The sequence below is a fragment of the Pseudomonas monteilii genome, assembly GCA_001534745.1.
In the GTDB taxonomy this organism is placed as follows: Bacteria; Pseudomonadota; Gammaproteobacteria; order Pseudomonadales; family Pseudomonadaceae; genus Aquipseudomonas; species Aquipseudomonas alabamensis.
On record CP013997.1, the window covers coordinates 2,186,682 to 2,648,054 of the forward strand.

Sequence of the window (461,373 nt, forward strand, 5' to 3'; positions counted from 1 at the left end):
ATCGCCCACTGGGCCCAGGCCACCCCCGAGGCGACCGCCGTGCGCGTCGGCGCGGCGCAGCTGAGCTATGCCGACCTCGACGCCCAGGCCAATGCCCTGGCTCACCGGCTGATCGCGCAGGGTGCGCGGCCCGACCAGCGCATCGCCGTGCTGGCGCGGCGCGGCCTGGACACCGTGCTGGCGTTGCTGGCCGTGCTCAAGGCCGGCGCCGCCTACGTGCCCATCGACCCGGCCCACCCGGACGAGCGCATCGCCTACCTGCTGCAGGACAGCGCGCCGGTGCTGGTGCTCACCCAGCAGCGCCTGCAGGCACGCCTGGCCGACACGACGGTGCCGGTGCTGCTGATCGACCGCCTCGAGGCACCCGTCCGCGCCGAGGCGCCGGAAGTGCCCGGCTTGACCCCGGATCACCTGGCCTACGTCATCTACACCTCCGGCTCCACCGGCCAGCCCAAGGGGGTGATGGTCGAGCACCGCACCTTCGACAATCTGGTGGACTGGCACTGCCAGGCCTTTGGCGTGGGGGCCGGCAGCCACACCGCCAGCGTCGCCGGCTTCGGCTTCGATGCCATGGCCTGGGAAATCTGGACGGCGCTGTGCGCGGGCGCGGTGCTGCACCTGCCGCCGGACACCGTGGACAACCAGCAGGTCGATGCCTTGCTCGACTGGTGGCAGGCCCAGCCGCTGGAGGTGGCGTTCCTGCCCACGCCGGTGGCCGAGCATGCCTTCGGCCGCGGCTTGCGCCACCCGACCTTGCGCACCTTGTTGATCGGTGGCGACCGCCTGCGTCGCTTCGATCAGGACCCAGGCTTTGCGGTGATCAACAACTACGGGCCGACCGAGACCACGGTGGTGGCCACCTCCGGCCCGGTGACCCCTGGCCAGGGCCTGGACATCGGCCGACCAATCGGCAACACCCAGGTCTACCTGCTCGACGCCGCGCTGCAGCCCGTGCCCCTGGGCGTGGCCGGTGAACTGTACGTGGGCGGTGCCGGTGTCGCGCGCGGCTACCTCAACCAGCCCGCGCTGAGCGCCGAGCGCTTCCCGCGCGACCCCTTCAGCGCGACGCCGGGCGCACGGCTGTACCGCACCGGCGACCTGGCGCGCTGGAACCCCGATGGCACCCTGGACTACCTGGGGCGCAACGACGACCAGGTGAAGATCCGCGGGGTGCGCATCGAACTGGGCGAAGTCGAAAGCCAGGTGGCGCAGCTGCCGGAGGTCGAACAGGCCCTGGTGCTGGCCCTGGAAGACAGCCCCGGCCAGGCCCGCCTGGTGGCCTACTACTCGCTGCGCGAGGGCGCGACGGCGACCCCCGACAGCCTGCGCACGGCCTTGTCGGCGCACCTGCCGGGCCACCTGGTGCCCAGTGCCTGGGTCGTGTTGCCTCACTGGCCATTGACCGCCAATGGCAAGGTCGACCGCCGCGCACTGCCTGCACCGGATCGTCAGGCGTTGGGCAGCGCGCCCTTCGAGGCCCCGCGTGGCGCCTCCGAGCAGGCCCTGGCGACGCTCTGGAGCGAGCTGCTGGGGATCGAGCAGGTCGGGCGGCATGACCGCTTCTTCGACCTGGGCGGGCACTCGCTGCTGGCCATGCGCATGGTCGCCCAGGTGCAGCAGCGGCTGGGCCGCGAGCTGAGCCTGGCGCGCCTGTTCGCCGACAGCGAGCTGGCCGCCGTCGCCCGCAGCCTCGACGAGGCGGCGGATGCCGAGACCTCCGCGCTGCCGCCGATCCCGGTGCTGCCTCGGGGCAGCCGCGTGCCGCTGTCCTACGCCCAGCAGCGGCTGTGGTTCCTGGCGCAGATGGAGGAGGCCAACAGCGCCTACAACATTCCCCTCGGCCTGCACCTCGATGGCCCATTGGACGTCGACGCGCTGCAACGGTCGATCCTGCGCATCGTCGAACGGCACGACAGCCTGCGCACGCGCTTCGGCCAGGACGACGGCCAGCCGTGGGCCGAGGCCGCGCCGCTGGACACGCTGCCCAGCCTGAGCTGGCACGACCTGCGAGGCCAGGACGCCGAGGCCTGGCGCGCCCAGGTGATCGAAGAAGCCCACGCGGCCTTCGACCTGCGCCACGGCCTGCCCATCCGCGGCCGGCTGCTGTGCCTGGACGACACTCGCCACGTGCTGCTGTTGACCGTGCACCACCTGGTGGCCGACGGCTGGTCGCTGGGCGTGCTGACCCGTGAACTGATGGCGCTCTACCCAGCCTTGCGCGATGGTCGCGACGATCCATTGCCGGCCCTGCCACTGCAGTTCGCCGACCACGCTGCCTGGCAGCGCGAATGGCTGGTCGGGCCGCGCCTGACCGCGCAGGCCGACTACTGGCAGCAGGCCCTGGACGGTGCGCCGGCCTTGCTGACCCTGCCCACCGATCATCCGCGTCCGGCGCGTCAGGACTACACCGGCGCCAGCCTGCCGCTGACCTTCGAGCCGGCCCTGAGCCAGGCCATCACCCGCACCTGCCAGGCCCGTGGCGTGACCCCGTTCATGCTCTTCATGGGCGCCTGGGCGGCGCTGCTGGCGCGCCTGGCCGGGCAACCGGAGGTGGTCATCGGCCTGCCGGTGGCCGGTCGCCGCCGTGCCGAGGTCGAAGGCCTGATCGGCCTGTTCGTCAACACCCTGGCGGTGCGCCTCGACGTGGCGGCGGTCGACGACGTCGACGGCCTGCTGGCCCAGGTCAAGGCCCAGGTGCTGGCCGCCCAGGCCCATCAGGACATTCCGTTCGAGCAGGTGGTCGAGCGGGTGCGCCCACCGCGCAGCCTGGCCCACAGCCCGCTGTTCCAGGTCTCCCTGGCCTGGGACGGCAGCCAAGGTGCACGGCTCGACCTGCCGGGGGTGCAGGCCACGCCGCTGGACGAGCAGCCGACCTTCGCCAAGTTCGACCTGACGTTGAGCGTCAGCGAGCAAGCCGACGGCTTCGTCGCGGCCCTGGACTACGCCACCGCGCTGTTCGAACCGGCCACGGTCGAGCGGCACGGGGCGTACCTGCGCACGCTGCTCTGGGCCATGGTCGGCGAATCGCACACGCGCCTGGCGGACATCGAGCTGCTGTCGCAGGCAGCGCGTGCCGACCTGCTGGCCCAGGCCCAGGCCGAGGCCACGGCCCAGACGTTCGAACTGGACCGCCCCCTGCACGTGCTGTTCGAGGCCCAGGCGCGTCGCCAGCCGAATGCCATTGCGGTCACCCACGACGACGGCGAGCTGAGCTACCAGGCCCTCAACGAGGCTGCCAACCGTCTGGCGCACCACCTGATCGAGGAGGGCATCGGCAGCGACGATCGCATCGGCCTGTGCCTGGCCCGCGGCCCGGGCCTGGTGATCGGGCTGCTGGCGGTGCTCAAGGCCGGTGCCGCCTACGTCCCGCTGGACTCCAGCTACCCGGACGAACGCCTGGCCTACATGCTCGCCGACAGCGGTGCCAGCCGGGTACTGGTCGATGCCAGCACCTGCGAGCGATTCACCGAGGGTGCACCGCGCCTGCTCGCGCTGCACCGGCCCGTCTGGTCCGAGTGTTCCTGCGACAACCCTCGGCTGCCGGCCCTGGGCGGCCATCACCTGGCGTACGTCATCTACACCTCCGGCTCCACCGGCACGCCCAAGGGCGTGATGATCGAGCACCGCGGCGTCTGCAATCTGGTGCAGTGGAGCGACCGGCTGTGCCCGACGGCCGCCGCGACCGGCGCCGCCGTGCTGCACAAGACCCCGGTGAGCTTCGATGCCTCGGTCTGGGAGCTGTTCTGGCCCCTGTGCAGTGGCCTGCGCCTGGTGCTGGCACGCCCCGACGGCCAGCGCGATCCGGAGTACCTGGCGCAGTTGATCGCCCGGCAGCAGGTCAACGTGGTGCAGTTCGTCCCGGCCCTGCTGGGGCAGTTCCTCGACAGTGCCAACCCCGCCCAGTGCGCCAGCCTCACCGACCTGGTCTGTGGCGGCGGCGAGCTGACCGCCGAACTGGCCCGTCAGGTGCGTGCGCGCCTGCCGTGGGTACGCCTGCACAACGTCTACGGCCCGACTGAAGCCACCGTCGACTGCAGCGCCTGGACCCTGGCGCCCGATCAGCCAGTGCCCGAACAGACGCTGCCGATCGGCCGCGCCATCGCCAACACCCGGCTGTACGTGCTCGACGCGCAGGACCGCCTGGTACCTCCCGGTGTGGCGGGCCAGTTGCACATCGGTGGCGTGGGCGTGGCCCGCGGCTACCTGAACCTGCCGGCATTGCAGGCCGATCGCTTCATCGCCAGCCCCTTCGTCGCCGGCGACCGGCTGTACCGCAGCGGTGACCTGGTGCGCCAGCGCGCCGACGGTGAGCTGGAGTTCCTCGGCCGCAACGACTTCCAGGTCAAGCTGCACGGCCTGCGCATCGAGCTGGGCGACATCGAGGCGCGCCTGGCGACGCACCCGGCCTTGCGCCAGGTGGCGGTGCTGCTGCGCGGCGAGCGCCTGGTGGCCTGGTACGCCACCCACCCTGGGCAGGACGCACCGGGCATCGAGGCGCTGCGCCGTCACGTGGCCGCCGGCTTGCCGGACTACATGGTGCCTTCGGCCTACGTGGCCCTGGCGGACCTGCCGTTGACCCGCAACGGCAAGCTCGACCGTACGGCGCTGCCCGACCCGGACGAGTATGCCGTGCTCAGCCGCGCCTACCAGGCGCCGCAAGGCGAACGGGAGACGCGCCTGGCCGACCTCTGGTGCGACCTGCTCGGCGTGGCCCAGGTCGGGCGGCAGGACAACTTCTTCGAGCTGGGCGGCCATTCGCTGCTGGCGGTGACCCTGGTGGCGCGGCTGCGGCGCCTGGGGCTGCACGTGGATATCCGCGTGCTGTTCGCCGAACCGACCCTGGCGGCGCTGGCCGCCAGCCTGAGCGCGGACACCCAGCCCCAGGTGCTGGCCAACCGCATCCCACCCGGGTGCACGCAGATCACCCCCGAGCTGCTGCCGCTGGTGACGCTCGAGGCCACGGCGATCGAACGGATCGTCGCGGCGGTGCCGGGCGGTGCGCCGAACGTGCAGGACATCTACCCCTTGGGGCCCCTGCAGACCGGCATCCTCTACCACCACCTGGCCTCGCCGGAGGCTGACCCCTACCTGCTGGCCCCTCGTTTCGCGGTCAAGGACCGTGCGCGCCTGGACGCCTTCGTCCAGGCCCTGAACGCGGCGATCCAGCGTCACGACATCCTGCGCACGGCGCTGCACTGGGAAGGGCTGCCCGCGCCGGTGCAGGTGGTCTGGCGCGAGGCGCCGCTGCGCGTGGAGGCGGTCAGCCTGGAGACGCTGGAACGTCCGGCGCGGCTGGACCTTACCCAGGCGCCGCTGCTGCAGCTCGACTATGCCCCGCACCCGCAGGGCGAGGGCTACCTGGCCGTGTTGCGCTTCCACCATGTGATCATGGACCACGTCGCGCTCGAGGCCCTGACCGCCGAGCTGCGCGCCTCGATGCTCGGGCAGCAGGCCGCGCTCGCCGCGCCGGTGCCGTACCGCAACTACATCGCCCAGGTCGGCCAGGGGCTGGACGAAGCAGCGCTGGCGGCGTACTTCACGGCGCAGCTGGGCGACATCGACGAGCCGACCTTGCCCTACGGCCTGGCGCCAGGCGCGACCGATGCGCCGCTGCACGAAGCGCAGCTGGCCCTGGAACCGGCACTGGCCCAGGCCGTGCGCGCTCAGGCGCGTGCCCAGGGCGTCAGCGTCGCCAGCCTGGTGCACCTGGCCTGGGGCCAGGTGCTCGGGCAACTGGCTGGGCGTGACAGCGTGGTGTTCGGCACCGTGCTGATGGGCCGTCTGCAAGGCGGCGAGGGGGCCGAACGGGCCCTGGGGGTGTTCATCAACACCTTGCCGCTGCGCCTGGACCTGGGCGTCACGTCGGTCCGCGAGGCCGTGGCGCATACTCACCAGCGCCTGACCGGGCTGCTGGCCCACGAGCAGGCGCAACTGGCCCTGGCCCAGCGCTGCAGCGGCCTGCCGGCCGGCGCGCCGCTGTTCGCCAGCCTGCTCAACTACCGCCATGGCCAGGCCGCCGCCCCGGCCGACAGCGCCTGGGACGGTATCGAGGTGCTGCACGCCGAAGAGCGCAGCCACTACCCGCTGACCGTCAGCGTCGATGACCTGGGCGAGGCCTTGGCCATCACCACCCAGAGCGTGGCCGAGATCGATCCGCAGCGCATCTGCGCCTACCTGCGCCAGGCCCTCGCGGGCCTCGTCGAAGCCTTGCGCGAAGGTGAAGGGCCGTCGGCCGCCGAGGTCGACCTGACCCTGGACCGTCTGTCGATCCTCTCCAATGCCGAACGCGACCAGTTGCTGGCGTTCAGTGCGTCGCAACGCGACTACCCCCGCGACCAGACCCTGGCCCAGCTGTTCGAGGCGCGCGCGGCCCAGGCACCGGCAGCGTGCGCCGTGGTCGATGGCCCGCGCACCCTCAGCTACGCCCAGCTCGAGGCGCAGGCCAACCGCCTGGCCCATGCCCTGCAGGCACGCGGCGTAGGGGCGGGCGATCACGTGGTGCTGCAACTGCCACGCTCGCTGGAACTGCTCGTGGCGCAACTGGCGGTCATCAAGTGCGCGGCGGTCTATGTGCCGCTCGACATCCATGCTCCACTGGAGCGGCGCCGCTTCATGGTCGAGGACTGTCAGGCCGCGCTGGTCATCGGTCAGGGGCCGGAGCTGGACCGTCTCGGCGCACCGAGCCTGGACCTCGCTGCACTGGACCTGGCGAGCCTGCCGGAGCACCCGCTGCGTCGCACCCACGACGCCAGCGCCGTGGCCGCCGTGCTCTACACCTCCGGCTCGACCGGTGCGCCCAAGGGCGTGCAGGTGACCCACCGCGGCATCGCCCGGCTGGTGCTCAACGATGGCTATACCGACCTCGACGCCCGCGACGTGATGGCCCTGGCCGCCAACCCGGCCTTCGACGCCAGCACCCTGGAAGTCTGGGGCGCGCTGCTCAATGGCGCGCGCCTGGTGGTGATCGACCATGACACGCTGGTCGATCCCCAGCGCTACGCCACCGCGCTGGTCGAGGGCAAGGTCAGCGTGGCCTTCCTGACCACCGCATTGTTCAACCACTACGCCCGGGTGATCGGCCCGGCACTGGGCACGTTGCGCCTGCTGATGACCGGCGGCGAGCGCGCCGATCCGGCGACCTTCGCCTTGCTGCTGGCGCAGGCCCCCGGTCTGCGCCTGGTCAACGGCTACGGCCCGACCGAGACCACCACCTTCGCCACCACCTGCGAGGTGGCCACGGTGGCGCCCGACGCCCAGTCGCTGCCCATCGGCCGGCCGATCGGCAACACCCATGTCCACGTGCTCGATGCCCACGGGCGCCTGGCCCCGCTGGGCGTGGTCGGTGAGCTGTACATCGGCGGCGACGGGGTGGCGGCCGGCTACCTCGGCCAGCCGGCCTTGAGCGAGACCCGTTTCGTGCCCGACCCGTTCGGCACTTCGCCCGGCGCGCGCTGGTACCGCACGGGTGACCTGGGGCGCTGGCGCGCCGACGGTCAGCTGGAGTGCCTGGGGCGCAACGACGACCAGGTCAAGATTCGCGGATTCCGCATCGAACTGGGCGAGATCACCAGTCGCCTGCAGCAGTTGCCGGGAATCGAGGAGGCCGTGGTGCTGGCGCGGGCCGACGAACCGGGGCCGCTGCGCCTGGTCGGCTACTACACCTGCCAGGCCGGAGCCCCGGCCCTGGCGCCCGCCGAACTGCGCGCGCAGTTGCAGCAGTGCCTGCCCGACTACATGCTGCCCTCGGCGCTGGTCGAGCTGGCCGCGCTGCCGCTGACCGCCAACGGCAAGCTCGATCAGCGAGCCTTGCCCGTTCCGCTGCACGCCACGGTGTCCGGGCAGGCCTACGTGCCGCCCCAGGGCGAGCTGGAAATCGCCCTGGCGCAGATCTGGAGCGAGGTGCTGCAGGTCGAGCAGGTCGGGCGTCACGACCACTTCTTCGAGCTGGGCGGCCATTCCTTGTCGGCCATGCGCATGGTTTCGCAGGTGCGCCAGCGCCTGGGCCTGGAGCTGCCTCTGGCCGAGCTGTTCGCGCTGGGTGAGCTGGCCCGTGTCGCCGAGGTGCTGGGCGGCCTGGAGCAGGCGCTGCCCGAGCACATTCCGCGCCTGGGACGGGAAGGGCCGATGCCGCTGTCCTTCGCCCAGCAGCGGCTGTGGTTCCTGGCCCAGCTGGACGGCGGCAACCAGGCCTACAACATCGCCCTGACCCTGGGGCTGCGGGGCACCTTGCAGGACGCCGCCTTGGCCCGTGCGCTGACGCGCCTGGTCGAGCGTCACGAAAGCCTGCGCAGCCACTTCGTCAGTGACGAAGACCGCGTCGAGGTTCGCTTCGGTGAGCCATCGAGTGGGGTGCCGCTGCACCGTCACGACCTGCGCGAGCACCCCGAAGCCCTGGCCACGCACCTGGAGCAGGTCGCGCGGGCACCGTTCGACCTGGTCGAAGGGCCACTGCTGCAGGGTCACCTCTGGCAACTGGCCGAGGACTACCACGTGCTGGGCCTGACGGTGCACCACATCGTCGCCGACGGCTGGTCCATGGGCGTGCTGACCCGCGAGCTGCTGGCGCTGTACCAGGCCGACTGCCAGGGCATCGACCCGGCACTGCCGACGCTGCCGATCCAGTACGCCGACTACGCCGCCTGGCAGCGGCGCTGGCTGGTGGGCGAACGCCTCGAGCGTCAGGCCGACTACTGGCGCCAGGCCCTGGCCGGCGCGCCCGATCTGTCCAGCGTACCGACCGACCGCGCCCGCCCGGCGCAGCAGGATTTCGCCGGTGCGAGCCTGGCGATCCGCATCGATCCGGGGCTGGCCCTGGGGCTGCACGGCCTGGCGCAGCGCCATGGCGCGACGCTGTACATGACCCTGATGGGGGCCTGGGCCGCGCTGCTGGCCCGGCTGTCCGGCCAGGCCGACGTGGTCATCGGCAGCCCGGTGGCCGGGCGCAACCGCGCCGAGCTGGAAGGCCTGGTGGGGCTGTTCGTCAACACCCTGGCGGTGCGTGTCGATACGGCCGAGGCCACCGACGGCGCGGCCTTGCTGGCCTTGGTGCGTGAGCAGGTGCTGGCGGCCCAGGCGCACCAGGACCTGCCCTTCGAGCAGGTGGTGGAGCTGACCCGGCCGAGCCGCAGCCTGGCCCACGCGCCCCTGTTCCAGACCACCGTCAACTGGCTGCCAGGCGAGGCCGGTGCGCTGACCCTGGACGGGCTGCATATCGAACCGCTGGAGCAGACGGCCCAGGTGGCCAAGTTCGACCTGTCGCTGAACCTGGGCGAGCAGGGCGGCGCGCTGGTGGGCAGCCTCGACTACGCCACCGCCTTGTTCGACGAGGCGACCGTGCGCCGCTACGCCGGCTATTTCGAGCGTCTGCTGCACGCCCTGGTGGCCGATGACCGGGCGCCCCTGGCCGAGGTGGCGCTGATCGACGGTGCCGAGCGCGAGCACCTGCTGACGCGCCTGAGCGGCACCGCCCTGGCCGTGCCACGCGGGCCGACCGTGCAGGCCTTGATCCAGGCCCGTGCGACCGCGCAGCCGGAGGCGATCGCCGTGCAGGTGGGCGAGCGTCACCTGAGCTATATCGACCTCGAACGGCGTGCCAACGCCCTGGCGCATCACCTGCTGATGCAGGGCGTGCGCCCGGACGACCGGGTCGCGGTCTTCGCCCAGCGCAGCCTCGACACGGTGGTCGGCCTGCTGGCCGTGCTCAAGGCCGGTGCGGCGTACGTGCCGATCGATCCGGCCCACCCGTCCCAGCGCATCGCCTACCTGTTGGCCGACAGCCAGCCGCGGCTGCTGCTGGGGCAGCAGGCGCTGCTGGCGCGTCTGCCAGCGTCCAGCTTGCCCCGCGTGGCGCTGGACGACGTCACCTGGCCGGTCCACGACGCGGCGCCCGAGGTGGCGGGGCTGTGCGATCGCCACCTGGCCTATGTGATCTACACCTCGGGCTCGACCGGACAACCCAAGGGGGTGATGGTCGAGCACCAGACGCTGGTCAACCTGGTGCACTGGCATTGCCAGGCCTTCGAACTGGGCGCGGGCAGCCACACCGCCAGCGTCGCCGGCTTCGGCTTCGACGCCATGGCCTGGGAGTTGTGGCCAGCGTTGTGCGCCGGGGCGACGTTGCACCTGCCGCCGGCGGACCTGGGCAACGAGCAGGTCGAACGCCTGCTCGACTGGTGGCTGGCGCAGCCGTTGCAGGTGGCGTTCCTGCCGACGCCGGTGGCCGAGCACCTGCTCGCCCAGCGTCGCCCGCACCCGACCCTGCGCACCTTGCTGATCGGTGGCGATCGTCTGCGACGTTTCGAGCATGACCCAGGCTTTGCCGTGATCAACAACTACGGCCCGACCGAAGCCACCGTCGTGGCGACCTCGGGACGGTTGTGGGCGGGCGGGGCGCTGGACATCGGCCGGCCGATCGCCAACACCTGCGTCTACCTGCTCGATGCGCACCAGCACCTGGTGCCGACCGGCGCGGTGGGCGAGCTGTACGTGGCCGGCGCCGGGGTGGCACGTGGTTACCTCAACCAGCCCGAGCTGACCGCGCAGCGCTTCCTGCGCGACCCGTTCACCGCCGATCCCCAGGCGCGCATGTACCGCACGGGCGATCTGGCGCGCTGGAACGCCGACGGTACCCTGGAATACCTGGGACGCAACGACGACCAGGTCAAGGTGCGCGGTGTGCGCATCGAACTGGGCGAAGTGGAGAGCCAGCTGGCGGCGCTGCCCGAGGTGCGCGAGGCCCTGGTGATCGCCGAGCGCGGCAGCAGTGTCGATGCACGCCTGGTGGGCTACGTCATCCCTACCCTAGGCGCGGCACCGGTGTCGGTGGGCGACCTGCGCGCCACCTTGCAGGCACGCCTGCCGGCCTACCTGGTGCCGGCTGCCCTGGTGGTGCTGGAGGCCTGGCCGCTGACCGCCAACGGTAAAGTGGATCGGCGTGCCTTGCCGGCGCCCGACGCGCAGGCCAGTGCTGGTACCGCGTACCAGGCGCCCCAGGGCGAACTGGAAACCTGCCTGGCGACGCTGTGGTGCGAGCTGCTGGACCTCGAGCAGGTCGGGCGCAACGATCACTTCTTTGAGCGGGGCGGCCATTCGCTGCTGGCGGTGACCCTGGTCGCGCGCCTGCGGCGAATGGGCCTGGCCCTGGACGTGCGCCAGCTGTTCGCCCAGCCGACCCTGGTGGCCCTGGCCCGCGTCATCGGCACACCGACGCACACGGCGGTGCCGGCCAACCGGATCGAACCGGGCTGCACCCACATCACCCCGGCTCTGTTGCCCCTGGCCCGTCTCGACCAGCCAGCGATCGACCAGATCGTCGCTCAGGTACCCGGCGGCGTGGGCAACGTGCAGGACATCTACCCGCTGGGGCCGCTGCAGAGCGGCATCTTCTTCCACCACCTGACGGCGGGAGAGGACGACCCCTACCTGTTGCAGGCGCGCTTCGGCTTTGCCGACCAGGGTCGCCTCGAAGCCTTCGCCGAGGCCTTGCAGCAGGTGATCGCGCGTCACGACGTGCTGCGCACGGCGCTGTGCTGGGAAGGGCTGGAAGCGCCCATGCAGGTGGTCTGGCGTGACGCCTGGCTGCCGGTGGAGGCGGTCTCGCCGCAGGCCCTGGCACGACCGGGCGCGCTGGACCTGCGCCAGGCGCCGCTGATGCGCCTGCTGCACACCCAAGACCCGGATAGCGGTCGACGGGTGGGGGTCTTGCAGTTCCATCACCTGATCATGGACCACATGGCCCTGGAGCTCCTGGGGCAGGAATTGCAGGCCGTGCTGGCGGGTCAGCAGGCCAGCTTGCCGGCCCCGGTGCCTTATCGCCTGCACATCGCCCAGGCCCAGCAAGGCCCGAGCCAGGCCGAGCATGAAGCGTTCTTCGGCGCCCAGCTCGGCGACCTGACCGAGGCGACCTTGCCCTATGGCCAGGACGTCACCGCCAGCGGCGGGCTGCCGGACGAAGCGCGCCAGCGCCTGGACGCCGACCTGAGTCGACGCATACGCGAGCAGGCCCGTGTCGCCGGGGTCAGCGCCGCCAGCCTGCTGCATCTGGCCTGGGCCCAGGTGCTTGGACAACTGTCCGGGCGCGAGCAGGTGGTGTTCGGCAGCGTGCTGCTGGGAAGGATGCAGGGGGGCGAGGGGGTCGAGCGTGCGCTGGGGGTGTTCATCAACACCTTGCCGCTGCGCCTGGACCTGGGCGAGCAGAGCGTGCGCCAGGGCCTGACCCAGGCCCATGCACGCCTGAGCGACTTGCTGGTGCACGAGCATGCGCCGCTGGCCCTGGCCCAGCGCTGCAGCGGCCTGCCCAGTGGCGCGCCGCTGTTCACCGCCTTGTTCAACTACCGCCACAGTGCGCAACGCCCGCTGACCGACGAGCAGGTCACGGTCTGGGACGGGATCGAGCTGCTGCAGGCCCACGAGCGCAGCAGCTACCCGCTGACGGTCAGCGTCGACGACCTGGGCGAGGCTTTCGAGCTGACCGCCCTGACCACCAATGGTCAACCGGCCGAGCGGCTCTGCGCCTACCTGGACTGCGCCGCGCGGCGCCTGGTCGCGGCCCTCGAGACGCAGCCGGACACGCCGCTGACCCAGCTCAGCTGCCTGCCCGATGGCGAGCGTCAGCAGGTGCTGGAAACCTTCAATGCGCACGACGTAGCCACACCGACGGCGCTGACCGTGCACCAGCGCATCGAGGCGCAGGCACAGCAACGGCCCGAGGCGATCGCCGTGCAATGCGGCGTGCAGTGCCTGACCTATGCCGAGCTGAACGCCCAGGCCGAGGCCCTGGCCCGGCAACTGGTCGCCCGTGGCGTGGGGCTCGACGAGCGTGTGGCGGTGTTCGCCGAGCGCGGCGTGCAGACCGTGGTGGCCTTGCTGGCCGTGCTCAAGGCCGGAGCAGGCTACGTGCCGGTCGATCCCGGCCATCCACAGCAGCGGGTCGACTACCTGCTGAGCGACAGCGCGCCGACCCTGGTGCTGACCCAGCAGGCGCTCGCGCCGCGGCTGGCGCACTTGGACCTGCCGAGCCTGAACCTGGACCAGCCCGACTGGCCGAGTGCGGGCGCACCGGTCCGTCCGGCCGGGCTGTCGACCACGCACCTGGCCTACGTCATCTACACCTCCGGCTCGACCGGCGAGCCGAAAGGCGTGATGGTCGAGCACGGCACGCTGAACAACCTGATCGATTGGCATTGCCGGGCCTTCGCGCTCGGCGCGGGCAGCCACACCGCCAGCGTCGCAGGCTTTGGTTTCGATGCCATGGCCTGGGAAGTCTGGCCCGCCCTGTGCGCGGGCGCGGTGCTGCACCTGCCGCCGAGCGAGCTGGATCACCAGCAGGTGGAGACGCTGCTGGACTGGTGGCAGGCCCAGCCGCTGGAAGTGGCGTTCCTGCCGACCCCGGTGGCCGAGTTCGCGTTCAGTCGGCACCTGCGTCACCCGAGCCTGCGCACCTTGCTGATCGGGGGCGACCGCCTGCGGCAGTTCGATCACGATCCAGGCTTTGCCGTGGTCAACAACTACGGACCGACCGAAACCACCGTGGTCGCCAGCTCCGGCACCGTGCGCGTGGGCGGGCCGCTGCACATCGGCGGGCCGGTGGACAATGCACGGCTCTACGTGCTCGATGCCCAGCAACGGCTCGTGCCGCTGGGCGTGCCGGGCGAGCTGTACATTGGCGGCGCCGGTGTGGCGCGGGGGTATCTGAACCGTGCGGTGCTCACCGCCGAACGCTTCCTCGACGATCCGTTCAGCGCCACGCCTGGCGCTCGCATGTACCGCACGGGCGACCTGGTGCGCTGGCTGGAGGACGGTACCCTGGAGTACCTGGGGCGTAACGACGACCAGGTGAAGATCCGTGGCATGCGCGTCGAGCTGGGCGAGATCGAGCAACAGCTCGCCCGCTGCCCAGGTGTCGGCGAGGCGGTGGTGCTGGCCCGTTCGGCGGAACAGGGCGAGGCGCGCCTGGTGGCCTATGTCACCAGGCGCGACCCGCAGGTGCCGCTGGGTGACTGGCGCGCCTGGCTGGCCGAGCGGCTGCCGGCGCACATGCGACCGGCGACCTTGATGGTGCTGGAGGCCTTGCCTCTGACCCGCAATGGCAAGGTCGACCGCCGGGCCTTGCCGGCACCGGATACGGCCACCATTGACGTCGACGTGCAGCAAGCTCCGACGACCGAACGCGAACGACAACTGGCCCAGGCCTGGGCGCAGGTGCTGGAACTCGAGCAGGTCGGGCGTCACGACGACTTCTTCGAGCGCGGCGGGCATTCGCTGTCGGCGATTCGCCTGGTCGGCCTGCTGCACAAGGCCGGCGTGCAGGTGACCTTGGCCGAGCTGTTCCAGCACGCCAGTGTCGCCCGTCTCGCCGCGCTGCTGGACAGCCGTTCGGGTGACGGCGTGCGGGGTGCGCAACGGCTGCGGGGCGCGCCTGAGGATGCCCGTCCGGGGGTGTTCCTGATCCATGACTTCACCGGCCTGGACAGCTGGTTCCCGGTGCTCGCGCAGCACCTGCCCGGCGATTACCCGGTGTACGGGCTGGCTGGCGTGGCACTCGACGCGCCGCAACTCGACACCGTCGAAGCCCTGGCCGCACGGCTGGTGGCGCAGATCCTCGAGGCCCAGCCTCACGGGCCGTACCGCCTGGTCGGCTGGTCGTTCGGCGGGGTGCTGGCCTATGAGGTCGCGCAACAGCTCGACGGGCTGGATCGCAGCGTGGCCTTCGTCGGGTTGCTCGACAGCTACGTGCCGCGCCTGACCGATCAGGGCAAGGCACGCTGGGAAGGCGAGCGGGCGCTGCACCGTCAGTTGCTGGCGCATTGCACGGCCCACTGGCAGGCGCAAGGTGACGCCGGCAGCGCGGCGCTGGCGCGCTTGGCGACGCTCGAGCAGCAGGTCGACCTGGCGTTCGCGGCGCTGCTGATGGCGATCCGTGCCGAAGGGTTGCTGTACCCGGCGCTGGAGGAGGCGGACGACGCGCAGGTACGCCAGTACCTGGCACGCGAGGTCGCCCATGGGCATGCCTTGGCCCACTACCATTTGGAGCCGTCCAGCCTGCCGGTCTGGTTGCTGCGGGCCAGCGAGCGCGGCCAGGTGCCAGTGGGCACCACCGCGACGCTGGGCTGGGCCGAAGCACTGCCGACGCTGCCGTTGCACTGCCTCGATGTGCCCGGTGATCACCTCGGGCTGATGCGTGCACCGCACGTGCAGGCGGTGGGGCAGGTGCTGGGCGAGGCGCTGGCGGTGGCCGGTGAGGTCGTGCAGACCGTGGAGACCTTCCAGCCGCTGTTGACGATCCAGGCCGGTCGGCCCGGGCGGGCGCCGCTGTTCTGTGTGCCGGGAGCGGGTGACAGTGTGACTGGCTTCATCGGCCTGGCCGAAGCCTTGGGCGCGGAGTGGCCGGTCCATGGCCTGCAACCCCGTGGGCTGGATGGACGCCGCGCGCCCCATGCCAGCCTCGAGGTGGCCGCCGAGTGCCAGGCGCGGGCCATCGAGGCGCTGTACCCGGAGGGGCCTGTGCACCTGCTGGGGCATTCCTTCGGCGGCTGGGGTGCCCATGCCCTGGCCGTGGCCTTGCAGGCCCGCGGACGTGACGTGCTGTCATTGACCCTGATCGACAGCGAAGCGCCGACAGGACCGGGCGACGCACCGTCCGGCTACACCTTCGGCCGCGTGCTGGAGACCTTGATCGAGGCGTTGCAGGCGGCCAGCGGCAAGGACCTGGGCCTGAGCGGGCCAGACTTCCGGGTGGCAGACGAGACGGTGCAGTTGCAGCGGTTGCGCGACGCCATGGTCCAGGCAGGGCTTCTGCCCGCGCGGCTGGCCGAGACGGCGCTGGCCGGCATCGTGCGCACCTTCGGCACGGCGTTGCGCCTGCCGTACCGTCCCCTGGCCGGCTACGACGGCCCGGTCGGGCTGGTACAGGTGGACGACCCGGCCCAGGACACCGACGCCAATCGCCGTGAGCAGCAGGCGATGGCCGAGGGCTGGCGCCGGACGCTGCCGCAGCTGCGCGCCTGGAAAGGCCCGGGCGATCACTTCAGCGTGCTCAAGGTGCCACAGGTGTACAGCCTGACGGCCTGGTGGTTCGAGACCCAGGCCAACGACACGGCGCGGGTGACGTCTTGAACGGGGTCGCGGACGTGCACGCGGTCGATGGCGCGGCAGAGACGGGCAGGGCAGACGCGCTTCGGCGCTCGGCCCAGGGGCCGTGACGGTGGCCTTGAAGGGGACGTTTTGCCGGTGATGAGGCGGGTGAATGCACCGCCGCCATCGCCGGCAAGCCGGCTCCCACAGGGAACGATCGTGTCGACGGTTTTTGTGGCCCCTGCGGGCCCAATCGCGGCACAGGGGCCGCTTGTATGGTAGGACTTGAAGGGAGGAGGAGGGACTAGATCCGCTTCTGACTGTTCGCGCAGTACAGACCGTGGGAGATTTCGCCCCTCCTCCCTTCACCCAAGCGCCGATAAGGAATGCTTCCGGTTTTGACCGACGAAAGTACAAGCCTGCGCCTCTGGGTGGCCCTTCAAGCCCTTAGACCTTACCTGCGGAGACGCGCTCATGGCAATGCCATCATCCGAACACAGCACGATCATAGGCGTCGACGTTGCTAAGGCTGAGCTCGTCATTTACGAAGACAGCTCCGGACAGTTGAGCACTATTGCCAACAACAAGACGGCCATCAAGCAATGGATCAAGGCATTGCACGGCAAGGTCTCGATTGCAATCGAGGCCACCAATGTCTATCACCTGCTGTTTACCGATATGGTCCATGAAGCAGGACATACCCTTTACTTGATGGATGGTTATGCCCTGAGTCACTACCGAAAAGGTATTGGTTCACGCGCCAAGACTGACCCGATCGATGCAAGGGTACTGGCCCGGTACCTCAAGAACGAAGGCGCTAATCTTACCCCCTGGGTCCCACCTTCGACGCTCTATCGCGACCTTGTCAGCCTGTTTCGCAGGCGCGCGATGCTCGTCCAGACGCGTACAGCGCTGAGACTGAGCTGGGAGGGTGAGCCGCTGCTCAAGAGCCTTTTGAAGTCCCAGCTCACCTCGATGAAGCGCCTTGAAGACCTCATTGAAAACATGATCAAGAAGCTGCTCGACCAGGCAGGACTGATGCCGTTAGTAAAGCAGTGTATGAAAGTTGAAGGTATTGGTTTTCTTACCGCTGCGCGTTTGGTCGCCACCTACCAGCGAGGCGAGTTCAAGAGTGCCGATGCCTTTATCGCCTTTCTAGGAATGGACCTGCGAGTGGCTCAGTCGGGCAAGAAAAAAGAACGCTCGACGTTGACCAAACGAGGCGATCCAGAGGTCCGTCGTTTGCTGCACAACGCGGCGATGTCAGCAGGTAGGACAGCTGCTTGGAAAACGTTTTACGAAGACAAGCAGAGCCGCGGTTTTAAAAAGACTCAAGTCCTGGTCATGCTGGCCCGCAAGCTGGCTCGAGTGGTCTTTGCCCTGATCAGAAGCGGAGAGGAATATCGTCCCAAAGCCGCTTAAGCGCTTGGCAATTACCATAGAATCTCCCACAGGTGACCGCGATAGCCTGCAATTCCGCGATGGAGCTACGGGTGCAGGAGCAGCCCAGTGCCGCGATGAGCTGCATCACCGCGGTGGGGCTACGGGTGTAGGAGCGGCCCCTGCCGGGGCGCCGGACCGGCCGCGATTGGGCCCGCAGGGCCCACATTCGCACTTGGCAGAACCCTAGAATCCCTCACATGGACCGCAATCACCTGTACCACTACGGCAGGTGAGCGGCCACGAAATCGATCAGTCATTCGACGGTTTTGTAGCGCGCAGACCTACGAAATTAACCAGGGTCTGTATCACCACCCTGTGGGAGCGGGCTTGCCCGCGATGACGGCAGCCCAGGCACCGACCCAAAAAGGCCGGTGAGGCGTCAGGCCAGGCGCTTCAGCGAAAGCCGCCCGCAGGCTTCCAGGTGGATGCCGGGGCAGGTAGCTCGACATGACGGCCGTACCGTGCCGGCAGATCCAGCCAGCAGGCGACAGGTACCGGCTGGCCCGTCGCGAGCAGTCGAGGCGACGGCGCCTGCTCGACGTGCTCGCCTTCGGCATCCGCATACAGCCAGCGCATCAGCGAATGCCGTCCCCGGATGTTCAGTTTGACCGCCGCCCGCCGCTGGTAGCTGTCCACCGTGTTGACCGTCAACTGCAAGGCTTCGGCCTGCTGCGCGGCGGTACGCCCGGCCAGCAGTCCCAGGCAGACCTGTGTCTCGCGTTCGGACAGGCTCAGCCCGCTCTGCTGCAGGCGTTGGTGGAAGCGGCTTTCCAGGCTCTGTGCGGGCCGGTTGGCTTCGGCCAGCGGCAGGGCCAGGCGCTGGTGCTGGCCAAGCAACGAGAACAGCAACGGCGCGATGGCATGCAGGCGTTCGCGCTCCTGCTCGGAAAAAACCTGCCCAGGCGCCAGACGCTGGACGGTCAGGTGACGCGCCGCATCGTTCTGCGCCCGCAGGTTCAACGTGCGTCCGGCACGGGTTTCACAAGAACGAGCGTCGGCCCGCTCAGTGAACGGATCCCGGGCCGACGGCGGCGCGATCGGCTGCCAGTCGAGGCGGTCCACCGGTGCGGCGAGGTGGGCCTCGACCAGGGCGTGGAACGTGCGTGCGAAGTGTCGACTGCCCAGGCTGGCGATGACCTTGCCGATGTCGGCGAATGAGGTGGCGGTCATTGTGTCCTCCGTGACTCGACGAACGCGGGGCCTGGTCGTTCACCAGGCCTCGTCTTGATACGGTTCAAGGGTGCGCCGCGACCACGTCGACTTCCACCAACGTGCCGGGCAAGGGCAGGGCCACCACCTGGATCGCCGTGCGGGTCGGCTTGGCGGCCAGGTCGGGATCGTCGAAGAACGTCGCGTAGGCGCGCTGAAAACCGGCGAAGTCCAGACGTCCGCCGTGCTCCGGCGTGCCGACCAGAAACGCCCGCAACTGCACGATGTGACGCATCTGCAGGTCGTGCTGGGCCAGGATCGCCTGGATCTTGCCCAGTACCGACGTTGCCTGGGTCTGGGTATCACCATAGGCGGCAGGTGTCCCTGGCACCGCGTCGCCGTCCGCGACGTCGGCCAGGATGCCGCTGACATAGACCAGCTTGGCTTCGGCGGGCAGGGCGATGGATTCGGCGTAAGGCGCCTGGGGGTTGCCGGTGCGCAGGAGGGTGTTGGACATGAAACGCTGCTTCCTTTCCAGATACATGGGGTGAGCGCCTGCCCTCCGACTGGAACGATCGTTCCAGAATTTGGCGGAGTGAGTCGTGGCGAGGCGTTCTTTTTTCAAGCTGCATCATCTGGACGAAGGGTGCAAGCACCAGATTTAGGCAAGAAACAAATAAAATTTGAACCATTGACGGTCCGCTCGGTCGGGTGGTACGTTCTGTACCGTTCGTTCCACAACCGGTGCAGAGATGAGATCCAGAGAATTCGATCCCGATGCCATCGCCGAGGCCGCTATGCGTGTGTTCTGGCAGCGCGGCTATGCCGGGACTAGCATCCAGGACCTGGTCGAAGGCACGGGCCTGGGACGCGGCAGCCTGTACAACGCCTTCGGCAGCAAGCAGGGCTTGTACGAATTCGCCCTGAGCCGCTACTACGACATGACCGCCTTCAACGTCGCCCTGCTGGCCGAAGAAGGCCCGGTCAAGGAGCTGATTCGCCGCCTGCTGCACAAGATCGTCGCCGAAGAGCTGCACGACACCGAGAACCTGGGTTGCATGGTTGCCAACGCTTCCCTGGAAGTGGCCCGTCACGACAGTGGCATCGCCGAGCTGGTGGCCAAGAACTTCAGCCGCATGGAGCGGGCGCTGACCGCGCTGTTCCTGCGCGGGCAGGCCGCCGGCGAGATCGAGGCTGGCCGTCGCCCCGAAGCCTTGGCCCGGTTCGTGGTCAGCACCATCCAGGGCATCCGGGTGATCGGCAAGGGCGGTGCCCGCGAGGACCGCTCCGAGCGACTGGCCGACATCGTCGAGGTGGCCGTCGGTGCGTTGTGATCCCCCGGGCTGCCGGACACGCTGTTTCGTTTCGTCATGATCGGTCAAGGTCCCGGCGCCTGCGTCGGGCCTGACCGCACACGCTTCAACCGCGCGGCCTCGTCGCGCCCCCGACATTTTCGTCTTCAACGCTTCACTAAAAGGACGTTCACATGACCCAGGTCGAACACGCAGACACCCGCTCCATCGCCGTTCTCGGCACCGGCATCATGGGCGCTGCCATCGCCCGCAACCTGCAGAAGAACGGTTTCCAGACCCGCGCCTGGAACCGCACCTTCGAAAAGGCCTCGGCCCTGGCCGACAACGGCGTGCAGGTCCATGAGCTGGCGGCCAACGCCGTGCAGGGCGCCGGTATCGTGCTGACCATGCTCAAGGATGGCCCTGCCGTGCTCGACGCCATGCGCGCCGCGCTGCCCGGCCTGGCCAAGGGCACCGTGTGGATCCAGGCGAGCACCGTCGGCGTGCCGGCCACCGAGAAACTGCAGGCCTTTGCCCAGGAACACGGTCTGGCCTTCTACGATGCGCCTGTACAAGGCACCAAGGGCCCGGCCGAACAGGGCAAGCTGGTGATCATCGCCTCCGGCGCCGAGGCCCAGCGCGACGTGGTCCAGCCGGTCTTCGACGCCATCGGCCAACGCACCGTGTGGGTGTCGGAGCAGCCCGGCGTCAGCAGCAAGCTCAAGCTCGCGCTCAACAGCTGGGTGCTGGCCCTGACCCATGGCGTGGCCGAGAGCCTGTCGATCGCCGAGGCCCTGGGCGTGGACCCTGCCCTGGTGGTCGACGTGGTCAAGGGTGGTCCGCTGGACAACATGTACTTCCAGCTCAAGTCCGCCGCGATCATGGCCGACGACTACAGCACCACCTTCTCGGTGGCCAACGCCGCCAAGGATGCCGAGCTGGTGATCGAGGCCGCCCGTGAGGCCGGCGTCAAGGTCGACAGCGTCGAAGCGGGCCTGCAGCGCTTCAAGCGCGCCCTGGAAGCCGGGCACGCCGAGAAGGACATGGCCGCCTCGTTCCTGGCCAAGTAGTCCCTGCGCTGCGTAGAGCGTGTGTTTCCCGTTCGGGGGTCGATGCTACTGCCGTCGACCTTGAGAGCCGTCATGACCGATTCACTTGGCAATCGCCTGAAGATGGGCATCATCCTGCCCTCGACCAACACTTCGATGCAGCCTGAGACCGATGCCCTGCGGCCCTACGGCGTGACCAATCACGCCAGCCGCATGCTGATCCAGGACGAGTCGATGGACCAGCGTCCTGGCTTCATGAACGTCTTGAACAACATCCGGCTGTCGACCTCCGATGCGATCCATGGGCTGCTGACCTGCAAGCCCGACCGGATCATCGTCGGCGTGTCCCCGGAAAGCTACTGGGACGGCCCCGGCAGCCACGAGATGGTCACCGAGTCGTTCCTCGACATGAGCGGCGGCGTGCCGGTCACCACCAGCCCGGACGCGTACCGCGCGGCCCTGGAGGCACTGGGCGGGATCCGCCGGATCGCCGTGCTGACCCCCTACCTGCCATTGGGCGACGAGACGGTCAGCCACTTCTTCACCGACAACGATTACCAGGTGCTCGCCGTTCGCGGCCTCGGGGCGTCCAGCCCGGCGAACATCGCGCACATCACCGAGCGGCAGATCTTCGACGCCATTCGCGCCGTGGACGGCCCGCAGGTCGAAGCCATCGTCCAGGTCGGCACCAACGTGGCCATGGCCCGCGCGGCGATGATCGCCGAGGCGTGGCTGGGCAAGCCGGTGCTGTCCAACAACGTGGTGCTGTACTGGCATGCCTTGCGCGCCAGCGGTATCGCCGACCGCGTCGGCGGTCACGGCAGTCTGCTGGAACGACACTGACCCTATCGCCTGACCGGTCAGTCCGCCGTGCCGGACACGCTTCGGCCACGGCCTCATCGATTCGACACAACGCCTTTTTGCAGCCGGTGCCGGCGTCGCTCGCGACCCGAGCGTGGGCAGGCTGCGCCTATCGATCACACGGGAGCGCGCTCATGGATGCGGTGAGTTCAGGAACACCACGGATGTCGGCTGACGGCACACAGGAAGCAGGGCCGTCGACAGACGCGCCGGCACGTACGCTCATCGAGCTGTTCGCCCGCCAGGCCGAGGCGTCGCCCGGTTGCATTGCCGTCAGCAGTCCGCAAGGCCTGCTGAGCTTCGCGCAGTTGCGTCGACGCAGCCAGCAGGCCGCCTGGCGCCTGCGTGATGCCGGCGTGCAGCCGGGGCAATGCGTGGGCCTGTTCGTCGACCCGTCCCTGGACATGATGATCGGCACCTGGGGCATCCTGGAGGCCGGCTGCGCCTACCTGCCGCTGGCCCCGGAATACCCTCGCGAGCGCATCCGCTACATGATCGAGGACGCGGGCATCACCGTGATCTACACCCAGCCGGCGTTGCTGCCGAGCCTGCGCGCCCTGGCCCTCGACGGCGTGCGCCTGGTCTGCGACGACGGCGCCGCGCGCCCGGCGGCCAATGACGCACGCACCCAGGCACCCGTGCTGGTCGAGGCGCACAGCCTGGCCTACGTCATCTACACCTCGGGGACCACGGGCCAGCCCAAAGGGGTGGAGATCACCCACGCCAACCTGATCCATCAGCTCGGCTGGCTGCGTGACGTCCATGGCGTGGATGCGCGCCAGACGCTGCTGCGCAAGACCCCCATGAGCTTCGATGCCGCGCAGTGGGAACTGCTGTCGGTGGCCAACGGCACCCATGTGGTCATCGGCGCCCCCGGCATCCACCGTGATCCCGAGGCGCTGGTCGCCGCCCTGATCGAACACCGCATCAGCGTGCTGCAAGGGGTGCCGACCCTGCTGCAGGCACTGGTCAACGAACCTGGCTTCGCCGACTGCCAGACGCTCACGCACCTCTACAGCGGCGGCGAACCCCTGACCCGCAAGCTGGCCCAGGCCTGCCTGGACTGCCTGCCACAGGTGCGCCTGGTCAACCTCTACGGGCCGACCGAGTGCACCATCAACGCCTCGTCGCGCCTGGTCGACGCGGCCTGCCTGGCGGACACCGCGCAGATCGTCTCGCTCGGCTTTGCGGCCCGTGGCACCACCTTCCACCTGTTCGATCCGGTCACCGGCGCGCCCATCGACGCGCCCGAGACGCCCGGCGAGCTCTACATCGGAGGCTGCCAACTGGCCCGTGGTTACCGGGGCCGCCCGGAACAGACCGCCGAACGTTTCGTCGAGCGCCAGCTGCCCGGCCAGGCGCACCCCGTACGCCTCTATCGCACCGGTGACCTGGCCAGCTGGAACGCCGATGGCAGCGTGCAGTTCATCGGTCGCGCCGACAACCAGGTCAAGCTGCGCGGGCATCGCATCGAACTGGACGAAGTGCGTGTGGCGATCGAGAACCATGCCTGGGTCAAGAGCGCTGCCGTGTTCGTCAACGCCGACGCCGAAGGTCAACGCCAGAGCCTGGTGGCCTGCGTAGCGCTCAACCCGCGCGAGGCGATCCTGATGGATCAGGGCCAGCATGGCGCGCATCACCTGTCCAAATCCAGCAAGGTCCAGGTCAAGGCCCAGCTCGGGCAACTGGGCGAGCGCGAGCCCAGCCGCGACCAGGGCAGGGCGGTGCTGCGTCTGCCAGGCGCCACGGCCAGCGCCGACCAGCGCGCCCGTGCCTTCGCGCGCAAGACCTACCGCCTGTTCGAAGGCGGTCGGGTGGACCGGCAGACGATTCTCGAGCTGCTGAGCCACCGGCCCACCCGGCCGTCGGGCGCCAGCGGTGACCTGACGCTCGATACCCTGGGTACGCTGCTGCGCAACCTGGGGCCGTTCCACAGTCAGGAGCGATTGCTGCCCAAGTACGCCTACGCGTCCCCGGGGGCCTTGTATGCCCATCAGCTGTACCTGGACGTCGAGGGCGTGGAAGGGCTGGCCGACGGCATCCATTATTTCGCGCCCACTGCCCATGAACTGGTCCTGATCCAGGCGCGACCGTCCTCGGGGCAGCCTCGCGTCGTGCTGCACCTGGTCGGCCGTGCGCGGGCCATCGAGGCGGTGTACCAGACCAACGTCGACGAAGTGCTGGAGATGGAAGCAGGTCACGTGCTGGGCCTGCTCGACCAGGTCCTGCCCGAGCAGGGCCTGGGCCTGGGTGCCGGCACGCATCGGCCTGAGGTGCTCGAGCATCTGGCCGTCGAAGAGGGCGACCGTTACCTGGGCAGCTACCCGCTGGTGCGCGCCGATCAGGCCACCGCAGACAACTCCGTGCAGGTCTACGTGCAGGCCCATGGCGAGCAGGTCGACGACTTGCCGGCCGGGCTCTATGCCGTGCGCGGTCAGCGTCTGGAACGCCTAGGCACCCGGGTGATCGAGAAGAACCAGGTGATCGCGATCAACCAGCGGTCCTACGCCCAATCGAGCTTCGCCTTGTCGCTGGTGGTCGGTCAGGCGCCGGCCTGGGAGCACTACATCAGCCTGGGCCGACGCCTGCAGGCCTTGCAGATGAACGACCTGCGCCTGGGCCTGATGTCGTCGGGCTACAGCTCGCGCAGTGGTCACGACCTGGCCACGGCCACGCGGCTGCGACAACTGCTGGGCCCGGCGCACCCGGTCGAGGCCTGCTATTTCGCACTCGCAGGCCGCGTCAGCGACAGCCAGGTGCGCAGCGAAGGCATGAAGGAAGACGCCGTACACATCCAGGGCCCTGCCGAGCTGCTCAAGCAGGAGCTGGAGAACCTGTTGCCCGAATACATGGTCCCGGACCAGTTCCTGGTGCTCGACGAGCTGCCGCTGACCGCCAATGGCAAGGTCGATGTGCAGACCCTCAAGGCGACGGTGCAGACGGCCCGCCAGGCGCGAACGCTGATCGCCCCCCGCACGGCGGGTGAACAGGCGGTCGCGGCGGTCTGGTGCCAGGTGATGCAGTGCGAGGCGGTGTCGGTCACCGACGATTTCTTCGAGGCCGGCGGCAACTCGCTGCTGGCCGTCGTACTGATCAACCGCCTCAACCGTGAGCTGGGCGCGCGGCTGCCCTTGCAGGCCATCTTCAGCCACCCGAGCGTCGAGGCCCTGGCGGCCGAGGTGCAGACGGCATCGCGGCAGACACACTCGCGGTTGGTGGACCTCAATGCCGTGCGCACGCGCCAGCGTCCGATCTTCTGCTGGCCGGGCCTGGGCGGCTACCCGATGAACCTGCGCGGCCTGGCCCTGAAAAGCGACCCCGACCGTCCGTTCTACGGGGTGCAGGCCATGGGCATCAACCCCGGTGAAGTGCCCCATGGCACCTTGGTCGAGATGGCCCGCGCCGACGTCGCCCTGTTGCGCGAGCGTCAGCCGGACGGCCCCTACACGCTGTGGGGCTACTCCTTCGGCGCGCGGGTGGCCTTCGAAGTGGCCCGCCAGCTCGAAGCGCTGGGCGAACAGGTCGAATCGCTGGTGCTGATCGCGCCGGGCAATCCACGTACCCGTCGCCCGGCCTACCGCCTGGCCGGTCAGCCCCGTTACGCCGGGCCGGCCTTCCTGTGCATTCTCTATTCGGTGTTCGCCGGTGTGCTGCCCACGGCCGAGGTCGAGGGCGCGCTGGAGCGCCTGCGCGACCGCGAGGATTTCGTGCGCTTCATCCAGGCGCGGTTCGACGGGCTGGACCAAGGCCTGATCGAGCGGATCACCGAGGTGGTCGAGCTGACCTACGAGTTCCGCTACAGCGTCGACGCGTTGCTCGAGCGCCGTATCAATGCCCCGGTCAGCGTGCTCAAGGCCACGGGTGACGACGCTTCGTTCATCGAGCAGGCGCTCGGGCAACTGCCCTGGACGCCGGTGCTGCTCGACAGCGTGGCCGATCACTATCAATTGCTCAAACCGACCGGGCTCGACGAACTGCTGGCGCTGATCCGGCAGGCCGAGGCCCTGCATCGTCCAGGCCGGCAGCGCCTGGCCTGACCCTTCATCACCGCGCACCTGCCCGCGCTCCGGTCATCACGGGGCGTGGGTGTTTTTTGTCACCGAAAGGACGCAGACCATGACACATCCTTCTTCCGCCACGGCCGATCCGGCCCCGCTCGAGGCGGCCCCCGAAACGACCCGTTTGCCGCTGGCCCAGCTGCTGGCCCTGACCCTGGCCGGGTTCATCGCCATCATGACCGAGACCTTGCCCGCCGGCCTGCTGCCGCAGATCAGTGCCGGGCTGGGGATTTCCCAGTCCCTGGCCGGCCAGTTGGTCTCGGTGTACGCGCTGGGCTCGGTGCTCGCCGCCATCCCCATCGTCGCCGCCACCCGCAGCTGGTCGCGTCGGCCGCTGCTGCTGCTGGCCATCGTCGCGCTGCTGGTGTTCAACGGCATCACCGCGCTGTCTTCCAGCTATGCCGTGATCCTCGGTTCGCGCCTGGTGGCCGGCATGGCCGCCGGGATCGTCTGGGGCGTGCTGGCCGGTTATGCCCGACGCCTGGTGCCCAGCGCCCAGCAGGGGCGGGCACTGGCCGTGGTCGGGGTCGGCCAGCCGATCGCCCTGTGCCTGGGTGTGCCCCTGGGCACCTGGCTCGGCGGGCTGACCGACTGGCGCGGGGTGTTCTGGATCATGTCCGCCCTGGCGCTGGTGCTGGCGGTGTGGGTGCGCTGGGGCTTGCCGAACTTCGCCGGCCAGCCGGCCGAACGGCGGCAGTCGCTGCGCGCCATCTTCCTGCTGCCGGGCATCCGTTCGGTGCTGGCCGTGATCCTGGTGTGGATCCTGGCGCACAACATGCTCTACACCTTCATCGCGCCGTACCTGGCCTCGGTCGGGCTGGGCGAGCGGGTCGACCTGGTGCTGTTGCTGTTCGGTGCATCGTCGATCCTGGGCGTGTGGGCGACCGGTCTGTGGGTGGATCGCGCCCTGCGCCGCGTGACCCTGCTCAGCCTGGCCGGCTTCGCCATAGCGGCGCTGGTGCTGGGCCTGGCCGGTGCGCACACCAGTGTGGTGCTGGCCGGGGTGGTGCTGTGGGGCATGACCTTCGGCGGCGCACCGACTCTGTTGCAGACGGCCATTGCCGACACCGCCGGGGAGGCGGGCGATGTGGCGCAGTCGATGCTGGTGACGGTATTCAACCTGGCGGTGGCCCTGGGCGGGATCGGCGGCGGGGTGCTGCTGCAGCAGTATGGCGCATCGGCTCTGCCGGCGGCCTTGCTGGGGTTGGCGGTGATCGGCGCGGCAGTGGTCTGGCGAGCGGACCGGGCGGGGTTCACGCCAGGAGCGCGGTAGGGCGCGGATGGGCGTGAAGCGGTAAGCTGCACGCTGTTGATGTGTGGCGGCGCCATCGTGAAGGGTCGATGGACAGGCGTGGCTGACTCCATGAGTCCGTGGGCCCATTGCGGTCTCTGGGCGTCCGCCCGCCGCCTAGGCACCATGCTGTAGCCTTATCGCTGCCACGGGTGGCTCACGACCCTGCGGCCCAGTCGACCCAACCCTGAGGATTTGATGTGAGCGACCTCTCGACCGTACAGGCGATCATAGCCGGCGACCCTGTCCGGCGGCGGTTGCTCGAGCTCGTGGCGTCTCTCGGGCTACCCGATTGTTGGATTGGGGCAGGCTTCGTTCGCAATGCCGTGTGGGACGCCTTGCACGGGCGTGACGTCTCGCCGATTTCAACCGATGTGGACGTCATCTGGTTCGATCCCGAACGGTGTAGCCCCGAGCAGGACAGTGCCCTGGAGCGTATCCTCGGCGAACACTGCCCAACGGTGACGTGGTCCGTGAAGAACCAGGCCAGGATGCACATTCGAAATGGCGACGAACCCTATCACTCGGCGACCGACGCCATGCGCTTCTGGCCCGAGACCGCAACGGCGGTGGCGGTCAGGTGGCGGGAGGGCGACGTCTGCGAGGTCGCCGCACCCCTGGGGCTCGAGGATCTGCTGGGGTTGAGGGTCAGGCCCGCAGGGCAGTTCGCCACGTCCAAACGACACCTTTATCGACAGCGTATCGCGTCCAAGCACTGGATCACCACATGGCCTCTGCTGACAGTGTCATGAACACATGCAGGGTGCGTCATATCCTCCTCACCGGTGCTGTCGGCGTCGGCACGATGATTTGAGCGTGGGCGTAGGCCAAAGCGTTGGGCGTCACGCACCGGCAAGGGGCGAATTCAGAGCGGGTCTGGCGAGCCGGCGCAATCCCATTGTGTGGGCTTGCTCGCGATGCCGGTGGTGACGGAGCTGCGGTGGTCAACTTTTTCCGGACACCTTGATCGGTGATTTTCAGGCGGCTTTCAGCTCGTATTGATTCGGAGCCAGGTAGCCTAGTGTCGAGTGCAACCGTGTCCTGTTGTAGAAGCGCATGATGTAATCCGTGATGTCCTTGATCGCCTCGCCATGATTGGCGTAATCCTTGCGCCAGACGCGCTCCATCTTCAGGTTCAGGAAGAAGCGCTCCATCACGGCGTTGTCCCAACAGTTCCCCTTGCGACTCATGCTGCAGTGCATGCCGTGCCGCGCCAGCAGACTCTGATAGGCAACGCCGGCGTACTGGCTGCCGCGGTCAGAGTGGGCAATCAGGCCCGGTGGCGGCTGCCGTTGCGCAATCGCCAGTTGCAGGGCATTGCATACCAGGTCGGCACGCATGTGCGGCGCCATCGCCCAACCCACGATCTTGCGCGAGAACAAGTCCATGACCACGGCCAGGTACAGCCAGCCGCTGCGGGTACGGATGTACGTGATGTCAGCTACCCAAGACTGATTGACCCCTGCTGGCGTGAACTGGCGGTTGAGCAGGTTTGGGGCGACCGGGTAACTGTGCTTGCTGTTGGTAGTATGAACAAACTTGCGTTTCCAGACTGGGCGTAAGCCCTGTTGTTTCATGAGGCTGCGGACCTTGAAGCGACCGATGACCATGCCCTCATTGCGCAGTGCGCCGAGCAGGCGGCGGCTTCCGTAGCAGCGCTCCGTGGATTCGAAGGTGGCCTTGAGCCGGGCAGTGATCGGACAGGCCGGACGCGGTCTGGCTTGTTGCTGACGGGCTTCGTAGAACCTCGAGCGACTGATCCGCAGTACCCGGCAGACACGTGCCACCGGGTAGGCCTTGCGTTGCAATTGGTGAACCAGCTGGTGGATCACTTCAATTCGCGGGCAAAGAAGGCCGTAGCTTTTTTTAAGATGTCGTTGTCCATCTTCAACTCGCGAACCTGCTGCTCCAGCTGGCGAATCCGCTGCTGCTCACTGGTAAGCGGCTTGCCGATGCCCGGACCACCCAGCTGCTCGGCCTTGTACTGCTGAACCCAGCGGCGCACGGCCGTGTCGCTCAGGCTCAGATCCATGCACACCGAGTTCACACTCTGGCCCTGGTCGACGATCAGCCGGCAAACCTCCAGCTTGAACGCAGCATCGAATTGTCTGTATTTCTTGGTCATGAAAACTCCTCAGTAGGGGTAGTTTCACCTATTGAGGTGTCCGGGGCCATTAGACCAGCTCAGAGCGGACGCTATCGCGGGCAAGCCCGCTCCCACAAGCTGCTTGCGCAGCCATGCCGACACTGAGCTGACAGGCTGCAGCGATCTGGGTGGGTGGGCTTGCCAGCGATAGGGCCTTGTCAGGCGCCGCCTGCATCGCGGGCAAGCCCGCTCCCACAAACTGCTTGCGCAGCCATGCCGACACTGAGCTGACAGGCTGCAGCGATCTGGGTGGGAGCTGGCTTGCCAGCGATAGGGCCTTGTCAGGCGCCGCCTGCATCGCGGGCAAGCCCGCTCCCACAAGCTGCTTGCGCAGCCATGCCGACACTGAGCTGACAGGCTGCAGCGATCTGGGTGGGAGCTGGCTTGCCGGCGATAGGGCTCTGTCAGGCGCCGTCTGCATCGCGGGCAAGCCCACAAGCTGCTTGCGCAGCCATGCCGACACTGAGCTGACAGGCTGCAGCGATCTGGGTGGGAGCTGGCTTGCCGGCGATAGGGCTCTGTCAGGCGCCGTCTGCATCGCGGGCAAGCCCACAAGCTGCTTGCGCAGCCATGCCGAGACTGAGCTGACAGGCTGCCGAGATCTGGGTAGGAGCTGGCTTGCCGGCGATAGGGCTCTGTCAGGCGCCGTCTGCATCGCGGGCAAGCTCCACAGATCCGTAATGATCGGTCTCTGCTGCCGTATCGGCTGATCGGCGCAAGGCACATTCACCGCACGCTTCCCTAGCCCCCTGTCCATAGCGCTGTTGCGCAATAGAAGGATCACGTGCGAAAGCGCGCCACCATGTGGTTGAGGTTGACCGCCAGCTGGGACAATTCCCCGCTGGCGATCAGGGTCTGTCGCGTGCCTTCGCTGCTTTGCAGTGCCAGGTCGCGGATGCTGACCAGGGCGCGGTCTATTTCACGGGCCACGTAGGCCTGCTCTTCGGAGGCCGTCGCGATCTGCTGGTTGCGGTCGTCGATCATCTGCGCGGCGTGGGTGATCACGTGCAGCGATTGCCCGGCATCGTCTGCGGTGCCTTGGGTCGTGTCCACTTCACGCAGGCTGTCGCCCATGGCCGTGACCACGGCGGTGCTGTTTGCCTGGATCGACGCGATCATGGTCTTGATTTCGCCGGTCGAGGCTTGGGTGCGGTGCGCCAGGGCGCGCACTTCATCAGCCACCACCGCGAAGCCGCGCCCTTGTTCGCCTGCACGGGCCGCCTCGATGGCGGCGTTCAGGGCCAGCAGGTTGGTTTGTTCGGCAATGGCCCCGATCACCCCCAGCACTTGGCTGATGTCCTGGGTTTGCCCGGCCAATGCCTGCACCTGCCCGGCGGTGAGGTCGACGCGGTCCTTGAGGCTGCGCATGGCCACCAGGGTTTGCGTCACCTTCTGGTTACCCGCTTGGGCCGCGGCGGTCGAATCCTTGGCTGCTTGCGAGGTGGAGGTGGCGTTGCGCGCCACTTCCTCGACGGCCGTGCTCATCTGGTTCACCGCTGTCGCGGCTTGTTCGATCTCGCTGTTCTGCTGGTGCAGCGTGCGGCTGGCGCTTTCGGTAATGGCCGTCATCTCGACCGCAGCGGCACTCAATTGCGCCGAGGCATCAGAAATTTCGCCGATGGTGGTGCGCAAGTTGCCTTGCATGGCATTCAGCGCGGTCATCAGCCGGCTGGCCTCATCGGCACCCACCACGGCCATGGACGCACGCAAATCGCCCTGGGCGATGTGCTCGGCCATCGACAGCGAGGCGGCAAGCGGCACCACGATGCTGCGCGTGAGCAGCACGGCGAGCACGAGGGTGAGCAACAGTGCGGCGGCCACCACCACGGCAATCACGACGTTGCTCTGGGTATACACGTCAGCGGCCTCCGCACCCGCTGCGGCAGCGCCTTTCACGTTATGTTCGCGCAGGCGGGTGAGCTCGGCCTGGTAGGCCTCGGCATTCACCTTTTGTTCGGTGTTGGCGTACGCCACCGCCTGGTCATGGTCAGTGGCATCCAGCGTGACGATGTGCGCCAGGCCGTCCAGGAAGGTAGCCATGCGCGCGGCAGCCGCTTCGAAGGTCTGGCGCTCCTGTTCGCTCGACAGCAGGTGCTGACGGTAATGATCGGTGCGGTCGTTGAGTACGTCGCGGGCGCTGTTCAATTGGGCGATGGCGGCTGTGCGGTCTTCCGGCCGGATGGCGGCCAGCAGGCGAATGCTCTCCAGCCGCGCCTTCAGCACCGCGATCTGGATATCGTCAGCGGTCTGGGTGCTGGCCAGCCAGTTGTTTTCGATGTCCTGTTCGGTACCGCGCAGCTTGCCCAGCTGCAGGTAGGCAAACCCGCCCAAGGCAATCACCAGCAGGGTGATCAGGCCGAAACACAGGGAGGCCCGAGGGGCAATGTTCAGTGAGCGAAGGTTCATCAGCGCGATTCCGGCAGTGGTCTCGCCTGCCGAGACCCTGCCGAAGTATCGGCCGCTTGAAGGGGAACATGAGCGCAGATGAAAGAGGAATACATTCAGGCGCCTTGCACGCTGAAATCCGCTGTTCCAGAGAGGTGAAGCGCAAGAGAGCGGCCTGTATCGCCCAGGCGAACGACAGGCCGCTTGCCCCTTACTACCGCGCCGCGAGCGTACCGGGCGAGCCGCTGGCCACGTCCCAACCACCGCCCAGCGCCTTGTAGATCGCCACGACCCCACGGTACAGCTCGACTTCGCCCAGGGCCTGGGCGTCTTCGGCGGCCAGGCGTTCGCGTTCGGCGTCGAGCAGCACCAGGTAGTCGACGGTGCCTTCGCGGTAGCGGATCGATGCCAGGTCGGCGGCCTTGCGGCTGGCCTCGCTCTGGCGCATCAGGGCGCGCACGCGCTGCTGGCGCTTACCGTAGTCGCTGAAGGCGTTCGACGACTCTTCCAGGGCCAGCAGCACCTGCTGCTCGTAGGTGGCCAGTGCGCCTTCGGCCTCGGCCTTGGCGCCGCGCAGGCGGGCCCGCACGCTGCCCAGGTCGAAAGCCGGCCAGGTGATGCTGGGCGCCAGTGCCCAGGCATTGGCCGCCGAGCTGCCGATCTGCGACCCGCGTCCAGCGGTGAAGCCCAGGAAACCGCTGAGGCTGACCCGTGGGAACAGGTCGGCCGTGGCCACGCCGACCTCGGCCGTGGCGGCGGCCAACTGCCGTTCCGCGCTGCGGATGTCCGGACGGCGGCGCAGCAACTGGCCCGGGTCGCCCACCGGCAGCGCTTTGGCGATCGCCGGCAGGTGCTGGGGCGACAGGTCGATGCTCAGTTGCTCGGGGCGCTGACCGAGCAGGGTGGCGATGCGGTTGCGTGCGCGGACCTGCTCGGCCTGCAGTTGCGGCAGGCTGGCTTCGACGGCGGCCAGGCGCGCCTCGGCGCGGACCACGTCCAGTTCGTTGCCCACCCCGGCGTCGCGCAGGGTCTCGGTGATCCGGCGTGAGTCCTGCTGGGTCTTGAGGTTGTCAGCGGCGATGCGCTCGCGCAGTTGGGCGCCCCGCAGTTGACCGTAGGCATCCACCAGTTCGGCGATCAGGCTGACCTGCAACTGGCGTAGGTCGGCCTGGGCGGCGTCTTCACGGGCCTGGCTGGCTTCCAGCTGGCGCTGGATGCGGCCGAACAGGTCCAGCTCCCAGGCCATGTCCAGGCCCAGGTCGTAGCGTTCGCTGTTGACCCGCTGCTCGGTCTGACCCGGAATCTGACCCTTGCCCAGCGTGCTGCTGGCGCCACTGGTCACCACCGGCAGCGCGTCGTTGGCCACGTCCTCGCGGATGGACCGCGCCGCCTTGAGCCGGGCGAAGGCCACCCGCAGGTCGCGGTTGCCGGTCAGCGAGGCCTGCACCAGGCGATCCAGGGTCGGGTCCTCGAACTGGTGCCACCAGGCGCTTTCGAAACGCGTCGAGTCGAACACGACCGCGCCCTGCGTGGCATCCAGGCGCGCCGGCTCGGGCTGGGGCGCGCGGTAGTCGGGGCCGACGGCGCAGGCCGACAGGGCCAGCACCAGCAGACTCGGAAGAAAAGGGGTGAACCGCATCATGCCTGGGTCTCCTGCAGCGGGGTGTGAGCGATGCGACGCGCCTGACGACGTTCGACATGGCGGCGGATCAGGACGAAGAACACCGGCGTCAGGAACAGGCCGAACACGGTCACGCCGATCATCCCGGAGAACACCGCCACGCCCATCGCATGGCGCATCTCGGCGCCGGCGCCGGAGGAGAACACCAGCGGCACCACGCCCATGATGAAGGCGATCGAGGTCATCAGGATCGGGCGCAGACGCAGGCGGCACGCCTCCAGCACCGCGGCCAGCGGGTCGAGCCCCTCGGCCTGTTTGTCCTTGGCGAACTCGACGATCAGGATGGCGTTCTTGCAGGCCAGCCCGACCAGCACGATCAGGCCGATCTGGGTGAAGATGTTGTTGTCACCGCCGGTGAGGATCACCCCGGTGATCGCCGACAGCAGCGTCATCGGCACGATCAGGATCACCGCCAGCGGCAGGCTCCAGCTCTCGTACTGCGCCGCCAGCACCAGGAAGGCCAGCAGCACGCACAGCGGGAAGACCAGCAGCGCGGTATTGCCCGCCAGGATCTGCTGGTAGGTCAGCTCGGTCCACTCGAAGGTCATGCCGTTGGGCAGCTCGGCGGTCAACAGCCGCGCCATGGCCGCCTCGGCCTGGCCGGAGCTGTAGCCGGGCGCCGCCGCACCGTTGATCTCGGCGGTGATGAAGCCGTTGTAGTGCATGACCCGGTCCGGCCCGGAGGTGTCGCTGACCTTGAGGAAGGTCGCCAGCGGGATCATCTCGCCACGGTCGTTGCGCACCTTGAGCTGGCCGATCTGCTCGGCGTCCAGGCGGAACTGCTGCTCGGCCTGCACGTTGACCTGGTAGGTCCGACCGAAGCGGTTGAAGTCGTTGGTGTACAGCGAGCCCAGGTAGATCTGCAGGGTGTCGAAGATGTCATTGATCGCCACCCCGTGGGTCTTGGCCTTTTCCCGGTCGATGGCGGCATCGACCTGTGGCACGTTGACCTGGTAGCTGGTGAACAGCCCCGCCAGTTCCGGCACCTGCTGGCTCTTGGCGATGATGTTCTGGGTTTCGCGGTACAGCGCCTCGTAGCCCAGGTTGCCGCGGTCTTCGACCTGCACGCGGAACCCGCCGATGGTGCCCAGGCCTTGCACGGGCGGCGGCGGGAAGATCGCGATGTAGGCGTCCTGGATGTCGGCGAACTGGGCGTTGAGCGCGGCGGCGATGGCTTGCGCCGACTGGCTCGGGTCCTTGCGCTGGTCGAACGGCTTGAGCGGGGTGAACACGATGCCGCTGTTGGGGCTGTTGGTGAAGCCGTTGATCGACAGGCCCGGGAAGGCCACCGAATCGGCCACGCCCGGTTGTGCCAGGGCGATCTCGCTCATGCGCTTGATCACCGCCTCGGTGCGGTCCAGGCTGGCGGCATCGGGCAGTTGCGCGAAGGCCACCAGGTACTGCTTGTCCTGGGCCGGGACGAACCCGGTCGGCGTCGAGGCGAAGCCCATGTAGGTCAGGCCCATGAGCCCGGCGTAGATGAACAGCGCGATGCCGCTGGAGCGGATCACCCGGCGCACGCCGCCGACGTAGCGATGGCTGGCGCGGTCGAAGAAGCGGTTGAACGGCGCGAACAGCCAGCCGCCCAGCAGCCGTTCGAGCAGGCGCGAGAAACGGTCCTGGGGCGCGTGATGGTCCTTGAGCAGCACGGCGGCCAGGGCCGGCGACAGGGTCAGCGAGTTGAACGCGGAGATCACCGTGGAAATGGCGATGGTCAAGGCGAACTGCTTGTAGAACTGCCCGGTCAGCCCCGAGATGAAGGCGGCCGGCACGAACACCGCGCACAGCACCAGCGCCGTGGCGACGATCGGACCGGTCACTTCGCCCATGGCCTTCTGCGTGGCGGGCACCGGCGCCAGGCCCAGGCCGATGTTGCGCTCGACGTTCTCCACCACCACGATGGCGTCGTCGACCACGATGCCGATGGCCAGCACCAGCCCGAACAGCGACAGGGCGTTGAGCGAGAAGCCGAATAGGTGCATCACCGCGAAGGTGCCGATCAGCGAGACCGGTACGGCCAGCAGCGGGATGATCGAGGCACGCCACGTCTGCAGGAACAGGATCACCACCAGCACCACCAGCACCAGGGCTTCGAACAGGGTGTGCACCACCGCTTCGATGGAACCGCGGACGAACACCGTCGGGTCGTAGACGATGCTGTAGTCCATACCTTCGGGGAAGTCCTTCTTCAGCTCGGCCATCTTGGCGCGCACGTCATTGGAGATGTCGATGGCGTTGGAGCCTGGGCGCTGGAAGATCGGCAGGGCCACCGCCGGCTGGTTGTTCAGCAGCGAGCGCAGGGCGTACTGGCTCGACCCCAGCTCGACCCGGGCGATGTCCTTCAGGCGGGTGATCTCGCCGTCGGCGCCGGCGCGGATGATGATGTTCTCGAATTCTTCCTCGGTGACCAGACGGCCCTGGGTGTTGATCGACAACTGGAAGCTGGAAGCCCCCGGCGCGGGCGGGGCGCCGAGTTGGCCCGCGGCGACCTGGCGGTTCTGCTCACGGATCGCCGCGACCACGTCGCTGGCGGTCAGGTTGCGCGAAGCGGTCTTGTTCGGGTCGAGCCAGACCCGCAGCGAGTAGTCGCCCATGCCGAACAGCTGCACGTCACCCACGCCGCCCAGGCGCGCCAACTCATCCTTGATGTTGAGAATGGCGTAGTTGGACAGGTAGAGCATGTCGTAGCGGTTGTCCGGCGAGGTCAGGTGCACGACCATGGTCAGGTCCGGCGAGGCCTTGTCCACGGTGATACCGATGCGCGTGACTTCCTCCGGCAACTTGGGCTGGGTGCGGGTGACGCGGTTCTGCACCTGGACCTGGGCATTGTCCAGGTCGGTGCCCAGGGCGAAGGTGATGGTCAGGGTCAGCTTGCCATCGGCCGTGGATTGCGAGGACATGTAGAGCATGTTCTCGACCCCGGTGATGGCCTGTTCCAGGGGCGCGGCGACGGTTTCACCGATGACCTTGGGGTTGGCGCCGGGGAAGTTGGCGCGCACCACCACGGTGGGCGGCACCACCTCGGGGTATTCGCTGATCGGCAACTGGAACAGCGCGATGCTGCCGGCGATCAGCAGAAGCAGGGAAAGTACCGCGGCGAAGATCGGCCGGGTGATGAAGAAGCGTGAGAAGTTCATGGGGTTCGATCCTTCAGCCGCGCGGTGCCGGGGCACTGGCGAGTTTCACGGCAGCGGCGGGTTGCCCGGCCTGACTGGCTTGCAACGCCTGACGTTGACGGGCGAGCGCGGCCAGGGTCTCGTCGCTGGCCATCGGCGTGTCCTGGGGTGTGACCACCGCGCCGGGGCGGACCCGCTGCAGGCCCTTGACCACGATGCGGTCACCCTTGTGCAGGCCTTCGCGGACGATGCGCAGGCCTTCGAGCTTGGGCCCGAGTTCGACGGTGCGGTAGCTGGCCTTGTTGTCGGCGTCCATCACCAGCACGAACTTCTTGCCCAGGTCGGTGCCGACCGCTTCGTCGTTGATCAGCGTCGCCGAGTAGGTGGCGCTGCCGACCAGCTTGAGCCGCGCGTACAGGCCGGGGGTGAACTGGCCGTCGCGGTTGTCGAACACCGCACGCCCACGGATGGTGCCGGTGCGCGGGTTGACCTGGTTGTCGACGAAGTTCATCTGGCCCAGGTGCGGGGTGCCGGCCTCGTTGGACAGGCCCAGGTACACGGGCGTGGACTGACCGCGCTGGCCATTGCGGGCCAGTTGCGTGTACTTGAGGTAGACGCGCTCGTCGGCATCGAAGTAGGCATACACCTTGTCGGTGGAGACCACGCTGGTCAACGGCGTAACGTCGGCGGTGACGATGTTGCCGGCGGTGAACTGGGCCCGGCTGACGCGGCCGCTGATCGGTGCGGTGACGCGGGTGAAGCTCAGGTTCAGGCGCGCCAAGTCCAGTTGCGCCTGGATCGCCGCCACGCCCGCGCGCGCTTCGGCGGCCGCGCTGCTGCGCGACTCGGCCAGCTCGGCGGAAATGGCGTTGCTGCTGCGCAGGCGCTGACCGCGCTGGGCTTCGTTCTCGCTGCGGCTGGCCGAGGCGCGGGCCTGTTGCAGTTGCGCCTCGAGCTGGCGGACCTGGGCCTGGAACGGGCGGGGGTCGATCTGGAACAGCAGGTCGCCCTTGTTGACCTGGGCGCCTTCGGTGAACGCGACGCGGTCGATCTGCCCGGACACGCGCGGGCGCACCTCGACGGTCTCCGGCGCCTCGAGGCGGCCGGTGAACTCGTCCCATTCGTTGATCGGCTGTTCCAGCACCTGGGCCACGCTGACCGTCGGTGCGCTGGCGGGCCGGGCGGTCTCCGGTGCCTGGCCGCATGCGCTGATCACCACGGCCGCCAGGGCGGCCAGGGGAAAGCGCAGGGATGTGAGTGAATGTTCCATGGAAAAATCCGCCAGAGTGAAGAAAGTGGGCGGATTCTGCGCGGCGCGCGCGGGGGGAACGAATCGAATGGGGCGAAGGTTATTATCACCCGGAGTGATGGGTGGGTAGGCAGGTAGGCCTGGCGGTCAGGATGGTGTCCTGTGTGCTCTGCCAGATCCCAAAGCCAGACTTCTAAAATCCGTCTCAAACTCGAGGGGCATGATCCCGAAGCGCCATAAGTCCATCGAATGCCTGCCAATTCGTTTCAACGCGCCTCGCAGGTCTACGGCGTATCCAAGAATCAGGAAAAACACTGTGTTGACGACGTAGATGCTTTCGTAGGCACGCGCCTATATGACAGCCAGAAGCGTCTGGCAGACAGATGAAAACTGCCGCTGATAACGTTTGATTGTCTCGAGGCGGATAACGCTCACGCGTGTTCATCTATCATCAAGGAGAGCAGGCGATGTACACAGGCATCATCAAGGAAGTTGGCGTATTGGCGGACATTGCCCAGCGCAAGGGTGTGGACGGTATCAGGGTCAGGACAACACGCGAGTTTCTTCGAGGTCTGGAGATCGGAGGCAGTATCGCCTTGAACGGAATCTGCCTCAGTGTGACGCGTCTGTACGAAGATGGCTTTGGTGCGGACGTGACGAACGCTACCGCCAAGGCAACCACCTTTCAGTTCTTGAACCCGCAGGATTCCGTGAATCTGGAGCGGTCTGCATCGCATGGGCAGGAGATAGGAGGGCATTTGACGGCAGGGCATGTGGACGGAATGGCGACTGTCACCCGTGTTGAATGGCTTGGCGAGGCGATGAGGCTGGGCGTCAAGGTTGCGCCTGAGCTTGTTCGGTATGTATTTGCCAAAGGGTTCCTCGCACTCGATGGGGCAAGCCTGACCGTTTCCAACGTCGTGTTGGATGCCGGGGAACTGGGGTTCAATCTGACGCCGGAAACCCTTCGGCAGACAACGTTTTCCAACATTGAGGTGGGGGACGTGCTGAACGTCGAAGTGGAGCCGACGACGCGGGTATTGGTCGATACGATGTTGAGAAGTCAGCGCTGACATGAGTCAGTTGTCTATGAGGTGAGTCATGTCGCGAGGGCAAGTTTTGGTAAAAGCCTCTTGTAAATGAACGACGCTGAATTAATAGACCTTTCAGGGCAGGCGGTGATGGACCGGACGCTATCGCGGGCAAGCCCGCTCCCACAGGCTCTGTGAAAACGCTTTCGTCGCCAAATTTCACACAGCCTGCACAGGTGGCGTTGCCATCGTGCTACTGCCTGCTTGAAATGAGTACCTGTGGGAGCTGGCTTGCCAGCGATAGGGCCTGTGCATTCACCTCAGGACTGCCAGGCCAGTGTTCAATCTGTCGGCCAGGGTAGGGTTCAGCACCGCTATCGCGGGCAAGCCCGCTCCCACAAAGTCCTGTGACACCCAGTCCCTCAGCCGCTGGACTGATCCTCCGGTGCCACCTGGCCTTCCGGCCAGTCGGGCCCTTTCTTGTGGGGTGGGTCGTCGGGGTGGGGTACGTAATTGCCCGGTTCCTTTTCGTCGTAATCGTCGACATAGGGATCCAGCGGGTAATCCGGCTCCGGCTCGGTGGGGTCTGACATGGCTGCTCTCCATCAATGAATGAATGGCTTGCTTGCATTAGGCTACAGACACGTCAAGCTGTTCACTCCCATTGCGGGCATAGGGAACCGTCGCCCCCGACAGGCACTCCATTTCTGCAACCGTTCGCGCCACCGAGGCCTCATGCTGATCAATACCTTGACCTTTCTGGTATCGCTGGCCGCCATGGAAGGCATCGCCTACCTGGCCCACAAGTACCTCATGCATGGCCCCGGCTGGGGCTGGCACCGCTCGCACCATGAGCCGCGCCAGGGCTGGTTCGAGAAGAACGACCTGTTCGCGGTGGTGTTCGCCGGGCTGGCCATCGTGCTGATCGCGTTGGGCAACGCAGGCTGGAACCCGCTGGAGTGGGTCGGTGCCGGGATGACCGCCTACGGGCTGCTGTACTTCGTCGCCCATGACGGCCTAGTCCATCGCCGCTGGCCGTTTCGCTACGTGCCGCGGCGTGGCTACTTCAAGCGCCTCTACCAGGCCCACCTGATGCACCACGCCGTGCAGGGCCGCGAGAACTGCGTGTCCTTCGGCTTCCTCTACGCGCCGCCTATCGATCGCCTGCGGGCAGAACTGCGGACGCGCCAGGGCGGTCCGTTGCGTCGCCCAGCGCGGGACGCTGCCACAGCCGAGCCGCGCGCTGCTTCGCCGGCCGTAGCCGAGAAATGAGCGCCTGGCCCAGGCCGACCGCGCAGGCGCCGAGCTTTTCCGCCTTCGAGGTGCTCAGCCGTCCATCCCAGGCCTGGGCACCCGCGGCCTTGACCTTCAGCCCGATCCGCCGGTAGACCCGCGCCGCCGTGGCCACGGCCCAGGCCGAACGCCAGGGCAGGGCGCCCATGCCGTCCCGAGCGCTGGCGTAGTACGGCTCGGCCTGCTCGACCAGGCGAACCGCCAGTTGCGCCAGCGCGGCGCGGTGCTCCGGCGCGGCCAGGCGGTCGGGCGGGATGCCGGCGGCTTCCAGCCATTGGCGGGGCAGGTAGCACCGCCCGACCTTGGCATCCTCGACGATGTCGCGCGCGATGTTGGTCAGTTGCATGCCCAGCCCCAGATCGCAGGCATGGTCGAGCACCCGTTCATCGCGCACACCCATGATCCGCGCCATCATCAGGCCGACCACCCCTGCGACGTGGTAGCAGTAGCGCAGGGTGTCGTCGAACGTGAGGTAGGCGTGGCCCTGCACGTCCATCGCAAACCCCTCGAGCAGGTCGAACGCTTCGCGCCGGCGGATGCCATGGCGCCGGGCGACGTACTGGAAGGCGGCGAAGGCCGGTTCGTGCATCGGCGCCTCGCCGTAGGCCGCCAGGGTCTGTTCGCGCAGGTGTACCAGGCGTCGCGCCGCCTCGGCCGGGTCGACCGGTTGCGCGTCGTGCCCGGCTTCCTGGCCATCGATCACGTCATCGCAGTGCCGGCACCAGGCGTAGAGCATCACCGCGCTGCGCCGGGTCGACGGCGCGAACAGCCGCGCCGCCGCCGCGAAGCTCTTGGAGCCGACGGCGATGCTGCGCTCGGCATGGGTCAGTAGCGCGTCGTCGCCTGTCGTCATCGGTGCAGGTCCTCGATCATCAGCCCGGCGGTGGCCTTGGCCGAGGCGATCACGCCAGGCACACCGGCGCCCGGGTGAGTGCCGGCGCCCACCAGGTAGAGGTTCTCGACCCGCGCATCGCGGTTGTGCGGGCGGAACCAGGCGCTCTGCTGCAGCACCGGTTCCAGCGAGAAGGCCGAGCCCAGGTGCGCGTTGAGGGTGTCGCGAAAGTCCAGCGGGGTGAAGATGCGGCTGGTCACCAGGTCACGCCGCAGCCCTGGCATGTAGTGGCGCTCGAGGTAGTCGAAGATCCGGTCGCGGTAGGCGGGCCCTTCCACCGACCAGTCGACCTCGGCGTTGCCCAGGTGCGGCACCGGTGCCAGCACGTAGTGCGCCGAACAGCCGGGCGGCGCCAGGCTCGGGTCGGTGGCGCATGGCGAATGCAGGTAGAGGGAGAAGTCCTCGGCCAGGTCCGGGCCATTGAAGATCGTGTCGATCAAGCCCTTGTAGCGCGCGCCGAAGCACACCGTGTGGTGCTCCAGCTGGGGTTGCGGGCGTGACAGGCCGAAGTGGATGACGAACAGCGAGTTGCTGAAGCGCTTGCCCTGCAGGCGTTGGCCTTCGGCGCGCCCGCGCGGGTGATGGCCCAGCAGGTGCTGGTAGGTGTGGACCACATCGGCGTTGGACGCCACCGCATCGGCCTGCCAGTGACGGCCGTCGTGGGTGCGCACGCCGGTCAGGCGATCGCCCTGGGTTTCCAGCGCCGCGACGTCGGCGTTGAGAGCCAGCTCGCCGCCCAGGTCCTGGAACAGGCGGACCATGCCATCGATCAGGGCGCCCGTACCGCCTTTGGGGAACCACACGCCCCACTGGCGTTCCAGGGCATGGATCAGCGTATAGATCGACGAGGTGGCGAACGGGTTGCCGCCGACCAGCAGCGCATGGAACGAGAACGCCTGGCGCAGCTTGTCGTTGCGGATGAAGCGCGACACCATGCCGTACACGCTGCGCCAGGCCTGCAGGCGCATCAGCTGCGGCCCGGCCTGGAGCATGTCGCGCAGGGACAGGAACGGCACCGCGCCCAGCTTCACGTAGCCTTCGTCGAACACCGCGCGCGAGTAATCCAGAAAGCGCCGGTAGCCGTCCACGTCGGCCGGGTCCAGGGCCTGGATCTGCCGCTCGAGGATGGCCTGGTCGTTGTTGTAGTTGAACACCGTGCCGTCTTCCCAGCACAGGCGGTAGAACGGATCGACCGGCAGCAGCTCGACGTAGTCTTCCAGGCGCTTGCCGGACACCTCGAACAACGCCTCGATGGCGCTCGGGTCGGTGATCACGGTGGGGCCGGCATCGAAGGTGAACCCTTCGTCCTTGTACACGTAGGCGCGCCCACCGGGCTTGTCGCGGCGTTCCAGCAGCGTGGTCCGTACGCCGGCGGCCTGCAGGCGGATGGCCAACGCCAGACCGCCGAAGCCTGCGCCGATGACGATTGCCGATTTGCCAGGGTTCATCGATGCTCCTTGAAATGCCTTGGGGAATGTCGCCACGCGGCGACGACGGCTTCACCGACCGGAACCGGTGGCTTGCCCATGAGAATCCGACTGCGGTCGCGCCAGGTGTTGCGACCCGCGTAGAAGCGTTCGATCAGCCCGTCGGGCAACTGGTAGAAGCGCTGCATCACCTGCCAGCGCTGCTCGGGCCGCCCGGCCAGGAACAGCATGCGGTTGAGTAGACGGTAAAAACCCTGGGTCCGCCAGTGCTCATGTGCATAGGCCCGCAGGTCGGCACCGAGTGCGGCGGCGTCGTCCAGGGGCTGGGTGACCAGCCAATCGGCCAGACGCACGGCGTCGGGCAGCGAGTAGCCGGTGGTGCTGTGGTACAGCCCGGCGCGCAGGCCGCTCAAGGGGTGCCCCTTGGCAGCGTTCCAGAACGCCTCGACGTCGCCGGCCAGGGTGATCGGCAGCACGCCGTGTTCCTCGCGCAGGCAGTCGACGATGGTCCAGCCCTGTTGCTGGGCGTACTCGGCGATGTGCGCACGCAGCTGCTCGGCGCTGGTGCGGTGCTGGTCCACGTAGTGGGTGTCCTCGATCAGCACGGTGTCGGCCGAGAACGGCAGTACGTAGACGAAGCGGTAGCCGTCGTGCTGGGCGACCCGGGCGTCCATGATGATCGGCGCGGTCAACCCGTGGGGGCGTTCCAGGCGCACCAGCTGGCCGAGGAAGGCCTGATGGCCCAGCACCAGGTGCGGGCTGCGCGGCGCGCCGCGACCATCGATGACTACCTTGGCGCGCAGGTGGCGGCCGTCGGCCAGGCGCACCTCGGTCGGGGTCAGCGAATGGATCGGCTGGTTCAGCCAGAGGGCGTCGCCCAGCGCATCGGTCAGGACCTGGGCAAACCGCTCGCCGGTGATGCTGGCATAGCCGCTGGGCAAGGTGCGGCTGTAGGCCGGGAAGTGCACCCGGTAGCTCGACCAGCGCTGGGCCACGAAGGGCGCGATCCACTGCTGCTGGTGCGGGGTCAGGTCGGTCGTGTGGAACGACCAGGTGTGGCTGCCGCCCAGTGCGTCGGCCTGGTCCAGGCACAGGATGTTCAGCTCGGGACGGCACTGGCGCAACCGCCAGGCGATCAGGCCGTTGGCCAGGCCGGTGCCGGCGAGAATCAGGTCATAGGTCATCGACGGTTTCCAAAGGTGAGGACGCAGGCACGCCCAGGGCGGCCTCGATCAGGTCCGCCGCGCGCGCCGCGCCACCACTGGCAGCCAGGGCCTCGGCCTGCCGGGCATGGGCCTGGGTCGGCAACGCGAGCACCTGGCGCAGGGCGTCGGCAATACGCCGGGTACTGGCGCGGCGCGACAGGCTCAGGCCCAGGCGGTGGTGCGCGACCCGGGCGGCGACGCCGTGCTGGTCGAAGGCAATCGGCATCACCAGCATCGGCGTATGCGCGACGATGGCGTCCAGCACGGTATTCAGGCCACCATGGGTCACCACGGCATCGGCCTGTTCCAGGATCCAGCGCTGCGGCGCGAAGTCGGTGACCCAAGTGGCGCCGCAGCGCTGCAAGGTCGCCTCCTGGGCAGGGTCGAGACCCCCGCAGTGGGCCACCAGCAACTGGACGTCCAGGGCGCGGCAGGCGCGGGCGATGCGCTGGAACTGGCGCAGACGCCCGCCTTGCAGCGTCCCCAGGCTGGCGAACACCAACGGCCGGTTCGGGTCGATGGGCCAGGCGCCAGGGCGATCGGGTGTGGCGCGGCGCAGCGGCCCGACCGGGTGGAAATGCGCCGGCAAGCTCTGGCGTGGAAAGTCCAGCGCGGCCGGTGTCTGGCTCAACTGCAGCCAGGGCGACAGGTAGGCGTGCAGGCCACGGCGCGGTGGCACGCCCAGGCGCCGGGCGCCCTGCATCAACGCGGCGTCCACCGGTTTCATCAGCCAGTCGTAGACCTGCGTGCTGGCGTGGCAACGTCGCAGGCTGTAGGGGGCCTGGCCGGGGGCGAAGGGCATCACCGGCAGGGGCAGGCCGTCTTCCCGATTGACCGGCAAGGCGCAGGCCAGCGACACGAAGGGCAGGCCCAGTGCTTCGGCCACCAGGCCACCGGCGCCCTCCATCTGGTCGCAGAGCACCGCCTCAATGTGCTGGGCGGCGAAGGCGGCGGGCAGGTGCTCGATGAACAAGCGACTGGTATCGGCCAGCTGGCGGATCAGTCGGTGCAAGGCCCACGGCGTGGAGGGCGACGCGGCCAGGCGCAACTGGGCGTCCAGGGTGCCGGGTGGGCGACTGTCCACACCGATCGGCTGGAAGCCGATACGCCGGTCCTGAAGCCAACGCGCGGCGTCGACCTGGTGAAAGAAGGTGACGCGGTGGCCACGGTCGAGCAGGGCGCCGGACAGCACCTCGAACGCCTGGAAGTGGCTGGCATAGGCGGGCGCCACCACGGCGAAATGGGTCATGGCAGCAGAGGCGCCTGACGCAAGGCGGCCAGATCGGCCGAGCCGGTGCAGAAGCAGGCGATGCGCAGCTGCTGCAGGAGGATACGGAAATGCTCGACCACCGCCTCGGTGGAATCCGTGGCGGCGACCAGCACCCCGGCGGCCTGGCCGACCAGGTCGGCGCCCAGGCGGATCGCCTTGGCGGCGTCCAGGCCAGTGGCGATGCCGCCCGAGGCGATCAGTGGCGTTTCGGGCAAGGCTTCGCGCACCTGGCGCACACAGGTGGCCGCCGGAATGCCCCAGCCGGCGAAGGCGTCGGCCACGGCACGGTCACTGGCCGACACGGCGCGCTCGGCTTCCACCGCCGCCCAGCTGGTGCCGCCGGCACCGGCCACGTCGATCACCTGCACCCCGGCCTCCACCAGTTGCCGTGCGACCGCCGCCGAGATCCCGGCGCCGACCTCTTTTGCGATCACCGGCACCGGCAAGCGCTGGGTCAAGCGCTCCAGATGCGCCAGCACCCCGCGCCAGTCGCGATCGCCTTCCGGCTGTACGGCTTCCTGCAAGGGGTTGAAGTGGATGATCAGGCCATTGGCCTCGAGGCTGTCGACCGCGCGTTGCGCCAGGTCCAGGCCATCGGGCTGGAGCAACTGCGCCGCGCCCAGGTTGCCCAGCAGGGGGATGCGCGGGGCCAGTCGGCGCAGTTCGCGGGTCAGGCCATGGTCATGCACCGAGGTCAGGCTGACCCGCTGCGAGCCTACGCCCATGGCGATGCCCAGTTCCTGCGCCGCTTCGGCCAGGTGCCGGTTGATGTGGGTCGCGCGACGCGCCCCGCCGGTCATGGAGCTGATCAGCAGGGGGGCGTCCAGCGCGATGCCCAGCAGTTGGCTGCGCAGGTCGATCTGGCGCAGGTCCAGCTCTGGCAGGGCGCAGTGTTCGAAACGGATCGCCGACCAGCCGGCATCGACGTCGACGGTCGCGCGGCGGGGGTCCAGCACGATGTCCAGGTGTTCATCCTTGCGACGGGTCAGGTCGGGTTCGCGCATGCTTGCTCCAGGTAGCCAGGAATCATCGGTACGGCGTGTTGTCAGTGCACATGGGTGTTGTACAAGATCGGTAGGGCTGTACAGCTTTGAGTCGCATCAAGGCTCAGGCAACGCCGCATTGCAGACGTTCCCGACAGGCCGAAAAACCTTGGGCTACGCTCAACACGTGAGCGACAGGTCCGTTTCGACGCCGTACATTCACCACCTGGCCCGCCGAAGGCCTGATAACAAGCACAGAGGGAACGATGGCCGCACACTTGTCCGCAACTATAGACACAGGGATCGACATTCACCTGCAGCAGCTGCGCGAGGGCTTGGAGCGTCGGCTCGACAGCCTGTTGCCGGTGGCGGGCAACGAGCGTGACCTGGTGGCGCTGGCGATGCGTGACGGCACCTTGGCGCCGGGCAAGCGCCTGCGTCCGCTGCTGCTGATGCTCGCCACCGAAGGCCTGGGTGGCCCGGCGCAGGCGGCCCTGGACCTGGGCTGCGCCGTGGAGATGGTGCATGCCGCCTCGCTGGTGCTGGACGACCTGCCGTGCATGGACGATGCGTTGATGCGCCGTGGCCGTCCGACCGTGCACCTGACGTTCGGCCAGGACGTGGCCATTCTGGCGGCGATCGCGCTGCTGTCGCGGGCCTTCGCGGTGATCGCGGCGATCGAGGACGTCCCGGCCCTGGCGCGTACCCAGTTGGTGACCCGGTTGTCCGAGGCCGTGGGTAGTCAGGGGTTGGTGCAGGGGCAGTTCCAGGACCTGCACGACGGCACCCAGGCGCGCACCGCTGCGCAGATCGCCACCACCAACCAGCTCAAGACGGGGGTGCTGTTCAGTTCCATCCTGGACATGGCCTGCATCATCAGCGACGCCTCGCCCCATTGCCGGGCGCTGCTCGGGCAGTTCGCCCAGGACCTGGGCCAGGCCTTCCAGCTGCATGACGACCTGTGTGATTGTGACCCGGCCAGTGGCAAGGACCTCGGTAAGGATGCCGGCAAGTCGACGCTGGTGGCGCTGTGTGGCGAGGCCGAGGTACGTGAGCGGCTGTTGGAGCACTTGGCACGGGCGGATGACTGTCTGGCGCAGAGTTTGGGGGGGAGCGATACCTTGGGGCGGTATGTGCAGGCGATGTTTGCCAAGATGCGGGGGTGAGGCCAGTGTCTGGCTTGGCTGGTGAAGCCTGGGTTGTCTGACACATTGATGTTGCTGATTTTACGGGCCCTGCGGGCCCGATCGCGGCACTGGGGCCGCTCCCACACCCGTAGCTCCACCGCGGCGTTGCAGACTATGGCGGTTCCTGTAGGAGTGGCCCCTGCCGGGGCGCCATACCGACCGCGATAGGGCCCGCAGGACCGGTAAAGTCGACAGTGCGACGCCAATGGGGTAGGCGGACTCTTACAAGAAGCGCAATGGTTGCAACGCTGCGGTGGGGCTACGGGTGTGGGAGCGGCCCCTGTGCCGCGATCGGGCCCGCAGGGCCCGTAAAATCAACCACGCGGTATCCTTTCAAGGCGCTGCCTGCACCGTCGCCGCCACCACTGCCTCCAACCCATTCAGGTAATCCCCAAACCCTTCCCGCGCCCGGCAATCACGTCGGCTGCTGGTGGCCACGCTGTGCCGGGCCGTCCAGACGATCTGGGCGCCGTGCGCTTCCAGCGCCTTGACCAGGTGCACGTCCTCGTGGGCCGCCAGCGCCGGGAAGCCCCCGACCCGCTGATACGCCTCGGCCGACACGCCCAGGTTGGCCCCATGGATGTGTCGATGGCCTTCGATGGCCTGGTAGCGGCTGTTGTACAGCTCCCGCAGCGCCATTCCTTGCCACGGCTGCCAGCGGTCGATGTGCACGGTTCCGCACACGGCATCGGCGGCGCAGTGCACCTGCCAGGACAACCAGTGCGAAGGCACGCGGCTGTCGGCGTCGGTGCAGGCCAGCCAGCGGGCGCCACGCTCGAGCATGAACGCAGCGCCGGCACGCCGGGCGATGCCGACGTTGCCGGCATCCACCTTCAAGGTCAGTACTCCATGACGCCGCGCGATCGCTTCGCTGCCATCGCTGCAGCGGTCGAGCACCACCACCACCTCGACCCGATGCCCGGCCTGCTCGACGTCCAGCATCGCCAGCCGCAGCGCGCGCAAGCAATGGCCTAGGCGCCTGGCCTCGTTGTGCGCCGGGATCACCACGCCGATCATGAGCAGGTCTCGTCGAGGTCGACCACGCTCGGCTGGCAGGACCAGTATTCGAGCAGGAAGTCCGCCTCTTCGTGACGGAACACCGAGTACAGCGGCAGGTGCTTGGCCAACAGGTCGTGCACCTCGCGACCGTCCTGCGGGCAACCGGCGATCGGGTGGCGCCAGTGGCAGGCCAGCAGGCCCCCGTCGTAGGTCAGGCTGGCCACCGATTGCTCGATCACCTGCAGCCATTCGGTCGGGTTGAGGTAGTAGCCCACTTCGCTGAGCACGATCAGGTCGAAGCTGCCACCTGGCCAATCCGCCGGCAGGTGACCCTGTTCGACGCTGGCATTGGTGAACCCGGCCAACCGCGAGCGCGCCAGGTCGACCGCATTGGGGTCCAGGTCCTGGCAGAGCAGGGCGGCGCAACGCTCGGCGAGCTGCGCGCTCAATTCACCGTTGGCGCAGGCCGGCTCGAAGATGCGTTCGTAGCATTGCCGGGGCAGGCTGGCCATTACCAGATCACGCTTACGCCGCTCGTACCAGCGCGTGCGGAAGGCCCATGGGTCGTCGTTACCGGCGTACAGGTCAGCGAAATATTGCGCGTCGAGGCTCATAGGAACACCAGTTCGAAAGGTTGCAGAAGGCAGTCCAGCAGCAGCGGCGGGACCACGGGAGGGCGGTCGCCATCGGGTTGCAGCTGCGTGAGATGGGCGTGGATGGCCTCGCGCTTGCGCGCCAGGCGTTCGGGGTTCAGGCGTACACGGCGGGCACGTGACCAGGGCAGCCGGGGATCGTCGGGCTCGGCCCAGTGCCAGGCCCAGACCGGGATTTCGCACAGGGTCGCCTGGCGGGCGGCCGCCACCTGAGCGCAGGCGCGGCCAATGGCTTCATGGTCGCAATGACCGTCGCCGCGCCAGGTGGTGATCAGCAGATCGCCCGGCGCGAGCAGCCGGTTGAGGTGGCTGACGAGGTAGGCCTCGTCATGGGCGACGCCGCCGTCGGTCAGGTTCAGGCGCTCCCAGGTCAAGGCGTTGAGGTCGAGCTTGAGCCGCTGCAGGGCATGCCGACTCTCCTGGACGCGCTGGCGGCGCAGGGCAGGTTGCGGCCATTGCTCGGAGCCTGGGTGGCTGCCTTCGCCATCGGTGGCGGAAACCAGGACCAGGTCCTGTTCACGGCCTTCGAACCCCGCCATCAGGCCACCGGCCATGAGGATCTCGTCATCCGGGTGCGGGGCGACGATCACGGTGCGGCGACCTGGCACGCACAGGGTCTCAGGCTCGATCCAGCCGGCGCGCGCCAAGTGGGCCGACCGTTTCCAATCGGACCAAGGCCTGCCCTGGCTGGCCTGGATCAGGTTTTCGCTCATAGTCGCCAGGCCTTCTCTGGAGTGTCGATGAGGTGTTCGCCCAGGCCGGCCAGGTCGCGTTCGGCGTGGCTCTGGCGCAGGTATACCGGCAGGTCCGCACTCAAGCGGGCGAAGTGAGGCGTGCGGCAGAAGGGCGTGGCGCCCAAGGCGCGGCCGACGTGTTCGATGACCTGGGTCACGGCGTGCTCGACATGCGCCCTGGTACGGCAGACCGGGTATTGGGCATTGGCTTCGGGCTGGGCGTCGATCCACGCCGCACAGTCGCGCAGCGCGGCCCGCGCGCCGAACAGGGCAGCGTCCACGGCGCCGAGGTGGGCCAGGGCATGGGGGTCGTGACGACGTGCCTGGCAATGGGCACGCAGGTACTCGGCCAGGGCTTCGGCCGCCCCGTACCAGCACGCCGCGATGCCCGCGCCGCCGTGCCAGAAGCCCGGTCGCGAGAGGTATTGCCCCGGACCGCCCACGGCAATCCCGGGCGTGTCGTCGAACAAAACGTCGACGCTGGCAGTGCTGGCCATGCCCACAGCCTGCCAGCCCTCGGTGTGCAGGCGCAGGCTCGGGTCCTTGAGGTCGATGGCTACCAGCTGCGGCCGGTCATCCTGGTCCCAGGCGGTGATCAATGCACGGTCGATCTGCTGCGCGCCGGAACACCAGGCCTTGCGTCCACCGAGGCGGACCTGGTCACCGTGCTGGGCGGTGATCTTGGCACGTGCATCCGGCGGTTCGGCGGCCCAGACACCCCACAGTTCGCCCTCCACCAGGTGCGCACCCGCGCACTCGGCAAGGATGGCCAGGGCATCGGTATGACCTTCGTAGAGTTTCGCCAGGGCCAGGTCGCACCCGGCCACCTGTGCCAGGGTCTGCCAGCGTTGCAGGGTATGGCCCTGACCGGGCAGGGGCAGACGGTCGAGCTCGGCGTCGCGCAGCAGGCCCATCAGTTCGGCCAGGCGTGGCTCGGGGGTCATCGTGCGCAGGCGCTCGCCGAAGGACGCAAGCAGCGGCGCCAGGGCCGTAGGGGTGGGCTTCATGACGCGGCCTGCGTCAGTGTGTTCTTTTTCCAGCCCCTGAGGTTCATGCCGCAGAGCACGAACTGCAGCACGATCAGGGCCCAGGCTTGCAGTTGCCAGCCCCAGACCACCCACAGCAGATTGCTGGCGATGAAGCAGCAGAACCCCACACGACGGCGGTTGGGGCGGCGTGAGCCGATGCACCAGGCCGCCAGCACCGTCAGCGCCATGGCCGGCCATTGCAGCAGGTCGATCAGTCGTTCCATCAGGTCATTCCCATTGTCTTGCGCATCTTCGCGGTGATCGATTGGCGAACGCTCCAGAACGCCGCCCACGGGTCCTGCGTCTGGCGCAGGCGTTCACCGATGTTGCCCAGGTGCCAATGGTTGGCACCCTTGAGCGTGGGGAGTTCCTCACGATCGATCGGCACCGACACCGGCAGGCCTTCGCGGGCGCGCAGCGAGAAGGGGCACACCGTGGTCGCGCCACGGCCATTGCGCAGGTAATCGATGAAGATCCGCCCGACCCGGTTCTGCGGGCCGGCCACCCCGGACAGACGCTCCGGGAACAGCCCTGCGAGGTAATCGACCAACGCGTGGGTGAAGTCCTTCACCTCGTCCCAGCCCGCTCGACGGGTCAACGGCACCACCACGTGCATGCCTTTGCCGCCGCTGGTCTTGAGGAACGCCTGGAGCCCCAGCTCGTCGAGCAGCGTCAGCGTCAGTTGGGTGGCTTCGACCATGGCCTTCCACGGCAGGGCCGGGTCGGGGTCCAGGTCGAGCACGAAACGGTCCGGGCGGTCGAAGGCCTTGTCGGTGGCATTCCAGGTGTGCAGCTCCACGGTGTTCATCTGCACGGCGCCGAGCAGGGCCTCGGGACCGTCGATGATCATCACCGGCTGCCCGACCTCGGTCTTGGGGTAGGTACGCAACGTCGGGATCTTCAAGTGACCGGCGTTCTTCTGGAAGAACAGCTCGCCGCCCAGCCCGTCAGGCGCACGGACCAGCGCCACGGGGCGGGCCAGCAGGTGCGGCAGGATGCGCTCGGCCACTGAGGCGTAGTAGTCGGCCACCTGGCGTTTGGTCAGGCCATGACTGGGGTCGATCACCCGCTCTGGATGCGTCAGGCGCAAGGTGGTGCGTGGTGCAGACCGGGCGATGTCGGCCGAAGGCAGGGGACGCTCCAGATCGATGGCCTTGGCCGGTTTGTCATCGCGCACGCCGTGGAACACCGCATGGCGCACCAGGCCGTCACGGGTCATCTGCGCGTAGGCGACCTCGGCCAGCAGGTGCGGGCGCAGCCAGTGCACACCACGGGCCTGGGCACCGCTGGGTGGGTTGGCGAGCGGAGTGTGCTTGGCGTGCAAGGGCGTCAGGCGCTGATGAAGGCTGTCCAGGGTCTCGGCGGTGAACCCGGTGCCGACCCTGCCGGCATAGCGCAGGGTATCGCTGTCTGGGTCATGCAGCCCCAGCAGCAGCGCGCCGAAGCGGCTGCGGCTGCCTTTCGGATCGGTGTAGCCGACGATCACGAACTCCTGGCGCTGCTTGCACTTGAGCTTGATCCAGTCCTGGCTGCGCTGGCCGCTGTAGAGGCTGTCGGCGCGTTTGCCGATCAGGCCTTCGAGCTGCAGCGAACAGGCGCTTTCGAGCAGGGAGTCGACCGGTTCGTCGAAATCCTGGGAGTATTTGAGCAGCGGGCTGTCGCTCCCGGCGAGCAGGGCCTGCAACGCCTCGCGCCGTGCGCTGAGAGGCTGCTGGCGCAGGTCCTGGCCGCCAAGAAACGGCAGGTCGAACACGTAATAGGTGATCGACTCGCCGTGCGCCGTGTCGAAGGCATTCTGCAGCGCCTGGAAGTCGGCATGGCCTTCGTCGTCGGTGACCACCACCTCGCCGTCGAGCCAGGCCGAGTCCACCCCCAATCCACGCAGCGCCTCGACCTGGTGCGTCAGCTTGGCGCTCCAGTCGTTGCCACTGCGGGTGAACAGCCGAACGTCGTCGCCCTCGATGCGTGCCAGAATGCGGTAGCCGTCGAACTTCACCTCGTAGCGCCAGTCGCCGTCGGGCGGCGCATCTACCGGGGTGGCCAGTTGAGGCGTCAGGGTGTCCGGTAGCGTGCGCTCCTGGGGTGTGGAGGCACGTGGGCGGGCCTTCGAGGTCTTGGCGGTGCGTTTGGAGGCCTTAGGCGGGGCGGATGTCGCCTTGGAGGCTGGCGCGAGGGTGCGGTCGCTGATCACGCTGTCCGGTTGGGCGTCGACGATGCTGTAGTCCGCCTCGCTGCGCGCCTGATCATCGTGGGACTTGACCAGCATCCATTGCTCTTTCTTGCCCGCCAGACGGGTGCGAAACAGGTTCCAGGTGCCGGAAAGCTTCTCGCCATTGAGGCGAAAGCGCAGCTTGCCCTTGGCATAGGCGGCCTGTGCATCGCCCTCCGGCTCCCAGGTGCCCCGGTCCCAGACAATAACGTCGCCTGCGCCGTAATGACCTTCAGGGATATGGCCTTCGAAGTCAGCGTAGTCGAGGGGATGATCCTCGACGTGCACGGCCAGGCGCTTGACCGACGGGTCCAGCGACGGCCCCTTGGGCACCGCCCAGCTCTTGAGCGTGCCGTCCAGTTCCAGGCGAAAGTCGTAGTGCAGGTGGCTGGCGTCGTGTTTCTGGATGCAGAACTGCAAGGCGTGGCGCGTCGTAGCGCCCTGGGTCTTGCCAGAGGGTTCCGGCGTGGCGGCGAAGTCGCGCTTGCGCTGATATTCCTGCAGAGGCTTGGCCATGCTCGCGTCCCCGTGCGGTTTGCCTGTCCTGTTGGTGGGAGGCACGGGCGCCTGTCAGAGTTCCCTTGCCGCCTCGCCAGGGCCGTCGACAAAAAGTCTGAATCATTGCGCGGGGCAGGGGGTCGATTGTCATGAACCCACTTGATGGAGCGCCGACATGGCCAAGGCAGATGAACCCCAGACCTGGAAGCGAACCGAGATCGACACCATCGAGGACCGTATGGGCAGCGTGCACGAACTCGACTTCAACGAGTCCGACGAACATGAAGGCCGTGCGGGCGACCTGCGCGATCCTCGGGAAGTGGCCCATGAATTTCCGGCCGAGCGCGTGGCCGAAAGCGGCATGACCGGCGGTGAGGCCCTGAGCGATACCGTTCAGGAAGACGGCGTGACCATGGACGACATGAGCCCCAGCACACTGCTGGACGAGACCGGTGCACGCGACCCCGACGAACTGGGCTCCGGCCGGCCGGCCGACCAGTCGCTGACCCACGTCGATGCCGAAGAGATCGGTGGCGGCCTTGGCCTGGACGAGGCCGAACTGGCGCGCTCCAACCCGTTGGACGGCAAGCCGTGGACCGATGACGTTGTAGACGACGACACTGAGAGGAACTGATCATGAGCGAACAACGCTGTGCCTGCGCGCACTGCTCGTGCACCGTAGACGCCACCACCGTGACCCAGGGTGACAAGGCCTACTGCTGCGAAGCCTGCGCCAACGGCCACAAGGACAACCAGCACTGCCGCATGAACGACTGCGATTGCGCGGCTGCGGTGCAACCCAACGAGAAAAACGTCGACAACGCGCTCGACGAGACCTTCCCCGCGAGCGATCCGATCTCGCCGTGAGGCCGTGACCCAGGGCCGGCTGCCCGCTGAAACGCACGTGGCCGTCGCTGCGTGCCGGGCTTGAGCCGGCCCCGGGCGTCTCAAGCCCTGACCTGCGACTACAGCGTGCGTGTCATCATCACCGTGTTGCCAGGGCCCTCTGGCGCCTCTTCATGGCGCCTGTATCCCATCCTTTCGTAAAAGCCCACCGCCGTGGTCGACGAGCGAACGTGCAGACGTTCCAGCCCGGCCGCCACCGCCAGTGTATGAAGCGCCTCCAGCAATTGCCTGCCCACGCCCAGGCCTTGGCAGTCAGGTAGGATGAACACGGTCCTGACGAATCCGGCATCCAGGCTGGCCGTGCCAACTACGTGGCCGTCACGCGTGGCCACCAGCATCCAGCGCTGCTGTAGCAGGTCGTCGATCGCGGCAGGCGTGAAACGCTGAACGAGCCGTTCGATCGCCGCCGGTGGATAGTCGAGTGTATCGAGCGCTTGCAACGCACGGGTCACGACGTCGCTGATGGGTGAGGCGTCGGCAGCGGTAGCGCGACGGATGACGAGGGACATGAGGCCTCCGGATGCGGTCAGGGCAACGCGTACCAGGCGCCACACGCGACGCTCGCCTGGCAGTGCGACAGGCTAAGCCTAGCAGGTCGGCCCAGCGTTCCGGGCGTGGGCTTACGCCTGCCACGCCTGCACGAAGGCCAGCGCCTGCTGGCGCGACAGCGGTGTACGCAGCCGGCGTGCCAGGGCGGCCATCAGCCCTTGTCGCTCGCAAGCCACCACCGCTTCGACGCGCTCGCCGACACATAGCACGGCCACGAAGTCCAGGCCTTCGGGATCACCCAGGTACTCGATATCGTCCCAGTGCTGCGCATGCCCCAACACCTCGAGCGTCTTGCCATGGTGATAGGTCCAGAAGAACGGCACGTCCAGGTAGCGCCGATCCTGTCCGAGCATGTTGGCAGCGGCGATCACGCCATGCTGCTGGGCGACGCGCCAGTGCTCGATGTGCGTTCGCTCACCCAGCAGCGGAAAGCTCACCAGATCGCCCGCGGCCCACACGCCCTCGGCCAGGCGCATGCCGGCGTCCACGGGCAGGCAGTCGTGCCCGTCGCGCAGTGCCGAGAGCAGGCCGCTGGCCGGTTTCACCCCCGTGCCTAGCAGCGCCACCGACGTCTCCAGGCGCGTACCGTCTGTCAGGATCACCGCCTCGAGCCGTTCGCCGCCTTCGAAGCGCACAGGCTCCGTCGGGCCATGAAAGACTGTGCCATGCCTGACATGCAGTGCACGTACGGCGCGACCCAAACGCTCGCCGAGCTGACGTGCCAACGGCACCTCATGGCGCGTCACCACGTGCACGTCGGCGCCATAGCGGCGCAGGGCCGAGGCAGCCTCCAGGCCGATGAAGCTGTCGCCGATCACCACCACCGGCTGGCCGGGCTCGACCTGATCGAGCACCCGTTCGGCGTCCTCGCGCGAACGCAGCAGCAGGACGCCAGGCAGGTCCGCCCCCGGCAGCGCAGGACGCACCGGCACGCCGCCGGTCGCCAGCAGTACCTCGTCGTAGTCGAGGGTTCGACCTTCGGCCAGCAGCAACTGCCGGGCGTTGACGTCGATCGACTTGACCTTGCCGCGTATGCGCTCCACATCGGCCCCGCGATAGAAGGCCCGCTCCAGCAAGGGCGGTACCTCGTCAGGGCTCATCTCCCCGGCGATGACGAACTTGCTCAACGCCGTGCGATCGTAAGCCGGCGCGGCTTCGGGATCGATCCACACCAGCCGTCCGGCGAAGCCTTCGGCACGCAACGTGGCGACCGCCGCCGCGCCCGCTGCGCCTGCGCCGACCACCACGAAACAGCGGCCTCTGGCCCGTGCCGGTAACGAAGGGGTGGGCAAGGGCTGGTCCTCGACCCAGACCATGCCGTCCTTCACCTGCGCGGGATAGCGCTTCAGGCCACGCAAGGCGGGTGGTTCCTCGACGGCGCCACTGTCCAGGTCGAACACGGCCTTGTGCCAGGGGCACACCAGCACGCCTTCACACAACGCGCCTTCCTCCAGTGGCGCACCGGCGTGGGGGCAATTGGCCTCGAAGGCCTTGACCGCATCACCCCGACGCACCAGCAGGCATTCCTCGTCGCCCACCTGGACGCGGGTCAGGGCGGGGTCGGACAGGGCATCGAGCAGGGTCACGGCGTGCAGGGTCATGGGTGAGCCTCCAAGGCAGATCGACGACAGGGCCATGCCGATGTCGACCATGGCAGGCGAGCATCCAGTGCGCTGGCCTGACGACTGGCAGGGAACGCCCGATGCAGACCGCTGCCCATGCTGGAGACCCTTCGAACTGGAGAAGACCCATGGCCACGTCGCCGGTACCCGAGACCGTCACGCCCGCGCCCCGTGAATGGCGCTTTCAGTCAGCAGGCACGCTTCCGAACAGCCCCTTGCCCGTACTGGCCTATGCGGTGCCCTGGCCGGCGGGCACCGACCTGGGGGAGGCCTTCGAGGCCCTGTTCGCCGCGCACGGCTGGACGCCGCTCTGGCGCGCCGGCATTTTTTCGTACCATCACTTTCACCCCGATGCCCATGAGGCCTTGGGCGTGTTGCGTGGTTCAGCCACGGTGCTGATAGGCGGTGAGCAGGGTGAGACGATGACGCTGAACCCGGGTAATGTCCTGATTCTGCCGGCCGGCACGGGTCATCGCTGTCTGGACAGCCGGGATGGGTTCGAGGTGATGGGTGCCTACCCGCAAGGGCAGGAGAGGTTCAGCACCCTGAGGCCCGGGGCCGACGATGCGGCCGGCAGCCGGGCGCGCATCGCCCAGGTGCCGCTGCCGGTCGCCGACCCGGTCACCGGGCCGACGGGCCGGCTCATGGCCGCCTGGCGGGGCTAGGCCTTGGTGGCCGGACGGCGAATGGTCTTGAGCAGGTCGTCCGGGCTGATGTGGCCGACCACCTGCGCCACCGCGCTGCCCGGTGTCGGCAGGTCGATGATGTGCGACTTCATCTTGCCGATGATGTGCATCTCGCACGGCTTGCAGTCGAACTTCAACGTCAGCACTTCATCGCCCTGGATCAGCTGCATCGGCGCGACCTTGGTGCGCACGCCGGTGACGCCCTTGGCCTGCTTGGGGCACAGGTTGAAGGAGAAGCGCAGGCAGTGCTTGGTGATCATCACCGGCACCTCGCCATGCTCCTCGTGGGCCTCGTAGGCGGCGTCGATCAGCTTCACCCCATGGCGATGGTAGAAGTCCCGGGCCTTCTGGTTGTAGACGTTGGCCAGGAACGACAGGTGCGACTCGGGATAGACCGGCGGCGGCGTGGTTTCGGCCTTGCGTGCGCCGCGCGGGTGAGCGGCCACGCGGGCGGCCGTCAGGGCCTCGATGGCTTCGCGGCGCAGGGCCTTGAGCTGCGAGTTGGGCACGAAGTAGGCCTGGGGCGCCTGCAACTCGACGGCCGTGGCGTGGTACTGGGTGGTGCCCAGCTGGCCGAGCAGGTCACGCAGCTGGTCGAGTGCCTGCTCCGGCTTGTTGGCGGCGCCGAACGGCCCGTCCAGGGCGACGCTGACCCGGATGCCTTCCTCGCTGGTGGCGGTCAGCTCGAGACGCTGCTCATCCAGGCGCGCCTGCCAGGCCAGGCCCACACGGCGCTCGGCGGAGGTACGCTGCAGGGCCTGCTGCCAGTTGTGGTCGAGGTTGCGGCTCAGCGGGTGGTGCGGGCGCAGGCGCTGCAGGCCCGCGGGCATCTCGTTGGGCTCGACGCGGTAGCGATAGCGCGTCTGGCCGTCTTCCTCGAATTGGCCGCGTGGTTCGCAGATGTTGGCGCGGAAGCCCACCACCTCGCGCTTGACCAGCACGTTGAGGCCATCGCCGTTGGACAACGGCACCTCGGTGACCACCTGCAGGTCACGCTTGCCGACGCTCTCCACGGTGCCGACGGGCAAACCAGTGAAGGTCGGCGAGTCGAACGCGCCGATGTCGATCTTGCGGTCGCTGACGAAGTAGTCGGTGCTGCCACGGTGGAAGGTCTTGTCCGGGTCCGGCACGAAGAAGTGATCGGTCCGGCCGCTGGAGGCGCGTGCCAGGTCCGGACGGTCTTCGAGTACCTGGTCGAGCAGTTGGCGGTAGTGGGCGGTGATGTTCTTCACGTAGCCCATGTCCTTGTAGCGCCCCTCGATCTTGAAGGAGCGCACGCCGGCCTCGACCAGCGCGCGCAGGTTGGCGCTCTGGTTGTTGTCCTTCATTGACAGCAGGTGCTTCTCGAAGGCCACCACGCGGCCCTGGTCGTCCTTGAGGGTGTAGGGCAGGCGGCAGGCCTGGGAGCAGTCGCCCCGGTTGGCGCTGCGCCCGGTCTGGGCGTGGGAGATGTTGCACTGCCCGGAGAACGCCACGCACAGCGCGCCATGGATGAAGAACTCGATGGCCGCGTCGGTGTGGTCGGCGATCGTGCGGATTTCCTGCAGGTTCAGCTCGCGGGCCAGCACCAGCTGCGAGAAGCCGGCCTGGTCGAGGAAGCGGGCGCGTTCCAGGGTGCGGATGTCGGTCTGGGTGCTGGCATGCAGCTCGATCGGCGGGATGTCCAGTTCCATCACCCCGAGGTCCTGGACGATCAACGCGTCGACACCGGCATCGTACAGCTGGTGGATCAGCCGGCGCGCCGGCTCCAGTTCGTTGTCGTGCAGGATGGTGTTGATGGTGGTGAACACCCGCGCATGGTAGCGGTGGGCGAATTCCACCAGCGCGGCGATATCGCCCACCTCGTTGCAGGCGTTGTGACGGGCACCGAAGCTCGGGCCGCCGATGTAGATGGCATCGGCACCGTGCAGGATCGCTTCGCGGGCGATGGCCACGTCACGGGCAGGGCTGAGCAGTTCGAGGTGGTTCTTCGGAAGGGACATGTCGTTATCAGAATCAGGCTCACGGTGAGGGCCGGCATTGTACCGGTCAAACGCAGCCGGGGCACGCGCAGGTTGCCAGGCGGCGTGCCCGGCAGGCGCGAAGGGCAGGGCACATTCGACGAAACGACCGCAGGGCCGCTGCGGTCACAGCCCTGTACCCTTTGATCGAGGCACTTGCCCATGGACACCTATCACGTCGTCACCCACGGACAAGGCTGGGCGCTGCGCCGCTCCGGCTCGGAGGTCGTGCTGGCCCAGGCCGCCACCAAGGCCGAACTGGTCGGCCGGCTGGCCGAAGTGCTGCAAGGCAAGACGGCCTCGGTGAAGATCCACCACGTCAACGGCACCATCGAGGAAGAACGCACCTACCCGCGTTCGGCCGACCCGCGTCGTACCGAAGGCTGAAACGCACCCATGCCGATCTCCAGAACCCTGCTGGCCGCCGTCCAGGCCGCCCGTCATGCCCATGAAGACTGCGTCCTGGCCACGGTGGTCAAGGTCGAAGGCTCGGCCTACCGACGCCCGGGCGCGCGCATGCTCATCCCGCGTATCGGGCCGCACCAGGGCACCGTGAGCGGAGGCTGCCTGGAGCGCGAGATCGCCCGCAAGGCCTGGTGGCTGACCGAGCAGGGCGCCCAGGTGCAGTGCTACAGCACCGCCGAAGAAGGCGAGGCGGGCGAGGAAGCCCTGGGGTTCGGCCTGGGCTGCAACGGCCGTGTGCACGTGCTGTTCGAACGCATCACCGGCCAGGGGCCGTCGCACCTAGTCGAGACCCTGGCCGATGTGGACCGTGAAGGCACCCCGACCGTGGTGGCCACGGTGATCGACCCTGGCCGTTCTGCGCTGGCGGTCGGCGAACGGCTGACGCTGAGCGCGGCGCACCCGATGCCACCGTTGTCCGACGCGCGTCTCGAGCGCCCGATCCGTGAAGCCGCCGAGGCGGTGTACCTGGCCAGGCGTTCCCGTGGGGTGGTGCTGGATGAGCGTTTCGGTGCAGCCGAAGTCTTTCTGGAATACCTGACGGCCATGCCGCGCCTGGTGGTGTTCGGCGCCGGTCACGACGCCCAGCCCCTGGTGCGCATGGCGCGCCTGCTGGACTGGCACGTGACGGTGATCGACGCGCGCAGTCATTTCGCCCGACGCGAGCGCTTTCCCGAGGCAGACGAGGTGCTGGTCAGGACGCTGGACACGGAAGCCGACCTGATGCCGCGCCTGCAGGGCGCGCTGGTGGCCGTGATGTCCCATAGCCTGACCCAGGATGCCCATTGGCTGGCCTTGGCCCTGCGCGCCGAGCCGTGCTACGTCGGACAACTCGGACCCCGGGATCGGACCGAACGGCTATTGGCCGACATTCGGGGGGACACCGGACCTCTGCCTGGGTTGCCGGTGCTGCACTACCCCATTGGCCTGGACCTGGGCGGCGACGCCCCGGAAAGCGTGGCCATGGCCATACTGGGGGAGATGCAGGCCCATCTGCATGGGCGAAGTGGGGGATCGCTGAAGCTGCGGCCGATGCGTATTCATCAGGAAGAAGCGAAGGTCAGAGCTGTGCCGATGCCTGAGGCGACTGCGCGTGAAGCCATATGATCTTGAAGACTGGTCCATCGTCACTCTGCCGCACCACTTTTAGAAGTCCGCTTTAACAAACCTATTGGAGCGGGCCTGCTCGCGATAGCGTCCGGTTCAGCGCTGCCTGCATCGCGGGCAAGCCCGCTCCCACACAAGAATTGTGTCGGCCTGTCAGATCAGCAGTGCGGAGCCCAGCCATCCATGTCCACGCCGCGTTGAGGCAGGCTGCCACGGGCCTGTGGGAGCGGGCTTGCCCGCGATTGGTGTCCGATCCGTCGCCGCCTGCATCGCGGGGAAGCCCGCTCCCACATGAGGATTGCGTCGGCCTGTAAGATCAGCAGTGCGGTGTTCTGCCATCCGTAATCACGCCACGATGAGGCAGACTGCCACGGGCCTGTGGGAGCGGGCTTGCCCGCGATGGCGCTCGGTTCATCGCCACCTGCATCGCAGGCAAGCCCGCTTCCACATAAGGATTGTTTCGGCCTGTCAGATCAGCAGTGCGGTATTCTGCTATGCATAACCACGCCGCGGTGAGGCAGACCGTCACGGGCCTGTGGGAGTAACTGTCTTTTCTACTCCATACATATCGATCGCATGCGGCGCCTGGCAGGGCCCTATCGCTGGCAAGACAGCTCCCACCCAGACCTCTGCAGCCGTCAATGCAGGCATGGCTGCGCAAGCAGCGTGTGGGAGCGGGCTTGCCCGCGATGGCGTCCGGTTCATCGCCGCCTGGATCGCAGGCAAGCCCGCCCCTCAGAAGGAGGTCACATCGATCTGTCGAGCCAGTGACGCGGTTAATTACGCTTAGGTTAACAATTAGCCTTGCAGGTTGATTGATACCCCCCTACGCCCCCCAGTACCGTCACTCCACGACAACGCCTCCGTGGAGTCACCCCATGACGACAAGACCTGCCCCTCCACCCCAGTGGTCCCGACGACGTGCCGAGAAGCAGCGGCGCCTCGATCAGGCCCGGCACCTGGCCGAGGGGGTGGTGATCCCCAGCGAGCGTATCGTCGAGGCGCTGGAAGCCTTGATCGCCCCTGGCGACCGGGTGGTGCTCGAGGGCAACAACCAGAAGCAGGCCGACTTTCTCTCGCGGTCGCTGGCCAAGGCCGATCCCGCCCGGCTGCATGACCTGCACATGATCCTGCCCAGCGTCAGCCGCGCCGAACACCTGGACCTGTTCGAGCAGGGCATCGCGCGCAAGCTCGACTTTTCCTTCGCCGGGCCCCAGAGCCTGCGCATTGGCCAGTTGCTCGAAGATGGGCTGCTGGAAGTTGGTGCCATCCATACCTACATCGAGCTGTATTCGCGCCTGCTGGTCGACCTGATTCCCAACGTGGCGCTGGTGGCCGGCTTCATGGCCGACCGCCATGGCAACATCTACACCGGTCCCAGCACCGAAGACACCCCCGCGCTGGTCGAGCCCACTGCCTTCAGTGACGGCATCGTGATCGTCCAGGTCAACCAGCTGGTCGACGAGGTCAGCGACCTGCCACGGGTGGACATCCCGGCGTCCTGGGTCGATTTCGTGGTGGTGGCCGACCGGCCGTTCTACATCGAGCCGTTGTTCACCCGCGACCCCCGGCACATCAAGCCGGTCCATGTGCTCATGGCGATGATGGCGATCCGCGGGATCTACGAGCGGCACAACGTGCAGTCGCTCAACCACGGCATCGGCTTCAACACCGCCGCCATCGAGCTGATCCTGCCCACCTACGGCGAGTCCCTCGGCCTGAAGGGCAAGATCTGCCGCAACTGGACGCTCAACCCGCACCCGACGCTGATCCCGGCCATCGAGACCGGCTGGGTGCAGAGCGTGCACTGCTTCGGCACCGAGCTGGGCATGGAAGACTACATTGCCCAGCGCCCGGACGTGTTCTTCACCGGCCGCGACGGCTCGATGCGTTCGAACCGCATGATGTGTCAGCTGGCCGGGCAGTACGCGGTCGACCTGTTCATCGGCGCGACCTTGCAGGTCGATGGCGATGGGCATTCGTCCACCGTCACCCGCGGCCGCCTGGCCGGTTTCGGGGGGGCGCCGAACATGGGCCATGACCCGCGCGGTCGCCGCCATGCCACGCCGGCCTGGCTGGACATGACCGAGCCGGTGACGCTGCTCGAACGCGGCCGCAAGCTGGTGGTGCAGATGGTCGAGACCTTCCAGGAGGGCGGCAAGCCCACCTTCGTCGAGACCCTGGATGCGGTCGAGGTGGCGCGCAAGACCGGCATGCCGCTGGCGCCGGTGATGATCTACGGTGACGACGTCACCCACCTGCTGACCGAAGAAGGCATCGCCTACCTGTACAAGGCCCGCACCCTCGAGGAGCGCCAGGCGATGATCGCCGCCGTCGCGGGCGTCACCGCCATCGGCCTGCGCCACGACCCACGCGAGACCCAGCGGTTGCGCCGCGAGGGCCTGATCGCCTTGCCCGAGGACTTGGGCATCCACCGCACCCAGGCGACCCGCGAGCTGCTGGCGGCCAAGAGCATCGCCGAGCTGGTGGAGTGGTCCGGCGGCCTGTACACCCCACCTGCACGCTTCAGGAGCTGGTGATGAACCTGTCCAGACGATCCGAACACGCGCCTGCGCTGTCACAGGCGCTGGCCGACCTGGCGGTGGAGGCGCTGCTCGACGAGGCCGACCTGTCGCCCAAGCCGGCCCTGGTCGACCGCCGCGGCCAAGGCGCCCACCATGACCTGCACCTGGGGCTGATGCACGCCTCGGCGTTGTCCTTGTGGCCTTGTTTCAATGCCATGGCCGAGGCGGCAGCCGACTTCGGCGAAGTCGGCGTGCCGCTGCGCGAAGCCCTGGGCCGCCTCGGTCGCGATGGCGAAGCCGCGATGCTGGTCACCACCGGTGGCGTCAACACCCACCGGGGCGCGATCTGGGCACTGGGCCTGTTATTGGCTGCCCGCGCAATGGGCCCCGCGTCAGGAGGGGCTGCGGCCCTGGCCGCCCGCGCAGGTCGCCTCGCGGTGCTCGACGACCGTTTTGCCCCGCGTACCGCTGCCAGTCATGGCCAGCAGGTCCGGCAACGTTACGGCGCCGGTGGGGCACGCCAGGAAGCGGCGCTGGGGTTTCCGACGGTCATCCAGCACGGCCTGCCGCAGCTGCAGCGCAGTCGCGCCCAGGGCGCCGGGGAGCAGAACGCCCGGCTGGATGCCTTGCTGGCGATCATGGCCTGCCTGAACGACACCTGTGTGCTCTGGCGGGCTGGCCCGGCAGGCGTGCAGGTCATGCAACACGGCGCACGCGCAGTGCTCGACGCAGGGGGCAGCGCCAGCCTGGCCGGGCGCCGTGCCTTGCGCACGCTGGATCAACGCCTGCTCGCCCTCAACGCCTCACCCGGTGGCGCAGCCGACCTGCTGGCCGCCTGCCTGTTCCTCGATCGGCTCGGGAGCCTCTGACATGGAAACCCTTTCGTTCACTTACCCCGCCGGGCAACCGGCCAAGGGCCGCGCGCTGGCAGGCTGCGTCGGTTCCGGCGACCTGGAAGTGCTGCTCGAGCCTGCCACGAACGGCACGCTGACGATCCAGGTGCTGACCTCGGTCAATGGCAGCGCCGACCGCTGGCGCCACCTGTTCGAGCGCCTGTTCACCGCACAGGCGTGGCCGGCCGCGCACCTGGACATCCATGATTTCGGCGCCACCCCAGGGGTCGTGCGCCTGCGCCTGGAACAGGCGTTCGAGGAGGTGGCCCCATGACCGACACCGATCGCTTGCTGCGCAGCCGCAGCTTCGTCGAACTCGGCGCCCGTCAGCGCGCCCAGGCGTTGCTCGACGCCGGCTCCTTCCGTGAACTGCTCGGCCCGTTCGACCGGGTCATGTCGCCCTGGCTGCCCCAGCAGGGCATCGTGCCTCAGGCCGATGACGGCGTGGTCGTGGCCAAGGGGACGCTGAACGGCCAGCCCTTGCTGGTGGCCGCCATCGAAGGCGCGTTCCAGGGCGGCAGCATGGGCGAGGTCGGCGGCGCGAAGATCGCCGGGGCCCTGGAGCTGGCCGTCGAGGACAACCAGAAGGGTATCCCCACGGCGGCCGTCCTGCTGCTGGAGACCGGCGGTGTGCGCCTGCAGGAAGCCAACCTGGGCCTGGCCGCGATCGCCGAGATCCAGGCGGCCATCGTCGCGCTGCGCCAGTACCGCCCGGTGATCGGTCTGATCGCCGGATCGGTGGGGTGCTTTGGCGGCATGTCGATCGCCGCAGGGCTGTGCAGTCGGGTGATCGTCACCCGCGAAGCCCGTCTGGGCCTCAATGGCCCGCAGGTGATCGAGCAGGAGGCCGGGCTCGACGAATACGACTCGCGCGACCGCCCCTTCATCTGGAGCCTGACCGGCGGTGCGCAGCGCCATGCCAGCGGCCTGGCCGATGCTTTCGTCGCCGACGAGGCGAGCCAGGTGCGCGAGGCGGTGGTGACGCAGTTGGCCGCCGGCGAACCTGCGCAGCCGCGCACCCGCCAGGCGGCGCACTTCCTGGCCCGGCTGGGCGCGCTGGGGGACGATTGTGAACAACTCGACGCGGCCGGTGCCCGCGCCGTACTCAAGGGGGACGTGCAATGAGCCGTGGAGTGAACTGGCTGCAGGCCTTGACCGAGGGGACCGCGCTGCCGGGCTACCCGGCCTCGGTGCGGGTGGTCGATGGTGAAGTGGGCAATCGTCCTGCACGCTTCCTGGCGGTGGTGCCGGATGCGCATAACCCGTTCCCCCGTGCGCGGCAGGGCGAGGTCGGCCTGCTGGAAGGCTGGGGCCTGGCCAAGGCGGTCGACGAGGCCATCGAAGCTGACCGCGGCGGCGTGCCACGGGTCCTGGTGTCGGTGGTCGACGTGCCCAGCCAGGCCTACGGTCGACGCGAAGAAGCCCTGGGCATCCACCAGGCGCTGGCCGCCGCCGTGGACGCCTATGCCCGTGCCCGCCTGGCCGGGCACCCCTCCATCGGCCTGCTGGTGGGCAAGGCCATGTCCGGGGCGTTCCTGGCCCACGGCTACCAGGCGCAGCGCTTGATCGCACTGGACGACAGTGGGGTGATGGTCCACGCCATGGGCAAGGCCGCCGCGGCGCGCATCACCCTGCGCAGTGTCGAGGAACTTGAGGCCCTGGCCGCCCAGGTCGCACCCATGGCCTACGACCTGGACAGCTACGCATCGCTGGGCCTGCTGTGGGAGCGCGTGACCGTGCAGGCCGCCGAGCGGCCTGGCCCGGCCGATGTCGAGGCAGTGCTCGAGGTACTGGCCCGCGCCGTGCAGGACATCGGCACCTGCAGCGACCTGGGATCACGCCTGGGCGCACCGAACCGCGCCTTGTCGTCCGAGGTACGGCAACGCTTGCGGGACCAGTGGTGAATCCTGCGCGCCTTTCAGGACGTGAAGATGCAGCAGAGGGAGAGGGACATGACGATGACATACCGGGCACACGATCTGCTCTGGGGCATGACGCCGACGGACCTGCCGGCCCAGGCGCCTGACTGGGCCCACGCGGTGCTGCGCGCCGGGCAGCCGGTAGTGATGCGTCGGGCCGTCGGCGCCCCAGGCCAGGTGGCCGTCGGCATTCGTGGCGCGCAGCGTCATCAACGCCTGGCCGCCTGGCTGGCCGCCTCGATGATCCGCCAGCAGCGCAGCCCCGAACAGCTGCGCCTCGAGGCGGACGCCCCCTTGAACTGGCCGGCGCTCGTGGCGCTGGCCCGCGTCACGCCTTACCTCGATGCCCAAGGCCTGGCCTGGGGGCCGACCGGGGGCGTGGGCTATCAGCTGGCAAGCGGCACCCAGGTGCTGCATGCCGACAGCGACCTGGACCTGGTGATCCGTGCGCCACAGCCGATGCCGCGCGAGCAGGCACGGGCCTTGTGCGCACGCTTGCAGGCCAGCGACTGCCGCATCGATACGCAGCTGGAAACCCCCTGGGGCGCGGTGGCGCTGGCCGAATGGGCTGGCTCGGCACGGCGCGTGCTGCTCAAGCGCGATCACGGTGCCTGCCTGGTGGACGATCCGTGGCACGTGCAGGAGCACGCCGCGTGAGCGTGCTGTTCGCCTTTCCAGGCCAGGGCGCGCAACGCCCCGGCATGCTGCGCCATTGGCAGGACGAGCCGGAGACCCGCGCCTGCCTGGAGGAGGCCAGCGATGCACTGGGCGAGCCGGTCGAGCAGCTGGACAGCCGCGAGGCGCTGGCCGATACCCGCGCCGTGCAACTGTGCCTGCTGGTCAGCGGTGTCGCCGCTGCACGCCGCCTGATGCGCGACGCGCCGCCGCCGACCTATGTGAGCGGCCTGTCGATCGGCGCCTACCCGGCGGCGGTGATCGCGGGCGCGCTGTCCTTCGCCGATGCCGTGCGCCTGGTGGCACGGCGCGGCCAATTGATGCAGCAAGCCTATCCCAGCGGCCATGGCATGACGGCCGTGGTCGGGTTGTCGCGTTCGACGGTCGAGGACCTGATTCGGCAGGCCAGCGCGCCGGTGTACCTGGCCAACCTCAATGCCGATGACCAGTTCGTCGTCGCCGGCAGCAATGCTGCGCTGGCGGCCTTCGCCGAGCGCGCACTGGCCTTGGGCGCCCGGGCGGCCAGGCGATTGGCCATGAGCGTGCCGTCGCACTGCCCGTTGCTCGACGCACCCGCCGCCGAGCTGGCCGCCGCCTTCGCCAACGTTGCACTGCGCCGGCCCACCTTGAGCTACCTGAGCGGGAGCACGGCCCGGATCATTCGCCAGGTCGACGCACTGCGCGACGATCTGGCCTTCAACATGTGCCGCCCCGTGGACTGGCATGCCACCCTGCGCGTGGCCTACGAGCGCGGGGTGCGCCTGCTGGTCGAGCTGCCGCCGGGTGCCGTGCTCAGCGGCCTGGCCCGGCCCGTCTTCACCGAGGGTGTGGTGGTCGCCTGCCAGGGCGCCCGGCTCGACACGTTGCAGGCGCTGATGCGCCGGGAGGTGAGCGCCGAGCAGTGAGGCCGTGGGTTTTCGAACAACAAGAACAAACACATCGATCCATCACGAGGATAACCACAATGATCATCTACGGAGTGGCCCTGCTGGCCATCTGCACGCTTGCCGGTGTCGTCATCGGTGATTTGCTGGGCGCCTTGCTCGGTGTCCGGTCCAACGTCGGCGGGGTCGGCATCGCCATGATCCTGCTGATCTGCGCACGCCTGTACATGCACCGGCACGGTGGCCTGAGCAAGGAGTGCGAGTTCGGCGTCGGTTTCTGGGGCGCCTTGTACATCCCGATCGTGGTGGCCATGGCCGCGCAGCAGAACGTGGTCACCGCGTTGCACGGTGGCCCGGTCGCCTTGCTGGCGGCGGTGGGCGCGGTACTGGTGTGCGGGGCGACCATTGCGCTGATCAGCCGGACCCACCGTGGCGAGCCGCTGGAGGCCTTGCCGGACGCAGCGCCGGACAAGCCGGTGGCCCTGGCCGTACCGGCAGGAGGTCGCTGAGATGATCGATCTTCTGCGCAATGCGCTGGAACACAATGGCCTGATCACCGCCTTCGCCGTGGTCGGCGCCGTGATGTGGGTGTCGGTGCTGCTGTCCAAGTACCTGACCTTCGGCCGCGTGCACGGCTCGGCCATCGCCATCGTCATTGGCCTGGTGCTGGCCTGGATCGGCGGCAACCTCACAGGCGGTCAGAAAGGCATCGCCGACCTGGCGCTGTTCTCCGGCATCGGGCTGATGGGTGGGGCGATGCTGCGCGACTTTGCCATCGTCGCCACGGCCTTCGAGGTGCAGGCCACCGAGGCCCGCAAGGCCGGCCTGATCGGCGCGGTGGCGCTGCTGCTGGGCACGGTGCTGCCGTTCATCGTCGGTGCGGCGGTGGCCTGGTCGTTTGGCTACCGGGACGCGGTGAGCATGACCACCATCGGCGCCGGTGCGGTGACCTACATCGTCGGGCCGGTCACCGGTGCAGCGTTAGGGGCCAGTTCCGATGTCATGGCGCTGTCGATCGCCACCGGGCTGATCAAGGCCATCCTGGTGATGGTCTTCACGCCGGTCTCGGCGCGCCTGCTGGCCCTGGACAACCCACGTTCGGCGATGGTCTTCGGCGGGCTGGCCGGCACCGTCAGCGGGGTGACCGCCGGGCTGGCGGCCACCGACCGGCGCCTGGTGCCCTATGGCGCGCTCACGGCGACCTTCCACACCGGGCTGGGCTGCCTGCTGGGGCCGTCGGTGCTGTACTTCTGCGTACGGGCGCTGGTGGGGTAGGGCGCCGCTGACGTCAGGCCGGGTGCCGGCGGCTGTACATGCGGCACTCGGCGATCAGCGCGAGCACGTTAGGGTCGCGCTCACGGGTCTTGAGAAAGACCACGCCGATGCGCTGCCGGTGGCGGTACTGCGGGCGCAGCGCGATCAGCTTGATCTGGTTCTCGTACACCGCCGAGATGCGGCCTGGCAGCAGGGCATAGCCAACCCCGGAGCTGACCATGCTGAGCAAGGTGAAGATGTCCTTCACCTGCATGGCCACCTTCGGTTCGAAGCCCGCCTGGCGAAACACCCGCTCGCCGTCGCGGTGGGTGGCGAATCCTGGCGTGAGGGTGAGGAAGGTCGACTCGGCAAAGTCTGCCAGGTCGACCTCCTGGGCCTGGGCGAACGGCGAGTCGGTCGGCACAGCCAGGAAGATCTCGTCCTCGTAGAGCGGCAACTGCTCGCAGGCCACATCACCGGTGCTTTCGTCGAGCGACACCAGGATCGCGTCCAGCTCGAGGTTCTTCAGCCGGTACATCAGGTCCACGTTGGAGCCCAGGGTCAGGTCGATGTTCAGCTCGCTGCGCCGCAGTTTCAGGCCCATGATCAGCTGCGGCACGGTGCGCACGGTCAGCGAGTACAGTGCGCCGAGCTTGAAGCGCTCGGACGAGAACCCGGCGGCCTCACGGGTCAGGCGCACCATCTCGCTGGTGTCCTGGATCAGCTTGCGGGCCTTCTCCTCCAGCACGTAGGCGCTTTCCAGGGGTGTCAGGCTACGGCCTTCGTGCTTGAACAGCGGGCAGCGCAGGGCGTTCTCCAGGGAGTGGATGGCCCGGTGCACGCTGACGCTGCTGGTGTCCAGCGCACTGGCGGCACGGGCCAGGTTCCCGGCGTGCATGAAGGCGAGGAAGATCTCGAGTTTCTTCAAGGTGAGTTCTTCATCGATCTGCATCGGCGGGCTCCTGGGGCGGTCGGTGGGGTGGCAGTGTACGAGGAAACGGTGGGGGTCGGCTTCGGTCCTTTGGTCCAAGGCGGTAGTGGTGAACGATTCCAGGGCGTCTGCCTTTGTGAGCCGGCGGTGGCGGTCCGAACGCTATCGCGGGCAAGCTCGCTTTCACAGGTCCCTGATGCAAGACCGACCAGACATTGCCCCTCCAATGTTTAGCGCCACCGGTCGGTCCTCCTGCCCAGGCGCTGAACCCTCCTGGCGCCTGTCCGCCTGACCTAGGGACGGCGAGCTGTTCGCCACCCGCATTCCAGGAGTCAGTCATGAAAGCGATCGTCTACAACGGGCCGCGCGATGTGTCCGTCCAGAACGTGCCCGACGCGAAGATCGAAAAACCTACCGACGTACTGGTCAGGGTCACCACCACCAACATCTGCGGCTCGGACCTGCACATGTACGAAGGCCGCACCTCCTTCGAACAAGGCCGCATCTTCGGGCACGAGAACCTTGGTGAAGTCATCGAGGTCGGTGTCGGGGTCGATCGGGTCAAGGTCGGCGACCAGGTCTGCCTGCCCTTCAACATCGGCTGTGGCTTCTGCGACAACTGCGAGCGCGGTCTGACCGGCTACTGCCTGACCGTGAACCCAGGTTCGGCAGGCGCGGCCTATGGCTTCGCCGACATGGGCACCTTCGCCGGCGGCCAGGCCGAGCTGCTGCGCGTGCCCTATGGCGACTTCAACTGCCTGGTGCTGCCGGAAGACGCCCAGGAGCGTGAAGACGATTACGTGATGCTGTCGGACATCTTCCCCACCGGGTGGCACGCCACCGAACTGGCAGGCCTGCAGCCGGGGGAGAGCATCGCGATCTACGGCGCCGGGCCGGTGGGCCTGATGGCCGCCCATGCCGCGATGATCAAGGGCGCCGCCCAGGTGTTCGTGGTCGATCACCAGCCAGACCGCCTGAAGCTGGCCGCGCAACTGGGCGCCACGCCGATCAACTCGGCCGAGGACAAGGCCGTCGAGCAGATCCTCAACCTGACCCATGGCAGGGGTACCGACCGTGGATGTGAGTGCGTCGGCTACCAGTGCTGCGATCGTCACGGCCATGAGGCCAACCACCTGACCATGAACAACCTGGTGGCTTCGACGCGGGCGACCGGTGGCATCGGCGTCGTGGGGGTATTCGTGCCCCAGGATCCTGGCGCTGAGAACGACCTGGCCAAGGAGGGCAAGATGGCCTTCGACTTCGGTTCGTTCTGGTTCAAGGGGCAACAGATCCGCACGGGGCAGGCGAACGTCAAGGCCTACAACCGTCGTCTCGCCGAACTGATCCACCACGGCCGCGCCAAGCCTTCGCAGATCATCTCGCACAGCCTGGGGCTGGAGCAGGGGCCGGATGCCTACCGGCATTTCGATGCGCGCGACGATGGCTGGACCAAGGTGGTGCTCAAGCCGGGCAAGTGATGACAGGGGAGAGCAGCGCCATGGCTCTGCTCTCCCGATCCCACAAAAAGAGCACGCCTGTGCTCTTTTTTGCAAACACTTTATATACCACCCCATCACCAGCCAGGCTGTAGTGAGCCTTCTGCTTCGCAGCAGACGGCCTTCCAGCCGTCTCGAATGACACCTGAGCACCCCCTTCGTATACTGCGGAGTACGGGCGTGCTCTTTTCGCCGGCAAAAAAACCGACAGGCCTTTGACAAAGGCCTTCAGCCGCTCTACATTTTTATACCACCCCAAATGGGAAAATTCAGACAACACCACCCATCCTGAAGCACCGCATCAAACCCAGTAATCAAGAGGAGGGGCCTGTAGGCGGCTTCGCCACCTTCCGATCCATCTTCACGAGGGCATCACCATGTACGACGTCATCCAGGCTGCCTATCAACGGCTGGTCGCCGAAGTCACCCAGTTCAATGAAACCTGGCCGTCGCTGGTGGTGGCCGGCAAGGTCTGGCGGGTGCCCGTCCTGCAAGAGCAGCGCACGCCCGACGTCATCGAGGTCGAGGCCCTGACCGGACAGCAGGCCATCGATGCCACGGTCGTGGCCTTGCGCACGTTTCAACGGGACATCGACCAGGCGCCTGGCACGGTGATGCGCCTGCCGGGCTATTTCCAGCTCAGCGCATCGGTGCTGCCGCTGGCCATGGCTGTCAACACGGCCAAGCTTGCGCTGATGGATGCCATCGAAGCGGAACGGGTGGCCCAGAACCTGGCCCCGGAAATGCGCCCGAAACTGATGCGCAAGGCGCTGGGTTCCTCACTGTTCAGCACCAAGCAGCTGCAGCGCACGCTGCACGTGTTCGACGGCGCACCCCGGCGCATCTCGTTCACCTGGGCCGGACACACCACCAGCACCGAACGCATTCGGGTGGCCAAGGTGCGTGAGCAGCTGGCCCATGCGGCCAAGCTGCGGGCGGCGGCGGAAGACATTCCGGTACAGCAGACGCCCGAGTACCTGGACCTGGCGGCCATCATCCGGCTCAACGACGCCGACGTGCTGATCAAGCACAAACAGATCGCACCGCACCCGCGCTGCACCTTGTGGTTCGGCCCCACCGGCATGAAGTGGGACGCGCAGCCCAAGGCCAACCTGCCGGTGTTCGTGCTGGCCGGGGATGGGCCGATGAAGCTGAGTGACCTGAAGCACTTCGACAAGGCCGTGCGGGGCGAACGGCGCCGTGACGTCAAGGCGCGGCAGGAGGTGTGGCCGCAGCGTCACATGTATTTGCCAGGCCCGAAAGGGCAGTCGACCCAGGCCGAAGCGCCGGTGAAGGAGGGTGCTTTGCACTCGACCTATCGGCTCGGTGGCGTGGTCTACGAGCCGACCTGACGAGAATCTGGCCTGGACGACCGGGGGTATCGTCCAGGCCGCGTGACTCAGTGCCCGTCCTTCATCCGACGCGCGATGAGGAACAGAACCAGCCCGCCCAGGGCTGCCGCCGCGCCAATGTACCCGGTACTGGTCCAGCCCAGGCCTGCGGTGATGGCCAGCCCGCCAAGCCAAGGCCCCAGGGCGTTGGCCAGGTTGAAGGCCGCGTGATTCGAGGCTGCTGCGAGGCTCGGCGCCTCATGGGCGATGTCCATCAGGCGAATCTGCAAGGGGGCCGCCAGGGCGATCATGGTGCCCACCAGCGCGACGGCCGGCAGCAAGGTCCACAGCGAGTGCGCGGCGAACGAGAAGCACACCAGCACCAGCATCGACCAGATCAGCACCAGCCCGACGGCCCGGAAGCCCAGCCGGTCGAACAGCTTGCCGCCGGCGATGTTGCCGACGATGCCGCCCAGCCCGAAGGCGGCCAGCCCGAACGGGATCCACTGGGGCGACACACGCGTCACCTCGAGCATGGTCGGCGCCAGGTAGCTGAACACGCAGAACATGCCGGCAAACCCGATCGAGGCGATGCCCAATGCCATCCACACCTGCGGTTTGGTGAAGGCATGCAGTTCACGCCGTGGATCGCTGCGCACTTCGTCGTGAGGCTGCGGCACATACCGGGCAACCAGCGCCACGGTACACAAGGCGATGACACCGACCAGCACGAAGGCCGAACGCCAGCCGAAGAACTGCCCCAGGAACGTGGCGATCGGGTTACCCAACAGCATGGCCAGGGTCAGCCCCAGCATCACCCGCGCCACCGCACCGGCGCGCTGGTTGCTCGGCACCATGCTCGAGGCGACCACGGCCGCGATACCGAAGTAGGCCCCATGGGGCAGGCCGCTGACGAAGCGGAACGCCACCAGACTGGAAAACGAGGGCGCGAAGGCCGTGGCCAGGTTGCCCAGGGTGTACAGCAGCATGAGCCACAACAGCATGTGCTTGCGCAGCAGCTTGGCGCCCAGGATCGCCAACGTGGGCGCGCCCACCACCACGCCCAAGGCGTAGGCGCTGATCGCATGGCCGACCTGTGGCTCGCTCAGGTTGAGATTGCTGGCAATGTCGGGCATCAGGCCCATGATGGCGAATTCGCCGGTGCCGATGGCGAAGCTGCCCAGGGCCATGGAGGCTTCCATCTTGGCGATGGCAGGTTTCGACGGAGTCGACAGGGGAGGAAGGGAAGCGGACATCGGGATCCTTCTGACAAGAGGCTGAAACGATAAAGGCGCGAGGGTAGACAACCCCCTGAGGCGTGTCGAGTCAAAACCCGGTTCACGGCGCGGACGTTCTTTCACAGACCAGACGCGTGCAGTGAGGTGCCGTCGTTGCCACGATTTCATGCGTGCCGGACTTGCATGGGTGATGAAGGGAATTCAGTCACGCGCGCTGCCGGCTTTGGCCTGTGCATTCCACTACTGAAGCGGTGAGCAATCGAGCAGACGTTTGAAGGCATGCCTGAAAGCGCTGTCGGAGGCATGGCCGAGTTGCTGCCCGATCGTCGATACGGTCGCCTGCGTGAGGCTGATCATGCGCTGTCACTCGCCATGGCATCACGCTAGACTGAGGCATGACTAGACAATCGAACACCTTTACCCCCAGAGGTCCTTCCGACCACAGCGTTCGCGACCAGATCATGGAAGCGGCGATGCAGCATTTCGGGCATTACGGTTACGAGAAGACCACCGTGTCGGACCTGGCCAAGGCCATCGGTTTTTCCAAGGCCTATATCTACAAGTTCTTCGACTCCAAACAGGCCATCGGCGAGATGATCTGCGCCAGCCGCCTGGCAATGATCATGAACGCTGTCGAACAGGCTGTCGCCACGGCACCAAGCGCCTCGCAAAAGCTGCGTTGCCTGTTCCGCGCCCTTGTGGAGACGGGCAGCGAGCTGTTCTTTCATGACCGCAAGCTCTACGACATCGCTGCCGTGGCCGGGCGTGACCACTGGCCTTCGGCAGCAGCCCACGGCGAGCGTCTGCATCGGCTGATCGAACAGATCGTGCTGGACGGCAGAAAGACCGGTGAGTTCGAAGATAAAACGCCACTGGACGAGGCCACTCAGGCGATCTCCCTGGTGATGCAACCCTTCATCAACCCGGTGCAGCTGCAGTACAACCTGGACACTGCCGAAACAGCCATTGATCTCTTGCCAGACCTTCTGATACGGAGCCTGACAGCCAGTTAGTGACTATTGACGAAATTGGTCACTAGTATCAGAATCGGATTCCTCTCTGCCCTTTCGAGTGCGCAATCCGATGCTCCTGCTCCGCAGTACCACTTCCACACTGTGCCTGCTCCCTCTGCTGCTGACGGCCTGCGGCGCGCCTTCTAACGTCGAGGACCCACGTGCCGCTGCTCCGCGGGTCAGGGTCGCCACCGTCGCCGAAGCGGCACAGGGTTACCGCTCGTTCACGGGCGTCGTCACCGCCCGGGTGCAAAGCCACCTGGGCTTTCGCGTCGGCGGCAAGGTGCTCGAACGTTTCGTCGATGTCGGCGAGCACGTTCACCCCGGGCAGCGCCTGATGCGCCTGGACCCCACTGACCTGGATCTGCAAGCCCGTGCTTCTCGGCAAGCCGTGGCCAGTGCCAAGGCGCGCGCCGTACAGACGGCGAGCGATGAGCGTCGTAACCGCGAACTGGTGTCGACAGGCGCCATCTCAGCCACCCGCTTCGACCGCCTCCAGGCCGAGGCCGAGGCTGCCCGGGCCGCGCTCAGTGCTGCTCAGGCCGAGGCTGTCGTCGCGGACAATCGCACGCGCTATGCCGTGCTCACCGCCGATGTCGAGGGGGTGGTGGTGGAAACGTCGGCCGAGCCTGGGCAGGTCGTCAGTGCTGGGCAGCGTGTCATGACGCTGGCCCAGTCCGGTGCCCGCGAAGCGTGGGTGCAATTGCCTGAAACCATGCGCCCGGCCCTCGGCAGCCTTGCACAGGCGCGGTCGTTCGACAGCACCCTTGCGCCTTCGCCCGCGACGCTGCGGCAGTTATCCGGTGCCGCCGACCCTATCACCCGGACGTTCGAGGCGCGCTATGTGCTCCAAGGGGCGAATGCCGACGCGCCTCTGGGTTCCACCGTGACACTTCGACTGGTCACTGAGCCTGCTGCGCCCGGTGAATCGAGCGTGCCGCTGACCGCCGTGTACGACGCCGGCCGGGGCCCCGGCCTGTGGGTCGTCACCGACACCTCGGACGCTGCCGTGGCCAGGGTCACATGGCGGCCCATCACCCTCATCGGGCTTGGGGATGACAGCGCACGCGTCCAGGGCGTGGCGCAAGGGGAGCGGGTGGTCGCCCTGGGCGCCCACCTGTTGCACGAGGGCGAGCAGGTGGTACTTGAACAGACACCGCCGCAGACAGTAGTTGGAACCCGCCCATGAGCATCACGCGCTTCAACCTGTCGGCGCTCGCCGTCCGTGAGCGTGCTGTCACGCTGTTTCTGATCCTGCTGATCAGCGTGGCCGGTTGCCTGTCGTTCTTCAAGCTCGGTCGCGCCGAAGATCCACCGTTCACCGTCAAGCAGATGACCCTCATCACCGCCTGGCCTGGCGCCACCGCTCAGGAGATGCAGGACCAGGTCGCCGAACTGCTCGAAAAGCGCCTCCAGGAGCTGAAGTGGTACGACCGCAGCGAGACCTACACGCGACCTGGCATGGCCTTCACCTTGCTTTCGCTGCAGGACAAGACACCCCCGGACGAGGTCCAGGCGCAGTTCTATCAGGCACGCAAGAAGCTCGGCGACGCGGCCAACGGCCTGCCCGCCGGTGTCATCGGCCCGCTGATGAACGATGAGTTCGCCGACGTGACGTTCGCCCTGTTCGCGCTCAAGGCCAAGGGTGAACCCCACCGTCTGCTGGTGCGCGAAGCTGAGACGCTGCGCCAGCGACTGTTGCACGTGCCTGGCGTGAAGAAGGTCGACATCATCGGCGAGCGACCCGAGCGCATCTTCATCTCGTTTTCCCACGAACGATTGGCCACGCTGGGCGTTGCACCACAGGACCTGTTCGCTGCGCTCGAAGGCCAGAATGCTCTGACGCCTGCCGGCTCCATCGAGACCCGAGGGCCCGAGGTCGTCGTCAGGCTCGACGGTGCGTTCAAGACGCTTCAGCGCATTCGCGACACGCCCGTGACCGTCGCAGGGCGCACCTTTCGATTGTCCGACCTCGCCACGGTCGAGCGCGGTCATGAGGACCCAGCGACCTTTCTGGTGCGCCATCAGGGCGAGCCGGCCTTGCTGCTCGGCGTGGTCATGCGCGATGGCTGGAACGGCCTGGACCTGGGCAAGGCCCTGGCTGAGGAAAGGACCCGTATCAACGCGGGCCTGCCCTTGGGCATGACACTCTCACAGGTCACCGACCAGTCGGTGAACATCAGTGCTGCCGTGGACGAGTTCATGGTCAAGTTCTTCGTGGCGTTGCTGGTGGTGATGGTGGTCTGCTTCATCAGCATGGGCTGGCGCGTGGGCCTGGTAGTCGCCGCCGCCGTGCCGCTGACCTTGGCAATGGTCTTCGTGGTCATGGACGCCACGGGCAGGCATTTCGACCGCATCACGCTCGGTTCCTTGATTCTGGCACTGGGCCTGCTGGTGGACGACGCCATCATCGCCATCGAGACGATGGTCGTGAAAATGGAGGAGGGTTATGACCGGATCGCTGCATCGGCGTATGCCTGGAGCCATACCGCAGCGCCGATGCTGGCCGGCACCCTGGTCACGGCCGTGGGCTTCATGCCCAACGGCTTCGCCCAGTCCACGGCAGGGGAATACACCAGCAACATGTTCTGGATCGTCGGGATTGCGTTGATCGCGTCCTGGATCGTGGCTGTGGTCTTCACCCCATACCTGGGCGTCAAGTGGCTTCCTGAGCTCGAACCGGTCGAGGGCGGGCACACCACGCCATACGACACCCGCGCCTACACTCGTTTCCGCCGTCTGCTCGGGCAGGTCATCGAGCGCAAATGGGGGGTCGCAGGGGCCGTGGTCGTACTGTTCACGTTGGCTGTGCTGGGTATGGCCCGGGTCGACAAGCAGTTCTTCCCGACCTCCGATCGTCCTGAAGTGCTGGTCGACGTGCAGATGCCGCGTGGCACGTCCATCGAACAGACCAGCGCAGCCACGGCCAAGGTCGAGGCGTGGCTGCGCAACGAGAGCGCTGCGAGGGTCGTCACCTCGTACATCGGGCAGGGCCCACCACGCTTCTACCTGGCCATGGCGCCAGAGTTGCCTGATCCCTCGTTTGCCAAGATCGTCGTCCTCACGCCTGACGAAGAGGCGCGCGAGGCCTTGAAGCTCAAGCTGCGTCAGGCCGTTGCCCAGGGCTTGGCTGCCGAGGCGCAGGTCAGGGTCACGCAACTGGTCTTCGGTCCCTATTCGCCTTACCCGGTCGCCTACCGCGTCATGGGGCCGGACCTGGACAGGGTCCGCGTCATCGCGCACCAGGTCGAAGCCGTGCTGCAAGCCAGCCCGATGATGCGCAGCGTCAATCTGGATGCAGGCACGCGGGTGCCGACGTTGCACCTGTCACTGGATCAGGACCGCTTGCAGGCCATGGGATTGAGCCCGAGCACGATTGCCCAGCAGTTGCAGTTCCTGCTGTCAGGCACGCCGATCACGGCCGTGCGCGAGGACATCCGCTCGGTTCAGATCGTTGGCCGGGCCGCCGGCGACGTGCGTCTCGACCCAGCCCGTCTCCAGGCGCTGAGCGTGGTGAACGCGAGCGGGCAACGTGTGTCGCTGTCCCAACTGGGCACGCTCGAGGTTCGCAGCGAAGACCCGATCCTGAGGCGACGGGACCGCACACCGACCCTCACGGTGAGGGGCGATATCGCCGAGCATCTGCAACCGCCGGACGTTTCCAGTGCCCTGACTCGGGAGCTGCAACCGATCATCGAGACGCTGCCGCCGGGCTATCGGATCGAGCAGGCCGGCTCGATCGAAGAGTCGGCCAAGGCCACCGCCGCCTTGATTCCGCTGTTCCCGGTGATGATCGCGATCACCTTGCTCATCATCATCGTGCAGGTGCGTTCGATGTCGGCCATGACCATGGTGTTTCTCACCGCGCCGCTTGGCCTGATCGGTGTGGTGCCGATGCTGTTGCTGTTCGGACAGCCCTTCGGCATCAACGCACTGGTGGGGCTGATCGCGTTGTCGGGCATTCTGATGCGCAACACACTGATCCTGATCGGGCAGATCGACCACAACCAGGCCCATGGACTCGAGCCTTTCCAGGCGGTGGTCGAAGCCACCGTGCAACGTGCGCGCCCGGTGCTCCTGACGGCGCTGGCCGCCATTCTGGCGTTCATCCCGCTGACCCATTCGGTGTTCTGGGGGACGTTGGCCTACACCCTGATCGGGGGCACCTTCGGCGGCACCCTGATCACCCTGGTATTCCTGCCGGCGATGTACGCGATCTGGTTCAAGATCCAACGCGATCCCCCGCTTCCATCCCGTGCATCGCCATCCGAAACGTCGGCCGCCGGTCGATGAACCCGGACAGGGCCTGCCTGCTCAACCGTGGAGAATGAACATGAACGAACAATCGGCCCAGCAACGTATCGTCGTGACGGGCAGCGGCATGGTCACGCCGTTGGGGTGTGGCGTGGAGATCGTCTGGCAGCGCCTGCTGGCAGGCGTCTCGGGCATCGGCACCTTGCCTGACGCCGTCAGCGCTGGTGTAGGCGTGAACGTCGGCGGGCAGGTGCCCACACGTGAAGAGGATCCTGTTGCCGGTTACGATCCGCTGGCGTCGATACCGGCCAAGGCGCGCAAGAAGATGGACCGTTTCATCGAGTTCGCCCTGGTCGCGGCCCATGAAGCGCTGGCGCAGGCCGGGTGGCATCCGCAGGATGAGGTGAGCCGACAGCGTACGGCCACCGTGATCGCTTCGGGGATCGGCGGCTTCGGCGCGATCGCCGAGGCTGTACGGACCACGGATGCACGAGGCCCACGTCGGCTCTCGCCGTTCGCCGCGCCTTCATTTCTGGCCAACATGGCGGCAGGTCACGTATCGATCACCCATGGTTTCAAAGGGCCGCTGGGCGCCCCCGTCACAGCCTGCGCTGCCAGTGTCCAGGCCATTGGCGATGCAGCGCGGTTGATCCGAAGCGGTGAAGCGGACATTGCGCTGTGTGGCGGGGCCGAGGCTGCCCTGGACCGCGTCACGCTGGGGTGTTTCGCGGCGGCCAGAGCCCTGTCGAGCGGGTTCAACGATCAGCCCTGGAAGGCGTCCCGCCCGTTCGACCGAGACCGTGAGGGTTTCGTCATGGCCGAAGGGGCCGGCCTGCTGGTGATCGAGTCGCTCGACCACGCCTTGGCCCGGGGGGCGACGCCATTGGCCGAGCTGGTCGGCTACGGCACCAGTGCCGACGCCTACCACCTGACGGCAGGCCCTGCCGATGGCAGCGGCGCGCAACGTGCCATGGAGCAGGCCTTGCGTCAGGCGCGGATCAGTCCTGAAGAGGTACAGCACATCAACGCCCATGCGACCTCCACGCCGGTGGGCGATGGCGGGGAGTTGGCAGCGCTACGTGCCCTGTTCGGCACTCGTCCGGGCCTGGCGATCAGCGCGACCAAGTCCGCGACCGGCCACCTCCTGGGCGCGGCGGGCGCCGTGGAAGCCATCTTCACGGTGCTGGCGCTGCGCGACCAGATAGCCCCACCGACCCTTAACCTCGATGCGCCGGACGAAGCGGCAGCAGGGCTGGACCTGGTCGCGTTGACGGCCCGGCAGACGCCAATGACCCATGCCCTGTCCAATGGATTCGGTTTCGGCGGGGTCAATGCGAGCGTGTTGTTCAAGCAATGGGTCGGTCATTGACGGTGCAGTGAGCTGAGGAACGTCCACAGCAGGGGAAGGGTGCCTTGTGCCGACGCTCGACACGGCGGCAGATGGTGTAACGTGTGTGTTTTCGCGCACCGCCCTTGCAACCGGCCCGCGCGGTTTCATGACTCGACACAAGGCACTCCCATGAGCGGTCTCAGCCCATCCTACGTTCTTTCGATCCAATCGCACGTCGCCTTCGGCCATGTCGGCAACGATGCCGCCGTGTTCCCGCTGCAACGCCTGGGCTTCGAAGTCCTGCCGATCCACACCGTGCAGTTCTCCAACCACACCGGGTACGGCCAGTACCGGGGCCAGGTGTTCGGCGCCGAGCACGTGCGCGAGGTGCTGCAGGGGCTGCGTGAACGTGGGGTACTGGCCCAGGTGGCAGGGGTGCTGTCGGGGTATGTCGGCGATGCGGCCATTGGCGAGGTGATCCTGGAGACCGTGGAGGAGATTCGTCGTGACAACCCCGAGGTGCGCTACCTGTGCGACCCGGTCATCGGCGACGTGGGGCGGGGGATCTTCGTCCAGGCGGCGATCCCCGATTTCTTCCGCAACCTGGCCTTGCCCTGCGCGAACATCATCACCCCCAACCAGTTCGAGTTCGAGCTGCTGACCGGCAGCAAGCTCGGCAGCGTTGCCGAAGCGGTGCGCGTGGCGCAGCAGCTGCGTGGGCGTGGGCCGGACATCGTGGTGATCACCAGCCTGGCCACCGACGACATTCCGCTGGATCGCCTGGGGACGCTGGCCATCAATGGCGAGGGTGCATGGCTGGTGAATACCCCACGTCTGGCGCTGCACCCGTTGCCCAATGGCATGGGTGATGTGTTCTCGGCCACCGTGCTGGCGCACTTGCTGAACCAGGTGCCGTTGGCCGAGGCACTGGAACGCACGACCTCGACGCTGTATGGCCTGGTGCAGGCGACGGTCGTGGGGTCGCGGGACTTGCCCCTGGTCGCCGCTCAGGAGCAGATCGTCGCGCCGGGGTTCGTCTGTGAGGCGGTGAGGGTAGGGTAAGGGTAGGGCTGCAGGATCAGCAGGGTCTGCACCGGCCCTATCGCGGCACAGGGGCCGCTCCCACAGGTGACCGAGATAGCCTGCAATCCCGTGCGGTGGGGCTACGGGTGTAGGAGCGGCCCCAGTGCCGCGATGGCGGCGGCCCAAGCACCGGCGAGCTCACTCTTGGCACCAGATTCGGTCAGCTTTCGTAGCCTTGCCCCACACTTTTCACATCCAGAAACATTCTCTTCCAGCGGTCTTTTCCTCAGCCACTAGATTGAATATTTCCACTGGATGACAGGAAACCTCCCATGTACGGACGTCGCGAAGTCCTACGCACCGGCGCTGCATTGGCGCTGCTCGCGGCGAGCCCCTGGCTGCGCGCCTCGCCCTCCACGGCGCTGCTCACCCGCACCGTCCCCGGCACGGGCGAAGCCTTGCCGGTCATCGGCGCCGGCACCTCCGGCAGCTTCGAGGTCGAAGCCGGGTCGACGGCCTATGAACGCCTCGCCGAGGCCCTCAAGATCTTCTTCGAAGGCGGCGGCTCGATCATCGACACCTCGCCCAACTACAACGGTGCCGACGCCATCCTCGGGCAGTTGCTGGAGGCAGGGGGCTGGCGTTCGAAATGCTTCCTGGCGACCAAGATCGCCGCCGACAGCCGCGAGGCCGCCGAACGCCAATGGGCCCGGAGCCTGCGTGACCTGCGCACCGACCGCGTTGACCTGCTGCAGGTGCACAACCTGCGCGACTGGCGCACACAGTTGGCTTACGCCCGTGAACTCAAGGCCCAGGGCAAGACGCGCCATGTCGGCATCACCCATTATTTGGCCAGCGGCCATGCCGAGATGATCGACATTCTGCACAAGGAACCGCTGGATTTCATCCAGATCAACTACGCCGTCAACGCGCCTCAAGCCGCCAAGGAGCTGCTGCCCCTGGCCCAGAAAAAGGGCGTGGCCGTGTTGATCAACCGTGCCTTCGACGACGGCCGCCTGTTCACCCAGGTCAAGGACCGTCCCTTGCCGCCTTGGGCCGCCGAGGTGGGGGTGACGAGCTGGGCGCAGCTGTTTCTCAAGTTCGCCCTCAGCCACCCGGCGGTGACGGCCGTGATCCCGGCCACTGGCCGCCCGGACCGTCAGCGCGATCAGCTCGAGGCCGGCCATGGTCGGCTCCTGAGCGCCGAGCAGCAAAAAACACTCATCGCCCAGTTCACCTGACGTGGCCCGCCCATGGGGACACCGCCTGGCCAGGGGCCTTGACCTGCGCGAGGGTGAAGGGCCTGCCGTGGCGGCCGGGCTGGCCTTGTTCTACCTGCTGTTCACCGGCTATTTCATGCTGCGTCCGGTGCGCGAAACCATGGGCGTGGCTGGCGGCGTGGACAACCTGCATTGGCTGTTCACCGGCACCTTCGTGGTGACCCTCGCCAGCCTGCCGCTGTTCGGCTGGCTGGCCTCGCGGGTGCCGCGCCAGCGCATCCTGCCCTGGGTCTACGGCTTCTTCGCCAGCAACCTGCTGCTGTTCGCCGGGGTACTGGCACGCGACCCCGAGGACGTCTGGGGCGCGCGGGCCTTCTACATCTGGCTGTCGGTGTTCAACCTGCTGAGCATTTCGCTGGCCTGGAGCGTGCTGGCCGACCTGTTCTCCAACGAGCAGGGCAAGCGCCTGTTCGGGCTGCTGGCGGCCGGGGCCAGCCTGGGTGGGCTCAGCGGGCCTTTGCTGGGCGCTGCCCTGGTGGTGCCGATCGGGCACGCCGGGCTGCTAGTGCTGGCAGCCCTGATGCTGTCGGGCAGCGTGATGGCAGCGCTCTACCTGCGCCATTGGCGTGCGCGACAGCCACTGCCCGAAGATGCTCGGCACCCCCCGTCCCGCCCCCTGGGTGGCAACCCCCTGGCCGGAGCCCTGGCGGTGCTGCGCTCACGCTACCTGCTGGGTCTGTCGCTGTTCGTGGTGCTGCTCGCCAGTGTCAGCACGTTTCTGTACGTCGAGCAGGCGCGCATCGTCAGCGAAACCTTCACCGACCGGTCCCAACAGACCCAGGTGTTCGGCCTCATCGATGCGGGGGTGCAGGCTTTAGCGATTCTGACGCAGGTGTGCTTCACCGGGCGGCTGGCCAAGCGCCTGGGGGTCGGGGCCTTGCTGATCGGGGTACCGCTGGCCATGGCGGTGGGCTTCGTCTGGCTGGCCCTGGCGCCGGTGTTCGCCGTGTTCGTGGTGGTGATGGTGGCGCGCCGCGCCGGTGAATACGCGCTGGTACGGCCCGGCCGGGAAATGCTGTTCACCGTGCTGCCGGCCGAGGAAAAGTACAAGGCCAAGAGCTTCATCGACACCGTGGTCTATCGGGGCGGCGATGCGGTGAGCGGATGGCTCAAACGAGGGCTCGATCTGCTGGGCGAACACCCGCAGTTGGCCTTGTGGATCGGTGCGGGACTGGCCGCGATATGGGCAGTGACCGGGTATCGATTGGGCCAGGCCAGGACGAAAATGGAGTAATGGCACCGATTGAAAAGATCAATGCGTGTCGAGCTATTGGATCCAAGTTGTTGAAATTACTTTAAGAAATATTAGTTAACATTTTTATCTATAGCGATTTTGAATTTGGATCCGAATTTTAATTAAATTTTTATATAAACCCGACCAGTGGTAGTGATGGCACATTGATTTCACTTGTGCCGGCATGATGTATTGCGCGTCATCCAACCACCACCGTCGTGATTTCATGCGCTCACTCAAGTCGCTCCTGGCAGCCACCATGCTGCTCAGCGGGTGCAACGGAATGCCCCTCGCTTCACATCAGGACCCCTCCCTTCAAGACCAAGCCTTCGTCGTCCACTCCGGCGGCCCCGTCCCTTTGCTGATGATGGGCAGTGCCGTGCAGTGGAACGAGGACTATGCCGTCACCGTCAAGCACCTGCCGTTCGTGGGCGGGTCGGAGTACCAGGGGCGGGGGGATGTGCAGTTCTTCCGTCACAAGGCCAAGAAAGCCTTGCCGCTGTGGCGCAGCTACCAGCCGGGTGAGTCGCTCACCGCCGTGGGCTTCAACGCGTTCTACCTGCCGATGCAGGGCCAGGGTCAGGCGCTGCCGGCGCTGGTGCGCCTGGATGCCAAGGACGGTGGCGTGATGTACGCCACCCATGATGGCCCGACCGTGGTCGGCATGTCCGGTGGCCCGGTGTTCGCCGCCGACGGTTCGGTGGTCGGCATCAACGTCGCCAACCTCGACAAGGGCGCCCTGAGCAAGATCAAGCGCCCGGACCTGGCCGGACGTGACCGGGTCAGCATCTTCCTGCCCTATGCGCAGATCCAGCGCGAGTGGCAGCGCTTCGCCACGCTGCAGGCCGGGACCAAGGGCGTGCCCGCGCCGGTCGGGCAGCCGATGGTCGCGGCGCACTGAGGCCGATCAGCGTTCGCGCAAGGCTTCGCGCGCCCGGTTGAGCGGCTTGATCAGGTAGTCCAGCACGGTCTTCTCGCCGGTACGGATGTCCACCGTGGCCACCATGCCCGGTACGATCGAGAACGCCGTGCCGGCCTTGTTGCGCAGCACGTCGGACTCGGTCTGGATGTACACCCGGTAGTAGTAGACCTCGGGCTTGACCTCGTCCTGGATCGTGTCGGGGGAGATGGTCACCACCTTGCCGTCCAGGCTGCCGTAGATCGAGTAGTCGTAGGCCGTGATCTTGACCTTGGCGGTCTGGTCCGGGTGGATGAAGGCGATGTCGCGCGGGTTGATGCGCGCCTCGATCAGCAGCTTGTCGTCCTGGGGTACGATCTGCATCAGTTGCCCGTTGGGCGGCACCACGCCGCCGATGGTGGTCACCTCGATGCCCTTGACGATGCCGCGCACCGGCGAGCGGAAGGTCAGCCGCGACAGCGAGTCGGCCCGGCCACGCACCACCTCGGCCAGCGAATCGGCTTCGGCGCTGGCCTTGGCCAGGTCCTGGCGTGCCTGGACCATGTACTCCGAGCGCGCCTCGCTGGCCTTGAGCTCGAGTTCCGAGCGCTGGCGGTTCAGGCGGATCACTTCGACCCGGCTGGACGCCCCGGCCTGGGCCAGTTTCTCGGTGATGGCCAGCTCGCTGCGCACCAGCTTGAGCGACTGCTCGATCCCGGCGAGGGTCTCCTGCAGGCCACGGCGACGGGTCTTGTACAGCTCGGACTCGTCACGGGTCAGTTCCGGCCAGGCCTCCAGGGACGGAGGGAAGGTCAGCGGCTTGCCGGTGACCTCGGCCTGCAGCCGGCTGACGCTGGCCAGCGCGGCGCGGTACTTGGCTTCGCTTTCGCCGACGTTGGACTGGGTCTTGATCGGGTCGAGCTGGGCCAGCACGTCGCCACGCTCGACCTGCGTGCCTTCGCGCACGTTCATCTCGGTGATGATCCCGCCTTCGAGCGACATGATCACCTGTTCGCGCGAGCTGGGCACCACCTTGCCCGTGCCGCTGGACACCTCGACCACGCTGAACAGCGCGGCCCAGATCAGAAAGGCCGCCAGCATCAGGGCGCAGATCCAGACCACCCGGGAGGCGCGCGAGACCGCACGGTCGTCGCTGCCGTCCAGGTACGACGCCGGCGCGGCCGGCGGGTGAAGCGCGACGTTCTGGCTCATGCCTGGGCTCCTTCAGGGTTCTTCAGGCGCGCCAGGGCGACATCCCTGGGCGCGTCGATGACGATCCGGCCGTTGTCGACCACGATGATCCGCTCGACCTTCTGCAGCACGCTGAGCCGGTGCGTGGCCACCACCAGGGTGCGCCCGTCACACCAGCGCTTGAGCTCGTCGAGCAGGCGGCGTTCGGTGACGTCGTCGAGCGACGCGGTCGGCTCGTCGAGCAGCAGCACATGAGGCTGGCGCAACAACAGGCGCGACAGCAACAGGCTCTGGCGCTGACCGCCGGACAGACCCATGCCGCCCTCCAGCACCAGATGGTCCAGGCCCTTGGGCAGGCGGCGGACGAAGTCCAAGGCGCCGGTGATCGACAGCGCCGCGAGCAGTTCCTGGTCGCTGGCCCGACCGGCGCCCAGCACCAGGTTGTCGCGCAAGGTGCCGTGGAACAGCCGTGCCTGCTGATGCAGCAGCCCGACGTCCCGGCGCAGGTCGGCCGGATCCAGGTGGGCCAGGGCGATGCCGTCGAGGGTGACCTCGCCGGTGGCGATGTCCATGGCACCGGCCAGGGCCTGCAGCAGCGTCGACTTGCCCGCGCCGTTGCGCCCGAGCACGGCGATGTGCTCGCCAGGCCGAATGCGCAGGTCGGCGATTTCCAGCACCGCCGGGCCGTCGGCGGCGTAGCGGAACGCCGCCTGCTTGAGGTGGAAGTCGCCCTGGATGGCTGTGAGGTGCACGCGCTTGCTGCCGTCGGGGTGATCGACCGGCTGCTCCATCAGGTTGTTCAGGCCCTTGAGCGCCACCTTGGCCTGCTGCCAGCGGGTCAGCACGTGGTTGAGCTGGGCCATCGGCGCCATCATGCGCGAGGCCAGCATCGAGGCCGCCACTAGGCTGCCGGTGGTGAGGTCGCCGGCGATCACCATCGGTGCGCCGAACAGGATGACCACGGCGAACACCGCGCTCTGCACCGTCTGGGTCCAGGTCACCAGGCCGTTGGTGAGGCCGCGCAGCTGCAAGGCCGTGTCGGCGGTGGCGGCGTTGTAGTGGTTCCACTGTTCCTGGAAACGCTGCTCGGCCTGCAGCGCCTTGATGTCGTCCATGCCTTGCACGCTTTCCACCAGCATGGCATTGCGCAGCGCCGACTCGCGCATGTTGGCGTTGGCCAGGCGCGCCAGCTTGCGCTGGTAGAGCAGCCCTGGCAGCAGCATCACCACCAGCGCCACCACCGGAATGGCCACCAGCGGCCCGCCGATCAGGTAGAAGATGAACAGGAACAGGAAGAAGAACGGCAGGTCGGCCAGGGCCGTGGCGGTGCTCGAGGTGATCAGGTCGCGGACCTGCTCGAGTTCGCGCAGCTGCGAGATGAAGGTGCCGGTGGACTTGGGCCTGACCGAGTTGCGCAGGCGCAAGGCATGGCCGTAGACCAGGTCGGAGATGCGCAGGTCGGCGCGCTTGCCCAGCAGGTCGGTGATGCGCAGCCGCATGATGCGCAAGGTGAAGTCGAACAGCACCGCCAGCAGCACGCCGCCGAACAGCACGTACAGCGTCGGCAGCGACTCGGCCGGCACCACGCGGTCGTAGACCTGCATCGAGAACAGCACCCCGGCCATGCCCAGCAGGTTGGCCACCAGCGAGGCCAGCATCACGTGGCTGTAAGGGCGCAGGTCACGCAGCACGATGCGGCGGAACCAGTGCTCGTCGAACGGCTGCACATAGTCGTCGGTGCGCACGTCCGACAACGGCCGTGCCGGGCGCAGGATCACCGTGCGCCGCACCCGCTGCTCCAGGTCGGCCAGGGGCATGCGCTGTTGCAGGCCCTGGTCGCCACTCAGGGCGATACCCAGTTCGTCACCGCTGATGCTCTGCACCACGCCGACCTGGCCGTCATCCAGTTCGACCACCAGCGGGGTGCGCCACTTGCCCAGCGGCTGACGCTGGCGTCCGCTGAACTTGACCGTCAGCCCGGCCTGGCGCGCCATCTGCCGCACCACGTCCTCCAGGGCGCGGTCGGTGCGCTGCCCGGCGATGCGCACGCTTTCTTCGGAGACGTCCAGGCGGTAATGCTGCGCCACCAGCAGGATGGCCTGCATCCACGGGTGCACGTCCGGCGGCTCGGTGGCCTGGCTGGCCGGTGGCGGAGCGATGATCACAGCGTCGTTCATGGCAGAATCCTCACGCCCTGTACCAGGCGGTCTTCAAGGCCGAAAGCGCGGCGAAAGCCACCGCTGTTGTACAGGCAGTCGATCTGCAGGCGACGCAGATCGGCCTGGGTGCCGGCCAGTTCGAATCGGGACTGGTGGATCTCCTGCTCGGCGTTGAGCAGGTCGAGCAGCGGACGAGTACCCAGGTCCAGGTACTGCTGGCCATACAGCACCCGTGCTTCGCGAATGCCCTCCTGGCGTTGCCGCAGGGCAGCTTGCCGGTAGGCCAGGCTGGAGGTCTGCACCCGCGCCTCGGCCAGGCCCTGGCTGGCCTGCAGCACGGCGGTGTCCTGGGCCGCATCGGCAGCGGTCAGGGCATGGCCGGCGGCGCGGCTGCGGGCGCTGATCGCACCGCCTTGGTAGATCGGCACTTCGAGGCTCAGGTAGATCCCGGCCTGGGTGCGGTCGATGGCCGGGTTGTTGTCGTTGTAGCTGCTGTCCAGGTAATGGTTGACGCTCGGCTCCAGCGACAGCGTCGGGTAGGCCTCGGCCCGGGCCCGGGCCAGGTCCGCCTGGGCTTCACTGCGTTGCGCCTGGGCCACCAGCACGGCGGGCAGCAGGTTGGTGTCGGAGGGCGGGCGTTCGCAGGCCGCGGTCGGCCCGGGAGGGAAATCGTCGGTCACCTCCACGGCCGTGGTCCGGCCGATCAGCGCGCCCAATGCGGCCTGCCAGCGGGCGTACTGGGCCTTGTAGTCCTGCAGCATGGCCACCGCGCCGTCGGCCCGGGACTGCGCCTGGATGAAGTCGGAACGGGCACTGGCGCCCAGTTCGCTGCGCTGGCGGGCCAGCTCGACGATGCGGCCGACGCCGTCGATCTGCTGGCGGGCGATGTCGATCAGCTGGGCGTAGCGTTGCACCTCGATCCAGGCATAGGCCGTCTGGCGCCCGGTCTGGTCGATGGCCAGCAGGATCTGCGCCTGGGCGCGAGCAGCGCGGGCCTTGGCCGACTCGACGGTGTTGTCCACCTTGCCGAAGTCGTAGAGCATCTGCTTGAGCGAGATGTTCAGCGCCTGGGTGTTGCGGTCGCCGCCGTAACCGGTGTCCATGCCGGTACGGATGCCGCCGCTGATCTGGGGGTAGTAGCCGGCTTCGGCGACGTTGATGCCTTCGCCTTGCTGGTAGAGGTCGGCCACCGCCTGGGCGATGTCCGGGTGCCAGGCGATGGCCTGGCCGATGGCTTGGTCGAGGCTCAGCCGCGGACCGTCGGCGACGGTGGGCGACCGGGGTGCGGCGGCACGGCTGGCCGGCGCCTGGTGAAGTCGTTGCGGGCTCAGGTCGAGCAACGCAGGGTCTATCGTGTCGTCGGCCGCCGAGGCAGCGCGAGGGATGAGCAGTGCCAGGGTCGTCAGCAGAACGAAAGGCACGGTACGGCAGTTACTTCCGGCATGGGCTGAAATCACATTATTCCCTTACTGATCATGCTGACGCAGCGCGCCAGGCCGGGGTTGCCCCCGGTCTGGCGTGCGACGCCGTCCTTGTGTCAAACCACGTGTATGCCGTTCTGTACCCAGAGTTGGTGAGTCGGATCCTCCTGTGGCGTGTATTGAGTGTAGGTCAGACCTTCGGCAACCTGTAGGCCATCTGCTTTCCAATCGCCGGACAAGTGCACGCTGTCCTTGTCGTTGCCCTTGATCAGCAGGGTGCCGGCGTCGCTGTCGGTGATCGAGACCAGGTCGGCCAGGCTGACGGTGAGGTCCACGGCGCTGGTGTCGTTCAGGTCGATCACCTCGATGTGACTGAGGCGGTCCTGCAGTTCGCCCAGGTCGATCGCCGCGTCGCCACCGGCCCAGAGCAGGGTATCGGTGCCAGCGCCGCCATCGACCGAAACGAAGTCCAGGTCGCTGATGATCAAGGTGTCGTCACCGTCGCCACCGCTGAGCGTGATGGCTCCACCCTGGCTGCCATCGAGCGTGTCGTTGCCGTCGGTCCCCAGCAGCGTGTGTTCATCCGACGCCGCCAGCGCGTGGAACGCGGTGTCGTCGTCGACGCTGGCCAGGGCCATGCGCGCAGAGCCCGCACCGGCCTGGTTCAGCCCGACCGTCAGGGTGGCGGTGTCGCTGGTGCCGTTGGGGTGCGTCAGGCGGTAGGTGAAGGTGTCCGTCTGGCCGATCACCGTCGAGCTGAGCCCGGCGTTCAAGGTGTAGGCATAACTGCCATCGGCCTTGACCAGCAAGGTGCCGTAGGTTCCGGCGATGCTGGTGCCGTTGTAGCCTGGCTGCACGTAGGTGTTGGCGGCTGCCAGCACCGACAGCGTGGTGAAGGCCGAACCGAGCACGTCGGCGCCGCCACCGGCGGTGTCGGTGAGCAGGTTGCCGGTCACCGGCGTGTAGCTGCCGACCACGAACTGGTTGGTGTAGGTGGCCACGTTGGTGAGGCTGACGTTGAGGCTGGTCAGCACCGCCAGGCCCCCGACGCTGACGTTGACCCGGTAGGTGCCCGGGGTCTGGTCTTCGATGATCACGCCCCGACTGCCGCCGCCCAAGGTGACCAGGGCCGCGCCGTTCCAGCTCTTGACCAGCACGTACTGCCCGGTCGCCGTGTTGAGCTTGGACAGGCTCAGGTTGAGCGAGGCAGACAGCGAGGCCAGGCTGGTGGACGACAAGGTCAGGGTCAGGTCACTGAGGGTGTTGGGGCTGACGGTGAACCCGTACTGCCCCGAACCGCCGGTGAGCGCGACCGAGGTGACCGTCCCCAGGTTGGTCGTGGTGGTGGTCTCCAGGTTGGCCAGGCTGATGCGGGTGCTGGCCAGGTCGTTGGTGGCATCGACCACCACGGCCGGGGCCGCCAGGTTGGCGTTGTTCCAGACCTCCACCGCCTGCGGGCTGTCGATCCGCACGTAGAGCGTCGCGGTGTCGGACAGGCCGTTCGGGTGCACCAGCTGGTAGTTGAACACATCGACCTTGCCGACGCTGCTGGCCGTACCGGTGGCGCGGTAGCTGTAGTTGCCCTGGCCGTCGAGGGTCAGGGTGCCGTACAGGCCTTGCACCACCGTGCCGGTCCCGGCGTTGACGTAGGTGCTGCCGCTTTGCACGCGCAGCACCGCGCCGTTGTCCGGGCCGGTGATGTCGGCCGTGCCGTCGGTGCCCAGGTCGGTGATCACGTTGCCGGTGATCGCCGCGCCCGCCGTGCCCTGGAACTGGGTCAGGCTGGTGACGTCCAGGCGCAGGTTGGAGTCGATGTTGGTGATCACGCTGACGCTGTTGCTGACGAAGTTCAGGCGGTACTCGCCGGCCTGCAGGGTACCGGCGCTGATGCGCACGCCGGTGCCGCTGAGCAGTTGCAGGTCGAGCAGGCCGCCGCTGCCGGTGGTACCGATGGTCTGCCAGACCCCACTGGCATCCTTGACCTGCAGGTTGTAAGTCGCCTGGGTGCTCAGGTCGAGCACGCCAGCGTTGGTCAGGGTCAACGTCGGCCTCGCGGTGGTACCGGCCGCCACGGTGAAGTTGAAGGTATGGGTGAAGCCCACGCCGAGCAGCGTGGGGAAGGTCTCGTTCTGGTTGCTCACCGACGTCACCGGCGCCAGGGTCACCGTGGCCGTGGTCAGGTTGTCGCTGGCCACCACCGGGCGGTCGGCGTCGATGTCCGGCGCCACCAGGGTCGCCGCTGGCGACGCATTGCCACGCCCGTCGGTGACCACTACGGTCAGGGTCTCACCGTTGATCTGCGCGGCGCGCAGGCCGACGCTGAAGCTGCCGTTGGCTTGCGCCACCGCCGTGCCCAGCACCGTGCCGCCCAGCCCACGCACGCTGACCGTGGCGCCGACCTCGGCGGCCCCGGACAAGGTCAGGCCGTCGGTGCTCAACTGCAATCCACTGGCGGCTACCGGTGGCGTCGTGTCCGGCGCGTTGATGACCAGGGCAGGCGACACGTTGCCGGCCGCGTCCAGCTGGGTCAGCGTCAGGGCCTGGAAGTTGGTCAGCGGCGGGTTCAGTGCCAGTGACCAGCTGCCATTGGCGGCCACCACGGCCGTGCCCAGCTCGGCGGCGCCGTTCTTGACCACGATGCGATCACCGGCAATACCGGTGCCGCTGACCAGGGTGCCCACGGCGTTGACCGTGGCGCTGGCCGGAGCCACCGGTGGGGTGGTGTCCGGCGCGGTGATCACGGCCGGGGCCGAGACGTTCTGCGCGGCATCGGTCAGGCGCACGTTGAGCAGCTGCCCATCGAGTTGCGGCGTCGACAGGGTGACGCTGAACTGGCCCGTGGCACCCACCGTCGCGGTACCCAGGGTCTGGCCAGCGGCATTGGTCACCGTCACCTGGGCGCCGACCTCGCCGGTCCCGCTCAGGGTGACGCCGTTACCGGTAATGGCCAGGTTGCCTGCCAAAGCCGGTGGCGTGGTGTCACCGGCCGTGGTGGTGACCGTTGGCGACAGGTTGCCCGCCGCGTCGGCCTGCCGCACCGTCAGCACTTGGCCGTTGGTCTGCGGGCTGGCCAGCAGGACGCTGAAGTTGCCGTCGGCGCCGACCCGCGCGCTGCCCAGCGCCACACCGGCCGCCGTGCTGACCGAGACGATCGCACCCGCTTCGCCGGTACCGGTCAGTTGCAGGCCGTTGCCGACCAGCGCCAGGTTGCCCGGCGCTACCGGCGGCGTGGTGTCCGCCGCGACCAGAGTCGCCACGCCAGAGACGTTGGTGGCCGCATCGGTGAGGGTCACGCCCAGGGACTGACCATTGGTCTGGGGTGGCGTCAAGGTGATGGCGAAGGTGCCGTCGGCGGCGACCGTGCCCAGGCCCAGCAAGGTGGTGCCACTGGTGACGCGCACCACTGCACCGGCCTCGCCGGTCCCGGTCAGGCGGGTGCCGGCCGCGTTGAGCGCCAGGTTGGTGGCCAGCACGGGCGCGGTGGTGTCGGCGGCGGTGAGCTGCACGACGGGCGAACGGTTGGCACCGCCGTCGACCTGCACGGCGCTCAGCACCTGGCCGTTGGTTTGCGCACTGCTCAAGGTCACGCTGAACAGACCGTTGGCGCCGACCACCGCGCGGCCCAGTTCCACACCGGCCGCGTTGGTGATGATGGCCGTGGCACCGGCTTCGCCGCTGCCGTTGACGATCGTGCCCGCGCCGTTGAGCGACACGTTGGCCAAGGCCACCGGCGGCGTGGTGTCGGCGGCGATGACGATGGCCGGCAAGGAAGGCCCGACCAGCGCGATGTTGGCGGTCACCGTCAGGCTCTGGCCGTTGGTCTGCGGCGCGCTCAACTGCACGCTGAACGTGCCGTTGTCGGCCACCGTGGTGGAGCCGAGCAGGGTGGTGCGATCGGCCCCGAACACGTCGATCCGCACGTTGGGCGTCGCACGGCCGGTCAGCGTGGTGCCGGCCAGGTCCAGGACCAGGTTGGTCGGCGTTTCCGGCGGCAGAATCAGCGGCACGGTGATGGTCGCCACGGACGAAGGATTGTTCGACGCATCCACCTGCGTCACGTTGAGCACCTGCAGGAACGACGCCGCAGGCGACAAGGTCACCACGAAGGTCCCATCGGCACCGACCACGGCAGAGCCAAGCGCGGTACCGTTGCCAATTCGCACCGTCACCGTGGCCCCGGCTTCGCCGCGACCGAACAGCTGGTTGAAGCCTGCGTTGAGCGACAGGTCGGTCACCGGCAGCGGTGGCGTGACGTCCGGCGAGGTGATCACCAGAGGCGTGGAGACGTTGTTGGCGGCGTCACGGACCGTGATGGTCAAGGGCGCGCCGGTCTCCTGCGGCGTGGTGTAGACCACGGCGAAGCTGCCGTTGGCCTCGACCACGGCAGTGCCGACCACCGTGCCACTGGCCGTGGTCACGGTGACGCGAGCACCGGCCTCGGCCGTACCGATGAGGAAGCCGACCTCGCTCGTCTCGATCACTGGCACGCCCGGTGGCGTGACATCACGGGCGGTCAAGCTCGCCGACGGCGACACGTTGCCGGCCGCGTCGACCTGCACGAGCGACAACGCCTGGCCGTTGAGCTGCGGGCTGGCCAGGGTGACCGCGAAGGTCCCGTCGCCACCTACCGTGGCCGTACCCAGTACGCCGCCGACCCCGTTCACCCGGACCGTGGCGCCGGCTTCGCCGGTGCCGGACAGCACCAGGCCGTTGACGCTCAGCGTCAGGTCGGCGACGGCGATCGGCGCGGTGGTGTCAGGTGCCTGCAAGGCCACCGTTGGCGAGCTGTTGCCAGCCGCATCGACCTGGCGCACGGTCAAGGTCTGACCGTTGGCCTGAACGCTGGACAAGGTGACGCTGAAACGTCCGTCGGCCCCGACCTGGGCCACGCCCAGCACGGTCTGGTCGGCGGCCGTGACCTGCACCCGCGCACCGGCTTCGCCGACACCCGTCACGGCCAGTCCGGAGGCCGCCAGGGCGAGGTTGGTCGGCACCGCAGGCGGTGTGGTGTCCGGCGCCGTCAGGCTGACCGCCGTGGCGGTGTTGCCCGCCGCATCGGCCTGCACCACGCTCAACAGCTGACCGTTGACCTGCGCCGGGCTGAGGGTGACGACGAAGTTGCCGCTGGCATCGACCGTCGCGGTGCCCAGGCGGGTGGCGCCGCGGAAGACCTCCACGGTGGCGCCTGCCTCACCGAGGCCCGACAGCTGAGTACCGGCCAGGTTGATGGCCAGGCCGGTCACCGCGTTTGGCGCGGTGATGTCAGGCACGGTCAGGTTGCTGACCGGCGAGAGGTTGCCCGCCGGATCGATGACCACCACCGCGAGCGCTTCGCCGTTGACCAGGGCCGGGGTGAGGGTGACGCTGAAGGTGCCGTTGGCACCCACCGTCACCGTGTCGATGACCTCGCCACCGACCCGGCTGACACGTACCTGCGCACCGGCCTCGGCGCTGCCGGTGAGGGCCGTGCCGTTGCTGGCGACCGCCAGGTTGGTGGCGGCGGCCGGCGGCGTCAGGTCCGGGGCAGTGAGGGCGGTGATCGGGCTCAGGTTGCCCTGGCCGTCGGCCTGCTGCACGTTCAGGGCCTGCAGGTTGATCTGCGGCGTGTTCAGGGTGATGGCGAAGCTGCCATCGGCCTGCACGGTACCACTGCCCAGCACGGTGCCGGTGGCGCCGCGCACGGTGACCTGGGCGCCCGCTTCACCGGTACCGGTGACCACGCTGCCGGCGGCGTTGATGGCCACGTTCTGCAGGGCCAGCGGTGCGGTGATGTCCGGCGCCACCAGGTTCGACGTCGGCGAGACGTTGCCGCTGGCATCGGCCTGCACCAGGGTGACGGCCTCGCCATTGGCCTGCGGCGTCGTGAGGACCAGGGTGAAGGCGCCGGTCGCGCCGACCACCACGGTGCCCAGGCTGTCGCCTGCGGCATTGCGTGCCGTGACCACGGCCCCGGCTTCGCCACGCCCGGTGATGCTGGTGCCGGTGCCGTTGAACGCCAGGTTGCTCAGCGCCAGCGGTGCAGTGGTGTCGATGGCCGTGGCGTCGGTGATCGGCGACACGTTGCCCGCGGCATCGGTGAGGGTCACGTCCAGGGCCTGGCCGTTGATCTGCGGCGGGGTCAGGGTGACGGCGAAGGTGCCGTCGACCCGCACCACGCCCGTGCCCAGCACCAGGCCGGCGGCGTTGGTGACCGTCACCCTGCTGCCCGCTTCGCCCACACCGGTGATCAGCGTGCCGGTCTGGTCGATCGCCACGTCGGTCGCCGCCAGCGGCGCCTGACGGTCGGCGGCGAGCAGGGTGACGGCAGCCGATTCGTTACCGGCGCCATCGGTCTGGGTCAGGCTCAGGGTCTGCCCGTTGAGTTGCGCCGTGTCGAGGGTGACGCTGAAGCGCCCGTCGGCTCCGACCACGGCCGTGCCCAGGTCCAGGCCATTGGCATCGCTGACGATGACGCGGGCACCGGTTTCGCCACGCCCGGTCACGGTCAGGCCGTCGAGCGACAGTTGGTAGTCGGTCAAGGCGGCCGGTGGTGTGAGGTCGGCGGCGATCAGCTGATTGGGGCCCGAATTGATGCCATCGGCGTTGCTGGCGTTGACGGTGAGGACCTCGCCATTGAGCTGGGCGGCGGTCAGGTTCACCCGGAAGCTGCCATCCGGATTGACCTGGGCCACGCCGAGCAACTGGCCGTCGAGCGCATGCACGGCGATGCTCGAACCCGGCGTGCCGGTACCGGTCACCACCAGGCCATTGGCGCTCAGGGCCAGATCGCTCGGGGTGTCCGGTGCCAGTTCGCCCGGCGCGGTGATCACCACGGGGCCGGAGACGTTACCGGCCGCGTCGCTCTGCGCCACGCTGAGGACCGTACCGGGCTGCACCGGCGGTATCAGCGGAATGTTGAAGGTGCCGTTGGCGGTGACGGTGGCGCTGCCCGAAGGCACGCCCGAGGCACTGCGCACGGTGATCAGCGCGCCGGGCTCGCCCAGGCCGCTGAGGGTGCTGCCATCCACCGACACCGACAGGTCCATCGGAATGCCCGGTGCGGTGAGGTCGACGGCCGTCAGGAGGGTCGATGGCGAGACGTTGCCGGCGGCATCGCGCGCCGTCACGCTCAGGACCTGGCCATCGAGCTGTGCCTGCTCCAGGGTGAGCTGGAACCGGCCCGTGGCATTGACCACGGTGCGCCCCAGCACGCGGCCGTCGAACGCGCTGACGGTGACGGTGCTGCCGGCTTCGGCGCTGCCGCTGAACTGCAGGCCGTTGACGCTGAGGGCCAGCTCGCTGGGCGCGGCGGGCGGGGTCAGGTCTGGCGCGATCAGGTCGATGGCCGGTCCTTCGTTGCCGGGTGGATCCTCCTGGTTGATGGTCAACGGCTCGGCGTTGATCTGCGCCGGGTTCAGGGTGACGCTGAACGAGCCGTTGGCATTGACCAACGCCGAGCCCAGCTCGGTGCCGTCCAGGCCGCGCACGAACACCGTCGCGCCCGGTTCGCCCTTGCCGGTGACGATCTGCCCGTCGCCGTTGATGACGACGTTGGTCAGGGCGGCCGGCGCGCTGATGTCCGGTGCATTGACCAGGGCATCGACGGAGACGTTGCCGGCCGCATCGACCTGGACCACCTCGACCGTCTGGCCATTGGCCGGTGCTGGTTCAAGGCGGACCGAGAAGTCGCCACTGGCGGCGACGGTGGCGGTGCCGAGCAAGGTGCCGCTGGCATCGCGCACTTCGACCCGCGCCCCGACTTCACCGCGACCGACCAGCACGCTGCCGTCGCCGCTGACCGAGAGGTCGGTGACCGCCGCCGGTGGCGTGCGGTCAGGCGTGAGCAAGGCCGTGGCCGGTGAGGTGTTGTCGGCGGCATCGGTCAGCTCGACGCGCAAGGTCGCGCCGGTCAGCTGCGGTGCCGGCAGGGTCACGCGGAAGGCACCGCTGGCATCGACCACGCCATCAGCCAGCACGGTGCCGTCGGCACTGCGCACCTGGACACTCGCGCCGGCCTCGCCACGGCCGCTGACCACGGTGCCTGCGGCGTTGAGCACGACATCGGTCGGAGCGGCCGGGGGCTGGATGTCCGGCGCGTTCAGGGAGGTACCGGCCGAGACATTGCCGGCGGCGTCGGTCAGCGTCAGCGTCAAGGCCTGGCCGTTGGCCTGGGCCGGCGTCAGGGTGACGGTGAAGACCCCCGCCGGGCTGACCGTGGCCGTGCCGAGCAGCGTGCCGTTGGCATCGGTGACGCGCACCGAAGCGCCGGCTTCGCCACGCCCGCTGATCGCGCTGCCATCGGCGGCCACCACGGTGGTGACCGGTGCCTCGGGCGCGGTGGTGTCGGCCGCGACCAGCGAGGTCGAGACCGAGGTCTGATCGCCGAGGGTGACGCTGGCGTTGAGGGTCTGACCGTTGGTCTGCGCAGGCGACAGGGTGACGCTGAAGGTGCCGTCGGCCGCGACCGCCGCCGAGGTGCCCAGCACCACGCCGCCCAGCCCGAGGACGGTCACCGAGCCGCCGGCCGTCGCGCTGCCGGTAAGGGTCAGGCCATCGGCGGACAGCTGCAGGTTCGTCGGCGGTGCCAGCTCCGTGCCCAGCGGGCCGTCGAGCGCGACGGCCGTGGCCTCGTTGCCAGCCTCGTCACGGGCGACGACCGACAGGGCATCGCCGGTGATTGCCGGTGGATCGAGGGTGATCACGAAGACACCCGCGTCATCGACCGTGGCGGTGCCCAGTGTCGCGCCGCCACGGGTGACGGTGACCAGGCTGCCCGGGTCGCCGTTACCGGAGACCGTCACGCCGTCGGCGCTGATCTGCACGGCGCTGACAGGTGCCGGTGGCGTGGTGTCGTCGGCCACCAGGTCCACGGGCAGGGAGGTGCGGTCGCCGTCGATGGCCACGACTTGCAGCGTCTCGCCGTCCAGTTGCGGGGCGTTCAAGGTGATGTCGAAGGTGCCGTCATTGGCGACGACGTCGCGGCCGAGCAGGGTGCCATCGGCACTGCGCACCTCGACCGTGGCGCCGGCTGCCGCGTTGCCGCTGAGCACGGTGCCGGTGGCATCCAGGAGCAGGGCCGACGGTTGTGCCAGCAGAACGACCGGGGCATCGACCTCGGCCGAAGACGAGACGTTGTCGGCGGCGTCGGTCTGCACCACGGTCAGGGTCTGGCCGCTGACCTGGGCCGTGTCCAGGGCGATGCTGAAGCTGCCGTCGGCGGCGACGGTGGCACTGCCCAGGGCGGCACCATTGGCGCCGGTCACGGTGACCCGCGCGCCGACTTCGCCGGTACCGGTCAAGGTCGCGCCATTGCTGGACACGGCCAGGTTCTGCACCGGTTCCGGTGGGGTGATGTCGCGTGCCTGCAACGGCACGCTGGGCGAGACGTTGTCGCTGGCATCGACCTGGGCCACGCTCAGGGCCTGGCCATTGAGCTGCGCGGTGTCCAGGGTCAGCGCGAAGCGGCCGTCGGCCTCCACCGTACCGGTGCCGATGATCGCGCCACTGGTGTCGCGCACCTGGACCGTGGCGCCGGGTTCGCCGGCACCGGTCAGGCTCAGGCCATCGTCGGCCAGCACCAGGTCGGTGACGGCGTCGGGGGCCTGGATGTCCGGGGCGTTGACGTTGACTTCAGGCGACACGTTGCCGGCGGCGTCGGTCTGGGTGAGGGTCAGTGCCTGGCCATTGGCCTGAACCGGCGTCAGGGTGATCTGGAAGCGGCCATTGTCGCCGACCTGGCCGGTGCCCACGCGCTGGCCTTCGGCGAAGACCTCGACACGGGCACCGACTTCGCCCGTCCCCGAGGCGATCGAGCCGTCTGCGGAGATGGAAACGTCCACCAGCGCCGCGGGCGGCGTGGTGTCGGCCGCCACGGCCAGGACCGGTTCGGAGCGGTTGCCGGCGGGATCGATCTGCACCACTTGCAGCGGCTGGCCAGCCGCCGGTGCGGCGGTCAGCGGCACCACGAAGCTGCCGTCGGCGGTCACGGTGGTGCTGCCGACCACGGCGCCGCTGTCATCACGGACCACCACCTGGGCGCCTGGCTCACCGCGACCGCTGAGCTGGTCGCCGGACGCCTCGACCACGAGGTCGGTGACCGCTGCAGGTATCGTCGTGTCCGGCGCGACCAAGTTGACCGGGTCGCTGCTCTGGCCGGCTGGCGAGGTGCCGATTACCGACAGCGACTCGCCATTGGTCTGCGCGGTGTTCAGCGGCACCGTGAAGACGCCGTCGGTACCGACCGTGGCGCTGCCGAGCACCGCACCGTCGGCATCGCGAACGGTGATGGTCGAGCCGGCCTGGCCGATGCCACTCAGTTGTGTGCCGCTGGCGTCGAGGGTCACGCCGCCTGGCAGCAGGGGGTTGAGCACATCGGGGGCGTTGACCACCGCAGGCGCTGAGGCATTGCCGCTGGCGTCGGTGAGCGTCACCTCCAGGCGTTCGCCCTGGTTCTGCGCCACGGGCAGGGTGATCGAGAAGGTGCCCGTCGGTCCGACGTCGCCGGTAGCGATGATGGCGCCATCGGCCCCGCGCACGGTGACCGAGGCGCCTGCTTCACCTTGACCGGACAGCACCAGGCCGTTGGGGTTGACCGCCAGGGTGTCGGCAGGCGCAGGAGGGGTGCTGTCGGTGGCCGTGATCGCCGTTGGCAGCGATTCACCGGCAGGGTTCAGCACGACGACGTTGAGGGCCTGGCCGTTGGTCTGTGCCGTGGCGATCGGCACGTTGAAGGTGCCATCGTCGTCGACCACGGCGCTGCCGAGCACGTTGCCGTCGGCATCACGGACTTCCACAGTACTGCCGGGGGCACCGGTGCCGGTGACGGTCGTGCCCTGGGCATCGATGGTCACGCCCGTGGCCGGGGTCGGCGCATCGATGCCTGGCGCTTCGGCCGAGGCTTCATCGGACGCCAGGCCCGAGGCATCGACCTGCACCACCGTCACGGCCTGGCCTTCGGCCAGTGGGGGTGCCAGATCGACCCGGAAGCCGCCCGTGTCATCCACGGTACTGGTGCCCAGGACCGTACCGGCCTGATCGCGGACGGTCACCGCGGCCCCGACCTGGCCCTTGCCGGCCAGGCTGGCGCCATCGGGGCTAATCACCAGGGCGGTGACCGCGGCCGGTGGCGTGAGGTCTGGTGCGGCGAGCGTTTCGCCAGGGGCGACGTTGCCCCGAGCATCGACGGCCGTGACGTCGAGGGCCTGGCCATCGGTCTGGCCGGGCGAAAGGCTGACCACGAAGGTGCCGTCCACCGCGGTCACCGCCGAGCCGAGCAGGCGCCCACCGAAGCTGCGCACGAAGATGCGCAGACCGGGCGTGGCGCGGCCGGTGAGGAAGGCGCCGTCCGCAGACACCGCCAGGTCGGCCGGTGCCTGCGGCTGGATCAGGTTGGGGGCCAGCAACGCGGTGGCGGTCGAGACGTTGCCCGACAGGTCGGTCAAGGTGACGCTCAAGGGTTGGCCGATGTCCTGGGCGGGTGTCAGCACCACGGCGAACGCCCCATCGCTGCCCACGACGCTGGTGCCGAGCAGCACGCCCGCCCCATTGGTGACGGTGACCAAGGTGCCGACTTCGCCGCTGCCAGTGATCAGGTTGCCGTTGGCGTTGATCGCCACGTTCGCGGCCGCATCTGGCGCGACGGTGTCAGTCGGCGTGCCCGGAGCGGTGACCGCTGCCGGCGTCGACGCGTTGCCAGCGGTGTCGGTAGCGATCACCGACACGCTCTGGCCGGGGTTCAGGGCCGGCGACAGGACCAGGGTGAAGCTGCCATCGGCGGCGGCGACCGCCGTGCCTAGCACGCTGTTGCCCAGCCCGCGCACCTGGACGGTGGCACCGGCCTCGGCCGTGCCGGTAAGACGGGTGCCGTCGTCGTTGAAGACCAGGTCGGTCGGCGCAGCCGGTGGCGTCACGTCGGAGCTGGTGAACGGCACCGACGGCGAGGTGCCGTCAGCCGTGGCCTGGGTCACGCTGAGGACTTCGCCGTCCAGCTGTGGCGAGGCCAGGTCGACGCTGAAGGTCCCGTCGCCGGCCACCGTGGCGGTGCCCAGCACGCTGCCATCGGCAGCGCGCACGGTGACCGTGGCGCCGGCGACACCGGTCCCGCTCAGGGCGGTGCCGGCCAGGTTCAGTTGCAGGGCGTCAGGTGCTGCTGGCGCGTCGGCACCGGCCGGTGCGCTGGCCGCGCCGGGTGCCGACGTGTTGCCGGCCGTATCGGTCAAGGTGACCGACAGGGTCTGGCCGTCCTGTTGCGCGGTACCCAGGGGCACCTCGAAGCGTCCATCGGCAGCCACCACGGCCGTGCCGAGCACGGTGCCGTCGGCATCGCGCACGGTGACCGTGGCGCCGATCTCGCCAGTGCCGGTGAGGCTCAGGCCATCGCCGGTCACTTGCAGGTCGGTCGGCAGGCCCGGCGCGGAGCTGTCGGCGGCGACCACGGCGGTGGAGGGCGAAGCATTGCCGCCCGCGTCGGTCAGCACCACGTTGAGGGTTTCGCCATCGCGCTGGGCGCTGCCCAGCTCGACACTGAAGCGGCCATCGGTCCCGACCGTGGCGCTGCCCAGCAAGGTGCCGTCGGTCCCCCGTACGCTGACGGTGGTCCCGGCTGCACCGGTACCGCTCAAGGTCAGCCCATCCTCGCTCAGCTGCAAGGCGGCCGGCGCGGCAGGTGCCTGGGTGCCGTCCGGCGCCTGGGCGGTGATGCGCGGCGACACGTTGCCGGCAGGGTCGGTCAAGGTGACCGAGAGGGTCTGGCCATCGGTCTGTGGCGTGCCCAGCGGCACGCTAAAGCTGCCGTCGGCGGCGATCACGGCGGTGCCCAGCAGCACGCCGCCCGGGCCGCGCACCGTCACGGTGGCACCGGCTTCGCCAGTACCGGACAGCGTGACGCCATCGGCGCTGACCTGCACGGCGGTGGCAGCCACCGGTGCGGTGACGTCATTGGCCTGCACGGTGGTGGACGGCGAAACGTTGCCCGCGCCGTCATCCTGTACCACGGTCAGGGTCTGGCCATCGAGCTGGGCCTGGGTCAGCGGCACGGTGAAGCTGCCGTCGGCGGCCACCACGGTGCTGCCGAGCAGGTTGCCGTCGGCGTCGCGCACGGTGACCGTGGCACCTGCCTGACCGGTGCCATTGAGGGTGCTGCCATTGGCACCCAGGAACAGGCCGGTTGGCGCCTCGGGGGCGTCCGGGCTGGATGGCGCGGTCGCGGTGCCGGCGCCCGACAGGTTGCCGGCCGGGTCGGTCTGCTCGACCGACAAGGTCTGACCGGCCTGCTGCGCGGCGTTCAGTTCGACCGTGAAGCGGCCTTGGGCATCGACCAGGGCCGTGCCCAGCGTGCTGCCGTCGGCGGCGCGCACGGTGACCTGGGCGCCAGGTTCGCCGGCGCCGGTCAGGACCAGGCCGGTGGTGTCGATGGCCAGGTCGGTGGGCGCTGCCGGGGCGGTGACGTCCGGGGCGGTGAGGTCGGCCGACGGCGAGGCGTTGCCTGCGGCATTGGTCAGCACGGCGGTGAGGCGCTCACCGTTGAGCTGGGCGCTGCCGAGGTTGACCACGAAGGAGCCGTCGGCGGCCACGGCGGCGCTGCCGAGGGTCGCCCCGGTGGGGCCGCGGACCGTGACCAGGGTGCCGGGCGTACCGGTCCCGGTCAGGGTCAGGCCGTTGTCGCTCAGTTGCAGCCCGACTGGCGCGGGCGGAGCGCCTGCACCGGACGGCGCCGTGGCTTGCACGCTGCCCGAGAGGTTGCCGGCGGCGTCGGCCTGTTGCACCGACAGGCTCTGACCACCGGTCTGCGTCGTGGCCAGCGGCACGCTGAAGGTACCGTCGGCGCCGACCACGGCAGTGCCGAGCACGGCCCCGTTCGGGCCACGCACGGTGACGGTGGCACCGACCTCGCCGGTGCCGTTCAAGGTGGTGCCGTCGCTGCTCACCTGCAGGTTGGTCGGCGCCACGGGGGCGGTGATGTCGGCGACGATGAGTTCGATCGACGGCGAGGTGTTGCCCTGGGCATCGGCCTGGGCGACGGTCAGGGTCTGGCCGTCAAGTTGCGGCGCGCTCAGGGGCACGCTGAAGGTGCCATCGGCACGTACCACGGCGGTGCCCAGCACGCTGCCATCGGCGGCGCGCACGGTGACGGTGGCGCCGATTTCGCCGGTCCCGGACAGGGTCAGACCGTTGGCGCTCAGCTGCAGGCCACCCGGGGCTTCCGGTGCGTCGGGGCCGATCGGCGCTGTGGTCGACGCGGCCAGCGACACGTTGCCGGCACGGTCGGTCAGGGTCACGTCGAGCGTCTGGCCCTCCACCTGGGCGGCATTGAGGGTGACGACGAAGGTGCCGTCATCGGCCACCACCGCGGTGCCCAGCAGAGCCCCGGTCACGCTGCGCACGGTCACCGTGGCGCCCGCTTCGCCGGTGCCGCTCAGGCTCAGGCCATCGCTGCCCACTTGCAGGCCCGTCGGTGCCACGGGGGCGCTGACGTCCGGAACGGCCAGGGCATTGGAGGGGGAGCTGTTGCCCGCGACATCGGTCTGCACCACGGTCAGGGTCTGGCCGTCGAGCTGAGCGTTGCCCAGGGGCACGCTGAAGGTGCCATTGGCCGCGACCACGGCGGTGCCGAGCAGGCCGCCGTCCGCACCGCGCACGGTCACGGTCGCGCCGGCTTCACCGGTGCCGCGCAAGGTCAGGCCGTCGGCGCTGATCTGCAGGTTGCCGGGTGCAGCCGGCGCTTGGCCATCGACAGGGGCCTGGGGCGCATAGGCCGTTGCGGCCGGCGACAGATTGCCCGCGGCATCGGCCTGCTCGACGGCAAGGGCCTGACCGGCCCGTTGCGCTGCACTCAGTGTCACGCTGAAGGTGCCGTCGGCACCGACCTGTGCGCTGCCCAGCACGGCACCGTCGGGCCCGCGCACGGTGACGGTGGCACCGGCCTCACCACGACCGGTCAGGGTCAGGCCATCGGTGCCCACCTGCAGCGCGGTCGGTGCGACGGGGGCGGTGACGTCGGCGCTGGTCAGCGGCGTCGTCGTGGACAGGTTGCCGGCACGGTCGAGCTGCTCGACCTGAAGGGTCTGGCCGTTGAGCTGCGGGCTGTCCAAAGTGATCCGGAAGCTGCCGTCGGCGGCCACCTGTGCGCTGCCCAGGGAGCGGCCCTCGGCGTCGCGCACGGTGACCGTGGCGCCAGGTTCGCCGGTCCCGGTCAGCGTCAGGCCATCGGCGCCGAGCGCCAGGCCGGTGGGTGCGCCCGGTGCGGTGACGTCAGGCGCGGTCAGGGAGATCGAGGCCGAGGTCTGCCCATCGGCGGTCTGGGTGACACGCAGTTCTTCGCCGTCAAGCTGGGCGCTGCCCAGTGTCAGGCTGAAGGCGCCATTGGCACCGACCACCGCGGTGCCGAGTACGGCGCCATTGGCATCCCGGACCGTGACGGTGGCACCGGCCTCGCCGGTCCCGGTCAAGGTCAGGCCATCTTCGCTCAGTTGCAGGCCGGCAGGCGCGGCCGGGGCATCGGCCCCTGTCGGCGCGGTGGCCGAGACGACCGGGGAGAGGTTGCCGGCCGTGTCGGTCTGCGACACGCTCAGCACCTGGCCGGCCAACTGGGCGGCGCCGAGGCTGACGCTGAAGGTGCCGTCCGCCGCGACCACGGCGCTGCCCAGCAGGCTGCCGTCGGCGCTGCGCACCTCGATGCGCGCGCCGGGCTCGCCGGTACCGGTCAGGCTCAGGCCGTCGGCGGCCACTTGCAGGTTGCTCGGCGCCAAGGGCGCGGTGGTGTCGGCGGCGCTCAGGTTGCTGACCGCCGAGGTGTTGCCGGCGGCGTCGGTCTGCTCCAGGGTGAGGCGTTGGCCGGCGCGTTGCGGCACGTCCAGGGTGACGTCGAAGACACCGTTGGCCGCGACCACGGCAGTGCCCAGGACGGTGCCATCGGCGGCCCGCACCGTGACCGTGGCGCCGGGTTCGCCGCGTCCGCTGACCACACGGCCTTCGGCATTCAAGACGGCGTCGGTTGGTGCAGACGGCGCAGTAACATCAGGTGCGTCGAGCACCACGTTGGGCGAGGCATTGCCGGCCGCATCGGCCTGGCTCAGCGACAGGGCCTGGCCATCGAGTTGCGGTGTGCTCAGCGTCAGGCGGAAGGTGCCATCGTCGGCGACCCGGGCGCTACCGAGCAGACGACCATCGGCAGCACGTGCGGTGACGGTGGCACCGGCCTCACCGGTGCCGGTGACGGTACGGCCATCGGTGCTCAGTTGCAGGTCAGCGAGCGCGGCAGGCGCGGTCACGTCGGCCGCGATCAGGGCCGTGGACGGTGAGGTACCGCCGGCCGTGGCCTGGCGTACGTCGAGGGTTTCACCATTGAGCTGCGCCGTGTCCAAGGTGACGCTGAACGTCCCGTCGGTGCCGACGAGGGCAGTGCCCAAGACACGGCCGTCGGTCGTGCGCACGGTCACCGTGGCACCGGCTTCACCGCTGCCGGTCAGGATCAGGCCGTTGCTGCTCAGGGCCAGGGCCGTGGGCGCATCGGGAGCATCCGCACCTTGCGGGGCGAAGGCCGACGCACTGGGCGAGACGTTGCCGGCCGCATCGATCTGCTCGACGCTCAGCGGCTGGCCTTGCTGCTGTGCGGTATCGAGGGCGACGGTAAAGGTGCCGTCGGCCGCGACCGTGGCGCTGCCGAGCAGGGTGCCGTCGGCCGCGCGCACGTTCACCGTGGCGCCGGCTTCACCACGACCGCTCAGGCTCAGGCCGTCGCTGGCCACGCTCAGTTGGGTCGGCGCGGTCGGTGCGGTCAGGTCGGCGACGATCAGCGGCGTGACCGGCGACAGGTTGCCGGCTGCATCGGTCTGCTGGACGGTCAAATTCTGGCCATCCAGCTGTGGGCGCGTGAGCGTCAGGCTGAAGGTGCCGTCGGCACCGACCAGGCCGGTGCCGAGCACGGTGCCTTGGGCATCACGCACGTTGACGGTCGCGCCCGGCTCGCCGGTACCGGTGAGGGTCACGCCATCGGCTGCCAGCTGCAGGGCGGCCGGCGCAACGGGCGCGGTGACGTCCGGCGCCGCCAGCGACGTGGCGGGCGAAGCGTTGCCCGCAGCATCGGCCTGCACCACGGACAAGGCCTGGCCATTCTGCTGGGCGCTGCCAAGCGGCACGCTGAAGGTGCCATCGGCGGCGACGGTGGCGATGCCCAGGACCGCACCCGTGGCATCACGGACGGTCACCCGTGCGCCGGGTTCGCCCAGGCCGGTGAGGGTACGGCCGTCGTCCGCCAGTTGCAGGCCGGTCACGGCCTGCGGTGCGGTGACATCGGCCGCGACCAACGCCGTGGACGGCGAACTGGCGCCAGCGGGGTTGGTCTGCACCACGCTCAGCGTCTCGCCGTTGAGCTGGGCGCTGCCCAGGGTCACGCTGAAGCGGCCATCGGCACCGACCACGGCGCGGCCCAGGATCTGCTCATCGGCACCCCGGACAGTGATGGTGTCGCCCGGCTCCCCCGTGCCGGACAGGGTCAGACCATCGGCGCTGAGCGCCAGGCCGGCAGGGGCTTCGGGGGCATCGGCCCCAACCGGCGCAAGGGCCGAGGCCGTTGGCGAGACGTTGCCGGCCACATCGGCCTGCTCGGCAGTCAGTGTCTGGCCTTCCAGTTGTGCGCTGCCCAGCGTGACGGTGAAGGCGCCGTTGGCGCCCACCACGGCGGTGCCCAGGATGGCGCCTGTGGCGTCGCGGACGGTGACGGTCGCCCCAGGTTCGCCCAGGCCACTCAGGCTCAGGCCATCGGCAGACACCTGCAACGCAGTCGGCGCGGCCGGCGCGGTGACGTCGGCCACGACCAGCTCGCTGGCCGGGGAGGCATTGCCCGCGGCGTCGGCCTGGGTGACCGACAAGGTGGTCGCGTCCAGCTGGGCGCTGCCCAGAATGACGCTGAAGGTACCATCGGTGGCGACCGTTCCGGTGCCCAGGACGTTGCCATTGGCGCCACGGACGGTCACGGTGGCGCCGGGTTCGCCGGTGCCGGTCACGGTCAGGCCATCGGCAGTCAAGGTCAGGCCTGCCGGTGCCTCCGGCGCGGTCACGTCGGCGGCGGTGTAGGAGGCCGATGGCGAGGTGGCGCCATCGGCGTTGGCCTGCACGGCGGTCAGGGTTTCACCGTTGAGCTGCGCGCTGGACAGGGTCACGGCGAAGGTGCCGTCGGCGCCCACGGTGGCCGTGCCCAGCACGGTACCGTCGGCGGCACGTACGGTCACGGTGTTGCCGGCCTCGCCGGTGCCGGACAAGGTCAGGCCATCGGCACTCAGGGTCAGCCCTGCAGGCGCGTCGGGCGCATCGGCACCGATGGGCGCAAGGGCGGTGGTGGTCGGCGAGACGTTGCCGGCGGCGTCGGTCTGGTCGAGGGTCAATGACTGACCGTCGAGCTGCGCGGCTGCGAGGTCCACGGTGAAGGTACCGTCGGCCGCCACCACGGCGGTGCCCAGCACGGCGCCATTGCCATCCCGGACCGTGACGGTGGCGCCCGGCTCACCGGTGCCGCTGACGCTCAGGCCGTCGCCTGCGACCACGACATTGCCCGGCGCCGAGGGCGCGGTCACGTCCGCGACCGGCAGCTCGACGCTGGCCGAGGCATTGCCGGCGCGATCGGTCTGCTCGACGGACAGGGTCTGGCCGCCCAGTTGCGGGCTGCTCAGCGTTGCACTAAAGGTGCCGTCCGCCGCGACCACGGCGGTGCCGAGCACGCTGCCCGAGGCATCGCGCACCGTGACGGTAGCGCCCGGTTCGCCGGTGCCGGTCAGCGTCACGCCGTCGGCTGCGAGCAGCAGGTCACTCGGGGGCTGGGGCGCGGTCACGTCGGCCGCGGTGTAGGACGCCGACGGCGAGGTGGCGCCCGTGGCATCGGCCTGGACGGCCGTGAGGGTTTCGCCATTGAGCTGTGCGGCGCTCAAGGTGACGGCGAAGGTGCCGTCGGCACCGACCGTCGCGGTGCCCAGGACGTCGCCATTGGCGCCACGGACGGTGACCGTAGCCCCCGGCTGGCCGACACCGGAGAGGGTCAGGCCATCGGCGCTCAGCGCCAGGTTCGTCGGGGCGTCAGGCGCATCGGCGCCGACCGGTGCGAACGCTGACACGACGGGAGAGACGTTGCCGGCCGCGTCGGTCTGTTGGAGGCTCAGTTGCTGACCGTCGAGCTGGGCCGCGCCCAGGTCCACGGTGAAGGTGCCATCGGCGGCCACCACGGCGGTGCCCAGGACGGCACCCGTGGCATCACGCACGGTCACGGTAGCGCCTGGCTCACCGATGCCGCTCACGCTCAGGCCATCGTTCGACACGGATACGCTGGTCAGCGCTGACGGTGCGGTCACGTCCGCGGCCTGCACCTCGACGGTTGCGGAGGCATTGCCGGCGCGATCGACCTGGTCCACGGACAGGGTCTGGCCGTTCAGTTGCGCACTGCTCAGCGTCACGCTGAAGGTGCCGTCGGCGCCCACGATGGCGCTGCCGAGCAGCGTGCCTGAGGCGTCGCGGACGTTGACCGTAGCGCCTGGTTCGCCGGTGCCGGTGAGGGTCACGCCATCGGCCGCCAGTTGCACGTCGCCTGGCGATTGCGGCGCGGTCACGTCGGCGGCGGTGTAGGAGGCCGATGGCGAGGTGGCGCCATTGGCATCGGCCTGGACGGCCGTCAGGGTTTCGCCGTTGAGCTGCGCGGTGCTTAGCGTGACGGCGAAAGTGCCGTCGGCACCGACCACTGCAGAGCCCAGCACGCTGCCGTCGGCACCGCGGACGGTGACCGTGGCGCCCGGTTGACCGACACCGGACAGCGTTAGGCCGTCGGCGCTCAAGGCAAGGTCGGTCGGGGCATCAGGGGCATCGGCACCGATGGGCGCGAAGGCTGCGGTAGTCGGCGACACGTTGCCGGCGGTATCGGTCTGCTCGACGCTCAGCGGCTGGCCTTCGAGTTGCGCGGTGCCCAGGTCGACGGTGAAGGTGCCGTCGGCCGCGACGACCGTCGTGCCCAGGACGGCGCCATTGGCGTCACGGACGGTGACGGTGGCGCCCGGCTCGCCAGTCCCGCTCAGGCTCAGGCCATCGCCTGCCACCGAAACGTTGGCAGGGGCAGCAGGCGCGGTCACGTCGGCGGCCACCACTTCGCTCGACACCGACGTGTTGCCAGCACGGTCGGTCTGCTCTACCGACAAGGTCTGCCCGTTCAGCTGGGCGCTGTTGAGAGTAAGGGTGAAAGTGCCATCGGCATTCACCACGGTGCTGCCGAGCAGGCTGCCCGAGGCATCGCGAACGTTGACGGTAGCCCCGGGCTCGCCGGTACCGGTCAGCGTCACGCCATCGGCCGCCAGCTGCAGGTCGTCGAGCGCATCCGGCGCGGTCACGTCGGCAGCGGTGTAGGACGCAGAGGGGGAGGTCGCACCGGCGGCGTTGGCCTGCACGGCCGAAAGGGTTTCGCCATTGAGCTGGGCCGTGGCCAGGGTGACGGCGAAGGTGCCGTCGGCCCCGACCACGGCGGTGCCCAGGACCGAACCGTCGGCGCCGCGCACCGTGACGATGTTGCCCGGCTCGCCGACGCCGCTCAGGGTCAGGCCGTCGGCGCTGAGGGCCAGGTTCGTGGGGGCGTCAGGGGCGTCGGCACCGATGGGCGCCGAGGCCGAGACCACGGGCGACACGTTGCCGGCGGCATCGGTCTGTTCGACGCTCAGCTGCTGGCCGTCGAGTTGGGCCGTGCCCAATGCCACGGTGAAGGTGCCGTCGGCCGCAACCACGGCCGTGCCCAGGATGACGCCATTGGCATCGCGCACGGTGACGGTGGCGCCTGGCTCACCACGGCCGCTCAGGCTCAGGCCATCGTTGGCCACCTGCACGTCGGTCGGGGCGTCAGGGGCGGTGACATCGGCGGCGGTGTAGGCCGTGGCGGTGGAGGTGAGGCCGGCTGCATTGGTCTGCACGGCAGAGAGGGTTTCGCCGTTGAGCTGGGCGGTCGCCAGGGTGAGGGTGAAGGTGCCGTCGGCACCCACCACGGCGGTACCCAACACGCTGCCGTCGGCCGCCCGGACCGTGACCGTGTTGCCAGGCTGGCCGGTCCCGCTCAGGGTCAGGCCATCGGCGCTCAGGGCCAAGTCGGCGGGTGCAGGTGGCGCGTCCACGCCGGTCGGTGCGGTCGCCACGGCGCCGGCGGAGGTGTTGCCGGCCGCATCGGTCTGGGTGACGGTCAAGGCCTGGCCGTCGAGCTGGGCGCTGCCGAGGGTGACCGTGAAGCTGCCATTGGCCGCGACGATGGCGGTGCCCAGCACACTGCCGTCAGGGCCACGTACGGTGACCGTGGCCCCCGGCTCGCCAGTACCAGTCAGCGTCAGGCCATCATCGCCGACTTGCAGGCCGGTGGGCGCGGCAGGCGCTGTGACGTCGGCGGCGACGAAGGTGGCGGCGGGCGAGGTGAGGCCTTCGGGATTGGCCTGGACCACGCTCAGGGTTTCGCCGTTGAGCTGCGCACTGCCCAGGGACACGCTGAAGGTGCCGTCAGCCGCCACCACTGCGGTGCCCAGCACGGCGCCATTGGCGCTGCGGACGGTCACCGTGTCGCCGGGTTCGCCCCGGCCGGTGAGGGTCAGCCCGTCGGCGCTCAGCGCCAGGGCTGTCGGTGCAGGAGGCGCATCCACACCCGTTGGGGCAAGGGCCGAGGCGGTCGGCGAGACGTTGCCAGCGGCATCCGTCTGCTCGACGCTCAAGGTCTGGCCATTGGTCTGGGCAGCGCCCAGGGGCACGCTGAAGGTGCCATCGGCACCGACCACGGCCGTGCCGAGCACAGCGCCGTTGGGACCGCGCACGGTGACCGTGGCGCCTGGCTCGCCGGTACCACTGAGCGACAGACCATCGGCGCTGACGGCCAGGTTGGCCGGCGCGGCGGGTGGGGTCACGTCGGCGGCGGTCAGCGATGCGTCGGCGGAGACATTGCCCGCCGCGTCGGTCTGATCGACCGTCAAGGTCTGGCCATTGAGCTGCGGTGCGCTCAGGCCGATGCTGAACGTCCCGTCGGCGGCCACCACGGCCGTGCCCAGCACGCTGCCATCGGCGCCCCGTACGGTGACGGTGGCGCCCGGCTCGCCGGTCCCGGTGAGGGTCAGGCCGTCGGTGCTCAGTTGCAGGTTGGCGGGGGCGGCAGGCGCCTGGGTGTCGGGCGCGGTGATGACGACAGGGTCGGAGGTAGCGCCCGTCGGGTCGGTTTGGTCGACCACCACTGTCTGGCCGTTGTTCTGCGGCGTGTCGAGCGGCACGGTGAAGTTGCCATCGGCGCCGACCACTGTGCTGCCCAGCAAGGTGCCGTCCGGGCCACGCACGTTCACGGTCGCGCCCGGGATGCCGGTCCCGGTTAGTGACAGGCCATCCGCCGACAACCCCAGATTGGCTGGTGCCGTCGGGGTCACGGGCGTCGGCGTACCGCCACCACCACCACCACCACCACCGCCGCCCCCACCACCAGCGGCGGCGGCTGCGCCCCCGGCGCCGAGCAGGCCAAGGCCGGCGAAAGCGAAGGTCTGGTTGGCGGAAATCACGTCGTTGCTCGCCAGCAACTCATCGAGCGAGTCGACTTCGTTGAAGGTGAAGCCGTCGAAGGGCTCGGTGCTGTATTGGGCCTGCCACATGACACCGTCGTCGCCGGTGAACACGATATCGCTCTGGTTGCCTTCGGCATCGGCGGTGAAGAAGTTGCCGATGTGGATGCGCTCACCCGACTTCAGGTTGATCGTGAGGTCCTGCCCACTGCGACTGACCGACGCGACCTGGGACGGCGAGACGGGCATCTGCACCACGCCGGGGCCGCTGAGTTGAACGGAATTGCCCTGCAGGTTGCTGATCTGTGATGTGGCTTTATCGGCGACGACGATGTTTTCCATGACAACTCCTGTTCCATTCCTCGAGTACCGCTGAGGTCAGGCCAGGCGACTCTTCCAGCACGGTCGGCAAAAGGTGTCGTGTCTTTACCGAAAGAAGAGCGCCGTGCACGTCCCTGACGTCAGCAAGCGATCTGTGGCCCTATGGCTGAAAAGGGGTATAGCTCGGCGGTTATCGCCGGATGGGGTGTCAAAAACTCGACCGGGGGTCAAAAAGCGCACCAGGATGGTGCATTGGATCCCATAACCTACTGTAAACATTGCGTTACACCGGTGTGGTGCAAGCAGTACACCGTTCGTCGGAGGAGCGCTTCTGTCGAAAAATTGGCACGTTCATGTCTATTCGATGCAGTAGCAGGCACAGTGCCACCATCTGATGGGGCAAACGGGATGAGGAAAGTACAACGCAGCACCCTGTGGCAACGCTCAGCGCCCGTTCGGCAACCCTCTCGACCGCTGATCCGAGCGGGTACAGAAAAATCGAATCTATTGCGAACGTGTCGATCGGAACCTATGCACGGTGCGAAGCCCGTGTCCTATAACCCTCATGAGGTGAACGATCATGGCCAGTAACAAGCAAGGCGGTAGCCAGAGCGGTAGCGGTCAGAAAGGTAGTGGCAACAACTTCGCAAACGACCGCGAGAAGGCTTCCGAAGCCGGCAAGAAAGGCGGGAAGGCCTCCGGGACTTCTCACGACAAGTCTTCGGAATCCGGACGCAAAGGCGGTCGATCCTAAACGTGCGACGCGCGGCGCCTGCCTGTGACGCCGCGCGTTGTCGATCTCAAGGAGCACCCTCATGCGCACCCTCCCGATCCTTTGCCTGTCGACCACGCTGGTCCTGTTGAGCGGCTGCTTCGACCGCACCGACCACCCGGCCAAGGATGCCGACCAGAGCAAACCCTCCCTGCTGATGAAGCAACCCGACAAGCCGATCACGAGCCCTACGGCCGAAACCGAACCAACGTCTTCCTCAGAACAAGATCATTGAAGTCCAAGAGGGCCGCCCCATGACCGTCATGACCCGCAAGGCGACCACCGCCCGAACTGCCGCTCCAGCCAACGTGCCCGTGACCGCCACCACGCTCAAGGATCGCTACCAGGCCCTGCTCGCCGGGCATCCTGTCGACAGCGCGCGCTGGCTCGCCCAGCAGCTGGAAGGCACGCGTGCCATGGCTGACGACCTGCCGGACACCGCCGCTGGCCTGGACGACTGGACCGCGCGGCACGCCGCCCGTGTCGCGTCGGCCTATGCCGCCTACCTCAAGGCCCGCCAGGACGGCGAACCCCGACGTTATTTCGCCAATCGTTCCCAGGCACTCTACTTTCTCCAACAGGTGACGCCGACCAAGCTGGTCGATGGCGCCTGGCTGTATGGCACGCTGCAGCATTGGCAGGACCCGCGCTACCACGGGCTGATCCGTACCTACCTCGAAGAGCTGGGTGATGGCGACCTGCGCAGCAATCATGTCTCGATCTACCAACGTCTGATGAGCCGGCTCGGGTGTCTCGAGGCGGTGCCGTTGGACGATGGGCGCTACCTGCAAGGCGGCATCCAGCTGGCGCTCGGCATGCACAGCGATGCGTTCCTGCCGGAAGTCATCGGCTACAACCTAGGGTATGAACAGCCTCCGCTGCACCTGTTGATCACCACCTACGAGCTGGCTGAACTGGGGATCGACGGGTTCTATTTCCAGTTGCACATCACCATCGACAACGCTGCCAGCGGGCATGCGCGCAAGGCCATCGAGGCCCTGCACCAGCTGTGCCCGGCACACGAGGCCGAGGCCTTCTACGAACGCGTACGCCAGGGCTATCGCCTGAACGATCTGGGCATCGACACGCCCTCGTTGATCGGCGCCTTCGACCTGCACGGTGAACTGGTGGCGAGCCTGGAGCGCAAGCGGGTGTTCGGCCAGTTCATGCACGCCGACCATTGCCGCCTCGAAGGCCGCACCATCAACCAGTGGCTGGCGCCCGGCGAGAGCATGTCGGCCTTCCTGACCGCGCTGGAAAACCAGCGTTGGGTCCGCCGTGGGGCCGACCCCATGGAGAGTCGTTTCTACCGATTGCTGGAAGGTCCGACCGCCCCCATGTTCGGCGTCTTCAGCCCCTATGAACGCCAATTGTGGCATGACTGGATCGCAGCCGACTGGCAAGGTCCGGCGCCACGCCGAGTGATGCCGGGCAAATGGGAGGCCTCGTTGAAGATCGACGAGCCACCTGCGGCGCGCGCCAGCAAGGCCTCGGTCCCGGAACTGATCGAGCAGATGTTCGGCAGCTGGCATGCCTTGCCCGAGGGGCTGCAAGCGACACGTGACTACATTCGCCATACCGGCCTAGCGGAAGGGAGACCCTGCTGATGGTGTTGTCCGACCCCCCGATTCATGATCATGGCCTGAGCCAGACCGATGCGGCCCTGCTGGAGCTGGCCTACTGGCTCAAGCAGGCGCGCTATCGCTTCACCAGCGTCACGCCAGTCACCCACCAGCGCAACAACGCCCGTGCCACCGCCCAGCAAGCCTCCACCTTGCGTGACGTGTTCGGGTGGAACCGTCCTTTTTCCCTCGACTTGCTCGATGACGACCGCCTGCAGCTGATGGCCGCTGCCGAAGTACTCGCCGAGCAGGGCAAGACCTTCCGCAGCCAGGTGCGTTGGTCGACCCTGGACGATCTGCTGCTGGTGCATTCCGGGTACCCGACCGACCGTACCGATGCAGTGTTCTTCGGGCCGGACAGCTACCGCTTCGCCCGTGTCATCCAGGCGCACGTGCAGGCGCACCACCAGCACATCACGCGGGCCGTGGACATCGGCTGCGGCAGCGGGATCGGTGGCCTGTTGATCGCCAAGTCCGTGCCTCATGCCGAGGTCCTGGGCGTTGACATCAACCCGCTGGCGTTGCGCTATACCCAGGTCAACGCCGCCACGGCCGGCGTGAAGAACCTGACGGCGCAGCGCAGCGACATTCTGTCCGACACCACGGGTACTTTCGATCTGATCGTGGCCAACCCTCCGTACATGGTCGATGAGCAGCAGCGTACCTATCGCCATGGCGGCGGCAACCTGGGCAGTGACCTGTCGTTGCGCATCCTCGAGCAAGCGTGCGAGCGTCTGAGCGTGGGGGGCAGCCTGCTGCTGTATTCCGGCATTGCCATCGTCGAGGGACGCGATGGGTTTCTCGAGGCCGTACGCCAGCGCCTGCAGGGCCAGGCCTGGAGCTGGACCTACGAAGAAATCGATCCTGACGTGTTCGGCGAGCAGCTCGAGGAACCCGGCTATGAGGCCGTCGAGCGTATCGCGGCGGTCAGCCTGACCGTGACGCGCGTTCATTGAAGAAAAAGACCTGCCTTCGATGACTGTCGAGGGGAGCTGGAAGGACCACTGATTCACGCTTGAAAGGAGAGCAAGACCATGGGCGAAATGCCGAGTTACTTCTGGACCATCGTGACGATCCTCATCGTGCTGATGGACATCTGGGTCATCGCTAGCGTGTTCCGCAGCGAGAAACCGTCAGGTACGAAGATGATGTGGGCCGTGCTGGTGATCGTGCTTCCAGTGGCAGGGTTGGTGATCTGGGCACTGATGGGCCCTCGTGGGATCAAGCGCGGCACCGGGCCGACGTCGGATGAACACAGCAAGGGCTAGCCGACACCGTCACTGAAGGCAGTACGTGATGGAAGGGGGTGGCCTTGGGCTGCCCCTTTTTTCGTTTCTGGAGCAGCTGCTGAACTGTGCCGTGAACAGGCGCAGCTCAAACCTTTCAGCTTGGCCTTACCGTTCATCGGGCGACGTCTGCATCGCAGCAAACCCTCGTCACCTTCAGGGCCTCGTATTTCTTGAGCGCGTCATCAGGCGCAAGGCATTTTTCTCAGGAGGTAGGCCCCATGTCCAATACCACTCGCGATCAGTTCAGCATGCAGAACCCCCTGACCCAATACCCGCAACCGCCATTCCCTGACCAGCCACAAAGCCCGCCTGGCCTGGACAAGGACATGACGCCCAAGCCGGACTGTGGCGAAGACAGCTACAAGGGCTTCGGCCGCATGAAAGGGCGCAAGGCGCTCATCACCGGTGCCGACTCCGGTATCGGCCGTGCCGCCGCCATTGCTTTCGCCCGTGAAGGCGCCGACATCGTGCTCAACTACCTGCCCGAAGAGGAGCCCGATGCCCAGGAAGTGGTGAAGTTGATCGAAGCCGAAGGCCGCAAGGCGGTCGCATTGCCCGGTGACCTGAAGGACGAAGCCTTCACCCGCAGCCTGGCCCGCAAGGCCCATGAGGCCCTGGGCGGCCTGGACGTGCTGGTCAACGTGGCCGGCAAGCAGGAAGCGCGCAAGGACATCAGCGAGATTACCTCGGAACAGTTCGACCACACGATGAAGACCAACGTGTACTCGCTGTTCTGGCTGTGCCAGGAGGCCGTACCGCTGATGCCCGCTGGCGCGACCATCATCAACACTGCGTCGATCCAGTCGTACCAGCCTTCGGCGACCCTGCTCGACTACGCCAGCACCAAGGCGGCGATCGTGGCCTTCACCAAGGCCCTGGCCGGTCAGGTCATCGAGAAGGGCATTCGGGTCAACGCCGTGGCGCCCGGCCCGGTCTGGACCGTGTTGCAGCCAAGCGGTGGCCAGCCACGTGAGAAGATCCCGGAGTTCGGCAGCCAGGTGCCGATGAAACGCCCAGGCCAACCGGCCGAATGCGCGCCGCTGTACGTGCTGCTGGCGACCCAGGAGTCGAGCTACATCACGGGCGAGATCTTCGGTGTCACCGGTGGCGACCCGCTGCCATGAGGCATGACGCCCGGCCGTGCGGTCCGACCGACGCGGTGCGGGGCTGACGCTAGACTGAAGACGGGCGCTGCGGCGCTCGTTTTCGTTCGTGCCATGAATGGATTTTCGTCAGGAGCCTCACAATGCCTCGAGCCATCTGGAAAGGCGCCATCAGCTTCGGCCTGGTGCACATCCCGGTTTCCCTGAACACAGCGGTGAGCAGCGAGCGGATCGACTTCGACTGGCTCGACAAGCGCAGCATGGAGCCGGTCGGTTACAAGCGGATCAACAAGGTCACCGGCAAGGAAATCGCCAGCGAGCACATCGTCAAGGGCGTGGAGCACGAGAAAGGCCGTTACGTGGTGATCAGCGAAGAGGAGATCCACGAGGCGCGCCCCGAGGCGACCCAGACGATCGACATCTTCTCGTTCGTCGACGCCAGCGAGATCCCGCTGCAGCACTTCGACACCCCCTATTACCTGAGCCCCGACAAGCGCGGTGGCAAGGTCTATGCGCTGCTGCGCGAGACCTTGGCCGGCAGTGGCAAGGTGGCCTTGGCGACCGTGGTGCTGCACACCCGGCAGCACCTGGCCTTGTTGCGGCCGCTGGAAGACGCGCTGGTGCTGATCACGCTGCGCTGGCCCAACGAGGTGCGCGGGCTGGAGGCCTTGGAGCTGGACAAGAGCGTGACCCAGGCCAAGCTCGACAAGCGCGAGCTGGACATGGCCAAGCGCCTGGTCAGCGACATGAGCGGCCATTGGCAACCTGAGGACTACCACGACGCGTTTCGCGAGACGATCATGGAGCTGGTGGAAGAGAAGGCCAGCAAGGGCAAGATCAGCGTAGTGGCGCGGGATACGGACGAGGAGGGCCAGAAGAGCGCCGACATCATCGACCTGACCGAACTGCTCAAGCGCAGCCTGGGGGGCAAGCGCGGCACGGCCAAGGCGGCTGCGGCGAAGCAGGCCGAGCCGAAGAAGACGACCCGCAAGACGGCAGCCAGCAAGGCGTCTGCCGAAAAGGAAAAGGAAAAGGAAAAGAAGCCGGCCAAGCGGACGCGCAAGGCGTCGTGAGGGGGGGGTGGTAGGAAGTTTCGAGCTTCAAGTAGATCGGGATCGCGGGAGGCTGATCTTGCGGCCCCTGGCGGGGCCGATCGCGGCACTGGGGCCGCTCCCACACCCGTAGTCCCTCCGCGGGGTTGTGGGCTATCGCGATCTCCTGTGGGGTCCCTCCGCAGGGTTGCAGGCTATCGCGGTCACCTGAGCAGCCCCAATGCCGCGATGAGCCGCAAAGCGGCCCTAAAATCGATTAGCAATGAAGCTCCGGATCCAGAGATCTGAGTGTGGGAGCTGGCTTGCCAGCGATAGGGCCCTGTCAGGCGCCGTCTGCATCGCGGGCAAGCCTACCTATCAGCCCATGAGGCCGCCTCCTTCAGCCCAGGACTCACACCGTTCAGAAGTCATACGCCAGCTTCGTGTACCAATACCCACCCCCTGGATGAAACGGCGAGTTGCCATAGGCCGCCTGGTTGCCGTTGGGGTTGGATACGCCGTGCTTGTCCGGGCGCACGTCGAACAGGTTGGTGCCGCCCAGGCCCAGCGTGAGGCTGTCGAACAACAGGTAGGACAGGTCCAGGTCGGTGATCCACTTGGCGCCAAAGCGGCGGTCCTGGGCCGGGTTCTGCTGCCAGGTCTCGACCTTGCCGTAACGGGTCGTCTGCAAGGTGCCCGTGAAGTTGCCGAGCGTCCATTGCCCGCCCAGTACCCACTTGGTCTCGGGCAGGGCCGCCACCAGGTCGCCCTCGCGACCGTGGCCCACGACCTGCAGACCGGCATCGGCCAACCCCTGGGGTGTGCTGCGTGTGCCGCGCACGGTGGTCTTGTTCCAATTGAAGCCCAGCGTCCAGCGCACCTCGCCGAATGCACCGTACGTGCTGGTATGGTCACCCACCAGGTCGAGCCCGCGGGTGCGGGTGTCGAAGGCATTGGTGTAGTAGTTGATCCAGGTCGTGCGGGCCAGCCCCAACCCCGCGAGCACATCGCCCACCGCGCCGCTGCCCCCGCGTCGGTCATAGAGGTTCTCGGTCAGCAGGATACGGTCATCGATGTCGATCACATAGGCGTCAAGGGTCACGCTGGTGCGCCGGGCCGGCTGCCAGGTCAGGCCCAGGCCGGCATTGCGCGATTTCTCAGGGTCCAGGGTATCGCCGCCGAACGCCTGCGCGGCGGCGCTGCCCGGGGCCACAGTGCGGCGCAGGGCCGGCACCACGTTACCGTTGGCGTCCAGCGCGGTGCGGTTGTCGCTGACGGTATAACCGGTCTGGGTCAGCGACGGCGCGCGCAGACCGCTGCCCAGCGTGCCGCGCACGGCGACGGTGTCGGTCAGGGCATAGCGTGAATTGAGCTTGAAGCTGGCGGCGCGCCCGGTGTCATCGCCGTAATGCTCCAATCGCGCGGCACCGCCCAGGTACCAGCGTGGCGTCAGGTCCAGGCCCAACCCGACATAGGCGGCGTAGACGTTGCGCTGCATATCGGCTTCGTCTTCGGGGCGGATCGTCAAGGCGGCCTGGGCACCGACCGCGGTCTGGCCGTTGGCCAAGGCGTACAAGGGGTTGGGACGGCCGTCGGCCAGTGTCGCCGGGTAGGTGTAGGGACCAATGCCGTAGGCGATGGGGTCGCCGGCAAAGGTGCGGAAACGCTCCCAGCGGTGCTCCAGGCCTGCCGAGACATGGGTCGGCACCGCCAGGCCGAACAGACCATCGAAGGTGCGGCGCAGGTCGAGGTTGTTCACCCACTGGTCGAACTGCAAGGTGGCCAAGTCGTCGAACGAGGTCGGTGAGGCCGGCCCGTACGTGGGGTTGAGGGTCAGGTCGCTGGACTGCTGATTCTTGTTGCGTCCGTAGCTGGTGGACAGGTCCCAGTCCCAGCGGTCGATCGTCCCCCGCGCCCCGAGCAGCCATTGGTAATCGGTGTCCTTGAGGTTGTTGAGCGGATAGTAGCCGTCGGGAAACAGCTCGGGGATCGAGGCGTTGCTGTTGGGCAGACGGTAGTTGTTGTAGGCCTCGAACGTGCGCTCGGCATAGGTGGCGAACGAGTACAGGCTCAGGTCGTCGCTCAGCGGCAGTTCGGCGTTGTAGCCCAGGTTGAACGCCCGCAGGTCCGGGTCGCCGTTCTTGACCGCACGGTGGTCCCAGGCAGCCTGGCGGTCGTCTTCGAAGTAGGCGCGATATCCAGGGTCGGCCTTGTCGATCCAATGGGCGGCGCCTCGCTTGCGCGCCTCGCCCGAGAGGTGCAGGAAGCCGCCGTCGCCGAGGGTGAAGCCCTGGTCGCCGGTCAGTTTCAGGGTCTCGCCCTGGCCGCTGTAGAGCTGGCCATAGCTGCTTTCGTAATGGCCGCCGGCGTCGGCGTCCTTGAGGATGATGTTGATCACTCCGGCTACCGCATCGGCGCCGTATTGCGCGGCAGCGCTGTCCTTGAGCACCTCGATGTGCGAAACGGCGCTGACGGGAATCATGTCGATGTCGACCGCGTTGGCGCCGCTGTTGTCGGTGGAGCCGCTGGCCGGCAGGGCGCTGTTGTGGCGCCGCTTGCCGTTGACCAGCACCAGCGTGTAGGCCGGCCCCAGGCTGCGGTTGCTCAGCGGCCGCACGCCGGACTGGAAACCGGCGATGTTGGTGCCGAAGTTGAACGAGGGCAGCAGCTTGGCGATGGCCTCGGACAACTCGGCGCGACCGGTGCGCAGTAGTTGCTCGCTGCTGATCACGTCGATCGGGGTCGGGCTGTCGACCACCGTGCGCTGGCTGGCCCGTGCGACGGTCGTGCTGGAGGTGACCGTGACCGTCTCCAGGCGGGGTTCTTCAGGCGAAGGTGCAGCAGTGGCCACCGGGGTCAACAGATAGACCAGGGGCAGGGCGATGAAAGGGGGTCTAGACATCATGTCCTCGAACGTACGTGCGCGTATAGGCACCTGGCCGTCAGGGCCAGGTGATGGAAAGTCGAAAATGCGTCGATGGCGGCCCAGGCACCCTTCGCTTTGCCTGAGCACCACAATCCACCCAGTACGCTGGGTCGTCGTTCAAGGGCTGCGGCGCAGCCCATCGCGGGCAAGCCCGCTCCCACAGGTGCCGGGGTTGCCTGTGCGGGCGCGGCAGCGAAGCCAGTCCGTCAGACGGCATGGCCCGTGGTGGGAGCGGGCTTGCCCGCGATAGCGCCCGTGCAGACGCTCCAATGCGAAGGCCGTCAGGCCACCGCCGCCTGCTCGCGCCGCAGTGTGTTGCGGTTGGTCGGCACGCTCAGGCCGAAGCTGTCGCGCAGGGTCTGGCCGGTGTACTCGCTGCGCATCAAGCCGCGCGCCTGCAGCAAGGGCACCACCAGTTCCGTGAAGTACTGCAGGCCATCGGGCAGCAGCGAGTTGATGATGAAACCATCGGCGGCCCCGTCCTCGAACCAGTCCTGCAGGGCATTGGCGACCTGCTCGGGCGTGCCGGTGAAATCCCGGCGCGGGCGCGAGAAGCGCAGCGCCAGTTCGCGCAGGCTCAGGCCTTCGTCGCGGGCCAGTTGCTTGAGCTGATCGGAGGTGCCTTTGTGGCTGTTGTCGCCGAGGGCGCCTAGGTCGGGGAACGGTGCATCCAGGTCGTGCTGGCTGAAGTCGTAGTCGTTGAACGGCCGGCCCAGGGCGACCAGGGCATCCTCGATGCTCACCAGCTCGACCGCCTGCTGGTAGCGGCGCTCGACCTCGGCGGCGTCCCGGCCGACGATGGGCCGGATGCCTGGCAGGATGAACAGCTGGCTGGGATCGCGCCCATGGGCGGCAGCACGCTGCTTCAGGTCGCGGTAGTAGGCACGGGCATCGCTGAACGACTCCGGGTTGACGAAGATCGCATCGGCGTTCTGGGCGGCGAAGGTGCGCCCGTCCTCCGACACGCCGGCCTGGAAGATCAGCGGCTGGCCCTGGGGCGAGCGCTGGATGTTCAGCGGCCCCTTGACCTTGAAGAACTCGCCCTGGTGGCCCAGGGTGTGCAGCTTGGCCGGGTCGAAGAACTCACCGGTCTGCTTGTCGCGGGTGAAGGCATCGTCTTCCCACGAATCCCACAGGCCCTTGACCACCTCGACATGCTCGCGGGCGATGCGGTAGCGCACTGCGTGGGGCGGGTGTTCGGCCTTGCCGAAGTTGTCGGCCGTGCCCGAGAGCCAGGAGGTGACCACGTTCCAGCCGGCGCGACCGCCACTGATCAGGTCCAGCGACGCGAACTGCCGAGCGACCTGGAACGGCTCGCTGTAGCTGACCGTGACCGTCGCCACCAGGCCGATGTGCGAGGTGACCGCCGCCAGCGCCGACAGAATCGTCAACGGCTCGAAGCGATTGAGGTAGTGCGGGCTGGAACGCGCATGGATGTGCAGGCTGTCGGCGATGAAGGCGAAGTCGAACTTGGCGCCTTCGGCCAGCAGCGCCTGCTGCTTGTAGAAGCCGAAGTTGACACTGGCATCGGCCAGCGCCTCGGGATGACGCCACTCGCCCCAGCCATGGCCGACACCGTGGATCATCGCGCCCAGATGGATCTGTCGTTTACTCATGCTCGGTCTCTCCTGATGATGACCTGGTCGGTGTGCGCAGCCGCGCCGGGCTACGCGTCTTTTGTCAAATCGCCACGGGCAGCACGCGCCGTGAATGCCCCGGTATCGCCGCGATCAGTTCGCGCGTGTAGGCGCTTGCCGGCTGGCTGAGCACCTGCAGCGCCGGCCCTTGCTCGACGACCTGGCCACGGCGCAGCACCACCACCTGGTCGGCCATGCTGGCCACCACCGCCAGGTCATGGGAGACCAGCACGTACGCCATGCCCAGCGTGTGTTGCAGGGTTTCCAGCAAGGCGAGGATCTGCGCCTGCACCGACACGTCCAGCGCGCTGACCGGCTCGTCGAGCAGCAGCACGTCGGGCTCCAGGGCCAGGGCCCGGGCGATCGCCACCCGCTGGCGCTGGCCCCCGGACAGCTCGTGGGGCAGCCGGTCGAGCAGGTGCACAGGCAGTTGCACCTGGGTGATCAGTGTCTGGGCCCGGCGTACCAGGGCCTGGCCCTTGAGCAGGCCGAACGCGACCAGTGGCTCGACGATGCTGTCGAACACGGTGAAGCGTGGATCGAGCGCGGCGAACGGGTTCTGCTGGACCAGCTGGATGCGCCGGCGCAGGGGTCGCAACTGCCGCCAGCTGCGGGTGCCGACGTCGACGCCGGCGAACGTCACCTGCCCCTGGCTGGGCGTCTCCAGGCCCAGGGCCAGACGCAGCGCCGTGCTCTTGCCCGACCCCGATTCCCCGACGAGGGCCACGGTCTGTCCGGCGTGCACGTCCAGGCTCAGGCCGTGCAGGGCCGTGAAGGGCTCGGCCCTGCCAGGGACGGCGAAGCGCTTGCCGACTGCCTGCAGGCGCAGCAGCGGCGCCTGGCCCTGCACCGCGCCTGGCCGGCGGCGCGGCACGAAGGCTGGAGCGGCCGCGAGCAGGTCGCGGGTATAGGGCTGCCGGGTGCCCCAGAGGATCTGCCGCGGCGTGGCGTGTTCGATCAACCGCCCGTGCTGCATCACCAGCAGGCGGTCGGCGCGGTCGCAGGCCATGCCCAGGTCATGGGTGATGATCAGCAGCGAGAGACCGCGTTCGGTTACCAGGGCTTGCAGGTGATCCAGGATGCGCCGCTGCACGGTCACGTCCAGGGCACTGGTGGGCTCGTCGGCGATCAGCACCCGTGGCTCGCCGGCCAGGGCGATGGCAATCAGCACGCGCTGGCGCATGCCCCCGGACAGTTCATGGGGATACTGGCGCGCGCGCAGCGCCGGGTCGTCGAGACCGACCTGGGCCAGCAACGCCTGCACCTCGGCCTCCAGCCCGGCGAAGCGTCGGCCACGGGCCAGCACCAGGGCTTCGGCGATCTGCTGACCGACCCGCAGCGTCGGGTTGAGGCTGACCATCGGGTCCTGCGGCACCAGGCCCAGGGTCCGTCCGCGTACCTGACGGCGGGTCCGCTCGCTGGCATGCGCCATGTCGGTCCCCTCGACCCACAGCTGGCCGTGGTCGATGCGGGCGGTGTCCGGCAGCAGCCCGAGCAGCGCATGGGCCAGGGTCGACTTGCCCGATCCGGACTCGCCGACGATGGCCAGGGTTTCGCCCTGCGCCAGGCTGAACGACAACCCCCGCACGGCCTGGGTGCGTTGTCCGGCGGTGGCGTAGCTGATGCTCAGGTCGCGCACGTCGATCACAGGGGAAGGGGTCATCGAGCAGGCTCCTCGGCGCTGCGCGCCAGGTGATTGAGGCTGAACACCACGGCCACCAGGAACAGCCCCGGCAACAAGGAGACCCATGGGGCCGTGATCAGGAAATGACGGCCGTTGGCGATCAGCGTGCCCCATTCCGCCGCAGGGGGTGCGGCGCCGAAGCCCAGGAAGCTCAGCCCAGCGGCAGCGAGGATGGCCGCGCCGACATCCAGGGTGGCGAGCACGGCCACCGGCCCCCGGGCGTTGGGCAGGACATGGCGCAGCAGCGTGCGCGTCCAGCTGGCGCCGCCCAGGCGCGCGGCCTCGACGTAGGGCAGGGTCTTGACGCGCAGCACCTCGGCGCGGGTGGTGCGGGCGAAGCCTGGGATCAGGCCTATTCCCACGGCGACCGCCACCGGCACCGTGCCAAAGCCGATCGCGGTGACGATGGCCAGGGCCAGCAGCAGGCCGGGCAGGGCCAGCAGCACGTCGACCAGGCGCATCAGCACGGCGTCCACACGGCCGCCGGCAAAGCCGGCCAGCACCCCCAGGCTCAGGCCGCCGGCCAGGGCGATGGCCACGGCCAGCAGCGCGGCCAGCATCGACAGGCGCGCGCCGTAGACCACACGGGTGTACAGGTCACGGCCCAGTTCGTCGGTGCCGAACCAGTGCGTCAGGCTCGGCGCGCTGAGCTTGTCGGCCGGTGAGGTGGCATAGGGATCGAAGCCGGTCAGCAGCGAGGGTGCCAGCGCCGCGAGCAGGGCGAACGCCAGGATCAGCAGCGCCAGGCTGAAGCCCGGACGGCGCAGCAGCGGACTCAGCCGTTGCTGCCAGCGTTGCCAGCGGGTGCGCGGCGTCCAGCCCTTGGCTGGCTCACGGGCAGCCGAGGAGCTGGGTACAGGCAATGGGATATCGACGGTCATCTCAGGTCACCTTGGCCGTGTGGGTGATGCGGGGATCGAGGCAGGGGTAGAGCAGGTCGACCAGCAGGTTCACCACCACGAACGCCGCGGCGGCGACCGCGACGATCGCCAGCACCACGGGGATGTCCTGACGCAGCACGGCTTCCTGGGCCAGACGACCGACCCCGTTGCGCGAGTAGATGGTCTCCACCAGCACGGCACCGGACACCGTGTTACCCACCTGCAAGCCGACCAGGGTCAGCAGTGGCAGGGCGGCGTTGCGCAGGGCATGGCGCGCTTGCACCTGGCCCCGGCTCAAGCCCTTGGCGTAGGCGGTGGTGATGTAGGGCGCCTGCCAGACGTCCTGGAAACCCCGTTGCAGCACCTGGGCGTATAGCGCGGCGCTGGGGATGGCCAGGGTGATCGCCGGCAGCACCAGGCTGTCGAACCCCTGGCTGCCGGTGGCCGGGAACCAGCCGAGGGCGAAGGCGAAGACCTGGATCAACAGCAACCCGACCCAGAACACCGGCACGGAAAACCCCAGGGCCGGCAGGCGCGTCAGGGCGACCTTCAAGGGCCGCCACTGCACGTAGGCGGTCAGGCAGGCCAGGCCAATCCCGGCCAGCAGGGACAGGACGATGGCGGCACCCGCCAGGGTCAGGGTCTGCGGCAGGCGCTCGGCCAACAGCGCAGTGACCGGTCGTCCCAGCGACAACGATTGCCCGAAGTCGCCCTGCAGGGCGCGCCAGAGCAGGTCGGCGTACTGCTCGAACAGCCCTTTGTCCAGCCCGTAGTAGGCCCGTGCCTTGGCCAGGTCTTCGGGCGACAGACCGTCGGCTTCCAGGCCCGAGGCACTGAGCATGATCGCCAGGGTGTCGCCGGGCAGCAGGTAGAGGATGAAGTAGGTGATGGTGTAGGCCCCCCACAGCACCAGCAGGGCCTGACCGACGCGACCTGCCAAGTAGCGCTTCATGGCTGCTCGACCTGGATGTCGCCGAGCAGGGCGAAGCCTTCGGCCGTCCAGCGGAAGTCCTTGACCCGGGGCGCGGTGGCGGCCTGCCAGACCCGCTCGTACAGCGGGAAGGCGGACGCTTCATCGACCAGCAGGTCCTGCAACCGGCCGTAGGCCTGAGCCCGCTGGGGGTCGGTCCTCGCGGTGAGGCCCTGGTCGAACAGCGCCTGGGCCTGGGGCAGCACGTCAGCGGCATAGGCGTTGGTGGCCAAGGTGGCGCTGTTGGCGGCCCGTGGGTCGAGGATGGTCTGCAGGATGATCGGGTCGGCACGGGTCATGTAGGTGGAGGTCAGGTCGTAGTTGCCCGAGGCGTTGCCGGCCACCCATTCGGCGCGGGTCAGCACGTTGAGCTTGAGGTCGATGCCGACCTGGCGCAGCTGATCCTGCACCAGCACGTCGCCGGCGCTTTCGGCGGGGGTCAGGTTGTAACGCAAGGTCAGGCGCTGGCCGTTCTTGTGCCGGTAGCCGTCTTCGCCCTTGTGCCAGCCGGCCGCCTCGAGCAGTTGCTCGGCACCTCGGGGGTCATGGGCGAGCTTGTCGTGCTGTGGCTTGAAATACGGCGTGGTGGTGTCGTACACGCCGCTGACCACGGGGAACTGGTCGTTGAACACGGTGTGCGCATAGCTCGTGCGGTCGATGGCCTTTTGCAGCGCCAGGCGTACTTGCCGGTCGGCCAACAGGCGCTGGCCACGGGTATTGGGGTAGAGGTTCAGGGCCGGCCCTGGCAGCGAACGGCTCTGCACGGTCGCTCCCTTGGATTGCAGGAGCTGCACATCGACCTCCGAGAACGGGTTGCGCGGCCACAGGATGTCGGCCTTGCCTTGCAGGAACAGGCCGTTGCGCACGCTTTCTTCGGGGATGTAGCGGATCTCCACGGCCGCCAGGTGCGCCGCGCCGCGATTGTGCATGGTGGCCGACGGCCAGGCGTAGTCGTCGCGCCTGACCAGGCGCGCGCCGACCTCCGGTGTGTAGTGCTCGAGGGTGAAGGGCCCGGTGCCGATGATCTTGCCCAACGACCGCTCCTGGGCCGTCAACGCGTAGCTGGCCGGGGCGAGGATCGCCAGGTTGGTGGTCGAGGTGGCTTGCAGGAAGCCGGCGTTGGGCGTGGTCAGGACCAGGCGCACGGTGAACGCATCGACCACATCGGCATGGTCGTAGCCGGCCAGGTAGGTCGCGCCGAAGGTCGCGGGCAGCTGGCTGGCGAACGCCTTGTTGCTGTCGAAGGCGGTCTTCACGGCCTGGGCGTCGAAGCGCTCGCCGTTGCTGAAGGTGACGTCCTGGCGCAGGTGGAAGGTGTAGCGCAAGCCATCGTCGCTGACCTCCCAGCGCGCCGCCAGCCAGGGGATGATGCGGCCGGTCTGCGGGTCCTGGTCGGTGAGGGACTCGGCGATGTTGCGCAACAGCACACGGTGCTCGAGCCAGTACACCTGGAACGGGTCGAGGCTGACCAGCGTGGTGTTGTCACCCCAGAAGGCGATGTTGAGCGTGTTGCTGGCCGCGTGGTCGTCGGCCGGTGAGCAGGCGGTCAGCGCCCAGGCCAGGGCCCCAAGGGCGAACAGGCGATGCAGTGCGGGCATGTGAAGTATCCTTCGAGGCAATGAACGTGAGTGCTGGCACCGATCGCTTCATCGGTCAGTCCGCCTTCATGGCGGGGATGCAACTGTTCTTTCTGCTTCAACTCGGCAGGCAGCGTCTTTTCGAGCGCTGCCTGGCAGCCCATCGCGGGCAAGCCCGCTCCCACACAAGGGTGGCGTTCTGGCCCATCGGCCGTGGGATCAACCTGTGGGAGCAACTGTCTTTTCTACTCCGTACAGGCCCGATCGCATGCAGCGCCTGGCAGGGCCTTATCGCTGGCAAGCCAGCTCCCACCCAGACCTCTGCACGCATCGATGCAGGCATGACTGCGCAAGCAGCGTGTGGGAGCGGGCTTGCCCGCGAAGCGGTCGCCCAGGCTCCGTCAGGCCTGGTAGTCACGTCCTTCGCGGTCCAGCTGTCGGATCAGCGCCGCCCAGTGCCGCTGGATACCTTCCCCCTTGCCATCGGAAAATCGCTTCGACTGTTCATGCACCTTGGCGATGGCCGCGGGCGAGGCGTGCAGCAATTGATCGGTGCCGCCGGCCTGGGCAGCGATCTGGATGTTGCAGGCCCGCTCCAGGCCATGCAGTTCACGAAAGGCATGCTCCACGCTGATGCCACCTGCGAGCAGGCCATGATTGCGCAGGATCAGCAGGTTGCGCTGGCCCAGGTTGGCCACCAGTCGCTGCTGCTCGTCCAGGTCCAGGGCCACGCCTTCGTAGTCGTGGTAGGCAAGGCGGCTGTAGTAGGCCAGGGCATGCTGGGAAATCGGCAGCAGCCCCTGGCGTTGGGCCGAGACGGCTGCACCGTCGCGGGTGTGGGTATGCAGCACGGCTTCGAGGTCGGGGCGGGCCCGGTGGATGGCGCTGTGGATGACATAGCCGGCCTGATTGATGCCCAACCCCGAGGGGTCGTCGATGATCGTGCCATCGACGTCGACCTTGACCAGGTTCGACGCGGTGATCTCGTCGAACAGCAGGCCGAAGGCGTTGATCAGAAAGTGCTCGTGCGGCCCCGGCACGCGGGCCGAAAAGTGCGTGTAGATGTGGTCAGTCCAGCGAAACAGCGCGGCCAGGCGATAGGCAGCGGCCAGCTTGACCCGCACCGCCCATTCCTCGGGACTGACCCGGTCGCGAACGCTGGGGGACTCGGCAGTGAAGGCAGACAATGAACTCATGGGGGTACGCTCCGGGGATCGGTGGCTGCGCGGGTGATCGACCGGCAGGGTCGACGGCGTCCGTGCAGCCTGGAAATGAAAGGCGGAAAGGCCTGCGGCTTGCGCCTTGGCGCCTGGGTCGGGTGTGGCACTCATGCACCTGCCTCCTTGAAGGCCGCCTGTCCTACGTGAGCGAACACCACATCGTCCTGCGGCGTATGGATGCGGCTGCACAGCACGTCGCGGTAGTGCCGCTCCAGGGGATTGCGCCGGGACAGCCCAGGGTTGCCCGCCGCTTCGACGGCCAGCTCCACGGCCTGGATGGCATGGGCGCTGACCAGGTGCTTGAGCTGCCCGGCGTGGGGCGACGCGACCTGTCCGGAGGCGGCAGCATCGAGCAAGGTCTGGTTGGCGAACAGCAAGGTATCGATGCGGCCGAGCACCGCTTGAAACCGCGGCAGGCTCGCCAGCGGTGCGCCCAGGTTGGACGGCGCGCGGCGCTTGAGAAAATGCACCAGCCAGTCGCGGGCGGCACGGGCCACGCCGTCGTACACCGCAGGCAGCAACACGGCCATCCACAGCAGGCCTTCGGCGTCGAGTTCGGCCCGTGGCGCACTGGCAGGGCTGACGCTCACGGCGTGCTCGAGCGGAATCAGCACGTCGTCGAAGCGCACGTCGTGGCTGCAGGTGGCGCGCATGCCCAGATGGTCCCAGTCCTCGACGATGGTGATGCCGGGGGTGTCGCGGTGTACCAGAAAGCCGCCGACCAACGGATCGGCGTCGTCGCTGCGGGCCCAGACCAGCAGCCACGTCAGGCCATGACTGCCAGTGGAGTAGAGCTTGCGACCGTCCAGACGCCAGCCCTCGGCCGTGCGCCGGGCCACCGTGGCGGGCAGGCCGCCCCGCGTTGGCGTACCCAGGTCGGGTTCGACGCGCAGGGCATTGATCAGGGCGCCATGCTGCACGGCGTCGCGGGCCACGCGGTGGCGCAGGTGCTCGGGCCAGCGCGCTTCATCCTGCAGGCGGACGTGCTGCAGGTACTGCATCACCACGATCAGGGCCGTGGCCGGATCGCCCTTGGCGATCGCACCGATCACCCGCCGGGCACTGACGAGGTCTGCGCCGCTTCCGCCCAGCGCGCGGGGCACGGTGAAGGCGAGCAGACCGTGCTGATGCAGCAGGTCGATGTTGTCCTGCGGGAAGCACGCCGTGCGATCGTAACGTTCAGCGTTGGCGGCGAGGGCCTGCGTCAGTTCGGCAAGGGTGCTGTCGGCGGGGTGACTCATGGGTTTCATCCCTGAATGACGGTGTCGTGCTAAGACCGTATTCGTATGGATGAGGCCTGTAAAAGTCTTTTTAGTTCTATGCTAATTATTTGTTTTATGAATTTATAGATTTAATCGTTATGCGTTATTCGCATCTAAAATCGAGCATCTCGAAGCGCACCATACTCCGCTTGCCAGACAGCGGGCCTGGCGATCGGCGGCTCATCCCGCCAGCTTGTGCCCGGCGATCTTGCCAAACAGCTCCACGGGCTCCTGCAGGTTGCCGAGGTAGCGGGGATGGAACAGCCACAGGTCCACCTGCGGCTTGAAGTCGCTGACATTGAGCACGTCCAGGGCCTCGCGGTGGCGGCTGGCCGCGAGCAGTGGCTCGGGCACCAGCCCCAACCCTTGTCCATTGGCCACCAACCCCAGCTGCAGCTCAGTCCCGAAGGTCTCCAGGTTGATCGACAGGCGCAGCCCTTGCTCGCTCAACGCCCGTTGCAAACCGGCGCGGAAGCCGCACCCATCGGGGTTGAGCACCCAGCCGCGGGCGTAGCAGTCCTTGAGCGTCTGGGTACGCTTGGCGCTGCCCTTGGCGGCCACCACCTTCAGCGGCATCCGTCCCAGCGACTGGCTGGCGATGCCCTCGGGGAAGATCTTGCCCGCCGGGAACAGGGCCGCGGCGGCGTCCAGTTCGCCGTTTTCCATGCGCGTGATGAGGCTGCTGCCCCAGCCACTGCTCACCTGGGTCCGCAGGGGCGGGTAGGCCTCGCGGATCTGCGCCAGGGCATCGAGCAGCACCACGTCGCCCAAGGTCTGAGGCACGCCCAGGCGCAGGGTGCCCGAGGGCGCCCCTTCGTGGGCCACCAGTTCGCGCAGCGCGTCGATCTCGCGCAGGATGGCCTTGCATTGCTCGTACACCCGCAGCCCCATGGGGGTGGGCTTGAGCGGTTTGGTGTGGCGGTCGAGCAGGGTGGTGCCCAGGTCTTGCTCGAAGTTCTGCACCCTCCGGGTGATGGCCGGTTGCGTCAGTTGCAGGGCTTCGGCGGCCAGGTTGGTGGACTGGCAACGGATGACCGCCACGAAGGCGTCCATATCATCGATTTTCATCGGCGGGGCTCACAGGTGAGATGGGTACACGAGGCACTGGCCTCATCGCACTCAGGATTCTATCGGATAAAAACGCATATTAGGTTATTCCTAAAATCAATTTAATTTATCGATTAGATCCCGTTAGAGTCGCTCGGCCAAGGCTGCACGACGCAGCCTGTCCAGACACCGAGGAACGCCATGTCCATCCGATCGACGCTGCTCACTCTGGCCGCGGCCGTGCTGCTGGCCAGCCAGGCCGCTGCTGCCGAACGCCTGACCCTGCGCATCGGCGACCAGAAGGGCAACATGCGCGCCCAGCTGGAAGCGGCCGACGCCTTGCGCGACCTGCCGTACGACATCCGCTGGGCCGAGTTCCCTGCCGCCGCGCCCCTGGCCGAAGCGCTGAACGCCGGCGCCATCGACGCCGGCATCATCGGCGATGCACCGCTGCTGTTCGTGCTGGCCTCGGGCGCGCCGGTCAAGGCCATTGCCGTGGACACTTCAGACCCTTACGGCACGGCCTTGCTGGTGCGCCCGGATGCGTCCTTGCACAGCGCGGCCGACCTCAAGGGCAAGCGTATCGCCACCGGCCGGGGTTCGATCGGCCATCACCTGGCGCTCAAGGCGCTGGACCAGGCCGGGTTGAGCGAGCAGGACGTGGAGTTCCGCTTCCTGGGGCCGGTGGATGCCAAGATCGCATTGGCCAATGGCTCGGTGGATGCCTGGGCGACCTGGGAGCCGTACACCGCGCTGGCCGAACTGAGCGGGCAGGGCCGGGTGCTGGTCAACGGGCGCGGCCTGTCCAGCGGCAACAGTTTCCTGGCCGCGACCGACGCAGCGCTGGACGATGCCGAGCGCCGCGCCGCCTTGCAGGACTACCTCACGCGCCTGGCAGGCGCACAGGTCTGGGCCAACCAGCATCTGGACAGCTATTCGAAGACCCTGGCCGCGATCATCGGCTTCCCCGAGAACGCTGCGCGCCTGCAATTCGAGCGGCGGCATCTGCGCTGGCAGGCGATCGACTCCAAAACCGTGGCCGAGCAACAGGCCACGGCCGATTTCTACCATGCCCATCGCCTGATGAACGCGCGTCTCGACGTGACGCCCACGTTCGCCCAAGGCTTCGTGGTGCCGAACGACCCGCAGCTGGCGACGCAACCCTGACCCTGGAGACCCTCCCATGACCCTTTCCCCCTTGCGCCGGCTCGGCCTGGCGCTGCTGGTCAGCGCCGTGCTGCCGGCCCTGGCCCACGCCGACCAGACCGTGCGCATCGGCTACCAGAAATCCTCGACCTTGCTGACGCTGCTCAAGGCCCGTGGCAGCCTGGAGCAGCGCCTGAACGCCGAGGGCATCCGCGTCTCCTGGCATGAGTTTCCCAGCGGGTTGCCACTGTTGGAGGCGCTGAACCTGGGCAACGTCGACCTGTCGGCGGACGTGGCCGATACCGTGCCCGTGTTCACCCAGGCCGCCGGTGTGCAACTGACCTATTTCGCGCGGGAGACGCCCTCACCGACGGCCCAGGCGATCCTCGTGCCGGCCGACTCGCCGCTCAAGACCCTGGCCGACCTCAAGGGCAAGCGTGTGGCCGTGACCAAGGCGGCCGGCAGCCACTACCTCTTGATCCAGGCCTTGGCCAAGGCTGGCCTGACCTTCAAGGACATCACCCCGGCCTACCTGATCCCGGCCGATGGCCGCGCAGCCTTCGAGAACCACAAGGTCGATGCCTGGGTGACCTGGGATCCTTACGTGGCCAGTGCCCAGCGCCAGCAGCACGCCCGCATCCTGGCCGACGGCCGTGAACTGGCCAGCTACCAGCGCTACTACCTGGCCCGCAGCGACTATGCCCAGGCGCATCCCGAGGTCGTGCAGCAGGTGTATGACGCGCTGCGTGAGGTGGGGGTCTGGACCAAGGCCAACCCTGCCGCAGCGGCGCGGATCCTCGGGCCTTTGTGGGGCAACCTAGACAGCGCCACGGTGCAGCAGGCCAACGCCCGGCGCAGCTACGACGTGCAGCCGGTGACCGGGGACAACCTGGCGGAACAGCAGCACATCGCCGATGCGTTCTTCAAGGAGCGGTTGTTGCCCAAGGCGGTGGATGCGAAAGCGGTCAGCGTCTACACGCCCGAAGCAGAGTAGGGCGCGTGTCAGATCATCGTCTGCAACTGTTGCAGGAGGCGGGCGATGTTGGCGTCGTGACGCTTGTAGTAGGTCCAGGGCCCGATCCGTTGCGAGGTCACCAGCTGGGCGCGTTGCAGCGAGGTCAGGTAGAGCGAGACCGTCGACTGCGACAAGCCCACGCGCTTCTGGATGATGCTCACGCACACGCCCACCTGCTCCGGGTCCACTTCCTGCTCGGGGAAATGCGTACGGGGGTCTTTGAGCCAGTTGAGAATGGCCAGGCGGGTAGGGTTGTCGAGGGCTTTCAGCGCTTCGCTGACGTTGATGCTCATGGTCATGGCCAAAACGAATTTTCGCGATAGTACGACATTTCCAGGGGCCACTCCCAGCCTTCGCCAGATTGGCCGCGCCCAGGTGCGCCAGGCGCGGCGCTTCAGGGTCAGCCTGGGTAGCGAGGATAGTCGGTGTAGCCCACCTCGGTGCCCCCGTACATAGTGCCCGCGTCCAGCGCGTTGAGCGGCCACTGATGGGCGATGCGCTCGGGCAGGTCCGGGTTGGCGATGAAAGGACGGCCAAAGGCGATCAGGTCACCCCAGCCTGCACCGACCACGCGCAGCCCGCGCTCGACGGTATAGCCGCCGGCATACAGGATGCGACCGCTGAAGGCCTGGCGCACGTCGCGGCGAAAGTCGTCCGGCAGCTCCGGTGCATCGTCCCAGTCGGCTTCGGCCAACGAGAGGTAGGCGATGCCGATCCGCTCGAGCACCTTGACCGCTTCCAGGTAGGTCTCATGGGGATCGTCTTCCACCAGCCCCAGGTAGACGCGTTCCTCGTCGGTGGAGGCGAACAACGGCGCGAAGCGAACGCCGACGCGCTCACGACCGACCACGCCGGCCACCGCTTCGGTCACCTCCTGCAGAAAGCGCAGGCGATTGCCCAGGGACCCGCCATATTCATCGGTGCGTTGGTTGCTGTGCGCCGAGATGAACTGGTTGACCAGGTAACCATTGGCGCAGTGGATCTCCACACCGTCGAAACCGGCCTCCAGTGCGTTGCGGGCGGCCTGCGCATACAGCTGCACGATGTCCTTGACCTCGGCCGTGGACAGCGCCCGCGGTACGGACGGTTCGGCCAGCTCACCGGTGCCCGGGCCGGTCTCGATGAACACCTTCACGGCCGTCGCGGCGATGGCGGACGGCGCGACCGGCGCTTCGCCACCCGGCTGCAGCGAGGTGTGGGAGACCCGACCGACGTGCCACAGCTGGGCGAAGATGACACCGCCCTGGGCATGCACGGCGTCTGTGACCGTGCGCCATCCCTCGATCTGTTGCCGGCTGTGGATGCCCGGCGTCCAGGCATACCCCTGGCCACGCGGCTCGATCTGCGTGCCCTCGGTCACCATGAAGCCGGCGCCCGTGCGCTGGGCGTAGTAGGTGGCCATCAGGTCGTTGGGCACGTTGCCGGGTTGCGAGCTGCGCGAGCGGGTCAGGGGCGGCAGGACAATGCGGTTCTTCAGGGTGTGAGTGCCCAATTGCACGGGGTCGAACAGGGGAGAGACGTTCATTGTGATTCCAGATATCTAGATTTCTAGATGTGTTGACTGACGGCTTGGCGGTGCGTCAGATGAAGGGTGAGCAGCCTATTCTGCATATCGAAATATGTCAATATTATGGAGTAAAGTGTGTCATCCGATACGTTGGGTGACACGGGAGCGGCGCTGGGCTTGGCCTGCAAAAGAAGGGCATCGCGCCTGCCTCGCAAGCATTCGTTGGCCGCTGCGAGGCAGGCGAGACACGCGGTGCATCAACTCGCCAGGTAGTCGTCCACCGAGCGAACGGTGCCATAGCCGAACTCGAATGCCGCCATCATCGCCGCATGAACGTGCGAGGCCGGGACGTTGACGCCGTCGAACGCCAGATCCAGGGTGGCGCAGGCGTCGTGAAGGATGGTGACGGTATAGCCCATGTCCGCAGCGGCCCTGACCACGGCATCGATGCACATATGGCTCATGGCGCCGACCACCACTACTTCTTTGACGTGATGGGCGTCCAGCTGTTGCTTGAGGTCCGTTTCGCGAAAGGCATTGATGTGGTGCTTGACGATCACCGCTTCGCCCTCCAGCGGGGCCACGGTTTCCTGAATACGGACACCGGCCGTGCCGGGCACGAAGATCGGGGCGTCATCTTGGGCAGACTCATGGCGGACATGGAACACGGGCATCCCTTTGCCTCGAGCATCCGCTATCACGCGCGCTGCCTGGGCGGTCGCCGCTTCGATACCTGTCAGGGGGAGCTTGCCGCTCGGCAAGTATTCGTTTTGCAGGTCCACGACGATCAGACCGATGGGGTTCATGGCGTTCATTTCCTTTCAACGGGAGAAAGGCCTAGGATCGCCGCCCTCGGCGCACCTGCGAAGAGGCGCGAACGACAACCAAAGGGCTGATATCGACAAGCGCTATGCTGCGATGAAAACGGCTGCCACGGACCTGTGTATGCGGGCTTGCCCGCGAAAGCGTCCGATCCGTCGCCACCTGCATCGCGGGCAAGCCCGCTCCCACAAGCTGCTTGCGCAGCCATGACTACACCGACAGGCTGCAGCGATCCGGTGGGAGCAAATGTCTTTTCTACTCGGCACATGCCCGACCGCATGCGGCGCCTGACAGGGCCCTATCGCTGGCAAGCCAGCTCCCACCCAGACCTCTGCAGCCATCGATGTAGGCATGACTGCGCAAGCAGCTTGTGGGAGCGGGCTTGCCCGCGATGGCGTCCGATCCGTCGCCGCCTGCATCGCAGGCAAGCCTGCTTCCACCTATGGCTTGCCACTCATTTTCTTGAACATCGACGATGTCATGCGTCTTGTATGAGGCAGGGCTTATCGCAACCCTGCGCTGAAACGTCGTTTGTAGGCGCCCGGTGTCAACCCGACGATACGGGTGAACACCTTGCGAAACGCGCCTGCATCGCTGTACCCCACTTCCCAGGCGACCCTGTCGATGGACGCCGTCTCGAACTGCAGCATCTCGCGTGCGCGCCCCACGCGAAGCCGTTGACCGTATTCGGTGGTCGTCATGCCCGTGGCTTTCTGGAAGCGTCGCAGCAAGGTCCGTGGCTCGAGTTTGGCCTGGGCGGCCAAGGTGGCCAGCGTCATGTCTTTTGCCTGGGTCGCCTGGAGCCAATGCTGCACGCTCAGCACGGCAGCGTCCCCGTGCGTCAGGACCGGGGAAAAGGCGCTGTAATAGCGTTGCTCGCGGCCAGGCGGGTCGACCACCAGCGTGCGGGCGGTATCGAGCATGATGGACGGCCCTAACAGCCGGTCGATCAGACGCAATCCCAGATCGGTCCAGGCCATCAACCCGCCAGCGGTCATGATGTCGCCGTCGTCGATGATGAGCCGGTCGACGTCGACCTGAACGTTCGGAAAATGCTGTTGCAAGCGTTGCGCATACGTCCAGTGGGTGGTCATGGGCCGGCCGTCCAGCAGTCCCGTGGCCGCGAGCATGAACGCCCCTGCGCATACGGAGCCAAGCACCACGCCTTGGGCATGTTGCTCGATCAGCCAGGCCACCAGGGCGTTTGGCGGCGTTGGGTCCGGCTCCTGCAGGGTCGGCGGCAGAATCAGCACGGCCAGCCTCGAGCCGGCGTGCGGCTGAGTGTCGAACACCCGTTCAGGCGTGCTGGACGCTGACGCTTGTTGCCAGTGGGAGATGCGCAACGACGGCGCAGGTGACTTCAAGAAACGAGAAGCCACGGTGTTTGCCACGTTGAACAGGTCGGTGAGCCCCAGGGTGGCTGCCTGTTGGACCCCTGGGTACTGGACGAGGCCGATTTCGAAGGCGGGCGGGGTGTGCATCTGTCGGTCAGGGTCTTGAGCAGGTCGGGAGTGACGGTGCTCACCTTAGCACCGGATCCACGGCAGGGTGCATCGTCCTCATGCTCGGCTCATCGCTGGCGCTTCAGGCCGGACGCCTGCGGATCATCAGGGTATTCGCGCCTGTGCCGTACGGAGCGACGTCCCGTTCGAACAACGCCGCGTCGTCTTCAAACGGTTGAAAACCTCTCCTGGCCTCGATAATTCACGCGACCACTCGCCTCGCGCCATAGGCGAACGGTCGCGGTTCTCCGAGTAAGCAGCCTCGTCTCACAATTCCAACGCTGCGGCGCCCTTCGCACCGGTCCTCCGGTAGCTCCTATAACGATAATTATCCTTTTCCACCAACGCCGCGCGCCATCGCGCGGACCGCGTTCGCGCGCTCATTGAAGACTTGACTGCCATGATCGTTACTTCTGCCTCCAGTACCGGTGTATCCACCGGTCATCGCAACGTCTTGCTCGCCGCACACGTCGCCGCCGTGCTGTTCGGCCTCACGGGTATCCTGGGCGCGCTGATCCTCGCCGATGCCAGCGTGATCACCTTCGGCCGCGCAGCGTTTGCCTTCATCGCGCTAGGGTTCGTCGCCGGCTTGCAAGGCACTCGCCTGCTGGACGCCTTGAGCTGGCGTACCGTGCCTGTGATCGGCCTGACGGGGACCCTGCTGGCCGCCCATTGGGTGACCTTCTTCATTGCCGTGAAGGTAGGAGGCGTGGCGATGGCCACCCTGGGTTTCGCCAGTTTCCCGGCGTTCATCGCGCTGGTGGATCTGCTGATCTTCCGTGAGCGTATCGGCAAGACCGAAAGTATGCTGCTGATGATGGTGACGGCAGGGCTGGTCCTGGTCGTGCCGTCGTTCGACCTGCACGACGAGGGCACGGTCGGCCTGCTCTGGGGGCTGGCCTCGGGCTTGTCCTTCGCGCTGCTGGCCGTGGCCAACCGGCGTCGCACGGCTGGCATGAACGCCATGCAGGTCGCGTTCTGGCAGAACGTGGTGGTGGCGGTGCTGATGGTGCCGTTCGCCTTCAGCCATCTGGGCAGTGCCGGTCTGCGGGCCGACGACTGGGTGGCCTTGGCGCTGCTGGGGGTGTTCTGCACCGGGCTGTCGCAGTTTCTGTTCGTCAGGAGCCTCAATGGGCTGCAGGCACGCACGGCGGGCATGATCATCGCTCTGGAGCCGGTGTATGCCATCGCGTGCGCCTGGTGGTTGTTCGACGAGCAACCTTCGCTGCAGATGGGCGCAGGGGCGGCGCTGGTGGTACTGGCCACCTTGCTCGGCGGGCGTCGCAAGACTTCGGCCCACTGACGTTCGGCAATGGCGGACGATGTCCGTCTGAGCCCATTGGATGACCGAATCCGTCGATTGACCTCTGTTCGCGCTTTCTAGGGTGAAACGGTGCAGCACCTCAGCGTGCGGCACCTCACCCCTAACAAAAGCAAAAGCAGGGATCAGGATGACGATGACGACGTGTTGACCCTAGGTCTGGCAGGGCTGATCGTGCTGGTGGGGGTCATCACCAGCCGACGTCACGAACGGGCATCACGGCTGGCGAAGGTCGAAACCGTCTAGCAGTGCAGCGTCCGTTCGCCGTCAAGAGGCGAGCGGACACTACCGACCTGATTCGCGCTGCCGGCTTTTGACGCAACCGAAGCGTTTTTCCTTCGAAGGGCTGTGGCCAAAGAATGCGGTGTAGCACTTGCTGAAATGGCTGGCAGAGACGAAGCCGCAGGCCACCGCCACACCCAGCAGCGGCAGGTCGGAGTGCTGCAGCATGCGCCGGCTTTCGGTGATGCGCAGTTCCATGTAGTAGCGCACCGGGGTCGTGCCGAGCTGATGCTGGAACAGGCGACCGATCTGCCGCTTCGAGCGGCCGACGTAGGTGGCGATCTGGTCCTGGCTCAGGGGTTCTTCAAGATTGGCGCTCATCAGCTGGATCGCTTCGCGCAAGGGTTCGCTGATGTTGGCCTGGGGGGCCGGCAGGGTACGCCGATAACGCGAGGACTCGAACGCCAGGATGGCCGTGATGCCCTCGGTCAAGGCCGTGCCTCGTCGTTGACCCAGCCATTCCAGCACCATGGTGAACGCCCCGCCCGGGCTGGCCGCGCTCAGCCGGTCACGGTCCACCACGAAGCTGTCGGTGCCGACATGGCTGTGGCGGGCGATTTCCGCCACGGCGCCGCGGTGCTCGGGGTGCACGGCGCAGCGGTAACCGTCGAGCAATCCGGCCTGCCCCAGGAACCAGGCGCCATTCCAGAGCCCGGCCAGGGCCACGCCCTTGCGCGCCAGCCCTTGCAGGCACGCGTTCAGGTCGGGAGAGGCCACCAGCGCGGTGCGCAGGCCGCCGCAGACCACCAGCAGGTCCAGAGGCATCTTGAGGCTGGTATCGAGCCGTGCGTCGAGGGTGATGACGATACCCAGGTCGCTGGTGACGGGCTGGCCGTTCAGGCTGAAGGTCGTGCTGACGCAGGCTTGCGGCTGGATCAGGTTGGCCGTGACCAAGGTGTCCAGCGCTTGGGTGAACGCCAGCAGGGAAAAGTGCTCCAGCAGCAGAAAACCCACGCACGTCTGTGGACGGGTGGGCGAGGCTGCCGCGGGCGTGAAGCGCACGTTGTGCCCATTGAGGGCGGTACTGAAACTACGAGTCGGACGCAACGGGTGTTTCTCTTCGTTCAGGCAATTGAAAAGGCAGGTCGGAACGACCCGCCGTATGGACAAGGTTTACACGCGCAGCGGCCTCGCTCGGCGGCTGAGCAGGCCGCGCGACAGCCGGTCGAGCAGCAGCGCCACCGCAACGATCGCCAACCCTGCACGCAGCCCGAGGCCCATTTCCATCCGGGTCAGGCCGCGCGTCACCTCGGCGCCGAGACCACCGGCACCCACCAGGCCGGCCAGCACCACCATGGCCAGGGACATCAGGATGCACTGGTTCAAGCCCACCAGCAGGGTGGGCATGGCGCTGGGCAGTTCGATCTTGAAGAGGATGGTGCCGGGCTTGGCGCCGGTGGCCTGCCCGAGTTCCAGCAGGTCCTTGGGCACTTGGCGAAAGCCCAGGGTGGTCAGGCGCAGCATGGGCGGAATGCCGTAGATGATGGTGGCCATGATCGCCGGGACCTTGCCCAGGCTGAAGATGATCACGGCCGGGATCAGGTAGACCCAAGGGGGCACGGTCTGCATCACGTTCAGCACGGGGCCGAGCGCGTTGTCGATGCGCTTCACGCGAGCGGCCAATACGCCCAAGGGGAAGGCCACGGCCACGGCGATGATCACCGCTACCGAGACCAGGGCGATGGTCTGCATCGACGCAGTCCAGAAGCCGCTGAGCCAGCAGAAGCCCAGCAGCACACCGGCCAGTACGGCACTGCGCAGGTTGATGAACAACGCCGTCAACAGGCACACCCCGGCGATCATCGCGTAGAACGGCGGCAGCAGGAGCAGCGCCTCGATCCCGCCGAGCATCGTCTCGACGAAATGGCCGATGGCCGCGAACAGCCCGTGCAGGTGGGTGTTCAGCCAGTCGAACAGCGGCGCCAGGTAGGCACCAGGGGACAGGTTCAGTTCAGTGAGCGCCATGACCAGCCTCCTCGGAGTCGCGGTGACGGCCCTGGGCCAGACGGTCGAGAACCAGGGTGAGCACCACGATGGCGATGGCAGCGTTGATGGAGCGGGCGATGTCCAGGGTACGGATGGCGCTGTAGATCACCTCGCCCAGCCCACCGGAGCCGACGATACCCGCAATCACCACCATGCCGAAGGCCATCATCAGGCTCTGGTTGATGCCTGTCCTGATACTGGGCAGCGCAAACGGCAGGCGAATCTTGACGAACTGCTGCCAGCCGGTGGTGCCGCTGGCGTTACCCAGTTCGAGAAAGGCCTGAGGGGTCATGCGTACGCCCAGTGCGGTGAGGCGCAGCACCGGGGGCACGGCGACGATGACCGTCGCTATCAGGGCCGTGCCGGTGCCGTAACCGAGCAGCGCGATGGCAGGCAGCAGGTAGATGTAGGGTGGCAGGGTCTGCACCAGGTCCAGGGCCGGTTCGCAGACGCGGTTGACCGCAGGGGACAGCCCGGCGATCACGCCGCACGGCACGCCGATGAGCAAGGCCAGGCAGGTGGCGGTGAGGACCAGGGCGAGGGTGCTCATGGTCTGCGGCCACAAGCCCATCATCGCGCACAGCGTCAGGGCGAGGAGGGTGCCCAAGGCGAAGCGCCAGCCGGCCAGGCGCCAGGCCAACACGGCGAACAGCAGCGCCACGACATAGAACGGCGGCCACTCGAACACGGTGTAGACCGCCTGGTAGACGGCCTTGAGCACGTCGTTGAACAGGTCGAACAGGTCTGCGGCATTGTCGGACAGCCACATCAGACCGTTGTCGACGGTTTCGTCGAACGCAGAGGCGAAGTCTGTGGGGTTCATGCCAGACCTCCCACGGGCAGAGGCGGCTGCACGGCGGCCTGGTCGGGAGGCACGCCCTGCACGGCGCGCAGCAGGTCACGCTGGCTGATCACGCCTACCAGCGCACCGTGCTCGCGCACGCCTACCGCGTCGTGCCCCGAGCGGATCAACAGGTCGATCAGGCTGTGCAGGTCGCTGTCCGGGCTGGCACATTCCAGTTGCTCGGGATCCTGGTGCGGATACCGGGCACGGTGGTCGGCCAGCGGTTGCATGATCGAGTGGGCCTTGACCAGATGCAGCCGCGAGATGCCTGCAACGAATTCGGCCACATAGTCGTCGGCCGGATTGAGGACGATCTCTTCGGCCGTGCCTTCCTGGATGATGACCCCGTCCTTCATGATGGCGATGCGGTCGCCGATGCGGATGGCCTCTTCCAGGTCGTGGGTGATGAAGACAGCCGACTTGCCCAGGGACTTGGTCAGTTGCCGGAACTCGTCCTGCAGCTGCCGACGGATCAACGGGTCGAGCGCGCTGAACGGCTCGTCCATCAGGATCACTTCCGGGTCCGAGGCGATCGCCCGGGCCAGGCCGACGCGCTGCTGCATGCCGCCGGACAGCTCGCTGGGGTAGCGGTTGGCCCAGTCGCTCAGCCCGACCTTGGCCAGGGCATTGCCGGCCACCTCATGGCGCTTGCCCTTGGCCACGCCTTGCACTTCCAGGCCGAACGCCGCGTTTTCCAGCACCGTGCGGTGTGGCAGCAGGGCGACGCTCTGGAACACCATGCCGATGTGCTTGGCCCGTACCTCGCGCAGCGACGCTGCGTCCAACCGGGCGATGTCGCGGCCCCTGACCAGGATCTCGCCACTGGTGGGGCTGATGAGACGATTGAGCAGACGGATCAGCGTGGACTTGCCACTGCCGGACAGCCCCATGATGCAGAAGATCTCACCGCGACGGACCTGCAGGTCGACGTTCGAGACCCCCACGACACAGCCGTACTCCTGGAGGATCTGGGTCTTGCTCAGGCCGCGTTCGCGGTAGGCCTGCATGGCGGCTGGTGCGCGATCTCCGAAAATCTTCCAGACACCGCGGCAATCGACCAGTGTTTCGACATTGCTAGTATTCATGTGTGCACCCGAACCAGAGTCTTCTGGTGTGTTCTTGTGTCAAGTTCGGCAGTGGCAAGGTGAAGCGCTGCTGTCAGTATTTTTTGATGTTTTCCCAGCGCTTGATCAGGTCGGCATGACCGTCGGTCCAGTCCTTGATGGCCTGGTCCATGGTCTTGCCATCGTTGACGGCACTGTTGATGGCACTGATGTCGGCCAGGGGCACGTAGACGCTGGCGAGGACTTCACGCGCCTGCGGGTTCTCGGCCGAGAAGCCTTTCTGGCCGATCCAGTAGTAGCCTTGGGGCGGTGCGAACACGCCTTTGGGGTCCTTGAGGAACTTTGTGTCGTACTTGAGGGCCATCCAGGTCGGTTCCCAGAGGGTCACCGCGACCCATTCCTTGCGGTCGACCGCCGATTTCAGCGCAGCGGTCATGGCCGCGGTGCTGCCCTCGAGCAGGTTGAGCTTGAGGCCATAGGTCTGGACGGCCTTGGCCGCGTCACTCATCAGGCCCGAACCCGGCTCGATGCCCACGATCTTGTTGCCGAACTTGTCGGCGTTTTCGTTGAGCTGTTCGATCGAGTCGATCGGCACGTACTTGGGCACGGCGATCGCCTGGTACAGCCCGTGGGACACCGGCGAGATCTTTTCCAGGCGGTTCTTGTTGCGGTTCCAGAAGTCCTGCGCCACATAGTCGATCTGCGAGGCGAGGATCTGCACATCACCCTTGCTCAGCGCCGCGTAGGCGATGCCCCATTCCGAGAACGAGGTCACCTTGACGGTGTAGCCCGCGTCTTCCAGCACTTTTTTGGTGATGCCGGTGATCGGCGTGAGGTCTTCCCAGGACAACGTGCCCATGTTGATGACCTTCTCTTCGGCATGGGCCTGACACAAGCCCAGACCGACCATTGCGATAGCGCACAACGCCTTGCGGATACGATTCATATGAAGCTCCTGCAGTGTGGCGGGCATGGATGCCCTGTTGTTGTTGAAATTCACCGACGTACTTGCATGGCCGAACGCTGCGCGGCCCGTGGAACCTGTCCTTGCGTAGGGGAGACTGGCATGGGCGGAAAAGGTCGTCAATGCAATTGTATTCTTTATGTATACCGAGAGAATTCGATCGGAATACGTTAGAACTCAAGGCCCATCAGGGTTTTAGCCTCATCTTGCCAATGGCAAGTTGTCGTAGAGGGACATGTTATTGTCGCAGGCAGAAATGTGACGTCGGTGGTGACGTGCCCACCCTACGCACGTCCTCGAAAAAGCAGTAGACACATTGTCTAACCGCTCCTATATTCATTATACAAATTGTAGACACAACACTATGACAACCAAGAAAGCCGCCATGAAAGTCGTTGCCGAAGCTGCCTCCGCCGATGCACCGCTGGACCGCAAAGGCGTGTTGGCCGATGCCCTGCGGCGCCGCATCCTGAGCATGGAGCTGGCACCTGGTGCCGTGGTCGATGAACTGGCGCTGTGCGAAGAGTTCGGTCTGTCCCGGCCGCCCGTGCGTGAGCTGCTTCGGCAAATCGCCGCCGAGGGCTACATCGAGCTGGAAGCCAACCGGGCACCACGTGTGGCGGCGATGAACCACGACTCCCTGCGCAGCTTCTTCCTGGCCGCACCGTTGATCTACGTGGCCACCACTCAGTTGGCCGCCAGTCATGCCACGGCCCGGGAGATCGAAGGCCTCAAGGCGATTCAAGAGCGGTTTCGCCAGGCCATCGAGCAACGGGACGTGGAGAACCGCGTGCTCCACAACGACGCCTTCCACCTGGAGATCGGTCGAATGGCGCACAACGAATACTTGCTGCCCAGCCTGCGTCGGCTGCTGATCGACCACGCGCGGCTGGGCAAGATCTTCTATCGACACCCGACCACCGATGACATGCAGTGCGATCTCGAGCTCGCCTGTCAGCAACACGATCAGATGATCGAGGCCATCGAGCAGCGTGACCCTGAAACGGCCGGGCGACTGGCCAGGGAGCACATGGAATTGTCGCGTCGGCGCATGGCCGAGTACGCGGCACCCCAAGGCATGGATGTGGCATTGACGTTATGAAGTAAGGCTCTCCGCCGCGCCATCACCCGGCAGCACGTCGAGTGGGGCGGGGCGCGATGAGGAACAGACGCTAACAACAATATCTGGTTCCTGAAATGACAAAGATCACCTCGTTACCCGCTGACGATTCGACGTGTGGCTGGTACCACCTGAGCACGGGGCGGCAGGTCAGGCCTGCGCACCAAGGGCATACCGCGGCACGTTGGGTCGTGGTCGGTGCCGGCTTCACCGGACTGGCCGCCGCGCGTCAGTTGGCGCTGCACTTCCCGGACGATCAGATCGTGCTGATCGAAGCCCAGGAAGTCGGCTACGGCTCCTCAGGCCGCAATGCCGGTTTCGCCATCGACTTGCCCCACGACATCGGTGCCGAGGACTACATTGGCGACATTGGCATCGCCAAGACGACGCTCAAGCTCAACCTCAGCGGTCAGTCGTACCTCAAGGACCTGGTCGAGCGTTACCAGATCGATTGCCAGATGAAGCACTGCGGCAAGTACCAGGCGGCGGTCGAGCCACGGGGTATCGCCGTGCTCGAGGCCTACCGACGTGGCCTGGACAAGCTCGACCAACCCTACGAGATGATCGACGCCGATGCCTTGCCTTCGCACATCGGCACCTCGTTCTACCGCAAGGCCCTGTTCACGCCGGGCACGTCGCTCATTCAGCCTTCGGCCCTGGTGAAAGGGCTGGCCGACAACCTGCCGGCGAACGTCACCCTGTACGAACACACGCCCATCACCGAGATCGTGCACGGCGCCAAGACGCTGCTCAAGCATGCCCATGGCTCGATCACGGCCGACAAGCTCGTGCTGACTACCAATGCCTTCGGGATGAGCTTCGGGTTCCTCAAGGGGCGCATGCTGCCGGTGTTCACCTACGCCAGCCTGACCCGGCCCATGAACGAAGAGGAACAGGCACGGTTGGGCGGCAAGCCCTATTGGGGCGTGATCCCGGCCGACCCGTTCGGCACCACCGTGCGCCGAACGCCGGACAACCGGTTGCTGATCCGCAACAGTTTCAGTTTCAACCCGGACGGGCGCGCCAACCAGAAGTACCTCACGCGCTTCGTCGCCCGTCACCGTGACGCCTTCGAGCGTCGCTTCCCCATGCTGTCCAACCTGCCGTTCGAATACACCTGGGGTGGAGCATTGGCCATGTCTCGCAACCATATGGGTTACTTCGGCGAGTTGGCCCCCAACATATACGGCGCCTTGTGCTGCAACGGCCTGGGCGTCACACGAGGCACGGCCACCGGCAAGTTGCTGGGTGACTGGCTGGCCGGTGAAAAGAACGAACTGATCGACTTCGTGCGGCAGGCCCCAGGGCCCAGTGCGAATCCACCGGCACCTTTGGTCTCGCTGGGTTTGAACATGAACTTGAAGTGGGGGCAATACCGCGCGGGCAAGGAAAGTTGAATCCATGAACGACGCGTGATCGCGTTGATGTTTGCCAGGCCCTGATACGCCTGGCCTGCAGTATCTATTGCGTGCTGTTGACGGTCGAGGCTTTCCCTCGGCACGACGGAACTGAACGACGTATTCAGTTTCGCGGACCCGCTCGTTCGTCAATCGGCTGTTCTTTGGTCATGGCAGGAGAGAATAATGACAATGTCCACTGTATCCATCGAAGATGTACCCATTAATCGCTTCCATCAATTGTTGACCGTCCGCTCCGGCGGCGGATCGTTCGTCGATGGTTATGTACTGAGTATCGTGGGCGTGGCCATGGCCCAGATGTCCGTCGGGCTCGGGCTCACCAGTTTCTGGCAAGGCATGATCGCCGCATCGGCGCTGATCGGCATTTTCTTCGGCGGCTTCTTCGGCGGCTGGCTAACCGATCGGTTCGGCCGCAAACGCGTGTTCTTCGTCGGGCCGGCCCTGTTCATCCTGTCCTCCATCGCGCAGTTCTGGGTCGAGTCGGCACTGGCCCTGTTCTTGTTGCGGTTCGCCATCGGCATCGCGGTCGGCATCGAATACCCCGTGGCCACCTCGCTGCTGGTGGAGTTTCTGCCGAAGAAGAACCGCGGCCCGCGCCTGGCCACCTTGACCGTGTTGTGGTTTGCCGGTGCGGCATTGGCCTACATGGTCGGCGAGGCCATCCTCCATCATGGCGGCGACGAGGCCTGGCGCCTGGTGCTGGCCAGCGCCGCCGTGATCGGTGGCGTGTTGTTCGCCCTGCGCCTGGGCACGCCAGAGTCGCCGCGCTGGCTAATCAGCAAAGGTCGCGAGGCCGAGGCCGAGCAGGTGATCAAGCGCGTGTATGGCAATGACTTCTCCTTGCGCAACCTGCCGGAGGAGCCGAAGACGCGCTCACTGTCGTTCCTCAGCCTGCTGCACTCCGGCTATGGCAAGCGCATGCTGTTCGTCACCATGTTCTGGACGTGCTCGGTGATTCCGGTCTTCGCCGTCTACGCCTTCGCCCCGAAAGTGCTCGGCGCGCTCAACCTCAAAGGGGACTGGGCCTCGATCGGCTCGGTCGCCATCACCTGCCTGTTCGTGGTCGGCTGCATCGTCGCCACCCGCCTGCTCAACGGGGTGGGACGGCGGACCACGCTGCTGCACAGCTTCTTCTGGTCGGGGTTGGCCTTGTTGGGCCTGGGCGCCTTCAGCAACGGCTCCGAGATGCTGATCCTGGCGCTGTTCGGTGCCTACGCACTGTTCATCGGCGGTGCCCAGGTGCTGCAACTGGTCTATCCCAATGAACTGTTCCCCACCGAGATCCGTGCCGGCGCCGTGGGCGTGGGCACATCGATGTCGAGGATCGGGGCCGCCGTCGGCACCTGGCTGGTGCCCATGGCCCTGGATAGCTACGGCATCAGCGCCACCATGTACGCCGCCGCTGCGGTCACCTTCGTCGGCCTGGCCTTCTCGCTGGCCCTGGCCCCGGAAACCCGCTCGATGAACCTGCAACAGGCCGCCTCGCTCGCCTGAGGCCCCGTACCCCGTCGCGGCGCCCGGCGTCGCGGTCTTCAACACCCTGAACAGGAAGCACCTACCGTGAAATTCGAAGGCATTTACACTCCGGCAATCACTCCGCTGGCTGCGGACGGCTCGATCGACAAGGCCGCGTTCGCCAACGTACTCGAGTACCTGGTCGAATCGAAGGTCCATGGCGTGATCATCGGCGGCTCCACCGGCGAGTACTACGCCCACACCACCCAAGAGCGCCTCGATCTCGCCGCCCAGGCCAAAGACGTGCTCAACGGCCGCCTGCCGCTGATCGTCGGTACCGGGGGCATCCGCACCGAAGACGCCGTGACGTTCGCCCAGCACGCCAAGGAGATCAAGGCCGACGCACTGCTGGTCGGCACACCGCCCTACGCGCTGCCGACCCAGCAGGAAATCGCCGATCACGTCAAAGCCGTCGACGCGGCTGCCGGCCTGCCGATCATGCTCTACAACTACCCGGGCCGCATGAGCATGAGCATGGGCGAGGCCTTCTTCGACGCCATTGCCGACGTCAAGAACGTCGTCGCCATCAAGGAAAGCTCCGGTGACATGGCGCAACTGCACCGCCTGGCCATCCACCGCCCGAACATCCAGCTGTCCTGCGGCTGGGACGACCAGGCCCTGGAGTTCTTCGCCTGGGGCGCCAAGAGCTGGGTCTGCGCCGGTTCCAACTTCATCCCACGCGAGCACGTGGCCCTGTACGAGGCCTGCGTGATCGAGAAGAACTTCGACAAGGGCCGCAAGATCATGGCCGCCATGATGCCGCTGATGGACTTCCTCGAAGGCGGCAAGTTCGTCCAGGCCATCAAGAACGGTGTCGCCCTGAACGGCCTGAGCACCGGTGGCGTGCGCAAGCCGCTGTCCGACCTGGACGCTGCCGAGAAGCAGGAACTGCAGCGCGTGGTCACCGAACTCAAGGCCACCATCGCCCAGATCCACTAAGGAGCCCTGAACATGACTGAATTGCTGAGTAAAGAAGGCTACGCGGCGATCGCCGCCGACCTGCAACTGCGCACCCAGGCGTTCATCGACGGCCAGTTCCGCGATGCCCAGTCGGGCCGCACCTTCGTCACCACCAACCCGGCCACCGGCCAGCAGCTGGCCGAAGTCGCCGCCTGCGACGTCAACGACGTGAACGTCGCCGTGGCCGCGGCCAAGCGCGTGTTCGAGGCCGGCACCTGGTCGAAGATGCAGCCGAACGACCGCAAGCACGTGCTGCAGAAGTTCGCCCAGCTGCTCGAAGACAACGCCCATGAACTGGCGGTGCTCGAGGCCCTGGACAGCGGCAAGCCGGTCAGCGAGTGCCAGACCGTCGACGTGCCGGAAACCATCCACACCATCCGCTGGCACGCCGAGCTGATCGACAAGATCTACGACGCTACCGCCCCGACCGGCCACGCTGCCGTGACCATGGTGGTGCGTGAAGCCATCGGCGTGGTCGGCCTGGTCCTGCCGTGGAACTTCCCGCTGCTGATGCTGGCCTGGAAGATCGCTCCATCGCTGGCCGCCGGCTGCTCGATCGTGGTCAAACCGGCCAAGGAAACCACCCTCAGCGCCCTGCGCGTGGCCGAGCTGGCCCACGAGGCGGGCATTCCGGCCGGCGTGTTCAACCTGGTGCCTGGCGGCGGTCGTGAAGTGGGCGAGGCCATCGGCCGCCACATGGACATCCCGATGGTGAGCTTCACCGGCTCCACCGACACCGGCCGCCTGTTCCTCAAGTACGCCGCCGAGTCCAACCTCAAGCGCATCGTCCTGGAGTTGGGGGGCAAGAACCCGGCCGTGGTCATGAACGACTGCGAAGACCTGGACGAGGTGGCCCAGTTCGTCACCGCCGGTGCGTTCTGGAACATGGGCGAGAACTGCTCGGCGTCCTCGCGCCTGATCGTCCACAAGGACGTCAAGGACGAGCTGCTGGGCCTGATGGCCAAGCACCTGAAGGACTGGAAGCTGGGCGACCCGCTCGACCCGGACAACCGCCTGGGGGCCATGGTCAGCAAGTCGCACTTCGAGAAGGTCAAGTCGTACCTGGACTACGCTGCCGAGCAGAAACTCAGCATCGTTCAAGGCGGCGAGACCGAACAAGGCGTGTTCGTGCAGCCGACCATCGTCGACAACGTGGGCCGTGACAGCAAACTGTTCGTCGAAGAGATCTTCGGCCCCGTGCTGAGCGTCACCAGCTTCTCGACGATCGACGAGGCCATCGAACTGGCCAACGACACCGTCTACGGCCTGGCTGCCTCGGCCTACACCGGCAGCCTGCGCAACGCGCTGCGCCTGTCGCGCGAGATCCGCGCGGGCGTGGTGACGGTCAACTGCTTCGGCGAGGGGGATGTGACCACGCCGTTCGGGGGTTACAAGGAGTCCGGCTTTGGTGGACGTGACAAGTCCATCTGGGCCCATGACCAGTACACGGAGCTGAAGACCATCTGGATCAACGCTTCGTGACGGGTAGGGCGCCTGCAGCCTGGCTGCGTGCGCCCGCACACGCTGCGCTGTTCTGACGGAGTTCGGCGCGCAACTGGCCACTGCCCCCCTGGGCAGTGGCTTCTTAGCATCTGGGGGATGAGCGCGATCGCCGACGCTGCAAGGCGTCAGTGCCGCTAGACTCCGTCAGGTCGCTACCGTGAGGAGGGCATGACCGATGGCGCATGTGGTTTCGCTGTTCCGCTACCCCATAAAAGGCTTCGAAGGCGAATCGCTCGACCGTGTTTCACTGGTCTGCGGGCAGGGTATTCCCGGTGATCGTGTCGTAGGCATCACCCGCAGTGGAGCGCCCGAAGGGGCCGCCCCCTTCCAGCAACTGACCACCAACCCGGAACTGGTGCACTTCGTGCCTGGGCGTCGCGAGGGGTCGGCCACCCTCCATGAGCGAAGGGCAGCCAGTGCCGGTGACCTGTTGACTGACCCTGAGAGGCTCGCCGAACGCTTCGGTGCGCACACCCAGGTCATTCAGCGCGAGGATGGCCTTGGGCACTGGGACTTCGACGATTCGGCCCTGTCGATCATCAACGTCCGCACGGTGCAGGCCTTGTCCACGGCGCTGGGCATGCCGCTGGACCCCATGCGCTTTCGGGCCAACCTGTACATCGAGGCCGAACCGTTTTCGGAGTTCGACTGGCTGGGCAGGGGGGTCGACATCGGCCAGGCCCGGCTGTCGATCGTCCGTCCCACCAAGCGCTGCAGCGCCACGTCGGTGAACCCGCAGACGGGGGCGCTGGATGTGAACCTGCCGGCGCAGCTCAATCGGTATTTCGGGCATCTGTATTGCGGTGTGTATGCGCGCGTCGAGCGCCCAGGGGAGCTGGCGCCTGGCGATGCGGTCAACCCGACGCAACACCCCTATCCTGCACCATTGGCCATCGCGACACGGGTGCCGAAGGCGCCTGCCCTGGTCTCGTGGCCACGCCCTGTCGAGGTCGTCGACATCGTCGAAGAGGCACAGGGCATTCGCTCGGTCTGGCTGCAGGACAGTCTCGCCGGGCTGGGCTCGTTGGCCGATTTCGTGGCGGGCCAGCATGTCGCGTTGCATCGGCTGACGGCGGAGGGCGCCTGGCGGCGCTATACCGTCTCGGGCATCGAGGGCAATCGGCTGCGCCTGACCGTGAAGCAGGGCGAGGGTGTCGGCTCCAGGGCCCTCCATGCCCTGCGGGTCGGTCAGTCGCTGCAGTTGAGCGGGCCCTTCGGCCCCTCCAGTATCGATCTCCAGAGCCCCGCGAATCTGTTTCTCACGGCAGGCATCGGCATCACGCCGACGATCACCAAGCTGCAAGCGCTCGTCGACGCCGGCTACGACCGGCCCGTGCAGGTCGTGCACAGTGTGCGCACCGCTGACGAGCTGGCGCTGTGGGCCGAGGTGACCGCGCTGCTGAGACGGCTGGCAGCCGGGACTGCCACGCTGCACGTGACCCAGGGCGCCGAGGGCATCGAAGGTGCGGTGGCGGGCCGGCCGGCCATCGATGCGTTGATCGCCGACGCAGCCGCCCGTGGCGCGGCCATCCATGTCTGCGGGCCCGAGGGTTTCCAGGCCCAGGTCCTGGCTTGTGCGGAGCGCGTCGACAGCGTCGAACGTGTGCACATGGACAGTTTCGCAACGCCGGATACCGCGGTAGAGATGCGCCCGATTCCCGAAGCCGGCCCCTTCACCGTGACCTTTGGCCGCTCGGGGTTCTCTGCCGTCTGGCATCCGGCGGACGGGACGCTCTTGAACTTTGCCGAAGCCAAAGGCCTCGTGAGACCGGCCCATTGCCGCGCCGGGCTGTGCCAGACCTGCGCGTGCACGCTGCTGGAGGGCGAGGTGTTCACGCTGACCGGCCCAGCCAGGGGTCGGTCAAGGCAGGCGCTGTTGTGTGCCGTCGTCCCGGCCAGTGATCTTCGTCTCGACTGCTGAGATCGCCCTCGGCCTGGCGTGAGCGCTGACCCCGCACGGCCAGTGACGACGGCGCGGGCTCGAAGGGGTGTTACGAGGTCTGTGTCGGCCAGTTCGCCAGGATGCGCTGCCGCAGCGCCTCGGGATACGCCTGCTCGAACGAGGCATGCAGGTGCCTGTCTTCAGGCTGGAGCGTGTCGAAGACCACCTTGGGGCCACGACGCGCTTCGTACTCCGCCTCCCGATAGCATTGCGGCAGACGCACGATGGGCTGGTCTTCGAACACCGCGCGGCGACCCGTGGGGTGTACGCGTGTAGCCAACGCCCAGACCACATCGTCGATGGAGGTCGGATCGATGTCGTCGTCCACCAGGTAGATCTGCGGCACGAACAGCATCGCATCGGTGTTGAACAGCACCTCGCCTACGCGCTGGGCGAAGGCCTCGCTGGAGACGCCTGGCAAGCGTTGCCGCCAGTCCCGTGGCGCGACTGCCAGGAACCAGTGCACGGCCGCCGGCTCGGGCGCCCAGACGGTAGTGATGGGCAACCCAGCGTCTTGCAGCCGGCTCAAGGCGTCGGCGGCGATGCCGATCGCCCAGACGGTGTGCGACTCGTCCGTGGGCCGCCCGGCGACCACCAGCGGCCAGATCGGATCTTCGCGGTGGGTGATGGTCTCGACATGGAAGGTCGGCTGGGCGGAAGAGCCGGTGCCCAGGTACCCGCCATACTCGCCGTAAGGGCCTTCCAGGCAGTCGCGCTCGAGGGAGACATGCCCTTCGATGACGATTTCAGCCGATGCCGGGACGTCGAGATCGACGCTGATGGCCTTGACCAGTTTCACCGGCTCGCCCGCCAGTGCACCGACGAAGTCGGCTTCGTCCACCTCGGCGGGCAGCGGCATGCCGGACAGGCACGAGATCGCCGGGGCTGGCCCCTGCACCAGGGCATAGGGCATCGGTTTGCCCAAGGCGACCCACTCGCCCCAGATCTGCCCGATGTGCTGGCTGGGCACCATCAGGCCGACCATGCGCTTGCCGTCGACCTTCATGACCCGTGCGATGGACCAGTTCACCCAGCGGCCATCGGGCGTCTTGACGATCAGCGTGCCCCAGGTGTTGGCGTAGCGTCCGCCGTCATGGTCATGGGCGAACGGGATGGGAAAGCGGTCCAGCGTCGCCTGCTCACCGCGCAGGACGTGCTGTTGGCTGAGGGCGTGCCCGGCCTCCACGCGTACCGGCTTGATGTAGGGCACCCGGCGCGTGGCGGCGAGGGCGTTGACGATGGCAGGGCCCGTGGACTGCGCGGGCAACCCCAGCGAGAGGGCGACACGGGCATAGGGCATGTCGGGCCGAGAGCACAGCGCGGCGGGCGCACCGAGGATACGGAAACCCGGCGCCACGCCCCGAATGTTCTCGAACAACGGCGCTGGCGAGCGGATCTCGTAGCTGCGCCGGGTGATGGCGCCCGGTTCCAGATCGCCGTCGACTTCCCGGTGGATGTGCATGACATCCCCCAAGGCGTCCAGGGCGGTCAGATAATCCCTCAAATTGTCGAAATACGGCATGCTTTCAGGCTCCATTGAAAGTCAAGTGGGGGGTGCGCTACTGCGACGCCGAATAGGGGCGGCGATCGTCCGCCTCGCGGCGCGTGCGGATCAGGCCACCGCACAGCACGCCGACCTCGAACAGCAGCCACATGGGCACGGCGAGCAGCGTTTGCGAAAAGATGTCCGGTGGGGTCAGGACCATGCCGGCGACGAAGCAGCCGATGATCACGTACGGGCGGGCCTTCTTCAGGGCCTTGACCTCGACCACGCCGATCCACACCAGCAGCACCACGGCCACAGGGATCTCGAACGCGACGCCGAAGGCGAAGAACAGGGTCATGACGAAGTCGAGGTAGCTAGCGATGTCGGTCATCATCGACACGCCCTCTGGTGTGGCGCTGGCGAAGAAACTGAACATCAGCGGAAACACCAGAAAGTAGGCGAACGCCATGCCGGCGTAGAACAGCAGGATGCTCGACACCAGCAACGCCAGGGCAATGCGTTTTTCCTGGCGGTACAGCCCTGGCGCGATGAACCCCCAGACCTGCTGCAGAATGAACGGAATGGCCAGGAACAGCGAGACGGTCAAAGTCAACTTGAACGGTGTCAGAAACGGCGAAGCCACGTCCGTGGCGATCATCGTCGCATTGGCCGGCAGGTGCTCACGCAGCGGCGCGGACACCAGGGTGTAGATCGGCTGGGCGAAGGAGAACAGCCCGGCGAAGATCAGGAAGACGGCCGCCACGCACCGCAGCAGACGCGTACGCAGTTCGGTCAGGTGGGACACCAGCGGCATGGGCGGGTCGAGTCGCAAATGATCGGTCATGGGGTTCGCGGTGACCCCGTCTGTTTGGGCACAGCAGACGCTTGAGCCGAGGGGGCCTTCGCGAGCGGCGCGGGGGGCAAGGGTGGGTGAGCGCCGTCGGTGCCCAGCTCGCGCTCGACCTCGGCCTTGATCGCACTCACGCTGCGCTTGAACCGGCCGATCCACAACCCTGCCGTACGCGCCGCACCCGGCAGGCGCTCGGGGCCCAGGACCAGCAGGGCCACCAGCGCGACCAGCGACAGCTCGCTGAAACTGATACCGAACATGCTCAGACGTGCTGCTGTGGCTGGGCGCTGGCCTGCGCCGTAGACGTGGATGCAGAAGGGGCCGGCTGAGCCGTTGCGCTCGGGGCATCCCCGTCATCCTTCATGGCCTTGCGAAAGCCCTTGATCGATTCGCCCAGGTCGCCACCCAGGTGCTTCAGCTTCTTGGTGCCGAAGACCAGGACGACCACGCCCAGCAGGACGATCCAGTGTTTCCAGTCGAAAATACCCATGATGCTCTCTGTGTTGTCGTGCCTTGCAGGCAGGGTTGGACAGGCCGGTGCGCTGGGCACCGGCCTCTGGGATCAGGCTTCCATGCCTGCCTTGGCCTGACCGGTGCGCAAGGTGAAGTTCACGCCGATCGACAGCATCGGCTGGGGCGGATTCCAGTTCGGCTTCGGTGCGGTCAGCAGGAAGTCGGTCAGAGGCTCTTTCTTACCGGCCAACAGGTTGGCCAGCAGGGTGCCCGTGGCCGTGCCGCGCACGGTGCCCAGGCCATTGCACGCCAGGGCGCCATAGACGTTCTCGCGCAGCTCGCCGAAGAAGCCCGCGCCATTACGGGTCATGCCCAGGCCACCGCCCCAGGTGTGCTCGAACGGCACGTCGGTCAGGGTCGGGAAACGACGTTCGAACGACAGGCGATGGGCTGCCCGTACCTTGTCGGTGTAGCCGTCCTTGGAGCGGCCGTCCGGGTTGAAGCTGAAGCTGTTGCGCACCAGGATGCGGTTGTCGTGCGTGCGGCGCAGGGTCGAGCCGAACGGATCGGCCGGGATCACGCCCCAGAAGGGCAGGCCACCGATGCTGGCCTGTTCGGACGCCGTCAGCGGACGGGTCAGGCTGCCGTAGGTGAAGATCGGCAACATGCGGTTTTCCAGGAAGCCGAAGTGCTGACCGAAATGGTTGTTGCCCAGGATCAGCTTGTCGGCCGTGATGCGCCCGGTCGGGTGATGCAGCACGATCTTCTGGCCATAGTCGACGGCGGTGATCACCGTGTCCTCGTACAGCGTAACGTTCTCCGGCAGGCTGTCGGCCAGGCCTTTGACCAGGGCCGAGGGCTGAACCAGCATGGTGCCGGGGGTGTACAGCGCCTTGCGGTAGAACGACGTGCCGATGTGCTCCTTGAGCTCATCGCCCTCGATCAGCTGGACCTTCTCGCCCAGCGCCTCCAGGCCGCCCCGGTAGGCATTGAGCACGGCGATCCCTTCGTCCTCGATGGCCGCCTGGTACTTGCCGGAAGGGCGCAGATGCGCATCGACGATGTTGTGCTCGGCCACCAGGTCGCGAAGGATGCCCTGACCGCGTTGGTTCAGGTGCAGGACGTTTCTGGCGTTGGCCTTGTCACCGATGTAGTCCGGCGCGCCGATATCGTGCGGCACGTCGATCAGAAAGCCCGCATTGCGGCCCGAAGTACCGAAGCCGACTTGCTGGGCCTCGACCAGAATCACCTTGTCCTGAGGGAAATTCAGGGCCAATTGACGTGCGGCCGCCAGGCCGGTGAAACCGGCGCCAATGACGACCCAGGGGGCCTTGTCATCGCCGATCAGGGGCGCCTTGGGCTGACGCACGCGGCTGGTGTGGAACCAGCCCGGCGAGGCATCGTCACGCGGCAGTGCATCGACCCGCACCAGCGATGACGGATCGGCCGGAATACCGTTATCGAGCAGTGCAGCTGCTCCACCGGCTGCCACGACACCGGCGCCGACGCCAGCGCCAATCAGTACGTTCCTGCGAGTAACGGCCATTTACATCCATCTCAATCGAAGTGGTTGGGAAGCGGCGACGGCAAGCGCCATCGCGTCGAATTCGTCCATCGTCAAAGCCGACAGAAGACAGGTCTGTGGAGAAAAGAAGTCCTATCTATATGAATTCAATGTGTATACAGATTGTATGATGTTGTTTCAGGGTGCGTCAATCTGACTCGCCCTGAGGCGGATCGCCCATTGGCCAGACGAGCAGGGCAGAGACGCCTGCCCTTGAGGTACAGGTGACTCGTGGATTCAAGGAAGGGGATCGAGAGGGAGCTGAACAGCGGCAGGCGATGGATATCGATAGGCCGAAACGGGCGCCAGGCAGCGCCCGTTTCGGTGTGCATCACTGCGCGTATTGAGCCTTGGCGAACGTCGCGATAGCGTCGGCCATGGCCTTGGGCTGCTCGGGCGCCATGGCGTGCCCGGCGTTCTTGAGCACCACCACCTGGACACGATCGCCCAGCATGCTTTTCAGCACGCCCGAGAATCGGCGCGGGGCGACCGTATCCGCCTCGCCCTGCAGGTCCAGGATCGGTGCCTTGCCGGCGGCGAAATAGTCGTCGACCGGGGTGGAGTTGCGCGCGTGGGACTCGGCGTCATGGGTGTCGTGGTGCCATCCGTCCAGCCAGACACGCGGGTCGTTGCCAGGGGCGAAGAAGGCTTTGCGCAGATAGACCAGGCGCTGCGCCTCGGGTAGCGACAGGTCACCGGCGCCATCGATGGCCTGGCGCATCTCGGCATTGATGGGCTTTTCGGTCGACCCAGGCGGGACTTTCCCAGCAGACGCCGCGGCGAGCACGACGCCACGCACCAGGTCGGGCCTGTCGGCCGCCAGTTGCCGCGCGGGGAAGTTGCCCCAGGCATGCCCTACGACGACCACGGGGCCTTGCTGTTCGTGCTCGACCACGGCCGCGATGTCCCGAGCGAAGTCATGCACGGACAGGCGCTCCATCGGGCCCTTGCTTTGGCCGATACCCCGGGGCTCCGGGCGCACGACCCTGAACCCGTCCTGCTGCAGGTAGTGGGCGACCTGGTCGTAATCACGGCCGGAGCGCCCCAGCGAGGGCAGCATCACGATGATGGGGCCTATGCCCTGGGAATTGACCTCGATTTGCACGTTGTCATAACGCACGACGTCCTGGTGCACGGCATCCTGTGCAGGCGGGGTGCTCGCCAGGGCGATGGACGCGGTCAGCGTCAGGGACGCCGCCATGAGGAAGCGGGATAACGGTTTCATGGCTGTTTTCCTTGGGCAGGTTGCAGGGGGGCAGGCTCGAGGCCGCTCTGCTCGAGCAGGGCATGAGCCTCGGGGCTGTTGAGGTAGGCGATGAATCCACGTGCGGCCTCGGCGTTACCGGCGCCGCTGGCCACGGCGGCGTAGAAGCGGCTGACCTTCTGCAGCTCATCGGGAAGCGGGCCCAGGTACTCAACGCCCGGGGTCACCTTCAGCTCGCTGATCTGCTGCATGCCGATGTCCGCTTCGCCCCGGGCAAGCGCCGTGCCCACCAGTTCCTTGCCCTGGATTTCGACGGTTTTGTGCCTGACCTGATCGGCGATGCCCAGGCGAGCGAAAAGCGCGGTCCGGATGTAGACCCCGCTTGCGCCTTGGGAATAGGCGATCCGGTCGGCGCTCAGCAGGGCCGTGCGCACGTCCGACACCGTGGACACCGGCACACGGGGATGGCCTTTGGGCACGCCTACGCCGATGCGGGAGTCGGCGACTTCGCGGCGTGTCGACAGGTCGAACACGCCGGTCGGACCGAGCAGATCCAGGGTCTCGCCAGCCATGATGGCCAGGTCCATGGGCTCCTTGTGCTCGATCCTCTGCGGTATGGACTCGTGCGAGTCGCCCATCGAAGGCCCCCAGCTGATGCGCAGGGTATTGCCACTGGCTTTCTCGTACGCCGGTTGCAGCTGGGCCATGGCCCCCTTCAGCGCGCCACTGGCGATGACCTTGAGCTCGGACGCCTCGACACCGGCAGAGAGGGTCAGCAGGCTTGCAAGGCCCGTGGAGAGCAAGAGCGGAGCAGATCTTGTTTTTTTCATTGAGCTACCTTCGAAAGGACGCCTTCAGGCGCCGCGAGTATTGACGAACAACGCGTACAACGAGGTGGTGGAGGCCATCAGCAGGCGATTGCGCCGCGGCCCCCCGAAGCAGAGGTTGGCGCAGCGTTCCGGCAGGTCGATGTGCCCGATGGCGGTGCCGTCAGGTGCGAAGATCCGCACGCCGTCCAGGCCCGGCTCGGGAGCACCCCAGCCGCACCACAGGTTGCCGTCGACGTCCAGGCGCAGGCCGTCGGGCAAGCCGGTGCCGGCGTCGATCAACATCCGGCGCTCGCTGAGCGAGTGATGGTCATCGACGCTGTAGGCCACGATACGGCGCGGGCGGGCCCGTGATTCGACCAGGTAGAGCGTCTTCTCATCGGGCGAGAAGGCGAGCCCGTTGGGGCCTTCGAGGTCGTGTGCAACGCAGCGAAGCGTGCCGTCCGGCGTCAGGCAGTACACGTTGGCCGGCAGCGCCGCCTCGCCCTGACGCCCCATGTAATCGCTGACCAGGCCGAACGGCGGATCGGTGAACCAGATACTGTCGTCCGACTTCACCACGATATCGTTCGGGGAGTTGAGCGGCTTGCCCTCGAAGTGACTCGCCAGCACGGTGACGCTGCCGTCGTATTCCGTGCGTGTGACACGCCGCTCACCGTGTTCGCAGACCAGCAGCCGGCCTTGTCGATCACGGGTCAGGCCATTGGCCTGATGGGCCGGTTGACGAAACGTGCCCATCGCGCCCGTGGCCTCGTCCCAACGCAGGATGCGGTCGTTGGGCAGGTCGGTGAACAGCAGGTAGCGGCCGTCGGCGAACCAGACCGGTCCTTCGGCCCAACGCAGGCCGCCACCCAGGCGTTCGACCTTCGCATGGGCGAGTTGGTAATGCGCAAAGCGTGGATCAAGCGCCCGCACGGCCGGATCAGGCACGCGGGGGCTTGGACGCCACTCTCTATCGTCCATCGGGATGTCCTTCAGTGGTTGGGCGTGCAGAACTCAGCGGTACAGACGGGCCGGGTTGTCGACCAGTACGGCCTGGGTCAACGCCGGGCTGTCGCAGACCTGCTGGATGAAGTCGAGCAGCAGGCCGTCGTCGGGCGGCGTGCCCTTGATGTTCGGGTGCGGCCAGTCGGAGCCCCAGATCGCCCGCTCGGGGGCGTACTGCAGCAGGTCACGCACGGGATTCAGGGCCTGCGGCCAGGGCCCCGGCTGGCCCTGCATCGCGCGGTCGACGCCGGACAGCTTGATCCAGCGGTCGGGCCGCTCGAGGTGCGTGCGCAGGGCGGCAAGTGCGGCCCGATCGAGCGGCGCCGTGAAGTCGGGCCGCGCCATGTGGTCGATGACCAGTGGCGTTTCGAGGGTCTTCCAGTGCTCCAGAAACGGCAGCAGGGTCGGCAGTTCCCCGTGCACCAGCACGTGCCAGCCGAAGGGGGCGACACGTTCGGCCAGGCGCTGCAAGGCCTGGGGGTCGCGCGCCCCGGGCAAGTGCCCCATCAGGTTGAAGCGGATGCCCCGCAGCCCGCCGTCGTGCAACGCCTGCAACTGCGCCTCGGTGGTGCTCTCGTCGATCAGGCCGACGCCACGGTAACGGCCGCCACTCTCGGCGATCGCGGCCAGGATGGCAGTGTGATCGGTGCCATAGGGCGCCGCCTGGACCAGCACACCGTGGTCGATGTCCAGGCGCTGGTGCAGCGCCGACAGATCGCTGAAAGGCGCAGGATCAGGGGTGTAGGCTGCGTTGGCGGGAAGTGGAAAACGCGCCCAAGGTCCGTAGATATGGGTATGGCAGTCCCACATTCCGGACGCCGTGGTTGGACTGTGCATGGTGGCTCCAAGGGTCGGGTGGATCATTCCGCCGAGCAGGGCGACGCCGGTTGCAGCGATCGCCGTGCGCGTGATGAACAGGCGACGGGACGCCTGGGCCTGGCTGTGTTCGTCCATGATCACCTGCTCGTGTGGGTGTCTGTTCAAGGAGGGGGCCCTGGCAGGCCCCCGTCGGGATCAGCCGCAGCGCACGGTCATGCCGCCGTCGACGACGATTTCCGTGCCCGTCACGAAGCGTGCTTCGTCACTGGCCAGGTACAGCGCGGCGTAAGCGGTGTCACGGCCATCGCCCATGAAGCCCAGCGGGATGCGTGCCAGGCGGGAGTCGAGCAGCTTGCCCACGTCGCCGCCCGTGCGCTGACCGGCAAGGCGTACCTCGACCATGGGGGTGTGCAGCTGGCCCGGCACCACGGTATTGACGCGGATCCCTTTGGGTGCGTATTCCACCGCAGTCACACGACCGAGCTGGATGACGCCGGCCTTGCTGGCGGCGTAGGCCACTTGCGCAGAGCCGGTGAAGCGGATGCCGGACGTCGAGGCGGTGTTGACGATCGAGCCACTGCCTTGGGCTTCCATCACGGGAAGGACGTGCTTGCAGGTCAGGTATACGCTTTTCAGGTTCAGGGCGATCTGGGCGTCGAAGGTGTCTTCGGGCAAGGCGACGGCGCCACCGGCGGCGGAACCGCCGACGTTGTTCACCAGAATGTCCACGGTCCCATAGGCATGCGTACACGCCTGGACCATGGCCGCGACCGCCGCGCTGTCGGTCACGTCACAGGCGTACGGCGTGACCTCGCCACCGGCTTCGCGAATGCGGCCCAGGGTTTCTTCCAGGGCGTCCAGGTCACGGTCGACCGCGAACACGCGGGCGCCTGCCAGGGCGAACAGCACGGCGACGGCACGGCCATTGCCCCAGCCTGCGCCGACGCAACCGGCACCTGTGACGATGGCGACCTTGCCTTTCAGGCGATCGCTGGTGGGAATGACTTCAGTCATGGGGTGATCCTCAATGCGATGGGGTAGGCAGTTCGGGAGCGACACCCACCGGTGGCGGCACCTCGAATACCTTGATGGTCATGGAAATCAGGGTGTAGTAGCCGGCGATGCCCACTAGGTCCACGGCGGCCTCGTTGCCCAGCAGCGCCGTGAAGGCCTGGTAGAGGTCGTCGCTGACACGGCGGGTGTCGTGCAGCTCACGGATGAAGCGGTACACCAGGGCTTCGTCGGGCCTGCTGAACACAGGCTCTTCACCGTCGCGGATCGCGTCGATGATCGCCGGGGCCAGACCGGCCTCCAGGGCGAAGGGCTTGTGGGCCGCCCACTCGTATTCCGCCAGCCAGTGACGGCCCATGAGCAGGATGGCCAGCTCGGAAAGACGCGGCTCCAGGCAGCTGTCATAGCGGCAATAACGTCCGAGGGCCTGGGCGCACTCGGCCAGCTCCGGGCGGTGCAGCCAGAGGGCGAGCGGGCCGCGCACGCCTTTTCTCGGGCCATTGGCGATGCGGTCATAGACGGCACGTTGCGCATCATTCAGGTGGTGCGGGTCGATCGGGGGCAAGCGGTTCATGGCCATTCCTGTTACGAGTGCTGGGTGTGCGATTCGACGGGGGCGTGGGTCTTGGGCGCCGTCTCGGGCATGACGGCCTGGGCCGCGCTGGCCTGCGAAGGCCGCAGCAGGCTACGGCCTGGGGCACGACCGGTTTCGCGTTCGAACGCCGCCGGGTCGAAGGCGCCTTCCCAGCGGGCGATGGCGAAGACCGCGATGGTGTTGCCGACGATGTTGGTCAGTGCGGTCGCGGTGGCCATGATGCGGTCGATCCCGAACAACAGGCCCAGGCCGCTCAACGGCAGGGTCTGGACGGACTGCAGCGTGGCCGCCAGCTTGATGAACGCGCCGCCGGCGACGGTGGTGCCTCCTTTGGAGGTGATGCTGAGGATCGCCAGCAGCCCGGCTTGCTGCCACAGCGAGAAGGGCGTGTCGGTGGCCTGGGCGATGAAACCGATGGCGATGGCCATGTAGATGGCGGTGCCGTCCAGGTTGAAGCTGTAGCCGGCCGGCAACACGAAACCGACCACCACCTCGTCACAGCCGGTGCGCTTGAGTTTCTCGATCAGGCGTGGGAACGCGACCTCCCCTGAAGCGGTACCGAAGACCAGCAGGATTTCATCGCGGATCAGCCGCAGCACGGCCATGAATGGCAGGCCCACCGACCAGCTGATGGTGCCCAGCACACCGAACACGAACAGCAGCGAGGCGGCGTAGTACACGCCAATGAGCTTGAGCAGATAGAGGAGGGTGTCGCCACCGTAGCTGCCGATGGCGGCGGCCATGGCGCCGAAGGCACCGAGCGGGGCCAGCTTCATGATGAAGCCAAGCATCTTGAACAGGATGGTCTGGGCCTCGCCGATCGCCCGCACCGCCACCGACTCCGGCCCGCAGGTGCGGTTGATGGCGATGCCGGCGAGCATCGAGATCAGCAGGACCTGGATGATGTCGCCCTTGGCGAAGGCATCGACCAGGGTATGCGGAATCAGGCTGAGCAGGTAGGTGACGATCGAGACCTCGCCGGCCGCGGCGGTGGCCTTGATGGCCGCCGCAGGCTCTTCCATCCCGGTCGCGTGTAGGCCTACGCCAGGCTCGACGACGTTGACCAGCACGAAGCCGATCAGCATCGCCACGGTGCTGACGACTTCGAAATAGAGCAGCGACTTGATGCCCAGTCGCCCCAGCTTGCGCATGTCCTGAACATGGGTGAGGCCGTGCACCAGGGTCACGAAGACGATGGGGGCGAGCATCATTTTCAGCAGGGCGATGAAGGCTTGCCCCAGCGGTTTCATGGCCGTGGCCCAGGCAGGCGCGGCGAAACCCAGAATAACGGCAGCGACAAGTGCGATCAGCACCTGGACGTGGAGCTTCTTCAACTGGTTCATGGTGAGTCCTCGCCCTTTGGGTGGGCGTCATTGTTCTTGTGATTCGCTGGCAGCGCGTGGTCATACCCCTCTGCCTAGCTATTGGAGCCGAGCATAGAGCTATGGCGTAGTCCGCACAAAAACCTTATTTTGATAAAAAGCTATGCTGACAGAGCATGGGAGGGGTCGGTGGATATTCGTGAATTACGCTCTTTCGTCAAAGTTGCCCAATGCGGCGGCTTCACCCGCGCCGCCAAGGAACTGTTCATCGCCCAACCCGCGCTCAGCCGGCAGATCGCCAAGCTGGAAGAACAGCTCAAGGTCGAGCTGTTCACGCGCCATGGGCGAGGGGTGGAGCTGACGGCTGCCGGCGCACGCTTGCTGGAACGCGCGGAAATGATGCTGCGCTACCTGGAAGAGACGACGGACCATGTGCGCAACAGTGCGGACGAGGAACGCGGGCACCTGGCTATCGGGCTGCCGCCTGCGATCGGTTCGATCGTCGGCCCGCACTTGATCCGCACGTTCAAGGCGCGCTGGCCACGGGCATCGCTCCATGCGCTCGAAGGGCTCAGCACCTCGCTTCAGGAGTGGCTGCTGGAAGGGCGCATCGATGTCGCGGTGGTCTACAACCAGCCCTTGGTGGATGCCTTCGACGTTCGGCCCCTGTTCAGCGAGCGGATGGTCCTGGTCGGCCCACCGGGCGAAGCGCCGCGCAACGTTCGCCTGGCGGCGCTGGGGGACTTCCCCTTGATCTTGCCGGGGCTGCCCCATAGCAACCGACGGCTGGTGGAGCAGATCGCCGCGCAGAATGCCGTGCGCCTGAACATCGTCCTCGAAGTCGACAGCGTCAGCCTGACCAAGCGCCTAGTCGCCGAAGGGCTCGGCTACTCGATCCTCGCCCATGCCGCCGTCCAGCAGGACATGAACGACCACACCCTGGTCGGACATGCCATCGAGCGGCCCGGCATTCGCTCCACCGTCTCCCTGACGCGGCTGCGCGAGCGACGCAGCTCCCGGCTGGCGTTGAGCTACGAAAAGATCCTGCTGGAGACCCTGGAGGAACTGGTCACGGTCGGTGCTTGGAAAGAGGCCACCCACTGGCTGGAGCAGTGAGGCGCACAAGAGCCATGCCCGACGGTCATGGCGAGCCATCCCCAGACGGTATTTGTCACCTGTCGGTAAACGCATAGGCTGACAGCGGGGCCGACCTCGGCCTCGCCGCTCAGATAACAACAAAAGGCACAGACCATGCGTTCTATTCACAGTGCGACTTCACTGACGCTGCTCAGCGTCTGCCTGGCCAGTCAATTCGCCCAGGCTGCGCCTGACGTGTCCGTTCTCACGGCCAGCAAAGGCGACGTCCATATCGAAGCGTTGGTGCAGGGGGCGGGCAAACCCATCGTCATCCTTCCGTCCAAGGGGCGCGGTGCCCACGACTACGACCGCGTCGCCGAGTACCTGGCCGATGACGGCTACCGTGTCATTCGCCCCGAACCGCGGGGCATCCATGGCAGCCGCGCGCCCATGGACGCGCCGACCTTGCACGACTTCGCGGCCGACGTCGCCCTGGTCATGGACAAGGCGCACACCGGCCCTGCGATCGTCGTGGGTCATGCCTGGGGCAGTCAGCCCGCACGTGTTCTGGCCGTCGATCGCCCAGACCTGGTGAAAGGCGTGGTGCTGGCGGCCGCCTCGATCGGCAAGCTGCCGCCTGGCTCGTCGGAGAAGCCCTACGGCAGGATGGTCGAGGCCATCAAGGGGGCCGGTAACCAGGCATTGCCCGAGGCCCAGCGCCTCAAGTACCTGGAGATGGCCTTCTTCGCCCCCGGCAACGATGCGCGGGCGTGGCTGCCGGGGTGGTACCACGACACCCACGTGGCCCAGGATCATGCCAGGGACAGCACGCCGGTCGACAGCTACTGGTCCGCCGGGGACACCGTACCGATCCTTGACCTGCAGGCCGAGAAGGATGCCGTCGTCATTCCCAACATCCTCAAGCCCATGCTGGGGGAACGTGTGCAGCACCAGGTCATCGCCGGGGCCGGCCATGCGCTGGCGCCCGAGAAACCCAAGGAAATAGCCGACGCAATTGCCGCGTTCGCCAAGCGGGTCTATGCAGAGAAGGACTGACGTGTCCCGTTGAAAGACGGGCCAGCACTGCTGGCCCGTTCGTGCCGGGAACTACCGGTCACGCGATCAGCGGCACGCCACTGAGTGCCTGCAGCGCCTCGAACGTCAGGTCCGCGCAGATCTCGACCACTTTCAGCCCCTCAGGGGTCACGTCCAGCACGGCCAGGTCGGTGTAGATACGGCTCACGCAACCGATGCCGGTCAAGGGGTAGGTGCATGCCGGCACCAGCTTGCTCTCGCCGGTCTTGGTCAGGTGATCCATCATCACGAACACCTGGCGCGCACCGGTGGCCAGGTCCATTGCGCCGCCAACGGCCGGGATCGAGCCTTCCGCGCCGGTGTGCCAGTTGGCCAGGTCGCCTTTGACCGACACCTGGAAGGCGCCCAGCACGGCGATGTCCAGGTGGCCGCCGCGCATCATCGAGAACGAGTCGGCATGGTGGAAGTAGGCCCCTCCGGTCAGCAGCGTCACGTGCTGCTTGCCGGCGTTGATCAGGTCGTCGTCTTCCTCGCCGGGCGCCGGGCTGGGGCCCATGCCCAGCAGGCCGTTCTCGCTGTGCAGGAACACTTCCTTGTCGCCCAGGTAGTTGGCCACCAGGGTCGGCGCGCCAATGCCCAGGTTCACGTAGGCACCTTCCTGGATGTCGGCAGCCACACGCTGGGCCATGTCGGTACGGGAGAGCTTTCGGGTGATGGTCATGGCAGGTCTCAGGAGGCGTGGGCGAGGGACGTGGCGGCGCGGGGAGCGGCCACCACGCGTTGAACGAAGATGCCCGGCGTGATGATGTGTTCCGGGTCCAGCTCGCCCAGCTCGACGATCCGGTCGACCTGGACGATGGCGGTCTTGGCGGCCATGGCCATGATCGGGCCGAAGTTGCGTGCCGCCTTGCGGTAGGTCAGGTTGCCCCAGCGGTCGCCCTGGTGCGCCTTGATCAACGCGAAGTCGGCGTGCAGCGGCATTTCCAGCACGTACTGGCGACCGTCGATTTCCCGGGTTTCCTTGCCTTCGGCCAACAGGGTGCCGTAGCCGGTTGGCGAATAGAACGCGCCGATGCCCGAGCCTGCGGCACGGATGCGTTCGGCCAGGTTGCCTTGCGGCACCACCTCCAGCTCGATCTTGCCGGCGCGGTACAGGGCATCGAAGACGTAGGAGTCGGACTGGCGCGGGAAGGAGCAGATGACCTTGCGCACGCAGCCGGCCTTGAGCAACGCGGCCAGACCGGTCTCGCCGTTGCCGGCGTTGTTGCTGATGATGGTCAGGTCGCGGGGGGCTAGGGCGATCAGCCCATCGATGAGGTCCGAAGGCATGCCGGCAGTGCCGAAGCCGCCGACCAGCAGGGTCGAGCCGTCGGTGATGCCGGCGATGGCGCTGGCGATGGAGGGGTGGGTCTTGTCGATCACGGCGGGGCTCCGGGTGATGGGTAAGGCAGGGGCAGGGTGCGTGACGGTCGTGTCAGGCGTTTTGGATAGCTTGCCGTAAGCGGGGGAAGGAACAGAGGGGCGTACGCGGTAACCGTGCGGTTATCGAACGGTTATGCAGCGAGGAAGGCGGGCGGTGGCCGCGCGTGATGAAGGGAGAGATGAGTCTGCTGGAGCGAGGCCATGGTGGGCGCTCTCTTGCGAAAGGCCCGCCATGGCATTGCCCGGTCGTCAGGCGCTGGCGTGCGCCTGAGGGACCTTGAGCAGGTGGTGCAGGGTCGTGAGGAACAGGTCGAGGCTGATGATGCCGGTGGCGACGGTCGACAGGACGGTCTGGCCCTTGTCGTCCTTGATCACCACGCGCTCGGTCCACTGGCTGAGGTCGAGCGAGCGCAGCGTGCCGAGGGCGACCGTACGACCATTGACGTCAAGCGTCTCCCGGGTGAGGGTCAATGGCTTTGTGGCGATGTTGAAGAAGTCGCCGCTCATGCGCTTGCCCCAGACCTGCGCGGTGTCGAGGTAATTGAACTGCACGGCACCGCCGTTCTCCAGGGTTTTCAGCACCGCAGGCAAGCGTTCGTTCAGGTGCTGCTCGCGCACCTGTTCGAGGAACACGAACAGCTTTTGCAGGTGAGGATTGACCCGGCGGAAGGATTCGCTGGCGTTGCGGCGGTAGGCGAGGTTGTTGGTCATCCCGGCCACGGCGGTCTTGCCCGAGGCGAACAGGTAGACATCGTCCATTTCGCTGAACGGCACGTAGTCGCGCTGGCTGCCGATGATCTGGCAGAGGCCCTTTTCGTACACCTCGTACCGCGCCACGCGCAGTTTCTTCTGCCACTGGGCCAGCGCGAACATCACTGCACCGAGCAGCGCCAGGAAGGCGGCGGTGGCGTAGAGCATGGACTTCGGACCATTGAAGTTCACGGAACTGGCCACGCTCAGGTAGCCGACGAACAGGGCCAGGGCGAAGAACACGGTGCCCAGGACGAGCAGGCTGATGATCAGCGCCTTGCCGTAGCCATAGCTGCCCAGCAGCTTGCCGGTGGACGCGGGTGGGGTGGGTTGCATGGTGAAGCCTCCTTGCTTGGGGGGAAGTGGAACCTTGTGATTCAGCTGGCCATGGGACATGACATGGTGCGCTTTGTTCAGGCGTAGGCCAAGTCGTTGTCGTTGCTGCTCTGGCTGTGTGGGAGTCCGCCTGCCGCCTTGGCGCCGCGCTGTCGTGCAGGAAACATGACGATAGCTGGCATGGCTAGAGGTGTTATCTCTGATCGATTTCTGGGGCCGCTTTGCGGCCCATCGCGGCACAGGGGCCGCTCCTACACCCGTAGCCCCACTGCGGTGTTGCAGGCTATCGCGGTCAACTGGGGGAGCGGCCCCTGCCGGGGCGCCGGACCGGCCGCGATTGGGCCCGCAGGGTCCACAAAGTCCTTAAATCATTTGCTTTTCTATCACCGCCTGTCCCGCACAGGGCCAGTGATCGAATACGCTAAAGGATCAGTACAGTCAGCCGATAGCGGAATGCCATCGTCCAACTTCTCGGCTGACCATGACCCATATCCTGCCTGATGCTTCCTCTCGTGAGCAGCGCCCCCATTCCAGTGTCGACCTGGCCAGAACAGTGCTCTTCATGTGCACGGGCTTTCTGACGCTGGTGATCCTGATCGCCGGTGCCATCTCGCTCTACTTCGCGCTTGGCCTGGATCGATCCGAAGCGAAGAAAGCGAAGTTTCTCGTGGAGAAGGCCGTCGAGTCACTGGTGAGCGCGTCCAAGGCGACCATCAAGGATTATGCCTTCTGGGGTGACGCCTATCGAAACCTGCATACCGAGGTCAATACGGACTGGGCCTTCGTGCAAGGAAATCTCGGGGCCACCCTGTTCGCCGATTTCGGCATCAACGGTCTTTTCGTCGTCGACGGTTCTGCGCAAACCGTCTATTCCGTCATCGACGGGTCGCGTGCGCCTCTCTCGGCTTCGGCGTGGCTTAGCCAGCCCATCGACCCCCTGCTGCAAGCGGCGAGGGCTGAGGAGCCGCAGGAAAAGTCGGTCAGCCAATTCGTCAACGTGGACGGCGTGCTGGCGCTGGTTGCCGCAGCGGCCATCACTCCGTCGACAGACCCCACGGTCAAGCGCGAAGCCGGGGAGGCGTCCGTCCTGATCTTTACCCAGTTGCTGGACAGCTACCGTCTTGAGACGCTGGGCCATCGGTTCGGTATCGAGCACCTGCACCTTGCACAGCGGCCGAATGCAGAGACGGGACTGAGACTGGGCGACCAGGGCAGGGCCGGGACGCTCCTGTGGAAGGCGCCTACCCCGGGGCGCGAGATGCTGATGTTCATCCTGCCCTTGCTAGGCCTGTTGGGCATGGTCGTCTACGCCATGATGTGGATTGCCTTGCGGCGCATCACCGCCATGGCGCGCCATCTGGATCAGAGCTATGCCGAGGTGCAGCGCAGTCGCTCGGCCTTGGCCGACAGCGAGGCGCGGTTCCGGGACGTGGCGGAGGCAAGCTCGGACTGGATCTGGGAGATCGACGAGAAGGGGCACTTCACCTACATCTCCGAGCGCTTCGAGACGATCACCGGCCTTTGCGTGGCGACCTGGCTGGGCATGAGGATCGACGCGCTGTTCATGGGCGAGAATGGCGGCGTGCTCGAATGGTCGAGTCAACGGCCCGAGGGTGTCAATGCAACGCTCGAGTGTAGGTGCCTGGACAGCCAGGGCGCGCGCCGGATCATTCGCGTGACGGCCAAGGCCATGAACGGGCTGGGCTATCGCGGCACCGCGACGGACATCACCGCCGAAGTCGAGGCACGCAAGCGCGTGGAGTACCTGTCCGAGCACGATGTGCTGACCGGCCTTCCGAACAGGAAGCGGCTTCGCGATTTCCTGGAAGGAACACTGGCGTTTTCCTCAGCCGGTCAAAAACCGCTGGTGATGCTCAGCATCGACCTGGATCGGTTCAAGCCGGTGAACGATCTCCTGGGGCATGCCGTCGGTGACCGGGTGCTGCTCGAAACGGCGCGGCGACTGGAAGAATGCGTGCGCAGCGAAGACCTGATCGCTCGAATAGGCGGCGACGAGTTCGTCATGATCATCACCGACATGAGTGACCATGCCGAGATCGAAGCCCTTTGCGAACGCCTGATCCATACCGTCGAGCAACCGATGCACTTCGATGGTCAGGACATTCATATCAGCGCGAGCATCGGGATCGCGCTGGCCCCCGGGGACGCCTCGCAGGCCGCCGAACTGCTGCGCTACTCCGACATTGCGCTCTACGAAGCCAAGACCAGCGGGCGGGGCATCTGGCGTTTCTACGCGGGCGAGATGAACGCCCGGATCATAGAGCGCCGACGCTTGGAAAACGACCTGCGCTACGGCATCAAGAATGGCGAGCTGCGCCTGCATTTCCAGCCGCGTTTCCGGATCAGCGACGGGCACATGGTGGGCGCCGAAGCCCTGGTGCGCTGGCAGCACCCGGATCGCGGCCTGGTGTCACCCGACACCTTCATCCCGATCGCCGAGGACACAGGACTCATCACCGCATTGAGTGACTGGGTGCTGCACACCGCATGCGCCACGGCCGTCGATTGGCCCGAGACGTTGTTCGTGTCCGTGAACCTGTCACCCAAGGACTTCCAGTCGGCGCTGTTGATCGAGCGGGTGAGCGGTGCGCTGTCGCGCTCCGGACTCGCCGCGGCTCGCCTGGAGCTCGAGCTGACCGAAAGCGTCATGCTGGAAGATGCGAGCGGTGCGCTGGTCATCATGCGCGCTCTGAAGGACCTGGGCGTGCGGCTTGCGATGGATGACTTCGGCACGGGGTATTCATCGCTCAGCTATTTGCGCACGTTCCCGTTCGATGGTTTGAAGATCGACAAGAGCTTTGTCAGCCGGCTTGGAGACAGCGAGGACGACCGCTCGGTGATCAAGGCGATCGTAGGGCTGGGGCGCGCACTGTCGCTCACCGTTACAGCAGAAGGCATCGAAACGCCGGAGCACCTGGCGCTGTTGAAGGCCGTCACCTGCGACGAGGGTCAGGGCTATTACCTCAGCGGGCCGGTGGAGGCGGCGGCTTTCAGCCGGATGATCGAATCGGCCCTGGTCGAGTAGGTGTCTTCAGTCCTCAGGATTCGCCTGTGTAGCGGCCTCATTGATTGCCAGAGCGACGAATCAACTGCTTGGCCGAGACCGCAGCCTCTTCCAAGACACGTGGCAGCTCGACCCCTTGAAGCTGCCCCTCGAGCTTGACCAGGTGCCCGTCCACCACGACCGTGCGCACATTCTCTGGCCTTGCCGAGTACACCAGCAGCGCAGCCGGGTCACCGCCTCCAAAGCCGGCGAGGTTGAGGGCATCGAGGGCCACGATCTGCACGTCGGCGCGTTTACCGGGGGTCAAGGTACCAATCTGTCCCCCAGGCCCAGGGCTTCAGCCCCGCCACGGGTGGCGAGGTCGAGCAACGCGCGGGGTGGCGGTGCGCCCTCGTCGTGGGTGACGCCGCTCCAGGTCAGGGCAGCCAGACGTAGCGTGGCGAACATGTCGGCGCTTCCCGCGAGCGCGTTGCCATCGACGCCCAGGCCCTGCCTGCGAACGCCACTGAAATGATCGAGCCGCGTCAGGCCGTAGCCCACCCGGTGCTCGCTGATCGGCGTCAGAACCAGCGCTGCGCCGGCTTTTTCCAATGCCCGTAACTGCTCTGGACGTGCGTCCGTGGCATGGATGACGGTCAACCTGGGGCCGAGGTAGTCGCGTTCGATCAGCGCATCGAACATCGCCTGTGCCTCACCACTGACATGCACCTGGACGGGCAGCTCCAGACGCTGAGCGGTCGCGTACTCACGCTGGCGCATCGCCCAGTTGGCGGCATCGTCGCGGTTGCGCGGCAGGCGCCAGGCCAGGCCCATCCTGACCCGCGCGTCCTGGCCTTGCTGGCGGGCGAGCGCCTGCAACTGTTCGAGGTCGATCTGTCGCTGGGTCGTCTTGTCAGGGCCGCCATAGAACAATGTGGCGCGAATGCCCGCATCCTCCAGCGCCCGCACACCGGCCTCGCCGTGGGCAGTGGAGATCACGTTGTCGAAAAAGTCGCCCGTGGAGGTGATGCCCGCGTTCAGCAGTTCCAGCGCGCCCAGGCGCATGGCCACGTACGTATCCTGTGCGGTCATGTGCGCCGCCAGGCGGGCGCTGACGGGGAAGAACTGGCCCTGACCATTGCGAAACTGACCGCGCATCAACGTGACGTACAAGTGATTGTGCGCCTCGACGAACCCCGGCAGCACCACCTGACCCCGGGCGTCGATCCGACGCGCGCCCCCAGCATCGAGGTTCTGTCCTACCGCGACGATGCGACCGTTGCGGATAAGGACATCGCCGTCCTCGATGTCACCGAGCATGGGGTCCATGGTCATCACCCGGCCGCCCTCGATCAACAACGCCTCCGAGGATGCCGCATGGACATAGCCCGAGGTTGAGCACAGCAACATCAGCACAGCGACGAGCGACGTCTTCACAGGCCTTGCCTCATTGATTGAACACACGGCGACGAGGGGGAGTCTAGAACGGACGGCAGGGATCACAAGTTGCAAACGGTCTGGAACCGCTCTATTGCAGGCTTTTTCGGTCTCTGCTCGGCTCGTCCGTCCGTGCCGTCAACCCTGTCGCGACCGGCACGCATGGGCTTGAACGGCACGTTTGAAAACGCACGCAAAGGAGGCGCAAGCATGAACATCGGAATCGTGACCTGGACCCTCGGGATGACCGACCCTACCCACGTTGTCGCCAAGGCCCGCGAAAGGGGGCTCGATGCCATTCAGTACGCAGGCGACTTCCGCGATTGCAGTGGCCTGGCGCTCAGGCAGGCGGCAGCCGACGCAGGGGTGGCGATCCTGGCGATCGACCCGTTCAACGCAGGTCCCGCTCAGCCGGAGCAGGCCAGCGAGGAGGGCGCCATCGAGTACTTCCGCCATGTGGTGGATTTTGCTGTCCAGGCCGGGCAGGTACCGGTCACGTTGCACGGCCTGGCGCAATGGACCCGCAACTGCCCTGACCGCGCCAGTGCTTACCGGCGCCTGCTGGCCTGCTGCAAGGCCGTGGATACCTACGCGCAATCACAAGGCGTGCGCACCCTCTATGAGGTCTGTAATCACTACGAAGTCCCCTTGATCATCACCAGCGATGAGTGCCGGGAATTGATCGACGAGGTGGGCGGCACCAACCTGCGCATGATCCTCGACAGTTTCCACATGAACATCGATGAGCGCGATCCGCTCGAGACGATCCGGCGTCATGCCGAGCACACGGCCATCTACCACATCTCGGACTCGGGCCGCGGTGGGATTGGCAGTGGCCATATAGATTTCCAGGCTCAGTACGATGCGTTGATGACGGCAGGCTTTACCGGGGATGTCGCGGTCGAGCTGGTCTTGCCGCACCGGACGCCCAGCTCGCCGCCGAGTAACCAAGCTGATGTGGCGTTGCTTGATCGGGAAATCGCTCGTAGTGTCGAGGTTTGGCGTGCGTTTGAGCGTGGGGCTGGGGCTGTTCGGGGTTAAGGTCATTGAAGCGGGTAGGGCAGTTATGTCACGGCCATCGATAACCGCGCGGAGCTCTTGATCTTTGCCCGTGCCATCGCTTTGAATGCTGGCTTGGCGCTGGTGTACTCGGTACATGCCTTCGAGTCTATGACCAGCTCCCCGTAGCCTGGCAGGAAGGGGACCGTCACAGCCCTATTCTTTGCTCCCTGGAGATAACCCCATGCTCGTCAATTCAGACTTCTCCCAACCTGCCACCGTTGCGGGTGACGACTACCATTGGGTGGCTTCGCCGCAGAGTGGGGTGGAGCGCGTGATGCTGGATCGGCTCGGGGGTGAGAAAGCCAGGGCGACGAGTATTGTGCGCTACGCGCCACGCTCTTGTTTTCCTCGCCACTTTCACCCCGGAGGCGAGGAAGTCTTCGTGCTTTCGGGGACTTTTTCCGAGGACGGCAACCATTACCCGGCCGGTTACTACCTGCGTAACCCGCCAGGGTCCAGCCATCAGCCCTCCAGCTATGAGGGCGCGGTCATTTTCGTCAAGTTATGGCAGATGCAAGCGGACGAGTCGGCGTCGATCAGGATCGATACCCGAGATCCCGACACGTGGAGGCATGAAGGGGGGCGGGCTGTTTGCCCTTTGTTTGAAAACGACCATGAGCAGGTGAGGCTTGAACGGCTGTCAGCGGGACAGGCGGTGTTTAGCCATACTGATGCCGGAGTTGAAGTGCTGGTGATTGAAGGGCAGATAAGCACTCAGGATCAATCATTGGGGCAGGGCAGCTGGGTGCGGTTACCGGCAGGTGGGCATCCAGTCATCACGAGCGGTGTGGAGGGTGCGATGCTGTTTATCAAAACTGGGCATTTGTTCAAGACGCTTGGGCATACCATGCCATGAGAATCGCAGAAATAGCTATTGTGGGTACTGGGTTGAGTTGGCTATATGCAGCTTATAGACTTCAATAGCTCGGCTTTTTCGATTACCGAATCTTCGAGGCCAAGCTATTGCCTGACAGGCGAAGTCATCACTGCACACAAGAAGCGGCACGATAGTTGAGCCGTCCTCTCACGGCGTGAAGCAAGAAAATGGCCTAGCTTTAGCTCAATGAAGGTTTGCGGTCATGGCGACAGCTCGCTATGGTCGGCTGGTGCAACGTCTAGCAGGGGTGAACAGTGTCCGGAGTCCGACAACATTTCATACCGCGTTTTTTGCAGAAAGGATTTCGTATCCCCTCGAACGGCAAAACTGTACGCTCTTGGGTGCATGAGCAGGATCGTCCACCACGAATGGCGAACATCACTGATATAGGGCTAGAGCGCTATTTTTATGCCGTCGACATCGAGACCGAGCTCGACGACAAAATCACTGAGGCTGAACAGCATGTTTACGCGCCTCTCATTGAGAGGCTTCGGAAAGGATGTGTAGATGCAAGTGATGCCAGCCTCATAGCGGAAATGCTGGCGCATTTTGAGGTGCGTAGCAGACATGTCAGAGAGAACATAGGTGGTCTATTCGAAAACTGCATCAGCCAAATCATGTTGCAACTTACGGACCCTCACACCTTGGCCTTGCTTCTCGAAAAGCACCTTACCCCTGGGTCAGAAATGCTGGACAAGGCACTAGCGGAGCAAGGAATCACGTACGAACAGCTGCAGCTCACGCTTCACAGCAATCAAACAAGACTCCAGGATGTTCTTCGACCTCTGATTGAGGCTTTTGCTGTATGCATCAGCAATGCGCTGCCAGCATTCCTGCCCCAGATCACGGGGATTGTGAAGCAGGGCCATGTGAAAATGTTGACGGATGCGATTTCACCGTCCGTGCGAGCAGCCCGCTTAGCGTGCTTGAAGTATTCAGTCAAAGCCTTTGAAGCATGCAATCTCCCCCTAGGTGATTCGATCGTGCTCTTCCACGTCAAAGGGGAAAGGGCCTTCAAGTCATTCCTAGATAAGGAAGACGAGGTGCTGCACGTCGTGCTTCCGTTATCATCGAGTCAATATCTACTAGGTGTTGCAACGGGCGCCGGAGCGGATCTGAGCTATGACTTGGCGGAGCAGATAGCCTGTTGCTCTATGAGATACTTCATCTCCTGCAGCGATCAAATGACAGAACTACAGGATAAGATTGGTACCAATGCATACTGGCTCTCGCGGGCAGAAACTCAGTCCATAATAGACAACGTCGTCGGAGAATTGCTGCCCAAATCACTCAACTGAATTAGGCAGTCAGACCTTCGACAAGCGGAGCGTGCGAGACGTAAGAATCCAAGCCCATCGGACCAAGACGAAAGCGAAGCAGCCACACCATTATTAATGGAGATCCTGTCTTTCTGAATGCTGTAAATAGCCAGCGCACCATCAGCATCGCTGGTGACATCCAGCGCCTGCACGTTACCTAACCTTAGAGGCCTCAGGGTCCACGTATGCCCGATACAGACCCGTCATAGGCCCGGAACGCCTTTGCGAAACAAAGTCGAGGCCGCGGAGATTTTCGGGAGCAGGAGAACCTCAGAATGCACGGGGTAGGGTACACGTTCCCAGTGGTAATTGATCTTCGGTGCTTTTCTATGCGCCTTTCGTGCGGTCCTGTGATTAAATCAAGCGTAACTGATGGTAAAGTGCCGTGAGTTGAGCACCATCTATGGAGAGCTGTATGCCTTATGAGCTAGAAGATCGCCTGGTCATTGGCGTGGCTTCCAGTGCCGTGTTTGATTTGCGTGAGTCAGACGCGGTGTTCAAAAGCGAGGGTGAGGAAAAATACCGGAAATTTCAGGAAGCAAACCTGAGTAACCCTTTACCAAAAGGGATCGCCTATCCCTTCATTAAGCGTCTCCTGTCAGTGAACGACCTTTCGCCTAATCAATCCGATCCTTTGGTTGAGGTGGTGCTGCTTTCTAAGAATGACCCTGACACGGGCATGCGCGTGATGAAAACCATCGAGCACTACGGGCTCCCCATGACGCGTGCCATTTTTATGCAAGGACAGTCCCCATATGAATTTATACCGGCCCTGAATATTGCTCTGTTCCTCTCAAGAGACAAGGGCGACGTAGATGCTGCGATCAAAGCTGGCCATCCTGCAGGACAGATGCTGGATTCAAAGTTCGATGACGATGAAAGCGATCATACTCTGCGTATCGCATTCGACTTTGACGGCGTCCTTGCCGGCGATGAATCAGAGGCTGTGATGCAGACTGGTGGGCTTACGAAGTTTCATGACCATGAAGTCAAAAATGTTATGCAGCCCCACAACCCTGGGCCTTTGAAAGAATTCATGGTGCGATTGGCGAAAATCCAGTCCGTGGAGGAAGAACACAAAAAACGCAACCCGGCTTATAAAAACCGCATCCGAGTATCCATCGTCACAGCGCGAAATGCACCATCCCATGAACGTGCATTGAATACGCTCAAGAGTTGGGGCGTGATGGCAAACGATGCCTTCTTCCTCGGCGGTATTGAGAAGGGAAAAGTGCTAGCCGTACTGAAACCCCACATCTTTTTTGATGACCAATCTGGTCATCTAAAATCGGCGAGTGCTGTCGTACCATCGGTGCATATCCCGTTTGGTATCACCAATAAGACAGCTCCCGTCCATCCTCCCGTTGCAGTGTCAGTACCCGTCGAGGATATGTCAGATGAATACTGACTCGCTTGGTTACAGCTTCGCTAGGTGGATCATTGCTTCTTGAGCGGTCAAAAGGCTTCTGGGGGCACAGCAGCATGCACGTAGAAGAGCTCGCCAGGAATCGACATAGCCATGCGGCATTATCTGTTCAGTCCAGAGAGACTGGGGCGTCGAGGCCGACGAATATACTACATTTAACATAATACACATTAACCGCACCTTCATATACAGCCCAGAACACCTTGGGTGAGCGGGCTCATCGTCAGGCTCGGCGGCATCACACTACCTGCAACCCTCAACCTCATTCCATCCTCGATCGCTATCGACCATACCGCGATATTGCTCGATCGACCCACGACCGACGTCTGCAACTCTCAACGACACGGCATGCAGCCGCTCCAATCGATCATGCCCGTCTCAGCAGCAGCCTCATCTCACCATTGATGCAACAAACAAGACTGCGGCCATGAGCGTCAGCCCCACAGCGTAGCCATGCTTGGTGAAGGTGTCGTAGGCCGGCCCCTTGTGTTTCCAAGGCCTGGCCCACACGGCATAAATCAGTAAAAGGCCAATTGCAGCACCTTCAACCCATACAGCTGTAAGGAACACAGTGGCAAACGCCATACTCGCCGACAGTGATCTTTCCTGGCTCAGGATCACATAAAGAAGAACCGTCACAGTGGGCACCAACCAGACACCTAGGCATGCCGTTATCAGCAGCACATGCTGAAGGATGTGTACGATGCGTTCCCTGGTGCTACTCATCATCAACTCTCCAGTACCTCGTATTTCGCGGCTCAACCGCTTGCAGGGCGTTTCCATCCAATACTGCGCACGCTGCCCGCTATTGTGAGTCATCCTTGCCAAGGTGCCAGACTGGCCGTGATTGGACTCGAAAGGCCAGTCAGCGATCAGTGCCGTCTATACCCTCCCAAAACGCTGCCAATAACGCTTAATGCTGCTTCGGCACTGCCCAGCCCAAAGGTGTCGGAATGAGGTGCGGTGATGGTCTGGGCACGGGATATAAGCTTTTCAGCCCGACCACAATCAGTCTGGAGTATCGAAATGGACTGTTATCCAGAAGAACGCTATGTGTTTAGCGCTAGCCGTCTCCCCCCTTGAAGACGTTTTGCGTGGCTTTTAGACGGCAACCTAGGCTACCCTCAAACCCGTAATTTCCGCCCATTTTCGTCGATTTCTTGCTTAACTCAACGAAATGGTTATTTAGTGTAGTTAAATATCCACTGATTTCGTCAACCAGCCAATCTGCTTGCAACGCCCTTCACATCGGTTTCTTTCGACTCAATCGATCGTCGAATATCTGTCCTTCACCCATCAACGCGTCACCGCCCGTCAGCCTCTCATTCGACAGATCGACCCCTTCCTCCCAATCTCTCTCCAATGGTTCAAGGACCTTCAAGTCCCCATCCCCCTTCGCTAGACCCAAGGAGTCCACAATGTCCCTCACACTGAACATGGGTGGCGGCAGCGTCCAGACCGACTGGCCGGAATTGGAACGCGAGATCGAAGACAACGATGGCCAGGCGCCCGACCCGGACACCGATCCTAACCTGACCGATGACGAGCCCCGCGGCGTACCGCCCAGCGATCCGGAATCGGGTGCCTGACACCCTGCCCGCTCGACCGCGACTCGCCAAACGCCAGACAAAAAACAGCCCGCCGAAGCGGGCTGTTTTCATGTTCGCCGATCAGACCGCAGCGGCCTTCTCGGAGCCCGAGGGCAACTCCCCCGTGTTCGGCCCAGCCACCTGAGTCGGTGCCGGAACGGTGGAGGTCACCACAGGCGCGCCGCCCCCCGAGACACGCCATTGCACGTCGGTGATCCCGTAACGCTCGGCCATGGGTCGGCTGACCTTGCGAATTTTTTCGCGACCGAACTTGGGGATGATGCCGACGCCGGCATCGCAGCTTGCCCAATGCCAGGCTTCGGCATTGTCCATCCGGTCCAGCCGGATGATGAAGTTGCGAGAGTGCCCATGCAGGCGGTATTCGATGATGTACAGCTGTGGGGTTGGCATCGTTGGGCCCTCCTCTTCTCCATGGATGACACCGTCATTGATCGGGGTTTTCCGAGAAGATTCAAAAGATTAACAGACAAAATGATCAAGCGGCCTGGGGTCCCCTCGAAGGCGTTCATTCACCTGCCGGGACCAGTTGGATGGTCAGGCAGAACACCCCCAGCAGGACCCAGAACACCAGGAAGATCCAGGGCGTGCGCATGGAAAACAGCAGCGATTTTCGATAGCCGCGGTGGCTCGATTCCGTTTCGTTGAACAGCGGCCAGTCGTCATAGGGCATCCCCACGGCAGGTTCGTTCCTCAGCAATTGGCTTTGCTTGAAATGCCAATGGTCGATGATGCCGTAACTGGCCTTGAGGCCCGGCAGCGCATTGAGCGTGCTCAAGATGCCCAGAAGCGCCAGAAACGGCGGCACGAACAGCGTGAACAGGTTGCCCCAGGACGGATTGGCGTTGGCCATGGAGGACGCGAAGGCAATCACCAGGAACGACTGTGCGGCCAAGTAACCGTCGGTTCGGTTGGCCAGCATGGTCGTCTCATACTGGATCTCTCGGCGGTAGAACTCCATTCGCTCGCGTGGGGAGCTGAAGGCCAGCCCCCCTTCTGCAGCGGTCAGGTCGTCGCTGTTGACCGACGTGATGATACGGCTAGGCATGATCGGTACTCACTTGTGCTCCCCTACGAACCCAGTACCGGTCGCCATGCCAGGCTTGAGCACCACCTTGCGGCAGTACTCCTGCTTCTCATCGAAGATTTCATAGCAGCGAGCCGCATCTTCCAGCGCAGCGGTATGGGTGATGATCGCCTCGGGGTTCAGGCGACCGGCCTCGATGTGTTCGAGCAGTTCGGGCAGGTAACGTTGGACATGGGTCTGGCCCATCTTGAACGTCAGGCCCTTGTCGAACGCATCGCCGAACAGGAAGCCATGGATGAACCCGGCATAGACGCCTGGCACACTGACCACGCCGCCACGGCGAACGGCTGCCATGCACTGGCGCAACGCCTTGCCGCTGCTGCCTTGCAGCTTCATGTTGGTCAGGACGGTCTCGGTGGTGCTGCCCTTGGCCTCGAAGCCTACGGCGTCGATGACGGCATCCACGCCGCGGTGGCCTGCCGTGTGCTCGATGATGTACTCGGCAGGGTCATCGATCTCATGGAAGTTGACCGGGATGACACCGTACTGCTCCTGCGCATAACGCAGACGGTAGCTGACCTCGTCGACCATGAAGACCTGCTCGGCCCCCAGCATACGCGCGCACTCGGCAGCCAGAAGGCCAACCGGACCTGCGCCGAAGATGGCGACCGACGACCCTTTGCCGATGTCGGCGTTGACCACGGCCTGCCAGGCCGTCGGCAAGATATCCGACAGGAACAGGACCTTCTCGTCGGCCAGCGTACCTGGCACCTTGAACGGGCCGGTGTTGGCTTTTGGCACCCTGACGAAGTCGGCCTGCCCTCCAGGGATCCCGCCATAGAGGTGGCTGTACCCGAACAGCGCCGCGCCTGGTGGGATGGCCTTCTTGTTGAGGATGGCACCACGGCCGGTGTTGGTGGTTTCACAGGCGGCGAACAGGTCGTGATTGCAGAAGAAGCAGCTGCCGCACGCGATCACGAACGGGATGACCACTCGATCGCCTTTCTGCACGGCGGTCACGCCACTGCCGACCTCTTCGACGATACCCATGAACTCATGGCCCAGGATGTCGCCGCTTTCGGTCTGGGGGATCTTGCCGTGGTAGAGGTGCAGGTCCGAGCCGCAGATCGCGGTCGCGGTCACCCGAAGGACAATATCGTCGTCTTGCTGGATGGTAGGGTCTGGGACGTTGTCGACTCGAACGTCGTTGGCGCCATGGTAAGTCAATGCGCGCATGCGGTTATCTCCGTCGGTATCGTTGACGACGCTCTCTCCTGATAGCGAATCCGACACGGCAAGAGGTCGACACGGCCAAGGACCGTGCCTAGTTGGGAACCACAAGAGCGTGCCAAAGCTCCATCTATCGTGCATCAACCGACAGACGGTAGCCGCTACCCAGGTTTCATGGCATGCGTTCCAGGCACTTTCCTGTTCGCTCCCCGGCACGGTATACGCCCACACGCACCCTGGAGTCGTAAAACGATGGAACATTTGTCTTGGAACTTTGTTCCAACGGCCTATTACCCCCTCGTCGACCAACGGAGCGTGCATGAAGCCCGTCAAGCCGCGTGCCACCGTCATCTGCCGTCATGCCAAACATGGCAACAAATGGCTCTGGGTACGAAAAGCCAAAGCCGACTGGACCTTGCCAGGCGGCAAGATCGAACCGGGCGAAACGCCACGGGAGGCGGCCCTGCGCGAGCTGCTGGAAGAGACCGGCCTGCTGGCCGAAGACCTGAGGTTTCTGATGCGCTATGAAGCGCACGAACGGGTGCATTACGTATTCGAAGCGGCCTTTGCCGACGCGCCCTGCCCGACCGCCCGCAACGAGATCGCCGACTGCCGCTTCGAACGCTTCGACCGCACGCCCGAGGTCAAGGATGAAATTCGTGCGGTCATTCGCTCGCTGCTGGCCTGCGACAAAGAAATGGCCGCTTCGGTACGCTAGTCCGCCCGCCTCTGTCATCACGCATGCACACTCCACTGACACGTGTCCTTCTCCATGGGCAGCTCATCGATCGCCTGGATCATGCCGCTGACCAAGGCTTCATCAGGGCCCAGGATCCTCGGGCTGGCCATCAGGTAGCGCGGCACGTCCAGACGCTCACTCGCGCCCTCGGTTCGCTCGGCCACGATCTCGGCATAGAGCCGCAGGTCGTAGTCCAGGCTCATCGCGTATTCGGCCATGCGCGAGTGATCGACCGAGCCGTGCAGGGTCCAGTGGAACGGGTGGAATAAAAACTTGCTGTAACGGCATGCCGTGCGGTGTTCGCCTGCAAGAAACAGAATGTTGCCCATCGACTCGACCGTGCCCAGGTTGTGGGTATGCACGGCGATCGGCAGCGCCCGCAAGTAGTTGTACAGGGTGAAACCGTAGCTGCACTCTCCCCCCATGGTCGCGATGTTGAGCTGCAAGAGATCGGCGCCCTTGTCGATCGCTCGGGAACAGGTACTGATCAGGTTGCCGCAGGTCGACGAGTTGATGGGGCCTGTGTAGTGAATGATGTGACGTGCCATGGGGTCCTCCAAACGGTAGCGCCAGGCAAGCCTCCAGAAGCCGTTGCTTTCCAGAATGCCTGCCGGGCCACGGTTTCAAAACGGGTGCCCGAGCGATGGCGACCTGGCCATCGCTCGACCTGCAGCGGCCTGACCGCCTCTTACTGCGGCCCACCTTGGTCCTCGGTCGCCCCTTCGATATCCGGATCGTCCGGCAGCACCTCAGGCTCCTCTTCCGCATCCAGCCCCAGCGCCTGCTCGGGGTCATCCAGTTCGTGTTCATCGACGATCAGCGGTTGATCAGCCATGGCCGTACTCCTGAGGGTCATGCACCCGCCTGGGGGGCGAGCGTCTTCTTGGTGGAATCGTCGCCGGGAGCAAAGTTCAACCGGAACGTTGGGCCACGGGCTGCTGGGGCTGAAAGGAACCAGCCCCAGGCGAAACAGGTCGTTAGCAATGAATACCCGCACTTTGCGGGCACCGTATCGCGAATGATTCGAGGGAGGCCGAGATGCCCCATCCGCTGACACGGCGTCATGCCGAAAAGCGCCTAGGCGCCGCTTGTTCGATCTGCCTGGAGTGAGCCTGTGATCAAGACCCAGCCGATCCTCACCCCTGAGGTCGACCCTGCCACGGCGGTCCATCGTCTGAACGTGCTGACGATCAACGTGCACAAAGGCTTCACCGCCTTCAACCGGCGCTTCATCCTGCCGGAACTGCGTGAAGCGATGCGGGCCACTGGCGCCGATCTGGTCTTCCTCCAGGAGGTGCATGGCAGCCACAGCCAGCATGCCCTGCAGCACGCCGCCTGGCCCGAGACCTCTCAATACGAGTTCATGGCCGACAGCATGTGGCCCCAGTTCGCCTATGGGCGTAACGCGGTCTACCCCCATGGTGACCATGGCAATGCCCTGCTGTCCAAGTTTCCTATCGCCTCGCACGAGAACCTCGACGTGTCCATCAAGGGCAACGAGCAGCGCGGCTTGCTGCATTGTCGGCTGGACGTCCCGGGCCACGATCAGGTGCATGCCATCTGCGTGCACCTGGGCCTGCGCGAGGCGCACCGCCAGCGGCAGGTGCAGTTGCTCCTGGAGCTGCTCGACCGCTTGCCGCCCACGGCGCCGGTCATCATCGCAGGCGACTTCAACGACTGGCGCCTGAAAGCGGACGACGTGCTGTCCAAACACCTGGTGGAAGCGTTCGGCGAGAAGTTCGGTGCGCCGGCGCGCAGCTTCCCGGCACGCCTGCCATTCCTGCGACTCGACCGTATCTACCTGCGTAACGCCATGCCCATGGTGCGCAGGTGCTGTCCAAATACCCATGGTCCCACCTCTCGGACCATGCCCCCCTCGCTGCGGAGATCAACCTGTGAGTCGACCCTGGACCGATGGCAATCACGTCGACCTGCTGATCAATGGCGAGGCGTTCTACCCTCGCGTGTTCGAGGTTATGGCAGCAGCGCGTGAAGAGATCCTCTTCGAGACGTTCATCATTTACGACGACAAGGTCGGCAAGGAGCTGCGCGCCGTCCTGATTGCCGCCGCCCAGCGTGGCGTGCGGGTGGAAGTGGTGGTCGATGGCTATGGCACGGCCGAGCTGCCCGACGGCTTCATCGCCGGCATGACCGCAGCCGGTGTGCATTTCCATGTGTTCGACCCGCAGCCCAGGGTCGCCGGCATGCGCACCAACCTGTTCCGGCGCCTGCACCGCAAGATCGTGGTGGTCGATGGGGAGCGGGCGTTCGTCGGCGGCATCAATTTCAGTGCCGATCACCTGGGCGACTTCGGACCCATGGCCAAACAGGACTACGCGGTGGAAGTCACCGGGCCGGTCGTGGCCCAGGTGCACGCCAGCAGTCGGCGCATGATGGCGCCCGTGCTCAAGCCCAAGAGTCAGGTCACACCGGTCACCACGCCGACCGGCCAGGTACGTGCATTTCTGGTGGAGCGCGACAACCAGCGCCATACCACCGACATCGAGCGCGAGTACCTGGAGGTGATGCGCACGGCCCGCCAGCGCATCGTCATCGCCAACGCCTACTTCTTCCCGGGGTACCGCCTGTTGCGCGAGCTGCGCAATGCCTCGCGGCGCGGCGTGGAGGTCACGCTGATCCTGCAAGGCCAGCCGGACATGCGCTGGGTACGTGCCCTGTCGCGCCTGCTGTACAACTACCTGCTGCAAGAAGGCGTGCACATTCACGAGTACTGCGAGCGCCCTCTGCATGGCAAGGTCGCGCTGGTCGATGACGAGTGGTCGACGGTCGGCTCCAGCAACCTGGACCCGCTCAGCCTGTCGATGAACCTGGAGGCCAACCTGGTCCTGCGGGATCGCGCATTCAACGCCCACCTGCACGAACACCTCACCGAACTGGCGGGCAACCAGTGCAAGGCCATCACCCTCGATCGCATGATTCGTGGCTACTGGTGGCGGGCACCGCTGATCTTCGCCTGCTTCCACGCCACCCGCTACTTCCCGCGCATTGCCGGATGGCTACCCGCCCACCGACAGAAGATCAAGTCGCTCTCGCCGGACGTCGAACTCCAGCTCAACGGCCAGGAGGGTAACGTCTGATGGCGACCAAGACTTGGCTGACCTGGGGCAAGCGGTTGTTCACCGTGCTCCTGCTGATCCTGATTCCCGCCCTGCTGTTTTCCCTGGCCCGCAACCTGGACTGGAACGAGGTCAAGCAGTCATTGCTGGCCTATGAACCGAGTACCCTGGCGATCGGCTTGTTGATCGCCCTGTGCAGCTACCTGGTATTCGCCAGTTACGACCTGCTCGGGCGCGCCTATACCGGGCATACGCTGCCCGTGCGCCAGGTGTTGCCGGTGGCGTTCGTGTGCTATGCCTTCAACCTCAACTTCACCACCTGGGTAGGCGGTGTCGCGCTGCGCTATCGCCTGTACGGTCGCCTGGGGCTGGACACCGCGACCATCACGCGCATCCTGACCCTGGGTCTGCTGACCAACTGGATGGGCTACATGCTGCTGGCCGGCAGCGTGTTCGCCTTGCGCCTGGTGAAGTTGCCGGACAACTGGGCAGTGGGGGCGACAGGCCTGCAGTTCATCGGCTTCGCGCTATTGGCCATTGCTGCGACGTACCTGTTGGCCTGCGGTTACGCCAAGCGTCGTACCTGGCACATCCGCGAACACGAGATCACCCTGCCCTCGCTGCGCTTCGCCGCCTGCCAGATCGCCCTGGGCGCGACCAACTGGGCGCTGATGGCCTTGCTGATCTACTGGCTGCTGCCCGAGCACCTGTTCTATCCCTCGATCCTCGGCATCTTCCTGATCAGTTGCATTGCCGGCGTGGTCGCCCATATCCCAGCCGGCCTCGGCGTGCTGGAGACCGTGTTCCTGGCGCTGCTGGCCGGTCAACTCGGGCAGGGGACGCTGGTTGCGGCGCTGCTGGGCTATCGCACGCTGTACTACCTGATTCCGCTGATCGTGGCCGTGATCACGTACCTAGTGCTGGAAAAGCGCGCCAAGCACATGCGTCAGCACACCCCTTCAGCCGTCAGCAAACCCTGAACCCAACCCGTAGGAGCGTATCCCATGGCACAAGGTAGCAAAGCCAAGTACACCGATAAGCAGAAGCGCAAGGCCGAGCACATCGAGGCAGGTTACGAGGACAAGGGCCTGTCCAAGGCCGAAGCCGAGAAACGTGCCTGGGCCACGGTCAACAAGCAGTCAGGGGGCGGCGAACGTACGGGCGGTTCCGGGCAGAAGACCAGCCAGCAGGCCAAGGACAAGGCCAAGCACGACTCGGCCAAGCGTGCAGCGGCGACCCGCAAGGGCGAGCCTCGTGCAGGTGAACGCCTGGAGGACCTTACCAAGGCCGAACTGCTCGGGCGTGCGCGTGCCCAGCAGATCGCGGGGCGCTCGACGATGCGCAAGGCGGAGCTGGTGGCGGCGTTGAACTCTTGATGGAAATGATGTTTGAGGCAGTTGAAGCGTGGGCCCACTCACTTTAAATGTGGGTGGGCCCACGCACCTGATTTGCAGGGTTTTAGTTACGTACAGGTGCAGCCGTGCTCTTCAGCTAAAAGACCGTAAGGGCTCAAGCAGCAAATCAGTGATGCGTTGAAAATGCCTTTGCACTGCAACACTATAAGTCGATTTCGGCTATTCACCACTGTTTTCCTTACACTCTTATACCTACAAAAAATTCGAGTCCTGGGGGCTGAGGCTTTTCAAGTGATGAAAAAATTTTTTCAGCTTGCTCAGCTGTTAAAAGTAACTCTCCGTCACACTCGTCAGCCAATGATGACCAGCCTAGCAGATTCATAATATCAGCCTCTTTGTGGGCGGGAATAATCTCTTCGTATTTCAAAGAATCATCACTGTTATCGGTCGGCAGAAAACCAGTTAGCAAAATTTTCATTGAGATTCCTCATTTCGATTTAGGCGTTTTTCGGCCAGGCGTGGCAGGCTTGGTTTGATGCCCTGAAATAGGATCAAACTCACCCATGTGTTTTCCCTGTTTGTTGTAAAGCTCGACCCTACCATGCATGCTGTCCCACTCGTAAATGCGCCCCTTGCTATCTTTCCAGCGGTTGCGCTTTTTGCCACCCCCTTGCACGCTACTTTTAGCCCTGACAGGTTTTGCATCAGGGAAAGCAATCAAATCATTGGGGGCCGGATGATAATAGTGAGCATTGAACACTATATACAATGGATCAAGCCCAGCCTCTGCCGGGAAGGTAACGATCAGATCATTACCATCAGGCAGTATGCCAGGGTAGGCCTCAACATTGACCTCAAGCGGTTCTAGCTCCACGCCTGTATAGCTTGGTTGAAGGGGAGGAGCGATCGGCGTAGTCGTAGGTGAAGAGGTAGCTGGAGATCGCGCAGGCGTCCAAGTCAGGGTCACCGGAAGCTCTTCTATTGAGAAACCTGGCATTGCTACATTAATCCCATAGCGACCTGTCTGCGAATCAAGCGTTGCCCTGCGTACGGATATGCTTCTGGAAACGCGCTCGCCGTCAGGCCGGACCATCAGTACGTGAGGCCGACTATCGTCTCTCCTGTCGAAGGTCAATCGATACGGCAGTTCGATCCTCCCTTCGGCAGCTGTCGCAGTGGGTACCACAGCCTCCGCCGAGAAGCCGATCTCGCGAGCGTCAATGCTGAATCCAAAGCGAATATGCGGGCGTGGTTGGTCCTGTTCCTCGCTGGCTGTCGAGCTGGAATAGAACAAAGCAGCCATACCAGTAGCGACAGCGCCGCCGGATGCCACCATGGCAACCTTGCCCAATGAGGTAACTGCCTGCGCAATAGTCTGGCGCAAGGCCGAAACTGCTGTCTCCGCTAACGGAACCGCACCCTGCCCTGGTACTGCAAGCCCAACAGAAGCAGCGCCAGCAAAGCGAAAGGTATTGAGCGCTTGAATGATGGACTTTTGAGCGATACCAGGTAACGCTTGGAGCTGAGCATTTGCAGTTCCCACGGCGGCATTAACAGCCGCGAGTACCTCTTTCGACGTGGTATCGCTCAACGTAGAAGATTGTAATAATTCTGCCTCGACTCCAGTCGATATGCTCGCTGAAATCTGCCAAAAGTGCTGGCCAATTGTTTCAGCGCTTTCGTGAGCCGCGCCATTTTGAAGCTGCGCAGTGGCTTCGCCGAGCTGCCCATGCAGACGATTGATGGTCTCACCCAGCGCCTGGTCGATTGTTTGTTGCCGAGCGTTCAGTAATGCGCTGGTTTCAACCATCAGCTGATCCACTGCGCCTGTAAGGTTGGCCACGATCATCGCTGCTTGAGCGCGCAGTGCCTGGTTGAGCTGGTCCACTTCTTGCGGATTGATCTTCCTATGGCTCAGCATGGTAAGTGCCTCGATTTCCTGGAAGATACGTTCAGCAAGATCTTGGACTGCCTGTTTCTCAGGCTGGGCCTGGAGAACGATGTGGGAAGATAGCGTTGTCAGTTGTGCCTTGAGTTCCTCAGCCTTCTGCATCAACTGCTGACTGGCTTGACGTGCCACTTCTGCAGCTTGTGCTGCGATCGCTTCACGGCGTCTCGCCCGTTCCAGGTTGGCCTGCAAATGCGCAAGATGCTCCTGCAAAGCCCTGATTGCTTCGCCAGTGACACGCGCTTGCAAGGCAGCATTGTAAGACCTTTGGTAAAGACTTTGCTCCGCTTCGGGAAACGCAGCCCAGGCCTTCCAATGTCGTGGCACGCGCGACAAGGTAGCCGCTTTAATGTCGGTCGCTTCAAGTGTGAGTACGTCGCCGGCTGAGAAGGCCATGGTCTCCGACGACAGCGAAGCGAGTTCACGGTGATGTTGATCCAGCAATTGGCCAACCGTATTGATACTATTCAAAATCTCGCTTTCGCTGCTGGACGAGGCATCTAATGGAACACCGAGTTGGTTCAACGCATCTAAAACAGATTGGCGAGCATTCGCAATCAAAGGCGCATAAGAGGCATCGAGATAGCCTTTGACGCGAGCAAGCTCACTTGCAATATCTTGCATCATTCGATTATATGTGGCTAATTGCTGCCGGCCCTGTCGATCGCGTTCACTGTGAAGATAAGCGAACGAGACGGCATCAAAGGGCAACGGATCAGGTTCTGGGCGCACGATGGTTGGCGCCAGCTCCATTTGCATAAGTTAATCCCTCATTTCAAAACTCGAGCAATTCAATGAACGCTAAACATATAAAACCCACAGCGATCCGCTCAATAAAAATAATGACTCAAAATGTAAAATCGCTAAGGATTGGGGCGCAATCTACTTAGCGAGAACAGAGTAAAACCTGATCTTATATTTAACGTTGGTTCAGACCTTGCCTATTATGTCGTAGGAAACCTGGACTTTTCATATAGGCAAAGCACAAGATTTTCAGTGAGGAATATAATCGGACCACCACCTTTCCCTCTTGCAGCCTCCCGTACACCCCTTTAGGGTATGCACCACCTCCCCTACAGAGCCTGCCGCCATGCGCGCCTGTCTTTTCATGATCCTCGGTTTGTCATGTACCTATCTGCTGGCTCAAGAGACTCTGCCCGCTGCCGCCCAGGTGCGGACCACGGGCTGGACGCTGAACGACCAGTTCGACAAGGGCTTCACCCTGGACAACGGCACCCGCGTATTGATGATCGCGCGCAGCCTGTCCAGCGCGCGGCTGGTCAACAGCGCCGTCGAACATACGCCCGATGGCTATCTGAGCGAGCGCGGCGTGGCCTACGTGGCCGACATCGAGAAGCTGCCTCGCGTGGCCCAGGCAGTGCTGGTGCCGACCATGCGCTCGGCGCGTTACCGTATCCTGCTGGACCGCGATGGCCAGGTCGCCGAGCACTATGCCGGTGACCGCGATAGCGTGCAGTGGCTGGAGCTGAAGAATGGCCAGGTGACGCGTGAGCAGCGCTTTACTGATTTGGTGGGGCTGCGTCAGGCGCTTGCGGGGTTGGTCAGTGCTCAGGCAGCGCCTTGAGCCTGTGCTGAGTCGTGTGGCGTTGATGCTCGGTTGCCTTGGCTGGCGGTGATGGTCTGGTAGACGGGGTTGGCTGGTTTCATGGCCCCTGCGGGGCCAATCGCGGCACAGGGGCCGCTCCCACACCCGTAGCTATACCGCGGCGTTGCAGGTTATCGCGGGACCCTGTGGAAGCGGGCTTGCCCGCGATGCAGGCGGTGACGGACCGGACGCCATCGCGGGCAAGCCCGCTCCCACAAGCTGCTTGCGCAGCCATGACTACATTGATGGCTGCAGAGGTCTGGGTGGGAGCTGGCTTGCCAGCGATAGGGCCCTGCCAGGCGCCGCACACGGTCGGGCATGTACCGAGTAGAGAAGACAGTTGCGTCCACAGGTGACCGCGATAGCCTGCAATCCCGCGGCGGGGCTACGGGTGTGTGCCTTGGCTGGTGGTGATGGCCTGGTAGGCGGGGTTGGCTGGTTTTATGGCCCCTGCGGGGCCAATCGCGGCACAGGGGCCGCTCCTACACCCGTAGCCCCGCCGCGGGATTGCAGGCTATCGCGGCCACCTGTGGGAACGGCCCCTGCCGAGGCGCTGGACCGGCCGCAATTGGGCCCGCAAGGTCCACAGAGTTATTGAGTTATTTGCTTTAAAATCAATACGATATTTTATTTTCTACGAGAGCAGCCTGTGGGAGCGGGCTTGCCCGCGATGGCGTCCGGTTCGGCACCGCCTGCATCGCGGGCAATCGCGCCTACGACAGGGTGCGCCGGCCTGCCAGACCTGCAAAGCAGTTCAGACGGTAGCGCGCTGGAACGTCGGAATCGCCAACCCCAGGCTTTCACGCAAGGTCGTGCCTTCGTAGGCCGTACGGTACAGCCCGCGCTCCTGCAGCAACGGCACCACCTGCTCGGTGAAGCGGCGGAACTGCTCCGGGTGGCCGATGTAGATGTTGAACCCGTCCAGGGCCCGCGCTTCGAACCACTCGGCCATCTTGGCCGCCACGGTGTCAGCCGATCCGACGAATGCCCCAGGTCGCAATTGACGCCCGAACTCGACGGCCTGACGCAGGCTGAAACCCTTGTCCCGGGCCTGGTCGGCAATGCGCTTGGCATTGGTGAAGAAGCTGCTGCGTGCCGACTCGAGGCTCTCCTGCGGAAACGGCGCATCCAGGTCGTACTGGCTGAAATCATGCCAGCCGAAGTTGCGCCCGAACTCCTTCAACGCCAGCTCGAAACTGTGGTCGGCCTGATGGTAGTGACGCTCGATTTCCCGGGCCTGGTCATCGTCGTCGCCGACGTAGATCTCCGCGCCCGGCAGCACCAGCAATTGCTCCGGGTCACGCCCCAGGCGTGCGGCACGCCCCTTGATGTCGCGGTAGAACGCCTGGCCCTGTTCGAGGCTCGCCGCATGGGTGAACACCACGTCGGCCGTGGCCGCACCCAGGTCGCGCCCCTGTTCGGAGTCCCCGGCCTGGAAGATCACCGGCTGCCCCTGGGGCGAGCGCTGGATGTTCAGCGGGCCGGTCACCGAGAAGTGTTCGCCCTTGTGGTGCAGGGCGTGGAGCTTGGCCGGGTCGAGGAAGCGGCCACTGGCCCGGTCGCGTGGGAAGGCATCGTCCTCATAGGAGTGCCACAGCGCCTGCACCACTTTCACGTGTTCTTCGGCCCGGGCGTAACGGGTGTCGTAATCGTAGTGCTCGTCCAGCCCGTAGTTGCCGGCGGTGCCCGCGTCGCCGCTGGTGACCACGTTCCAGCCGGCGCGGCCCTTGCTGATCAGGTCCAACGAGGCCAGCCGGCGCGCGACGTTGAACGGCGCGTTGTAGGAGGTGGTGAGGGTCCCGACCAGGCCCAGGCGCCGAGTGCTGACGGCCAGGGCCGAGAGCAGGGTCAGCGGCTCCAGGCGGTTGAGGTAATGGGACGGCGAGCCCGGCGTGATGAACTGGCTGTCGACGATGAACATCAGGTCGAACAGCGCGCGCTCGGCCTGCTGGGCGATGTCGATGTACCAGTCGATGTTGACGCTGGCATCGGCCGGTAGCGCAGGGTCGAGCCACAGGTTGTGCCGGCCGGGGCCGCCGCAGCCCATGGTCAGGGCGCCGAGTTTGATCTGTCGTGTGCGCATCAAAGGTCTCCTTGACGTCGAGGTCGTGGGCTCAGGGTTGGCGGTCGGTTTGGCCGAGGGCCGTGCCAAAGGAGGTGTCGAACAGGTCTTTTGCCGGGTAGGCCTTGATCAGCCCGAGCCCGGCGAAGAAGTCCACGGTCTTCTGCGCATCGACGATCACCTGGGGCGTCAGCGGCGCCAGGTCGGTGCGCGCACGGGCGAACCAGGCGCGGGCGATGTCGCGGTCGGCACGGGTGCGTTTGGCCCAGGCATCGGCATAGGCCTCGGTGTGGGCCGGGTCGCTCAGGGTCCAGTCGCGGGCCTTCTTCAGCCGCTGGAGAAAGTCGCTGATCTGCGCACGCTTCTGCTCGGCGGCCTTCTGGTTGGCCACCACGAAGCTCTGCGCCGGGATCACACCCTCGGCGGTCGCCAGCACACGGGCGCCCTGGCGCTCCTGCTGGGTGACGTAGGGTTCCCAGGTGGCGATCACGTCCACCGAGCCACCGTCCAGGGCATGGGAGGCGTCCAGAGCGCTGAGGTAGCGCAGCTCGAGGGCATCGCGCGGGACGCCGGCCTTGTCCAGGCCGCTGAACAACAGCTGCTGGCTCCACGAACCCTTCCAGATCGCCGCACGCTTGCCGCGCAGGTCCTGCAGGCTGTGGATCGACGAGTCCTTGCGGGCCAGGATGGCCACGCCGTCGAGGTTCTGGCGACTGACCGCGATCACCTTGATCGGCGCGCCAAGCGCCCCGAGAAACAACGGGGGCGCATCGCCCAGCAGGCCGATGTCGAGGCTGCCGACGTTGAGCGCTTCGGCCACCGGGGAGCCTGCGGTGAACTGCTTCCAGTCCAGGGTGTACGGCACGTCATCGAGCACCCCCGCCGCCTCCATCACCGCACGGGCGTTGTAGCTTTGGTCACCGACCACCAGGGTCTGGGCGGCGGCAGCGAGGCTGAAGGTGGTGGCCAGCACGGTAGCGGCCAGCTGTTTGAAGTAGCGCACGGTCGTCTCCTGAGGCCCTGAACAGGGCCATGAGGACGATCCGCGCGTGCGGTCTCATCGGTAGAAGGATATAGCGATAAAGAATCGGTACGAAACTTTTAATAATCTAAAGCCCTGAAAGAACGCTGTGAAATGCACATTGGGCATAACCTAATGCTTTTTCAGTCGCTTTATTAAATGCGCAAAAATCATATTAGCTTAGTCATATTTTGCATTTATAGAATATAAAGAAGTTTGCTAGGGTTCAGTCCATACCTGAACGCCGAGTCCGAACCATGACCGATTCCCTGCGCCTGGAGCGCTTACGCCACTTCATCGACCGCCTGGCCACCGTGCTCGACGAGCAGCCCGACGAAGCCGCCCTGCTCGACCGCGGCCAGGCGCTGCTGGCGGACCTGGTCAGCCATGACGATTGGCTACCCGAGGACTTCGCCCAACCTGACCCGGAGCGCTACCGGCAGTACCTGTTGCACTGCGACTCGCGCCAGCGCTTCTCGGTGGTGAGCTTCGTCTGGGGCCCTGGGCAGCGTACACCGATCCATGACCATCAGGTCTGGGGGTTGATCGGCATGCTGCGTGGCGCCGAGCTGGCGCAGGGTTTCGTGCGCAATGACCAAGGCGAATTGATGCCCGACGGTGCGACGGTACGACTGCTGCCCGGCCAGGTGGAAGCGGTCTCGCCACGCATCGGCGACATCCACCAGGTGAGCAATGCCTTCACCGACCAGGTGTCGATCAGCATCCACGTCTACGGCGGCAACATCGGCGCGGTCCGGCGTGCGGTGTACGCCCCCGACGGCAGCGCAAAACCGTTCATTTCCGGCTACTCCAACGCCCACCTCCCCAACCTCTGGGACCTGTCCAAAGAGAACCTCGCCCCATGACCTCGCCCGTTACCCGGCAGTACCCCGACATCCGCCGCGCCTTGCTGGCCCAGGAAGAACTGGCCTTGATCGATGTGCGTGAAGAAGACCCGTTTGCCCAGGCGCATCCTCTGTTCGCCGCCAACCTCCCATTGTCGAAGCTGGAACTAGAAGCGTACGCCCGGATCCCCCGGCGTGACACGGCCATTACCGTCTATGACGACGGTGAAGGGCTCGCGGCCATCGCCGCGCAACGCCTGCACGAGCTGGGGTACAGCGATGTCGCCGTGCTCGAGGGCGGGCTGGACGGTTGGCGCGCTGCCGGTGGCGAGCTGTTCCGCGACGTCAACGTGCCGAGCAAGGCCTTCGGTGAGCTGGTGGAAAGCGTGCGCCACACGCCATCCCTGGCGGCCGAACAGGTCCAGGCCCTGCTTGACGACAACGCTGACGTGGTGGTGCTCGATGCGCGGCGTTTCGACGAATATCAGACCATGGGCATCCCAGGTGGTATCAGCGTGCCGGGCGCCGAACTGGTGCTGCGCGTGGCCGAGCTGGCACCAGACCCGACGACCCAGGTGATCGTCAACTGCGCCGGGCGCACGCGCAGCATCATCGGCACCCAGTCGTTGCTCAACGCAGGCATTCCCAACCCGGTGGCGGCCCTGCGCAACGGCACCATCGGTTGGACCCTGGCGGGCCAGGCGCTGGCGCATGGGCAGGACCGTCGCTTCGCCGACGTCACCTCGCACACCCGGACCCAGGCCTCGCAACAGGCCCGTGGGGTGGCCGACCGCGCCGGTGTCCTGCGCCTGGACCGCGCCGGGCTGGAGCGCTGGCAGGCCGACGTGGGTCGCACCACTTACCTGTTCGATGTCCGCACCCCTGAGGAATACAGCACCGGCCACCAGCCCGGCAGCCGCTCGACACCGGGCGGGCAATTGGTGCAGGAGACCGACCATGTCGCCAGTGTGCGTGGGGCGCGTCTGGTGCTGGTGGACGATGACGGCGTGCGCGCCAACATGACCGCCTCGTGGCTCGCGCAGATGGGCTGGCAGGTCGCCGTGCTCGACGGCCTGACCCCGGCGGACTTCAGCGCCCAGGGCGACTGGCAGCCACTCCTGCCGACGCTGCCCGAGGTCCAGGACATCACTGTCGAGCAACTGGCCCGCTGGCGCAACGAGGCCGGCACCGTAGTGCTGGACTTCACCACCAGCGCCAACTACGTCAAGCGTCACATCCCCGGCGCCCACTGGGTGATCCGCGCCCAGCTGGCCGAGGCCCTGGAGCGCTTGCCCCAGGCCGAGCGCTACGTGCTGACCTGCGGCAGCAGCCTGCTGGCCCGCTTCGCCGCCCACGACCTGCAGGCGCTGACGCGCACGCCGGTCCATGTGCTCACAGGGGGTACCGCCGCCTGGGTCGCGGCCGGAAAGCCGGTGGACAGCGGTGAAGCCCACCTCGCCGTGGCGCGCAGCGACCGCTACCGACGCCCCTACGAGGGGACGGACAACCCGCGCGAGGCGATGCAGGGCTATCTGGACTGGGAGTTCGGCCTGGTCGCCCAGCTGGAACGCGATGGCACTCACGGGTTTACGGTGTTGTGACAGGCGGCCTCAGGTTCAGCACGCGCAGGACGCCGGTGTCGGCGCGTGCGGCACGGTTCGCTCGGTCGACAGGCTGAAGCCTTCATCGCACCAGCCCGTGATGCCGCCGAGCATTTCCTTCACCCCATGGCCGAGCTGGGCCAGGCATGCAGCGGCGCGGTGGGCGCCGTTGCAGTGCGGCCCTGCGCAGTAGACAACGAACAGGGTTCCGGCAGGGAATACCGCCAGGCGCTCGGCCGTCAGGGTCCGGCTCGGCAGGTTCAAGGCGCCGGGAATGTGCCCGGCCGCAAACGCCTCGGCGTTGCGCACATCGACCAGTACGAAGTCGACCTGGCCGGCCTGCTGGCTGTGGTACACGTCCGAACAATCGGTCTCGAAGCGCAGGCGTTCGCTGAAGTGCGCGAGCGCCTCGTCGGCGGAGGCTGGCGGCGTGTGTGTGATCAGGCTGGACATGGCATCGCTCCTGGCAGGATGAGGGTCGGGCCACTGTAGGCGGACCGTCGAGTGCGCTACAGTGGCGAACTCGACAGTCACCGGTGATTTCCCGCCAAATGCACGACACGCCCGGTTTGGTCGCCATCCTGGCCTACGATGGCCTGTGCACCTTCGAATTCGGTATCGCCATCGAACTCTTCGCCCTGCCCCGGCCCGAGTTCGACTTTGCCTGGTACCGGCATTGCGTGGTCGCGGTCGACGCAGGCCCGATGCACGCCCTGGGCGGTTTCACCGTCACCGCCGATGCGGGCCATGAGGCACTGCTCGAGGCGCAGACCATCATCGTCCCCGGCTGGCGAAACCGTGCCGAGCGTCCTCCCCAGGCCCTGCTGGATGCCTTGTGCAGCGCGCATGCACGCGGGGCCCGGCTGCTGTCCATCTGCTCCGGTGCCTTCGTGCTGGCCGCCGCCGGGCTGCTCGATGGCAAGCGTGCGACCACGCACTGGCGTTACTGCGAAGAGCTGGCGGCACGTTTCCCCGCCATCGCGGTGGACCCTGCCGTGCTCTACGTGGACGATGGTCAGGTCATCACCTCGGCCGGCAGCGCAGCTGGCATCGACGCCTGCCTGCACCTGGTCGAGCGCGACTTTGGCGCCCAGGTCGCCAACAGCGTGGCCTGCCGCCTGGTCATGGCACCCTTGCGCGCAGGCGGGCAGGCGCAGTTCATTCCGGCGCCGGTCGCCCGGACGCCACGGCAGGACCTGGCAGCCCTGCTGGATTGGGCACGCGAGCGCCTGCACGAACCGCTGACCTTGGCTCAACTGGCGGCCAAGGCCTTGATGAGCGAGCGCACGTTGCTGCGCCGCTTCAACGAAGCGACCGGTATGACGCCCAAGCGCTGGCTGCAGCACGCACGCCTGGCACAGGCCCGCGCGCTGCTCGAGGGCAATGGGCTCAATCTGGAGCGCATCGCCGAGCGCTGCGGATTCGCTTCGGTCGAAAGCTTCAGGGTGGCGTTTCGTAAAGAGGTCGGTGTGGCGCCTTCGGTGTATCGGGACAGTTTCGGTCGCTGAGTCTGCCCTCGCGCAGCGCTGATGGCGAGGGCACGTCGGGAGCGCTCGAGCCGTTCATGGGCAAGCCCTGAGTAAGGGTATCCAGAGACGCTCGGGCGGCGAGTCATCGTACAACTCGACAAGCACTGACCATCAAGCGCCCTCGACACGGACGACCAAGAGAACGGGTCACGGCCGTTTCTGCGGCTTTCCGAACACGGCGTCCACCGCTTCGGTCACCTGGTTCACCGCGCCGAGGTACTCGATGAGTTCCGCTGCTCGGCTGCCCCGCAGGCCGGCCGTGGTCATCGTGCCTTCTTCCACATAGGTATACACCCCCCTGACCGCGAAGGCTTTCAGCGCGGCGATGTGCTGCGCCTGCTCCGGCAATGTGCGGGTGAAGGCTTTGCTCTCGAAGAAGCGTCGCCGTGCCAGCGGGTTTTCGAACGCCACCTCCATGATCACCAGCTCGGCGCGCTCCGCCGTGGCCGTATGGGCCACATCGGGCGACGGAGGGTGATGACCGTCGTTCTGGAACGGCGCGCACAGGTGCAGTTTCACCTTCGGCACCGACGCGTCGCGCACCAGCACCGGGGCCAGCACGTCGCGCACGTAGGTGTGAAGCTCCTCCAGGCTGCGCTTCGGGCTCAGGTGGACATGGACACGGTCGGCATCGTCCAGCCCGTTCATGCGCGCATCGTCCAGCAGGTTCAACACGGTGACCGACCCTTGCGGCAGATCGTAGGCCAGGGTCTCGGCGAACATGTTCTGCTCGTCGGCGAACAGCAGCGGGCTGGCCTCCTGGAAGCGTGCCTGGTCCTGCGCCGAGAGGAAACCGATCTCCACGCCGCCGTCGAGCTCGTAGTCGGCGATCTCTTCGATCCCGTCGGCCAGGGGCCAGAGATGGGCATCCTGGTTGCGCGAGAAATGGTGCTGGATGTACAGCCCCAGGCCAGGCAGCCTGGCGCACAGCGGGCCATGCACATCGCGCCAGTAGGTGGCGAAGACCTCGTGGGGCACGCGTTCCCGGCGTTTTACCGTGGTGTAGCTGTTGATGCGGATGCTCATGTTCACCTCTGCGTGGGGATCGATGCGTGCGAATGCGTGGGGCAACTGTGGTTTTCTTTCCTGATCAATGCGCCAGTGCGGGACGGATTTGTGGGCCCTGCGGGCCCAATCGCGGCACAGGGGCCGCTCCTACACCCGTAGCTCCAACGCAGTGTTGCAGGCTCCGTAGCTCCACCGCAGTGTTGCAGGCTATCGCGGTCACCTGTAGGAGCGGCCCCTGTGCCGCGATTGGGCCCGCAGGGCCCATGAAATCAGCCACTCCATACTTCAAGCCCACCTACGTCCATACCGCCCTGATTGTAAGAGCCCCCAACCTCATCGCCGTTCACTCGACACACCCCTAAGTCATCAGACATCATTTGACTAAACCCCCAGGACTTCCGAAGATGACCAGGCACCCAGCCGCTGCCTCAAACACGCTAGGGTGCCGCCAACAACAATAATCAGGATGCCCCGATGCCCCCACATGCCCCTCACGCAGCCCCTCGCCGCCACTTCCTCAAGCAATCCCTCACCTTGGCGTCACTGGCGGCGGCCGCGACCAGCCTGCCCCGCCTCACCGCCGCGGCCGACCCCATCAGCCAGCGCTACCCCGACCCGCTCATCGAAGTCATCGACGACAGCTTCGCCGCCTACCGCATCTTCAACGCCGGCGTCGAGCGACTGGCCACGGGGCTGCGCTGGGCCGAGGGGCCGCTGTGGGTCGGTGACGGTCGTTACCTGCTGGTCAGCGATATCCCCAACAACCGCATCCTGCGCTGGGACGAGATCAGCGAGACCCTGGGCGTCTACCGCCAGAACGCCAACTACGCCAACGGCCTGACCCGTGACCTGCAAGGCCGGCTGATCGTTTGCGAGGGCTCGACCACCCACACCGAAGGCCGCCGCCTCACCCGCACCGAACACGATGGCAGCCTCACCGTCCTGGCCGAGACCTTCGAAGGCAAGCGCTTCAACTCGCCGAACGACGTGGTGGTCAAGAGCGATGGCTCGATCTGGTTCACCGACCCGCCCTTCCAGATGGGCAACGACTACGAGGGCCACAGGCTCACCCCCGAGCTGCCGGATGCGGTCTACCGCATCGATGGCCAGACCCTTCAGGTCACCCGAGTGATCCAGGATTTCGCCGGCCCGAACGGCCTGTGCTTCTCGCCGGACGAAAGCACGCTCTACGTGGTGGAGTCACGGGCCAAGCCCAACCGCATCGTCTGGGCCTACGCGGTCAAGGCCGACGGCACCCTGGGCGAGCGTCGCAACCACATCGAGGGCACCGGCTACGGCGCCATCGATGGCCTGAAGTGCGATCTGGACGGCAATCTCTGGTGTGGCTGGGGCAGCTCGGGTGCCAAGGAAGCGAACCCGGAGCAGCTGGACGGCGTGCGGGTGTTCAACCCCAAGGGGCAGGCGATCGGTCACATTCACTTGCCGGAACGCTGCGCCAACGTGTGCTTTGGCGGCGCATCGGGCAATCGCCTGTTCATGGCCAGCTCGCGCTCGATCTATGCGCTGTACGTCAATACCCGGGGTGCCAGGCCGTCCACTGCCCAGCCCCGGACGGTCTAGGGAATGGAGGAGGTTTGAGGTAGTCTGGCCCCCTTGCCTCCCCCACGCGCGTGCGTCGATCCGGCCTTGCCGGGCCCGGACCGATGCCGTCGAAAGGACCTCTCCATGCTCTACATCGTCATGCTCGGCGGCCGCCATCCGCGCGCCAGCATCGAAGTCCACGACGTGGTCTTCGCCCAGGGCACCACCCTGGAGCAGCTTTATCCGGACCTTCGCAACGCCTGGTTCGGCAGCCCCAAAGGCCTGCACATCGACTCCTGGCTGGAGGTCGATGGTCTCGAGGGTTATCGCGTCGAATTCAGCCAGGCGGCGCCGCCACCGGGCGCCCCTCGGCTGTTCTTTCTCAACCTCGGTGGCTATGAGCCGCACACCTTCGGCGAAGCCCATCGCTACCTGCTGGTGGTTGCCCCGGACAAGGCCACGGCAAAAGCCCTGGGCAAGCGGCGCATGGCGCCGAACTGGTTCAAGCCGCACACCGATGCGGTGCTGGACGTCGACGACTGCCTGCCGATCGACGCGGTCGATGGACGCTACGTGCACTTGGTCGAAGGGCCGCACCAGGGCATCGTGCAGCGCAGCGACTACCGCCTGATCTGATGCCCTGGCAGCGCCGATGTCGGCCAGAGGCTCGCCTGCCGTGGGTCAGCGTGCCGCCCAGGCGTTGAAACGCTGCTCCAGCTCCTCGCCATGGTCGACCCAGAACTCGGCGTCTACCAGGCGCGCCTGGGCCAGGTTGTCGGGCGCGGTCGGCAGTTGCGCCTGCACCTGGGCAGGCAGTTGCGCGAGCGCGTCCTGACGAATCGGGCCATAGGGGATCTGGCTGGAGAACGCCTGCTGCGTCTCGGCCTGGCTGGCGAAGGCGATGAAACGCTCGGCCAGTGCCTTGTGCGGGGTGCCGCGGACGATGGCCCAGTGATCAGGGTCGTACAGGCTGCCGGGCCAGACGATGCTGAGGGTGGAGCCCTGTTGCTGGGCCGCGGCGATGCGGCCGTTGTAGGCTACCGACATCACCACGTCACCGGCTACCAGCCATTGCGGCGGCTGGGCACCGGCCTCCCACCACTGGATGCTGGACTTGATCTGGTCGAGCTTCCTGAACGCCCGGTCCACGCCTTCGGGGGTGCCCAGCACGGTGTAGAGGTCATCGCGCGATACGCCGTCAGCCAGCAACGCCACTTCCAGGGTGTACTTGGCGCCTTTGCGCAATCCGCGTTTGCCGGGGAAGCGCTGGGTGTCCCAGAAGTCCTGCCAGGAGGTGGGCGCGGTGGCGAGTTTCTGCGGGTCGTAGGCCAGCACCATCGACCAGACGTAGCTCGCCACGCCACATTCGCTGACGGTGCCCGGTAGGTAGCCGGACGCCTCGCCCAGCAGGTTCGGGTCGATCTTCTCGAACAGGCCTTCTTCGCACCCGCGCAGCAACTCGGGGCTTTCGACCTCGACCACGTCCCAGGACACATGGCCGACGTCGACCATCGCCTTGACCTTGGACAGCTCGCCGTTGTACTCGCCAGCGATCACCTTGCCGGCGCCACTGCGTTCGAAGGGTTGGAAGTACGCGGTCTGCTGGGCCGCCTTGGTGGCGCCGCCGAACGAGATGACGGTCAGGCGTGACTCGTCGCTCAGCACGGGCAGGCTGATGGCGCAAAGCAACGCGGCACTGAACGACGCGGTAATGGTACGCATGGAAACTCCCTCACTCATTCTGGTTATGGTGGTGTAGAGGCAGTTGCAGCTGGAGGTGTGAAGCGCCTGACCCGCGCGGTGGCCAGGGAATGCATTGTTATTGTGATGACGCCCCTCGGACCGGGCGCGACGGGTCTTGTCGACCCATGGGCGTCCATGACCATGAAACGATGGTGCGCCAGCGCCGCGCGAAGGAAAACGATTAAAAATGTTCTTCGGTCTTATGAAAAAACTGGGCAAGGCGCCTGCAGCGCTGCGCCAGGCTGCGGTACTGTGCATGCTCCATTCCCTGTGAGTCGGCCGGGTCGAGATCCCTGCCCTCGAACGCGAGGTTCCTGCGTGGCGTCCTACACCCTGCGACAACTGCGGTACTTCGTGACCACCGTCGAGGCCGGCAGCGTGGCAGAAGCCTCACGGCAGCTGTACATCGCCCAGCCGTCCATCTCCAGCGCGGTCAAGAGCCTGGAAGAGAACTTCGGCGTCCAGCTGTTCATCCGCCATCACGCCCAGGGCGTCTCGCTGACGCCGAGCGGCAAGCGCTTCTACCACAAGGCCCAGGCCCTGCTGCGCATGTCCCGTGAGTTCGAGCAGAATGCCCTGGCCGACAACGACGTGGTGGCCGGGCAGATCGACATCGGCTGCTTCGAAACCGTGGCTCCGCTGTACCTGCCGCAGCTGATCGCCGAGTTCCGCGTGCGGTACCCCGGTGTCGACATCCGCCTGCGCGACGGTGATCAGCAGGAGCTGGTGCAGGGGCTGACGGCGGGCGCGTTCGATGTGGTGTTCCTGTACGAACACGAGCTGGACAGCACCATCGAGACCGAGCCCTTGATGCCGCCGCAGAAACCCTACGTGCTGCTTCCGGCCGACCACCGCTATGCCGGGCAGGCGCAGGTGTCGCTGCGTGACCTGGTCAGGGAGCCGATGATTCTGCTCGACGTGCTGCCCAGCCGGACCTACTTCGTCAGCCTGTTCCACGAGCTGGGCCTGACCCCGAACATCGTCTTCGGCTCGCCGTCGATCGAGATGGTGCGGGGCATGGTCGGGCAAGGGTTCGGCTTTTCGCTGCTGGTGACGCGCCCCCACTCGAGCGTGACCTACGATGGCAAACGGGTGGTGACCCTCGACATCGCCGAGCCGGTGACGCGCTCCGGGCTGGTCAGCGCGCGCCTGCGCAAGGGCCAGCTGACCAAGCCCGCGCAACTGTTCGTGGACTTCTGCCGCGAGCGGCTGACGGCCTTGAGCCAAGTGCCTAGCGGTGGCTGAGGGCCATCGGACCTACTCCCCGGGCAGGCTCAGCCGCGGAGGTAGTCGGCCAGACGGCGTAGCAAGGCGTCACACCGGTCCAGCTGCTCGCAGGTGATGAACTCGTCGGGCTTGTGGCCCTGCGCCATGCTGCCCGGGCCGCACACCACCGTGGGAATGCCGGCCTGGGCGAACAGCCCGCCTTCGGTCCCGAAGGCCACGGTGCCGAACGCCTCCGACCCGCACAGGTGCGCCAGCAGGCGGGCCGCCTCGCTGTCCGGCGGTGTGAGCAGGCCCGGGTACGCGCTCAGGGGCTGCAGCTCGATGGCGGTCGTGGCATCCACTGCGTGCATGCGCGGCAGCAGGTCGGTGTCGGCATAGGTCTGCAGCTGCTGGACGACCTGCAGCGGGTCGAGATCGGGCAAGGCACGGATCTCGAAGTCGAAAGCGCAGTCGGCCGGCACGATGTTCAATGCCTGCCCTCCCCGGATCACGCCGGTCTGCACCGTGGAGAACGGCGGGTCGAAACGTGGGTCGTGCCGTTCGGGGCGGGCCAGGGTCTGCCCCAGTTCGCCCAGATGGCCGATCAGTCGAGCGGCATATTCGATGGCATTGACGCCCTGGGGCGCGTAGGCCGAATGGCAGGCGGCGCCCTTGACCTGGCAACGCATGGCCAGCTTGCCCTTGTGGCCCAGCACCGGCTCGAGTTCGGTGGGCTCACCGATCAGGCACAGGCTGGGCGGGCGGGGGCGTCGTTGCAACGCCTCGAGCATCGAGCGTACGCCCAGACAGCCCACCTCCTCGTCGTAGGAAAAGGCCAGGTGCACCGGCACCCGCAGCGGACGCGCCAGAAACGTCGGGACCGCTGCCAGCACGCAGGCGATGAAACCCTTCATGTCGGCGGTGCCCCGGCCGTACAGGCGCCCCTGGCGTTCCGCCACGGTGAACGGGTCCGTGGTCCAGGCCTGGCCGTCGACGGGCACCACATCGGTGTGCCCTGAAAGCACCACGCCGCCGCCCCGATCGGGGCCGAGGGTGGCGAACAGGTTGGCCTTGCGGCGCGCCTCGTCGTAGATCAGTTCGCAAGGCACGCCATGGCGCTCCAGGTACGTGCGGATGAAGGCGATCAGGGCGAGGTTGGAGTCGCGGCTGACGGTGGGGAAACCGACCAGATGCGCCAGCAGCTCGCGGCTGGAAGAGCCAGGCCAGGTCGGTTCATTCATCGCCCGGTACCCCGTAGCGCGGGGCGGCGGTCGGGTCCAGGGCGCGGGTCAGGTAGTCCTGCATCTGGGGTCGGTAGGCCTGCCACAGCGTGTCGAGCTGGCCGATCGGGTCCTCGTCCGCCCAGTCCACGCGCAGGTCGATGATGGGCCAGACCAGGTCGCCGATCACCTGCAAGGCTGCCGAATGCACAGGCCCGGCTTCACCGCCTGCGGCCATGGCAGCGTGCAGGGCCGCCAGCAGCCGGTCGGCCAGCGGGCCGGCGGCGCTTTCGAACGCCTCGGTCATGGCGTCGATCACGCACGGATGGGCCAGCAGGTTGCCCGCGGCCGCGCACTGCTCGCCGGCCACGGCATGGTGCGTGCCCAGCGCCTGGTCACCGCTGAACAGCGCTACCTGACCGTTGTGGTCGATGACCGTGACCTGGCGGTACTGGCGCCAGCCGGTGGCCTGTAGGGCCTGATCGAGCGCTGCCGTGGGCGCGAGGTTGCCCTGCTCCAGCAGGTCGAGGATCTGTGGCCCCAGGGCCGGCAAGGTGACGTTCTGGGTCGCCACCGCGCCGACCCCGGCCCGCAGCCAGGGGCAGCGTGCGCCGACGGCGATGCTGGACGAGCTGATGGCGATGCCGAACTGCCCGGTGTCGGCGCAGCGGCCGATGATGGAAAAGGTCATGGAGAACTCCTCGTCAAGGCGCCAGGGCGTCAGGCCCGTGGGTCATCGGGAATGACGGCGATCACGTCGATCTCCATCAGCCACTGCGGTTGTGCCAGGCCCGAGACCACCAGCCCGGTCGAGATCGGGAACACGCCCCGCAGCCATTTGCCCACCACCTGGTACACCGGTTCGCGGTAGCGCGGGTCGGTGATGTAGGTGGTGGTCTTGACGATATGGGACAGGTCGCTGCCCGCCTCCTCCAGCAGTTGCTTGACGTTCTTCATCGCCTGCTCGGTCTGCGCGGCAGGGTCGCCCAGGCCGACCAGCCGGCCCTCGAAGTCGGTGCCGACCTGGCCGCGCACGTACACGGTATTGCCGGCACGCACGGCCTGGCACAGGTCGTTGTCCAGGGTCTGGTTGGGGTAGGTCGCCTTGGTGTTGAACATCCGGATGCGGGTATGGGTAGGCATCTGCTGCGTCCTGTCAGAGGGAGGTCAGGGGCTGGGGGGTGGCGGTGCGGGTCGACGGTTCGCCTGGGCTCGTCACCTCGCGCTGGCGTGTGCCCTGGGCCTGATAGGCCTGGTAGGTGCGTTGCGTGGCGATATGCCCGGCCACGTGCTTGGCGTCGTGCCACACGCCCCAGATGAACGCCGATCCACGACGCGACAGCCACGGCAGGCCGAGGAAGTACACGCCCGGCTCACTGGAGACGCCGCGCTGGTGCCGAGGTTTGCCGTTGTCGTGGAAGGCGTCCGCCTGCAGCCAGCGATAATCGGCGGCGTAGCCCGTCGCCCAGATGATCGACGTGACCCCGGCCTCGGCCAGGTTCAGGTGCAGGATCGGGTCGCTGACGCAGGCAGGTTCCGGTTGCCGGACACGCGCCTGCGGATCCTCGGGCAGCGTCAGGCCGTTGCGTTCGATGTAGGCGTCGGCGGCATCGAGCAAGGCGAAATAATTGGCATCGCCAGCGGCGAGGTTGGCGGCCAGGTCCGGCTGGAAGGTCACGGTGTCGCCGTCGAATGCCTGGGTCAGCCCGACCAGGGTGATGCCCTGGTGGGCCAGCTCGCGAAAATCGATGGTACTGCCCCCGCGTGCCCCGCTCACGGCAATGGTGACGTGCTCGCGGCCTTGCTTGACGGTCTCGGCATCCCACTCGCCGAGCACGCCCAGCCACCAGCAGAAGTCACGTCCGCGGTAGGCGCGCGGTGGCCGGTCATGGGCGCCGACCGACAGGTAGACCACGCGACCGGCGCGTTGCAGTTCGTCGGCGATCTGCACGCCGGAGGACCCCGCCCCCACCACCAGCACCGCGCCGGCTGGCAGTTGCGCGGGGTTGCGGTAGGCGGCGGAATGGATCTGGTGCAGGCCCGTGCCGCTCGGTGCGATGGGCGGAATGACCGGCGTCTGGAACGGCCCGGTGGCGACCACCACGCGGTCGGCCTGCAGGGTGCCGTCGGACGTGTCGACGGTGAAGCCGGGACGCCCGACGTTGCGCACCACGCGGGTCACCTCCACGCCGGTGCGGATCGGCGCTTCGAACTGCTTGGCATAGGTTTCCAGGTAGGCGGCGACCTGGTCCTTGGAGGCGAAGGCATCCGGGTCCAGGTCGAAGGCCAGGCCGGGGAAGCGGTCGTGCCAGGCCGGTCCGTTGGCCACCAGCGAATCCCAGCGCCCGGTGCGCCAGGCTTCGGCGATGCGGGCACGCTCCAGGATCAGGTGCGGCACACCCAGGCCGCTCAGGTGCTCGCTCACCGCAATGCCGGCCTGGCCTGCACCGATGACGAGGGTGTCGATGTGGGAGGGAAGTTCGGGCATGTCGGCATCCTTCGAGCGTCGAATGGAGGACAGGTCGGCCAGGGCGTCGCTGTCGGGGTACGCCCGCTGTCAGCAGGTCCGGGCGTCGTGAACGGGCTCGGAAAAGGCGCGGGGCTGGGGTCCATTCTGTGCAGTGAGGTGGCGAGGCGAAACGAGGATTTTTGTGGTGGTTGATGAGGAAAATGTTGCTGGTGGGGTTGCGCGGGTATGCATGGCTGCGCAAGCCGCCCGTGTGTGCGGGCTTGCCGGCTCATGCCGCCCCATGGCCGACAGCTCGAACGCTGGCCTGTCAGCGCTGCGGTGGATGAACAAGCCCTATCGCTGGCAAGCCAGCTCCCACAGGTGCCTCTTTCAAGCAGGTAATCGCACGATGGCAAAGCCGCCTGTGTGGGAGCCGCCTGTGGGAGCGGGCTTGCCCGCGATAGCGGTGGTAACGCCGATCCATAGCCGACAGGCCGAACGCTGGCCTGTCAGCCCTGAAGTGGATGAACAGGCCCTATCGCTGGCAAGCCAGCTCTCACAGGTGCCCCTTTCAAGCAGGCAATCGCACGATGGCAAAGCCGCCTGTATGGGAGCGGGCTTGCCCGCGATAGCGTCCGGTCCGTCACCGCCTGCATCGCGGGCAAGCCCGCTCCAACACAAGGTTGCGTCGGCCCGTCGGACTACAAGGCCCAGGCGCCGCTACACCCGCTGCGACCTAGCGCAACCCGTGGCTCAACTGCGCGATGTGCTCCGGCCCGATCCCGCAGCACCCGCCGATCACGCTGGCGCCCTGGGCACGCCAGGCTTGTGCCCAGGTGAGGTACCCCGGTGGGTCCAGGTCTTCGCGCAGTTCGTCCAGGCCGTCGTTGGCCTTCGCTTCCTTGGGCTGGGGCGGGAAGGCGTTGGCGTAGGCCCCCAGGGCGATGTCGGCGTTCAGCCGTTCGATCACCGCACGTGCCGCGTCGACCGCCCCACCGATGACCTCCGGCTGGCTGCAGTTGAACAGCACCGTCTCAACACCCAGCGCGGCCACGGCCTCGACCGCCTCGGCTACCGGTTGACCGGAACGCAGGCGCGGGGTGTCGTCGGTGTCTTCGTCCTGGAGGGTGAACGAGACCCAGCGAGGCTTGCCATCCTCGGGCAGATGGCCGTGGATGGCGCGCACTTCCTCGACGGCGCTCTGGGTTTCCAGCAACCACAGGTCCACATGCGGCGACAGGCCCTCGACCAGCGGCGTCACCACTTCGGCGACGCGCGCCGGCTCGAACAGGTCCGGGCGGTACGAGCCGAACAAGGGCGGCAGCGATCCGGCGACCTGCACCGCGTGCACGCTGGCATCGGCCGCCGTGCGCGCCAGACGCCCTGCCGTGTCCGCCAGTTGCTGGCCTTCCTGGGCAAAACGCGCCTCACCGATGTGAAACGGCACCACGGCATAGCTGTTGCTGGTGATCACCCGTGCACCGGCTTCGATATAGGACGTATGCACGCCCACCACCGCGTCTGGTGCTTCGGTCAGGGCCAGGGCCGACCATTCGGGTTGCCGAAATGGCGCACCGCTGCGCTGCAGTTCACGGCCCATGCCACCGTCGAGAATGACCATCGCTCGCTGTTTCATATAACTACTCTGAAGGTGCTTATGAATAAAATTCACTAGGTACAGTGCGTTTATAACTATTAAATAGCCAAATTCATTTTTAGCCAAACTTTCAGGTGGTTACATGCGTCTTTCTTCCTTGCTGAGCACTGGGCTCGTTCTGTTCGCCGTCGCCTCGCAGGCCCATGCGGGCGCGACCCTCGACCGGGTCGAGTCGCGCAAGGAAATGGTCAACGTGCTGATGGAAAGCTACCCGCCCTTCTCGTTCCTGAACGACCAGAACCAACTCGACGGGTTTGACGTCGACGTGGCCAAGGCCGTGGCCGAGAAACTGGGTGTGAAGCTGCGCCTGGAAACGCCGTCCTGGGACGTCATCGCGGCGGGTCGCTGGAGCGGCCGCTACGATGTGTGCATCTGCTCGATGACCCCGAGCAAGGCACGCGCCGAGGTCTTTGACTTCCCGGTGCAATACTACGCTTCGCCCGCGGTGATCGTGGTCAACGCCCAGGATGACCGCATCCACTCGGCCAAGGACCTGAACGGCCGCAAGGTCGGCCTGACCAGCGCGTCGAGCTACGAAAGCTACCTGAACAAGAACCTGGTGATCGAAGGCGCCGAGGACACCCAGCTCGAGTATCCGTTCGACGTCGTGCAGGCCGCCCCCTACGACACCGACAACGTGGCCTTCCAGGACCTGGGCCTGGGTGCAGGCGTGCGGTTGGACGCGGTGCTCACCAACCTGGTGACCGCGCAGCCGCGCCTGAACCAGGACAAACGCTTCAAGCTCGCGGGCGCTCCGCTGTATGAGGAGCCCAACTCGGTAGCCATCGAGAAAGGCGACCCCGAGTGGGATGCCAAGCTGCGTGAGGTGTTCGCCGCGCTCAAGGCCGACGGCACCCTGGCGGCGCTGTCGCAGAAATGGATCGGCGCCGACATCAGCAAATGAGTGTACCTCCCTCCTCCAAGCCCGCCGCACGTGCGGCGCGGCTGTTCGGTTTTCGTGCACGGCTGTGCCTGACCTGGTTGGCGCTGTTCGCGGTGTTCGTGATGTTCTTCCTGAGCTTCGACCTGAAGTTCTCGATCATCCTGGAGAAATTCCCCAACCTGGCCGGCCTGCGCCTGGGGCCCAACGGCTTCTTGCAAGGTGCGGCGCTGACCGTGTTCCTGTGCCTGTGCTCGATCGCCGCTTCGGTGCTGCTGGGTTTTGCCGTGGCCTTGGCGCGATTGTCGCGCAGTGCGGTACTGGTGGGCGTGGCCAGCTTCTACACCTCGTTCTTCCGGGGTACGCCGCTGCTGATCCAGATCCTGCTGATCTACCTGGGCCTGCCGCAGATCGGCGTGGTGCCGGGGGCGATCAGCGCGGGGATTCTCGCCTTGTCGCTCAATTACGGCGCCTATCTGAGCGAGATCTTCCGTGCCGGCATCCTCGGCGTGGCCCAGGGGCAACGCGAGGCCGCCCTGGCCCTGGGCCTGCGACCGGCGCAGATCTTCTGCCATGTGACCCTGCCCCAGGCCATGCGGGTGATCATCCCGCCGACCGCCAACCAGTTCATCTCGATGCTCAAGGACTCGTCGCTGATCTCGGTGATGGGGGTCTGGGAGGTCATGTTCCTGGCCCAGTCCTACGGGCGCTCGAGCTACCGTTACCTGGAGATGCTGACGACAGCGGCGGTCATCTACTGGGTGCTGTCGATGGCCATGGAGCTGCTGCAGGCGCGGTTGGAACGGTATTATGGCAGGGCTTATCAGCGGTGAGCGGGTGCCATTGCAAGAAGCTTGCGCGATATCGAGGCAAGTTTGTCTGAAAGATAAGCGTTGTTGGCTCTGTGGCCCCTGCGGGGCCAATCGCGACACAGGGGTCGCTCCTACAGGAACCGCGATGGTCTGCAACGCCGTGGCTCCCACACAGATCGCCGTACTCTGCCTCATCGCGGTGTGGCTAAGGGTGTAGGAGCGGCCCCTGTGCCGCGATTGGCCCCGCAGGGGCCATGAAACCAGCGACGCCTTCGTATCAGAAAAGCCTGCTTTGATAGCGCTTTGCTCAACCTACTGCACACGCCTCCAGAGTAAACCGCCGCTTTTCAGATCCAGGTCCTGCCTTTCCCACGCACCTCCTCCATCCTCTTTCTCCACATAGCCTCCCCCTATCGTCACAGTGCGAAGGATCAATTCGCACGCGGCATGGTCAGTACGTACTATCGCTTTGCCATTATCTGGCTTTATGCCACTTCTCGGCCCGGCACCTTCACACGTCCTTCAGGTTTTCCAGGCATGAACAGATCACTCCCCCTCGCCACCCGTATCGGCCTTGGCTTCGCCGCCATCGTCTCGCTGCTCGTTCTGGTCACGGCTGTCGGTATCCAACGGGTCGGGTTCATCGATTCGACGCTGGAGCATGTCAGTGAAAACGCGGCCAAGATCCAGCGCTACGCGATCAACTTCCGCGGCAGCGTGCACAACCGGGCCATCGCCATCCGCGATGCCGTGCTGGTCGACAACGATCGCGACCTGGCCCGCCACCTGAACGAAATGACCACCCTGGAAAATGCGTACACCGAATCTGCCGGCCCCATGGACCAGCTGTTCGCGGCGCGCGGTGTGTCGGCCCAGGAGCAGCAACTGCTGCAAGCGATCAAGGCGATCGAGGCACGTACCCTCGCCTCGTCCAAGGCCGTGCTCGACCTGCGCCGCGCCGGCGACATCGCCGGTGCCCAGGCCCTGCTGCTGCGCGAGACCTCGGCCGACTACAGCGAGTGGCTCGACCGTGTGAATGCGCTGATCGACCACGAAGAAGCGTCCATCAAGCAACAGCTGGCCGACGTGCAGTCCACCGCCAGCCAGTTCCGCGGGCTCATGCTCGGGGCGACCGGTGTGGCACTGATTCTCAGCGTTCTGCTGGCCATGGTGATCATGCGCTTCGTCCGCGCGACGTTGGGCGCCGAACCGACCGACGTTGGCCAGGCCATCGAGCGGCTGGCGGCGGGCGATCTGTGCCAACCACTGGCCACGCGCTACCCCAACAGCGTCATGGGCGTGCTCAAGACCGCTCAGGAGCGTCTGGCCGACACCATCGCCCAGGTCCGCCTCGCGGCCCAGGAAGTCAACCGCTCCTCCGGCCAGCTGTCGCAGACCTCCAGCGCCAACAACGAGCAGATCGGCCTGCAGACCCGCGAGACCGAGCAGGTTGCCACCGCCATCGCGCAGATGGCCGCCACGGTCAGCGAAGTCTCCGGCTACGCGGCCCAGGCCGCCGAAGCGACGCGCCAGGCGGACCAGGAAGTCGAACAGGGCAACCGTCTGGTGGCGGGCACCACCACGGCCATCGAGCAACTGGCCACGACCCTGGCCGACACCACCGAGACCGTCGAGCAGGTCTCGCGCCAGGGCGAACGGATCGAAACGGTGATCGACGTGATCAACTCGATCGCCTCGCAGACCAACCTGCTGGCCCTGAACGCGGCGATCGAGGCGGCCCGTGCCGGTGAGCATGGTCGTGGGTTTGCCGTGGTGGCCGACGAGGTGCGCTCGCTGGCCAACCGTACGCAGCAGTCGACCGAAGAGATTCGCGAGATGATCAGCGCCCTGCAAAGCGGTACCGAGACCGCCAGCCGGACGATGCGAAACAGCTGCGAGCTGGCGGACTCGACCGTCACCCAGACCCGCGACGCCCAGCAGGCCTTGGCGCGCATCAGCCAGGAGGTGGGCGCGCTGAACGCGATGAACGCACAGATCGCCAGCGCGGCCGTGCAGCAGAGCGCGGTGGCCGAGGACGTGGCGCAGAACCTCAACCGGATCCATGGCTCGACGGTGCAGTCGGCCAGCGGCTCGCTGCAGGTGGCGTCCGCCAGTCAAGAATTGACCGAACTGGCCGATCGACTGACTGAAAAAGTCGCGATGTTCAAGGTTCGGTAGGCACAGGACCGACGTCCTGGCCCGGAGTACGCCCCGGGCCAGGCGCCGGCCGGTACGCGCTGGCCTGAGCGCATTGCAGTAGAATAGCCAGTCGACGCACAGCGTAATGGGACGGTGAATGAGCGCCAACGACCCTCTGGGTTACTACCAACTGCTCGGGTTGCAACCGGGTGCCACACCGCAAGACATCAAGAACGCTTACCGCCGACAGGCCATGGCCCTGCACCCGGACCGCAATCCGGGTCAGGACACCACACCGCAGTTCCAGACCCTCAACGACGCCTTCGCGACCTTGTCCGACCCGGTCACCCGCGCCGCCTACGATGCGCGCGCCCGGCAGCAACCGCCTCCCAAGGCGTCGCGCACGGCCAAGGTCGAGCCTGAGCCGGTGCGCTGCTCGCGCTGCGCCAAGGTCTCGGCGCAGCCGCGTGTGGTGGTGCTGCGTTCGGTCAGGAGCTTTCTGCTGCTGACGATGCGCAAGCCGATCGCGGGCATTTTCTGCAGCGACTGTGCCCGGCGTCTGGCGCTCAAGGCCTCGGCCACCACCTGGCTGCTGGGTTGGTGGGCGGTGCCCTGGGGGCCGATGTACTCGCTGCAGGCCCTGTTCGAGAACATGCTCGGTGGCGATCAGCCGGCGCTGGACAACACCCGGCTGCTGGCCTATCAGGCCAACTACTTCCACACCAAGGGCCGGCACGACATCGCCTACGCCGTGGCCAGCGAGGCACTGAAGTTCTGTGCGAAGATCCGGCCGACGTCGCGTCAGACCGGGTTGATGCACGAGCGCGACGACCTGCGGATCCGGCTCAAGACCTTTCTCGACGCCTTGCAGCCTGCGGCCCCGGCAGCGCCGCTGAAGAACAGCTGGCGGATCCTCAACCCGCTGTTCCCGCTCCATGCCGCGGCCATGGGCCTGGGGATCGCTGCCCTCAGCTTCGTCCTGGCCACGACGGTGTTCGACACGCCCAAGGCCGTGCCTGACGCGAGCGATCGGTATTCCGTACAGGTGCCGGCCGTCGCGCCTCAGCCGTCGCTCAGCCTGCCTGCGCAACCGGCCTACACCATGCCCCAGCGCGCCCCGAACGGTCAGCCCTGGCCACAAGGCGCCGGCTACCTCAAGGGTGAAGCGCAGACGCGCACGGCCGGGTATTGCCAGGTCACCATCGACAACCGCGCCAACGATGCGGACATGCTGGTCAAACTGGTGTCGCTGGCCGGCGACACACCGCGCACGGCCCGGCAGATCTACGTACCGGCCCATGGCACGTTCACCATGAAGAACGTGCAGCCGGGTCAGTACGATGTGCGGTACCAGGACCTGCGCAACGGCCAACGCTCGCGCTCGCAGGCGCTGACACTGACCGAGAAGAAGACCGAACGCGGCATCGAGTACAGCACCTTGACCCTGACGTTGAGCCGGGTCAAAGGAGGCAACGTGCCGGTGTTCCACTTGCCCAAGAATGAGTTTTGAGCAAGGCGGGTCGTTCGTGAGACCTTGATTGGGTTGTAGTACTGACCGGTGGAAATACTCTCGTCCGTATGGGGCTTGCCGGCGACGGAGCGGACGCCATATCGCTGCTCTCACAGAATGGCGCGAACAGTGTGGGAGCAACTGTCTTTTCTACTCGGTACGTGCCCGGCCGCATGCGGCGCCTGGCAGGGCCTTATCGCTGGCAAGCCAGCTCCCACCCAGACCTCTGCAGCCATCAATATAGGCATCACTGCGCAAGCAGCTTGTGGGAGCGGGCTTGCCCGCGATGGCGTCGGCCCACTCACCACCGGTAGCTCGCCTCAGCGCGGTACCTTATTGCTCATCAGGCTTTTTCGTGGCCTCCATCGTCCTTGATCACCTCGAGCACGATCTTGCCGATGTGCGAGCCCTCCTCCATGCGCGCATGGGCCTGGCTCGCTTCGCTCAAGGCGAACACCTGGTCGATGAGGGGGCGGCACTGCCCCTGCGCCAGCAGCGGCCAGACATGGGTTTCCAGGCTCTGGGCGATGGCGGCCTTCTCCTCGGCGCTGCGCGAGCGCATCATCGAGCCGGTCACATGGGCCTGTTTGTCGAGCAGCTTCATCAGCTTGAACCCGTCGATCGTACCGCCGCCCAGGGTGCCGATGATCACCAGCCGGCCACGCCGCGCCAGGGCTGCCACGTTACGCTCGAAGTAGCTGCCACCCATGATGTCGAGAATCGCATCCACGCCCTTGTCCTGGGTCGCCTTGGCGATGGCGTCGGCGAAATCCACCTCGTGGTAGTTGATGGCCTCGGCGCCCAGCGCGCGGATACGCTCGCACTTGGCCTCGCTGCCGGCCGTGGCGAACGCTTTGACCCCGAGTGCGGCGCAGAGCATCAGCGCCGTGGTGCCGATGCCGCTGGTACCGCCGTGCACCAGCACGGTCTCGCCCTCGCGGGCCTGGCCCAGCTGGAACAGATTGGCCCAGACGGTGAAGAAGGTCTCCGGGATCGCCGCGGCCTCGATCATGTTCACACCGGCCGGCACCGGCAGCACCTGGGTCTCGACGACCGTGCAGTATTCGGCGTAACCGCCGCCATTGGTCAGCGCGCAGACCGTGTCGCCGACCTTGAACCGCGTGGCGTCCGGCCCGACGGCGACCACTTCACCGGCCACTTCCAACCCAGGCGCCGGGCTCATGCCAGGCTTCATCGGGTAGGCACCGGCACGTTGCAGCACGTCCGGGCGATTGATGCCAGCGGCGTGCACGCGGATCAGTACTTCGTTCGCCTGCGGTGCCGGCGTATCGGCCTCGGTCAGCGTGAGCACTTCCGGCCCGCCTGGGTGATCGATCTCGACGCGGCGCATGCGCTCGGGATAGGACATGAGGGATCTCCTGGCTATGAAAGGACGTGCAGTGGACCGGTCGCGCGCGGCAGGCGTTCCGCCCGTGAAGCCGCCACCGGCCTTGCACGGGCCCTCACATCACGTAGAACGCGGCGGCCATGACCGCAGGCAGCGCCAGTGCGGCAAGCAGGGTCTGCCCGGCGGTGATCCCGGCCATCAGGGGCGCATCGCCGCCCAGCTGGCGCGCCATGATGTAGGCCGAGGATGCCGTGGGCAGCGCCTGGAACACCAGCGCGGCCATCGCCGCATCGCCTTGGAGCCCGAACAGCCGGCAGAGCACGACGGTGACCAGGGGCATCAGCAGGAACTTGAAGCCGGACGACACGGCGATCGGCGCCAGCCACTGGCTGACATTGGACAGGTTCAAGGCAGCGCCGATGCACAGCAGGCCCACGGGCAAGGAAGCCTGCCCCAGTGCCTTGAGCGCCGGTTCCAGGCCGGGTGGCAAGGGAGCCTCGAAGAGCCGGAACGCACCGCCCAGCGCGCAGGCAAGCAGCAGCGGGTTCACCATCATCTGCTTGAGCACGCCACGCCAGTGGGTTCGCCCGCCCGCGCCATAGCGGGCGAACACCAGCACGCAGAGGATGTTCACCGTCGGCACGATGGCGGCATTGGCCACCGCGGCCAGGGCGATGCCATGGGCCCCGAACAGACCGGCGGCGGCCGACACACCGACATAGTTGTTGAAACGCACGCCGCCCTGGAAGACGGAGGTGAAGCCTGGATCGTCGAAGGGCAACCATCGGCGCGCTGCCCACAACACCGCTGCGACCAGCGTGGTGGCGACCACCAGCACGCCCATCAGACGCCCGATCGGCACCCCGTCCAGCCGCGCCGTGGCCAGGCCATGGAAGAGCAAGGTCGGCAACAGCACGTAGTAGCCGAGCCTTTCCGCCTGGGGCCAGAAGGCGTCGGCGATCCAGCCACTGCGGCGCAGCACGACGCCCAGGGCGATCAGCAGAGCGACCGGGACCAGCGCCAGGATCAGCACACCGGTCATGGAAACGGCCTGGCCGGCACGAATCGGCTTCGTCGTGCAGGACACAGGCGGGTACCGCGCAGGAAAACGGTTGGTGTGAAGTCAGGCATGGCAGGCTCGTGCATCGGGAAAGTGCCCACGATACCTTGACGCTGTCGCCGCGAACACCGGCGTCACGCAGAGACTGAACGTGTCCGTGTGGCAGGACGGCTTTGCATGGCTCCACGCAAGCGACACGGGTTTACAAGCACGGACAGGCTACGGATGATGGCGACCCGCTTTCAATGACCCGGCCTGCCCTCATGCAACTGTTCATCAGCTCCACGTCCCCTTTCGCACGTCTCGTACGGATCCTGCTGCAGGAGAAGCAGCTTGCGCATGAAACGGTCCTGGTCGATCCGTGGTCGCCGCCGCCGGCCCTGCGGGAGGCCAATCCTGCCTGCAAGGTGCCGGTGCTGATCGACCAGGGGGTCGCCATCAGTCACAGCCTGATGATCGTGCAGTACCTGGAGTCTGCCTACCCTGAGCGCGCCCTGCCGCCGGTCTCGGCCACCGAGACGGCCCAGACCGCCATGGCTTTCGTGGCCCTGGAAGCGTTCGCCTCCCTCATCATCGGCCGACGCTCGCGGGCGGATTTCGATGAGTCGCCCGTAGGCGTGCGGCGACGCGAGGGATTGGCCGAGGCCCTGCGCCGGCTCGAGGCGCAACCACCCGCGTCCTTCGAAGGCGGCACGCCCAGCCTGCTGCAGACCCTGGTCGTGGTGCTGCTCGAGGCGGTGCGGTTTCGGTTCGATGACGCGCCCTGGGTGCCGGCGGTGCCCAGGCTCACGGCGCTGTGTACCGCGCTCGGGCAGCGCCCGTCCTTTCAGGACACGCGTCCCTACCTGGCCTAGCGCTCGTGCAGGGCGCCGCCCGCCAGGGGCCGATATCCTGGCACCGAAGAGGTCGCCTGCGCAGCACGGCGCTGCGCTCTGAGCTGACGCCGTAGAACCGCCAGGGGCGGCGCATAGAAGAAGCCGAACGACACACCCTTGCCGTGCACCGGACCGCGGTGGTGCAGCCGGTGCGCCAGGTGCAGTCGGCGTACATAACCACTCAGGGGCACGCGACGGCGCGGCCAATGCCGGTGGAATAGCCCATCATGGAAGATCACATAGAGCACGCCATATCCCGCCACGCCCAGGCCGACCCATTGCCACGCAGGATGACCTGACCGGCCCAGCAGCATCAGGCCACTGGCGATCAATGCCAGGGCCAGCAGGTACAGGTCATTGGGCTCGAGCATGCCCAAATGTGGGCGGTGATGGGAGCGATGCAGCCACCAGCCCCAGCCGTGCATGACGTACTTGTGGGCCAAGGTACCGACGCCCTCCATGGCCACGAGGGTGCTCAGCAGCACGGCAAGGTTGAACAGCATGGACGGTCCGTGAATGAACGACGAAAGCGTCAAGGGTAGCATTGCCGGTTTGACCTGTGCCTTCGGATCACGGTAAATCTTTGTCATGTTTCACGGCTTGACCGGCTTTCACACCTGCCTTTATTGTCCGCGCCGTTTCGAACCGAGCCACAAGGAGCCTGTATTGGACAGTTACCCCAGTCGCGTGCGACAGGTCCAGACAGCGAGCTAGCCCTGCCTCTTCCCACCCCGTGCCTGCACTGGACGGTGGTGTCGTCGGCTGGCCTGGCCGACGTTTGCCCACACCCCTCTCATACCGGAGAGCGGCACCTGACCTCTCGCGCGTTTTCAACGATCGCATCGTCACCGACGGTGCCTGCGCGGGCTCGCCCGCACGTGAGGTCTATCATGGAATGGAAGTTTTTTCTGCTGCGCGTCGGCGCGGCCCTGGTTCTGGGGGCGCTGATCGGCGCCGAACGTCAACTGCGCCAACGGCTGACCGGTTTGCGCACCAATGCGCTGGTCAGCACGGGTGCCTGTCTGTTCGTCCTGACCACCCAGGCCGTACCGGGGATGGCGCCCAGTGATGCCTCGCGTATCGCCGCCTACGTGGTGTCCGGCATCGGTTTTCTCGGCGGTGGCGTGATCATGCGCGATGGCCTCAACGTCCGTGGCCTGAACACGGCCGCCACGCTGTGGTGCACGGCGGCCGTTGGCGTGCTGTGCAGCCTGGGCCTGCTGATCGAGGCGTTGCTGGGCAGCCTGGTGGTGCTGTGCGCCAACATCCTTTTGCGGGAACTGGCACAGCGCCTGGACCGTCAGGACGTGCTCGCCGCCAACGAAGAAGAACAGCGCTTCGACCTGCGCGTGGTGTGCCGCCGGGGCGAAGACATTCACGTGCGCAGCCTCATGCTGCAAGGGTTGAACGATCCACGCCTGCGTTTGCAGGCCCTGCACAGTGAAGCCTTGTCGGACCCCGCCTGCACCGAGGTGCGCGCCGAGCTCGCCGGCAGCCCCTTGGCACCGGCTCAGCTCGAATCGCTGATAGGCCGGCTTGGCCTGGAGCCAGGCGTCAGCGCCGTGAAATGGCAGTTGCGCACCTCGACGAGCAGTGATTGAGCCCTACAGGGCATCCGCGATCCAGTAGCGGTCCCGGCCCTGGTGCTTGGCCTGATAAAGCGCCTGGTCGGCCGCGCCGGTCAAGGCTTCTGGCGACGGCACCACGTGCCCAGGCAGCACCACGGCAATGCCGGCACTGAGCGTGACGCGACCCAGGGGGCTGGCCGCGTGCGCCAGGTCGAGGTCACGGACCCTTTGCAGCACTTCATTGACGAGGGTTTCGGCACCGGCCTGGTCGGTGTCGGGCAGCAGTAGCGTAAACTCCTCCCCCCCATAGCGCACGGCCAGGTCGGCGGGTCGTTTCAACGCCGCACGCAGGACGTCGCCTACCCGCTGCAGGCAGGCGTCACCGGCCTGATGACCGTAGTGGTCGTTGTAGAGCTTGAAGTAATCCAGGTCGAGCATCACCGCAGCGATGGGGTAGCCCTGGCGCTGGGCGCGCTTGACCTCATGGGCCAGCTCGTTGTCCAGCTGCCGGCGATTGCCCAGCCCGGTCAGGCCGTCGGACAGCGCCAGGTTTTCCAGGGCCTTGTTGGCCTGCTGCAAGGCGTTTTCGAGCACCAGACGTTCGCGCAACTGACGCAGCACCACCCAGCCGAAGGCCGAAAGCCCGGACACCAGCAACAGCAGCACGATGGCGGTCTTGATCACATCGTGTCGCCATGGGGCCATGATCGTATCGCGCGACAGCCCCGCTTCCACCAACAACGGGTAACTGCTCAGTGCCTTGTAGGCATACAGCCGCCAGGTACCATCGACCACGGCCTGGGCCTGGGTGACGCCTTCGTCGGCGTAGGGCAGGTGGTTGCGGAAGATCTCGCTGTCGACCAGGCTGCGACCGACCTGGCTGGCGATGAAGGGTCGACGCACCAGAATCGTACCGTCGCGCTTGGCCAGCACCAGGGCCCCACGCTCGTCGATCTCGAAGGCGCCGTAATAGCGTACGAACCAATCCACCTTGATGGTGCCGAGTATCACCCCGGCGAAATGCCCGTCGGCATACTCCAGGCGCCGTGAGATGGGAATGATCAGGTCGCCCGTGGAGCGGCTCCTGACCACCGAGCCGATCTGCACGCCACGGTCACGGTGGTTGCGGTGATAGCTGAAATAGGCCCGGTCGGCATTGTTGGCGTCCTGGGGAATCACATCCTTGTCCGTCACCAGCCAACGCCCCTGGGCGTCGTACACGAACAAGCCATGCAGCTGCGGCATGATCCGCGCCTGTTGATAGAGCGCGGCATGCAGGCGCTTGCGGTCGAGCTTGTCCAGCCCGTCGCCTTCGATGCGTTCGGCCAGCGCCGCCGTGACCACATCCACCTGGCGGATCGCATCGTCAGCGTGCTGCGCCGTGGCCCGTGCCAGGTTGGACACGGTCACTTCGGCATTTTCGAAGGCATGCCGGTAATCGCGCCAGATACGCCAGCCTTCGACCGCGACGAAGGTGAGCAGCACCATGGCCATGAAGCTCAGCGTCAAACGAAACAATGCGGCCGACCGCACCGGGTCCGACAGCAAGGTGTCGATATCGTCCGGTGGCGGGGTGTCCGATGGTCGACGGGTCGTCATGATCCACCTTGAATCGCGCACCTAGACCAGGCGACGCTTGCGGGTGCCTAGCTCGATCCAGGCGGGCGCGTGGTCACTGGGATGATCTTCGTTGCGCACCCAGGCATCGACCCCGGCCTGCTTCAGATACGGCGCAGCGGCGCCGTTGAGCAGCAGGTGATCGATGCGCAGGCCGGCGTTGCGCTTCCAGTGATTGCGAAAGTAGTCCCAGAACGTGTAGAGCCGCTCCTGCGGATACTGCTGGCGCAGTGCATCGACCCAACCCTGCTCGAGCAACGTGCGATACCGCTCACGTGACGCGGCTGCAGCAAGGCGTCCTTGCGCCAGGAAGCGGCGTCATAGATGTCTTCATCCGTGGGCACCACATTGAAATCACCGGCCAGCACCACGGGATGCTCGCTGTCATACAACGTCTGAGCATGGCGGTTCAGGCAGTCGAACCAGGCCAGCTTGTAGTCGAACTTCGGCCCCGGCTGCGGATTGCCGTTGGGCAGGTAAAGGCAACCGACCACCACGCCCTGCACGGCCGCCTCCAGGTAACGGCTCTGCGTGTCGTCTTCCATGCCAGGCAGGCCACGCCGGATCTCCAGCGGCTCGCTCCCGCGCCCCAGGATCGCCACGCCATTCCAGGCCGCCTGGCCGTGGTGCAGGCAGCCATAGCCAGCGTTTTCCAACGCCTCGCGTGGAAAGGCGCTATCCGCTGCCTTGAGCTCCTGCAGGCACACGATGTCCGGCTGCTCACGGGCAAGCCAGGCGCACAGCGCCTCCAGACGAGGGCGAATGCCGTTGACGTTGAAGGTGGCGATCTTGAGGGCTTTCATGGAGTCAGGCGTCCGGATCGTCGACGTGCGCCTGCACCGCACGCTCGAGTGCATGGCCGTGTGCCGCGTCGGCCAAAGCCTTGAAGGTCAGCCAGTCGTCCCAATCGATGATGCCGTCGTCACGCAAGGCCTCGGCCGTGCGAATCAGTTCATGGTGATAGGCGTCGGGGGATTCGTCCCGGTAACTGACATCGTCGTACTGGGCGTACCAGGCCGCCAGTTCGGGAATCGTGCGTTCGATGCTCATGCAGCGCCTCCTGTACAGATCCATCTGTGTTTTCTGAGCCTGCGTGTCTGACGATCGTTCAACGGGATTGCCCGAGAAGCTTCCTGTGTGGAAAAAAATGAAAACTTTGGCGCCCAGGTGGGTTCAACCCTAGGTGACTTTCATACTCATCGACACGAGGTAACTTATGAGCAATGACGCACTGCAGGCCGAACTTCTCACCCGCTTGCTGCACGCCCATCCGCAGGGCCTGGGCAAGGAAATCCTCGACAACTACCGTGGCGAAAAAGCCGTCGCGGGCATGCTCAAGACGATGCAGGACCAGGGCCTGATCCATGCGGGCAGTGTCAGCGTCGACGACCACGAGATCAGCGTGAGCTACCCGATCAAGCTGTCGTCGTCGGGCGTGGAAGCCGCGAAGAGTGCCGAAGCCAAGACCCAGCTCGACACCTGATGCCGGGACAGGGCGTGCCACCCTTGCGGTGCACGCCCTATCGAGGTCAGGCCTTCTTCTCGTGATCACGGGGTGGAATGGCCGGGCCTTCCGGATCCGTCTGAGGATCCTCTAGATCCGGGGAATCCGGATCGAAACCCAGGTCACTGCCTTTGTCCGCGTCTTCCGAAGAATGTGGCCCCTTGTTGTGGCCAGTGGAAGGATGGTTCGAGTGATTGGACATGTGCGTTCTCCTGTGAAGGTCTATAGAAGAAAACCCCACGGCCAGGAAGTTTGATTTATCTGCCCTGCTCACTGGATGCCTGCTGCGTCGCTGCGCTGGCCGCCAGGCGTGCCTCGAGGGCGTCAATGCATGCCTGCTGCTGCGTCACCTGCTGCTCGAGTTGCTCGAGCGTCTTGTCCTGCTGGCGCGCCTCGGTCTGTAGCGCCATGACCTGAGCCTGAGCCGCTTCCAACTGTCGACGCAGCTCATCGATGCTGCCCTGCCCTTGGGCCAACTGCTGGGCCAGGCCTTGCAGCTGGGCCTCCTTGCGCTCGACCTCGTCCCGCAGCCGACCTCGTTCCTTCGCCCCCTGCCGGGCATCTGCCAGCAGGCGCTCGTTGTCCCGGTGCAGGCGCGTCAACTCGTCCTGCTTGACGACCTGCGCCTGCTGCAATTGACGCACCTCCATCTGCAGCTGCTGCACCTGAGCCTCGTGACGGCGCTGTTCCTGTTCGCGCTGCTCACGGGTGGCGGCCCGGTAATGCTCCAGGGCATCACGGGCGTGCTGGTGCTTGTCCTCGAGCGACCGCACCTGCTCGGCCTTGTCAGCCAGACGCACTTGCCCTTCACCCAACGCCTGATTGAGACCGGCGTTGCGGGTCTGCTCGGTCTGCAGCGCCCGGGTGACGGTGTCGAGCTCCTCCGCCTGGGTAGCCAGAGCTTCTGCCTGGACGGCTACCTGCTGCTCGGCCGCTGCCTGGGCCAGGCGCGCGGTCTCGAGATCAGCCTCCAGCGCTGCCTGGCGCGCCTCGAAGTCCAAATGAGCGGCACGTACGTGAGCGTCTGCCTCCTGCATGAGCTGGGTCGACAGGTCCTGTACGAGCCTGCCCAGGCGGTCGCCCAGATGACCGTGCACATCGTTCAAGTCAGGAGCTTGCGCTTCCAGTTCTTTCAGGTAGCGGTGGATGGTGGTCTTCGACCCTGTATTACCCATTTCGATACGTACCGCGTCGATGCTGGGATGCTCGCCGCGGTCGAGCAGCGCCTGCCGCGCCTGCGCCACGACTGCCTTGTTGATGCCGCCTCTGGCCATGATGCTTCCTACGATTTCATACTGTGGTACGTATTATGTATTTACGTACTAAAATGGCAATTGAATTTTTTAAATTTAGGTATCAATTCAGGAAGGATAATCACGGCTTATCGCATCTTAGTGCCAATTTTGGTTGGCTAAAGGCGTCCTCCAGTACGGTTCACACGTACTGGAGAAAGGGAAATGATCCAGGAGGGGGGTTGAACAAGAAGCGCTCAGCGAGCCGGGCCACATATTCACTAAAGGAATATAAAAATTCTTATTAATTCTTTTTTGAATGCACTGCGGTTCTTTTATTGTTGCCTCCCCGACAGTGTTGAAGCAGCCACAGTGCGCCCAGCAACACTTCACGTACCGTCAGCCCGGGCCACCCTCCCTGAACGGCGACGACAAGGACGCTGGCACAGGTCTTGCCACCTGGCAGGACCGTCCTGCTTCAGGACCTCTTCAAAAGGATTCGACCATGGGCACCTTGTCGACCCACCCTGCGCTCCTGACCGCCCGCCAATTGGCGTCCGACTTCGCCCGCACGGCCGCCGAACGCGACCAGGCCGGCGGTACCCCCCTGGCCGAGCGCAATGCACTGCGCGACAGTGGCCTGTTGGCCCTGAGCATCCCTGCCCGTTTCGGCGGCCAGGGCGCCCGCTGGCAGGACACCTTTGCGGTGGTCCGCGAATTCGCCAGGATCGACAGCTCGCTAGCGCACGTCTTCGGCTTTCACCACCTGATGCTGGCCACCGTGCGCCTGTTCTCCAGGCCCGAGCAATGGCATCCCTGGTTCGAGCAGACGGCGCGGCAGAACTGGTTCTGGGGCAACGCCCTGAACCCGCTGGACACCCGCACGGTGATGAAGACGTTCGAGGGATGGCGCGAGTTTTCCGGGCGCAAGAGCTTCTGCTCCGGTGCTTCGGACTCGGAGATGCTGATCGCCTCGGCGGTGGACGAACAGGCCGGCGGCAAGCTGGTCATCGCGGCCATCCCCACTGGGCGCACCGGCATCACCCTGCACGATGACTGGGACAACCTGGGCCAGCGCCAGACCGACAGCGGCAGCGCGACCTTCGAGCGGGTGCGGATCGAAGAGTCCGAGCTCTTGCTCGACCCCGGTCCACTGAGCACGCCGTTCGCCTGTCTGCGGCCACTGATCGCACAACTGCACTTCGCCAACCTGTTCCTGGGCATCAGCGAAGGCGCGTTCGAGCAGGCCCGCCAGTACACCCTCAAGGAGAGCCGCCCATGGTTCACCTCCCAGGCCCGGCATGCCAGCGAAGACCCGTACGTCCTGCGCCATTACGGCGAATTCTGGGCCGCGCTGGAGGGCGTGCGGGCGCTGGTCGAGCGCGCCGTGCTGCAACTCGATGCCGCCTGGGACAAAGGCGCCGACCTGGGCAGCGAAGAACGTGCGCAGCTGGCGGTGAGCATCGCCAGCGCCAAGGTCGCCGCCAGCCGTACCGGGCTGGACCTGTGCAGCCGATTGTTCGAGGTGACCGGCGCACGCGCCACCCATGCCGCCCTGCGCCTGGACCGCTTCTGGCGCAACCTGCGCACCCAGACCTTGCACGACCCGCTGGACTACAAGCTGCACGAGCTGGGCGAGTGGGCCTTGAACGGCAGACGCCCGATTCCGACTTTCTATTCCTGAGCGAGAGCCCGCATGCAACTGTTGACCCTGCCCCCGTCCCCTGCCCTGGCCACCTCGATCCGCGCCACCGCGCAGGTGTTCGAGGACCCCAAGTCCAAGACGCTGCTGGCCCACATCCAGCAGATTGCGCCGAGCGAAGCGAGCGTGCTGATCATCGGCGAGACCGGCACGGGCAAGGAACTGGTCGCCCGACACTTGCACAACTTGAGCAGGCGTCGCAACGGCCCGTTCATCGCGGTCAATTGCGGCGCGTTCGCCGAGTCGCTGGTGGAGGCCGAGCTGTTCGGGCACGAGAAAGGCGCCTTCACCGGCGCCCTGGGCGCCAAGGCCGGCTGGTTCGAGGAGGCCAATGGCGGCACGTTATTCCTGGATGAGATCGGCGACCTGCCGATGGCCATTCAGGTCAAGCTGCTGCGCGTCCTGCAGGAGCGCGAGGTGGTGCGCCTGGGGTCACGCAAGAGCGTGCCGATCGACGTGCGGGTGCTGGCGGCCACCAACGTGCACCTGGAAAAGGCCATCAATGCCGGGCATTTTCGCGAGGACCTCTACTACCGCCTCAACGTGGTGACCCTGCACCTGCACGGCCTGCGTGAGCGCCCCGGCGACATCCTGCCGCTGAGTCGACACTTCATCCGCACCTACACCGACCGGCTGGGCTACGGGCCTGTGGAGCTGACCGCCGAGGCGCAGGCCAAGCTGGTGCGCTACAGCTGGCCGGGCAACATCCGCGAACTGGAGAACGTCATTCATCACAGCCTGCTGACCTGCTGCGAAGGCCGCATACAGGCCGAGGACCTGCGCCTGTCCAACCTGCGCCTGGAGCGCCAGGACACGGCCGACGTCGGGCGCCGGTCGGACACCGGCGATGCCGTGGACGAACTGCTGCAGCGGGCGTTTCGTCGGCTGTACGAAGAACAACCCGGTGACCTGCATGACAAGGTCGAGACAGCGCTGCTGCGCTCGGCCTACCACTTCTGCCACTACAACCAGGTGCACACCGCGCAACTGCTCGGGCTGTCGCGCAACGTGACCCGCACTCGCCTGATCGCCATCGGCGAACTGGTGGTCAACAAGCGCCGGGACTTGGGCACCGCAGTGGAAACCCGCGACAACCGGGTCATGCAGCTATCCATCTGAAGTGCGCGCTGTCGCCTGGGCAACACTGCAGCGGCAAGGTGTTGCCTGGCGCACAGTTCGCCCGCCATCGATCCAGCGTGACGCCAGACGATACGCCCCTCGAGACGCTGGCATGGGGCCTGCAATGGCCCTCAGTGCCCCTTCCACCACTGGACTTGCCACGATGCGTTCGACCACCCTGACCACCCCCCGGCTTCCTCGCCTGCTCCTGTCCGCGATCCGCGTCGCGGCGATAGGGCTGGCCTTCAGCGCCGCCGCCCAGGCCGACACCGCACCGGACGAAGTGCGCCTGGATTACGCGTACTACTCGCCCGTGAGCCTGGTGCTCAAGCACTTCGGCTGGCTCGAAAAGGCCTTGCCCGATGCCAAGGTGACCTGGGTGTTCAGCCAAGGCAGTAACCGCTCGTTGGAATACCTCAACAGCGGCGGCGCGGACTTCGCGTCCTCGGCCAGCCTGTCGGCGGTGCTGGCCCGCGCCAATGGCAGCCCGATCAAATCGGTGTATGTCTACAGCCGCGCCGAATGGACCGCGCTGGTGGTGGCCAAGGACTCGCCCCTGCAGCGGGTCGAAGACCTCAAGGGCAAGAAGATCGCCGCCACCAAAGGCACCGACCCCTACCTCTTCACCTTGCGCGCCTTGGCCGAGGCGGGTGTGCAGAAGACGGACGTCGAGCTGTTGCACCTGCAGCACCCGGACGGGCGCACGGCCCTGGAAAAAGGCGATATCGATGCCTGGGCCGGGCTCGACCCGCACATGGCGGCCAGCCAGCTGCAGGCCGGTTCGCGCCTGCTCTACCGCAACAAGGACTTCAACAGCTACGGGGTGATCAGCGTCACCGACGCTTTCGCCAAGGCGCACCCGCAGACGGTCACCACCGTGATCAAGGCCTATGAAAAAGCCCGTCACTGGGCGCTCAAACACCCGGACGCTTTCGCTGCCCTGCTGGCCGAGGAATCCAAGCTGCCGCTGGACGTCGCGGCGCTGCAACTCTCACGCACGGACCTGTCGTCGCCCCAGCTCAGCGATGCCGACATCGCCGCCTCCAAGGCCGCCGCGCCGATTCTGGTCTCCGAAGCCCTGGTGCGGCGCGGTACGAATGTCGAGCAGGTCATCGACCAGTTGATCGACCCACGCTTCGGCAAGGCGGCCCTCGAATGAAAGCGCGTCCAGTCCAGGCCGTGGTCGCCCATTCCGCTCGCCCGAGCGGCGCAACCAAATCCTGGCGACAGCGGGCCAAAGGGCTGGCGTTGCCGCTGGCGATCCTGGTGACCCTGGAGAGCCTGGTGCGTCTGGGCTGGATCCCGGCCTACCAGATGCCCGCGCCCAGCGAGGTGGCCCACACCTTGATCGAACTGGCCGACGGCGCGCTGTGGTCACACATCGCCGCGAGCCTGTCGAGGGTGCTGGCAGGCTTCGTCATCGGCGCCTTGCTGGGGCTGCTGTTCGCCGCCGGCGTCGGCCTGAGCCGCGAAGCCGAAGCCTGGCTCGAACCGACGTTCGCCAGCCTGCGGGCGATCCCGAGCCTGGCCTGGGTGCCGCTGCTCTTGCTGTGGCTGGGCATTGGCGAGACGTCCAAGGTCACGCTGATCGCCTTGGGCGCCTTCTTCCCGGTGTACCTCAACGGTGTGGCAGCCATCCGCAACATCGACCGTCGCCTGGTCGAGGTCGGGCGCATGTACGGCTTCGGGCCGCTGCGACTGGCCCGGCGCATCCTGTTGCCGGCGGCGCTGCCGGGCGTGCTCACCGGATTGCGCAGCGCCTTGAGCCTGAGCTGGATGTTCCTGGTGGCGGCCGAACTGATCGCCGCGACCCGTGGGCTGGGCTACCTGCTCAGCGACGGCCGCGAAACCTCGCGCCCGGACCTGGTGCTGGCGGCCATTCTGGTCCTGGCGCTATTGGGCAAACTGAGCGACGGCCTGCTGGCCGCGCTGGAAACGCGCTGGCTGGCCTGGCGCGACACCTTCGACGGCCAGGGGCCGGGAGCCTGACGATGACTGCCCTGCACACCTCCGACATCCCTTCCCTCACGCCCGTGCTCGACCTGCAGGTGCAGCGCAAGCTGTTTGGCGACAGTCCCGTGCTGGGGCCTCTGGAGCTGCGCTTGCAAGCAGGCGAGATCGTCAGCCTGCTGGGACCCAGCGGGTGCGGCAAGAGCACCTTGCTGCGCCTGGTGGCCGGGCTGGACACAGCGTTCACTGGCACCTCGCGTCAACGTACGGCGCAGGTCGGTTTCGTCTTCCAGGAGCCGCGGCTGATGCCTTGGCTGAGCGTGGCGGACAACATCGGATTCAGCGACGGCCGCCGCTTCGATCGCCAGCGGGTCACGCAACTGATCGCGGACGTGGGCCTGGCCGGCTTCGCCGATGCCTTGCCCAAGGCACTGTCTGGCGGTATGGCGCAACGGGTGGCCATTGCCCGTGGACTGTACGAGCGCCCCAGTCTGCTACTGCTGGACGAACCCTTCAGCGCCGTGGATGCCTTCACCCGTTTCGCCCTGCAGGACCTGTTGCTCGACCTGGCGCGCCGCCGAAGGATCGCCCTGCTGGTGGTCACCCACGACATCGACGAGGCGCTGTACCTGAGCGACCGCGTGCTGGTGATCGGCAACCGCCCAGGCACGGTCCGCCGCGAACTGTCGGTACCCCTGGCCTACCCGCGGGACCGGCGCGATGCGCGCCTGGCCGACCTGCGTGGCCAGGCGCTCGAAGCGTTGCAAGCCGCGCACGTCATCTGAATGACACCTCACGCCGGCAATCGACGGAACAGCCAGGCTGAACCTGCGCAGGCCACCGCCCCCATCAGCATGACCCCGGTCACATCGCCCAAGGTCGCGTCGCTGCGACCCTGTAAGGCCGCCAGTGCGCTCAGCAGCAGGCCGGCCAGGCTGACCGACAGGCTCAAGGTCAGCTGCACGGCCATCGCCGACAGGCTGCTGGCCGCGGCCGAGCGCTCGCGGGGGACGTCCCGGTAAGTCGCGGCGCCCAGGGTGGTGAATTGCAGCGAACGCACCAGCCCCGCACCGAACAAGACACCGGCCATCCAGCTCATCGATGTCTGCTCGTCAAAGGTCGCACACAGCGCGATACCCAAGCCGCTGACCAGCGCGTTGCAGGTCAGCACCCGCCGGTAACCGAAGCGCCGTACCACCGGCACGGCGAACGGCTTCATCAGCAAGGCGCCAAGCCCGCCGCTGATCACCAGCCAACCCGCCGCCAACGGGCTCAGGCCCAGGCCTTGTTGCAGCAACAGGACCAACAGAAACGGTTGCGCCGCCGTGCCCAGGCGGAACACGGCGCCCCCGGCCTGGCTGATGCCGAACCCTCGCAAACGGAACAGACGCAGGTCCACCAGCGGATACGGGTGACGCCGGGCATGCCGGCCATAGGCCCAGGCGCACGCCAGCCCCATCAGCACCAGACCGCTCGCCAGCGGCCAGGGCAGTTCGCCCAGGGCCAAAGCCTCGAATCCCACCACCCCGGCGCCCAGGGCAACACCACTGAGCACCAGGCCACGCCCATCCAGCGGCGGCACGGGACGCGCCGGAAAATCAGGCACGTGGCGCAGGATCAGCAGGCAGCCGACCAGGCAGATCGGCAGGTTGATCAGGAAGATCCAATGCCAGGACAGCCAAGTCACCAGCACCCCGCCCAGCAATGGCCCGGCCAGTGGACCGACCAACGCCGGCAGCGCCAGCCAGGACAGCGCGTGCAGCAGCTGCTCGCGCCGCGCCCAGCGCAGGATGATCACCTGGCCCACCGGCGTCATCAGCGCGCCTGCCGCGCCTTGCAGCAGACGTCCCAGGCACAGCTCGAGCAGCGAGTCGGCCAGGGCGCAGGCCGTCGACGCCAGGGTGAACAGCCCCATGGCAGCCATCATCACCCGACGCGGTCGGAAGCGCTCGGCCAGCCAGCCGCTGAGGGGCAGGCACAGGGCCAGGGCCAGCATGTACAGCGACACCACCAGGTTCATGCGCAGGGCCGGCTCGCCAAAGTCAGCGGCCATGCTCGGCAGCGCGGTCATCACGGCGGTGCCGTCGAGCAGTTCCATGAACAGCGCGGTGCCGATGATCGCCGGCACCGTACGGGTCTGGCGGTCGGCGATGCACGCCGACCGTGCCGTCAAAACAGCCCCGACACAGGCGGCGGGGTACCCTTGAGCTGCCAGGCACCGACCACGGCGGCCTTCCAGTGCCGAGGGTTGTGGTTGGCCACGGTGCGTGCGTTGCGCCAATGCCGGTCGAGGTTGTGGGCCCGTCCGGTGGTGGATGCGCCGCCGACGTCGAACAGGGTCTCGGCGGCCTTGAGCGCCAGTTCGGCCACCAGGTATTGGGTCTGCGCCACCGCCAGCGCCGCCTGCTCCACCGCGCGGTCGGGCAACCCGGCGGCCCAGGCCTGATCGAGGCTGTCGGCAGCGTGCAGTACCAGGGCCTCGGCGCCGTAGGCTCGCGCGGCGATGTCGCCGACCGACAGCTCGACATAGGGATCGTCGACCGAGCGTGTGGCACTGCTGTGCTTGATCGGTCGGGCGTGGTCGCGGGCGAAACGGCGGGCGTCATCCAGCGCATTGCGGGCGATGCCGGCCAGGACGGTCCCGAGGAACAACTGCAGGAACGGGGTGACGATGGTGCGCTTGCCGTCCTCCACCGTGCGCGTGCGAAGCTCGCTGGCCTCGACCCGCACGTTGTGCAGGCGGGTCGTGCCGCTGGCCGTGAGCCGCTGGCCCATGGCATCGAAGTCATCGACCAGCTCCAGGCCTTCGCGGTCACGCGGCAGGATGAACGACACCGGCTGGTCCTGCTCGTCCAGCGCGACCGCACTGACCCAGTCGGCGAACAGCGCGCCGGTGCTGTAGAACTTGCTGCCGGTGGCACGGTAATGGTCCCCCTCGCGCACCAGCCGCGCGGCGATTGCGCCGTTGGCACCGCCCAGCTCCCAGCCGGCATTGCCCAGCACCGCGCCTTCCAGGTAACGCCCGAACCAGCGCTGGCGCTCGGCCTCGGCATCGTCGGCGGTGGACGCCAGCAAGCCCTCGACGAAGGCGAACCCTGGACGCAACGCCTGGGCGACGTTGGAATCCACGGCGGCGATCTTCAGCAGCAGCGCGATCACGTCACGCACCTGCCCCTCGGGGCCACCGTGTCGACGCGGAATGCGCGCGGTGTAGACGCCCGCTGCCGCCAGCTGGGCGATGGCGTCGAAGGGCAGCTGGCGCTCGCGCTCGCGCTGGGCGGCACCGGCAGCGATCGCCGGCAGCAAGGCCTCGATGCGCGTCGTCAGCTCGGCCACGTTGCGGGCCGGGGGTTGCAGGGTCAAAGGAGGAACGTATGTCATGGGGGTGTCCTTGTAGGCCTAGATGGCGATTTTCCAGAGGCGGGATTCGTCGAACAGGTGGAAGGCTTCGTCTTCCGGGGCGTAGGCCGGCACGTGCAGCGGCGCACCGGCGCCTGGCAGGCGTGGCACCGCGCCGAGCAGGCGCTGGGTGTAGGCCTGCGCAGGCCGCTCGAACAACTGCTCCACGGGCGCGATTTCCACCACCTGGCCGTGGCGCATCACCAGCACCTCGTCGCTGACGTGGCGAATCACCCCCAGGTCGTGGGAGATGAACAGGTAGGCCAGGCCCAGGGCCTGCTGCAGGTCGGCGAGCAGGTCCAGCACCTGGGCCTGCACCGACACGTCCAGGGCCGAAACCGGTTCGTCGCAGATGATCACCTGCGGCTCACTGGCGATGGCTCGGGCGATGGCCACCCGCTGGCGCTGCCCGCCGGACAGCTGCAGGGGCCGCCGTTGGGCCATCGCCACCGGCAAGCGCACCTGGCCGAGCAGCCGTTCGATCCGTGCGGGGCGTGCGTGAACCTCGACCCCGGCCACGTCCAGGGCATCGTCGAGGATCTGTCCGACACTCCAGCGGGGGTCGAACGAGCCCAAGGGGTCCTGGTAGATGACGCTGATCTCGCGACGCAGCGGCCGTCGCGCGGCCTCGTCGATGGCAGTGCCCGGGCGATTCCAGGGGCGCTGGCGGTACAGCACCTCCCCCTCGTCCGGCGTCAGCAGCCCCAGGGCCAGGCGCGCCACGGTGGTCTTGCCCGAGCCGGATTCACCGACGATACCCAGCGTGCGACCGGCCCGCAGCGTGAAGCCGACACCGCTGACCACCTGACGCTCGACGCCATCGGGTCCTCGGTAGCGCTTGCCCAGGTGGCGCGCCTCGAGCAGCGGCTCGTCGCGCCGGACGTCCTGCCGAGCCACAGGGGCGGACGGCAGCTGCGTCACAGGCCCCGACAAGCGGCTGCCTCGGGGATGTTCGGCTGGCACGGCGGCCAGCAGCGCCTGGGTATAAGGATGACGGGGCGCACGCAGCACGGCCTGCATCGGGCCTTGCTCGACCACCTCGCCATGGCGCAGCACGATCACCTCGTCGGCCAGTTGCGCGACCACTGCCAGGTCATGGCTGATGATCAGCAGCGAAGCGCCGCGCGCCTTGATCTGCTGGAACACCTCCAGAATCTGCGCCTGTACCGTGGCGTCCAGGGCCGTGGTCGGCTCGTCGGCGATCACCAGGGCCGGCGCCATGGCCAGCGCGCTGGCGATCAGCGCACGCTGGCGCAGCCCACCGGACAACTGTCCCGGGCGCTGTCGTGCGCGCAGCGCCGGCTCCGGCACGCCGACCCGCTCGAGCAGCGTCAGCACCTGGGCCGGACGATCGCGGCGGTGGCCATGATCGTGGGTGTCGAGCACCTCGAGAATCTCCTTGCCCACTGGGCGTAACGGGTCGAGCGATACCAGCGCATCCTGCAGCACGAAGCCGATGTCCTTGCCACGCACCCGACGCCACTGCCGCTCGCTCAGCGCCAGCAGGTCATGCTCGCCGAAGCGCAACTGCCGGGCCTGCACCTGGGCCTGAGGACCGGCCAGGCCGACCAGGCTGCGGGCACTGACGCTCTTGCCCGAGCCGGACTCGCCCACCAGGGCGATGCAGCGCCCCGGCGCCAGGCTGAAGGACAACTCGTGGACCACGTGCTGGCCCGCGAAGGCCACGCTCAGGCCCTCGACGGTCAAGGTCTTGTCGCTCATGGGTGACGGCCCTCCAGGCGTTGTTGCAGGTAGCGGCCCGCCACCGTGGTCGACAGGGTCGTCAGCACGATGAACAGGCCAGGGAAGAAGGTCAGCCACCAGGCATTGGCGATGAAGTCACGGCCCATCGACAGCATGGTGCCCCACTCCGGCGCCGGTGGCCGGGCACCCAGGCCGAGGAAGCTCAGGGCCGAGGCCCAGACGATCGCCTGGCCGACGCCCATGGTCAGGGTCACCACCAGCGGCCGCATGGCGTTGGGCAGCAGCTGGCGCAGGATGATGCGCCGGCGGGAATGGCCCAGGGCCTGCGCCGCTTCGATGTAGCCGGCGTTGCGCACGGCGCGCACCTGCCCGCGGACCAGCCGCGCATAGCCCGGTGCGCCGCCCAAGCCGGTGGCGACGATCAGCGGGCCGAGGCCACTGCCGAAGATCGCCACGAACAGCAGCGCCAGGATCAGGCTGGGAAAGGCGAACAGCACCTCCAGCACCCAGCCCACGCTGCGGTCCAGGCGGGCGCCGCCCAGGCCGCCCAGCAGCCCCAGGACGATGGCCAGGCCCATCGCCAGTGCCGTGGCCGCCACGCCGATGAACAGGCTCTGGCGCGTGCCGTGGACGATGCGCGCGAAGATGTCGCGGCCGGACTGATCGGTTCCCAACCAATGCGCCGCGCTGGGGGGCTGGAACGCCTCGCGGGGCACGATCGCCAGCGGGTCGAGGGGTGTGAAGGCTTGCGGCACCAGAGCCGCCAGCAGCAGCGCCGCGAGAAACGCCAGGGCCAGGCTGGCGCCCCAGGGCGGCAAGCGCCAGGTGCGTTGACGGCGTGGCGCCAGCCGGGGTGCATCGAGGGTCAGGTCGGTCATCGTGGCTGCTCCTGTTGACGCGGGTCGATCCAGAGGTAGAGCAGGTCCACCCCGATGTTGGCCAGTACATAGACGGCAGCGACCACCAGGCTGATGCCGATCACCAGCGGCATGTCCTGGGCGATCACCGCCTGGTACAGCTGCCGCCCGATGCCGCGGCGCGAGAAGATCACCTCGCACACCACGGCGCCACTCATCAGCGCGCCGATCGCCCAGCCCGACAGCGAGATCCCCGGGAGCAAGGCATGGCGCAGCGCGTGGCGAAAGCGCACGGCCAGATCGCTGAGGCCGCGGGTGCGCGCGGTCAGCACGAAGGGTTGTTCGAGGGTCAGCTCGAGGGATTCGCGGGTGACCTGGGCGATGAACCCGGCCAGCGGTATGGCCAGGGAGAACGCCGGCAGCACCAGCGCCGTCAGGCTGTCGCTGCCGGCCGGCGGGAACCAGCGCAGGCCGAAGGCGAACACGGCCAGCAGCACGATTCCCAGCCAGAAATGCGGCAGCGCGGCGCTCACGGTCTCGACTAGCGACGCCAGCCCCCGACCAGACGCCCGCGCCCGGCGGTCAGCACGGTGAGCAGCAGTACCAGCACCCAGGCCAGCAGCAGCGAGGCGACCGTCAGCTCGAACGTCGCGCCGCCCTGCTCGGCGAGCACCCGGGTCACGGGCATGTGCTGGGTGTACGAGGCGCCCAGGTCGCCTTGCAGCAGGCGCCCCAGGTAGGCGACGTACTGCACCGCCAAGGGCTTGTCCAACCCGTATTCCTGGCGGGTGGCCTCGAGGGTTTCCGGGGTGGGGTTGCCGCTGGCACCGCCCAGAATCGCCAGCACCGGGTCCCCCGGCATCAGTCGCAGGGCGAAGAAAGTCAGCGTGGCGACCGCCCACAGTACCAGCAGGCCGCCCAGCAGGCGGATGCCGGCACGACGGCCGAGCGCAGCGAGGCGTTCACGGCGCAGCGCGCGCGTGTCCGAGGTCGTGATGAAGGCGGTCATGGCGTCACCCAGGCGTCATAGAGGGAGGTCACCGCCAAGGACGATTCCAGGCGCACGCCATGGGCGGTCCTGTACACGCCCAGGCGTGTGCTTTGCGGGTAGGTCACCAGCTGCAGGTACTGCGCGGCGGCCTGCTGTTGCGCACGCAGGTAGCGTGCGCGGCGTTGCTGCGGGTCCTGGGTGGCCAGGGCACTGTCCATCAGGGCATCGAACCCGGCGTCGGAATAGCCCGCGGTGTTCTGGTGATAGCCGCCCACGCCAGCGGGCTGGATGAACGCCGAGCCGAAGATGATGCGCAACACGTCCGGGGTGTTGGTGTTTCAGTAGCCGAGGCGGATGTCGTAGTCCCAGGCGGCCTGGCGTGCGGTGGTCTGGGTGTCGCTCATCTGCTCCAGGACCAGGTCGAACCCGACCTGGCGCGTGGTCGCCTGCACCTGCTCCCAGAGGGTCTGCTCGGACGGCGGCGTACGGGTGCCGATCAACACGGTGACCTGGAGGCGTTTGCCGTGTTTGGTTCGATAGCCCTGCGCATCGCGCCCGGTCCAGCCGGCCTGATCGAGCAGCTGGGCCGCACGGGCTGGGTCGTAGTCCTGGACGTGCTCGAAGTCCGGGCTGTAGAACGGCGTGGCCGCGCTCAGCGGACCGCCGGCCCGTGGGAATTCACCGAAGTACACACTCTTGAGCGCGCCCTCGACGTCGGCGCTGCGCACGAAGGCTTCGCGCACCCGGACATCGTCGAACGGCGCGCGACGGATGTTGAAGGTGCCATTGGTGGGGTTGCCGGGGCGCTGGGCGATGATCAGCTCGACGTCCGGGTTGCGCCGCGCTGCTTCGTGGGACTCGGGCGGCAGTGCCTCGATCACGTCGACCTCGCCGGCCTGCAGCGAGGCGAAACGCACCGACGGCTCCTGAATGAAGGTCCAGGTGATGCCGTCGAGGTAGGCCGGGCCTTGATGCCGGGCGGTGGGCGGCGCCCAGTCGTAGTCGGGATTGCGGGCCAGCAGCACCCGGCTCTGGCGCTCCCAGCGCACCACCTTGAACGGGCCGCTGCCGACCGGCGACTCGCAGTTCGCTTCACGGCTGCGCACCAGCGCGGTGGGCGACTGCATGCCCAGAAAGCCCTGCGCCAGCACTTCCAGGAACGCGGCATAGGGCGTCGCCAGCTCGACCACGGCCGTGTACTCGTCGATGACCTGGGTACCGCGGTACTGGCGGATGTAACCGCCTGCGGTGCTGGACTGGGTCTTGGGGTCGGTGATGTGGTCGAGGTTGGCCTTGAGCGCTGCCGCGTTGAACGGTGTGCCGTCGGTGAAGCGCACGTCGTGGCGCAGGTGAAAGGTATAGCGCAGGCCGTCGGCCGACACGTCCCAGCGCGTGGCCAGCCAGGGGCCGATGTGACCGTCGGCGTCCATGGACACCAGTGAGTCGAGGTACTGCTGGGCGAGGAAGACTTGCGGCATGTCGCCGGCTACGTGGGGATCGAGGCAGGTGGGCTCGCGATCGGTGGCATAGACCAGCGTGCCGCCATGGACCGGCTGGTCGCTCTGGACCCGGGTCGGTTCGGCGCGTTCGCAACCGCCCGTGGCCAGGGCGGCGATGGCGAGCCAGGGGATGAGAGGATGGGTCGTGACGTTCAAGGTCGCTCCTGCAGATGACGATGCGCGATGGCGTTGGGGGGACGACTGCAGGAGTTGTGCCGGGTTCGAATCGCCCGTGTTTGCTGGGCTTGCCGGGGGTGTGCAGGCGGCGTGTGATCGATCGGGCGGGCAAAGTGTCCGGGGGCTGTTGCTGGACGGACAGTACGAACCGACGTGCGCGATTGGCGTCCGGTCCGGCGCCGCCTGCATCGCGGGCAAGCCCGCTCCCACAGGTCCGTGGCAGTCTGTCTCACCGCGATGACCGCTCCCACAGGTCCGTGGCAGCCTGTCTCACCGCGATGAGGCAGGGCATTGCGATCCGTGTGGGAGCGGGCTTGCCCGCGATGGCGTCCGGTCCGTCACCGCCGGCTTCGAGGTCAAGCCCGCAACGGACCGTCCACGACCCTGCCCCCCTTCAGGATCACGGTGCGGTCGCTCAACGGTCCCAGCGCATCCAGCGTGTGGGCGATGCACAGGCAGGCCAGGGCGCGTTCCCGCGTGAGCGTGGCAAGCAGCGCCAGCAGGCGCGCCTGGACGGTGCCCTCGAGGTTCGAGCCGGTGGTGTCAGCCACCAGCACGCGCGGCCTGAGCGCCAGGGTGCGGGCGATGACCAGACGCTGTCGCTGCTCACTGGACAGCTCCAGCGGACGACGGTCGAGCACGGCTGCGGGCAACTGCACCCGCTCGAGCAAGGCGATACCTTCGGGGCGGCGCAGCTGACGTGGCACCCCGGCCTGGGCCAAGGCCTGGCCGAGCACCCGCCAGACACTATGACGCAGGTCGAAGCAGGCCGAAGGCGCAAGCAGAACGGCTTGAATCCCCTGCGGGCGCTGGCTGTGTGGCCAGCTCGAGGCAGCCAGCCAATCGTGACCGTCGAGCCAGACCTGACCCTGGTCGGCCGACGCCAGCCCGGCCAGGATCTGGCCCAGGACGCCCACACTGCCCTCGCCGACCACGCCCACAGTCTGCCCTGCGTCGAGCTGGAAGGCGACGTCATCGAGCACGGTGCGCCACCGGCCCTGCGGTCCGAGGAGTGTCTTGCCCAACCCGTGGACCTCGAGCAGCGGTCTCGCCGGCGAGGCGTGAGGGGCCGGCTTCACGGTGCAGGATTGGGCAGGCGCCGATGCGCGGCCTGCACCGTTGCAGTGGGGCATAGGCGGTCATGCATGGCGGGCAGTTCCTTGGGTCGAATGAACATCGGTCAGCGCGCCACGCGGGCGGCAATGGGCGTGGTCGGGAGGCTGTACTGGTTGACGGCCTTGGGCAGGCCCAGGTGCTCGCGCAGGGTGCTGCCCTGGTACTCGCGCCGGAACAGCCCACGGCGCTGCAGGATCGGCACGACATGGTCGACGAACACCTCCACCCCGGACGGAAACAGGTCGGGCATGATGTTGAAGCCATCGCCCGCGCCGGCAAGGAACCACTCGACCAGGGTGTCGGCCACCTGCTCGGGCGTGCCGACCATCAGACGATGACCGACCAGGATGCGCCGCGACAGCTGGCGGATGCTCAGGTTTTCCCGCCGGGCAAGGTTCAGCTGGGCTTCGAGAAAGCCCTGCGACCCCCGCTCGAACGCTGCCACTTCGCCAATCCGTGCCCAGGGCAGTGGCGCGTCCGGGTCCAGTTCGCTGGCGTCGATGCCGATGCGCCCGGCCACCTGCTGCAGCAGTCCGTGCTCGCCATGCCAGGCATTGAGCTGGTCAAAACGGGCGTGGGCCTCGGCCTCGGTGCTGCCGATCACGGTGGACAACCCGGGCATGACCTTCAAGTGTGCAGGGTTGCGCCCCCAGGCCTGTGCACGGGCCTTCATCTCGCGGTAGAAGGCCTGACCGTCGGCCAGGGTAGTCTGGGTGGTGAAGATCGCATCGGCATAGCGCGACCCGAGCGCCTTGCCACCTTCGGAGGAACCGGCCTGGACCAGCACCGGCCGCCCCTGGGGCGAACGGGGCAGATTCAGCGGGCCCTTGACCGTGAAGTGCTGGCCGTGAAAGTCCAGGGTATGGACCTTGGCCGGATCGGCGTAGCGCCCGCCGATCCGGTCACCGACCAGGGCGTCCTCCTCCCAGCTGTCCCACAGCTTGAACGTGACGTCGATGAACTCGTCGGCGCGTGCATAGCGGTCGACATGCAGCGGTGCACCGGCCAGGCCGAAGTTCTGCGCCGCGGCGTCGGCGGCGTTGGTGACCGCGTTCCAGGCGGCGCGGCCACGGCTGATGTGGTCCAGCGAAGCGATGCGCCGGGCCAGGTTGAAGGGCTCGTTGTAGGTGGTCGAGGCGGTGGCGATCACCCCGATGCGCGAGGTCGCCGCCGCGATCGCGGTGAGCAGTACGGTCGGCTCCAGGCGTGCGCTCGGGTGCTGGGCCACGTCACCGGCGAGCGCCGGGGTGTCGGCCAGGAAGATCGCGTCCAGGCAACCGCGCTCCGAGGTGCGGGCGATGTCGCGGTAGTAGTCGATGTCGGCACAGGCATCGACCGGTGCTTCGCCTTGACGCCAGGCGGCGGCATGGGCGCCGAAGCCGAGGATGTTCATGCCCAGGCTCATCTGTTGAGGGGTGGTGCTCATGTGCGTGCTCTCCGTTCAGACTGCGCTGGCTTCATCGTTCGCGCGCTGCCCGGGCGCCACGTCGAGTTGACGGGCGCGCCAGGCGGCGGCCGGGCTGATGCCGTTGAGGTAGTAATCGCCCAGCGCCTGTTCGCGGTAGATCGCCGGGTTGTGCGAGGCCAGGGTGCGGGCATTGCGCCAGTGACGGTCGAAGCGCCGCTGGTTGCTGGTGGCCGAAGCGCCGCCCACCTCGAACAGCAACGTAGTGGCTTCCAGCACCTGGGCCAGGACGATCTGCTGGGCTTGATACACCTGCACCTCGGCCTCGGTGTAATGCTGCTCGGTGACGGCGCCCGCCTGCACGGCCTCGGCCACCGTCTGCAAGGCTTTGCCAATGGCACTGACCTGTGCCTCGGCCGCGAAGGCCAGGCTCGACAAGCGACCGATCACCCGCTGCACCAGCGGATCGTCGGCCGGACGTGACTGACCCGGCACGCCAAAGGCGCGGGTACGTCCCTGGACGAAGGCGACGGCATCGGCCAGGACGGCCCGGGCGATGCCGGCCAGCGTGGCCAGGTGGACCGCCTGGTAGAAGGCGCTGAGGTAGGATTCGGCGCGCAGCTCACCTTTGGCGAAGCGCCGCAGCACCTGATGGGCCGGGATTTCCACGGCGGCGAAACGGGTGGTGCCGCTGCCGGTCAGGCGCTGGCCGAAGCCGTCCCAGTCGTCGAGGACCTGCACACCGGGCGCCGAGGTCGGCACCACCACGCTGACGAAGTCCTCGCCTTCGCTGGCGATCGCGGCGATCCAGTCCGCATAGAGGGTACCGGTGCAGTAGAACTTCTCGCCGTCGAGCCGGTAGGCCGCCGATTCGTCTGCAGGGGACACGCGCGTAAGCGTCACGCTGTTACCGGTGCTGTCGGTACGCTCGGCCATGGCCGCGCCCCATAGCTCGCCGGCGGCCACCTTGGGCAGCCACAGCGCCTGGGAGGCCGGGTCGCGAGCGGACAAACGCCCTTCGACGAAGCCCAGGTGCGCCCGAACGATCTGCGGCAAATTCGAGTCCGCCTCGCCCAGGCGCACCAGCTGGCGCAACAGCTGAGGCAGGCTCACCCCCAGGCCGCCCTGCTCACGCGGCACACGCAGCGCGCCGAAACCGGCGTCACGCAGCCAGGCCACCGGTTCGAAGGCCAATTCGCGCTGCTGCTCGCGAGTGACGGCCCCCGCACGGATGCGTGCGAACACTGGTGCGAAATGGGCGTCGAGCGCCGCATCGGTCATGGGAGGTTGAAAAGGTAGGGTCATGCGAACTCCTGGCGAGGGAATGACTGGGCGGTGGGTCGTGTCGACCATGGGGTCTCCGCGAGGCGGATTGCAGACACGCCAGCCTCCACGGACACGTCGCTCCGGCTCGATGGCCATAAGGTCAAGAGGTGATTGCAGAAGTCGTGCCAGCGCTAAGACCCCGTATTCATGGGGCCCTGGCGCCCTGCGGCACGTGACGGCGCAGGACAAACTGTCCGAGGGCTGTTGGGTCAGCAACAGTGAGTGTCGAGCGTGCAGGGCCCTCGCCTTCAGTCATGGGCTTATAACCGCGACTGTCCGGCACGCGACACCCAACCGACAGTGCCTGCAACGGTGTGGCCACCTGGCACGCCGCCTCCGAGGGTCCTTGCGCACTCCAGTTCCCTCCTCGACCCCATGCACGCTGGCGCACACGGCGCTAGCCCAGGCCTGGCATGGAACCTGCTCTACCCCCCTTCGTTGGCCTGACTATGCCCATAGAACGCCGAGGACCATTTGCCATGCGACCGTTTAGGGGAATCATCGATGCACGTGACACGACGCCACACCTTGCGCCTGGCGATCCGCCGGGCCACCCTGGCCACCGGGCTGGGCGCTGCTGCCGTCGGCAGTGGCCCGGTCTGGGCCGCCGCTGACCAGACCCTGGGCACCGTCACCGTTCAGGCCGCCCGTCAGAGCGAAGCGCAGAAAGCCAGCAGTCAGCTGGCGGACATACCAGGCGGCACCAGCGTGGTCGACAGCGAAGAGGTCGCCAAGGGCCGCACCGCCACCTTGCAGGACACCCTGGGTTATCAGCCGGGGGTGTTCGTGCAATCCACCGGCGGTAATGACGCGGCGAAGATTTCGATTCGAGGCTCGGGGCGAACACCTCGCCCGGCTACTTTCGCGAGGGCATCGCGTTTCTCTTCGACGGCCTGCCGATCACCGGCCCGGGCGGCACGCCCTACGAGTTCCTGAACGCCTCGGGCGTCAACTACACCGAGATCCTGCGGGGCGCCAACGCCTTCCAGTACGGGGCGCTGACCCTCGGCGGCGCCATCAACTTCGTCAACCATTCCGGCTACACCGCACCCGGCCTGCGCCTGCGCGCGGAAGCCGGCAGCTATGGCTATCAGAAGCAGTCGGTGAGCGTCGGCGGTGTCGAAGGCGACCTGGACTACTACGTCAACGTCGACAACTACCGCAACCAGGGCTACCGCGACTACAGCTTGTCGAGGAGCCAGGGGGTGGTGGCGAACCTGGGGTACGCCTTCAGCCCGAAGCTCGAGACCCGCTTGCTGTTGCGCTACCGCGACGAGTTCCACGACGACCCAAGTTCCACCACCCTCGACCAGATCAAGCATCACCCGCGCCGCGCCAGCGCCACGGCCGAGTCAAGCGGTGCCGGCAGCCGACGTCCGGGCAGCCTGTGGCTGGGCAGCAAGACCACCTATACCTTCGACGATGACGCGCGCCTGACCTTTGGCGTGGCGTACCACGACTATGCCCACAACAACAGCCCCGACAGCCCGAGCAACCCCAGCTACTGGGACTGGCATGACCTCAATCTGCGGCTGGCCTATGACCGTATCGACCAGTGGTTCGGGCATGAGAGCCGAAGCACCGTCGCCCTGACCTCCACCCAGCACCTGCGGGGCGGCGTGGACTCGACCAACCGGGACAAGACCACGCTCAAGCAGGTGGACTACCAGGGCTCGTTCGACCGCACCCTGAGCCTGGGCAATGACCTGAACCTGGTCGAAGGGCTGTGGTTGACCACCGGGGTGTCGTTCATCAACGTCCGGCGCAACGTCGACATCGAGCAGGCCGTAGCAGCCAATACCACGCCATTCCCCTCACGGGTGGACTATTCGAACTGGAGCGCCGCGCCGCGTATCGGGTTGCGCTACGAATTCACGCCACAGTTGCAGGCGTTCGCCAACGTCAGCCGCTCCATAGACCCGCCGGTGTCGTGGCAGTACTCGGGCTCAGGGCCGACGTTGCCGTACGTGCGCCCATTGGTCGAACAGAAAGCTAACACGGTGGAAATCGGCATCAAGGGCGCCCAGGGCATCTTCGATGGCAGCCTGGCCCTCTACCGCTCCTGGGTCCGCGATGAGCTGCTCAACGTCCAGCTGATTGCGGCCACCGCAAGCCGTGCAGCGGTGACCGGCGCCTTCAACGCGTTGCCAACCATCCACCAGGGCGTCGAGGCCGGGTTGAACACGCGACTGTGGCAAAACGATCGGGGCGACCAGGTGCGCTGGCGGCAGGTGTACACCTACAACGACTTCCACTACCGCGACGACGAACGCTTCGGTGACAACGCCCTGCCCGGTCTGCCCAAGCACGTGTACCAGGGCGACGTGCAGTACCAGCACCACAGCGGCTGGTATGCAGGCGTGAACGTGCAATCGGCGGCGCGCACGGCGGTGGACTATGCCAACACCTTCTATGCGCCGTCCTATACGGTGTGGGGGGCCAACCTGGGGTTCGAAGCGCCCAAAGGCGACTGGAAGGTTTCACTGGATGTGAAGAACCTGGCAAACAAGGCCTATGTCACGGCAGTCACGCCGCAATACGATGCGGCGGGTGCCGATACTGCATCGCTGTGGCCGGGCGATGGCATCGGTGCCTACGCAGGGCTGGAATTGCGGTATTGAAGACCTGGCCGGGCGACGGCTGACGCCTTGAGACCGGCCTGCATCGGGGCGTTCAAGCCACGTCGACACCGACACTGACACTTGGAAAGGTTTTTCACAGAGGACGCTAAACGTTTGCCGTGCCGCACGTTCAAAGCGCCATGCGTCCTACCTTTTTTCTGGAGTCTGCTCACGTGAGCGATAAAGTCCGTGTCGATAACGCTGCCGGTGCCAATATCAAGCAACCGCACAAGGATGTGTTCTTCGCTGCGGTGGAAACAACGCGCATGCCGATGATCGTGACCGACCCCAACCGTCCGGATAATCCGATCATCTTTGCCAACAACGCCTTTCTGGAAATGACCGGGTACGACCTGCACGAGATCCTCGGCGAGAACTGCCGCTTCCTGCAGGGCCCCGACACGGACAGGTCCGTGGTCAACGCCGTGCGCGAGGCCATTGCCGACAAGGTCGACATCGCCACCGAGATCCTCAACTACAAGAAGGACGGCTCGAGCTTCTGGAACGCGTTGTTCATCTCGCCGATCCACAACGACAACGGCGATCTGATCTATTTCTTCGCCTCCCAGCTCGACGTGAGCCGACGCCGGGATGCCGAAGACGCCCTGCGCCAGGCGCAGAAGATGGAAGCGCTCGGCCAGTTGACCGGCGGCATCGCCCATGACTTCAACAACCTGCTGCAGGTCATGGGGGGCTACCTGGGCCTGATCGGCTCGGCGGTCGAGAAAAGCACCATCGATGTGCCACGGGTCAAGCGCAGCGTCGATCACGCCCGTTCGGCGGTGGACCGGGCCAGTACCCTGACCAAGCAACTGCTGGCATTCGCACGCAAGCAGAGCCTGCAAGGCCGGGTGCTGAACCTCAACCACCTGGTGTCGGACATCGAGCCCTTGATCGAGCGCACCTTCGGCGCCGAAGTGGCCGTGAGCTACGACCTGGAACCCCACTTGCGCAACTGCCGGATCGACCCGACCCAGGCCGAGGTGGCGTTACTGAATCTGATGATCAACGCCCGGGACGCGCTGATCGGTCGCGAGGCGCCGCGTATTCTCATCGAGACGCGCAACATCGCGGTCAAGGACCTGGCCAGTGTGTCCTATGACGGCCTGTTGCCGGGCAACTACGTGAGCATTTCGCTGACCGACAACGGCATCGGCATGTCGGCCGACATTCGCGACCGGGTCATGGACCCCTTCTTCACCACCAAGGAGGAAGGCAAGGGGTCGGGGCTTGGTCTCTCGATGGTGTACGGGTTCGCCAAGCAGTCGGGTGGCGCGGCGCGCATCTACACCGAAGAGGACATCGGCACCACCTTGCGGCTGTACTTCCCCGTGGACGATGCCGGCGTGGTCCATCAGGACCCGGTGCGCGCCGTCGATCGCAAGTCGGGCAGCGAGAAGATCCTCATCGTCGAGGACCGGCCGGATGTGGCCGAGCTGGCGAAGATGGTGCTGGAAGACTACGGTTACAGTGCCGACATGGTGCTCAACGCGCGCGAGGCACTCAAGCGCTTCGACACCGGGCACGACTATGACCTGCTGTTCACTGACCTGATCATGCCCGGCGGCATGAATGGTGTGATGCTGGCCAGGGAAGTGCGCCGTCGCTACCCGAAGATGAAGATCCTGCTCACCACGGGCTATGCGGAGAATTCGCTGGAACGGACGGACCTGGGTGGCTCGGAGTTCGAAGTGATTTCCAAGCCCTGCATGCCTCACGACCTTGCACGTAAGGTGAGGCAAGTACTGGACGGCCCGAACGGCGTGGCATGAACCGGTGAGATCAGCACAGTGCCGTACCGTTCGGCACTGCGCTGTGGCAAAGGGATCCAATTGTCGGGTTACTGCTCAAGGATCGACGGTGCACTGCCGATAAGCCGTGCATGTCATAGCAGGTAGCTCATCATGTTCAATACCCGACTCAAGAGTACGATCGCTGCCCAGGCCGCCGAGCTGGCGGAATTGCGGCAGTTGCGCGATGGGCTGCAGCGCGAAATGCTGACGCTCAGCATCGACCCGGCGTTCATCATCCTGGCGTGCAACGTGCATTTCGCCCAGGCCTTGGGTTATCGGCAGGACGAGCTGATCGGCCGGTCGATGGATACCATCGTGCCGACTTATGTCACGAAACTGCCCTGCTATCACAAGTTCCGTGCCGCGATCGGGGCTCGCCAGTCGATCACCGATGAATACCGCTACCTGCATGCCGACGGGTCGCTGGTGTGGCTGCATGCGCACTGGCAGCCGATCCTGGGCGAAGATGGCGCGATCAAGCAGATGATCTGCCATGCCACCAACATCACCAGACGTCTGGAGAAAGCGTCCGAAAACACCTCGTTCATCGATGCCCTGCTGCGTTCGACGGCGGTCATCGAGTTCGACCTCGACGGCAAGGTAGTCACTGCCAACGAGCAGTTCCTGCGGGCCATGGGGTATACGCTGGCTCAGGTGAAGGGCCAGCACCACCGGGTGTTCTGCACGCCTGAAGAATCAGGCGCCCCGGCCTACCAGGCCTTCTGGGAGACGCTCAAACGCGGCGAATTCGTTGCCGGACGCTTCAAGCGCATCGATAGCCATGGCCAGGTGGTATGGCTCGAGGCGACCTACAACCCGGTCTACGACACCGAAGGCAACCTGTGCAAGATCGTCAAGTTCGCCACGGTGGTGACCGAGCAGGTCGCCCGTGAACTGGAGGTCAGCGAGGCGGCGAACACGGCTTTCGGCATTTCGCGTGACACCGACGTCGCCGCCCAGCAAGGCGCCGTGGTAGTCAATGACACGGTGCAGACCATGCAGAAGATCGCCGACGACATGCAATTGGCCTCCACGGGTGTCGAGGCGCTGGGTCGCCAGTCGCTGTTGATCAACTCGATCATCCAGACCATCGGCAGCATCGCCCAGCAGACCAACCTGCTCGCACTCAATGCCGCCATCGAGGCCGCCCGTGCCGGTGAGCAAGGACGAGGGTTCGCCGTGGTCGCCGACGAGGTCCGACAACTGGCCGGGCGCACGAGCACGGCGACCGAGGAGATCGCGGCGGTCGTGCTGCAGAACGGCAAGCTGGTAGAGAAGACCATGCAGGACATGTCCAACAGCAAGCACGAGGCCGAACAAGGATTGGAGCTGGCCGTTCAGGCGGGCAAGGTCATCGTGGACATCCGCGAGGCGGCACGCCGGGTGGTCGATGCGGTCGGGCGGTTCAGCACGCACCTGGGTAGTTGAGTGAGCGGCAGGCCATCGATCGAGCGTCGCCACTGAACGTCTGCAGTGAGCCGACCTCTGACATTCATGCAGGGCGAGCGACGCGCTGCCTCATGAACGTTTGGAGGATAGGCTCACATGAAGATCCTGATGGTGCTCACATCTCACGACCAACTGGGCAACACCGGCAAGAAGACCGGCTTCTGGCTCGAGGAATTCGCGGCGCCCTACTACGCCTTCGTCGATGCGGGTGCCCAGATCACCCTGGCCTCGCCCAAGGGTGGGCAACCACCGCTCGACCCCAAGAGCGACGAGGCCGACGCACAGACCGACCACACCCGTCGCTTCCAGCAGGACGAGGAAGCAAAGAAGGTGCTGGCCAATACGTTCCCGCTGGGTGAGGTCGACCCCTACGATTTCGATGCCGTGTTCTACCCCGGTGGGCATGGGCCGCTCTGGGACCTGGCCGAGGACAAGGACTCCATCACCCTGCTCGAGTCGTTCTATGCCTCCAACAAACCCATCGGCACGGTGTGCCATGCGCCGGCGGTACTCAAGCACGTGAAAGCGCCCGATGGCCATCCCGTGGTCAAGGGCAAGCGCGTCACCGGGTTCAGCAACAGCGAAGAACAGGCCGTGGGCCTGACCGATGTAGTGCCCTTCCTGGTGGAGGACATGCTCAAGGCCAATGGTGGTGAGTATTCCAAGGCGGATGACTGGGCCAGCTATGTGATCGAGGATGGTCATCTGGTCAGTGGGCAAAATCCGGCCTCCTCGGCGGCAGTAGCCGAGGCCTTGATCAAGCGTTTGGAGAAGGAGCCTGGCATCGAGTGATGCGCAGGGCCGAAGAGGCATTCCTACGGAAGGCCTCTCGGTGGAATAAAGAGGGGGCCGTTAGGCTCCCTTCCCTATCTAGACCCCCCCATCTTGTTCAACTTGTGCCTTTGTGGGGTTTTGCAGGTTGAGTTGTTTTGAAACCATCTTCAATATTGGGGTGGTATAAAATTACCACTGTGCCATCCGTCATCGTGCAGTCATCTTCAGGTCGTATTGTCCTGGCACTTCATCTCGTCGGGATCTCCAGCCGTGGCCCAGCGTCGCCTGCTTCACAACGGTCTTCTGCCGCTGCTTCTCCTGCTCTCGTGCACCACCCTGCTGGCGTTTCTCTGGGGCTCCTACTCCAGCCAGCGCGCCTTGTCCCGTCAGGATGCCCTGGCAGCCAAGGCGGCCGAGCATCTGAACCTGGCCAGCGTCGTCGCAGAGCAGCTGGTCCAGACCTTGGAACGCGCTCAGGCGCTGGGCAGCAGGCAGACGCCTGATACGCTGCCGCCTGCCCTGGCGCATGACCCGCTTCTCCAGCTGACCGCCCTATACGACCGTGAGGGTCGACGTCGGCCCGGGCAGCCTGCACAAGCTCCCGAACGCTTGCCCGCCGCCTGGATGGCTCACCTGCGCAGCCACCTGGCAAACCAGGGCGCAGCACCCCTGTTGCTCAATCGCAGCGTGAAGGCTTCGACCGTTCGACCCACTGCCCTGCCCTTCCTGCTACCGCTCACCGACGCGACAGGCGACGTCGAGGCCCTGCTTCTGGTTCAGCTCGACATCGATTACTTCGCCCGGCTGTTTCGCCATGTCGACCTGGGCACCACGGGCCTGATACGCCTGCTGCAGGAGGACGGACAGGAACGGTTGCGCGTCGACACCCACGGCGTGGCTATCGACGGGCAGAACCTTCTACCCGACCTGCCGGCCACCGCTGCCATGACAGGCCAGCTCACCCAGTACACCCAGCAAGGCACCTACCAAAGCCTGTTCCGCCGCGTGCCGAACCGTGGCATGAGCGTGGTGGTCAGCCAGCGTCACGATGAAATGCTCGCAGCACCGACCCAGGCCTATGCTCGCCAGTTCTGGGCGAACCTGGGCATCAGTGCGATGATCCTGGCCGGGCTGGGCTGGACCCTGTTGCTGCTCTACCGCCGCCAGGAGGCCTTCCATGCCCTCGAACAGGCCCAGCAGATCAACCAGCAACTGATCGGTCGACTCGAAGAAGAGCACCGGCGCAGCAGTCATGCGGCGGCCACCGATCACCTCAGTGGTCTGCACAACCGCCGCCAGTTCGTCGACCTGGCCGGTCGGACGCTGGTGCGGCAGCGCGGCCAGCGGCGTCTGATGGCGATGCTGTTCATCGACATGGACCGCTTCAAGTCGATCAACGATTCGCTCGGACACAAGGTCGGTGACCTGTTGTTGCAGGCCATCGCCGGCCGTATCACCCGACTGCTCGAGCCGGGCGACGAAGCCTCGCGCTTCGGTGGTGACGAGTTCGTCGTCCTGCTGGCCGGACACCGCAGCGAAGACCAGATCACGGCCTGGGTACGCGCCTTGGTCGACAAGCTGTCGGCGACCTATGCGCTGGATGGGCAGGAGGTCAACACCAGCCCCAGTGTAGGCGTCGCCATCTGCCCGCGTGATGGGCAGGACGTCGACAGCCTGATCCGTCATGCCGACGCCGCGATGTATTCGGCCAAGCAGGCCGGTCGTGCGCAGTATCGGTTCTTCGACCCATCGCTGAACCTGTCCGACATCCAGGCCTTCACCCTTGAACAGGCGCTGGGGCAGGCGGTGGCCGAGCGACAGTTCGTGCTGCATTTTCAGCCGCAGATCCGTCTCGACACCCTCCAGGTGACCGGCTATGAGGCCCTGGTTCGGTGGCAGCACCCCACCTTCGGGTTGCTCTATCCTGACCGGTTCATCGGGGTGGCCGAACGTAGCGGTTTCATCGTTGCCCTGGGCTGGGAAGTCGTGCGCCTGGCATGCGAAGCGCTGGCCGACTGGCGAACCGAGGGCCGGTCAGCGCGCCTGGCCGTGAACGTGTCGGCCATGCAGCTGTGGCAGCCCGATTTCAGCGACCGCCTGCTCGCCACCCTGGCGCACTGGCGGGTAGCACCCGAGCAGCTGGAGCTGGAAATCACCGAGACCACCGTGCTGGACCCGGAAGGCACGGCCATGGCCCATCTGCACCGCCTGCGTGCTGCGGGCATCGGCATCAGCCTGGACGATTTCGGCCGTGGTTACGCCGGCTTCGCGCATTTGCAGTCGCTGCCGTTGAGCAAGCTCAAGATCGACCGGGCCCTGATCGCGCCCTTGTGCAACAGCTACGACGACAGCCCCATCGTCTCTTCCACGATCATCCTGGCCAAGCGCCTGGGCCTGGAAGTGGTGGCCGAGGGGGTCGAGACCCGTGAGCAGGTGGTCTGCCTCAAGCTGGCCGGCTGCGATGTAGCCCAGGGTTATCACTTCAGCCGGCCGTTGGCTCCAGCGCAGCTGCGGCAATATCCACCCTTTGCGGGAGCAGAACGCCTCGCCTGTGCCTAGCGCCCTCTGAATCGTAGGGGTCCGCTGGGCAGCATGGCCAGGCTTGTTTATCCTGTGCGCTCGTTCCGCTCGACCCGCCCGCCGCCATGACCGACATTCAACGCTACGTTCAAGCCGCCACCCGCGACAACACCCGGCGCAGCTACCAGGCGGCCGTGGAGCATTTCGAAGTGCACTGGGGCGGCTTTCTGCCGGCGACCGCAGAGAGCATCGCCCGCTACCTGGCCGAGCACGCCGACCGCCTGGCAGTCAGCACCTTGCGTCAGCGTCTGGCCGGCCTGAGCCAGTGGCACCAGAGCCAGGGCTTCCCTGACCCGACCAAGGCGCCCCTGGTCAAGCAGGTACTGCGTGGCATCCGGACGCTGCACCCTGCCCCGCCCCGTCAAGCGGCGCCGTTGCTGCTCGAACACCTGAGCAAAGCCACGGAGACGTGCGAGCGCGAGGCGACGCAGGCACGCGCGCGCGGGGATCTGGCTGCACTGCTGCGCGCCCGGCGCGATCAGGCACTGTTGCTGCTGGGGTTCTGGCGCGGTGCACGCGGCGATGAACTGGCGCGCCTGCAGGTCGAGCACATCCAGGCGCAGGCCGGCAGCGGGCTGACCCTGTTCCTGCCCCAGAGCAAGGGCGACCGCCAGGCGCTGGGGGTGCAGCAACGCGTGCCCGCGCTCAAGACGCTCTGCCCCGTGCAGGCGTATCTGCGCTGGATCGAGGTGGCCGGGCTGGCACGGGGCCCGGTGTTTCGCAAGATCGACCGCTGGGGCAACCTGAGCGAGCAGGCGCTCAACAGCAACAGCCTGGTCGGGCTGCTGCGGCGGGTGCTGGAACGGGCCGACGTGCCGGCGGCGCTGTACACCGGGCACTCGTTGCGTCGCGGGTTCGCCACCTGGGCCACGGCCAATGGCTGGGAACTGAAGGCTTTGATGAGCTATGTCGGCTGGAAGGACGCCAAGTCGGCCCTCCGTTATATCGATGCGGCGCAGAGCTTTGGCGAACTGGCGGTCTTGCCTGTCGACACGCGGTCGGCCCAGGGGGAAACGCTGGTGCAGCTTGAGAAGGACGAGTAGGTCGACTCATCAGCGATCTTTATTGGGGTGGTATAAAAACTCATACATCGATCGGCACGGCGCGCGAAGCGTCGGCATCGAAGCTTCGCAGGACGGCTTTGCTCGAGATCAGCTGAGGGAAGAGGTCACTGCCCTCGATGGGCAGCCAGACGCCAGAGCCGCACGATGTCACCGGCGCGAGCGCGCAGCAGACGCTCGGCATCGGAGCAGGCCTGCTCCAGGTTCATGGGGCCACTGGTCAGGGCGAAGGCCGCATCGATGCCATGGGCATACAACTGTTCGTACCCCTCCCCCAAGGTGCCGGCGATGACGACCACCGGCACGCCATGGCGCTTGGCGACCCGTGCCACGCCCAGGGGCGTCTTGCCGCGCAGGGTCTGGGCATCGAAGCGCCCTTCCCCGGTGATCACCAGGTCGGCCCCTTCGACCAGGGCTTCGAGCCAGGCCAGCTCGGCGACCACGTCCACCCCCGGGCGGAAACGCGCGGCCATGAACGCCTTGGCGGCGAAGCCCATGCCGCCCGCCGCGCCACACCCGGGATATTCGCGCACATCCTCGCCCAACAGGTCGCGGCAGTGGTCGGCAAAATGCCCGAGCGCCTGGTCCAGGGCCTGGACCTGCTCGGGGCTCGCGCCCTTCTGCGGGCCGAAGATCGCCGACGCCCCGTGCGGGCCGCACAGGGGGTTGTCGACGTCCGCCGCCACCTCGACCTGCACCTCGGCCAGCCGTGGGTCAAGGTCGCTGGCGTCGATGCGCGCCAGCTTCGCCAGGGCCAGCCCGCCTTCTTCCAGTGGCTGACCCTCGGCATCCAGCAGGCGCAGGCCCAGGGCGCGCAGCATGCCACTGCCCCCATCGTTGGTGGCGCTGCCGCCGATCGCCAGGACGATGCGCTGGGCGCCGGCGGCCAAGGCTGCGGCGATCAGTTCGCCAGTGCCCCAGGTGCTGCTGCGACAGGCGTCGCGCTGGCCGGTCGGGATCAGTTGCAGACCGCTGGCCTGGGCCATTTCGATGATCGCGGTGCGCGTCTGCGCAAGCCAGCCCCACCCCGCCTCGACAGATTCACCCAACGGGCCTCGCACCGTCAGGTGACGCAGTTCGCCCTGACTGGCCGCCAGGATGGCCTGCATGGTGCCCTCCCCGCCATCGGCCATCGGGCATTCGATGCACTCGGCCTCGGGCCAGGCGTTTGTGATGCCTGCAGCGATGGCCCGGGCGACACCGGCAGCCTCGAGGCTGTCCTTGAACGAGTCGGGCGCGATGACGATCTTCATGGGCAAGCTCCTGATCCAGATGATGCGATGCTGACAGCAAGGCCGGGGCGGCACCTCGGTCGATTGCACAATGGTCCACCCGGTTGTTTGGGCATTCGCTGTGCCCGCGCAGGCTCAATCGATCGGCAGCAGTTGCAAGGCCAGGTAGAGGCCGAGCATCCCTTCGAGGCTGAACGGATCGACGCCGCCTACCTCGGCGATGCGCTCCATCCGATAGCGCAGGCTGTTGCGGTGGATGCCCAAGGCATCGGCGCAGGCCTGGCTCTGGCCATCGTGGGCGCACCAGGCGCGCAGGGTCGCCAGCAACTGCCCGCTGGCATCTCGGGCGCTCAGCCGCCGCAGCGGTTCGAGCAGCCCCTCGAGCGCTTCCTTGTCCGGGTGTCGCCATAGCATGGCGGGAACACGGTAGCGCTGCAGGTCGAGCAGACGTTCGGTCGGGCGGACCTGCCGCCCATAGGCGCTCAGGTCCCCGACCCGCTGGTGACCCTGGCGCAGCCGTTCCAGGCTGTCCGCCGGCACGCCGAGCGCCAGCCGCTCAAGGCTCCAGCCATGCCGGTCCAAACGCTCGAGCAGGCGCGCATCGTCCACGACCAGGCTCGCCGGGCGGCACCAGAGCAAGGTATGCGCCCCGGTGCTCAGGCACCAGCTGTCCGGGAAGCGGCTGAGCAGCCAGCTCGTCAGGCCTTCGACGTGCGACTCGCCGTCCAGCTCGAGCAGGCACGGCGTGCGCGGCAGATGCGGCTTGAGCCCAAGCTGACGGGCCTCATCGAGCAGCCGCAGCGTATCCCCATGGCCCCCGAGCAACAGCGCCAGCACGTCGTCGCAGCGCTGCCGTCGCCATTGCTGCTCCTGCTGCTGATGACGCTGGGCGAGCAGCATCTCGGCGGTCATGCGGACCAGTTCGCCGAAGGTCCGCACATGGGCCGGCTCACCGGTCAGGCCGAGCACCCCGACCAGGCGACCGTCGAGCAGCAACGGCAGGTTGACGCCCGGCTGTACGCCCTTGAGGCAGCGCGCCGCCTCGGCATCGAGTTCGACGATACGGGCATTGGCCAGCACCAGCTGGGCGCCTTCATGGCGAGTATTGATGCGCCCCGGCTCGCCACTGCCGAGGATCAGCCCTTGGCTGTCCATGACGTTGACGTTGCAGGGCAGAATGGCCATCGCCCGGTCGACGATGTCCTGGGCCAGGTCATGGTCCAGTTCGAACATGATACGGTCCTTGCAGTGGCACGTAGAGGCAGGCACCCAGGCAGGCACCTTGGTCGCACGCACAGCAGGGCGCCTCGCCCGCTGTGCAGTGGCACAAAGACAGCCGCCGCGCACTCCAAGAGACTCATGGGGCAGCGTCGACGAACGCCGCAGCGACTATATAACAACAGAGAGCTCATCATGGCACACAGCCCTGCCGCTGACCAAGGCACCGATCCGTCCCGCGACGCGCTCTACCGGCGCATCACCCTGCGATTGATCCCCTTCATCTTCATCTGCTACCTGTTCAACTACCTGGACCGCGTCAACGTCGGCTTCGCCAAGCTGCAGATGCTCGACGCGCTGAAGTTCAGCGAGACCGTGTATGGCCTCGGCGCCGGGATCTTCTTCATCGGCTACGTGGCCTGCGGCCTGCCGAGCAATCTGGCGCTCAACCGCTTCGGACCACGGCGCTGGATCGCCCTGATGATGATCACCTGGGGCACCTTGTCGACCTGCCTGCTGTTCGTCACCACACCGACCGAGTTCTACGCCTTGCGCCTGCTCACCGGCGCGGCAGAAGCCGGGTTCTTCCCAGGCGTGGTGCTGTACCTCTCGCGCTGGTTCCCGGCGGCCCGTCGGGGCCGGATCATGGCGCTGTTCATGTCGGCCATCCCGGTCTCCGGCCTGCTGGGCGGCCCCTTCTCCGGGTGGATCCTGGAACACTTCTCCACCGGCCAGCATGGCCTGGCCGGCTGGCAGTGGATGTTCCTGATCCAGGGCGTGCCGACCGTGGTGCTGGGGCTGCTGGCCATCGTGCTGCTCAGCGACGGTCATCGCAGCGCGACCTGGCTGAGCCCGGCGCAGCGGCAGATGATCGAGGCGGACCTGAACGCCGATGCGGCTCGCCAACCGTCCCAGCGTGGCGACGGCGTGATGGCCGTGCTGAGCAACCCGCTGGTGTGGACGTTCGGCTTCGTCTATTTCTGCATCCAGAGCGGCGTGTACGCGATCAACTTCTGGCTGCCCTCGATCATCAAGAACATGGGCTTCGACAGCGCCTTGCTGATCGGCTGGCTGAGCGCGATCCCCTACCTGCTGGCCGGCGTGTTCATGATCGTGGTCGGCCGCTCGGCGGACCTGCGCAACGAGCGCCGCTGGCACCTGGTGGTGCCCATGCTGATGGGCGCGCTGGGCCTGCTGATCGCGGTGAACTTCGCCCAGACCCCGACCATCGCCATCCTCGGCCTGTCCATCGCCACCATGGGCGCGCTGACTGGCCTGCCGATGTTCTGGCCGATGCCCACGGCCCTGCTGGGTGCCAGCGCGGCGGTCGCGGGGTTGGCGATCATCAACTCCGTGGGCCAGATGGCCGGGTTCCTGAGCCCGTACCTGGTCGGGTTCATCAAGGACCAGACCGGGTCGACCGATGCGGCGTTGTACTCGCTGGCGGGGTTGATCGTGGTGGGGAGCCTGGTGGCGTTGCGGGTGACGCGTAACCGTACGGCGTAAGACACAGAGAGGCTGGCCCGTCGAGCACGGGCCGGATGAAGATAGCTGTCTTCTTGCCTCTCGACGTGCAAGGCAGTGATCAAGGCCTGATTCGGAGGCCTGTTCACTGCCTTCAGGTGACGCTGTGTTACAAAACCTGTGTCATGTCACACCTTGAATGCATTCAGATCATGTCGATGCTTGAGGGCATGACCTGGGCTCATTAAGGTGGCCGGTGTTTCAGTCTGATGACTGCCGGCGACGCCTCATGCCCTCCTCAACCCCTACCCCCCGAAAATTCATCCACCTCGACATGGACGCCTATTTCGTCTCCGTCGAGCTGCTCGACGCCCCTCACCTGCGCCACCTGCCTGTCGCAGTAGGCGGCTCGGCCGCTGAACGTGGGGTGATCAGCACCGCCAATTACCTGGCCAGACCGTTCGGCATCAAGAGTGGCATGGCGACGGCCACCGCCCAGCGGCTGTGCCCGGCGCTGGTCGTGCTGCCGGTCCGGTTCGAACGCTACGAAGCGGTCACGCGCCAGCTCGAAGGCATACTCAGGCGCTATACCGATCGCGTCGAATTCTTCTCGCTGGACGAGGCGTCGCTGGAGGTCACCGGCCAGCCACAATGCGGTGGCTCGGCAACGCGCATGGCGAGCGCCCTGCGTGCCGAGGTGCAGGCTGAGCTGGGGCTGACGGCGTCGGCCGGGGTCGCGCCGCTGCGGTACCTGGCCAAGATCGCTTCCGACATCAACAAACCCAATGGTCAGTTCGTCATCCGCCCCGCGGACGTGCCGCGCTTTCTGGCCGACCTGGACATCCGCAAGTTGCCGGGTGTCGGTCCCCAGACCTGGCGCGTGCTCGAGGGGCTGGGTTGTCGATACTGCGGCGACCTGAACCTGGACACGATCCCGGTGCTGCTGCGCCACCTCGGCCTGCATGGCTATCACCTCTGGATGCTCAGCCAAGGCCATGAGCCCGACACCGAGGTCACGGGCGACACCCGCTCGGTCGGTGTGGAGCATACGCTGCCTGTCGACTGCACGGACGAGGCCGAGTGCACACGCAGACTGCTGGCCTTGCTGCCCGCCCTGCGCGAGCGCGTCGAGTCACTCACCGAGGGGGAGCAGATCGTACGCAATCAGGTCAAGCTGAAGTTCGACGACTTCAGCGTGGCGAGCACCGAAGCCGGTGCGACGGGGGTCGATGAGCAGGTGCTGCGAACGTTGCTGCAGCGGTTGTGGCAGGGTCGCCGCGCCGGCCGCGCCGTTCGCTTGATCGGTATCGCGGTGAAGGTTCGCAAACCCGATCCGCAGGCGAGCCAGCTGGCCTTCGAATGGTAGATGGCTCACCCTTAGCACACAGTGATCGCGCCCGTCAGCAGGCGCCGGACCGAGGCCGAGGCTCACGGTTGGGCCGAAGCGGCAGGCTCCACACGGGTCACGACCACAGTTTGCTGGGTATAGAGGTCGGTCAAGGCGACCTCACCCTCGGCGAATTCCGGGGTGATCAGCACCGAACGGATCAGGTGCAGCGTCTGACCTTCGCGCTCCTGGATGTTCTCGAAGGTCACGATGACCGACTTGTTGCGCCAGTCGGCAATGTCGAAGCCGCCAGCGGCGAGGAATCGGTCGATGTCGCGACGGTCGTTGAACGCCTTGGCCGGCAGCACCAGTGGGCGGCCTTGCAGGTAGACCTGGTAGAACTGGTGTGTGCTGGCTGGAAAGTTGTGCTCAACCACATGCTCGATGCGCCACTGGTAGACGGTGTTTTCGTACACCACGGTGCGTTCGGTCTGCTGGCCGGTGCAGGCGGTGAGCAGCGGCAGCAGCAGGCTGCCGAGCCAGGTCTTGAAGGTGCGCATGATCGGTCCATTCCGTCGGGTGCGCCTACCCTAGGGCGTTGGCGAGCCTGGTGCAAGCACGCGGCGCCGATCGACTCGGGGCGCACGCAGGGTCAGCAAACTGCCCTTCACGCGTGTCCAACGGTTAATCCCTCTACGACCGGACCTCTTCCATGCGCCTCGGCCTCATTTCCGATACACACGGCCTGCTGCGTCCAGAAGCGCTGACGGCGCTCGACGGCTGTGACCTCATCCTGCATGCCGGCGACATCGGTAAACCGGAAATCCTGACAGCCTTGTCGGGCCTTGCTCCGGTGCAGGTGGTACGGGGCAACAACGATCAGCAGGCGCCTTGGGCCAGCGACATCGCCGATCACCTGCTGCTGCACCTCGACGGCATCGAGACCCTGCTGGTGCATGACATCGCTGACGCACCCGCCCTGTTGAGCGACACGACCCGGCTGGTGGTCACGGGGCACTCGCACAAGCCGCTGTTCCAGTGGCGTGGCGAGCGGTTGTTCATCAACCCCGGCAGCGCGGGGCCACGGCGGTTCAAGCTGCCGGTGACGGTGGCGTTGCTCGATCTGTCGCAGACGCCATGGACGCCACAGTTGGTGAACCTGCTGCCTTAGGGCGCACGTGGGCTGACGTTCATCGCAGATGCTCTGCCGGGCGCCCCTATAGACCAAGGCTCATCGCAAGGTCCGAGGCCGGACTGAGCAGCGCCACGAATGACATGCGCCGGCGCCGATGGCCAGACCGGCAGAGTCCTAGGAAGATTCCTGCGCAACGTACAAGAACGCTAACAGCGCGGTGATTGACCCATCTCTCTGGGTGAAGAACCATTGGACATTGCCCGCCGGCATAGGACGTCCAGAAGAGCACCTCCCCACAGCGCCTTCCAGACACGTCACACACATGCAGCAGGATCTTTAGGGATGAACGGTTCGATGTCCTTGCTCAGACGACTGGGCAGCCTGTCACTCATATTGCTTAAAGAGCAACTGAAAGAACCCACGGCTCTTCTCTGGTCCATCGTCTCACCCTGTGCCTTTTACCTCATGCTGCAGTCCGCCAGCGCCACCGATGACCTCTCCTTCGACGCCTACCTGCCCAGGGCCGCCTGGTTCCTGGCTTATCTGTCGGCGATCACGGCGTTCTTCGGGATGAGCTTCTACCTCGTGGGGCGCAGGGAAAGCGGTTTCGTGCGGTCCTTCATCTATACGCGGCGCACGATCCTACTGTTTCTGAGCGCCCACATCACCACGCACTTGGTGGTCAGCCTCTTCTACGCCACTGTCTTCTATGGCATCACGCGGTGGGTCTTCGGGTTGCCGGCGTGGCATGAATACGTTCAGCTCATGTCGGCCTACTTCGTCAGCTATCTCGCGTTCGCCAGTGCCGGGCTGCTGGTCTCGTTGTTGCCCCTGACCTTCTCGGGCGCGAACACCCTGTTCTCGATACTCTCGTTCGCGATGCTGACATCGGGGTATGTCGGGGCTCAACAGGTGGGCTCAACGACGAGCGCGGGCCTGACGTACAACCCCCTGACGTTCTGCACACGCCTGTTCATGGAGCCCATCGATCCGTATGCAGTGGCGGGTGTGCTCCTACTCTTCGGGGCCTGCGCCTGTGCCACAGCCTTTCTATTCCGCGTGCAACCGGTTTGGAGTCGTTACGCATGACGCTCGTCTCAGTGGAAAACCTCACGTTCGCCTACCCAGGCCGTCAGGTGTTCGACAACGCATCGATGAGCGTCGCTCGCCATCGGATCACCGGTATCGTAGGGTCCAATGGCGCGGGCAAGACCACGTTCTTCGACATCCTCTGCGGGCTGCGCACACCCGAGACGATGAACCTCAGCGTTCACGCACGGGACAGGGTCTACCTGTCCCAGACCATCTCAGCGCCCGCCTCGTTGAAGATGCGCGATGTGTACGCGCTCATGGCCTATCTGAACGGGCGCACGCCGCTGTCCGAACGGGCGCTGTCCGTCCGCCTCGAGCGGATCTCGCCTCGTCTGAGCGCACGGTACAAGGATCTCTGGAAAAAGCGGCCAGCGCTGTGCAGCTACGGTGAGCTTCGCAGCTTCTTCACACTGTCGATGCTCATGCTGGATGCCGAGCTGGTCATCCTGGACGAGCCGACGGCAGGAGTCGATCCGGAGTTCAGGTATTACCTGTGGCAAGGCTTGAAGCAGGCCTGCTTGGAGGGTGCGAGCGTGATCGTGTCCTCTCACCACATCAATGAAATCGCCACCTACTGCGATCGCTTCTACCTCTTGCACGACCAACGCTTCGAAGCGTTCGAGAGCGGCGAAGCGTTCATGGACCGGTACGGGGCCACGACACTCGACGGGGCATTCATACAGGCGCTACAGGTGACCTAGCGTTGCTTGACCGGCTGCAAACACCCCGCTGCCTTCGCCCTCGGACTGTTCCTGTCACACGCCTGCAAGCGAACCCTGCCCCTCGCTTCACTGTCACTTGATCAAGGGCGGCAGATCGACGCATCCTCGCCTGCCACCCACCCTCGTCCACGCCAAGGAGGCGCCATGGACCTGCTGTTCCTGGGCACCTGCGCCGGTCTTCCGACCCGCGCCCGCAACGTCAGTGCCACCGCCGTCATCGCCTCCAGCGGCAGCGACTGGTACCTGGTCGACTGTGGCGAAGCGACACAACACCAGTTGTTGCGCACCCCGCTGTCCCTGCGTGACCTGCGGGCGGTCTTCATCAGCCATGTGCATGGCGATCACTGCTTCGGCCTGCCGGGTCTGCTGGCCAGTGCGGGGACCACGGGGCGTACCGCGCCGCTGGACCTGATCATGCCCCGGGCGTTGCACGAGTGGGTGCGTCTGAGCCTGGCCGTCAGCGAGTCACGGTTGTCGTTCGAGCTGCGCCTGTTGGCGGTCGAGGATGGGGAGCCTTGGCATCATCAGACGGTCCGGGTCGATACGGTGGGCTTGTCGCACCGCGTGCCCAGCCATGGGTTCGTGTTCACCGAGACCGATCCCAATCCGCGGCTGGATACCGAACGGTTGATGGCGGATGGCATTCCGCGTGGGCCGCTGTGGGGGGAGATCGCGCGAGGACAGGGGGTCGAGCACGCAGGACGCCGGGTGATGCCGGGCGAGTACTTGCGGGATGCGTGGCCTGCGCAGCGGGTGATCGTCTGCGGCGACAATGACACGCCTGAATTGCTGGCCGAGGTGGCGATGGGTGCGGACGTGCTGGTGCATGAGGCGACTTTTACGGAGCCTGTGATCGCACGGACGCAGGAGACCTATGGGCACAGCACGGCAGCGGCCGTGGCGCGCTTTGCCGAACGCGTGGGGGTGCCGAACCTGGTGTTGACGCATTTTAGCGCGCGGTATCAGGGTGATGTGCGGCGTAGTCCGTCCATCGAGGACGTGCGGCTGGAGGCGCAGCAGCAGTATGGTGGGCAGTTGGTGCTGGCGCGGGATCTGCAGCGGTATCGGTTGAATCGGGAGAAGGTGCTGGCTCTGGTGGTTCAGGAGGGACGCTGAGGCGTCTGCGCGGCCGCTATCGTCGGCAAGCCGACTCCCACAAGGGGCCAATCCAAGGGGGAAATCCTGGCGAGGTTAGCGGGCTTTATCGTCGGCAAGCCAACTCTCACATGGGGCCAATCCAAGGGGCAGATCTTGGGAGAGTTCGCGGCCGTCACCGTCGATAGAGACCATGACGCCCAGGGTACAGGCGACCTGTGGGAGCCGGCTTGCCGGCGATGGCGGCGGCGCAGTCGGCCACGCTTTAAGCAAGAGCGCGGGGTACTTCAGCACCGCCCAGGCCTGTCCTAGACAAGCGTCACGCCCTTGCAATCATCAACCGCCACCCGTTCCATACCCCGTCATCTCCAGATACCCCTCCCCACCCTCGCCGCCCACGACCCGCACCGGCCCCTCCCAGTACGGAAAGCGCGTCTGCATCCAGGCTTGCGGCTGGATCGCTTGCACCTGCACGTCCACACCCCGCTCAGGCAGTCGCAACCGCCACCGTGTCGGCACGGACACACCGTTGCCTTGCCGCGTCCAGTCCAATGGCTCCAGGTTCACCTGCTTGCCATCCACGGGAAATGCCTGGCCTGTTAGGTCGATCCAGGTGCCCGCCTGATAAGGTGCCCCTTGCGCCTCGCGCACGCGAAACAGCATCAGCTTCGCGCCATCGCCCAGGTGCAGGGAAAACCAGTCCCACCCCGATTGTCCGGCGGCCAGCGGCTGGCTGCTCCATTCACGGTCTAGCCACGCCTTACCCGTGACCTCGACGCGCTGCCCGTCCAGTTCGACCTGCCCCTGCACCGTGTAGAACGGCTGGCTGTAGTAATAGGACGCCTGGCCCTGACCGGATTTCTCGCTATAGCCGCGGTCGCCGTGGAGTATCAGGGGCTTGCTGGCCTGCAGGTGCAGGTCGTAGGCGAAGCCTTGGCCAGCGGCTGTCATGCGCAGGTCATCGATGTCGCCCTCACCCTTCAAGGTCCAGTCGTTGATCCAGGCCTGGAACGGCTGCGCCTCGACACCGGCCTGGCCGATGCCCCCGCGCGCGAGGGTTTCAGCCGAGCGGTGACCCTGGGGGCCGGTCAGCGCGACATTGCCCATCCACAGGTTCGGGCTGTTCCAGTCACCGGTCTCGGGGCCGGGACGCAGCGCCGAACGAAACAGCGTCCACTGCACGCCCCAGTCGCGGCCCTGGGCATCCTTGAGGTTGGCGGTCACGTACCACCACTCGATGCGAAAACCCTCGTGGGCGCCATGGTCGCGGGGAAACACCAGCGGCTGGCCGCGCCGTACCGGTTCGAAGGCCTCGGCCTGTTGCCCCAGCCCGGCAAACCCCTTGGGCGCCGGCGGGGCGTCGCCCGGACCGCAGCCGCCGAGCAACAGAGCCAGCATGAGGGAGGCGATCCTACTGTTCATCGGCGAATGACCTCAGCAGCTCGTTGGGTTGGCGCCGGGCCAGTTGCCAGAGCGGCCAGGCGCTGGCCAGCACGCTGCTCAGCAGCCCCATGAAGGCCAGGCGCAGCAATTGATCAGGGAACACCGACAGCGGCAGGCGCCAACCGAACGCCTGGACGTTGACCACCGCCACCAGGCACCAGGCCAGCAGCAAGCCCAAGGGAATCGCCAAGGCGACGGTCAGCCCGCCCAGCAACACGGTCTGCCCCAGGCTGAGCCAGACCAGGTGCGCGCGGCGCACGCCCAGGGCCCAGAGCGGTGCCAGCTGGCCCAGCCGGGTCTGCCCCAGGGTCAGCAGGCTGATGAACAGGGCCACCGCAGCGATGCCCAGGGTCAGGCTGTTGAGGGCCGCCGTCGCGGCGAACGTACGGCTGAAGATCTCGGTGGACCAGCGCTTGAGCGCGGCCTGCTCGATGAGGTGGTCCTGGTCCAGGGCGAAGGTCGCCTGCACGGCCGACATGAGGCTCGACGCCTGGCCCGGCAAGGTCTGCACGCCAAGGCTGGTCAGCCTGGCCTGGGGCCACAGGCTGCGCAACGTTTCGGCGTCGAGCAGCAGGTGGCCTTTGGGGTTGCCGTAATCGGCGTAGATCCCGACCACGGCAACCGGGCGCTCATCCCCCAGGACCAAGGTGCCGCCGACCGTCACCTCGAGCCGTCGTGCCAACTGCTCGCTCAGCATCACGCCCTCGCCCTTGGCCAGACGTGGCCACGCGTTCTGATCGCCAGACAGCAAGGGCCAGTGTTCGCGCAGTCGAGCGGGTTCGGCAACGCCTTGCGCCTGCACGGGCCAGCCCTGCACCTGGACGTCAGTGCGCCAGCTGGCCACTACCGAGGTCACCTCCGGTCGCTGGGTCAGCCAGTCGTCCAGACGCGTGGCCTGTGCCGTGTCCTGAGGGCTGATGTACAGGTCGGCGGACAAGCGCTGGTCGAGCCAGCCGAGAAAGGTCCCGCGAAACCCCTCGGTCATGCTGCCAACCCCGACACTCGCTGCCAAGGCCAGCAGCAACGCCATCAACGCCAGGCTCAGGGCCGGCAGTTGCTGGCGGCTGTCGGCGACGAACCATTGGCTCAGGGGACGCCGCGCCAGGCGTGCGAGCCCGGCCAGGCAGATTTCGAGCAGCAGGGGCAACAGCAAGGCCGCCGCCAGCAGCACGGCCGCGACCAGGGCAAAAGCGCTGGGCAGGCCATGGCCATAGCGCCAGCAGGCCAGCGCCACCACCGCCAGGCCGACCGCGACCAGAGCCTGGCGCTTGAGCCAGGGCAGCTGTGCCAGACGCCAGGCCTGGGGGCGTGCCAAGGCCAGCAACGGCAAGCGGGCCGCCCGGGCCACACTGCTGGCGCCGGCCAGCAGCGCGCCCAGGACCGCGACCCCGACACCGCTCAGCCACCACTGCGCAGGCAGGCTCAGTTGCCTTGCCACGTGGGCACCATAGAGCCCCTGCACGCTGGCCGCCACGTCCGGCAGCAGCAATGCGGCCAGTCCGTAGCCGCTGGCGACCCCGGCGATCCCGCCGACCACCGCGAACACCCCCAACTCCAAGGTCAGGCCCAGCAGCAGTACCCGTTGGCTGACGCCACAGGCCCGCACGGTGCGCAGCAGGGCGCGGCGCTGCTCCAGGGCCAGGCCGATGGCGGCATGGGCGATGAACAGGCCGACCACGAAGGCCAGCAGCCCCAGCGCGGTGAGGTTGAGGTGGAAGCTGTCGGTGAGCCGCCCGAGGTCACCATCGTCGCCGCCCGGCTGCAGGTTGACGCGTCGGGCGAGCGGTTCAGGCAGCGGTGGGCCCGAGGCATTGATCAACAATCGCGAGAGCTGACCGGGCGCCTGCAACAGCGCCTGGGCCTGACCGATGTCCATGACCAGCACACCGGGAGCCAGGTCGGGCTCGAGCCTGAACGGGGGCAGCGCACGACCCTGTAGGTCATGGGCCACTTCCCCCGTCCTCAGCCCCAGGGTCTGCCAGGTGTCCGGTGCGATCAAGGTCTGGCCGGGTGCGTTGATGAAGCCCTGTACATCGAAGTCCTGCAGGGGCTGACCGGCCACGCGTGCGTCGCCCGGCTGGCTGAGCGGTTCAATGCCGATCACACGCAGTTCGTGCGGCGACGGGCCGGCCACGCTCACCCGGCCCTCCAGCAGCGGCGTGACGTCCCAGCCCAGCCGACGCAATTGCACGTAGAGGGACTGGTCCAGGCGCTGACCATCACGCGCCACCAGCCGCGCCTGGGTCGAGCTGCTCAGCACGGCGCTGGCGCGCGCGTAGTCGCTGCGGGCCTGGGCGTTGAGGGCCTGGACACCGGTCCACAACGCCGTGGCCAGCCACAGGCCGGTGAAGATCGCCACACCTTGCAGGCGATGGCGACGCCAATGACTCAGCAGTGCCTGAAGGGTGATCAGCCAGGTGCTCATCGCGCCGGCCCGTCGCACACCTGGCCGGCCTGCAGCCAGCATTGGCGCTGCAGGCGGCTGGCCAGACGCTGGCTGTGGGTCACCATCAGCACACTGCTGCCCGCCTCGTCGACCAGTTGCAGCAGCAACGCCAGCACCTCGTCGCTGCTCGCCTCGTCCAGGCTGCCGGTCGGCTCGTCGGCCAACAGCAAGGGTGGCTTGCTGGCCAGCGCCCGGCCGATGGCCACGCGTTGCTGCTGCCCTCCGGACAGTTGCTCAGGGTAACGGTCCAGCAAGGCACCGAGCCCCAGGCGCTGTACCAGGTGCGCGGTCCAGCGAGGGTCGTGGCGTTGGGCCAAGCGCGCCTGGAACGCCAGGTTGGCAGCGACGTCCAGGCTGCTGAGCAGGTTGTACTGCTGAAACACCAGACCGATGTCTTCACGGCGCCAACGCGCCAGCGCAGCTTCGGAACGGCCGTCCAACGGCACGCCGTCGATCATCACCCGGCCCTGATCGGCGCGGTCGAGGCCGGCGATCAGGTGCAACAGCGTGCTCTTGCCGCTGCCGGACTCCCCCATCAAAGCCAGGCTTTCACGCGCCCCCATCGTCAGGTCCACACCGCGCAGGACGGGCAACTCACCCTGGGCGGTGGCGAAGGATTTGTACAAGCGTTCGACGATGAGCATGACAGTTTCCGTCGGTTGAAGCGGCTGAACGGCGAATGCGATCAGGCCAGGGTGTGCTGCTGTGACACCGCTCTGACGGCACTGGTGCAACTGGATAAACGGATTGCAAATACGAATCGTTGCCAGATAGTATGCGCCACCTTTTTTAGCGCGCCTCCATGCCGCGCTTCGTGCCCTTGGTCCGAGAACCCCATGACCCGCTCTTCGTCGAAACCGCTCGCCGTCCCTTACGCCCTGTGCTCCGTCGTCCTGGGCGTCGGTCTGGCTTGGCCGACCCTGGTGCATGCCGCACAACCTGTCAGCATGCCTGCGGTCGTGGACCTGCCGGCCAGTACGGTAGAGGCCGATTCGGTGCAGCACGAGGCCGACGCCTTTTCCCCGACCACGGCCCAGGTCGCCCAGTCATCGCTGCCTTTGGCCGAAACGCCGCGCAGCGTCCAGGTGGTCTCGCGCGCGGTGCTGGACAGCCAGCAGGCCATGGGCCTGGCCGACGCCCTGAAAAACGTGCCGGGTGTCACCGCCGGGCAATATGGCCGGCGCGGCTGGGATGACCTCATCATCCGCGGGCAAGTAGCTTCGGACTCGCTGTTCGTCGATGGCCTGCGCACGGGCGTCTCCAATCGGGTGGCCGAACAGATCGCCGGGTTCGAACAGGTCGAGGTGCTCAAGGGGCCGGCGTCGCTGGAGTATGGCCTGGTGCTGCCGGGCGGCGTGGTGAACATGGTGAGCAAGCGACCGCGGCTGGATCCGTTCGCCACGTTCGGCCTGAGCTACGGCAGCGATGACCTGCGCCAGGGCACTTTCGATGTCGGCACGCCTTTGTCGGACACGGGCACGGCGGCGCTGCGGGTCAATGGTCTGTTGTCCAAATCCAACGACGACACCGACCATGTCTGGTTCAAGAACCAGTACATCGCCCCCTCGCTGGCCCTGGACCTGGGCCCGGATACCGACTTCACCGTGCTCGCCAGCCACCAGGACCGTCAATACCTGCGCCAGCAGGGTCTGCCCTTGTCCGGCTCGATCGAGGCCAACCCCAACGGCGACCTGCCCCGCCGCCGCTTCACCGGCGAACCGGGCCAGGACCCGTACCATGGCGTCTCCAACCGCATCGGCTACAGCCTTGCGCATCGCTTCGGTGACGGCTGGACCTTCAACCAGAACCTGCGCTGGCAGACCTATCGCCTGGACGGGCAACTGGTCGCCAATGGTCGCGTCCAGGCCAACCACCGTACCCTGACGCGTACCGCCCAGACCCAACACTTCGATGGCGACACGCTGAGCCTGGACAACAACCTGCAACGGGCCTTCGACACCGCCTGGGGCGAGCATGACCTGACGTTCGGCGTCGACTACCTGCGCAGCCGGGAGAGCAACCGCACCACCGCCTGCAAGGTCGGCAACCTGAACGTCTACGCGCCGCGCTATGGCCAGGCCATCACCTGCCCGGCGACGCCGCGCACCTGGACCGACACCACGGTGCGCATGGTCGGCAGCTACCTGCGCGACAGCTACCGCATCGACGAACGCTGGCTGGTCACGGCCGGCCTGCGTCACGACCGCAGCGACACCTATGGCGACAATCACCTCACCGACCGCCGCACCAGCAGCCCGGCCAGTGCCACCACGGGTGCGGTCGCGGTGATGTACGAGCTGCTGCCCAACGTGCGCCCGTACCTGAGCTTCGCCACCTCGTTCTACCCCAACACGGGCACGGACGTGGCGGGCAAGACCTTCGAGCCGGAAAAGGGTCGTCAGTGGGAAGCCGGCGTCAAGTTCGACCTGGTGCCGGGCAGCACCTTGCTGACCGTCGCCGCCTTCGACCTGCGCCGCCAGAACGTGCTGCAGGACGACCCGCGCAACGACGGATTCAGCGTGGCCATCGGCGAGCAGCGCACCCAGGGCGCCGAGCTGGAGCTGACGGCCGACCTGAGCGACCGGCTCAGCCTGCTGGCCGGCTACGCCTACACCTGGGCCGTCATCACCGACGACGGCGACCAGCAGCCGTCGACCGTGGGCGACCGCCTGGCCAACGTCCCGCGGCACAGTGCGAACCTGTTCGCCCGTTACCGCTTCGACGGCACGCCACTGGGCTGGGAAGTCAACGGGGGGCTCAATGCGGTCGGCGAGCGTTACACCAACGGCTATTCGCTGCCCGGCTACACCGTGGTCGATGCCGGGGTCGCCTACGGCACGCCGCATTGGCGCACGGCGTTGAACGTCAAGAACCTGTTCGACCAGCACTATTATGCCGGTGGCCTGGCCCAGGCCGTGGCGCTGGGCAACGACCGCACGGCCGTGATGTCAGTGACCTACAGCTACTGATCCTTCACGGCACGCCAAACACTCTGCGCGGTGGGGCGCTTGCGTCGTCGTGCGTTCTGGCCCAAGCTCGACGTTCCGCTCACGCTGGGTCGTCCGATGTCGCCGCGCTACCGCTTGCTGATCGCCGCTTCCCTCCTGGTCATCGTGCCAGGGGTGCTCGGTTATCTGTGGCACGAGCCGTCAGCCCCGGCGCCCAGTGTACCGCCGCACAGTTATCACCAGGCCCTGCGCCAGGCCCACCAGGGGCAGGCAGGCGCGGCGCGGGTGCTGTATCAGCAGCTGCAGCGGACCGACCTGGCGCCCGACCGACGCGCGGCCCTGCTTGCCGAACTGCCCCACTATCCGTCGCCCCAGGCGCTGAAGCTCGCCCAGGACGCCCTCGAGAACGACGATCCGGGCGTGCGTCGGGCAGGTATTCTCAGCGTACGCGGCCTGCTGTCGGACGCGCAGCGCAGTCTGGTGCTGGGGCCGCTGCTGGACGACGACGAGCAGTCGGTCCGCTTCGCCGCCGTGGATGCCTTGCTGGGGCTCGCGCCGGACGACATCGGCGTGTACTTCGGACCGTTGCAGGAGGTGCTTGAGCGCTATCAAGAGGTGCTCGAGCAACAACCCGAACAACCTGCCGCGCAAGTCCACCTGGCCCGCCTGTACCTGCACGAACGCGCCTTCGAGGCGGCGGCCAAGGCCCTGGATCGCGCCCTGGCGCAGGATCCCGAGAACCTGGACGCTCTGATATTGCAGGTGCGGCTCCTGGAGGACCAGGGCAAGCACGATGCCTCGCGCCACATATTGGCCGAAGCGTTGGTACGCCACCCGGAAGCGGCGGTGCTGCAATATGAGCTTGGCCGCTGGCTACGGCGTCACGACCAGGACGAATATGCGTTACTGGCCTTCGCGCGCGCGGTCGAACTGGGGCCGCGTACTGCCGACTACCGGTATGCCCTGGCCACGACCCTGCACCGCCTGGACCAGGTGGAAGCCGCGCAGAAACAGCTCGAGACCTTGGTCGACCAGCAGCCGGCCAACCGCAAGGCGCGGGTGCTGCTGATCCAGTACTGGAAGGAAACCGGGCAGCTGCAGAACGTGCAGGTCCTGCTGGCGCAACTGGAACAGCAGAACCCGGACGATCCGTTGGTGCAGCAAGGCCTGTGACTTCAGCGCCCAGGGGTGGATCGACCTGCAGACCGAGTCATGCCAGGCCGGCGCGCACCTGACGGACATGCCGTCAATGGCCGATGTCTTCGTTCCACAGTGTCGGGTCGCGTTCGATGAAGGCGCTCATCAATGCGCGACAGGCATCGTCGTCCACGACCTCCACGGTGACCCCGCGGCTGCGCAGCAACTCCTCTTCGCCCATGAACGTCCGGTTTTCGCCCACGATGACCTTGGGGATGCCATAGAGCAGGATGGCCCCCGTGCACATGGAACAAGGTGACAGGGTGGTATAGAGCGTGGACTCCCGGTACACCTGGGCAGGCTGACGCCCGGCATTCTCCAGCGCGTCCATCTCCCCGTGCAACACGGCGCTGCTCGCCTGGACGCGGCGGTTGTGGCCACGGCCGATGATCCTGCCCTGATGAACGAGCACCGAACCGATGGGGATACCGCCCTCGTCGAACCCTGCCTGGGCTTCGTCGATCGCGGCCTGCATGAACGGATCCAGAGTCGATGGCTTTGACATGAAAGACGCCTCGTACGATGGGAAGGAAGCCCGAGGCTAGCACAGACCCTGGATGTCCTGTCGGGAAGGACGATGCGTTGGCCAGCGAACTCATGTCGGTGTCTGACAACACACTGCGCAAAACTCGACGCGGGACGACGCGATGACCTACAGCCGCTCCCTGCCCTCTTGCCTAAGCTGGTGGCGATTCTTGTCCAGCCCCGACTTCCTGTGAGCGACTCGAGCCATGCATAGACTTTCCGCCGGACGCATTCTGCTGGACCTGCTGCTGACCCTCACCATCAGCGTCATTCCGATCGCCTGTGGCATCACGATGATGGTCTTCCAGCTCGAAGCCAAGCTCAGCGAAAACGCCAAGGTTTCCCTCAACGAAGCCATCTACGCGATCGACAAGGTGATCGACGGCCTGCACGACGTCAGCGCCAGGGCGCTGTACCTGGCCAACCGACCCTGCACCGAGACCTTGCCCGAACTGAACGCCCTCGCCTCGGGCAACCCGATGGTACGCTCCCTGGTCCTGTTGCGCTCAGAGGCGGTCCACTGCAGCAGTCTGCGGGGCACTCAAGTCGATCAGGTCGACCTCAAGCAATTGCACGGCGAACGGGTGAGCCTGGTGTTCGGCGCCCAGTCATCCCCGGGGCGGCCCGTGCTTGCCTACACCCTCGACACCGGCGAGACAGGCATCATCGCCACGGCACATGGTTCCGTGGTGAGCAGTGAGCTGTCAGGCTTCCAGGATCAGCTGATCTTGATCGTGCGCATTGGCGAGGCCAGGGTCTGGGCCGCCGGCAGCAGTGCCAGCGAAACCGGGGCGCCTGCCCTGGACCCGCGCGGCAGCCAGACGTCGGCCAAGTACGGCTACACGGTCCTGGTGGGCTACCCCCCTGGCCACCTGGGCCAGGAGGTTCGCCTGATGTTTCCGACGGTCCTGCCATCGCTGCTGCTGGTGGGACTTCTGACGGCCTGCGTGACTTACTGGAGCCTGTACCGCAAGGAACGCGAGATGCGCCAGGCCCTGTCACGCCCTGCGTCTCACGAAGAGACGGTCTGACCTGCATCGAGCACGCCGCGCTGTATCTGGTCACGCTCGATCGATTCGAACAGCGCCTTGAAGTTGCCTTCGCCGAATCCATCGTCGCCCTTGCGCTGGATGAATTCGAAGAACACAGGGCCGAGCAAGGTGCCCGAGAAGATCTGCAGGAGCAGGCGCCGGTCGCCCTGTTCGGAGGCCCCATCGAGCAGAATGCCGCGCGATTGCAAGGCTTCGACCGGCTCGCCGTGGCCAGGCAGGCGCCCCTCGAGCATCTCGTAGTAGGTCTGTGGCGGTGCGGTCATGAAGCGCATCCCGAGGGACTTCAACGCATCCCAGGTGGCGATCAGGTCCTCGGTGAGAAACGCGACATGCTGGATGCCTTCACCGTTGAACTGCATCAGGAACTCTTCGATCTGGCCGGCGCCACGCGAGGACTCTTCGTTCAGGGGGATGCGTATCAGCCCGTCGGGCGCCGTCATGGCCTTGGAGGTCAGGCCGGTGTATTCGCCCTTGATGTCGAAGTAACGGATTTCGCGAAAATTGAACAGCTTCTCGTAGAAGCTCGCCCAATACGCCATGCGCCCTCGGTAGACGTTGTGGGTCAGGTGATCGATGGTGGTGAGACCGGCACCGACCGGATGCCGATCGACGCCTTCGAGGAAGGTGAAGTCGATGTCGTAGATCGAACTGCCCTCCTCGAACCGATCGATCAGGTACAGCGGCGCACCACCGATGCCCTTGATCGCCGGCAGGCGCAGCTCCATGGGGCCGGTCTCGATGTCCACGGGCTGAGCACCCAGCTCGAGCGCCCGCGCGTAGGCCTGGTGGGCATTGCGCACGCGAAAGGCCATGCCGCAGACCGACGGACCATGCTCGGCGGCGAAGTACGACGCGATGCTCTGGGGTTCATTGTTGAGGATCAGGTTGATCCCCCCCTGGCGATACAGATGCACCTGCTTGGAACGGTGGGTGGCGACCAGGCTGAAGCCCATGGCCTGGAAGACCGGCTCCAGGGTGCCGGGGGTCGGTGATGCGAACTCGATGAACTCGAAGCCCATCAGGCCCATTGGATTGTCGAAAAGGTCGGTCATGTGTGTGGTCTCATCGGCGGCAAGCAAGGAAGGGTTGCTGTCAGGCACGGCGATGAGTCGCGGGTGGCGCGCAGGGAATGCCCCTGACGCTGCGGGAAAGGAAATCTCCGAAGAGCAATCTGAAACCGTCGCATGCCATGGCATCGGTTCTCGGTAGGGGCGAACCCGGACGGCCCGCCTTGTTATTGTATTCGTAACCTGATTCTATCTGGCGTAAAGCGGTTTGTCGTCCTGCTTTCTGACGCTGAAACGGTTATCCTCGAAACCCGCTGCCCACCGCACAGGTAGAGCGTCATGCCCCTCACTGTCAACCGCGCTGGTCGCTGGAGCTGGCGAATCCTGCTGCCCTGGCTGGTCGGCCTGGCGCCGCTGTTGTGCGGTCTCGCCGTCATGCACTGGCAAACCCAGGCGGAACTGCGCGCCCTGAGTCAGTCGACGGCCACTCAGGCGGCCCATGAAATCGACGCCATGCTCGATCAGCTCGATGACGCCACCCATGCACTCCTGCCGCTGGCCGGTCAGCCCTGTGAACGGGTGAGCCAGGCGCTGCGCCAGCAGGTGACCAGCCATGCGTTCATCCGCTCGACCAACCTGGGCTGGCGCGACACCTTGTACTGCACCTCGCTGATGGGGCATTTCAAGGAATCGATCGACGTCTCACGCTACGTCGATGGCCGCCTGCTGCTGATGCCGGGCAACGAGGTCACCCCTAGCCATCCCGTACTGATCTACCGCGCCGGTGCCGATGCGCGCAGTGTGCTGGTGGGGCTGGACGGCCTGCATCTGGTGCTGATCCTGCGTCTGCTGGGCGCCGAGACGGAGCTGTCCGTGTGGATCGGCGGGGAATGGCTGGACAAGCGCGGCGTGGTGATGAGCCAGCCTTTCCCGACGCCACCGGTGGCCGCCGTGCAGGTGCACTCGATCCGTTACCCCTTCATCGTCAGCGCCGGGTTCGCCGCGGGCAAGGTCGGCGAGCGCATGCGTGATCACTACCCCCCGATCCTGGGCCTGTTGCTGATCCTGGGTGCCGTGTGCGGCGGCGTCTGCCGCTGGCAATTGCGCAAGGTGCACTCGCCGCATGCCGAACTGCAACGTGCGATGAACGCGGGCGAGTTCGTGCCTTTCCTGCAGCCGCTGGTCGATACCACGAACGGCCACTGGGCCGGCGCCGAAGTCCTGCTGCGCTGGCGACACCCGCGCGATGGACTGGTCGGCCCCGAGCTGTTCATCCCCTACGCCGAACACAGTGGACAGATCGTCGAAATGACGCAGCGCATGATGACCAGCCTGGCGCGTCAGCTGGCGCCTTACGCCCATCACTTGCGCGAGGGTTTTCACATTGGCATCAACATCACGGCCGATCACTGCCAGGACCTGCGCCTGGTACACGACTGCAAGGCGTTCCTGGCGCAGTTTCCTCCCGGGCGCGTGGTCCTGAACCTGGAGCTGACCGAGCGCAAGCTGCTGCGTGCCAGCCCAGTTACTTGGAAACTGTTCGAGCAACTGCATGCGCTGGGCGTGACCATCGCCCTCGACGACTTCGGCACCGGCCAGTCCAGTCTGGCCTACCTGCGCCAGTTCCAGGTGGACTACCTGAAGATCGACCGCGGCTTCGTCGCGCTGATCGGCGGCGACGCCTTGTCGGTGCACATCCTCGACACGATCATCGAACTGTCGGCGCGTCTCGGCCTCGGCGCGATCGCCGAAGGCGTGGAGACGACGGCCCAGCGCGACTACCTGATCCAGAATGGCGTGACCCTCCAGCAAGGCTACCTGTTCGCACGCCCCATGTCGGTGGCGACCTTCATCGACGGGATCATGCACGATAACGGTGCAACACGGTTGCCGAAGCCCACGCCCCCTGAGATCATGCCGGGCTGACCCTTCCGTTCTTTCGTTATCGAGGCACCCGTGTCAAAAGGCATCGTTGCATCCGTCATGGCCTCCTGCCTGTTCGCCGTGATGTATTTCTATACGTCTCTCATGCAGCCACTCGATGGCGAGGAAATCTTCGGCTGGCGGACCTTGCTCACCCTGCCCTGCCTGACGGTGTTCATGCTGGTGGCCAAGGATTGGCACCGCGTGCCCGAACTGCTGGGTCGCATTCGCCGAACGCCCGTCCTGTTGCTGGGCATGATCGGTACTTCATGGCTCATGGGGATCCAGCTGTGGCTGTTTCTCTGGGCGCCCTTGCATGGGCGCAGCCTGGACGTGTCGATGGGCTACTTCCTGCTGCCGCTGACCATGGTGCTCACTGGTTTTCTGGTGTATCGCGAACGCCTGTCACGCCTGCAGAAGGTCGCCGTGCTGTGTGCAGCGGCCGGCGTAGGGCACGAGCTGTACCTGCATGGCAGTTTCGCCTGGGAGACGCTGGTAGTGATGGTCGGCTACCCGATCTATTTCGTGCTGCGACGACGCTGCCGCACCGACCACCTGGGCGGCTTGTGGTGCGACATGTGCCTGCTGCTGCCGTGGGCGGTGTACTTCGTCGTGCAAGGCCCTTCATCGACCCAGGCGCTGGTCGACCGCCCTGCGCTCTATGGACTGATCCCGCTGCTCGGGCTGATCAGCGCTTCGGCACTGATCGCCTACGTGCTGGCCAGCCGCCTGCTGCCTTTCAGCCTATTCGGCCTGCTTGGCTACATCGAACCGGTGCTGCTGGTCGGTGTGGCCTTGCTGCTGGGCGAGTCCATCGGCCCGGATCAGTGGTGGACCTACCTACCGATCTGGGCCGCCGTCCTGATCCTGGTACTCGAAGGGATCAGGCACCTGCTGCGTCAGCGTCGCCGCGTGGGGTGAGGCGCACCTGACGCACGCGTCGTTCCTCGACGGCGACCACGGTCAGTGACCAGCCATTCCAGGCCAGCTGGTCACCTACCCGTGGCAGCCGGTCCAGCAGGCTCATGACCAGTCCTGCCACGGTCTGGTAGTCCTCGGTGGCACGGGCGGCGAACCCGGTACGGGCCTGTACCTGCCCCAGGTTCAGGGCGCCATTGACCAGGAACCCGTCGGCCTCCTCGATGATGCCCGGGCCTTGCACTTCACTGGCATCGGGCAGCTCGCCGGCGATCGACTCGAGGATGTCGGTCAACGTCAGTACCCCGGTGAACTCGCCGAACTCGTTGACCACGAAAGCGATGTGCGTGGACTGCTGACGCATCTGCTCCAGGGCATTGAGGATGCTGAAGCTCTCCAGCAGGTGCAGCGGCATGCGCGCCAGGGTTTCCAGCTCGGGCGTCTCACCGGCCAGCAGGGCCTTGAGCAGCTCTTTCTTGTGCACGAAGCCCAAGGGTTCCTCGATCCGCCCACCGCGGATCAGCGGCAGCCGTGAGTACGGCGAGTTGATCAGCAGTGCGTCGATCATTTCCTTCGGCTGCGCCAGATCGATCGCGTCGACCTCGGCACGCACGGTCATGACGCTGCGGATCGGGCGCTCGGCCAGGTTCAGCACACCACTGATCATGACCCGCTCGCGGCGATCGAACAGCACCTGCTCTTCCCCGCCCTCGACCAGGTCGGCGATCTCCTCGTCCAGCTGATCGGCTTCCAGGCGACGGCCCCCCATCAGGCGCAGCACGGCGTGGGCCGTACGCTCACGCAGCGGGCGCAGGCCCTGCACGCTGCGCTTGCGGCGAGCACGGGCCAGCTGGTTGAACAGCTCGATCAGCAGCGAGAAGCCGATGGCCGCGTACAGATAGCCTTTCGGGATGTGGAAGCCCAGGCCTTCGGCGGTCAGGCTGAAGCCGATCATCATCAAGAAGCCCAGGCACAGCATGATCACGGTGGGGTGGGCATTGACGAAGCGGGTCAGCGGCTTGCTGGCGATGATCATGATGCCGATCGAGAAGATCACCGCGATCATCATCACCGACAGATGCTCGACCATGCCCACGGCGGTGATCACCGCATCGAGCGAGAACACCGCATCGAGCACGACGATCTGCGCGACGATGGGCCAGAACGCCGAATGACGGACCGGACCGCTGGCCTGGGCGACGTGCCCCTCCAGGCGCTCGTGCAGCTCCATGGTGGCCTTGAACAGCAGGAACACACCGCCGAAGAGCATGATCAGGTCACGCCCCGAGAAGCTTTTGCCCATGACTTCGAACAGCGGCGCGGTCAGCGTCACCATCCAGGAAATGCTCGCCAGCAGGCCCAGGCGCATGATCAGCGCCAGGCTCAGGCCGATCACCCGGGCGCGGTCACGCTGGTGCGGCGGCAGCTTGTCGGCGAGGATCGCGATGAACACCAGGTTGTCGATGCCCAGGACCAGTTCGAGCACGATGAGCGTGGCAAGACCCAGCCAGGCCGTGGGGTCGGCTATCCATTCCATGGGCGGTCACTCGAGCGTAGGGTGTGGCGAGGGGTGTCGTGAAGACAGGACGGCGCAGGCCAGGACGGCACGCGACTGGGAGGCTCCGGGAAGACGTTCATAGGGACCTGGTGTGGATTTGGGAATTCGATCCTATAGATATATCAGCACAGTCCTACAGCAAGAAACTATTACAAAACCTGTCTTGCGCGGTGGGAACAGGACGACCACTGTTGCGGGCACGTCCTGTCCTCCTGGCCTGACCGTCCGCGGTGTCTGATCGCTACAGCGTCCAGTCCATGCTGACCATCAGCGTGCGCGGCTCTCCGTGGTACACGCCGTTGTAGAACCCGACGTTGTTGTAGTACTGCCGGTCGAACAGGTTCTTCACGTTCACCGATGCCGACAGGTGCTCGTCGAACCTGTAGCGGGCCATCAACCCCACGACGGCATAGGCGCCCTGCTCGATCCGCGCCCGTTGCGTGACGGGCCGATCGCCATTGACCACACCGGTCGGGCGATTGGCCCAGCGGTACTTGTCGCTCTGCCAGTCCAGGCTGCCGCCCACGGTCAGCGCCGGCAGCACCTGGTAAGTGCTCGACAGGCGCACCAGATTGAGCGGCTGCTCGGGCGTACGGCGTGTCTTCTCCGGCGTCAGGGCATGGGTATAGGCGTAGCTTGCCGTCATCTGCCAGCCGGGCAGCACTTCACCCCCGACTTCGGCTTCGAACCCCTGCACCACGATGCCCTTGCCCCCGGCGGTGTAGTAGGTCTCGCCATTGGGCCCTGGCGGCACCGAGTCGTCGACCTCGGCCACGTTGTCCTGCTTGCTGCGGAACACCGCCGAACTCAGGTTCAGGCGGCCATCGCAGAGGCTGCCCTTGACGCCCAGTTCGTAGACCTTGCCGACGATCGGCTCCAGGAACTGGCCGGACACGTCCTTGGCCGTCTGCGGCTTGAAGATGTCGGCATAGCTGGCGTACACCGTGTAGGCGTCGGTCAGGTCGAACAGCACGCCGGCATAGGGCGTCCACTGGTCGTTCTGTACCTGCTTGCTGCGCGTGACGCCGTCGACACTGAGGTTATCCGCGTAGGTCCAGCTGCGACTGTCGGTTTTCCAGCTGCCATAACGGCTGCCCAGTACCAGGTGCAGGCGATCGGTCAGGTTCAGGCGCGTCGCCAGGTAGCCGGCCTTCTGCTGCAGATCGCTGCGCGTGTTGTCCAGGCCGGTGTCGATGTCCTGAAACTTGGGAATTGCCCCCATGTCCTTCCAGTCGGGGATGTTGGCATAGCCCGGAGCGACTGGCGCGCCGATGAAGTACGGCGAGCGGTTGCGCCGCTCCGAGGTGCCGTAACCGGCCATGAAGTCATGCCGCCGGCCGAACAGCGAATAAGGCCCGGCGACGTTGAGGTCGACCGAGGTCATGGTCTCGTCACCGGCAAAATGGCTGTACCAGGCCCGCATGCCGCTGCGGTCCGCGTGCGGGTAACCGTTGCCGCCGTAGTACACCTTGCCATCGACAGTGGAGTCGCGCCGGGTATAGGCGGCCTTGAGCAGCCAGTCCTCGCCCAGGCGCTGATCGAGGGTGGCGAAGACCGTGTGGTCTTCCAGCGGCCAGGAGGACCACGGCGCAGCCAGGTTGGTCGAGCGCGGCAGGTTCGCCCGGCTGCCGTCGGCCATCCAGTAGGGCACCGTCCCCCAGGAAGCGCCTTGCACGTGTTTGTTCTGATAGTCGTAGCCCACCGCCAGCGTGGTGCTGTCGGTCAGGTCGGCCTCGAGGATGCCGTAGGCCACTTCGCGCTGACTGGCGTAGGTGTCCATGAACGACTGGCTGTCGCGATACGCCAGCACCGTGCGCCCACGCAGCCGCCCGTCCCAGGCGAGCGGACCGCCGATGTCCAGGTAGCCCCGGTAGTGGTCGTAGCTGCCGGCGCTGAGGCCGGTCTTGACCGCCCACTGATGGGTCGGACGCTTGCGGTACATGGCGATGGTGCCCGACGGATCACCGGCCCCCGTGGTCAGCCCAGTGGCGCCGCGTACCACCTCGATCCGGTCGTAGATCACGGTGTCGGAATCGGACTTCACCCCCGAGAAGGTGTTGAGCATGCCATCGACCTGGAAGTTGTCGATCGCGTAGCCGCGCGCGTAGTACGTCGGCCGCTCCGAATCGTTGCGCTGCACGGTGACCCCGGCGACCTGGGCCATGGCTTCGGACAGCGTGTCCAGGTGGAAATCGTCGAGCTGCTGGCGCGTCACCACCGACACCGATTGCGGCGTGTCCTTGATCGAAAGGTTCAGGCGCGTCGCGGCGCTGGTCTCGCCCGTGGTATATGAGCCCGTGCCTTCGGTGAAGCTGCCAAGGCTGTCGGCCAAGATCTCGGTCGAGCCCAGTTCCAGCAGGGCCACCTCGGGCTCGCGCTCACGCTCCTGGGCATAGGACAGGGGGCCGAACGTGGACAGACAGAGGCCCAGGGTGAAGCTCATGGGCCGATGGATGGAGGCGCGCATCGCAACCGTTCTCCTTAATGATGAGTATCCTTGAATGCCGCAAGGGCATCGGTGGGAGAACGAATATGCCAGCGAATTTATTAAACTTTACGCCATTAAAAATCCTGCAACGTTATTTTCCGCGTTCGTGATCTCGGCTTTTAACAACCGTTAAAACTGAAAGATTTTGCATACTTTTGACGGTTGAATGAAAAGACACCCTGTGCACAAACCTTGTGAGTGAAACGCCCCTGATTTTCAGGTTCTGCTGGACATCCGGACGCGCCTTGCAAGGTGGTGCAACGAGCGCTCCAGGCGCGTGCCACTTGTGGTCGGACGGGCGCTACGTCTAAGATGCCGCCCGCCGGTTTCCACCACGGAACTAACAGGGAATGCCGTACCTGCTGCGCAGGAAAACGGAACTGCCCCCGCAACTGTAGGTGCCGAGCTCGCTCCATAGGCCACTGGGATGTCCCCGGGAAGGCGGAGTCGGGCCATGACGCATCAGTCAGGAGACCTGCCGGCGCCACTCATTCACCAACCGGCGGGGTGTCCGGGATTGGTCATCGACACCCTGCCCGGGGTGAAGCCTTGCGTCGTCGGCGCGGGGCTGGCGAGGCCTGTCCGTGCATTCTGCTGGTGCACCTTCGATAGGAGATCGCACCCATGCTACCCCGCGCCCTCATGCTGCTCGCCGGCCTCGGCGTCACCGGTCTGGCCCAGGCCACCAGTACCCACTACCCGCTGACCCTGGAAAACTGTGGCGTGTCGCAGACCTTCCAGCAGGCGCCCCAACGCGCGGTGACCATCGGCCAATCGGGGACCGAGATGCTCTATGCCCTGGGGCTGGGCGATACGCTGGTCGGCACGTCATTGTGGTTCAACGATGTGCTGCCGGCCTACCAGGCGCAGAACGCCAAGGTCGAGCGGCTGGCGGACAACGACCCCAGCTTCGAGGCGGTGATCGGCAAGCGTCCGCAGCTGCTGGCCGTGCAGCTGGCGTGGATGGTCGGCGAACAGGGCGTGGTCGGCACCCGCGAGCAGTTCCATGAGCTGAACATTCCTACCTACATCATGCCCTCCGACTGCGAAGGCAAGGACAACCGGGTCGGTGCCGACGGCACCCGTCTGCAGCCCTTCCAGATCGACACGGTGTACAAGAGCATCCGCCAGCTGGCGCAGATCTTCGACGTCCAGGACCGCGGCGACGCGCTGAACCAGTCGCTCAAGACGCAGCTGGCCAATGCCCAGGCGCGCCTGGCAGGCAAGGACCTGTCGGGCACCAGCGCGCTGTTCTGGTTCTCCAGCGCGGACCTCGAGATCGACCCCTATGTCGCCGGTCGCAAGGGTATCCCTGATTTCATGCTCAACACCCTGGGGGTGCGCAACGTCGTCGAGTCCGACGAAGAGTGGCCCACCGTCGGCTGGGAAACCCTGGCCAAGGCCAATCCGACCTGGCTGGTGATCGCACGCATGGATCGCCGCCGCTTCCCGGCCGACGACTACCAGAAGAAGCTCGACTTCCTGCGCAACGACCCGGTGACCCGCAACATGGATGCGGTCAAGCACAACCGCATCATCGTCCTCGACGCCCATGCCATGCAGGCCAGCCTGCGCCTGTTCAGCGGCATGGACATCCTGGCCCAGGCCTTCGCCAGCGGTGAAGCGCCCCAGCCATGATGCGCTCGTTGCCCGCCGTGGCCTTCGCCCTCGCCGCCCTGGCCCTGGCGCTGCTCGCCGGTATCGCCATCGGCGAGACGCGCCTGTCGCCCAGCGTGGTCTACCAGGTGCTGGCCAACCAGCTCTGGCAGGCCGGGCATGTGGTCGACCCGATCGACCAGGGCATCGTCTGGAACTACCGCCTGACCCGCACCCTGGTCGCAGCGGCCTGCGGCGCCGGGCTGGCGACCTGCGGGGTGATTCTCCAGGCGCTGCTGCGCAATCCGCTGGCCGAACCTTACCTGCTCGGGCTGTCGGCCGGTGCCTCGACCGGCGCGGTGGCGGTGGCGCTGCTGGGTCTGGGTGCCGGTGCCCTGACACTGTCGGGGGGCGCGTTCATCGGTGCCCTGGCCGCCTTCGCCCTGGTGCTGCTGCTGGCCCGCGCCAGCGGCCCGAGCGGCGCCAATGCCCAGGTGATCCTGGCCGGCATCGCCGGCTCGCAACTGTTCAACGCGCTGACGGCGTTCCTGGTGACCAAGTCGGCCAGCGCCGAACAGGCCCGGGGCATCCTGTTCTGGCTGCTGGGCAACCTCAGTGGCGTGCGCTGGCCCTCGGTCTGGCTGGCCGTGCCGGTCGCGTTGGTCGGCTTGGCGATCTGCCTGTGGTACCGCCGCGCGCTGGACGCCTTCACCTTCGGCGTGGATTCGGCGGCGTCCCTGGGCATTCCGGTGCGTCGCGTGCAATTGCTGCTGATCACCTGCGCCGCGCTGGTCACCGCCGTGATGGTGTCGATCGTCGGGGCCATCGGCTTCGTTGGGCTGGTCATTCCCCACGCCCTGCGCCTGCTGCTGGGACCAGGGCACAGCCGCCTGCTGCCGGCCAGTGCCCTGGGCGGTGCGCTGTTCCTGATCACCGCCGACATCCTGTCGCGCACCTTGATCCCGGGTCAGGTGATCCCGGTCGGGGTAGTCACGGCGCTGATCGGCGCACCGGTGTTCGCCCTGATTCTGGTCAGCCGCAGGAGCCAGCGATGAACGCCATGCACCCTCCTCTGGACACGTGCCCGCTGACCTGCCAGGGCCTCGGCTATCGCGTGCGCGACACCCAGTTGCTGTACGGCGTGGACCTGGCGGTGCGGCCTGGCGAGACGCTGGGCATCGTCGGGCCGAACGGCTCGGGCAAGTCGACCCTGCTCAAGCTGCTGGCCGGCCTGCGTGCGCCAAGCAGTGGCCAGGTGTCCCTCCTGGGCCAGCCCCTGGCCCGTCAGCCGCGCCGGCAGATCGCCCAGGCCCTGGCGCTGGTCGAGCAGCAGGCCGACACCCACGACGCCGTCGATGTCTTCGACGCCGTGGCGCTGGGCCGTACGCCCTGGCTGTCGGCCCTGACGCCCTTCACCGCCGAGGACACGGCGATCGTCGATCAGGCCCTGGCCGACGTGGATGCCCTGCACTTGCGCCAGCGCACCTGGAGCAGCCTGTCGGGTGGCGAACGCCAGCGCGTGCACATCGCCCGCGCATTGGCCCAGCGCCCCAAGGTGCTGCTGCTCGACGAGCCGACCAACCACCTGGACATCCAGCACCAGCTCGGGCTGTTGCAGCAGATCCAGGCCTTGAAGGTGACCACGCTGATCGCCCTGCATGACCTCAACCAGGCCCTGACCTGCGACCGGCTGGCCGTTCTCGACAAAGGTCGCCTGGTGGCCCTGGGCGTGCCCCACGAAGTGCTGACCCCCCAGCGGCTGCTCACGACCTTCGGCGTGCATGCCCATTACCTGACCGACCCTTTCGACGGCGCGCGCATCCTGCGCTTTCGCGCCCCCTGACCTGGACGCTTTCATGTTGCTGCGTACGCTTGCCCTGTCCCTGCTGACCACGGCCTTCGCGCCCACCGCGCTGGCCGAAGTGCATGAGGTCCACATGCTCACCCGCGGTGCAGAGGGCGCCATGGTCTATGAACCCGATCACCTGCGCATCGCGCCGGGCGACAGTGTGCGCTTCCTGCCGACCCAGAGCGGGCACAACGCCGCCAGCCTGCCCGATCTCTGGCCCGACGGTGCCCCCACCTTCAAGGGCCCGATCAACCAGCCGATGACCTACACCTTCGATATGCCGGGGCGCTATGGCATCCAGTGCATTCCGCACCTGGCCATGGGTATGGTCATGCTGATCGAGGTCGGCCCGTCATCCGCCCAACCCTTGATCGCCCCCCCGGAATTACCGGCACGCGCCCAGGCACGCCTGACACTTCAGGCCAAGCGCCTGGAGGCGACGCCATGAAGGGTGTTCGCGCCTCCTGGGTCGTGCTGGTTCCCCTGTTCGCGCTCAGCCCGATGGCGTGGGGCGAGACGGCCCAGTCCCAGGCCAAGGGGTTTCTCGAAGACGGCACCTGGAGCGTGCTCAACCGCAGCGTCTTCGATCAGCGCGACTACCGCCACGGCGGTCGCAACAGCGGCGCGCGCAATGCCTACAAGCCGCGCGCCGCGCGCAATGGCCAGGCCGAAGAATGGGGCTACGGGCTCATGGGGACCGTGCAGTCGGGCTTTACCCAAGGGACCGTGGGCGTAGGTGTCGACGCCCATGCCTACCTCGGGGTCAAGCTCGACAGCGGCGGCGGGCGGGCGGGCAAGGCGCGTCTGCTGGGGCTGGACAACCAGGGTCATCCCAAGGACACCTATGGCCGTGCCGGTGCCGCGCTCAAGCTGCGGCTGTCGGACAGCGTGCTCTGGTACGGCGAACAGCGGGTCAAGACGCCGGTGTTCAGTACCTCGGACAGCCGCCTGCTGCCCGAAACGGCGACCGGGCTGTTCCTGGTCAGCAATGAATTCGAGGCACTCAAGCTGGTCGCCGGTCACTTCACCGAGGATGCCGACCGCAACGCCAGCAGTCATGACCAAGGGTTCGCGGTCAACTACTCCAATGCCGCGCAGGGCGATCACTTCGACCTGGCCGGCGCCGTGTACAGCCCAAGGCCCAACCTCAGCGCCAGCCTGTTCACCTCGCGCTACGAGGACACCTGGAACCAGCAGTACCTGGGCGGCAACATCGCCCATGCGCTGGACGACCAGCGCAGCCTGAGCCTGGACCTGAACCTCTACCGCACCACCGACACGGGCAAGGCCTTGTCGGGGCGTATCGACAACACCACCTGGAGCCTGGTCTCGCGCTACAGCCAGGGCCCGCACAGTGTCAGCCTCGGCTATCAACAGGTCGACGGCGACACCCCGTTCGACTACGTGAGCCGGGGCGCCATCTTCATCGGCAATGCCGTGCAGCTGTCGGACTTCAACGCGCCCAACGAGCGCTCCTGGCAGGCGCGCTACGACCTGAACATGAGCGCCTATGGGGTGCCGGGCCTGAGCCTGACGGCGCTGTACGTCCGCGGTTCGGGCATCGATGGCAGCCATGTGGACCCCACCGGCGGTTACGCCTACCTCGGCTATGGCCAGGGGGGTAAGCACTGGGAGCGCGACCTGGAAGCGCGCTACGTCATCCAGACCGGCAAGGCCAAGGGCACCACCTTCTCGCTGCGGCACGACGTGCACCGGGGCAACACCGCGCAGGCCGAACTGGACAGCGACCAGCTTCGTCTGGCGGTGGAATACCCGTTGTCCGGGCCGCTCTGATCGCTGCTGGCGGAATGCTCGATCAGGCTGGTCGGCTCATGTGGGTGGTGTGCCAGACCGGATCGTCCTCGACGTCCACGATCTCGAAGCCCTGGCGCTCCCAGAAGGCGATGGCACCGGGCAGAAACGGGTGGGTATGCAGGTACAGGTATTCGACCCCAGCGTCACGGGCCTGCTGACACAGGGCTTCGAACAGGCGCGCAGCCAGGCCACCGCGACGGTAACGGGGGGACACGAACAGCCGGACGATCTCCCCGGTGCGGCGACCTTGGTAATCGAGCTGGGCGAAGCGGTGGTCGTAGGGCAGATAGCCAATGCCCGCGACCAACTGCCCTTGATCACGCGCGATCAGGAAGCAGCCTGGACCGGTGACGTACGTGCGCTCGAACTGCGCCAGATCGGCTGGCAGCGGTGCATCGGCCAGCTGGGGAAACAGCTCGCGCCGCGCCTGATCGACGAAGGCGCGCACCTCGTCGACGGCTTCGGCCGTGACGCGGTGCAGGGTACAGGTGGATGTGGGCATGTGGACCTGAAACATCATGGGTGGAGGGATGGTTCTACCGTACCCGGCTGGCACTCGCAACGATGGCATGGCCGCTGGCCAGGTGCCCGAGGTACACTCGAGCCCTCCTCTCTCGCCCAAAGGGCCTGTGCATGCCGATCATGAAGAAGACGTCGTTGTTGATGCTGCTCGCCCTGCTGGCAGCCTGCGACCAGCAGAGCAGTCGGGACCAGGAGATTTTGGCGCAGTTGCCGATCCAGGATGCCTACGAGCACAACATCGACAAGATGGCCGAGCTGCTGGCCGGTACGCACCCCGACGTGCCGTTGCCGACGATCGAAGAGGTGCTGCGCCGCAACCTGACAGTCGAAGACCAGCGCCAGGACCTGCTGGAGCTGTACAGCGAGAAGAACTTCAGCGACGCCGAATTCGAGATCATCAAGGCCTCGACCCGCGACCCGGCCAAGGCCCAGGCGCTGAACCAGACACCCGAAGGGCGCCAGGTGAGCGAGAAGCTGACCCGGCTGATGGACCAGCGGGCCAACGATCCTGCCGCCAAGGCCAAGGCCGAGGCGCGGTTGCGCAAGGTGGATGCGGAGTTGGGGGCGTTGGCGAAGGGTCAGGGGTGATAGTGACCGTTGGACGGGGCTGAGGCCTTCGTGTGCAGGCAAGGACCGCAGGGCTGATGTCACGGCCCCTGTGGGGCCGATCGCGGTCACCTGTGGGAGCGGGCTTGCCCGCGATAGCGTTGGCAGCCTCGCTACATCGCCAACAAGCAGAGCGCCGGCCTATTGACCTTGCAGAGGCTGCACAGGCCCTATCGCTGGCAAGCCAGCTCCCACACAGTCTGCATAGAGCCTGTCGGCATACATCCGCCCAATACTACTTCCCTGTGTGCGGCCCCTGCCGGCGCGCCGGACCGACCGCGATCGGGCCCGCCAGAACCCAGATCAGCATTTGGCAGAAACCATAGAATCCCACATGGGAACCGCGACGATCTGCCTCACCGCGGTGTGGCTACGGGTGTGGGAGCGGCCCCTGCCGGGGCGCCGGACCGGCCGCGATCGGGCCCGCAGGGGCCGTAGAATCAGCCCATTCGCACGCCCAGTCCACCTCGCGCGTTCAGCCCCTCAAGGCTCCTGCGCGAATGCCGTACGCTCCTGCCACCCGCCCCCCAGCGCCGCGATCAACTGCACACTGGCCACCAACCGGCCTTCGAGCACGCTCAGCACACTGCGCTCGTTGCTCAACGCCGTCGCCTGGACGTTGACCACATCCAGATACCCGATCAGCCCGGCCTTGTACTGGTTCTCCGTCAGGCGCAGCGACTGGCGCGCCGCTGCCAGGGCCTCGTCGCGCACCCCCGCCTCGTCGGCGTAGACGCGCAACTGCGCCAGGTAGTTCTCGACCTCCCTGAAGCCATCGAGCACGGTCTGGCGATACTGCGCCACGGTCTGGTCATACACCGCCACCGTGCGGTCCACCTCGGCGCTGCGGCGCCCGCCATCGAACAGGGTCATGGCCAGTTGCGGGCCGACCGACCAGAAGCGGTTCGGCAGGCTGATCCAGTCGCGGAAGCTACTGCTGCTGTAGCCGCCGCTCATGCTCAACGTCAGGTCCGGGAAGTAGGCGGCCCGGGCCACGCCGATGTTGGCATTGGCCGCCATCACCTGGCGCTCGGCCGAGGCGATGTCCGGGCGACGCTCGAGCAGTTGCGACGGCAAGCCGACCGGAATGCTCGGCAGCGCCGGGATGTCATCGCGTGCGGCCAGGGCAAAATCGGCCGGCGCACGGCCCAGCAGCACGGCGATGGCATTCTCGAACTGCGCGCGCTGCCAGGCCAGGTCGATCAGGTCGGCCTGGGTGCTCTTGAGCTGGGTGCGTGCCTGGGCAACGGCATCCGGGCCGGAGACACCGGCGCGGTACTGGTTCTCGGTCAGGCGCAAGGAGCGTTCGTAGGTGGCGACGGTGGATTCGAGCAGGCGCTTCTGCGCGTCGATCACCCGCAGCTGCAGGTAGTTCTGGGTCAGTTCCGACTGCAGGCTCAGGCGAATCGCCGCCAGGTCGGCGACGCTGGCCTCGGCGCTGGCACGGCTGGAAGCCAGGGTATCGCGCAACTTGCCCCACAGGTCCAGCTCCCAACTGACCCCCAGCTGCGTCGTGTACGTGTCACGAATGCCACTGCTGTTGTTGCTCAGGCCCGAATTGCTGCTGCCGGTGCCCTGGGCCGAGCGGGTCTTGCCTGCCGACAGGTCGAGGCTGGGGAACAGCGCGCCGCGGCTGCTGCGCACCAACGCCTGGGCCTGACGGTACTGGGCCTCGTACTGGGCCACGGTCTGGTTGTTGCGGTTGAGTTCGGCGATCAGCTGGTTGAGCTGCGGGTCGTTGTACAGTTCCCACCAGGCGCCCCGCGCCAGGGCGTCCGACGGGTTGGCCGGGGTCCAGCCTTCGGCCTGCTTGAACTGCACGGCGGCGGTGGCCACCTCGGGGCGATGGTAGTCGGGGCTCAGGGTACAGGCGCTGAGCAGCGCCAGGCCGGCACCCAGGCCCAGCAGGCGCAGGCTCGGCCTGTGCAGCCGCAGGCGCAATGCACGGTGGACGGGGGTCTGGACGAAAGTCATAACGGCGTTTCCAAGGCAGCGTCGGTACGCACGCCCCGCCAGCGATTGACGCGGTGGCGCAGGCGATCGAAGTAGAGATAGACCACAGGCGTGGTGTACAGCGTCAGCACCTGGCTCAGGATCAGGCCACCGATGATGGTCAACCCCAGCGGCTGGCGCATTTCCGCGCCCTCGGCACTGCTCAGCAGCAGCGGCAGCGCACCGAGGATGGCCGCCAGGGTGGTCATCAGGATCGGACGCAGCCGCTGCAGGCAGGCCTGGCGGATCGACTGTTCCGGGCTCAGGCCTTCATGACGCTCGAGCTGCAGCGCCAGATCGATCATCAGGATGGCGTTCTTCTTCACCACGCCAATCAGCAGGAACAACCCGAGCATGGAGATCAGGCTGAACTCCCCGCCGGTGAGGTACAACGCCAACAAAGCGCCAACCCCCGCCGACGGCAGGGTCGAGAGAATGGTCAACGGGTGCACGTAGCTCTCGTAGAGAATGCCCAGCACCAGGTACACCAGCAACAAGGCACCCAGAATCATCAACGGCTGGCCCTGCTGCGTCTTGGCGAAGGCATCGGCCGTGCCGCCCAGCTTGGCGATCACCGTTTCCGGCAGGCCGAGCTTGGCGATCTCGCGCTCCACCGCCGCCAGCGCCTGGTCCGGGCTGTAGCCTTCGGCGACGTCGAAGGCGATGTCTTCGGAGGCGAACTGCCCATCGTGGCTGACCCGGTCGTTGGCCAGGCTGTTCTCGTAACGGGCGAACGACGACAGGGGCACCCGTGCGCCGTCGGCCGTGATCACCTGCACCTGCTCCAGGGTGGTCGGGTCCCAGGCGTACCTGGGGTTGATCTCCAGCACCACCTGGTACTGGTTGAGGCTGTCGTAGATGGTCGAGATCTGCCGCTGGCTGTAGGCGTTGTTCAACACCGTGGTGACCATGTCCATGTCGATGCCCAGGCGCTTGGCCTGGTCGCGGTCGACCACCAGGGTCACCTGCTGGGTGCCGCTGCTGTCACGCGCATCGATGGCAGTAACCTGCGGCAAGGCGCGAAACGCAGCGGTGACCTTGGGGAACCATTCGCGCAAGGCGGCCAGATCGCCACTCTGCAGGGTGTAGAGGTATTGCGAGGTGCTCTTGTCGCGGCCACCTCCGCCCAGCTGCAGGTCCTGGTCGGCCATCAGGAACAGGCGCCCGCCCGGGACCTGGGGCAAGGTCTTGCGCAGACGCTCGATCACCTGCTGGGCCGAGTCGGCGCGCTCCTTGATCGGCTTGAGGCGCACCAGCACCAAGGCGTTGTTGGTGCCGCTGTTGCCGCCGATGAAGCCGGCCACGCTCTGCACCGCCGGGTCCTTGAGCAAGGCGCGGCGGTAGGCTTCCATCTTCGGTTGCATGACCGTGAACGACAGCCCGTTGTCGCCGCGCACAAAGCCGATCAGCTGACCGGTGTCCTGCTGCGGCATCAAGGTCTTGGGCACGACCACGTAGAGCGCGACGTTGAGCACGATGGTCGCCAGCAGGCTGAGCAGGGTCAGCCGCCGATGGCGCAAGGCCCAGCCCAGGCTGCGGTCGTAGCCGGCGACCATGCGCTCATGGACCCGTTCGCTCCAGCGCTGCAGGCGGGTCTGGCGGTGACTCTGCTGCGCCGTCAGCCAGCGCGCACAGAGCATGGGCGTGAGGGTCAGCGAGACCAGCAACGAGACGAGGATCGCCGCCGCCAGGGTCACCGAGAACTCCATGAACAGGCTGCGCACGATGCCGCCCATGAACAGGATCGACACGAACACCGCCACCAGCGAGACGTTCATCGACAACAGGGTGAAGCCCACCTCCTGGGCGCCTAGATAGGCCGCGCGCAGGGGCGTCTGGCCCTTCTCGATGTGCCGGGAGATGTTCTCCAGGACCACGATGGCGTCATCCACCACCAGCCCGGTGGCCAGGATCAGCGCCATCAGCGACAGGTTGTTGAGCGAGAAGCCGCACAGGTACATCACCGCGAAGGTCCCGACCAGCGACACCGGCACCGCCAGGCTGGGGATCAGCGAGGCGCGCAGGTTGCCGAGGAACAGGTAGACCACCAGGATCACCAGGCCCACGGCGATCACCAGGGTGTGCTCGGCCTCGGCCAGGGTCGCCTGGATCACCGGCGAGCGGTCCATGGCCACGTCCAGTTTCACGCTGGCCGGCAGCAGCGACTGCAAGGCCGGCAATTGCGCCTTGATCTGCGCCACGGTCTCGATGATGTTGGCGCCGGTCTGCCGGTTGATCACCAGCAGCACGGCGGCCTGGTCATTGAAGAAGCCGCTGTTGTAGCGGTTCTCGACGCCATCGGTGATCGTCGCCACGTCGCTCAGGCGCAGGATCGCGCCGTTCTCCTGGCGGATCACCAGCGGTTCGTAGTCCTTGGCCTTTTCCAGCTGGTCGTTGGCCCGCACCTGCCAGTTGCGCTGGGTGTCCTCGACGAAGCCCATGGGCCGACGCTGGTTGGCATTGGCCACGGCCGTGCGCACATCGTCCAGGGCCAGGCCGTACTGGTTGAGCAACTGCGGCTCGACGGCGATGCGCACGGCGGGCAGCGAACTGCCGCCGATCTGCACCTCGCCGACGCCGGACACCTGCGCCAGGCTCTGCGAAAGGATGGTGTCGGCCAGGTCGTACAGCTGGCCCTTGTGCAGCACGTCGGAGGTCAGCGACAGGACCATGATCGGCGCCTGGGACGGGTCGATCTTCTTGTAGGTGGGCATGCTGCGCATGCCGCTGGGCAACAGGTTGCGCGCCGCGTTGATCGCCGCCTGCACCTCGCGGGCCGCAGCGTTCACGTCACGCCCCTGCTCGAAGCCGATGATCACTCGGGTCGAGCCCTGGTTGGAGCTGCTGGTCAGGGTGGTGACCCCGGCAATGCTGCCGAGCTTGCGCTCCAGGGGCGTGGCGACGCTGGAAGCCATGACCTCGGGGCTGGCACCGGGCAGGTTGGCCTGCACCACGATCACCGGGAAGTCGATCTGTGGCAGCGGTGCCACCGGCAGCAGGCCGAAGCTGACGCCGCCGAGCAGCATGATCGCCAGGCTCAGCAGCAAGGTCGCCACCGGGCGACGGATGAAGGGCGCCGACAGGTTCATGGGGTACCCCCAGGCCGCGGCACGCACGGCTGCATCGCTCGACGTGCCGCTGCCCTGCCCTGCACCCCGGTCGGCTGGCCGCTGGCCGCCTGTGATGGGCGGCTTTCATAGTGACTCCGCGGCGCGTTGCTTGCCGAAGCGCCGGGCCAGGCGATCGAAGTACAGGTAGATGACCGGCGTGGTGAACAGGGTCAGCACCTGGCTGACCAGCAGCCCGCCGACCATCACCAGGCCCAGGGGCTGGCGCAGTTCGGCACCGGAGCCGGTGGCGAGCATCAGCGGCACGGCGCCGAACAGGGCCGCCAGGGTGGTCATCAGGATCGGCCGGAAACGCAGCAGCGCTGCCTGGTAGATCGCCTCGCGGGGGGCCATGCCCTGGTGGCGCTCGGCCTCCAGGGCAAAGTCGATCATCATGATAGCGTTCTTCTTGACGATGCCGATCAGCAGGATGATGCCGATGATGGCGATCATGCCCAGGTCGTTGCCGCTCAGGATCAGCGCCAGCAAGGCGCCCACCGCCGCCGAGGGCAAGGTCGAGAGGATGGTGATCGGGTGGATGTAGCTTTCGTACAGCACCCCCAGCACGATGTACATGGTCACCACGGCCGCCAGGATCAGCAGCAAGGTGCTCGACAGCGAGGCCTGGAACGCCTCGGCAGCGCCCTGGAAGCGCGTCTGCACGCCGATCGGCAAGCCGATGGCCTGCTGCACCTCGCCGATCACCTTGACCGCCTCGCCCAGCGACACGCCCTTGCCCAGGTTGAATGACAGGGTGACCGCCGGGAACTGGCCGATGTGCGAAATGGCCAGCTGTGCGGGGCGCTGCTCGATGCGCGCCAGGGCCGAGAGGCGCACCTGGCCGCCGTCGGCCGCCTTGACGTGGACCTGCTCCAGCGCTTCCAGCCCGACGCTGCCACCGTCACGCGACTGCAGCACCACGCGGTACTGGCTGGCCTGGGTATAGATGGTGGAGATCTGCCGCTGGCCGAAGGCGTCGTACAACGCGTTGGTGATCTGCGCGACGTTGATGCCCAGGCGGCTGGCCCGGTCACGGTCGATGTTCAGGTAGACCTGCAGCCCCTTGTCCTGCAGGTCGCTGGCGACGTCGGCCAGCTCGGGCCGCTGGCGCAGCGCGTCGACCAGTTTGCCGCTCCACTGCGAGAGCAGTTCGGCGTCCGGCGAGGACAGGCTGAACTGGTACTGCGTGCGGCTGACCCGGTCCTCGATGCTCAGGTCCTGCACCGGCTGCATGTACAGGCGGATGCCCACCAGGCGGTCGAGCTGCGGTTGCAGGCGGGCGATGACGTCGGTGGCCGTGTCGGCACGCTCGGCATGGGGCTTGAGGTTGATCAGCAGGCGGCCGCTGTTGAGGGTGGCGTTATCGCCATCGACCCCGATGTAGGACGACAGGCTCTGCACCGCCGGGTCCTCGAGGATGACCTTGGCCAGGGCCTGCTGGCGCTCGCTCATGGCGGCGAACGAGGTGGACTGCGGCGCTTCGGAAATGCCCTGGATCACGCCGGTGTCCTGCACCGGGAAGAAACCCTTGGGCACGGCCAGGTACAGGACCACCGTGAGCACCAGGCTGGCGACGGCGATCAGCAGGGTCAACGGCTGGTGGCGCAGCACCCAGGTCAGGCCGCGGCCATAGTGGTGGACCAGCCAGTCGATCCAGGCCCCGCTGGCGCGGTAGAAGCGGCCCTGCTCGTGGGCCTCGGGCTCGCGCTTGAGCAGCCGGGCGCACATCATCGGCGTCAGGGTCAGCGAGACCACCAGGGAAATCAGGATCGCCACCGCCAGGGTGATGGCGAACTCGCGGAACAGACGGCCGACCACATCGGCCATGAACAGCAGCGGAATCAGCACCGCGATCAGCGAGAAGGTCAGCGAGATCAGGGTGAAGCCGATCTGCCGGGCACCCTTGAGCGCCGCCTGCAACGGCGTCTCGCCCTCTTCGATGTGCCGGGAGATGTTCTCGAGCATGACGATGGCATCGTCCACCACGAAACCGGTGGCGATGGTCAGGGCCATCAGCGTGAGGTTGTTGATGGAGAAGCCGGCCAGGTACATCACGCCGAAGGTGCCGATGAGCGACAGCGGCACGGCGATCGACGGGATCAGGGTAGCGCTGATTCGGCGCAGGAACACGAAGGTGACCATGACCACCAGCACGATGGCGATCAGCAGCTCATGCTGCACGTCCCTGACGGCTGCCCGGATGGTCTGGGTACGATCGGTGAGCACCGAGACGTCCAGGCCGGCCGGCAGGTTGTCGGTGATCGAGGGCAGCGTCTGCTTGATCAGGTCGACCACCTGGATGACGTTGGCCCCGGGCTGGCGCTGGATGTTCAGCAGCACGGCCTGGTTCTGGTTGGCCCAGGCGGCGAGGCGCTCGTTCTCGGCGCCGTCGACGATCTCGGCCACATCGCGCAGGCGCAGCGGCGCGCCGTCCTTGTAGGTGAGGATGAGGTTGGCGTACTCCTCGGGCGAGCGCAGCTGGTCGTTGGCGTCGAGCATCGACACCCGGGTCGGGCCGTCGAAGTTGCCCTTGGGCTGGTTGACGTTGGAAGCGCCGACCAGCGTGCGCACGTCCTCCAGGTTCAGCCCGGCAGCGGCCAGGGCGTCGACGTTGACCTTGATGCGCACGGCCTGGCGCTGGCCACCGGCGATGCTGACCATGCCCACGCCGCTGATCTGGGCGATCTTCTGCGCCACGCGGGTATCGACCAGGTCGTTGAGCTTGGGCAGCGGCATGGTCTTGGAGGAGATCGCCAGGGTCAGCACCGGGGTATCAGCCGGGTTGACCTTGTTGTACACCGGCGGGGCCGGCAGGTCGCTGGGCAGCAGGTTGCTGGCGGCGTTGATCGCGGCCTGGACCTGCTGCTCGGCGACGTCCATGTTCATGTCGAGGTTGAAGCGCAAAGTCAGCACCGAGGCGCCGCCGGAGCTGGTGGAGGCCATCTGGCTGAGGCCCGGCATCTGGCCGAACTGGCGCTCCAGGGGCGCGGTGACTGCGCTGGTCATGACCTGCGGGCTGGCGCCGGGGTACAGGGTCATGACCCGGATGGTCGGGTAGTCGACCTGGGGCAACGCCGACACCGGCAGCAAGGTGTAGGCGATCAGGCCGGCCAGGACGATGGCCACCATGCTCAGCGTGGTGGCGACCGGGCGAAGGATGAACAGCCGGGACAGGTTCATGCGCCGGCCTTGCCCGCTTCACCGGCTTCGGCCGCGCCCTTGGTTTCCTGGCCCTGCAGGTGCTGGCCCGGCGTGGCCGGAACCTGCGAGCTGTCCTGGACCACCTCGACCTGGGTGCCGTCACGCAGGCGGTCGGTGCCTTCGAGCACCAGGCGGTCGCCGGCGGCCAGGCCTTCCTCGATCACGCTGCGCTCGCCGTCGCTGGGGCCGACCTTGACCGGCTGGATCTTGACCTTGTCCTGGGCGTCGACCACGTAGACGAAGGTGCCGTCGGTGCCGAACTGGACGGCGGCAGCGGGCACGGTCACCACCTGGCGCAGGGTGTCGGCGAGCAGGCGTACGTTGACGAACTGGTTGGGGAACAGGGCCTGGTCCTTGTTCTCGAAACGCGCCTTGAACTTGAGCGTGCCGGTGGTGATGTCGATCTGGTTGTCGAGGCTGGCCAGGGTTCCGGTGGCCTGCAGACGGGTATCGCCCCGGTCCCAGGCCTCTACCGACAGCGCCGCACCGCTGCGGTAGCGCGCCAGCACGGTGGCCAGCTCGCTTTCCGGCAGGGTGAAGGCGACGTTGATCGGCTCGGTCTGGGTGATGACCACCAGGGCCGTGGTGTCGTTGGCGGCCACCAAGTTGCCCAGGTCCAGCTGGCGCAGGCCGACCCGACCGCTGATGGGCGCGCGGATCTGGGTGAATTCCAGGTTCAGGCGGGCGTCGTTCACCGCCGCCTGGTTGGTCATGATGGTGCCACGGTACTGCCCGACCAAGGCCTCGGCGGTGTCCAGGGTCTGCTTGGCGATGCTGTCTTCGGCATACAGGCCCTTGTAGCGGGCGAAATCGACCTGGGCGTTCTTCAGCTGGGCCTGGTTCTGGGCCAGCGTACCTTCGGTCTGCTGCAGGGCGATGCGGTAGGAGCGCGGGTCGATTTCAGCCAGCAGGTCGCCAGCCTTGACCTGCTGGCCCTCCTTGAAATGCACCTTGACCAGCTCGCCGGAAACGCGGCTGCGCACGTTGACGGTATTGATCGCGGTCACGGTGCCGAGCGCCTTGTAGTACAGCGGGAAGTCGTTGACCGTGGCCGGCTCGACTCGCACCGGCACAGGGTCGGTCGATGCCCCGAAACCGGGCCGCCCGCCTTTGCCCGCCTCGGCAGCGGTGTCCTGATGGCTCGTCGAGGCAGGCCACAGCCACCAGGCCAACAAGGCGACGAGCACGAGGATCAGCAGGCCGAACAGCCAGCGGCGAGAGGTGCGGGAAGAGGAAACATGCATGGATTGAACGAACCTTGTTCGAGGACGACGACGTGAGGAGGGTGAACGATAAGCACTTGGGCGTGTTTAGCAAAGGCCCTTTACGTGGGTTTTACCTTCATTGACAGGGTTCTGCGTGGCAGGCGCCCGTGAAAGAGCCGGACCGCAGCTATCGCGCACGCATCGCTCTGGCCAGTCGGGCAAGCAGCTTGTAGGGCTTGCCCGCGCTGCAGGCGGCGCTTGAGGGGGCCCTATCGCTGGCAAGCCAGCTCCCACACAGATCTCAGACGCCTGTCAGTGCGGTGTCGCCCGGGCTGCGCCAGCAGCCTGTGGGAGCGGGCTTGCCCGCGATGCAGGCGGCGCCTGACAGGGCCCTATCGCTGGCAAGCCAGCTCCTATAGAACAAAAACTAGCTTGTTGATTTCAAAGGAAATAATTTTTAGGGTTTTGTGGGCCCTGCGGGCCCAATCGCGGCACTGGGGCCGCTCCCACAGGTGACCGCGATAGCCTGCAACCCCGCGGTGGGGCTGCGGGTGTAGGAGCGGCCCCTGTGCCGCGATGGGCCGCAAAGCGGCCCTAAAATCGATTAGCAATGAAGCTTCGGATCCTGCCAGCTATCGCCATGTTCTCTGCGCGACAACGCGGCGCCAAGGCGGCGGCCGGACTCCCACACAGATCGCTGCAGCCTGTCGGTGGCAGCCATGCCAACTGAGGCGGAAAAAGAAAACGGCCTGAGATCAACCCAGACCGTTTCGATACATCGACCTTCAGGGCCCGACAGGCCTGAGGCCAGGCTTACTTCAGGACGGCCAGCGCCTGCTCGTAGTTCGGCTCGTCGGCGACTTCGCTCACCAGCTCGCTGTGCAGGACCTTGTCGTGCTCGTCCAGCACCACCACCGCACGGGCGGCCAGGCCGGCCAGCGGACCGTCGGCAATGGCCACGCCGTAGGTTTCGAGGAACTCACGGCCGCGCAGGGTCGACAGGTTCTTCACGTTTTCCAGGCCTTCGGCGCCACAGAAACGGGCCTGGGCGAACGGCAGGTCGGCCGAGATGCACAGCACCACGGTGTTGGCCAGGTCGTTGGCCTGGGCGTTGAATTTACGCACGGAGGTCGCGCAGGTCGGAGTATCGACGCTCGGGAAGATGTTCAGCACCTTGCGCTTGCCGGCAAAGGCCTGCAGCGAGGTGTCCGCCAGCCCTTCGCCGACCAGGGTGAAGGCCGGAGCCTGGCTACCGACTGCGGGCAGGTCGCCTGTGACGTGAACCGGATTGCCTTTGAGAGTGACCTGAGCCATGAACGGTTTCCTTGTAGGGATGAAAGAGGATGCCGAGTTAAGCATGAAGCCGCTCGAGTGCCTATGCCCCAAGCGGCAAAATGTATGTAGGCAAAGCTCGACCCATGCGCAGGAACCCTGTGCGGCAACCCACGCCTGGACCGTCAAGGCCTTCAGTCGAACAATCCACCGATCACCGAGTACAGCACCGACGACATCGCCACCAGCCCGACCACCACCACGAACGCATTGGACAACGCGCCCCGGTACTTCTGCATGGCCGGCACGCGGCGAATGGCGTACATCGGCATGAGGAACAGGATGGCGGCGATCACCGGCCCGCCGAACGACTCGATCATCGACAGGATGCTCGGGTTCAGGGTCGCGACGATCCAGCACACCACCAGCATGCCGATCGCCACCAGGCGGTCCAACCCTTTGCCCTGGGGGCTGCGGCCGGTCTTGGCGATGATGCCCTTGAGCCCTTCGCTGGCGCCGATGTAGTGGCCCAGGAACGACTTGGCGATGGCCACGAAGGCGATCAGCGGCGCGGCGAAGGCGATGCTCGGGTTGTCGAAGTGGTTGGCCAGGTAGGACAGGATCGACAGGTTCTGCGCCTTGGCCTCGGCCAACTGGGCGCTGTCGAGGGTCAGCACGCAGCTGAACACGAAGAACAGCACCATCGCCACCATCAGCAGGTGCGCGCGGGCCAGCACCTGGCCGCTGCGCGCATCCGCGTGCTCGCCATGCAGGCGCCTCTGGTCGACGGCGAAGGCCGAGATGATCGGCGAGTGGTTGAAGGAGAACACCATCACCGGAATCGCCAGCCACAGGGTGTGCAGGAAGGCACCGCCCGCCGGGACTTCACGGGCGGTGTCGAGAATGCCACCGTTCCAGTGCGGGATCAGGTAGAGCGCCAGCAACGCCAGCGCCACGATGAAGGGATAGACCAGCAGGCTCATGACCTTGACCGTGGCCTGCTCACCACAGCGCACGATCGCCAGCAGGGCCAGGATCAGCACGAACGACAGCACGATCCGTGGCGGTGGCGTCATGTGCAGCTGGTGCTCCATGAAGCTGGCGACGGTGTTGGTCAAGGCCACGCTGTAGATCAGCAGGATGGGGAAGATGGCGAAGAAGTACAGCACGGTGATCAGCGCACCGGCGCGGATGCCGAAGTGCTCCTCGACCACTTGGGTGATGTCGCCACCGTTGCGCCCGGACAGCACGAAGCGGGTCAGGCCCCGGTGGGCGTAGTAGGTCATCGGGAACGCCAGTACGGCCAGCACCAGCAGTGGCCAGAAGCCGCCCAGGCCGGCGTTGATCGGCAGGAACAGCGTCCCGGCGCCGATGGCCGTGCCGAACAGGCCGAGCATCCAGGTGGTGTCCTGACGTAGCCAGCTGCCTGCAGCAGCCGACTCTGTTTCAAGGCGCGCTTCGACGCCGGGGGCCCGCTCGTTCATCCGGATGCAACTCCACTCGCAAGATTGCAACAGGCTGAAGGCCACGCGACGCAGGCCACGCGCACCTCAGCCGAAAAGAGGGGCGCGATTGTGCGCTGGATCGCCTGCACTTGCAAAGCCAAACTGCCCGGCGTGCGATCGGCTGGGTGGCGCGGGCCGTCAGGTCAGCCCGCGCCAGGGTACGGCATGAAGCGTTACTGCACTGCGGCGAACGCCTCTGCTACCCGTTCCAGGTTGTCCGGGCGCAGGCCGGCCATGCAGACCCGGCCACTGTCGATCAGGTACACGCCGAACTGGTCACGCAGACGACGCACCTGCTCGACGCTGAAGCCGGTGTAGCTGAACATGCCGCGCTGACGCAGCAGGAATTGGAAGTCCTGGCCGGGCAGGCGACGGGCCAGCGCATCGACCAGGCCCTGGCGCATGTCGAGGATGCGCAGGCGCATGGCCTCGACCTCGTTCGCCCAGTCCTCGGCCAGCGCCGGGTCGGCCAGTACCGTGGCGACCAGTTGCGCGCCGTGGCATGGGGGGCTCGAATAGTTGCGACGCACCGTGGCCTTGAGCTGGCCGAGCACGCTGACGGCGCTGTCGGCATCGTCGCTGACCACCGACAGCCCCCCTACCCGCTCGCCGTACAGCGAGAAGATCTTCGAGAACGAATTGCTCACCAGGCATGGCACCCCGGCCCGGGCCATTTCGCGGATGGCGTAGGCATCCTCGGCCAGCCCTTCGCCGAAGCCCTGGTAGGCGATGTCGAGGAAGGCGATCAGCTCGCGCGCCTTGACCACCTCGATCACCTGCTGCCATTGCGCCTGATCCAGGTCCACGCCCGTCGGGTTGTGGCAGCACGGGTGCAGCAGCACGATGCTCTGGGCCGGCAACTGGCGCAGGGTCGAGAGCATGCCGTCGAAATCCAGGCCACGGGTCGCCGGGTCGAAGTATGGGTAGGTGTTCACGGTGAATCCAGCGCCTTCGAAGATGGCGCGGTGGTTGTCCCAGGTCGGGTTGCTGACCCACACCTGCGCGTCGGGGAAATAGCGCTTGAGGAAGTCGGCACCGACCTTCAGTGCGCCCGAACCACCGACGGTCTGCACGGTGGCGACGCGTCCGGCGCTGACCATCGGGTGCTCGGCGCCGAACAGCAGCGACTGGATCGCGGTCCGGTAGCTGCCCAGGCCTTCCATGGGCAGGTACAGCGAGGCGCCGTGGGCCTGGTCGGCCAGGCGCCGCTCGGCCTCGCCCACGGCCGCCAGCTGCGGTACCGCGCCGTCGGCGTCGTAGTACAGGCCGATGCTCAGGTTGACCTTGTCGGCGCGCGGGTCGGCCTTGAAGGTTTCCATCAGCGAGAGGATCGGGTCGCCGGCATAGGCATCGACATGTTTGAACACAGCGTGCAGCTCCTTGGGATCAGGATGGGTACGGGGATGGCTGGGTGCAGGATACGCGTTGTCGCGCCGTGACGACATATCACGCGCGCATTGATGGCCTGCACGGTCGCACGGGGTGCTGGACAAAGACTATGTAGGCTTCTCGTGCGTGCCTCACGTTGACGAGGCGCCGGGACCGGTGCCGGCCAGCGTGTGCAATTCGGCAAGTTCGCTGCGGGTCAGCGCCACCCCCTCACGCGCCGACACGGCCCGCTCATGGTAGCGCCGCTCGCCCGGCAGCCGCTCCAGCCCCACGGCACGCAACTGCGCCACCAGCTCCCCCGCGCGCTCGGCGAACCGTTGCCCTTCGCTACGGGTCGGGTCTATAACGATCAGTGCCTGCCCCGTCCAGGGTGTCTTGGCCCCAGGGTGCCCGGACCAGTCGAACTCCCAGGAGAAGTGCCCACCGGTCAGCGCCGCGGCCAACAGCTCAACCATCATCGACAGCGCCGAGCCCTTGTGCCCACCGAACGCCAGCAACGCACCGCCGTCGAGGATCGCCCGAGGGTCGCAGGTCGGCTGGCCGGCCGCATCCACGCCGACGCCTGGCGGCAGGCTACGGCCTTCGCGCGCGGCGATCTGGATGTCGCCATGGGCCATGGCGCTGGTGGCCATGTCGAAGACCAGGGGGTCGTGGCCGGCGCAAGGCGCGGCGAAGGCGATGGGGTTGGTGCCGAATAGGGGCTGCCGGGCACCGTGTGGCACCACGCAGGTCATGCTGTTGACCACCGTCAGCGCCACCAGCCCGGCGTCGGCGAACGGCTCGACGTCCGGCCACAGGGCGCCGAAGTGGTGCGAATTGTGGATGGCCAGGGCCGCGATGCCGGCGCTGCGCGCCTTGTCCATCAAGGCCGCTCGCGCCGCAGCCAAGGCCGGCTGGGCGAAGCCGCCGGCCGCATCGACCTTGAGCAGACCGGCGGCCACGTCCGATACCACCGGCCGCGCCGTGCCGTCGACCCAGCCACTGGCCAGCGTCGAGACATAGCCGGGCACGCGGAACACACCATGGCTGTGAGCGCCATCACGTTGCGCCGCGGCGCAATTGTCGGCCAGCACGGCGGCGACCGAGGTGCTGCAACCATGACGAACGAGAAGGCCAGTCAGCAGCGCGACCAGGTCGGCGTGCGGGAGGCGGACAGTGTCTGAAGGGTTCACAGGCAAGGCAACTCCATGTCAGGACGCCAGGGCGGCGCGGCGATCGGCACTGTCGAACGATTCGACCGGCGTTGTCAAAGGGCTTACGCAGCTGCAAACGAATGCACCCACAGGCGCTTCGATCATTGCAGCGACGCAAACGACCGTTTGCATGCTCAACCGGTGGCGACCTGGCCTTGCCGCAAGCCCTTGATGGCAAAGGCCCGGCGCCTGAATTCGACGCTCGAGGGCCGCTGGCACCGTTCGTTTGCCTGTTTGACATCTCGAACGGCTCTGGCAAGCTGGCTTCGAGTCCCGACCGGTCCATCGCCGTACGTCCGGCCAGCCGGCAGTGCTCGGGACTTCAGGCACGGCACATGCGTCTCGCCGGCCTGCACGACAACGGCAGGGCAACCCCTGTCCCAAGGTGACTTATGTCCAACAGCAACATTGGCGAGAAGACTCAATCCCTGCGCAAACCGGTCGTCCTGATGACCATGGGTACGCAGGAGCGCAAAGGCCACGACTATCAAGTCATGACCCACAAGTACATCACCCCGCTGGTCGACTTCGCAGGCTGTGTGCCGGTGCTGGTGCCGACCTGCTGCGGCACCGACGACTTGGAGGCTTACCTCGACATGGCCGACGGCGTCTACCTGACCGGCGCGGGCAGCAACATCGACCCGGCGCTGTACGGCCAGGAGAACGAGACTCCTGGCAAGACGCAGGACAAGCAGCGCGACCTGTTCGACATCCCGCTGGTGCAACTGGCCATCGCCCGTGGCCTGCCGATCTTCGGCGTGTGCCGCGGCATGCAGGAGATCAACGTGGCCCTGGGCGGCGACATCTACCAGAAGGTCTATGCCGAGCCGGGTTTCAACGACCACCGGGAGAACCCGGACGACCCGGTCGATGTGCAGTACCAGGCCGTTCACGACGTCACGGTCGAAGCCGGCAGCTGGCTGCAGGCGACGCTGGGCCGCGACACGATCCGCGTCAACTCGCTGCATGGCCAGGGCCTGCGCACCCTGGGCGACGGGTTGCAGGCGATCGCCTGGGCGCCGGATGGCCTGGTCGAGGCCGTACATGGCCCGGCCATCTCGCCCTTCCTGTTCGCCGTGCAATGGCACCCGGAATGGAAAGCGGCGAGCAACCCTGACTCGATTCGCCTGTTCCAGGCCTTCGGCGAGGCCTGCCGGGTTCAGGCACGCAAGCGGCAGCCGGCGCCACGGCAGGCCATGGCCTGAGTGATGGGTGTGAAGCTGTAGGTCGATCCTGATTCAGAAGGCCTGATACGCCTTCAGACGTGCGTGTTCGAACGCCCCGACTGCCTGTGTGGTCGGGGCGTTTTGCGTTGTCTGCTGTTTGTCAGGACGCGGGCTGCTGGAGGAAATGAGGGGGAATGTACTACCGTTATCGCGGGCAAGCCCGCTCCCACAAGCTGCTTGCGCAGCCATGACTACATTGATGGCTGCAGAGGTCTGGGTGGGAGCTGGCTTGCCAGCGATGAGGCCCTGTCAGGCACTGCCTGCGTTGCGGATAAGCCCAAACATCAGCCCATGCGATCGGGCATGTACCAAGTAGAAAAAGACAGTTGCTCCCACAGGTACCTTTTTCAGGTCAATCGCAGCATGGTGGCTCACCCACCCCTGGGAGCAGTCTTGCCGGTGCTGCAGTCAAAAATGGCAGAAATCTGAACATCCCCAACAGTATTCGTATCGGTCTAGCCCTGATTGACAGACTAGTGCACCGAATAACCATGTTGTCGTACCTCTAGCCATCATCCCAATCATCCAGCCTCCTTGTGGGAGCTGGCTTGCCAGCGATAGCGATCGCACAGCCACGCTGCCTTGAGCCTTCACACCAGGCTTTATCAGCGCTACAACCGCCTGCAACCTGCCTTTCCTCGATCTTACGCTCCTTCACCCTTCACAAAAAATATTGCCAATCCCTCTAGCCACAAATCTAGTTGTACGATAACTTACCTCAAGCGCCACAATGACAATCAACCGCGCCACAGGATGCCTCCCCATGACGCCACGTGAACTGCAATCCATTCTTTCCCACGGCCTGCTGTCCTTCCCGCTGACCGACTTCGACGCAGGCGGCGACTTCCATGCCGAAGGCTATCGCAAGCGCCTCGAGTGGCTCGCGCCGTACGGTGCGACCGCCTTGTTCGCCGCCGGAGGCACCGGTGAGTTCTTCTCCCTCGCCGCCAGTGAATACAGCCAGGTGATCAAGACCGCCGTCGATACCTGCGCCGGCACGGTGCCGATCCTGGCCGGTGTGGGCGGCTCGACCCGCCAGGCCATCGAATACGCCCGCGAGGCCCAGCGTCTGGGCGCCAAAGGGTTGCTGCTGCTGCCGCACTACCTGACCGAAGCCAGCCAGGACGGCGTGGCCGCCCATGTCGAGGCGGTCTGCAAATCCGTCGACATCGGTGTGGTGGTGTACAACCGCAACGTCTGCCGCCTCAACGCCGATCACCTCGAGCGCCTGGCCGAGCGCTGCCCGAACCTGATCGGCTACAAGGACGGGCTGGGCGACATCGAGCTGATGGTGTCCATCCGCCGTCGCCTGGGCGAACGCTTCAGCTACCTGGGCGGGCTGCCGACCGCCGAAGTCTACGCAGCGGCCTACAAGGCCTTGGGCGTACCGGTCTACTCTTCGGCCGTGTTCAACTTCGTGCCCAAGACCGCGATGGACTTCTACAACGCCATCGCCCGCGACGACCACGCGACCGTGAACCGCCTGATCGACACGTTCTTCCTGCCTTACCTGGACATCCGTAACCGCAAGTCGGGCTACGCCGTGAGCATCGTCAAGGCCGGCGCACGCATCGCCGGTCACGATGCAGGCCCGGTGCGCACGCCGCTGACCGAGCTGACCGAAGACGAATACGCTCAGCTCGCGGCCCTGATGGACACGCTCGGGCCGCAATAAGCGCCCAGCCAGGCAGGCTGCCACCTGCCGCACCGAGCGGGCCTGCGCCCGCTCAGACAACATGATCGCCCCCGCATAACAATAACGAGTGGGAGTACCTTCGCATGCAAGCGCCCAAGAAGACGCATGTGCGTTACCTGATTTTGTTGATGCTGTTCCTGGTGACCACCATCAACTACGCCGATCGAGCGACCATCTCGATCGCCGGCTCCGCCCTGCAGAAAGACCTTGGCATCGACGCCATCACCCTGGGCTACATCTTTTCGGCCTTCGGCTGGGCCTACGTGCTCGGGCAGATTCCCGGGGGCTGGCTGCTCGACCGCTTCGGCTCGAAGAAAGTCTACGCCCTGAGCATCTTCACCTGGTCGTTGTTCACCGTGCTGCAAGGCTTCGTCGGCTACCTGCCAGTGGCCAATGCCATCGTCGCGCTGTTCATGCTGCGCTTTCTGGTCGGCTTCGCCGAAGCGCCCTCCTTCCCCGGCAACGCACGTATCGTGGCGGCCTGGTTCCCCACCGCCGAACGCGGCACCGCCTCGGCGATCTTCAACTCGGCCCAGTACTTCGCCACCGTGCTGTTCGCCCCGCTGATGGGCTGGATCGTCCACTCCTGGGGGTGGGAGCACGTGTTCGTGGTCATGGGCGGCCTGGGTATCGTGTTCTCGCTGGTCTGGCTCAAGCTGATCTACAACCCCAAGGAACACCCGATGATCAGCGCCGGGGAGCTGGAGCACATCGAGCGCAACGGCGGCCTGGTGGACATGGACAAGCCCCGCGCAGCCGGCAATGGCGGCCCCAAGTGGGGCTACATCCGCCAACTGCTCACCAGCCGCATGATGCTCGGCATCTACCTGGGCCAGTACTGCATCAACGCCATCACCTACTTCTTCCTGACCTGGTTCCCGGTGTACCTGGTGCAGGACCGTGGCATGTCGATCCTCAAGGCCGGCTTCATCGCCTCGCTGCCGGCGATCTGCGGGTTCGTCGGCGGCGTGCTGGGTGGCGTGATCTCCGACCACCTGCTGCGGCGCGGCAACTCGTTGACCTTCGCCCGCAAGGCGCCGATCGTGATCGGACTGCTGCTGTCCACCACCATGGTCATCTGCAACTACGTCGATGCCGAATGGATGGTGGTGGCGATTATGGCCCTGGCGTTCTTCGGCAAGGGCCTGGGCGCGCTGGGCTGGGCTGTGGTCTCGGACACCTCGCCCAAGCAGATCGCCGGGCTGTCCGGCGGCATGTTCAACACCTTCGGCAACATCGCGTCGATCACCACGCCGATCATCATCGGCTACATCATCAGCGCCACCGGCTCGTTCAAGTGGGCGCTGGTGTACGTGGGCGCCAATGCCCTGGTAGCGGTGTTCAGCTACCTGGTGATCGTCGGCCCGATCAAGCGGATCGAGCTGCGCGATCTGCCGCGTGAAGATGAACCGGCCCTGCCACCGGCCGGCAGCGAGCTGGCCGACAGCCGCCGTTGACCCCACGCTGGCGACCTGCCCGTCAGGTCGCCAGCCGACGATATACGCCTGAGAGCACCGCACGAGGGGCCTTGTCATGCAACTGATCGAAACATCCGAATCACCCCGCCACGTTCGCCTGCACGCCGACGACAATGTCGTGGTGGTGGTCAACGACGGAGGCCTGGGCGAAGGCGCCCGCTTCGCCGACGGCCTGACCTTGATCGAGGCCGTGCCGCAAAGCCACAAGGCGGCCACCGTGGACATCGCCCAGGGCATGCCGGTGCGCCGCTATGGGCAGATCATCGGCTATGCCGTCGAGAACCTGCGCCAGGGCAGCTGGGTGCGCGAAAGCCAGCTGGACATGCCCGATGCCCCACCGCTCGACAGCCTGCCCCGCTGCGACGCCATCCCGGCGCCTGCACCGGCACTGGAGGGTTACACCTTCGAGGGCTACCGCAACGCCGACGGCACGGTCGGCACCCGCAACCTGCTCGGCATCACCACCACCGTGCAGTGCGTGACCGGCGTGCTGGAGCACGCGGTCAAGCGCATTCGCCAGGAACTGCTGCCGCGCTACCCCCATGTCGACGACGTGGTGGCGCTGACCCACAGCTATGGCTGTGGCGTGGCGATCAACGCACGCGACGCCTACATCCCGATCCGTACCGTGCGCAACCTGGCCCGCAACCCGAACCTCGGTGGCGAGGCACTGGTGATCGGCCTGGGCTGCGAGAAGCTGCAGGCCGAGCAGGTGATGCACGCCGGCGATCCTTCGGTGGACCTCAGCGAGCCATGGCTGTACAAGCTGCAGGACGCCAGCCTGGGCTTCACCGAGATGATCGAGCAGATCATGGCTCTGGCCGAGACGCGGCTGCGCAAGCTCGACCAGCGTCGGCGCGAGACGGTGCCGGCCAGCGAACTGATCCTGGGCATGCAGTGCGGCGGCAGCGACGCGTTTTCCGGGATCACCGCCAACCCGGCCCTGGGTTTTGCCGCCGACCTGCTGGTGCGGGCCGGGGCCACGGTGATGTTCTCCGAGGTCACCGAAGTGCGCGATGCGATCTACATGCTCACCTCGCGTGCCGAGACGCCCGAGGTGGCCGAGGCGCTGGTGCAGGAGATGGACTGGTATGACCAATACCTGCAACGTGGCGCCGCCGATCGCAGCGCCAACACCACGCCTGGCAACAAGAAAGGCGGGCTGTCGAACATCGTCGAAAAGGCCCTGGGTTCGATCGTCAAGTCCGGCAGCGGCGCCATCCAGGGCGTGCTGGGGCCTGGCGAGCGCGCCGCGCGCAAGGGCCTGCTGTTCTGCGCCACGCCGGCCAGCGATTTCATCTGCGGCACGTTGCAACTGGCCGCGGGCATGAACCTGCACGTGTTCACCACCGGGCGCGGCACCCCCTACGGGCTGGCCATGGCCCCGGTGGTCAAGGTCTGCACCCGCACCGAACTGGCCCAGCGCTGGCCCGACCTGATCGATATCGATGCCGGACGCATCGCCACCGGCCAGGCGAGCATCGAGACCCTGGGCTGGGAGCTGTTCCACTACTACCTGGACGTCGCCAGCGGGCGTCAGCAGACCTGGGCCGAGCGGCACCGCCTGCATAACGACATCACCCTCTTCAACCCTGCTCCGGTGACCTGACTCAGGCTCGCCCCCTCACTTCGAAGGAGTTTCCATGCACGAGATCCTTGGCCACAACTTCATCGCCGGTCAGCGCAGCGCCGCTGGCGAGCAACGCCTTCACAGCCTCGACGCCAGCACCGGCGAGGCCTTGCCCTTCACCTTCAGTCAGGCGACCGAGGCCGAAGTCGATCAGGCCGCGCGTGCCGCTGCCGATGCCTTCGCCGCCTTCCGCCAACTGCCGCCCGCGCGCCGGGCCGAGTTCCTCGAGGCCATCGCCGCTGAACTGGATGCGCTGGACGAAGCGTTCGTCGCCATCGTCTGCCGTGAAACCGCCCTGCCAGCCGCCCGCATCCAGGGCGAGCGAGGCCGGACCAGCGGGCAGATGCGCCTGTTCGCCCAGGTCCTGCGCCGTGGCGACTTCCTGGGCGCACGGATCGACCTTGCGCTGCCGGACCGTCAGCCCCTGCCGCGTCCCGACATTCGACAGATGCGCATCGGTGTCGGCCCGGTGGCCGTGTTCGGTGCCAGCAACTTCCCGCTGGCTTTCTCCACCGCCGGAGGCGATACCGCCGCCGCGTTGGCCGCCGGCTGCCCGGTGGTGTTCAAGGCCCACAGCGGACACATGGCGACCGCCGACCTGGTCGGCTGCGCCATCCAGCGCGCGGCCGAGCGCACCGGCATGCCCGCCGGGGTGTTCAACATGGTCTATGGCCATCGTGTCGGCGAATGGCTGGTCAAGCACCCGGCCATCCAGGCCGTGGGCTTCACCGGCTCGCTCAAGGGGGGCGATGCCTTGTGCCGCCTGGCGGCCGAGCGCCCGCAGCCGATCCCGGTGTTCGCCGAGATGTCCAGCATCAACCCGGTGATCATCCTGCCGAGTGCCCTGGCCAAGCGCGGCGCGGCCATCGCCCGCGAACTGGCCGGTTCGGTCACCCTGGGGGCTGGCCAGTTCTGCACCAACCCCGGCCTGGTGCTCGGGGTGCGTGGGCCTGCGTTCGAACAGTTGCTGGCTGACCTAGGAGAGCACCTGGGGCAACAGGCGCCGCAGACACTGCTCAACCAAGGCGGGCTGGACAGTTATGCCCGCGGCCTGCAACACCTGGATGCCCACGCTGGCATCGAACGCCTGGCCGGCCAGCCCCAGGAAGGCCAGCAGGCCCAGGCGCGCTTGTACAAGGCCAAGGCCGACCTGCTGGTGAACAGCGACGCCCTGCTGCAGGAAGAGGTCTTCGGCCCGGCCACCGTCGCGGTGGAGGTGGTGGACGACGCGCAGCTCAAGGCCGCGCTGCAAGGCCTGCGCGGTCAGCTGACCGCCACCCTGATCGGCGAGCCGGACGATCTGGAAGCCTACGCCTGGCTGGTGCCGATCCTCGAAGAAAAGGTCGGTCGGATCCTGCTCAACGGTTACCCCACCGGGGTCGAGGTCTGCGACGCCATGGTTCACGGCGGGCCTTACCCAGCCACCTCGGACGCCCGCGGCACCTCGGTCGGCACCCTGGCCATCGACCGCTTCCTGCGCCCGGTGTGCTACCAGAACTACCCGCAGTCGCTGCTGCCGGCCGCGCTGCAGGACGCCAACCCGCTCGGGCTGCGGCGGCTGGTGAATGGTGCCTGGGAGGGGTAAGGCTGGAGAGCCGCAAGCCGCAAGCCGCAAGCCGCAAGCCGCAAGCCGCAAGCCGCAAGCCGCAAGCCGCAAGCCGCAGCGTCAGCGCCACATCAACATCCTGTCAACACCTGGCGAACCGCACTACCGTCCGCTTGTAGCTTGTAGCTTGTAGCTTGTGCTTCGCGGCGCGTCGCGCGCCGCCGGGGAACCGGGCAGTGATGGCAATGTCCCATGACCGTTCCACTCCCTCACTCAAGGACCCTACCGACATGAACGTCTCATTCCGCCCGCAGTGGTTGCTCGCCCTCGCCCTTCCCCTGGCCTTGGCTGCCTGTGGCGACAAGGAACCTGAGCAGCGTGCGGCTTTCAGCCAGTTCCTGCAGACCCGGATCATCGACAAGCCGGGCGTGCGGGTGCCGCAGCTGACACCGGAAGAATCCAAGGCCTTCGGCGACTACACCAGCCACTATGCCGTGATCACCGACTTCAATGGCAGCATGGATGCCTCGATCAAGCCCATGAAGGGCCTGGTGGAGAAAGGCGCCGTGCGCTCGATCAACGACGTGATCGCACGACGCGCCGACATCGAAAGCGCCAAGACCGGGCTGCACGACATGGGCACCGCGCTCAAGGCAGAGCAGGCCAAGGCCGATGCGGCCCATGCGGCGCTGAAGCAGCCGGATGACCTCAAGCCGGTGTACGACAAGGCTTACGAGAAGACCGTGACCTTGCCTGCCACGACCTTCCTGGGCGTGCTGCCGAACCTGGAAGCGACCCTGGACAGCAGCCTGAAGGTGGCCGACTACGTCAGCGCCCACAAGGACCAGATCGAGGTCAATGGCGCCATCGTGCGCGTTGCCGACCCCAAGGTTCAGGCAGAACTGAACGGTCTGCTGGGCGAGCTCAATGCCCAGGCCAAGACCGTGCAGGAGGCGCAGGGTCGGGTTCAGCAGGTACTGTTGGGGCGCTGATCGTGTGCAGGGCATGAGCCGAGCAAGTGTATCGCCGGCTCGAGCAGACAAGGCAGCTCCGGATGGGCTGCCTTTTTCATGGATGATCGGCAGCTGTGTCGCTGATTGATTTCTGGGGCCGCTTTGCGGCCCATCGCGGCACGGGGGCCGCTCCTACACCCGTAGCCCCACCGCGGGGTTGTAAGCTGCCGCGGTCACCTGTAGCGGCCCCGGCCGCGATTGGGCCTGCAAGGCCCACCAGGATCTTCAAGCCACTTCCTTTTAAATCAATAAGATAATCGATTATTTTGAGATCGGACTGTTCATAACGAGACGGTGATGGACCGGGCGTTATCGCGGGCAAGCCCGCTCCCACAGGGGCATGAGCTGTCTTCACTCATGCGCCTGACGGCTGCTGCCCCTGTGCCTGCTGATGCGCATGGCGCAAGCGTTCGCGGCTGTTGCACAGGTGCATGCGCATGGCGAGCTTGGCGCCTTCAGGGTCGCGGCGGACGATGGCCTCGAAGATGGCTTCGTGCTCGTAACGCAGGCGACTCAGGTAATGCGCCTGATCGTCCTGGGCCAGGCTTGCCGAATTCAGCCGGGTACGCGGGATGATGCTGGTGCCCAGGTGGCCGAGGATGTCGGCGAAGTAATGGTTGCCGCTGGCCTGGGCGATCTGCAGGTGGAACTGGAAATCCGCCGCCACGGCATCCGACGCCTTGGCTGCGCCCAAGTTGATCTCGTCCAGGGCCGCACGCATGGCCGCCAGGTGCGTCTCGTCCCGGCGCTCGGCGGCAAGGCCGGCGGATTCGATCTCCAGGGCGATGCGCAGCTCCAGCACCGCCAGCACATCGCGCAGGGTCACCACCGTGGCCGGGTCGATGCGAAAACCGTTGCTTGGTGGGGTGTCCAGCACGAACGTGCCGATGCCGTGACGGGTCTCGACCTGACCGGCTGCCTGCAAGCGGGAAATGGCCTCGCGCACCACCGTGCGGCTGACCCCTTCCTCGACCATGATCTGCGATTCGGTGGGCAGCTTGTCGCCGCGTTTGAGCTGGCCGCTGCGAATGCGCTCGGTGAGGACCGTGACCAACTCCTGCGCCAGGCTGCGAGGCTTGCGCCGGGCCCGTGGCTGTACCTGCTGCTCTGTCATGCCCTGTACGTTTCATGTGAGGAAGCCAGTGCCCATGATACCTCATGCAGTTGTACGATCACACCGACCTGTGAGGCAGCGGCCACGTGGTCTCTCCCGAGCCTATTCGACCCGGCGCGCACCTCCGGCGTGCATCCTCCAGTCGCCTTTTGTCCGTTGACGGCATTTTACTGGCCCCTGCACCCAGCAAAGCGCGGCAGACTTCGATTTTTTTCAACGGGTTAGGACAACCTCATGAAGTCATTTCAAAGCGCCTTGGCCGGATGCCTGCTCATGGCGGCCGCCTCTTCACTACAGGCCAAAGGGCTGAGCACAGGTGATCGTCAGGTGTGTGAGTGGGGAGCCCGCATTGCAGCCGAGGCTCAGCAGTCCAAGCTGTCCGGCGTGAGCCTGTACGCCGTGCGCAAACGGTTGCAGAACCGCCGGTTCCCCAAGCCGTGGATGCGCATGACGGCATTCGGGATCACCGAACAGACCTACACCAGTGCTTCACACCTCAAGCCCGTGGCGATTCGCCAAACCTACTATGAGCAATGCACTGCGCATGCCCAGGCGGCGCGCCAGGCACACCGATGAAGACTCTTGATAAATCACATTAAGTAAATGAAAAATAAGTATAAAAATCATAAGCATAAGATTAATTTCTAATTCTTTTTATCACTGGGTATGTGAGCTGCGCTCGAGTCAGCCACATGCCTTCCTGTGCACAAATCTTCCAGCATTCACCCGTCCCCTGTCGTACAGTTGACGCTCTCTCCTTGTCGCGGGCCGCCCATGGACAACTGGATCGACCTCGCTCTGCACGCGGACACCGGCATCGAATCGGTACGCGCGCATTTCAAAGGGCATGCCTATGAACCGCATTGGCACGACAGCTTCCTGATCGGCTTCACCGAGCAAGGCGTGCAGCAGTTCCATTGCCGGCGCCTGCGCCATCACAGCACACCCGGCCAGGTGTTCCTGCTCGAACCCGGGGAACTGCACGACGGGCATGCGCCGACCGAGGACGGCTTCACCTATTCGACGCTCTACCTGCGCCCCGACTGGCTCGAAAGCGCCTTGTGCGCCCTGTTCGAGCAGGCACCTGCCCACTGCCTGCCCGGGTTTGCCGATACGTTAAGCGAAGACCCGATCCTGGCCCGGTCGATCGCGCGCGCGTTCCAGGCCGTCCACGGCGGCTCGCTGCGCATGGCCCAGGACGTGGCCCTGGATGACCTGCTCGCCCACCTGACCCGCCACGTGCACTGGCGTCGTCAGATGAACCCCGACCCTCGCCTGCCTGGGGTAGCACGCCGGGCACAGGAACTCATCCATGCCTGCTACGCCCAGGACCTGAGCCTGGACAGCCTGGCCGAGGCCTGCCAGGTGGACCGCTTCAGGCTGACCCGGGCCTTTCGCAGTGCGTTCGGCCTGCCGCCCCATGCCTATCTGGTGCAGGTGCGCCTGGCCAAGGCTCGCGAACTGCTGGCCCGTGGCGACACGCCGGTCCATGTGGCCAGCGCCGTGGGGTTTGCCGACCAGAGCCACCTGGGCCGCTGGTTTCAGCGGGCGTACCGCCTGACCCCGGCGGACTACCGACGGCGTTGCTCAAACCTTCCAGACCGCTAGCCTGGCATGCGGCAGGCTGATGGCTCGATGTCCAGGAGCGCTTGCCATGTCCGCCGTTTCGTTGTCGTTTCTGTTGTTCGCCCTCGTCGCCAGTATCAGCCCCGGCCCCAGCAATGTGCTGATCCTGGCCGAGGGCGCCCGGGTCGGCACCCGCCGCACCCTGCCCCTGGTGCTGGCCGCCTGCGTGTCGGCCGCTGGCGTGGTGCTGCTGGTGGGCCTTGGACTGGGTACGCTGCTGGTGCGCCATCCGCTGATCGAGCAGGCGATGGCCTGGTTCGGCATCGCCTGGTTGAGCGTGATGGCCTGGCAGATGCTGCGCGCCGCAGGTCAGCCGTTGCCAGCCGATGCTCCGCCTCGCCAGAGCCTTGTGAGCCTGGCCCTCTTGCAGGTGATCAATCCGAAGGTATGGATGATGGCGATGGCGGTGGTCAGCGTCTTCGCCCTGCCCGCTGCCGAGGGCTCGGCTGCGGCCATTGCCTGGCTGGCGGCCGCCTTCCTGCTGGTGGCCGTGCCCTGCATGACCCTGTGGGCCGCCCTGGGCGCTGCGAGCGCGTCCTGGCTGAACAGCCCTCGGGCACTCAGGCGCCTCAACCAGGCACTGGCGATCCTGTTGCTGGCGTCGGCCTGGTCAGCGCTGTGGCTGTGACCTGAGCCTTCGCCCGCCTTGACTCAGCGATCCGTCGGGACACTCGGCAAGGCCTGAGCGAAACGCCGCGTGTTCAGCGCCGCGAGCACCAGGCCGACCAGCGCCACGCTGCCGCCGACCAGGCCGATGTTGGCCACGCCCATCTGCGAGCTGACGATACTGCCGAGCAGCGCGCCGCCGCCGATGCCGATGTTGTAGATGCCGGAAAACAGCGCCATGGCCACGTCGGTGGCGTCCGAGGCAAGTTTCAAGGTGCGCGACTGCAAGGACAGGCTGAAGCTGAGGATGGAGATCCCCCAGAGCATGCTCAACCCGGCGAACACCGGGAAGTGGCCGGAGAGTGGCAGCAACAGGAGCAGACAGGCGGCCAGCATGCCGATCGAACCCAGCAACAGGCCATGGGGGAACCGATCGCTGTAACGGCTGAACAGCACCGACCCCAACACGCCCGCCCCACCGAACAGCAGCAACAGCACGGTCGTCTGTTGACCGCTGATCTGCGCCACGTGCAGTGCGAAGGGTTCGATGTAGCTGTAGGCGGTGAACTGTGCGGTGATCACCAGGGTGACCAACAGGTAGACGACCACCAGGGCCGGCCGCTTGAACAGCACCGGCAGACTGCGCAGCGACCCGGAGTTCTGGCTCGGCAGCAGCGGCAGCGACTTCATCAGGCACAGCAGCGTCGCCAGTGCGACCCCGCCGATGCACAGGAACGTCACCCGCCAGCCCAGGCTCTCGCCCACCACCCGGCCCAGCGGGATACCCAAGACCATGGCCAGCGTGGTGCCGGTGGCCAACAGCCCCAGCGCCTTGGCCTGCTGCCCCGGCGGCGCCACCCGCACTGCCAGCGACGCGGTGATCGACCAGAAGATGGCATGCGCCAGGGCGATGCCGATCCGGCTGACCAGCAGCATGGCGAAGCTCTGCGCCATCCAGGACAGCAGGTGACTGACGATGAACACAGCAAAGACCACGGTCAGCAGGCGACGGCGCTCGACGTTGCGGGTCAGCAACATCATCGGCAACGACGCCAGCGCGACCACCCAGGCATAGATGGTCAGCATCAGGCCGACCTGTGCCGGGGTCATGGCGAAACTGCGGCCGATGTCGCTGAGCAGCGCCACCGGGACGAACTCGGTGGTGTTGAAGATGAACGCCGCCAGGGCCAGGGCGATGACGCTCAGCCAGCTGCCGCCAGCGGTGGGAGGGGTGGTGGACGTATGCATGGACAGGACGCGGACTCCGAAAACGCAACGACCCGCCAACGCCTGGACGGTATTCGGCCAGGCGCGGGCAGGTTGTTGTTGGAATGGGAAGATACGGGCATGGTACGGGCTGCAAGCTGCAAGCTGCAAGCCAGAAGGTCGGCGCCGCTTCAACGTCCTGTCAACGCCTGACGTATCGCACTACCGCCCGCTTGCCGCTTGCCGCTCGTTTCTTCAGGCCTTCAGGGTCGCCATGTCGATCACGAACCGGTACTTCACATCGCCAGCGATCATCCGCTCGTAGGCTTCGTTGATGTTGCGGATGTCCAGCATCTCGATGTCGCAGGTGATCTGGTGCTCGGCGCAGAAGTCCAGCACTTCCTGGGTCTCGGCGATACCGCCGATGAGCGAACCGGCCAGGACGCGACGCTTCATGACCAGGTTGGCCGCATGCACCGGTGGGTCGATGGGTTCGATCAGCCCGACTAGGATATGCACGCCCCCGAAGGTCAGGGTCTCCAGGTAGGGGTTGATGTCGTGCTGCACCGGAATGGTGTCGAGCAGGAAGTCGAAACGCCCCGCCGCTGCACGCATCTGCTCGGGATCGCTGGAGATGATCACGTGGTCGGCACCCTGGCGACGGGCCTCTTCGGCCTTGGCCACCGAACGGGTGAACAAGGTGACTTCGGCGCCCAGGGCCTTGGCGAGCTTGATGCCCATGTGGCCCAGGCCACCCATGCCCAGCACGCCGATTTTATGGCCAGGACCGACGCCGTGGTGCTTGAGCGGCGAGTAGGTGGTGATACCGGCGCACAGGATCGGTGCGGCGCTGGCCAGGTCGAGGCTGGCGGGGATGCGCACGACGAAGTGCTCGCTGACCACGATGCTGTTGGAGTAGCCGCCCATGGTGTTGCTGCCATCGACCCGGTCCGGGGTGGCGTAGGTCATGGTCGGGCCTTCCAGGCAGTACTGTTCTTCATTGGCCTGGCACGCCGGGCACTGACGGCAGGAGTCGACCATGCAGCCGACGCCGACCAAGTCGCCGACCTTGTGCTGGCTGACCTTGTCACCGACGGCGGTCACACGGCCGACGATCTCGTGACCGGGCATCAGCGGGTACACGGCGATGCCCCACTCGTTGCGCGCCTGGTGGATATCGGAGTGGCAGACGCCGCAGTACAGGATCTCGATCGCCACGTCGTCCGGACGCGGGCTGCGGCGTTCGAAGGTCATGGGCGCCAGCGGGCTGGTGGATGTCTGGGCGGCATAGCCGATTGCGGTGTACATGCGATGGACCTCTCGATGAAACGATTCAGTGTCGACAGTGTGCAGGCACAACGCGCCCATGCCCACCGCAGATCCTCCGGCCCTCATGCCTGATTCTCCGGACCTTCACGCGACAGCTGCCAACCCTCGTTGGTTCTGCGAAGATACGCATGTCCAATCCTCTTTCCAGGCCACTCATGCACCTGACCCGTCACCTCGACGCCAATGCGTCGCTCTGTGCGCTAATCGAAACCCTGGCCGTGCGGCCTGGCTTCGTCCCGACCGCCCTGCCCCAGGTCAAGGTGCTGAGCTGGGACCACTACGTGGCCAGCAGCCCGCAGATCTACGAACCCAGCCTGATGATCCTCGCCCAGGGCAGCAAGCTGGCACGCCTGGGCCCGCGCACCCTGGAGTACGGCGCCGGCCACTATCTGGTGCAGGCGTTGTCGGTACCGTTCATGTGCGAGACCTTCGCCACCCGTGAGGCGCCCCTGCTCGGGGTCGCGGTGGACATCGACCGGGCGATGCTCGGCGATCTGGTGCAGAGCATGGGGCCCATGCTCGACGTACCCGTACAGGCGCAGACGCCTCAGTCGATGACCTCGGCCGCGCTCGACGCGCCGATGCGCGACAGCGTCAAACGGCTGTTGCGCTGCCTGCAGGATCCGGTGGATGCGCGGGTGTTGGGGCCGGCGCGGGTGCGCGAGGTGCTGTACACGGCATTGCGCGGGCCACAGGCCGGGGTATTGCGAGCGCTGGTCGAACAGCAAGGGCACTTCGCACGCATCGGCACCGCGTTGAGCTATCTGCGCGAGCATTACGCCGAACCGTTGAACGTGGACACGCTGGCCGAACGCGCCAACATGAGCGTGTCGACCTTCCACGAACACTTCAAGCGCTGCACGGAACTGGCGCCGATCCAGTACCTCAAGCGCCTGCGCCTGCTCAAGGCCCAACAGATGCTGATCGCCGAAGGGCTGGGCGTGGCCCAGGTCGCGCACCGCGTCGGCTACCAGAGCACCTCGCAGTTCAGCCGCGAGTACAAGCGCCAGTTCGACTGCAGCCCAGGCCAGGAACAGGCGCGCCTCGCCTCGGTGTAAGCCGCCTGCTGCCCATTACGCCAGTGCCCAATCGGCCAGGGGCAGGTAGCGCCCCTTGTACGACTCGTACAACGTGAACTGCCGCACCTTCAACCAGAACGCCGGCGCGATTGCGGCTTCCGGCACCTGGCCGCGAAACTCGCGCATCAAGGTCAGGTGAGGACGGTATTCCTGCGCCGGCGGCTGCGGCACCCACGGCAGCACGGCCTGTTGCAGGTCATAGGCCAGACGACGTAGCGCCGGGGGCGCGTCGGGGGATTCGAGCACCAGCACACCGGGGCGCTGCCAGACCGTCAGGCGATCGAGCACCAACCGCATCGCCGCAGGCCGGCTGACACTTTCGATGGCCGCGCACACGGCCGGCACCTGCTGGCTGTCGACATCGCCCAGGAAAAGCAGCGTCAGGTGGAACTGGCCAGGCGGTACCGGTTTGCCACCGCGCAGGTTCAAGGCATGGCGAAAGCGGGCGATGTCCTGGCGCTGCGGCGCCTCGCATTCGACGGCGACGAACAGGCGCTTGAAGGGTTGGCCGGTTTCACGTGTGTTCATGAGGAGGGCTTCCAATCGGACGATGACGATTGGAGGGGGCGGCACGGCATTGGTGCGATCGTATTGTTCCCCTGCCAACGTAACAAAGTGTACAAAGCCGTCGGTCATTTGTTTATGCTGGCACGCTCACGCCCTGGGCTCGACCTGCTGACCTGTATTCCCATGAAAATCGCACTCGTACTGCTCTTCGTCTTCTCCATCGCCTATGTCCACCTGCGCGGTCGCGTGCGCCACAAGCTGACCCGTCAACTGGGCGACCACTCGAGCTTCCTGGCACCGATCAACACCTTGCTCTACCTGTGCTCGCGCCACCCAGCCAAGCCGTACCTGCCGGTCGAGGCCTTTCCCGAGCTGCAGCCGCTGAAGGACCACTGGCAGGAGATCCGCGCCGAGGCACAGCAGTTGCTTCAGGTGGGCGAGATCAAGAAGTCCGACAACCACGACGACGTCGGCTTCAACTCGTTCTTCAAAAGTGGCTGGAAACGCTTTTATTTGAAGTGGTACGGCGAGAGCCACCCCTCGGCCATGACCCTGTGCCCGCGCACCACCGAGCTGTTGCAAGGCATCGGCTCGGTCAAGGCGGCGATGTTCGCCACCCTGCCGCCGGGCGCCAAGCTGGTGCGTCACCGGGACCCGTACGCAGGTTCCTACCGGTACCACCTGGGGCTGGACACGCCGAACGACGACGCCTGCTTCATCGAGGTGGATGGCGAGCGCTATGCCTGGCGCGATGGCGAGGCGGTGATGTTCGACGAGACCTACATCCACTACGCGGCCAACACCACCGAACACACGCGGATCATCCTGTTCTGCGACGTCGAGCGGCCCTTGAAGTACCGCTGGGCGACGGCCTTCAACCGCTGGTTCAGCCGCAATGTGATGTCCGCGGCGGCCGCCCCGAACGATGCCAAGGACAAGACCGGCGGCATCAACCGCCTGTTCACCAAGATCTATGCGATCAGGGCACGCGGCAAGGCCCTGAAGAAGCGCAACCGCATGCGCTACTACCTGGAGAAGTGGGTGGTGGTCGCGGCGCTGGTGGCGTTGTTCATCTATATCTGAGACAGCGTTGACCTGGCGGCCGCTCCGGGGCCGATCGCGGGCAAGCCCGCTCCCACAGGCTCGCGGCAGCTTGTCTGACTGTGGCGTGCCGGGGGGTGTTTGGACTACATCGCTGGCCTGCCAGGCTGATGCGCTCCCCTTTGTGGGAGCAACTGTCTTTCTCGGTACATGCCCGACCGTGTGCTGCGCTTGACAGGGCCCTATCGCGGGCAAGCCAGCTCCCACCCAGACCTCCGCAGCCATCAACACAGTCATGGCTGCGCAAGCAGCTTGTGGGAGCGGGCTTGCCCGCGATGCACACCACGCTGAACACGCTCCTGTCGATGATCGGCAGCCTCACCCGCTCTACGGGTGCGGTACATCCATTCGCTCACCGCCACACCGCCCCCGCCACGTCCACCCGCCGCGGCAGCACCTTGTTTTCCAGAAACAGGTCCGCCGTACGCTGTTGCGCCGCGACGATCTCGTCGCTCACCGGCAGGATCGGCGATGCCGGTCGGTGGCTGAAGATTTGCCGGACCACGGCTTCGGACACCCCCATGAACCCGGCCAGCAGCGTGATGCTGCCTGCCTCGTCGTGGCGTGTCAGCGCTTCGGCTGCCGTGATCTGGTCGAGCACGGCCTGCACGAACCGAGGATGCGCCTGGACGTAGCCACGCGCGCCGAGCATGAACGGCCCGGTCAAGCCCAGCCCTTCCCCGTTGGCCAGCAGCCGCGAGGTCCCCTCCAGGTCGATGGCCGAGTAGAACGGGTCCCAGATCGCCCAGGCATCGACGCTGCCCCGCTCGAACGCCGCCCGCGCATCGGCAGGCGCCAGGTAGACCGGCTGCACGTCACGCAGGCTCAATCCTGCCTTGCCCAACGCCCGCAGCAGCAGGTTGTGTGCGCTCGAGCCTTTCTGGAAGGCGATGCGCTTGCCTTTGAGGTCGGCCACCTGGGTCAAGGGACTGTCCTTGGGTACCAGGATCACCTCGGCCCGGGGCTTGGGTGGCTCGGCCCCCAGGTACAGCAGGTCGGCACCGGCCGCCTGGGCGAAGAGCGGCGGGATGTCGCCGGTCGAGCCGATGTCCAGGCTGCCGACGTTCAAGGCTTCGAGCATCTGCGGGCCGGCCGGGAACTCGATCCACTGCACCTGCGTGCCTGGAAAGCGCTGTTCGAGCAGTCGGTGTTCCTTGGCCAGGGCCAGGTTGATCGAACCTTTCTGATAGCCGATGCGCAGGTTCTGCGGGTCGGCCGCCAGTGCGCTGCTGCCCGCCAGGGCCAGCAGCAACAGCCAGGCCAGTCGAAGGGTCTTCATGGCTCACTCCTTCCAATCGGTCGAGGGTTTTTCCCACAGGTTGATGCCGCCTTCGACGGCGTGCTGGTCGATCTCGGCCAGCTCTTCGTCGCTGAAAGCCAGGTTTTCCAGGGCCGCCACGTTCTCGGTGATCTGTTCCGGGCGGCTGGCGCCGATCAGGGCCGACGTCACCCGCGGATCGCGCAGGGTCCAGGCCAGCGCCAGCTGCGCCAGGCTCTGCCCTCGGCGGGCGGCAATGGCATTGAGCGCGCGGGCGCGGGCCAGGTTGGCGTCGCTCAGGTGTTCGGGCCGCAACGAGCTGCCGCCCGCGCGGTTGACGCGGGCGTCGTCAGGAATGCCGTTCAGGTACTTGTCGCTGAGCAGGCCCTGGGCCAGTGCGGTGAACACGATCACACCGGCGCCCAGCGCCTCGGTGGTGTCCAGCAGGTCCTGTTCGATCCAGCGGTTGAACAGGTTGTAGGCCGGTTGGTGGATCAGCAGAGGTACCCCTCGCGCCTGCAGCAGTGCGGTGATCTCCCGCGTCTTTCCGGCCGAGTACGAAGAGATGCCGATGTACAGCGCCTTGCCCTGCCGGACGATGTCGGCCAGCGCCGCTGCGGTTTCCTCCAAGGGCGTGTCCGGGTCGAAACGGTGCGAATAGAAGACGTCGACGTAGTCCAGGCCCAGCCGCTGCAGGCTCTGGTCGAGGCTGGCGATCAGGTACTTGCGCGAGCTGCCGCCCTGACCGTATGGCCCTGGCCACATGTCCCAGCCGGCCTTGCTGGAGATGATCAACTCGTCGCGGTAGGCACGCAGGTCCTCGCGCAACAGGCGGCCGAAGTTGGTTTCGGCGCTGCCGTACGGTGGCCCGTAGTTGTTGGCCAGGTCGAAGTGGTTGATGCCCGCGTCGAACGCGGTGCGCAGCAGGGCGCGCTGGGTATCCAGGGGCGTGGCGTCGCCGAAGTTGTGCCACAGGCCAAGGGACAGCGCCGGCAGCACCAGGCCACTGCGGCCGACGCGACGGTAAGGCATGTGATCGTAGCGTTGCGGATGGGCGACGTAGCTCATGGGCAGCCTCGTTCGGTGAAGTAAGGGTTGGCAGGCCGTTGCAGGCCCAGGTGATCACGCAGGGTCCGACCCTCGTAGCGCTGGCGGAACAGCCCGCGGCGCTGCAATTCGGGCACCACGTGCATGGCGAAGTCTTCGAGGCCCTGGGGCAGGTGCGGGACCAGCACGTTGAAGCCATCGGCAGCGCCGTGCTCGAACCAGGCCTGCAGGGCATCGGCCACCTGGACCGGGGTGCCGATCACGGTGTAGTGCCCTCGCCCGCCGGCAATCCGGCGCCCGAGCTGGGCCAGGGTCAACTGCTCGTCCCCGGCCAGCTCGGTCAGCAACTGCTGACGGCTGCGCTGGCCGTTCTCGGTGAGGGGCAGGTCGAGCAATGGGCCGTCCAGCGGGTAGCCGGACAGATCGAAGTTGCCAAGCATGCGCCCCAGCAAGGCAACGCCCACGCGGGGATCGACCAGGGCCTGAAAGTGCGCGTGCTTGGCCTGCGCTTCCGCCTCACTGGAGGCCGTCACCACATAGACACCGGGCATGATCTTCAACGCTTCGGTGCTGCGCCCGAACCGGGCCAGGCGCCCTTTCACGTCTGCATAGAACGCCTGCGCCTTCGCCAGGGAAGGTTGCGCGGTGAACACCACCTCGGCACTCTGCGCCGCCAGTTCGCGACCGACCTCGGAAGAGCCGGCCTGCACCAGCACGGGCCGCCCCTGGGGTGAACGCGCCACGTTGAGCGGGCCGTCGACCGAGAAATGCTCGCCGCGGTGGTCGAGGCGGCGCACGCCGTCCGGGCGATGGAACAGGCCGACCGTCTTGTCGCGCACGAAGGCATCGTCGGCCCAGCTGTCCCACAGCCCTTGCACCACCTGCTGGAATTCCCGCGCCCGGGCATAGCGCTCGGCATGGGGGATGTGGGCGTCGCGGCCGAAGTTGCCAGCCTCGGCGGCGGCATCGGAGGTCACCAGGTTCCAGCCGGCGCGCCCGCCGGAGAGGTGATCGAGCGAGGCGAACGCGCGGGCCACGTGGTAGGGCTCGTTGTAGCTGGTGGTGGCCGTGCTGATCAGGCCGATGCGTTCGGTGACGGCGCTGAGCGCCGACAGCAGCGTCAGCGGCTCGAAGTGCACCGAGCGGGCACTGTGACTGGCCAGCGCATCACTGGGCGCGGCCACGCTATCGGCGATGAACAAGGCATCGAAGCAGGCCGCTTCGGCGATATGGGCCACACGTCGGTAGATGGCGAAGTCCAAAGGATCGCTCGGCACTTCGGGATGACGCCAGGCGGCGACATGGTGCCCGGTCGCCATGACGAAGGCGCCGAGGCTCATGTGTCGTACAGGTGTGTTCATGGTGGTGCGCTCGTGTACGGGGTGTCATGAAACGACGCGCCGACCCGACCGGACCGTAACGGTGCAGGCAGGGTCGGCCCGTCGGACGGGGCTCAGAAGTCCTTGCGGACCTGCACGCCGACATAGCGCTGGTCGTCACGCGGCACCGCGCGGTAGAGATAGTCGCCGCCGGTGTTGAGCATCTGCGCGTAGGACCGGTCGCCCAGGTTCTTGCCGAGCAGGGCCACGCGCCAGCCCGCGTCGTAGTCGGCCAGGGCCACGCTGGCATTCCAGATGCCGTAGGCGCCCTGACGGGTGTCGGGGTTCTGGTCGAGGCTGAACTGCACCTCGTCCTGCCAGCTGTAGTCGGTGGAAAGTTCGATATCCAGGCCGCTGTCCAGGGGGATGCTGTAGTCGGCCCGCAGATAACTCTTCCAGTCCGGGGTGAACGGCAGGTGTCCGCCGTCGATGTTGCAGCTGGCCGCGGCACCCGCCGGGCAGTCGAAGTGGTCGATACGCGCCTTGGTGTAGGCCACCGCGCCGGACAGCTTGAACTGCGGGGTCACCTGGAGACTGGCGTCGAGTTCGACGCCTTGGGTGTTGACCTTGCCGGCGTTGACCAGGCGAGTCACTACCTGGTTGGCCACGGTGTCGAAGAAGTTGGCCTGGTAGTCGTTGTAGTCGGTGTGGAACAGCGCCAGGTTGGCGACCAGGCGGTTGTCCAGGGCGGTGCTCTTGAGACCGATCTCGTAGGCGTCGGACGTTTCCGGCTTGAGGGCGCCGGTGTCACGCGGCTGCATGTTGAAGAACACGTTGTAGGCCGGGCCCTTGTAGCCACGGGAATAGGTGATGTAGCCGGTCAGGTGCTCGTTGAAGTCGTATTGCAAGCCCGTGCGGCCGCTCCAGCCGGTCTCGCTGACCGAACCGGAGCTGCGCGTCGAAGGCTGGATGCCGGTGACCGGGGTCGCCGAGCTGGACACCCGGCGGTGATCGTAGTCGAGGTCATCGTGGGTCCAGCGCAGGCCGAGGATCGCTCGGAAGTCGTCGGTGAGGTTGAAGGTGTTCTCGCCGAACAGCGCGACGCTGTCGTTGGTGGTCGAGTAGTCGGCGCGGCCGGTGCTGGCCACGCCACCGTTGACCGACAGGCGCCGATAGGTCTCGTCGGAGCGGCCATGCATGTAGAAGGCGCCGAGCACGTATTCGTTGAACGCGCCCTTGGGCGAGGCCAGACGCACTTCCTGGCTGAACTGGTCGTAGTCCACCGTGCCCTTGTCGTGGGACGCCGTGACCGGCAAGGCGGCGCGGCGGTCGCCGTCCTGGTACTGGGTGTTGTCCCAGCCGCGCCAGGCGCTGATGGACGTCAGCGTGTAGTCGCCCAGTTGCCAGTCCACCTGCGCCGACAGGCCCTGGTTCTGGTCTTCGACGTGACTCTTGAAGTCACTGTCGATGTCACGGTTGTGGTCGCTCGGCGTCACGCCACGCAACTGCCGGGTGAAGGCGCTGCTGGCACGGGTGAGCACCCCGTTGGGCAGGGTGTCTTCGCCTTTCATGTAGTCGGCGATCAGGGTCAGCTGCAGGTCCTCGCGCGGCTCGAACTCCAGCTTGCCGCGCACGCCCTGGCGTTCGTAGCCATTGACGTCGTGGCCGTTGGCTTGGTTCTCGACATTGCCCTCGTAGTCGCCCCACAGGGTGCTCAGCGAACCTTTGAGCTGGTCGGTCAGGCGCCCGCCGATGCCGAAGCGCAGGCGGTTCTCGTTGCCACCGCCGTAGTGCGAATAGTCGACATAGCCTTCGGTCTGTTCCGGCACCGGGCGGCTGACGATGTTGAGCACGCCCGCCGAAGCGTTCTTGCCGAACAAGGTGCCCTGCGGCCCGCGCAGCACTTCGATGCGCGCCAGGTCGAGCAGGTCCAGGGTCGATTGCCCGGGCCGGCCGAAGACCACGCCATCGACCACGGTGGCGACGGTCGGCTCGACGCCTGGCGAGGTGGAGATGGTGCCGACGCCGCGGATGAACAGCGAGGTGTCCTTGTTCGACGCGCCTGCCCGGTAATTCAGGGTCGGCACCTGCTGGACGAGGCTGGCGACGCTGTTGCGGTTGTCACGCTCGAGCTGCTCGCCCTGCACCACCGAGACAGCGACCGGAACGGCCTGCAGGGTCGACTCGCGACGGGTGGCGGTGACGGTCACGGCACCCAAGGCAGTGGCCTGGGCGCCACTGTCCGAGGCGTCGGCCGCCAGGGCCGTCTGCCCAGGCCCGGCCAGCAAGACGGCCACGGCCAGGGGTGCCAACGGCGGGAAGGTGGAGAACGAAGAAAACGTACCGCTCCTGGCGGCGGAATTGACGAGATCGTGCATGACGCTCACTGCCTTGAGAGACCAGACCGGACCCACCGCAGGATGGGCCATCGAAGAGCATGCCGCGGGATCTGGTCTCGCTCGTGCGAGTGGCAGCCGGTAACCGGCAGTTGCGCTTGGTAGCGCTAACAGGACGAAGTATCGAAGCTCTTTGCTTAGTCCGTCAAATGATAAAAAAGCAGATATATATTCTTTAAGGTTATTGGAAACCAGCCGCACTCTGCGCGCTACCATCGAGTACTTTTTCCAGGAATGCCACTGTGGGCTCAGCCAAGACTCCCTTTCGCAAGCGCCGTGGCGCAGGCCGTGTCACGCTGACCGAGGTGGCCCATGCGGCCGACGTGTCGGCCATCAGCGTGTCGCGCTTCTTCAATCAGCCCGAGCAGGTGTCGCTGCCCCTGCGCGAGCGCATCCAGGCTGCCGTGGAGGCGCTCGGCTACGTACCCAATCGGGTGGCTGGTGGATTGGCTTCGGCCAGGGGGCGCATCGTCGGCATGGTCGTTCCGAACCTCTCCGGGCCGATCTTCGCACCGACCCTGCAAGCGTTCAGCGATACCCTGAGCCGTCACGACTACCAGGTGCTGCTGGCATCGAGCGACTTCGATCCTGTTCGCGAAGAGCGGGCCGTACGGGCGTTTCTTGGCTGGTCGCCCGCCGCCCTGGTGGTCACCAGTCGGTTCCACAGCTTGGCGACGGAAAAACTGCTGGCCCAGGCGGACCTGCCGGTGGTGGAGACCTGGGACTACACCCCGGAGCGCGCACCCGTCCAGGTGGGCTTCGTACACCGTGACGCCGGCGCCCAGGCCTGTCGTTACCTGCTGGACAAAGGCTATCGACGCATCGCCTTCGTGCCCAACAGCGTGCCGGGTGACTTGAGCGCGCTGGAGCGCCGCGATGGCTACCTGGACGTGCTGGCCGAGGCCGGGTTGCCGCCTACGGTGTGGGTGCCCTCGCCGCACGCCACCCCGCTCGACGCCGGGCGGCAGGCGATGGAGGCGCTGCTGGCCTGCGATCCACGGCCTGATGCGATCCTGTTCGCCAATGACAACCTGGCCGCCGGCGCGCTGCTGGCCGGTCAGCGCGCCGGGGTGCGCATGCCCGAGGACATGGCCATCGTCGGCTTCGGCGACTACCCCTTCGCCGGGCTGCTGCTGCCGAGCCTGACGACCCTGCGCCCGCCTGCGCAGGCCATCGGCGAAGTGGCGGCGCAACGGGTGTTGCAAGCCCTCGGCGTGATCGCCGTCGAAGGCGACGTGGCGCGGTTGAATCGCTTGCATTGCGAGGTGATCGAGCGTGAAAGCAGCTGAAGCACGGGCGCGAGACACCCGATCGATGATTCGATGGAGCCATCATTGGATCGGATTTTTCTGACCGCCTTCAGTGAACCGAACCTTCAAAAAAAGGTCTTTGGCTGACGGTCGTTTACCTGACCCGTTCGCCGGCCCGCCCATGGGCCTACATTCGTCCTGTACATGCGAAGACTCACAATGCCCGATTCCCGCTCCTTCACTGCCCTCGCCGCCCTGCGTGGTGGTTTGATCGGCGCCGTGCTGGCGCTCGCCGCGCCCGTCCATGCCGAGGAAGCTGCCAGCGACGCCCGCTGGGTCAGCGACAGCCTCAGCACCTACGTGCGCAGCGGACCGACCGATGGCCACCGCATCGTCGGCACGCTCAAGTCCGGGCAGAAGGTGACGCTGATCGGCACCCAGGGCAACTACAGCCAGGTGCGCGGCCAGAGCGGCGACGTGGTCTGGATCAACAGCAGCGACTTGCAGGCGGTGCCCGGCCAGTTCGAGCGCCTGCCGCAGCTCGATGCCCAGGTAGCGCAGTTGAGCGACCAGCTCAAGAACATCGACGACACCTGGAAGAACCGGGTGCAGGGCATGCAGGAAACCCTCGACTCGCGTAAATCGCTGATCACCGAGCTGGAAACCCGTAACAAGGACCTGAGCGAGCAGCTCGACCAGGCCCAGTCCAACCTGCGCGATACCCAGGCGCGGTTGGGCGACGAGAACAAGCAAGTGATGATGCGCTACATGGTCTATGGGGGCAGCATCGCCGGTGCCGGTCTGCTTGCCGGCCTGATCCTGCCTGCCCTCACCCGTGGTCGCAAACGTAACGATCGCTGGTTCTGAAGCAGCTGCATGTCGTGAGCGGCACGCGGCAAGCAGAGCGTCTGGGCGGAAAGTACCTGGATGGCTGAACGCAGGACGGGGGTGTAGGGGCTTGGGTACCAGCCCCCTATGCGCCGAGTCTCTGCTCAATCTGAGCCTTCCAAGCGTCGCGTATGCTCTGCTGGAGCGCCATGGGACAAGCACTGCGGTATGCTTGCGGCTTGCAGCTTTCTGCTTGCCGCTCACCCCCCCGCTTTCCCGTTGGAGTCATGTGATGTTCATTCTCAGCCGTCTCGACGGCATGCCCCCCGAATCGTTCCAGAGCCAGATCCGTCAACTGGTGATCGACCATGTCGGGGAGGTGAGCAGCGTGGCCATCGCGCCGTCGAACACGCTCTATCCGCTGTACCAGTACGGTGTGGGCCTGGAGGCCCATCAATACCTCGAAGCGCTCGACGGCACCCGCGGACTACAGGCCCGGCTGACCTTGGCGCTCGATGCCGAGGCGCCGGATCGCCTGCTGGGTTTTGCCCTCGGATTGCCGGCGGCGGACCGCGACGATACCTGCGCGCTGGCGTTCTTGATCGTCTTGCCCGAGGCGCGGCGCCAGGGCATCGCCCGGGCCTTGCTGGGTGAGCTGCAGGCCGACTACGCGTGTGTCGAACTGGCCGCTTTCGCGCACCAGGTGCCGTGGTTCGAGGCCATGGGCATGCAGGTGGTGGCGGCCAGCGGCCCGCAGGTGTTGATGACCAGTACCGGGCGGGTCAGCGAGGCCTTGATCGGGCGCCTGGACATTGCACCGCTGTATCAGACCACCGAGGTGGGGCAGATCCATGCCTATCTGCTCAATCACAATGGCGAAGAGGCGATGATTGAGGCGGAGCGTCAGCGTGACGAACGCTTGGACCAGCTGACGCTGGAAGCGGCGCAGTGTGTCGAGGGACGTAGACGGGTGCACTGAGGCTGGTGCTTGTGTCTTGAAGACGCGGTGAAGCGACCGCCGCCATCGCGGGCAAGCCCCACAGGGTGGCGGTCATTGCGCCAATACATGCGTGGAATCAGAACCTGTGGGAGCTGGCTTGCCAGCGATAGCGCCCGATTAAGCGCCGCCTGCATCGAGGGCAAGCCCACTCCCAGGGTGGCGGTCATTGCGCCAATGCATGCGTGGAATCGAGACCTGTGGGAGTCCACCCGCCGCCTTGGCGCCGCGCTGTGGCGCAGAGAACATGGCGATAGCCGGCAAGATCCGAAGCTTCATTGCTAATCGATTTTAGGGCCGCTTTGCGGCCCATCGCGGCACGGGGGCCGCTCCTACACCCGTAGCCCCACCGCGGTGATACAGGTCATCGCGGTTCCTGTGGGCCCCAGCCGGGGTGCCGGACCGGCCGCGATTGGGCCCGCAGGGCCCACAAAATTCTGAAATTATTCCCTTTAAAATCAATAAGATATTTATTTTCTGTGGGAGCGGGCTTGCCAGCGATAGCGCCCGTTCAAGCGCCGCCTGCATCGCGGGCAAGCCCCACAAGAGGGCTGAATACAGGCTGGCCTGAGCCACGGCATGGCTGATCCGGTGGCCTGCAGGACCTACGCCATCAGCCATTCCTCTGCTTCAGACAAACCTCTGCCAGTACGGCCCAGCCGTTAGGGCTTGCCCGCGACGGGCTGCAAGGCAGCCCTCGAAGACTCACTCATGCGCGCTCACCACCCGCCCCGCCTTGATGGCCGCCGCCTTTCCGCGCGTCGCCAGGCAGTAGTACAGCGGCGCCGTCACCAGCAACCCGAACAGCCAGGACAGGTCCGCCCCTTCGACGAGGTTCGAGTACGGCCCCACGTACAACGCGGTATTGGCGAACGGCAACTGCACCAGGATTCCGCAGGCATAGGCGATGATCGCGTGGTGGTTGAAGCGGCCATAGATCCCGCCATCGGCGCTGAAGATCGAGGCGATGTCGTACACACCCTTCTTGATCAGGTAGAAGTCGATCAGGTTGATCGACGCCCACGGCACCAGCACCAGCAGCAGCGCCAGGATCAGCCCGATGAACTGACCGATGAAATCGGCCGAGGCGTTCAACGCCACCATGCCGCAGGCCAGCAGAATCACCGACGCCAGCACGACGCGCACCTTCACGCTCGGCGTCCAGTGGGCGAAGAAGGTCTGGATCGCGGTGACGATCGACAGCACCGCACCGTACAGGTTGAGGGCGTTGTGGCTGATGATGTTGAGCAGGAACAGCACCATCAGCACCGGGCCGAGCCAGCCGGTGGCCTGCTTCACCGCATCCATCGCATCGGTGCCCTGCGGCACGCACAACACCGCCACCGCACCGAAGCTGAAGCACAGGATCGTGCCCAGGGTCGCACCGAAGTAGGTGGCCCAGAACGGCTTGGCGATACCGATCTCCTTGGGCAGGTAGCGCGAGTAGTCGGAGGTGTACGGCGAGAAGCTGATCTGCCAGATGGTGCCCAGCGACACGGTGGCGATGAACCCGGACAGGTTGAAGGCGCCGCGACTGAAGAAGTCGGCCGGCAGTTCCTGGCTGAACATCATGATGAAGCCGGCCAGCAGGGCCGAGCCCATCACCCAGGTGCCGATGCGGTTCAGGCTGTGGATGAAGCGGTAGCCGATCACGCCGATGGCGGTCGCGCTCAGGGCGCCGATGACGATGGCGGTCGGCATGGGCACGCTCGGGGCGATGCCATGGATCGACTTGCCCGCCAGGACGATGTTGGAAATGAAGAAGCCGACGTAGATCAAGGCGGTGAAGAAGACGATCAGCAAGGCGCCGTAGCGACCGAACTGCCCACGGCTCTGCACCATCTGCGGAATGCCCAGCTGCGGTCCCTGCGCAGAGGCCAGGGCGATGACCACGCCCCCGATGAGGTGCCCGAGTGCGATGGCGATCAGCCCCCAGAGCAGGTTCAGGTTGAACACCTGGACCACCATGGCGCCGGTCACGATGGGCAGTGGCGCGATGTTGGTGCTGAACCAGAGGGTGAACAGGTCGCGCGCCTTCCCGTGGCGCTCGGCAGGTGGAACGTAATCGACCGTGTGATTCTCGACAAGCTGGTGCTGCGAAGACGGCTGGGACATAGGATTTTAGCTCGAAAGGTCGTTTTTATCGTTGTACGGAAACCGCTCGGGGCGGCCTCTCAGCTGAGGACCATATTATGGTATTCCAAACTTTTGACAACACTGATCCGCCGTAAATCGCGCCTTCTGATCCGCTCCGGTTCATCCTCAAGGCTTTTGCTGAATCCATTCAGGCCTTTAAATACGCGGCCTCCAGCCGTTCATCCTGTTTTTTTGGCGCCTGCAAAAAGCGCTTGCAAATCGGGTATTACGGTATACCATCAGACACATCAACTATAAAAAACGGCTCCCAATCGAGGATCACGCCATGATTGATGCAACCGTCTACAAGAACGTCCTGGGCTCGTTTCCTTCCGGCGTCACCGTCATCACCACCCTGGACGACGACGGCTCGATCGTCGGCCTGACGGCCAGCGCGTTCTCCTCCCTGTCGATGGATCCACCCCTGGTCCTGTTCTGCCCGAACTACACCTCCGATTCCTACCCGGTGCTGATCCGCAACAAGCGCTTCGCCATTCATCTGCTCTCCGGCGAGCAGCAGGCTGAAGCCTACGCCTTCGCCCGCAAGGGCAAGGACAAGGCGGCCGGCATCGAGTGGACCTTGAGCGAGCGCGGCAACCCGCTACTGGCCAACGCCACCGCCATCATCGAATGCGAACTGTGGCGCGAGTACGAAGGTGGCGATCACGCCATCATGGTCGGCAAGGTCGAGAACCTGATCGTGCCCGCCGATGCCCCCAACCCCATGATCTATTGCCGCGGCAAGATGGCCAGCCTGCCAGCCCTCGGCTGAGCCAGACGCCGCCTGCGGGCCTGCGCCCGCCCTGCCCGCTTCAGCCTGCCCGCCAGGCCACCATGACAATTCTGCGAGGAAAGCCCCATGAAGTTTTCGTTGTTCGTGCACATGGAACGTTGGGATGACCAGGTCAGCCACCGCCAGCTGTTCGAAGACCTGACCGAACTGACCCTGATGGCCGAAGACGGCGGTTTCAGCACCGTCTGGATCGGCGAACACCACGCCATGGAGTACACCATCTCGCCCAGCCCGATGCCGCTGCTGGCCTACCTGGCCGCGCGCACCGAGACGATCCGCCTGGGCGCCGGCACCATCATCGCCCCGTTCTGGAACCCGATCCGGGTGGCAGGCGAATGCGCGCTGCTCGACGTGATCAGCAACGGGCGCATGGAAGTCGGCCTGGCCCGCGGCGCCTACCAGTTCGAGTTCGACCGCATGGCCAATGGCATGCCGGCGACCGATGGCGGCAAGGCCCTGCGCGAAATGGTCCCGGCGGTGCGTGAGCTGTGGAAGGGCGACTATGCCCACGAAGGCGAGGTGTACAACTTCCCCACTTCGACCAGCGTGCCCAAGCCGGTGCAGGACGGCATGCCACCGATGTGGATCGCCGCGCGTGACCCGGACTCGCACAACTTCGCGGTCAAGCACGGCTGCAACGTGATGGTCACGCCCCTAATGAAGGGTGATGAAGAGGTGCTGGACCTGAAGAACAAGTTCCAGGCCGCACTCGACAACAACCCGGACGTGCCGCGCCCTCAACTGATGGTGCTGCGCCACACCCATGTGCACAGCCCGGCGGATCCGGACGGCTGGAAGGTCGGCGCCGAGGCGATCTCGCGCTTCTACCGCACCTTCGACGCCTGGTTCGGCAACAAGACCACGCCGGTCAACGGCTTCCTGGCGCCGAGCCCGGAGTCGAAGTTCGCCGAGGTGCCTGCGTTCGCCCTGGACAACATCCGCAAGAACACCATGATCGGCACGCCCGAAGAAATCATCGCGCGGATCAAGTACTACCAGGAACTGGGCGTCGACGAGTTCAGCTTCTGGTGCGACAACAGCCTGCCCCATGCCGAGAAGAAAAAGTCGCTGGAGCTGTTTATCAACGAAGTGGTACCGGCGTTCCGGTAAACGGTGCGAGGGGGTCTTTACCGCCTTCTGAAGCGGTTCCTGCCGGGGTGCCGGCACGACCGCGAAAGGCCGGATGGCGGCAGCGTCACCCCGCCCCTACGCGCGCGACGTATTTTCCATACACCCTGTTGCAGGTATCGTCTTATGGTATACCATAAGACAACAAAGCCCCGAACACCCATCATGGAGCCGCTCATGAGTTTCGAAATCCGCAAGATCGTCACCTACTCCGAAGAAACCCGCATCGAAGGCGGCAAGGCTACCGACAAGCCGGTGACCATGGTCGGCCTGGCCGTCGTGATCAAGAACCCTTGGGCAGGTCGCGGTTTCGTCGAAGACCTCAAGCCTGAGATCCGTGAGCACTGCTCCGACCTCGGCGCGCTGATGGTCGAGCGCCTGACCGCTGCCATCGGTGGCGCGGACAAGATCGAAGCCTACGGCAAGGCCGCCGTGGTCGGCGCCGATGGCGAGATCGAGCACGCCTCGGCCGTGATCCACACCCTGCGTTTCGGCAACCACTACCGCGAGGCGGTGCAGGCCAAGAGCTACCTGAGCTTCACCAACAAGCGTGGCGGCCCGGGCACGTCGATCCAGATCCCGATGATGCAGAAGGACGACGAAGGCCAGCGCTCGCACTACATCACCCTGGAAATGCAGATCGAAGACGCGCCGCGCGCCGACGAGATCGTGGTGGTCCTGGGTGCCTCCGACGGTGGCCGCCTGCACCCGCGCATCGGCAACCGCTACATCGATCTCGAAGAGATCGCTGCCGAGAAAGCCAACGCTCAATAACAATGATCAGAGGAAACGGGCGCGCCGTCGGCCGCCCTGCCCTCAAGGAGCGCCGTCCATGATTCAGCCTGCTGCTGAACGTACACCGGCCGGGACCAGTTACCTGAGCCTCGGCCAGGGTCAACCTGTGGTGCTGATCCACGGCGTGGGCCTGAACAAGGAAATGTGGGGCGGGCAGTTCGTCGGCCTGGCCAACGACTACCGCGTCATCGCCTACGACATGCTGGGACACGGCATGAGCCCACGCCCGGCAGCCGACACTGACCTGGCCGGCTATGCCGCGCAACTGGTCGAGCTGCTCGATCACCTGCAGATCCAGCAGGCGACGGTGATCGGTTTCTCCATGGGCGGCCTGGTGGCTCGGGCCTTCGCGCTGCACTACCCACAGCGCCTGAGCGCACTGGTCGTGCTCAACAGCGTCTTCAACCGCACGCCCGAGCAGAGCGCCGGGGTCATCGCCCGGGCTGCCCAGGCCGCCGAACTGGGCCCGGACGCCAACGTCGACGCCGCCCTGGAGCGCTGGTTCAGCCCTGAATACAAGGCCGCCAACCCGGCCCAGGTCGCAGCCATCCGCCAGGTGCTGGGCGACAACGACCCCCAGGGCTACCACACCACCTATTCGCTGTTCGCCACCCAGGACATGTACCGCGCCGACGACCTGGACACGATCCAGGCCCCAACGCTGATCGCCACCGGCGAGCTGGACACCGGCTCCACCCCGGCCATGACGCGCCAGCTGGCCGCACGCATCCCGGGCGCCCGCAGCGTGATCCTCGCCGAACAACGCCACATGATGCCGGTGGAAGCGCCGCGTGAAGTCAACCGCATGCTGCTGGACTTCCTTGGCCACGCCCGCACGCTTACCGAATCCGCCAAGGGGATAGTCGCATGACCCTCGTTCGTTTCCAGATGTGCATCGATGGCCAATGGCGCGATGCGCAGAGCGGCAAGACCTTCGACAGCCTCGATCCGGCCACCGCCCAGGCCTGGGCCCAGTTGCCCGACGCCGACGAAGCCGATGTCGAGCAGGCCGTGCAGGCGGCCCAGCGCGCCTTCGACAACCCGGCCTGGCGTGGTCTGACCGCCACGGCCCGAGGCAAGCTGCTGCGCCGCCTGGGCGACCTGATCGCCGAGAACAAGGAGCACCTGGCCCAGCTGGAAAGCCGCGACAACGGCAAGCTGATCCGCGAGACCCGCGGCCAGGTCGGTTATCTGCCCGAGTTCTTCCACTACACCGCCGGCCTGGCCGACAAGCTCGAAGGCGGTACCCTGCCGCTGGACAAGCCGGACCTGTTCGCCTACACCGTGCACGAGCCGATCGGCGTGGTGGCCGGGATCATCCCGTGGAACAGCCCGCTGTACCTGACCTCGATCAAGCTGGCACCGGCCCTGGCCGCCGGCAACACCATCGTGCTCAAGCCCTCCGAGCATGCCTCGGCGACCATCCTCGAGCTGGCGCGCCTGGCCCTGGAAGCCGGCTTCCCGCCGGGCGTGGTCAACGTGGTCACCGGTTTCGGCCCGAGCACGGGCGCAGCCCTCACCCGCCACCCGCTGGTGCGCAAGATCGCCTTCACCGGCGGCGCGGCCACGGCGCGTCACGTGGTGCGCAGCAGCGCCGAGAACTTCGCCAAGCTGTCGCTCGAGCTGGGCGGCAAGTCGCCGAACATCATCTTCGCCGACGCCGACCTGGACAGCGCCATCAATGGCGCCGTGGCCGGGATCTACGCGGCCTCCGGGCAGAGCTGCGTGGCCGGTTCGCGCCTGCTGGTGCAGGACGAGATCTTCGATGAGTTCGTCGAGCGCCTGATCGCCCGCGCCCAGCGCATCCGCATCGGCAACCCGCAGCACGACGACAGCGAGATGGGCCCGATGGCCACCGCGCAGCAGCTGGCCGTGGTCGAGCAGCTGGTCGCGGCCGCCCAGGCCGAAGGCGCTACCCTGCGCATGGGCGGCAAGCGCGCCCAGGTCGAGGGGGACGGCTGGTTCTACGAACCGACGCTGTTCGAATGCGACAGCAACTCGATGACGATCATGCAGGAAGAAGTCTTCGGCCCGGTCGCGGCGGTGATCCGCTTCAAGACCGAGGAAGACGCCCTGGCGATCGCCAACGACTCGCAGTTCGGCCTGGCCGCCGGCATCTGGACCCGCGACCTGGGCCGTGCGCACCGGCTGGCGCGCGATGTCCGCTCGGGTATCATCTGGGTCAACACCTACCGCGCGGTCTCGGCCATGGCCCCGATCGGTGGGTTCAAGAACAGCGGCTACGGCCGCGAGAGCGGCATCGACTCGGTGCTCGCCTATACCGAGCTGAAGACCGTGTGGATCAACCTGTCCACCGCGCCGATGCCCGACCCCTTCGTGATGCGTTGAGAGGTACACTGAGATGATCGAACCCGGGATCTACAAAGACGTGATGGGCTCGTTCCCATCCGGCGTGACGATCGTCACCACCCTGGATGCCGACGGCGGCATCGTCGGCATCACCGCCAGCGCCTTCAGCGCGCTGTCGATCGATCCGGCGCTGGTGCTGTTCTGCCCCAACTACAGTTCGGACACCTACCCGGTCCTGCGCGACAGCAAGTCCTTCGCCATCCACCTGCTGTCGGCCGAACAGACCAAGGAGGCCTATGCCTTCGCCGGCAAAGGCAAGGACAAGGCCAACGGCATCGACTGGCAGTTGAGCGAACGGGGCAATCCCATCCTGCCCAACGCCACGGCGGTGATCGAATGCGAACTGTGGCGCGAATACGACGGTGGCGACCACGCCATCATCGTCGGCGCGGTCAAGCACCTGATCCTGCCGGACACCCCGCTGGCACCGATGCTCTATCACAAGGGCAAGCTTGGCGCCCTGCCGCCGCTTGGCTGATACCGTTTTTGGGGTCGTGCCGCACTCACCCTCGGTTGCGGCCCCGTTTTCTTTCCAGGAGCTTGCGCCATGAGCAGCGAGAAGTACGAAAAAGGCCTGGCCATCCGCACCCAGGTGCTGGGCGAGGACTACGTCAACCGCTCGATCCAGAATGCCGATGCCTTCACCCAACCCTTGCAGGAACTGGTCACCGAGTACTGCTGGGGCCACGTCTGGGGCCGTGATGGTTTGTCGCTCCAGGAACGCAGCATGATAAACTTGGCCATGATTTCCGCGCTCAACCGCCCCCATGAGCTCAAGCTGCATATCCGCGGCGCCTTGCGCAACGGGCTGAGCCGCGAACAGATTCGCGAAATCCTGCTCCAGGTCGGCATCTACTGCGGCGTGCCGGCGGCGGTGGACAGTTTCCGCCTGGCGCGCGAAGCGTTCGCCGAGGCCGACGCGGAGTCAACCCGTTAACAACGGGCCAGTCGAACCCTGCAGGAAGCACCCAGGTTCGGGGTGTCCCGCAGCCAGGATTCGGCGGCCTCTCTCAGAGCGCACTCGATGAAACGCCAGCCCCTCGACGACAGCTTCAAGGTCAACCGCAATCCCGTTACCCTGCGTGAAATCGTGCTCGACAAGCTGCGCGCCGCGATCATGAACTTTCACCTGCTGCCCGGCGACCGTCTGGTCGAGCGCGACCTCTGCGAGCGGTTGGGCGTCAGCCGCACGTCGGTGCGCGAGGCGCTGCGTCACCTGGAATCCGAAGGGCTGGTGGAATTTGCAGACGCCAAGGGGCCCCGCGTCGCCATCATCACCCTGGAAGACGCGCGCGACATCTACGAGCTGCGCTGCGTGCTGGAAGGCCTGATCGTCCAGCTGTTCACCCTCAACGCCAAGGCCAAGCACATCCGGGCCCTGGAGCGCGCGCTGGAAGAAAACCGCGAAGCCCTGGAAGAAGGCGAGCTGCAACAGGTGCTCGACTCGGTCCAGGGTTTCTACGACGTGCTGCTGGAAGGTTCGGGCAACCAGGTCGCCGCGACCCAGCTGCGCCAGCTGCAGGCGCGCATCAGCTACCTGCGCGCCACCTCGGTATCGCAGGTCAACCGCCGAGGTGCCAGCAACCTGGAGATGGAGAAGATGGTCGAGGCGATCAAGAGCGGCGATCCGCTGGTCGCGCACCAGGCCTCGGTCGATCACGTACGTGCCGCCGCCAAGGTGGCGCTGGAGTATCTGCGCCAGAAGCAGGATGACACGGCCAAGGTGCGCGACCTGGTCGCCCCGGTGGCCCTCAAGGACCCCCGCATAGGCCGCTGATCATGCCCAACGCCCCGCGCTACTGCCCCCACTGCACCCTGGAACTGGCTCGGGGCACCCCGCCCGGCGATACCCATGAGCGCCTGCACTGCACAGGCTGTGGGTACATTCATTACGTAAACCCGAAGATCATCGCCGGCTGCATCATCGAACGCGAGGGCAAGTACCTGCTCTGCCGGCGCGCCATCCCGCCCCGTCCTGGGACCTGGACGCTGCCTGCAGGCTTCATGGAAGCCGGCGAGACCACCGAGGAAGCCGCCTTGCGCGAGGTGTGGGAAGAAACCGGCGTTCGCGCCGACATCTTTGCGCCCTATTCGGTGTTCAGTGTGCCGCGCATCAGCGAGGTCTACATCATCTTCCGCGCCACCGTCATCGAGGAAACCGGGCAGTTCGGCACCGAGACGCTGGAGTACCGGTTCTTCGAGCCGGCGGACATTCCGTGGGATGAGATCTATTACCCGGCCATCCGGCAGATCCTCGAACGTTACATCCTCGAGCGGCAAGCCGGTGTCTATGGCATCTACATGGGCAACGATGACACGGGCAAGGTGCACTTCATTCGCTAAGCGATGGGCTGCCATACCGGCTCCGTCGGCTACCGTCGATCGGCCTGTTCCGAAGATGCTTGAATTAACGCACCTGTCGCTTGACCCTCGATCGACCCTTTGCCACCCTCAAAGAACCGACAGGTTCCGCGACGTGCGTTATCTGTCGCGCAAATGAATTGAACGCCTGAAGCCGGGAGGCTTCGAACAGGGACTTTCGCCTACCCTCCCGGGTCATTCGCCAGATGCCCCGACCCTCGTCGATGGAGTCAGTCCCATGAAGTCATCCTGCCGTGCACCCAGCGCCTGCCTCGAACTGGACTATGTTCGCGATACCCTCTTCGGGCCGCTGTCTCAACGGGTCGAGTGCGAAGTGCAGCTCGCCCCGTTGCAATTGGGCGGCCGGCAGGGCTTGCAGCTTCATATCGCACCGCCCCTGCCCAAGAAGCTGGATCGCTCGCACAGCCTCGCCTTCGTCTGGGAAGGCAAGGCGTATCATGGCGTGGTGCGTCACCATGGCAAATGCGGGGACGGCGGCATCAAGCTGCTGCTGGAGCTTCAATAGCTTCCAGCAGCATCAGGCAACGGCATGCCAGGCCCTTTCTGGCTTCAGGCGAATGCCCGGTGCTGGGCCTGGCTGGCAGGAGGATGCTGTTGGTGGCGCAACTGCACGATGAGCCCCAGCACATCCCGGGTGCTGTTCAGGCTGTCGAGCGGCACGCCATCGAGTACCACGCATTCCTCGAGCGAATCGCCTCTACCCAGGCGAATCGTCAGGTGACCGTCTTCCGAGCAGCTCACTTCGCATCGGTCGGGCAGGCAGGCCCGTTCGATGAGCTGACGCATTTCCAGCGTCGACAACCCTAGCAGTGACATACCTTGGCCCTCTCAAGATGGTCCATGGGTGCGAAGGCAGAGCTGACGTCAGTCGAGCGCCGATTGGTGGATGACCAGCCCAGCAATGGGTCATTCGCTCAGGTGCGAATGCGTGCTTCGCCTCTTCACCATAACTGAAGAAATGCCTTGCACCGGTGTTGTGCGATTAACGGAAAGGTCCGAACGACCGGCGGTCTTCGGCGCTGCCTGGGCAAGGCACGCCCAGTATCGGGGTTGAACCCTCCATACCGCGTGCGGTTCGAAGCCTGAAGGCTCTAGTCAGGGGCTTTGCGGACCCATCGCCACAGGAGGGCGCATGCAACGTCGTGAATTCTTGATCAAGTCCGCCGTGACCACGGCGGGCATGGCGCTTGTCCAGGGTGCCTGGGCCAAAGCAGCGCATGAACGCCAATTCGATCATCTGTCTGGCCAAAAAGGTGCAGGTCCAGTGCTACGCCTCAAGGGCCTGGCCATCGGCGAGGGCGCGCCCACGATCATCGCCTCGATCACCGGTCGGGACCTCGACACGATCCGTCGACAGACACAGGCCCTGGCCGCCAGCGAGGCCGTGGACATCGCCGAGCTGCGCCTGGACTACCTGCCCGACACGCTGTCGCTTCAGGACACGGTGGCGTGGGTCGACCAGGTGGTGTCCGACCTGCACGGCAAGCCGCTGCTGGCGACCTTCCGCAGCGCCCAGGAGGGTGGCGAGCGTGCGCTGCCAGACGATGCGTATGCTCGCCTGTGCAGAGCCCTGCTGGAACAGACACGCATCGACCTGCTCGACATCGAGATGATGAAACCCCAGGCCAGCGTCCAGGCGCTGGTCGCCAAGGCGCATCAGCAAGGCGTGGCGGTGATTCTGTCGAACCATGACTTCCAGGCCACGCCCAGCCGTGAGGTGATCGTCGAGCGTCTGCTGCGCCAGCAGGCATTGGGTGCCGATATCCTGAAGATCGCCGTGATGCCCAAGGCGCCGGAAGATGTCCTGACGCTGATGGCGGCCAGTCAGGAGGTGTACCGCCGCGCGGATCGCCCGTTGCTGACGATGTCCATGGGGCCGCTGGGCGTCACTTCTCGCCTGAGCGGCCAGTTGACCGGCGCGGCGCTGACCTATGCCAGCGTCGGACAGGCCTCGGCCCCCGGGCAACTGGAGGCCAGCGCGGTACGCGAGGTGCTGGACATCGTCCAGCGTGGGGCTCAGGACTGAGCCCGGCGGTCCATGGCCATGGCCAGCGCATCGAAAGTGCCCTTGCTGGCCTCGACCGCCTGCACCACCGTGGCCTTGTCGGCCCACAATGAGTCGGACACGGCTTCCGAAAAGATTTCCAGTACATAGTCACCGGTATACCCGCACGCGACGATCGCGCCCAGCAGCCCACTCAAGGGGATCGCACCCTCCCCCAGGGCACGGCGGTCGTGCAGCGAGCGTGGGCGGCGCCAGTCGGCCAACTGCACCAGGAACAGCTTGTCCGCGCTAAGGGTTTCGACCAGCCCGGGATCCTGCCAGCTGTTGTAGAGGTCCAGGCACACCCCGAATGCCGGATGGTCGACCTGGGCGGCCAGCTCGCGCGCCTGGCTGAACGCGAACAGGATCGAGTTGCGGTTCATCAACGAAGGCCCCAGGGCCTCCAAGGCGATCTTAAGGCCATGGGCCTGGGCATGCCGCGCAAGGGTCGGATAGCGCTCGAGGCAGCCGTCCCACACCCGCGCTTCGTTACCTTCGGCATCGGCACCCGTGTTGGTCACCAGCGGCACGTCCTGCCAGAAGCCTGCGAACAGCTCGACCGTGCGCATCAGCGCATCCAGTCGGGCTTCCGGGGCCTGTGGCTCAGGCGCCGACTGCGTGGGGTAGAGGGTCAGGATACGCGGCTGGATCGAGGTGATGCGCACCCCGCTGTCCTTGATCATCGCCAACTGGTCGCGCGCCTGCTGCGGGTCGGTGGACAGCTTCTTTTCGGCAAGTTCCAGCGCGCACCCCAGGCGCCTGCACAGCTGCAGGTCGTCTTCGATGGACAACGGCTGGGTGGTGATCTGGCTGATGGACAGGCGTTGCATGGGCACCCCGGTGAACTGACGGCAAGAAAGACATGCAGTGTCAGAACGACCGGGGTCGGGGGAAGTTCAGGTGGCAAGCGGCAAGCCAGGCCCTGCTCGCGTTGCCTTCAACATTCGACGTAAGCGACCGCCAACCCGCCGCGCGAGGTCTCTTTGTACTTGTCGTGCATGTCCGCGCCCGTGTCGCGCAAGGTGCGGATCACCTGGTCCAGGGAAATGAAGTGCTCGCCATCCCCGCGCAGCGCCATCTGCACGGCATTGATGGCCTTGACCGCGGCGATCGCGTTGCGCTCGATGCACGGCACCTGGACCAGTCCTCCGACCGGGTCGCAGGTCAGGCCGAGGTTATGTTCCAGGGCGATCTCGGCCGCGTTTTCCAGCTGCGGCGGGGTCGCGCCCAGCACTTCGGCCAGACCGGCGGCCGCCATGGAGCAGGCCGAGCCGACCTCGCCCTGGCAGCCGACTTCGGCGCCGGAGATGGACGCGTTCTTCTTGCAGAGGATGCCCACGGACGCAGCGGCCAGCAGGAACGCCACCACGTCATCGTCACAGGCATCGGGGTTGAACTTCATGTAGTAGTGCAGCACGGCAGGAATGATGCCGGCGGCGCCATTGGTGGGCGCGGTGACCATGCGCCCGCCCGCGGCGTTTTCTTCGTTGACGGCCAGGGCGAACAGGTTGACCCACTCCATGGCGCTGAGCGTCGAGCCGATGACATTGGGCTTGCCCAACTCCTGAAGGCTGCGGTGCAGCTTGGCCGCCCGCCGACGGACGTTGAGGCCGCCCGGCAGAATGCCCTCATGACTCAGGCCATTGGCGACGCATTCGCGCATGGCTGCCCAGATCTTCAGCAGGCCGTCACGGATGTCCTGTTCGCTGCGCCAGGCGCGCTCGTTGGCCATCATCAACTGCCCCACGCTCAGGCCGTGGGTCTTGCACAGCGCCAGCAACTCGGCCGCGGTGGAGAACTCATAGGGCAGTATCACGTCGCCCTCACCCTGCGACGGCGCATCGATCTCGGCCTGCTCGACGATGAAACCACCGCCCACCGAATAATAGGTGTGCGACAGCAGGCTGCCGCCCGCGCCAAATGCCTCGAGGCGCATGGCATTGGGGTGGTACGGCAGGTTCTCGTCGAGCAGCAGCAGGTCACGGGTGTAATGGAAGTCGACCGGGTGACGGCCGTCGAGCATCAGGCAGTGCTCCTGCATCAGCTGGTCGATGCGGGGGCCGATGCTGTGCGGGTCGATCTGGTCCGGCCATTGCCCCATCAAGCCAAGCAAGGTGGCACGGTCGGTCGCATGGCCGACGCCAGTGGCCGACAGCGATCCGTACAGACGGGTCTCGACCCGTTCGACCTGTGTCAGCAGACCCTGATCGCTCAGCGCCTTGGCGAAGGTCGCCGCAGCGCGCATGGGGCCGACGGTGTGCGAACTGGAAGGGCCGATGCCGATCTTGAACAAGTCGAACACACTGATAGCCATGCTAATACCTCACCGTCGGTCACGAGATGCGATCGATGAATTCCACGTGAAGGAAGCGATCGATGCCGTTGTGGTGCGATGGTGACGTGATTACCCTACACTGACCAACGAAAATTCCTAACCAAGCCTTTAGCAGGACTAAACCGTGCATCGACAGCTCACCGGCCCCCTGTTCGTCTGGCTGCACGTGTTTTCCTGCGCGGCGCGGCACCTGTCGTTCACGCGCTGCGCCGAGGAGTTGCACATTACACCCGGTGCCGTGAGCCAGCAGATGCGCCAACTGGAAGAGCGGCTCGGCTTTCGCCTGTTCCTGCGCCGTGCCCGTGGCGTGGAGCTGACGGCCGAGGGCCAGCGCCTGGCGCAGACGGTCACCGATGCCTACGGCAGCATCGAGGCCGAGCTGGTGCGGCTGAACGCCGGCGACATCCGTGGCACGGTGCGCCTGCGCTCCATCCCTTCGTTTCTCGCCAAATGGCTTACACCACGGCTGCCACGCCTGCAGCAGCGCTACCCGGACATCGAACTGCGCCTGGTGGCCGAGGACAGCAACCAGCCGCTGCACGAAGGCGACTTCGACCTGGCGGTCGACCTGAACGACGGCAGTTACCCAGGCATGCTCTCCACGCCCCTGCTGGACGAACAGATCTTTCCGGTGTGCTCGCCGGCCCTGCTGCGCGGCCGGCCGCCGCTGCACGGGCCAGCGGACCTGGTCCATTACCCGCTCCTGCACGACATCACCGCCTGGCGTGGCAGCTCCGAGTATTCGGAGTGGGAGTTCTACCTGGACAGGATCGGCGCGGGCGGGCTGGACGTGCGCCGGGGTCATACCTTCAACCGCAACCACCTGACCATCGAAGCCGCCATTGCCGGCATTGGCGTGGCCATCGCCCGGCGCACCTTGCTCAACGACGAGCTGGAGCGTGGCGCCCTGATCGTGCCGTTCGGCACACCGATCCCCAACCACAAACGTTACGTGCTGCTCTACCCACCCGCAGGCCTGATGCGCCCCGGCCCACGGGCGGTACACGACTGGCTGGTGTCGGAGGCGCAGAGCTTTCGGGCGCTGCACCCCTTGAACCCTGAAGCCGACTGACGCACGACGCACGACGCACGACGCCGCCTCAGCGTGCGGCGGGTGCGCCTTCGATGTCCACGTCGCGGCGTGCATAGCGCTGCGCGAGCACGGCACAGACCATCAGCTGGATCTGATGGAACAGCATCAACGGCAGGATCATCGCGCCGATGCCGCTGCCGACGAACAGCACCTGAGCCATGGGCACGCCCGTGGCCAGGCTTTTCTTGGAGCCGGCGAACAGGATCGTGATGCGGTCTTCCAGGTTGAATCCGAACAGCCGACCCACCAGGTGCGTCACCAGCAGGATCGCCGCCAGCAGGACCCCGCAGACCGCGAACAGCCCGGCCAGGTGCTGGGGCGACACGCTCTGCCAGAGGCCGGTGACCACGGCGTCACTGAAGGCGGTGTAGACCACCAGCAGGATCGAGCCCTGGTCGACGATCTTGAGCCAGCGGGCATTGCGCTTGACCCATCCGCCGATCCAGCGGCGCGCCACCTGACCGGCGACGAAAGGCACCAGCAGCTGCAAGGTGATCTTCAGGACCGCATCCAGGCCCGACCCGGTCTCGCCGTCGGCGCCCAGCAGCAGCATCACCAGCAACGGGGTCAGGAAGATCCCCAACAGGCTGGACGCCGCCGCACTGCAGATCGCGGCTGGCACGTTGCCCCGGGCCAGGGAGGTGAAGGCAATGGCCGACTGCACCGTGGCCGGCAAGGCACAGAGGTACAGCACCCCCAGGTACAGCTCGTTGCCCACCAGGGGCATGAACAGCGGCTTGAAGGCCAGGCCGATCAAGGGGAACAGCGCGAAGGTGCAACTGAACACTGCCAGGTGCAGGCGCCAGTGGCCGGCACCGGCGATGATCGCCTCACGGGACAGCTTGGCGCCGTGCAGAAAGAACAGCAGACCGATGGCCAGGTTGGTCAGCCAGCCGAACACCTGGGCGCCCTGCCCATGGCAAGGCACCACGGTGGCCAGCGCGACCACCGCCAAGAGGGTCAAGGTGAAAGGGTCGAAGAGCGTGCGCAGGTATTTCATGGCAACCGGTTCCGAGCGGAGAGAAAGAGCGCTACAGCATAAGCCGCGAAAGGCTGTCCTGCTAACGCCAACACCACCCTGACTGTCGATGAAAGGACAGCGCAAGGCCTTTCGATATCCCTCAGGAAACTGCGACCGCCCAGTCTTGTAGTGACTTTTATTTTTCACTACAAAACGGTTGACGGGTGCTTTCAGGGTTATGCATGATGAGGCCGTCTTCCTGATCGGAGGCAGGCACGGGTAGTCCAGGCGGTCGATTCAGCAGGAAACGGCCGCTCGTGGAGCAGGAACTGTCCAAAAGGCAGGTGACAAAGCCCCTGTGGTGACGCTGCGGTAGCAGCCTGGGTAACGCGCTACATATGAGAAGCGCTGGGAATCACTTCATATTGGATAAAGGGGCTTGACCATGAACTTGAACGATCAACTCACGCTCGACCAACTGGCTCGTCTGTTCGCCACGCGCAAGGATAGCCACGACGACCATGTCCTGTGGATCAGCCAGGCCGGCGACGTACGCCTCGACCGCCTGCCGCCGAACATCGGCGAAAGCGAGATCGACGCGCACATGCCCAGCATGAAAGCCTGTCTCAAGGTGTTCCGCCGCGGCCAGGGCTACGTCGGCAGGAAGGCCGCCGCCGATACCGACTTCGTCGGCGGCGTCCTGGAGTCGCTCAAGGCGCTGGCGCCTGAGGGTGCGGGCCGTCACCTGGCACGTTGAAGCCCTTCTCGGATCAGCCACCCCTTCCCTGTCCAGGGTCCGGGGTGGCCGACCTTGACGTGCCTCACGCACGTTTCTGCTGAGCGCCGCGACCCTCCTCATCGATCGCCAGCGCCCTGGCCCGATTCACGCCCCAGACCATCGCACGGGTCATGCTCTCGCCAGGCCTCGACGGGTAGTACTCCTCCACAAGGGCCTTGCCCGAACGGTCATACACGCCCAGAAACAGCTGGGCAGCGCCTAGCCGCGACAAGCGAACCTGCACGTCGAGGGTGGTGCCGTCGCTCAGGACTTCGTCATGGCAGCGGCTGTGCAAGTGGGCATCGGCCCACGTCCAGTAAGTCTCTTCCCTGATGCGCATGGTGTCGGTCTCCTGTGCCGAAAAGCGCGCACAGTAAGGCACAGCCAACGTTCGACGGCGAGGCGTACTTGCCCTTCGCTTGAGCCGCGTCAACAAACTTGGGAAAATTCCTCAACCAGATTGCCAATCGTCTGATTGCCCAGCGCACAGAACGCTACTGAGCGCCCAGGGCAATCACGCGCCCCATCCCGGCATCAGTTCAGCCGCACCGCCGTACCGGTGGCGAAGACCACTACCATGCCCCCTTGCACCGACGGCATGCTGATCTCGAAATCGACGCCGATCACGGCGTCCGCCTTCACGTGGCGGGCCCGTTCTATCAACTCGGCCGTGGCCTGCTCCCGGGCCTGGCGCAAGGCGCTTTCCAGCGTTTGCGAGCGACCGCCGAAGACATCCCGGAAGCGGGCGAAGAAGTCTCTGACGAAGTTCACGCCTTGTACCGACTCGGCGCTGACGATGCCCAGGTAAGCGCCGACCGGGCGACCTTCGACATGGTGGGTGGTGGTCACGATCATGGGACTCTCCTCGAGCCAGGAAGCAGCGTGAAACCGCTGCCCTCTCAGACAGGGTGAACGGAAGCGCCCATCCTAGCAAAACACCGCGCGCAGACGCTGGCCGAGGCGCGCCCCGAACACGTTGATCAGCAGGCCGAGCATGACCAGCAGCGCCCCCCACCCCTGGATCGCGCTCAGCCGCTCACCCAGCAACCAGGCCGAGGAACTCAGGCCGATCACCGGCACCAGCAGGGAAAACGGTGCCACCTTGCCGGCAGGATGGCGGGACAGCAGCGTACTCCACAGGCTGTAGCCGAGCATGGTGGCGATGAACGCCAGGTAGGCCAGCGCGCCGATCGAGTGCCAGCCGATGCCCGTCAGGGCCTGACCGATCAGGTCCGGCCCCTCCAGCCAGTACGACAGGGCCAGGAACGGCAGCGGTGGGATCAGGCCACCCCAGATCACCAGCGCCACCAGATCCACCGAACCGAAGCGCCGAGTGATGATGTTGCCCATGCCCCACATGGCCCCGGCGCACAGGGTCAACACCAGGGCCAGCAGCGGAACGTGGCTGCTGTCCTCGCTGCCGATCAACGCCAGCCCGCCCGCGGCCACCAGCAGGCCGGCCAGGCTGGCCGGACGCAACGGTTCGCGCAGGAACAGGGCGGCGAAGAACAGGGTGAAGAACGCCTGGGACTGCAGCACCAGCGACGCCAGGCCTGGGGGCATGCCGCTGTACATGGCCTGGAACAGGAAGGCGAACTGACCGAGCGAGATGGTCGCGCCGTAGGCGATCAACCAGCGCCAGGGCAGTTGCGGCCGCTTGATGAAGAACACGGCAGGGAACGCCACCAGGGCAAAGCGCAGCGCGCCCAGCAGCATGGGGGGCAGGCCGTCGAGACCGATCTTGATCACCACGAAATTCAGCCCCCACACCACGATGACCACCAGGGCCAGCAACAGGTCTCTCAGCGGCATCGTGCCTCCTCTTTGTGCGGTTCTTGGAAATATTTCGTAACAGCATAAGCGCAGAGGCCTTCCGGCGGCCAGTCATCGACGTGTCATTCACAGCCGGTAGCCTGGACCCCTGACCCACCGAGAACACGCGTCCATGCGTCATGTGTGCCTTCTGCTGTCGTTGTGGCTGAGCCCTGCCTGGGCAACCGAGCCTCTCCTGCGTATCGCAGGCTCCAACACCCTGGGCGCCGCTGCCCTGCCCACGCTGGTACGCGGTTGGCTGGCCGGGCAAGGCGCTTCGGGCATTCGAACCCAGGCAAGCCCGGTCCTGAACGAAGTATCCATCACTGCCCTGGGCACCGATGGCCAGCCTCTGCGCGTCGAGATCGCCGCCCATGGTACCCAGACCGGCTTCGATGCCTTGGCGGCTGGTCGTGCGGACCTTGCCGCCGCGTCGCGCCCCCTGGATGCCGCTTCTGCCTGGCGACTGCGCGCGCTGGGTGACCTGCACGCGGCCGAGGCCGAGCAGGTCATCGGTCTGGACGGCGTGGCCGTGGTCGTCCATCCGGCCAATCCGTTGAAGGCACTCACCCTCGACCAGCTCACGGCGGTCTTCGCCGGGCGCTTGAGGGACTGGGAGCAGTTGGGCGTGTTGGGCGGTGAAATCCATGTGCTGGCGCGTGACGGGCGTTCAGGCACGTTCGACACCTTCCGGGCGTTGCTGCTCGACGACGCCTCGGCAGCCTTGACGGCGCGTGCCGAGCGCTTCGAATCCAACGCGGCATTGGTCGCACGGGTGGCGAGCGACCCGCAGGCCATCGGCTTCAGCAGCCTGACCGCCCTGCACCACGCCAAGGTCCTGGCCATTGCCGCAGGCGACGCCCCTGCCCTGCTGCCCACACCGGCGACCGTGGCCAGTGAGGACTATTCGCTCACCCGTCGCCTGTACGTCTATCGGCCGACAGCGTTGCCAAACCCTTCGGCCAAAGCCTTGGTGGCCTTCATGCACAGCCCGGCCGGCCAGGCCATCGTTGCCCGCCAAGACTTCGTGTCGCAGCAGGTGCTCGCCTTGCCGACGCGGCGCCTTGGCAACGTGCCGGTCCGTTACCAGGCCTTGCAGAACGACGCGCTGCGGCTGAACGTGAGCCTGCGCTTCCAGCCAGCGAGCGCGACGCTGGACAACAAGGCGCTGCACGATGTGCAACGGATCGCGACCTACGTCCGGGGTCGGGGGCTGGCCGCCACGCAGGTGACGCTGGTCGGCTTTGGCGACCCCAAGCAGACGCCAGGACGCGCCGCCCTGCTGTCGCGCCTGCGGACAATGGCCGTGCGCCGTGAACTGGCCCGTGCCGGGGTGGACGTACGCGAGGTCCTGGGCCTGGGCGATCAATTGCCGGTCGCCGACAATGGACGCGCCAGCGGGCGCCAGCGCAACCGACGGGTCGAAGTCTGGGTGCGCTGAGGCCATGCGCTCCATGCACCTGAGCCAGACTGCCTGGCTGGAAAAACGCTGTAACACCCTGCTCGCTCACTGCCGGTACGACTGCAGCTAGTCTTGATTCAAGTGATTACCGGGCCCCTCTGACGGCTGCCAGGCCGCCATGTCGGAATCACGGTTGCCCATGCAACGACGACATTCATCAGGAGGGGCTCATGACAGCTCTGCAGACGTTTTTGACAACGCCCGTACTGGGCACCAGCACCTGGTTGTGGCTGGTGTTCGTCGCCATCGTCATCGGCTTGCTGGTGCTCGACCTCGGCGTCTTGCATCGCCAGGAGCGCGAGATCGAGATGCGTGAAAGCCTGTTGCTGTATTCAGGCTATTTCAGCGTCGGTGTGCTGTTCGGCGTGTGGATCTGGGTGCAGTTGGGCGCCCAGTCGGCCATGGAGTTCTACACGGGCTTTCTGGTCGAGCAGTCGTTGTCCATGGACAACGTGTTCGTCATGGCGATGATCTTCAGCTACTTCGCCATCCCCCGCCGCTACCAGCACCGTGTGCTGTTCTGGGGCATCCTGGGGGTCGTGGTGCTACGGGCGATCATGATCGGCGTGGGGGCCGCGCTGGTGCAGAACTTCGCCTGGGTGCTGTACCTGTTCGGGGCGTTCCTGCTGTTCACCGGGGTGAAGATGGCGCTGTCCAAGGAGGACAGCCAGCCCGACCTGGCCAACAACCCCATGTTGCGCTTCGTCCGCCGGCACCTGCGGGTCACCGACGAGCTGCATGGCGCCCGCTTCTTCGTGCACAAGACGCCCCCGGGCCAGTCGCGAGCGTTGCGCCATGCCACGCCGCTGTTCCTGGCACTGGTGCTGATCGAACTGGCGGACCTGGTGTTCGCGGTCGACAGCGTCCCGGCCATCTTCGCCATCACCCAGGACCCGTTCATCGTCTACACCTCGAACATCTTCGCGATCCTGGGCCTGCGCTCGTTGTACTTCGCCCTGGCCGCGCTGATGCACCGCTTCGTCTACCTGAAGTATGCGCTGGCGATGGTACTGGTGTTCATCGGCTGCAAGATCTTCTACCACGGGTTGATCGGCAAGGTGCCGGCGCTGCTGTCGCTCGGCGTGACGCTGGGGCTGCTGGTGGGCGGCGTGGTGCTGTCGCTGCTCAAGACCCGTGGACAGCCTGCGGCGCCGTTGACGAACGGACAGCCTCACGCTTCGTCGCTGGCAGACCCTGGCGAAGGGTCCCCCGAGACAAAGGATGAACCCACACCAGGCTCCTCTTATAACCAAAATATCGAACGAAATCAGCGAACGCCATAAGCGTTGAATAAAATTTCCTCATATTACGATTATCTAGAATTTAATTTCACCGCATAAGGATCAAGCCAGTACAAAAAATAATATTTTTCCCGTGAAGCATTAGTACCATTTTGACAGGGGCGTCGACGGTCGATGCCCGTTGTCACGATGGGTCGCCGCCATGCCACGTATACCGCTGTATTTTGACTACGCCGCCACGACACCTGTCGACGAACGTGTCATCGAGGCCATGATCGGCTGCCTCGGCAGCCAGGCCACGTTTGGCAACCCTGCTTCCACAGGACACGCCTATGGCCAGGCCGCACGCATGGCGGTCGAGCAGGCCAGGCAGCACGTGGCCGACCGCGTGGGCGCTGCCCCTGGCGACATCGTCTGGACGTCCGGCGCCACCGAATCGAACAACCTGGCGCTCAAGGGCATCACCCTCACCTCCGGTACGCCGGGCCACGTGATCACCAGCGTGCTCGAACACAAGGCCGTGCTCGATACCGTCGCCGAACTCGAGCGCCAGGGCCATGCCATCACCCGGCTACAGCCTGATGCCCACGGACTGATCCAGCCTGAGGCCGTCGAAGCGGCCCTGAGGCCCGACACCGTCCTGGTGTCGCTGATGGCCGTCAACAACGAACTGGGCACCTGGACCGACATCGCCGCCATCGGTGAGCGGGTGCGCCGTCATGGCGCGCTGTTGCACGTCGACGCCGCACAGGCGGTGGGCCGACGGGTCATCGACGTGCAGCACGATGCGGTCGACCTGATGTCGTTTTCCGCGCACAAGGTGTATGGCCCCAAGGGCATCGGCGCGCTGTACGTCGGGCCGCGGGCCCGGCCTGCCCTGCGTGCCCAGATCCACGGCGGCGGCCACGAGGGCGGCCTGCGTTCAGGCACCTTGGCCACGCACCAGATCGTCGGCATGGGCCGTGCCTTCGCCCTGGCCAGCGTACCGGGCGATGCCGAGCATCGGCGCCTGGAGCGGTTGAGCCAGCGCCTGCGCGAAGGGCTGCTGGCCTTGCCGGGTGTCTCGCTCAACGGGTGTCCGTACCAGCGCATTCCCCACACCCTGAACCTGCGCATCGAGGTTCCTGGCTTCAACAGTGCCGCCCTGGCCGGTGAGCTGGCCCTGTCCTCCACCTCGGCCTGCAACTCTGCCAGTTCATCAGCCTCGCACGTCCTGCTGGGCCTGGGCCTTACCCCGGCACAGGCCCGTGGCAGCGTGCGCCTGAGTCTGGGTCGGCAGACCACCGAGGCCGAGGTCGAGCAGGCCCTCCAGGTGTTCGAACGCATCCTCGCGACCACGACCCCTGCGCTCTGGTGAGTGCCATCGGGTGCTTCTCGTGATGGATACCTGAAACGAGAAGCCCCTGACGGGTGCGCCAGTCTCCCAGGAACTCTTGGCCTCCTGCGCGGTTCCATCTGCTGAAGGCTTGTCAGCGAACAGGAGTTGCCATGACCACCCAAGCCCTGGACGAACCCTCGGACGGCACGCAAGCGCGCCATTTCGTCACCGACATTCCGGCACGCCTCGACCGCCTGCCGTGGACGCGCTTTCACACCTTGCTGGTGCTGGCGCTGGGCATCACCTGGCTGCTCGATGGATTGGAGGTCACGCTGGCGGGCTCGGTGTCCGGCGCGTTGAAAGACAGCCCGGCCCTGCAGATGAGCAATACCGACATCGGCCTGGCGGGCGCCGTCTACATCGCCGGTGCCGTGCTCGGCGCCCTGTTCTTCGGTTGGCTCACCGATCGCCTGGGACGGCGCAAGCTGTTCTTCATCACGTTGTTCCTGTACATCGCCGCCACGGCGGCCACGGCGTTGTCCTGGAACCTGTGGAGCTTTTTGCTGTTCCGCTTCCTGACCGGCGCAGGCATTGGCGGCGAATACACGGCCATCAACTCGACCATCCAGGAATTCACGCCCGCGCGCTTTCGCGGCTGGGTGGACCTGACCGTCAACGGCACGTTCTGGATCGGTGCCGCCCTCGGCGCGGTCGGTGCGATCGTGCTGCTGGACGGGCACTGGGTCAGTACCGACCTGGGCTGGCGGCTGTGCTTTGGGATCGGCGCAGTACTCGGGCTGATCATCGTCTGGATGCGCCTGTGGATTCCCGAAAGCCCGCGGTGGCTGATGAGCCATGATCGTCCTGACGAAGCCGAGCGTATCGTGGCCGCCATCGAGCAGCGCTACAGGTCGCACGGGATCGACCTGCCGCCGGTGACCAGCCCGCCGTTACGCCTGCGCGCACGGGACCACACGCCGATTCGCGAGGTGTTCTCCACGCTGTTCGTCGGCCACCGCCAACGGGCGCTGGTCGGGTTGACCCTGCTCACGGCCCAGGCCTTCTTCTACAACGCGATCTTCTTCACCTACGCGCTGGTGCTGACGGACTTCTACGACGTGCCTTCGGCCCAGGTGGGCTGGTACGTGCTGCCCTTCGCGCTGGGCAATTTCTGCGGCCCCTTACTGCTGGGGCGCCTGTTCGATGTGGTCGGGCGGCGCATCATGATCAGCTCGACCTTCCTGCTGTCCGGCCTGTTGCTGGCGGCCAGTGGCTACGGCTTCCAGCAGGGCCTGCTCGACGTGACTGAGCAGACGCTGTGCTGGATGGTCATTTTCTTCTTCGCCTCGGCCGCCGCCAGTTCGGCCTACCTCACCGTGGCCGAGACCTTTCCGCTGGAAATCCGCGCATTGGCCATCGCGGTGTTCTACGCCTTCGGCACAGGGTTGGGCGGTATCGTCGGCCCGACGCTGTTCGGCGCGCTGATCGACACCGGGAGTCGCACGTTCGTGTTCTATGGCTACCTGCTCGGCGCGACCCTGATGGTGGTGGCAGCCGTGGTCCAGGCGGTCTGGGGCGCAGCGGCGGAGCGCAAGTCCCTGGAAGAGGTTGCCCGGCCTCTGTCGCAGGTGTCCTGAGGCTTCGAGCTTCAAGCTTCAAGCCAGAGCGTACCGCGTCGCCTTGACGTCCGGCCAACACCTGGCTGTCCGCCCTGACCATCCGCTTGTAGCTTGTAGCTTGCGCTTGCGCTCGCGGCCTGCCCCTCACTGCTCCACTGCAAAGACCCATTGCCCCCACGCCAGCCTGCGAGGCCGGGCGCCTTGTTGGTACACTGCCGCCCTTTATCACCCACCTGCACACAGACTGGTGAATGCAATGATCGAGGTAACCGAGGTTTCCATCGCCGCCCTGCGCGAGGCGCTGGTCAGTGGCCGCACGACGGCGGTCGAGCTGGTCGAGGCGTACCAGGCCCGCATCGCGGCCTACGATGGCGCCGCGACCGCCACGGCCTTGAACGCCGTGGTGGTGCACAACCCTGAGGCACTCGAGGAAGCGCGGGCATCGGACGCCCGCCGGGCACGCGGCGAAACCCTGGGGCCGCTGGACGGCATCCCGTACACGGCCAAGGACAGCTACCTGGTCAAGGGGCTGACTGCGGCTTCGGGCAGCCCGGCCTTCGCCGAGCTGGTCGCGCAACGGGATGCCTTCACCATCGAGCGCCTGCGCGCGGCCGGTGCCATCTGCCTGGGCAAGACCAACATGCCGCCCATGGCCAACGGCGGCATGCAGCGCGGGGTCTACGGTCGCGCCGAGAGCCCGTACAATGCCGACTACCTGACCGCGCCTTTCGCTTCCGGCTCGTCCAATGGCGCCGGCACGGCCACGGCGGCCAGCTTCGCGGCCTTCGGCCTGGCCGAGGAAACCTGGTCCAGCGGGCGAGGCCCGGCGTCGAACAATGGCCTGTGCGCCTACACGCCCTCGCGCGGCGTGATCTCGGTGCGCGGCAACTGGCCGCTGACGCCGACCATGGACGTGGTGGTGCCTTACGCCCGCACCATGGCCGACCTGCTGCAGGTGCTCGATGTGGTGGTAGCCGACGACCCGGATACCCGTGGCGATCTCTGGCGCCTGCAACCTTGGGTACCGATCCCGCGTGCCTCCGCCGTGCGTCCAGCCAGCTACCTGGACCTGGCAGTGGATGCCAATGCCCTGCGCGGCAAGCGGTTCGGCGTACCGCGTCTGTACATCAATGCCGATGCCGAGGCCGGTACCTCCGAGAAGCCCGGCATCGGTGGCCCGACCGGCCAGCGCATCCATACCCGTGACAGCGTCATGGCCCTTTGGCACGAGGCGCGCCAGGCGCTGGAGGCAGCAGGCGCACAGGTCGTTGAGGTGGACTTCCCGTTGGTATCCAACTGCGAAGGCGACCGCCCGGGCGCACCGACCGTGTTCACCCGTGGCATCGTCTCGCCCGAGTTCCTGCATGACGAGTTGTGGGAGCTGTCGGGCTGGGCCTTCGACGACTTCCTGCGCGCCAACGACGATCCACGCCTGAACCGTCTGGCGGACGTCGACGGGCCGAAGATCTTCCCCCATGACCCAGGCACCCTGCCCAACCGCGAGGATGATCTGGCCGCCGGGATGGACGAGTACGTGAACATGGCCAAGCGCGGGCTCAAGCGCTGGGACGAGATTGCCAGCGTGCCGGACGGCCTGCGCGGGCTGGAGCGCACGCGCAAGCTGGACCTGGAAGACTGGATGGACGCGCATGGGCTCGACGCGGTGGTTTTCCCGACCGTGGCCGACGTCGGCCCGGCAGACGCCGACGTCAACCCGGCCAGCGCCGACATCGCCTGGAGCAACGGCGTGTGGGTGGCCAACGGCAACCTAGCGATCCGTCACCTGGGGGTACCGACCGTGACCGTGCCCATGGGGGTGATGGCCGACATCGGCATGCCGGTAGGGCTGACCCTGGCAGGCCGTGCCTACGATGACTCGGCACTGCTGCGCTATGGCGCGGCATTCGAAGCCACCGGCAACCGCCGCCGCGTGCCGCCCCGTACGCCGCCGTTGGTAGGTTGAGCGCAGCGCCTGCGCCTTTGCTGACATCGGGGGTACAGGCGCGGCTGTGGGTTGTCCGCGATGCAGGCGGTGGCTGACCGGACGTCATCGCGGGCAAGCCCGCTCCCACAGGTCCGTGGCGGCCTGTCCCATCGCGGTGTGGTCATGGAGGGTTGGACTTGCATGGCGGGCCTGACAGAACCACGCCATCCCTTGTGGGAGCGGGCTTGCCCGCGATGCAGGCGACGCGGGCTCACAGGTCCATGGCGGTCTGTTTCACCGCAATGTGGTTAGGGAGGATTGGACTGCATGGCGGGTCTGACAGACCGACGCGCTCCTTTTGCATGCTTGACGAACGCTCTTCAATTCAACACCATGTTGCAATTCAACAAAGCGTTTAAAGCATGCCTTCACCTCCTGCTACCGACTCCGAATGCCACCTCGTCTTCACGACCCTGAAGGCCGCCTTGCAGGCCCTGGCCAGCGTGCTGCCGCGCAACGTCGAGTTGATCCTGCATGACCTGCGCACACTCGAACAGTCCGTGGTCGCCATCGCCAACGGTCATCTTTCAGGCAGAACCGTGGGCAGTCCGATCCTCGCCGCGCCCGAGCAGGATCTGGGTTTCAAGGCGTTGATGCGTGCGTCCGAACACCAGGCTGGCAGCGACCCCGTGGTGATTACCGATTACCCGACCTGCCTCAAGGGCCGTTCGCTGCGCAGTGCCACGGCCCTGTTTCGCGACTCGGACGGGGTGCCGTTCGCCAGCCTGTGCGTCAACACCGACGTGACGGGGCTGGGCGCAGCGCTCGAACTGCTGCAAGGCCTGCACCCCCTGGGGGCTCAGCCCGCCGTGACCGAGCGGCCTGTCGCCACTCAGGCACCGGCCGACATGGCCGTGCTCATGGGCGAGATCATCGAGACGGCCCTGCGTCGCTCGGGCCGCGGCAAGATGGACAAGGCGGCCAAGGTCGAGGCCGTGCGCCTGATGCAGGAGCGTGGGCTGTTCATCGTCAAGGGTGGGGTCGAAAAGGCCGCGGCCGCCCTGGGTGTCACTCGCTTCACCGTCTACAACTACCTGGACCAATTGCGCGACGAAGCAGGCGACCCCGCCTCCGCGCGTCACGAACGGAGCCAACCGTGACCTTGCACATCGCTACCCCCCTGATCGAATCGCGCCCTCTGTCGCTGGCCTGTGGCCGACCGCTGTCGCTCAAGCTCGAAGCCCTGCAACCCTGTGGCTCGTTCAAGCTGCGTGGCGTTGGCCATGCCTGCGAAGTCCATTTCGCCCGTGGCGCCCGGCATTTCGTCTCGTCCTCCGGCGGCAATGCCGGGCTGGCCGTGGCCTACGCCGGTCGGCACCTGGGCGCCGCCGTGACCGTGGTGGTCCCACAGACCACGAGCGAGCGGGCCAAGGCACTGCTGGAGATGGAAGACGCCAAGGTCATCGTGCACGGCAGCTCCTGGCAGGAGGCCAACGAACTGGCACTGACCCTGGTCGGGCCGGACGATGCCTTCATCCACCCCTTCGATGACCCGCTGCTCTGGGAAGGCCATGCCAGCCTGGTGGACGAGCTGGCCCAGGCGGCCTACAAGCCCGACGCGATCATTCTCTCGGTCGGCGGAGGCGGTCTGCTCAGCGGCGTCATCGAGGGGCTGCGCCGCAATGGCTGGCACGATGTACCGGTGCTGGCGGTGGAGACCGAAGGCGCCGCGTCCTTGCACCGTGCCCTCGAAGCAGGCGAACGGGTCGAACTGGAACGCATCGACTCCTTCGCCACTTCACTGGGCGCCAAGCAGGTCGCAGCCCAGGCCCTGGCCTGTGCCCAGACGCACCCGGTGATCAGCCACCTGGTCAGCGACCGCGCCGCGCTGCAGGCCTGCGAGCGCTTCCTGAATGACCACCGCCTGCTGGTCGAGCCGGCCTGTGGCGCCGCGCTGGCCCTGGCTTATGCACCCGATGCCCTGTCGGCCTACCGCAACCCGATGGTGGTGGTCTGCGGAGGCGCGACTGCGACGCTCGAACAGATTCAGGCCTGGCTGGGCACCTTGGACTGAGGCGGAGCGGTTCTGGCTGCGCGGTTCAGAATCACCCACTGCATCCAGGGCGACACATGCTGCAACCCTCGCGTGGCGATCATTCGACCGCTGGCCTGCCCCTGGCCGGGTCGATCTGTTAAACAGGGCATTCTTTCCTCGCACTGGAGCCTACGATGCCCAACGCGTTTCCCACCACCAGGCGCCGCTGGCTGTTCGGCGCCCTGGCGCTGGCCCTGGCTGTGGCGTTACCCACCGGCTGCAGCGTGTTGCAACACAAGGAACGTGAACTGGTGTTTCGCATCGAGCCAGGCCAGGCCAGCTGGTTCCACGGCCTGCCGGCCGGCGTGCAGGAGCTGGACCTGCGCGCCCCGAGCTTCGACCAGCAACAGAGCCTGCATGCCTGGTGGTGGCCGGCCAAGCGCGCCAACGCACCCGCCATTCTCTACCTGCACGGCGTGCGCTGGAACCTGACCGGCCAGCTGTTTCGCATCGAGCAGTTGCACGCCATGGGCTATTCGGTGCTGGCCGTCGACTACCGCGGCTTCGGCCAGAGTCGCGGCGACCTGCCCTCGGAATCCACGGTCTACGAAGACGCCCGCATTGCCTGGGAGCGCCTCACCCAGCTGCAACCGGACCCCAGCAAGCGGCTGATCTTCGGCCATTCGCTGGGCGGCGCGATCGCCGTGGACCTGGCCACGGACCTTTCGCAGCGGGCGCGCCAGGCTGGCAGCCCGGTGCCGGCCCATGGGCTGATCCTGGAGTCGACCTTCACGTCGCTTGGCGACATTGCCGGGGTGGTGACCAACACCAGCCTGCCGGTGCGCTGGCTGCTGTCGCAGAAATTCGATTCGCTCGGCAAGATTCCGGAGCTCGACATGCCTCTGCTGGTCGTGCACGGGCTCAACGACCGCTACGTGCCGTCGCGCTTCAGCCAGGCCCTGTTCGACGCGGCGCCGCAGCCCAAGACCCTGCTGCTGGTGCCCGGTGCGGGCCACATCGACAGCATGCGTATCGCCGGGGCACGCTACCGTCAGGCGATCGATGCGCTGCTGTGAACGTCACTGCACCGGCAGGAAGTTCATGAACAGCAAACTCTGGGCGTAGTTCAGGCCGATGCGTCGGTAGCGCTCGTCGAGCATTTCGGCCAGCAGGTCCAGGCGCGCGACGATCTTGCCGAAGCCCACGGCGAAACTCAGGTTGCTGCCCTCCTCCGAAATCTCGTTGGAGAACAGCAGCAACACCCCGTCGGCATCCTGTCGCTGGCTGAGCATCCAGGTGGCCTTCTCGATGTTGCGCGCCGCGTTGCTGACGAACAGCGGGTCGATGGCGTCGGTCATGAAGAACTCGGTGCGCCCGCCGTGCGCGGTGACCAGCATGCTGCCGATGGCATAGATGAAGGCACCGACCCGATCACCCCGGAAGTCGGGGTCCAGCGCGTAGCTCAGGGCCGCGAGGTCGCGACGCTGGCCCAGTTGCGGCAAGGGCTGGCGTTGCTCGATGGCCAAGCGGATCTGCCGTTCGGCGGTCTCGGCGTCCACGTAGCCCGAGCGTTTCCACTGGTCGGGGTTGCGCAGGTACAGCTTGTTCATCAGCCGGTACAGGCTGCGCAGGTTGTCACGCATCGCCAGCGTGGCCATGCGGTCGACGCTGGTCTGGAAGAACTCGCGCGGGGTGCCTTCGCTCAGCTGCGCGGCCAGGCCACGGCCTGACGAATGACTGCATGCGGCAAGGCACAGGCACAGGCTGGCCAGCAGCAGCATGCGGATACGGTTGGACGAACGAACAGCCATGAGACAGGATCGACAGTCGGCGGCGCGCCGGGGATCGGCGCGACCTGGCCATGCATAGAACCGCGAAGCCCGAAAAAGTGCAGTCGCGAGGGCTATTTGCGCGGCATCATGGGCCGTTGACAAGACCATTTCTGCTCAGAGGAGAAACAGATGTTCAAGGCAATCCTGATCGACAAGGCCGCGCATGGGCAGCAGGCGCACGTCACCGACCTTGACGATGACCAGCTTCCCACTGGCACGGTCACCGTGCGCGTGGCCTACAGCACCCTCAACTACAAGGATGCGCTGGCGATCACGGGCCAGAGCCCGGTGGTCCGGCAGTTTCCGATGGTGCCGGGGATCGACCTGGCAGGCACGGTCGAACACAGCGATCACGCTGACTGGAAGGCCGGTGACCGCGTCGTGCTCAACGGCTGGGGTGTGGGGGAGCGTCACTGGGGCGGCCTGGCTCAGCGGGCCCGGCTCGATGGCGACTGGCTGGTGCCCATGCCCGCCGGACTGGACGAGCGCCAGTGCATGGCGGTCGGCACGGCCGGGTACACCGCCATGCTGTGCCTGATGGCGCTGGAGCGTCATGGCCTCACGCCCGATCAGGGGCCGGTGCTGGTCACCGGGGCCAGCGGTGGCGTCGGCAATTTCGCCGTGAGCTTGCTGGCCCAGGCAGGCTATCAGGTCATTGCGGCCACGGGCCGTGCTGAAGAAGCCGATTACCTGCGCACCCTCGGTGCCAGCGAGGTACTGGCGCGCAGTGAACTGTCGGAGCCGGGTAAACCGCTCGGCAAGGAGCGCTGGGCGGCGGCCATCGATTCGGTGGGCAGCCATACCCTGGCCAACGTCTGTGCCGGGACGCGGTCCGAAGGGCTGGTAGCGGCCTGCGGGCTGGCCCAGGGCATGGATTTCCCGTCCTCGGTGGCGCCGTTCATCCTGCGGGGCGTCAGCCTGCTGGGCATCAACAGCGTGACCCAGCCCTATGCGCGGCGGGTCGAGGCGTGGCAGCGGCTGGACACGGTGCTGGACCGCCAGCAACTGGACCTGATCACCCACTCGATCGGCCTGGACGAGGCACTGGATCGAGCCCCTGCCTTGCTGGCGGGCCAGGTCCGTGGCCGCCTCGTCGTGGACGTGAACCGCTGAACGACGTACTCCCGCACCCCGTCATGTTGACGTGCACGTCAACATGACGCTAGCGTAGGCGATCTTCTCGGCGAGCCTTCCCATGAGCGATCAGACCTACAGCATTTCCGACCTGTCGCGGGAGCTGGACATCACCACCCGCGCCATCCGCTTCTATGAAGAACAAGGCCTGCTCAGCCCCACGCGACGGGGTCAGGAGCGCATCTATTCACCCCGTGACAAGGTCACGCTGAAGTTGATCCTGCGGGGCAAGCGCATCGGTTTCTCGATCGCCGAATGCCGCGAGCTGATCGCCCTGTACGACCCCAGCAGCGGCAACCGCAAGCAGCTCGAAAGCATGCTGGCCAAGATCGACGAGCGCCGTGGGCAGCTCGAGCAGCAGATGCTCGACATCCAGCAGATGCAGATCGAACTGGACGTGGCCCAGGAGCGCTGCGAGCAGGCGCTGGCCACGACCCTCGCCCACCCCAGCACCCCCTTGAGTTGAACCGGAGACCTGCCATGTCACTACCGACGCACGTGCGTGTGGTCGAAGTCGGTCCACGCGACGGCTTGCAGAACGAGGCGCGCCCCATCGCGGTGGCCGACAAGATCCGCCTGGTCGACGACCTCAGCGCGGCTGGCCTGCGCTACATCGAGGTCGGCAGTTTCGTGTCGCCCAAGTGGGTACCGCAGATGGCGGGTTCGGCCGAGGTGTTCGCGGGCCTGGCGCGCCAGCCGGGTGTCACCTACGCCGCCCTGGCCCCCAACCTGCGTGGATTCGAAGACGCTCTGGCGGCCGGTGTCGAAGAGGTGGCCGTGTTCGCCGCCGCCTCGGAGACCTTTTCGCAGCGCAACATCAACTGTTCGATCCGTGAAAGCCTGGCCCGCTTCGAGCCGATCCTGACAGCGGCCAAGGCCCATGGCGTACGGGTGCGCGGCTATGTGTCCTGCGTCCTGGGCTGCCCCTATGAAGGCACGATCAGTCCCGAACAGGTGGTGCCGGTGGCCCGGGCGCTGTATCAGATGGGCTGCCATGAGGTGTCGCTCGGCGACACGCTGGGCGTGGGCACCGCGAACGCCACGCGCCGGTTGTTCGATCAGGTGGCGAGCGCTGTGCCACGGGAGGCCCTGGCCGGGCATTTCCATGACACGTATGGCCAGGCCGTGGCCAATGTCTACGCCAGCCTGCTGGAAGGCATCGCGGTGTTCGACGCCTCGGTCGCCGGGCTGGGTGGCTGCCCCTATGCCCGCGGTGCCACGGGTAACGTCTCGACCGAGGATCTGGTGTACCTGCTCCAGGGGCTGGGCATCGAGACCGGTATCGAGCTCGAGCGGCTGGTAGCTGCGGGCCAGCGCATCAGTGACGTGCTGGGGCGCACCACAGGTTCGCGGGTGGCGCGGGCGCGGCAGGTGTCGTCTGTCACCGAGCACGGCGGCTGAGTGTTACCGGCCTGCGTAAACGGGCGAAAAAGCGGGTAACAGGGAAACAATTTGACGCGTATTGCCTGGCACCCCGCCGAACGAAATCTTCAACTGCTTGATTTTAAAGGGTTTTAAAAAGTTGGCACGACATCTGCTATCTCTTAGGCATAACAAGAACAACAAGCGAAACACCCAATAACAATAACAGGCAGCGGTTCTGACATAACAAGAACAACACGGCAGAGACGCAGCAAGCAGATTTTTTTGAAGTCGATGTGCACGGCAGGTCAACCGACACAGAACAACAAGACTACCTCGAGGTAGTGACGGTCGGACACAGGCTCGCAGGCAATTGCAGATCAGCGCTCAAAAAAATACGTTTGCTCTTGACCCCGGATGGGGGTCGTTCGCGACACCGAGACATGGCTGACAATCACAACAACAGGCCGGTCCTCGATAACAATAAGAGCACGCAGCAACATTTCGGGGGGAGCTTAGGCTCCCCCTCGTGCTTTGCGCTCACCCGTTCTCTTCCTCTTCACGCGCCTTGCGCTCGGACCTCACTTCGATACGGTCGACCAGCGTCGGCATGCTGTGCAGCACCAGCAGTGCCATCAGCGTGCTCACCAACGCCGTCGCCTCACGCCCCATGCCCGCTGCCGTACCGATCGCCGCCGTCATCCACAGACCGGCGGCCGTGGTCAGCCCTTTCACGTGACTGGTCTCGCGGCCATTGCCCTTCAGGATGGTCCCGGCCCCGAGAAAGCCGATGCCGGCGACGATGCCCTGAATGACACGGCTCATGGCCTGGGCGTCGGCACCGGCCATATTCGGGGCCAACACGAACAGCGCAGCGCCCAGCGAGACCAGCATGTGCGTACGCACACCGGCCGACTTGCCCTTGCTTTCACGCTCCAGCCCTAGCACTGCGCCCAGCAGCGCCGCCATCAACAACCTGACCAGGATCCGCGTGACCTGCTCCACATCGGCCAGGTCGGCGAATTCGGCTTCGAGGGTGTCGCCGATCGTGTCCAGCACTGCGTTCATCGCAAGAGGCTCCTGGCAGGTTCATGTCAACCATGGACTGCCAGTGCACGCCAGGAGTGCCCTGAATGTGGCGTGCCTGCCAGGGACGCTACCCTCAGGCCGCCGCGCGTGCGCTTGCCAAACGACCGATGCCGGTGGCAACGTCGATGCCTGCACCGGGATACGACCCGAACACCCGCGCCTGGCGTGGGTCTGACAGTCTTACTTCCTCGATCCTCGCCACGGAGAACCGCATGCAACGACGCCCCCTCGGACGCACCTCTTTGCAGGTCAGCGCCATCGCCCTGGGCACCATGACCTGGGGCGAACAGAACACCCAGGCCGAAGCCTTCGAACAGATTCGCCTGGCCAAGGACGCCGGGGTCAACTTCCTCGACACCGCCGAGATGTACCCGGTACCGCCCAATGGCGACACCTATGGCAGCACCGAGCGCATCATCGGCGAGTACTTTCGCCAGTTCGGCGACCGGGGCGACTGGGTGCTGGCCAGCAAGGTCGCCGGTCCCGGGCGCATGCCGCACATTCGCGACGGCAACCCGCGCCTGAACCGGGCCAACATCGTCAAGGCCTTGGAAGACAGCCTCCAGCGGCTGCAGACCGATTACCTGGATCTCTACCAACTGCACTGGCCGGATCGCAAGGCCAACTTCTTCGGGCAGCTGGGCTTCACCTTCGACCCTGACGATCAGTTCGTGGCGATCGAAGATACCCTCGAAGTGCTCGACGAGCTGGTCAAGGCCGGCAAGATCCGCCACATCGGGCTGTCCAACGAAACGCCCTGGGGCACGATGCGCTTCCTGCAGCTGGCCGAAAGCCGCGGCTGGCCGCGTGCCGTGTCGATCCAGAACCCGTACAACCTGCTCAACCGCACGTTCGAGGTTGGCCTGGCGGAAATCGCCCTGCGCGAGCAGATCGGCCTGCTGGCCTACTCGCCTCTGGCCTTCGGCGTACTCAGCGGTAAATACCTCGAAGGAGCGCGACCGGCCGGTGCGCGCCTGACCCGGTTCGAACGCTTCCAGCGCTACACCAATCCCCAGGCCGAAGCTGCATCGCAGCGCTACGTCGAGCTGGCACGCGCGCACGGGCTGGACCCTGCACAACTGGCGCTGGCCTTCGTCACCAGCCGCCCATTCGTGACCAGCAACATCATCGGCGCGACCACGCTGGAGCAGCTGAAGCACAACCTGGCCAGCATCGACCTGACACTGGATGCCTCGCTGGTCCAGGCCTTGGAAGCGATTCACGTCGAACAGCCCAACCCGGCGCCTTGAGCCGCGGAGAAGCCCGGGCGGGTGGCAGCCCTGCATGACCGCCCTCCTGGCGTTGAATCGGGACCTGGGGGGGCAACTGTCTTTTTCGACTTGGTACATGCCCGGCTGCATGGGCTTACCCGCGACGCAGGTGGCGCCTGACAAGGCCCTATCGCTGGCAAGCCAGCTCCCACCCAGACCTCTGCAGCCGTCAGTATAGGTATGGCTGCGCAAGCAGCTTGTGGGGCTTACCCGCGACGCGGGTGGCGCCTGACAAGGCCCTATCGCTGGCAAGCCAGCTCCCACCCAGACCTCTGCAGTCGTCAGCGTAGGTATGGCTGCGCAAGCAGCTTGTGGGAGCGGGCTTGCCCGCGATAGCGTCGGGTTCGTCGCCGCCTGCATCGCGGGCAAGCCCGCTCCCACAACGTAGACTTAGGCCTGTCAGATCATCAATGCGATGCACAATGCAGGAGCTTAAGTAGCAGCGTTTGCGGCGGCACAGCGTCCGCGCGCCAGAATTGTCAGCCTCCCCCATCGCACTTTTCACCCTGTCGACGGTCTATCGACTCTTGCCTGCGGCCACCGTGCAGTTCAGTCCGGGCCAAACGCAAACGGCTTGTGTAGGATGGTCCGGCAGCCTCGGGCCGCTGCCAGTCATAGGGAGATCTTCATGCGCGTGTTGTCATCCGCTGCCTGCCTTGCCTTCGTGGCGCTGAGCGTGGGGCCGTTCACCCTGGCCCACGCCATGAGCGGGGAGGAAACGCAGCTGATCGATTCGATCAACCACTACCGCAGCCAGACCCAGGCCTGCGGGGGTGAAGCCTCCCTGGAACTGGCGCCGCTCAACAGCGACACACGCCTGGCGCTGTCTCCGGAAGGCACCCGCGACCTGCAGCAGGCCATGACCCAGGCGGCCTACCCCATGGTCAATGTCCAGGCCATCAGCCTTTCAGGCCCTCGCAATGCCCAAGCCGCGATGCAGGTGATCGAGGAAAGCTTCTGCCAGGTCGTGCTTGATCCCCAGTTCGTCGACATCGGCGTGAGCCAGGAAGGCCGCGACTGGCGTATCGTGCTGGCCCGTCCGCTGTTGAGTGGACGGCTGGGCGATTGGCAGGTCGAAGGGCAGAAACTGCTTCAGGAGATCAACGCTGCGCGCAGCCTGCCGCGCCAGTGCGGCGGCCAACCCTTCGCCCAGGCCGGCGCCCTCACCTGGAACACGACCCTGGCAGGCGTGGCCGCCACTCACACCCGCGCCATGGCCAACCAGAACTACTTCGACCACCTCGACAAGGAAGGTCGCACGCCCGGCGATCGTGCCGAGCTGGCTGGCTACCTGTACCGGCAGATCGGCGAGAACATCGCCGCCGGGCGCGATACCCCCCGCAAGGTGGTCGATGGCTGGCTGGCCAGCCCTGGACACTGTGCCACGCTGATGAATCCGGACTTCACCGAGCTGGGGGCCGCCTATGCCGTGGACCCCAAGAGCGATGCCGGCATCTACTGGACCGGTCTGTTCGGCGCGCCGCAGTAAGCCAGCCCTGCCCTGCCGCGCTTCTCTTCAATAGTCGAAGCGGTCCACCGCACGTCGCCGTTCGTTGTCGTCCCGGCGGTCGTAGCTGGCGGTGGTCTGGATGTTGGCGTGGTGCGCCAGTTTCTGGGCAATCGACAGGTCATGCTCTTCGATCACCCGGGTGATGAACGCACGACGAAAGTCATGGGGCATGATCTTGATCCCGACCTGCGCGCCCCGCTGGCGGGCGATGTAGTAGATGGCGTGCTTGGTGATGCGTGCCCGGGTGATGTGGTTGCCACGGCGAATACGATTGAACAGGAAGCTGTCGTCTTCCAGCCCCGGGGGCAATGCCTCGCGACGAAAGCTCAGCCAGGCCTGGAGCCGCTCGAAGACCCAGGGCGGCGCGTACTTGATCAATTGGCGGTTACCCTTGCCCAGCACCTGCACGCTGCGCTCCTCGAAATCCACCTGGCTCAGGTCGATGTCCACCGACTCCGACTTGCGCATGCCGGTGCCGTAGAGCAACGCGATGATCGCCGCATCTCGGATGCCTTGCGGCCGGGGGTCGGCAGCGCAGACATCCATCAGTTCGCGGATCAGGCTGCGGCGCAGGTTGCGTCCCGGCGGCAGGCGGCTGCCACTGGCGGGCTTGACCTCGCGGATCTTCAGCAACCGGTCGTGAGAAATCAGCTCCAGGCGCCAGGCCTCGTTCATCACGCCGCGTATGGCATTGACGTAGAGCGACGACGTGTTGGGCGCGAAGCCATCGGTGCGCAGGGCTGCCACCAGCCCGATCACGTGCCCAGCCTCGAGCTGATGCCAGGGCACGTCGGCGATGTCGCAATCGTCGAACCCCAGGCGGTCGGCGACGTCCTGCAGCACGTAGCGCATGGTCAATTGGCTGGACGGCGCCAGGCGAGCGAGGTAGTGCGACAACGGGTTGAGCGGAAGACTGGGCAAAACGAGGTCCTGTGCACGCGGGATGAACGCTTGGTGAGATCGGCTCCGCCCGCCAGCGCCTCGGCGCGGGGCCACGGGGAATGGTACCGCATTCGGCACGTCCAGACGATCAACGCCCATCACCGGATCAAGACGTAACCGTGCCAACCGTTGGTCGGAAAACCCAGAGACGCTCGCGTGCTTGAACGTGCGTGTCATCAGCCAGAAGCCGCGCACTAGACGCTTGCCGCTGCAACACGGTCTGCCCGCCCACGACGTTGGTCGTACTGGACAAGGCTGCGTTCACGCGCCTGTCACGATCAGTACGCGAAGATGGCGTTTCAGGTGCTATCGTTACCCTTCGCGCAGGCCGAGGTTCGGTGGCGCCATCGCCGTGTTCGACGTCGAGAACAAGGAGGCTGGCCATGAACAAGATGACCTTTCCCAATGCATGCCAAGTGATGCGCTGGCACTTTCACCCCTTGGGCTTCGAAGCGACCATGGACGCGCCGCGCAGCCTGATCGCACGCGTCTTCGACCGGTCCACCGGCGAAACGCTGCTGGCGGTCGCCGGCATTCCCTGCACGGCGATCATGGCCGCCGCCGACGTCGAGCGCATCATCGAAGCCATAGAGGCAGAGCTAGAGGCCTTCGTGCCTTACTGCACCTTGCGCCACGCGGGCTAGGTCGGCCGACCCTGGACTACAGTGGCTTCCCCAGCGCGCTCCGAATGGCCTGGCATGCTTCGCTCGCGTGCTCAGGACGAGGCATGCCGGCCGAACCCTAGACAGTGAAGCGTGATGTCCTGTCTGGCCTTCACGGCGTTCATCATGATCGCTGCGGCTGTATTCACAAGATCCCTACTTCCCATTTATCCAGTGAACCCCAGGCACGTTCCTTTTTCGTGTCCACCCGCCAGACGCCACCCTTCCTGACGAGGCTGAACAGCATTTCGTAACGCAACCGCGTACTGGGGGCCTGACGGGTCATGAGCAGCGTACGCCGGGCAAGGGGCTCGACATCGATCAGCGTGTCGTCAGGTGAGTAGGTCGGGGGAAAGCCGAAGCTGCCCAATCGCCCATACGTACGCGGCTTGGGTGTGCAGAAGCGCTCGAATATCTGATTCTGGCTGTGCTGGATGGCCGGCCAGTCCAGCCCTTCATCGTCCGACTGTCTTTGACTTTGCTCGTAGCAATCCGTCTCCCAACGATGCATGGCCAACAGGAACCCGCGCAGTACGCTGACAGGATCCGTATCGTCCACGTCCGATGCGTCAAGCGAGACGGCAGGCCAAGGTATCGATATTTCCACGGGAGGTACCGGCGGCGCAGCCCCGTAGGCCTGCAGCGTGGCCACAACCTGCTCATGGCCACGCTCTTGAGCCATCGACAACGCATTGCGCGCGTCGCCCGTCTGCAGGTTCACCCCTGCGCCGGCAGCCAATAGCGCAGCCACGATGGCTTGGTGGCCTTCCTGGGCGGCGACCATCAAGGGGGTATGCTGAAAGGTGGACGTCTGCAGGTCGACGCAGGCATGTGCGGTCAGCAATGCCTTGACGACAGGCAGATGCCCTTGGTTGGCTGCCCAGCCGAGGGCGGTGTAGCCGATCGCTTCATCCGTGCGGTCGATGCGTGCAGCGTTTTCGATGAGACACTGGACCGTGTTGGTATGCCCCTTGATGGCTGCTTCGATCAGTGCCGTGCGACCCGTGGCCTTGTGGGTGGACTCGATATCGTCACCGCTGGCCAACAGCGCGCGCAGCTCGGCGGTTTGGCCTGAGGCAGCGGCCTGGAGGAGTGCTTTGCTCACGAGATCCGTCTCTGCTGATGAGGTAAGCCGTCAGTGTAAAACGCAAATGACCTTGGGTGGAACTCAACCCCCTCCCACTCAAGGCGCTGCCTGGCTGACCACCGACAGCGGCAGCAGCCCTTGGCCAGCCCTTTCTGCGTCGTCCAACGCGACCGGATCGCCTGCTTCGACCCTCCCTGCCTCGCGCACTCCCACGACTGGCAACGCATCGGCCGGCATCGGCCGCCCCAGCAGATACCCCTGCAGCGCATCGCAGCCCAGCTGGGTCAGGAAGTGGCGTTGGCATTCGGTTTCCACACCCTCGGCGACGATGCGCAGCCCCAGCGCCCGTCCCAGGGCGACGATGGCCGAGATGATCGCGGCATCGTCGCTGTCGTGTTCCAGGTCACGCACGAAGCCACGGTCGATCTTCAGTTCGTTGGCCGGCAGGCGCTTGAGGTACATCAGGCTCGAATAGCCGGTGCCGAAATCATCGATGGACAGATCGACCCCCATGTCGGCGAGCCTGCCGAGCACGGCCAGACTCGCCTCGACATCGTGCATCGCCGTGGTCTCGGTGATCTCGAGGGTCAGGCAATTGGCGGGGAGCTGGTTCTGGGCCAAGGCGCGGGCGACGCTGTCGAGCAGCCCGGCATGGCAGAACTGGATCGCCGACAGGTTGACCGCGATGCGCCAGCCCTCGAACCCCATGTCCCTCCAGACGCGCATCTGGCGACAAGCCTCGTCCAGCACCCAGGCGCCGATGGGCACGATCAGCCCGGTCTTTTCGGCCAGACTCACGAAGCGGTCCGGTGACAGCAGGCCCTGCTCCGGGTGTTGCCAGCGCAACAAGGCCTCGGCGCCGATCGCCACGCCGGAGGCTGCGTCGAACTTGGGCTGGTAATGCAGGCGGAACTGTCCCTCTGCCAGTGCCATCCGCAGGTCCTGGATCAGCTGGACCTGCAGCCGGGCATTGCTGTTCATCGACGCATCGAAGAACCGATAACCGTTCTTGCCACTGCCCTTGGCGTGGTACATGGCCGCATCGGCGTTGCGCAACAGCTCGTGCGCGCCCTGACCATTGCCCGGATACACCACGATCCCCAGGCTGGCGGACATGGCCAGGCGCTGGTCGAGCATGTCGAACGGGCGCGACACCAGCTCCACCTGGAGCGCGGCCAGGTCCAACGCATCGTCGGGGTTCTGCAGGTGCGCCAGCAGCACGAACTCGTCGCCACCGATGCGCGCCAGGGTGTCCCGTGCCTGCAGGTCGGCGCGCAGCCGTGCCGCCACGGCCTTGAGCACCTGATCGCCCAGGTGATGGCCGTAGGCGTCGTTGATCGGCTTGAAGCCGTCCAGGTCGATGAACATCAGGGCGAAGCATCCCCCCTGCTCATCGGCCTGCCTGATCGCCTGGTCGATGCGCTCTGTCAACAGTGCCCGGTTGGGCAGGCCGGTCAAGGCATCGTGCAGGCTCAGCTCGACCAGTTCCTGGTTGGCCTGTGTCAACGAGCGCGCCAGGTGTGCGGTACGCACCTGCATGCGTGCGTCCAGCACCGACGTCAGCAGGGCCACGGCCATCACCGCCAGGGTCGTGACCAGCACCGTGTAGTACAGCCCGGAACCGCTCAGACCGTCGGCGATCGCGGCGCAGACGCTGCCTTCGGGAAAGTTGGCGGCCGCCATGCCGGTGTAATGCATGCCGACGATCGCCACCCCCATCAGCACGGCAGCCGCAGCGCGAATCGGGCGCACATAGGGTGTGTGCTGACGCAGGCGGAACGCGATCCACAGCCCGGCTGCCGAGGCGCCGACGGCGACGGCCAGCGAGGCCATGAACAGGGCCGGGTCGTAGTCGATGCCTGGCTGCATGCGCAGCGCCGCCATGCCCGTGTAGTGCATGCTGCTGATACCGCTGCCCATGATCAGCGAACCCAGCCCCAGTTGCGTCAGCGGCAACTGAGGCTGACTGGCCAGCCACAAGGCGAAACCGGAGGACAGCACGGCGATCAGCAGGGATAGCGCGGTCAACCCGAGGTCGTAGCCCAGCTCGATCGGCAAGCGAAACGCCAGCATGCCGATGAAGTGCATGGACCAGATCCCCACCCCCATCGCCAGCGCGCCACCGCTCATCCAGACATAGGCCACGCGACCGCGCGCCGTGGCGATTCGGCCACTCAGGTCGAGAGCGGTGTAGGACGCCAGGATCGCCACGCCCAGCGAGATGGCGACCAGTGAAGAGGAATAACTGCCTGTAAGCATGCCAAGATCCACGAACGAGGGGCGCGCCGCGGTTCCTTGGCTGGCCTGATGAGGGATCAGTGTACCCAGCCGCTTGCGAAACGCACGCTGATTTGGATGAATGATGTCATAGTGCCTCTCAATGGCCAGAAAACGGCGTTTCCGTCCTCATGCCCGCTGGGACGACGCCTGGCTCGGTCGATGGCTCCTTCGCCTTGAAAAGGTTAAAGTAATGCCTTCACCCTCCCCCCGCTGTTGAGGTCAGGTTTGCCGAACGCCAAGCAAGGCCCTCGCCTGACGCTGCGCACGTTGATCCTGTCGCTGTCTGCATTGACGGCGCTGGTCATGCTCTGCACGAGCTACTTCGCCAGCTACCGGGTCCAGCGGCAACTGCTGATCGATCATGCACTGGAGTCGAATCGGGTCTATGCCGCAAAGCTGGCCTCGACCACCGAAGCCTTCGTCGTCAGCGCACTCAAGCAGCTGGCCGTCAGTGCCGGCGTCCAGGCGCGCCACATGAACGACGACCAGGCCCTGGCCGAGGAAGCCGACCGCCTGCTGCGGCAAAGCAGCGCCTTCAACTCGACCTTCGCGGTGGATGCCCGTGGCGTCATGCGCGCCATTTCGCCGGCCGCGCTTCAACCCATGATCGGCCGGCAGTTGCAGACGCCTGGCGCGCGGGAGGCCTTGCACGAACGTCGGCCGATCGTCTCCACTCCCTACCTGTCGGTGGCCAACAACCTCGTCGTGGTGATGTCGCAACCGATCTACGGCGCCGATGGGCAGTACCTGGGTTATGTCGGCGGCAGCCTGCACCTGCGCCAGCACAATATCCTCAACACGTTGCTGGGCGAACAGTTTCACAAGGATGGCTCCTACCTCTATGTGGTCGACCGGCACCTGCGCCTGCTCTATCACCCCGACGCGGCGCGGGTCGGCACCCAGGTCAAGGGCAACGCCATGCTCGATGAACTGGCCGAGCACACCAGCGGGACGCGCAGCCTGACCAACAGCCAGGGCGTGCCCATGCTCGCCGGTTTCGCCACTGTGCCCAGTACCGGCTGGGGCGTCGTCGCGCAGCAGCCTCAGGCCATGACCGTGGCACCGCTGCAAGGGCTGGTGCTGAGCATGCTCGAACTGTCAGCCCCCTTGGTGTTGCTGGGTATCGCGCTGCTCTGGTGGCTGGCCCTGGTCATCGCCCGCCCCCTGTGGCAACTGGCCGCCGGGGCACGGCAGATGGACCATGTCGACACGCGGGACCACCTGCAGAACGTACGGGCCTGGTATTTCGAGGCCGAAGAGCTCAAGCGTGCGCTGCTGTTCGGGCTCAACCTGCTGCAGGAACGCATCGGCCGCCTGAGCCATGACGCACAGACCGACCCCTTGACGGGCCTGGTCAACCGGCGCGGACTGGACCATGCCCTGGCCGTGCTCGGGGCGGAGCGCCGGGGTTTTTCCGTGATCGTCCTGGACGTGGACCACTTCAAGCGGGTCAATGACACCTATGGACACGAGGTTGGCGACCACGTGCTGCGCCAACTGGCCGAATTGATGCGCGCCGGCTGCCGCGAAGGCGATCTGCTGTGCCGGACAGGTGGCGAGGAGTTCCTCATGCTGCTGCCAGGCGCGGGTCAGGCCGTGGCGCTGGCGGTGGCCGAACGCCTGCGCCTGTGTGTTGAAGCTGCGCCCATCGAGCCGATCGGCACGGTCACGGTGTCGTTGGGCGTCGCGCACGGCTCCCCCGACGACCAGCTAGTACCCGCTGATGTGTTGAGCCAGGCGGATCGCGCCCTGTACAGGGCCAAGCGCGGCGGACGCAATCAGGTGGTGAGCGGCGACGACCTGCCTCGACGCTCGGCAGACACCCCAGGCTGAAACGAAAGGATCGTAAGGGTTTCCGGTGCGGTCTATCGAAGACGTCCGAACCAGGAGCCGACGATGCCCTTACCTGCCCGCCTGGGCTTTGCCTGCCAGTACCGCCACCCTCACCGAACTCTGCCGAACAAAGAGCTGGAGGCCCTTGAGCGCACGTACAACCCTCGCACCACGACCTTGCGCTGGATCAACAGCGCCAGCGTGGAAACGGCACGCGCCAAGCTGCTGGAGGTCGTCAAGCACAACCTCGAGGCCCAGCTGCGGCTGCTCAAGCATGTCAACACGCTGCCGCCTGCCTTGCACATGGTGCGCCTGAGCAGCGATCTGCTGCCGTTGTACAGCCACCCACAGGTGGCCTGGTTCTACCAAGACCCTGCCGTCCAGCGCCTGCTCGAAGCGCGCTTCGCGCGGATCGGCGAATACGCCCGGGAAGCGGATATCCGGCTGTCGTTCCACCCAGGCCAGTTCTGCGTGCTGGGCTCGGACCGCCCGGAGGTGGTGGAAAACAGCCTGGCCGAGTTCGAGTACCACGCCGACATGATCCGCATGATGGGCTATGGCCGGCGCTTCCAGGACTTCAAGTGCAATGTCCACATCGCCGGACGCCTGGGCGTGGCAGGAACACGCGCCGTCTGGCCGCGGTTGTCGGAGGTGGCGCGCAACACCTTGACCCTGGAGAACGACGAGAAGACCTACGGGGTCGACGATTGCCTGCAACTGGCCGACCTAGCCCCGGTGGTGCTCGACATCCATCATTGCTGGATCCACGAGAACGACTACATCGACCCCCACGGTGCCCGAGTGGCACGCATCGTCGACAGCTGGCGCGACGTGCGACCGACCATGCACTACTCGCAACCCCCGGAACGCCTGCAGGCCTTGGGCTTCGATGCCGACCACAAGCTGGAAATGCCCGCGCTGCTGGAGCAGGTCAACAAGCGCGACCTGTACCTGCACAGCGAACGGATGTGGAACGACTGGACCAATCGCTACGCGCTGGAATTCCTGGACCGGTTCGACATGATGTTCGAGGCCAAGCACAAGAACCTGGCAACCCTGGAGTTCTACGAGCGTTACCAGAAGCCAGCCATGGCCGATCACGGCGCCGCCTGAACACGCCTGTCGCCCTCCGGCAGCCCTGGACGCTCGCGCTCAGGGCTGCACAGCCGAAGACGCTTGTCTTAAAACTGTCATCTCCACGTCATAACCTCTTTCCCACTGTCACACCCGTCATCTCCGGGCCCACGGGCTCTTCATGGAAGGCACCTCCGATGCGCCGTGTCGTTTTCAATCAAAAAGGGGGCGTGGGCAAGTCCAGCATCGCCTGCAACCTGGCCGCGTGCAGCGCTGCGCAAGGCTATCGAACACTGCTGGTCGACCTCGACGCCCAAGCCAATGCCACCCACTACCTCACCGGCTTGAGCGGCGAACAGGTCCCCTCGGGCATTGCCGATTTCTTCAAGCAGACACTCGCGGGCAAGGCGGCCGGCCTGAAGAACCGTGTCGCGATCACCGAGACCCGGCACGATCACCTGCACCTGGTGACCGCCAGCGCCGAGCTGCTCGACCTGCAGCCACGGCTGGAGAGCAAGTTCAAGATCAACAAGCTGCGCAAGCTGCTGCTGGAGTTGTCCGAAGAGTACGAACGCATCTACATCGACACGCCACCCGCGCTGAATTTCTATGCGTTCAGCGCCTTGGTCGCCGCCGATCGGCTGCTGATTCCCTTCGACTGCGACCGCTTTTCCCATCAGGCCCTGCTGCAGGTGATGGCGCATGCCGAGGAACTGCGTCAGGACCACAACGAAGCGCTGGTGGTCGAAGGTATCGTGATCAATCAGTTCGATGGGCGCACGGCACTGCATTCGACACTGGTGGCGCAATTGATCACGGAAGGCCTGCCGGTGCTGCCTGCGTACCTGAGCCATTCGGTAAAGATGCGCGACTCCCACGAGCATTCCCTGCCGTTGGCCCAGCTGGCGCCGCGGCATCGCCTGACCCAGGAGTTCTTCGCCCTGCTCGAGTGCCTGGAGCACCGCGCCTGAGTGACGCCGCCGTGCGAAAAAGACGAACCCTCTGCACCCCCGTCGGTCGATAGCAAAAGGGCATCATCGAGGCGCCGGAACTCGGGCACGCCGGGCGGTGCGTGCCGGACCGGTGGACGCCTCACCCGCGCTCGAGGGATGCCTGTTCATTTTCTATCCTCTGGCAAAGTGGGGCTTCATGAACGATTCTTCGACGACACGATGGCAGCAGGCGGACCCGGCGCGTGACGCCGATGGGTATCTGCCGCTGGAAGCCTATGGCGCCCTGGGCGATGGCCGCTCGGTGGCCCTCGTAGGCTGGGATGGCAGCATCGACTGGTGGTGCGTGCCGCACATGGATTCGCCGCCACTGTTCGATCGCATCCTGGCCCCCCAGACGGGCGGGTATTTCCAGCTCCGTCCTCAGGGCACCTTCAGCGTGGCACGCCGCTACCTGCCCGGCAGCAACGTGCTGGAAACCCTGTTCAGCACGGCAGGCGGCAAGGCGCGCGTCACCGAATCGCTCAACAGCGGCCCAGCCGGGCGTCTGCCCTGGGCGGAGCTGGCGCGTCGCGTGGAGTGCCTCGAAGGCACCGTGACCTTCGAAGTGGACATGGCGTTCGGCACCCAGGCTAACAAGATCGCGCCTTACCTGACCCCCAACGACAATGGCTGCGTGTTCCATGCAGGCAAGGTGCTCGGCACCTTCCTGCACAGCCGCCATACCCGCGTCGAACGCCTCGATGACCTGGGTTTGAAGGCCTACATCACCCTGCAACAGGGCCAGCGCGAGGTGGTGGCCCTGGTCGCCGGGTATGACGAGCCTTTGGTGGTACCGCCGCTGGACCTGATCGACGCGCGGATCGATGGCTCCGACAAGGAATGGCGACAGTGGTCCGAAGGCCTGCTCTACGAGGGTGACGACCATGCCTTGGTCGTGCGCAGCGCGTTGGCGCTGAAGCTGCTGCTGTCCTCCCCCAGCGGCTCGATCATGGCGGCCGCGACCACCTCCCTGCCCGAGCGCATCGGTGGCGACAAGAACTACGACTACCGCTTCGCCTGGGTACGCGATGCGGGTTACACCATCGAAGCGTTCATCGGCATCGGCGCGCTGCCCGAGGCCCAGGCCGCGTTCAAGTGGCTGCTCAAACGCCTGGGCGAGCACGGTCCACAGGTCTGCTATACGCTGGATGGCTGCCTGGGCAAGACCTCCTCGCCCATCGACCTGCCCGGCTACAAGCATTCCCCGCCCATCGTCGGCAACCGTGCGGTGGACCAGCATCAGCATGGCATCTTCGGCGACATCTTCGAGACCGCGCGCTGCTTCATCGACAAGGGCAACATCCTCGATGCGTCCAGTGCCATGGTGCTGTCAGGGCTGGCCGACCGCTGCGCCGACAGCTGGCGCCTGGCCGACTGCGGCATCTGGGAGCTGCCCGAAGCACGTCACTACACCATGTCGAAGATCAGCTGCTGGCAGGCCTTGAGCCGAGCGGTGGAACTGGCCGATGGCGGGCACCTGCCCACCACCTGCCGCGACCGCTGGAACCGCGAGCGTCAGCGGGTCTATGAATGGATCGAAACCCACTGCTGGAGCGAGCGCCGCCAGGCGTACGCCTTCTATCAGGGGAGCGACGACGTGGATGCCTCCCTGGCCTTGGCCGTGCGCTTCGGCTATCCCAACAAGGAACGCCTGCGGTCCACCCTGGAGGCCATCGACGACGAGCTGCGCCATGGCGCCTTCCACTACCGCTACAGCCATGTGCACGAAGAAGAGGCCTGCTTCCTGGCCTGTACGTTCTGGATGGTGCAGGCCTTCAACCTGCTGGGCGAAGGCGAGCGCGCGCGCCGGATGTTCGACCAGGCGATCGCAGGCCTGCACCGCGGCGTCGGGATCTATGCAGAAATGGTGGAGGCCGACACGGGGCACTTCCTGGGCAACCTTCCGCAAGGGTTGACGCACCTGGCGCTGCTGGGCGCAGCGTGCAGCCTGGCGGGGATCAATCCGGAGCGTTGAGACGCAGACAGCGGGCTGGGGCTTCGGCCCAGGCTCGCGCTGTCGTACTCCATCGCGGTGCTGGGCCTATGAGCCCTGTCGGCTCGAGCGCGATCAGTCTGGCGTCCTCATGGCGTGACGCCAGACACCTGCGCTGCACGCAGACTCAACCGAACGTCGAACCCAGGATCAGGACTCGAACCCCTCGACGATGATCACCTCGGCTTTCGCCACGCCCTGGCGATGCTGGCAGGCCTCTTGGTACGCCGCAGACCGGTAGCACGCCAGGGCCTGCTCGTAGCTGTCGAACTCGATCACCACGCTACGCTGCGGCGTCGGCCGTCCCTCCAGTGCCTCACTACGCCCACCCCGGGCCAGGAACCGTCCCCCGTAGGCAGTGAACGCGGCGGGCGCACGCTGGGTGTACTGCTGGTACTGCTGCGGGTCGGTCACATCGACGTGGGCGATCCAGTAGGCCTTCATGAGGCAGCGCTCCTATGGGCGGTGTATTTGTGTATGATGGTATACCACAAAACACCCCTGTGACAGGTGAGCATGCCCATGGCTTTCAACCGCATCGAAGAACTGCTCGACGACTATCGACAAGGCAAGATGGTCCTGCTGGTGGACGACGAAGACCGGGAGAACGAAGGCGATCTGCTGATCGCTGCCGAGCGCTGCGATGCCTCGGTGATCAACTTCATGGCGCGAGAAGCCCGTGGGCTGATCTGCCTGACCCTGACCGACGAGCATTGCCAGCGACTGGGCCTGGAGCAGATGGTGCCCAGCAACGGCAGCGCGTTCAGCACGGCCTTCACCGTGTCGATCGAGGCGGCCGAGGGGGTCACCACCGGGATCTCCGCCGCCGACCGGGCCCGCACCGTGGCCGCCGCGATGGCACCCGATGCCCGCCCTGAAGACCTGGTGCAACCGGGTCACATCTTCCCGCTGCGCGCGCGCGAAGGCGGTGTGCTGACCCGCGCCGGGCATACCGAGGCCGGTTGCGACCTGGCCCGCCTGGCCGGCTTCACCCCGGCGTCGGTCATCGTCGAGGTGCTCAACGACGACGGCAGCATGGCGCGCCGCCCGGACCTGGAAGTGTTCGCCGCACGCCATGGCATCAAGATCGGCACCATTGCCGACCTCATCCACCACCGCCTGAGTACCGAGCACACCATCGAACGCATCGGCGAACGGGAACTGCCGACCGTGCATGGCACCTTCCGCCTGGTGACTTACGAGGACCGCATCGAAGGGGGTGTGCACATGGCCATGGTGATGGGCGAGATCCACCGTGACCAGCCGACCCTGGTACGCGTGCACGCCATCGATCCGCTGCGTGACCTGGTGGGTGCCGAATACGCGGGGCCTGCAAACTGGACGCTATGGGCGGCCCTGGAGCGGGTCGCCGCCGAAGGGGCCGGCGTGGTGGTCGTGCTGGCCAACCACGAGTCGTCGCAAGCGCTGCTCGAACGGGTCCCCCACTTGACCCAGCCTCCCCGCCCCTACCAGCGGGGCCAGGTGAAGACCTATTCTGAAGTGGGGACCGGTGCGCAGATCCTGCAGGATCTGGGCGTGGGCAAGCTCCGTCACCTGGGGCCACCGCTCAAGTACGCGGGATTGGCCGGTTATGAGCTGGAGGTGGTCCAGAGCATTCCGTTCGCCTGACGGACAGGTGCGCGGAAAGACCGGTCACCAGAGTGATGGCCGGTCGCCAACAATGCTTGCGAAAAGTTTGGAATACCATAATATGATATCCCGTAGACCTTGAAAGCTCAGGCCGTCGAGCCCGCGTCCACCACGGCCCTGCACCACTTTGTCTAGCTGCTCCCCGAATACAGGGCGAGTCACATCGGAACACTCGCCTCGAATAACAAAAGTCACGAGGGTGTAACCATGCTGTTGAGCAAACGTGTAAGCGCAGTGCTGTCCGCCAGCCTGCTGACCCTGGCATGCCAGGCTGCGGTCGCCGCCGAAAGCGTCAATTTCGTCAGCTGGGGTGGCACCACCCAGGACGCGCAGAAAGAAGCCTGGGCCATGCCCTTCACCCAGCAGACCGAGATCAAGGTCGTCCAGGACGGTCCGACCGACTACGGCAAGCTCAAGGCCATGGTCGAAAGCGGCAACGTGCAGTGGGACGTGGTCGACGTCGAAGCCGATTTCGCCCTGCGTGCCGCCAGCGAAGGCCTGCTCGAGCCGCTGGACTTCAACACCATCAAGCGCGACCGCATCGATCCGCGCTTCGTCTCCGACCATGGTGTCGGCTCGTTCTTCTTCTCCTTCGTGCTCGGCTACAACGAAGGCAAGCTGGGCGCCAGCAAGCCGGTCGACTGGTCGGCCCTGTTCGACACCAAGACCTACCCTGGCAAGCGCGCCCTGTACAAGTGGCCGAGCCCTGGCGTGCTCGAACTGGCCCTGTTGGCCGACGGTGTGCCGGCCGACAAGCTCTACCCGCTGGACCTGGACCGTGCCTTCAAGAAGCTCGACACCATCAAGAAGGACATCGTCTGGTGGGGCGGCGGTGCACAGTCCCAGCAGTTGCTGGCCTCGGGTGAAGCGTCAATCGGGCAGTTCTGGAACGGCCGTGTGTATGCCCTGCAGCAGGACGGCGCGCCAGTCGGTGTGAGCTGGAAGCAGAACCTGGTCATGGCCGACTTCCTGGTCGTGCCCAAGGGCGCCAAGAACAAGGACGCCGCCATGAAGTTCCTGGCCCACGCCAGCGGTGCCGAGGGCCAGGCCGAGTTCGCCAACCTGACCGCCTACGCCCCGGTCAACCTGGACAGCGTCGACAAGCTCAAGCCGGAGCTGGCGCCCAACCTGCCGACCGCCCACGTCAGTGACCAGATCACCCTGGACTTCGCCTACTGGGCCAAGAACGGCCAGGCCATCGCCGCCCGCTGGAACGAGTGGCTGGTCAAATGAAAGTCGCCATCAATGCCTTGCAGAGCGCGCCGGGGGCCGACCCCGGTACCGCGCCGCCGGCGGCCTCGCGCCGCCCGCCCCTGGGCCAGCGCTGGCGCGGCAGCCGCAACCTGCTGCCGGCCCTGCTGTTTCTCGGCCTGTTCTTCTTCGCGCCGCTGATCGGCCTGCTGCTGCGCGGCGTGCTGGAGCCGGTGCCGGGCCTGGGCAACTACGAGCAGCTGTTCGCCAACTCGGCCTACGCACGGGTGCTGTTCAACACCTTCTCGGTGGCCGGTCTGGTGACGGTGATCAGCGTGCTGCTGGGCTTTCCCCTGGCCTGGGCCATCACCCTAGTCCCCAAGGGCTGGGGCCGCTGGCTGCTGAACATCGTCCTGCTGTCGATGTGGACCAGCCTGCTGGCGCGCACCTACTCCTGGCTGGTGCTGCTGCAGGCCTCGGGGGTGATCAACAAGGCCTTGATGGCCCTGGGCATCATCGATGCCCCGCTGGAGATGGTGCACAACCTCACGGGGGTGGTGATCGGCATGAGCTACATCATGATCCCGTTCATCGTGCTGCCCTTGCAGGCGACCATGCACGCCATCGACCCGATGGTGCTGCAGGCCGGCTCGATCTGCGGCGCCAGCCCGTGGACCAACTTCTTCCGGGTGTTCCTGCCGCTGTGCCGGTCGGGGCTGTTCTCCGGAGCGCTGATGGTCTTCGTGATGTCGCTGGGTTACTACGTGACCCCGGCGCTGCTCGGCGGTGCACAGAACATGATGCTGCCCGAATTCATCATCCAGCAGGTCCAGTCGTTCCTCAACTGGGGCCTGGCCAGCGCGGCGGCTGCCTTGCTGGTGCTGATCACCCTGGTGCTGTTCTTCTTCTTCCTGAAGCTGCAACCGGAGTCCCCGGTCGGCAACGCGAGGTAAGCCATCATGCTGTTGTCCCCCAATGCCATGGGCCGCCCCTTGCGGGTGGGCCTGTATGCCACCACGGGCCTGATCGCGGCGTTCCTGCTGCTGCCGATCCTGTTCATCGTGCTGCTGTCGTTCGGCTCCTCGCAGTGGCTGGTCTTCCCGCCGCCTGGCTGGACGCTCAAATGGTACGGCCAGTTCTTCTCCAACCCTGAGTGGATGGACGCGGCCCTGGCCAGCCTGAAAGTGGCAGTGCTTACCACGGTCTGCGCGGTGCTGCTCGGCCTGCCGACGGCGTTCGCCCTGGTGCGCGGGCGCTTCCCGGGTCGCGAGATGCTCTATGGCCTGTTCACCCTGCCGATGATCGTGCCGCTGGTGATCATCGCCGTGGCGGTCTACGCGCTGTTCCTCAAGCTCGGCTACACCGGCACGCTGTTCTCGTTCGTGGTCAGTCATGTGATCGTCGCCCTGCCGTTCACCATCATCTCGATCATCAACTCGCTCAAGCTGTTCGACCAGTCGATCGAGGATGCCGCGGTGATCTGCGGCGCCTCGCGGGTGCAGGCGATCGTCAAGGTGACCTTCCCGGCGATTCGCCCCGGGATGATCGCCGGTGCGCTGTTCGCCTTCCTGGTCTCATGGGACGAGGTGGTGCTCAGCGTGATGATGGCCAGCCCCAACCTGCAGACCCTGCCCGTGAAGATGTGGACCACCCTGCGCCAGGACCTGACCCCGGTGATCGCCGTCGCCTCGACGCTGCTGATCGGCCTGTCGGTCCTGGTCATGGTCATCGCCGCTGCCTTGCGTCGGCGCAACGAAGTCAGCGCCTGAGCGCCCGGAGACAATAACAATGAGTGCAGTCCGCGACCCATCCGCGCAGCCCAAGACCCTGGTCAGCCTGCGCAACCTGAACAAGCACTACGGCGACTTCACCGCCGTGGACAACCTCGACCTGGAGATCCAGGACGGCGAGTTCCTGACCTTCCTCGGCTCCAGCGGCTCGGGCAAGTCCACCACGCTGTCGATGCTGGCCGGCTTCGAGACGCCCAGCAGCGGCGAGATCCTGGTCGAAGGCCAGTCACTGGTGAAGGTGCCGCCGCACAAGCGTGACATCGGCATGGTGTTCCAGCGCTATTCGCTGTTCCCGCACCTGTCGGTACGCGACAACATCGCCTTCCCCCTGGCGATCCGCAAGCTGGGCGCCAGCGAGACGGCCAAGCGGGTCGACGCCATGCTCAAGCTGGTGCAACTGGACAGCTTCGCCCACCGCCGCCCGGCCCAGCTGTCGGGCGGCCAGCAGCAACGGGTGGCGATCGCCCGGGCACTGGTGTACGAGCCACGCATCCTGCTGATGGACGAACCCCTGGGCGCACTGGACAAGAAGCTGCGCGAGGACTTGCAGGACGAGCTGCGTCAGCTGCACCGGCGCCTGGGTATCACCATCGTCTACGTGACCCATGACCAGGAAGAAGCCATGCGCCTGTCCCAGCGCATCGCGATCTTCAGCCACGGCAAGATCGTCGGGCTGGGCAGCGGCTACGACCTGTACCAGAACCCGCCGAATGCTTTCGTCGCCTCGTTCCTGGGCAACTCCAACTTCCTCAAAATCACCACCCAGGGCGAAGGCGCGGGCAGCTTCGAGGGCCAGCCGCTGGCGATGCGCCTGACGCCGGGCCTGGCGTCCGGTCAGGAGGCACTGGTGATGGTGCGGCCGGAAAAGGCCCTGGCGCTGAGCGACGAACAGGCTCGCCGCGAGCCCTTGCCCGGTGGCTGGAACGAGGTACAGGCCAAGGTGACGGAGGTGCTGTTCCTGGGCGAGAGCCAGACCTGCCATGTGGTCACGGCCGGAGGGACGGAACTGACGGTCAAGGCCCTGTCCGCGGCGGGCATGCCCATGAAGCCGGGCGACACGGTCAAGGTGCGCTGGGCCGTGGCCGATGCCTGCGTGTACACGCAGTGGTCGCCCAGCGACCTGAGCAAGTCCGCCGGCGCGCACTGACGCCGGCGTCTGGCGCGTGCCCGTCGGTGGCACGCGCACGGGGACGGGTCAGGACTTGGCCTGCCCCACCCCGCTGTCGATCACTCGGTCAGACCGACGTAGACGTTCTGCACGTCATCGTGGTGGTCGATGGCCTCGAGGAACGCTTCGACCTCGGCCAGGGCCTCGGCGCTGAGGCTGGCGGCGCTGACTGGGTTCTTCGGCGTGTAGCCGATCTTCGCCGAAGTCACGGTGAAGCCGTGTTCGGGCAATGCCTTCTGGACCGCATCGAGGTCGGTGGTGTCGGTGATGAACAGCGTCGAGCCTTCCTCTTCACCCGCTTCGAAATCCTGGGCACCGGCCTCGATCGCCGCCATTTCCGGGTCGGCGTCCGGGCTGTCCGGGGTGGCTTCGAGCAAGCCGACGTGGTTGAAATCCCAGGCGACCGAACCGCTGGCGCCAAGCTGGCCCTTGCGGAAGGCCACGCGGATCTCGGCCACGGTGCGGTTGACGTTGTCGGTCAGGCATTCGACGATCAGCGGCACGCGGTGGGGCGCGAAACCTTCGTAGGTGACTGCGGTGTACTGCACGGTGTCACCGTCCAGCCCGGCCCCTTTGCGGATGGCGCGCTCCAAGGTCTCGCGGGTCATCGAGGCCTTCTTGGCCTGCTCCACGGCCAGGCGCAGGCGCGGGTTCATGTCCGGGTCGGCGCCATTCTTGGCGGCGATCTGAATTTCCTTGGCCAGCTTGCCCATGATCTTGCCCTTGGCATTGGCTGCGGCTTCTTTATGTTTGGCTTTCCACTGTGCGCCCATGTCGACTCTCTCAGGTTCAACGGCCGGTTCAGGAAGCGACCGGCAAAAGGATGCAGTTTATACGCCGTTGCTGAAGGATCGACAAGAAAGGCCGGGATCGAAAAGCCGCACTACCCGGCATGGGCAGCGTTCAGCGCACGCTTCGCTGCGCCTGCATCAAGCGCACCAGCACGTCGTTCTCGACCGGCCGACTCAACAGGTACCCTTGCACCTCGTGGCAGTGATCTTCCGCCAGCAGCGCCAGCTGTTCAGGCGTTTCCACGCCTTCGGCGGTGACGGTCATGCCCATGGCATTGCCCAGGTTGATGATCGCCTGCACCACGCAGCGGTCGCTGGCGCTCTTGCCGAGCGCCTGGGTGAAGCGCTTGTCGATCTTGATGCCGTCGAAAGGATAGGTGCGCAGGTAGCCCAAGGACGAGTAGCCGGTACCGAAGTCGTCCATGTTCAAGCGTACCCCCAGCTCCTTGAGCGCCTGCATGGTGTGGAGCGCGCCTTCGACGTCGTTGAGCATCACGTTCTCGGTGATCTCCAGCTCCAGCCGGCGCGCCGGCAGCCCCGTGGCCATGAGCACGTCGTGCACATCGCGCACCACGTCACTGCGGCTGAACTGTGCAGGCGACAGGTTCACCGACACCGTGACTTCGAGTGGCCAGGCACGGGCGCGTTCGCAGGCCTCACGCATCACCCAGTTGCCCAGCAGCACGATCAGGTCGGATTCCTCGGCCAGGGGTATGAACGCATCCGGCGCTTGCAGACCGCGCACCGGGTGCTGCCAGCGCACCAGCGCCTCGACCGCCTCGAGCGTGACGCCGTCCACACGAAAGCGTGGCTGGTAATGCAGGCGCAGCTCACCGTGGGCGATCCCGTCGCGCAGCTCCTGTTGCAGCAGACGCTTGTCCAGCAAGGCCGTGCTCATGGCACCGGAGAAATAGCGCCAGGTGTTGTGGCCTTCGCGCTTGGCGGTGTCCAGGGCGATGTCGGCATAACGCAGCAGCTCCAGGGGCGTGCCGCCCTGCTCGCTCGACAGCGCCACCCCCAGGCTGGCCCCGACCTGCACGGTGCGTCCCTCGAACAGGATCGGCTGGCGCACCCTGTCGATGATCCGGGTGCAGAAGCGATCCAGTTCGGGCCGCTGGCCTGGCTTGACCAGCACGATGACGAACTCGTCACCGTCGAGCCGGGCAATGAGATCGCCGTCGCGCGTCGTCTGCATCAGTCGCTCGGTCACCTCCAGCAGCACGGCATCGCCGGCGGGATGGCCAATGCCTTCGTTGATGAGCTTGAACTGCTCCAGGTCCAGCATCACCACCGCCAACTCGGGCGGTTCGTCGTGCGCCAGGTGCTCGAGGTGACGGTACAGCTTGTTACGGTTGGGCAGGTTGGTCAGGGCGTCGTGCAGGGACAGGTGCTGGATCTGCGCGTGGGCCGCGACTTCATCAGTGATGTCCGTGGTCGTGCCCCGGAACCCCTGGCACTGATCGGTGGCGGGAATGGCCCGCGCCGAGATACGACAGATGCGCTGTGCGCCCGAATGGTCGCGGTAGCCGCAACGCAACACGCCAGGCTCGCCGGAACTGCCCAGCTCGCGCAGCCAGATGGCCAGTTCGCCCGTGTTGCAGTCGAGCAGCTCGGTGATCGGTCTGCCCAACCAATGAGCCGTGTCCAGCCCGGTCAATTCGGTGAAGCGGTTGGACAGGTAGATCAGCCGCAGGCTCGGGTCGGTCTCCCAGATCCAGTCGGAAGCGGACTCGGCGATGGCCTTGAAGCGCGCCTCGCTGGTTTCCAGGGCGGCCTTCGACGCCGCCAGCCGCTGCTGGCCGCGATCGATGCTGGCACTGACGCGCAGGGCATACCGACCCAGCACGGCGAGGATCAGGGCGATCAGCAGGATCGCCAGGATCAGGGGGATGCCGACGGCATGCACGAGCGCCTGGCCGGGTTGGGCGACCTGCCAGGTCAGCCAGTGCCCGCTACCGGGCAACGGCAGCCTGTCGGCAGCCGAGCCTTCCGGCGCCTGGCTCGACAACGACACGCCCTCCAGCCCCGCAGAACGACCGAGCGTGGCCAGCAGGTCATCGTCCAGGACACGGATGAAGGTCAGCACGGCACTGGCCGGCGGCAGTGCGGCGGTCGAGGCTGGCGGGCTGATCACCGAGGCGGTGAACAAGGCAGGGCGTCCTTCGTACAGCAGGTAGCCCGTGGCAGCCTCCTCCTGCAGCGCTGCCCGACGGGCCGCTGCCAGGATCGTCGGCGCCTGGGCGCTGCGTCGAGACAGGCTGTCATTGCTCAGCCGCCCTTCGACCACGGCGTAGCGCGTCCCCGCATCGTCCAGCACGTACACCCCTTCGTAGCCGTCTTCGCTGAAGAGCGTGGTGCCGATGTTGTCTTCGCCGAAGGCCCAGCGTGTGTCCACGGTGCGGGACAGATGGTCGTAGGCCGCCTGCCAGACGGCGTGGCCTGTGACATAGGCGCGTTCGGCTTTTTCCAGCTGGGTCAGTGTCGACTCGGCATGGAAGCGGCTGACCTGGACCTCGCGTTCGTCCAACGAACCGGCGAGGCGATACAGCGAGGTCAGCACGACCACCAGCATCACGATCAACAGACCGGAAAACGCCAGCATCAGCCGGCGTATCAGCTGGTTGCGAGTGGACAGGCCCTTGTCACGGATACGATCCATTCGATTTTTCGTCTCGCCTCGGCGTATGCACCATAGACCCCCTGCGGGCTGGTGTGATCGTAGCAGATGACGACCGGGCACGGGCCCTTGGGTGGCTATCGTCGGACGCACGTCTAGACTCTGGGCGACATCCACAAGGAGACACCCATGCCCAGAACCACGCTGTTCGACCTGGAGGGCAAGATCGCCCTGGTGTCCGGGGCCAGCCGCGGCATCGGCGAGGCCATCGCCCGTCTGCTGGCGGACCAGGGCGCCGAGGTCATCGTGTCCAGCCGGCACCTGGACGCCTGCCGACAGGTCGCCGAGGCCATCGTCGCCGCCGGTGGTCGCGCCACGGCGATGGCCTGCCACATCGGCGACCCCGAGCAGATTCGCCAAGTGATGACCCAGGTGCGCGAGCGTTTCGGTCGGCTCGACATCCTGGTCAACAATGCGGCCACCAACCCGCAGATGTGCCATGTGCTGGACACCGACCTCGGCGCGTTCCAGAAGACCGTGGACGTCAACATCCGTGGGTATTTCTTCATGTCGGTGGAGGCCGGCAAGCTGATGCGCGAACACGGTGGCGGCAGCATCATCAACGTGGCCTCGATCAACGGCGTCTCGCCCGGTGCTTTCCAGGGCGTCTACTCCATGACCAAGGCGGCGGTGATCAACATGACCAAGGTCTTCGCCAACGAGTGCGCAGGATTGGGCATCCGGTGCAATGCATTGCTGCCGGGCCTCACCGACACCCGCTTCGCATCGGCACTGGTCAATACGCCGGCCATCCTCGACAGCGTGCTGCAGCGTGTTCCGCTCAAGCGCGTGGCCGCCCCGCGCGAGATGGCCGGCGCGGTGCTGTACCTGGCCAGCGAAGCGTCCAGCTACACCACCGGCGCAGTGCTGAACGTCGACGGCGGCTACCTGGCCTGAGGGCCGCCTCACGGATTGTGTCGCTCGCGGCCGATCCGTTGCACTGGGTCAATGCCAGGTCGACAGCGACCCGCCACACTGTGCGGCATTGCCGGTCGCCGGTGCCTGGGATGACCCGTGTCGATGAATCACGAACTGTTGAGCGTGCTGGGTCTGCTGGCGATCATGATCGGATTGTTCCTGGCCAACCGACCGCGCATGGACATGGTCGCGCTGCTGGCGATGATGGCCTTGCCCTTGACCGGTGTGCTGAGCGTCGAGCAGGCCCTGGCCGGTTTCGGCGACCCGAACGTGGTGCTGATCGCCGCGCTGTTCGTGATCGGCGAAGGCCTGGTCAGAACGGGGGTGGCCTACCGGATCGGGCTCTGGCTGAGCGAGCGTGCCGGTCATAGCGAGACCCGCCTGTTGATCCTGCTGATGCTGGCGGTGGCCGGCCTGGGCTCGGTGATGAGTTCGACGGGCGTGGTCGCGCTGTTCATCCCCGTGGTCCTGAGCCTGTGCGCGCGGATCGGGCTGGCGCCAGGCCGGCTGATGATGCCGCTGAGCTTCGCCGGGTTGATCAGCGGCATGCTCAGCCTGGTGGCGACACCGCCGAACGTGGTGGTGCATGGCGAACTGGTTCGCCAGGGTCATACAGGGTTGGGGTTCTTCAGCCTCACGCCGCTCGGGCTGGTGATCCTGCTGATGGGTATCGGTTATCTGCTCTGGGCACGCCGCTTTCTGCCTGTGCCCAAGCCGTGTGCGCAAGGCACGCCGGGCAGACGCACGCTGCTCGACCTGGTCCGTGACTACGCCCTGAGCGGCCGTGAACGTCGCCTGCGGGTCGCGCCGGATTCGCCCTGGGTCGGGCATACTCTGGGTGAGTTGCAGTTGCGTACTCGCCAGGGCGCCACTGTGATCGCCATCGAGCGCCAACAGCACCTGACCACGCGCATCAAGGCCGCCGACGCCACGACCCGCATCGAAGCAGGCGATGTCCTGCTGCTGGACCTGTTCGGCGCTACCGACGCCCTGGCCACGCTGTGCCAGACGCAGCGCCTCGAACCGCTGCGGTTCAAGGCGGCCTACTTCATCGATCATTCCCAGGACATCGGCATGGCCGAAGTGCTCTTGCCGCCCGGATCATGCCTGATCGGCCATAGCGTGCTGAGCCTGGGCTTTCGCAGCCGATTCGGGCTGCACGTGACCGGTCTGCGGCGCGAGCATGCAGCGCTCACCGACCATCTGGTGGAGTGCCCGTTGCGCATGGGCGATACCCTGCTGGTGGTCGGCCCCTGGAAAGCGATTCGACGGCTCCAGGCCCGGCCCAAGGATTTTCTGGTGCTGAGCCTGCCTGTCGAGATCGAGCAGGTGGCACCTGCCCGCGCACGCGCGCCCCAGGCGTTGTTCAGTCTGGGGGTGATGGTGGCGTTGATGGTCAGCGGGCTGGTGCCCAACGTACTGGCGGCCTTGATCGGCTGCCTGCTGATGGGCGCCGGACGCTGCCTGGACCTTGACAGTGCCTACCGGGCGATTCACTGGCCGAGCCTGGTCCTGATCGTCGGCCTGCTGCCTTTTGCCACCGCGCTGCAGAAAACCGGGGGCATCGACCTGGCCGTCACTGGGCTGGTCGGGGTGCTGGGCGACGCCAGCCCTCGCGTCCTGCTGGCCTGCCTGTTCGCCCTGACCGCGACCATCGGCCTGTTCATCTCCAACACCGCGACCGCCGTGCTGATGGCGCCGGTAGCGGTCAGCCTGGCGACCACCCTCGGGCTGGCACCGCAGCCCTTCGCGGTGACCGTGGCGCTGGCGGCTTCGGCCGCCTTCATGACGCCGGTCTCTTCCCCGGTCAATACCCTGGTGATGGGACCCGGCGGTTACCGCTTCGTCGATTTCGTCAAAGTGGGCGTTCCTTTCACGCTCATGGTGATGCTGGTGGCGGTCCTGATGGTGCCTTGGCTGTTCGCTTTCGAGCCGGCCTTGGGCCCATGAAACAGGGATTGATCGATCAATAATATCCAATTGACATCAACCAGCAGGTTGCACACACTCCCGAGCATGCCGTCCCAAGCGCCCGCCCTTGAGGCCTGGGCGCGGACTTTCGCTTGCCGGACACGCTCATGGTGCCTCCAGCCCTTTCACGCCTGCTTCCCTACCCGGCCCTTACGGCGCTGACGTTCGTCCTGACCCTGGCGGGTATCCTCGCGCGTCCCATCGAGGCGCTGTCCTTGTTCTGGCCGGTGAATGCCGTGCTGATCGGCGTGCTGCTGCGTTACCCGAGACCGGCCACGCCCCTGGGGTTCCTGCTGATGTACACGGCCATGGTCGGCGCCGACCTGGCCTGTGGCAGTCAATGGTTGCCGGCCGCCTGGTACAACCTGTGCAACCTGGGTGCGATCCTGACCGGCTGGGCCCTCCTGGCACGCGTGGCCCGAGCCCACCGCCAGTTGGGTACACCCTATGCGGTACTGAACCTGTGTGGCGCCAGTGCAGCGGCGGCCGGGGTAGCCGCGAGCCTGGCCTGCGTCGCGGCTTTTATCTGGTTCGACCAGCCACTGCGCAGTACCTGGCTGGACTGGTTCAGCGAGCAGTTCTCCACAGCCATCCTGTTGATGCCGGCACTGCTCACCTGCCCCGCGGGCGACTGGACCCGCCGCGTGGACACACCGCCGGTGCGCCTGATGCCCTTGGCCTTGCTGCTGGCGTCGCTGGCCGTCGGTATTCTGGTCGGCGGCCCGGGCGCCATCGCTTTTCCGATCGCCGCGCTGCTCTGGTGCGCCTTGATCTACTCGCCCTTCTTGGTCGCGCTGTTGACGCTGTTGGCAGGCAGCACCCTGATCATCGCGGTGGCGCAGGCCTTGCTGCACTATGGCTATCCAGGGCGCGAGGCTGCGGTCAACACGTTGGTATCGGCGCGTCTGGGCATCGCCATGCTGGTTCTGGGGCCGTTGGTGGTGGCGTGTGTCAGCCATGCCAATCGGGGGCTGCTCGCACGTCTGCAGCGGCAGGCGACCCTGGATCACCTGACCGGCGCGCTGTCGCGCAGCGCCTTCACCGAGCGGGCCACGCGCCTGCTCGAAGAACGCCGGCGACATGCCCATGCTTCACCGATCACGCTGATGATGCTGGACATCGACCATTTCAAGTCGATCAACGATCAACATGGGCATGCCGCCGGTGACCGAGTCCTGAGGCTGTTCACCCAGGTCCTGCAGGAGCAGTTGCGTGAAGAGGACATCCTGGCCAGGCTGGGCGGCGAAGAATTCGTCATCGCCCTGCCCGGCCTGTCGCCGGAACAGGCCAGGTTCACCGCCGAGCGCCTGCTGCGCACGGTACGCGCCATGCCCGTGCACCATGGGGGCAAGCAACTGCGCATCACCGTGAGCATCGGCTACGACGGCTGCGCGGTGGGAGAGGTCTCGCCGACCTTGGATCAGTTGCTCGATCAGGCGGACCATGCGCTGTACCGTGCCAAGGCGCTGGGCCGTAACCGCACCGAGCGTGCTCGGCAGGTGACGGAGTCGATGCTGTAGGTTCGAAAGTGGCCAGTAGCGTGGAAAACGACTCGCTGGCCGTCAGACAGATGCTGCTCGCGCTGGTCAAATTCTGCTCAAACCAACAGAGGCCGCGCGGGCCTTAGCTTACAGGCCGTTATCCACAGACCTACCCACGTTTTCTGTGGACAGATTCCAATCAAATGAACGACTTGTCGCACAGGGTTCGAGTGAATTGCTCGGCGGCCTCGGTGCAGCGTACGTGATTGCCTTGCCTTCACTCAACCCGGTGGGATCGTGCCCAGCAGGCCGATCAACAGCGTCAGGATCAGAAAACCGCCCAGAAACAGCGCTAGCTTGCCCATGGTGACCTCTACAGTGTGTCGAAACAAAAGGGGCCGAGGCATGTGCAGATCGGTTCAATCTGGGATCCGCCATGTTCGGTGTGGGGTCATTATCCAACGCCAACTGATACGGTTACAGATTCAGGTCTGGGTGAAAAAACCATATCAGATGGCCGATGGTGCCAGGGCTGGCGCCACTGCTCTCTGAACGGGATGCACAGCACGGCGCTACCCACCATCAGTGGGTAGCGTGTGCTGGCATCAGAAGGTAGGTACGTGTGCAGGGGTTCAGGTGCGTTCAGGCTTGTCGCCTTCGCGGCGTCCTGTCTGTTGCGCGGTGGTCTTGCCGTCGTCCGACTCGCTGGTGCCGGAGCGCGAAGCGTCGTTATCACGCTCGACTTCACCCGGCTTGTGTTGCGGATCCGTACTGCCAGTGTGCTTGTCCATGGTGCTCAACCTCCAAGGGGTACCCCGCCTTGGAGTGCCAACGGTGTCGACTGGTTCACCCGCACGGGCCCCGCACAAGCGTGCTGCAAGGCCAGCTGGCGCGCTTTGGCAACCGCATTGGCCAGTGCACGCGTCATCGACTCCCCCGGGCGCTCGTTGTACGCCTCTTCGTGCAAGGCCATGCCTGAGGCAGCATAGATCCCCATGAACACCTGCGTGATGCCGCCGCGCGACAGGCGTACCTGGACATCGAGGGTAGTGCCGTCGACCAGGGTTTCAGGGTGCGTTCGATGATGGAGCGTTGGATCGGCCCACGACCAGAAGAGGTCCCCGCGAATTCTCATGCCAGCGCTCCTGCGACTTTCGTTGTAGAGGTCTTGCCACTACCCCACACAGTAGCGCAAGCCACGTGACAGCCCTTCGATAAAACGCACGTCTGGCGAAAAATTCGGACAGCCGGTTGAACCAATGCGAAAGACGAAAGTCCGCCCGCCTCAGCTGATCCGAGGCGGGGACGAACGAAAGCCGGAGGTGACGATGATCACGCCCGTTGCGAAGTTTCCGGCAGGAACCAGTTGAGGATGACGGCACACAGCCCGCCCGTCGCGACCCCGGATTCCAACACATCACGCAAGGCAGACGGCATGTGCGCGAGAAACTCCGGCACCTGCGCCACACCCAGGCCCAGTGCCAGCGAAACGGCGATGATCAAGAGCGCACGGCGGTCCAGGGACAGGCTGGCGAGGATATTGATGCCCGAGGCGGCGACCGCACCGAACATCACCATGGCCGCGCCACCGAGCACAGGCTCCGGCACGGCCTGGATGACCCCGGCCACGCTGGGGAAAAGCCCCAGCAGCACCAGCATCGCGGCGATCCACAGGCCGACATGGCGACTGGCGATCCCGGTCAGCTGGATCACGCCATTGTTCTGGGCGAAGATCGAACTGGGAAAGGTGTTGAACAACCCGGCCAACAGCGAGTTGGCGCCATTGACCAGCACACCGCCCTTGATCCGCTGCATCCAGACCGGGCCATCGACAGGTTGGCGCGAGACCTTGCTGGTTGCCGTCACGTCGCCGATGGCCTCGAGCGAAGTCACCAGGTAGATGACCAGCATCGGGATGAACAGTGCCCAGGAGAAGCCCAGGCCGAAATGCAGGGGCATCGGGACCTGAACCCAGGCCGCTTCGTGCATGCCAGTGAAATCCAGTCGCCCCAGGTAACCGGCCAGCGCATAGCCCGTGGCGAGCGCGATGACGATGGCGCAGCTGCGCATCCAGACGACCGGCACACGGTTGAGCAGCACGATGATCGCCAGCACAGTGCCCGACAGCAGCAGGTTCTCGCCGTTGGCGAAGGTGCCGTTGCCCATGGCCGTGAAGCCGCCGCCCATGCTGATCAACCCTACCTTGATCAGGGTCAACCCGATCATCAACACCACGATGCCCGTCACCAGGGGGGTGATCAACCGCTTGATGAACGGCAGGATGCGCGACACTGCCATCTCGATGAAGGAACCGGCAATCACGACACCGAAGATCGCCGCCATCACCCCTTCCACCGGCGTGCCTTGCTTGACCATCAGCGCACCGCCGGCGATCAGGGGGCCGACGAAGTTGAAGCTGGTGCCCTGCACGATCAACAGACCGGCCCCGAACGGACCGAAACGTCGGCACTGCACAAAGGTGGCGATGCCCGAAATGATCAGCGACATCGACACGATCAGGTTGGTGTCACGGGCCGGGACGCCCAATGCCTGACAGATGAGCAGACCGGGCGTGACGATCGGCACGATGATCGCCAGCAAGTGCTGCAAGGCCGCCAGCAGGGCGATCAGCGGCCTGGGCTTGTCGTCCAGCCCCAGCACCAGTTCATCGTTGTCGTGGGGGCCTGACCCCGTGGCTGACCTGCGCGCGATGGAACTCATGAAAACACTCTGCCCGTGGAAAAGAGGCGCGCATTCTACGGCCAGAGGTGCCATTGGGGTAGGGAAAATCGGACGGTGTGCTACGTAGGACGATAGGAATGATGGCGTCCAGTTGCACGCCTACTGATCGCCAGCGCCCTACCCATGAAAAAGGGGCGCCAAGCGCCCCTTTCGAGTCATGCCGGGAACGACCGTGAAGATCAGTCGTCGCTGCCCATGATGCCGAACAGCTGAAGCAGGCTGACGAACAGGTTGTAGATGGAAACGTACAGACTGATGGTCGCCATGATGTAGTTACGCTCACCGCCATGGATGATCGCGCTGGTCTGGAACAGGATGCACACCGACGAGAACAGCACGAAGCCGGCGCTGATCGCCAGTTGCAGGCCGCTGATCTGGAAGAAGAAGCTGGCGATCACGGCGCCCATCAGGACGAAGAAGCCGGCGGTGATGAAGCCGCTGAGGAAGCTCATGTCCTTGCGGGTGGTCAGCACGTAGGCCGACAGACCGCCGAAGACCAGTGCGGTCATGGCGAACGCGGAGCTGACGACTTCGGCGCCCCCGCTCATGCCCAGGTAACGGTTGAGGATGGGGCCGAGGATGAAGCCCATGAAACCGGTCAGAGCGAAGGTCGACACCAGGCCCCAGGCCGAATCGCGCAGCTTGGCGGTAAGGAAGAACAGCCCGTAGAAGCCGATCAGCACCACGAAGATGTTCGGGTAGCCGACGCGCATCTGCTGGGCGACGAAGGCCATGACACCGCTGAAGGCCAGAGTGAGGGCCAACAGGCCGTACGTGTTGCGCAGGACGCGGCTGACTTCCTGCTGCTCGACCTGCTGGCCGTGGTTGACGGCATAATCCTGTTCGCGCATGGCGACGCTCCTGTGGTAGATGGTCCAAGGTTTGACACATTTGGATGCAGGCAGCATACCAGAGCCTTTGCCTGGGTCGACAGAGAGAGTTTGACAGCTTGTTTCATTCGGGTATGATTGCCGCCGCTGTACACGGAAGCGTGGCCGAGTGGTTTAAGGCAACGGTCTTGAAAACCGTCGATGGGCAACTATCCTAGAGTTCGAATCTCTACGCTTCCGCCATCTTCAAAGCCCTGATGATTCAGGGCTTTTTCATTTCTGGCGGGGCTGATCCGGATCCCGAGACACGCCGAGACGCCTGCCCTTTCCGAAACCCTTTCGGAACACTTCCGAAACCCATGGCAAATGAGGCTGCTGCCTCTGCATCCGACTCATTTATCCACCTGACGGTGCCATGCCGATTCGGCAAGGCGGTCTACCCGCGCTCGGACGCGAAACGACAAGCCGCTCAGCCAATGCCGTCCTTGGGGTTCATCCCCTTTCTTCACCCATTCACCCGCAAGAACGACTGATACGCCGCGCGACTCATTTCGTCGTGGTCAGCGCCCTGCTCGTTGATGGATCCAATCCCCGACTGGGATACTTGCGCCGTTTTTCAGGGGGGTTCACCACACATGCCATACCGATTCGCTGTTGTCCCGGCAATGCCGCCGCGTAACGAATCCACACGACACATCCGTCGCCCAACGCAGATGACAGACGGCTCGTTCGACATCTACGATTGCCACGGCAAACAACGCTTGACGCCGACGTTCGCGAATCGCCGCAAGGCAGAAGCCGCCTGCCAGCAGCTCAACGGACTGTATCGCTCCACCCAGCCCTGATCGTGCACCCCCGCTCGATACCCGTGCCGCCTGCTCACGGGTTTACGCGTCAGCCCCTGCCTTCTATATTCGGCCACGCCTTCTGCTTCCGGGCAGCGGTCTGTGCTGTCGAGCGGTCCAGGTCGATCTCGGCACGAGGGCCCATGAACGTTTGCCCCTGCCTGGTGCTCTAGCCTACAGCCATGGCTGATGGCCATTCACCAGCCATGATCCCCCATCGATATGACAAGGATGAACACGATGCACACAAGAACCCTATGGCTCGGCACGATGCTCGCGGCAGGCATGCTGCTGGCAGGATGCGATGACGGCCAGCCCTCTCGGGAGACATCGGCTGCACACAGCCAGGCTGCCGCTCACACGCCGAGCGCCGAACAGATCGAGATCGAAAAATACAATGCCTATGTCGACGCCGCCAATCGCGGCGGCAACTTTGCCGAGATACGGGAAAAGCGCCGGGCCGACTACGCGAAGGTACTCGCGTCGAAGGACAAGCTCTCCGACTATGGCCTCTTCAGCGCCTATGACATCAGCGGACTGCGAGACAATCTGAAGAAGGCGTTGGCCTTGTCATCGCCCATGCCAGAACTGGACGAACCGGCCAACGCGATGCTGACGGCGCTGGAAACCCTCGAACCCCTTCACCGCGACCTTTCCAACTACGCAGATTCCAAGGGTTACCTGGCCGATGGCGGACAGAAGGCCAGGGAGCTGGAGCCTGCGCTGGATGCGGCGCTCGAGCGTGTTGCGACCGCGCAGGCCACGTTCTATGAAGGCCTGGCCAAACGCGACGAAATCAACGTGCAGCACGCCTTCGACGAGGCTGAAAAGGACTCGCAGGACTATTACCGTGCGGGTTTCGTGCTATACGCCAAGCAGGCGGTTCGCCTGTCCATGGACTTCTTCGAGTCTGCCGGATCACAGGCGTCGATCGTGCCGTTCGAAGAACGCCTGGGCAAGGTCGCGCAGATGATCGAAGGCTGGAACAAGCAGAATACAGACCAGTCTCCGAGCTGTACCGTACTGCTGAGCCGCATGAACCAGTTCATCGCCAAAGGCCGGGAAGCCATCGAGACGGCCCGCACGGGCGGATACGTCTACGACGAGCAACGCCAACTGTCCTGGAAGATCAACAACCCCATCGAGCGCGATGCGAAGAACTTCAACAGAGCCTATGACGATGTCATCGATGCCCTGAACAGCACGCGTTGCCAGTGATCGGCAGGCCATTCGCCGTTCAGATGCCCTTGAGCGCTAGCGCACCGCGGACGGTCAAGGGCGCACAGCCGAGAATGTTCAGGCAGCCCAGGTTTCATGCAGATGACGCCACAGCACGTCTCCCTCCTGAAGGATGAGCAGCGCCGTCGAGATCCGTGTCTTTGGAGCCTGAGCAGGCAGCCGGTGGGTTTCTCGATAGAGCACCGTCGCGCTGCCTGCCCCCTGCTCCAGGACCTTCAGGTCGGTCAGCTCGATCGTCAAACCCGGTTGGGTCTCTGAGCGCTGCGTGAACAATCGCTCCACTGCCTGCCGATCGATCTGAACCCCTGTGGGCGTGACCATGGAAAAATCCGGATGAAACCGCGCGAGCATCGATTCGATCCGGGGCTCTCCTCGAGCGAAAAGCGCCTCGATCAACACATGCAGGTCAATGACTTCTTTCAGATAGGGGTTCACAACGTGGCCTCCTGATTTGGCTCTCGATTATGGCCAACATGATCAGCAGGCGACAGGGTTCATGTCGAGGGTGGGCCGCTGCCAGGAAGACCATAGGTGAAGGGATCAGCGCCGCGGTTCTGCGCGTTCTTCGCCTTGCGTGCCTCAGTGGGTGGGCTGATCATCTGTACGGTGAGGCTGCCGTCGCTTCCGGCGTACACCACGGCACTGGCACCGCCGTCGAGGTAACTGGCGATGGTGGCCAGGTTGATTTCTACCAACGCGCTGCTGACGCCGGTATTGCCCAGACGCCGGCCGATGTCGTAGCCCTCCTCCACATTGCCCACGTCCAGGCCATGGCCATCGGTATTGAGGCTGTGCAAGGCGTTGGTCAGGGCGATTTCCGCTTCGGTGTTGTCGGTGGTATCGTAGAACACGCGTACCGGTTTTTGTCCATCGGGCAAAGTGTCCAGCGCCTTGAGCCAGCCCGCTTGCAAGGCCTTGGCCTGTAGGGCGGGTTTGAGGCGCTGGCCGTGTTCATTCTGCATCGAGACCTTGATCGGACGGTGTAGATAGCCCAGCACTGGCGCGGCGTCGAATTCTTTGAGCTGGTGTTCGGCCCAGCGCACGGGCAGCCAGTGGGAAGGTTCGAAATCGCCTGGACCGCGGTTGCTGATGGTTTTCCACAAGGTGGGTAGTTGCGATTGCCAGTAGGCGGTGGACATGGTGTAAGGGAGCACAGACTTCTTAGTGCCTTTGGCATGTTCAGCGGCCCTATACCAGTCCACGAATAAATTGCTCTGATCCCAGTAAAACGCCCATAACTTGCCCAGATCCGTATTTTTGTTTTGATTGTCCTCAGTCTCATGGATAGCAAATGGGCGAATATAGCGGTCCACTCGGTCCGAGCGTGTAACCAGCAGGCCAGTCGCGTTTTCGTAAATCACCGGAACCCTGTGGCCATTTTGCAAGCCCGGCGTGCCGGGTTCGCGATAGGGATTTCGCGCCACATCGCCGTCCTGGCTTGCAATCAAGGCTTGCGGCACAGTGGGATTATTGTCAAAGAATGTAAACAGTCGTTCAATCATGACTTGCGCATGGGTCGTGTTTTCATCTTCTTGCCACAGAAACTGGGTAACTCCCAAAGTCGCAGCATTACGCCCTGCATTAATCAAACCTGCTGCTCTATATCCTTTTGCATAGGGGTCAGGGGGACCAAGCGCAAATGCCGGGACTGGCCAATACGCTACTGCCTCACCAGCCGAGCTTTTGAACGCCATGCGGACTTTGATGCGTGAGGAGTTTTCTCTGGACATCAATGATGAGTCATAGTCCTTCGCATCCTGCGAGTAAATGGAAGCAAAGTTGTCGTTCTTCTTCTTTATAAACTGCCAGATTTTAGACTGGCCGTCTTGGTGCAGTCCGAGACCCACTCCCCGAATCTCCAAGGCGTAGCTCCTACCTTGGATGGCTTGCTGTTCGGCGATTCTGGCCTCTGTTTCTTTCTCATGGGCGGTCTTCTCAGCTCTCTCATAGGCCTGGGCGCTATCTCGCCAGCACATGCCAAAGATCACCAGCCAGCCGACAAACGCTGCAATACCCCAAGCCAGGGCGGGCTTCAGGCCGCGAAATGCCATGTCTACGCCACACTCACATTCAGCGCATGGCTGGCCACACCCTGACATCCGCATGCCAGCCGATGGCCTTGCAGCACCACAGGCTTGCCATTCAAGCGACGGCTCGGATGCCCCTCGATGAAAGCGAACACCCCGCCGTGGAGCGGGCAACTGGCTTTGTCGCCCATGACCGCTGGCGTTTTACCGTTGAGGGTGTGGGTGCCAGCCAGTTGGCATGAGATCACGCTGCCACCGCTGCTGGTAGGGTCCCCCAAGCAGATAGGAGCCCTCATGCCGGGGGTGGTCCGTTACCGGGGAGGCCATAGATGAACGGATCAGCGCCGCGGTTCTGCGCGTTCTTCGCCTTGCGTGCCTCAGTGGGCGGGCTGATCATCTGCACGGTGAGGCTGCCATCGCTACCGGCGTACACCACGGCACTAGCGCCGCCATCGAGGTAGCTGGCGATGGTGGCCAAGTTGATTTCTACCAACGCGCTGCTGACGCCGGTACTGCCCAGACGCCGGCCGATGTCGTAGGCCTCCTCCACATTGCCCACGTCCAGGCCATGGCCATCGGTGTTTAGGCTGTGCAAGGCGTTGGTCAGGGCGATTTCCGCTTCGGTGTTGTCGGTGGTGTCGTAGAACACGCGTACCGGTTTTTGCCCATTAGGCAAGGTGTCGAGCGCCCTGAGCCAGCCCGCTTGCAAGGCCTTGGCCTGTAAGGCAGATTTGAGGCGTTGGCCGTTTTCGTCCTGCATCGAGACCTTGATCTGGCGGTGCAGGTAGCCCAGCACTGGCGCGGCGTCGAACTCTTTGAGCTGGTGCTCGGCCCAACGCACGGGCAGCCAGGGGGATGGTTCGAAATCGCCTGGACCGCGGTTGCTGATGGTTTTCCACAAGGTGGGCAGTTGCGATTGCCAGTAGGTGGTGGACATGGTGTACCTAAGCGCTGGCTCTTTAGCGCCTTTAGCAAGCTCGGCTGCTTTATACCAGTCCATGAAGGCTTTATTCCGATCCCAGTAAAAGGCCCATAACTTGCCTAAGTCCGTATTTTTGTTCTGGTTGTCCTCGGCGTCATGGGTGGCGAACGGGCGAATGTAACGATCCACCCGGTCCGAGCGCGTGACCAACAGACCAGTCGTGCTTTCGTAGATCGTTGGAACCACATGGCCACTTTGCAAGCCCGGCGTGCCTGGTTTACGAAACGGGTCTCGCGCCACATCGCCGTCTTGGCTTGCGAGCAAGGCCTGTGGCACCTTAGGGTTCTCGTCAAAAAACGTGAACAGGCGTTCAATCATGCCTTGGGCATGGTCCGTGCTTTCATCGTCTTGCCACAGAAACTGGGTAACGCCCAAGGTCGCGGCATTACGGCCTTCATTGATCAGACCTGCTGCTCTATATCCTTTTGCATGGGGATCGGGCGGCCCAAGCGCAAAGACCGGGATCGGCCAATACGCCACTGATTCGCCAGCCGAACTCTTGAATGCGATGCGGACCATGATGTCTGCGGCATTTTCTCTAGATGTCAATGACGGATTATAATCTTTCGCATGCTGCGAGTAGATCGAGGCAAAGTTGTCGTTCTTCTTTCGAATGAACCGCCAGATTTCGGACTGGCCGTCTCGGTGCAATCCAAGCCCCACTCCTCGAATCTCCAAGGCGTAGCTCCGACCCTGAATGGCCTGCTGTTCAGCAATTTTTGCCGCCATCTCTTTTTCATACGCGGCACTCTTAGCCCTCTCATAGGCCTGGGTGCCATCTCGCCAGCACATGCTAAAGATCACCAACCAGCCGACGAACGCTGCAATGCCCCAAGCCAGGGCGGGCTTCAGGCTGCGAAGTGCCATGTCTACGCCACACTCACATTCAGCGCATGACTGGCCACACCCTGACATCCGCATGCCAGCCGATGGCCTTGCAGCACCACAGGCTTGCCATTCAAGCGACGGCTCGGGTGCCCTTCGACGAAAGCGAACACTCCACCGTGGAGCGGGCAACTGGCCTTGTCGCCCACCACCGCTGGCGCTTTACCGTTGACGGTGTGGGTGCCAGCCAATTGGCATGAGATCACACTGCCACCGCTGCTGGTGGGGTCCCCCAGACAGATAGGAGTACTCATGCCGGGGGTGGTCCGTTACCGGGGAGGCCATAGATGAACGGATCAGCGCCGCGGTTCTGCGCGTTCTTCGCCTTGCGTGCCTCAGTGGGCGGGCTGATCATCTGCACGGTGAGGCTGCCGTCACTACCGGCGTACACCACGGCACTGGCACCGCCGTCGAGGTAACTGGCGATGGTGGCCAGGTTGATTTCCACCAGCGCGCTGCTGACGCCGGTATTACCCAGGCGCCGGCCGAGGTCGTAGGCCTCCTCCACATTGCCCACGTCCAGGCCATGGCCATCGGTGTTTAGGCTGTGCAAGGCGTTGGTCAAGGCGATTTCCGCTTCGGTGTTGTCGGTGGTGTCGTAGAACACGCGTACCGGTTTTTGCCCATCGGGCAAGGTGTCGAGCGCCTTGAGCCAGCCCGCTTGCAAGGCCTTGGCCTGTAAGGCGGGTTTGAGGCGTTGGCCGTTTTCGTCCTGCATCGGGACCTTGATCGGGCGGTGTAGGTAGCCCAGCACTGGCGCGGCGTCGAATTCTTTGAGCTGGTGTTCGGCCCAGCGCACGGGTAGCCAGGGGGATGGTTCGAAATCGCCCGGGCCGCGGTTGCTGATGGTTTTCCACAAGGTGGGTAGTTGCGATTGCCAGTAGGCGGTGGACATGGTGCTCGGGTTTTCTGAGACTTCAACGCCCTTGGCCTGCTCAGCGGCTTTATACCAATCTGTAAATGCCCTATCCCGATTCCAGTAAAATGCCCACAACTTACCCAGATCCGTGTTTTTGTTTTGATTGTCTTCAGCGTCATGGGTAGCAAATGGGCGAATGTAGCGGTCCACTCGATCCGAACGCGTGACCAGCAGGCCAGTCGCGCTTTCGTAGATCGACGGCACTGCATGGCCGTTTTGCAGCCCCCTAGTACCCTGTTTACGAAACGGGTCTCGCGTCACATCACCGTCTTGGCTTACGATCAAGGCTTGAGGCACCTTAAGGTTGTCATCAAAAAACGCGAATAGCCGTTCGATCATGCCTTGTGCATTGGCCGTGTTTTCATCGTCTTGCCACAGGAACTGGGTAACGCCCAAGGTCGCGGCATTACGCCCTTCATTAATCAAGCCTTCTGCTCTATACCCTGTTGCGTTGGGATCGGGCGGCCCAAGCGCGAACACCGGGATAGGCCAATATGCCACCGATTCACCAGCCGAACTCTTGAAAGCAATACGGGTTTTGATGTCTGCGGAAATCCGTCTTGTGTCTAAAGACGGGTCGTAGTCTTTCGCATCCTGCGAGTAGATAGAAGCGAAGTTGTCGTTTTTTTCCTTAATGAACTGCCAGATTTCGGACTGACCGTCTCGGTGTAATCCAAGCCCCACCCCCCGAATCTCCAAGGCGTAGCTCCTACCTTGGATGGCTTGCTGTTCGGCGATTCTGGCCTCTGTTTCTTTCTCATGGGCGGTCTTCTCAGCTCTCTCATAGGCCTGGGCGCTATCTCGCCAGCACATGCCAAAGATCACCAGCCAGCCGACAAACGCTGCAATACCCCAAGCCAGGGCGGGCTTCAGGCCGCGAAATGCCATGTCTACGCCACACTCACATTCAGCGCATGGCTGGCCACACCCTGACATCCGCATGCCAGCCGATGGCCTTGCAGCACCGTAGGCTTACCGTTGAGGCGACGGCTCGAATGCCCCTCGATGAAAGCGAACACCCCGCCGTGGAGCGGGCACCTGGCTTTGTCGCCCATGACCGCTGGCGTTTTACCGTTGAGGGTGTGGGTGCCAGCCAGTTGGCATGAGATCACACTGCCACCGCTGCTGGTAGGGTCCCCCAAGCAGATAGGAGCCCTCATGCCGGGGGTGGTCCGTTACCGGGGAGGCCATAGATGAACGGATCAGCGCCGCGGTTCTGCTCGTTCTTCGCCTTGCGTGCCTCAGTGGGCGGGCTGATCATCTGCACGGTGAGGCTGCCGTCACTACCGGCATACACCACGGCACTGGCGCCGCCATCAAGGTAACTGGCGATGGTGGCCAGGTTGATTTCCACCAGCGCGCTGCTGACACCGGTATTGCCCAGGCGTCGACCGATGTCGTAGCCCTCCTCCACATTACCCACGTCCAGGCCATGGCCATCGGTATTGAGGCTGTGCAAGGCATTGGTCAGGGAGATTTCCGCTTCGGTGTTGTCGGTGGTGTCGTAGAACACGCGTACCGGTTTCTGCCCATCGGGCAAGGTGTCGAGCGCCTTGAGCCAGCCCGCTTGCAAGGCCTTGGCCTGTAAGGCGGGTTTGAGGCGCTGGCCGTTTTCGTCCTGCATCGAGACCTTGATCGGGCGGTGCAGGTAGCCCAGCACTGGCGCGGCGTCGAACTCTTTGAGCTGGTGTTCGGCCCAACGCACGGGCAGCCAGGGGGATGGTTCGAAATGGCCCGGGCCGCGGTTGCTGATGGTCTTCCACAAGGTGGGCAGTTGGGATTGCCAGTAGGTGGTGGACATGGTGCCTGGATCTACCGAAAACTTGACACCCTTGACATGTTCGGCAGCTTCATACCAATCTATGAATGCCTTGTCCTGTTTCCAGTAAAACTCCCATAACTTACCCAGATCAGTGCTCTTATTCTGATTGTCTTCAACGTCGCGGGTAACGAACGGACGTATATAGCGATCCACCCTATCCGAGCGTGTGACCAACAGGCCAGTAGCGTTTTGGTAAATGGTCGGAACCACATGTCCATTTTGTAGACCTGGCGTGCTCGGTTTTCGATAGAGGTTCCGCGTTATGTCACCATCTTCGCTTGCAATCAATGCCTGAGGCACTTTGGAGTTATCGTCGAAAAAAGTGAACAGCCGTTCGATCATGCCCTGTGCATGGGTCGCGCTTTCATTGTCTTGCCACAGAAACTGAGTAACTCCCAAGGTCGCAGCATTACGGCCTGAGTTAATCAGGCCCGCTGCGCTAGAGGCGCTGTCGTACGGGGCAGGCGGACCCAGCGCAAACACCGGAATTGGCCAATACGCTACTGCCTCACCAGCCGAATTTTTGAAGGCGATACGAACTTTAGTACGTGCGGAGTCCTCCCTCGACAATAGCGATGGGTTGTAGTCTTTCGCATCCTGCGAGTAGACAGAAGCGAAGTTGTCGTTTTTTTTCTTGATGAACTGCCAAATTTTGGACTGCCCATCTGAGTGCACCCCAAGCCCCACTCCCCGAATCTCTAGTGCGTAGGTCCGTGCTTGTATAGCTTGTTGCTCGGCGCTTTTGGATTCTATCTGGTTTTTGTAAGTAGCAATCTCTGCTTTCTGATTCGCAAGGGCGTTGCCCCACCAATGAATGCCGAAGATCACTAAGATCATGCCGACAATCACTGCAATGCCCCATGCCAAGACGGGCTTCATATTGCTAAGTACCATATCGGTTTCCTGTGCTTTGAGTTGGACAGTCCAGATGAAGAAAATCCAGACCGCAATCAGCGCCCCAGCGATTAGCCGATAGGGTTTTAGATTAGGCCGTGACTTTGAGATAACTGAGAGGTCCTTCATCTGCCAAAGCCCCTCACAGGTAGGTTGACCAATAAAGACGGCGGCTTGAATGATACAAAATCAGAAGATGGAAACAGGCCTTTGCTATAATATTGAAAACTGGCATTTACTAATGCTTGGGCTTCCTCGCTCAGCTTTGCCCACCCCGATAATTTAGTGATTTTCATAAACCTATCTTTATCAATCTTCCAGTCCGCAATCTCCACCAACACTTCACGCATGTCCGGATCATCAAGGCTGTGAGCCTGGCCAATCGCAATGTCCATCGCCGTCACCCAGCGATGGTTCTCCGGGCTACGTAGAACGGCCGAATGGTAGCTGTTAGCAACCATCTCCTTCGGATCTGTGGACAGTCGGGCCTTGATTTCGTTAGGCGTCTCTTCGCGGTAAATGACATATCGATCCGCGCCCAGGCCGATAGCACGGCCCGGCAGAGGTTTTATCTGCATCTCTCTAGTCTGATCACCGGGCTCTTTGCCAGCGTTCCACTGGACACGTTCTTTTGTCAGATTGACTCGGTTGCGGATGGTACGCTCTGGGACCCATCTGAACCTGGCACTCGGATTGCCCAGCGCTGCGCAGATGCTCACGTCGTCCGGGCTGTCCAGCCCTGCCTGGGTGGGTGTGCCGGTTACTGCCTCGCCGCCAAACAGCTGTGGCGCATGCGGTGGACTCAAGGGCTCGGCGTTAATCAAGCGTTCATGACCGTTTATCATCGGCGCTTGCGAGGCCGCGCTGGGAATCGTCCAGCCGCCGGGGTAACGAGGTTCTCCCTCGGCGCGTAGCAGCGTTTGCTGAATGGCTTGACCGACCAGTACTGGCTCGCCATTGCGATGACGCTTTGTCCACATGCGCTGATAGAAGCGCAATGACTGCAACGCCTTCATTGCCGGCTTGCCATCAGGCAAGGCATTGGGTACACCATAGGTACCGATGCCCTCCATTTTATCCAGCGCAACGGTGGTGTCCTGCGGGCAAAAGTACAGGTACACCTTGCCGCGGTTGTCGCGTTCGGGAAAGACGGTCAGGTTGCCGACCTTGTCCTTGCGGGAGCCTTGCATGGGTGACCACTTGGGACCGGTACGACCGCCATAGGTCTTACTGTCCCTGAGCGCGGAAAGCGGCGGCTGGGCATGGGGTGCCTGAGTAACCGCGGTAACGATGTTGATCAACGTCGCGAGCGTGTCATGGCCTTTGGGTGTGGCCCTGGGCAGCACGCTGTAAGGCGTGTCCACCATGATGATGGTGTCGGCACAGCGCTGGCCCTTGTCGATCAGCATGGCTTGGGCAAGCAGGGTAATCAAGGTGCCCTGGCTGTGGCCCATGATGGTGATGGTTTCATCGGGCGATACACGACGGATCTCGCTGACCAGCATGGCCAGACGGGTAGCTGCGAATACAAAGTAACGCCGGTGTGGTCCCTCTCCCATCCACTGAGTGTTGGGGAGACTAGGTTGTAAGCCATATCGGATGTAATCGTCAAAGCCTGGACCGTACATTTCCAGCAGGTTGTTGGTGGCATTGGTGAAAAAACCGCCGCCCTTGGCAAAGTGCCGGTCCAAACGATTCTCGAAAACATCCTGGTATTGGTCGCGAAGCTTGAACGGGTCATCGTTCTTGTCGCGCCTTATCTCGCCGGGCTCGGCGCGATAGCCCCAATAGAACGGGATCATGAGGCTGCGAGTTTTGGGATCGTCCGCGTCTCGCTTATAAAGAAACGTATCGGGATCGTCGAGAGTGGCTTTATGATCCTCACTGCGCTCCTCAGCCGGAGTATCTTTTGCAACCCTGTAGGCAGCCCCATACCGCCCCGCCTTCAGATCAGGCCGATCCAGCCGCTCGTTCACCCCCTGACACAACCCCGTCTCCACCGACTCGTACGAAGCCCCCGGATCGTTCACGCCATGCAGGAAGATCACCACGCCTGGCAGGTCGGCAGGCACCTCCAGCTTGCGTTCGCTGTTGAAGTTGGGAACCAGTCGAGTGACGCGTTCGGCCACCGTGTGCTGTTCGCCACTCATTGGTTGCCTCCTGTTCTGCCGGTGCTGCGCAGGGCAGCCACGTGTGCCTGGTGCATCGCTTCGCGTTCGACGTGCTCGGTGAGCCCGTTGGCGTCGGTCAGGCCCTGCACGGTGCTGCCGTCATCGAGCTTGATCTGGTAGGCGTGGTCGACGGCCATGCGCACGCTGTCGTCAGCGTGCCCCGGGTAGTGGAAGGCCAGACGTTGCGCCGCCGGGTCGCGGGTGAAGGCGGGCAACGGGGCGCTGTCGGTGCGGGGGCCGACCCAGTCATGCTCGCTGGCATGGACGGTCACCTTGCCTTGGCTGCCGATTTCGACGCCGCCGCCGATCTTGATGTAGCTGCCATCGTCGGCCACCAGGCGCAGGGTCGGCGCGGTGATGACCACCTCACCCTCGGCGGCCGACAGGTGCAGGTTCTTCTGTGCGTTGACGGTGATGTCGTCTTCCTGGGCCTGGACCAGCACCTTGCCGCGGTTGGCGATGGCGCTGATGCCTTCATCCTGGGCGAAGGCACTGATGCCCTTGCCGGCCTGCAGACGCATGGCGGCGCCGCTGGTCAACTGCAGATGGTCCTGGGCGGTGGTGTCGTGGTTGGCACCGGCATAGTGAATTTGCGAGCGAGGGGTGGCACTGGCGATACCGGCTTCGGCCGCAACGGCCATGACGGGCTCGCCCGGGGTGTCGCTATCGGGCGCTGGCCACTGCTTCAGCGCCTGACTCAAGGCGTCCATGCCCTCGCCGTCCACCGCTGCCCCACCTCGCGCCGCGGCAGTCTGGCCGAGGCTTTTGAACAGCTCCCCGCACTCGGCCAGCAGCGTCAGCAGCTCTTCACGGTCCAGCTGTGCCCCCGCGGCCTCCCGGCGGGCGTAGGTGGTCAGCAGCATGCCTTGGGCGGCGCGCAGGGCAATCGCGGCGTCGGTGCGCAATTCAGCCCCGTCGCCACGGGCATTGGCCTGGCCATCGGTACGTGGCTCGGTGAGTTTGCCCAGATTGAGCGCTGTGGCCTGGTGCGTGGTGCCGACACGGGCCCGCAAGGCGCCAGGCGTGTCGTCGAACAATAGCTCGTTGAAACCGCGGCCCTTGTGCTCCTGGGTCTGGATGCCGGAAAGCGCGCGGTTGCCGGGCAGGCCGGAGGCCTTGCTGAAGCGCGGCGGTGTCTGTTCGGCGTTGTCCAGCACCGAGGTCACCACGGGGCGATCGATGTCGCCGGCCAGGAAGGTGACCAGCACTTCCTGGCCGATACGCGGTACGAATTGATGGCCGAAGCCGCTGCCAGCGCTGGGCATCGCGACCCGCACCCAGGTGGTTCCCTGCGGCAGGCTGCCGCTGCGTTGCCAGTGGAACCGGACCTGGACCCGCGCCAGCTCGTCCGTGTAGACCTCTTCATCCTGCGGGCCGACCACGATCGCAGTGAGTGGCCCATTGATGGTCGGGCGCGGCACGGTGATCGGGTGGCGGTAAGGGATGTGCTGGCGAATACAGACGAACTGGTTGTCGTAACCTGCAGGCTCATCGGAGAAGTAGTTGTTGCGCCCACGGTGCTCGACCGACACGAGCAGGAACTGACGCGCGTCTGCCGGGCCCTCATCATGGTCGAAGTGCTGGGTCAGTTCGAAAGTGTAGCCCGCACGCATGGCCCGGCAGTTGCTGGCGCCGGTGAAGGTCTTGGCCTGGACTTCCATGGCCTCCAGGCGGCGACGGACCAGCGCCTGACCCCCTTCAGGCAGGCGGTGACTGTAGGCACCGAGCACATCGTAGATCTCGTAGGACGCGACATCGCCCTGTTCGTTGAGGCTGTCCATGTGGATGGGCAGCGGGTTTCTTGGCTGCTTGTAATCGAACGTCTGGATGGCCATCTTGCCCGACTGCATTTCCCGATGGCTGCGCCATTGGGTGATGGCGTCGTCGGTCTCGGTGACGGCGGCGCTGTGGTAGCGGATATGCGGTTGTTCGGGCAACGCCTGCAGCGCCTGGGATTCATCGGCGATGATCAGGCGATGCCCGTCCGTGTCGTGATCGAAGTAGAAGAACAGGCCATCCTGCTCCAGCAGGCGCAACACGAAATCCAGATCGGTTTCGCGATACTGGGTGATGTAGCTGTGGGAATCGAGCGGCTTGAGCAGGCGAAACTCGAATGCAGCCAGCCCGCCGTAATGCTCGAAAACGGTGCGAATGACCGTTTCGATGGTCTGCTCTTGAAAGATCCGCGAATCGACGCGTCGCGTCAGCATCCACAGCCAGGGGCTCAGTGTCGCACTGTAGCGCGCCAGGCCACCGTCGCTGCCCAGCAGGTTGAACTGGGTGATGTGCCCATGGACAGGACGTACGCCGCCGTCGGCCAGTTCGATGTCCAGACGGGCCGGCTGGCCGATCAACGACTTGAGTTCGAGCCTGGCGTCCTGGCTGATCAGGGACAGCTTGAAGCTGAACAGCGTGGACAACCCTTCATGGCCGCTGAAGTGCTCCAGCAGCAACGTCTGGTCATCTCGAAAGGGCGTGGTGAGCTTGATCAGCCGACGGTTCTGTGGTGCGAAGATCTTCGTCAAGTCCATGACGATACTGCTCCTTGATAAAACAAGCAGCGGAAAGTATCACAATCGTCAGGACTTCAATCACTTGGATTCGCTAGGAGTTGAAGAACTGTGACAGGCGTCCCATTGACAGCAATCGTTCCGTGTTATCAGCAACATCAACTCAGTCTGGCGCCGTCACCCGGTAGAGCCCGCCCTCCCCGGCAACGAAACCGGCTTGGGTGAACATCACATAAGGGGTCTTTTCTGGATACCTGCGACGATCGCGATCCTCGCTTTCGGACGGGTTATCCGCACTGCCTGCCGAGAACTGAAAGAGAAAAAGGCCTTCGGTCGATAGCGCGCACGTCAGCTGATCAGGCAGTGTCCCACCCTCCGCACGCATCTCCTTCTCTTTATCCTCGGGCAACCCGACCTTCAGCGGTATGCGCACCCATTGACCTGCGACGTCACCTTTGGCCATCAGTGCAAAGCCGGCGGCGTCTTTAACGACCTTCAGCGCTACTTCATCTCGAGGCGGGGAGGTTTCGATGATGCTTTTATCTTCAGGCTGGGTGGCGAAACTACCGATGAAGCCATCGCATTCATACTTGGAGGCTGCTGCCGAACCGCTGAACGCCAGTGCGAGCGGCAATGCAATGAATGAAGCCCGCAAAAGGCCAACGCTTGAGGTGGTAAGACGAGAATCGATACGCATGGAAGTCCTTTTCAATAGTCGGTTGAAGCCTGGTGATGCAGTCGTGCCATACAGATCATGCCGCATTGAGCGGCCCAGGTGTTCCAGATTCTGCGCAACATGTCGAAAAATCCAAACAGCGTCTAGTAACCTCAAGGGCTCGTAGACGCCTCGGTCAATGACCCCATTGAGCCTCTTCGCAGCGCTTCCAGGCTGCAATAGAACACCTGCCCACCCGTCCAGCCTGGATGCAAAGCCAGTAACCAAGCCCTGCGTCTTGTAGTAGCGTCACCCCCTCAACGAACGGCCCGGTCCGTCATCGTCAGCCCAGGGACCGGGCGATTGCGATCAGGAGGCAACATGCAACCGGTGGTAGGCCAAGACGCACTCGATTCGGCATTGATCGCGTTCGCGCGGTACAAGATCGGGGAAACGAAATTTTCCGCACTGGAGCGTGCGATGAGTTTCGAGGTCGGCGAGGCGCTTTCCCGAAGCGAGTGGGTGAGGTTCTCGATTTCGAAACTGCCGTCGGGTCGTTATCGCATCGCGGACGAGGGAGAGAACGCCATCACGGAGGCGGGCCGCGCGCACCTCGCGGCGCTTCGAGCGACTCAGGGTTGTCACGAGCCCCAGCTGGCTTCGCATGCCGTGACACCTTTGCTCACACCTGGACAGGCCTGAGCCATGAAAGGAAGCTGCGCCTGCGGCGCCGTCGCGTATGGGATCGACAGCATCGACATGCCGATCAGTCACTGCCACTGCCGCACGTGTCGTAAAACCCACGCCGCTGCCTATGTCACCACGGCAGGCGTGCTCAGGCATCACTTCACCTGGACGCGTGGCACGCTAGCCCTGAAAGCGTTCGAATCCTCGCCAGGCAAACGCCGATTCTTCTGCGGCCACTGCGGCTCGCACCTGGCAGCCGAGCGGGATGGCGCTGCTGCGATGATCATACGGGTGGCGACACTGGACGATGCGCCTCCTGCCCGTCCCGCATTCCATATCTGGACCGCGCATGCCGTGGACTGGCTGGACGGTGAGGGTTTGCCCGAGTACCACCAGTGGCAGCCTGACCGTTAACGTCCGACAGCCTCCTGAATGGTGGCAGGTCCAAACGCGACAAGGTGCGTGCTACCCACGTGCCTTGCGCCGCAAATCCGGTTACAGTAGCGCCCCTTGTTGGGGAGTAGCCTGCCCTTGACCGCGGTCAAGGTGCGTTCGTGTCAACATTCTTGGCCACCTGCCATGGCACGAACACCTTTCGGTTGGCGAGACCAGCGATGCCTCCATGCCCCAGGTCGGGCGTGTGGCGGCGTCGTTGACTCACAGCCCGACCGGATGCACGACCGTGAGCCTGATTTCCCTTTTCTTCATTGCCTTGGCCATGTCCACCGATGCCTTCGCCGCCGCCATCGGCAAAGGGTCCAGCCTGCACAAGCCCACCTTGCGCGAAGCATTGCGTACAGGCGTGATCTTCGGCCTCATCGAAGCGGTGACGCCGCTCGTCGGCTGGGCCATCGGCCAGGTCGCCGCGCGCCATGTCGCGCAGTGGGACCACTGGATCGCCTTCGTGCTGCTGGTGGCGCTGGGGCTGCACATGATCTACAACGGTTGCAAGCACGATGAGGCCGAGGACGAAAAGCCCGCCCAGCACTCGTTCTTCAGGCTGGCGCTCACGGCCTTCGCCACCAGTATCGATGCCCTGGCGGTCGGCGTAGGCCTGGCCTTCGTCGACGTCAACATCCTGGTGGCGGCCGGCGCCATCGGCGTGGCCACGCTGGTCATGGTGACCGTGGGGGTGATGCTGGGTCGCGCACTGGGCGCCGTGGTCGGCAAACGGGCCGAGATCGTGGGGGGCGTGGTGCTGATGCTGGTCGGTGCCACCATCCTCTACGAGCACCTGTCAGCGGCTGCCTGAGTCAAGAACAGGCTTGGCGTGCGAACCTTGATCAGCGACCATTGTCCGATCGCTGGGCCGCGCGCCGCTTGCCGTGGATACCCCAATGCCTCACGCTGCATGGATTGCTAACAGGTACGTTAGCCGACCGGATTCTGGAGCTTCCTTCAATGCCTTCTTCACACTTGCAGCCTCATGACTATCTGTCGCCCGAAGAACGTTCCGCGATCGCCGAAATCGAGGCGACGACCAGCATTCTGCGGCTGGTCACCCGGTTGACCGGCATGCGGTTCGCCGGGATCGCCAAGTTCACCGACACCGAATGGATCACCTGCATGGTGCATGACGTCGGTGAACTGGGCATCGAGGAAGGTGACTGCGAACCTCTGGAAGTCACGTTGTGCAGCGAGTTCAAACGCGATCCACGTGCTTTGCTGGTGCCCAAGATCAGCGAGGACGTCCGTTTCGCCACCCGGCCCGTGGTCAAGCGCTTCGACCTGGAAAGCTACGCCGGGGTGCCGATCTTCCTGCCCGATGGCCGTCTGTACGGTGCCCTCTGCGCGCTGGATTCCGAGCCTACGCTGTTCGACAACCCAGACCTGGCCGAAACCCTGGACCTCTTCGCTCGCCTGATCGGGTGCATCTTCTACGCCAACCTGGCCCCTCAGCCGACGCCTCCCGTGGCCCAACCCGCCTGACGGGCAACAGCCTCGAAACGGGCGGAAACAACCGCCCGCTCCACGCCCGAAGTTCAGCGCGAATGACCCGCGGTAGCGATTATTTCGTACCCGACGAACTGCTCTAAAAAAACTGAATCCTGCCCGCGACGCCTCAGTCAAGAATCATGAACGCAGTTAATCTGACGAGGTAACAGCCATGACTATCGAAGCAGAGACACTCGTACAACTGACCGAGGCACTTCAGGAACGCGGCTTGACGCTGGTCTCAGACATCCACTTCACACGTGCCCCCTACCGGCACAACAACCGCTGGATCTGCATGGTCGAATATTCGGCTCAGGCGTGATTCGCGCGTCACAGCGACGACCCGTTGCTGACCCGATGCACCTGGCGCCGCGTCGCCAGGGTGCAGGGGACGTGTAGGGGTACGGCCACCCAAGTTTTGCTTTATCATGGCGGCAGTTACCAGACAGAGCCTTCCATGAGATTCGCCATCGCGGTTTTTTCCCCCGCCCATGCGCCCTCCTCGCGCCGTGCACTGCGGTTCGCCGAAGCGATCCTGGCCGGCGGGCATCAGATCGAGCGCCTGTTCTTCTATCAGGACGGTGTCCACAGCGCCTCGGGCAATATCGTCGCGCCGCAGGATGAGTGCGACATTGCCGCTCAATGGCGCCAGTTCATCACCGAGCACCAACTCGACGCGGTGGTCTGCATCGCCGCTGCCTTGCGCCGGGGCGTACTCGACGCCTCGGAAGCCAGCCGTTACCAGCGTGAGGCTGCCAACCTGCCTGCGCCTTGGGTGCTGTCAGGGCTAGGCCAGCTGCACGAAGCGGCACAATCGGCCGACCGCCTGGTCTGCTTCGGAGGCGACTGACATGAGCCACTCCCTGTTGATCATCAGCCGTCAGGCACCTGGGTCGGGCCTGGGCGCACGGGAAGCGCTGGACATCGCTTTGGCAGGCGGAGCCTTCGACCTGCCGCTGGGCATGCTCTTTCTCGACGACGGCGTTTTCCAGCTGCTCGACCGGCAACGACCTGCGCACCTAGAGCAGAAGCGCCTGGCCGCCAACCTGCAGGCGCTGCCGCTGTTCGGTGTCGAGCAGTTGTACGCCTGCGCCGCCAGCCTCGCTAGCCGTGGCCTGGCCGACGAGACCTTGGCCCTGCCAGTCGAGACGCTCGATGACGCAGGGCTGCGCGCCCTGCTTGCCCGCTTCGATCAGGTGATGACCTTATGAGCACCACGTTGCATGTGATCGCCCACTCGCCGTTTGGCGACGAGCGTCTGTCCAGTTGCCTGCGCCTGCTAGGTGCCGACGACAGTCTGCTGCTGTGCGGCGAGGCAGTCCAGGCCCTGCGCAGCGGCACCGCACCCCAGGCTCAGCTGCGCGACGCCAGGCTGCAGGGCCGACTGTTCGCCTTGAGCGAGGACCTGGAGGCGCGTGACCTGGCAGACACGTTGGCCGAACGCGTCGATTACCCCGGCTTCGTCGACCTCACCCTGCGCCACGACAAGGTCAACACCTGGCTATGAACGCATTGACGCTGAACGATCGCCAGGTACCCCTGGACAAGGACGGCTTTCTGGTCGACCTGCAGGACTGGTCCCGCGAAGTCGCCGAGGCACTGGCGCTGAACGAAGGCCTGCCGCTGACGCCCGAACACTGGGAAATCCTCGTGCTGCTGCGCCGCTTCCACGAACAGTACGCGCTGTCGCCGGCCACCCGGCCTCTGGTCAAGTACGTCGCCCTGAACCTGGGCACTGACAAGGGCAATAGCGCTTACCTCAATCGCCTGTTCAACGGCACCCCTGCCAAGCTGGCTGCCAAGCTGGCGGGCCTGCCCAAGCCGACCAATTGCATATGACTTCGAACACTTCCCTGCTCCTCGAGACGCCTGAGGAACACCCCTTCGCGACCTTCGTGCGCGTGCTGGGCAAAGGCAAGCGCGGTGCCCGTGGGCTCTCGCGCGAAGAGGCCCGCCAGGCCATGGACATGATCCTGTGCGGCGACGTCGAGGAGGCGCAACTGGGCGCCTTCCTGATGCTGCTGCGGCACAAGGAAGAAACCCCCGAAGAGCTGGCCGGCTTCACTGAAGCAGTTCGCCAGGCACTGGCCGCCCCTGCGCTGGCAGTGGACCTGGACTGGCCCAGCTATGCCGGCAAGCGCCGTCACCTGCCGTGGTACCTGCTGGCGGCCAAGTGCTTGGCGAGCAACGGCGTGCGCATCTTCATGCATGGCGCGGGTGCCCACACCGAAGGCCGCCTGTACACCGAGCAACTGCTCGACCTGCTGCAGATTCCCCTGTGCCGTGACTGGGCATCGGTGGAGGGAGCGCTCGACCAGCATGGGCTGGCGTTCCATCCCCTCCAAGACTGGGCACCTCGCCTGCAGCACCTGATCGACCTGCGCAACGTGCTCGGCCTGCGCTCGCCGATTCACTCGCTGGCCCGTGTGCTCAACCCCCTGAAGGCCCGATGTGCGCTGCAAAGCATCTTCCACCCGGGCTATCAGGCGGTGCACCGCGAAGCCAGTCGCCTGCTGGGCGATCATGCCATCGTGGTCAAGGGTGACGGCGGCGAGATCGAGATCAACCCGGACGTCGTCAGCCACCTCTATGGCACCACCGATGGCCAGTCGTGGGATGACGAATGGCCCGCCCTGAGCGCCCAGCGTCACGTCAAGCCGGCCACCCTCGACCCGAGCCTGCTGCTGGCGGTCTGGCGTGGCGAGCAGTCGGACAGCTACGGCGAGCTGGCCGTGATCGCCACCATGGCCCTGGCCCTGCGCGGCCTCGGCCAGCCGCAGGACGCGGCCTTCGCCCAGGCTCGCCAGTACTGGGAGGCGCGCACGACGACGGTCTGAACGACAGGCCGTCGGATACCCGCGAACCACCGCTCCCGCGTCGGGCTCCAACCTGGACGAGTCTGACGAAGGAGCCTGACATGGGCCTGTTGATCGATGGTCAGTGGCATGACCAGTGGTACGAAAATGGCAAGGATGGGGCCTTCCAGCGCGAGGAGTCCCAGCGCCGCGACACCTCGCTGAGCGCCGAAGCGGGCCGCTACCACCTGTATGTGTCGCTGGCCTGCCCCTGGGCGCACCGCGCCCTCATCCTGCGCAGCCTCAAAGGCTTGGAGCCGATCATCGGCGTTTCGGTCGTCAGCTGGCTGATGGGCGAGCATGGCTGGACATTCGACCGTGACCATGGCTCCACGGGGGATGCCCTCGATGGCTTGCAGTACCTGTACCAGCGCTACACCCAGGACGATCCGCGCTACACCGGGCGCGTGACCGTGCCAGTGCTCTGGGACCGGCAGGCGCAGCGCATCGTCAACAACGAATCGGCGGACATCGTGCGGCTCTTCAACCACGCGTTCGACGACCTGACGGGCAATGACCTGGATCTGTATCCCTCGGCCCTGCAACCGACCATCGATGGGTTGAATGCGCGCATCTACCCGGCGGTCAACAACGGCGTCTACCGTGCCGGCTTCGCCACCACGCAGCAGGCCTATGAAGAAGCCTTCGATGGGCTGTTCGCCGAACTCGATCAGCTGGAGCAGTTGCTCGCGCAACAACGCTACCTGGCCGGGGCCTACCTCACCGAAGCCGATGTCCGCCTGTTCACCACGCTGGTGCGGTTCGATGCCGTGTACCACGGCCACTTCAAGTGCAACCTGCGCCGCGTGGTGGACTACCCGAACCTGTCCAACTGGCTGCGCGAGCTGTACCAGTGGCCTGGCATAGCCGCCACAGTAGACCTGTGGCACATCCAGCATCATTACTACCAGAGCCACACCACCATCAACCCGACCGGTATCGTGCCCAAGGGACCGCACCTGGACTTCGAACGCCCCCATGATCGCGAGCGCCTGCCGGGCCAGGGCATCTGGCGCCGCACGCAGGCCTGACATGAAAACGCCGCGACACCCCAAGGAGGGTCGCGGCGTTTTCACGGACGTGGCCGGTCAATCGTGCTACGCACCCTCGAACCAGGCCAGCTTGTCACGCAACTGCACCACCTCGCCCACGATGACCAGGGTCGGCGCATGCACTTCATGACGCGCGACCAGGTCAGGCAGGTCGGCCAAGGTGCCGACGAATACCCGCTGATTGCGCGTCGTTCCCTGCTGGACCAACGCCGCCGGGGTACTGGCGGCGCGGCCATGGCGGATCAACTCCGCGCAGATGGTAGGCAGCCCCACCAGCCCCATGTAGAACACCAGGGTCTGGGCAGGCGCGACCAGGTCGGACCAGGGCAGGTTGCTGCTACCGTCCTTCAGGTGACCGGTGATGAAGCGCACGGACTGGGCATGGTCGCGGTGGGTCAGGGGAATGCCCGCGTAGGACGAGCACCCGCTGGCCGCCGTGATGCCCGGCACCACCTGGAAGGGGATGCCCTCCTCAGCCAGTTCCTCGATCTCTTCGCCGCCTCGGCCGAAGATGAACGGGTCGCCTCCCTTGAGCCGCAAGACCCGCTTGCCCTGTCGGGCCAGTTCCACCAGCAACCGGTTGATCTGCTCCTGGGGCACCGAGTGTTCGGCGCGGCGCTTGCCCACGTAGATACGCTCGGCATCACGGCGGCACATGTCGATGATGGCGGGCGCCACCAACCGGTCATAGAGCACCACGTCGGCCTGTTGCATCAGGCGCAAGGCGCGGAAGGTCAACAGGTCGGGATCGCCAGGACCGGCGCCGACCAGGTAGACCTCGCCGCCCTGCTGCACCGGCGCGCCATCGACCATGGCCTGCAGCAAGCGCTCGGCCTCGGCGCCCTGCCCAGCCAGCTGACGCTCGGCGATCGGCCCCTGGAACACGGTCTCCCAGAAGCCACGGCGCTGGTTGACGTTCGGGTACAGCGTCTTGACTTTATGCCGGAAACGCGCGGCCAGGCCGGCCAGCTCACCGTAGGCAGCCGGGATCCAGGCTTCGAGCCGGGCCCTGATCAGCCGCGCCAGCACCGGTGCATCGCCGCCACTGGAGACCGCCACCACCAAGGGCGAGCGGTCGACGATGGCCGGGAAGATCACCGTGCACAGGGCCGGTGCATCCACCACGTTGACTGGCAGGCTGCGCAACTGGGCATCGGCCGACACCTGGGCATTGAGGGCAGGATCATCGGTGGCGGCGATGACCAGGCGGCAGCCGTCCAGGTCACTGGCCTGGTAACCGCGCACCTGGACCTCGCCACCGCCCTCGCGCGCCATGGCCGCCAGTTGCCCGTCGACCTCCGGCGCCACCACGCGCAGCGCCGCACCGGCATCGGCCAGCAGACGGGCTTTGCGCAGTGCGATCTCGCCACCACCGACCACCAGCACCTGGGCGCCGTGCAGCTTGTGGAACAGGGGCAGGTAATCCATTTAGCGGATGACCTCGACGCCACCCATGTACGGCTTGAGCACCTCGGGCACACGGATCGAGCCATCGGCCTGCTGGTAGTTTTCCAGCACCGCGACCAGGGTACGGCCCACGGCCAGCCCCGAACCATTGAGGGTGTGCACCAGCTCCGGCTTGCCGGTTTCCGGGTTGCGCCAGCGTGCCTGCATGCGACGCGCCTGGAAGTCGCCGCAGTTGGAGCAGGAGCTGATCTCGCGGTACTTGTCCTGGCTCGGCACCCAGACTTCCAGGTCGTAGGTCTTGACCGCGCTGAAGCCCATATCGCCCGTGCACAAGGCCAGTACGCGGTACGGCAGCTCGAGGGCCTGCAGCACACGCTCGGCATTGGCGGTCAGGCTTTCCAGCGCGTCCATGGACTTGGACGGCTCCACCACCTGGACCATCTCGACCTTGTCGAACTGGTGCTGGCGGATCATGCCGCGGGTATCACGCCCCGACGCACCGGCCTCGCTGCGGAAGCACGGCGTGTGGGCGACGAACTTGACCGGCAGTTGCTTGGCTTCGAGAATCGAGTCGGCCACCAGGTTGGTCAGCGACACTTCGGCGGTCGGAATCAGGTAGAAATCGGCTTCGCCTTCGCGGCTGATCTTGAACAGGTCTTCCTCGAACTTCGGCAGCTGGCCTGTGCCCTGCAACGCCGGCGCCTGAACCAGGTAAGGCGTGTAGGCCTCCTCGTAGCCATGCTCGGCGGTGTGCAGGTTGATCATGAACTGCGCCAGCGCACGGTGCAGGCGCGCGATCGGACCACGCAACACGGCAAAGCGTGCGCCGGACAGCTTGGCGGCCGCTTCGAAGTCCAGCTTGCCGCTCAGCTCGCCCAGGGCGACGTGGTCCTGGATCGGGAAGTCGAACTGGCGAGGCGTGCCCCAGCGGCGCACTTCGACGTTCTCGTCTTCGTCGGCACCGACCGGCACGCTGGCATCCGGCAAGTTGGGAATGGTCAACAGGATGGCATCGAGCTCGGCCTGGATCTGCTCCAGCTCGACCTTGCCGGCGGCCAGTTCGGCAGCCATGCGATCGACGTCGGCCTTCAGCGGCTCGATGTCTTCACCCTTGGCCTTGGCCTGGCCGATGGACTTGGAAATACGGTTGCGGTCGGCCTGCAGCTGTTCGGTACGCGTCTGTACCGACTTGCGGCGCTCTTCCAATGATTCGATGCGCGCGACATCCAGGTTGAAGCCACGGGAGGCCAGGCGACCCGCCACTTCCTGAAGTTGGCCACGTAGCAATTTGGAATCGAGCATATCGTTCTCTCGTTATAGGTGTGTGTTGTTCAGATTCGGGTCAGGGACAGGCCCGCCCAGGTGGCGAGCAGCCCGCCAAGGACGCTGGCCGCAGCATACCCGAAGGCCAGGGGCGCCTGCCCGTTTTCGAGCAGGCGGATGGTGTCCAGGGAAAACGACGAAAAGGTGGTCAGGCCGCCGACGAAGCCCACCAGCAGGCCGACGCGCACTTCGGCGGGCACGCTGGGTCGGGTCAGAAACAGGCCATAGAGTACGCCGATGATCAGGCAGCCGATGAGGTTCACGGCCAAGGTGGCCAGGTAGTAATGCCGGGGGTGATGGGCGGTGACCCAATTTCCCGTGGCGAAGCGCAGCAAGGTGCCGACGATGCCGGCCAGGCTCACCGAGGCGATCATGCCGATCATGCAGGCCTCCGGCGCACGGGACTGTGCCGATCGAGCTCGGCCAGGTGACGCAGCTTCTCGCCGATCTTCAGCTCGAGGCCCCGCGGCACGGGTTGATAGTAGGCACGTGGCTCGAGCGCATCGGGGAAATAGTCTTCACCCGCGGCGTAGCCTTCCGGCTCGTCGTGGGCGTAGCGGTAGTCGTCGCCGTAGCCCAGCTGCTTCATCAGCTTGGTCGGCGCATTGCGCAGGTGCAGCGGCACGTCCAGCGAGCCATGCTCGGCCGCCTCGCGCATGGCGCGCTTGAAGCCCATGTACACGGCGTTGCTCTTCGGCGCGCAGGCCAGGTAGGTGATGGCCTGGGCCACCGCCAGTTCGCCCTCGGGACTGCCCAGGCGCTCCTGCACGTCCCAGGCGGCCAGGCACAGGTTCAGCGCACGCGGGTCGGCGTTGCCGATGTCCTCGCTGGCCATGCGTACCACGCGCCGGGCGATATACAGAGGGTCGCAACCGCCATCGAGCATGCGGGCATACCAGTACAGCGCCGCATCCGGGTTGGAGCCGCGCACCGACTTGTGCAGCGCGGAAATCTGGTCGTAGAAGGCCTCGCCACCCTTGTCGAAGCGCCGGCGGCTGTCACCCAGCAGGCTCTGCAACAGCTCGACGCCGATGTCGCCGCCATCCTCGGCCAGGTCCGAAGCGTTTTCGAGGAAGTTCAGCATGCGCCGACCGTCGCCATCGGCTGCGGCCACCAGCATCTTGAAGGCGTCGTCGCCGACCGTCAGGCGACGACTGCCCAGGCCACGTTCCTCGCTGAGGGCACGGTCGACCAGCTTGCGCAGGGCCGCCTCGTCCAGGCTCTTGAGCACATACACCCGCGCCCGCGAGAGCAGCGCATTGTTGAGCTCGAAGGAAGGGTTTTCGGTGGTCGCGCCGATGAACAGCAGAGTGCCGTCTTCCACATAGGGCAGGAAGGCGTCTTGCTGCGACTTGTTGAAGCGGTGCACCTCATCGACGAACAGGATGGTGCGCCGCCCGTACTGGCCTGCCTGCTGCCGCGCGACCTCCACCGCCTGACGGATTTCCTTGACGCCCGCCAGCACCGCCGAGACCGTTTCGAAATGCGCGTCGCAGAACTGCGCCAGCAGCCGCGCCAGAGTGGTCTTGCCGACCCCGGGCGGGCCCCAGAAGATCATCGAATGCAGGGCGCCCTGCTCCAGCGCTTCGCGCAGGGGCTTGCCACGCGCCAGCAGGTGCTCCTGGCCGACGTACTCGTCCAGGTTGGAAGGCCGCAGACGTGCGGCCAAAGGCTGGGCGACGGGTTCGCTTCGAAACAGGTCCATACGGGTGACGAACGCCTCTATTCCTGGATCACGTCAGCGCCAGCCGGGATCTTGAACTGGAACGTGTTCGGCGCGACCGGCTGGTTGGCCTTCACCCCGTTGAACAGGATGTTGGTGCGCTGGCCGACGCTGTCGATCAACTGCATGTCGTTGATCAGGCCACGCCGGAACGACACGCGCAGCGAATCGAACAAGGTGTCCTTGGTCTTGGGCGTCAGGGTGAAGTCCATGACCTCGCCCTGCTCCTTGGACACGATGTCGAAGCTCTGGTTGATCTTCGAGACGTCGCCCGACAGCAGCAGCGCTGGGGTCTGGCTCAGGCGCACGTCAAGCTTCTTGACCGTAGCCTGCTCGAGGTCCGGGTCCCAGAGGGTGACTTTCTGGCCGTCGGACACCACCACCTGCTCCTGCGGTGCGTCGGTGTGCCAGTAGAACAGGCCAGGGCGCTTGACGGCCATCTGCCCGGTGGTTTCCTGCAGGCTGGTGCCGCTGGCATCCAGGGTCAGCTGCGAGAAGCGCGCCTCGAGGGTCTGGGACTTCTCCAGCAGCTGGGTCAGCCGCGCCACGTCTTTGTCATCGGCATGGGCCGGCAGGGTCGCCAGGGCCAGGGCAGAAACCAACAGCATGCGAATTGCGCGCATGGGAATCCTCATCGAACGGTGGGTGAGCCGGTCGGCCAAGGGGCAGACCGGCGAAGTGTTCATCACTCGCGTGGGCCGCCGGGGGCGATCACTTCCCGCGAGCCGTTGCTGTTCATCGGCGTGACCACGCCGGCCATTTCCATCGACTCGATCATCCGCGCCGCGCGGTTGTAGCCGATCTTGAGCTTGCGCTGGACGGCGGAGATCGACGCACGCCGGCTTTCGAGCACAAACTGCACGGCTTCATCGTACAGGGCATCGGCCTCCGGGTCTTCCCCGTCGCCACCGCCCGAGCCGCCGTCGAAGCCGCTGCCGGCCTCTTCCACGCCATTGAGGATGTCGTCGTTGTAGTCCGGGGCGCCGCGCAGCTTCCAGGCCTCGACGACCCGGTGCACTTCATCGTCGGACACGAAGGCACCATGGACACGGATCGGCAGGCTGGTGCCAGGCGGCATGTAGAGCATGTCACCGTGACCGAGCAGCTGTTCGGCGCCGCCCTGGTCGATGATGGTCCGCGAGTCGATCTTGCTCGACACCTGGAACGCCATGCGCGTCGGGATGTTGGCCTTGATCAGGCCGGTGATGACGTCCACCGACGGCCGCTGGGTGGCCAGGATCAGGTGGATACCGGCCGCACGGGCCTTCTGTGCGATTCGTGCGATCAGCTCTTCGACCTTCTTGCCGACGATCATCATCATGTCGGCGAATTCGTCGACCACCACCACGATGGTCGGCAAGGTCTTCAGCACCGGCGGTTCGTCGTCCATGCTTTCGCGGCGGAACAACGGGTCGGCGATGGTCTCGCCCGCCGCCTCGGCATCCTTGACCTTGCGGTTGAAGCCCGCCAGGTTGCGCACGCCCATGGCCGCCATCAACTTGTAGCGGCGCTCCATCTCGGCCACGCTCCAGCGCAGCGCGTTGGCGGCGTCCTTCATGTCGGTGACCACCGGGCAGAGCAGGTGAGGAATGCCTTCGTAGATCGACAGTTCGAGCATCTTCGGGTCGATCATGATCAGCCGCGCGTCTTCAGGGCTGGACTTGAACAGGATCGACAGGATCATCGCGTTGACCCCGACCGACTTACCGGAACCGGTGGTACCGGCGACCAGCAGGTGCGGCATCTTGGCAAGGTCGGTGATGACCGGCTTGCCGCCGATGTCGTGACCCAGCGCCAAGGTGACCGGCGAGGTGGCGTCCTCGTAAGGCGCCGAGGACAGCACCTCGGAGAAGCGCACCATCTGGCGGTTTTCGTTGGGGATCTCGATACCGACCGTGGTCTTGCCGGGAATGACCTCGACCACGCGCACGCTGGTCACGGCCAGCGAGCGCGCCAGGTCCTTGGCCAGGTTGGAGATGCGGCTGACCTTGACCCCGGCGGCCGGCTGGATCTCGTAGCGGGTGATCACCGGGCCGGGGTGGATCGAGTCCACCGTCACTTCGACGCCGAACTCCTTGAGCTTGATTTCCAGCAACTGGCCGACACCGGCCAGCGACTCGGGGGAATATTCGATCTTCTTTTCTTCGGCAGGGTCGAGGATCGAGATCGGTGGCAAGGTGCCTTCGATGGCGCTGTCGACAAAAGTCTGCACAGGCTTGGGCTTGGGCGCGGCACGTGCGGGTTCCACAGCCCGGGGCGGGGTCGGCGTCGGCATGATCACGGGGGCGGCCAAGGCCGTGGCCGGCACGTCACGAGGGGCCTGCACAGGCGCGGACACGGGTGGCTGGGCCGCCACGGGGTCGCGCTCGATGACCCGCTCGCGGGCTTGGGCTGTTCGCGCTTGTCGGCCACGCTGGGCGCAGTCGGTGCAGGGCTGGCCGGTGCAGCACTGGGGGCGACAGGCCTGGCTGCGGCCGGCGTCGAAGCGGCTGGCTTGACGACGGGCGTGCTGCGCAGCACCGGCTCGTCGACCTCACGCAGCTGGGCCACTAGGCGCTTGCGTTCGTTGCGCGCCTCCCACCAGCGACTGGCCGCACCGCGCACCAGCTCGAACACATCGAGGGTGAGCTTGCCGGTCAGGTCCATCACCTTGAACCAGGACAGGTCGGTGAAGACCGTCAATCCGAACAGGAACAGGGCAATGAAGGCCAGCGTACTGCCCTGTACGTTGAGCGCGCTGCGCGCCAGCTCGCCCAGGCCCTCACCCAGGGCGCCGCCTGCGGAAAACGGCAGGCTGGCGGGCGGGTGGAAATGGATGTGTGCCAGGGCGGCGCCGGAAAGCACCAGAAACACCAGGCCGATCAGTCGCCAGGAGAACAGCCAGCCGCTCCACTGCCAGGGCTGGTGCCGCTCACGGAAGATCTGCCAGGTCTTGATGCCCAGCAGCAGCGGGAAGATATAGGCGAAATAGCCCAACACCATGAACAGCACATCGGCGCAATAGGCGCCCGCACGACCTGCGGCGTTCTGCACCTGGTCGACGTTGCTGGTGTGGGTGAAGCCTGGGTCGGCGGTGTCGTAGGTCAACAGCGCCATCCACAGGTATAGGCACAGCGCGCCGACGGCGATCAGCGCACCCTCCTTGAGTCGGTAATGCAACTGTTGCCGCCACAGGGGCACCGGCAAGGGAGTCGGAGATGCGGTGGATTTCTTCAAAACGCGTTTATTCCTGCGCATGGTGCGCGTCCAAGAGTGATCGACCCACGTGAACAGTCTGTGAATCACTGCCTTCAACAGTGCCGTCTGCCCGTCGCCGTGGCGGCAGGGCCTGAAACAGGGCTGGGTCCTGCACCCGTAATTTGAGCATGCATTTTGTTCTGTGACAAAGGCTTATGCTGTGTTTTTGCACAGGTGTGACAGCAAGGCGCCGTATTAGTTGCCGCCTCGCCCTCGCCACCGGGCGCGCTGCCCGGGCCACTGCCTGACGGCTCGCCGATGCCCCGCGTTGACCTGTCGCCACCGGGCCGCCATGCTGGCCCTCCCCTCCCCTGCCGGCACAGAATGCCCATGCTGACTTGGCTGAACCGTGATTCGCTGACCTTCCCGCCCCTGAATACCGCCCTGCAGGAACCCAACGGCCTGCTGGCAGCCGGCGGCGATCTGCGCCCCGAGCGCCTGATCCAGGCTTACCGCCATGGGTGCTTTCCCTGGTACCAGGACGGCCAACCGATCCTCTGGTGGTCGCCGGACCCGCGCACCGTGCTGTTTCCTGACGAACTCCATGTCTCGCGCTCGCTGGCCAAGCTGATGCGCCAGCAGCGCTATCAGGTGAGCTTCGATCAGGACTTCCCGGCCGTGGTCGCAGCTTGCGCCGCGCCGCGGACCTACGCCGAGGGAACCTGGATCACCGAGACCATGCAGGCTGCCTACTGCGAGCTGCACCGACGAGGCATCGCCCACTCGGTCGAAGTGCGTGAGAACGGCGTGCTGGTCGGCGGGCTCTACGGGCTGGCCATCGGCCAATTGTTTTTCGGCGAGTCCATGTTCAGCCGGGCGGACAATGCCTCCAAGGTCGGCTTCGTGACCCTGGTCAAGCGCCTCGAACAGGCAGGTTTCGCGCTGATCGACTGCCAGATGCCTACCAATCACCTGCACAGCCTCGGCGCGCGGGCGATTTCGCGCGCTGCGTTCGCCGAAGCCCTGGCGCGCCACCTGGACACGCCCCCGGCCCTGGACTGGCTCAGCTAGGCGCGCCGGCCTGGCTGGCTTACACTTAGGGCAACGTTTCGCAAGGGGTTACCCATGACAGAGTTGGCACGTCTTAAGTTCTTCGCCACTCAGCCCCATGACTGCAGCTACCTGCCGGAGCAACAGGCGACCACCCTGTTTCTCGATCCCAGCCAGCCGATGGACGTGCACGTTTACGCCGACCTGTCGGAAATGGGGTTTCGTCGCAGTGGCGATCATCTGTACCGTCCGCATTGCCAACAGTGCAGCGCGTGCGTGCCTGCGCGTATTCCAGCGGCACGCTTCACTCCCAATCGCCAGCAGCGGCGCATCCTCAAGCGCAATGCAGAACTGGACGTCACTGCCGCACGGCCGGCGTTCACCGAAGAGTATTTCGACCTGTACCGCCGCTACATCGAGCAGCGCCACGCCGACGGCGACATGTACCCGCCGAGTCGCGAGCAGTTCTCGACGTTCCTGGTGCGTGACCTGCCCTTCTGCTGGTTCTACGAGTTCCGCCTGGAGGGCCGGCTGCTGGCGATCGCGGTGTGCGACCTGCTGCCTAACGGTCTGTCTGCGGTCTACACCTTCTACGAGCCCGAGGAAGAACGACGCAGCCTGGGCCGCTATGCCATCCTGTGGCAGATCGGCGAAACGCTGCGCCGCAATCTGGACGCGGTGTACCTGGGCTACTGGATCAAGAATTGCCAGAAGATGAGCTACAAGACCCAGTATCGCCCCATCGAACTGCTGATCAACCAGCGCTGGGTCAGCGTCAACTGAAACCATTGGCTTGAGAAGCGATTTTCGGGCATAATCCACGCCACTTTTTTGCCTGATGCAGGGTTGTATCGGGCGATCTTTGGATTATCGAGGACTCAACTGCATGTCGAAAGAAGACAGCTTCGAAATGGAAGGTACTGTCGTCGACACCCTGCCCAACACCATGTTCCGCGTGGAGTTGGAAAACGGGCACGTCGTAACCGCGCACATCTCCGGAAAGATGCGCAAGAACTACATCCGAATCCTGACCGGTGACAAGGTCCGCGTCGAGCTGACGCCCTACGACCTGAGCAAGGGCCGCATCACCTACCGCGCCCGCTGATCGCTCTATCTGCGTCAACGAAAAAGCCCGGCCTTGGCGCCGGGCTTTTTTTGGTTTGGGCTACAAGCACAAGCTACAAGCTGATTGGAGCGCGGTTTTGACACCTGTCTACATCAGCTTGCAGCTAGAAGCTTCTTGCCACCCTCAGCCTGTCAGGCCACCTCCGCCGTGGTCTCGAAGTCGAAGACCAGCTCGCCGTCGCGCAAGTCGACGTGGACGATGCCGCCGTGCTCGGCCAGCTCGCCGAACAGGATTTCTTCGGCCAATGGCCGCTTGATCCTGTCCTGGATGAGCCGCGCCATGGGACGCGCGCCCATCTGCACGTCGTAGCCGCTGGCTGCGAGCCAGCCACGCGCGGCGTCGCTGACTTCCAGCTGCACATGCTTGTCTTCCAGCTGCGCCTGAAGTTCGATGAGGAACTTGTCGACGATGCTCTTGATCGTCTCGTGACTCAGGCGGCCGAACTGGATGATGGTGTCCAGACGGTTACGGAACTCCGGCGTGAAGCTCTTGCGGATGACTTCCATGGCATCGGAGGCATGGTCCTGCTGCGTGAAGCCGATCGAAGCCCTGGACGCGGTTTCTGCACCGGCGTTGGTGGTCATGATCAGGATCACGTTGCGGAAGTCCGCCTTGCGCCCGTTGTTGTCGGTCAGGGTGCCGTGGTCCATCACCTGCAGCAGCAGGTTGAAGACTTCCGGATGCGCCTTCTCGATCTCATCGAGCAGCAGCACGCAATGAGGTTGCTTGGTGATCGCCTCGGTCAACAGACCGCCCTGGTCGAAGCCGACATAGCCGGGCGGTGCACCGATCAGCCGGGACACGGTATGACGCTCCATGTACTCGGACATGTCGAAGCGCACCAGCTCCACGCCCAGCGCCTTGGACAGCTGACGGGCAGCCTCGGTCTTGCCGACGCCGGTAGGACCGGCGAACAGGAACGAACCCACCGGCTTGTCCGGTGCCTTGAGCCCGGCACGTGACAGCTTGATGGCGGTCGCCAGCGAATCGATGGCTGCGTCCTGGCCGAAGACCGTGAGCTTGAGATCGCGCTCCAGGTTGCGCAGCAACTCCTTGTCGGAACTGCTGACGTGTTTCGGCGGAATACGCGCGATCTTGGCCACGATGTCCTCGACCTGCTGCACGTCGATACGCTTGAGACGATTGGCCGGTGGCTGCAGGCGCTGATAGGCGCCCGCTTCATCGATCACGTCGATGGCCTTGTCGGGCATGTGCCGATCATTGATGTAACGGGCAGCCAGTTCGGCAGCAGCGCGCAGGGCCTCGTCGCTGTACTCGATGTCATGGTGCGATTCGAACCGCCCTTTCAGGCCCCGCAGGATGCCGATGGTGTCTTCGACCGAAGGCTCTGAGACGTCCACCTTCTGGAAGCGTCGAGCCAGCGCCCGGTCCTTCTCGAAGATGCCACGGAATTCCTGGAAGGTCGTCGAGCCGATGCAACGGATCTCGCCGGACGACAGCAGCGGCTTGAGCAGGTTGGAGGCGTCCATGACGCCACCGGACGCAGCCCCGGCACCGATGATGGTGTGGATCTCGTCGATGAACAGGATCGCGTGCGGCCGTTTGCGCAGCTCGCCCAGCAGCGCCTTGAAGCGCTTCTCGAAATCGCCGCGGTACTTGGTGCCGGCCAGCAGCGCGCCCAGGTCCAGCGAATAGACCACACTTTGCGCCAGCAGGTCGGGCACCTGACCGTCGACGATGCGCTTGGCCAGGCCTTCGGCGATGGCCGTCTTGCCGACGCCGGCCTCGCCCACCAGCAGCGGGTTGTTCTTGCGGCGACGCGCCAGGATCTGCGCCACGCGCTCGACTTCCTGCTCGCGGCCGACCAGCGGATCGATACGCCCTTGGCGTGCCTGATCGTTCAGGTTGCTGGCGTAGGCGTCGAGCGGATTGCTCGAAGACGACGATTCACCGCCCTCTTCGTCCTGCATGTCCTGCTCACCCTCGGTGCTGGGCCCATGACCCGGCACCTTGGAGATGCCGTGGGCGATGTAGTTGACCACGTCGATGCGCGCCACGCTCTGCTGCTTGAGCAGGAACACAGCCTGGCTTTCCTGCTCGCTGAAGATCGCGACCAGCACGTTGGCGCCGGTGACTTCGCGCTTGCCCGAGCTTTGCACATGGAAGACGGCACGCTGCAGGACCCGCTGGAAGCCCAGGGTCGGCTGGGTTTCGCGGTCCTCGTCGTGTACCGGGATCAGAGGCGTGGTGGAGTCGATGAACTCTTGCAGGTCGTGCTTGAGCTTGTCGAGATTGGCGCCACAGGCCCGCAGAACGGTCGCGGCGGCTTCGTTGTCCAGAAGCGCCAGCAGCAGGTGCTCGACGGTCATGAACTCATGACGCTTCGAGCGGGCCTCCTTGAAGGCCAGATTGAGGGTGACTTCGAGTTCGCGGTTTAACATGGCTTCACCTCATACCCAAGTGGTCGGCGTTTAACCGTCCTTCTCGATTTCACAGAGTAGCGGATGCTGGCTTTCTCTCGCGTATTGATTGACCTGCGTCGCCTTGGTTTCAGCGATGTCGCGGGTGAACAATCCGCAGACTGCACGTCCTTCAGTATGGACGGTCAGCATGATCTTGGTCGCCAGCTCGCGGTTCAGATTGAAGAACGTTTCGAGCACCTCGACGACGAAATCCATCGGTGTGTAGTCATCATTGAACAGTACCACCTTGTACATGGGTGGCGCCTGCAGGGCCGGCTTGGCTTCCTGGGTTGCCAGACCGGCGCCATCGTCGTCGTCCGACTGCTGGCGATCCTGATTGAATGTTAGTCGAATCTGGCTGATTGCATGCATGGAAAGAATTTCATCACATCGACAGGTTAAGGTAGTGGGTCGTGTCGCGCAGGCCTGCGACGCTGCAGCCGCCACGTGACCTTGACTATCGGCGAATCGGTGTTACAACCAATATAGAGCCCACCGTGGTCAATAAAGATCCGCGCAGTCAACCCGATTTTTTTGCAGGTTCGTATGCGGATGGTGTCGATGATACTCCAGTGATGGAGCCTTTGCAGAGGGACATGAGGATGACAAGCGGTAAAGTCAAGTGGTTCAACAATGCTAAGGGCTATGGGTTCGTGCACAAGGACGGCTCGACCGAAGACCTGTTCGTGCACTATTCAGCGATCAAGGCGGATGGCTACAAGACGTTGAAAGCCGGTCAACGGGTCGTGTTCGATATAGTCCAGGGCCCCAAGGGCCTGCATGCGATCAACATCACGCCTGCGCCAGTCAGCGTCGAAAACGTTTCGCCAGAGGTCATGGAACCGGCCTACACACGCTAACGCCCCACCGCTCCTTGGCCACCGATCGTTTCCCTGAACGATCGGTACGCCTACCCCTCCCCTGTTTTTCCCTACATCTTTGGTCGTATAAACGAACCGATATCATTCCCGCCTTGCCGATTCCGATGCCGTGTTTGTTATACTCCGGCCCTGACCGTAGGGTCACCGGGCGAACCCATGGAAAGACACGGCTCGCCCACCGGCCTTGACGGCCAACCTGCCTGATGTGCATGGCACGCCAGGCCCATGACGCTCGACTGATGCATCCACCATCACCGCTTCGCTGCCGCTCGAGCCGTCCATGCCCAGGCCTGGACGCAGCGCCTACACAGCGCCTCTCGAGACCGGGCACGCTCGGCAAAACAGAGAGTTAACCCGCCTATGCCCTCCCGTTCCAAGATCATCTACACCTTCACCGACGAAGCCCCTGCCCTCGCCACCTATTCACTGCTGCCTGTCATCGAAGCGTTCACCGCGTCGGCCGACATCGCCGTCGAAACGCGCGACATCTCGCTGGCCGGCCGTATCCTGGCCGCCTTCCCCGAGCAGCTTGGCGCCGAGAAGCAGGTAGGCGATCACCTGGCGGAACTGGGCCAACTGGCGACCACCCCTGAAGCGAACATCATCAAGCTGCCCAACATCAGCGCCTCGGTACCGCAGCTCAAGGCCGCGATCAAGGAGCTGCAGGCCCAGGGCTATGCCGTTCCCGACTACGCCGACGAGCCCGCCACGGACGCCGAGAAAGAGTCCCGCGCCCGCTACGACCGCATCAAGGGCAGCGCCGTCAACCCCGTGCTGCGCGAAGGCAACTCGGACCGTCGCGCCCCGTTGTCGGTGAAGAACTACGCGCGCAAGCACCCGCACAAGATGGGCGCCTGGAGCGCCGAGTCGCGCTCGCACGTCGCGCACATGGAAAGCGGTGACTTCTATGGCAGCGAGAAAGCCGCGCTGATCGACGCTGATGGCAGCCTGCGCATCGAACTGGTGGGCAAGGACGGCAACAGCACCGTGCTGAAAGAAAAGACCGCCGTCAATGCCGGTGAAGTGGTCGACTGCGCCGTCATGAGCCGCAAGGCGCTCAAGGCCTTCATCGCCCAGCAGATCGAAGACGCCAAGGCGTCCGGCGTGCTGTTCTCGGTGCACCTGAAAGCCACCATGATGAAAGTCTCCGACCCGATCATGTTCGGCATCATCGTCGAAGCCTTCTATGGCGACGTGCTCAACCGTCACGCCGACGCCCTGGCCAAGGCTGGCTTCAACGCCAACAACGGCATCGGCGACCTGTACGCGCGCCTCAAGGACCTGCCAGCCGACCTGCAGACCGCCATCGAAGGCGAGATCCAGGCCCTGTACGCCGAGCGTCCGGCGCTGGCCATGGTCAATTCCGACAAGGGCATCACCAACCTGCACGTACCGAGCGACGTCATCGTCGACGCGTCGATGCCGGCCATGATCCGCGACTCGGGCAAGATGTGGAACGCCGCTGGCGAGCTGCAAGATGCCAAGGCGATCATCCCGGACCGTTGCTACGCCGGCATCTACCAGGCCGTGATCGAAGACTGCAAGGCAAACGGCGCCTTCGACCCGACCACCATGGGCAGCGTGCCGAACGTGGGCCTGATGGCGCAGAAAGCCGAAGAGTACGGCTCCCACGACAAGACCTTCCAGATCAAGGCCGACGGCGTGGTCCGCGTGTCGGACAGCCAGGGCAAGGTGCTGATGGAGCAGGCCGTCGAGGCCGGTGACATCTTCCGCATGTGCCAGACCAAGGACGCGCCGATCCAAGACTGGGTCAAGCTGGCCGTCAACCGCGCACGCTTGAGCAACACCCCGGCCGTGTTCTGGCTGGACCCGGCCCGCGCCCACGACGCCGTGATGATCGAAAAGGTCCAGACTTACCTCAAGGACCACGACACCAACGGCCTGGACATCCGCGTCATGGCGCCGGTCGATGCGATCAAGTTCTCCCTGGACCGCATCCGCAAGGGCGAGGACACCATCTCGGTGACCGGCAACGTGCTGCGCGACTACCTGACCGACCTGTTCCCGATCATGGAACTGGGCACCAGCGCCAAGATGCTGTCGATCGTCCCGCTGATGAACGGTGGCGGCCTGTTCGAAACCGGCGCTGGCGGTTCGGCCCCCAAGCACGTGCAACAGCTGGTGGAAGAGAACTTCCTGCGCTGGGATTCGCTGGGCGAGTTCCTGGCCCTGGCCGCCTCGCTGGAGCACCTGGGCGAAGTCTACGACAACCCTAAAGCCAAGGTGCTGGCAGCCACGCTGGACAAGGCCACTGGCCAGTTCCTCGACACCAACAAGTCGCCAGCGCGCAAGGTCGGCGGCATCGACAACCGCGGCAGCCACTTCTACCTGACCCTGTACTGGGCCCAGGCACTGGCCGCGCAAAGCGATGACACCGAACTGCAAGCGCGCTTCGCCCCGCTGGCCAAGACCCTGACCGAGAACGAAGCGACCATCGTCGCCGAGCTCAACGCCGTCCAGGGCAAGCCGGCCGACATCGGTGGCTACTACGCACCGAATCCAGAGCTGACGGCCAAGGTGATGCGTCCTAGCGCCACCTTCAACAGCGCCCTCGCGGCCCTGTAAGCCACCTGGCGACCTGCAAGAACCCCGGCCACGCACCGGGGTTCTTGCTTTTTAGGCGGCAAGCGGCAAGCCAGAGCGGCAGCGCCGCCTCGACATCCTGTCGACACCTGACTCACCGCACCACCGTCCGCTTGTAGCTTCCAGCTAATAGCTCCCCCACCCCCCTCAAGGAGCCCCCATGTCCTGGCATCCCCATATCACCGTCGCCACGGTCATCGAAGATCAGGGCCGATTCCTGATGGTCGAGGAATTCAAGGCCGGCAAACACGTGTTCAACCAGCCCGCCGGTCACCTGGAGCCGAACGAGACGCTGTGCCAGGCGGCGCTGCGCGAGACGTTCGAGGAAACGGCCTGGGAGGTCGAGCTGACCGGCGTGGTCGGCATCTACCTCTACACCGCGCCCAGCAATGGCGTGACCTACCAGCGCATCTGCTTCGCCGCGCGGGCGCTGCGTCATCATCCCCAGCAGGCATTGGACACCGATATCGTGCGGGCGGTATGGCTGAGCCGGGAAGCGCTGCTGGCCGAGCCGGATCGCTGGCGCAGCGAACTGGTGCCGCGCTGCATCGACGACTACCTGGCCGGCCCACTGCACAGCCTTGCACTGCTGCGCGACTGACGTGCGTGAAGCGGCCTGCTAGAATCGGCGTTTTTCCCAGATACACACCGGTAGCCATGACCAGCCCAGCACTCAAAGACCCCGCCCAGACCCGTGTCATCGTCGGCATGTCCGGCGGCGTGGACTCTTCCGTCTCCGCCCTGCTTCTGATCGAGCAGGGCTACCAGGTGGAAGGCCTGTTCATGAAGAACTGGGAAGAAGACGATGGAACCGACTACTGCACCGCCCGCGAAGACCTGGCCGATGCCCAGGCCGTGTGCGATCGCATCGGCATCACGCTGCACACCGCCAATTTCGCCGCCGAATACTGGGACAACGTGTTCGAGCACTTCCTCGAGGAATACAAGGCCGGCCGTACGCCCAATCCCGACATCCTCTGCAACCGCGAGATCAAGTTCAAGGCGTTCCTGGACTATGCCCTGTCGCTGGGCGCCGACCTGATCGCTACCGGCCACTACGTGCGCCGACGCGATACCGACACCGAAACGCAGCTGCTCAAGGGACTGGACCCGAACAAGGACCAGAGCTACTTCCTGCATGCCGTGGGCGGCAAGGAGATCGCGCGAACGCTGTTCCCAGTCGGCGAACTGGAAAAGCCACAGGTGCGCGCCATCGCCGAACGGCATGGCCTGGCCACGGCCAAGAAGAAGGACTCGACCGGCATCTGCTTCATCGGCGAGCGTCGCTTCAGCGACTTCCTCAAGCAGTACCTGCCGGCCCAGCCGGGCGCTATCGAGACCACCGATGGCGAGGTCATCGGCCGTCACCATGGCCTGATGTACCACACCATCGGTCAGCGCCAGGGGTTGGGCATCGGCGGCATGAAGGATGCCGGTGACGAACCCTGGTACGTGCTCGAGAAGGACCTGGTCCGCAACGTGCTGGTGGTCGGCCAGGGCAACGATCACCCCTGGCTGTTCGCCCGCGCGCTGCTGGCCTCGGAGATCTTCTGGGTCAACCCGGTCGACTTGTCCACGCCACGCCGCCTCACGGCCAAGGTCCGTTACCGTCAAGGCGACCAGGGCTGCGTGCTGGAGCGCACCGAAAACGGCTACCGCGCCGTGTTCGATGAGGCCCAGCGTGCCGTCACCCCCGGGCAGTCGGTGGTGTTCTACGACGGCGAGATCTGCCTGGGCGGCGGCGTGATCGAGACGGCAGAGCCGTGGAGCCCGCGCGCATGAACACGACCCAGGAGCAATTGGTCGCACTGGGCGCCGTGTTCCAGGCAGCCGTGCTGGTCGACCGCATCGCACGCACCGGCCAGGCCGGCGAGGCCGAGCTGGGCTGCATGCTCGGCAGCCTGCTGGTGCGTGACCCGGACACCACCTTGCAGGTGTTCGGCGGCAGCGATCTCCACCTGCGTGACGGGTACCGCGCGCTGGTCGGCGCCCTCGAGCGCGACCCCAGCAGCCTGCAGCGCGAGCCCCTGCGCTACGCGTTGTCCATGCTCGGCCTGGAGCGCCATCTGGGCAAGCGTGACGACCTGCTGGGCACCATCGGCCAACGGCTGCCGCAGATTCAGTCGCAGGCCGATCATTTCGGCCTGGTCCATGACAATGTGATCGCCTCGTGCGGCGCGTTGTACCAGGACACCCTGAGCACGCTGCGCCAGCGCATCCAGGTGCATGGCGATACGCGCTTCCTGCAACAGGCCAGCAACGCCTCGAAGATCCGCGCCATCCTGTTGGCGGGCATCCGTGCGGCCCGCTTGTGGCGTCAGTTGGGCGGACACCGGTGGCAATTGCTCTTCCGTCGTCGCAAACTGCTGAACGACCTGTACGACCTGATGAGAACCTGACGCCGCCCTTGCCCCAGTCCGTGGCTGCTGATCAGAACGGCGCAGCCGCGTCTCGACGGACGGCAGAATGCCGGGCAACCGGGACGGCACTTGCCGCCAGGCCTGCTGTCCGAGACCGATGGTGTGCAGTGCGCGACGCAAGGTCGCGCTTTTCATGTATGATATGCGCCCTCCAAAAGCCTGACTGTCCGAGAACACGCCATGCAGCTTTCCTCGCTCACCGCGGTTTCCCCCGTAGACGGCCGCTACGCCGGCAAAACCCAGGCCTTGCGCCCGATCTTCAGTGAATACGGCCTGATCCGTTTCCGGGCCCTGGTCGAAGTCCGCTGGCTGCAGCGCCTGGCAGCCCACCCGCAGATCGAGGAAGTGCCGGCCTTCTCCGAGCAGGCCAACGCCCTGCTCGACCGCCTGGCCACCGATTTCCAGCTCGAGCATGCCGAGCGTGTGAAGGAGATCGAACGCACCACCAACCACGACGTCAAGGCCATCGAGTACCTGCTCAAGGAGCAGGCGGCGCAATTGCCGGAGCTGGACAAGGTCAGCGAGTTCATCCACTTCGCCTGCACCAGCGAAGACATCAACAACCTCTCCCACGCGCTGATGCTGCGCGCCGGCCGTGACGACGTGCTGCTGCCGCTGATGCGTCAGATCGCCGATGCCATCCGGGCCCTGGCCCACCTGCACGCCGACGTGCCGATGCTGTCGCGCACCCATGGTCAGCCGGCCTCGCCGACGACCCTGGGCAAGGAACTGGCCAACGTGGTGTACCGCCTGGAGCGTCAGATCGCCCAGGTCGCAGCCGTGCCGCTGCTGGGCAAGATCAACGGCGCCGTGGGCAACTACAACGCGCACCTGTCGGCCTATTCGCAGGTCGACTGGGAAGCCAATGCCCGCGCCTTCATCGAAGACGAGCTGGGCCTGGTGTTCAACCCCTACACCACCCAGATCGAGCCGCACGACTACATCGCCGAGCTGTTCGATGCCATCGCGCGCTTCAACACCATCCTCATCGACTTCGACCGTGACGTCTGGGGCTACATTTCGCTGGGCTACTTCAAGCAGAAGACCGTCGCTGGCGAAATCGGCTCCTCGACCATGCCGCACAAAGTCAACCCGATCGACTTCGAGAACTCCGAAGGCAACCTGGGCATCGCCAACGCGCTGTTCCAGCACCTGGCGAGCAAGCTGCCGATCTCGCGCTGGCAGCGTGACCTGACCGACTCCACCGTGCTGCGCAACCTGGGCGTGGGCTTCGCGCACAGCGTGATCGCCTACGAGGCCAGCCTCAAGGGCATCGGCAAGCTGGAAATCAACACCCAACGCATCGCCGCCGACCTCGACGCCTGCTGGGAAGTGCTCGCCGAGCCGATCCAGACGGTGATGCGCCGCTTCAACATCGAGAACCCCTACGAGAAGCTCAAGGAGCTGACCCGTGGCAAGGGCATCACCCCAGAGGCGCTGCTGACCTTCATCGATGGTCTGGACATGCCGGCCGACGCCAAGGCCGAGCTGAAAGCGCTGACCCCTGCGCGCTACATCGGCAACGCCGCCGAGCAGGCCAAACGCATCTGACCGACGCCCTGCGTGCGACGCCCGGCCTGGCCGGGCGTTTTTATTCGTGACCCAAAACCCAGTTTTATCAATAGGTTGAACATGAATCCTGATACCCCACTTCAGCTGCTGGGCGGCCTGACGGCACGCGAGTTCCTGCGCGACTACTGGCAGAAGAAGCCTTTGCTGGTGCGCAAGGCCTTCACCGACTTCGAAAGCCCGATCGATGCCGACGAACTGGCCGGCCTGGCGCTGGAAGAAGAAGTCGAATCGCGCCTGGTGCAGGAACAGGGCGAACGCCCCTGGGAGCTGCGCCGTGGCCCGTTCACCGAGGAGACGTTCGCCGAGCTGCCCGCACGTGACTGGACGCTGCTGGTCCAGGCCGTCGATCAGTTCGTCCCGGAAGTGGCCGAGCTGCTGGAGCATTTCCGTTTCCTGCCCAGCTGGCGCATCGACGATGTGATGATCAGCTTCGCCGCCCCCGGTGGCAGCGTCGGCCCGCACTTCGACAACTACGATGTGTTCCTGCTGCAAGGCATGGGCAAGCGCAACTGGAAGGTCGGCCAGGTGTGCGACAGCGACAGCCCGCTGATCCCCCATGCCGACCTGCGCATCCTCGCCGACTTCGAGCAGAGCGATGAATGGACGCTGGAACCTGGCGACATGCTGTACCTGCCGCCTCGCCTGGCCCATTACGGCGTCGCCGAAGACGACTGCCTGACCTACTCGGTCGGCTTCCGTGCACCGAGCGCAGCCGAAGTGCTGACCCACTTCACCGACTTCCTCAGCCAGTTCCTGCCGGACGAGGAGCGTTACAGCGACGCCGATGCCGAGCCGGCCAATGATCCACACCAGATCCAGCGCGATTCGCTCGACCGCCTCAAGGCCTTGCTCAGCGAGCACATGGGCGACGAGCGCCTGCTGCTGACCTGGTTCGGCCAGTTCATGACCGAGCCACGCTACCCGGAACTGGTGAGCGGGGAAGAACTGACCGAAGAAGACCTGGTCGACAGCCTCGAGCAAGGCGCCATCCTGATTCGCAACCCGAGCGCGCGGATGGCCTGGTCGGAAGTCGACGACGACCTGCTGCTGTTCGCCAGCGGCCAGAGCCGCCTGCTGCCAGGGCACTTGCGTGAACTGCTGAAGCTGGTCTGCGCCGCCGACGCCCTGCACATCGAGAACCTGGCACCGTGGCTGGAAGACGAAGACGGCCTGACCCTGGTCTGCCAGCTGGTCAAACAGGGCAGCCTGGGCTTCGCCGATGAATAAGGTTCGCGTGCGCCTGGCCGACTGGCACAAGGACAATGCGGCGATCCGGTGCATCCGCGAAGCCGTGTTCGTGGCCGAGCAGCACGTGCCGCCCGAGCTGGAATGGGATGCCGAGGATGCCACGGCGCTGCACTTCCTGGCGCTCGAAGGAGATTACCCGGTCGGCACCGCGCGCCTGCTGCGCGACGGCACCATCGGCCGGGTCTCGGTGCTCAAGGACTGGCGCGGCCTGAAGGTGGGCCACCTGCTGCTCGAAGCAGTGATCCAGGAAGCCGAGCAGCAAGGCCTGACGCAGCAGACGCTCAGCGCCCAGGTGCACGCGACGGCGTTCTACGAGCAGTTCGGGTTTCGGGTAGTGAGCGAAGAATTCCTCGAGGCAGGGATTCCGCACGTGGACATGGTGCGCGAAGCCTGATTTGACTGGCCTGCGAGACGGTGGCGAGGCTGCTACCGTCATCGCGGGCAAGCCCGCTCCCACTCAGACCTCTGCAGCCGTCGGTCTAGGCATTACTGCGCAAGCAGCCTGTGGGAGCGGGCTTGCCCGCGATGCAGACGGCGCCTGACAGGGCCCTATCGCTGGCAAGCCAGCTCCCACACAGATCGCTATAGCCTGGCGGTCTAGGCATGGCTGCGCAAGCAGCTTGTGGGAGCGGGCTTGCCCGCGATGACCTGCAGCGCCCTTCGGGCAATCACCCTGAGAATCTCGTGCAGCTGCCACTCCCCTGTACTCACCTGTACATCCGTACAGATAACGCTTGCCTCCCGCCTTGATTTTCCCCATCCTGACAGGCCTCGACCCTTCACGAAGCGTTTGCGCCCCATGCGCCTGTTCCTCTGCGAAAAACCCTCCCAGGCCAAGGACATCGCCAGCGTCCTCGGTGCCCGTCGACGTGGTGACGGCTGCTGGCAAGGCCCTGACGTCTGCGTCACCTGGTGCATCGGCCACCTGCTGGAGACTGCCCCACCGGACAGTTACGACGAGCGCTACAAGCGCTGGGTGCTGAGCGACCTGCCGATCATCCCGCCGGCCTGGAAGATGCTGGTCAAGCCCAAGACCGCAAGCCAGTTCAAGGTGGTCAAACGCCTGCTCGGCGAAGCCCGTGAGCTGGTGATCGCCACCGACGCCGACCGCGAAGGTGAAATGATCGCCCGCGAACTGGTGGAGCACTGCCGCTACCGTGGGCCGATCCAGCGGCTGTGGCTGTCGGCATTGGACGAAGCGTCGATCCGCAAGGCACTCGGGCAACTGCGGCCAGGGCAGGAAACCTTCACGCTCTACCACTCGGCCCTGGGGCGTTCGCGTGCCGACTGGTTGATCGGCATGAACATGAGCCGTCTGTTCACGCTGCTCGGGCGTCAATCCGGCTACCAGGGCGTGCTGCCCGTCGGCCGCGTGCAAACGCCCACCTTGCGCCTGATCGTGGACCGTGATCACAGCATCGAGGCCTTTGTCCCCATGCCTTACTGGGCCATCGAGGCGCAGCTGGACCACGCCGGCACCTCGTTCACCGCCCACTGGCGCGTGCCTGAAGACCAGAGCGACGACCAGGGACGCTGCCTGAAGCGCGAGGTCGCCGAGCAGGCGGCCCAGGCAATGCGTGCCGCCGGGACAGCGACGGTGCTCGAGGTGACCACCGAGCGCGTGCGCGAGGCCGCACCCCTGCCGTTCGACCTGGGCACCTTGCAGGAGGTGTGCTCGAAGAAACTCGGCCTGGGCGCACAGGAAACGTTGGACATCGCCCAGTCGTTGTACGAGACGCACAAGCTGATCACCTACCCGCGTAGTGACTGCGGCTACCTGCCACTGAGCCAACATGGGGAAGCGGCTGGCATCCTGTCGGCCCTGCAGCGTGCCGACGCGCGTCTGGCCTCTCTGCAGCCTTACCTGCAGCCGCAACGTCGCTCGCGTGCCTGGAACGATGCCAAGGTCACCGCGCACCATGGCATCATCCCGACGGCCGCCGCCAGCGATCCGGAGCGCCTGCCTCGCACGGCCAAGGCGGTGTACACGCTGATCCGGGCGCGCTATCTGGCGCAATTCCTGCCTCATCACGAGTACGATCGCACCCAGGCCGAGTTCGACAGTGCCGGCCATGCCTTGCGCGCGGTGGGCAAGCAGATCGTCGAACCGGGTTGGCGCCGTGCCCTGCCTGAGGCGCTGACGCCTGCCAAGGGCCGTGAAGCCCCACCCGCCCAAGTGTTGCCCAGCTTGAGCCAGGGCCTGGCCTGCCGAATCCTGGAGGTACTGCTCAAGGACCTGTGGACACAGCCGCCCAAGCCCTTCACCGAGGGCGACCTGATCAAGGCCATGAAGAACGTGGCCAAGTGGGTCGAAGACCCGCGGCTCAAGCAGAAGCTCAAGGAGACCACCGGTATCGGCACCGAGGCGACCCGCGCCAACATCATCCAGGGACTGCTCGACCGGGGCTACCTGGTCAAGAACGGCAAGGCGCTGGTCGCTACGCCGGCTGCCCGCAGCCTGATCGCTGCCGTGCCCAAGGCCATCGCCGACCCGGGGACGACGGCCATCTGGGAGCAGGCGCTGGACATGGTGCAAAGCGGCGAGATGACCCTGGACGAGTTCGTCACACGGCAGTCGGCCTGGGTCGGCAAGCTGGTGGAACGCTGCGCAGGGATGCGCCTGACCATCACCGGGCCGGCTGCGCCGGCGGGTCGAGCAGGCACGCCCTGGAAGAAGAAGCGTAAAGCCAGTGCGCCCCGCTCGGGCGAAGGGACCAAAGCCAAGAACACCCCTGGCAAGGCGGCATCGGGTGCACCCCGGCAGCGGCGAGCACGCAAGGCTGATTGACGGCCTGCTTTTGGCTGCCCTGTTTTCACACAGCCCCACAAGGGGCTGAACCCGGAGGCTGGACAGGTAGGCGTAACGAAGCTGACAGGTCCGTCCGTTGCTGGTTACCATGGGACGGTTGAAGGGCAACACGTGCAACAGGCAACGGCGAGCGAGAAACAAACGTCCGTGGGCCTGGCGCGTCCGTCAACACAGCAGACCAAGAACAGGGATGCGCGATCGACAGGGGCGTCGGCTTGGCAGCGATGAACCCATCTCGCTGCAGAACCTGACCTCCCCCACCCTTCAAGCGCGCCTTGCCCCATGCCTTTCGAACTCACCGTTGAACCTCTCACCCTGCTGATCCTCATCGGCGTCGCCTTTCTCGCCGGTTTCATCGATGCCATCGCCGGCGGCGGCGGGCTGCTGACCGTGCCCGCGCTGCTGACCGCAGGCATGCCACCCCATCTGGTGCTGGGCACCAACAAGCTCAGCTCCACCTTCGGCTCGGCCACCGCCACCCTCACCTACTACCGGCGCAAGCTGTTCCACCCGGCGCAGTGGCGATGGGCGATCGGTGGCACCCTGGTCGGCGCGCTGCTGGGCGCCATCGTCGCCCACTACCTGCCTGCCGAGTGGCTGAACAAGATGCTGCCGGTCATGGTCTTCGCCTGTGGCCTGTACCTGCTGTTCGGCGGCACACCCAAAGCCCCCGCCGACGCTGAGGCGCCCATCCGCAAGACCTGGCAAGTGCCCCAGGGCCTGTCGCTGGGCTTCTACGATGGTGTTGCCGGCCCCGGTACGGGCGCCTTTTGGACGGTGAGCACCCTGCTGCTCTACCCGGTCGATCTGGTACGTGCCAGCGGCGTGGCGCGCAGCATGAACTTCGTCAGCAATGCGGCGGCGTTGTCGGTCTTCGTCTTTTCCGGTCAGGTCGACTGGATCGTCGGTCTGGCCATGGGTCTGTCGGTGATGGGCGGTGCGTTCTTCGGTGCCCGCACGGCGATCAGCGGCGGCAGCAAGTTCATCCGTCCGGTATTCATCACCGTGGTACTGGCGTTGACCGTGCGCCTAGCCTGGCAGCACTGGTTCGGGCAGGCCTAGGCGCTGCGCGACGTACAGATCGATCAGGTGACGCGCGATCGAGCGTGTGGCCGGCAGCGGCGGCAGGTCGTGGATGTCGAACCAACGGGCATCCTCGATCTCTTCCGGCTGCATGACGATCTCGCCACTGGCGTACTCGGCATGGAAGCCCAGCATCATGGAGTGCGGGAACGGCCAGCACTGGCTGCCGACATAACGAAGATTGCGCACCTCCACCGCCACTTCCTCGCGTACCTCGCGCACCAGACAGTCTTCGGCCGACTCACCCGGCTCGGCGAAACCGGCCAAGGTGCTGTAGACCCCGGTCACGAAGCGCGGCGAGCGGGCCAGCAACACCTCGTCGCCCCGGGTCACCAGCACGATCATGCTGGGTGAAATCCGTGGATAACTGCGCAGCTCGCAGGCCGCGCAGAACATCGCCCGCTCCCAGCGCACCTGGGTGGTCGGCTGGCCGCAACTGCCGCAAAAACGGTGCTCGCGCGCCCAGGTGCCGATTTGCGCGGCATAGCCCAACACCTGGTAGAGGGTGTAGTCGCCCTCCAGCATGAACGCGCGCAGCCCCTGCCACTGGTGATCGGGTACCTGGGCGGTCCGGCGTAGTTCGAGCAGGAACAGCGGCTGTCCATCGAGATGCCCGATGCCGTGTTCGCCAAGGACGTCCAGCCCCTGGCACTTGAGCCAGCCCCGATCGAACACCGGGCCTGCCTCGCCGATCAGAAAGCCCTCCGGCCCACGGGCGACGGCCAACCCGCCGGGCGTGTCCGGATCCAGTACCGCAGTGCTCCAACGTGACGACATGCAAGAATTCCTTGAGGAGTGCCGACCGATCATCAATCGGCGAAGTCAGGGGTTTGCCGGTTCGCGTGCGCCAGCATGGCCAGACGCACATCCTGCGACTGCAGCATCGCGGCGTTCCAGGTGGCGACGTACTCCAGCCCATCGGCCACGCTGTGGTCACGCATGTAGCTGAGCATACGCTTGGTCCCGGCGACGGCCAGTGGAGACTTGGCCGCGATCTGCGCGGCGATCTCGAACACACCCTGCAACAACGCGGGCGTGTCGCCATAGATGCGGTTGACCAGCCCGATGCGCAAGGCTTCCTGAGCCTCGACCGCGCGCCCGGTGTACGCCAGCTCGCGCAGCAGACCATCACCGATGATGCGCGGCAGACGCTGCAAGGTTCCGACATCGGCTGCCATGCCAAGGTCGATTTCCTTGATCGAGAAATGCGCATCGGCGCTGCAGTAGCGCATGTCGCAGGCCGAGATCAGGTCGATGGCACCGCCGATACAATAGCCCTGGATGGCCGCCAGCACCGGCTTGCGGCATTGATCGACCGCCTCGAACGAGGCCTGCAGGCGCAGGATGGTCCGCCGCAGCGTGCGTGCGTTACGGCCGACGTCAGGCCCCAGTTCACCGGCCACCGAGGCCAGCAGGCTCAGGTCGATCCCCGCGGAGAAGTGCTTGCCAGCCCCGCTGAGCACCACCACGCGCACGGCGTCGGTCTCGTCGGCCCAGCGAAAGACCTCGACGATCTCTTCCCAGAACGCCGCATGCATGGCGTTGACCTTCTCGGCGCGGTCGATCTGGATGTGAGCGATGTGGTCGGTCAGTTCGACCTTGAAGGCGGTGTAGGGATTCACGCGACACTCCTGCGAAGAATGAGCCAGAGCCCGGACTATAACCTCAGCCCGGCGCTCTGTCGTCAGGGCAGGACCTGGCCTCAGGTCGATCGTCAGATGAACAGGCGACGTGCTCGATGATCGGCCTGGGCCGGCCGAACAGGTAGCCTTGCAGATGCGAGCAGCCTTCGTCCGCCAGGCGCAGCATCTGCTCGCGGGACTCCACGCCTTCGGCTGTGGTCTTGATCAGCAGGCTGCTGCTCAGGCCGGTGATGGCCCGGATGATCGACAGCGCCTCGCGGCTCTCGCCCATTTCATGGACGAACGACTTGTCGATCTTGATCCGGTCGAACGGGAAGGAGCGCAGGTAGCCGAGGGAAGAATAGCCGGTGCCAAAGTCGTCCAAGGAAATGCCGACCCCCATCTGCTTGAGCGCCCGCAGGGTCCGGATGTTCTCCTCGCTGTTTTCCAGCAGGACCGATTCGGTGATTTCCAGCTCCAGACGCCGGGCCGGCAAGCCTGAGTCGGACAAGGCCAGCGCCACGTCCTCTACCAGATGGCTGTTCTTGAACTGCGTCGGCGACAGATTGACCGCGATCGTCTTCTCTCCTTTCCAGCTTGCCGCCTCACGGCAGGCCAGGTTGAGCACACGGCTGCCGACTTCATGGATCAGCCCGGATTCCTCGGCGATGGGAATGAAGTCCATGGGCATGATCAGGCCTTTGCTGGGATGGTCCCAGCGCACCAACGCCTCGTACCCCGTAACCCGTTCGCCGGTGCAATCGACGATGGGCTGATAGTGCAGTTGCAGTTGCCCCAGGTGCAGGGCAGCTCGCAGGTCGGTCTCGACCAGACGCCGCTTGCGCGCGGCGACGTCGAGGGCGACATGGAAGCTTTCGTGGCGGTTGCGGCCGCGACGCTTGGCCTCGTACAGCGCCATGTCGGCATACCCGAGCAGTTGCTCGGCCTGGTGGTGATCGACCGGGGCAAAGGCGATGCCGATGCTCAGGCCCAGCGAGAAGCGGTGCCCCTCGATATTGAAGGGCGGCGCCGCAGCGTCGATCAACCGCTGTGCGGTGGCCTGCGCCTGCGCCGGGGAGGTCAGATCGCTGAGCACCACCGCGAACTCGTCCCCTCCCAGGCGGGCCAGGGTGTCCTGATCGCGCAGCTCACGGCGCAGGCGTCCGCTCAAGGCCCGTAGCAACTTGTCACCGAACGCATGGCCCAGGGCATCGTTGACGTTCTTGAAGTTGTCCAGATCCAGGCACAAGGTGGCCGTGACCTGCCCATTGGCCCCGTCGTGCTCCAGGGCCTTGCGTAGACGCTCGTTGAACAGCGTACGGTTGGGCAGGCCCGTCAGTGCGTCGTGGTGGGCCATGTGCTGGATCTGGGCGTGGGCGGCACGCTCTTCAGTGACGTCCTCGGCGATGAACAGCACATAGCTGTCAGTGGCGGCGCCGTTTTCGCAGCGCAAGGCCCGGCTGCGCAGGGTGCGTGTGCCCAGCAAGGTCGGCACGCGGGTCTCGATGACGTGGGCCTGGCTGCGTTCGGCGCCCCAGGCCAATTGCTGGCGCAGGTAGTGCGCGGTTTCCGGAGCCAGGGCCTCCTCCGGCAGATGCCCGACCATGCCGCCGGGCGTCGCGCAGAACAGCTGCTCGGCCTGCTGGTTGGCCAGCAGGATGCGCTGACTGCGAGTCTCCTGGACCACGATGCTGGCAGGAATATGCGCGATCACCGAATCGAGGAACCGTGACAGGGTCTGCATTTCCTGGCTGTAGCTTTCGGCCAGCTCCTTGGCGGCCAACAGTTCCAACTCATGCTTGCGACGCTCGCTGATGTCCCGGGTGATCTTGGCAAAACCGATCAGCTCACCCGCATCGTCATGCACGGCATCGATCACTACATGGGCCCAGAACGTCGAGCCGTCCTGGCGCTGCCGCCACCCCTGATCCTCGAAGCGCCCCTCCTGACGGGCACGCTCGAGGTTGTGCTGGGCAACACCGGCCTTGCGCTCCGATTCCGTATAGAACAGCGAATAGTGCTGTCCGATGATTTCCTCGGACGTATACCCCTTGGCTCGCTGGGCGCCAGCGTTCCAATTGGCGACCACACCGTCAGGCGTCAGCAGATAGATGGCATAGTCGACGACGCCCTGGACGAGCAGGCGGTACATCGTGTCGGAGCTGGGAGTGGACAACATGGCGGAGCGACCTCATGGAACACGCCGATCCCCGGCGGAATCGGCGTCAAATGCTGCCACTATGCCACTTTTGGATCCACCCGTCTGCCTAACCGACGTGTGCCCCCTCGCCGACCGGCGACCAGCGCGCCACAGGCTCCTCGGCGCAATGAGCCCGATCGCGCACGGGACACAGGGAACGATGCAGGTTGAGGGCCGTGTTGATGATGCCGATATGGCTGAAGGCCTGGGGGAAGTTGCCCAGCATGCGTTGGCTCACGGGATCGTATTGCTCGGCCAGCAGGCCGACATCGTTGCACAGCCCGGTCAGCCGCTGGTACAGCGCCAGCGCATCGTCCCGACGCCCGAGCAGCACGTAGACGTCGGCCAGCCAGAACGAGCAGACCAGGAACGTGCCCTCGCCCGTCGACAGGCCATCGGATGCACTTTCGGTGTCGTAACGCAGCAACAACCCGTTGTGCAGCAACCGTTGCTCGATCTGTTCCAGCGTACGCAGGAACCGGGGATCGTCAGCCGGCAAAAAGCCGGTCAACGCGATCTGCAGCAGGCTGGCGTCGGTCTCGCTCGAGCCGTAGGCCTGCACGAAGTGCTGGCCGGTCGGGTCCAGGCCACGCTCGCACACCTCACGGTGGATCTGGTCGGCGACCTGCCGATAGTGCACGCCCAGCTCATGTTCCGCGGGGTTGTCCACGGCCAGGCTGGCGACCCGGTCGAACGCCACCCAGGCCATGACCTTGGAGTGGACGAAATGCTGGCTGCCACCGCGCACTTCCCAGATGCCTTCATCCGGCTCACGCCAGATGCGCTCGACGTGAGGCATGATCAAGCGCGCGATGGAGGCGCTGCGCGGGTGGGTTGGCAGCCCGCCTTTGACGGCCTGGGTCATGGCATCGGCAACCTCGCCGTAGATGTCCAGCTGATGCTGCCCGGCCGCGCCATTGCCGACACGCACCGGTTGCGAGTGCTCGTAGCCGGCCAGCCACGGCAAAGTGTATTCCTGAAGGTCACGTTCGCCGGCCAGGCCGTACATGATCTGCATCTGTTCCGGATTCCCCGCCACCGAGCGCAATAGCCATTCGCGCCAGGCCTGAGCCTCCTCGAAATACCCCAGGTTCATGAACGCCAGCAAGGTCATGGTGGCATCACGCAACCAGCAGAACCGGTAGTCCCAGTTGCGCTCGCCACCGATGCGCTCGGGCAGCGAGGTGGTCGCCGCCGCGACGATACCCCCGGTCGGCGCGTAGGTCAGGGCCTTGAGCGTCAACAGCGAGCGACGCACCAGGGGGGTCCACTGGCCGACGTCCGGGCAACGTGCCGCGAAGGCTCGCCATTGTTCGATGCTGTGGCGTACCGCGTCCTCGGTGTCCACGGGCGCTTCGGGCGGCAGGTGCGAAGGCTGATGGGTCAGGCTGAAGATATGCCGTTCGCCGGCTGCCACGCGAAAGCGGCAGACGCTGTGGTGATCCATGCCGTGGGTCTCCACGGTGCTGCGCAGGATCAGCCGGTCCGGTCCGGCCACGGCGCTGACGGTCAAGGGGTCGAGCTTTTCGACCCAGGGCACGCTGCGGCCATAGTCGAAGCGCAGGACCAGGTCCATCTCGAAGGCCGTCTCGCCGGCTAGCCCCTCGATGATCCGTACCACCGTGTTGTGCTCGCCCATGGGCATGCAGTCGCTGACACGGGCACGGCCGCCAGCGGTCACGTAGGTGGTCTGCAGCACCAGCGTGTCCTCCAGGTAAGCACGCTCGACCGTCTCGACCGTGTCAGTGGGCGCGATGCGCCAGCGGCCATTCTCTTCGTTGCCCAACAGCGCAGCGAACACGGCCGGCGCATCGAAACGCGGCAGGCACAGCCAGTCCATGGAACCGTCGCGGTTCACCAGGGCGGCACTGCGGCAGTTGCCCAGCAGCGCGTAATCTTCGATCAAAGCCGGCATGTCTTCTCCAGAACAGGTGGATCAACCCAATGGGTGCCATTCGCGTTTGTCACGGCTCAGCAACTCCTTGCCCGCCTCGGGCCCATCCTCGCCGGCCGCGTACGTGTGCACCTCGCCACCAAGGGCCCAGGCATCGAGGAACGGCTGCACCGCACGCCAGCCGTTCTCGATGTTGTCGGCACGCTGGAACAAGGTCTGGTCGCCGATCAGGCAGTCGTAGATCAAGGTTTCGTAGCCGGTGGAGGGGGTCATCTTGAAGAAGTCCTTGTAGGCAAAGCCCAACTCGACGTTCTCCATGATCAGTTCGGGCCCCGGACGCTTGGCCTGCAGGTCGAACCACATGCCCTCGTTGGGCTGGATCTGGATCTTCAGGTAGTTCGGCTTGGGCCGCTCAGCTTCCGATTCACGGAACTGCGCATAGGGCGCCGGCTTGAAGCAGATGGCGATCTCGGTGTCGCGCACGCTCATGCGCTTGCCGGTGCGCAGGTAGAACGGCACCCCGACCCAGCGCCAGTTGTCGATCATCACCTTGAGGGCGACGTAGGTCTCGGTCTGGCTTTCAGGGTCGACATTGGCCTCGTCGCGATACCCCGGCAGTGCCTTTTCATCCGTAGAGGCGACGTACTGACCCCGGACCGAGTTCTTCAAGGCCATCTTCGGTGACCAGGGCCGGATCGCTCCGATGACCTTGGCCTTTTCACTGCGCACGGCATCGGCCGCAAAGGCAGCCGGCGGCTCCATGGCCACCATCGCCAGCAGCTGGAACAGGTGGTTGGGCACCATGTCGCGCAAGGCACCGGTGCTGTCGTAGAAGGCACCGCGCGTTTCCACGCCGACGGTCTCGGCAGCGGTGATCTGCACGTGGTCGATGTAGTGGTTGTTCCAGAACGATTCGAACAGGCCGTTGGAGAAGCGGCTGACCAGGATGTTCTGGACCGTCTCCTTGCCCAGGTAATGGTCGATGCGGTAGATCTGCCGCTCGCCCATGACCTGCAGCAAGGCCGCGTTGAGCGCTTCGGCGCTGGCCAGATCGGTGCCGAAGGGCTTTTCGATGACCAGACGCCGGAAACCGCCCTGGCTTTCGTCCAGCAGGCCAGCCTGGCCCAGGCGCTGCGCGACTTCAGGGAAGAAACGTGGTGCGGTGGCCAGATAGAAGACCGCGTTGCCATGGGCGGTCTGTCCGATGCGTTCGGCGATGGCCGTGTAGGTGTCGGCGGACAGGAAGTCGCCCGTCTGGTACTCCAGCCGTTGCGCAAGGCTGGACCACAGTGCGTCGTCGAGCTGGGTGGCGCCCTCGCCCCCTGTCTCCCGCTCACGCATGAACGCCAGCAGGCGTTCGCCGAATTCAGCGGCGGTGGACGTGTTGTGATCGACCCCGACAATGCGCAGGTCGGGGTCGAGCAGGCCATCGCGCGCCAGGTTGTACAACGCCGGCATCAACAGACGCTTGACCAGGTCGCCGCTGGCGCCGAACAGAAACAGCGTGCAGGGTGGCGCTGGAGGGATCGAGTCTGTCTTCATTCGGGTTTCTCGACATGGCCGCCAAAGCCCAGGCGCATGGCCGACAGCAGCTTGTCGCCGTAGGTGCCCTGTTGCTGACGCGAACGGAACCGGGCGAACAGCGCGCTGGACAGGACCGGAACCGGTACGGCCTGCTCGACGGCGGCATCGATGGTCCAGCGCCCTTCGCCGCTGTCACCGACCGCACCGCTGAAGTGCCCCAGCTGAGGGTCGGCGACCAGTGCATCGGCCGTCAGGTCCAGCAGCCACGAGCTGACCACGCTGCCGCGCCGCCAGACTTCGGCGATCTCGCCCATGTCGAGGTCGAAGCGATGCTCCGGTGCCAGATGCTCGCCGCCCTTGCTGCGCAACAGGTCGAAGCCTTCGGCATAGGCCTGCATCAGGCCGTATTCGATGCCGTTGTGCACCATCTTCACGTAATGGCCCGCGCCCGGTGGTCCGGCATGGATGTAGCCATGCTCGGCACGGCCTGGTTCGCCTTCGCGACCCTGGGTGCGCGGAATGGCGCCGACGCCTGGGGCCAGCGCCTTGAACAGTGGCTCCAAGCGCTCGAAAGCGTCTTTCTCGCCGCCGATCATCATGCAATAGCCGCGGTCGAGGCCCCAGACACCCCCCGAGGTGCCGACGTCCAGATAATGGAGGCCGCGCTCGGCGAGCGCCGCAGCGCGACGCACGTCATCCTTGTAGAAGGTGTTGCCGCCGTCGATGACGGCGTCGCCCGGCTCGAGCAGCTCGGCCAGCTTCTGGATGGTCTGTTCGGTAGGCTCGCCGGCGGGCAGCATCACCCAGACCGCCCGTGGTGTATCCAGGGCCTTGACCAGCGCTTCCAGATCATGGGCGCCGGTGCTTCCCTCCTTGACCAAGGTGCCCACGGCGTCATTGTTGCGGTCGTGGACCACGGTGGTATGACCGGCGCGCATCAGGCGCCTTGCGATATTGCCGCCCATGCGGCCCAACCCGACGATTCCCAGTTGCATGTATGGCTCCTTTCCAGAACGACCGACAGGACATGTGCCGTTTCAGGTTAGTCCAGCGCGGTAGCTCAGGGTTCAGCATCGGCCTGGAGGGGCCTGTGAAATTCATGTGGGGGGGCCGTCATGGGGTCGCTGCGTGCGGATCGATGAAGCGTATGGGGGTCTGCTGCCCCATGCCAGGGCACAGGTGCCGGTAAGTGGCGCCATAAGAGGTCATGAAGGTATCGGGGTTCGTGTGCTTTGGGGGAACGAGCTTGTTCGCGAGGTAGGCGGTGACGGACCGGACGTCATCGCGGGCAAGCCCGCTCCCACAGGTCGCTGGCTTCGCCATGCTCACACTGGTGGGCTACAGAGGCCCAGGCAGGGGTTAGCTTGACAGGCTGCTGAGGCCTGAGTGGGAGCTGCCAGGCTGCAGAGGCCTGGATAGAAGTTGGCCTGAAAGGGCTGCAAAGGCCTGGATAGAAGTTGGCCTGAAAGGGCTGCAAGAGCCTGGATGGGAACTGGCCTGGAAATGGCTGCAAGGGCCTGGCTAGGAACTGGCCTGAAATGGCTGCAAGGGCCTGAATAGGAGCTGGCCTGAAATGGCTGCAAGGGCCTGGATAGGAGTTGGCCTGAAATGGCTGCAAGGGCCTAGATAGGAGCTGGTCTGAAATGGCTGCAGGGGCCTGGATAGGAACTGGCCTGAAATGGCTGCAGGGGCCTGGATAGGAACTGGCCTGAAATGGCTGCAGGGGCCTGGATAGGAACTGGCCTGAAATGGCTGCAGGGGCCTGGATAGGAGCTGGCCTGAAAATGGCTGCAAGAGCCTGGATAGGAGCTGGCCTGAAATGGCTGCAAGGGCCTGGATGGGAACTGGCCTGGCAGGCTGTAGGGATCTAGGTGGGAGCTGGCTTGCCAGCGATGGGGCCCTGTCAGGCGCCGCCTGCATCAGGCCTTTCGACGACATGGGATTCTGCAAGGCACGAGAGTTGCAGACCTCTCCCCTGTCCATGACTGAAAGGGCTGCCGATCGCGCCTGCGACCTGGCGGCACGATCGCTTGTTACAAACGGTCAAGGTCGCCGCCCACAAAAAGTGACCGGTGGGTCACACCTTTGTCACGTTGTCTCCTACACTGGGGGAGCTGGCCATGAACCGCTTGGAATTTATGACGAAAACAAGTCGAACTTTCCGAGATCGGTACAGGTCAGCACCTAAGCACGCTGCGGAAAAAAGGCATCACCTTTACCGGGCCTGCCCACCCCTGAACAGACCAAGAGCCTGGCGGCTGGATCGCCGCACTGTGCAGTGTCTGTAAGTTTTTCACCGGGGCATGGATTGCAACACGTACACACGCATGCAGAGAGACCAACGCTTGAGACAACACCGCGAGTGCAGGGCACTCGTTTAGGGACGGAGAGAAGTATGATCAGTGCCGCTGTCGAACCGAATGTAATCACTTTCACCCAGGACCCTCACGAAGTCCCGCGCAAGGACATCGTGACGACAGCCAAGGCACCCGGCGCTCAGCGCCAGCACAACCCGAACAAACGCAAAGTTCTCTTCGTCACCTCGGAAATTGCCGACCTGGTGAAGACCGGAGGTCTGGGTGACGTGTCTGCGGCGCTGCCGCGTGCACTGAGCCACCTGCATGACGTGCGTATTCTCATCCCGGGCTATCCCCAGGTGATGAACAGCAACAACCCCATCCACATCGTTGGCCAGCTGGGCGGCCATGCAGCGCTGCCGCCTTGCAAGATCGGCCGTATGGACCTGCCGGACGGGCTGGTCATCTACGTGCTGATCTGCCCCGAGCTGTACGAGCGCGAAGGCACGCCCTATGGCGACAACGAAGGCCGTGACTGGGCCGACAACCACATTCGTTTTGCCCGCCTGAGCCTGGCAGCGGCCGAGATGGCGGCGGGCGAAGGCATGACCCACTGGCGTCCGGAGCTGGTGCACGCCCACGACTGGCCGACCGGCCTGGCACCCGCCTACATGCACTGGCGTGGCGTGAACGTGCCGACCCTGTTCACCATCCACAACCTGGCCTACCAGGGCGTCTACAGCCTGGGCTGCTGCCCCGAGCTGGGGATTCCCGACCACGCCCTGCAACAGGAGGGCATGGAGTTCTACGGCAAGCTGTCCTACCTGAAGGCGGGCCTGGCGTACTCCAGCCATATCACCACGGTCAGCGCGACCTATGCCCGCGAAATCACCACCCCGGCCTTCGGCTGCGGGCTGGACGGCTTCCTGGCCAGCAAGGCTGAGATGGGCCTGCTCGGCGGCATTCCCAACGGCATCGACGAGAGCTGGGACGCTGCTACCGACACCCACCTGCAACACAATTTCAGCATCAACGACTGGGAAGGCAAGGCGCGCAATGCCGATGAAGTCCGCGCCCTCTTCGAGCTCGATGACTCCGAAGGTCCGCTGTTCGCCGTGGTCTCGCGCCTGGTCTACCAGAAGGGTCTGGACCTGACCCTGGCGGTGGCCGAGTACATCGTCGAGCAAGGCGGCCAGATTGCCATCATCGGCCGTGGCGAGCCTGAAGAAGAACAGGCCATGCGCGAGTTGGCCAAGCGCCATCCGGGGCGCATCGGTGTGCGTATCGGCTTCAACGAGACCGATGCTCGGCGCATGTTCGCCGGCAGCGACTTCCTGCTGATGCCGTCGCGCTACGAGCCCTGCGGCCTGAGCCAGATGTATGCGCAGCGTTTCGGCTCTCTGCCGGTCGCGCGCAACACCGGCGGCCTGGCCGACACCATCGAAGATGGCGTCACCGGTTTCCTGTTCGATGAATCCACCGCCGACAGCTATCGCGAAGCCCTGGGCCGTGCCTTCTATGTCTACGAGAAGAAGGACCTGCTCAATGCCATGCGTTGCCTGTCGATGACACAACCCTTCAACTGGTGCCAGGCGGTCGAACCCTACGCCCGTCTGTACGAAGAACTGGTCTGCCAGACCCAGGCCGCCCACTACTGAGTCGAGGAGTCGAAGATGCACAGGCATGGCGTACATTTCTTGGACGCCACGTCGGCGCGCTTCGCCCTCTGGGCGCCGAATGCGCGTGACGTGAGCGTCGTCATCGGAGAGCAGGCGTTCGCGCTGCAGTCCGATCCCGAGGCAACCGGTTGGTTCATTGGTGAAGTCGCCTGCCAGCCAGGTGACCACTATTTCTACCGCTTTACCAATACCCAGAACGAGAGCCAGGACGTTCCTGACCCAGCGTCGCGGTATCAACCCGAAGGTGTGCATGGGCCCAGTCAGGCCGTCGATACTGGCGCGTTCGAATGGCAGCACGACACCTGGACCGGTCGCCCCTGGCAGGAAGCCGTGATCCATGAACAGCACGTCGGTGTGCACGGGGGCTATGCCGGTGTCGCTGGGCAGCTGCCACGTCTGGCCGAGCTGGGCATCACCGCCATCGAGCTGATGCCCGTGGCCCAGTTCCCGGGCAAGCGCAACTGGGGGTATGACGGCGTCCTCCCCTTCGCGCCGCAGAACAGCTACGGCAAACCCGAAGAACTGGCACGCCTGGTCGATCAGGCGCATGGCCTGGGGCTGTCGGTCATGCTCGATGTGGTCTACAACCACTTCGGCCCGGACGGCAACTACCTGCACAGCTACGCCGATGATTTCTTCGACGAAGGCAAGCAGACGCCCTGGGGTGCCAGCATCGACTTCAAGCGCCCCGAAGTGCGTGAGTTCTTCATCCAGAACGCCTTGATGTGGATCTGTGAGTATCGCTTCGACGGCCTGCGTCTGGATGCAGTGCACGCCATCGACAATCCGGACTTCCTCAAGGAACTGGCCCGCCGCGTGCGCGCCGCCGTCGAGCCAGGTCGCAAGGTCTGGCTGGTGCTGGAAAACGAACACAACCAGGCCTTCCTGCTCGAAGAAGGCTTCGATGCCCAGTGGAACGACGACGGGCACAATGCCCTGCACGTGCTGCTCACGGGCGAGACCGAAGGCTATTACCAGGACTACGAAGACCAGCCGATCCAGAAACTGGCGCGTTGCCTGGGTGAGGGCTTCGTCTTCCAGGGCCAGAAGAACCGCCACGGCAAGGCGCGTGGGGAACCGAGCGGTCACCTGCCTCCCAGCGCGTTCGTGCTGTTTCTGCAGAACCATGACCAGGTCGGCAACCGTGCCCTGGGCGAGCGCCTGACTCGCCTGTGCACGCCCGAAGCATTGCGCGCGGCGACCACCCTGCTGCTGCTGTCGCCGATGATCCCGCTGTTGTTCATGGGGGACGAGCAAGGCAGCCGCAGCCCGTTCCTGTTCTTCACCGATCACCATGACGAACTGGCCGATGCCGTGCGCGAAGGCCGTCGCGCGGAGTTCAAGGGCTTTGCCGCCTTCGAGTCGTCCGAGGATCGTGAACAGATTCCCGATCCCAATGACCCGAAGACGTTCGAGGCTTCCCGTCCCTTGACCGATACGCCGGCCGCCGAAGAATGGCAGGCGCTGTACCGGACCCTGCTGGAGCTGCGTCGCAAGCATGTGGTGCCCTCCCTGCCGGGCATCAAGTCCGAAGGCGTCACGGTGCTCACCGACAAGGCCTTGAGCGCGTGCTGGCGTCTGGAGAACGGCGATCAGCTGCGCATCGACCTCAACCTGGGCGAAACGCCTTGCGAGGTTGATGTGCCCGACGCCGCCTTCTGGCTGCACGACAGCTCACGCAGCAACACTCAGGCCGGGCAGTTGGCGCCGGCCAGCTGCATTGCCAGCCTGATTCCCGCTGGCGAGGGCACCGTATGAGCCAACAACCCTTGTACGACCTGGCCGCACGTGCCGGTATCGCCCGTGACTGGACCGATGCCAATGGCAAGCCCCAGCAGGTGAGCGACGACGTTCTGCGCAAGGTCCTGGCAGGCCTGGGTCATGCGGCAGACGACGATACCGCCGTCGACGCCAGCCTCCAGGCCTTGGACGAGCATGCCCGCCAGCACGTGTTACCGCCGCTGTTGACCATGACCGTGGGCGATGCGATCGCACTGGGTCCAACCTTCGCCGGCATGTCCATGCGCATCGAGCGCGAGGACGGCATGGTGCACGAGGCCAGCGTCGACGCGCAGGGCCAGGTGTCGCTCGATCTACCCATCGGCTACCACCTGCTCAGCCTCGGGCAGCACACCGTGACCCTGGCCGTGGCCCCCGTGCGCTGCTATGGCCTGCAAGATGCAGTCGAACCGCCGCCACGCTGCTGGGGCATCGCCGTGCAGCTTTACAGCCTGCGCCGGGACGACGGGTGCGGCTATGGTGACTGCCAGGCGCTCGAGGATCTGGTCCGTAGCGCTGCCGAGCGCGGTGCGGACGCTGTGGCCATCAGCCCCATTCATGCCCTGTCCACGGCCGAGCAGAGCCATTTCAGCCCCTACTCGCCGTCCAGCCGCCTGCTACTCAATACCCTGTACGCCAGCCCGGCCATTCTGCTGGGCGAGCACGCCGTGCAGACGGCCATCGAAACCTGTGACCTGGCGTCCACCCTGCACACGCTGGAGGCGCAGTCGCTGGTCGACTGGCCAGCCGCTGCCGACGCGCGCATGCAGGTCTTGCGCGCGTTGCACAAGGACTTCGTCAGCGAGCAGACGCACGAGCACGAGGTCGACGAACGCGGCCTGCGCGAGGATTTCGAAGCGTTTCGCCAGGAAGCCGGCCAGGCGCTCGAGCTGCACTGCCGCTTCGAGGTCCTGCAGGCCCATGCCATGGCGGAAGGTCACGGCGCCGACTGGCGCCAGTGGCCTGCCGAGTGGAAAGACCCGAGCAGCCCCGCCGTCGAGAAGGTGACGTCGCGTCAGCCTCAGGAACTGGATTTCCATGCCTTCTGCCAATGGCTGACCGAACGCAGCCTGCAGCGGGTGCAGCAGGTGGCCTGCGAAGGCAAGATGGCCGTTGGCCTGATCGCTGACCTGGCCGTCGGTGCCGACGGTGGCGGTAGCCAGGCCTGGAGCCGCCAAGAAGAATTGCTGGCGGACCTTACCGTGGGCGCGCCGCCTGACATCCTCAACCGTACCGGACAGGACTGGGGCATTAGCGCCTTCTCCCCGAGGGCCTCAAACGCAAGGGTTTCCGCGCTTTCATCGAGATGCTGCAGGCCAACTTCCGGCATGCCGGTGGCCTGCGCATCGACCATGTGATGGGCCTGCGCCGGTTGTGGCTGATCCCCAAGGGGGCAAAACCCAACGAAGGCGCCTACGTCGAGCTGCCGGTGCAGGACATGCTGCGGCTCCTGGCACTGGAGTCGCACAAGCACCGGGCGATCGTGCTGGGCGAAGACCTGGGCACGGTGCCCGAGGGCCTGCGCGAAGACCTGGCCGAGAAGGCCATCCTGGGCATGCGCGTGCTGCAGTTCGAGCAGGATTCCCCAGGGCAGTTTCTGCCCATCGATCAATGGCCCGACGACGCCTTGGCCACCACCGGCACTCATGACCTGCCGACGATGGCCGGCTGGCTCAAGGCTCGGGACATCGATTGGCAGAAGGAGCTGGGGTTGATCGACGATGCAAAAGAAAAGGAATGGCGGGCGTCGCGGCAGGTCGAACTGACAGGTCTGCACAGCAGCCTTGAACGTGAATATGGCCCCCTTCAGGACAACGACACCATGATCGACGCCGCCATTCGCTACATCGGCCATACCCAGGCACCGCTTGTCTTGCTTCCTCTGGAAGATCTGTTGGGCAACGAAGAGCAACCCAACCTCCCCGGCACCACTGAAGGCCATCCCAACTGGCGTCGCCGCTTCGATGCCAAGGCCCGTGAGGTGCTCGACGATCCACACGCAGCACGGCGTCTCGAGATCATCGCGCAGTCCCGCGAACAAGCCTGGGAGCGTGACCAGTGAAGCCTTTGACCGCGACCATCCGCCTGCAGCTGCACAGTGACTTCACCCTCGACGACGCGACGCCTCTGGTGCCCTACTTCGCACGCCTGGGCATCAGTCACGTCTACGCCTCGCCGATCCTCACCGCCCGCGCCGGCTCCCGGCATGGCTACGACGTGGTGGACCCGACCCGGGTGAACCCGGAACTGGGGGGCGAAGCGGCCCTGGAACGCCTGGTGGCGGCCCTGCGCAAGCACGACATGGGCCTGCTGCTCGACACCGTGTCCAACCACATGGCCGTAGGCGGTGCCGACAACCCATGGTGGCAGAGCCTGCTGGCCTGGGGCCGACGCAGCCCCTACTCGGAATTCTTCGACATCCAGTGGCATTCCAGCGACCCGTTGATGGAAGGTCAGCTACTGCTGCCATTCCTCGGCAACGATTATGGCAAGGCGCTTCAGGACGGCGAGATTCCGCTGACCTTCGATGCCAAACATGGCGTGCTGGAAATCGAACACTACGAACACCGCTTCCCGATCTGCCCGCTGGACTACGGCCGCGTGCTGGGCCATAGCGCGTCAGCTGAGCTGCAAGCCCTGGGCGAACGGTTCGCGGCACTGCGCGACAGCACCGACCCCCTGGCCGAGGCCCTGCCCTTGCACCAGGCGCTGGCGGACGCAGTCCGCGACGGCGCCACGCTCGAGGACACCCTGGCTGCGTTCGACAGCCGCACCGATGCAGGCTTCCAACGCCTTCACGCCTTGCTGGAACGCCAGACCTACCGCCTGGCCAGCTGGCGCACGGCGGCCGATGACATCAACTGGCGGCGGTTCTTCGACATCAATGAACTGGGCGGCCTGCGGGTCGAGCGCGCGACGGTCTTCGAGGCTACCCATGCCAAGCTGTTCGAGCTGATCGAACGAGGGCTGGTGGATGGGCTGCGGATCGACCACATCGATGGCCTGGCCGACCCCCGTGGCTACTGCCGCAAGCTGCGGCGCCGTGTCGAAGGCCTGCTGGCGGCACGTCCGGCCGAGGCGGCGCTGGGGCATTTCCCGATCTACGTCGAGAAGATTCTCGGCAGTGGCGAGCATGTCCACAAGGACTGGCAGGTAGACGGCACCACCGGCTACGAATTCATGAACCAGGTGTCGCTGCTGCAGCATGACCCTGCCGGGGAAGCGCCGCTCACGGAGCTTTGGCACCAGGTCAGCGAGCGCCCGCCGTTCGACGAGGAAGTCCGTCAGGCCCGCAATCTGGTGCTCAACGGCACCTTGGCCGGCGACTTCGAATCGGTTGCCCAGGCCTTGCTCGCCGTGGCACGCGACGACCTGATGACCCGCGACCTGACCCTGGGCGCCATCCGACGCACGCTGATGGCGCTGGTCGAGCACTATCCGGTCTATCGGACCTACATCAACCCATTGGGTCGTCCAGCCGAGGACGAGCCGTTCTTCCAGCAGGCCGTGGCCGGTGCCCGGGAAAGCCTCAGTGAAAACGACTGGCCCATGCTCGAACAGCTGCAGCGCTGGTTGGGCGGCCAACGCTGGCGCAGCCTGCCGCCGGGCCGTGCGCGCAAACGCCTGCGCCACGCCTGCGTGCGCTTCCAGCAACTGACCGCGCCGAGTGCGGCCAAAGCGGTCGAGGACACGGCGTTCTATCGCTCGGCACGGCTGCTGTCGCGCAACGACGTGGGCTTCGAAGCGGACATCTTCAGCGCCGATCCTGCCCACTTCAATGATGAGGCACAACGACGTCTGCGTGATTTTCCGGACAACCTGCTGACCACGGCGACCCACGACCACAAGCGTGGTGAAGACTGCCGGGCACGCCTGGCCGTGGTCAGCGAGCGCGGCGAGTGGTTCGCCCAGTGCGTCGAGCAGTGGCGTGAGCTGGCAGCACCCTTGCGCCAGGACCTGGACGATGGTCCGGCGCCCAGCCCGGGCGATGAGATGCTGCTGTTCCAGACCCTGCTTGCCAGTTGGCCGCTGGACCTGTCCCTCGACGACCAGCCTGCCCTTGAACAGTATGCCGAGCGGCTGCGCCAGTGGCAGCAGAAAGCCCTGCGCGAAGCCAAGCTGCGCAGCAGCTGGAGCGCAGCGAACGAAACCTACGAGGGCATCTGCGCGGCCTACATCGCTGCCCTGCTGCTGGACGCCGGGCAATCGGCCCTGCGCCAGGCCATCGCCGATGCCGCACACTCGATCGACAACGCAGGCGCACTCAACGGCCTGGTACAGACGCTGCTGCGCATGACGGTGCCGGGTGTGCCGGATCTGTATCAGGGCAATGAATACTGGGACCTCACGCTGGTCGACCCGGACAACCGTCGCCCGGTGGACTACCCCGCCCGACAGGCCTCGCTCGAGCAGCAGACGCCGCTGCCAGCCCTGCTGGAGCACTGGCGCGATGGGCGCATCAAACAGACCCTGATCGCGCGCGTGCTGGACTGCCGATGCCGTCATCCGCACCTGTTCGCACGCGGTGATTACATCCCGCTGGACGTCGAAGGCCAGCATGCCGACCGCGTCATGGCCTTTGCCCGCGTAGGCGACGAGGCACGTGCGATCGTGGTCATGCCGCGCCTGGCCAGCTCGCTGCTGGAGGAGGCGACGACCCCGTGGATCTCGAAAGCGCAATGGGGCGATACGCGGGTCATTCTGCCGTTCGACCTGAAGGCTGCCAATTGCACGGGACTTTTTGCCGGTGATGTGGTCAGCCAATCAAGGGAGCTGATGTTGAGCGCAGTACTGGCAGAGTTTCCGGTCAACCTGTTGATTGAACACTTTTGAACACCAGGAGCGTCGTGATGAGTGTCGATGATAAACGTATCCGTGAATTCGCCTACCAGATCTGGGAGTCGGAGGGCAAACCCGAGGGCCGGGAGGCCGAGCATTGGGCCAAGGCCCGCAAGCTGGCCGAAGCCGAGTCCAAGGCGCCTGAAGCCAAGCCTGCCAAGGCCCCCAAGGCAGCGGCTGGCAAAAAGCCCGCCCCTGCCAAGTCGAAACTAGCGGCTGAAGCGCTCGAGTCGGCACAGGCGGGCAAGACCGCCTCCAGTGCGCCTAAGCCCGCAAAGTCGGCAAAGCCTGCCAAGGCACCGGCGCCCAAGCCTGAAGCCTCTGCCAAGCCCGCTGCACCCAAGAAGCCCCGCGCTGCCAAGAAACCCGAGGCCGGCTGAATCCGCGGCCTTCGGCTTGATTGACCCAGGCGCGCATCACGCGCCTGGTTTTTACTGAATCTCCTACCTCTTTTGACGGCTCCTGCCGAGCTGCGGCGTCCCTGCGCACGTACCGCGGTGCTCAACCGTTTCACGAGGCCCCTGTTGTGGTTTCAAGGCGCATGGAGGCGCACGCACGACTGCTGTCACTCGCCTTGTCAGATCACTCGACCTGCCGAAGGCTTCAGTACACGGTTCCATTTGCAATGTTCGGTCGAATGAGAGAACGCCATGTCTTCGCAAAAGCAAAAGAAGTCCAACCGCTCCGTCGCGCCTACGCGCATCCGTGAAGGCCTGCCATTCCCGCTGGGCGCCACCTGGGATGGCGTGGGCGTCAACTTCGCCCTGTTCTCGGCCAACGCCACCAAGGTCGAGCTGTGCATCTTCGACTCCACGGGCGAGAACGAACTCGAGCGTATCGAACTGCCGGAATACACCGATGAGATCTACCACGGGTACCTGCCCGATGCTCATCCGGGCCTGGTCTACGGCTACCGCGTCTACGGCCCCTACGAGCCGCAGAACGGCCACCGTTTCAACCACAACAAGCTGCTGATCGACCCCTATGCCAAGCAGCTGGTCGGCGAGCTGAAATGGTCCGAGGCGCTGTTCGGCTACACCCTGGGCCACCCTGATGGCGACCTGAGCTTCGATGAGCGCGACAGCGCGCCCTTCGTGCCCAAGTGCAAGGTCATCGATCCGGCCTTTACCTGGGGCCGCGACGAGCGCGTGCAGATCCCGTGGGAACGCACCATCGTCTATGAAGCCCACGCACGTGGCCTGAGCATGCGTCACCCGGACGTACCCGAGAAAGACCGCGGTACCTTCGCCGGCCTGGGCAACGATCAGCTGCTCAAGCACATCAAGGACCTGGGCGTCTCGTCCATCGAGCTGCTGCCCATCCATGCCTACGTCAACGACCAGCACCTGCTGGACAAGGGCCTGAACAACTACTGGGGCTACAACAGCATCGCGTTCTTCGCACCGCACCCGGAATACCTGGCCAGCGGCAAGATCGCCGAGTTCAAGGAAATGGTCGGGCGCGTGCACAAGGCAGGCCTGGAAGTCATCCTGGACGTGGTCTACAACCACACGGCCGAAGGCAACGAGCAAGGCCCGACGCTGTCCATGCGCGGCATCGACAACGCCTCGTACTACCGTCTGATGCCGGATGACAAGCGCTACTACATCAACGATTCCGGCACCGGCAACACCCTCGACCTCAGCCACCCGTGCGTGCTGCAGCTGGTGACCGACTCCCTGCGCTACTGGGCGGGCGAGATGCACGTCGATGGCTTCCGCTTCGACCTCGCGACCATCCTTGGCCGCTACCATGACGGCTTCGACGAGCGCCACAGCTTCCTGGTCGCCTGCCGCCAGGACCCGCTGCTGCGCCAGGTCAAGCTGATCGCCGAGCCTTGGGATTGTGGTCCAGGGGGCTATCAGGTGGGTCACTTCGCACCGGGCTGGGCCGAGTGGAACGACAAGTTCCGCGACACCGTACGGGCGTTCTGGAAGGGTGACGAAGGCCAGCTGGCCGACTTCGCCGCACGCCTGACCGCCTCGGGCGACATGTTCAACAACCGCGGACGCCGCCCTTACGCGTCGGTCAACTTCATCACCGCCCACGATGGCTTCACCTTGCGCGACCTGGTGTCGTACAACGACAAGCACAACGAGGCCAACGAAGAGAACAACCAGGACGGGACCAGCAACAACATTTCCTGGAACTGTGGCGCCGAAGGCGAGACCGACGATCCAGAGATCAAGGCACTGCGCATGCGCCAGATGCGCAACTTCTTCTCGACCCTGCTGCTGTCGCAAGGCACACCGATGATCGTCGCAGGCGATGAGTTCAGTCGCACCCAGGGCGGCAACAACAACGCCTACTGCCAGGACAGCGAGATCGGCTGGATCAACTGGGACCTGGACGAGGAAGGCACCGAGCTGCTGGCCTTCGTCAAGCGCCTGACCAAGCTGCGCCGCACCTACCCGATCCTGTGCCGCTCGCGCTTCCTGGTGGGTGAGTACAACGAGGCCATCGGGGTCAAGGACGTCACCTGGCTCGCACCGGATGGCAATGAAATGTCGGTCGAGCAATGGGAAGATCCGAACGGCCGTTGCCTGGGCATGTTGATGGACGGGCGCGCCCAGGTCAGCGACATCGCGCGCCCCGGCTCGGACGCGACCCTGCTGCTGATCGTCAACGCCCACCATGACACCGTGCCTTTCCAGCTGCCTGAGGTGCCCGAGGGCGAATACTGGAACTGCCTGATCGACACCGATCGCCCGACGCTGCGCAAGAAGGAGCGCCTGGAGTTCGGCTCGACGTTCGACGTGACGGGTCGCTCGATGCTGCTGCTGGCGCTGCAACGCGACGAAGAGTGATGGAGGGTGCCGCCCGGTGAGTGGATCACCGGGCGGCGTTCGGGCGACGCCCTGGCGTCGCTCAATCTTCCAGTGGTTTTGGCGGCTTGGCAGGTGCAGCGGGCTTGACCGGCTTGCCTGCCTTGGCGTCTTTCGCCGGCGTATCGGCTGTACTGGCCACCGGCTCCGGTGTCGAGACCGCTTTCTCGCTGGCAGGCAGCTCATCTACGGCCTTGAACACCGCCTGCACATCGATCGCATCGCTGTTCTGCTCGTCCTTGAGCATATGCTGCTGGCCATCCTTCCCGATCAGAATGACCTTGGTACCCTTGCTGGCGCCCAGTTTCAGTTCGCGGATCAAGGCCATGGTCGCTTGCTGTTCGAGAAACTTGTCGTCCCGCTTGCCAACCAGACCGGCAACACTGAACAGGACCAGATTGCGCTCCTTGAATCCGGCCTGGGTCTGCGGTGCACTCAACGCCTCGGTGAGGTGTTTGAGCGTCGGGTCGGCGGTACTCGGTGCAATCACCACCAGCGGCCTCGACTTGCCCAGTTCTTGGGTCAGGGGTCCATTATCGGCCGCCGCCCACAGCGGTCCGGCAACGGCGAGCAACGTGGCGAAGGTCAACGACCGCGCAAGCATGGGTCTCTCCTTATGTATCCGTAACTACAAGACTACAGTTTAAAGCGAAATGTCTGACACAAAAGCCTAAACCATCTGGCCGCCTGGCTCATGCCGAAAAATGTAATGGATGATCTCGAGCGCCTTCGAGCGCACCTGTCCCCGGCTTCATCGAGCATAGCCCATGGTCGCTCGCGGCTGTTGGGGGCCACGTCGTCAGCGTACAGGATCTGCCGAAGGGGCGTGCTCAGAACAGCGGCATCTGCTGTCCGGTCAGCGCCGTGAAGTCATCGTCCACGAAGGGCAGGATGGCGTCGGCGATGGGCTTGAGCTGACGTGACACGTAATGCTCGTAGTCGATCGGCGACGGATGATGGTCCAAGGGCTCAGGCCCGGCCAACGTCATCAGGTAGCTGATCCAGCCGCCCTTCTTGTAGGCACTGGGCCGTCCCAGCCCGGCGTGGAAGGCCTCGGCCAGGCGCGCGGCGCGCACGTGCGGTGGCACGTTGCGCTCGTAGTCCGCCAAGGGGCGACGCAGCCGCTTGCGGTACACCAGCAGGTCATCGTGCTCCCCGGCCAGGGTCTGGCGCACGTATTCGCACACGTAGGCCTGGTAAGGCTGGCGGCGGAAGATCCGGCCGTACAGCTCGCGCTGGAACTCCCGCGCCAGGGGCGACCAGTCGGTGCGCACCGACTCCATGCCTTTGAATACCAGCGTGTCCTCGGTATCACCCTGGCGTGTCAGCCCGGCGTAGCGCTTCTTGCTGCCCTCCTCGGCGCCGCGGATGGTCGGCATCAGGAAACGACGGAAATGCGTGTCGACCTGCAACTCCAGGGCGCTGTCGAGCTGTTGGGTCTGGCGCAGATGATCGCGCCACCACTGATTGATCTCGGTGACCAGCGTGTGCCCCAGGCGCATCGCTTCGTCTTCGTCGAGGGCCTGGCGCAGGCACACGAAGGTGGAGTCGGTGTCGCCATAGATCACTTCCAGGCCGCGTGCCTCGATCAGCGCACGGGTCTGGTGCATGATCTGGTGCCCGCGCAGGGTGATGGACGACGCCAGACGTGCATCGAAGAACCGGCAGCTGGGCGTCCCGAGCACGCCATAGAACGCGTTCATGATGATCTTCAACGCCTGCGACAAGGGCGCGTTACCGTCGCGCTTGGCTGCCTCGCGCCCTTGCCAGACGCGCTCGACGATGTGCGGCAGGCAATGCCGGGTGCGCGAGAACCAGGCGTCGCGAAACCCTTCTATCGCCTGCGCCGGGTCTGGGTCGGCCAGCCCTTCGACCAGGCCGACCGGGTCGATCAGGAAGGTCCGGATGATCGAGGGATACAGGCTCTTGTAGTCCAGCACCAGGACCGAATCGTAGAGACCAGGACGTGAATCCATGACGAAACCGCCCGGGCTGGGGAGGTCCGGCTGGCTGCCCAGGTTGGGCGCGACGAAACCCTGGCGGTGCATCGCGGGCAGGTACAGGTGGCTGAACGCGGCCACCGAGCCGGCACTGCGATCCACGGGCAATCCGGTCACCGTCGCACGCTCGAGCAGAAACGCCATCAGGCCGGTATGGGCGAAGATCCGGGTGACCAGCTCGCAGTCCTTGATGTTGTAGCGCGCCAGCCCTGGCTTGTCCTCGGCGAACAGGCGATTGATCTCGTCCATGCGGTGATAGGGCGTGGCGATGGCCTTGCCCTCGCCCAGCAAGGTGCGCGAAACGTTTTCCAGGCTGAAGGACGGGAAGTTCCAGGTGGCCGAGCGCAGGGCCTCGACCCCATCGATCAGCAGCCGCCCGACGGCGCTGATGTTCGCGTGCCCATGCTGGCCCTGCTCGCGCACCTGCAGGACACTGCCGTCGCGCCCCATGCGCAGGGGCACCTGGAGGTTGACGGCATGCTTGTGCAGCAGACGCAGGTCGAACTGCACCACGTTCCAGCCGATGATCGCGTCGGGGTCATGCTGCTGCAGCCACTGATCCAGGCATTCGATCAGCTCGGCGCGGGTGGCGCGGTAGATCAGCTCGACGCCCGGGTCGTTGGTCGATCCGGTGGGCGGGCCGAGCATGTAGACCTGCCGCTGTCCGCAGCCCTCCAGGCCAATGCAGTACAAGTCGCCCTGAGCGGTGGTTTCGATGTCCAGCGACACCACACGCAGGGTCGGGCGATAGTCGGGATCAGGCCTGAGCACGGCATCGCCGAGCGAACCATCGGCCTGAAGCGTCCCGGTGAAGCGCACGGGCGCATTGATGAAACGTTCCATCAGGTAGCGCTCGGGCGGCCTGACATCGGCTTCGAACACGTCCACACCCGCGGCCCTCAGGCGATGCTCGAGGGCCAGCAGTTGCCGGTAATGGCGGCAATACAGCCCGAACACCGGACGACGGACGAAGTCGCGCAATGCGAGCGGCTTGAGCTCGACACCCGGTTCATCGCCTACCACGGCCAGGGTCAGCTCGCGCTGCTCGAGCGGGATGAACGCGACCGAGGTCTGAGGCGCCAGACGCACACAGCGTGGGCCTGTATCGGTGGCCAGCCAGAAGGTCACCACGGTGCCCTCCGGCAGGTCGTGCCAATGCCGGGTGAGGACGAAACCCTGCTGCCATTCCACGCTCACGCACCCTCGATGTTCTCGACCTGAATGGAGGGCAGTGTACGCGGGTCAATGGCCCTTCAGCCGCGTTTTTTGACCCCGCCTTGACGGGCCTTGAAGCGAGGATTGGACTTGCAGATCACGTAGAGCCGACCGCGACGCTTGACGACCTGGCAGTCGCGGTGACGCAACTTGGCATTCTTGAGAGATGACAGCACCTGCATGATGACGCTCCTGTTTGTGTAATACTATTACATTACAGCGAATACTTTCATGCTTGCAAGGTCCAACCTCTATGCCATGCCCTACTGGCTGAAATCGTCCTGCTGCTCACCCCAAATGACCCTAGGACGGTCTGCCTGAATGCCTGTTTGAGAGGAATGCACCATGTGTGGACGAGTGACCCAGTACAGCGAGACCTCTGAATTCGTCGCGGCCCTGGGCTGGAAGCATGCCTGGCACGATGCGCTCGAGGGGCACGCCGCGCCGCGTTTCAACGTCGCACCGACCACGCCCGTCACCCTGCTGCGCCAGGAGGCTCAGACCCTGCGCGCCGAACGCGTCACGTGGGGCTGGCGTCCGCATTGGGCCACGGACCGCGCCGCGCCGATCAATGCGCGGGTAGAGAAAGTCGCCCACGGTGCTTTTTTCCGCGCCATCTGGCCACACCGTGCAATCACACCGATCGACGGCTGGTACGAATGGGTGGATGAAGGCGGTCCACGCAAGCAGCCCTACTTGATTCGTCGACGTGATGGTCGCCCTGCCCTGTGCGCCAGCATCGGTCGTTTCAAGGGGGATGAGCAGGATGGCTTCGTGATCATCACGGCCGATGCGCAAGGAGGGATGATCGATGTGCATGACCGGCGCCCGGTGGTGCTGGCGCCCGAACTGGCGCGGTCGTGGCTCGATGACACGCTGGAAGGCGAGCGTGCCGAGCAGATGGCGCTGCACCTGGGCGAGCCTGCCGAGACGTTCGAGTGGTTCCGGGTAAGCCCTGCGGTAGGGAACGTGCGTAATCAGGGACCAGAACTGATTCGCCCGATCGAATGAAACCCGGCCTGACGCCGGGTCTCGGGTTCGAACCGTTACAGCTCGGCTGTTTCAGCAGGAGCCTGGCGGGATGCCGTCCTTGTTGACGTCCTTCAGTCGCTCACGCTCCTCGGCGGTCGAATGGGCAGGCACGTCGTCGTTTTCAGGCTTCTCGGTGGGCTGCTCGTTGGTTTTGGGGTCTGTCATGGCCAAGATCTCCAGAGTGGTGCTCATTGGGCACTGCCAGGCCGGGACGGTTCAGTCTGGCACCCCTTCCTCCAGCCTCCACTGAATGTAAAAAAAAATTTCAGCGCGTTGAGGTTGTCACACGCTCCATCATTGGAAAAAGGAGCCACACCATGACGTTTTCGAAATTCTGCCAATGGCTGTCCAACCGATCCGGCAGTTCAGGGACCTTCCTGCTCGCCTTGGCCCTGATCATCGTCTGGGCCACGACCGGCCCCTACTTCAACTACAACGACACCTGGCAGCTGATCATCAACACCGGCACGACGATCATCACGTTCCTGATGGTCTTTCTGATCCAGAACACCCAGAACCGCGACAACGACATCCTGCACGTGAAGCTGGACGAGCTGATTCGGGCCACCAAGGCGGCGGAGAATTCCGTGCTCGATCTGGAAACCATGAGCAGCCGCGAATTGCAGAAGTTGCGCAAGGCCTACAGGGCCATGGCAGAGCAACAGATCGAAGAGGCGCAGGAAGAGGCGGACGAGAAATCGGAGAAGTAGCGATGAGTGTTGGCGGGGCATCGGACGATGCCCCTCGCCCCTGGGCTCAAGGTTAGCCCAGGTGGTTCGTCAGGTCAGGCCGCTGGGACAGGAAAGCTGCCTGAACCGTATGCCGTGTCAGCGGTTAGGCGTCGGCGTTTCAGTCTTGGCCGTACCGTTCTCACGGTCGAGCTGCGAGTCCTGGTCGGAACCGGGGTTGCCCGGTGGCGGTGTCCAGTCTTCCGGCTTTCCGGTCTGTTGGGCATCACCCTGCTTGGGCTCGGAACTGGCCTGTTCGATGCCTGAGCCGTGTCCTTCACCGGTGTCGGTTGGCCCGGAAGGCCCTGGATAGGGCGCTGTTGGGCCGTTGTTGTCTTTGATCATGATGACGCTCCTTCTTCGCTACAAAATGACGGTTACGTACATGTGAGGGAGCTACCTCGGCAAAGTGTCCATGCGGTCGATGAACGGTCGGCGCTCTACCGTAACAGCGTTTTCCAGGATGCAAGTGCCCGATCATTCAAGCGTGGATCAGCCAGGCCGATACATCAGAGACCCCATCACTTCCAAGGCCGGAACATGTTGATCCCCCCTTCAGGCTTGAACCCGATCATCTCCAGCACTGCTCAGACGGCGACTCCTGCACAGGAAAGCGAACCGTCTTCCAGTCGTTCGAACACGGCAGGCACGTCACGTACCGAAGCAGTCAAGATCTCGCTGTCGGGCCTGGCACTGGAAAAGTCAGCCTCCGCGCAGAAGGCAGCCTCGAACCGCGACATCGAAGAAAGCGGCTTGCCGGATACCACGCAGAACATCCTGAAAATGATTCGTGAGCTGAAACAGAAGATTCAGGAGAAGCAGGCGGAATTGCAGGCTGTGCTGATGGATTCGCACCTCGACCCCCAGACGCGGCAGATGAAGGCTGCCGGCGTGCAGTCGGAGTTGGGCGCGTTGTCTGCTGCACTGACCACAGCCAGTGCGGCGTTGAACAAGCAGATCAAGGATGGCGTCCT

Annotated in this window: 346 protein-coding genes, 1 tRNA gene, 13 pseudogenes and 1 other annotated feature (2 of these 361 running past the window's edge); of the genes and pseudogenes, 190 read left to right on the forward strand and 170 right to left on the reverse strand. The window is 65.7% G+C overall.

Going from position 1 to position 461,373, the window contains the following annotated elements:
• Positions 1-16,113: the 3' portion of a non-ribosomal peptide synthetase gene (locus tag APT63_09505; GenBank protein ID AMA45842.1), read on the forward strand. It extends 1,659 nt beyond the left edge of the window; only the last 16,113 of its 17,772 coding nucleotides appear in the window; the start codon falls outside the window, past its left edge; it ends in the stop codon at positions 16,111-16,113.
• 432 nt (positions 16,114-16,545) lie between these two features.
• Positions 16,546-17,493, forward strand: a complete 948-nt coding sequence (locus APT63_09510; protein AMA45843.1) for a transposase — start codon at positions 16,546-16,548, stop codon at positions 17,491-17,493.
• A gap of 414 nt (positions 17,494-17,907) precedes the next feature.
• Here the strand turns inward: APT63_09510 and APT63_09515 are convergent, their stop codons facing one another.
• The gene (locus APT63_09515) at positions 17,908-18,684 is read right to left on the reverse strand and encodes a hypothetical protein (protein AMA45844.1); all 777 of its coding nucleotides are present in this window, start codon (positions 18,682-18,684) and stop codon (positions 17,908-17,910) included.
• A 64-nt stretch (positions 18,685-18,748) separates the two neighbouring features.
• Positions 18,749-19,180: a hypothetical protein gene (locus APT63_09520; protein ID AMA45845.1), complete on the reverse strand. Its 432-nt coding sequence runs from the start codon at positions 19,178-19,180 to the stop codon at positions 18,749-18,751.
• A 235-nt stretch (positions 19,181-19,415) separates the two neighbouring features.
• Here APT63_09520 and APT63_09525 point away from each other — a divergent pair, with 235 nt between their 5' ends.
• The 6 genes from APT63_09525 to APT63_09550 all read left to right on the forward strand — a co-directional run bounded on the left by APT63_09525 (position 19,416) and on the right by APT63_09550 (position 27,966).
• Positions 19,416-19,997, forward strand: a complete 582-nt coding sequence (locus APT63_09525; protein AMA45846.1) for a TetR family transcriptional regulator — start codon at positions 19,416-19,418, stop codon at positions 19,995-19,997.
• 152 nt (positions 19,998-20,149) lie between these two features.
• Positions 20,150-21,025: a 3-hydroxyisobutyrate dehydrogenase gene (locus APT63_09530; GenBank protein AMA45847.1), complete on the forward strand. Its 876-nt coding sequence runs from the start codon at positions 20,150-20,152 to the stop codon at positions 21,023-21,025.
• A 72-nt stretch (positions 21,026-21,097) separates the two neighbouring features.
• Positions 21,098-21,847, forward strand: a complete 750-nt coding sequence (locus tag APT63_09535; protein AMA45848.1) for an arylmalonate decarboxylase — start codon at positions 21,098-21,100, stop codon at positions 21,845-21,847.
• Between the two features lie 182 nt (positions 21,848-22,029).
• Positions 22,030-25,902 (forward strand): hypothetical protein, encoded by a 3,873-nt coding sequence (locus APT63_09540; GenBank protein AMA45849.1) that lies wholly within the window; start codon positions 22,030-22,032, stop codon positions 25,900-25,902.
• Between the two features lie 145 nt (positions 25,903-26,047).
• A complete protein-coding gene (locus APT63_09545; GenBank protein ID AMA47846.1) occupies positions 26,048-27,196 on the forward strand; it encodes an MFS transporter in 1,149 nt (382 codons plus the stop codon).
• 218 nt (positions 27,197-27,414) lie between these two features.
• Positions 27,415-27,966 carry a hypothetical protein gene (locus tag APT63_09550; GenBank protein ID AMA45850.1) on the forward strand — a complete coding sequence of 184 codons (552 nt, stop codon included), beginning with the start codon at positions 27,415-27,417 and terminating at the stop codon, positions 27,964-27,966.
• A gap of 225 nt (positions 27,967-28,191) precedes the next feature.
• On the opposite strand, the gene APT63_09555 is transcribed toward APT63_09550, so the two are convergent.
• From APT63_09555 to APT63_09585, 7 genes are all read right to left on the reverse strand, one after another.
• A complete protein-coding gene (locus APT63_09555) occupies positions 28,192-29,046 on the reverse strand; it encodes an integrase (protein AMA45851.1) in 855 nt (284 codons plus the stop codon).
• On the reverse strand, positions 29,043-29,339 hold the full coding sequence (locus APT63_09560; protein AMA45852.1) for a transposase: 297 nt from the start codon (positions 29,337-29,339) through the stop codon (positions 29,043-29,045). The genes APT63_09555 and APT63_09560 overlap by 4 nt, the downstream gene beginning before the upstream one ends.
• A gap of 49 nt (positions 29,340-29,388) precedes the next feature.
• Entirely contained in the window at positions 29,389-30,144 is a 756-nt protein-coding gene (locus APT63_09565) for a hypothetical protein (protein ID AMA45853.1), read from the reverse strand.
• The gene (locus APT63_09570; GenBank protein ID AMA45854.1) at positions 30,141-31,766 is read right to left on the reverse strand and encodes a chemotaxis protein; all 1,626 of its coding nucleotides are present in this window, start codon (positions 31,764-31,766) and stop codon (positions 30,141-30,143) included. The genes APT63_09565 and APT63_09570 overlap by 4 nt, the downstream gene beginning before the upstream one ends.
• A gap of 193 nt (positions 31,767-31,959) precedes the next feature.
• Entirely contained in the window at positions 31,960-33,387 is a 1,428-nt protein-coding gene (locus APT63_09575; GenBank protein AMA45855.1) for an RND transporter, read from the reverse strand.
• Positions 33,384-36,563 (reverse strand): transporter, encoded by a 3,180-nt coding sequence (locus APT63_09580; GenBank protein ID AMA45856.1) that lies wholly within the window; start codon positions 36,561-36,563, stop codon positions 33,384-33,386. The genes APT63_09575 and APT63_09580 overlap by 4 nt, the downstream gene beginning before the upstream one ends.
• 13 nt (positions 36,564-36,576) lie before the next feature.
• Complete coding sequence (locus tag APT63_09585; protein ID AMA45857.1) at positions 36,577-37,812, reverse strand: efflux transporter periplasmic adaptor subunit; 1,236 nt, start codon at positions 37,810-37,812, stop codon at positions 36,577-36,579.
• 446 nt (positions 37,813-38,258) lie between these two features.
• Between APT63_09585 and APT63_09590 the strand changes: the two genes are divergently transcribed.
• Complete coding sequence (locus APT63_09590; protein AMA45858.1) at positions 38,259-38,864, forward strand: hypothetical protein; 606 nt, start codon at positions 38,259-38,261, stop codon at positions 38,862-38,864.
• A 1,111-nt stretch (positions 38,865-39,975) separates the two neighbouring features.
• Here the strand turns inward: APT63_09590 and APT63_09595 are convergent.
• The 5 genes from APT63_09595 to APT63_09615 are packed head-to-tail and all read right to left on the reverse strand — an operon-like array spanning position 39,976 to position 45,913.
• Entirely contained in the window at positions 39,976-40,968 is a 993-nt protein-coding gene (locus APT63_09595) for a phytoene synthase (protein ID AMA45859.1), read from the reverse strand.
• Positions 40,965-42,455, reverse strand: a complete 1,491-nt coding sequence (locus APT63_09600; GenBank protein ID AMA45860.1) for a phytoene dehydrogenase — start codon at positions 42,453-42,455, stop codon at positions 40,965-40,967. Before APT63_09600 ends, APT63_09595 begins: the two co-directional genes overlap by 4 nt.
• Positions 42,452-43,618 (reverse strand): lycopene cyclase, encoded by a 1,167-nt coding sequence (locus APT63_09605; GenBank protein ID AMA45861.1) that lies wholly within the window; start codon positions 43,616-43,618, stop codon positions 42,452-42,454. Before APT63_09605 ends, APT63_09600 begins: the two co-directional genes overlap by 4 nt.
• The gene (locus tag APT63_09610; protein AMA45862.1) at positions 43,608-44,888 is read right to left on the reverse strand and encodes a zeaxanthin glucosyltransferase; all 1,281 of its coding nucleotides are present in this window, start codon (positions 44,886-44,888) and stop codon (positions 43,608-43,610) included. Before APT63_09610 ends, APT63_09605 begins: the two co-directional genes overlap by 11 nt.
• Positions 44,885-45,913: a type 2 isopentenyl-diphosphate Delta-isomerase gene (locus APT63_09615; protein AMA45863.1), complete on the reverse strand. Its 1,029-nt coding sequence runs from the start codon at positions 45,911-45,913 to the stop codon at positions 44,885-44,887. The genes APT63_09610 and APT63_09615 overlap by 4 nt, the downstream gene beginning before the upstream one ends.
• A 245-nt stretch (positions 45,914-46,158) precedes the next feature.
• Here APT63_09615 and APT63_09620 point away from each other — a divergent pair, with 245 nt between their 5' ends.
• Positions 46,159-47,058, forward strand: coding sequence for a geranylgeranyl pyrophosphate synthase (locus tag APT63_09620; protein AMA45864.1), 900 nt, complete (start codon positions 46,159-46,161; stop codon positions 47,056-47,058).
• A 354-nt stretch (positions 47,059-47,412) separates the two neighbouring features.
• Here the strand turns inward: APT63_09620 and APT63_09625 are convergent, their stop codons facing one another.
• From APT63_09625 to ligD, 6 genes are read right to left on the reverse strand one after another with little or no spacing between them, the layout of a single operon-like run.
• Positions 47,413-48,096, reverse strand: coding sequence for a glycosyl transferase (locus APT63_09625; GenBank protein ID AMA45865.1), 684 nt, complete (start codon positions 48,094-48,096; stop codon positions 47,413-47,415).
• Entirely contained in the window at positions 48,093-48,692 is a 600-nt protein-coding gene (locus APT63_09630) for a methyltransferase (GenBank protein AMA45866.1), read from the reverse strand. Before APT63_09630 ends, APT63_09625 begins: the two co-directional genes overlap by 4 nt.
• Positions 48,689-49,444, reverse strand: a complete 756-nt coding sequence (locus tag APT63_09635) for an acetylglucosaminylphosphatidylinositol deacetylase (protein AMA45867.1) — start codon at positions 49,442-49,444, stop codon at positions 48,689-48,691. The genes APT63_09630 and APT63_09635 overlap by 4 nt, the downstream gene beginning before the upstream one ends.
• Positions 49,441-50,472, reverse strand: coding sequence for an acyl-CoA dehydrogenase (locus tag APT63_09640; GenBank protein AMA45868.1), 1,032 nt, complete (start codon positions 50,470-50,472; stop codon positions 49,441-49,443). The genes APT63_09635 and APT63_09640 overlap by 4 nt, the downstream gene beginning before the upstream one ends.
• The gene (locus tag APT63_09645; protein ID AMA45869.1) at positions 50,469-50,717 is read right to left on the reverse strand and encodes an amino acid transporter; all 249 of its coding nucleotides are present in this window, start codon (positions 50,715-50,717) and stop codon (positions 50,469-50,471) included. Before APT63_09645 ends, APT63_09640 begins: the two co-directional genes overlap by 4 nt.
• On the reverse strand, positions 50,717-53,218 hold the full coding sequence (gene ligD / locus APT63_09650) for an ATP-dependent DNA ligase (GenBank protein AMA45870.1): 2,502 nt from the start codon (positions 53,216-53,218) through the stop codon (positions 50,717-50,719). The genes APT63_09645 and ligD overlap by 1 nt, the downstream gene beginning before the upstream one ends.
• A gap of 157 nt (positions 53,219-53,375) precedes the next feature.
• Between ligD and APT63_09655 the strand changes: the two genes are divergently transcribed.
• Both APT63_09655 and APT63_09660 read left to right on the forward strand, forming a co-directional pair.
• A complete protein-coding gene (locus APT63_09655) occupies positions 53,376-53,834 on the forward strand; it encodes a phosphotransferase system, HPr-related protein (protein AMA45871.1) in 459 nt (152 codons plus the stop codon).
• Positions 53,835-53,836: 2 nt separating this feature from the next.
• On the forward strand, positions 53,837-54,067 hold the full coding sequence (locus APT63_09660) for a metallothionein (protein ID AMA45872.1): 231 nt from the start codon (positions 53,837-53,839) through the stop codon (positions 54,065-54,067).
• A 98-nt stretch (positions 54,068-54,165) separates the two neighbouring features.
• Here APT63_09660 and APT63_09665 read toward each other — a convergent pair whose 3' ends face one another.
• Together APT63_09665 and APT63_09670 are read right to left on the reverse strand one after the other, a co-directional pair.
• Positions 54,166-54,615 carry a hypothetical protein gene (locus APT63_09665; GenBank protein AMA45873.1) on the reverse strand — a complete coding sequence of 150 codons (450 nt, stop codon included), beginning with the start codon at positions 54,613-54,615 and terminating at the stop codon, positions 54,166-54,168.
• A gap of 111 nt (positions 54,616-54,726) precedes the next feature.
• Entirely contained in the window at positions 54,727-56,256 is a 1,530-nt protein-coding gene (locus tag APT63_09670) for a pyridine nucleotide-disulfide oxidoreductase (GenBank protein ID AMA47847.1), read from the reverse strand.
• A gap of 149 nt (positions 56,257-56,405) precedes the next feature.
• Between APT63_09670 and APT63_09675 the strand changes: the two genes are divergently transcribed.
• Positions 56,406-56,942 carry a hypothetical protein gene (locus APT63_09675; GenBank protein AMA45874.1) on the forward strand — a complete coding sequence of 179 codons (537 nt, stop codon included), beginning with the start codon at positions 56,406-56,408 and terminating at the stop codon, positions 56,940-56,942.
• Here the strand turns inward: APT63_09675 and APT63_09680 are convergent.
• Positions 56,939-58,945 carry a protease gene (locus APT63_09680; protein AMA45875.1) on the reverse strand — a complete coding sequence of 669 codons (2,007 nt, stop codon included), beginning with the start codon at positions 58,943-58,945 and terminating at the stop codon, positions 56,939-56,941. The genes APT63_09675 and APT63_09680 overlap by 4 nt on opposite strands.
• A gap of 180 nt (positions 58,946-59,125) precedes the next feature.
• Between APT63_09680 and APT63_09685 the strand changes: the two genes are divergently transcribed.
• The 11 genes from APT63_09685 to APT63_09735 all read left to right on the forward strand — a co-directional run bounded on the left by APT63_09685 (position 59,126) and on the right by APT63_09735 (position 68,703).
• On the forward strand, positions 59,126-59,350 hold the full coding sequence (locus tag APT63_09685) for a hypothetical protein (protein ID AMA45876.1): 225 nt from the start codon (positions 59,126-59,128) through the stop codon (positions 59,348-59,350).
• Between the two features lie 9 nt (positions 59,351-59,359).
• Positions 59,360-60,532 carry a hypothetical protein gene (locus tag APT63_09690; GenBank protein AMA45877.1) on the forward strand — a complete coding sequence of 391 codons (1,173 nt, stop codon included), beginning with the start codon at positions 59,360-59,362 and terminating at the stop codon, positions 60,530-60,532.
• An 878-nt stretch (positions 60,533-61,410) separates the two neighbouring features.
• Entirely contained in the window at positions 61,411-63,072 is a 1,662-nt protein-coding gene (locus tag APT63_09695) for a malonate decarboxylase subunit alpha (protein ID AMA45878.1), read from the forward strand.
• Positions 63,072-63,926, forward strand: coding sequence for a triphosphoribosyl-dephospho-CoA synthase MdcB (locus APT63_09700; protein ID AMA45879.1), 855 nt, complete (start codon positions 63,072-63,074; stop codon positions 63,924-63,926). Before APT63_09695 ends, APT63_09700 begins: the two co-directional genes overlap by 1 nt.
• A 1-nt stretch (position 63,927) precedes the next feature.
• Positions 63,928-64,224 carry a malonate decarboxylase acyl carrier protein gene (locus tag APT63_09705; GenBank protein AMA45880.1) on the forward strand — a complete coding sequence of 99 codons (297 nt, stop codon included), beginning with the start codon at positions 63,928-63,930 and terminating at the stop codon, positions 64,222-64,224.
• Positions 64,221-65,075 carry a biotin-independent malonate decarboxylase subunit beta gene (locus APT63_09710; protein ID AMA45881.1) on the forward strand — a complete coding sequence of 285 codons (855 nt, stop codon included), beginning with the start codon at positions 64,221-64,223 and terminating at the stop codon, positions 65,073-65,075. Before APT63_09705 ends, APT63_09710 begins: the two co-directional genes overlap by 4 nt.
• On the forward strand, positions 65,072-65,854 hold the full coding sequence (locus APT63_09715; GenBank protein ID AMA45882.1) for a biotin-independent malonate decarboxylase subunit gamma: 783 nt from the start codon (positions 65,072-65,074) through the stop codon (positions 65,852-65,854). The genes APT63_09710 and APT63_09715 overlap by 4 nt, the downstream gene beginning before the upstream one ends.
• A gap of 48 nt (positions 65,855-65,902) precedes the next feature.
• Positions 65,903-66,526 (forward strand): phosphoribosyl-dephospho-CoA transferase, encoded by a 624-nt coding sequence (locus APT63_09720; protein AMA45883.1) that lies wholly within the window; start codon positions 65,903-65,905, stop codon positions 66,524-66,526.
• On the forward strand, positions 66,523-67,449 hold the full coding sequence (locus tag APT63_09725; protein ID AMA45884.1) for a malonate decarboxylase subunit epsilon: 927 nt from the start codon (positions 66,523-66,525) through the stop codon (positions 67,447-67,449). Before APT63_09720 ends, APT63_09725 begins: the two co-directional genes overlap by 4 nt.
• 59 nt (positions 67,450-67,508) lie before the next feature.
• Positions 67,509-67,937: a malonate carrier protein gene (locus APT63_09730; GenBank protein AMA45885.1), complete on the forward strand. Its 429-nt coding sequence runs from the start codon at positions 67,509-67,511 to the stop codon at positions 67,935-67,937.
• Between the two features lies 1 nt (position 67,938).
• Complete coding sequence (locus APT63_09735; protein ID AMA45886.1) at positions 67,939-68,703, forward strand: malonate transporter; 765 nt, start codon at positions 67,939-67,941, stop codon at positions 68,701-68,703.
• 13 nt (positions 68,704-68,716) lie between these two features.
• On the opposite strand, the gene APT63_09740 is transcribed toward APT63_09735, so the two are convergent.
• A complete protein-coding gene (locus tag APT63_09740; GenBank protein AMA45887.1) occupies positions 68,717-69,634 on the reverse strand; it encodes a LysR family transcriptional regulator in 918 nt (305 codons plus the stop codon).
• A gap of 317 nt (positions 69,635-69,951) precedes the next feature.
• Between APT63_09740 and APT63_09745 the strand changes: the two genes are divergently transcribed.
• Both APT63_09745 and APT63_09750 read left to right on the forward strand, forming a co-directional pair.
• Positions 69,952-71,091, forward strand: coding sequence for an aldehyde dehydrogenase (locus APT63_09745; GenBank protein ID AMA45888.1), 1,140 nt, complete (start codon positions 69,952-69,954; stop codon positions 71,089-71,091).
• Positions 71,092-71,486: 395 nt separating this feature from the next.
• Entirely contained in the window at positions 71,487-72,461 is a 975-nt protein-coding gene (locus tag APT63_09750) for a replication terminus site-binding protein (GenBank protein ID AMA45889.1), read from the forward strand.
• A gap of 47 nt (positions 72,462-72,508) precedes the next feature.
• Here APT63_09750 and APT63_09755 read toward each other — a convergent pair whose 3' ends face one another.
• Complete coding sequence (locus tag APT63_09755; GenBank protein ID AMA47848.1) at positions 72,509-73,642, reverse strand: MFS transporter; 1,134 nt, start codon at positions 73,640-73,642, stop codon at positions 72,509-72,511.
• A 431-nt stretch (positions 73,643-74,073) separates the two neighbouring features.
• Here APT63_09755 and APT63_09760 point away from each other — a divergent pair, with 431 nt between their 5' ends.
• From APT63_09760 to APT63_09795, 8 genes are all read left to right on the forward strand, one after another.
• Positions 74,074-74,691, forward strand: coding sequence for an AcrR family transcriptional regulator (locus tag APT63_09760; protein ID AMA45890.1), 618 nt, complete (start codon positions 74,074-74,076; stop codon positions 74,689-74,691).
• A gap of 70 nt (positions 74,692-74,761) precedes the next feature.
• On the forward strand, positions 74,762-75,880 hold the full coding sequence (locus APT63_09765) for an efflux transporter periplasmic adaptor subunit (GenBank protein ID AMA45891.1): 1,119 nt from the start codon (positions 74,762-74,764) through the stop codon (positions 75,878-75,880).
• Positions 75,877-78,984 carry a multidrug transporter gene (locus APT63_09770; protein AMA45892.1) on the forward strand — a complete coding sequence of 1,036 codons (3,108 nt, stop codon included), beginning with the start codon at positions 75,877-75,879 and terminating at the stop codon, positions 78,982-78,984. Before APT63_09765 ends, APT63_09770 begins: the two co-directional genes overlap by 4 nt.
• 40 nt (positions 78,985-79,024) lie before the next feature.
• Entirely contained in the window at positions 79,025-80,314 is a 1,290-nt protein-coding gene (locus APT63_09775) for a beta-ketoacyl-[acyl-carrier-protein] synthase II (protein AMA45893.1), read from the forward strand.
• Between the two features lie 150 nt (positions 80,315-80,464).
• A complete protein-coding gene (locus APT63_09780; protein AMA45894.1) occupies positions 80,465-81,337 on the forward strand; it encodes a pyridoxamine kinase in 873 nt (290 codons plus the stop codon).
• 293 nt (positions 81,338-81,630) lie between these two features.
• The gene (locus APT63_09785) at positions 81,631-82,539 is read left to right on the forward strand and encodes an aldo/keto reductase (GenBank protein ID AMA45895.1); all 909 of its coding nucleotides are present in this window, start codon (positions 81,631-81,633) and stop codon (positions 82,537-82,539) included.
• Position 82,540: 1 nt separating this feature from the next.
• Positions 82,541-83,812, forward strand: coding sequence for an ADP/ATP translocating protein (locus tag APT63_09790; protein ID AMA45896.1), 1,272 nt, complete (start codon positions 82,541-82,543; stop codon positions 83,810-83,812).
• A gap of 283 nt (positions 83,813-84,095) precedes the next feature.
• Positions 84,096-84,713, forward strand: coding sequence for a hypothetical protein (locus APT63_09795; protein ID AMA47849.1), 618 nt, complete (start codon positions 84,096-84,098; stop codon positions 84,711-84,713).
• 6 nt (positions 84,714-84,719) lie between these two features.
• Here APT63_09795 and APT63_09800 read toward each other — a convergent pair whose 3' ends face one another.
• The 4 genes from APT63_09800 to APT63_09815 all read right to left on the reverse strand — a co-directional run bounded on the left by APT63_09800 (position 84,720) and on the right by APT63_09815 (position 112,337).
• The gene (locus APT63_09800; GenBank protein AMA45897.1) at positions 84,720-85,922 is read right to left on the reverse strand and encodes a secretion protein HlyD; all 1,203 of its coding nucleotides are present in this window, start codon (positions 85,920-85,922) and stop codon (positions 84,720-84,722) included.
• Positions 85,919-88,078 (reverse strand): ATP-binding protein, encoded by a 2,160-nt coding sequence (locus tag APT63_09805; GenBank protein AMA45898.1) that lies wholly within the window; start codon positions 88,076-88,078, stop codon positions 85,919-85,921. The genes APT63_09800 and APT63_09805 overlap by 4 nt, the downstream gene beginning before the upstream one ends.
• Positions 88,075-89,481 (reverse strand): hypothetical protein, encoded by a 1,407-nt coding sequence (locus APT63_09810; GenBank protein AMA45899.1) that lies wholly within the window; start codon positions 89,479-89,481, stop codon positions 88,075-88,077. Before APT63_09810 ends, APT63_09805 begins: the two co-directional genes overlap by 4 nt.
• A 116-nt stretch (positions 89,482-89,597) precedes the next feature.
• Positions 89,598-112,337, reverse strand: coding sequence for a hypothetical protein (locus tag APT63_09815; GenBank protein AMA45900.1), 22,740 nt, complete (start codon positions 112,335-112,337; stop codon positions 89,598-89,600).
• 794 nt (positions 112,338-113,131) lie between these two features.
• On the opposite strand from APT63_09815, the gene APT63_09820 reads away from it, so the two are divergent.
• From APT63_09820 to APT63_09845, 6 genes and pseudogenes are all read left to right on the forward strand, one after another.
• Entirely contained in the window at positions 113,132-113,323 is a 192-nt protein-coding gene (locus tag APT63_09820) for a hypothetical protein (GenBank protein AMA45901.1), read from the forward strand.
• A gap of 19 nt (positions 113,324-113,342) precedes the next feature.
• Positions 113,343-114,695, forward strand: a complete 1,353-nt coding sequence (locus APT63_09825) for a hypothetical protein (GenBank protein AMA45902.1) — start codon at positions 113,343-113,345, stop codon at positions 114,693-114,695.
• Complete coding sequence (locus APT63_09830; protein AMA45903.1) at positions 114,695-115,666, forward strand: SAM-dependent methyltransferase; 972 nt, start codon at positions 114,695-114,697, stop codon at positions 115,664-115,666. The genes APT63_09825 and APT63_09830 overlap by 1 nt, the downstream gene beginning before the upstream one ends.
• A 78-nt stretch (positions 115,667-115,744) precedes the next feature.
• Positions 115,745-115,978 carry a hypothetical protein gene (locus tag APT63_09835; GenBank protein ID AMA45904.1) on the forward strand — a complete coding sequence of 78 codons (234 nt, stop codon included), beginning with the start codon at positions 115,745-115,747 and terminating at the stop codon, positions 115,976-115,978.
• Positions 115,979-116,217: 239 nt separating this feature from the next.
• Positions 116,218-117,123: an NAD(P)-dependent oxidoreductase gene (locus APT63_09840; GenBank protein ID AMA45905.1), complete on the forward strand. Its 906-nt coding sequence runs from the start codon at positions 116,218-116,220 to the stop codon at positions 117,121-117,123.
• Positions 117,124-117,245: 122 nt separating this feature from the next.
• A pseudogene (locus APT63_09845) lies at positions 117,246-118,037 on the forward strand (DNA repair protein).
• 517 nt (positions 118,038-118,554) lie between these two features.
• Here APT63_09845 and APT63_09850 read toward each other — a convergent pair.
• The 9 genes from APT63_09850 to APT63_09890 all read right to left on the reverse strand — a co-directional run bounded on the left by APT63_09850 (position 118,555) and on the right by APT63_09890 (position 131,358).
• Positions 118,555-121,035 (reverse strand): ligand-gated channel, encoded by a 2,481-nt coding sequence (locus tag APT63_09850; GenBank protein AMA47850.1) that lies wholly within the window; start codon positions 121,033-121,035, stop codon positions 118,555-118,557.
• Positions 121,036-121,340: 305 nt separating this feature from the next.
• On the reverse strand, positions 121,341-122,675 hold the full coding sequence (locus APT63_09855; GenBank protein ID AMA45906.1) for a monooxygenase: 1,335 nt from the start codon (positions 122,673-122,675) through the stop codon (positions 121,341-121,343).
• Positions 122,676-122,739: 64 nt separating this feature from the next.
• On the reverse strand, positions 122,740-124,359 hold the full coding sequence (locus APT63_09860; GenBank protein ID AMA45907.1) for an ABC transporter ATP-binding protein: 1,620 nt from the start codon (positions 124,357-124,359) through the stop codon (positions 122,740-122,742).
• The gene (locus tag APT63_09865; protein AMA45908.1) at positions 124,356-125,261 is read right to left on the reverse strand and encodes an ABC transporter permease; all 906 of its coding nucleotides are present in this window, start codon (positions 125,259-125,261) and stop codon (positions 124,356-124,358) included. The genes APT63_09860 and APT63_09865 overlap by 4 nt, the downstream gene beginning before the upstream one ends.
• A gap of 1 nt (position 125,262) precedes the next feature.
• Positions 125,263-126,213, reverse strand: coding sequence for a peptide ABC transporter permease (locus APT63_09870; protein ID AMA45909.1), 951 nt, complete (start codon positions 126,211-126,213; stop codon positions 125,263-125,265).
• Positions 126,210-127,829 carry an ABC transporter substrate-binding protein gene (locus APT63_09875; GenBank protein ID AMA45910.1) on the reverse strand — a complete coding sequence of 540 codons (1,620 nt, stop codon included), beginning with the start codon at positions 127,827-127,829 and terminating at the stop codon, positions 126,210-126,212. Before APT63_09875 ends, APT63_09870 begins: the two co-directional genes overlap by 4 nt.
• 380 nt (positions 127,830-128,209) lie before the next feature.
• On the reverse strand, positions 128,210-129,004 hold the full coding sequence (locus tag APT63_09880) for a class II aldolase (GenBank protein AMA47851.1): 795 nt from the start codon (positions 129,002-129,004) through the stop codon (positions 128,210-128,212).
• A gap of 131 nt (positions 129,005-129,135) precedes the next feature.
• The gene (locus tag APT63_09885) at positions 129,136-130,269 is read right to left on the reverse strand and encodes an acyl-CoA dehydrogenase (protein AMA45911.1); all 1,134 of its coding nucleotides are present in this window, start codon (positions 130,267-130,269) and stop codon (positions 129,136-129,138) included.
• A gap of 201 nt (positions 130,270-130,470) precedes the next feature.
• A complete protein-coding gene (locus tag APT63_09890) occupies positions 130,471-131,358 on the reverse strand; it encodes a LysR family transcriptional regulator (protein ID AMA45912.1) in 888 nt (295 codons plus the stop codon).
• Positions 131,359-131,538: 180 nt separating this feature from the next.
• Between APT63_09890 and APT63_09895 the strand changes: the two genes are divergently transcribed.
• A complete protein-coding gene (locus tag APT63_09895; protein ID AMA45913.1) occupies positions 131,539-132,504 on the forward strand; it encodes a sulfonate ABC transporter substrate-binding protein in 966 nt (321 codons plus the stop codon).
• Between the two features lie 16 nt (positions 132,505-132,520).
• The gene (locus APT63_09900; protein AMA45914.1) at positions 132,521-133,477 is read left to right on the forward strand and encodes an ABC transporter substrate-binding protein; all 957 of its coding nucleotides are present in this window, start codon (positions 132,521-132,523) and stop codon (positions 133,475-133,477) included.
• A gap of 8 nt (positions 133,478-133,485) precedes the next feature.
• Here the strand turns inward: APT63_09900 and APT63_09905 are convergent, their stop codons facing one another.
• The 4 genes from APT63_09905 to APT63_09920 all read right to left on the reverse strand — a co-directional run bounded on the left by APT63_09905 (position 133,486) and on the right by APT63_09920 (position 137,308).
• A complete protein-coding gene (locus APT63_09905; protein ID AMA47852.1) occupies positions 133,486-133,791 on the reverse strand; it encodes an ArsR family transcriptional regulator in 306 nt (101 codons plus the stop codon).
• Between the two features lie 107 nt (positions 133,792-133,898).
• On the reverse strand, positions 133,899-135,023 hold the full coding sequence (locus tag APT63_09910; GenBank protein ID AMA45915.1) for an alkene reductase: 1,125 nt from the start codon (positions 135,021-135,023) through the stop codon (positions 133,899-133,901).
• A 239-nt stretch (positions 135,024-135,262) separates the two neighbouring features.
• Entirely contained in the window at positions 135,263-135,811 is a 549-nt protein-coding gene (locus APT63_09915) for an Isochorismatase (protein AMA45916.1), read from the reverse strand.
• 519 nt (positions 135,812-136,330) lie between these two features.
• The gene (locus APT63_09920; GenBank protein AMA45917.1) at positions 136,331-137,308 is read right to left on the reverse strand and encodes an AraC family transcriptional regulator; all 978 of its coding nucleotides are present in this window, start codon (positions 137,306-137,308) and stop codon (positions 136,331-136,333) included.
• A gap of 421 nt (positions 137,309-137,729) precedes the next feature.
• Here APT63_09920 and APT63_09925 point away from each other — a divergent pair, with 421 nt between their 5' ends.
• A complete protein-coding gene (locus APT63_09925; GenBank protein AMA45918.1) occupies positions 137,730-138,632 on the forward strand; it encodes a hypothetical protein in 903 nt (300 codons plus the stop codon).
• Positions 138,633-138,935: 303 nt separating this feature from the next.
• Here the strand turns inward: APT63_09925 and APT63_09930 are convergent, their stop codons facing one another.
• The 5 genes from APT63_09930 to APT63_09950 all read right to left on the reverse strand — a co-directional run bounded on the left by APT63_09930 (position 138,936) and on the right by APT63_09950 (position 143,772).
• A complete protein-coding gene (locus tag APT63_09930; protein AMA45919.1) occupies positions 138,936-139,979 on the reverse strand; it encodes an AraC family transcriptional regulator in 1,044 nt (347 codons plus the stop codon).
• Between the two features lie 66 nt (positions 139,980-140,045).
• Positions 140,046-140,897 carry an ABC transporter permease gene (locus tag APT63_09935; GenBank protein ID AMA45920.1) on the reverse strand — a complete coding sequence of 284 codons (852 nt, stop codon included), beginning with the start codon at positions 140,895-140,897 and terminating at the stop codon, positions 140,046-140,048.
• Positions 140,884-141,741: an ABC transporter permease gene (locus APT63_09940; protein ID AMA45921.1), complete on the reverse strand. Its 858-nt coding sequence runs from the start codon at positions 141,739-141,741 to the stop codon at positions 140,884-140,886. Before APT63_09940 ends, APT63_09935 begins: the two co-directional genes overlap by 14 nt.
• Positions 141,738-142,847: a glycine/betaine ABC transporter gene (locus APT63_09945; protein ID AMA45922.1), complete on the reverse strand. Its 1,110-nt coding sequence runs from the start codon at positions 142,845-142,847 to the stop codon at positions 141,738-141,740. The genes APT63_09940 and APT63_09945 overlap by 4 nt, the downstream gene beginning before the upstream one ends.
• A 73-nt stretch (positions 142,848-142,920) precedes the next feature.
• Positions 142,921-143,772: a glycine/betaine ABC transporter gene (locus tag APT63_09950; protein ID AMA45923.1), complete on the reverse strand. Its 852-nt coding sequence runs from the start codon at positions 143,770-143,772 to the stop codon at positions 142,921-142,923.
• Between the two features lie 403 nt (positions 143,773-144,175).
• Between APT63_09950 and APT63_09955 the strand changes: the two genes are divergently transcribed.
• The 6 genes from APT63_09955 (at position 144,176) to APT63_09980 (ending at position 152,227) form a co-directional block, all read left to right on the forward strand.
• A complete protein-coding gene (locus APT63_09955) occupies positions 144,176-144,892 on the forward strand; it encodes a GntR family transcriptional regulator (GenBank protein ID AMA45924.1) in 717 nt (238 codons plus the stop codon).
• 95 nt (positions 144,893-144,987) lie between these two features.
• Positions 144,988-146,307, forward strand: a complete 1,320-nt coding sequence (locus APT63_09960; GenBank protein AMA45925.1) for an oxidoreductase — start codon at positions 144,988-144,990, stop codon at positions 146,305-146,307.
• Positions 146,308-146,493: 186 nt separating this feature from the next.
• Positions 146,494-147,822 carry a metabolite transporter gene (locus APT63_09965; GenBank protein AMA45926.1) on the forward strand — a complete coding sequence of 443 codons (1,329 nt, stop codon included), beginning with the start codon at positions 146,494-146,496 and terminating at the stop codon, positions 147,820-147,822.
• 66 nt (positions 147,823-147,888) lie between these two features.
• Complete coding sequence (locus tag APT63_09970; GenBank protein ID AMA45927.1) at positions 147,889-148,782, forward strand: dihydrodipicolinate synthase family protein; 894 nt, start codon at positions 147,889-147,891, stop codon at positions 148,780-148,782.
• 12 nt (positions 148,783-148,794) lie between these two features.
• A complete protein-coding gene (locus APT63_09975; protein ID AMA45928.1) occupies positions 148,795-150,285 on the forward strand; it encodes an aldehyde dehydrogenase in 1,491 nt (496 codons plus the stop codon).
• 196 nt (positions 150,286-150,481) lie between these two features.
• On the forward strand, positions 150,482-152,227 hold the full coding sequence (locus APT63_09980; protein ID AMA45929.1) for a hypothetical protein: 1,746 nt from the start codon (positions 150,482-150,484) through the stop codon (positions 152,225-152,227).
• A 70-nt stretch (positions 152,228-152,297) separates the two neighbouring features.
• Here the strand turns inward: APT63_09980 and APT63_09985 are convergent, their stop codons facing one another.
• The 12 genes and pseudogenes from APT63_09985 to APT63_10040 all read right to left on the reverse strand — a co-directional run bounded on the left by APT63_09985 (position 152,298) and on the right by APT63_10040 (position 163,387).
• Positions 152,298-153,770 (reverse strand): ubiquinone biosynthesis protein UbiD, encoded by a 1,473-nt coding sequence (locus tag APT63_09985; protein ID AMA45930.1) that lies wholly within the window; start codon positions 153,768-153,770, stop codon positions 152,298-152,300.
• A 37-nt stretch (positions 153,771-153,807) separates the two neighbouring features.
• A complete protein-coding gene (locus APT63_09990) occupies positions 153,808-154,578 on the reverse strand; it encodes a twin-arginine protein translocation system subunit TatC (protein AMA45931.1) in 771 nt (256 codons plus the stop codon).
• Positions 154,579-154,673: 95 nt separating this feature from the next.
• A pseudogene (tatB, locus tag APT63_09995) lies at positions 154,674-154,844 on the reverse strand (preprotein translocase).
• A 2-nt stretch (positions 154,845-154,846) separates the two neighbouring features.
• On the reverse strand, positions 154,847-155,074 hold the full coding sequence (gene tatA / locus APT63_10000) for a preprotein translocase subunit SecA (GenBank protein AMA45932.1): 228 nt from the start codon (positions 155,072-155,074) through the stop codon (positions 154,847-154,849).
• A 72-nt stretch (positions 155,075-155,146) separates the two neighbouring features.
• Entirely contained in the window at positions 155,147-156,469 is a 1,323-nt protein-coding gene (locus APT63_10005; protein AMA47853.1) for an oxidoreductase, read from the reverse strand.
• A gap of 463 nt (positions 156,470-156,932) precedes the next feature.
• Positions 156,933-157,826 carry a hydrolase gene (locus APT63_10010; GenBank protein AMA45933.1) on the reverse strand — a complete coding sequence of 298 codons (894 nt, stop codon included), beginning with the start codon at positions 157,824-157,826 and terminating at the stop codon, positions 156,933-156,935.
• Complete coding sequence (locus tag APT63_10015) at positions 157,823-158,635, reverse strand: ABC transporter substrate-binding protein (GenBank protein AMA45934.1); 813 nt, start codon at positions 158,633-158,635, stop codon at positions 157,823-157,825. Before APT63_10015 ends, APT63_10010 begins: the two co-directional genes overlap by 4 nt.
• A gap of 24 nt (positions 158,636-158,659) precedes the next feature.
• On the reverse strand, positions 158,660-159,595 hold the full coding sequence (locus APT63_10020; GenBank protein AMA45935.1) for a gluconolactonase: 936 nt from the start codon (positions 159,593-159,595) through the stop codon (positions 158,660-158,662).
• A 33-nt stretch (positions 159,596-159,628) separates the two neighbouring features.
• Positions 159,629-160,456, reverse strand: a complete 828-nt coding sequence (locus APT63_10025; protein ID AMA47854.1) for an amidohydrolase — start codon at positions 160,454-160,456, stop codon at positions 159,629-159,631.
• Positions 160,457-160,633: 177 nt separating this feature from the next.
• Positions 160,634-161,452, reverse strand: a complete 819-nt coding sequence (locus APT63_10030) for a 3-oxoacyl-ACP reductase (GenBank protein AMA45936.1) — start codon at positions 161,450-161,452, stop codon at positions 160,634-160,636.
• Between the two features lie 10 nt (positions 161,453-161,462).
• On the reverse strand, positions 161,463-162,023 hold the full coding sequence (locus APT63_10035; protein ID AMA45937.1) for a carboxymuconolactone decarboxylase: 561 nt from the start codon (positions 162,021-162,023) through the stop codon (positions 161,463-161,465).
• 11 nt (positions 162,024-162,034) lie between these two features.
• Positions 162,035-163,387 (reverse strand): C4-dicarboxylate transporter, encoded by a 1,353-nt coding sequence (locus tag APT63_10040; GenBank protein AMA45938.1) that lies wholly within the window; start codon positions 163,385-163,387, stop codon positions 162,035-162,037.
• A 168-nt stretch (positions 163,388-163,555) separates the two neighbouring features.
• Here APT63_10040 and APT63_10045 point away from each other — a divergent pair, with 168 nt between their 5' ends.
• Positions 163,556-164,482: a transcriptional regulator gene (locus tag APT63_10045; protein AMA45939.1), complete on the forward strand. Its 927-nt coding sequence runs from the start codon at positions 163,556-163,558 to the stop codon at positions 164,480-164,482.
• Between the two features lie 135 nt (positions 164,483-164,617).
• Positions 164,618-165,499: a hydrolase gene (locus APT63_10050; protein AMA45940.1), complete on the forward strand. Its 882-nt coding sequence runs from the start codon at positions 164,618-164,620 to the stop codon at positions 165,497-165,499.
• Positions 165,500-165,557: 58 nt separating this feature from the next.
• Here the strand turns inward: APT63_10050 and APT63_10055 are convergent, their stop codons facing one another.
• The 3 genes from APT63_10055 to APT63_10065 form a co-directional block, all read right to left on the reverse strand.
• Positions 165,558-166,199, reverse strand: coding sequence for a 3-oxoadipate CoA-transferase (locus tag APT63_10055; GenBank protein AMA45941.1), 642 nt, complete (start codon positions 166,197-166,199; stop codon positions 165,558-165,560).
• A gap of 8 nt (positions 166,200-166,207) precedes the next feature.
• Positions 166,208-166,900: a 3-oxoadipate CoA-transferase gene (locus APT63_10060; GenBank protein ID AMA45942.1), complete on the reverse strand. Its 693-nt coding sequence runs from the start codon at positions 166,898-166,900 to the stop codon at positions 166,208-166,210.
• Positions 166,901-167,149: 249 nt separating this feature from the next.
• Positions 167,150-167,986 (reverse strand): hypothetical protein, encoded by an 837-nt coding sequence (locus APT63_10065; GenBank protein ID AMA45943.1) that lies wholly within the window; start codon positions 167,984-167,986, stop codon positions 167,150-167,152.
• Between the two features lie 493 nt (positions 167,987-168,479).
• On the opposite strand from APT63_10065, the gene APT63_10070 reads away from it, so the two are divergent.
• Positions 168,480-171,032, forward strand: a complete 2,553-nt coding sequence (locus tag APT63_10070; GenBank protein AMA47855.1) for a diguanylate cyclase — start codon at positions 168,480-168,482, stop codon at positions 171,030-171,032.
• Positions 171,033-171,069: 37 nt separating this feature from the next.
• Here the strand turns inward: APT63_10070 and APT63_10075 are convergent, their stop codons facing one another.
• Both APT63_10075 and APT63_10080 read right to left on the reverse strand, forming a co-directional pair.
• Positions 171,070-171,318 (reverse strand): hypothetical protein, encoded by a 249-nt coding sequence (locus tag APT63_10075; protein ID AMA45944.1) that lies wholly within the window; start codon positions 171,316-171,318, stop codon positions 171,070-171,072.
• The gene (locus APT63_10080) at positions 171,315-172,427 is read right to left on the reverse strand and encodes a hypothetical protein (protein AMA45945.1); all 1,113 of its coding nucleotides are present in this window, start codon (positions 172,425-172,427) and stop codon (positions 171,315-171,317) included. The genes APT63_10075 and APT63_10080 overlap by 4 nt, the downstream gene beginning before the upstream one ends.
• Positions 172,428-172,637: 210 nt before the next feature.
• On the opposite strand from APT63_10080, the gene APT63_10085 reads away from it, so the two are divergent.
• The 4 genes from APT63_10085 (at position 172,638) to APT63_10100 (ending at position 177,093) form a co-directional block, all read left to right on the forward strand.
• Positions 172,638-173,468, forward strand: a complete 831-nt coding sequence (locus APT63_10085; GenBank protein AMA45946.1) for a hypothetical protein — start codon at positions 172,638-172,640, stop codon at positions 173,466-173,468.
• 202 nt (positions 173,469-173,670) lie between these two features.
• The gene (locus APT63_10090; protein ID AMA45947.1) at positions 173,671-174,345 is read left to right on the forward strand and encodes an anti-sigma factor; all 675 of its coding nucleotides are present in this window, start codon (positions 173,671-173,673) and stop codon (positions 174,343-174,345) included.
• A 389-nt stretch (positions 174,346-174,734) separates the two neighbouring features.
• Positions 174,735-175,664 carry a hypothetical protein gene (locus APT63_10095; protein AMA45948.1) on the forward strand — a complete coding sequence of 310 codons (930 nt, stop codon included), beginning with the start codon at positions 174,735-174,737 and terminating at the stop codon, positions 175,662-175,664.
• 436 nt (positions 175,665-176,100) lie between these two features.
• On the forward strand, positions 176,101-177,093 hold the full coding sequence (locus tag APT63_10100; GenBank protein ID AMA45949.1) for a 5'-nucleotidase: 993 nt from the start codon (positions 176,101-176,103) through the stop codon (positions 177,091-177,093).
• Between the two features lie 408 nt (positions 177,094-177,501).
• On the opposite strand, the gene APT63_10105 is transcribed toward APT63_10100, so the two are convergent.
• The 5 genes and pseudogenes from APT63_10105 to APT63_10125 form a co-directional block, all read right to left on the reverse strand.
• The gene (locus tag APT63_10105) at positions 177,502-177,840 is read right to left on the reverse strand and encodes a hypothetical protein (protein ID AMA45950.1); all 339 of its coding nucleotides are present in this window, start codon (positions 177,838-177,840) and stop codon (positions 177,502-177,504) included.
• Positions 177,841-178,354: 514 nt separating this feature from the next.
• Positions 178,355-178,549, reverse strand: coding sequence for a hypothetical protein (locus tag APT63_10110; GenBank protein AMA45951.1), 195 nt, complete (start codon positions 178,547-178,549; stop codon positions 178,355-178,357).
• A gap of 337 nt (positions 178,550-178,886) precedes the next feature.
• Positions 178,887-179,111, reverse strand: a pseudogene (locus APT63_10115) (hypothetical protein).
• Between the two features lie 115 nt (positions 179,112-179,226).
• Positions 179,227-179,766, reverse strand: a complete 540-nt coding sequence (locus APT63_10120; GenBank protein ID AMA45952.1) for a hypothetical protein — start codon at positions 179,764-179,766, stop codon at positions 179,227-179,229.
• Positions 179,767-179,775: 9 nt separating this feature from the next.
• Positions 179,776-180,981: a glutathione-dependent formaldehyde dehydrogenase gene (locus APT63_10125; GenBank protein AMA45953.1), complete on the reverse strand. Its 1,206-nt coding sequence runs from the start codon at positions 180,979-180,981 to the stop codon at positions 179,776-179,778.
• Between the two features lie 313 nt (positions 180,982-181,294).
• Between APT63_10125 and APT63_10130 the strand changes: the two genes are divergently transcribed.
• The gene (locus tag APT63_10130) at positions 181,295-181,693 is read left to right on the forward strand and encodes a DNA mismatch repair protein MutT (protein ID AMA45954.1); all 399 of its coding nucleotides are present in this window, start codon (positions 181,295-181,297) and stop codon (positions 181,691-181,693) included.
• A gap of 17 nt (positions 181,694-181,710) precedes the next feature.
• On the opposite strand, the gene APT63_10135 is transcribed toward APT63_10130, so the two are convergent.
• The gene (locus APT63_10135; GenBank protein ID AMA45955.1) at positions 181,711-182,262 is read right to left on the reverse strand and encodes a Clp protease; all 552 of its coding nucleotides are present in this window, start codon (positions 182,260-182,262) and stop codon (positions 181,711-181,713) included.
• A gap of 566 nt (positions 182,263-182,828) precedes the next feature.
• On the opposite strand from APT63_10135, the pseudogene APT63_10140 reads away from it, so the two are divergent.
• The 4 genes and pseudogenes from APT63_10140 to APT63_10155 all read left to right on the forward strand — a co-directional run bounded on the left by APT63_10140 (position 182,829) and on the right by APT63_10155 (position 186,167).
• Positions 182,829-183,613: pseudogene (locus tag APT63_10140) on the forward strand (hypothetical protein).
• Positions 183,610-184,812, forward strand: a complete 1,203-nt coding sequence (locus APT63_10145) for a cardiolipin synthase B (protein AMA45956.1) — start codon at positions 183,610-183,612, stop codon at positions 184,810-184,812. Before APT63_10140 ends, APT63_10145 begins: the two are co-directional and overlap by 4 nt.
• Positions 184,812-185,771, forward strand: coding sequence for a hypothetical protein (locus APT63_10150; GenBank protein AMA45957.1), 960 nt, complete (start codon positions 184,812-184,814; stop codon positions 185,769-185,771). Before APT63_10145 ends, APT63_10150 begins: the two co-directional genes overlap by 1 nt.
• A 24-nt stretch (positions 185,772-185,795) precedes the next feature.
• The gene (locus APT63_10155; protein ID AMA45958.1) at positions 185,796-186,167 is read left to right on the forward strand and encodes a termination factor Rho; all 372 of its coding nucleotides are present in this window, start codon (positions 185,796-185,798) and stop codon (positions 186,165-186,167) included.
• A 466-nt stretch (positions 186,168-186,633) separates the two neighbouring features.
• On the opposite strand, the gene APT63_10160 is transcribed toward APT63_10155, so the two are convergent.
• Entirely contained in the window at positions 186,634-188,853 is a 2,220-nt protein-coding gene (locus APT63_10160; GenBank protein ID AMA45959.1) for a hypothetical protein, read from the reverse strand.
• 331 nt (positions 188,854-189,184) lie between these two features.
• Here APT63_10160 and APT63_10165 point away from each other — a divergent pair, with 331 nt between their 5' ends.
• Positions 189,185-189,679, forward strand: a complete 495-nt coding sequence (locus APT63_10165; protein AMA45960.1) for a hypothetical protein — start codon at positions 189,185-189,187, stop codon at positions 189,677-189,679.
• Positions 189,680-190,454: 775 nt separating this feature from the next.
• Here APT63_10165 and APT63_10170 read toward each other — a convergent pair.
• Both APT63_10170 and APT63_10175 read right to left on the reverse strand, forming a co-directional pair.
• On the reverse strand, positions 190,455-191,783 hold the full coding sequence (locus tag APT63_10170) for a monooxygenase (GenBank protein AMA45961.1): 1,329 nt from the start codon (positions 191,781-191,783) through the stop codon (positions 190,455-190,457).
• A 31-nt stretch (positions 191,784-191,814) separates the two neighbouring features.
• Positions 191,815-192,765, reverse strand: a complete 951-nt coding sequence (locus APT63_10175; protein AMA45962.1) for a sulfonate ABC transporter substrate-binding protein — start codon at positions 192,763-192,765, stop codon at positions 191,815-191,817.
• A gap of 275 nt (positions 192,766-193,040) precedes the next feature.
• Between APT63_10175 and APT63_10180 the strand changes: the two genes are divergently transcribed.
• Together APT63_10180 and APT63_10185 are read left to right on the forward strand one after the other, a co-directional pair.
• A complete protein-coding gene (locus tag APT63_10180) occupies positions 193,041-193,649 on the forward strand; it encodes a cysteine dioxygenase (GenBank protein ID AMA45963.1) in 609 nt (202 codons plus the stop codon).
• Positions 193,646-195,229, forward strand: coding sequence for a sulfurtransferase (locus APT63_10185; protein ID AMA45964.1), 1,584 nt, complete (start codon positions 193,646-193,648; stop codon positions 195,227-195,229). Before APT63_10180 ends, APT63_10185 begins: the two co-directional genes overlap by 4 nt.
• A gap of 15 nt (positions 195,230-195,244) precedes the next feature.
• Here APT63_10185 and APT63_10190 read toward each other — a convergent pair whose 3' ends face one another.
• Positions 195,245-195,682, reverse strand: coding sequence for a rhodanese (locus APT63_10190; protein AMA45965.1), 438 nt, complete (start codon positions 195,680-195,682; stop codon positions 195,245-195,247).
• A 98-nt stretch (positions 195,683-195,780) separates the two neighbouring features.
• Between APT63_10190 and APT63_10195 the strand changes: the two genes are divergently transcribed.
• Positions 195,781-196,737 (forward strand): transcriptional regulator, encoded by a 957-nt coding sequence (locus APT63_10195; GenBank protein AMA45966.1) that lies wholly within the window; start codon positions 195,781-195,783, stop codon positions 196,735-196,737.
• A 168-nt stretch (positions 196,738-196,905) separates the two neighbouring features.
• Here the strand turns inward: APT63_10195 and APT63_10200 are convergent, their stop codons facing one another.
• Positions 196,906-197,784, reverse strand: coding sequence for a hypothetical protein (locus APT63_10200; protein AMA47856.1), 879 nt, complete (start codon positions 197,782-197,784; stop codon positions 196,906-196,908).
• Positions 197,785-198,240: 456 nt separating this feature from the next.
• On the opposite strand from APT63_10200, the gene APT63_10205 reads away from it, so the two are divergent.
• Entirely contained in the window at positions 198,241-199,347 is a 1,107-nt protein-coding gene (locus APT63_10205; protein AMA45967.1) for a gluconolactonase, read from the forward strand.
• A gap of 105 nt (positions 199,348-199,452) precedes the next feature.
• Positions 199,453-199,944, forward strand: coding sequence for a hypothetical protein (locus APT63_10210; GenBank protein ID AMA45968.1), 492 nt, complete (start codon positions 199,453-199,455; stop codon positions 199,942-199,944).
• Between the two features lie 45 nt (positions 199,945-199,989).
• On the opposite strand, the gene APT63_10215 is transcribed toward APT63_10210, so the two are convergent.
• Positions 199,990-201,048, reverse strand: coding sequence for a spermidine/putrescine ABC transporter substrate-binding protein (locus APT63_10215; GenBank protein AMA45969.1), 1,059 nt, complete (start codon positions 201,046-201,048; stop codon positions 199,990-199,992).
• A gap of 321 nt (positions 201,049-201,369) precedes the next feature.
• On the opposite strand from APT63_10215, the gene APT63_10220 reads away from it, so the two are divergent.
• On the forward strand, positions 201,370-202,296 hold the full coding sequence (locus APT63_10220) for a LysR family transcriptional regulator (GenBank protein ID AMA45970.1): 927 nt from the start codon (positions 201,370-201,372) through the stop codon (positions 202,294-202,296).
• A gap of 29 nt (positions 202,297-202,325) precedes the next feature.
• On the opposite strand, the gene APT63_10225 is transcribed toward APT63_10220, so the two are convergent.
• The 5 genes from APT63_10225 to APT63_10245 all read right to left on the reverse strand — a co-directional run bounded on the left by APT63_10225 (position 202,326) and on the right by APT63_10245 (position 207,562).
• Positions 202,326-203,498, reverse strand: a complete 1,173-nt coding sequence (locus tag APT63_10225; GenBank protein AMA45971.1) for an acetylornithine deacetylase — start codon at positions 203,496-203,498, stop codon at positions 202,326-202,328.
• Positions 203,491-204,168, reverse strand: a complete 678-nt coding sequence (locus APT63_10230) for a fimbrial assembly protein FimA (protein ID AMA45972.1) — start codon at positions 204,166-204,168, stop codon at positions 203,491-203,493. The genes APT63_10225 and APT63_10230 overlap by 8 nt, the downstream gene beginning before the upstream one ends.
• A 29-nt stretch (positions 204,169-204,197) precedes the next feature.
• On the reverse strand, positions 204,198-204,620 hold the full coding sequence (locus APT63_10235) for an enamine deaminase RidA (GenBank protein AMA45973.1): 423 nt from the start codon (positions 204,618-204,620) through the stop codon (positions 204,198-204,200).
• 13 nt (positions 204,621-204,633) lie between these two features.
• The gene (locus APT63_10240; protein AMA45974.1) at positions 204,634-205,965 is read right to left on the reverse strand and encodes an FAD-dependent oxidoreductase; all 1,332 of its coding nucleotides are present in this window, start codon (positions 205,963-205,965) and stop codon (positions 204,634-204,636) included.
• Between the two features lie 697 nt (positions 205,966-206,662).
• Positions 206,663-207,562 (reverse strand): homocysteine methyltransferase, encoded by a 900-nt coding sequence (locus tag APT63_10245; GenBank protein ID AMA45975.1) that lies wholly within the window; start codon positions 207,560-207,562, stop codon positions 206,663-206,665.
• 103 nt (positions 207,563-207,665) lie between these two features.
• Here APT63_10245 and APT63_10250 point away from each other — a divergent pair, with 103 nt between their 5' ends.
• The 4 genes from APT63_10250 to APT63_10265 all read left to right on the forward strand — a co-directional run bounded on the left by APT63_10250 (position 207,666) and on the right by APT63_10265 (position 212,924).
• The gene (locus tag APT63_10250) at positions 207,666-208,487 is read left to right on the forward strand and encodes an amino acid ABC transporter substrate-binding protein (protein AMA45976.1); all 822 of its coding nucleotides are present in this window, start codon (positions 207,666-207,668) and stop codon (positions 208,485-208,487) included.
• On the forward strand, positions 208,484-209,296 hold the full coding sequence (locus APT63_10255) for an amino acid ABC transporter permease (GenBank protein ID AMA45977.1): 813 nt from the start codon (positions 208,484-208,486) through the stop codon (positions 209,294-209,296). Before APT63_10250 ends, APT63_10255 begins: the two co-directional genes overlap by 4 nt.
• Before the next feature lie 516 nt (positions 209,297-209,812).
• Positions 209,813-211,453, forward strand: a complete 1,641-nt coding sequence (locus APT63_10260; protein ID AMA45978.1) for a chemotaxis protein — start codon at positions 209,813-209,815, stop codon at positions 211,451-211,453.
• A gap of 118 nt (positions 211,454-211,571) precedes the next feature.
• Complete coding sequence (locus tag APT63_10265; protein ID AMA45979.1) at positions 211,572-212,924, forward strand: hypothetical protein; 1,353 nt, start codon at positions 211,572-211,574, stop codon at positions 212,922-212,924.
• Positions 212,925-213,267: 343 nt separating this feature from the next.
• Here the strand turns inward: APT63_10265 and APT63_10270 are convergent, their stop codons facing one another.
• A complete protein-coding gene (locus APT63_10270) occupies positions 213,268-214,293 on the reverse strand; it encodes an NAD(P)H-quinone oxidoreductase (protein ID AMA45980.1) in 1,026 nt (341 codons plus the stop codon).
• Between the two features lie 94 nt (positions 214,294-214,387).
• Positions 214,388-215,314, reverse strand: coding sequence for a transporter (locus APT63_10275; protein ID AMA45981.1), 927 nt, complete (start codon positions 215,312-215,314; stop codon positions 214,388-214,390).
• Between the two features lie 281 nt (positions 215,315-215,595).
• Here APT63_10275 and APT63_10280 point away from each other — a divergent pair, with 281 nt between their 5' ends.
• Entirely contained in the window at positions 215,596-216,186 is a 591-nt protein-coding gene (locus APT63_10280) for a hypothetical protein (protein ID AMA45982.1), read from the forward strand.
• On the opposite strand, the gene APT63_10285 is transcribed toward APT63_10280, so the two are convergent.
• Complete coding sequence (locus tag APT63_10285; GenBank protein AMA45983.1) at positions 216,183-216,710, reverse strand: beta-carotene hydroxylase; 528 nt, start codon at positions 216,708-216,710, stop codon at positions 216,183-216,185. The genes APT63_10280 and APT63_10285 overlap by 4 nt on opposite strands.
• Before the next feature lie 387 nt (positions 216,711-217,097).
• Between APT63_10285 and APT63_10290 the strand changes: the two genes are divergently transcribed.
• Positions 217,098-217,808 carry a hypothetical protein gene (locus APT63_10290; GenBank protein AMA45984.1) on the forward strand — a complete coding sequence of 237 codons (711 nt, stop codon included), beginning with the start codon at positions 217,098-217,100 and terminating at the stop codon, positions 217,806-217,808.
• A gap of 3 nt (positions 217,809-217,811) precedes the next feature.
• Here the strand turns inward: APT63_10290 and APT63_10295 are convergent, their stop codons facing one another.
• From APT63_10295 to APT63_10305, 3 genes and pseudogenes are all read right to left on the reverse strand, one after another.
• A complete protein-coding gene (locus tag APT63_10295) occupies positions 217,812-219,374 on the reverse strand; it encodes a diguanylate cyclase (GenBank protein AMA45985.1) in 1,563 nt (520 codons plus the stop codon).
• 21 nt (positions 219,375-219,395) lie between these two features.
• Positions 219,396-220,195, reverse strand: a pseudogene (locus APT63_10300) (exodeoxyribonuclease III).
• A gap of 4 nt (positions 220,196-220,199) precedes the next feature.
• Complete coding sequence (locus APT63_10305; GenBank protein ID AMA45986.1) at positions 220,200-220,442, reverse strand: hypothetical protein; 243 nt, start codon at positions 220,440-220,442, stop codon at positions 220,200-220,202.
• A 166-nt stretch (positions 220,443-220,608) separates the two neighbouring features.
• Between APT63_10305 and APT63_10310 the strand changes: the two genes are divergently transcribed.
• Positions 220,609-220,875, forward strand: coding sequence for a hypothetical protein (locus APT63_10310; protein AMA45987.1), 267 nt, complete (start codon positions 220,609-220,611; stop codon positions 220,873-220,875).
• A gap of 278 nt (positions 220,876-221,153) precedes the next feature.
• On the opposite strand, the gene APT63_10315 is transcribed toward APT63_10310, so the two are convergent.
• Positions 221,154-222,170 carry a cointegrate resolution protein T gene (locus tag APT63_10315; protein AMA45988.1) on the reverse strand — a complete coding sequence of 339 codons (1,017 nt, stop codon included), beginning with the start codon at positions 222,168-222,170 and terminating at the stop codon, positions 221,154-221,156.
• Positions 222,171-222,633: 463 nt separating this feature from the next.
• Between APT63_10315 and APT63_10320 the strand changes: the two genes are divergently transcribed.
• The 5 genes from APT63_10320 to APT63_10340 all read left to right on the forward strand — a co-directional run bounded on the left by APT63_10320 (position 222,634) and on the right by APT63_10340 (position 227,684).
• Entirely contained in the window at positions 222,634-223,812 is a 1,179-nt protein-coding gene (locus APT63_10320) for a monooxygenase (GenBank protein ID AMA45989.1), read from the forward strand.
• A gap of 12 nt (positions 223,813-223,824) precedes the next feature.
• The gene (locus APT63_10325) at positions 223,825-224,949 is read left to right on the forward strand and encodes a Fis family transcriptional regulator (protein ID AMA45990.1); all 1,125 of its coding nucleotides are present in this window, start codon (positions 223,825-223,827) and stop codon (positions 224,947-224,949) included.
• Between the two features lie 163 nt (positions 224,950-225,112).
• A complete protein-coding gene (locus tag APT63_10330; GenBank protein ID AMA45991.1) occupies positions 225,113-226,108 on the forward strand; it encodes a sulfonate ABC transporter substrate-binding protein in 996 nt (331 codons plus the stop codon).
• Positions 226,105-226,938: an ABC transporter permease gene (locus APT63_10335; protein AMA45992.1), complete on the forward strand. Its 834-nt coding sequence runs from the start codon at positions 226,105-226,107 to the stop codon at positions 226,936-226,938. Before APT63_10330 ends, APT63_10335 begins: the two co-directional genes overlap by 4 nt.
• A 2-nt stretch (positions 226,939-226,940) precedes the next feature.
• Positions 226,941-227,684, forward strand: coding sequence for a sulfonate ABC transporter ATP-binding protein (locus APT63_10340; GenBank protein AMA45993.1), 744 nt, complete (start codon positions 226,941-226,943; stop codon positions 227,682-227,684).
• A gap of 8 nt (positions 227,685-227,692) precedes the next feature.
• Here APT63_10340 and APT63_10345 read toward each other — a convergent pair whose 3' ends face one another.
• From APT63_10345 to APT63_10385, 9 genes and pseudogenes are all read right to left on the reverse strand, one after another.
• The gene (locus tag APT63_10345; protein ID AMA45994.1) at positions 227,693-229,072 is read right to left on the reverse strand and encodes an MFS transporter; all 1,380 of its coding nucleotides are present in this window, start codon (positions 229,070-229,072) and stop codon (positions 227,693-227,695) included.
• Positions 229,069-230,280, reverse strand: a complete 1,212-nt coding sequence (locus APT63_10350) for an acyl-CoA dehydrogenase (protein AMA45995.1) — start codon at positions 230,278-230,280, stop codon at positions 229,069-229,071. Before APT63_10350 ends, APT63_10345 begins: the two co-directional genes overlap by 4 nt.
• A gap of 18 nt (positions 230,281-230,298) precedes the next feature.
• Entirely contained in the window at positions 230,299-232,020 is a 1,722-nt protein-coding gene (locus APT63_10355; protein ID AMA45996.1) for an ABC transporter ATP-binding protein, read from the reverse strand.
• Complete coding sequence (locus APT63_10360) at positions 232,017-232,880, reverse strand: peptide ABC transporter permease (protein AMA45997.1); 864 nt, start codon at positions 232,878-232,880, stop codon at positions 232,017-232,019. Before APT63_10360 ends, APT63_10355 begins: the two co-directional genes overlap by 4 nt.
• Positions 232,877-233,868 (reverse strand): annotated as a pseudogene (locus APT63_10365) (ABC transporter permease). Before APT63_10365 ends, APT63_10360 begins: the two are co-directional and overlap by 4 nt.
• A pseudogene (locus tag APT63_10370) lies at positions 233,865-235,505 on the reverse strand (peptide ABC transporter substrate-binding protein). Before APT63_10370 ends, APT63_10365 begins: the two co-directional pseudogenes overlap by 4 nt.
• Before the next feature lie 377 nt (positions 235,506-235,882).
• The gene (locus APT63_10375) at positions 235,883-236,659 is read right to left on the reverse strand and encodes a hypothetical protein (protein ID AMA45998.1); all 777 of its coding nucleotides are present in this window, start codon (positions 236,657-236,659) and stop codon (positions 235,883-235,885) included.
• Between the two features lie 47 nt (positions 236,660-236,706).
• Positions 236,707-238,068, reverse strand: a complete 1,362-nt coding sequence (locus tag APT63_10380; protein ID AMA45999.1) for a monooxygenase — start codon at positions 238,066-238,068, stop codon at positions 236,707-236,709.
• A gap of 15 nt (positions 238,069-238,083) precedes the next feature.
• A complete protein-coding gene (locus APT63_10385; protein ID AMA46000.1) occupies positions 238,084-239,352 on the reverse strand; it encodes an acyl-CoA dehydrogenase in 1,269 nt (422 codons plus the stop codon).
• A gap of 525 nt (positions 239,353-239,877) precedes the next feature.
• On the opposite strand from APT63_10385, the pseudogene APT63_10390 reads away from it, so the two are divergent.
• The 6 genes and pseudogenes from APT63_10390 (at position 239,878) to APT63_10415 (ending at position 249,633) form a co-directional block, all read left to right on the forward strand.
• Positions 239,878-241,994, forward strand: a pseudogene (locus APT63_10390) (ligand-gated channel).
• 140 nt (positions 241,995-242,134) lie between these two features.
• Positions 242,135-243,766: a hybrid sensor histidine kinase/response regulator gene (locus APT63_10395; protein ID AMA46001.1), complete on the forward strand. Its 1,632-nt coding sequence runs from the start codon at positions 242,135-242,137 to the stop codon at positions 243,764-243,766.
• A gap of 132 nt (positions 243,767-243,898) precedes the next feature.
• Positions 243,899-245,215: a chemotaxis protein gene (locus APT63_10400; GenBank protein AMA46002.1), complete on the forward strand. Its 1,317-nt coding sequence runs from the start codon at positions 243,899-243,901 to the stop codon at positions 245,213-245,215.
• Positions 245,216-245,332: 117 nt separating this feature from the next.
• Complete coding sequence (locus APT63_10405) at positions 245,333-246,028, forward strand: dimethylallyltransferase (protein AMA46003.1); 696 nt, start codon at positions 245,333-245,335, stop codon at positions 246,026-246,028.
• 252 nt (positions 246,029-246,280) lie between these two features.
• Complete coding sequence (locus APT63_10410) at positions 246,281-248,569, forward strand: deoxyribonuclease (protein ID AMA46004.1); 2,289 nt, start codon at positions 246,281-246,283, stop codon at positions 248,567-248,569.
• Between the two features lie 86 nt (positions 248,570-248,655).
• Positions 248,656-249,633, forward strand: a complete 978-nt coding sequence (locus tag APT63_10415) for a recombinase (protein ID AMA46005.1) — start codon at positions 248,656-248,658, stop codon at positions 249,631-249,633.
• A gap of 125 nt (positions 249,634-249,758) precedes the next feature.
• On the opposite strand, the gene APT63_10420 is transcribed toward APT63_10415, so the two are convergent.
• Complete coding sequence (locus APT63_10420) at positions 249,759-250,904, reverse strand: glycerate kinase (GenBank protein AMA46006.1); 1,146 nt, start codon at positions 250,902-250,904, stop codon at positions 249,759-249,761.
• Between the two features lie 114 nt (positions 250,905-251,018).
• Entirely contained in the window at positions 251,019-252,116 is a 1,098-nt protein-coding gene (locus APT63_10425; GenBank protein ID AMA46007.1) for a CdaR family transcriptional regulator, read from the reverse strand.
• A 180-nt stretch (positions 252,117-252,296) separates the two neighbouring features.
• Here APT63_10425 and APT63_10430 point away from each other — a divergent pair, with 180 nt between their 5' ends.
• Both APT63_10430 and APT63_10435 read left to right on the forward strand, forming a co-directional pair.
• Positions 252,297-253,607, forward strand: coding sequence for an MFS transporter permease (locus APT63_10430; protein AMA46008.1), 1,311 nt, complete (start codon positions 252,297-252,299; stop codon positions 253,605-253,607).
• 247 nt (positions 253,608-253,854) lie between these two features.
• Positions 253,855-254,931 carry a DNA polymerase IV gene (locus APT63_10435; protein AMA46009.1) on the forward strand — a complete coding sequence of 359 codons (1,077 nt, stop codon included), beginning with the start codon at positions 253,855-253,857 and terminating at the stop codon, positions 254,929-254,931.
• A gap of 62 nt (positions 254,932-254,993) precedes the next feature.
• Here APT63_10435 and APT63_10440 read toward each other — a convergent pair whose 3' ends face one another.
• Entirely contained in the window at positions 254,994-255,455 is a 462-nt protein-coding gene (locus tag APT63_10440) for a hypothetical protein (GenBank protein ID AMA46010.1), read from the reverse strand.
• Positions 255,456-255,604: 149 nt separating this feature from the next.
• On the opposite strand from APT63_10440, the gene APT63_10445 reads away from it, so the two are divergent.
• From APT63_10445 to APT63_10460, 4 genes are all read left to right on the forward strand, one after another.
• Positions 255,605-256,063, forward strand: a complete 459-nt coding sequence (locus APT63_10445) for a metallophosphoesterase (protein AMA46011.1) — start codon at positions 255,605-255,607, stop codon at positions 256,061-256,063.
• A 306-nt stretch (positions 256,064-256,369) separates the two neighbouring features.
• Positions 256,370-257,116, forward strand: a complete 747-nt coding sequence (locus tag APT63_10450) for a hypothetical protein (GenBank protein ID AMA46012.1) — start codon at positions 256,370-256,372, stop codon at positions 257,114-257,116.
• Positions 257,113-257,820, forward strand: coding sequence for an ABC transporter (locus APT63_10455; protein AMA46013.1), 708 nt, complete (start codon positions 257,113-257,115; stop codon positions 257,818-257,820). Before APT63_10450 ends, APT63_10455 begins: the two co-directional genes overlap by 4 nt.
• 165 nt (positions 257,821-257,985) lie before the next feature.
• On the forward strand, positions 257,986-258,957 hold the full coding sequence (locus APT63_10460; GenBank protein ID AMA46014.1) for an MBL fold metallo-hydrolase: 972 nt from the start codon (positions 257,986-257,988) through the stop codon (positions 258,955-258,957).
• A 315-nt stretch (positions 258,958-259,272) separates the two neighbouring features.
• On the opposite strand, the gene APT63_10465 is transcribed toward APT63_10460, so the two are convergent.
• Genes APT63_10465 through APT63_10475 form a run of 3 tightly spaced genes read right to left on the reverse strand, consistent with a single transcriptional unit; the run spans position 259,273 to position 263,469 of the window.
• The gene (locus tag APT63_10465) at positions 259,273-260,358 is read right to left on the reverse strand and encodes an iron ABC transporter permease (GenBank protein ID AMA46015.1); all 1,086 of its coding nucleotides are present in this window, start codon (positions 260,356-260,358) and stop codon (positions 259,273-259,275) included.
• Positions 260,348-262,804: an ABC transporter permease gene (locus APT63_10470; GenBank protein ID AMA46016.1), complete on the reverse strand. Its 2,457-nt coding sequence runs from the start codon at positions 262,802-262,804 to the stop codon at positions 260,348-260,350. The genes APT63_10465 and APT63_10470 overlap by 11 nt, the downstream gene beginning before the upstream one ends.
• On the reverse strand, positions 262,801-263,469 hold the full coding sequence (locus tag APT63_10475) for an ABC transporter ATP-binding protein (protein ID AMA46017.1): 669 nt from the start codon (positions 263,467-263,469) through the stop codon (positions 262,801-262,803). Before APT63_10475 ends, APT63_10470 begins: the two co-directional genes overlap by 4 nt.
• 192 nt (positions 263,470-263,661) lie before the next feature.
• Here APT63_10475 and APT63_10480 point away from each other — a divergent pair, with 192 nt between their 5' ends.
• Both APT63_10480 and APT63_10485 read left to right on the forward strand, forming a co-directional pair.
• The gene (locus tag APT63_10480) at positions 263,662-265,794 is read left to right on the forward strand and encodes an IclR family transcriptional regulator (protein ID AMA46018.1); all 2,133 of its coding nucleotides are present in this window, start codon (positions 263,662-263,664) and stop codon (positions 265,792-265,794) included.
• Positions 265,795-265,890: 96 nt separating this feature from the next.
• Positions 265,891-266,946, forward strand: a complete 1,056-nt coding sequence (locus APT63_10485; protein AMA47857.1) for a hypothetical protein — start codon at positions 265,891-265,893, stop codon at positions 266,944-266,946.
• A 73-nt stretch (positions 266,947-267,019) separates the two neighbouring features.
• On the opposite strand, the gene APT63_10490 is transcribed toward APT63_10485, so the two are convergent.
• Positions 267,020-267,457 carry a cytidine deaminase gene (locus APT63_10490; GenBank protein ID AMA47858.1) on the reverse strand — a complete coding sequence of 146 codons (438 nt, stop codon included), beginning with the start codon at positions 267,455-267,457 and terminating at the stop codon, positions 267,020-267,022.
• 244 nt (positions 267,458-267,701) lie between these two features.
• Between APT63_10490 and APT63_10495 the strand changes: the two genes are divergently transcribed.
• Positions 267,702-268,526 carry a hypothetical protein gene (locus APT63_10495; GenBank protein AMA46019.1) on the forward strand — a complete coding sequence of 275 codons (825 nt, stop codon included), beginning with the start codon at positions 267,702-267,704 and terminating at the stop codon, positions 268,524-268,526.
• Here APT63_10495 and APT63_10500 read toward each other — a convergent pair.
• Positions 268,508-269,599 carry a 4-hydroxyphenylpyruvate dioxygenase gene (locus APT63_10500; GenBank protein ID AMA46020.1) on the reverse strand — a complete coding sequence of 364 codons (1,092 nt, stop codon included), beginning with the start codon at positions 269,597-269,599 and terminating at the stop codon, positions 268,508-268,510. The genes APT63_10495 and APT63_10500 overlap by 19 nt on opposite strands.
• Positions 269,600-269,893: 294 nt before the next feature.
• Between APT63_10500 and APT63_10505 the strand changes: the two genes are divergently transcribed.
• The gene (locus APT63_10505) at positions 269,894-271,480 is read left to right on the forward strand and encodes a diguanylate phosphodiesterase (protein ID AMA46021.1); all 1,587 of its coding nucleotides are present in this window, start codon (positions 269,894-269,896) and stop codon (positions 271,478-271,480) included.
• 30 nt (positions 271,481-271,510) lie between these two features.
• Complete coding sequence (locus APT63_10510; GenBank protein AMA46022.1) at positions 271,511-272,398, forward strand: permease; 888 nt, start codon at positions 271,511-271,513, stop codon at positions 272,396-272,398.
• Here the strand turns inward: APT63_10510 and APT63_10515 are convergent.
• Together APT63_10515 and APT63_10520 are read right to left on the reverse strand one after the other, a co-directional pair.
• Entirely contained in the window at positions 272,361-273,932 is a 1,572-nt protein-coding gene (locus APT63_10515; protein ID AMA46023.1) for a hypothetical protein, read from the reverse strand. The genes APT63_10510 and APT63_10515 overlap by 38 nt on opposite strands.
• Before the next feature lie 262 nt (positions 273,933-274,194).
• Positions 274,195-276,420, reverse strand: a complete 2,226-nt coding sequence (locus APT63_10520; protein ID AMA46024.1) for a TonB-dependent receptor — start codon at positions 276,418-276,420, stop codon at positions 274,195-274,197.
• Positions 276,421-276,747: 327 nt separating this feature from the next.
• Positions 276,748-276,939 (forward strand) — a binding site (cobalamin riboswitch).
• Positions 276,940-277,065: 126 nt separating this feature from the next.
• Between APT63_10520 and APT63_10525 the strand changes: the two genes are divergently transcribed.
• Genes APT63_10525 through APT63_10545 form a run of 5 tightly spaced genes read left to right on the forward strand, consistent with a single transcriptional unit; the run spans position 277,066 to position 281,680 of the window.
• Entirely contained in the window at positions 277,066-278,079 is a 1,014-nt protein-coding gene (locus APT63_10525; GenBank protein AMA46025.1) for an ABC transporter substrate-binding protein, read from the forward strand.
• Positions 278,076-279,092 (forward strand): ABC transporter permease, encoded by a 1,017-nt coding sequence (locus APT63_10530; GenBank protein ID AMA46026.1) that lies wholly within the window; start codon positions 278,076-278,078, stop codon positions 279,090-279,092. The genes APT63_10525 and APT63_10530 overlap by 4 nt, the downstream gene beginning before the upstream one ends.
• Entirely contained in the window at positions 279,089-279,880 is a 792-nt protein-coding gene (locus APT63_10535) for a histidinol phosphatase (protein AMA46027.1), read from the forward strand. Before APT63_10530 ends, APT63_10535 begins: the two co-directional genes overlap by 4 nt.
• Positions 279,881-279,893: 13 nt before the next feature.
• On the forward strand, positions 279,894-280,334 hold the full coding sequence (locus APT63_10540; GenBank protein AMA46028.1) for a pseudoazurin: 441 nt from the start codon (positions 279,894-279,896) through the stop codon (positions 280,332-280,334).
• On the forward strand, positions 280,331-281,680 hold the full coding sequence (locus APT63_10545) for a porin (GenBank protein AMA46029.1): 1,350 nt from the start codon (positions 280,331-280,333) through the stop codon (positions 281,678-281,680). The genes APT63_10540 and APT63_10545 overlap by 4 nt, the downstream gene beginning before the upstream one ends.
• A gap of 22 nt (positions 281,681-281,702) precedes the next feature.
• Here the strand turns inward: APT63_10545 and APT63_10550 are convergent, their stop codons facing one another.
• A complete protein-coding gene (locus tag APT63_10550; protein AMA47859.1) occupies positions 281,703-282,203 on the reverse strand; it encodes an acetyltransferase in 501 nt (166 codons plus the stop codon).
• A gap of 131 nt (positions 282,204-282,334) precedes the next feature.
• On the opposite strand from APT63_10550, the gene APT63_10555 reads away from it, so the two are divergent.
• Complete coding sequence (locus tag APT63_10555) at positions 282,335-282,811, forward strand: hypothetical protein (GenBank protein AMA46030.1); 477 nt, start codon at positions 282,335-282,337, stop codon at positions 282,809-282,811.
• A 501-nt stretch (positions 282,812-283,312) separates the two neighbouring features.
• On the opposite strand, the gene APT63_10560 is transcribed toward APT63_10555, so the two are convergent.
• From APT63_10560 to APT63_10595, 8 genes are all read right to left on the reverse strand, one after another.
• The gene (locus tag APT63_10560) at positions 283,313-284,803 is read right to left on the reverse strand and encodes an RND transporter (GenBank protein AMA46031.1); all 1,491 of its coding nucleotides are present in this window, start codon (positions 284,801-284,803) and stop codon (positions 283,313-283,315) included.
• Entirely contained in the window at positions 284,800-287,910 is a 3,111-nt protein-coding gene (locus APT63_10565; protein AMA46032.1) for an acriflavine resistance protein B, read from the reverse strand. Before APT63_10565 ends, APT63_10560 begins: the two co-directional genes overlap by 4 nt.
• Positions 287,911-288,015: 105 nt before the next feature.
• Positions 288,016-291,108 carry a multidrug transporter gene (locus tag APT63_10570; GenBank protein ID AMA46033.1) on the reverse strand — a complete coding sequence of 1,031 codons (3,093 nt, stop codon included), beginning with the start codon at positions 291,106-291,108 and terminating at the stop codon, positions 288,016-288,018.
• A complete protein-coding gene (locus APT63_10575) occupies positions 291,105-292,373 on the reverse strand; it encodes an efflux transporter periplasmic adaptor subunit (protein ID AMA46034.1) in 1,269 nt (422 codons plus the stop codon). The genes APT63_10570 and APT63_10575 overlap by 4 nt, the downstream gene beginning before the upstream one ends.
• 774 nt (positions 292,374-293,147) lie before the next feature.
• On the reverse strand, positions 293,148-293,648 hold the full coding sequence (gene tpx / locus APT63_10580; protein AMA46035.1) for a lipid hydroperoxide peroxidase: 501 nt from the start codon (positions 293,646-293,648) through the stop codon (positions 293,148-293,150).
• Between the two features lie 152 nt (positions 293,649-293,800).
• Positions 293,801-295,090, reverse strand: a complete 1,290-nt coding sequence (locus APT63_10585; GenBank protein ID AMA46036.1) for an HAAAP family serine/threonine permease — start codon at positions 295,088-295,090, stop codon at positions 293,801-293,803.
• A gap of 194 nt (positions 295,091-295,284) precedes the next feature.
• Entirely contained in the window at positions 295,285-296,478 is a 1,194-nt protein-coding gene (locus APT63_10590; protein ID AMA46037.1) for an aromatic amino acid aminotransferase, read from the reverse strand.
• 153 nt (positions 296,479-296,631) lie between these two features.
• Entirely contained in the window at positions 296,632-297,678 is a 1,047-nt protein-coding gene (locus tag APT63_10595) for a lactate dehydrogenase (protein ID AMA46038.1), read from the reverse strand.
• A 407-nt stretch (positions 297,679-298,085) separates the two neighbouring features.
• Here APT63_10595 and APT63_10600 point away from each other — a divergent pair, with 407 nt between their 5' ends.
• The 6 genes from APT63_10600 (at position 298,086) to APT63_10625 (ending at position 306,261) form a co-directional block, all read left to right on the forward strand.
• Positions 298,086-298,898, forward strand: coding sequence for a gamma-glutamyl-gamma-aminobutyrate hydrolase (locus APT63_10600; protein ID AMA46039.1), 813 nt, complete (start codon positions 298,086-298,088; stop codon positions 298,896-298,898).
• Between the two features lie 784 nt (positions 298,899-299,682).
• A complete protein-coding gene (locus APT63_10605; protein ID AMA46040.1) occupies positions 299,683-300,594 on the forward strand; it encodes a 5-dehydro-4-deoxyglucarate dehydratase in 912 nt (303 codons plus the stop codon).
• Positions 300,595-300,698: 104 nt separating this feature from the next.
• Positions 300,699-302,072 (forward strand): glucarate transporter, encoded by a 1,374-nt coding sequence (locus APT63_10610; GenBank protein AMA46041.1) that lies wholly within the window; start codon positions 300,699-300,701, stop codon positions 302,070-302,072.
• A gap of 76 nt (positions 302,073-302,148) precedes the next feature.
• Positions 302,149-303,702, forward strand: coding sequence for a galactarate dehydratase (garD, locus tag APT63_10615; protein AMA46042.1), 1,554 nt, complete (start codon positions 302,149-302,151; stop codon positions 303,700-303,702).
• Positions 303,703-303,736: 34 nt separating this feature from the next.
• Positions 303,737-305,308: a ketoglutarate semialdehyde dehydrogenase gene (locus APT63_10620; protein ID AMA46043.1), complete on the forward strand. Its 1,572-nt coding sequence runs from the start codon at positions 303,737-303,739 to the stop codon at positions 305,306-305,308.
• A 251-nt stretch (positions 305,309-305,559) separates the two neighbouring features.
• Complete coding sequence (locus tag APT63_10625) at positions 305,560-306,261, forward strand: hypothetical protein (GenBank protein AMA46044.1); 702 nt, start codon at positions 305,560-305,562, stop codon at positions 306,259-306,261.
• 376 nt (positions 306,262-306,637) lie between these two features.
• Here APT63_10625 and APT63_10630 read toward each other — a convergent pair whose 3' ends face one another.
• On the reverse strand, positions 306,638-307,396 hold the full coding sequence (locus APT63_10630; protein ID AMA46045.1) for a GntR family transcriptional regulator: 759 nt from the start codon (positions 307,394-307,396) through the stop codon (positions 306,638-306,640).
• 234 nt (positions 307,397-307,630) lie between these two features.
• Here APT63_10630 and APT63_10635 point away from each other — a divergent pair, with 234 nt between their 5' ends.
• From APT63_10635 to APT63_10645, 3 genes are all read left to right on the forward strand, one after another.
• Positions 307,631-307,972: a hypothetical protein gene (locus tag APT63_10635; protein ID AMA46046.1), complete on the forward strand. Its 342-nt coding sequence runs from the start codon at positions 307,631-307,633 to the stop codon at positions 307,970-307,972.
• 198 nt (positions 307,973-308,170) lie between these two features.
• A complete protein-coding gene (locus tag APT63_10640) occupies positions 308,171-309,004 on the forward strand; it encodes an AraC family transcriptional regulator (protein ID AMA46047.1) in 834 nt (277 codons plus the stop codon).
• A gap of 46 nt (positions 309,005-309,050) precedes the next feature.
• Positions 309,051-309,650, forward strand: coding sequence for a hypothetical protein (locus APT63_10645; GenBank protein AMA46048.1), 600 nt, complete (start codon positions 309,051-309,053; stop codon positions 309,648-309,650).
• 23 nt (positions 309,651-309,673) lie between these two features.
• Here the strand turns inward: APT63_10645 and APT63_10650 are convergent, their stop codons facing one another.
• Positions 309,674-310,876: an MFS transporter gene (locus APT63_10650; protein AMA46049.1), complete on the reverse strand. Its 1,203-nt coding sequence runs from the start codon at positions 310,874-310,876 to the stop codon at positions 309,674-309,676.
• A 213-nt stretch (positions 310,877-311,089) separates the two neighbouring features.
• On the reverse strand, positions 311,090-312,142 hold the full coding sequence (locus tag APT63_10655; GenBank protein AMA46050.1) for a hydroxyacid dehydrogenase: 1,053 nt from the start codon (positions 312,140-312,142) through the stop codon (positions 311,090-311,092).
• 176 nt (positions 312,143-312,318) lie between these two features.
• Here APT63_10655 and APT63_10660 point away from each other — a divergent pair, with 176 nt between their 5' ends.
• Complete coding sequence (locus tag APT63_10660) at positions 312,319-313,221, forward strand: AraC family transcriptional regulator (GenBank protein AMA46051.1); 903 nt, start codon at positions 312,319-312,321, stop codon at positions 313,219-313,221.
• Positions 313,222-313,236: 15 nt separating this feature from the next.
• On the opposite strand, the gene APT63_10665 is transcribed toward APT63_10660, so the two are convergent.
• Positions 313,237-313,770 (reverse strand): 2'-5' RNA ligase, encoded by a 534-nt coding sequence (locus tag APT63_10665; protein AMA46052.1) that lies wholly within the window; start codon positions 313,768-313,770, stop codon positions 313,237-313,239.
• Between the two features lie 162 nt (positions 313,771-313,932).
• Here APT63_10665 and APT63_10670 point away from each other — a divergent pair, with 162 nt between their 5' ends.
• On the forward strand, positions 313,933-314,832 hold the full coding sequence (locus APT63_10670) for an aspartyl beta-hydroxylase (protein ID AMA47860.1): 900 nt from the start codon (positions 313,933-313,935) through the stop codon (positions 314,830-314,832).
• A 370-nt stretch (positions 314,833-315,202) separates the two neighbouring features.
• On the opposite strand, the gene APT63_10675 is transcribed toward APT63_10670, so the two are convergent.
• From APT63_10675 to APT63_10690, 4 genes are all read right to left on the reverse strand, one after another.
• Positions 315,203-316,129: a sulfonate ABC transporter substrate-binding protein gene (locus APT63_10675; protein AMA46053.1), complete on the reverse strand. Its 927-nt coding sequence runs from the start codon at positions 316,127-316,129 to the stop codon at positions 315,203-315,205.
• Positions 316,130-316,132: 3 nt separating this feature from the next.
• A complete protein-coding gene (locus tag APT63_10680; GenBank protein AMA46054.1) occupies positions 316,133-317,176 on the reverse strand; it encodes an L-glyceraldehyde 3-phosphate reductase in 1,044 nt (347 codons plus the stop codon).
• Positions 317,173-318,516 (reverse strand): nitrilotriacetate monooxygenase, encoded by a 1,344-nt coding sequence (locus APT63_10685; protein ID AMA46055.1) that lies wholly within the window; start codon positions 318,514-318,516, stop codon positions 317,173-317,175. The genes APT63_10680 and APT63_10685 overlap by 4 nt, the downstream gene beginning before the upstream one ends.
• A 92-nt stretch (positions 318,517-318,608) precedes the next feature.
• Entirely contained in the window at positions 318,609-320,786 is a 2,178-nt protein-coding gene (locus tag APT63_10690; protein ID AMA46056.1) for a TonB-dependent receptor, read from the reverse strand.
• A gap of 326 nt (positions 320,787-321,112) precedes the next feature.
• On the opposite strand from APT63_10690, the gene APT63_10695 reads away from it, so the two are divergent.
• The 3 genes from APT63_10695 to APT63_10705 all read left to right on the forward strand — a co-directional run bounded on the left by APT63_10695 (position 321,113) and on the right by APT63_10705 (position 323,927).
• The gene (locus tag APT63_10695; GenBank protein ID AMA46057.1) at positions 321,113-322,159 is read left to right on the forward strand and encodes a LacI family transcriptional regulator; all 1,047 of its coding nucleotides are present in this window, start codon (positions 321,113-321,115) and stop codon (positions 322,157-322,159) included.
• Positions 322,160-322,339: 180 nt separating this feature from the next.
• Complete coding sequence (locus tag APT63_10700) at positions 322,340-322,987, forward strand: peptide-binding protein (GenBank protein AMA46058.1); 648 nt, start codon at positions 322,340-322,342, stop codon at positions 322,985-322,987.
• Between the two features lie 253 nt (positions 322,988-323,240).
• The gene (locus tag APT63_10705) at positions 323,241-323,927 is read left to right on the forward strand and encodes a GNAT family acetyltransferase (protein ID AMA46059.1); all 687 of its coding nucleotides are present in this window, start codon (positions 323,241-323,243) and stop codon (positions 323,925-323,927) included.
• A 723-nt stretch (positions 323,928-324,650) separates the two neighbouring features.
• Here the strand turns inward: APT63_10705 and APT63_10710 are convergent.
• Entirely contained in the window at positions 324,651-326,060 is a 1,410-nt protein-coding gene (locus tag APT63_10710; protein ID AMA46060.1) for an allantoin permease, read from the reverse strand.
• Positions 326,061-326,367: 307 nt separating this feature from the next.
• On the opposite strand from APT63_10710, the gene APT63_10715 reads away from it, so the two are divergent.
• From APT63_10715 to APT63_10760, 10 genes are all read left to right on the forward strand, one after another.
• Entirely contained in the window at positions 326,368-326,853 is a 486-nt protein-coding gene (locus APT63_10715) for a flavin reductase (GenBank protein ID AMA46061.1), read from the forward strand.
• Positions 326,854-326,940: 87 nt separating this feature from the next.
• Positions 326,941-327,984 (forward strand): monooxygenase, encoded by a 1,044-nt coding sequence (locus APT63_10720; protein AMA46062.1) that lies wholly within the window; start codon positions 326,941-326,943, stop codon positions 327,982-327,984.
• A gap of 195 nt (positions 327,985-328,179) precedes the next feature.
• On the forward strand, positions 328,180-328,776 hold the full coding sequence (locus tag APT63_10725; protein AMA46063.1) for a peptide synthetase: 597 nt from the start codon (positions 328,180-328,182) through the stop codon (positions 328,774-328,776).
• Between the two features lie 58 nt (positions 328,777-328,834).
• Positions 328,835-329,668, forward strand: coding sequence for a 3-oxoadipate enol-lactonase (locus APT63_10730; protein AMA46064.1), 834 nt, complete (start codon positions 328,835-328,837; stop codon positions 329,666-329,668).
• Positions 329,665-331,146 (forward strand): carnitine dehydratase, encoded by a 1,482-nt coding sequence (locus APT63_10735; GenBank protein AMA46065.1) that lies wholly within the window; start codon positions 329,665-329,667, stop codon positions 331,144-331,146. Before APT63_10730 ends, APT63_10735 begins: the two co-directional genes overlap by 4 nt.
• Positions 331,147-331,159: 13 nt before the next feature.
• Positions 331,160-331,645, forward strand: coding sequence for a flavin reductase (locus APT63_10740; GenBank protein ID AMA46066.1), 486 nt, complete (start codon positions 331,160-331,162; stop codon positions 331,643-331,645).
• Positions 331,646-331,714: 69 nt separating this feature from the next.
• Complete coding sequence (locus tag APT63_10745; GenBank protein AMA46067.1) at positions 331,715-332,104, forward strand: 4-carboxymuconolactone decarboxylase; 390 nt, start codon at positions 331,715-331,717, stop codon at positions 332,102-332,104.
• Positions 332,105-332,191: 87 nt separating this feature from the next.
• Positions 332,192-332,944, forward strand: coding sequence for a GntR family transcriptional regulator (locus APT63_10750; protein AMA46068.1), 753 nt, complete (start codon positions 332,192-332,194; stop codon positions 332,942-332,944).
• A gap of 2 nt (positions 332,945-332,946) precedes the next feature.
• A complete protein-coding gene (locus tag APT63_10755; protein ID AMA46069.1) occupies positions 332,947-333,510 on the forward strand; it encodes an NUDIX hydrolase in 564 nt (187 codons plus the stop codon).
• A 256-nt stretch (positions 333,511-333,766) separates the two neighbouring features.
• The gene (locus APT63_10760) at positions 333,767-334,054 is read left to right on the forward strand and encodes a hypothetical protein (GenBank protein ID AMA46070.1); all 288 of its coding nucleotides are present in this window, start codon (positions 333,767-333,769) and stop codon (positions 334,052-334,054) included.
• A gap of 44 nt (positions 334,055-334,098) precedes the next feature.
• Here the strand turns inward: APT63_10760 and APT63_10765 are convergent, their stop codons facing one another.
• The gene (locus tag APT63_10765; protein AMA46071.1) at positions 334,099-334,365 is read right to left on the reverse strand and encodes a hypothetical protein; all 267 of its coding nucleotides are present in this window, start codon (positions 334,363-334,365) and stop codon (positions 334,099-334,101) included.
• A 316-nt stretch (positions 334,366-334,681) separates the two neighbouring features.
• Between APT63_10765 and APT63_10770 the strand changes: the two genes are divergently transcribed.
• Complete coding sequence (locus APT63_10770; GenBank protein AMA46072.1) at positions 334,682-335,575, forward strand: hypothetical protein; 894 nt, start codon at positions 334,682-334,684, stop codon at positions 335,573-335,575.
• On the opposite strand, the gene APT63_10775 is transcribed toward APT63_10770, so the two are convergent.
• Both APT63_10775 and APT63_10780 read right to left on the reverse strand, forming a co-directional pair.
• Positions 335,566-336,423 carry a hypothetical protein gene (locus tag APT63_10775; protein ID AMA46073.1) on the reverse strand — a complete coding sequence of 286 codons (858 nt, stop codon included), beginning with the start codon at positions 336,421-336,423 and terminating at the stop codon, positions 335,566-335,568. The two genes, APT63_10770 and APT63_10775, sit on opposite strands and share 10 nt — an antisense overlap.
• Positions 336,424-336,530: 107 nt before the next feature.
• Entirely contained in the window at positions 336,531-337,907 is a 1,377-nt protein-coding gene (locus APT63_10780; protein AMA46074.1) for a serine dehydratase, read from the reverse strand.
• 145 nt (positions 337,908-338,052) lie between these two features.
• Here APT63_10780 and APT63_10785 point away from each other — a divergent pair, with 145 nt between their 5' ends.
• Positions 338,053-339,000 (forward strand): LysR family transcriptional regulator, encoded by a 948-nt coding sequence (locus tag APT63_10785; protein AMA46075.1) that lies wholly within the window; start codon positions 338,053-338,055, stop codon positions 338,998-339,000.
• Positions 339,001-339,028: 28 nt separating this feature from the next.
• On the opposite strand, the gene APT63_10790 is transcribed toward APT63_10785, so the two are convergent.
• The gene (locus tag APT63_10790; protein ID AMA46076.1) at positions 339,029-340,021 is read right to left on the reverse strand and encodes a bile acid:sodium symporter; all 993 of its coding nucleotides are present in this window, start codon (positions 340,019-340,021) and stop codon (positions 339,029-339,031) included.
• 406 nt (positions 340,022-340,427) lie between these two features.
• Between APT63_10790 and APT63_10795 the strand changes: the two genes are divergently transcribed.
• A complete protein-coding gene (locus tag APT63_10795) occupies positions 340,428-340,739 on the forward strand; it encodes a hypothetical protein (protein AMA46077.1) in 312 nt (103 codons plus the stop codon).
• A 64-nt stretch (positions 340,740-340,803) separates the two neighbouring features.
• Here the strand turns inward: APT63_10795 and APT63_10800 are convergent, their stop codons facing one another.
• The 3 genes from APT63_10800 to APT63_10810 form a co-directional block, all read right to left on the reverse strand.
• Complete coding sequence (locus tag APT63_10800; GenBank protein AMA46078.1) at positions 340,804-341,100, reverse strand: hypothetical protein; 297 nt, start codon at positions 341,098-341,100, stop codon at positions 340,804-340,806.
• Between the two features lie 194 nt (positions 341,101-341,294).
• Positions 341,295-341,615, reverse strand: coding sequence for a hypothetical protein (locus tag APT63_10805; GenBank protein ID AMA46079.1), 321 nt, complete (start codon positions 341,613-341,615; stop codon positions 341,295-341,297).
• 72 nt (positions 341,616-341,687) lie between these two features.
• Positions 341,688-342,572: an acetylserine transporter gene (locus tag APT63_10810; GenBank protein AMA46080.1), complete on the reverse strand. Its 885-nt coding sequence runs from the start codon at positions 342,570-342,572 to the stop codon at positions 341,688-341,690.
• 133 nt (positions 342,573-342,705) lie between these two features.
• Between APT63_10810 and APT63_10815 the strand changes: the two genes are divergently transcribed.
• The 8 genes from APT63_10815 to APT63_10850 all read left to right on the forward strand — a co-directional run bounded on the left by APT63_10815 (position 342,706) and on the right by APT63_10850 (position 353,247).
• Positions 342,706-344,013 carry a hypothetical protein gene (locus tag APT63_10815; GenBank protein ID AMA46081.1) on the forward strand — a complete coding sequence of 436 codons (1,308 nt, stop codon included), beginning with the start codon at positions 342,706-342,708 and terminating at the stop codon, positions 344,011-344,013.
• 191 nt (positions 344,014-344,204) lie between these two features.
• Positions 344,205-345,317 carry a hypothetical protein gene (locus APT63_10820; GenBank protein ID AMA46082.1) on the forward strand — a complete coding sequence of 371 codons (1,113 nt, stop codon included), beginning with the start codon at positions 344,205-344,207 and terminating at the stop codon, positions 345,315-345,317.
• Positions 345,318-345,477: 160 nt separating this feature from the next.
• Positions 345,478-346,632 (forward strand): class V aminotransferase, encoded by a 1,155-nt coding sequence (locus APT63_10825; protein ID AMA46083.1) that lies wholly within the window; start codon positions 345,478-345,480, stop codon positions 346,630-346,632.
• A gap of 131 nt (positions 346,633-346,763) precedes the next feature.
• On the forward strand, positions 346,764-348,230 hold the full coding sequence (locus tag APT63_10830; protein AMA46084.1) for an MFS transporter: 1,467 nt from the start codon (positions 346,764-346,766) through the stop codon (positions 348,228-348,230).
• A 238-nt stretch (positions 348,231-348,468) separates the two neighbouring features.
• On the forward strand, positions 348,469-350,175 hold the full coding sequence (locus APT63_10835) for an amidase (GenBank protein AMA46085.1): 1,707 nt from the start codon (positions 348,469-348,471) through the stop codon (positions 350,173-350,175).
• Between the two features lie 383 nt (positions 350,176-350,558).
• Complete coding sequence (locus tag APT63_10840; GenBank protein AMA46086.1) at positions 350,559-351,296, forward strand: hypothetical protein; 738 nt, start codon at positions 350,559-350,561, stop codon at positions 351,294-351,296.
• Positions 351,293-352,210, forward strand: coding sequence for a serine dehydratase (locus APT63_10845; protein ID AMA46087.1), 918 nt, complete (start codon positions 351,293-351,295; stop codon positions 352,208-352,210). Before APT63_10840 ends, APT63_10845 begins: the two co-directional genes overlap by 4 nt.
• A 155-nt stretch (positions 352,211-352,365) precedes the next feature.
• On the forward strand, positions 352,366-353,247 hold the full coding sequence (locus APT63_10850) for an alpha/beta hydrolase (GenBank protein AMA46088.1): 882 nt from the start codon (positions 352,366-352,368) through the stop codon (positions 353,245-353,247).
• Between the two features lie 3 nt (positions 353,248-353,250).
• Here APT63_10850 and APT63_10855 read toward each other — a convergent pair whose 3' ends face one another.
• Positions 353,251-353,982, reverse strand: a complete 732-nt coding sequence (locus APT63_10855; GenBank protein AMA46089.1) for a hypothetical protein — start codon at positions 353,980-353,982, stop codon at positions 353,251-353,253.
• A 150-nt stretch (positions 353,983-354,132) separates the two neighbouring features.
• On the opposite strand from APT63_10855, the gene APT63_10860 reads away from it, so the two are divergent.
• The 3 genes from APT63_10860 to APT63_10870 all read left to right on the forward strand — a co-directional run bounded on the left by APT63_10860 (position 354,133) and on the right by APT63_10870 (position 356,538).
• Positions 354,133-355,116 (forward strand): alcohol dehydrogenase, encoded by a 984-nt coding sequence (locus APT63_10860; GenBank protein AMA46090.1) that lies wholly within the window; start codon positions 354,133-354,135, stop codon positions 355,114-355,116.
• An 82-nt stretch (positions 355,117-355,198) separates the two neighbouring features.
• On the forward strand, positions 355,199-355,603 hold the full coding sequence (locus APT63_10865; GenBank protein ID AMA46091.1) for a MerR family transcriptional regulator: 405 nt from the start codon (positions 355,199-355,201) through the stop codon (positions 355,601-355,603).
• A gap of 14 nt (positions 355,604-355,617) precedes the next feature.
• Positions 355,618-356,538: a hydroxymethylglutaryl-CoA lyase gene (locus tag APT63_10870; GenBank protein ID AMA46092.1), complete on the forward strand. Its 921-nt coding sequence runs from the start codon at positions 355,618-355,620 to the stop codon at positions 356,536-356,538.
• Between the two features lie 501 nt (positions 356,539-357,039).
• On the opposite strand, the gene APT63_10875 is transcribed toward APT63_10870, so the two are convergent.
• Positions 357,040-357,555: a methyltransferase gene (locus APT63_10875; GenBank protein AMA47861.1), complete on the reverse strand. Its 516-nt coding sequence runs from the start codon at positions 357,553-357,555 to the stop codon at positions 357,040-357,042.
• Between the two features lie 245 nt (positions 357,556-357,800).
• On the opposite strand from APT63_10875, the gene APT63_10880 reads away from it, so the two are divergent.
• Both APT63_10880 and APT63_10885 read left to right on the forward strand, forming a co-directional pair.
• Positions 357,801-358,838 carry an aldo/keto reductase gene (locus tag APT63_10880; GenBank protein AMA46093.1) on the forward strand — a complete coding sequence of 346 codons (1,038 nt, stop codon included), beginning with the start codon at positions 357,801-357,803 and terminating at the stop codon, positions 358,836-358,838.
• A gap of 649 nt (positions 358,839-359,487) precedes the next feature.
• Positions 359,488-360,348, forward strand: coding sequence for a hypothetical protein (locus APT63_10885; protein AMA46094.1), 861 nt, complete (start codon positions 359,488-359,490; stop codon positions 360,346-360,348).
• A 27-nt stretch (positions 360,349-360,375) separates the two neighbouring features.
• Here APT63_10885 and APT63_10890 read toward each other — a convergent pair whose 3' ends face one another.
• Positions 360,376-361,290, reverse strand: coding sequence for an integrase (locus APT63_10890; protein ID AMA46095.1), 915 nt, complete (start codon positions 361,288-361,290; stop codon positions 360,376-360,378).
• 404 nt (positions 361,291-361,694) lie between these two features.
• Between APT63_10890 and APT63_10895 the strand changes: the two genes are divergently transcribed.
• On the forward strand, positions 361,695-361,955 hold the full coding sequence (locus tag APT63_10895) for a hypothetical protein (GenBank protein ID AMA46096.1): 261 nt from the start codon (positions 361,695-361,697) through the stop codon (positions 361,953-361,955).
• A gap of 163 nt (positions 361,956-362,118) precedes the next feature.
• Here APT63_10895 and APT63_10900 read toward each other — a convergent pair whose 3' ends face one another.
• Complete coding sequence (locus APT63_10900) at positions 362,119-363,078, reverse strand: hypothetical protein (protein ID AMA46097.1); 960 nt, start codon at positions 363,076-363,078, stop codon at positions 362,119-362,121.
• A 207-nt stretch (positions 363,079-363,285) separates the two neighbouring features.
• Positions 363,286-365,319: pseudogene (locus APT63_10905) on the reverse strand (histidine kinase).
• Between the two features lie 246 nt (positions 365,320-365,565).
• Between APT63_10905 and APT63_10910 the strand changes: the two are divergent.
• The 4 genes from APT63_10910 (at position 365,566) to APT63_10925 (ending at position 371,214) form a co-directional block, all read left to right on the forward strand.
• Entirely contained in the window at positions 365,566-367,173 is a 1,608-nt protein-coding gene (locus tag APT63_10910) for a diguanylate cyclase (protein AMA46098.1), read from the forward strand.
• A gap of 63 nt (positions 367,174-367,236) precedes the next feature.
• Complete coding sequence (locus tag APT63_10915; protein ID AMA46099.1) at positions 367,237-368,286, forward strand: UV damage repair endonuclease UvdE; 1,050 nt, start codon at positions 367,237-367,239, stop codon at positions 368,284-368,286.
• A 158-nt stretch (positions 368,287-368,444) separates the two neighbouring features.
• Positions 368,445-369,218 carry a cobalamin biosynthesis protein CobQ gene (locus APT63_10920; GenBank protein ID AMA46100.1) on the forward strand — a complete coding sequence of 258 codons (774 nt, stop codon included), beginning with the start codon at positions 368,445-368,447 and terminating at the stop codon, positions 369,216-369,218.
• Between the two features lie 178 nt (positions 369,219-369,396).
• Complete coding sequence (locus tag APT63_10925; protein ID AMA46101.1) at positions 369,397-371,214, forward strand: glycosyl hydrolase; 1,818 nt, start codon at positions 369,397-369,399, stop codon at positions 371,212-371,214.
• 168 nt (positions 371,215-371,382) lie between these two features.
• Here the strand turns inward: APT63_10925 and APT63_10930 are convergent, their stop codons facing one another.
• Entirely contained in the window at positions 371,383-371,676 is a 294-nt protein-coding gene (locus APT63_10930; protein ID AMA46102.1) for a hypothetical protein, read from the reverse strand.
• 78 nt (positions 371,677-371,754) lie between these two features.
• Between APT63_10930 and APT63_10935 the strand changes: the two genes are divergently transcribed.
• From APT63_10935 to APT63_10955, 5 genes are all read left to right on the forward strand, one after another.
• Positions 371,755-372,861 (forward strand): 3,4-dihydroxy-2-butanone 4-phosphate synthase, encoded by a 1,107-nt coding sequence (locus APT63_10935; protein AMA46103.1) that lies wholly within the window; start codon positions 371,755-371,757, stop codon positions 372,859-372,861.
• A gap of 228 nt (positions 372,862-373,089) precedes the next feature.
• Positions 373,090-374,115 carry an ABC transporter substrate-binding protein gene (locus APT63_10940; protein AMA46104.1) on the forward strand — a complete coding sequence of 342 codons (1,026 nt, stop codon included), beginning with the start codon at positions 373,090-373,092 and terminating at the stop codon, positions 374,113-374,115.
• Positions 374,112-375,026, forward strand: a complete 915-nt coding sequence (locus tag APT63_10945) for an ABC transporter permease (protein ID AMA46105.1) — start codon at positions 374,112-374,114, stop codon at positions 375,024-375,026. Before APT63_10940 ends, APT63_10945 begins: the two co-directional genes overlap by 4 nt.
• A gap of 6 nt (positions 375,027-375,032) precedes the next feature.
• Positions 375,033-375,842: a polyamine ABC transporter permease gene (locus tag APT63_10950; GenBank protein AMA46106.1), complete on the forward strand. Its 810-nt coding sequence runs from the start codon at positions 375,033-375,035 to the stop codon at positions 375,840-375,842.
• A 19-nt stretch (positions 375,843-375,861) separates the two neighbouring features.
• Complete coding sequence (locus tag APT63_10955; GenBank protein ID AMA46107.1) at positions 375,862-377,010, forward strand: branched-chain amino acid ABC transporter substrate-binding protein; 1,149 nt, start codon at positions 375,862-375,864, stop codon at positions 377,008-377,010.
• Between the two features lie 80 nt (positions 377,011-377,090).
• Here APT63_10955 and APT63_10960 read toward each other — a convergent pair whose 3' ends face one another.
• Both APT63_10960 and APT63_10965 read right to left on the reverse strand, forming a co-directional pair.
• Positions 377,091-377,804, reverse strand: coding sequence for a transcriptional regulator (locus APT63_10960; GenBank protein ID AMA46108.1), 714 nt, complete (start codon positions 377,802-377,804; stop codon positions 377,091-377,093).
• 130 nt (positions 377,805-377,934) lie between these two features.
• A complete protein-coding gene (locus tag APT63_10965; protein AMA46109.1) occupies positions 377,935-380,481 on the reverse strand; it encodes a histidine kinase in 2,547 nt (848 codons plus the stop codon).
• Between the two features lie 147 nt (positions 380,482-380,628).
• On the opposite strand from APT63_10965, the gene APT63_10970 reads away from it, so the two are divergent.
• The 3 genes from APT63_10970 to APT63_10980 all read left to right on the forward strand — a co-directional run bounded on the left by APT63_10970 (position 380,629) and on the right by APT63_10980 (position 384,908).
• A complete protein-coding gene (locus APT63_10970) occupies positions 380,629-381,396 on the forward strand; it encodes a short-chain dehydrogenase (protein AMA46110.1) in 768 nt (255 codons plus the stop codon).
• Positions 381,397-381,519: 123 nt separating this feature from the next.
• A complete protein-coding gene (locus APT63_10975) occupies positions 381,520-383,367 on the forward strand; it encodes a citrate transporter (GenBank protein AMA46111.1) in 1,848 nt (615 codons plus the stop codon).
• Positions 383,368-383,480: 113 nt separating this feature from the next.
• A complete protein-coding gene (locus tag APT63_10980) occupies positions 383,481-384,908 on the forward strand; it encodes a diguanylate cyclase (GenBank protein ID AMA46112.1) in 1,428 nt (475 codons plus the stop codon).
• 757 nt (positions 384,909-385,665) lie between these two features.
• Here the strand turns inward: APT63_10980 and APT63_10985 are convergent.
• From APT63_10985 to APT63_10995, 3 genes are all read right to left on the reverse strand, one after another.
• Positions 385,666-386,004, reverse strand: coding sequence for a hypothetical protein (locus APT63_10985; GenBank protein AMA46113.1), 339 nt, complete (start codon positions 386,002-386,004; stop codon positions 385,666-385,668).
• A gap of 197 nt (positions 386,005-386,201) precedes the next feature.
• Positions 386,202-387,590, reverse strand: coding sequence for a xanthine permease XanP (locus APT63_10990; GenBank protein AMA46114.1), 1,389 nt, complete (start codon positions 387,588-387,590; stop codon positions 386,202-386,204).
• Positions 387,591-387,790: 200 nt separating this feature from the next.
• Positions 387,791-388,462 (reverse strand): hypothetical protein, encoded by a 672-nt coding sequence (locus APT63_10995; protein AMA46115.1) that lies wholly within the window; start codon positions 388,460-388,462, stop codon positions 387,791-387,793.
• A 134-nt stretch (positions 388,463-388,596) separates the two neighbouring features.
• Between APT63_10995 and APT63_11000 the strand changes: the two genes are divergently transcribed.
• Positions 388,597-388,684: transfer RNA gene (locus APT63_11000), tRNA-Ser, on the forward strand.
• Positions 388,685-389,526: 842 nt separating this feature from the next.
• Complete coding sequence (locus APT63_11005; protein AMA46116.1) at positions 389,527-390,504, forward strand: hypothetical protein; 978 nt, start codon at positions 389,527-389,529, stop codon at positions 390,502-390,504.
• A gap of 78 nt (positions 390,505-390,582) precedes the next feature.
• Here APT63_11005 and APT63_11010 read toward each other — a convergent pair whose 3' ends face one another.
• The 9 genes from APT63_11010 to APT63_11050 all read right to left on the reverse strand — a co-directional run bounded on the left by APT63_11010 (position 390,583) and on the right by APT63_11050 (position 403,432).
• Positions 390,583-390,960, reverse strand: a complete 378-nt coding sequence (locus APT63_11010; GenBank protein AMA46117.1) for a hypothetical protein — start codon at positions 390,958-390,960, stop codon at positions 390,583-390,585.
• 59 nt (positions 390,961-391,019) lie between these two features.
• The gene (locus tag APT63_11015; GenBank protein ID AMA47862.1) at positions 391,020-391,838 is read right to left on the reverse strand and encodes a hypothetical protein; all 819 of its coding nucleotides are present in this window, start codon (positions 391,836-391,838) and stop codon (positions 391,020-391,022) included.
• Positions 391,839-392,578: 740 nt separating this feature from the next.
• Positions 392,579-392,830 (reverse strand): hypothetical protein, encoded by a 252-nt coding sequence (locus APT63_11020; GenBank protein ID AMA46118.1) that lies wholly within the window; start codon positions 392,828-392,830, stop codon positions 392,579-392,581.
• Between the two features lie 14 nt (positions 392,831-392,844).
• Positions 392,845-393,663: a hypothetical protein gene (locus APT63_11025; protein ID AMA47863.1), complete on the reverse strand. Its 819-nt coding sequence runs from the start codon at positions 393,661-393,663 to the stop codon at positions 392,845-392,847.
• A 1,006-nt stretch (positions 393,664-394,669) separates the two neighbouring features.
• Positions 394,670-395,488, reverse strand: a complete 819-nt coding sequence (locus APT63_11030; protein ID AMA47864.1) for a hypothetical protein — start codon at positions 395,486-395,488, stop codon at positions 394,670-394,672.
• Positions 395,489-396,494: 1,006 nt separating this feature from the next.
• A complete protein-coding gene (locus tag APT63_11035; protein ID AMA46119.1) occupies positions 396,495-397,313 on the reverse strand; it encodes a hypothetical protein in 819 nt (272 codons plus the stop codon).
• Between the two features lie 866 nt (positions 397,314-398,179).
• A complete protein-coding gene (locus APT63_11040; GenBank protein ID AMA46120.1) occupies positions 398,180-400,204 on the reverse strand; it encodes a hypothetical protein in 2,025 nt (674 codons plus the stop codon).
• Positions 400,201-402,762: a type IV secretion protein Rhs gene (locus APT63_11045; GenBank protein ID AMA46121.1), complete on the reverse strand. Its 2,562-nt coding sequence runs from the start codon at positions 402,760-402,762 to the stop codon at positions 400,201-400,203. The genes APT63_11040 and APT63_11045 overlap by 4 nt, the downstream gene beginning before the upstream one ends.
• Positions 402,763-402,898: 136 nt before the next feature.
• The gene (locus APT63_11050; protein AMA46122.1) at positions 402,899-403,432 is read right to left on the reverse strand and encodes a hypothetical protein; all 534 of its coding nucleotides are present in this window, start codon (positions 403,430-403,432) and stop codon (positions 402,899-402,901) included.
• A gap of 339 nt (positions 403,433-403,771) precedes the next feature.
• Here APT63_11050 and APT63_11055 point away from each other — a divergent pair.
• From APT63_11055 to APT63_11100, 10 genes and pseudogenes are all read left to right on the forward strand, one after another.
• Positions 403,772-404,017, forward strand: a pseudogene (locus APT63_11055) (hypothetical protein).
• A 78-nt stretch (positions 404,018-404,095) separates the two neighbouring features.
• Entirely contained in the window at positions 404,096-404,491 is a 396-nt protein-coding gene (locus APT63_11060) for an aldehyde-activating protein (protein ID AMA46123.1), read from the forward strand.
• Between the two features lie 268 nt (positions 404,492-404,759).
• A complete protein-coding gene (locus tag APT63_11065) occupies positions 404,760-405,329 on the forward strand; it encodes a hypothetical protein (protein ID AMA47865.1) in 570 nt (189 codons plus the stop codon).
• A gap of 149 nt (positions 405,330-405,478) precedes the next feature.
• Positions 405,479-406,006, forward strand: a complete 528-nt coding sequence (locus APT63_11070) for a diguanylate cyclase (protein ID AMA46124.1) — start codon at positions 405,479-405,481, stop codon at positions 406,004-406,006.
• 463 nt (positions 406,007-406,469) lie between these two features.
• Positions 406,470-406,862: a sulfurtransferase gene (locus APT63_11075; protein ID AMA46125.1), complete on the forward strand. Its 393-nt coding sequence runs from the start codon at positions 406,470-406,472 to the stop codon at positions 406,860-406,862.
• Position 406,863: 1 nt separating this feature from the next.
• Positions 406,864-407,223: a sulfur relay protein TusC gene (locus APT63_11080; protein ID AMA46126.1), complete on the forward strand. Its 360-nt coding sequence runs from the start codon at positions 406,864-406,866 to the stop codon at positions 407,221-407,223.
• On the forward strand, positions 407,220-407,519 hold the full coding sequence (locus tag APT63_11085; protein AMA46127.1) for a sulfur relay protein DsrH: 300 nt from the start codon (positions 407,220-407,222) through the stop codon (positions 407,517-407,519). The genes APT63_11080 and APT63_11085 overlap by 4 nt, the downstream gene beginning before the upstream one ends.
• Positions 407,516-407,851 carry a sulfur relay protein TusE gene (locus APT63_11090; protein AMA46128.1) on the forward strand — a complete coding sequence of 112 codons (336 nt, stop codon included), beginning with the start codon at positions 407,516-407,518 and terminating at the stop codon, positions 407,849-407,851. The genes APT63_11085 and APT63_11090 overlap by 4 nt, the downstream gene beginning before the upstream one ends.
• Complete coding sequence (locus APT63_11095) at positions 407,848-408,849, forward strand: hypothetical protein (GenBank protein AMA46129.1); 1,002 nt, start codon at positions 407,848-407,850, stop codon at positions 408,847-408,849. The genes APT63_11090 and APT63_11095 overlap by 4 nt, the downstream gene beginning before the upstream one ends.
• 80 nt (positions 408,850-408,929) lie before the next feature.
• Complete coding sequence (locus APT63_11100) at positions 408,930-409,898, forward strand: glutathione-dependent reductase (protein AMA46130.1); 969 nt, start codon at positions 408,930-408,932, stop codon at positions 409,896-409,898.
• Between the two features lie 66 nt (positions 409,899-409,964).
• On the opposite strand, the gene APT63_11105 is transcribed toward APT63_11100, so the two are convergent.
• From APT63_11105 to APT63_11130, 6 genes and pseudogenes are all read right to left on the reverse strand, one after another.
• Complete coding sequence (locus tag APT63_11105; GenBank protein ID AMA46131.1) at positions 409,965-411,347, reverse strand: sirohydrochlorin ferrochelatase; 1,383 nt, start codon at positions 411,345-411,347, stop codon at positions 409,965-409,967.
• Entirely contained in the window at positions 411,348-412,628 is a 1,281-nt protein-coding gene (locus APT63_11110; GenBank protein AMA46132.1) for a serine--tRNA ligase, read from the reverse strand.
• A 29-nt stretch (positions 412,629-412,657) separates the two neighbouring features.
• Entirely contained in the window at positions 412,658-413,032 is a 375-nt protein-coding gene (locus APT63_11115) for a camphor resistance protein CrcB (protein ID AMA46133.1), read from the reverse strand.
• Positions 413,029-414,354: a recombination factor protein RarA gene (locus tag APT63_11120; protein AMA46134.1), complete on the reverse strand. Its 1,326-nt coding sequence runs from the start codon at positions 414,352-414,354 to the stop codon at positions 413,029-413,031. Before APT63_11120 ends, APT63_11115 begins: the two co-directional genes overlap by 4 nt.
• A gap of 17 nt (positions 414,355-414,371) precedes the next feature.
• Positions 414,372-414,995: an outer membrane lipoprotein carrier protein LolA gene (locus APT63_11125; GenBank protein AMA46135.1), complete on the reverse strand. Its 624-nt coding sequence runs from the start codon at positions 414,993-414,995 to the stop codon at positions 414,372-414,374.
• Positions 414,996-415,057: 62 nt separating this feature from the next.
• Positions 415,058-417,552, reverse strand: a pseudogene (locus APT63_11130) (cell division protein FtsK).
• 387 nt (positions 417,553-417,939) lie between these two features.
• On the opposite strand from APT63_11130, the gene APT63_11135 reads away from it, so the two are divergent.
• The 3 genes from APT63_11135 (at position 417,940) to APT63_11145 (ending at position 419,704) form a co-directional block, all read left to right on the forward strand.
• Positions 417,940-418,620, forward strand: coding sequence for a leucyl/phenylalanyl-tRNA--protein transferase (locus APT63_11135; GenBank protein AMA46136.1), 681 nt, complete (start codon positions 417,940-417,942; stop codon positions 418,618-418,620).
• Between the two features lie 54 nt (positions 418,621-418,674).
• Positions 418,675-419,382, forward strand: a complete 708-nt coding sequence (locus tag APT63_11140; protein AMA46137.1) for an arginyl-tRNA-protein transferase — start codon at positions 418,675-418,677, stop codon at positions 419,380-419,382.
• Positions 419,383-419,485: 103 nt separating this feature from the next.
• Positions 419,486-419,704: a translation initiation factor IF-1 gene (locus tag APT63_11145; protein ID AMA46138.1), complete on the forward strand. Its 219-nt coding sequence runs from the start codon at positions 419,486-419,488 to the stop codon at positions 419,702-419,704.
• 152 nt (positions 419,705-419,856) lie between these two features.
• Here the strand turns inward: APT63_11145 and clpA are convergent, their stop codons facing one another.
• Entirely contained in the window at positions 419,857-422,127 is a 2,271-nt protein-coding gene (gene clpA, locus APT63_11150; protein AMA46139.1) for an ATP-dependent Clp protease ATP-binding subunit ClpA, read from the reverse strand.
• Between the two features lie 30 nt (positions 422,128-422,157).
• Positions 422,158-422,520 carry an ATP-dependent Clp protease adaptor ClpS gene (locus APT63_11155; GenBank protein AMA46140.1) on the reverse strand — a complete coding sequence of 121 codons (363 nt, stop codon included), beginning with the start codon at positions 422,518-422,520 and terminating at the stop codon, positions 422,158-422,160.
• 230 nt (positions 422,521-422,750) lie between these two features.
• On the opposite strand from APT63_11155, the gene APT63_11160 reads away from it, so the two are divergent.
• The 10 genes from APT63_11160 (at position 422,751) to APT63_11205 (ending at position 434,744) form a co-directional block, all read left to right on the forward strand.
• Positions 422,751-423,008 (forward strand): cold-shock protein, encoded by a 258-nt coding sequence (locus APT63_11160; GenBank protein ID AMA46141.1) that lies wholly within the window; start codon positions 422,751-422,753, stop codon positions 423,006-423,008.
• A 381-nt stretch (positions 423,009-423,389) separates the two neighbouring features.
• Positions 423,390-425,615: an isocitrate dehydrogenase gene (locus tag APT63_11165; protein AMA46142.1), complete on the forward strand. Its 2,226-nt coding sequence runs from the start codon at positions 423,390-423,392 to the stop codon at positions 425,613-425,615.
• Between the two features lie 178 nt (positions 425,616-425,793).
• Complete coding sequence (locus APT63_11170; protein ID AMA46143.1) at positions 425,794-426,234, forward strand: NUDIX hydrolase; 441 nt, start codon at positions 425,794-425,796, stop codon at positions 426,232-426,234.
• Between the two features lie 56 nt (positions 426,235-426,290).
• Positions 426,291-427,415: a tRNA 2-thiouridine(34) synthase MnmA gene (gene mnmA / locus APT63_11175; GenBank protein ID AMA46144.1), complete on the forward strand. Its 1,125-nt coding sequence runs from the start codon at positions 426,291-426,293 to the stop codon at positions 427,413-427,415.
• A complete protein-coding gene (locus tag APT63_11180) occupies positions 427,412-428,032 on the forward strand; it encodes a DNA repair protein (protein ID AMA46145.1) in 621 nt (206 codons plus the stop codon). Before mnmA ends, APT63_11180 begins: the two co-directional genes overlap by 4 nt.
• Before the next feature lie 201 nt (positions 428,033-428,233).
• Positions 428,234-429,604, forward strand: a complete 1,371-nt coding sequence (locus tag APT63_11185; protein ID AMA46146.1) for an adenylosuccinate lyase — start codon at positions 428,234-428,236, stop codon at positions 429,602-429,604.
• An 81-nt stretch (positions 429,605-429,685) separates the two neighbouring features.
• Entirely contained in the window at positions 429,686-430,852 is a 1,167-nt protein-coding gene (locus APT63_11190; protein ID AMA46147.1) for a cupin, read from the forward strand.
• Positions 430,845-431,267 (forward strand): GNAT family acetyltransferase, encoded by a 423-nt coding sequence (locus tag APT63_11195; protein AMA46148.1) that lies wholly within the window; start codon positions 430,845-430,847, stop codon positions 431,265-431,267. The genes APT63_11190 and APT63_11195 overlap by 8 nt, the downstream gene beginning before the upstream one ends.
• A gap of 405 nt (positions 431,268-431,672) precedes the next feature.
• Positions 431,673-433,661 carry a DNA topoisomerase III gene (locus APT63_11200; GenBank protein ID AMA46149.1) on the forward strand — a complete coding sequence of 663 codons (1,989 nt, stop codon included), beginning with the start codon at positions 431,673-431,675 and terminating at the stop codon, positions 433,659-433,661.
• A 303-nt stretch (positions 433,662-433,964) separates the two neighbouring features.
• Complete coding sequence (locus tag APT63_11205; protein AMA46150.1) at positions 433,965-434,744, forward strand: hypothetical protein; 780 nt, start codon at positions 433,965-433,967, stop codon at positions 434,742-434,744.
• Here the strand turns inward: APT63_11205 and APT63_11210 are convergent.
• The 6 genes and pseudogenes from APT63_11210 to APT63_11235 all read right to left on the reverse strand — a co-directional run bounded on the left by APT63_11210 (position 434,712) and on the right by APT63_11235 (position 443,000).
• Entirely contained in the window at positions 434,712-435,542 is an 831-nt protein-coding gene (locus tag APT63_11210; protein AMA46151.1) for an NADH pyrophosphatase, read from the reverse strand. The two genes, APT63_11205 and APT63_11210, sit on opposite strands and share 33 nt — an antisense overlap.
• Positions 435,543-435,574: 32 nt before the next feature.
• Positions 435,575-436,387 carry an enoyl-CoA hydratase gene (locus APT63_11215; GenBank protein ID AMA46152.1) on the reverse strand — a complete coding sequence of 271 codons (813 nt, stop codon included), beginning with the start codon at positions 436,385-436,387 and terminating at the stop codon, positions 435,575-435,577.
• Positions 436,388-436,493: 106 nt separating this feature from the next.
• Positions 436,494-438,566 (reverse strand): annotated as a pseudogene (locus APT63_11220) (histidine kinase).
• Between the two features lie 88 nt (positions 438,567-438,654).
• Positions 438,655-440,502 (reverse strand): glycosyl hydrolase, encoded by a 1,848-nt coding sequence (locus APT63_11225; protein ID AMA46153.1) that lies wholly within the window; start codon positions 440,500-440,502, stop codon positions 438,655-438,657.
• 21 nt (positions 440,503-440,523) lie between these two features.
• The gene (locus APT63_11230; protein AMA46154.1) at positions 440,524-442,023 is read right to left on the reverse strand and encodes a glucose-6-phosphate dehydrogenase; all 1,500 of its coding nucleotides are present in this window, start codon (positions 442,021-442,023) and stop codon (positions 440,524-440,526) included.
• Positions 442,020-443,000 (reverse strand): 6-phosphogluconate dehydrogenase, encoded by a 981-nt coding sequence (locus tag APT63_11235; GenBank protein AMA46155.1) that lies wholly within the window; start codon positions 442,998-443,000, stop codon positions 442,020-442,022. Before APT63_11235 ends, APT63_11230 begins: the two co-directional genes overlap by 4 nt.
• 1,400 nt (positions 443,001-444,400) lie before the next feature.
• Here APT63_11235 and APT63_11240 point away from each other — a divergent pair.
• From APT63_11240 to APT63_11265, 6 genes and pseudogenes are all read left to right on the forward strand, one after another.
• Positions 444,401-445,960 carry a glycogen synthase gene (locus tag APT63_11240; protein ID AMA46156.1) on the forward strand — a complete coding sequence of 520 codons (1,560 nt, stop codon included), beginning with the start codon at positions 444,401-444,403 and terminating at the stop codon, positions 445,958-445,960.
• 15 nt (positions 445,961-445,975) lie between these two features.
• Entirely contained in the window at positions 445,976-447,739 is a 1,764-nt protein-coding gene (locus APT63_11245; GenBank protein ID AMA46157.1) for a malto-oligosyltrehalose trehalohydrolase, read from the forward strand.
• Positions 447,736-449,822, forward strand: a pseudogene (locus tag APT63_11250) (4-alpha-glucanotransferase). The gene APT63_11245 and the pseudogene APT63_11250 overlap by 4 nt, the downstream one beginning before the upstream one ends.
• Complete coding sequence (locus tag APT63_11255) at positions 449,819-452,593, forward strand: maltooligosyl trehalose synthase (GenBank protein ID AMA46158.1); 2,775 nt, start codon at positions 449,819-449,821, stop codon at positions 452,591-452,593. Before APT63_11250 ends, APT63_11255 begins: the two are co-directional and overlap by 4 nt.
• Before the next feature lie 17 nt (positions 452,594-452,610).
• A complete protein-coding gene (locus APT63_11260; GenBank protein ID AMA46159.1) occupies positions 452,611-452,979 on the forward strand; it encodes a hypothetical protein in 369 nt (122 codons plus the stop codon).
• Between the two features lie 270 nt (positions 452,980-453,249).
• Positions 453,250-455,406 (forward strand): glycogen debranching enzyme, encoded by a 2,157-nt coding sequence (locus APT63_11265; GenBank protein AMA46160.1) that lies wholly within the window; start codon positions 453,250-453,252, stop codon positions 455,404-455,406.
• 61 nt (positions 455,407-455,467) lie between these two features.
• Here the strand turns inward: APT63_11265 and APT63_11270 are convergent, their stop codons facing one another.
• The 3 genes from APT63_11270 to rpmJ form a co-directional block, all read right to left on the reverse strand.
• Positions 455,468-456,028, reverse strand: a complete 561-nt coding sequence (locus APT63_11270; protein ID AMA46161.1) for a tyrosyl-trna synthetase — start codon at positions 456,026-456,028, stop codon at positions 455,468-455,470.
• A gap of 226 nt (positions 456,029-456,254) precedes the next feature.
• The gene (locus tag APT63_11275; protein AMA47866.1) at positions 456,255-458,615 is read right to left on the reverse strand and encodes a DNA polymerase II; all 2,361 of its coding nucleotides are present in this window, start codon (positions 458,613-458,615) and stop codon (positions 456,255-456,257) included.
• 62 nt (positions 458,616-458,677) lie between these two features.
• Positions 458,678-458,821, reverse strand: a complete 144-nt coding sequence (gene rpmJ, locus APT63_11280) for a 50S ribosomal protein L36 (protein AMA46162.1) — start codon at positions 458,819-458,821, stop codon at positions 458,678-458,680.
• Between the two features lie 163 nt (positions 458,822-458,984).
• Here rpmJ and APT63_11285 point away from each other — a divergent pair, with 163 nt between their 5' ends.
• Positions 458,985-459,650 carry a hypothetical protein gene (locus tag APT63_11285; GenBank protein AMA46163.1) on the forward strand — a complete coding sequence of 222 codons (666 nt, stop codon included), beginning with the start codon at positions 458,985-458,987 and terminating at the stop codon, positions 459,648-459,650.
• A gap of 338 nt (positions 459,651-459,988) precedes the next feature.
• A complete protein-coding gene (locus APT63_11290; protein ID AMA46164.1) occupies positions 459,989-460,381 on the forward strand; it encodes a hypothetical protein in 393 nt (130 codons plus the stop codon).
• A 117-nt stretch (positions 460,382-460,498) separates the two neighbouring features.
• On the opposite strand, the gene APT63_11295 is transcribed toward APT63_11290, so the two are convergent.
• Positions 460,499-460,744, reverse strand: a complete 246-nt coding sequence (locus tag APT63_11295) for a hypothetical protein (GenBank protein ID AMA46165.1) — start codon at positions 460,742-460,744, stop codon at positions 460,499-460,501.
• 195 nt (positions 460,745-460,939) lie between these two features.
• Between APT63_11295 and APT63_11300 the strand changes: the two genes are divergently transcribed.
• Positions 460,940-461,373, forward strand: the 5' portion of a protein-coding gene (locus APT63_11300) for a hypothetical protein (GenBank protein ID AMA46166.1). It continues 46 nt past the right edge of the window; the window shows 434 of its 480 coding nt (coding positions 1-434); the start codon lies at positions 460,940-460,942; the stop codon falls past the right edge of the window.

What these genes read in the sequence shown, in the direction of transcription:
- APT63_10870 (AMA46092.1), top strand. Translation starts at nt 355,618, where the DNA reads ATGTCACTACCGACGCACGTGCGTGTGGTCGAAGTCGGTCCACGCGAC.
- APT63_10570 (AMA46033.1), bottom strand. Translation starts at nt 291,108, where the DNA reads ATGAACCTGTCCCGGCTGTTCATCCTTCGCCCGGTCGCCACCACGCTG.
- APT63_09945 (AMA45922.1), bottom strand. Translation starts at nt 142,847, where the DNA reads ATGAATACTAGCAATGTCGAAACACTGGTCGATTGCCGCGGTGTCTGG.
- APT63_10215 (AMA45969.1), bottom strand. Translation starts at nt 201,048, where the DNA reads ATGAGTGAGGGAGTTTCCATGCGTACCATTACCGCGTCGTTCAGTGCC.
- APT63_10840 (AMA46086.1), top strand. Translation starts at nt 350,559, where the DNA reads ATGCCTTCACCTCCTGCTACCGACTCCGAATGCCACCTCGTCTTCACG.
- APT63_09855 (AMA45906.1), bottom strand. Translation starts at nt 122,675, where the DNA reads ATGAGTAAACGACAGATCCATCTGGGCGCGATGATCCACGGTGTCGGC.
- APT63_10940 (AMA46104.1), top strand. Translation starts at nt 373,090, where the DNA reads ATGCTGTTGAGCAAACGTGTAAGCGCAGTGCTGTCCGCCAGCCTGCTG.
- APT63_10575 (AMA46034.1), bottom strand. Translation starts at nt 292,373, where the DNA reads ATGCATGTTTCCTCTTCCCGCACCTCTCGCCGCTGGCTGTTCGGCCTG.
- APT63_09745 (AMA45888.1), top strand. Translation starts at nt 69,952, where the DNA reads ATGAAAGCGATCGTCTACAACGGGCCGCGCGATGTGTCCGTCCAGAAC.
- APT63_10975 (AMA46111.1), top strand. Translation starts at nt 381,520, where the DNA reads ATGAATCACGAACTGTTGAGCGTGCTGGGTCTGCTGGCGATCATGATC.
- APT63_10265 (AMA45979.1), top strand. Translation starts at nt 211,572, where the DNA reads ATGAGCGCCAACGACCCTCTGGGTTACTACCAACTGCTCGGGTTGCAA.
- APT63_11160 (AMA46141.1), top strand. Translation starts at nt 422,751, where the DNA reads ATGACAAGCGGTAAAGTCAAGTGGTTCAACAATGCTAAGGGCTATGGG.
- APT63_09910 (AMA45915.1), bottom strand. Translation starts at nt 135,023, where the DNA reads ATGAACGTCTCTCCCCTGTTCGACCCCGTGCAATTGGGCACTCACACC.
- tpx (AMA46035.1), bottom strand. Translation starts at nt 293,648, where the DNA reads ATGGCTCAGGTCACTCTCAAAGGCAATCCGGTTCACGTCACAGGCGAC.
- APT63_10760 (AMA46070.1), top strand. Translation starts at nt 333,767, where the DNA reads ATGAAGTCATCCTGCCGTGCACCCAGCGCCTGCCTCGAACTGGACTAT.
- APT63_11080 (AMA46126.1), top strand. Translation starts at nt 406,864, where the DNA reads ATGAGCCACTCCCTGTTGATCATCAGCCGTCAGGCACCTGGGTCGGGC.
- APT63_11235 (AMA46155.1), bottom strand. Translation starts at nt 443,000, where the DNA reads ATGCAACTGGGAATCGTCGGGTTGGGCCGCATGGGCGGCAATATCGCA.
- APT63_10260 (AMA45978.1), top strand. Translation starts at nt 209,813, where the DNA reads ATGAACAGATCACTCCCCCTCGCCACCCGTATCGGCCTTGGCTTCGCC.
- APT63_09640 (AMA45868.1), bottom strand. Translation starts at nt 50,472, where the DNA reads ATGAAGCCCACCCCTACGGCCCTGGCGCCGCTGCTTGCGTCCTTCGGC.
- APT63_10525 (AMA46025.1), top strand. Translation starts at nt 277,066, where the DNA reads ATGCTACCCCGCGCCCTCATGCTGCTCGCCGGCCTCGGCGTCACCGGT.
- APT63_09680 (AMA45875.1), bottom strand. Translation starts at nt 58,945, where the DNA reads ATGTCCCTTCCGAAGAACCACCTCGAACTGCTCAGCCCTGCCCGTGAC.
- APT63_11075 (AMA46125.1), top strand. Translation starts at nt 406,470, where the DNA reads ATGAGATTCGCCATCGCGGTTTTTTCCCCCGCCCATGCGCCCTCCTCG.
- APT63_09785 (AMA45895.1), top strand. Translation starts at nt 81,631, where the DNA reads ATGTACGGACGTCGCGAAGTCCTACGCACCGGCGCTGCATTGGCGCTG.
- APT63_09590 (AMA45858.1), top strand. Translation starts at nt 38,259, where the DNA reads ATGTACACAGGCATCATCAAGGAAGTTGGCGTATTGGCGGACATTGCC.
- APT63_10025 (AMA47854.1), bottom strand. Translation starts at nt 160,456, where the DNA reads ATGCACAGTCCAACCACGGCGTCCGGAATGTGGGACTGCCATACCCAT.
- APT63_10895 (AMA46096.1), top strand. Translation starts at nt 361,695, where the DNA reads ATGAACAAGATGACCTTTCCCAATGCATGCCAAGTGATGCGCTGGCAC.
- APT63_11005 (AMA46116.1), top strand. Translation starts at nt 389,527, where the DNA reads ATGCACACAAGAACCCTATGGCTCGGCACGATGCTCGCGGCAGGCATG.
- APT63_09730 (AMA45885.1), top strand. Translation starts at nt 67,509, where the DNA reads ATGATCATCTACGGAGTGGCCCTGCTGGCCATCTGCACGCTTGCCGGT.
- APT63_09980 (AMA45929.1), top strand. Translation starts at nt 150,482, where the DNA reads ATGGCGCATGTGGTTTCGCTGTTCCGCTACCCCATAAAAGGCTTCGAA.
- APT63_10155 (AMA45958.1), top strand. Translation starts at nt 185,796, where the DNA reads ATGGCACAAGGTAGCAAAGCCAAGTACACCGATAAGCAGAAGCGCAAG.
- APT63_10750 (AMA46068.1), top strand. Translation starts at nt 332,192, where the DNA reads ATGAAACGCCAGCCCCTCGACGACAGCTTCAAGGTCAACCGCAATCCC.
- APT63_11265 (AMA46160.1), top strand. Translation starts at nt 453,250, where the DNA reads ATGTCTTCGCAAAAGCAAAAGAAGTCCAACCGCTCCGTCGCGCCTACG.
- APT63_10360 (AMA45997.1), bottom strand. Translation starts at nt 232,880, where the DNA reads ATGACCGACCTGACCCTCGATGCACCCCGGCTGGCGCCACGCCGTCAA.
- APT63_10210 (AMA45968.1), top strand. Translation starts at nt 199,453, where the DNA reads ATGCTCTACATCGTCATGCTCGGCGGCCGCCATCCGCGCGCCAGCATC.
- APT63_11140 (AMA46137.1), top strand. Translation starts at nt 418,675, where the DNA reads ATGACAGAGTTGGCACGTCTTAAGTTCTTCGCCACTCAGCCCCATGAC.
- APT63_11230 (AMA46154.1), bottom strand. Translation starts at nt 442,023, where the DNA reads ATGAAGACAGACTCGATCCCTCCAGCGCCACCCTGCACGCTGTTTCTG.
- APT63_10795 (AMA46077.1), top strand. Translation starts at nt 340,428, where the DNA reads ATGAACTTGAACGATCAACTCACGCTCGACCAACTGGCTCGTCTGTTC.
- APT63_10600 (AMA46039.1), top strand. Translation starts at nt 298,086, where the DNA reads ATGTCCAACAGCAACATTGGCGAGAAGACTCAATCCCTGCGCAAACCG.
- APT63_10340 (AMA45993.1), top strand. Translation starts at nt 226,941, where the DNA reads ATGACTGCCCTGCACACCTCCGACATCCCTTCCCTCACGCCCGTGCTC.
- APT63_09515 (AMA45844.1), bottom strand. Translation starts at nt 18,684, where the DNA reads ATGACCGCCACCTCATTCGCCGACATCGGCAAGGTCATCGCCAGCCTG.
- APT63_11090 (AMA46128.1), top strand. Translation starts at nt 407,516, where the DNA reads ATGAACGCATTGACGCTGAACGATCGCCAGGTACCCCTGGACAAGGAC.
- APT63_09570 (AMA45854.1), bottom strand. Translation starts at nt 31,766, where the DNA reads ATGAACCTTCGCTCACTGAACATTGCCCCTCGGGCCTCCCTGTGTTTC.
- APT63_09660 (AMA45872.1), top strand. Translation starts at nt 53,837, where the DNA reads ATGAGCGAACAACGCTGTGCCTGCGCGCACTGCTCGTGCACCGTAGAC.
- APT63_09960 (AMA45925.1), top strand. Translation starts at nt 144,988, where the DNA reads ATGACAAAGATCACCTCGTTACCCGCTGACGATTCGACGTGTGGCTGG.
- APT63_10880 (AMA46093.1), top strand. Translation starts at nt 357,801, where the DNA reads ATGCAACGACGCCCCCTCGGACGCACCTCTTTGCAGGTCAGCGCCATC.
- APT63_11085 (AMA46127.1), top strand. Translation starts at nt 407,220, where the DNA reads ATGAGCACCACGTTGCATGTGATCGCCCACTCGCCGTTTGGCGACGAG.
- APT63_10685 (AMA46055.1), bottom strand. Translation starts at nt 318,516, where the DNA reads ATGAACACACCTGTACGACACATGAGCCTCGGCGCCTTCGTCATGGCG.
- APT63_10700 (AMA46058.1), top strand. Translation starts at nt 322,340, where the DNA reads ATGCCCGATTCCCGCTCCTTCACTGCCCTCGCCGCCCTGCGTGGTGGT.
- APT63_10675 (AMA46053.1), bottom strand. Translation starts at nt 316,129, where the DNA reads ATGAAGACCCTTCGACTGGCCTGGCTGTTGCTGCTGGCCCTGGCGGGC.
- APT63_10665 (AMA46052.1), bottom strand. Translation starts at nt 313,770, where the DNA reads ATGAACACACGTGAAACCGGCCAACCCTTCAAGCGCCTGTTCGTCGCC.
- APT63_09985 (AMA45930.1), bottom strand. Translation starts at nt 153,770, where the DNA reads ATGCCGTATTTCGACAATTTGAGGGATTATCTGACCGCCCTGGACGCC.
- APT63_09915 (AMA45916.1), bottom strand. Translation starts at nt 135,811, where the DNA reads ATGAACCCCATCGGTCTGATCGTCGTGGACCTGCAAAACGAATACTTG.
- APT63_09615 (AMA45863.1), bottom strand. Translation starts at nt 45,913, where the DNA reads ATGCGCGAACCCGACCTGACCCGTCGCAAGGATGAACACCTGGACATC.
- APT63_10680 (AMA46054.1), bottom strand. Translation starts at nt 317,176, where the DNA reads ATGAGCTACGTCGCCCATCCGCAACGCTACGATCACATGCCTTACCGT.
- APT63_10280 (AMA45982.1), top strand. Translation starts at nt 215,596, where the DNA reads ATGCAACTGTTCATCAGCTCCACGTCCCCTTTCGCACGTCTCGTACGG.
- APT63_09620 (AMA45864.1), top strand. Translation starts at nt 46,159, where the DNA reads ATGGCCGCACACTTGTCCGCAACTATAGACACAGGGATCGACATTCAC.
- APT63_11110 (AMA46132.1), bottom strand. Translation starts at nt 412,628, where the DNA reads ATGCTCGATTCCAAATTGCTACGTGGCCAACTTCAGGAAGTGGCGGGT.
- APT63_10835 (AMA46085.1), top strand. Translation starts at nt 348,469, where the DNA reads ATGATCGAGGTAACCGAGGTTTCCATCGCCGCCCTGCGCGAGGCGCTG.
- APT63_10450 (AMA46012.1), top strand. Translation starts at nt 256,370, where the DNA reads ATGAACGGTTCGATGTCCTTGCTCAGACGACTGGGCAGCCTGTCACTC.
- APT63_10185 (AMA45964.1), top strand. Translation starts at nt 193,646, where the DNA reads ATGACCTCGCCCGTTACCCGGCAGTACCCCGACATCCGCCGCGCCTTG.
- APT63_10425 (AMA46007.1), bottom strand. Translation starts at nt 252,116, where the DNA reads ATGTTCGAACTGGACCATGACCTGGCCCAGGACATCGTCGACCGGGCG.
- APT63_10950 (AMA46106.1), top strand. Translation starts at nt 375,033, where the DNA reads ATGCTGTTGTCCCCCAATGCCATGGGCCGCCCCTTGCGGGTGGGCCTG.
- tatA (AMA45932.1), bottom strand. Translation starts at nt 155,074, where the DNA reads ATGGGTATTTTCGACTGGAAACACTGGATCGTCCTGCTGGGCGTGGTC.
- APT63_10515 (AMA46023.1), bottom strand. Translation starts at nt 273,932, where the DNA reads ATGGAATGGATAGCCGACCCCACGGCCTGGCTGGGTCTTGCCACGCTC.
- APT63_09595 (AMA45859.1), bottom strand. Translation starts at nt 40,968, where the DNA reads ATGACGACAGGCGACGACGCGCTACTGACCCATGCCGAGCGCAGCATC.
- APT63_09990 (AMA45931.1), bottom strand. Translation starts at nt 154,578, where the DNA reads ATGACCGATCATTTGCGACTCGACCCGCCCATGCCGCTGGTGTCCCAC.
- APT63_11205 (AMA46150.1), top strand. Translation starts at nt 433,965, where the DNA reads ATGCCTTTCGAACTCACCGTTGAACCTCTCACCCTGCTGATCCTCATC.
- APT63_09525 (AMA45846.1), top strand. Translation starts at nt 19,416, where the DNA reads ATGAGATCCAGAGAATTCGATCCCGATGCCATCGCCGAGGCCGCTATG.
- APT63_10245 (AMA45975.1), bottom strand. Translation starts at nt 207,562, where the DNA reads ATGAAACAGCGAGCGATGGTCATTCTCGACGGTGGCATGGGCCGTGAA.
- APT63_10775 (AMA46073.1), bottom strand. Translation starts at nt 336,423, where the DNA reads ATGCAACGCCTGTCCATCAGCCAGATCACCACCCAGCCGTTGTCCATC.
- APT63_09580 (AMA45856.1), bottom strand. Translation starts at nt 36,563, where the DNA reads ATGAACTTCTCACGCTTCTTCATCACCCGGCCGATCTTCGCCGCGGTA.
- APT63_10240 (AMA45974.1), bottom strand. Translation starts at nt 205,965, where the DNA reads ATGCCCGAACTTCCCTCCCACATCGACACCCTCGTCATCGGTGCAGGC.
- APT63_09750 (AMA45889.1), top strand. Translation starts at nt 71,487, where the DNA reads ATGTACGACGTCATCCAGGCTGCCTATCAACGGCTGGTCGCCGAAGTC.
- APT63_10405 (AMA46003.1), top strand. Translation starts at nt 245,333, where the DNA reads ATGAAGATCCTGATGGTGCTCACATCTCACGACCAACTGGGCAACACC.
- APT63_09670 (AMA47847.1), bottom strand. Translation starts at nt 56,256, where the DNA reads ATGACCCTGCACGCCGTGACCCTGCTCGATGCCCTGTCCGACCCCGCC.
- APT63_10295 (AMA45985.1), bottom strand. Translation starts at nt 219,374, where the DNA reads ATGACGACCCGTCGACCATCGGACACCCCGCCACCGGACGATATCGAC.
- APT63_10270 (AMA45980.1), bottom strand. Translation starts at nt 214,293, where the DNA reads ATGTCCTATCCCGAGCGCATGCGCCGCGTCGAGATCGATCACCCAGGC.
- APT63_11145 (AMA46138.1), top strand. Translation starts at nt 419,486, where the DNA reads ATGTCGAAAGAAGACAGCTTCGAAATGGAAGGTACTGTCGTCGACACC.
- APT63_11135 (AMA46136.1), top strand. Translation starts at nt 417,940, where the DNA reads ATGCTGACTTGGCTGAACCGTGATTCGCTGACCTTCCCGCCCCTGAAT.
- APT63_10485 (AMA47857.1), top strand. Translation starts at nt 265,891, where the DNA reads ATGTCGCCGCGCTACCGCTTGCTGATCGCCGCTTCCCTCCTGGTCATC.
- APT63_10040 (AMA45938.1), bottom strand. Translation starts at nt 163,387, where the DNA reads ATGAACCAGTTGAAGAAGCTCCACGTCCAGGTGCTGATCGCACTTGTC.
- APT63_10660 (AMA46051.1), top strand. Translation starts at nt 312,319, where the DNA reads ATGCACCTGACCCGTCACCTCGACGCCAATGCGTCGCTCTGTGCGCTA.
- APT63_10380 (AMA45999.1), bottom strand. Translation starts at nt 238,068, where the DNA reads ATGAGCACCACCCCTCAACAGATGAGCCTGGGCATGAACATCCTCGGC.
- APT63_10225 (AMA45971.1), bottom strand. Translation starts at nt 203,498, where the DNA reads ATGAATGAACCGACCTGGCCTGGCTCTTCCAGCCGCGAGCTGCTGGCG.
- APT63_09765 (AMA45891.1), top strand. Translation starts at nt 74,762, where the DNA reads ATGCTCCTGCTCCGCAGTACCACTTCCACACTGTGCCTGCTCCCTCTG.
- APT63_10720 (AMA46062.1), top strand. Translation starts at nt 326,941, where the DNA reads ATGAAGTTTTCGTTGTTCGTGCACATGGAACGTTGGGATGACCAGGTC.
- APT63_10015 (AMA45934.1), bottom strand. Translation starts at nt 158,635, where the DNA reads ATGAAAAAAACAAGATCTGCTCCGCTCTTGCTCTCCACGGGCCTTGCA.
- APT63_10830 (AMA46084.1), top strand. Translation starts at nt 346,764, where the DNA reads ATGACCACCCAAGCCCTGGACGAACCCTCGGACGGCACGCAAGCGCGC.
- APT63_09530 (AMA45847.1), top strand. Translation starts at nt 20,150, where the DNA reads ATGACCCAGGTCGAACACGCAGACACCCGCTCCATCGCCGTTCTCGGC.
- APT63_10445 (AMA46011.1), top strand. Translation starts at nt 255,605, where the DNA reads ATGCGCCTCGGCCTCATTTCCGATACACACGGCCTGCTGCGTCCAGAA.
- APT63_10735 (AMA46065.1), top strand. Translation starts at nt 329,665, where the DNA reads ATGACCCTCGTTCGTTTCCAGATGTGCATCGATGGCCAATGGCGCGAT.
- APT63_09740 (AMA45887.1), bottom strand. Translation starts at nt 69,634, where the DNA reads ATGCAGATCGATGAAGAACTCACCTTGAAGAAACTCGAGATCTTCCTC.
- APT63_10230 (AMA45972.1), bottom strand. Translation starts at nt 204,168, where the DNA reads ATGACCTTTTCCATCATCGGCCGCTGCGCCGACACCGGGCAGTTCGGC.
- APT63_10050 (AMA45940.1), top strand. Translation starts at nt 164,618, where the DNA reads ATGCGTTCTATTCACAGTGCGACTTCACTGACGCTGCTCAGCGTCTGC.
- APT63_09665 (AMA45873.1), bottom strand. Translation starts at nt 54,615, where the DNA reads ATGTCCCTCGTCATCCGTCGCGCTACCGCTGCCGACGCCTCACCCATC.
- APT63_10305 (AMA45986.1), bottom strand. Translation starts at nt 220,442, where the DNA reads ATGAGCATCGAACGCACGATTCCCGAACTGGCGGCCTGGTACGCCCAG.
- APT63_11200 (AMA46149.1), top strand. Translation starts at nt 431,673, where the DNA reads ATGCGCCTGTTCCTCTGCGAAAAACCCTCCCAGGCCAAGGACATCGCC.
- APT63_10740 (AMA46066.1), top strand. Translation starts at nt 331,160, where the DNA reads ATGATCGAACCCGGGATCTACAAAGACGTGATGGGCTCGTTCCCATCC.
- APT63_10020 (AMA45935.1), bottom strand. Translation starts at nt 159,595, where the DNA reads ATGGACGATAGAGAGTGGCGTCCAAGCCCCCGCGTGCCTGATCCGGCC.
- APT63_10780 (AMA46074.1), bottom strand. Translation starts at nt 337,907, where the DNA reads ATGGCTATCAGTGTGTTCGACTTGTTCAAGATCGGCATCGGCCCTTCC.
- garD (AMA46042.1), top strand. Translation starts at nt 302,149, where the DNA reads ATGCAACTGATCGAAACATCCGAATCACCCCGCCACGTTCGCCTGCAC.
- APT63_09830 (AMA45903.1), top strand. Translation starts at nt 114,695, where the DNA reads ATGGTGTTGTCCGACCCCCCGATTCATGATCATGGCCTGAGCCAGACC.
- APT63_10820 (AMA46082.1), top strand. Translation starts at nt 344,205, where the DNA reads ATGACAGCTCTGCAGACGTTTTTGACAACGCCCGTACTGGGCACCAGC.
- APT63_10520 (AMA46024.1), bottom strand. Translation starts at nt 276,420, where the DNA reads ATGCGCGCCTCCATCCATCGGCCCATGAGCTTCACCCTGGGCCTCTGT.
- APT63_09875 (AMA45910.1), bottom strand. Translation starts at nt 127,829, where the DNA reads ATGCCCGCACTGCATCGCCTGTTCGCCCTTGGGGCCCTGGCCTGGGCG.
- APT63_10395 (AMA46001.1), top strand. Translation starts at nt 242,135, where the DNA reads ATGCGTCCTACCTTTTTTCTGGAGTCTGCTCACGTGAGCGATAAAGTC.
- APT63_11165 (AMA46142.1), top strand. Translation starts at nt 423,390, where the DNA reads ATGCCCTCCCGTTCCAAGATCATCTACACCTTCACCGACGAAGCCCCT.
- APT63_11060 (AMA46123.1), top strand. Translation starts at nt 404,096, where the DNA reads ATGAAAGGAAGCTGCGCCTGCGGCGCCGTCGCGTATGGGATCGACAGC.
- APT63_10135 (AMA45955.1), bottom strand. Translation starts at nt 182,262, where the DNA reads ATGGCACGTCACATCATTCACTACACAGGCCCCATCAACTCGTCGACC.
- APT63_09805 (AMA45898.1), bottom strand. Translation starts at nt 88,078, where the DNA reads ATGAACGACGCTGTGATCATCGCTCCGCCACCGGCCAGCCAGGCCACC.
- APT63_10640 (AMA46047.1), top strand. Translation starts at nt 308,171, where the DNA reads ATGGACAACTGGATCGACCTCGCTCTGCACGCGGACACCGGCATCGAA.
- APT63_10250 (AMA45976.1), top strand. Translation starts at nt 207,666, where the DNA reads ATGCGTCTTTCTTCCTTGCTGAGCACTGGGCTCGTTCTGTTCGCCGTC.
- APT63_09560 (AMA45852.1), bottom strand. Translation starts at nt 29,339, where the DNA reads ATGACCAAGAAATACAGACAATTCGATGCTGCGTTCAAGCTGGAGGTT.
- APT63_10755 (AMA46069.1), top strand. Translation starts at nt 332,947, where the DNA reads ATGCCCAACGCCCCGCGCTACTGCCCCCACTGCACCCTGGAACTGGCT.
- APT63_10055 (AMA45941.1), bottom strand. Translation starts at nt 166,199, where the DNA reads ATGACCATCACCCGAAAGCTCTCCCGTACCGACATGGCCCAGCGTGTG.
- APT63_10715 (AMA46061.1), top strand. Translation starts at nt 326,368, where the DNA reads ATGATTGATGCAACCGTCTACAAGAACGTCCTGGGCTCGTTTCCTTCC.
- APT63_11125 (AMA46135.1), bottom strand. Translation starts at nt 414,995, where the DNA reads ATGCGCGCAATTCGCATGCTGTTGGTTTCTGCCCTGGCCCTGGCGACC.
- APT63_11040 (AMA46120.1), bottom strand. Translation starts at nt 400,204, where the DNA reads ATGAGTGGCGAACAGCACACGGTGGCCGAACGCGTCACTCGACTGGTT.
- APT63_11095 (AMA46129.1), top strand. Translation starts at nt 407,848, where the DNA reads ATGACTTCGAACACTTCCCTGCTCCTCGAGACGCCTGAGGAACACCCC.
- APT63_09625 (AMA45865.1), bottom strand. Translation starts at nt 48,096, where the DNA reads ATGATCGGCGTGGTGATCCCGGCGCACAACGAGGCCAGGCGCCTAGGC.
- APT63_10535 (AMA46027.1), top strand. Translation starts at nt 279,089, where the DNA reads ATGAACGCCATGCACCCTCCTCTGGACACGTGCCCGCTGACCTGCCAG.
- APT63_10125 (AMA45953.1), bottom strand. Translation starts at nt 180,981, where the DNA reads ATGCGCGCATTGACTTACCATGGCGCCAACGACGTTCGAGTCGACAAC.
- APT63_09535 (AMA45848.1), top strand. Translation starts at nt 21,098, where the DNA reads ATGACCGATTCACTTGGCAATCGCCTGAAGATGGGCATCATCCTGCCC.
- APT63_10645 (AMA46048.1), top strand. Translation starts at nt 309,051, where the DNA reads ATGTCCGCCGTTTCGTTGTCGTTTCTGTTGTTCGCCCTCGTCGCCAGT.
- APT63_09630 (AMA45866.1), bottom strand. Translation starts at nt 48,692, where the DNA reads ATGAGCCTCGACGCGCAATATTTCGCTGACCTGTACGCCGGTAACGAC.
- APT63_10315 (AMA45988.1), bottom strand. Translation starts at nt 222,170, where the DNA reads ATGGCCAGAGGCGGCATCAACAAGGCAGTCGTGGCGCAGGCGCGGCAG.
- APT63_10850 (AMA46088.1), top strand. Translation starts at nt 352,366, where the DNA reads ATGCCCAACGCGTTTCCCACCACCAGGCGCCGCTGGCTGTTCGGCGCC.
- APT63_10255 (AMA45977.1), top strand. Translation starts at nt 208,484, where the DNA reads ATGAGTGTACCTCCCTCCTCCAAGCCCGCCGCACGTGCGGCGCGGCTG.
- APT63_10730 (AMA46064.1), top strand. Translation starts at nt 328,835, where the DNA reads ATGATTCAGCCTGCTGCTGAACGTACACCGGCCGGGACCAGTTACCTG.
- APT63_10650 (AMA46049.1), bottom strand. Translation starts at nt 310,876, where the DNA reads ATGCATACGTCCACCACCCCTCCCACCGCTGGCGGCAGCTGGCTGAGC.
- APT63_10320 (AMA45989.1), top strand. Translation starts at nt 222,634, where the DNA reads ATGGGCACCTTGTCGACCCACCCTGCGCTCCTGACCGCCCGCCAATTG.
- APT63_09935 (AMA45920.1), bottom strand. Translation starts at nt 140,897, where the DNA reads ATGGCGCTCACTGAACTGAACCTGTCCCCTGGTGCCTACCTGGCGCCG.
- APT63_11070 (AMA46124.1), top strand. Translation starts at nt 405,479, where the DNA reads ATGCCTTCTTCACACTTGCAGCCTCATGACTATCTGTCGCCCGAAGAA.
- APT63_10920 (AMA46100.1), top strand. Translation starts at nt 368,445, where the DNA reads ATGCGCCGTGTCGTTTTCAATCAAAAAGGGGGCGTGGGCAAGTCCAGC.
- APT63_10805 (AMA46079.1), bottom strand. Translation starts at nt 341,615, where the DNA reads ATGATCGTGACCACCACCCACCATGTCGAAGGTCGCCCGGTCGGCGCT.
- APT63_10555 (AMA46030.1), top strand. Translation starts at nt 282,335, where the DNA reads ATGCCGATCATGAAGAAGACGTCGTTGTTGATGCTGCTCGCCCTGCTG.
- APT63_09950 (AMA45923.1), bottom strand. Translation starts at nt 143,772, where the DNA reads ATGAATCGTATCCGCAAGGCGTTGTGCGCTATCGCAATGGTCGGTCTG.
- mnmA (AMA46144.1), top strand. Translation starts at nt 426,291, where the DNA reads ATGACCAGCCCAGCACTCAAAGACCCCGCCCAGACCCGTGTCATCGTC.
- APT63_10095 (AMA45948.1), top strand. Translation starts at nt 174,735, where the DNA reads ATGGCGAACATCACTGATATAGGGCTAGAGCGCTATTTTTATGCCGTC.
- APT63_09920 (AMA45917.1), bottom strand. Translation starts at nt 137,308, where the DNA reads ATGCACACCCCGCCCGCCTTCGAAATCGGCCTCGTCCAGTACCCAGGG.
- APT63_11155 (AMA46140.1), bottom strand. Translation starts at nt 422,520, where the DNA reads ATGCATGCAATCAGCCAGATTCGACTAACATTCAATCAGGATCGCCAG.
- APT63_09895 (AMA45913.1), top strand. Translation starts at nt 131,539, where the DNA reads ATGTCCATCCGATCGACGCTGCTCACTCTGGCCGCGGCCGTGCTGCTG.
- APT63_10355 (AMA45996.1), bottom strand. Translation starts at nt 232,020, where the DNA reads ATGAGCGACAAGACCTTGACCGTCGAGGGCCTGAGCGTGGCCTTCGCG.
- APT63_10110 (AMA45951.1), bottom strand. Translation starts at nt 178,549, where the DNA reads ATGTTCAGTGTGAGGGACATTGTGGACTCCTTGGGTCTAGCGAAGGGG.
- APT63_10285 (AMA45983.1), bottom strand. Translation starts at nt 216,710, where the DNA reads ATGCTGTTCAACCTTGCCGTGCTGCTGAGCACCCTCGTGGCCATGGAG.
- APT63_11115 (AMA46133.1), bottom strand. Translation starts at nt 413,032, where the DNA reads ATGATCGGCATGATCGCCTCGGTGAGCCTGGCCGGCATCGTCGGCACC.
- APT63_10605 (AMA46040.1), top strand. Translation starts at nt 299,683, where the DNA reads ATGACGCCACGTGAACTGCAATCCATTCTTTCCCACGGCCTGCTGTCC.
- APT63_10400 (AMA46002.1), top strand. Translation starts at nt 243,899, where the DNA reads ATGTTCAATACCCGACTCAAGAGTACGATCGCTGCCCAGGCCGCCGAG.
- APT63_10530 (AMA46026.1), top strand. Translation starts at nt 278,076, where the DNA reads ATGATGCGCTCGTTGCCCGCCGTGGCCTTCGCCCTCGCCGCCCTGGCC.
- APT63_10065 (AMA45943.1), bottom strand. Translation starts at nt 167,986, where the DNA reads ATGCAACCCACCCCACCCGCGTCCACCGGCAAGCTGCTGGGCAGCTAT.
- APT63_10130 (AMA45954.1), top strand. Translation starts at nt 181,295, where the DNA reads ATGAAGCCCGTCAAGCCGCGTGCCACCGTCATCTGCCGTCATGCCAAA.
- APT63_10825 (AMA46083.1), top strand. Translation starts at nt 345,478, where the DNA reads ATGCCACGTATACCGCTGTATTTTGACTACGCCGCCACGACACCTGTC.
- APT63_10630 (AMA46045.1), bottom strand. Translation starts at nt 307,396, where the DNA reads ATGACAGAGCAGCAGGTACAGCCACGGGCCCGGCGCAAGCCTCGCAGC.
- APT63_09655 (AMA45871.1), top strand. Translation starts at nt 53,376, where the DNA reads ATGGCCAAGGCAGATGAACCCCAGACCTGGAAGCGAACCGAGATCGAC.
- APT63_10430 (AMA46008.1), top strand. Translation starts at nt 252,297, where the DNA reads ATGGCACACAGCCCTGCCGCTGACCAAGGCACCGATCCGTCCCGCGAC.
- ligD (AMA45870.1), bottom strand. Translation starts at nt 53,218, where the DNA reads ATGGCCAAGCCTCTGCAGGAATATCAGCGCAAGCGCGACTTCGCCGCC.
- APT63_10770 (AMA46072.1), top strand. Translation starts at nt 334,682, where the DNA reads ATGCAACGTCGTGAATTCTTGATCAAGTCCGCCGTGACCACGGCGGGC.
- APT63_09780 (AMA45894.1), top strand. Translation starts at nt 80,465, where the DNA reads ATGAGCGGTCTCAGCCCATCCTACGTTCTTTCGATCCAATCGCACGTC.
- APT63_11295 (AMA46165.1), bottom strand. Translation starts at nt 460,744, where the DNA reads ATGATCAAAGACAACAACGGCCCAACAGCGCCCTATCCAGGGCCTTCC.
- APT63_10480 (AMA46018.1), top strand. Translation starts at nt 263,662, where the DNA reads ATGACCCGCTCTTCGTCGAAACCGCTCGCCGTCCCTTACGCCCTGTGC.
- APT63_09645 (AMA45869.1), bottom strand. Translation starts at nt 50,717, where the DNA reads ATGGAACGACTGATCGACCTGCTGCAATGGCCGGCCATGGCGCTGACG.
- APT63_10470 (AMA46016.1), bottom strand. Translation starts at nt 262,804, where the DNA reads ATGAGCACCTGGCTGATCACCCTTCAGGCACTGCTGAGTCATTGGCGT.
- APT63_10815 (AMA46081.1), top strand. Translation starts at nt 342,706, where the DNA reads ATGCGTCATGTGTGCCTTCTGCTGTCGTTGTGGCTGAGCCCTGCCTGG.
- APT63_10965 (AMA46109.1), bottom strand. Translation starts at nt 380,481, where the DNA reads ATGGATCGTATCCGTGACAAGGGCCTGTCCACTCGCAACCAGCTGATA.
- APT63_09510 (AMA45843.1), top strand. Translation starts at nt 16,546, where the DNA reads ATGGCAATGCCATCATCCGAACACAGCACGATCATAGGCGTCGACGTT.
- APT63_10475 (AMA46017.1), bottom strand. Translation starts at nt 263,469, where the DNA reads ATGCTCATCGTCGAACGCTTGTACAAATCCTTCGCCACCGCCCAGGGT.
- APT63_09685 (AMA45876.1), top strand. Translation starts at nt 59,126, where the DNA reads ATGGACACCTATCACGTCGTCACCCACGGACAAGGCTGGGCGCTGCGC.
- APT63_10275 (AMA45981.1), bottom strand. Translation starts at nt 215,314, where the DNA reads ATGACCGGTGTGCTGATCCTGGCGCTGGTCCCGGTCGCTCTGCTGATC.
- APT63_09695 (AMA45878.1), top strand. Translation starts at nt 61,411, where the DNA reads ATGACGACAAGACCTGCCCCTCCACCCCAGTGGTCCCGACGACGTGCC.
- rpmJ (AMA46162.1), bottom strand. Translation starts at nt 458,821, where the DNA reads ATGCAGGTGCTGTCATCTCTCAAGAATGCCAAGTTGCGTCACCGCGAC.
- APT63_11105 (AMA46131.1), bottom strand. Translation starts at nt 411,347, where the DNA reads ATGGATTACCTGCCCCTGTTCCACAAGCTGCACGGCGCCCAGGTGCTG.
- APT63_09800 (AMA45897.1), bottom strand. Translation starts at nt 85,922, where the DNA reads ATGAGCCAGAACGTCGCGCTTCACCCGCCGGCCGCGCCGGCGTCGTAC.
- APT63_11195 (AMA46148.1), top strand. Translation starts at nt 430,845, where the DNA reads ATGAATAAGGTTCGCGTGCGCCTGGCCGACTGGCACAAGGACAATGCG.
- APT63_10545 (AMA46029.1), top strand. Translation starts at nt 280,331, where the DNA reads ATGAAGGGTGTTCGCGCCTCCTGGGTCGTGCTGGTTCCCCTGTTCGCG.
- APT63_10420 (AMA46006.1), bottom strand. Translation starts at nt 250,904, where the DNA reads ATGAAGATCGTCATCGCGCCCGACTCGTTCAAGGACAGCCTCGAGGCT.
- APT63_10010 (AMA45933.1), bottom strand. Translation starts at nt 157,826, where the DNA reads ATGAAACCGTTATCCCGCTTCCTCATGGCGGCGTCCCTGACGCTGACC.
- APT63_09955 (AMA45924.1), top strand. Translation starts at nt 144,176, where the DNA reads ATGAAAGTCGTTGCCGAAGCTGCCTCCGCCGATGCACCGCTGGACCGC.
- APT63_09880 (AMA47851.1), bottom strand. Translation starts at nt 129,004, where the DNA reads ATGAGTTCATTGTCTGCCTTCACTGCCGAGTCCCCCAGCGTTCGCGAC.
- APT63_09940 (AMA45921.1), bottom strand. Translation starts at nt 141,741, where the DNA reads ATGAACCCCACAGACTTCGCCTCTGCGTTCGACGAAACCGTCGACAAC.
- APT63_11260 (AMA46159.1), top strand. Translation starts at nt 452,611, where the DNA reads ATGAGTGTCGATGATAAACGTATCCGTGAATTCGCCTACCAGATCTGG.
- APT63_10460 (AMA46014.1), top strand. Translation starts at nt 257,986, where the DNA reads ATGGACCTGCTGTTCCTGGGCACCTGCGCCGGTCTTCCGACCCGCGCC.
- APT63_10705 (AMA46059.1), top strand. Translation starts at nt 323,241, where the DNA reads ATGTTCATTCTCAGCCGTCTCGACGGCATGCCCCCCGAATCGTTCCAG.
- APT63_10810 (AMA46080.1), bottom strand. Translation starts at nt 342,572, where the DNA reads ATGCCGCTGAGAGACCTGTTGCTGGCCCTGGTGGTCATCGTGGTGTGG.
- clpA (AMA46139.1), bottom strand. Translation starts at nt 422,127, where the DNA reads ATGTTAAACCGCGAACTCGAAGTCACCCTCAATCTGGCCTTCAAGGAG.
- APT63_11170 (AMA46143.1), top strand. Translation starts at nt 425,794, where the DNA reads ATGTCCTGGCATCCCCATATCACCGTCGCCACGGTCATCGAAGATCAG.
- APT63_09865 (AMA45908.1), bottom strand. Translation starts at nt 125,261, where the DNA reads ATGACCGTCGATATCCCATTGCCTGTACCCAGCTCCTCGGCTGCCCGT.
- APT63_10625 (AMA46044.1), top strand. Translation starts at nt 305,560, where the DNA reads ATGAACGTCTCATTCCGCCCGCAGTGGTTGCTCGCCCTCGCCCTTCCC.
- APT63_10310 (AMA45987.1), top strand. Translation starts at nt 220,609, where the DNA reads ATGAGCAATGACGCACTGCAGGCCGAACTTCTCACCCGCTTGCTGCAC.
- APT63_10790 (AMA46076.1), bottom strand. Translation starts at nt 340,021, where the DNA reads ATGAAATACCTGCGCACGCTCTTCGACCCTTTCACCTTGACCCTCTTG.
- APT63_10985 (AMA46113.1), bottom strand. Translation starts at nt 386,004, where the DNA reads ATGAGAATTCGCGGGGACCTCTTCTGGTCGTGGGCCGATCCAACGCTC.
- APT63_10990 (AMA46114.1), bottom strand. Translation starts at nt 387,590, where the DNA reads ATGAGTTCCATCGCGCGCAGGTCAGCCACGGGGTCAGGCCCCCACGAC.
- APT63_10995 (AMA46115.1), bottom strand. Translation starts at nt 388,462, where the DNA reads ATGCGCGAACAGGATTATGCCGTCAACCACGGCCAGCAGGTCGAGCAG.
- APT63_09690 (AMA45877.1), top strand. Translation starts at nt 59,360, where the DNA reads ATGCCGATCTCCAGAACCCTGCTGGCCGCCGTCCAGGCCGCCCGTCAT.
- APT63_09715 (AMA45882.1), top strand. Translation starts at nt 65,072, where the DNA reads ATGAGCCGTGGAGTGAACTGGCTGCAGGCCTTGACCGAGGGGACCGCG.
- APT63_09840 (AMA45905.1), top strand. Translation starts at nt 116,218, where the DNA reads ATGTCCAATACCACTCGCGATCAGTTCAGCATGCAGAACCCCCTGACC.
- APT63_09825 (AMA45902.1), top strand. Translation starts at nt 113,343, where the DNA reads ATGACCGTCATGACCCGCAAGGCGACCACCGCCCGAACTGCCGCTCCA.
- APT63_09575 (AMA45855.1), bottom strand. Translation starts at nt 33,387, where the DNA reads ATGATGCGGTTCACCCCTTTTCTTCCGAGTCTGCTGGTGCTGGCCCTG.
- APT63_10560 (AMA46031.1), bottom strand. Translation starts at nt 284,803, where the DNA reads ATGACTTTCGTCCAGACCCCCGTCCACCGTGCATTGCGCCTGCGGCTG.
- APT63_09710 (AMA45881.1), top strand. Translation starts at nt 64,221, where the DNA reads ATGACCGACACCGATCGCTTGCTGCGCAGCCGCAGCTTCGTCGAACTC.
- APT63_10800 (AMA46078.1), bottom strand. Translation starts at nt 341,100, where the DNA reads ATGCGCATCAGGGAAGAGACTTACTGGACGTGGGCCGATGCCCACTTG.
- APT63_10935 (AMA46103.1), top strand. Translation starts at nt 371,755, where the DNA reads ATGGCTTTCAACCGCATCGAAGAACTGCTCGACGACTATCGACAAGGC.
- APT63_11190 (AMA46147.1), top strand. Translation starts at nt 429,686, where the DNA reads ATGAATCCTGATACCCCACTTCAGCTGCTGGGCGGCCTGACGGCACGC.
- APT63_10435 (AMA46009.1), top strand. Translation starts at nt 253,855, where the DNA reads ATGCCCTCCTCAACCCCTACCCCCCGAAAATTCATCCACCTCGACATG.
- APT63_10160 (AMA45959.1), bottom strand. Translation starts at nt 188,853, where the DNA reads ATGCAAATGGAGCTGGCGCCAACCATCGTGCGCCCAGAACCTGATCCG.
- APT63_10335 (AMA45992.1), top strand. Translation starts at nt 226,105, where the DNA reads ATGAAAGCGCGTCCAGTCCAGGCCGTGGTCGCCCATTCCGCTCGCCCG.
- APT63_09675 (AMA45874.1), top strand. Translation starts at nt 56,406, where the DNA reads ATGGCCACGTCGCCGGTACCCGAGACCGTCACGCCCGCGCCCCGTGAA.
- APT63_10635 (AMA46046.1), top strand. Translation starts at nt 307,631, where the DNA reads ATGAAGTCATTTCAAAGCGCCTTGGCCGGATGCCTGCTCATGGCGGCC.
- APT63_09870 (AMA45909.1), bottom strand. Translation starts at nt 126,213, where the DNA reads ATGAAGCGCTACTTGGCAGGTCGCGTCGGTCAGGCCCTGCTGGTGCTG.
- APT63_10540 (AMA46028.1), top strand. Translation starts at nt 279,894, where the DNA reads ATGTTGCTGCGTACGCTTGCCCTGTCCCTGCTGACCACGGCCTTCGCG.
- APT63_10585 (AMA46036.1), bottom strand. Translation starts at nt 295,090, where the DNA reads ATGAACGAGCGGGCCCCCGGCGTCGAAGCGCGCCTTGAAACAGAGTCG.
- APT63_09700 (AMA45879.1), top strand. Translation starts at nt 63,072, where the DNA reads ATGAACCTGTCCAGACGATCCGAACACGCGCCTGCGCTGTCACAGGCG.
- APT63_10655 (AMA46050.1), bottom strand. Translation starts at nt 312,142, where the DNA reads ATGTACACCGCAATCGGCTATGCCGCCCAGACATCCACCAGCCCGCTG.
- APT63_10565 (AMA46032.1), bottom strand. Translation starts at nt 287,910, where the DNA reads ATGAACCTGTCGGCGCCCTTCATCCGTCGCCCGGTGGCGACCTTGCTG.
- APT63_09735 (AMA45886.1), top strand. Translation starts at nt 67,939, where the DNA reads ATGATCGATCTTCTGCGCAATGCGCTGGAACACAATGGCCTGATCACC.
- APT63_10885 (AMA46094.1), top strand. Translation starts at nt 359,488, where the DNA reads ATGCGCGTGTTGTCATCCGCTGCCTGCCTTGCCTTCGTGGCGCTGAGC.
- APT63_10190 (AMA45965.1), bottom strand. Translation starts at nt 195,682, where the DNA reads ATGTCCAGCCTGATCACACACACGCCGCCAGCCTCCGCCGACGAGGCG.
- APT63_11120 (AMA46134.1), bottom strand. Translation starts at nt 414,354, where the DNA reads ATGGACCTGTTTCGAAGCGAACCCGTCGCCCAGCCTTTGGCCGCACGT.
- APT63_10165 (AMA45960.1), top strand. Translation starts at nt 189,185, where the DNA reads ATGCGCGCCTGTCTTTTCATGATCCTCGGTTTGTCATGTACCTATCTG.
- APT63_10090 (AMA45947.1), top strand. Translation starts at nt 173,671, where the DNA reads ATGCTCGTCAATTCAGACTTCTCCCAACCTGCCACCGTTGCGGGTGAC.
- APT63_09770 (AMA45892.1), top strand. Translation starts at nt 75,877, where the DNA reads ATGAGCATCACGCGCTTCAACCTGTCGGCGCTCGCCGTCCGTGAGCGT.
- APT63_10765 (AMA46071.1), bottom strand. Translation starts at nt 334,365, where the DNA reads ATGTCACTGCTAGGGTTGTCGACGCTGGAAATGCGTCAGCTCATCGAA.
- APT63_10550 (AMA47859.1), bottom strand. Translation starts at nt 282,203, where the DNA reads ATGCCCACATCCACCTGTACCCTGCACCGCGTCACGGCCGAAGCCGTC.
- APT63_09760 (AMA45890.1), top strand. Translation starts at nt 74,074, where the DNA reads ATGACTAGACAATCGAACACCTTTACCCCCAGAGGTCCTTCCGACCAC.
- APT63_10180 (AMA45963.1), top strand. Translation starts at nt 193,041, where the DNA reads ATGACCGATTCCCTGCGCCTGGAGCGCTTACGCCACTTCATCGACCGC.
- APT63_09795 (AMA47849.1), top strand. Translation starts at nt 84,096, where the DNA reads ATGCCCCTCGCTTCACATCAGGACCCCTCCCTTCAAGACCAAGCCTTC.
- APT63_10620 (AMA46043.1), top strand. Translation starts at nt 303,737, where the DNA reads ATGCACGAGATCCTTGGCCACAACTTCATCGCCGGTCAGCGCAGCGCC.
- APT63_09600 (AMA45860.1), bottom strand. Translation starts at nt 42,455, where the DNA reads ATGAACCCTGGCAAATCGGCAATCGTCATCGGCGCAGGCTTCGGCGGT.
- APT63_10610 (AMA46041.1), top strand. Translation starts at nt 300,699, where the DNA reads ATGCAAGCGCCCAAGAAGACGCATGTGCGTTACCTGATTTTGTTGATG.
- APT63_10500 (AMA46020.1), bottom strand. Translation starts at nt 269,599, where the DNA reads ATGACCGACCTTTTCGACAATCCAATGGGCCTGATGGGCTTCGAGTTC.
- APT63_10205 (AMA45967.1), top strand. Translation starts at nt 198,241, where the DNA reads ATGCCCCCACATGCCCCTCACGCAGCCCCTCGCCGCCACTTCCTCAAG.
- APT63_10120 (AMA45952.1), bottom strand. Translation starts at nt 179,766, where the DNA reads ATGCCTAGCCGTATCATCACGTCGGTCAACAGCGACGACCTGACCGCT.
- APT63_10150 (AMA45957.1), top strand. Translation starts at nt 184,812, where the DNA reads ATGGCGACCAAGACTTGGCTGACCTGGGGCAAGCGGTTGTTCACCGTG.
- APT63_11290 (AMA46164.1), top strand. Translation starts at nt 459,989, where the DNA reads ATGACGTTTTCGAAATTCTGCCAATGGCTGTCCAACCGATCCGGCAGT.
- APT63_10170 (AMA45961.1), bottom strand. Translation starts at nt 191,783, where the DNA reads ATGCGCACACGACAGATCAAACTCGGCGCCCTGACCATGGGCTGCGGC.
- APT63_10955 (AMA46107.1), top strand. Translation starts at nt 375,862, where the DNA reads ATGAGTGCAGTCCGCGACCCATCCGCGCAGCCCAAGACCCTGGTCAGC.
- APT63_11185 (AMA46146.1), top strand. Translation starts at nt 428,234, where the DNA reads ATGCAGCTTTCCTCGCTCACCGCGGTTTCCCCCGTAGACGGCCGCTAC.
- APT63_10710 (AMA46060.1), bottom strand. Translation starts at nt 326,060, where the DNA reads ATGTCCCAGCCGTCTTCGCAGCACCAGCTTGTCGAGAATCACACGGTC.
- APT63_10415 (AMA46005.1), top strand. Translation starts at nt 248,656, where the DNA reads ATGACCGACATTCAACGCTACGTTCAAGCCGCCACCCGCGACAACACC.
- APT63_10100 (AMA45949.1), top strand. Translation starts at nt 176,101, where the DNA reads ATGCCTTATGAGCTAGAAGATCGCCTGGTCATTGGCGTGGCTTCCAGT.
- APT63_11285 (AMA46163.1), top strand. Translation starts at nt 458,985, where the DNA reads ATGTGTGGACGAGTGACCCAGTACAGCGAGACCTCTGAATTCGTCGCG.
- APT63_11100 (AMA46130.1), top strand. Translation starts at nt 408,930, where the DNA reads ATGGGCCTGTTGATCGATGGTCAGTGGCATGACCAGTGGTACGAAAAT.
- APT63_10855 (AMA46089.1), bottom strand. Translation starts at nt 353,982, where the DNA reads ATGGCTGTTCGTTCGTCCAACCGTATCCGCATGCTGCTGCTGGCCAGC.
- APT63_10085 (AMA45946.1), top strand. Translation starts at nt 172,638, where the DNA reads ATGAACATCGGAATCGTGACCTGGACCCTCGGGATGACCGACCCTACC.
- APT63_10030 (AMA45936.1), bottom strand. Translation starts at nt 161,452, where the DNA reads ATGACTGAAGTCATTCCCACCAGCGATCGCCTGAAAGGCAAGGTCGCC.
- APT63_11225 (AMA46153.1), bottom strand. Translation starts at nt 440,502, where the DNA reads ATGCCGGCTTTGATCGAAGATTACGCGCTGCTGGGCAACTGCCGCAGT.
- APT63_10960 (AMA46108.1), bottom strand. Translation starts at nt 377,804, where the DNA reads ATGGGCGCACAGTGGAAAGCCAAACATAAAGAAGCCGCAGCCAATGCC.
- APT63_09885 (AMA45911.1), bottom strand. Translation starts at nt 130,269, where the DNA reads ATGAGTCACCCCGCCGACAGCACCCTTGCCGAACTGACGCAGGCCCTC.
- APT63_10670 (AMA47860.1), top strand. Translation starts at nt 313,933, where the DNA reads ATGAAAATCGCACTCGTACTGCTCTTCGTCTTCTCCATCGCCTATGTC.
- APT63_10725 (AMA46063.1), top strand. Translation starts at nt 328,180, where the DNA reads ATGAGTTTCGAAATCCGCAAGATCGTCACCTACTCCGAAGAAACCCGC.
- APT63_09815 (AMA45900.1), bottom strand. Translation starts at nt 112,337, where the DNA reads ATGGAAAACATCGTCGTCGCCGATAAAGCCACATCACAGATCAGCAAC.
- APT63_10495 (AMA46019.1), top strand. Translation starts at nt 267,702, where the DNA reads ATGCATAGACTTTCCGCCGGACGCATTCTGCTGGACCTGCTGCTGACC.
- APT63_09860 (AMA45907.1), bottom strand. Translation starts at nt 124,359, where the DNA reads ATGACCCCTTCCCCTGTGATCGACGTGCGCGACCTGAGCATCAGCTAC.
- APT63_09755 (AMA47848.1), bottom strand. Translation starts at nt 73,642, where the DNA reads ATGGAAGCCTCCATGGCCCTGGGCAGCTTCGCCATCGGCACCGGCGAA.
- APT63_09965 (AMA45926.1), top strand. Translation starts at nt 146,494, where the DNA reads ATGACAATGTCCACTGTATCCATCGAAGATGTACCCATTAATCGCTTC.
- APT63_10385 (AMA46000.1), bottom strand. Translation starts at nt 239,352, where the DNA reads ATGACCCTACCTTTTCAACCTCCCATGACCGATGCGGCGCTCGACGCC.
- APT63_10925 (AMA46101.1), top strand. Translation starts at nt 369,397, where the DNA reads ATGAACGATTCTTCGACGACACGATGGCAGCAGGCGGACCCGGCGCGT.
- APT63_10200 (AMA47856.1), bottom strand. Translation starts at nt 197,784, where the DNA reads ATGAGCATCCGCATCAACAGCTACACCACGGTAAAACGCCGGGAACGC.
- APT63_09605 (AMA45861.1), bottom strand. Translation starts at nt 43,618, where the DNA reads ATGACCTATGACCTGATTCTCGCCGGCACCGGCCTGGCCAACGGCCTG.
- APT63_09540 (AMA45849.1), top strand. Translation starts at nt 22,030, where the DNA reads ATGTCGGCTGACGGCACACAGGAAGCAGGGCCGTCGACAGACGCGCCG.
- APT63_11210 (AMA46151.1), bottom strand. Translation starts at nt 435,542, where the DNA reads ATGTCGTCACGTTGGAGCACTGCGGTACTGGATCCGGACACGCCCGGC.
- APT63_10465 (AMA46015.1), bottom strand. Translation starts at nt 260,358, where the DNA reads ATGAACAGTAGGATCGCCTCCCTCATGCTGGCTCTGTTGCTCGGCGGC.
- APT63_09585 (AMA45857.1), bottom strand. Translation starts at nt 37,812, where the DNA reads ATGGAACATTCACTCACATCCCTGCGCTTTCCCCTGGCCGCCCTGGCG.
- APT63_10505 (AMA46021.1), top strand. Translation starts at nt 269,894, where the DNA reads ATGCCCCTCACTGTCAACCGCGCTGGTCGCTGGAGCTGGCGAATCCTG.
- APT63_10035 (AMA45937.1), bottom strand. Translation starts at nt 162,023, where the DNA reads ATGAACCGCTTGCCCCCGATCGACCCGCACCACCTGAATGATGCGCAA.
- APT63_09975 (AMA45928.1), top strand. Translation starts at nt 148,795, where the DNA reads ATGACTGAATTGCTGAGTAAAGAAGGCTACGCGGCGATCGCCGCCGAC.
- APT63_10860 (AMA46090.1), top strand. Translation starts at nt 354,133, where the DNA reads ATGTTCAAGGCAATCCTGATCGACAAGGCCGCGCATGGGCAGCAGGCG.
- APT63_10325 (AMA45990.1), top strand. Translation starts at nt 223,825, where the DNA reads ATGCAACTGTTGACCCTGCCCCCGTCCCCTGCCCTGGCCACCTCGATC.
- APT63_11245 (AMA46157.1), top strand. Translation starts at nt 445,976, where the DNA reads ATGCACAGGCATGGCGTACATTTCTTGGACGCCACGTCGGCGCGCTTC.
- APT63_10865 (AMA46091.1), top strand. Translation starts at nt 355,199, where the DNA reads ATGAGCGATCAGACCTACAGCATTTCCGACCTGTCGCGGGAGCTGGAC.
- APT63_09635 (AMA45867.1), bottom strand. Translation starts at nt 49,444, where the DNA reads ATGAGCGAAAACCTGATCCAGGCCAGCCAGGGCAGGCCTTGGTCCGAT.
- APT63_10930 (AMA46102.1), bottom strand. Translation starts at nt 371,676, where the DNA reads ATGAAGGCCTACTGGATCGCCCACGTCGATGTGACCGACCCGCAGCAG.
- APT63_10745 (AMA46067.1), top strand. Translation starts at nt 331,715, where the DNA reads ATGAGCAGCGAGAAGTACGAAAAAGGCCTGGCCATCCGCACCCAGGTG.
- APT63_09520 (AMA45845.1), bottom strand. Translation starts at nt 19,180, where the DNA reads ATGTCCAACACCCTCCTGCGCACCGGCAACCCCCAGGCGCCTTACGCC.
- APT63_10290 (AMA45984.1), top strand. Translation starts at nt 217,098, where the DNA reads ATGGAATGGAAGTTTTTTCTGCTGCGCGTCGGCGCGGCCCTGGTTCTG.
- APT63_09850 (AMA47850.1), bottom strand. Translation starts at nt 121,035, where the DNA reads ATGTCTAGACCCCCTTTCATCGCCCTGCCCCTGGTCTATCTGTTGACC.
- APT63_09905 (AMA47852.1), bottom strand. Translation starts at nt 133,791, where the DNA reads ATGAGCATCAACGTCAGCGAAGCGCTGAAAGCCCTCGACAACCCTACC.
- APT63_09925 (AMA45918.1), top strand. Translation starts at nt 137,730, where the DNA reads ATGATCGTTACTTCTGCCTCCAGTACCGGTGTATCCACCGGTCATCGC.
- APT63_10970 (AMA46110.1), top strand. Translation starts at nt 380,629, where the DNA reads ATGCCCAGAACCACGCTGTTCGACCTGGAGGGCAAGATCGCCCTGGTG.
- APT63_09900 (AMA45914.1), top strand. Translation starts at nt 132,521, where the DNA reads ATGACCCTTTCCCCCTTGCGCCGGCTCGGCCTGGCGCTGCTGGTCAGC.
- APT63_09835 (AMA45904.1), top strand. Translation starts at nt 115,745, where the DNA reads ATGGGCGAAATGCCGAGTTACTTCTGGACCATCGTGACGATCCTCATC.
- APT63_10375 (AMA45998.1), bottom strand. Translation starts at nt 236,659, where the DNA reads ATGCCCCACTGCAACGGTGCAGGCCGCGCATCGGCGCCTGCCCAATCC.
- APT63_11180 (AMA46145.1), top strand. Translation starts at nt 427,412, where the DNA reads ATGAACACGACCCAGGAGCAATTGGTCGCACTGGGCGCCGTGTTCCAG.
- APT63_09610 (AMA45862.1), bottom strand. Translation starts at nt 44,888, where the DNA reads ATGACCCATTTCGCCGTGGTGGCGCCCGCCTATGCCAGCCACTTCCAG.
- APT63_10195 (AMA45966.1), top strand. Translation starts at nt 195,781, where the DNA reads ATGCACGACACGCCCGGTTTGGTCGCCATCCTGGCCTACGATGGCCTG.
- APT63_11240 (AMA46156.1), top strand. Translation starts at nt 444,401, where the DNA reads ATGATCAGTGCCGCTGTCGAACCGAATGTAATCACTTTCACCCAGGAC.
- APT63_11050 (AMA46122.1), bottom strand. Translation starts at nt 403,432, where the DNA reads ATGCGTATCGATTCTCGTCTTACCACCTCAAGCGTTGGCCTTTTGCGG.
- APT63_09720 (AMA45883.1), top strand. Translation starts at nt 65,903, where the DNA reads ATGACGATGACATACCGGGCACACGATCTGCTCTGGGGCATGACGCCG.
- APT63_10945 (AMA46105.1), top strand. Translation starts at nt 374,112, where the DNA reads ATGAAAGTCGCCATCAATGCCTTGCAGAGCGCGCCGGGGGCCGACCCC.
- APT63_11270 (AMA46161.1), bottom strand. Translation starts at nt 456,028, where the DNA reads ATGCTTGCGCGGTCGTTGACCTTCGCCACGTTGCTCGCCGTTGCCGGA.
- APT63_09705 (AMA45880.1), top strand. Translation starts at nt 63,928, where the DNA reads ATGGAAACCCTTTCGTTCACTTACCCCGCCGGGCAACCGGCCAAGGGC.
- APT63_10455 (AMA46013.1), top strand. Translation starts at nt 257,113, where the DNA reads ATGACGCTCGTCTCAGTGGAAAACCTCACGTTCGCCTACCCAGGCCGT.
- APT63_10915 (AMA46099.1), top strand. Translation starts at nt 367,237, where the DNA reads ATGCCCTTACCTGCCCGCCTGGGCTTTGCCTGCCAGTACCGCCACCCT.
- APT63_09820 (AMA45901.1), top strand. Translation starts at nt 113,132, where the DNA reads ATGCGCACCCTCCCGATCCTTTGCCTGTCGACCACGCTGGTCCTGTTG.
- APT63_10235 (AMA45973.1), bottom strand. Translation starts at nt 204,620, where the DNA reads ATGCCTACCCATACCCGCATCCGGATGTTCAACACCAAGGCGACCTAC.
- APT63_09775 (AMA45893.1), top strand. Translation starts at nt 79,025, where the DNA reads ATGAACGAACAATCGGCCCAGCAACGTATCGTCGTGACGGGCAGCGGC.
- APT63_10105 (AMA45950.1), bottom strand. Translation starts at nt 177,840, where the DNA reads ATGATGAGTAGCACCAGGGAACGCATCGTACACATCCTTCAGCATGTG.
- APT63_09890 (AMA45912.1), bottom strand. Translation starts at nt 131,358, where the DNA reads ATGAAAATCGATGATATGGACGCCTTCGTGGCGGTCATCCGTTGCCAG.
- APT63_10330 (AMA45991.1), top strand. Translation starts at nt 225,113, where the DNA reads ATGCGTTCGACCACCCTGACCACCCCCCGGCTTCCTCGCCTGCTCCTG.
- APT63_10350 (AMA45995.1), bottom strand. Translation starts at nt 230,280, where the DNA reads ATGACATACGTTCCTCCTTTGACCCTGCAACCCCCGGCCCGCAACGTG.